Annotated in this window: 383 protein-coding genes, 4 tRNA genes and 2 pseudogenes (2 of these 389 running past the window's edge); 157 read left to right on the top strand and 232 right to left on the bottom strand. The window is 48.9% G+C overall.

Annotation, left to right across the window (positions count from 1 at the left end):
* Nucleotides 1–621, bottom strand: partial view of a signal recognition particle protein gene (ffh, locus tag HGH92_RS14445; protein WP_168871391.1) — the 5' portion only. It extends 705 nt beyond the left edge of the window; the window shows 621 of its 1326 coding nt (coding positions 1–621); its start codon is at nt 619–621; its stop codon lies beyond the left edge, outside the window.
* A 202-nt stretch (nt 622–823) separates the two neighbouring features.
* A complete protein-coding gene (locus tag HGH92_RS14440; RefSeq protein WP_078670220.1) occupies nt 824–1690 on the bottom strand; it encodes an RNA polymerase sigma factor RpoD/SigA in 867 nt (288 codons plus the stop codon).
* A 363-nt stretch (nt 1691–2053) separates the two neighbouring features.
* Here HGH92_RS14440 and HGH92_RS14435 point away from each other — a divergent pair, with 363 nt between their 5' ends.
* Nucleotides 2054–2434, top strand: a complete 381-nt coding sequence (locus HGH92_RS14435) for an START-like domain-containing protein (protein ID WP_168871390.1) — start codon at nt 2054–2056, stop codon at nt 2432–2434.
* Here the strand turns inward: HGH92_RS14435 and HGH92_RS14430 are convergent, their stop codons facing one another.
* The gene (locus tag HGH92_RS14430; protein WP_168871389.1) at nt 2435–3049 is read right to left on the bottom strand and encodes a hypothetical protein; all 615 of its coding nucleotides are present in this window, start codon (nt 3047–3049) and stop codon (nt 2435–2437) included.
* Nucleotides 3050–3204: 155 nt separating this feature from the next.
* On the opposite strand from HGH92_RS14430, the gene HGH92_RS14425 reads away from it, so the two are divergent.
* The 3 genes from HGH92_RS14425 (at nt 3205) to HGH92_RS14415 (ending at nt 7088) form a co-directional block, all read left to right on the top strand.
* Nucleotides 3205–4662, top strand: coding sequence for an LptF/LptG family permease (locus tag HGH92_RS14425; protein ID WP_168871388.1), 1458 nt, complete (start codon nt 3205–3207; stop codon nt 4660–4662).
* A gap of 11 nt (nt 4663–4673) precedes the next feature.
* The gene (locus tag HGH92_RS14420) at nt 4674–5345 is read left to right on the top strand and encodes a phosphatase PAP2 family protein (RefSeq protein ID WP_168871387.1); all 672 of its coding nucleotides are present in this window, start codon (nt 4674–4676) and stop codon (nt 5343–5345) included.
* Between the two features lie 117 nt (nt 5346–5462).
* A complete protein-coding gene (locus tag HGH92_RS14415; protein ID WP_168871386.1) occupies nt 5463–7088 on the top strand; it encodes an ArnT family glycosyltransferase in 1626 nt (541 codons plus the stop codon).
* 74 nt (nt 7089–7162) lie between these two features.
* Here the strand turns inward: HGH92_RS14415 and HGH92_RS14410 are convergent, their stop codons facing one another.
* Entirely contained in the window at nt 7163–7894 is a 732-nt protein-coding gene (locus HGH92_RS14410) for a superoxide dismutase (protein ID WP_168871385.1), read from the bottom strand.
* An 86-nt stretch (nt 7895–7980) separates the two neighbouring features.
* Here HGH92_RS14410 and HGH92_RS14405 point away from each other — a divergent pair, with 86 nt between their 5' ends.
* From HGH92_RS14405 to HGH92_RS14375, 7 genes are all read left to right on the top strand, one after another.
* Nucleotides 7981–8202: a hypothetical protein gene (locus HGH92_RS14405; protein ID WP_168871384.1), complete on the top strand. Its 222-nt coding sequence runs from the start codon at nt 7981–7983 to the stop codon at nt 8200–8202.
* 194 nt (nt 8203–8396) lie between these two features.
* Nucleotides 8397–9119 (top strand): hypothetical protein, encoded by a 723-nt coding sequence (locus tag HGH92_RS14400; protein WP_168871383.1) that lies wholly within the window; start codon nt 8397–8399, stop codon nt 9117–9119.
* Between the two features lie 17 nt (nt 9120–9136).
* A complete protein-coding gene (locus HGH92_RS14395; protein WP_168871382.1) occupies nt 9137–10255 on the top strand; it encodes a ThiF family adenylyltransferase in 1119 nt (372 codons plus the stop codon).
* A 13-nt stretch (nt 10256–10268) separates the two neighbouring features.
* Complete coding sequence (locus HGH92_RS34025; RefSeq protein WP_168871381.1) at nt 10269–12440, top strand: 7TM diverse intracellular signaling domain-containing protein; 2172 nt, start codon at nt 10269–10271, stop codon at nt 12438–12440.
* Nucleotides 12441–12455: 15 nt separating this feature from the next.
* Nucleotides 12456–13553 (top strand): sensor histidine kinase, encoded by a 1098-nt coding sequence (locus HGH92_RS14385; protein ID WP_168871380.1) that lies wholly within the window; start codon nt 12456–12458, stop codon nt 13551–13553.
* On the top strand, nt 13537–13956 hold the full coding sequence (locus HGH92_RS14380) for a two-component system response regulator (RefSeq protein ID WP_078670208.1): 420 nt from the start codon (nt 13537–13539) through the stop codon (nt 13954–13956). Before HGH92_RS14385 ends, HGH92_RS14380 begins: the two co-directional genes overlap by 17 nt.
* Nucleotides 13957–14011: 55 nt before the next feature.
* Nucleotides 14012–14087, top strand: a tRNA-Ala gene (locus HGH92_RS14375).
* A gap of 202 nt (nt 14088–14289) precedes the next feature.
* Here HGH92_RS14375 and HGH92_RS14370 read toward each other — a convergent pair.
* Genes HGH92_RS14370 through HGH92_RS14345 form a run of 6 tightly spaced genes read right to left on the bottom strand, consistent with a single transcriptional unit; the run spans nt 14290 to nt 22947 of the window.
* The gene (locus tag HGH92_RS14370; protein WP_168871379.1) at nt 14290–15447 is read right to left on the bottom strand and encodes a hypothetical protein; all 1158 of its coding nucleotides are present in this window, start codon (nt 15445–15447) and stop codon (nt 14290–14292) included.
* 38 nt (nt 15448–15485) lie between these two features.
* Nucleotides 15486–17072, bottom strand: a complete 1587-nt coding sequence (locus HGH92_RS14365; protein WP_168871378.1) for a response regulator — start codon at nt 17070–17072, stop codon at nt 15486–15488.
* Between the two features lie 43 nt (nt 17073–17115).
* Nucleotides 17116–17697: a chemotaxis protein CheB gene (locus HGH92_RS14360; protein ID WP_168871377.1), complete on the bottom strand. Its 582-nt coding sequence runs from the start codon at nt 17695–17697 to the stop codon at nt 17116–17118.
* Nucleotides 17698–17711: 14 nt separating this feature from the next.
* Nucleotides 17712–18539 carry a protein-glutamate O-methyltransferase CheR gene (locus HGH92_RS14355; protein ID WP_317166404.1) on the bottom strand — a complete coding sequence of 276 codons (828 nt, stop codon included), beginning with the start codon at nt 18537–18539 and terminating at the stop codon, nt 17712–17714.
* 3 nt (nt 18540–18542) lie between these two features.
* Nucleotides 18543–18917: a response regulator gene (locus tag HGH92_RS14350; RefSeq protein WP_168871376.1), complete on the bottom strand. Its 375-nt coding sequence runs from the start codon at nt 18915–18917 to the stop codon at nt 18543–18545.
* Nucleotide 18918: 1 nt separating this feature from the next.
* Nucleotides 18919–22947, bottom strand: a complete 4029-nt coding sequence (locus HGH92_RS14345; RefSeq protein ID WP_168871375.1) for a response regulator — start codon at nt 22945–22947, stop codon at nt 18919–18921.
* Between the two features lie 135 nt (nt 22948–23082).
* Between HGH92_RS14345 and HGH92_RS14340 the strand changes: the two genes are divergently transcribed.
* Nucleotides 23083–23493 (top strand): response regulator, encoded by a 411-nt coding sequence (locus HGH92_RS14340; RefSeq protein ID WP_262888771.1) that lies wholly within the window; start codon nt 23083–23085, stop codon nt 23491–23493.
* Nucleotides 23494–23774: 281 nt separating this feature from the next.
* Entirely contained in the window at nt 23775–26069 is a 2295-nt protein-coding gene (locus tag HGH92_RS14335; protein WP_168871373.1) for a hypothetical protein, read from the top strand.
* 71 nt (nt 26070–26140) lie between these two features.
* Here HGH92_RS14335 and HGH92_RS14330 read toward each other — a convergent pair whose 3' ends face one another.
* Entirely contained in the window at nt 26141–27364 is a 1224-nt protein-coding gene (locus HGH92_RS14330) for an ROK family protein (RefSeq protein WP_168871372.1), read from the bottom strand.
* Nucleotides 27365–27572: 208 nt separating this feature from the next.
* Between HGH92_RS14330 and HGH92_RS14325 the strand changes: the two genes are divergently transcribed.
* From HGH92_RS14325 to HGH92_RS14280, 10 genes are all read left to right on the top strand, one after another.
* Entirely contained in the window at nt 27573–29432 is a 1860-nt protein-coding gene (locus tag HGH92_RS14325) for an FAD-dependent oxidoreductase (protein ID WP_168871371.1), read from the top strand.
* A 12-nt stretch (nt 29433–29444) separates the two neighbouring features.
* A complete protein-coding gene (locus tag HGH92_RS14320; RefSeq protein ID WP_168871370.1) occupies nt 29445–30377 on the top strand; it encodes a DUF4434 domain-containing protein in 933 nt (310 codons plus the stop codon).
* A 3-nt stretch (nt 30378–30380) separates the two neighbouring features.
* Nucleotides 30381–31586 carry an AGE family epimerase/isomerase gene (locus HGH92_RS14315; RefSeq protein ID WP_211092589.1) on the top strand — a complete coding sequence of 402 codons (1206 nt, stop codon included), beginning with the start codon at nt 30381–30383 and terminating at the stop codon, nt 31584–31586.
* Between the two features lie 2 nt (nt 31587–31588).
* Complete coding sequence (locus HGH92_RS14310; protein ID WP_168871369.1) at nt 31589–32836, top strand: sugar MFS transporter; 1248 nt, start codon at nt 31589–31591, stop codon at nt 32834–32836.
* Entirely contained in the window at nt 32833–33729 is an 897-nt protein-coding gene (locus HGH92_RS14305) for a DUF1501 domain-containing protein (RefSeq protein ID WP_168871368.1), read from the top strand. Before HGH92_RS14310 ends, HGH92_RS14305 begins: the two co-directional genes overlap by 4 nt.
* Before the next feature lie 171 nt (nt 33730–33900).
* Nucleotides 33901–33982, top strand: a tRNA-Leu gene (locus HGH92_RS14300).
* A 226-nt stretch (nt 33983–34208) separates the two neighbouring features.
* Complete coding sequence (gene tig / locus HGH92_RS14295; protein WP_168871367.1) at nt 34209–35588, top strand: trigger factor; 1380 nt, start codon at nt 34209–34211, stop codon at nt 35586–35588.
* A complete protein-coding gene (gene clpP / locus HGH92_RS14290) occupies nt 35578–36282 on the top strand; it encodes an ATP-dependent Clp endopeptidase proteolytic subunit ClpP (RefSeq protein WP_168871366.1) in 705 nt (234 codons plus the stop codon). The genes tig and clpP overlap by 11 nt, the downstream gene beginning before the upstream one ends.
* A gap of 256 nt (nt 36283–36538) precedes the next feature.
* Nucleotides 36539–37780: an ATP-dependent Clp protease ATP-binding subunit ClpX gene (gene clpX, locus HGH92_RS14285; RefSeq protein ID WP_211092588.1), complete on the top strand. Its 1242-nt coding sequence runs from the start codon at nt 36539–36541 to the stop codon at nt 37778–37780.
* Nucleotides 37781–37917: 137 nt separating this feature from the next.
* On the top strand, nt 37918–38232 hold the full coding sequence (locus HGH92_RS14280; protein ID WP_168871365.1) for a YtxH domain-containing protein: 315 nt from the start codon (nt 37918–37920) through the stop codon (nt 38230–38232).
* 71 nt (nt 38233–38303) lie between these two features.
* Here the strand turns inward: HGH92_RS14280 and HGH92_RS14275 are convergent, their stop codons facing one another.
* The 6 genes from HGH92_RS14275 to HGH92_RS14250 all read right to left on the bottom strand — a co-directional run bounded on the left by HGH92_RS14275 (nt 38304) and on the right by HGH92_RS14250 (nt 44457).
* Nucleotides 38304–39182 carry a c-type cytochrome gene (locus HGH92_RS14275; RefSeq protein ID WP_168871364.1) on the bottom strand — a complete coding sequence of 293 codons (879 nt, stop codon included), beginning with the start codon at nt 39180–39182 and terminating at the stop codon, nt 38304–38306.
* Nucleotides 39183–39624: 442 nt separating this feature from the next.
* A complete protein-coding gene (locus HGH92_RS14270) occupies nt 39625–40764 on the bottom strand; it encodes an acyl-CoA dehydrogenase (RefSeq protein ID WP_168871363.1) in 1140 nt (379 codons plus the stop codon).
* 11 nt (nt 40765–40775) lie between these two features.
* Nucleotides 40776–41726 (bottom strand): ComEA family DNA-binding protein, encoded by a 951-nt coding sequence (locus HGH92_RS14265; protein WP_168871362.1) that lies wholly within the window; start codon nt 41724–41726, stop codon nt 40776–40778.
* A 70-nt stretch (nt 41727–41796) separates the two neighbouring features.
* Entirely contained in the window at nt 41797–42558 is a 762-nt protein-coding gene (locus tag HGH92_RS14260; protein ID WP_168871361.1) for an MBL fold metallo-hydrolase, read from the bottom strand.
* Between the two features lie 7 nt (nt 42559–42565).
* A complete protein-coding gene (locus HGH92_RS14255; RefSeq protein WP_168871360.1) occupies nt 42566–42886 on the bottom strand; it encodes a hypothetical protein in 321 nt (106 codons plus the stop codon).
* 17 nt (nt 42887–42903) lie between these two features.
* Nucleotides 42904–44457, bottom strand: coding sequence for a response regulator (locus HGH92_RS14250; protein WP_168871359.1), 1554 nt, complete (start codon nt 44455–44457; stop codon nt 42904–42906).
* Nucleotides 44458–44799: 342 nt separating this feature from the next.
* On the opposite strand from HGH92_RS14250, the gene HGH92_RS14245 reads away from it, so the two are divergent.
* The 10 genes from HGH92_RS14245 (at nt 44800) to HGH92_RS14200 (ending at nt 55630) form a co-directional block, all read left to right on the top strand.
* Entirely contained in the window at nt 44800–46026 is a 1227-nt protein-coding gene (locus HGH92_RS14245) for an HD domain-containing protein (RefSeq protein ID WP_168871358.1), read from the top strand.
* Between the two features lie 87 nt (nt 46027–46113).
* Nucleotides 46114–47163: a UDP-3-O-(3-hydroxymyristoyl)glucosamine N-acyltransferase gene (gene lpxD, locus HGH92_RS14240; RefSeq protein WP_168871357.1), complete on the top strand. Its 1050-nt coding sequence runs from the start codon at nt 46114–46116 to the stop codon at nt 47161–47163.
* Nucleotides 47164–47199: 36 nt separating this feature from the next.
* A complete protein-coding gene (locus tag HGH92_RS14235) occupies nt 47200–48618 on the top strand; it encodes a bifunctional UDP-3-O-[3-hydroxymyristoyl] N-acetylglucosamine deacetylase/3-hydroxyacyl-ACP dehydratase (protein ID WP_168871356.1) in 1419 nt (472 codons plus the stop codon).
* Nucleotides 48619–48623: 5 nt separating this feature from the next.
* Nucleotides 48624–49424, top strand: coding sequence for an acyl-ACP--UDP-N-acetylglucosamine O-acyltransferase (gene lpxA / locus HGH92_RS14230; RefSeq protein WP_168871355.1), 801 nt, complete (start codon nt 48624–48626; stop codon nt 49422–49424).
* The gene (locus tag HGH92_RS14225) at nt 49408–50028 is read left to right on the top strand and encodes an ATP-binding cassette domain-containing protein (protein WP_168871354.1); all 621 of its coding nucleotides are present in this window, start codon (nt 49408–49410) and stop codon (nt 50026–50028) included. Before lpxA ends, HGH92_RS14225 begins: the two co-directional genes overlap by 17 nt.
* A gap of 55 nt (nt 50029–50083) precedes the next feature.
* Nucleotides 50084–51391, top strand: a complete 1308-nt coding sequence (locus tag HGH92_RS14220; RefSeq protein ID WP_168871353.1) for an MFS transporter — start codon at nt 50084–50086, stop codon at nt 51389–51391.
* Between the two features lie 28 nt (nt 51392–51419).
* Nucleotides 51420–52259, top strand: a complete 840-nt coding sequence (locus HGH92_RS14215) for an MBL fold metallo-hydrolase (protein ID WP_168871352.1) — start codon at nt 51420–51422, stop codon at nt 52257–52259.
* 55 nt (nt 52260–52314) lie between these two features.
* Entirely contained in the window at nt 52315–52695 is a 381-nt protein-coding gene (locus tag HGH92_RS14210) for a co-chaperone GroES family protein (protein WP_211092587.1), read from the top strand.
* Nucleotides 52696–52914: 219 nt separating this feature from the next.
* Nucleotides 52915–54465 (top strand): helicase HerA-like domain-containing protein, encoded by a 1551-nt coding sequence (locus HGH92_RS14205; RefSeq protein WP_168871351.1) that lies wholly within the window; start codon nt 52915–52917, stop codon nt 54463–54465.
* A 118-nt stretch (nt 54466–54583) separates the two neighbouring features.
* Complete coding sequence (locus HGH92_RS14200) at nt 54584–55630, top strand: Gfo/Idh/MocA family oxidoreductase (protein WP_168871350.1); 1047 nt, start codon at nt 54584–54586, stop codon at nt 55628–55630.
* Nucleotides 55631–55707: 77 nt separating this feature from the next.
* On the opposite strand, the gene HGH92_RS14195 is transcribed toward HGH92_RS14200, so the two are convergent.
* Nucleotides 55708–57609: an ATP-dependent DNA helicase RecQ gene (locus tag HGH92_RS14195; RefSeq protein WP_168871349.1), complete on the bottom strand. Its 1902-nt coding sequence runs from the start codon at nt 57607–57609 to the stop codon at nt 55708–55710.
* Between the two features lie 36 nt (nt 57610–57645).
* Nucleotides 57646–59754 carry a heavy metal translocating P-type ATPase gene (locus HGH92_RS14190; protein ID WP_168871348.1) on the bottom strand — a complete coding sequence of 703 codons (2109 nt, stop codon included), beginning with the start codon at nt 59752–59754 and terminating at the stop codon, nt 57646–57648.
* Nucleotides 59755–59885: 131 nt separating this feature from the next.
* Here HGH92_RS14190 and tsaE point away from each other — a divergent pair, with 131 nt between their 5' ends.
* The gene (gene tsaE, locus HGH92_RS14185; RefSeq protein ID WP_168871347.1) at nt 59886–60323 is read left to right on the top strand and encodes a tRNA (adenosine(37)-N6)-threonylcarbamoyltransferase complex ATPase subunit type 1 TsaE; all 438 of its coding nucleotides are present in this window, start codon (nt 59886–59888) and stop codon (nt 60321–60323) included.
* A gap of 40 nt (nt 60324–60363) precedes the next feature.
* Nucleotides 60364–61581, top strand: coding sequence for an alanine dehydrogenase (locus HGH92_RS14180; RefSeq protein WP_168871346.1), 1218 nt, complete (start codon nt 60364–60366; stop codon nt 61579–61581).
* A 73-nt stretch (nt 61582–61654) separates the two neighbouring features.
* On the opposite strand, the gene HGH92_RS14175 is transcribed toward HGH92_RS14180, so the two are convergent.
* From HGH92_RS14175 to HGH92_RS14165, 3 genes are all read right to left on the bottom strand, one after another.
* A complete protein-coding gene (locus HGH92_RS14175; protein ID WP_168871345.1) occupies nt 61655–62449 on the bottom strand; it encodes an undecaprenyl-diphosphate phosphatase in 795 nt (264 codons plus the stop codon).
* A 79-nt stretch (nt 62450–62528) separates the two neighbouring features.
* Nucleotides 62529–62810 (bottom strand): DUF3098 domain-containing protein, encoded by a 282-nt coding sequence (locus HGH92_RS14170; protein ID WP_168871344.1) that lies wholly within the window; start codon nt 62808–62810, stop codon nt 62529–62531.
* A 31-nt stretch (nt 62811–62841) separates the two neighbouring features.
* The gene (locus tag HGH92_RS14165; protein WP_168871343.1) at nt 62842–63714 is read right to left on the bottom strand and encodes a cell division protein FtsX; all 873 of its coding nucleotides are present in this window, start codon (nt 63712–63714) and stop codon (nt 62842–62844) included.
* 263 nt (nt 63715–63977) lie between these two features.
* Between HGH92_RS14165 and leuS the strand changes: the two genes are divergently transcribed.
* Nucleotides 63978–66743, top strand: a complete 2766-nt coding sequence (gene leuS, locus HGH92_RS14160; protein WP_168871342.1) for a leucine--tRNA ligase — start codon at nt 63978–63980, stop codon at nt 66741–66743.
* A gap of 71 nt (nt 66744–66814) precedes the next feature.
* Here the strand turns inward: leuS and HGH92_RS14155 are convergent, their stop codons facing one another.
* The 4 genes from HGH92_RS14155 to HGH92_RS14140 are packed head-to-tail and all read right to left on the bottom strand — an operon-like array spanning nt 66815 to nt 69551.
* Nucleotides 66815–67072 (bottom strand): hypothetical protein, encoded by a 258-nt coding sequence (locus HGH92_RS14155; RefSeq protein ID WP_168871341.1) that lies wholly within the window; start codon nt 67070–67072, stop codon nt 66815–66817.
* Between the two features lie 21 nt (nt 67073–67093).
* Nucleotides 67094–67360, bottom strand: coding sequence for a hypothetical protein (locus HGH92_RS14150; protein WP_168871340.1), 267 nt, complete (start codon nt 67358–67360; stop codon nt 67094–67096).
* A gap of 9 nt (nt 67361–67369) precedes the next feature.
* Nucleotides 67370–68776, bottom strand: coding sequence for a radical SAM protein (locus HGH92_RS14145; protein WP_168871339.1), 1407 nt, complete (start codon nt 68774–68776; stop codon nt 67370–67372).
* On the bottom strand, nt 68769–69551 hold the full coding sequence (locus tag HGH92_RS14140) for a prolipoprotein diacylglyceryl transferase family protein (RefSeq protein ID WP_168871338.1): 783 nt from the start codon (nt 69549–69551) through the stop codon (nt 68769–68771). Before HGH92_RS14140 ends, HGH92_RS14145 begins: the two co-directional genes overlap by 8 nt.
* A 44-nt stretch (nt 69552–69595) precedes the next feature.
* Between HGH92_RS14140 and HGH92_RS14135 the strand changes: the two genes are divergently transcribed.
* A complete protein-coding gene (locus tag HGH92_RS14135; RefSeq protein WP_168871337.1) occupies nt 69596–70285 on the top strand; it encodes a peptidoglycan DD-metalloendopeptidase family protein in 690 nt (229 codons plus the stop codon).
* 57 nt (nt 70286–70342) lie between these two features.
* On the opposite strand, the gene HGH92_RS14130 is transcribed toward HGH92_RS14135, so the two are convergent.
* The 3 genes from HGH92_RS14130 to HGH92_RS14120 are packed head-to-tail and all read right to left on the bottom strand — an operon-like array spanning nt 70343 to nt 76385.
* Nucleotides 70343–71743 carry a RagB/SusD family nutrient uptake outer membrane protein gene (locus HGH92_RS14130; RefSeq protein ID WP_168871336.1) on the bottom strand — a complete coding sequence of 467 codons (1401 nt, stop codon included), beginning with the start codon at nt 71741–71743 and terminating at the stop codon, nt 70343–70345.
* A gap of 26 nt (nt 71744–71769) precedes the next feature.
* Nucleotides 71770–75339 (bottom strand): SusC/RagA family TonB-linked outer membrane protein, encoded by a 3570-nt coding sequence (locus HGH92_RS14125; protein ID WP_168871335.1) that lies wholly within the window; start codon nt 75337–75339, stop codon nt 71770–71772.
* 26 nt (nt 75340–75365) lie between these two features.
* A complete protein-coding gene (locus tag HGH92_RS14120; protein ID WP_168871334.1) occupies nt 75366–76385 on the bottom strand; it encodes a FecR family protein in 1020 nt (339 codons plus the stop codon).
* Between the two features lie 265 nt (nt 76386–76650).
* Between HGH92_RS14120 and HGH92_RS14115 the strand changes: the two genes are divergently transcribed.
* Nucleotides 76651–77262, top strand: coding sequence for an RNA polymerase sigma factor (locus HGH92_RS14115; protein WP_168871333.1), 612 nt, complete (start codon nt 76651–76653; stop codon nt 77260–77262).
* A gap of 54 nt (nt 77263–77316) precedes the next feature.
* Nucleotides 77317–78168, top strand: coding sequence for an endonuclease/exonuclease/phosphatase family protein (locus HGH92_RS14110; protein ID WP_168871332.1), 852 nt, complete (start codon nt 77317–77319; stop codon nt 78166–78168).
* Between the two features lie 86 nt (nt 78169–78254).
* On the opposite strand, the gene HGH92_RS14105 is transcribed toward HGH92_RS14110, so the two are convergent.
* The 3 genes from HGH92_RS14105 to HGH92_RS14095 all read right to left on the bottom strand — a co-directional run bounded on the left by HGH92_RS14105 (nt 78255) and on the right by HGH92_RS14095 (nt 81544).
* Nucleotides 78255–79010 (bottom strand): hypothetical protein, encoded by a 756-nt coding sequence (locus tag HGH92_RS14105; protein ID WP_168871331.1) that lies wholly within the window; start codon nt 79008–79010, stop codon nt 78255–78257.
* Between the two features lie 211 nt (nt 79011–79221).
* Entirely contained in the window at nt 79222–80526 is a 1305-nt protein-coding gene (locus HGH92_RS14100) for a M28 family peptidase (protein WP_168871330.1), read from the bottom strand.
* Nucleotides 80417–81544 carry a hypothetical protein gene (locus tag HGH92_RS14095; protein ID WP_168871329.1) on the bottom strand — a complete coding sequence of 376 codons (1128 nt, stop codon included), beginning with the start codon at nt 81542–81544 and terminating at the stop codon, nt 80417–80419. The genes HGH92_RS14100 and HGH92_RS14095 overlap by 110 nt, the downstream gene beginning before the upstream one ends.
* Nucleotides 81545–81647: 103 nt before the next feature.
* Here HGH92_RS14095 and ruvB point away from each other — a divergent pair, with 103 nt between their 5' ends.
* On the top strand, nt 81648–82676 hold the full coding sequence (ruvB, locus tag HGH92_RS14090) for a Holliday junction branch migration DNA helicase RuvB (RefSeq protein WP_168871328.1): 1029 nt from the start codon (nt 81648–81650) through the stop codon (nt 82674–82676).
* A gap of 150 nt (nt 82677–82826) precedes the next feature.
* On the opposite strand, the gene HGH92_RS14085 is transcribed toward ruvB, so the two are convergent.
* The 3 genes from HGH92_RS14085 to HGH92_RS14075 form a co-directional block, all read right to left on the bottom strand.
* Entirely contained in the window at nt 82827–83534 is a 708-nt protein-coding gene (locus tag HGH92_RS14085; RefSeq protein ID WP_168871327.1) for a response regulator transcription factor, read from the bottom strand.
* A 122-nt stretch (nt 83535–83656) separates the two neighbouring features.
* Entirely contained in the window at nt 83657–84448 is a 792-nt protein-coding gene (locus HGH92_RS14080; protein ID WP_168871326.1) for a DUF3108 domain-containing protein, read from the bottom strand.
* 9 nt (nt 84449–84457) lie between these two features.
* Entirely contained in the window at nt 84458–85426 is a 969-nt protein-coding gene (locus HGH92_RS14075) for a lysylphosphatidylglycerol synthase domain-containing protein (RefSeq protein ID WP_317166411.1), read from the bottom strand.
* Between the two features lie 52 nt (nt 85427–85478).
* Here HGH92_RS14075 and ruvC point away from each other — a divergent pair, with 52 nt between their 5' ends.
* Nucleotides 85479–86039: a crossover junction endodeoxyribonuclease RuvC gene (gene ruvC / locus HGH92_RS14070; protein ID WP_168871324.1), complete on the top strand. Its 561-nt coding sequence runs from the start codon at nt 85479–85481 to the stop codon at nt 86037–86039.
* Between the two features lie 176 nt (nt 86040–86215).
* On the top strand, nt 86216–86914 hold the full coding sequence (locus HGH92_RS14065) for a response regulator transcription factor (protein WP_078670371.1): 699 nt from the start codon (nt 86216–86218) through the stop codon (nt 86912–86914).
* Nucleotides 86915–86917: 3 nt separating this feature from the next.
* Here HGH92_RS14065 and HGH92_RS14060 read toward each other — a convergent pair whose 3' ends face one another.
* From HGH92_RS14060 to rsmA, 4 genes are all read right to left on the bottom strand, one after another.
* Entirely contained in the window at nt 86918–87307 is a 390-nt protein-coding gene (locus HGH92_RS14060; RefSeq protein ID WP_168871323.1) for an HIT family protein, read from the bottom strand.
* A 172-nt stretch (nt 87308–87479) separates the two neighbouring features.
* Nucleotides 87480–87953 carry a transcription elongation factor GreA gene (gene greA, locus HGH92_RS14055; protein ID WP_168871322.1) on the bottom strand — a complete coding sequence of 158 codons (474 nt, stop codon included), beginning with the start codon at nt 87951–87953 and terminating at the stop codon, nt 87480–87482.
* Between the two features lie 184 nt (nt 87954–88137).
* Complete coding sequence (locus HGH92_RS14050) at nt 88138–89067, bottom strand: NAD(P)-dependent oxidoreductase (RefSeq protein WP_168871321.1); 930 nt, start codon at nt 89065–89067, stop codon at nt 88138–88140.
* The gene (gene rsmA / locus HGH92_RS14045; protein ID WP_247654886.1) at nt 89064–89894 is read right to left on the bottom strand and encodes a 16S rRNA (adenine(1518)-N(6)/adenine(1519)-N(6))-dimethyltransferase RsmA; all 831 of its coding nucleotides are present in this window, start codon (nt 89892–89894) and stop codon (nt 89064–89066) included. Before rsmA ends, HGH92_RS14050 begins: the two co-directional genes overlap by 4 nt.
* On the opposite strand from rsmA, the gene pdxA reads away from it, so the two are divergent.
* Nucleotides 89884–90969 carry a 4-hydroxythreonine-4-phosphate dehydrogenase PdxA gene (gene pdxA / locus HGH92_RS14040; RefSeq protein WP_247654885.1) on the top strand — a complete coding sequence of 362 codons (1086 nt, stop codon included), beginning with the start codon at nt 89884–89886 and terminating at the stop codon, nt 90967–90969. The two genes, rsmA and pdxA, sit on opposite strands and share 11 nt — an antisense overlap.
* Nucleotides 90970–90977: 8 nt before the next feature.
* Here the strand turns inward: pdxA and HGH92_RS14035 are convergent, their stop codons facing one another.
* From HGH92_RS14035 to HGH92_RS13975, 13 genes are all read right to left on the bottom strand, one after another.
* Nucleotides 90978–91277, bottom strand: a complete 300-nt coding sequence (locus tag HGH92_RS14035; RefSeq protein ID WP_168871320.1) for a winged helix-turn-helix domain-containing protein — start codon at nt 91275–91277, stop codon at nt 90978–90980.
* Between the two features lie 117 nt (nt 91278–91394).
* Nucleotides 91395–92042, bottom strand: a complete 648-nt coding sequence (locus tag HGH92_RS14030) for a hypothetical protein (RefSeq protein ID WP_168871319.1) — start codon at nt 92040–92042, stop codon at nt 91395–91397.
* A gap of 11 nt (nt 92043–92053) precedes the next feature.
* Nucleotides 92054–94210 carry a TonB-dependent receptor gene (locus HGH92_RS14025; protein WP_168871318.1) on the bottom strand — a complete coding sequence of 719 codons (2157 nt, stop codon included), beginning with the start codon at nt 94208–94210 and terminating at the stop codon, nt 92054–92056.
* A gap of 205 nt (nt 94211–94415) precedes the next feature.
* Nucleotides 94416–96089 carry a tetratricopeptide repeat protein gene (locus HGH92_RS14020; protein ID WP_168871317.1) on the bottom strand — a complete coding sequence of 558 codons (1674 nt, stop codon included), beginning with the start codon at nt 96087–96089 and terminating at the stop codon, nt 94416–94418.
* Between the two features lie 11 nt (nt 96090–96100).
* Nucleotides 96101–97102, bottom strand: coding sequence for a type IX secretion system membrane protein PorP/SprF (locus HGH92_RS14015; protein ID WP_168871316.1), 1002 nt, complete (start codon nt 97100–97102; stop codon nt 96101–96103).
* Between the two features lie 25 nt (nt 97103–97127).
* Nucleotides 97128–111266, bottom strand: a complete 14139-nt coding sequence (locus HGH92_RS14010; protein ID WP_168871315.1) for a gliding motility-associated C-terminal domain-containing protein — start codon at nt 111264–111266, stop codon at nt 97128–97130.
* A 383-nt stretch (nt 111267–111649) separates the two neighbouring features.
* Nucleotides 111650–113227: a F0F1 ATP synthase subunit alpha gene (gene atpA / locus HGH92_RS14005; RefSeq protein WP_168871314.1), complete on the bottom strand. Its 1578-nt coding sequence runs from the start codon at nt 113225–113227 to the stop codon at nt 111650–111652.
* 82 nt (nt 113228–113309) lie between these two features.
* Nucleotides 113310–113870, bottom strand: a complete 561-nt coding sequence (gene atpH / locus HGH92_RS14000) for an ATP synthase F1 subunit delta (RefSeq protein WP_168871313.1) — start codon at nt 113868–113870, stop codon at nt 113310–113312.
* A 61-nt stretch (nt 113871–113931) separates the two neighbouring features.
* A complete protein-coding gene (atpF, locus tag HGH92_RS13995) occupies nt 113932–114426 on the bottom strand; it encodes a F0F1 ATP synthase subunit B (protein WP_168871312.1) in 495 nt (164 codons plus the stop codon).
* A 153-nt stretch (nt 114427–114579) separates the two neighbouring features.
* Nucleotides 114580–114837 carry an ATP synthase F0 subunit C gene (gene atpE, locus HGH92_RS13990; RefSeq protein WP_078670146.1) on the bottom strand — a complete coding sequence of 86 codons (258 nt, stop codon included), beginning with the start codon at nt 114835–114837 and terminating at the stop codon, nt 114580–114582.
* Nucleotides 114838–114874: 37 nt separating this feature from the next.
* Nucleotides 114875–116050 (bottom strand): F0F1 ATP synthase subunit A, encoded by a 1176-nt coding sequence (gene atpB, locus HGH92_RS13985; RefSeq protein WP_168871311.1) that lies wholly within the window; start codon nt 116048–116050, stop codon nt 114875–114877.
* Nucleotides 116051–116294: 244 nt separating this feature from the next.
* Nucleotides 116295–118055: an ABC transporter ATP-binding protein gene (locus tag HGH92_RS13980; RefSeq protein ID WP_168871310.1), complete on the bottom strand. Its 1761-nt coding sequence runs from the start codon at nt 118053–118055 to the stop codon at nt 116295–116297.
* 126 nt (nt 118056–118181) lie between these two features.
* Nucleotides 118182–120383 (bottom strand): hypothetical protein, encoded by a 2202-nt coding sequence (locus tag HGH92_RS13975; RefSeq protein ID WP_168871309.1) that lies wholly within the window; start codon nt 120381–120383, stop codon nt 118182–118184.
* Nucleotides 120384–120649: 266 nt separating this feature from the next.
* Here HGH92_RS13975 and HGH92_RS13970 point away from each other — a divergent pair, with 266 nt between their 5' ends.
* Nucleotides 120650–121333, top strand: coding sequence for a response regulator transcription factor (locus HGH92_RS13970; protein WP_168807594.1), 684 nt, complete (start codon nt 120650–120652; stop codon nt 121331–121333).
* Nucleotides 121334–121502: 169 nt separating this feature from the next.
* Nucleotides 121503–122561: a sensor histidine kinase gene (locus HGH92_RS13965; RefSeq protein ID WP_168871308.1), complete on the top strand. Its 1059-nt coding sequence runs from the start codon at nt 121503–121505 to the stop codon at nt 122559–122561.
* 6 nt (nt 122562–122567) lie between these two features.
* Here the strand turns inward: HGH92_RS13965 and HGH92_RS13960 are convergent, their stop codons facing one another.
* Nucleotides 122568–123896, bottom strand: coding sequence for a porin (locus HGH92_RS13960; protein WP_247654884.1), 1329 nt, complete (start codon nt 123894–123896; stop codon nt 122568–122570).
* 170 nt (nt 123897–124066) lie between these two features.
* On the opposite strand from HGH92_RS13960, the gene HGH92_RS13955 reads away from it, so the two are divergent.
* On the top strand, nt 124067–124987 hold the full coding sequence (locus tag HGH92_RS13955; RefSeq protein ID WP_168871307.1) for a helix-turn-helix transcriptional regulator: 921 nt from the start codon (nt 124067–124069) through the stop codon (nt 124985–124987).
* Nucleotides 124988–124990: 3 nt separating this feature from the next.
* Here the strand turns inward: HGH92_RS13955 and HGH92_RS13950 are convergent, their stop codons facing one another.
* The 13 genes and pseudogenes from HGH92_RS13950 to HGH92_RS34330 all read right to left on the bottom strand — a co-directional run.
* Nucleotides 124991–126475 carry an MBOAT family O-acyltransferase gene (locus tag HGH92_RS13950; RefSeq protein WP_168871306.1) on the bottom strand — a complete coding sequence of 495 codons (1485 nt, stop codon included), beginning with the start codon at nt 126473–126475 and terminating at the stop codon, nt 124991–124993.
* Nucleotides 126462–127706, bottom strand: a complete 1245-nt coding sequence (locus HGH92_RS13945) for a GDSL-type esterase/lipase family protein (RefSeq protein ID WP_168871305.1) — start codon at nt 127704–127706, stop codon at nt 126462–126464. The genes HGH92_RS13950 and HGH92_RS13945 overlap by 14 nt, the downstream gene beginning before the upstream one ends.
* 7 nt (nt 127707–127713) lie before the next feature.
* Nucleotides 127714–129132, bottom strand: coding sequence for a hypothetical protein (locus HGH92_RS13940; protein WP_168871304.1), 1419 nt, complete (start codon nt 129130–129132; stop codon nt 127714–127716).
* Nucleotides 129133–129154: 22 nt separating this feature from the next.
* Nucleotides 129155–129733 (bottom strand): glucosaminidase domain-containing protein, encoded by a 579-nt coding sequence (locus HGH92_RS13935; protein ID WP_168871303.1) that lies wholly within the window; start codon nt 129731–129733, stop codon nt 129155–129157.
* A 279-nt stretch (nt 129734–130012) separates the two neighbouring features.
* Complete coding sequence (gene aspS, locus HGH92_RS13930; RefSeq protein WP_168871302.1) at nt 130013–131761, bottom strand: aspartate--tRNA ligase; 1749 nt, start codon at nt 131759–131761, stop codon at nt 130013–130015.
* 129 nt (nt 131762–131890) lie between these two features.
* The gene (locus HGH92_RS13925) at nt 131891–132940 is read right to left on the bottom strand and encodes an NAD(P)/FAD-dependent oxidoreductase (protein WP_168871301.1); all 1050 of its coding nucleotides are present in this window, start codon (nt 132938–132940) and stop codon (nt 131891–131893) included.
* A gap of 94 nt (nt 132941–133034) precedes the next feature.
* Complete coding sequence (locus HGH92_RS13920) at nt 133035–139007, bottom strand: alpha-2-macroglobulin family protein (RefSeq protein WP_168871300.1); 5973 nt, start codon at nt 139005–139007, stop codon at nt 133035–133037.
* Nucleotides 139008–139204: 197 nt separating this feature from the next.
* Complete coding sequence (gene sucD, locus HGH92_RS13915; RefSeq protein ID WP_168871299.1) at nt 139205–140092, bottom strand: succinate--CoA ligase subunit alpha; 888 nt, start codon at nt 140090–140092, stop codon at nt 139205–139207.
* Nucleotides 140093–140214: 122 nt separating this feature from the next.
* Nucleotides 140215–141039 (bottom strand): ABC transporter ATP-binding protein, encoded by an 825-nt coding sequence (locus HGH92_RS13910; protein ID WP_168871298.1) that lies wholly within the window; start codon nt 141037–141039, stop codon nt 140215–140217.
* A gap of 2 nt (nt 141040–141041) precedes the next feature.
* A complete protein-coding gene (locus HGH92_RS13905) occupies nt 141042–141785 on the bottom strand; it encodes an MlaE family ABC transporter permease (protein ID WP_168871297.1) in 744 nt (247 codons plus the stop codon).
* 62 nt (nt 141786–141847) lie between these two features.
* Nucleotides 141848–142879 (bottom strand): hypothetical protein, encoded by a 1032-nt coding sequence (locus HGH92_RS13900; protein WP_168871296.1) that lies wholly within the window; start codon nt 142877–142879, stop codon nt 141848–141850.
* Nucleotides 142880–143001: 122 nt separating this feature from the next.
* A pseudogene (locus tag HGH92_RS34335) lies at nt 143002–144024 on the bottom strand (phosphate acyltransferase); the annotation flags it as partial.
* Between the two features lie 75 nt (nt 144025–144099).
* Nucleotides 144100–145326 (bottom strand): annotated as a pseudogene (locus HGH92_RS34330) (malic enzyme-like NAD(P)-binding protein); the annotation flags it as partial.
* A 147-nt stretch (nt 145327–145473) separates the two neighbouring features.
* Here HGH92_RS34330 and HGH92_RS13890 point away from each other — a divergent pair.
* The gene (locus HGH92_RS13890) at nt 145474–145914 is read left to right on the top strand and encodes a DUF4293 domain-containing protein (RefSeq protein WP_168871294.1); all 441 of its coding nucleotides are present in this window, start codon (nt 145474–145476) and stop codon (nt 145912–145914) included.
* Between the two features lie 86 nt (nt 145915–146000).
* Here the strand turns inward: HGH92_RS13890 and uvrA are convergent, their stop codons facing one another.
* Entirely contained in the window at nt 146001–148817 is a 2817-nt protein-coding gene (gene uvrA / locus HGH92_RS13885; protein WP_247654883.1) for an excinuclease ABC subunit UvrA, read from the bottom strand.
* A 315-nt stretch (nt 148818–149132) separates the two neighbouring features.
* On the opposite strand from uvrA, the gene HGH92_RS13880 reads away from it, so the two are divergent.
* A complete protein-coding gene (locus tag HGH92_RS13880; protein ID WP_410493898.1) occupies nt 149133–149714 on the top strand; it encodes an RNA polymerase sigma factor in 582 nt (193 codons plus the stop codon).
* Between the two features lie 75 nt (nt 149715–149789).
* Here the strand turns inward: HGH92_RS13880 and HGH92_RS13875 are convergent, their stop codons facing one another.
* Complete coding sequence (locus tag HGH92_RS13875) at nt 149790–151121, bottom strand: acetyl-CoA C-acyltransferase (protein WP_317166402.1); 1332 nt, start codon at nt 151119–151121, stop codon at nt 149790–149792.
* A gap of 169 nt (nt 151122–151290) precedes the next feature.
* Here HGH92_RS13875 and rlmN point away from each other — a divergent pair, with 169 nt between their 5' ends.
* The 3 genes from rlmN to HGH92_RS13860 are packed head-to-tail and all read left to right on the top strand — an operon-like array spanning nt 151291 to nt 154711.
* A complete protein-coding gene (rlmN, locus tag HGH92_RS13870) occupies nt 151291–152334 on the top strand; it encodes a 23S rRNA (adenine(2503)-C(2))-methyltransferase RlmN (RefSeq protein WP_168871292.1) in 1044 nt (347 codons plus the stop codon).
* Nucleotides 152335–152392: 58 nt separating this feature from the next.
* Nucleotides 152393–153988 carry a pseudouridine synthase gene (locus tag HGH92_RS33795; RefSeq protein ID WP_247654882.1) on the top strand — a complete coding sequence of 532 codons (1596 nt, stop codon included), beginning with the start codon at nt 152393–152395 and terminating at the stop codon, nt 153986–153988.
* Between the two features lie 3 nt (nt 153989–153991).
* Nucleotides 153992–154711 carry an RluA family pseudouridine synthase gene (locus HGH92_RS13860; protein ID WP_168871291.1) on the top strand — a complete coding sequence of 240 codons (720 nt, stop codon included), beginning with the start codon at nt 153992–153994 and terminating at the stop codon, nt 154709–154711.
* A 328-nt stretch (nt 154712–155039) separates the two neighbouring features.
* On the opposite strand, the gene HGH92_RS13855 is transcribed toward HGH92_RS13860, so the two are convergent.
* The gene (locus HGH92_RS13855; protein ID WP_168871290.1) at nt 155040–155675 is read right to left on the bottom strand and encodes a peroxiredoxin; all 636 of its coding nucleotides are present in this window, start codon (nt 155673–155675) and stop codon (nt 155040–155042) included.
* Between the two features lie 462 nt (nt 155676–156137).
* Nucleotides 156138–156740 (bottom strand): hypothetical protein, encoded by a 603-nt coding sequence (locus tag HGH92_RS13850; RefSeq protein WP_168871289.1) that lies wholly within the window; start codon nt 156738–156740, stop codon nt 156138–156140.
* A 142-nt stretch (nt 156741–156882) separates the two neighbouring features.
* Here HGH92_RS13850 and HGH92_RS34175 point away from each other — a divergent pair, with 142 nt between their 5' ends.
* On the top strand, nt 156883–157887 hold the full coding sequence (locus HGH92_RS34175) for a helix-turn-helix transcriptional regulator (protein ID WP_168871288.1): 1005 nt from the start codon (nt 156883–156885) through the stop codon (nt 157885–157887).
* Between the two features lie 44 nt (nt 157888–157931).
* Here HGH92_RS34175 and HGH92_RS13840 read toward each other — a convergent pair whose 3' ends face one another.
* Nucleotides 157932–158669 carry a hypothetical protein gene (locus HGH92_RS13840; protein ID WP_168871287.1) on the bottom strand — a complete coding sequence of 246 codons (738 nt, stop codon included), beginning with the start codon at nt 158667–158669 and terminating at the stop codon, nt 157932–157934.
* 109 nt (nt 158670–158778) lie between these two features.
* On the opposite strand from HGH92_RS13840, the gene ade reads away from it, so the two are divergent.
* Nucleotides 158779–160413 carry an adenine deaminase gene (ade, locus tag HGH92_RS13835; RefSeq protein WP_168871286.1) on the top strand — a complete coding sequence of 545 codons (1635 nt, stop codon included), beginning with the start codon at nt 158779–158781 and terminating at the stop codon, nt 160411–160413.
* 271 nt (nt 160414–160684) lie between these two features.
* On the opposite strand, the gene HGH92_RS13830 is transcribed toward ade, so the two are convergent.
* On the bottom strand, nt 160685–161776 hold the full coding sequence (locus HGH92_RS13830) for an anhydro-N-acetylmuramic acid kinase (protein WP_168871285.1): 1092 nt from the start codon (nt 161774–161776) through the stop codon (nt 160685–160687).
* Between the two features lie 109 nt (nt 161777–161885).
* Between HGH92_RS13830 and HGH92_RS13825 the strand changes: the two genes are divergently transcribed.
* From HGH92_RS13825 to HGH92_RS13805, 5 genes are all read left to right on the top strand, one after another.
* Nucleotides 161886–163799, top strand: a complete 1914-nt coding sequence (locus HGH92_RS13825; protein WP_168871284.1) for a YfbK domain-containing protein — start codon at nt 161886–161888, stop codon at nt 163797–163799.
* Nucleotides 163800–163846: 47 nt separating this feature from the next.
* The gene (gene upp / locus HGH92_RS13820) at nt 163847–164500 is read left to right on the top strand and encodes a uracil phosphoribosyltransferase (protein ID WP_168871283.1); all 654 of its coding nucleotides are present in this window, start codon (nt 163847–163849) and stop codon (nt 164498–164500) included.
* 243 nt (nt 164501–164743) lie between these two features.
* Complete coding sequence (locus tag HGH92_RS13815; RefSeq protein WP_168871282.1) at nt 164744–165760, top strand: PorP/SprF family type IX secretion system membrane protein; 1017 nt, start codon at nt 164744–164746, stop codon at nt 165758–165760.
* A gap of 190 nt (nt 165761–165950) precedes the next feature.
* Complete coding sequence (locus tag HGH92_RS13810) at nt 165951–166718, top strand: EI24 domain-containing protein (protein WP_247654880.1); 768 nt, start codon at nt 165951–165953, stop codon at nt 166716–166718.
* A 2-nt stretch (nt 166719–166720) separates the two neighbouring features.
* Nucleotides 166721–167434 carry an SAM-dependent methyltransferase gene (locus HGH92_RS13805; RefSeq protein ID WP_168871281.1) on the top strand — a complete coding sequence of 238 codons (714 nt, stop codon included), beginning with the start codon at nt 166721–166723 and terminating at the stop codon, nt 167432–167434.
* Nucleotides 167435–167524: 90 nt separating this feature from the next.
* Here the strand turns inward: HGH92_RS13805 and HGH92_RS13800 are convergent, their stop codons facing one another.
* Nucleotides 167525–167914, bottom strand: a complete 390-nt coding sequence (locus tag HGH92_RS13800) for a hypothetical protein (RefSeq protein WP_168871280.1) — start codon at nt 167912–167914, stop codon at nt 167525–167527.
* 25 nt (nt 167915–167939) lie between these two features.
* Nucleotides 167940–169313 (bottom strand): M20/M25/M40 family metallo-hydrolase, encoded by a 1374-nt coding sequence (locus HGH92_RS13795; RefSeq protein ID WP_168871279.1) that lies wholly within the window; start codon nt 169311–169313, stop codon nt 167940–167942.
* Between the two features lie 188 nt (nt 169314–169501).
* On the opposite strand from HGH92_RS13795, the gene bshA reads away from it, so the two are divergent.
* Nucleotides 169502–170641 (top strand): N-acetyl-alpha-D-glucosaminyl L-malate synthase BshA, encoded by a 1140-nt coding sequence (gene bshA, locus HGH92_RS13790; protein WP_168871278.1) that lies wholly within the window; start codon nt 169502–169504, stop codon nt 170639–170641.
* Here the strand turns inward: bshA and HGH92_RS13785 are convergent.
* The 8 genes from HGH92_RS13785 to porU form a co-directional block, all read right to left on the bottom strand.
* The gene (locus HGH92_RS13785; protein ID WP_168871277.1) at nt 170638–172020 is read right to left on the bottom strand and encodes a murein hydrolase activator EnvC family protein; all 1383 of its coding nucleotides are present in this window, start codon (nt 172018–172020) and stop codon (nt 170638–170640) included. The two genes, bshA and HGH92_RS13785, sit on opposite strands and share 4 nt — an antisense overlap.
* Before the next feature lie 125 nt (nt 172021–172145).
* Nucleotides 172146–173597 carry a murein hydrolase activator EnvC family protein gene (locus HGH92_RS13780; protein WP_168871276.1) on the bottom strand — a complete coding sequence of 484 codons (1452 nt, stop codon included), beginning with the start codon at nt 173595–173597 and terminating at the stop codon, nt 172146–172148.
* A 106-nt stretch (nt 173598–173703) separates the two neighbouring features.
* Nucleotides 173704–174534: a DUF4292 domain-containing protein gene (locus HGH92_RS13775; RefSeq protein WP_168871275.1), complete on the bottom strand. Its 831-nt coding sequence runs from the start codon at nt 174532–174534 to the stop codon at nt 173704–173706.
* A 65-nt stretch (nt 174535–174599) separates the two neighbouring features.
* On the bottom strand, nt 174600–176330 hold the full coding sequence (locus HGH92_RS13770) for a tetratricopeptide repeat protein (RefSeq protein WP_168871274.1): 1731 nt from the start codon (nt 176328–176330) through the stop codon (nt 174600–174602).
* Between the two features lie 3 nt (nt 176331–176333).
* Entirely contained in the window at nt 176334–176777 is a 444-nt protein-coding gene (gene dut, locus HGH92_RS13765; RefSeq protein WP_168807657.1) for a dUTP diphosphatase, read from the bottom strand.
* 20 nt (nt 176778–176797) lie between these two features.
* On the bottom strand, nt 176798–177286 hold the full coding sequence (ispF, locus tag HGH92_RS13760) for a 2-C-methyl-D-erythritol 2,4-cyclodiphosphate synthase (protein WP_168871273.1): 489 nt from the start codon (nt 177284–177286) through the stop codon (nt 176798–176800).
* A 132-nt stretch (nt 177287–177418) separates the two neighbouring features.
* Nucleotides 177419–178594, bottom strand: coding sequence for a type IX secretion system outer membrane channel protein PorV (porV, locus tag HGH92_RS13755; protein ID WP_168871272.1), 1176 nt, complete (start codon nt 178592–178594; stop codon nt 177419–177421).
* A gap of 111 nt (nt 178595–178705) precedes the next feature.
* The gene (porU, locus tag HGH92_RS13750; RefSeq protein ID WP_168871271.1) at nt 178706–182104 is read right to left on the bottom strand and encodes a type IX secretion system sortase PorU; all 3399 of its coding nucleotides are present in this window, start codon (nt 182102–182104) and stop codon (nt 178706–178708) included.
* A gap of 226 nt (nt 182105–182330) precedes the next feature.
* Between porU and HGH92_RS13745 the strand changes: the two genes are divergently transcribed.
* On the top strand, nt 182331–183881 hold the full coding sequence (locus HGH92_RS13745; RefSeq protein WP_168871270.1) for an SUMF1/EgtB/PvdO family nonheme iron enzyme: 1551 nt from the start codon (nt 182331–182333) through the stop codon (nt 183879–183881).
* 64 nt (nt 183882–183945) lie between these two features.
* Here the strand turns inward: HGH92_RS13745 and bcp are convergent, their stop codons facing one another.
* Together bcp and HGH92_RS13735 are read right to left on the bottom strand one after the other, a co-directional pair.
* On the bottom strand, nt 183946–184407 hold the full coding sequence (gene bcp / locus HGH92_RS13740) for a thioredoxin-dependent thiol peroxidase (protein ID WP_168871269.1): 462 nt from the start codon (nt 184405–184407) through the stop codon (nt 183946–183948).
* Nucleotides 184408–184432: 25 nt separating this feature from the next.
* Entirely contained in the window at nt 184433–186127 is a 1695-nt protein-coding gene (locus HGH92_RS13735; RefSeq protein ID WP_168871268.1) for a peptidoglycan DD-metalloendopeptidase family protein, read from the bottom strand.
* 84 nt (nt 186128–186211) lie between these two features.
* On the opposite strand from HGH92_RS13735, the gene gldA reads away from it, so the two are divergent.
* From gldA to HGH92_RS13700, 7 genes are all read left to right on the top strand, one after another.
* Nucleotides 186212–187159: a gliding motility-associated ABC transporter ATP-binding subunit GldA gene (gene gldA / locus HGH92_RS13730; RefSeq protein WP_168871267.1), complete on the top strand. Its 948-nt coding sequence runs from the start codon at nt 186212–186214 to the stop codon at nt 187157–187159.
* A gap of 26 nt (nt 187160–187185) precedes the next feature.
* Nucleotides 187186–188475 (top strand): phosphopyruvate hydratase, encoded by a 1290-nt coding sequence (eno, locus tag HGH92_RS13725; protein WP_168871266.1) that lies wholly within the window; start codon nt 187186–187188, stop codon nt 188473–188475.
* A 65-nt stretch (nt 188476–188540) separates the two neighbouring features.
* Entirely contained in the window at nt 188541–188852 is a 312-nt protein-coding gene (locus tag HGH92_RS13720) for an FtsB family cell division protein (RefSeq protein WP_168871265.1), read from the top strand.
* Nucleotides 188853–188961: 109 nt separating this feature from the next.
* Nucleotides 188962–189174: a hypothetical protein gene (locus tag HGH92_RS13715; protein ID WP_168871264.1), complete on the top strand. Its 213-nt coding sequence runs from the start codon at nt 188962–188964 to the stop codon at nt 189172–189174.
* Between the two features lie 90 nt (nt 189175–189264).
* Nucleotides 189265–189912 carry an endonuclease III gene (nth, locus tag HGH92_RS13710; RefSeq protein ID WP_168871263.1) on the top strand — a complete coding sequence of 216 codons (648 nt, stop codon included), beginning with the start codon at nt 189265–189267 and terminating at the stop codon, nt 189910–189912.
* 34 nt (nt 189913–189946) lie between these two features.
* The gene (locus HGH92_RS13705) at nt 189947–190666 is read left to right on the top strand and encodes a YqjF family protein (RefSeq protein WP_168871262.1); all 720 of its coding nucleotides are present in this window, start codon (nt 189947–189949) and stop codon (nt 190664–190666) included.
* 116 nt (nt 190667–190782) lie between these two features.
* Entirely contained in the window at nt 190783–191988 is a 1206-nt protein-coding gene (locus HGH92_RS13700; RefSeq protein ID WP_168871261.1) for a nucleoside permease, read from the top strand.
* 141 nt (nt 191989–192129) lie between these two features.
* Here the strand turns inward: HGH92_RS13700 and HGH92_RS13695 are convergent, their stop codons facing one another.
* Both HGH92_RS13695 and HGH92_RS13690 read right to left on the bottom strand, forming a co-directional pair.
* The gene (locus HGH92_RS13695) at nt 192130–192720 is read right to left on the bottom strand and encodes a DUF6134 family protein (protein WP_168871260.1); all 591 of its coding nucleotides are present in this window, start codon (nt 192718–192720) and stop codon (nt 192130–192132) included.
* 182 nt (nt 192721–192902) lie between these two features.
* Nucleotides 192903–194750, bottom strand: a complete 1848-nt coding sequence (locus tag HGH92_RS13690) for a 2-oxoacid:acceptor oxidoreductase subunit alpha (RefSeq protein ID WP_168871259.1) — start codon at nt 194748–194750, stop codon at nt 192903–192905.
* A 299-nt stretch (nt 194751–195049) separates the two neighbouring features.
* Between HGH92_RS13690 and HGH92_RS13685 the strand changes: the two genes are divergently transcribed.
* The 3 genes from HGH92_RS13685 to HGH92_RS13675 all read left to right on the top strand — a co-directional run bounded on the left by HGH92_RS13685 (nt 195050) and on the right by HGH92_RS13675 (nt 197232).
* Nucleotides 195050–195790 (top strand): Bax inhibitor-1/YccA family protein, encoded by a 741-nt coding sequence (locus tag HGH92_RS13685; RefSeq protein ID WP_211092586.1) that lies wholly within the window; start codon nt 195050–195052, stop codon nt 195788–195790.
* Nucleotides 195791–196019: 229 nt separating this feature from the next.
* A complete protein-coding gene (locus tag HGH92_RS13680; protein ID WP_168871258.1) occupies nt 196020–196337 on the top strand; it encodes a carboxypeptidase-like regulatory domain-containing protein in 318 nt (105 codons plus the stop codon).
* A gap of 145 nt (nt 196338–196482) precedes the next feature.
* Nucleotides 196483–197232, top strand: a complete 750-nt coding sequence (locus tag HGH92_RS13675; RefSeq protein ID WP_168871257.1) for a head GIN domain-containing protein — start codon at nt 196483–196485, stop codon at nt 197230–197232.
* 238 nt (nt 197233–197470) lie between these two features.
* Here the strand turns inward: HGH92_RS13675 and HGH92_RS33785 are convergent, their stop codons facing one another.
* From HGH92_RS33785 to HGH92_RS13640, 6 genes are all read right to left on the bottom strand, one after another.
* Nucleotides 197471–198817 carry a 2'-5' RNA ligase family protein gene (locus HGH92_RS33785; protein WP_247654879.1) on the bottom strand — a complete coding sequence of 449 codons (1347 nt, stop codon included), beginning with the start codon at nt 198815–198817 and terminating at the stop codon, nt 197471–197473.
* A gap of 9 nt (nt 198818–198826) precedes the next feature.
* Complete coding sequence (gene kynU / locus HGH92_RS13660; RefSeq protein ID WP_168871256.1) at nt 198827–200095, bottom strand: kynureninase; 1269 nt, start codon at nt 200093–200095, stop codon at nt 198827–198829.
* Nucleotides 200096–200503: 408 nt separating this feature from the next.
* Complete coding sequence (locus HGH92_RS13655; RefSeq protein ID WP_168871255.1) at nt 200504–204064, bottom strand: efflux RND transporter permease subunit; 3561 nt, start codon at nt 204062–204064, stop codon at nt 200504–200506.
* A gap of 30 nt (nt 204065–204094) precedes the next feature.
* A complete protein-coding gene (locus tag HGH92_RS13650) occupies nt 204095–205204 on the bottom strand; it encodes an efflux RND transporter periplasmic adaptor subunit (protein ID WP_168871254.1) in 1110 nt (369 codons plus the stop codon).
* A 37-nt stretch (nt 205205–205241) separates the two neighbouring features.
* Nucleotides 205242–206603, bottom strand: coding sequence for a TolC family protein (locus HGH92_RS13645; protein ID WP_168871253.1), 1362 nt, complete (start codon nt 206601–206603; stop codon nt 205242–205244).
* A 4-nt stretch (nt 206604–206607) separates the two neighbouring features.
* Nucleotides 206608–207219 (bottom strand): TetR/AcrR family transcriptional regulator, encoded by a 612-nt coding sequence (locus HGH92_RS13640; RefSeq protein WP_168871252.1) that lies wholly within the window; start codon nt 207217–207219, stop codon nt 206608–206610.
* Nucleotides 207220–207447: 228 nt separating this feature from the next.
* Here HGH92_RS13640 and HGH92_RS13635 point away from each other — a divergent pair, with 228 nt between their 5' ends.
* From HGH92_RS13635 to HGH92_RS13590, 10 genes are all read left to right on the top strand, one after another.
* Nucleotides 207448–208056 (top strand): DUF502 domain-containing protein, encoded by a 609-nt coding sequence (locus HGH92_RS13635; RefSeq protein WP_168871251.1) that lies wholly within the window; start codon nt 207448–207450, stop codon nt 208054–208056.
* Nucleotides 208057–208162: 106 nt separating this feature from the next.
* Complete coding sequence (locus HGH92_RS13630) at nt 208163–209149, top strand: zinc dependent phospholipase C family protein (protein WP_168871250.1); 987 nt, start codon at nt 208163–208165, stop codon at nt 209147–209149.
* Between the two features lie 192 nt (nt 209150–209341).
* Nucleotides 209342–210412 carry a 3-phosphoserine/phosphohydroxythreonine transaminase gene (gene serC / locus HGH92_RS13625; RefSeq protein WP_168871249.1) on the top strand — a complete coding sequence of 357 codons (1071 nt, stop codon included), beginning with the start codon at nt 209342–209344 and terminating at the stop codon, nt 210410–210412.
* A gap of 124 nt (nt 210413–210536) precedes the next feature.
* On the top strand, nt 210537–211781 hold the full coding sequence (locus HGH92_RS13620) for a DUF1015 domain-containing protein (RefSeq protein ID WP_168871248.1): 1245 nt from the start codon (nt 210537–210539) through the stop codon (nt 211779–211781).
* 304 nt (nt 211782–212085) lie between these two features.
* Nucleotides 212086–213171 (top strand): tetratricopeptide repeat protein, encoded by a 1086-nt coding sequence (locus HGH92_RS13615; RefSeq protein WP_168871247.1) that lies wholly within the window; start codon nt 212086–212088, stop codon nt 213169–213171.
* A 140-nt stretch (nt 213172–213311) separates the two neighbouring features.
* On the top strand, nt 213312–214967 hold the full coding sequence (gene paaN, locus HGH92_RS13610) for a phenylacetic acid degradation protein PaaN (protein WP_168871246.1): 1656 nt from the start codon (nt 213312–213314) through the stop codon (nt 214965–214967).
* Between the two features lie 65 nt (nt 214968–215032).
* Entirely contained in the window at nt 215033–215695 is a 663-nt protein-coding gene (locus HGH92_RS13605; RefSeq protein WP_168871245.1) for a YceI family protein, read from the top strand.
* 84 nt (nt 215696–215779) lie between these two features.
* Nucleotides 215780–216034: a 2TM domain-containing protein gene (locus HGH92_RS13600; RefSeq protein WP_168871244.1), complete on the top strand. Its 255-nt coding sequence runs from the start codon at nt 215780–215782 to the stop codon at nt 216032–216034.
* 31 nt (nt 216035–216065) lie between these two features.
* Nucleotides 216066–217880, top strand: a complete 1815-nt coding sequence (locus HGH92_RS13595) for an AMP-dependent synthetase/ligase (protein ID WP_168871243.1) — start codon at nt 216066–216068, stop codon at nt 217878–217880.
* Nucleotides 217881–217937: 57 nt separating this feature from the next.
* A tRNA-Arg gene (locus HGH92_RS13590) sits at nt 217938–218009 on the top strand.
* Nucleotides 218010–218132: 123 nt separating this feature from the next.
* Here the strand turns inward: HGH92_RS13590 and HGH92_RS13585 are convergent.
* Together HGH92_RS13585 and HGH92_RS13580 are read right to left on the bottom strand one after the other, a co-directional pair.
* Nucleotides 218133–218330 (bottom strand): hypothetical protein, encoded by a 198-nt coding sequence (locus HGH92_RS13585; RefSeq protein ID WP_168871242.1) that lies wholly within the window; start codon nt 218328–218330, stop codon nt 218133–218135.
* A gap of 114 nt (nt 218331–218444) precedes the next feature.
* Nucleotides 218445–218597 (bottom strand): hypothetical protein, encoded by a 153-nt coding sequence (locus HGH92_RS13580; protein WP_168871241.1) that lies wholly within the window; start codon nt 218595–218597, stop codon nt 218445–218447.
* 280 nt (nt 218598–218877) lie between these two features.
* Between HGH92_RS13580 and HGH92_RS13575 the strand changes: the two genes are divergently transcribed.
* Together HGH92_RS13575 and HGH92_RS13570 are read left to right on the top strand one after the other, a co-directional pair.
* On the top strand, nt 218878–219462 hold the full coding sequence (locus tag HGH92_RS13575; protein WP_168871240.1) for a hypothetical protein: 585 nt from the start codon (nt 218878–218880) through the stop codon (nt 219460–219462).
* A gap of 118 nt (nt 219463–219580) precedes the next feature.
* The gene (locus HGH92_RS13570) at nt 219581–220138 is read left to right on the top strand and encodes a 2'-5' RNA ligase family protein (protein ID WP_168871239.1); all 558 of its coding nucleotides are present in this window, start codon (nt 219581–219583) and stop codon (nt 220136–220138) included.
* Here HGH92_RS13570 and HGH92_RS13565 read toward each other — a convergent pair.
* Together HGH92_RS13565 and HGH92_RS13560 are read right to left on the bottom strand one after the other, a co-directional pair.
* Complete coding sequence (locus tag HGH92_RS13565) at nt 220128–220823, bottom strand: hypothetical protein (protein ID WP_168871238.1); 696 nt, start codon at nt 220821–220823, stop codon at nt 220128–220130. The two genes, HGH92_RS13570 and HGH92_RS13565, sit on opposite strands and share 11 nt — an antisense overlap.
* Before the next feature lie 4 nt (nt 220824–220827).
* Nucleotides 220828–221799, bottom strand: coding sequence for a hypothetical protein (locus HGH92_RS13560; RefSeq protein WP_168871237.1), 972 nt, complete (start codon nt 221797–221799; stop codon nt 220828–220830).
* Nucleotides 221800–221867: 68 nt separating this feature from the next.
* Between HGH92_RS13560 and HGH92_RS13555 the strand changes: the two genes are divergently transcribed.
* The 3 genes from HGH92_RS13555 (at nt 221868) to HGH92_RS13545 (ending at nt 225131) form a co-directional block, all read left to right on the top strand.
* A complete protein-coding gene (locus HGH92_RS13555; RefSeq protein WP_168871236.1) occupies nt 221868–222587 on the top strand; it encodes a hypothetical protein in 720 nt (239 codons plus the stop codon).
* 92 nt (nt 222588–222679) lie between these two features.
* Nucleotides 222680–224275, top strand: coding sequence for a Na+/H+ antiporter (locus HGH92_RS13550; protein WP_168871235.1), 1596 nt, complete (start codon nt 222680–222682; stop codon nt 224273–224275).
* 10 nt (nt 224276–224285) lie between these two features.
* Nucleotides 224286–225131: a hypothetical protein gene (locus HGH92_RS13545; RefSeq protein ID WP_168871234.1), complete on the top strand. Its 846-nt coding sequence runs from the start codon at nt 224286–224288 to the stop codon at nt 225129–225131.
* Here HGH92_RS13545 and HGH92_RS13540 read toward each other — a convergent pair.
* On the bottom strand, nt 225121–225519 hold the full coding sequence (locus tag HGH92_RS13540) for a DoxX family membrane protein (RefSeq protein ID WP_168871233.1): 399 nt from the start codon (nt 225517–225519) through the stop codon (nt 225121–225123). The genes HGH92_RS13545 and HGH92_RS13540 overlap by 11 nt on opposite strands.
* Nucleotides 225520–225602: 83 nt before the next feature.
* On the opposite strand from HGH92_RS13540, the gene HGH92_RS13535 reads away from it, so the two are divergent.
* Nucleotides 225603–226454: an AraC family transcriptional regulator gene (locus tag HGH92_RS13535; RefSeq protein WP_168871232.1), complete on the top strand. Its 852-nt coding sequence runs from the start codon at nt 225603–225605 to the stop codon at nt 226452–226454.
* Between the two features lie 56 nt (nt 226455–226510).
* Here HGH92_RS13535 and HGH92_RS13530 read toward each other — a convergent pair whose 3' ends face one another.
* Nucleotides 226511–226795, bottom strand: a complete 285-nt coding sequence (locus HGH92_RS13530; protein ID WP_168871231.1) for a hypothetical protein — start codon at nt 226793–226795, stop codon at nt 226511–226513.
* Nucleotides 226796–226923: 128 nt separating this feature from the next.
* Here HGH92_RS13530 and HGH92_RS13525 point away from each other — a divergent pair, with 128 nt between their 5' ends.
* The gene (locus HGH92_RS13525) at nt 226924–227511 is read left to right on the top strand and encodes an SMI1/KNR4 family protein (protein ID WP_168871230.1); all 588 of its coding nucleotides are present in this window, start codon (nt 226924–226926) and stop codon (nt 227509–227511) included.
* Here the strand turns inward: HGH92_RS13525 and HGH92_RS13520 are convergent.
* A complete protein-coding gene (locus HGH92_RS13520; protein WP_168871229.1) occupies nt 227499–228497 on the bottom strand; it encodes an AraC family transcriptional regulator in 999 nt (332 codons plus the stop codon). The two genes, HGH92_RS13525 and HGH92_RS13520, sit on opposite strands and share 13 nt — an antisense overlap.
* A 151-nt stretch (nt 228498–228648) precedes the next feature.
* Here HGH92_RS13520 and HGH92_RS13515 point away from each other — a divergent pair, with 151 nt between their 5' ends.
* The gene (locus tag HGH92_RS13515) at nt 228649–229044 is read left to right on the top strand and encodes a nuclear transport factor 2 family protein (RefSeq protein WP_168871228.1); all 396 of its coding nucleotides are present in this window, start codon (nt 228649–228651) and stop codon (nt 229042–229044) included.
* Between the two features lie 109 nt (nt 229045–229153).
* Here the strand turns inward: HGH92_RS13515 and HGH92_RS13510 are convergent, their stop codons facing one another.
* On the bottom strand, nt 229154–229705 hold the full coding sequence (locus tag HGH92_RS13510) for a hypothetical protein (protein ID WP_168871227.1): 552 nt from the start codon (nt 229703–229705) through the stop codon (nt 229154–229156).
* Between the two features lie 266 nt (nt 229706–229971).
* Here HGH92_RS13510 and HGH92_RS13505 point away from each other — a divergent pair, with 266 nt between their 5' ends.
* Nucleotides 229972–230277, top strand: coding sequence for a hypothetical protein (locus tag HGH92_RS13505; protein WP_168871226.1), 306 nt, complete (start codon nt 229972–229974; stop codon nt 230275–230277).
* A 97-nt stretch (nt 230278–230374) separates the two neighbouring features.
* Here HGH92_RS13505 and HGH92_RS13500 read toward each other — a convergent pair whose 3' ends face one another.
* The 8 genes from HGH92_RS13500 to HGH92_RS13465 form a co-directional block, all read right to left on the bottom strand.
* The gene (locus HGH92_RS13500; RefSeq protein WP_168871225.1) at nt 230375–231595 is read right to left on the bottom strand and encodes an ABC transporter permease; all 1221 of its coding nucleotides are present in this window, start codon (nt 231593–231595) and stop codon (nt 230375–230377) included.
* Nucleotides 231596–231604: 9 nt separating this feature from the next.
* Entirely contained in the window at nt 231605–232351 is a 747-nt protein-coding gene (locus HGH92_RS13495) for an ABC transporter ATP-binding protein (protein WP_168871224.1), read from the bottom strand.
* Nucleotides 232348–233580 carry an efflux RND transporter periplasmic adaptor subunit gene (locus HGH92_RS13490; RefSeq protein ID WP_168871223.1) on the bottom strand — a complete coding sequence of 411 codons (1233 nt, stop codon included), beginning with the start codon at nt 233578–233580 and terminating at the stop codon, nt 232348–232350. Before HGH92_RS13490 ends, HGH92_RS13495 begins: the two co-directional genes overlap by 4 nt.
* Nucleotides 233581–233593: 13 nt before the next feature.
* The gene (locus tag HGH92_RS13485) at nt 233594–234871 is read right to left on the bottom strand and encodes a TolC family protein (protein WP_211092585.1); all 1278 of its coding nucleotides are present in this window, start codon (nt 234869–234871) and stop codon (nt 233594–233596) included.
* 213 nt (nt 234872–235084) lie between these two features.
* Nucleotides 235085–235546, bottom strand: a complete 462-nt coding sequence (locus tag HGH92_RS13480; RefSeq protein ID WP_168871222.1) for a DUF983 domain-containing protein — start codon at nt 235544–235546, stop codon at nt 235085–235087.
* Nucleotides 235547–235564: 18 nt separating this feature from the next.
* On the bottom strand, nt 235565–236443 hold the full coding sequence (locus HGH92_RS13475; RefSeq protein ID WP_168871221.1) for a helix-turn-helix transcriptional regulator: 879 nt from the start codon (nt 236441–236443) through the stop codon (nt 235565–235567).
* 345 nt (nt 236444–236788) lie between these two features.
* On the bottom strand, nt 236789–239182 hold the full coding sequence (locus HGH92_RS13470; RefSeq protein WP_168871220.1) for an alpha/beta hydrolase family protein: 2394 nt from the start codon (nt 239180–239182) through the stop codon (nt 236789–236791).
* An 88-nt stretch (nt 239183–239270) separates the two neighbouring features.
* On the bottom strand, nt 239271–239981 hold the full coding sequence (locus HGH92_RS13465; RefSeq protein WP_247654878.1) for a sterol desaturase family protein: 711 nt from the start codon (nt 239979–239981) through the stop codon (nt 239271–239273).
* A gap of 58 nt (nt 239982–240039) precedes the next feature.
* Here HGH92_RS13465 and HGH92_RS13460 point away from each other — a divergent pair, with 58 nt between their 5' ends.
* The 12 genes from HGH92_RS13460 (at nt 240040) to tatA (ending at nt 251136) form a co-directional block, all read left to right on the top strand.
* Nucleotides 240040–240714: a FadR/GntR family transcriptional regulator gene (locus HGH92_RS13460; protein ID WP_168871219.1), complete on the top strand. Its 675-nt coding sequence runs from the start codon at nt 240040–240042 to the stop codon at nt 240712–240714.
* 86 nt (nt 240715–240800) lie between these two features.
* Entirely contained in the window at nt 240801–242027 is a 1227-nt protein-coding gene (locus HGH92_RS13455; RefSeq protein WP_168871218.1) for an MFS transporter, read from the top strand.
* An 86-nt stretch (nt 242028–242113) separates the two neighbouring features.
* The gene (locus HGH92_RS13450) at nt 242114–243010 is read left to right on the top strand and encodes an EamA family transporter (RefSeq protein WP_168871217.1); all 897 of its coding nucleotides are present in this window, start codon (nt 242114–242116) and stop codon (nt 243008–243010) included.
* Nucleotides 243011–243082: 72 nt separating this feature from the next.
* Nucleotides 243083–243733, top strand: a complete 651-nt coding sequence (locus HGH92_RS13445; RefSeq protein WP_168871216.1) for a tetratricopeptide repeat protein — start codon at nt 243083–243085, stop codon at nt 243731–243733.
* A 98-nt stretch (nt 243734–243831) separates the two neighbouring features.
* Entirely contained in the window at nt 243832–245772 is a 1941-nt protein-coding gene (locus HGH92_RS13440; protein WP_168871215.1) for a TonB-dependent receptor, read from the top strand.
* 17 nt (nt 245773–245789) lie between these two features.
* Nucleotides 245790–246386, top strand: coding sequence for a DUF6580 family putative transport protein (locus tag HGH92_RS13435; protein ID WP_168871214.1), 597 nt, complete (start codon nt 245790–245792; stop codon nt 246384–246386).
* A gap of 133 nt (nt 246387–246519) precedes the next feature.
* Entirely contained in the window at nt 246520–247851 is a 1332-nt protein-coding gene (locus HGH92_RS13430; RefSeq protein WP_168871213.1) for a DUF5074 domain-containing protein, read from the top strand.
* A gap of 60 nt (nt 247852–247911) precedes the next feature.
* Entirely contained in the window at nt 247912–248427 is a 516-nt protein-coding gene (locus tag HGH92_RS13425) for a bifunctional adenosylcobinamide kinase/adenosylcobinamide-phosphate guanylyltransferase (RefSeq protein WP_168871212.1), read from the top strand.
* 8 nt (nt 248428–248435) lie between these two features.
* Nucleotides 248436–249479, top strand: a complete 1044-nt coding sequence (gene cobT, locus HGH92_RS13420) for a nicotinate-nucleotide--dimethylbenzimidazole phosphoribosyltransferase (protein ID WP_168871211.1) — start codon at nt 248436–248438, stop codon at nt 249477–249479.
* Complete coding sequence (locus tag HGH92_RS13415) at nt 249476–250255, top strand: adenosylcobinamide-GDP ribazoletransferase (protein WP_168871210.1); 780 nt, start codon at nt 249476–249478, stop codon at nt 250253–250255. Before cobT ends, HGH92_RS13415 begins: the two co-directional genes overlap by 4 nt.
* On the top strand, nt 250237–250794 hold the full coding sequence (gene cobC / locus HGH92_RS13410) for an alpha-ribazole phosphatase (RefSeq protein ID WP_168871209.1): 558 nt from the start codon (nt 250237–250239) through the stop codon (nt 250792–250794). Before HGH92_RS13415 ends, cobC begins: the two co-directional genes overlap by 19 nt.
* A gap of 132 nt (nt 250795–250926) precedes the next feature.
* The gene (tatA, locus tag HGH92_RS13405) at nt 250927–251136 is read left to right on the top strand and encodes a twin-arginine translocase TatA/TatE family subunit (protein ID WP_168871208.1); all 210 of its coding nucleotides are present in this window, start codon (nt 250927–250929) and stop codon (nt 251134–251136) included.
* Between the two features lie 60 nt (nt 251137–251196).
* Here tatA and HGH92_RS13400 read toward each other — a convergent pair whose 3' ends face one another.
* The 4 genes from HGH92_RS13400 to HGH92_RS13385 all read right to left on the bottom strand — a co-directional run bounded on the left by HGH92_RS13400 (nt 251197) and on the right by HGH92_RS13385 (nt 258193).
* The gene (locus HGH92_RS13400) at nt 251197–252498 is read right to left on the bottom strand and encodes a DUF5690 family protein (RefSeq protein WP_168871207.1); all 1302 of its coding nucleotides are present in this window, start codon (nt 252496–252498) and stop codon (nt 251197–251199) included.
* Nucleotides 252499–252662: 164 nt separating this feature from the next.
* Complete coding sequence (locus HGH92_RS13395) at nt 252663–254249, bottom strand: SusD/RagB family nutrient-binding outer membrane lipoprotein (RefSeq protein WP_168871206.1); 1587 nt, start codon at nt 254247–254249, stop codon at nt 252663–252665.
* 20 nt (nt 254250–254269) lie between these two features.
* A complete protein-coding gene (locus HGH92_RS13390; protein WP_168871205.1) occupies nt 254270–257479 on the bottom strand; it encodes a SusC/RagA family TonB-linked outer membrane protein in 3210 nt (1069 codons plus the stop codon).
* A 129-nt stretch (nt 257480–257608) separates the two neighbouring features.
* Nucleotides 257609–258193: a helix-turn-helix domain-containing protein gene (locus tag HGH92_RS13385; protein ID WP_168871204.1), complete on the bottom strand. Its 585-nt coding sequence runs from the start codon at nt 258191–258193 to the stop codon at nt 257609–257611.
* A gap of 64 nt (nt 258194–258257) precedes the next feature.
* Here HGH92_RS13385 and HGH92_RS13380 point away from each other — a divergent pair, with 64 nt between their 5' ends.
* Complete coding sequence (locus HGH92_RS13380; RefSeq protein ID WP_168871203.1) at nt 258258–258824, top strand: MarC family protein; 567 nt, start codon at nt 258258–258260, stop codon at nt 258822–258824.
* A 48-nt stretch (nt 258825–258872) separates the two neighbouring features.
* Nucleotides 258873–258944 (top strand) — tRNA-Arg (locus HGH92_RS13375).
* Between the two features lie 72 nt (nt 258945–259016).
* Here HGH92_RS13375 and HGH92_RS13370 read toward each other — a convergent pair.
* Entirely contained in the window at nt 259017–259667 is a 651-nt protein-coding gene (locus tag HGH92_RS13370; RefSeq protein ID WP_168871202.1) for a hypothetical protein, read from the bottom strand.
* Between the two features lie 834 nt (nt 259668–260501).
* On the opposite strand from HGH92_RS13370, the gene HGH92_RS13365 reads away from it, so the two are divergent.
* The 4 genes from HGH92_RS13365 (at nt 260502) to HGH92_RS13350 (ending at nt 266569) form a co-directional block, all read left to right on the top strand.
* On the top strand, nt 260502–263615 hold the full coding sequence (locus HGH92_RS13365) for a SusC/RagA family TonB-linked outer membrane protein (RefSeq protein ID WP_168871201.1): 3114 nt from the start codon (nt 260502–260504) through the stop codon (nt 263613–263615).
* Between the two features lie 18 nt (nt 263616–263633).
* Nucleotides 263634–265226, top strand: a complete 1593-nt coding sequence (locus tag HGH92_RS13360) for a RagB/SusD family nutrient uptake outer membrane protein (protein WP_168871200.1) — start codon at nt 263634–263636, stop codon at nt 265224–265226.
* 120 nt (nt 265227–265346) lie between these two features.
* Nucleotides 265347–265820 (top strand): hypothetical protein, encoded by a 474-nt coding sequence (locus tag HGH92_RS13355; RefSeq protein ID WP_168871199.1) that lies wholly within the window; start codon nt 265347–265349, stop codon nt 265818–265820.
* A gap of 179 nt (nt 265821–265999) precedes the next feature.
* Nucleotides 266000–266569 carry a hypothetical protein gene (locus tag HGH92_RS13350; protein WP_168871198.1) on the top strand — a complete coding sequence of 190 codons (570 nt, stop codon included), beginning with the start codon at nt 266000–266002 and terminating at the stop codon, nt 266567–266569.
* Between the two features lie 47 nt (nt 266570–266616).
* Here the strand turns inward: HGH92_RS13350 and HGH92_RS13345 are convergent, their stop codons facing one another.
* The 18 genes from HGH92_RS13345 to HGH92_RS13260 all read right to left on the bottom strand — a co-directional run bounded on the left by HGH92_RS13345 (nt 266617) and on the right by HGH92_RS13260 (nt 288804).
* Nucleotides 266617–267300, bottom strand: coding sequence for a carboxypeptidase-like regulatory domain-containing protein (locus tag HGH92_RS13345; protein WP_168871197.1), 684 nt, complete (start codon nt 267298–267300; stop codon nt 266617–266619).
* An 88-nt stretch (nt 267301–267388) separates the two neighbouring features.
* Nucleotides 267389–268384, bottom strand: a complete 996-nt coding sequence (locus tag HGH92_RS13340) for an aldo/keto reductase (protein ID WP_168871196.1) — start codon at nt 268382–268384, stop codon at nt 267389–267391.
* 80 nt (nt 268385–268464) lie between these two features.
* On the bottom strand, nt 268465–270363 hold the full coding sequence (locus tag HGH92_RS13335; RefSeq protein ID WP_168871195.1) for an ABC-F family ATP-binding cassette domain-containing protein: 1899 nt from the start codon (nt 270361–270363) through the stop codon (nt 268465–268467).
* A 250-nt stretch (nt 270364–270613) separates the two neighbouring features.
* The gene (locus HGH92_RS13330) at nt 270614–272203 is read right to left on the bottom strand and encodes a hypothetical protein (RefSeq protein WP_168871194.1); all 1590 of its coding nucleotides are present in this window, start codon (nt 272201–272203) and stop codon (nt 270614–270616) included.
* Between the two features lie 236 nt (nt 272204–272439).
* Entirely contained in the window at nt 272440–273369 is a 930-nt protein-coding gene (locus tag HGH92_RS13325) for a GDP-L-fucose synthase family protein (RefSeq protein ID WP_168871193.1), read from the bottom strand.
* Nucleotides 273370–273371: 2 nt separating this feature from the next.
* Entirely contained in the window at nt 273372–274487 is a 1116-nt protein-coding gene (gmd, locus tag HGH92_RS13320) for a GDP-mannose 4,6-dehydratase (protein ID WP_168871192.1), read from the bottom strand.
* A 5-nt stretch (nt 274488–274492) separates the two neighbouring features.
* The gene (locus tag HGH92_RS13315) at nt 274493–275617 is read right to left on the bottom strand and encodes a glycosyltransferase family 4 protein (RefSeq protein ID WP_262888761.1); all 1125 of its coding nucleotides are present in this window, start codon (nt 275615–275617) and stop codon (nt 274493–274495) included.
* A gap of 19 nt (nt 275618–275636) precedes the next feature.
* Nucleotides 275637–276548: a glycosyltransferase family 2 protein gene (locus HGH92_RS13310; RefSeq protein WP_168871190.1), complete on the bottom strand. Its 912-nt coding sequence runs from the start codon at nt 276546–276548 to the stop codon at nt 275637–275639.
* 8 nt (nt 276549–276556) lie between these two features.
* Nucleotides 276557–277552: an EpsG family protein gene (locus tag HGH92_RS13305; protein WP_168871189.1), complete on the bottom strand. Its 996-nt coding sequence runs from the start codon at nt 277550–277552 to the stop codon at nt 276557–276559.
* A gap of 34 nt (nt 277553–277586) precedes the next feature.
* The gene (locus HGH92_RS13300; RefSeq protein WP_168871188.1) at nt 277587–278690 is read right to left on the bottom strand and encodes a glycosyltransferase; all 1104 of its coding nucleotides are present in this window, start codon (nt 278688–278690) and stop codon (nt 277587–277589) included.
* Nucleotides 278680–279825: a non-hydrolyzing UDP-N-acetylglucosamine 2-epimerase gene (gene wecB, locus HGH92_RS13295; protein WP_168871187.1), complete on the bottom strand. Its 1146-nt coding sequence runs from the start codon at nt 279823–279825 to the stop codon at nt 278680–278682. Before wecB ends, HGH92_RS13300 begins: the two co-directional genes overlap by 11 nt.
* Nucleotides 279826–279856: 31 nt before the next feature.
* Nucleotides 279857–280750, bottom strand: a complete 894-nt coding sequence (locus HGH92_RS13290; protein ID WP_168871186.1) for a glycosyltransferase family 2 protein — start codon at nt 280748–280750, stop codon at nt 279857–279859.
* 26 nt (nt 280751–280776) lie between these two features.
* Complete coding sequence (glf, locus tag HGH92_RS13285) at nt 280777–281886, bottom strand: UDP-galactopyranose mutase (RefSeq protein WP_168871185.1); 1110 nt, start codon at nt 281884–281886, stop codon at nt 280777–280779.
* A gap of 31 nt (nt 281887–281917) precedes the next feature.
* The gene (locus HGH92_RS34325; protein WP_211092637.1) at nt 281918–282316 is read right to left on the bottom strand and encodes an acyltransferase; all 399 of its coding nucleotides are present in this window, start codon (nt 282314–282316) and stop codon (nt 281918–281920) included.
* A 257-nt stretch (nt 282317–282573) separates the two neighbouring features.
* Nucleotides 282574–283602: a hypothetical protein gene (locus tag HGH92_RS13275; RefSeq protein ID WP_168871183.1), complete on the bottom strand. Its 1029-nt coding sequence runs from the start codon at nt 283600–283602 to the stop codon at nt 282574–282576.
* A 60-nt stretch (nt 283603–283662) separates the two neighbouring features.
* Complete coding sequence (locus tag HGH92_RS13270; protein ID WP_168871182.1) at nt 283663–285117, bottom strand: flippase; 1455 nt, start codon at nt 285115–285117, stop codon at nt 283663–283665.
* 76 nt (nt 285118–285193) lie between these two features.
* The gene (locus HGH92_RS13265) at nt 285194–286273 is read right to left on the bottom strand and encodes a lipopolysaccharide biosynthesis protein (protein ID WP_168871181.1); all 1080 of its coding nucleotides are present in this window, start codon (nt 286271–286273) and stop codon (nt 285194–285196) included.
* A 26-nt stretch (nt 286274–286299) separates the two neighbouring features.
* A complete protein-coding gene (locus tag HGH92_RS13260; protein ID WP_168871180.1) occupies nt 286300–288804 on the bottom strand; it encodes an SLBB domain-containing protein in 2505 nt (834 codons plus the stop codon).
* Nucleotides 288805–289351: 547 nt separating this feature from the next.
* Here HGH92_RS13260 and HGH92_RS13255 point away from each other — a divergent pair.
* Both HGH92_RS13255 and HGH92_RS13250 read left to right on the top strand, forming a co-directional pair.
* The gene (locus tag HGH92_RS13255; RefSeq protein WP_168871542.1) at nt 289352–289852 is read left to right on the top strand and encodes an RNA polymerase sigma factor; all 501 of its coding nucleotides are present in this window, start codon (nt 289352–289354) and stop codon (nt 289850–289852) included.
* Between the two features lie 69 nt (nt 289853–289921).
* Nucleotides 289922–291043 (top strand): DUF5009 domain-containing protein, encoded by a 1122-nt coding sequence (locus HGH92_RS13250; RefSeq protein WP_317166401.1) that lies wholly within the window; start codon nt 289922–289924, stop codon nt 291041–291043.
* Here the strand turns inward: HGH92_RS13250 and HGH92_RS13245 are convergent.
* From HGH92_RS13245 to HGH92_RS13190, 12 genes are all read right to left on the bottom strand, one after another.
* Nucleotides 291028–292245: a sterol desaturase family protein gene (locus HGH92_RS13245; protein ID WP_168871179.1), complete on the bottom strand. Its 1218-nt coding sequence runs from the start codon at nt 292243–292245 to the stop codon at nt 291028–291030. The two genes, HGH92_RS13250 and HGH92_RS13245, sit on opposite strands and share 16 nt — an antisense overlap.
* A 230-nt stretch (nt 292246–292475) precedes the next feature.
* Nucleotides 292476–293888, bottom strand: coding sequence for an RtcB family protein (locus HGH92_RS13240; RefSeq protein ID WP_168871178.1), 1413 nt, complete (start codon nt 293886–293888; stop codon nt 292476–292478).
* A 13-nt stretch (nt 293889–293901) separates the two neighbouring features.
* A complete protein-coding gene (locus HGH92_RS13235) occupies nt 293902–294651 on the bottom strand; it encodes a hypothetical protein (protein WP_168871177.1) in 750 nt (249 codons plus the stop codon).
* A gap of 129 nt (nt 294652–294780) precedes the next feature.
* Nucleotides 294781–295845 (bottom strand): AAA family ATPase, encoded by a 1065-nt coding sequence (locus tag HGH92_RS13230; RefSeq protein ID WP_168871176.1) that lies wholly within the window; start codon nt 295843–295845, stop codon nt 294781–294783.
* An 836-nt stretch (nt 295846–296681) separates the two neighbouring features.
* Nucleotides 296682–297248 (bottom strand): DinB family protein, encoded by a 567-nt coding sequence (locus HGH92_RS13225; protein ID WP_168871175.1) that lies wholly within the window; start codon nt 297246–297248, stop codon nt 296682–296684.
* A gap of 562 nt (nt 297249–297810) precedes the next feature.
* Nucleotides 297811–298767 (bottom strand): hypothetical protein, encoded by a 957-nt coding sequence (locus HGH92_RS13220; protein WP_168871174.1) that lies wholly within the window; start codon nt 298765–298767, stop codon nt 297811–297813.
* 54 nt (nt 298768–298821) lie between these two features.
* Entirely contained in the window at nt 298822–299904 is a 1083-nt protein-coding gene (locus HGH92_RS13215; RefSeq protein ID WP_168871173.1) for a PA0069 family radical SAM protein, read from the bottom strand.
* Nucleotides 299905–300025: 121 nt separating this feature from the next.
* Nucleotides 300026–301807, bottom strand: coding sequence for a MutS-related protein (locus HGH92_RS13210; RefSeq protein ID WP_168871172.1), 1782 nt, complete (start codon nt 301805–301807; stop codon nt 300026–300028).
* A gap of 94 nt (nt 301808–301901) precedes the next feature.
* The gene (locus HGH92_RS13205; RefSeq protein WP_168871171.1) at nt 301902–303332 is read right to left on the bottom strand and encodes a glycoside hydrolase family 125 protein; all 1431 of its coding nucleotides are present in this window, start codon (nt 303330–303332) and stop codon (nt 301902–301904) included.
* A 64-nt stretch (nt 303333–303396) separates the two neighbouring features.
* Nucleotides 303397–305826: a bifunctional YncE family protein/alkaline phosphatase family protein gene (locus HGH92_RS13200; RefSeq protein WP_168871170.1), complete on the bottom strand. Its 2430-nt coding sequence runs from the start codon at nt 305824–305826 to the stop codon at nt 303397–303399.
* 279 nt (nt 305827–306105) lie between these two features.
* Nucleotides 306106–309504, bottom strand: a complete 3399-nt coding sequence (locus HGH92_RS13195) for a methylmalonyl-CoA mutase family protein (protein WP_168871169.1) — start codon at nt 309502–309504, stop codon at nt 306106–306108.
* A 678-nt stretch (nt 309505–310182) separates the two neighbouring features.
* Nucleotides 310183–310902 carry an NUDIX hydrolase gene (locus HGH92_RS13190; protein WP_168871168.1) on the bottom strand — a complete coding sequence of 240 codons (720 nt, stop codon included), beginning with the start codon at nt 310900–310902 and terminating at the stop codon, nt 310183–310185.
* A 165-nt stretch (nt 310903–311067) separates the two neighbouring features.
* On the opposite strand from HGH92_RS13190, the gene ligA reads away from it, so the two are divergent.
* Genes ligA through HGH92_RS13175 form a run of 3 tightly spaced genes read left to right on the top strand, consistent with a single transcriptional unit; the run spans nt 311068 to nt 314331 of the window.
* Nucleotides 311068–313173, top strand: a complete 2106-nt coding sequence (ligA, locus tag HGH92_RS13185) for an NAD-dependent DNA ligase LigA (RefSeq protein ID WP_168871167.1) — start codon at nt 311068–311070, stop codon at nt 313171–313173.
* Between the two features lie 4 nt (nt 313174–313177).
* Nucleotides 313178–313618 (top strand): nucleoside deaminase, encoded by a 441-nt coding sequence (locus HGH92_RS13180; protein ID WP_168871166.1) that lies wholly within the window; start codon nt 313178–313180, stop codon nt 313616–313618.
* Between the two features lie 41 nt (nt 313619–313659).
* Complete coding sequence (locus HGH92_RS13175; RefSeq protein ID WP_168871165.1) at nt 313660–314331, top strand: acetyltransferase; 672 nt, start codon at nt 313660–313662, stop codon at nt 314329–314331.
* A gap of 114 nt (nt 314332–314445) precedes the next feature.
* Here the strand turns inward: HGH92_RS13175 and HGH92_RS13170 are convergent, their stop codons facing one another.
* The 3 genes from HGH92_RS13170 to HGH92_RS13160 all read right to left on the bottom strand — a co-directional run bounded on the left by HGH92_RS13170 (nt 314446) and on the right by HGH92_RS13160 (nt 316786).
* Nucleotides 314446–315378 (bottom strand): SPFH domain-containing protein, encoded by a 933-nt coding sequence (locus HGH92_RS13170; RefSeq protein ID WP_168871164.1) that lies wholly within the window; start codon nt 315376–315378, stop codon nt 314446–314448.
* A 195-nt stretch (nt 315379–315573) separates the two neighbouring features.
* Nucleotides 315574–315783: a hypothetical protein gene (locus HGH92_RS13165; protein ID WP_168871163.1), complete on the bottom strand. Its 210-nt coding sequence runs from the start codon at nt 315781–315783 to the stop codon at nt 315574–315576.
* Between the two features lie 298 nt (nt 315784–316081).
* A complete protein-coding gene (locus HGH92_RS13160) occupies nt 316082–316786 on the bottom strand; it encodes a LuxR C-terminal-related transcriptional regulator (RefSeq protein ID WP_168871162.1) in 705 nt (234 codons plus the stop codon).
* 238 nt (nt 316787–317024) lie between these two features.
* Between HGH92_RS13160 and HGH92_RS13155 the strand changes: the two genes are divergently transcribed.
* Nucleotides 317025–317630, top strand: a complete 606-nt coding sequence (locus HGH92_RS13155) for a superoxide dismutase (protein ID WP_168871161.1) — start codon at nt 317025–317027, stop codon at nt 317628–317630.
* 76 nt (nt 317631–317706) lie between these two features.
* On the opposite strand, the gene HGH92_RS13150 is transcribed toward HGH92_RS13155, so the two are convergent.
* The 23 genes from HGH92_RS13150 to HGH92_RS13040 all read right to left on the bottom strand — a co-directional run bounded on the left by HGH92_RS13150 (nt 317707) and on the right by HGH92_RS13040 (nt 339157).
* On the bottom strand, nt 317707–318501 hold the full coding sequence (locus HGH92_RS13150; protein ID WP_168871160.1) for a DUF1080 domain-containing protein: 795 nt from the start codon (nt 318499–318501) through the stop codon (nt 317707–317709).
* Nucleotides 318502–318520: 19 nt separating this feature from the next.
* Nucleotides 318521–319903 carry a Gfo/Idh/MocA family protein gene (locus HGH92_RS13145; RefSeq protein ID WP_168871159.1) on the bottom strand — a complete coding sequence of 461 codons (1383 nt, stop codon included), beginning with the start codon at nt 319901–319903 and terminating at the stop codon, nt 318521–318523.
* Between the two features lie 147 nt (nt 319904–320050).
* A complete protein-coding gene (locus HGH92_RS13140) occupies nt 320051–321727 on the bottom strand; it encodes a S41 family peptidase (protein WP_168871158.1) in 1677 nt (558 codons plus the stop codon).
* A 57-nt stretch (nt 321728–321784) separates the two neighbouring features.
* On the bottom strand, nt 321785–322006 hold the full coding sequence (gene yidD / locus HGH92_RS13135) for a membrane protein insertion efficiency factor YidD (protein ID WP_078669980.1): 222 nt from the start codon (nt 322004–322006) through the stop codon (nt 321785–321787).
* A gap of 91 nt (nt 322007–322097) precedes the next feature.
* The gene (locus HGH92_RS13130) at nt 322098–322484 is read right to left on the bottom strand and encodes a ribonuclease P protein component (RefSeq protein WP_168871540.1); all 387 of its coding nucleotides are present in this window, start codon (nt 322482–322484) and stop codon (nt 322098–322100) included.
* 24 nt (nt 322485–322508) lie between these two features.
* Nucleotides 322509–322664: a 50S ribosomal protein L34 gene (rpmH, locus tag HGH92_RS13125; RefSeq protein ID WP_012788729.1), complete on the bottom strand. Its 156-nt coding sequence runs from the start codon at nt 322662–322664 to the stop codon at nt 322509–322511.
* 187 nt (nt 322665–322851) lie between these two features.
* Nucleotides 322852–323361 (bottom strand): OmpH family outer membrane protein, encoded by a 510-nt coding sequence (locus HGH92_RS13120; RefSeq protein ID WP_168871157.1) that lies wholly within the window; start codon nt 323359–323361, stop codon nt 322852–322854.
* 61 nt (nt 323362–323422) lie between these two features.
* Nucleotides 323423–323938 (bottom strand): OmpH family outer membrane protein, encoded by a 516-nt coding sequence (locus HGH92_RS13115; protein WP_168871156.1) that lies wholly within the window; start codon nt 323936–323938, stop codon nt 323423–323425.
* Between the two features lie 68 nt (nt 323939–324006).
* The gene (locus HGH92_RS13110; RefSeq protein WP_168871155.1) at nt 324007–326763 is read right to left on the bottom strand and encodes an outer membrane protein assembly factor; all 2757 of its coding nucleotides are present in this window, start codon (nt 326761–326763) and stop codon (nt 324007–324009) included.
* Complete coding sequence (locus HGH92_RS13105) at nt 326744–327505, bottom strand: isoprenyl transferase (protein ID WP_168871154.1); 762 nt, start codon at nt 327503–327505, stop codon at nt 326744–326746. Before HGH92_RS13105 ends, HGH92_RS13110 begins: the two co-directional genes overlap by 20 nt.
* 220 nt (nt 327506–327725) lie before the next feature.
* A complete protein-coding gene (locus HGH92_RS13100) occupies nt 327726–328592 on the bottom strand; it encodes a DUF6089 family protein (RefSeq protein WP_168871153.1) in 867 nt (288 codons plus the stop codon).
* 170 nt (nt 328593–328762) lie between these two features.
* On the bottom strand, nt 328763–329653 hold the full coding sequence (locus HGH92_RS13095; RefSeq protein ID WP_168871152.1) for an NAD kinase: 891 nt from the start codon (nt 329651–329653) through the stop codon (nt 328763–328765).
* Between the two features lie 18 nt (nt 329654–329671).
* The gene (locus HGH92_RS13090) at nt 329672–331111 is read right to left on the bottom strand and encodes a POTRA domain-containing protein (RefSeq protein WP_168871151.1); all 1440 of its coding nucleotides are present in this window, start codon (nt 331109–331111) and stop codon (nt 329672–329674) included.
* 118 nt (nt 331112–331229) lie between these two features.
* Nucleotides 331230–331889, bottom strand: coding sequence for a CBS domain-containing protein (locus HGH92_RS13085; RefSeq protein WP_168871150.1), 660 nt, complete (start codon nt 331887–331889; stop codon nt 331230–331232).
* Between the two features lie 115 nt (nt 331890–332004).
* Nucleotides 332005–332781, bottom strand: a complete 777-nt coding sequence (locus tag HGH92_RS13080; protein ID WP_168871149.1) for an alpha/beta fold hydrolase — start codon at nt 332779–332781, stop codon at nt 332005–332007.
* 60 nt (nt 332782–332841) lie between these two features.
* Nucleotides 332842–333384 carry a CvpA family protein gene (locus HGH92_RS13075; RefSeq protein ID WP_168871148.1) on the bottom strand — a complete coding sequence of 181 codons (543 nt, stop codon included), beginning with the start codon at nt 333382–333384 and terminating at the stop codon, nt 332842–332844.
* 74 nt (nt 333385–333458) lie between these two features.
* The gene (locus tag HGH92_RS13070; protein ID WP_168871147.1) at nt 333459–333908 is read right to left on the bottom strand and encodes a GatB/YqeY domain-containing protein; all 450 of its coding nucleotides are present in this window, start codon (nt 333906–333908) and stop codon (nt 333459–333461) included.
* A 32-nt stretch (nt 333909–333940) separates the two neighbouring features.
* The gene (gene gldC, locus HGH92_RS13065; RefSeq protein WP_168871146.1) at nt 333941–334285 is read right to left on the bottom strand and encodes a gliding motility protein GldC; all 345 of its coding nucleotides are present in this window, start codon (nt 334283–334285) and stop codon (nt 333941–333943) included.
* A 55-nt stretch (nt 334286–334340) separates the two neighbouring features.
* The gene (locus HGH92_RS13060) at nt 334341–335453 is read right to left on the bottom strand and encodes a glycosyltransferase (RefSeq protein WP_168871145.1); all 1113 of its coding nucleotides are present in this window, start codon (nt 335451–335453) and stop codon (nt 334341–334343) included.
* A gap of 66 nt (nt 335454–335519) precedes the next feature.
* Nucleotides 335520–335954 carry a hypothetical protein gene (locus HGH92_RS13055; protein ID WP_168871144.1) on the bottom strand — a complete coding sequence of 145 codons (435 nt, stop codon included), beginning with the start codon at nt 335952–335954 and terminating at the stop codon, nt 335520–335522.
* 46 nt (nt 335955–336000) lie between these two features.
* Nucleotides 336001–337122 (bottom strand): ABC transporter permease, encoded by a 1122-nt coding sequence (locus tag HGH92_RS13050; protein WP_168871143.1) that lies wholly within the window; start codon nt 337120–337122, stop codon nt 336001–336003.
* Nucleotides 337123–337213: 91 nt separating this feature from the next.
* Nucleotides 337214–338356, bottom strand: a complete 1143-nt coding sequence (locus HGH92_RS13045; protein ID WP_168871142.1) for a glycosyltransferase — start codon at nt 338354–338356, stop codon at nt 337214–337216.
* A complete protein-coding gene (locus HGH92_RS13040; protein WP_168871141.1) occupies nt 338357–339157 on the bottom strand; it encodes an alpha/beta hydrolase in 801 nt (266 codons plus the stop codon).
* A gap of 296 nt (nt 339158–339453) precedes the next feature.
* On the opposite strand from HGH92_RS13040, the gene HGH92_RS13035 reads away from it, so the two are divergent.
* Together HGH92_RS13035 and HGH92_RS13030 are read left to right on the top strand one after the other, a co-directional pair.
* Complete coding sequence (locus HGH92_RS13035; protein WP_168871140.1) at nt 339454–341247, top strand: acyl-CoA dehydrogenase family protein; 1794 nt, start codon at nt 339454–339456, stop codon at nt 341245–341247.
* A gap of 155 nt (nt 341248–341402) precedes the next feature.
* On the top strand, nt 341403–343145 hold the full coding sequence (locus HGH92_RS13030; protein ID WP_168871139.1) for an N-acetylmuramoyl-L-alanine amidase: 1743 nt from the start codon (nt 341403–341405) through the stop codon (nt 343143–343145).
* A gap of 55 nt (nt 343146–343200) precedes the next feature.
* Here HGH92_RS13030 and HGH92_RS13025 read toward each other — a convergent pair whose 3' ends face one another.
* Nucleotides 343201–345414 carry a transferrin receptor-like dimerization domain-containing protein gene (locus HGH92_RS13025; RefSeq protein WP_168871138.1) on the bottom strand — a complete coding sequence of 738 codons (2214 nt, stop codon included), beginning with the start codon at nt 345412–345414 and terminating at the stop codon, nt 343201–343203.
* A 244-nt stretch (nt 345415–345658) separates the two neighbouring features.
* Here HGH92_RS13025 and HGH92_RS13020 point away from each other — a divergent pair, with 244 nt between their 5' ends.
* The gene (locus HGH92_RS13020; RefSeq protein ID WP_168871137.1) at nt 345659–346003 is read left to right on the top strand and encodes a carboxymuconolactone decarboxylase family protein; all 345 of its coding nucleotides are present in this window, start codon (nt 345659–345661) and stop codon (nt 346001–346003) included.
* Nucleotides 346004–346051: 48 nt separating this feature from the next.
* A complete protein-coding gene (locus tag HGH92_RS13015) occupies nt 346052–347089 on the top strand; it encodes a 2-oxoacid:ferredoxin oxidoreductase subunit beta (protein ID WP_168871136.1) in 1038 nt (345 codons plus the stop codon).
* A gap of 84 nt (nt 347090–347173) precedes the next feature.
* On the opposite strand, the gene HGH92_RS13010 is transcribed toward HGH92_RS13015, so the two are convergent.
* Entirely contained in the window at nt 347174–347812 is a 639-nt protein-coding gene (locus HGH92_RS13010) for a LysE family translocator (protein ID WP_168871135.1), read from the bottom strand.
* Nucleotides 347813–347835: 23 nt separating this feature from the next.
* Nucleotides 347836–349380, bottom strand: coding sequence for a GH3 auxin-responsive promoter family protein (locus HGH92_RS13005; RefSeq protein ID WP_168871134.1), 1545 nt, complete (start codon nt 349378–349380; stop codon nt 347836–347838).
* A 166-nt stretch (nt 349381–349546) separates the two neighbouring features.
* On the opposite strand from HGH92_RS13005, the gene HGH92_RS13000 reads away from it, so the two are divergent.
* Together HGH92_RS13000 and thiL are read left to right on the top strand one after the other, a co-directional pair.
* Nucleotides 349547–350317 carry an inositol monophosphatase family protein gene (locus tag HGH92_RS13000; RefSeq protein ID WP_168871133.1) on the top strand — a complete coding sequence of 257 codons (771 nt, stop codon included), beginning with the start codon at nt 349547–349549 and terminating at the stop codon, nt 350315–350317.
* A 12-nt stretch (nt 350318–350329) separates the two neighbouring features.
* Nucleotides 350330–351361, top strand: coding sequence for a thiamine-phosphate kinase (thiL, locus tag HGH92_RS12995; protein ID WP_168871132.1), 1032 nt, complete (start codon nt 350330–350332; stop codon nt 351359–351361).
* Nucleotides 351362–351468: 107 nt separating this feature from the next.
* Here the strand turns inward: thiL and HGH92_RS12990 are convergent, their stop codons facing one another.
* The 15 genes from HGH92_RS12990 to HGH92_RS12920 form a co-directional block, all read right to left on the bottom strand.
* Entirely contained in the window at nt 351469–353148 is a 1680-nt protein-coding gene (locus tag HGH92_RS12990) for an ArnT family glycosyltransferase (RefSeq protein WP_168871131.1), read from the bottom strand.
* Between the two features lie 41 nt (nt 353149–353189).
* The gene (nagA, locus tag HGH92_RS12985; protein ID WP_168871130.1) at nt 353190–354287 is read right to left on the bottom strand and encodes an N-acetylglucosamine-6-phosphate deacetylase; all 1098 of its coding nucleotides are present in this window, start codon (nt 354285–354287) and stop codon (nt 353190–353192) included.
* 11 nt (nt 354288–354298) lie between these two features.
* The gene (locus tag HGH92_RS12980; protein ID WP_168871129.1) at nt 354299–354688 is read right to left on the bottom strand and encodes a VOC family protein; all 390 of its coding nucleotides are present in this window, start codon (nt 354686–354688) and stop codon (nt 354299–354301) included.
* Between the two features lie 12 nt (nt 354689–354700).
* Nucleotides 354701–355507: an amidohydrolase gene (locus HGH92_RS12975; RefSeq protein ID WP_168871128.1), complete on the bottom strand. Its 807-nt coding sequence runs from the start codon at nt 355505–355507 to the stop codon at nt 354701–354703.
* 65 nt (nt 355508–355572) lie between these two features.
* Complete coding sequence (locus tag HGH92_RS12970; RefSeq protein WP_168871127.1) at nt 355573–356031, bottom strand: regulatory protein RecX; 459 nt, start codon at nt 356029–356031, stop codon at nt 355573–355575.
* A 5-nt stretch (nt 356032–356036) separates the two neighbouring features.
* The gene (locus tag HGH92_RS12965) at nt 356037–358379 is read right to left on the bottom strand and encodes an ATP-dependent helicase (RefSeq protein WP_168871126.1); all 2343 of its coding nucleotides are present in this window, start codon (nt 358377–358379) and stop codon (nt 356037–356039) included.
* A 404-nt stretch (nt 358380–358783) separates the two neighbouring features.
* Nucleotides 358784–359284: an RNA polymerase sigma factor gene (locus HGH92_RS12960; RefSeq protein ID WP_078669945.1), complete on the bottom strand. Its 501-nt coding sequence runs from the start codon at nt 359282–359284 to the stop codon at nt 358784–358786.
* Nucleotides 359285–359577: 293 nt separating this feature from the next.
* Entirely contained in the window at nt 359578–360108 is a 531-nt protein-coding gene (locus HGH92_RS12955) for an HdeD family acid-resistance protein (RefSeq protein ID WP_168871125.1), read from the bottom strand.
* Nucleotides 360109–360919: 811 nt separating this feature from the next.
* The gene (locus tag HGH92_RS12950; RefSeq protein WP_168871124.1) at nt 360920–362407 is read right to left on the bottom strand and encodes a M28 family peptidase; all 1488 of its coding nucleotides are present in this window, start codon (nt 362405–362407) and stop codon (nt 360920–360922) included.
* Nucleotides 362408–362533: 126 nt separating this feature from the next.
* On the bottom strand, nt 362534–362995 hold the full coding sequence (gene rpiB / locus HGH92_RS12945) for a ribose 5-phosphate isomerase B (protein ID WP_168871123.1): 462 nt from the start codon (nt 362993–362995) through the stop codon (nt 362534–362536).
* Between the two features lie 33 nt (nt 362996–363028).
* On the bottom strand, nt 363029–363886 hold the full coding sequence (tatC, locus tag HGH92_RS12940) for a twin-arginine translocase subunit TatC (RefSeq protein ID WP_168871122.1): 858 nt from the start codon (nt 363884–363886) through the stop codon (nt 363029–363031).
* A gap of 581 nt (nt 363887–364467) precedes the next feature.
* Nucleotides 364468–365733, bottom strand: a complete 1266-nt coding sequence (locus HGH92_RS12935; protein WP_168871121.1) for a hemolysin family protein — start codon at nt 365731–365733, stop codon at nt 364468–364470.
* A 42-nt stretch (nt 365734–365775) separates the two neighbouring features.
* Entirely contained in the window at nt 365776–366345 is a 570-nt protein-coding gene (gmk, locus tag HGH92_RS12930; protein ID WP_168871120.1) for a guanylate kinase, read from the bottom strand.
* 109 nt (nt 366346–366454) lie between these two features.
* The gene (gene murA, locus HGH92_RS12925; RefSeq protein WP_168807999.1) at nt 366455–367765 is read right to left on the bottom strand and encodes a UDP-N-acetylglucosamine 1-carboxyvinyltransferase; all 1311 of its coding nucleotides are present in this window, start codon (nt 367763–367765) and stop codon (nt 366455–366457) included.
* Entirely contained in the window at nt 367762–368475 is a 714-nt protein-coding gene (locus HGH92_RS12920) for a DUF4290 domain-containing protein (RefSeq protein WP_168871119.1), read from the bottom strand. The genes murA and HGH92_RS12920 overlap by 4 nt, the downstream gene beginning before the upstream one ends.
* 140 nt (nt 368476–368615) lie before the next feature.
* On the opposite strand from HGH92_RS12920, the gene HGH92_RS12915 reads away from it, so the two are divergent.
* Nucleotides 368616–369368, top strand: coding sequence for an SDR family NAD(P)-dependent oxidoreductase (locus HGH92_RS12915; protein ID WP_168871118.1), 753 nt, complete (start codon nt 368616–368618; stop codon nt 369366–369368).
* Nucleotides 369369–369524: 156 nt separating this feature from the next.
* Nucleotides 369525–370229 (top strand): alpha/beta fold hydrolase, encoded by a 705-nt coding sequence (locus HGH92_RS12910; RefSeq protein ID WP_168871117.1) that lies wholly within the window; start codon nt 369525–369527, stop codon nt 370227–370229.
* A gap of 2 nt (nt 370230–370231) precedes the next feature.
* Here HGH92_RS12910 and HGH92_RS12905 read toward each other — a convergent pair whose 3' ends face one another.
* Both HGH92_RS12905 and HGH92_RS12900 read right to left on the bottom strand, forming a co-directional pair.
* Nucleotides 370232–371161, bottom strand: a complete 930-nt coding sequence (locus HGH92_RS12905) for a tryptophan 2,3-dioxygenase family protein (RefSeq protein WP_168871116.1) — start codon at nt 371159–371161, stop codon at nt 370232–370234.
* Between the two features lie 65 nt (nt 371162–371226).
* Nucleotides 371227–371694: an Lrp/AsnC ligand binding domain-containing protein gene (locus HGH92_RS12900; protein WP_029465139.1), complete on the bottom strand. Its 468-nt coding sequence runs from the start codon at nt 371692–371694 to the stop codon at nt 371227–371229.
* Between the two features lie 477 nt (nt 371695–372171).
* Between HGH92_RS12900 and trmB the strand changes: the two genes are divergently transcribed.
* From trmB to HGH92_RS12855, 9 genes are all read left to right on the top strand, one after another.
* Nucleotides 372172–372879: a tRNA (guanosine(46)-N7)-methyltransferase TrmB gene (gene trmB, locus HGH92_RS12895; protein WP_168871115.1), complete on the top strand. Its 708-nt coding sequence runs from the start codon at nt 372172–372174 to the stop codon at nt 372877–372879.
* On the top strand, nt 372851–373057 hold the full coding sequence (locus tag HGH92_RS34165) for a DUF5522 domain-containing protein (RefSeq protein ID WP_168871114.1): 207 nt from the start codon (nt 372851–372853) through the stop codon (nt 373055–373057). The genes trmB and HGH92_RS34165 overlap by 29 nt, the downstream gene beginning before the upstream one ends.
* Nucleotides 372981–373430: an MGMT family protein gene (locus tag HGH92_RS12885; RefSeq protein WP_168871113.1), complete on the top strand. Its 450-nt coding sequence runs from the start codon at nt 372981–372983 to the stop codon at nt 373428–373430. The genes HGH92_RS34165 and HGH92_RS12885 overlap by 77 nt, the downstream gene beginning before the upstream one ends.
* 35 nt (nt 373431–373465) lie before the next feature.
* Nucleotides 373466–373909: an IPExxxVDY family protein gene (locus HGH92_RS12880; RefSeq protein ID WP_168871112.1), complete on the top strand. Its 444-nt coding sequence runs from the start codon at nt 373466–373468 to the stop codon at nt 373907–373909.
* An 89-nt stretch (nt 373910–373998) separates the two neighbouring features.
* Nucleotides 373999–374229, top strand: a complete 231-nt coding sequence (locus tag HGH92_RS12875; RefSeq protein ID WP_168871111.1) for a 4a-hydroxytetrahydrobiopterin dehydratase — start codon at nt 373999–374001, stop codon at nt 374227–374229.
* Nucleotides 374230–374248: 19 nt separating this feature from the next.
* On the top strand, nt 374249–376330 hold the full coding sequence (locus HGH92_RS12870; protein ID WP_168871110.1) for a histidine kinase: 2082 nt from the start codon (nt 374249–374251) through the stop codon (nt 376328–376330).
* 40 nt (nt 376331–376370) lie between these two features.
* A complete protein-coding gene (locus tag HGH92_RS12865; RefSeq protein ID WP_168871109.1) occupies nt 376371–377120 on the top strand; it encodes a LytR/AlgR family response regulator transcription factor in 750 nt (249 codons plus the stop codon).
* A gap of 298 nt (nt 377121–377418) precedes the next feature.
* On the top strand, nt 377419–378057 hold the full coding sequence (locus tag HGH92_RS12860; protein ID WP_168871108.1) for a TetR/AcrR family transcriptional regulator: 639 nt from the start codon (nt 377419–377421) through the stop codon (nt 378055–378057).
* A gap of 63 nt (nt 378058–378120) precedes the next feature.
* Nucleotides 378121–378735, top strand: a complete 615-nt coding sequence (locus HGH92_RS12855; protein WP_168871107.1) for an outer membrane beta-barrel protein — start codon at nt 378121–378123, stop codon at nt 378733–378735.
* 185 nt (nt 378736–378920) lie between these two features.
* On the opposite strand, the gene rho is transcribed toward HGH92_RS12855, so the two are convergent.
* On the bottom strand, nt 378921–380624 hold the full coding sequence (gene rho / locus HGH92_RS12850; RefSeq protein WP_168871539.1) for a transcription termination factor Rho: 1704 nt from the start codon (nt 380622–380624) through the stop codon (nt 378921–378923).
* Nucleotides 380625–381088: 464 nt separating this feature from the next.
* On the opposite strand from rho, the gene asnS reads away from it, so the two are divergent.
* From asnS to chrA, 4 genes are all read left to right on the top strand, one after another.
* Nucleotides 381089–382528, top strand: a complete 1440-nt coding sequence (gene asnS / locus HGH92_RS12845) for an asparagine--tRNA ligase (protein WP_168871106.1) — start codon at nt 381089–381091, stop codon at nt 382526–382528.
* Between the two features lie 260 nt (nt 382529–382788).
* Nucleotides 382789–383319, top strand: a complete 531-nt coding sequence (locus HGH92_RS12840) for an ExbD/TolR family protein (protein ID WP_168871105.1) — start codon at nt 382789–382791, stop codon at nt 383317–383319.
* 124 nt (nt 383320–383443) lie between these two features.
* Nucleotides 383444–384400 carry an isopenicillin N synthase family dioxygenase gene (locus HGH92_RS12835; protein WP_168871104.1) on the top strand — a complete coding sequence of 319 codons (957 nt, stop codon included), beginning with the start codon at nt 383444–383446 and terminating at the stop codon, nt 384398–384400.
* A gap of 394 nt (nt 384401–384794) precedes the next feature.
* Nucleotides 384795–385955, top strand: a complete 1161-nt coding sequence (gene chrA, locus HGH92_RS12830; protein WP_317166396.1) for a chromate efflux transporter — start codon at nt 384795–384797, stop codon at nt 385953–385955.
* A 1-nt stretch (nt 385956) separates the two neighbouring features.
* Here chrA and HGH92_RS12825 read toward each other — a convergent pair whose 3' ends face one another.
* The 5 genes from HGH92_RS12825 to HGH92_RS12805 form a co-directional block, all read right to left on the bottom strand.
* The gene (locus HGH92_RS12825; RefSeq protein WP_168871102.1) at nt 385957–387288 is read right to left on the bottom strand and encodes a sigma-54-dependent transcriptional regulator; all 1332 of its coding nucleotides are present in this window, start codon (nt 387286–387288) and stop codon (nt 385957–385959) included.
* Nucleotides 387289–387406: 118 nt separating this feature from the next.
* A complete protein-coding gene (locus tag HGH92_RS12820) occupies nt 387407–387922 on the bottom strand; it encodes a DUF4199 domain-containing protein (RefSeq protein WP_410493891.1) in 516 nt (171 codons plus the stop codon).
* Between the two features lie 26 nt (nt 387923–387948).
* On the bottom strand, nt 387949–389817 hold the full coding sequence (gene ligD / locus HGH92_RS12815) for a DNA ligase D (RefSeq protein ID WP_168871100.1): 1869 nt from the start codon (nt 389815–389817) through the stop codon (nt 387949–387951).
* A 53-nt stretch (nt 389818–389870) separates the two neighbouring features.
* Nucleotides 389871–390485, bottom strand: a complete 615-nt coding sequence (locus HGH92_RS12810; RefSeq protein ID WP_168871099.1) for a DNA polymerase ligase N-terminal domain-containing protein — start codon at nt 390483–390485, stop codon at nt 389871–389873.
* Nucleotides 390482–391270 carry a Ku protein gene (locus HGH92_RS12805; RefSeq protein ID WP_168871098.1) on the bottom strand — a complete coding sequence of 263 codons (789 nt, stop codon included), beginning with the start codon at nt 391268–391270 and terminating at the stop codon, nt 390482–390484. Before HGH92_RS12805 ends, HGH92_RS12810 begins: the two co-directional genes overlap by 4 nt.
* A 120-nt stretch (nt 391271–391390) precedes the next feature.
* Between HGH92_RS12805 and HGH92_RS12800 the strand changes: the two genes are divergently transcribed.
* Nucleotides 391391–391738, top strand: a complete 348-nt coding sequence (locus HGH92_RS12800; RefSeq protein WP_168871097.1) for a hypothetical protein — start codon at nt 391391–391393, stop codon at nt 391736–391738.
* On the opposite strand, the gene HGH92_RS12795 is transcribed toward HGH92_RS12800, so the two are convergent.
* The 4 genes from HGH92_RS12795 to HGH92_RS12780 all read right to left on the bottom strand — a co-directional run bounded on the left by HGH92_RS12795 (nt 391727) and on the right by HGH92_RS12780 (nt 394558).
* Entirely contained in the window at nt 391727–392794 is a 1068-nt protein-coding gene (locus HGH92_RS12795) for a DNA topoisomerase IB (RefSeq protein ID WP_168871096.1), read from the bottom strand. The genes HGH92_RS12800 and HGH92_RS12795 overlap by 12 nt on opposite strands.
* On the bottom strand, nt 392787–393653 hold the full coding sequence (locus HGH92_RS12790) for an SDR family oxidoreductase (RefSeq protein WP_168871095.1): 867 nt from the start codon (nt 393651–393653) through the stop codon (nt 392787–392789). The genes HGH92_RS12795 and HGH92_RS12790 overlap by 8 nt, the downstream gene beginning before the upstream one ends.
* Nucleotides 393654–393748: 95 nt before the next feature.
* Entirely contained in the window at nt 393749–394324 is a 576-nt protein-coding gene (locus tag HGH92_RS12785; RefSeq protein ID WP_168871094.1) for a ferritin-like domain-containing protein, read from the bottom strand.
* 30 nt (nt 394325–394354) lie between these two features.
* On the bottom strand, nt 394355–394558 hold the full coding sequence (locus HGH92_RS12780) for a hypothetical protein (protein ID WP_168871093.1): 204 nt from the start codon (nt 394556–394558) through the stop codon (nt 394355–394357).
* A 321-nt stretch (nt 394559–394879) separates the two neighbouring features.
* On the opposite strand from HGH92_RS12780, the gene HGH92_RS12775 reads away from it, so the two are divergent.
* A complete protein-coding gene (locus HGH92_RS12775) occupies nt 394880–396310 on the top strand; it encodes a sensor histidine kinase (protein ID WP_168871092.1) in 1431 nt (476 codons plus the stop codon).
* A gap of 77 nt (nt 396311–396387) precedes the next feature.
* The gene (locus HGH92_RS12770; protein WP_168871091.1) at nt 396388–397827 is read left to right on the top strand and encodes a hybrid sensor histidine kinase/response regulator; all 1440 of its coding nucleotides are present in this window, start codon (nt 396388–396390) and stop codon (nt 397825–397827) included.
* On the opposite strand, the gene HGH92_RS12765 is transcribed toward HGH92_RS12770, so the two are convergent.
* The 4 genes from HGH92_RS12765 to HGH92_RS12750 are packed head-to-tail and all read right to left on the bottom strand — an operon-like array spanning nt 397808 to nt 402531.
* Nucleotides 397808–398332, bottom strand: a complete 525-nt coding sequence (locus HGH92_RS12765; RefSeq protein ID WP_168871090.1) for a low affinity iron permease family protein — start codon at nt 398330–398332, stop codon at nt 397808–397810. The two genes, HGH92_RS12770 and HGH92_RS12765, sit on opposite strands and share 20 nt — an antisense overlap.
* Before the next feature lie 58 nt (nt 398333–398390).
* The gene (locus HGH92_RS12760) at nt 398391–399824 is read right to left on the bottom strand and encodes a sigma-54-dependent transcriptional regulator (protein ID WP_168871089.1); all 1434 of its coding nucleotides are present in this window, start codon (nt 399822–399824) and stop codon (nt 398391–398393) included.
* Between the two features lie 54 nt (nt 399825–399878).
* Nucleotides 399879–400271, bottom strand: a complete 393-nt coding sequence (locus HGH92_RS12755; RefSeq protein ID WP_247654876.1) for a response regulator — start codon at nt 400269–400271, stop codon at nt 399879–399881.
* The gene (locus HGH92_RS12750; protein WP_168871087.1) at nt 400255–402531 is read right to left on the bottom strand and encodes a glycosyltransferase; all 2277 of its coding nucleotides are present in this window, start codon (nt 402529–402531) and stop codon (nt 400255–400257) included. The genes HGH92_RS12755 and HGH92_RS12750 overlap by 17 nt, the downstream gene beginning before the upstream one ends.
* Nucleotides 402532–403102: 571 nt before the next feature.
* Between HGH92_RS12750 and HGH92_RS12745 the strand changes: the two genes are divergently transcribed.
* On the top strand, nt 403103–403381 hold the full coding sequence (locus HGH92_RS12745) for a hypothetical protein (protein ID WP_078669906.1): 279 nt from the start codon (nt 403103–403105) through the stop codon (nt 403379–403381).
* A 14-nt stretch (nt 403382–403395) separates the two neighbouring features.
* Here HGH92_RS12745 and HGH92_RS12740 read toward each other — a convergent pair whose 3' ends face one another.
* The 11 genes from HGH92_RS12740 to HGH92_RS12690 form a co-directional block, all read right to left on the bottom strand.
* The gene (locus HGH92_RS12740; protein WP_317166395.1) at nt 403396–404424 is read right to left on the bottom strand and encodes an NAD(P)H-dependent glycerol-3-phosphate dehydrogenase; all 1029 of its coding nucleotides are present in this window, start codon (nt 404422–404424) and stop codon (nt 403396–403398) included.
* Between the two features lie 150 nt (nt 404425–404574).
* Nucleotides 404575–405933, bottom strand: a complete 1359-nt coding sequence (locus tag HGH92_RS12735; RefSeq protein WP_168871086.1) for an efflux RND transporter periplasmic adaptor subunit — start codon at nt 405931–405933, stop codon at nt 404575–404577.
* A gap of 23 nt (nt 405934–405956) precedes the next feature.
* Nucleotides 405957–407309 (bottom strand): TolC family protein, encoded by a 1353-nt coding sequence (locus tag HGH92_RS12730; protein WP_168871085.1) that lies wholly within the window; start codon nt 407307–407309, stop codon nt 405957–405959.
* Between the two features lie 154 nt (nt 407310–407463).
* Nucleotides 407464–408129, bottom strand: a complete 666-nt coding sequence (locus HGH92_RS12725; RefSeq protein WP_168871084.1) for an ABC transporter ATP-binding protein — start codon at nt 408127–408129, stop codon at nt 407464–407466.
* A 74-nt stretch (nt 408130–408203) separates the two neighbouring features.
* Entirely contained in the window at nt 408204–410612 is a 2409-nt protein-coding gene (locus HGH92_RS12720) for an ABC transporter permease (protein ID WP_168871083.1), read from the bottom strand.
* A gap of 10 nt (nt 410613–410622) precedes the next feature.
* Complete coding sequence (locus HGH92_RS12715) at nt 410623–413013, bottom strand: ABC transporter permease (RefSeq protein ID WP_168871082.1); 2391 nt, start codon at nt 413011–413013, stop codon at nt 410623–410625.
* A 20-nt stretch (nt 413014–413033) separates the two neighbouring features.
* Nucleotides 413034–415439, bottom strand: coding sequence for an ABC transporter permease (locus HGH92_RS12710; protein ID WP_168871081.1), 2406 nt, complete (start codon nt 415437–415439; stop codon nt 413034–413036).
* 98 nt (nt 415440–415537) lie between these two features.
* Entirely contained in the window at nt 415538–417928 is a 2391-nt protein-coding gene (locus tag HGH92_RS12705; RefSeq protein WP_168871080.1) for an ABC transporter permease, read from the bottom strand.
* Between the two features lie 10 nt (nt 417929–417938).
* Nucleotides 417939–420338, bottom strand: coding sequence for an ABC transporter permease (locus tag HGH92_RS12700; protein WP_168871079.1), 2400 nt, complete (start codon nt 420336–420338; stop codon nt 417939–417941).
* Between the two features lie 34 nt (nt 420339–420372).
* Nucleotides 420373–421062 carry an ABC transporter ATP-binding protein gene (locus HGH92_RS12695; protein WP_168808079.1) on the bottom strand — a complete coding sequence of 230 codons (690 nt, stop codon included), beginning with the start codon at nt 421060–421062 and terminating at the stop codon, nt 420373–420375.
* A gap of 63 nt (nt 421063–421125) precedes the next feature.
* The gene (locus HGH92_RS12690; protein ID WP_168871078.1) at nt 421126–422373 is read right to left on the bottom strand and encodes an efflux RND transporter periplasmic adaptor subunit; all 1248 of its coding nucleotides are present in this window, start codon (nt 422371–422373) and stop codon (nt 421126–421128) included.
* Nucleotides 422374–422586: 213 nt separating this feature from the next.
* Between HGH92_RS12690 and HGH92_RS12685 the strand changes: the two genes are divergently transcribed.
* The 5 genes from HGH92_RS12685 to HGH92_RS12665 are packed head-to-tail and all read left to right on the top strand — an operon-like array spanning nt 422587 to nt 428604.
* Entirely contained in the window at nt 422587–423933 is a 1347-nt protein-coding gene (locus HGH92_RS12685; RefSeq protein ID WP_211092583.1) for a sigma-54-dependent transcriptional regulator, read from the top strand.
* 39 nt (nt 423934–423972) lie between these two features.
* Entirely contained in the window at nt 423973–425313 is a 1341-nt protein-coding gene (locus tag HGH92_RS12680; protein ID WP_168871077.1) for a sensor histidine kinase, read from the top strand.
* Between the two features lie 48 nt (nt 425314–425361).
* On the top strand, nt 425362–426024 hold the full coding sequence (locus HGH92_RS12675; RefSeq protein WP_168871076.1) for a lysoplasmalogenase: 663 nt from the start codon (nt 425362–425364) through the stop codon (nt 426022–426024).
* Between the two features lie 47 nt (nt 426025–426071).
* Entirely contained in the window at nt 426072–427670 is a 1599-nt protein-coding gene (gene nadB, locus HGH92_RS12670; RefSeq protein ID WP_168871075.1) for an L-aspartate oxidase, read from the top strand.
* Nucleotides 427671–427728: 58 nt separating this feature from the next.
* Complete coding sequence (locus HGH92_RS12665; protein WP_168871074.1) at nt 427729–428604, top strand: lysophospholipid acyltransferase family protein; 876 nt, start codon at nt 427729–427731, stop codon at nt 428602–428604.
* A 54-nt stretch (nt 428605–428658) separates the two neighbouring features.
* On the opposite strand, the gene HGH92_RS12660 is transcribed toward HGH92_RS12665, so the two are convergent.
* The 6 genes from HGH92_RS12660 to HGH92_RS12635 all read right to left on the bottom strand — a co-directional run bounded on the left by HGH92_RS12660 (nt 428659) and on the right by HGH92_RS12635 (nt 433275).
* Nucleotides 428659–429033, bottom strand: a complete 375-nt coding sequence (locus HGH92_RS12660; RefSeq protein WP_168871073.1) for a LysM peptidoglycan-binding domain-containing protein — start codon at nt 429031–429033, stop codon at nt 428659–428661.
* Nucleotides 429034–429053: 20 nt separating this feature from the next.
* Nucleotides 429054–429539 (bottom strand): BON domain-containing protein, encoded by a 486-nt coding sequence (locus HGH92_RS12655; protein WP_168871072.1) that lies wholly within the window; start codon nt 429537–429539, stop codon nt 429054–429056.
* Nucleotides 429540–429797: 258 nt separating this feature from the next.
* Entirely contained in the window at nt 429798–431201 is a 1404-nt protein-coding gene (locus HGH92_RS12650; protein WP_168871071.1) for an MBL fold metallo-hydrolase, read from the bottom strand.
* Nucleotides 431202–431358: 157 nt separating this feature from the next.
* Nucleotides 431359–431718, bottom strand: a complete 360-nt coding sequence (locus tag HGH92_RS12645) for an ArsR/SmtB family transcription factor (protein ID WP_073084462.1) — start codon at nt 431716–431718, stop codon at nt 431359–431361.
* A gap of 214 nt (nt 431719–431932) precedes the next feature.
* A complete protein-coding gene (tsaB, locus tag HGH92_RS12640) occupies nt 431933–432610 on the bottom strand; it encodes a tRNA (adenosine(37)-N6)-threonylcarbamoyltransferase complex dimerization subunit type 1 TsaB (protein WP_168871070.1) in 678 nt (225 codons plus the stop codon).
* A gap of 2 nt (nt 432611–432612) precedes the next feature.
* Entirely contained in the window at nt 432613–433275 is a 663-nt protein-coding gene (locus HGH92_RS12635) for a 3-hydroxyacyl-CoA dehydrogenase family protein (protein ID WP_168871069.1), read from the bottom strand.
* 111 nt (nt 433276–433386) lie between these two features.
* Here HGH92_RS12635 and HGH92_RS12630 point away from each other — a divergent pair, with 111 nt between their 5' ends.
* Nucleotides 433387–433767, top strand: coding sequence for a RidA family protein (locus HGH92_RS12630; protein ID WP_168871068.1), 381 nt, complete (start codon nt 433387–433389; stop codon nt 433765–433767).
* 66 nt (nt 433768–433833) lie between these two features.
* Here HGH92_RS12630 and HGH92_RS12625 read toward each other — a convergent pair whose 3' ends face one another.
* The 4 genes from HGH92_RS12625 to HGH92_RS12610 form a co-directional block, all read right to left on the bottom strand.
* Entirely contained in the window at nt 433834–435558 is a 1725-nt protein-coding gene (locus tag HGH92_RS12625; RefSeq protein ID WP_168871067.1) for a murein L,D-transpeptidase, read from the bottom strand.
* Nucleotides 435559–435759: 201 nt separating this feature from the next.
* On the bottom strand, nt 435760–437310 hold the full coding sequence (locus HGH92_RS12620; RefSeq protein ID WP_168871066.1) for an Rne/Rng family ribonuclease: 1551 nt from the start codon (nt 437308–437310) through the stop codon (nt 435760–435762).
* A gap of 454 nt (nt 437311–437764) precedes the next feature.
* Nucleotides 437765–438607, bottom strand: a complete 843-nt coding sequence (locus HGH92_RS12615; protein ID WP_168871065.1) for a tetratricopeptide repeat protein — start codon at nt 438605–438607, stop codon at nt 437765–437767.
* A 23-nt stretch (nt 438608–438630) separates the two neighbouring features.
* Nucleotides 438631–438918 carry an HU family DNA-binding protein gene (locus HGH92_RS12610; RefSeq protein WP_073084475.1) on the bottom strand — a complete coding sequence of 96 codons (288 nt, stop codon included), beginning with the start codon at nt 438916–438918 and terminating at the stop codon, nt 438631–438633.
* Nucleotides 438919–439137: 219 nt separating this feature from the next.
* Here HGH92_RS12610 and mutY point away from each other — a divergent pair, with 219 nt between their 5' ends.
* The 6 genes from mutY (at nt 439138) to HGH92_RS12580 (ending at nt 445124) form a co-directional block, all read left to right on the top strand.
* Entirely contained in the window at nt 439138–440211 is a 1074-nt protein-coding gene (gene mutY / locus HGH92_RS12605; RefSeq protein ID WP_168871064.1) for an A/G-specific adenine glycosylase, read from the top strand.
* Nucleotides 440212–440409: 198 nt separating this feature from the next.
* Nucleotides 440410–440871: a single-stranded DNA-binding protein gene (locus tag HGH92_RS12600; protein WP_168871063.1), complete on the top strand. Its 462-nt coding sequence runs from the start codon at nt 440410–440412 to the stop codon at nt 440869–440871.
* A 160-nt stretch (nt 440872–441031) separates the two neighbouring features.
* The gene (gene gldE, locus HGH92_RS12595; protein ID WP_168871536.1) at nt 441032–442351 is read left to right on the top strand and encodes a gliding motility-associated protein GldE; all 1320 of its coding nucleotides are present in this window, start codon (nt 441032–441034) and stop codon (nt 442349–442351) included.
* Nucleotides 442352–442380: 29 nt separating this feature from the next.
* Entirely contained in the window at nt 442381–442983 is a 603-nt protein-coding gene (locus HGH92_RS12590; protein WP_168871062.1) for a hypothetical protein, read from the top strand.
* A 75-nt stretch (nt 442984–443058) separates the two neighbouring features.
* Nucleotides 443059–443625 (top strand): DUF3109 family protein, encoded by a 567-nt coding sequence (locus tag HGH92_RS12585; protein ID WP_168871061.1) that lies wholly within the window; start codon nt 443059–443061, stop codon nt 443623–443625.
* 122 nt (nt 443626–443747) lie between these two features.
* Nucleotides 443748–445124 carry a LutB/LldF family L-lactate oxidation iron-sulfur protein gene (locus HGH92_RS12580; RefSeq protein WP_168871060.1) on the top strand — a complete coding sequence of 459 codons (1377 nt, stop codon included), beginning with the start codon at nt 443748–443750 and terminating at the stop codon, nt 445122–445124.
* A 5-nt stretch (nt 445125–445129) separates the two neighbouring features.
* On the opposite strand, the gene HGH92_RS12575 is transcribed toward HGH92_RS12580, so the two are convergent.
* From HGH92_RS12575 to purH, 3 genes are all read right to left on the bottom strand, one after another.
* Nucleotides 445130–446329 (bottom strand): energy transducer TonB, encoded by a 1200-nt coding sequence (locus tag HGH92_RS12575; RefSeq protein WP_168871059.1) that lies wholly within the window; start codon nt 446327–446329, stop codon nt 445130–445132.
* Nucleotides 446322–446882 (bottom strand): RNA polymerase sigma factor, encoded by a 561-nt coding sequence (locus tag HGH92_RS12570; protein WP_247654875.1) that lies wholly within the window; start codon nt 446880–446882, stop codon nt 446322–446324. The genes HGH92_RS12575 and HGH92_RS12570 overlap by 8 nt, the downstream gene beginning before the upstream one ends.
* A gap of 133 nt (nt 446883–447015) precedes the next feature.
* Nucleotides 447016–448530, bottom strand: a complete 1515-nt coding sequence (gene purH / locus HGH92_RS12565; RefSeq protein WP_168871057.1) for a bifunctional phosphoribosylaminoimidazolecarboxamide formyltransferase/IMP cyclohydrolase — start codon at nt 448528–448530, stop codon at nt 447016–447018.
* A 293-nt stretch (nt 448531–448823) separates the two neighbouring features.
* Between purH and HGH92_RS34020 the strand changes: the two genes are divergently transcribed.
* A complete protein-coding gene (locus tag HGH92_RS34020) occupies nt 448824–448955 on the top strand; it encodes a hypothetical protein (RefSeq protein WP_262888758.1) in 132 nt (43 codons plus the stop codon).
* Between the two features lie 3 nt (nt 448956–448958).
* Here the strand turns inward: HGH92_RS34020 and HGH92_RS12560 are convergent, their stop codons facing one another.
* Together HGH92_RS12560 and carB are read right to left on the bottom strand one after the other, a co-directional pair.
* Entirely contained in the window at nt 448959–451055 is a 2097-nt protein-coding gene (locus tag HGH92_RS12560; RefSeq protein WP_168871056.1) for a ComEC/Rec2 family competence protein, read from the bottom strand.
* 441 nt (nt 451056–451496) lie between these two features.
* Nucleotides 451497–454313 carry a carbamoyl-phosphate synthase large subunit gene (carB, locus tag HGH92_RS12555; RefSeq protein ID WP_168871055.1) on the bottom strand — a complete coding sequence of 939 codons (2817 nt, stop codon included), beginning with the start codon at nt 454311–454313 and terminating at the stop codon, nt 451497–451499.
* 387 nt (nt 454314–454700) lie between these two features.
* Here carB and HGH92_RS12550 point away from each other — a divergent pair, with 387 nt between their 5' ends.
* The 3 genes from HGH92_RS12550 to HGH92_RS12540 are packed head-to-tail and all read left to right on the top strand — an operon-like array spanning nt 454701 to nt 456538.
* Nucleotides 454701–454940, top strand: a complete 240-nt coding sequence (locus HGH92_RS12550) for a hypothetical protein (protein WP_168871054.1) — start codon at nt 454701–454703, stop codon at nt 454938–454940.
* A gap of 50 nt (nt 454941–454990) precedes the next feature.
* The gene (locus HGH92_RS12545) at nt 454991–455917 is read left to right on the top strand and encodes a DUF692 family multinuclear iron-containing protein (protein ID WP_168871053.1); all 927 of its coding nucleotides are present in this window, start codon (nt 454991–454993) and stop codon (nt 455915–455917) included.
* Between the two features lie 6 nt (nt 455918–455923).
* Nucleotides 455924–456538, top strand: a complete 615-nt coding sequence (locus HGH92_RS12540) for a hypothetical protein (RefSeq protein WP_168871052.1) — start codon at nt 455924–455926, stop codon at nt 456536–456538.
* 35 nt (nt 456539–456573) lie between these two features.
* Here the strand turns inward: HGH92_RS12540 and HGH92_RS12535 are convergent, their stop codons facing one another.
* Both HGH92_RS12535 and HGH92_RS12530 read right to left on the bottom strand, forming a co-directional pair.
* A complete protein-coding gene (locus HGH92_RS12535; RefSeq protein ID WP_168871051.1) occupies nt 456574–457728 on the bottom strand; it encodes an MFS transporter in 1155 nt (384 codons plus the stop codon).
* A gap of 35 nt (nt 457729–457763) precedes the next feature.
* Nucleotides 457764–458510, bottom strand: a complete 747-nt coding sequence (locus tag HGH92_RS12530; RefSeq protein WP_168871050.1) for a DeoR/GlpR family DNA-binding transcription regulator — start codon at nt 458508–458510, stop codon at nt 457764–457766.
* Nucleotides 458511–458591: 81 nt separating this feature from the next.
* Here HGH92_RS12530 and HGH92_RS12525 point away from each other — a divergent pair, with 81 nt between their 5' ends.
* Nucleotides 458592–459131, top strand: coding sequence for a 5' nucleotidase, NT5C type (locus tag HGH92_RS12525; protein WP_168871049.1), 540 nt, complete (start codon nt 458592–458594; stop codon nt 459129–459131).
* A gap of 42 nt (nt 459132–459173) precedes the next feature.
* Here the strand turns inward: HGH92_RS12525 and HGH92_RS12520 are convergent, their stop codons facing one another.
* Nucleotides 459174–459785, bottom strand: coding sequence for a helix-turn-helix domain-containing protein (locus HGH92_RS12520; protein WP_168871048.1), 612 nt, complete (start codon nt 459783–459785; stop codon nt 459174–459176).
* A gap of 453 nt (nt 459786–460238) precedes the next feature.
* Between HGH92_RS12520 and HGH92_RS12515 the strand changes: the two genes are divergently transcribed.
* Together HGH92_RS12515 and acs are read left to right on the top strand one after the other, a co-directional pair.
* A complete protein-coding gene (locus HGH92_RS12515; protein ID WP_168871047.1) occupies nt 460239–460511 on the top strand; it encodes a hypothetical protein in 273 nt (90 codons plus the stop codon).
* A 282-nt stretch (nt 460512–460793) separates the two neighbouring features.
* Nucleotides 460794–461373 carry the start of an acetate--CoA ligase gene (gene acs, locus HGH92_RS12510; RefSeq protein WP_168871046.1) on the top strand. 1334 nt of this gene lie beyond the right edge of the window, so only the first 580 of its 1914 coding nucleotides appear in the window; it begins with the start codon at nt 460794–460796; the stop codon falls past the right edge of the window.

The raw sequence follows: 461373 nt of genomic DNA, 5'->3' as shown, positions 1-461373 counted from the left end.
TACGTTGGCCACTTCGGTCATCATCACCTCGTCCACGGCCAAACGGCCAGCGGTATCGATGATGATGATGTTATTGCCATTGGCTTTAGCGTGTTTGACCGCATTTTCGGCGATCTGCACGGCGTTTTTATTTTCGGGCTCGCTATACACTTCCACTCCGATCTGCTCGCCCAGCACTTTCAGCTGGTCGATCGCCGCCGGGCGGTAGATATCTGCTGCTACCAGCAGGGGTTTCTTCGCCTTTTTGGACTTGAGGAAGTTGGCCAGTTTACCGGAGAAGGTGGTTTTGCCCGAACCCTGCAAACCAGCGATAAGTATAACGGAGGGGTTTGTTTTGATATCAATTTCGGATTCGGTGCCACCCATCAGCTCTGCCAGTTCGTCTTTCACGATCTTTACCATGAGCTGTCCGGGAGAGATGGCGGTCAACACCTTTTCTCCCATGGCTTTATCCTTTACTTTATCAGTAAATTCCTTGGCTATTTTGTAGTTCACGTCCGCATCCACCAGTGCGCGGCGGATTTCCTTAATGGTGGTGGCGATATTGATTTCCGAAATACGGCCTTCCCCTTTAAGTTGCTTAAACGCGGAATCTAATCTCTCTGATAATGATTCAAACATTGTTGATATTTTAAACGGACAGCAAAATTATTGTTTTCGGGCGAGAATATGCCAAGAATCTTGGAATTCACCGGAACCGGGGAACGGGCGGGACGGGACGGCCGGGCGGGGAGTAAAAAAATAGCGGAGACAGAGAGCTGTTTTTCAGCTCCTGTCTCCGCCAAAGCGTTTATATCCAACAATTCTGATTCGTATGTAATGTCTATCCCAGGTAGTTCCGGAGCAGTTTGCTTCTGGAAGTGGTCCTGAGTTTGGTAATGGCCTTGTCTTTGATCTGACGGACCCTTTCGCGGGTGAGGCCAAATTTTTCCCCGATATCTTCGAGGGACATCGGATGTTCCACTGCGATGCCGAAATACAGCATGATCACATCTTTCTGGCGATCTGTGAGGGTAGACAGGGACCTTTCGATTTCCCGGCGAAGGGAGTCATGGTGGTCCAGTTCCTCGTCAGCGCTAACGGCGTTTGGATTTTCGAGCACGTCCAGCAGGGAGTTGTCTTCCCCGTCAATGAACGGCGCGTCCATGGACACGTGGCGGGCGGCTACGCCGAGGGTGGCTTCCACTTCATCGGTATTGATTTCGAGGATAGTGGCCAGCTCGTCGGGTGACGGCTCCCTTTCAAATTCCTGTTCCAGCTGGGAATATGCCTTGCTGATCTTATTGCTGAGGCCTACTTTGTTCAGCGGCAGCCTTACGATCCTGGACTGTTCTGCCAGTGCCTGCAGGATGGACTGACGAATCCACCATACGGCGTAGGAAATGAATTTAAAACCGCGCGTTTCATCAAAACGTTGAGCAGCTTTAATTAACCCCAGGTTGCCCTCGTTGATCAGGTCGCTGAGCGACAGACCCTGGTTCTGATACTGTTTGGCAACGGATACCACAAAGCGGAGGTTAGCTTTAGTCAGCTTTTCCAATGCTCTCTGATCGCCCTGCTTGATGCGGATGGCGAGATTTACCTCTTCCTCCGGCGTAATTAAATCCACCTTCCCAATCTCCTGCAAGTACTTCTCCAGGGACTGAGATTCCCTGTTGGTAATGGATTTAGTGATTTTAAGTTGGCGCATTGACATAGAGTCGGAACAGTTACAGGTTAAGAAAAAGTTAAGATTTGATGAATGCCTGACAAAAATAACTTTTTTTAGAAGCCGACCAAAAAAAATCTATCGTTTTTAAATCATTTCCAAATAAAATCGATTGATCTTTAAGAGCTTATTATTTTCCTGCTAACCCGCTCCCCATATAGGGTCGGCTGCAATCGTCCGTCAGCACGCAGTTACAAATAGTGGAATTTTATAATATTTATAAATTCTATAAGATGTTCATACATTCTTCGGATTAATTAAAAAAAAACCGTAAATTATTTTGACAGAATAAAATATTTTCTATAATTGCAACCAGATGATATTGATTTACTAATTATTTGAGAGATGTCTAAGAAAGTGCTTTACGAGTTGGAATTCCCGGTTAGGTGCTCCCCCGGTATCCTATACGAATTCCTGTCAACCCCGGCCGGTTTGCAGGAATGGTTCGCAGACAGGGTAGATTTCCGGGACAATGTTTTTTCCTTTTCCTGGAATGGCAGCGCAGAGGAAGCGGAGATACTGGAGCAGGAAGAAGATGAATTCATTAAATTCCATTGGCTCCACGCCCCCAGGGAAGAATTCTTTGAATTCCGCATACAGATTTCAGAAGTCACCAACATGACCATCCTGGTGGTCAAAGACTTCGCTGAAAAGAGAGAGATTAAAGACCAGAGCCAGCTTTGGGAATCCCAGGTAAAAGATCTGTTCCATAGAATCGGAAACTAATCACGGCCTTTTCACCGTCAATTCATTGAGTAGGGTCGCATAAGCCTCCACTATATCAGTAATTATTTCTCCCCAGCGTTCCAATGCAAACGGTTTCGCCAGTTTAATGAAATTTTTCCGGCCAACCAGCCTTTTCCAGTCTTCTAAACCCATATCACCTATGGACCGGTAATTTCCGTTTTCAAAATCATGCTCCCAGGGATCTTCCGGCAGATACACCTGAAAACCGGCAGCCGCCAGTGGCCCATACGCCGCCAGCAGTGATGCCTCAAACCGCTTTTTGACCGCTCCCGCCAGGTGCAGGGTGCAGCTAAAGTAATGCCCCCACCAGAACATGCTGCGGAAGGCAAATACGTCCGTTTTACCGAAATACCGTGGATAATCCAGGATTACCCAGGGCAGCGATTTGTATTGCTCCCCTTTTGAGATCTTGGGCCCCTGTTGCAACCACTCCGGCTCAAAAGCGAACGCTGACCCCGCATCCCAGGCAGCCAGCGCTTCCTGCAGCTTCCCCATCAACAGCATCACCTTCTCTATGGCCTTGTTTTTCAACTCCATCACCCGGGGTGTAAATACAATAGCCGCCTCTTCTGCGGTGAGATAAAAATTTTCCATATAATTTAACGGTATTTTCAGGGATGCTTTAACACTCCTTTGTGAAATCGTGCTACCTTTACGTTCGCAAAACGCATAGGGTTGGCCGGAACACAAAGATGAGCGTTCCCGGCGAACCTTTTCCCTTTTGCTGGCAAAAAAATCAGGCATTATCAGTGAAGAAACTCGATAAATTAATCATTAGAACATTTCTGGGCCCCTTTGTGGCGACCTTTTTTGTGACGCTTTTTGTACTGGTAATGCAGTTCCTCTGGAAATATGTAGACGACCTGGTAGGAAAAGGACTGGACACGATGGTGATCGTTCAACTGATCGCCTACACCAGCGCCACACTGGTAACCCTCGCCCTGCCCCTGGCCGTACTGCTGTCATCTATCATGACCTTCGGTAACCTGGGAGAAAGCTTTGAGCTGGTAGCCCTGAAATCGGCCGGTATTTCCCTGCTGCGTTTTATCCGCCCCCTCATGGTGGTGTGCAGCATCATCGGCGTCCTGGCTTTCCTGTTTGCCAACTACGTGATCCCCGTGGCCAACCTGCAGGCCAAATCCCTGCTTTACGACATCACCTATTCCAAGCCCGCCTTCAATATCAAGGCAGGCGTATTTTACCGCGACATCCCGGGGTATACCATCAAAGTGGCCCAGAAAGATAAAGACAACCAGACCATCCATCAGGTCATGATCTTTGATCACTCTGCCGGTGGCGGCAGCGGCGACAGGATCATTCTCGCCGAAAAAGGCCAGATGGTGCTTACCGCCAATAAACGTTTCCTGTACTTCATCCTCGAAAACGGCTGGAGATATGAAGAGAAAGGCAATCGCGGCTATTCCGTTCCGGGGGACATGATCCGTTTCAGCTTCAAAAAATACAGCAAGGCGTTTGACCTGAGCTCCTTTGCGTTTAACCGCCTCAATACTGACCTCTTTGCCTCCAACCAGCAGATGCTCAACATCCGGCAGCTGGACTTTGCCATAGACTCCCTGCAGAAATCACAGGTGGTTTTCGCTAAAACCGTCAATGCCTATGTGACAGTGCGTTTTCCTTTCTTCCGCTGGAAAGACTCCGCCTGGGCGGCTACCGCGCCGCCGCTGAAGGTGAAGGACTTTGAGGAAATCATTCCTGAAAAAAGCCGGCACAACGCGTTGGAGAGAGCGGAACAAAGCGTTCGCGAAACTTTAAGCTCCCTGGAGGCGCCGACTAAAGAATATTCTGACAAGCACGGCGTTATATTGATGCATAAAGTGGAATGGCAGCGCAAGTTCACCCTGGCGGCCGCCTGCGTGGTAATGTTCCTGATCGGGGCACCCCTGGGTTCCATTATCCGTAAAGGAGGTCTGGGCACCCCGCTGGTATTTGCCGTGATCTTCTTTGTGATCTTTAATATATTTTTCATGATCGGCGAAAAGATGGCCCGCAGCGGAGTGATGTTCACCTGGTCGGGCATGTGGCTGTCGAACATTGTCCTGTTGCCCATCGCCGGCTTTTTAATTTATAAAGCCATGAACGATTCCAACTTATTCAATAAAGAATTTTATTTTCGCATATATCAAAAAATAAAAAAGTTCTTACAAAAGTTTAAACGTAACAGGTTTAAAACGCAACCTACAATTTAAAACCTACAGAATTGAAAACACTGTTAACACTGTTCAGAAAGAATGCTTATTTTTTTCTGCCCTTCCTACTGTGGCTCATAGTGGGGGGAGTAATGCTGGCAACCTACAGCCAACGTGAGTTATTTCTTGGCATCAACGGAGAGCACTCATCGTTTGGGGATGTGTTAGTTACCGGGATCACTTATCTCGGAGATGGTATTATGTTTGGCATTATCCTGTTGCTGATGCTGCTCATGCAGAAGTTCAGAGTATTTTTCATCGGTCTGGCAGTATTTCTGCTGGCAGCCGTAGTAGTACAGGTGGCTAAACATTATTTTAACGCGCCGAGGCCTATCAGCTATTTTGGTGATGAAGCCGCTTCACTGGTACATACCGTGAAATGGGTGACCGTACACAGCAGCTGCAGTTTCCCTTCAGGGCACTCTGCCGTGGCTTTTGCCATGTTCAGCTTCCTCTCTGTATGGCTGCGCAATAAAAAGCTGGGATTCCTGTTTATTGTATTAGCACTGACGGCAGGTTATTCCCGCATTTATCTGGCACAACACTTTTTTGCGGACGTATATGTAGGCAGTATCGTTGGCACTCTTAGCACCATTATTGTGTGTGGGTTCTTCAGGTTCCAGGACTCCGCCACTTCTCCGGAAGTATGTCCGGAAGCCGTGATGAACGCCAACGCGGCGTAAATCCCTAAGTTTTTCAAAGGAGCAAAGTTCGCAAAGATCAGCACCTTTGCGGACTTTGCTCCTTTTCTTTTTTGCATTTTCAGAGCGCGCCGAAGTGCTCATTTTTTATAAACCGTGATGATGAAATACCTGCTGATTGCACTTGTGGCTGCCCTGCTGTTTATACCTTTTCTGGGGGCTGTACACCTTTTTGACTGGGACGAGATAAACTTTGCCGAAGCAGCCCGGGAAATGATTGTAAGCCATAACTACAGTCAGGTCCAGATCGATTTCCGGCCCTTCTGGGAAAAACCGCCCCTGTTCATCTGGATGCAGGCGGGCAGCATGCTGCTTTTTGGCGTGAATGACTTCGCCGCCCGTCTTCCTAATGCGATCATCGGTATAGCCACCCTGCTGACGCTTTTTGGCGTCGGCAAAAAACTGGCGGATGAGAAAATGGGCATGTGGTGGGCCCTGGTATATGCAGGCTCCTGGCTGCCACACTTTTATTTCAAGTCTGGTATTATTGACCCTACCTTCAACTACTTTATTTTCCTGGCCGTCTATTTTGCGTACCGGATAGCCTACAGTAACCGGTCGTACCGCATGGCCATGCTGAGCGGCTTTTTCCTGGGTCTGGCAGTGCTCACCAAAGGGCCGGTGGCCATCCTCGTGTCCATGCTTACGCTGCTGGTATATTGGCTTTGGAACAAATTCCGCATTGGTATCAAACTGGCGCATCTCGGCCTTATTGCCCTTTTTGCGTCTGTCACTACCCTGTTGTGGTTTGGTTACGAGATCCTCGCCCATGGCTGGTGGTTTGTCAATGAATTTGTGACCTACCAGGTCCGGCTGCTCACCACTGAAGATGCCGGTCATGGCGGCCCGTTTTTCTACCACTGGGTAGTACTCCTGATTGGTTGTTTTCCTGCAAGCATCTTCCTGTTTTCGTATATCCGTGGCAGAAGAAAGACCATCTACCGGCAACCCGCAGCTGCCGAACAGAAGGATTTTACGGTGTGGATGTGGATATTATTCTGGGTGGTGCTGGTCCTGTTTTCCATTGTGAAAACCAAGATCGTGCATTATTCTTCCCTGTGTTATTTCCCGCTGTCCTATCTGGCAGCCTACCAGGTATATAAACTGTCTTCCGGCAAACTGCGCCTGCGTGGCTGGAACATTGCCCTGTTGTGCGTGACCGGAATTTTGCTGGGTATTGCGATTGCCCTGTTGCCGCTGGTAGGCGTGTACAAAGACATGATCATACCCTATATCGGCGATAAGTTTGCCGCGGCCAACCTGCAGGCTGAAGTACCCTGGTCTGTGGCAGAAACCGGCTACGGTATCGCCTATATTATATTGGTGGTCATCAGCGTTGCGTTACTGTTCAAGCGGAAAATCACCAACGGGCTGATATGCCTGTTTGTGAGCACTATGGTGATCATCCCGGTAACGGTACTGCATTTTGTACCGAAGCTGGAACGTTATTCCCAGGGCGCAGCCATCGACTTTTTTATTTCGCTGCAAGGCAGGGACGTGTATGTAAAAGCACTGGGCTATCACAGTTATGCCCAGCACTATTACACACGGGAACAGCCTCATCACAATAAAAACTATCCAGACACCAACTGGCTGCTGAACGGCGCTATCGACAAACCAGCGTATTTTATTTGCCGTATCACTGACAGTGAAGAGTTTATTCACCATCCCAATCTGGAAGTGATTGGGGAGAAGAACGGGTTTGTTTTTATGAAACGTAAATAGTTATACTAAACATAAAAGTAAAAGCGGGAAGGCCTGGCAGGCCTTCCCGCTTTTACTTTTATCGGGAGTTGTGCTCACGCGTTGTTATAACGCTTTTCCACCTCGTCCCAGTTCACTATGTTCCAGAAAGCGTTGATATAATCCGGGCGTTTGTTTTGGTACTTCAGGTAGTAGGCGTGTTCCCATACGTCCAGCGCGAGGATAGGCGTGCCTTTTTCCTTTACGATGTTATGCATGAGCGGGTTGTCCTGATTAGGGGTGTTGATCACCGACAATTTTTTGCCGGGGCCTGCTATCAGCCATGCCCAGCCTGAGCCAAATTGTGTTTTACCGGCATCATTGAATTTCTCCTGGAATTTCTCAAAGGAGCCGAAGTCTTTATTGATGGCAGCTTTCAGTTTCTCGGAGGGAGTTGTTTTTTTAGGAGACAGCAGGGTCCAGAACAGGGAGTGATTGTAATGGCCGCCGCCGTTGTTGCGGACAGCTTTGTCTTTATCAGCTGTGGTTACCTTATGCAATATTTCTTCCAGCGACAGGGTGGCGAAGGGCGTGCCTTTGATGGCGTCGTTAAGATTTTTTACATAGGCGCCATGGTGTTTATCGTGGTGCAGTTCCATCGTCATTTTATCGATGTAGGGTTCCAGGGCGTCATAAGCATAAGGCAGTGGCGGCACTACAAACGGGGCCTTCGGGTCGTCGGAGCTGGTTTTCGCAGAAGTAACGGGCACGGCCAGGCTGCTGAGGGGGCCGCTGAGCGCAGCTACGCCAGCGAGGCTGGTCAGCTTTATGAATTCTCTTTTGTTCATATTAAAAGAATTGAAATTTGTTTATAGAAATAAGAGAGATACAAATCTAACTGTAAAGGGAATTCATCGCAGCAAAATTTACACCAATGCGTACGGCTATTTTCGCCAGTAAAATATTTACAGATACTTATACTGTTGAATACCAGGGTACGACATCTTGTGTGTTTAGTATTTATTCAAAAAACGGGACATTCTTTATGGATTATTCTGGAAATAATACTATTTTACCATTACCTTCATGTGAAGATGTAGAGCTTTTTAATCTTTTTCAACAAATGGAACTATTTATCCCGGGAGATGCTAACTAAAGAGAAAGAGATGCAATCCCCGCTATAAAGGCCAACGATACTATGCTGTATACTCCCGCCATGGTTACAGCCTAGTGGAAAAGCGGTAGCTTTTTTGCTGACGATGCTTATAAATTAAAACTGCGTATATTTTTTTAAAGCCACCCGACCCTGGCTGACTTAAAACTAAAAAAAATTTTAAAGCATTCCCATACATGCTCAAGGTAAGAGTATTCAAGGCAATCGAATATCCCGAAGAATGTTTGCAATATATTGCAGGACATCGGAAGGTGCTGGAAGCCTATGGTGTGACGAAGGTGACCTCCGCAAACGTCGACTGGATGTACGAGCCTTATACCTACATTATTACCGTGAGCAATGACGACTATACTAAAACATATGGTGGCTGCCGGATACAGCTGGCCGGAGGAAGTGTTCCGCTTCCGATTGAGAGCGCCATCAACAATATGGACCCCAGGATATACGACATAGTAAGGGAATTAGCCGCAGGCGGCGGCACCGGTGAATTTTGCGGATTATGGAATTCCCGGGAGGTGGCCGGCTGGGGTATTGGCAGCATTGTCCTCTTCAGGGTGGTAAATGCCGTATTGAACCAGTTGCCTGTCTCCACCTTTTTAGGGTTCTGCGCGCAAACTACCTTCCGCAACAGTATCCGTACCGGGTATCAGATTATGACCAATATCGGTAATCAGGGTACTTTCTATTACCCCAAAGAAGACCTGATCGCTACCGCGCTCATACTGAACGACCCCCTGGAACTGAAGAGCGCCCACCCGGAGGACCGCGAAAGAATGATGAGTTTACGCAACAATCCGGTGCAAACGATTGTAGAAAAAGGGCCTAAGGGAGAGATGCAGGTTGACTATGACCTGAGGATCATGTCGGCGGCAACGAGCGACCTTCCGCTATCCCGGTAGCAATAAATAATTTAACGATGAACAACGTACTAGTAGATGCTATTGCAACGAGCCAACAGAGATCATTAGAAAGGAAAGTAGAGTTTTTCAGGTTAAAGGACCCCGCACAGCTGGACGCCCTTACCCAGTTGCTCGTCCGGCAACCCGGTATCCGTGTCTTCGACGAGATACAGTCGCAGCTGGCAGAGCTTATCCGCCTTCAACATCCAACAGAAAGGTTATCTGACGCCGCCCTTGCCAAAAAGGTGGCCGCCCACCTGGGCAACACGTCCCCAGCCGCGTATGGTGTATGGGTATACTACCCCTGGTCCGGCTATGTGGTGCATATTCTCGACGAAGCTGAATTTATACAGCTGCGCACCAGCCGCAATCAACATAAAATCACAGAAGCAGAGAGAAAAATCCTGCAGACCAAAAAAATTGGCGTTATCGGCCTTTCCGTTGGACAGTCCGTTGCCATGGCACTGGCCATCGAAAGGCTCTGCGGAGAACTTCGTATAGCCGACTTTGACCGGCTGGACCTCAGCAATATGAACCGTATCCGGACAGGCGTTCATAATGTGGGCATCCTGAAAACAGTGTTGGTGGCCCGGGAAATCGCCGAAATTGATCCTTTTTTAACGGTCCATTGTTATGATAATGGTATTTCTGATGAAAACATAGACGCTTTTCTGACCACAGGCGGCCCGCTCGACATACTCGTGGAAGAATGTGACGGCCTGGATATCAAGGTGCTGGCCCGTCAGCGTGCCAGGTCCATGCAGATACCGGTAGTGATGGACACCAGCGACCGGGGCATGGTGGATGTAGAGCGGTTTGATCTCCAGCCTGATTTACCTATATTGCATGGACGGATACCGGAAGACATCACCGCCCCCCAGATACGAAACATGCAGGGACCGGAAAGGATGGAACTGGTAGACCGTATTGTTAATTTCAATGCCATGTCAACCAAAATGCAGGCCTCTCTCGCTGAGATAGGCAAAACGATTACCACCTGGCCGCAGCTGGCTTCGGCCGTAATGCTGGGAGGCGCCGCTATCGCCCATGTGTGCCGGGAAATAGGGCTGAAAAGAGAGGTTGCCTCCGGCCGTTACTATGTAGACCTTGAACAGATTTTTAATCACGATAAATGATCCGAAATAAGCCATGCGACTTCTGATCAGACCGGCATTTTACAAATTCGTATGCCTGTTACTGTTAGTAACGGCCCGCTGGGTGCCTGCCTGGGCAGATACCATCTGCATATCCCACAACTATCCCATCCAACTGGCTGAATACGGCCAGCTGGAATACCTGCTGGACCCGGCCGGCGACCTCACGTTCAAAGACGTGGAACACTCCCCCGCTTTCCAGAAGCTGCCAAAACAGATTCCTAATTTCGGGCTGACCAAGGACGCCATCTGGCTTCGCTTTACCGTCAAAAACAGCACCCAGTTTCCGGAGCTGATGTTCAATATCACCTATCCGATCCTGGACCTGATAGACCTATATTACCCTGGCCCCAACGGCTATGAGGTGATTCCGGGAGGGGAATTACGGCCCTTCAAAAAAAGACCGGTCGTACACCAGAACTTCGTGTATAATGTCAGTATTCCTACCGGCTTGTCCAGCACTTTTTATCTGCGTATACAAAGCCGGGAGGCCATCCTGGTGCCGGTGTACATCGGCACGGCCAGGGAGATATACAGCAAATTGTATAACGACGACCTGCTGCTCTCCATCTATATCGGTATCATCCTCGTTATGATATTCTACAATACCTTCATTTTCTTTTCCGTAAAAGACTGGAGTTATTTTTACTATATCATCTACATCGCCTGTGTGGGATTGGCGCAGATCTGCCTGCATGGTTTCGGGTACCGTTTCTTCTGGCATGAAAACCTGTACGTCACCGAGCAAAGTGTACTGTGGGCCGGCGCTCTGTCGGGCATCTCGGTACTGTTGTTTGTACAGAGCTTCCTCCACGTGCGGGAAAAAGCACCCTGGGCCTACCGGACCATGAACCTGTTTGTGATTGTATATTCGAGCACCATCGTACTGTCGCTGCTAGGGTATTTCTCCGTCGCGTATGCCCTGATAGATTTCCTGGCCATTACCGGCGTCAGCTTCATTTTGCTGTTTGCCATCATGCAGGCCGTGAAACATTCCCGCACTGCTAAAATATTTGTACTGGCGTGGACAGTGTTCATTCTCGCCATTATCTGTTTTGTATTGAAGGATGTGGGCATCATCCCCTATAATATCTTCACCAGCCATATTATCGTAATAGGGTCCGCGATAGAGGTCATACTGCTGTCCTTTGCCCTGGCAGACAAAATCAACACCTTTAAAGCCGAAAAAGAAGCATCACAGGCCATCGCCCTGGAGATATCCAAAGAAAACGAACAACTGGTAAGAGAACAAAATATCATCCTGGAAGCCAAAGTACAGGAACGCACGGAGGAACTGCAAAACAGTAACCACGACCTCAATGTGGCCCTTACCAACCTGAAAGACACCCAGACAAGGCTGGTGGAAAAGGAAAAAATGGCGTCCCTCGGTCAGCTGACCGCCGGTATTGCCCATGAAATCAATAACCCGATCAACTTTGTCACCTCTAATATCAAGCCGCTGAAACTTGATATTGCCGACCTGCAGGAGCTGCTTAACCGCTACGACAGGCTGGCCGACAAAACCGATATCCAAAGTGAGCTGAAGTCCATCGAACAATTCAAGCGGGAAATTGATATTGAATATATCCATGAAGAAATATCTTCCCTGATCAAGGGCATCGAGGATGGCGCCGCCCGTACCGCAGAGATCGTGAAAGGGCTGCGTACTTTCAGCCGTCTGGACGAAAGCGATGTGAAGTCCATCGATATCCATGAGGGCCTGGACTCTACCCTTGTGCTCCTGCGCAATGGCATTCCGCCCAATGTTAACATCATTAAGCACTATGCGGAACTGCCTAAAATTGAATGTTACGCCGGTAAGATCAACCAGGTGTTCATGAATATCTTCTCCAACGCCCTGAATGCGATCAAAAGCAAAAAAGAACAACACAACGAATCCATTACCATTACCACCGGCCAGGAAGACCAGTTTATCGTTATCCGGATCAAAGACACGGGGATTGGCATGTCGGAAGAGGTGCAACAGAAGATATTTGACCCCTTCTTTACCACCAAAGACGTAGGAGAAGGGACCGGCCTGGGGCTTTCTATCGTATTCAGCATCATAGAGAAACATAAGGGTAAAATCATCGTAAATTCCACCCCCGGGGAAGGAGCGGAATTTATTATATATTTACCTCTCAACATCACGATTCATCAATCATAACCATAACACCCTTTAATGAAAGAAAACCGCATTAGAATATTATATATCGATGATGAAATCCATAATCTGAACGCCTTCAAGGCCAGCTTTCGCAGAAGTTACGAGATTTATACCGCAAACTCAGCGCAGGAAGGCAAACAATTACTGAAGGAGATTATGGTCCATATCATCATAGCGGACCAGAAAATGCCTGTATCTACCGGGGTGGAGTTTTTTAATGAAATCAAAGACACCCTTCCCGACCCGATGCGCATTTTGCTGACCGGTTATACCGATGTGGAAGACATCATTGATGCCATCAACAAGGGGCATATCTTTTCCTATATCAAAAAACCCTGGGATGAAAACGAGCTGCATAAAACCATCAACAATGCATATGAGATCTATTCTACCCGCAAACAGCTCAAGGAAAAGATCGCAGAACTGGAAAAAACCAATGATGAGCTGAACCGGTTCATCTACTCCACTTCCCATGACCTTCGTTCCCCGCTGATGTCTGTACTGGGTATTATTAACCTGTCACGGCTCGATAATTCAGTGGTAGACCCCAACGGCTATATGAACATGGTAGAATCCTGTGTACTGAAGCTGGACGGGTTTATCCAGAAAATCATTGAATACTACCGTAATTCCCGGCTGGAAATAGAATATGAGAAAATAGATTTTAATACCCTGTTGAATGACTGTATCACCGCCTTTCAGCCACAGAACACTGCCATCCGGTTTAATACCCAGGTGGACCAGGTAGCCGAGTTCCGGGGAGATACTTTCCGGATCAGCGTTATTTTAAACAATCTTATTTCCAACGCTGTTAAGTACCAAAAACCGGAAGAACCTGAACCAACGGTCAACCTGTCGGTAAAAGCAGAACCGCATAAGGCCACCATCTGCATCCGGGACAACGGTATCGGTATCCTGAGCGAGCATCTGAACAACATCTTTAAAATGTTCTTTCGCTCCAAGAACAACAACAAACCAGGAAGTGGCATAGGCTTATACATCGTAAAGGAAGCCCTCAGCAAAATTGGCGGTACAATTAATGTAGAGTCCAAATACGGCGAAGGCACTCAATTTGAAATTACCATCCCGAACAGAAATGAATTCGATACCTGACCTGCGCGTCATATTGATTGATGACAATGAGATTGATTTATTGCTGCATGAGAAGTTGATAACCTTTCAACAAATCAGCAGAACGGTGATTTCATTCGCCAATGCTAACAAGGCGCTGGAGTTTTTATCGTCCAATATCGCCCTGCCCAAAATACCCCCTACTATCATTCTGCTGGATATCCAGATGCCTGAAATGGATGGCTTTGAATTCCTGCAGGCTTTTGATACCTATCCTCAGAAAATAAAATCGCAGTGCCATATTGTGATGGTATCGTCCTCTCTCGATTATGGCGATATCACCCGTACTAACGCCAATCCACTCGTCATCAAATTACTCCGCAAACCCTTGCTGCTAAAAGAACTGAAGGAAACCGTAGAAGGAATTTTTAAAGATTTTGTGTAAAAAGTTGGCAGATTCGGAAAATTATCTATTTTTGCATTCCCGAAAGGGAAAATATGGGGGATTAGCTCATCTGGTAGAGCGCAAGCATGGCATGTTTGAGGTGAGCGGTTCGAGCCCGCTATCCTCCACCAAAAAATCGTTAAAACCCGCGCCCAGCGCGGGTTTTCTGTTTTTAGTATCGCTGTATTTTTTGTATTCCAAACATCATTACACGCCCTGTTTTCTCCGCCGTTTTTTCATGATGACAACAGACAATGACCATCAAACCGGACAATGTACTTTTGCTATGCCCTGTATAAAAAAAATCCGGTCACTGACCGGATTTCGTAATGTCTATGATTTCTTCATACTGGCTTTGATCGTGTCTACTTCAGCTTTTAGCTCCTTGTTTTCCTTGTCAAGCTGAATAAGGTACAATGTCAGTTCTTCCACTTTTCGGAGGAGTTTGCTGTTCATCTCTTCCAGGTCAATGCCTTTCTCTTTCACCGCTTCCGCAGAGGGCATATCAGGCAAATGCTGATGCTGACTGATATATGCGTCCAGTTCCTGCAACGACGGCAGACTGTAGTCTTTAGCAAATACATAATCCGGCCAGCGTTGCTGGTTCTTTACCACAATCCTTTCCGCTATCATATTACCGGCCACGGCCAACCGGTAACCTTTGGTATCGTGTACGCCTACCCCGACGTTACCTCCGTTGGGGTTCAGGTATATGTTGCCTTGTTCTGCCGTAGGTGAAAAAGCCTGGATAAAACCACTGTTATCCTGACCTATGGAAATCCCCAGCCCGCCCTGGAAATTAGGAGAGACGCAGGTGATATGATGACCGCCGGAAAAGAGGTTCTGCTGGCTGGTAGGAACACGGATGGTCATACCGCCGGTCCTCCCTGTGCTGACAATTAGCGCATCCGATGTTGCCGGATAAATGGCCGGATACAAACTGGCGTCTCCCACCACCATACCGCCGGGCGCTGCTACCGGATCATATTGTTTAAAGGGCTGTACTTCCGTCACCTCTGTCGCTTTCGCCAGCTGTAACACAGGGTTTTGAACGTATCCTGTAAAGGAAAATTCGGTCAGCATAGAGTTATTGTCGATCATGACAGCCAGGTACTTCTGGCCGTTGTAACGGAGTGTCACCAGAGAGGCCAGCTCATTGTAGCTGATAAGGCTTCCCCTGTCTGAATTATAGGCTGACGCGGTATTTACCTCTATGGTCCATTTCCGGTTCCACGACCCCATGTGGCCGCGTATACCGGTGATCTTTCCCATCACAAAACAGCCGTCCATAAGAGCACTGTCATAGGATTTATGTAGCAGGACGTAATTAAACCCCTGGCTGTCATCTGTACTGCCCGGGATCTCCGCATTCATCCAATAAGTCCTGGTGGGGGATGGCTGCCTGTCCTGTGTAATCGTATAGGTTGTTTGTGCATAGGTAGCAACCGAAAAAACTGCCAGTAGCAGTAACGTACATGCAATTCTCTTCATGAAGTATAGGTTTGAAACAAAGAATAAAAATGCGTTTATCAGTTGTTGTTGGGTACTTTTATTTGCTGAACGGGTAACACAATAATAAAGGCGGTCCCTTCTCCTTCCACACTGGTAGCGGTAATAATCCCCTGGTGTTTGTCAATTACCTTCTTGGCAATGGCCAGTCCGATACCGGTGCCTTCGTAATGGTCTGCATTATGCAGGCGTTGAAAGATAGTGAATATTTTGGACAGGTATTTTTCATTAAACCCAATGCCATTATCGCGAATGGTTATACGGCAATAGTCGCCATCGGCCTGTGACAGACCGTCGACCGAACTTCCGGCTATGGTTTCAGCGGAGATATGAATTTCCGGGGCCAGGTCTTTCCGGGAAAATTTAAGAGCGTTACTGATGATGTTCTGGAACACCTGACGGATCTGCCCAGGAACAGCTTCAATATGGGGCAATTTTTCCACACGTACCACAGCTTGTTTCTCTGTAATGGTCAATTCAAGGTCGCTGATAATTTCCTGTACCACCACATTCAGGTCGGTCACTTCGTATATGCTTGCTGCCGACAGGCGGGAATAGTTCAGGAGATCATTGATCAGCCGGGCCATTCTTTCCGACGAGCCTACGATCCTTTCCATATAGGACATGGCGCCGGGATCGGTTTTCAGGAAGCGGTCGCGCACAATGGCGCCAAACAGCTGTATTTTACGCAACGGCTCTTTAAGATCATGAGAGGCCACAGAGGCAAACTGTTGCAGATCATGGTTACTGGCTTCGAGCGATTTGTTGATTTCCACCAGCTCTTCGGTCCTTTCCTTTACTTTCTGCTCTAATATTTCGTTGGTCTGTTTCTGATGGGCAATATCGGTGAAGGTACCGATCCATTTGCTGATACCGGTATTTTCCCTTACCGGGATAACACGCAACAGATGACAGCGGAAACTATTGTCTGCCCTGTCTTTCAGGTAAACTTCCTTTTCCAGCGGCAGGCCGGCATACAGGGTATCATCGAGGCATTGCCGCAGGCTTTTGTCCATTGGCAGGGTTTCCGGCAACTGCTGCAGGCTGTCGGCGTATTTAAACCAGTTGCGGTTAGCATATTCTATCTGTCCATCGGGGGTAACGGTAAAGGCTATCTGAGGCAGCACTTCGAGCATGGTATGCAGCTCGTTCACCTTTTCGCTGAGGGCGGCCTGCGCCAGCTTACGGACTTCCACTTCCTCCTGGAGCGATTGATGTATCTGCTTGAGCTCCTGCGACTGCTGGTAAAGGCGGGAGAACGTTTTTACTTTCATCAACAGGACGTCCGGATCTACCGGCTTGGTGAGATAATCGATACCACCGGAGTCGTAGCCTTTTACGATGAAACGCTTTTCTTTATTGACCGCAGACAGAAATATGATAGGAATATCCTTTGCCTTGCTGTAGCCGGAAATAGCTTCCGCCACCTCAAATCCGTCCATACTGGGCATCTGCACGTCCAGGATGATCAGGGTGTAGCTGTTTTTCAGTATTTTTTTTAACGCCTCTTCACCGGACAACGCCGTATCCACTTCAAACTGGTATAACTCAAGCGTTTTCCGGATGGATAAAATATTCTCAGGCTTATCATCAACAATCAAAATCATACATGAATTATTGGGCTGGAATTTTTTTTTCAATAACCATACCTCAACCGACCATCAGGCCGGCAAAACTATTAATAAAAGACGCCATGTCGGCCGCTGCCAGCACGTAATCCACCGGTACAGCCTGTATGGCATGGCGTGGCATAAAATCCACGATGGCGGTGTCCGGGTCCTGTACGATCGTGATACCGCCGGCTTCATGCACATCTGCCAATCCTTCCACACCGTCGTCATTGGCACCGGACAACAACACAGCCATTGTTTGCGGACCAAATACTTCCACCGCTGAAGTAAACGTAACGTCTATACTGGGACGGCTGAAATTTACTTTCTCGGAATAGTCCAGGCTCAGCGTGTGATCTGTTTCTATCAACAAATGATAGTCACCCGGCGCAATGTAAATCGTGCCGGGCAGGAGCAGCTCTTTCTCTTCCGCCTCGCGGACAGGCAATGAGGTTTTGACGGCCAGTAACTCCGCCAGTACAGAATCTGAACTGCTTTGCCTGTGCAGGACAATGATCACCGCTGCATTCAAACGTGCCGACAGCCCCGGCAACAATGTCAGGATAGCCTGTAAACCACCGGCGGAACCGCCGATCAACACCACGCGGGAAGCTGTGTCCATAGTTATTTTGTTGATTACAGATGATGTTTCCGCCAGATCTTCTCTTTACCGTCCAACTGCCTGAACTGCCCTGACACAGTGGTAAAGTTAAGCGATTCCTTGCTGCCCAGCGCCAGGAAGCCGAGTGGCTCCAGGCTGTCGCAAAACAGCCGCAGCACTTTATCCTGCAGCATTTTATTAAAATAGATCAACACGTTCCGGCAGATGATCAACTGGAATTCATTGAACGAACCATCTGTGACCAGGTTATGGGGAGAAAAAATAATTTTCCCTCCAAGGTCCTGCCTGAACTTAGCATACTCGTAGTTGGCCGTGTAGTACGACGAGAAATCCTGTACCCCGCCGGCTTCCATGTAATTGCGCGAATATTGCTGCATCTGTGAAAGCGGGAAAATACCGGTCCTCCCTTTTTCCAGCACACTGGTATTAATGTCTGTTGCATAAATCACCGATTTGTGCAGCAGGTTAGCCTCTTTCAGCAAAATAGCGAAAGAATACACTTCTTCCCCGGTAGAACAGCCGGCATGCCATATCCGGATAAGCGGATATGTGGCCAGCACCGGCAGTACCTGTTGACGAAGCGCATAATAAAATTGCGGATCACGGAACATCTCCGTTACGTTCACCGTGATCTCCTCCACAAAACGCGACGCATAATCCGCGTCAGTAATAATACGATAGCGGAATTCCGCAAAGCTCGGGAAACGGTCCAGCTGAAAAAGATGATTCACCCGTCTGTTAATGGAGGCATGTGCGTACTCGGTAAAGTCATACCCATAACGCTCCAGCACATCGTTGAGTAACATGCTCACTTCCTGTTCACTAATATGATTCCTGTTCACAGCTTATACAGATAAGTATTGTTGTAGCTGCGAGAGCAACACATCTACATCAACTGGTTTTGAAATATAGTCGTCAGCACCCGCTTCAAGGCATTTCTCCCGGTCACCCACCATGGCTTTGGCTGTTACCGCAATAATGGGCAGATGCTCCTCCCCTTCTTTGGCCCGCAGCGCCGCAATGGTTTCATAGCCGTCCATGTCGGGCATCATAATGTCCATCAGCACCACGCCTACCTCATGCCCGCCGTCCAGCAGCGCCAGCCCTTCTGCGCCGGTAGAAGCAGCAATACAGGGTATCCCACGGGAGCGCAACACTGCCTTTAGCGCAAAAATATTGCGGGCGTCATCATCTATGATCAGTACTTTTTTCTGCTCCATATTATTTCATGCCTTTATCGTATAGCCATACACGTAATAACGAAATCAACTGGTCTACGTCCACGGGTTTGGAGATATAGTCTGACGCGCCGGCTTTCAGGCATTTCTCCCGGTCGCCCATCATGGCTTTGGCGGTGACGGCGATGATCGGCAGATGGGCCATTGACGGCTGCTTGCGGATAGCGGCAATAGCGTCGTAGCCATCCATTTCCGGCATCATCATATCCATCAGCACAATATCCACGGTATGTTCACTGAGCTGCTGCAGCGCCTCTTTTCCGTCTACCGCGGAAAGCACCTTCATCTGGTGCATCTCCAGCGCTTTCGTGAGCGAGAAAATATTGCGTACATCGTCATCGGCCACCAGTACGGTCTTGCCTTTCAGCACTTCGTTGAGCAGCGACATTTTGCTGTTGCCGGTTTGTGCGGCCGCATTGTTTTCCGATACCAGGTGCAGAAACAGTGACACTTCGTCCAGCATGCGTTGATAGGAATGTGCCGTTTTTACAACGATGGAATCGGCGTACTGCCGTATCCGTTGTTCTTCCGCCCGCGAAAGGCTTTTGCCGGTAAATATAATGATGGGCAGGTTTTCCAGCCCTTTGATTTCTTTTACCGTTTCCAGTGTTTCATAGGCCTGCTGGTCAGGAATGCCCATGTCCAGTATCACGCAGTCCACATCTTTCTGCTGCAGTAATTGTACACCGTCGGTAACGGTACTGCTGATTTCTGAATTCACCTGGTAGTTGCCCAGGAAATAGGCCAGCGCTTTGGCGTGTTTGGCATTCTCCTCCAGTATCAGCACCTTTTTGGTGGAACGTTGCAGAACAAATTCCAGCTTCTCAAAGATGTGCTGCATGCTTTCCATGGTGACCGGCTTGCTCACAAAATCCACTGCGCCTTTCATCAGGCTTTCCTTTTTCGCTTCCAGCGAAGAGATGATGTGTACAGGTATCGGGCGGGTGACCGGATCATTTTTCAATTCTTCCATTACCTGCCAGCCGTCTTTCACCGGCAACTGGATATCGAGCAGGATGCCGACAGGCCGGTATTTGCGGGCCAGTTCACCGGCCATGTCGCCTCTGACAGTAACAACGCCTTTATATCCCCGCTGACGGGTAAATTCAAGCAGTGCTTTGGCAAAGTAAGTATCGTCTTCCACAATCAGCACAATGGAGTCCCCTGGTTGAATATGGTCACGGTCATCAGGGATATCACCGGGAATCAGTGGCGCCAGGTAAGACGTGCCTCCTTTGGCAGCCAGTCCTTCGTCCACTACAGTAGGCTCTTTGACGGTTGTTGGCGAAGCTACCGGGGCTGCGGTGGTCTGTTCATATTTTCGTGCTACCGGTACCGTTACTGAGAATTCGCTGCCGTCTTCCCCGTTGCTTTCAAGGGAAATGTGGCCGCCCAGCAGCTTGGCCAGCTCACGGCTGATAGACAGCCCCAGTCCGGTGCCACCGTATTTGCGACGGGTAGAACCGTCAGCCTGCTGGAACGCTTCGAAGATCACCTGTTGTTTTTCCACCGGAATACCGATGCCTGTGTCTTTTACCACAAAGCGGATAGTGCCAGCTATGTCGCCCCGCTGTACTGACAGCGTAACAGAACCTTTGGCGGTAAATTTCAGGGCATTGGAGAGGAAATTTTTGAGTATCTGCTCCAGCCTTACCTGGTCTGTCTCTATTGATGCCGGCGCACCAGGCATGGCAGCCAGTTGCAGCGCCAGTCCTTTGTCCCGTGCAATCGGCTCAAACAGCGCCTGCATATTGGAGAGGATATTTTCAATGTATACCTGGCCATATTCCAGTTCCATCTTACCGGATTCTATCTTGGAGAGGTCCAGTATTTCATCTATCAGCGTCAGCAATCCTTTACCGGAGGAATTGATGACCTGCGCGTATTCCACCTGGTCGGCATTCAGGTTATGGTCATGGTTTTCAGACAATAACCGTGACAGCAGCAGGATGGAATTGAGCGGCGTGCGCAGCTCATGCGACATATTGGCGAGGAACTCTGACTTATACTTGGTGCTGAGTGCCAGTTCTTCAGCTTTTTTGTGGATATCGAGGTTTCGTTCCACGATGATCTGGTTTTTCTCTTCCAGCATGCGGCTTCTCTCTTCCAGTTCAGCATTGGACTGCATCAGTTCTTCCTGTTGCACTTTAAGTTCTTCTTCCGATACCTGCAGTTTCTGGGTTTGTGCTTCCAGTTCCGCATTGAGGCTTTCCAGCTCGCTGTGTTGCACCTGTAGTTCTTCTGCCTGTGACTGTGTTTCCTCCAGCAGTTCCTGCAGACGTATGCGGCTGCGGGTGCTTTGAATGGCCACTGCTATACTGTGGGATGCCTGTGTCATATATTGCACGGCGCTTTCGCTGAAAGGAAACAGCGAACCGATTTCCACCACGCCTTCCGCTATGCCGGCGTGTATCAGTGGCATAATAAACACATGTCCGGGTTGTGCGGAAACGGACCCTCCGGCGATGTGCAGGAAATTATCGGGGGCATCACGGAGGAGTATCGGCTTACGTTGCAGCAATGCCTGCCCCATCAGCGTTTTGCCGGCTGCCACCACAGGGGGCGCCGGGTATTGGTCCGACAGCGCGTGCCCGGCGGAGAAATGCAGGTCGCCGTTCTGGCGGATGTAGAGCACGCCTGTTTGCGCGCCGGTATATTGTACCAGATCAGACAAAGCGTCTTTGGTGAGGGACTGCATGTCCCTTTCAGCCAGCAGCGTTTCACTTATTTTGTTAAGCCCTGTCTGCACCCACATCTCCAGTTCATTTTCCTCGCGGAAGGCTTTCAGATCAGCCGCCATTTGTACTACGGCGTTGCCCAGCGTATCTTCACTGCTGCGGGGCTTCACGGTGATATTAAAATCTCCCTTGCCGATACTGTCCGCTGCCATGGCCAGCTCCTGGCCGGTCAGATCAATGGCGGCGAGTGATTTTGACAGGCTGCCGATAGCATCCCTTGTACGGATATCGGGCGCTTCCCCGCTCATGCCTTTGGCTATTTTATCGGCCGCAGAACGCAGTATGTTCAGGCTTTCGGTAATTGTCTTGGCGGTGTAGGTAACGAATGCTATCACCAGCACTACAATAAGTACGAGGAAGACGAGATAACGTGTTTTGAGGTCATTTTCTTTCTGTGCAATGGTACGGGCCTCTTTGCTGACCTTGTCCACAATACTGCGTTGCAGCTGTTTGAGCTGGTCTACCGCCGCGCTGGAATTGTCCCACCACGAGTCTGCATTGAAAAGGGTATCTATCTTCCGGTTTTTGATAGTGTTGCTGATAAAATCGGAGGTGATCACGTATTCGTTGCTTTTCTCTACTTTCAGCAGGGCGGCGGCATTGGCGGGGGATGATTTATCAAGGAATTCGGCCCGCAGCGAAGCATACATGTCGTTGTTGTTTTCGATGCGGGAGAAGTCGTCCGGCCACACTTCCTTTTTCAGGATGAAGTAGTAGAGGTCCATCCGTATGAGGCCTTGGTAAGCGGCCATCTGCGCCAGCAGGTACTGCGAATTAAGGTCCTGCTGCAGGGGCTTCAGCACACTGATATCCGGTGTACTGGCATGCGCCAGGTTGTTGAGCCGGAAGATCAGATTGGAATAATAATCCAGTACTTCCCGCTGTGGCATGCTCTTATTGTCGATCTCTTTTCTTTTTTTCGGAAGCGTATTGAGCAGCGAATAGGTAAAAAAACGGCTATCGGCCGCCAGCAGCCTTGATTTCACGGCATCGATGGCGAGGTCTGTTTTGGCCCGCTGCATCAGCAGGTCGTTCTGGGAGTAGTTGCCCAGCACGTAATTCACGCTGGAACGGCGTTCCATATGTATTTCATCGGCCACCTTCATCACGGTGGCGGCTGTACTTACGTCCTGTAGCAGGTTTTCGATGCTGCGGATATCCTCACTCTGTTTGTTGAATATCTGGATACCCAGATAAATAAGGCATATCAAGGGAACAATAGCAATCAGGAATAACTTCCTGGGCAGTGGCAGCTGCATAAAAAATTTCTTCATCCGCCTGAGCTCGTTTAATTTTTTTTCAGGAAAATATAAATGTTGGGTAATGGCATCACAAACCGTATACCTAACTAAACCAGTGCTATGAAAATACCAACAAAATCATAAATTTGTCTTTATTCTAAATCTCATATGGTGAGCAGCTGTAAATATTCCTCTGTACTTTTAATTGATGATGACGTGGACGACAGGATGATATTTGGCGACGTATTGAAAGAGTTGGTGCCGGATATTATTTACAACGAAGCTATCAACGGTGAAGATGCCCTTGTGCGGCTGGAAGAAGGTTTAGTACCTGATCTGATCTTCCTGGACCTCAATATGCCGCGGGTAGACGGAAAGCAGTTCCTGGCAGAACTTCGGCAGATTGAACATCTTCGCCACATTCCTGTTATCATCTATACCACATCTTCCCATGAATCGGATAAAAAGGAAACCCGTGCGTTGGGCGCCTCCTATTTTATCACCAAACCGAATAGCCTGCATGAACTGAGTCAGCTGCTGAAGGGTATCCTGGAACAGACGATTCAATATTCCCTGTAGCCGTACCGCATTAAAAAAGGCCTTGCAAGGAATTGCATGGCCGGATATTTATTATTGTTAAGATATTCGATTTTTTGTCGCAGGACAACCTGACAGGACCTTGGAAAGTTCACCCCAAAACACACCCCCATGGCCCATCTCCTGTACAGGCAGTGTTGTATTACAGCATCCTGGTCAATCCAATAAATATATATAAACGATTTTAATATCCAGAAATTATTTATGAAGCTGGACAACCTGCTTCAAACTTAATAAATTGCACGTTCTAATCTAATGGTATTATGAATCTGGAAGAACTGGAAAGGTTATATCAGGAACAGGCATACACGGTAGCGACGATTGAACTGGAAACATATCTGGAAGAGCATCCGGCCGAAGCCGCCGCGTGGTACCTGATGGGCAAGTGCAGGCTGGAAATAGCCAAATCCGCCGAGGACAGGGAGGAAATGACCACTGCATACCAAACCGCATACGAAGCATTCAGCAAAGCATTGGAATATAACCCCCAACATGTCCAGGCAAGGGTCCACCGCGCTTATATGGGCGCCAATGTTATCAACGATAAAGTAGCAGAAACACTGGAAGATTGCCAGTTTATCCTTGATCAGGGTGATGAGGAACTGATCACCAAAGCGCTCCTGTACCGCTTTCAGATATGGGTGCTGCAAAATGAAACAGACAAAGCCCTGGCAGATATGCACCGCAATCTGGAAATCTACCAGTCGCTCTACCACGATGACCTGCCGCAGCTCAATGTGGCGCGGTTCCAGTGCTACACCCGCATAGGCGACGTATATTATCACAACGACAATAAACCTACCGCACTGGATTATTACCGGCAGGCATTCCAATGCACCGTATACAACAACCGCACCCTCTCCACCCTGCATTTCGCCCTCGAAATGGCAGATTACGACTTCGCCGCGGAAATGCTGCACATCGCCAGCACTTCCGGGGAACAGGAAGAGGAAGACATGCTGAAAATACTCCACCAGGTAAAAGCCCTGCTGGACCAGGGTGTACGGCACCCTGCACTGGCCAGGGAATTCTGCTGGGGCACCATCGACTTCTGGCACCAGTTCTACGGTGAAGACGAAGCAGAAGGCACCCTGGAACAGATATCCACCGGCAAACGCTTTATCTCCCTGTACCCGGAGGAGAGTTATTTTTATCACTTCACTGCCACTGCCCTCTTCAATATCGGTAGCTACAGCGAATCACTGCCGTATTATGAAAAGGCGATAGCCATGCGGCCTTACCCGTCCACCATTATCCGGTGGTACTATGCCCATTACAAAACACATGGGGAGTTCCCGGACAACTGGACCGATCTCGATTACCCTATTGCGTACGACTGGTATTCGGCCGGCGTGGTATGTAATGAACTGCTGCAGGAAGAGCAGGCCTCAGGACCCCGTCAGATACTGACACAACTGAAAAAATACCTCTACCAGAAAGCATACGCCCTGTATTATCCTTACTGGTATGAAAATACCGGTTCGTCTTACGCCGGCCATCCGCACCATTTTGCCATGTGCTGCAACAACTACGGCATCACGCTGTTTGAACTGGGCGCATATGAAGAAGCTATTCATATCCACAGCGTAGGGTATAACATGTCCCCCTTCTGGGAGCAGCTGGAATCCCGCGCCGACGCGTTTCATCAGCTGGGGAAATATGCCGAAGCCGTGGCCGACCGGCAGATGATCCTCAACACTTTTATCTCCAGCCTGCCGCTGGTATATTACGTGTCTATCCATGAACGGATCATTGAAGACCTCACCGCACTGGAACGCTATGACGATGCCATGGCCCTCTATAATAAGATCCTGACGGAATATGAAGAGTGGATCACCAACGATATGGACGAACTGGAGGAGGAAGAAAAAGAAATCATCATCTATAACATAGACCGCATCAAAACCGGCCGCGCCTTTATCAAAACAAACAGTCAGGACGACCTGCACGAAAGGATACAGGCCCTCGAAAAACATCTCGAGGAAAAACCCGACGACAGTGACGCCTACTTCAACCTGATGTACCTGTATTATGACAATGCCCAGTACGAACACTGCATCGGCGCTGTCAATAATCGTATATCCATTGGCGGTATAGCCAAACTGCCGCTGGTATCGCAGATGAAGATCTTCTACTTCAGAGGTAAAGCTGCGCTTAAACTGAACAGGTACGAAGCAGCCATCCAGGATATGCTGCAAACCCTGGAAATCATGTCCCATGGTGATGAATCGGACAATTCACCGAACAACCGCTGCGGCGTATATGCTTTCCTCGCAGAAGCGTACCTGGGACTGGAAGACTACGACAACAGCCTGCAATACGCCAATCAATGCGTGCAGACCTATAAAGACATGAACTGGAGCTGGGACGCAGAATCGTCCGCTTTCTATTACACGATGGCATTGGCACAGGAAGGCAAGGGAGACCTAAGCGCCTGCCGCAAAACCATTGACCGTATCCTGGAAAAAGACCCGGGCTTTCAACCGGCAGTTAGTAAAAAGGCCGGATTGAAAAACGGCAGCGGGCTGTTTTCGTTTCTGAGGAAGAAGAAAGACTAATTAATCGTAATAGAAAGAAAAAAGCGCAGAGTTGACCTCCGCGCTTTTTTCTTTCTATCTATCGTGATTTGTTAATTGATCAGAACTTTATTCCGTACCAGCAAACACGCGCCGATGATACCAGACTTTTCACCGAGGCCGGAGATACGCAGCTTCGTATCGTTGTTCACCAGACTGAGGGAGTATTTATTCACCGCGCTTTTAATAGGCAGCCGGATATAATCCTGTGTGGCTGCCAGGCTTCCGCCCAGGATCACCAGTTCAGGGTTGAAGATATTGATCAACAGGGCGATGCCACGGCCGAGGTTTTCTCCTATTTTAGCTATCAGCTCGATTGCGAGCACATCATCATGTATAGCAGCGTCAATAATATCTTCCAGCTGGATATTGTCCGGCGCGCCGGGTTTGCGGCTCAGCATGGAGGAAGAGCCTTCGCGTAATTTGTCCTGGAACATGCGGGTGAGCGCCCATCCGGAGGCTTCTGTTTCCAGACATCCTTTTTTTCCGCAATGGCAGATGATTTCATTATCAAACAGCGGGATATGCCCCACTTCACCGCTATAGCCAGACTTACCATAATACAGCTGGCCGTCTATCAGCACGCCCATGCCAATGCCATAGTCGAGGTTCAGGAAAAGAACATTCCGTTCCCCGTGTACCGCATCGGAGCTGAATTCGCCGTAAGCCATGGCGCGGGAGTCATTTTCCAGGAAAACACGGATACCGATTTTCGACTCGATAATTTTACTCAGCGGCTCTTCATCAAAATAGAAAAAGCTGTAACTATAGCCGGTAGCGTAATTGATACGACCGGAGAGATTGATGCCGATGCCCAGTATTTTTTCCCGCGGCACAGGCAGACCGTCGATGAAGTTGCTGATAAGCGTACAAAGTTCTTCCAGGGAAGCTTTGTTGTTATCCAGTTTATAGGGAATATTCTCTTCCGTACAGACCAGGTTCTTCTGCAGGTCAGACAATCCCAGGTTAAGATGGTGTTGTTTTACATCTACTCCTATAAAAAATGCGGAATCAGGTACCAGGCCGTACAAATTGGGTTTACGGCCGCCGGTAGATTCCACTTTTCCGTAATCTTTTACCAGGCCGTCCTGGATCAGGTCATTGAGCAGGGTGGTTACTTTGGGTGCGCTAAGGTTAAGCTGTTTGCACATATCGGCAATGGTGGCATTGCCGATGTTGGCGAAGTAGGCCAGTGCGGCCTTCTTCAGGTGAATGTTCTTATAGGCTACCCCGGTAAGATTTTCATTGTTCAATTCTTCGAAAAAGGTTTTAGCCATATAGTGTGCTTTACTTGATTGAGGGGCCAAGTTAATAACGTTATTCTTAATAATTATTAAAAGCAGGCGCGATCAAATCGATTATTTACATAAACGGACAATATTTCAAAAATTATTTTATTATTTAACAAGAATAAATAAAATTTATTAATTAGTATTAGCAGTTAGTAATTAAATTTTTTATTTTAGTCGTCTATCCAGCTCTTTTATGATTGATATCAGACGAATTATTATCAGCCAACTTCTTTGTCTTTTCGCCTGGCAGCTCAATGCCCAGTCGCTGCAAACCGACCTGCTCATTATCGGTGGCGGGGCCAGCGGCACCACAGCCGGCATACAGGCTGCCCGTATGGGCGCCCACGTAACGATTTTGGAAGAAACCACCTGGCTGGGAGGCATGCTCACCTCCGCCGGCGTTTCGGCCATAGACGGCAACAACGCCCTGCCATCAGGCCTCTGGGGCGAATTCCGTGAACAGCTGCACCAACATTACGGCGGCCCCCAGGCCGTAGCCACCGGCTGGGTCAGCAACACCCTCTTTGAACCATCGGTAGGCAATAGTATCCTGCAACAGCTGGCTGCCAAAGAAAAACAGCTGCAAATATTTTTTAACACCAGCTGGACAGGCGTCAAAAAAATCAACGGCCGCTGGCAGGTCAGCTTCGTCCGCAACAACCGGCCAGGCACTATAGAAGCGCCACTGATCATAGATGCCACCGAACTGGGCGATATCATGGCCGCCACCCACACCGCCTACCGCACCGGTATGGACAGCCGCCTGGAAACCGGTGAAGCCGTGGCGCCGCTCAAAGCCAACAACTACATCCAGGTACTTACCTATGTGGCCACGCTCAAAGATTATGGCGCCGGCGCCGACAAAACCATTCCCCGCCCGGCAGGGTATAATCCCGATATCTTCCGCTGCTGCTGCGCCAATGATGATCCGTATAGCGGCAACGGCGGTAAAATGAACTGCGACCATATGATGCAGTACGGCAAACTGCCCAATCACAAATACATGATCAACTGGCCTGGCTGCGGCAACGACTACCCGCTCAACGTCATCGAAATGACCCGCGAAGCCCGCACCAAAGCCCTGCAACAAGCCAAACTACATACGCTCCGTTATGTCTACTACCTGCAAACAGAACTGGGCTACAAACATCTCGGCATCGCTGATGATGAATACCCTACGGCCGACAAACTGCCCATGATCCCCTACTACCGGGAGGCCCGCCGCCTCAAAGGCGTCGCTACGCTTGGTTTTAACCATGTGGCCAATCCTTTCGGGCAACCGGAAGCCTATTATCGTACAGGCATTGCCGTAGGAGACTACCCGATCGATCACCATCAGGAAAAAGATCCGGCAGTACCGAAAATAGATTTCTCCAAAGCCAAAGTGCCCTCCTATAATATTCCGCTCGGCTCCCTGATACCCGCTACCACAGACGGACTGATCGTGGCTGAAAAAAGCATCAGCGTCACCAATATTGTTAACGGCGCCACCCGCCTGCAACCGGTCGTACTACAGCTGGGCCAGGCCGCCGGCGCGCTGGCGGCCATCTCCCTGCAACAAAAAATACAACCACGGCAGGTAGCCGTCAGGCAGGTGCAGCAGGCCCTGCTGAAAGCAGGCGTATATCTCATGCCTTACATCGATGTGCCGAAAGAACATCCGCACTTCGCCGCCATACAGCGTATAGGCGCTACCGGTATACTTCGCGGCACCGGCATACCGCATACCTGGGCCAATCAAACCTGGTTCTATCCACAGCGGCCCATCAGTGAATATGAATTTACACAGGGACTGCTCACCTACTACCCGGATGCGCGGAAGCTGACGCCCACCGGGCAGGACCTCACCCCTGCCTTTCTGATAAAAGCCTGGCAGACTGCCGGCATTACCGTCACCTACGACCAAATAGCGGCTGCATGGCATGAGCTGCAGCTCAGCACTGCCCTGCACGAAAGTCTGCCGCTTAACCGCGAAATGGCAGCCGTACTGACCGACCATTTCCTTCACCCTTTTGATATTCCTGTGTCCTTTACCGGCGCTGTTCAACCATAAAACCACCACATCATGAAAATAACAGGCACTTTCCTCGACGAGATCAGTCACGATATCCCGCACCAGAACTGGGGCCGGGCAGAATGGGACGCCGATTTCTCCCATATGAAAGCCGTTGGCATAGACACGGTATTCCTTATCCGCAGCGGGTTTCAACGCTGGCTCACCTATCCTTCCAAAGTTGTGATGCAGGAAGAAGGCGGCTATGAACCTCCGGTAGACCTGGTAAAAATGTTCCTCGAACTGGCCGACAAACACCATATGAAATTTTACTTCGGCCTGTACGACTCCGGTAAATACTGGTGGAAAGGCGATTTCCAGAAAGAGGTCGACATCAACCTGAAAGTCATTGATGAAGTATGGAAAAATTACGGTCACTATAAATCCTTCCAGGGCTGGTACCTCACACAGGAAGTAAGCCGCCGCACCGGTAAGGTAATTGACCTCTATGCCAAACTGGGCAAGCATTGCAAGGATATCTCCAATAATCTGCCCACCCTCATATCTCCCTGGATAGATGGTAAAAAAGCGGTGATGGCCGCATCTTCCACCATCACCAGAGAAGAGGCGGTGTCACTAAAACAACATGAAAGCGAGTGGAGCGAAATATTCGATGGCATCAAGGGCGTAGTGGACGCTGTCGCCTTCCAGGATGGCCATATCGAATTCCATGAGCTGCCCGATTTCTTTGCCGTTAACAAAAGGATGGCCGACCGCTACGGCATACAATGCTGGACCAACGCCGAATCCTTCGACCGCGACATGCCCATCAAATTTATGCCCATCAAGTTTGAAAAACTGCGCATGAAGCTGGAAGCCGCGCGTAAAGCGGGCTACGACAAAGCTATTACCTTCGAGTTCTCGCATTTTATGAGCCCGCAGTCGGCTTACCTGCAGGCCGGGCACCTCTATAACCGCTATAAAGAATACCTCAAAACCCTCTGATCAATGAACAGAACAATGGAATTTCACGATTATGCCACGTTGTACCGCAACAACCTGTTGAACGATGTCATCCCCTTCTGGATGCAGCACTCACCAGATACACAATATGGCGGCTATTTTACCTGCCTCGACCGCGACGGTAAAGTGTTCGATACGGACAAGTTCATCTGGCTGCAATGCCGGGAAGTATGGTGTTTCGCGATGCTGTACAATAAAGTGGAACAAAAACAGGAGTGGCTGGACATGGCCGTCCAGGGTGCGGAATTTCTCCGGAAACACGGGCGCGACAAAGACGGGAACTGGTATTTCTCCCTTACCCGTACCGGCGAACCGCTGATAGCCCCTTATAATATTTTCTCTGACTGTTTTGCCGCCATGGCTTTCGGGCAGCTGTACCAGGCCACCGGCAATGCAGACTACAGCGATATTGCCATCAGCACTTTTCACAATATCCTTCGCCGCCAGGACAATCCGAAAGGGCATTATTCCAAAGCTGTCCCTGGTACCCGGCCGTTGCAGAACTTCGCGCTACCCATGATACTCTGCAACCTGGTGCTGGAAATGGAGTCACTGCTTGATAAACAGCTGGTGGAAGATACCATCCGGCAGGGCGTCCATACCGTGATGGATATTTTTTATCAGCCCGATGAAGGCCTCATCATGGAAAACATTACACCGGAAGGCCAGCTCTCCGATTCCTTCGAAGGCCGCCTGATCAACCCCGGCCATGGGCTGGAGGCCATGTGGTTTGTGATGGACCTCGCCACCCGCAACAACGATACCGCGCTGATCACCAAAGCCAAAGACATTGCGCTCTCACTGCTGGAATATGGATGGGACCAGGAATACGGTGGCATCTTCTATTTCCTGGATGTAAAGGGATACCCGCCCCAACAACTGGAATGGGACCAGAAACTGTGGTGGGTGCACATAGAAACCATCATCAGCCTGTTGAAAGGTTACCTGCATACCGGCGATGAAAAATGCTGGCAATGGTTTAAAAAAGTACACGATTATACCTGGAAACATTTCCCGGACCCTGAAAATGGTGAATGGTTTGGTTATCTTAACAGGCAGGGACAGCCGCTGCTTCCGCTCAAAGGCGGTAAATGGAAGGGCTGTTTCCACGTGCCAAGAGGACTTTACCAGAGTTGGAACACGCTGCAGCAACTGGCAGCCAAACAAGCATTATCTACTCAACCTAAATAGCTATGGCGGTAATATCCACAACCAACCAGCCACAGGTCACGGTCTCCGGCAGCCGGCAATCTTATATGCCGGCCCTCGTTTCGCTGGCCGTACTGTATTTCATGATGGGTTTCATCACCTGTCTGAATGATACGCTGGTACCCTTTTTCAAGAAAGGGTTCACACTCACTTATTCCCAGTCGTCGCTGGTGCAGTTTTATTTTTTCCTCACCTACGGCATCATGTCGGTGCCTGCCGGCAGGATCGTAAGCCGTACCGGCTACAAGAAGGGAATGGTGCTGGGTTTTGCCATTGCGGCCATAGGCGGACTACTGTTTTATCCGGCATCCGTGTATCATCAGTATGTGCTGTTTCTGGCGGCGTTGTTTGTCATCGCCATCGGCATTGTACTGTTGCAGGTGGCCGCCAATCCCTACATTACAGCACTGGGGCCGGCCCATACCGCTTCTGCGCGGTTAACGCTGATACAGGGCGTAGGCTCTGCAGGCACCACTGTGGCGCCGTTGTTCGGCGCCCACTTCATCCTGGCCAGACTGGCAGAATCGCACGCCTCCAGCGAGGCCGTAAGATATCCGTACCTCGGCATAGCAGCGTTGTTGCTGCTGATCGCTTTTGTTGTTTCGCGTTTATCCCTTCCCGTTATCAGTACTACCGGAAGTGCCGGTAAAGCCGGTCATGATGACGGCCAGGGTATTTTCTCCTACAGGAACCTGCGTTTCGGCATTATAGGCATTTTCGTGTATGTAGGGGCGGAGGTGGCTATCGGTACTTTCCTGACCAACTATATCACCGACCTGCTGGGTGTTCCGGAGAATGTGGCCAACAATTACGTGGCCTTTTACTGGGGAGGCATGCTGGTGGGCCGTTTGCTGGGCGCCGGCCTGTTGCGCGTGCTGCCGCCGGCCAGGGTGCTGGCCGTATGTGCCCTGGGAGCGATAGCGCTGATACTGTTGTCTGTCAGCACCTCCGGGCTGCTGGCCGTGTGGAGCATGATCGCAGTGGGGCTATGCAATGCGATTATGTTTGCCACTATTTTTTCTTTGTCGGTAGAAGGGGTGGGCCGTCATACTACTTCCGCGTCGGGACTGTTGTCTACCGCCATCTGCGGCGGTGCGGTCATCTCCTACGCCCAGGGGCTGCTGAAGGACCACGCTACCTGGCAGATCGCTTTTCTGATACCGGTCATCTGTTATCTCTATATCCTGTTTTATGGCCTCAACGGACATAAAGCATCAAAACAGCCTGTATGAAACGGAGAGATTTTTTAAAACGGTCGGGCATGGCTTCGGGTGCGCTGTTACTGCCCTCTTTTGTGCAGGCAGCCGTGCGGGGCACGCAGCCGCCTGCGGGCCGCCGGGTGGTGTTTATCCGGCTGCAGGGCGGCAATGACGGGCTGAATACCATTATTCCGTATAGTCAGGAATGTTATTATCAACAGCGGCCGCAGCTGGCTATTCCGGCAGCGGAAGTGCTGCCGGCTTCCGGCGGCTGGGGCTTCCATCCGGCCCTGGAGGAGCTGATGCCTGTTTATGAGCGGCGACAGCTGTTGGTGCTGCAGCAGGTAGGTTACCCTGGTACCGATCAGTCGCACTATCATTCCGGCCAAATATGGCGTACCGGCTGCTGCCAGGGGCTGGAGGCCAATCATTGGTTGCCCGCGTCCGTGCCTGTAGCGGATTATGGGGAACAGGATTTTAACCTGTCGTTAGAAGATATCGCCCGCAGGATTATTCAGGGAGATGTGACCGCTGTTTATCATGTGTCCCTGGATGGCTTTGACACGCATCAGTTTCAGCGGGTGCAGCATGATCCGTTGCTGGCCGACTATGCTCGTGGCGTGCGACGGCTGTTGCAACAGCTGGAGGAGAACGGCCAGCTGGACAATACCCTGGTGGTCACCTGGTCGGAATTTGGCCGTAGCCTGAAAGAGAATGTGCGCCGGGGAACTGATCATGGCGAGGCGAACCAGGTCCATATTTTCGGCAGCCGGCTGAAACAGTGGGGCATAGAAGCCTGTACGCTGGGCGATGGCCACCTGCCGGTGCGGACAGACTTCCGCAGCCTATATGCTACCATTGCCGGCCGCTGGCTGGGAACAGACAGCAGGCTTAATGGCCGCTTTCCGGCCATGGCCTGGCTCTAGCGGCTATTTCCGGGGCCTTTTCGCGGGATTCTGTTCACAAATTTTTTTAATTCATAGAAAATAATACCTTTGCAGTCCTTTTTGAGTAAAAAAGGACTGCTTTTTTTACTTATTTTCGCGCGGCCCTCCGGGGCTGGCGGCTGAAAGCAAAAGTTCTTATTTTTATCAGTTCCGGGTGTGGTGAAATTGGTAGACATGCCAGACTTAGGATCTGGTGCCGCAAGGCATGGGGGTTCGAGTCCCTCCACCCGGACATATACTATTAAGTGGCAATGTGTCAATATGGCAACGTGATAATGCTATGCTTTCCTTCACTTTCATTGTCACTGCGCTCCTATCTGACGCGCTCTCACCTAATCATTTGTCTTTTATTATTTTTTAATTTCCTGCCATTCCTGCTTGCCGTTGTGACTTCATGGCAGAAAATCAAACAAGGAATCATTATTGCTTCTTAAAGAACATTTTTATACAATTCAATTATGGCAACCGTTACCAGAGAAAACATTGGTTTATTGAACGATAAGATCACTGTGAAAGTGAGCCAGGAAGATTACCTTCCTAATTTTGACAAAGCAGTAAAACAATTCAGCAAAAATGCAAATATCCCCGGCTTCCGTAAAGGAATGGTACCTGCCGGTATGGTTAAGAAGATGCACGGTCCTGCCATTTTCGGCGACGAAGTGCTGAAAACCGTGGAAAAGGAGCTGATGGGTTATGTACAGGCAGAGAAACTGGATATCTTCGGTCAGCCGCTCTCTCTGGAAAAAACTGCTAAAAACCTCGATTTCGCTAATCCGGAAGAATATGCTTTCGAGTTTGAAGTAGGCCTGAAACCAACTTTTGAAGTTACTCCGCTCGAAAACGACAAAACTACCCTCACCCGTTACAAAGTGATCGTAACTGATGAAATGGTAAACGACGAATTACAGCGTTTACAGCTGAAAGGTGGCAAACCTTCCGAGGTGGAAGCCGTTTCTGTTGAAGATGACATCATCAATGTCACTTTCGAAGAAGCTGACGCTAAAGGCAACGTGGTAGAAGGTGGTATCACCAAAGAAAACAGCCTGCTGGTGAAATACTTCACTGACGCTGTTCAGGCTGAGCTGAAAGGCAAAAAAATCAACGACAGCATCGTGATTGAACTGGGCAAATCATTTGATGAGCAACGTTTGGGCTGGGTCCTGAAAGACCTGGGCTTCGAAGCCGGCGATAAAGAAGCCGCTAAAAAGCACTTCAAACTGACGATCACCAAAATCACCCTGATCGAAAAAAGAGAATTGAACGAAGAATTTTTCAAAGAAGTTTATCCTGCTGACAGCATCACCACTGAAGAAGCTTTCCGCGCTAAACTGAAAGAAGAAATCGCGAAATACTGGGATTCAGAAAGCCGTAACCACATGCACAACGACCTGTTTGAAGTGCTGGTTCATGAAACGCCGATCGAATTACCAAAGGATTTCCTGAAACGCTGGCTGCAGGTAGGTGGTGAAAAACCTAAAACCGCAGAAGAAGCTGAAAAAGAATTCCCGGGTTTCGACCATCAACTGCGCTGGACACTGATCAGCGATAAACTGGTTCGTGAGAATAAACTGGAAGTTTCTTTCGAAGATCTGAGAGAAAACGCCAAACAAAAAGTACTGGGCTACTATGGTGGCGCCGCTGCTGACGGAGCTGAATGGCTCGACAGCTACCTGGACCGCCTGCTGCAGGACGAAAAATTTGTTGACCAGACTTACCGCGAAATGATCACTGCCAAGTTGTTTGACTGGGCTGAGACCAAGGTGAAAGTGAAAGAAGAGGAAATCAAAGCAGAAGAATTTGTTAATTTACCTCATAAACATCACCATCATGAACATTAATAACGACGAATTCAGAAGATATGCCATTAAACACCGCGGAATCAGCAGCCTGGTTGTAGACAGCTACGCAAAAAGCCACTCTATTAACAGCCTGACTCCCTACATCCTGGAAGAACGCCAGATGAATATGACGCAGATGGACGTATTCTCCAGGCTGATGGCTGATCGTATCATTTTCCTCGGCGACCCGGTAAATGACTATGTGGCGAACGTAATCACCGCACAGTTACTGTTCCTGGAGTCTTCCGACCGCAACCGTGATATTCAGATGTACATCAATAGCCCCGGAGGCAGCGTTTACGCAGGTCTGGGCATCTATGATACCATGCAGATCGTTTCTCCTGATATCGCTACTATCTGTACCGGTATGGCCGCCTCTTTCGGCGCTGTACTGCTGGTAGCCGGCTCCAAAGGCAAACGTACCGCCCTGAAACACGCCCGCGTAATGATCCACCAGCCTCACGGCGGTGCTGAAGGCCAGACTTCTGATATCGAAATCACTGCGCGTGAGTTCATTAAGCTGAAAAAAGAGCTCAATGAAATCATTGCCAGCCACTGCGGTCAACCCGTGAAAAAAGTGGAAAAAGACTCTGACCGTGACTACTGGATGACTGCTGATGAAGCCAAAGAATACGGCATCATTGACGATGTTCTCCAGAAAAATCCGAAAAAACAGCTGGATACTCCGCAGTAATTCGGTAGCAGGGAATCAAGACACAACAGATATAGCATAATTCTTAATTGTTAAATCCTGAGAACACTTGATTTATCCCGTAAACATCACAACATCCGGACTGATCAGGAACATCCTGGCCGGTTAAGATAACTTTAACAGTCCCGCCTGAGGCGGGGCTGTTTTATTTTCCGCCCCACCCGGATTTTTAGTGTAAATTTGTACCCCTGTAACGAGATTGCAGGCATTGAGATTCGTCGAAAAATAATTTATTCAAATGAAAGAATCGAAAATTCGTTGTTCTTTCTGCAGCCGCTCCAAAGATGATGTGCAGATATTGATTGCGGGTGCTGAAGGACATATCTGTGAAAACTGTGTGGCCAACGCACAGGAGATCATTGACGCGGAGCTTTTCACTCCCGGCAAAAAGTCTGCTGCCCCCGCCACCAGCGCTATGCCCAAAGTAGCCAAGCCCATGGACATGAAAAAGTTCCTGGACGAATACGTGATCGGGCAGGACGATGCTAAAAAAATACTGGCTGTAGCTGTTTACAACCACTACAAAAGGCTGAACCAGCAAATAGGAGACGATGAAGTGGAAATTGAAAAATCCAATATCATCATGGTCGGTGAAACCGGTACCGGTAAAACATTACTGGCCAAATCCATCGCCAAACAGCTCAACGTGCCCTTTACCATCGTAGACGCTACCGTATTTACAGAAGCCGGCTATGTAGGCGAAGACGTGGAGAGTATCCTCAGCCGCCTGCTGCAGGTTTGTAACTACGACGTGGAAGCTGCTGAACGCGGCATCGTATACATCGATGAAATCGACAAAATAGCCCGTAAAAACGATAACCCTTCCATCACCCGCGATGTAAGCGGCGAAGGCGTTCAACAGGGCCTGCTCAAACTGCTGGAAGGCGCCGAAGTACTGGTACCTCCGCAGGGCGGCCGTAAACACCCTGAACAGAAACTGATCAAGCTGAACACCAGCAACATCCTGTTCATCTGCGGCGGCGCTTTCGACGGTATTGACCGCATCATCAGCAGAAGAGTTCAGACACATTCCATCGGCTTCACTGTCAACAAAGACAAGGAAGAAGAGAACAGAAAACAGATCCTCCGGTATGTAAATTCCCAGGACCTGAAATCTTTCGGCCTGATCCCCGAATTACTGGGACGCCTGCCGGTAGTGACCTATCTCAACTCCCTGGACCGCGACACACTGAAAGCGATCCTCACAGAGCCGAAAAATGCACTGATCAAACAATACAAGAAACTGTTCGCCATCGAAAATATTGCCCTCCAGGTAGAAGACGAAGCGATCGAATATATCGTGGACAAAGCCATGGAATACAAACTGGGCGCCCGCGGCCTCCGGTCTATCTGCGAAGTGGTACTGAGCGATGCCATGTATGAACTGCCATCTGCCAGCGAAACCACTTTTGCGCTGACAAAAGAATATGCCCAGGCTAAACTGGAACAGTCTACCTTATCAAAGCTTAAAGTAGCGTAAAGCAATTACGAATTACAAATTACGAATGAAGGGCTTTTCTATAACAAGGTTACTAAAGTAATTGCCCAATGGAAGTTCTCAATTCGTAATTTGTAATTCGTAATTGTCTTTGTAATTAACCTTTAAAACCCACTATTATGCAGGAACTTATTCAGCAATTACAGGCCAAAGCAGGCCTCACTCCTGAACAGGCCGTCCAGTCAATTGAAGTGATCAAGGAATACGTGAAAGGCAAACTTCCTCCCTTTATTGCGGGTACTGTAGATACCTGGTTTGCCAATATGTCCGACAAACCCGGCGAAAAGAAAGAAGGCCTGATGGACAAAGCCAACGACTTTCTCGATGATGTAAAAGACAAAGCGGAAGACTGGAAAGATAAAGCTGAAGATTGGGCCGAAGACGCCAAAGACAAAATCTCTGACTTCTTCAACAAAGACAAAAAACAGGCATAACCAGCCATCCCAAAGATATCCTGCAAAGCCCCATTGACCGCGCGTCAATGGGGCTTTGCATTTGCTGGGCACTATAAACCCTTCAGGTACAAAAACAACGCCTGTAACTCCTCATCCGAATATTCGGCCGTCATGCTCCACGGCATGTCTTCATTCTTAAGCTTTCGCCCTTCGGGGGTATTGCCGGTACGTAACGCCGTTATAAACTCCTGTGCGGTCCATTTGCCCACATTCCCTTTGGAGGTGATATCGGCCACCTTTTTACCACCGGGAATAGGACTGTCACCACCGGTAAATCGGGGATTATGGCACCCTGTACAGGACACTGACAGGTATTCCCCGTACTCCCTGGTCACCGTCACAGGCATGGTTTCAGGCTGCCGATAGGAATGATCTATCTTCTCTGCCGGAAATAGCGGCAGCTTTCCCAATACCGCCAGTACCTTACCTACCGGGCCTGTCTTCATGGGAGGCAGTGTCCTGTTGACCGCCGGCTGCGCTTTACAAAAAGCGACAATGGCCGCCATGTCTTTGTCAGACAACTTCGCGTATTCATAGGAAGGCATCAGCTTCAGGGTCTTGTTATCGGCGCCCAGGCCATGCCGCATGGCTTTGAGCCAGTCCCGGTCACTATATCCTGCCGGACGGCCTCCTTTTCCGCTGGTGAGGTTGGCCCCCGCCAAAACACCTACCGCCGGATCATTGAGAAAGATTTTGCCGCCCAGGTCGGCGCCATGACAGTCGCCACAGCCTTTGATCGCATACAGGTGCGCACCGGCGGCTATCGACGCGGAATCGTGTGGGATCGCTATAGGCCGCACTTCTACGGCATATTGTTTATTCACATGCGTGCCATACACATAAAAGAAAATACCGAAAACAATCAGTAACAGGACCGCAAGGCTCAGCAAAACAATGCCGGTCCATTTCAGGATTTTGGGGAACATCATATAACTATTGTTGGTTTAGGAATCAGCCGGTAAAATTAAAGCGGGGAATTGGGCCGGATATCAGTAGTAATACTCATTTTTGACGTGGAAGAGGGCTGCTTTTAACGTATGAAAGCATAACGTGGATTACAGGTCGTAATACTATTCAATAAGATGCATACAGGCTTTTCCGGTATAAGAAAGCACCCGTGTTAAAGGGTGCTTTCCAGTGCGTAAAAGTGTTTCAAATCTTTCTTTGATTTTTTGTTAAGGTTGATAAACGGTAAAGAGTGATGAATTAACCCAAATTTAACGTTCCTTTTGCAATATTAAATAACACTAAAGGGGTAATATTTCATTTTTTTGTCAAAAAAGATAAATGGTTTGCCGCTTATCTTTTTTTAAATTAAAAAAAATTCGCCTATCTCCTGCCTGTCAAAATCAATATTAAAAGACGCTGTAGTTATCTTAATGCCTCTCTGGCGATTACAATTTTCTGAATTTCAGATGTTCCTTCCCCGATGGTGCATAATTTTGCATCACGATAATATTTTTCTACAGGAAAGTCTTTTGTATAGCCATAACCGCCGAAAATCTGCACGGCATCGTTAGCCACTCTCACTGCCACTTCGGAAGCGTAGTATTTCGCCATGGCTGCTTCCTTTGTCATTTTCACGCCGCGGTTTTTCATGTCCGCCGCCTGCAAAGTGAGCAGCGTAGCGGCTTCTATCTCGGTGGCCATATCCGCCAGCTTAAAAGACACACCCTGGAACGAAGCGATGGGCTGATCGAACTGGTGTCTTTCCTTAGCATATTTCACGGCGGCGTCACGAGCGCCCATGGCGATGCCCAGCGACAGTGCCGCAATAGAGATACGCCCTCCGTCGAGCACCTTCATGGACTGTATAAAGCCGTCTCCTTCCGCTCCCAGCATATTGGCAGCGGGAATGCGGCAGTTATCAAAAATCATTTCGGCTGTTTCTGAAGCACGCATGCCCAGTTTATTTTCCTTCTTGCCGCCGCTGAAGCCCGGTGTGCCTTTCTCTACCACGAAGGCGGTCATGCCATGGCTGTCACGCACATCGCCGGTACGGGCTATCACTACGGCCACATCACAGCTCTTACCATGGGTAATCCAGCATTTGGTGCCGTTCAATACCCAGTGGTCGCCGTCTTTTTTGGCCACGCATTTCATGTTCATGGCGTCGGAACCTGTGTTGGGCTCCGTGAGGCCCCATGCTCCTATCCATTCGGCAGTGGCGAGTTTGGGCAGGTATTTTTTCTTCTGTTCTTCATTGCCAAACTGGAGAATGTGCCCGGTGCACAAGGAGTTGTGTGCAGCCACGCTCAGGCCGATGGCGCCGCAGAAGCGGGCGATCTCACTGACAACGGTCACATATTCCAGATATCCCATGCCGCTGCCGCCATATTCCTGTGGCACCAGCACTCCCATTAATCCCAACTCCCCCAGTTGTTTGAATAACGTTACAGGAAATTCCTGTGTTTCGTCCCATTCCAACACGTGTGGTACTATATGTGTTTTTCCGAAATCCCGGATCATTTGCGCGATCTGTTGCTGCATATCCGTAGGCTCAAAATTCATAACGTGCGGGTTTAAAAAGTGATTACAATGTAATGTTCAATTTTACGATAAATAACGTCATCCACCAACGGTAGCTGCCGAAGCTCCTCCACATGCCTGAAACCCCCATGGGCACTGCGATACTGTATGATAAGACGGGCCAGTTTATAACGTATATATGGATGTGCCGCCAAAGATTTTTCATCTGTGAGGTTGAGGTCTATTTTTTTTAGAGATCCGTTACCTATCTGCAAAAAAGGTTGAATTTTTTTAAAGGTGCTGTCTGGCAGGCCGTAACATTCGCTTACCTGGCTGATGTCGTAGAAGCCTCCCAGCTTCTCCCGGAATGCCACGATACGCCTGGCAAAACCGGGGCCTATGCCCGGCAGCAGCTGCCATTCGGCCGTGTCGGCGGCATTTACGTCTATTGTCCGTGGCGGTGGTTTCCGATGATATGTACTGTAATGATAGGCCGTATCTCTGCGTTCCGCATGCATGATGCTGTCCGGCCTGCTATTGGCAACGGTACGCGTTATCCGCACATAGGGCTGCAGCTGTCGGCATAACGACGGAGATAGTCCATATATACGTTCCAGGTCGGCGGCGGAGCGGAACCGTCCGCCTTTCTGCCGGTAGCGGTCGATGGTGGCGGCTGTCCGCGCGCTTACGCCCAGCCGTTGCCAGCCTTCGGCAGGCAGCGTATTGGGATCGAAGCAGAACAATGTGGCGGGTACAACGGCAGCGCCTACACGATCAGCCGGCACATCAGGTGGCAGCGGTTGATTGGCGGCAGCTGCCGTGGCAGCTTCCAGCGCCTGCAGGGCGGCGGCACAACCAACGGTGTCCGGCGGGGCAGCCCCGTGTAAATACACCCACAGGTCAGGCACCCGGCTGGTGAGCCATACCAGTAGCAGCAGCAGGACAACACCCGCCTGCTCTTTCCGGGAAAAGCGGAATAATTCTTTCAGGGGAGTTTTATGCATATGGGGTTAATCGCTTGTCCCCAAGTTAATGCACAGCAGTCAGGAAAGTGTTAACGGGAAGTAAACGCGGCTATATTTCCAGCGTAAGGCCGTCATAGGCCAGTGCCATGCCATCGGGCAGCTCTTTCATCACGTCATCATGCAGGCCCATCTGGTGACTGATATGCGTGAAATACACCTGTGGCACGTCCAGCTCACGGCCCAGCGCGATGGCTTCGTCCAGCGTAAAGTGAGAGATATGTGTTTCTTTTCGCAGCGCGTTCAGCACCAGTACTTTTGACCCGCGGATCTTCTCCTTTTCTTCCGGCGCAATAAAATTAGCGTCGGTGATGTAGGTGAAATCATGGACCCGGAAGCCCATGACGGGCATTTTATAGTGCATTACCTGTATAGGCGTGATCGTGAGGCCATTGATCTCAAAGGGCGTGTCATCGATGGTTTTCAGGTTAATTTCCGGAATACCGGGATACTTGAAATCCGCGAAGGCATAGGCGAATTCCCGCATGATAACGTTCTGCGAGAAATCCGTCGCATAAATATCGATGGCGCCCTGCTGGAAATAGTTGAATGCCCGGATGTCGTCCATCCCGGCTATGTGGTCTTTATGTGAGTGCGTGATCAGGACCGCTTCCAGGTGTTTTACCCGTGCCCGCAACATCTGGTAGCGGAAATCGGGGGTTGTGTCCACCACGATATTGCCTGCCGGCGAGGAAATAAAAATACTGCTTCTCAGGCGGTTGTCTTTGGGATTGGAAGATGTGCATACCTCACAACCGCAAGCGATGACCGGTACTCCCTGCGATGTGCCTGTTCCAAGAAATGTAACTTTCATCCTAGCATTAGTTTTCTGGTGCCTCTTCCCCGAGGGCCGCTGCATCGTCTGCATCCGGTACGGGCTTACTGTTCAGGATCTGCTTGTAGAGCTTGTGCGACTCTGCGGTGAGCAAATCCTCATCCAGCGGCAGCGTGGATAAAATATCCAGCAGCGTGTTAATACGTCCTTCCAGGTTCAGGAACTTATTGATCACCACAACCTTCCTGTCTTCAAGGATACAATAACCGGAAGTAAAAGAACCTTTTTCAAAACGCAGTATGTACTTGGCATCTTCAAAAATCTTCTCCAGCTTAGTCAGGTTATTGGGCGTGATCTTAATATTCATACCACAAATTTAAACAATTACTTGGATACCATTCTCACCACGGGCACGATCATCTCTTCCAGAGAGATGCCGCCATGCTGGAAGGTATTGCGGTAATAGTTCACAAAATAATTGTAGTTGTTGGGATAACACAGGTAACCATCGCCCCGGGCGAAAATATAGGACGAGTTGACATTGGGCTTGGGCAGACCGGCATCTCTGGGATCGCGGAAAGCCAGTACTTCCTTCGGATCATAGTTGAGGTTACGGCCATGCTTATATCGCAGGTTGGTGGTCGTTTGTTTGTCGCCGATCACTTTTACCGGTGTTTTTACCCGCACGCTGCCGTGGTCGGTAGCGATGATCAGGTTGATTTTTTTATCACCGATACGTTTGAGCGCCTGGTGCAGCGGGCTGTGCTCAAACCAGCTGGCGGTGAGGGAACGGTAAGACGTTTCATCGCTGGCCAGTTCTTTCAGCACTTCCATTTCCGTGCGGGCGTGGCTGAGCATGTCCACAAAGTTGTATACAATGATGCTCAGCGGATAGTCCAGCAGGTTGTGGATGTTACTGAGCATATGCTGTGCATCGGTATGGTTAGTCACCTTGGTGTAGGAAAAGCGGGCGTCCATTTTCATGCGTTGCAGCTGCGATGCGAAGAATTTCTCTTCATACAGGTTTTTGCCGCCTTCTTCGTCGTCATTCTTCCATTCTTCCGGGAATTTATGTTCGATATCTACCGGCAGCAGGCCCGCGAAAATGGCGTTGCGGCTGTATTGCGTGCTGGTAGGCAGGATACTGTAAAAAGTGTCTTCCTCCACCATCCGGAACGATTCCTGGAAAATGGGCAGGATGGCCTTGAACTGGTCCAGCCGCAGGTTATCTATCAGCAGGAACACATTAGGCACATCAGGGTCCATAAAAGGAACGATCTTTTTGGCGAAAAGCGTATGAGACATCACCGGGGCATCTGTCGATTTGGGATGCAGCCAGTTGGAGTAGTTACGGCTGATGAATTTGGCGAATTCCGTATTGGCCTCCGCTTTCTGCGCGTTAAAGACTTCCAGCATTTCCGGGCTGTTGGCTTTGGTCATCTCCATTTCCCAGTAGACAAGTTTTTTGTAGATGTCCATCCATTCGTTGTGGTCCGGGTTGGAATTGAGCGCCATAAACAGGGAGCGGAACTCCTGCTGGTAGGCTGTAGTGGTTTTTTCGGCCACCAGCCTTTTGTTGTCTATGATTTTTTTGAGCGATAACAATACCTGGTTGGGATTGACCGGTTTGATGAGATAATCGGTGATCTGTGAACCGATAGCGTCGTCCATTACGTTTTCAGCTTCATTTTTGGTGATCATGACCACCGGTATCTGCTGGTCTATCTCTTTGATTTTGCCCAGTGTCTCCAGGCCGGTGAGGCCGGGCATGGACTCATCGAGCAATACTACGTCCACCACCTGTTCTTTGAGAAATTCCAGCGCATCGTAGCCGTTGGTGAGCGCCGATACGTTATAACCTTTGCTTTCGAGGAAAATAATCTGTGATTTGAGGGATTCTATCTCATCATCTACCCATAGTATGTTGATCTGGCTCATAGTTCGTTTTATGGTTGCGGAAAACAGGAAATTACCGCTAATTTTTGGCAAAAATCATTCCCCTGATCATCCATTCCGGTAATTATATGTTAAAAATGGGCTATGCGGACAAAATCCGGGATGGAAAAAGGTGTGCCGCTTCTTAAAGTTAATTACCTTCGCAAATAACATTTTTCTACCTGTAACCTACCAATTGTTTTTTACTGTAATAGGGGTTTTCTCTATTAAAAGCGTCATTATAAGTAAAAAAAATACATATAATTAATTCATAGTGTAGTTTTGCATAATGGCACTATGAATTTCAGGTGCGCTTAGGCATTTGAAATTGAACAATCTGATGCAATGACCGAACGCAAGCGAAAAATTGTTAATGATCCGGTGTATGGCTTTATTACCATAGATCACCCGTTGATTTTTAACCTCCTTTCCCACCCCTGTTACCAGCGTTTACGCCGGATACACCAGATGGCACTTGCGCACCTGGTTTACCCGGGGGCCATGCATACACGTTTTCATCACAGTCTCGGCGCTTATCACCTGATGACCATAGCCCTTCAGGAGCTGAAGAGCAAAGGCGTGGATATCACGCCCGAAGAAGAAGTGGCCGCCAAAATGGCTATTCTGCTGCATGATATCGGCCATGGGCCTTATTCCCATGCACTGGAAAACGGCATTATAGAAGGCGTGTCCCATGAAGCCATTTCGCAGTGGCTGATGGAAGACCTTAACCGCCAGATGGACGGCGCACTGTCACTTACCCTCGATATTTTTAACGGCCGTTATCATAAACACTTCCTGCATCAGCTGGTTTCCAGCCAGTTAGACGTAGACAGGATGGACTATCTCAACCGCGACAGCTTTTTCACCGGTGTGGCGGAAGGCACTATCGGGTACGATCGTATTATCAAGATGCTGACCGTACATAACGGAGAGCTGATGGTAGAGGAGAAAGGGATTTATTCCATCGAAAAATTCATCGTGGCCCGCCGGCTGATGTATTGGCAGGTATACCTGCATAAAACAGTGCTGAGCGCTGAAAATATGCTGGTAAAAATCCTGCAGCGGGCAAAAGTGCTGGCACAGGACGGTCAACAGCTGTTTTGTTCACCGGCATTGTCCTATTTCCTGTACAATACTGTCAGCAAAGACAATTTTGAGCAGGAACCGGACTGTTTACGGCTGTTTTGCATGTTGGACGATTATGATATCATGGGCGCAATAAAAGTCTGGTCAGAGCACCCGGACAAAGTACTGTCACTTTTATGTAAATGGCTTATTAACAGGGAGTTATTCAAAGTGGTATTAACCAATGAACCGTTTGACAACAGTGTTGTGGTCCAGCTTCGCCAACAGGTGGCACAAAAATGGCAGATCTCTGACAGCGACCTGGATTATTTCGTTTTCACAGATGTGGCCTCGCTGAGGGCTTATAATGTGAACGATGAAAAGATCAACATCCTGTTTAAAGACGGAACTGTAAAAGACATTTCCTCGATAGACAACGCATTGATTAGTCACACACTGGCTATACCGGTAAAAAAATTCTACATTTGTCATCCAAAAATCTAGGCTAACAAGGTTTTACAAGCTTTAAAACATTAAAGAATAAATTCATGCATTCCGGAGTAGGCCTGGAAAACATTACAAATATTAATTATGCAGTTTAGCGCATTACAGTTAGCGACCATGTTAGATGGTACGCTGGAGGGAAATCCGGACGTGAAGGTGAGCAACATCGCCAAAATCGAAGAGGCAGGCGAAGGCATGCTCAGTTTTATTGCCAATCCTAAGTATGAAGAGTTCATATATACGACGAAAGCATCCATTCTGATCGTGAATGAAAGCCTGGTGATAGAACGTCCTATCCATTCCACCCTGATCCGGGTAAAAGATGCTTACAGCAGCTTTGCCCTGTTGTTGGAAAAATACCGTTATCTGACCGGCAACAAGTCGGGCATCCAGCAGCCTTCCCACATTCCCCAGTCTGTAAAGATGGGGCAAAACGTATTTGTGGGCGCATTTGCCTACCTGGGCGAAAACGTAGTGCTGGGCAATAACGTAAAGATATATCCTGGAGTGTACCTGGGCGAGAACGTGGTAGTGAATGACGACGCGGTATTGTACCCGGGCGTAAAAGTATATGACAACTGCATCGTAGGCAGCCGTGCCATTCTCCATGCCGGTTGCGTGATCGGCGGCGATGGTTTCGGTTTTGCGCCGCAACCGGACGGCTCCTATAAAAAGGTGCCCCAGATCGGCAACGTGGTGATTTATGACGACGTGGAAATCGGCGCCAATACGACTATCGACAGGGCTACTATGGGCTCTACGATCATCCGCCAGGGCGTGAAGCTGGACAACCTGATCCAGGTAGCGCACAACGTGGACATTGGCATCAACACAGTGATTGCCGCGCAGACCGGCGTTTCCGGCAGCACCAAAATCGGGCAGAACTGCGTCATCGGTGGCCAGGTAGGCATGGTAGGTCATATCCACATCGCTGATGGCACCAAGATCAACGCCCAGAGCGGACTTTCCAAGTCCATTACCGTTCCCAACAGCTCTCTCACCGGTTCCCCGGCCTATGATTATAAAAGTTCGCTGAAAAGTCAGGCAATTTTTAGAAATTTGCCGGATCTTGAAAAACGCGTGAAAGAATTAGAGGAGATGGTAAAACAACTGTTACAGGAAAGAGCAGGAGTTTAATTAAACTGAAGATCAAATAGTTATACATTAGTTAATATGATTGAAAATCAACAGTTGCAGAACCAGCATACCCTGAAAGGTGATATCAGCATTTCGGGCGTAGGTTTGCATACAGGAGCCAGTGTAAACATGACGCTGAAGCCCGCATCCCCGGGTTCCGGCATCAAATTCCAACGGGTAGACCTGCCTAACCAGCCCGTAGTAAAAGCGGACGTGGACTACGTAGTGGATACTGCCCGCGGCACCACGCTGGAACATAACGGCGCCCGTGTAAGCACGGTGGAGCACCTGCTGGCAGCGTTGGTAGGTACCGGTGTTGACAACGTTCTGATTGAGCTGGACGGCCCTGAAATTCCAATCATGGACGGCAGTTCCCTCCCTTTCATCGAAGCAATCGAAAAAACCGGGATACAGGACCAGGACGCCAAAAAGATCTATTATACTATAGACACCAATATCACCTATTACGACGAGCAGAAAAAAGTAGAGATGGTAGCCTTACCGGCACTGGACTACAGCATCACCTGCCTGATCGACTTCAATTCTCCCGTACTGGGCACCCAGCACGCGAAAATGAAGAGCATTGAGCACTTCAGGAACGAGATTGCCTCTTCCCGCACCTTCTGCTTCCTGCACGAACTGGAATACCTGCTGAGCAATAATCTTATCAAAGGCGGCGATATCAACAACGCTATCGTGGTGGTAGACCGCGCCGTGAACGAAGAAGACATGGCGCGCCTCGCCAAGGCCTTTAACCGCGATACTATGTCAGTACAGCGTGAAGGTATCCTCAATAACATTGAGCTGCGCTTCACCAACGAACCGGCACGCCACAAACTGCTGGACGTAGTAGGCGACCTGGCGCTGATAGGTTATCCGATCAAGGCACATATCATTGCCAACCGTCCCGGCCACGCTTCCAACGTGGAGTTTGCCCGTAAGATCAAGGCATATATCAAAAAGAACAAACACAATAAAGACGTTCCGGTATACGATCCCAACCAGCCACCGATCTTCGATACGCCCCGTATTGAAAGAACGCTGCCGCACCGTTTTCCGATGCTGCTGGTAGACAAGATCATCGAACTGGGTGAAGAAAGAGTAGTGGGCGTTAAGAACGTGACTTTCAACGAGCACTTCTTCCAGGGCCACTTCCCCGGCAACCCGGTGATGCCGGGCGTTTTACAGCTCGAAGCACTGGCGCAGGTAGGCGGTATCCTTGCACTGAACCGCGTATCTGATCCTGAAAACTATGATACCTACTTCCTGAAAATCGACAACTGTAAATTCAAACAGAAAGTCGTACCAGGAGACACCATGATCCTGAAAATGGAACTGCTGAGCCCCATCAGAAGAGGGCTCGTGGAAATGCGGGGAACGGTCTTCATTGGCAATAAAGTAGCTACCGAAGCCGACATGATAGCACAAATTGTAAAAACCAGAGAAGGCAAATAAAAGCAATGATCCACCCGCTTACATACATACATCCGGACGCCAAGGTGGCGCCTAATGTTAAAATTGATCCGTTTACCGTCATCCACAAAAACGTAGAAATCGGCGACGGCACCTGGATTGGCTCCAACGTAACCATTATGGAAGGAGCCCGCATCGGTAAAAACTGCCGCATCTTCCCGGGCGCTGTTATTTCTGCTATCCCTCAGGACCTAAAATATGCGGGTGAAGAAACCACTGTGGAAATAGGAAACAACACTACTATCCGTGAATTCGTGACCATCAACCGCGGTACGCGCGACAAGTGGAAGACCAAGATCGGCGATAACTGCCTGATCATGGCCTATGGCCACATTGCGCACGACTGCGAAGTAGGCAATCACTGCATCTTCTCCAATAACACTACCCTGGCCGGGCATATCACCGTGGGCGACCACGTGGTGCTGGCCGGTATGGTGGCCATCCAGCAGTTCTGTAAAGTAGGCGACCACGCCTTCGTTACCGGTGGCTCCCTCGTGCGGAAAGATGTACCTCCTTATGTAAAAGCCGCCCGTGAGCCCCTCTCCTATGTGGGCATCAACTCGGTAGGACTGAAAAGAAGAGGATTCTCCCTGGAAAAAATCAATCAGATCCTGGATATTTACCGTGTGATTTTTGTGAAAGGCTATAAATTATCCAAGGCCATCAGCATCATCGAAGCTGAGTTTCCGGCCACCGATGAAAGAGACGAAATTCTGTCCTTCATCCGTGAGTCCGGCCGTGGTATTATGAGAGGTTACACTTCCCATTCCAATGATGATATCTCTTGACCAGACAGGTAAACGTTTCAACTACGACTGGATATTTCGTGGTGTGAGCCTTACCTTCCGGGAAGGAGAACGCTACGCGATTCTGGGGCCTAACGGTTCAGGAAAATCCACTTTACTACAGGTTATCAGCGGCGCCATTCAACACAATGAAGGCACTGTACAATACAGCACACCGGAAAAACCCATCGCCCCCGATGCGTTTTTCCGGTACTGTGCTATTGCAGCTCCCTATCTGGAGCTGATAGAAGAATTCACCCTCACAGAGATCATCACCTTCCATACCCAATTCAAATCCCTGCTGCCCGGCATTACACCTGCCATGGCCATGGAAATGGCAGGACTGGAAAAAGCAGCCCACAAACAACTCCGTAATTTCTCCTCCGGGATGAAACAGCGTATCAAACTGGCGCTCGCCATTCTCAGCGATGTACCCGTATTATTGCTGGACGAACCCTGCACCAATCTCGATGCTGCCGGTGTAGCGCTCTACCAGGGAATGATCAACCAATACGGAGGCAACCGCCTCATCATCGTCAGCTCCAACGACGAGCAGGAGTATTTCATGTGTAAACACCACATTCGTATCACCGACTACAAACAATAGTGCTGTCATATCGCGATTTTGTTATCTTCGTTGCCAACTAACCGCTTCGCGCTATATGATTACTGCCGGCAAAAAAGTACTCAACGGCTGGGCCATGTATGACTGGGCCAACTCCGTATACAATCTCGTTATCACTACCACCTTCTTCCCCATTTATTTCCTCGCCGTCACCGACGAACACGTCTCCTTTATGGGCATGCGTTTCGTCAACTCTGCCCTGTATAACTACACTATGGCAGCGGCTTTTCTACTGGTAGCGATCGCGTCTCCGATCCTGTCGTCTATTTCCGACACCCGTGGCAACAAAAAGAACTTCCTGAAATTTTTCACCATCCTGGGCTCCGTGTCATGCGCAGCGCTTTTCTTTTTCACCAAAAGCACGCTATGGCTGGGCGTATTGGCCTTTATGCTGGCCACTATGGGCTACTGCGGCGGACTGGTGTTCTATAACTCCTATCTGCCTGAAATAGCCGCTCCGGAGGACCGTGACCGTATCAGCGCCCGCGGCTACAGCATGGGCTACATCGGCAGCGTATTGCTGCAACTGGTAGGCTTCGCGCTGGTCATGACCCTGCCTTTCGGCCTGGATGAAGGCACAGCAGTAAGAGGCACCTTCCTGCTGGTAGGCGTATGGTGGCTGGGTTTTGCCCAGATCACTTTTGCCACCCTGCCCGCTACCAAAGCCACTGTCAGCAAACACAGCAGCGGTGCGCTCACCGAAGGGTTCGGCGAGCTGCGTAAAGTATATGCCCAGGTAAAAACAATGCCGGTGCTGAAACGTTTCCTGCGCGGCTTCTTTTTTTACAGCATGGGCGTACAGACGGTGATGATGGCCGCTACTATTTTCGGCAGCAAAGTGCTGAACCTGCCGTCCGATAAACTGATCGGCACGGTGGTGATCATCCAGGTGGTGGCTATTGCCGGCGCCTGGGGCATGGCCCGCCTTTCCGGCATCTTCGGCAATCTTCGTGTATTGATTGGCGTTGTCATCGTATGGATCGGTATCTGTATAGCCGGTTACAAAATGCAAACCGCTACCGACTTCTATCTGCTGGCCACGGCGGTAGGCCTGGTGATGGGCGGCATACAGTCGCTCAGCCGTTCCACCTACGCCAAGTTAATGCCTGAAACACAGGACACGGCCAGCTTCTTCAGCTATTACGATGTTACCGAAAAGCTCTCGATTGTGATCGGTATGTTTTCTTTTGCTTATATTGATGATTATACAGAAAACATGCGCAACTCCGTCCTCGCCCTGGTCGTGTTTTTTGTGATCGGCCTGGCATGGATCATTTCGGCCCTGCGGAAACAAAGGCAGCTGGCCGGGATGGAGACAGAAAAAGAAAAGCATTTAGTCATGTAGTTGCCCTGGCAACCCAATACACGAGCATATGAAATTATACACCATCGACACAGGTTTCTTCAAACTGGATGGCGGCGCCATGTTTGGCGTAGTGCCCAAAACACTGTGGAACAAAACGAACCCTGCTGATGAAAACAACCTGTGTACCTGGGCCATGCGCTGCCTGCTCATCGAAGACGGCAACCGCCTGATACTGATCGATAACGGTATCGGCGATAAACAGGACGCTAAATTCTTCAGCCACTATTACCTGCACGGCGATGCCACCCTCGATAAATCCCTTGCGGCACACGGCTTTCATCGTAATGACATCACAGACGTGTTTTTAACGCACCTCCATTTTGATCATTGCGGCGGCAGCATTGTACGGGAAGGCGATAAGCTGGTGCCTGCCTTTAAAAACGCCACCTACTGGAGCAATGAAGACCACTGGAAATGGGCTACTGTGCCCAACGACAGGGAAAAAGCATCTTTCCTGAAAGAAAACATCCTGCCCATCCAGGAAAGCGGCCAGCTGAAATTCATCGCTCATCAGGAGGGCGTTGCTTTTACCGATCATATGAGTATCCGCTTCGCCAATGGCCATACCGACGCCATGATGCTGCCGCAGATCCGGTATAAAGACAAAACCATCGTATATATGGCCGATCTGCTCCCGTCTATCGGGCATCTGCCGCTCCCTTATGTGATGGCGTACGATATGTTCCCACTGACCACCCTTACGGAAAAGAAAAAGTTCCTGCAGGAAGCGGTAGACAACCAGTACGTATTGTTCTTTGAGCATGATCCTGTCAATGAATGCTGTGTACTGCAAACCACCGAAAAAGGTATCCGGGCAGGGGAAACATTTGCCCTCAGCGCCCTGTAGCACTGTCACTATGTCATTGCCCACAGGCCTGCATCATTTTTGATCAGCGTACATCATGGCTATACATATTACACCGGACAATAAACTAAAAAAACTGATCGTTGTTGGCGATCGTGTACTGATTAAGCCAACAACACCGCACGACCGTACCAAAAGCGGATTATACCTGCCTCCCGGTGTGCAGTCCAAAGAAAAGGTACAGAGAGGATATGTGATCAAAACCGGTCCCGGTTACGCTATTCCTGTTCCCGTGGAAGACGAGGATTCCTGGAAGCCGGAAGAGGATAAAGTGAAATATATCCCCTTACAGGCCAAAGAAGGCGACCTTGCTATCTTTCTGCTCAGTGGTTCCACAGAGATCGTATATGAAGACGAAACATACTTCATTGTGCCACAGGGAGCCATCCTGATGCTGGAAAGAGAAGAAGACCTGTGATCATTTACAGATTTTGATATGTTGATATTTGGATCCCGCCCCCTGGGCGGGATTTTTTATGGGGATTAATTTAAATATAGGGAGATGAATTCCGCCTTACAGGCGGAATTTTTGTTTATATTATCGGAAGATTATATTTCGGTCCGGGTATGCAAACTGCCATCCAACGGCAGCGATTGCAGCCTGTTTTTGTTATCTTCATAAAAAACAATTTACACCATGGCCAATCAAGAAGCATTTCTGGAGTCCATTAAGAACGGCTATACATTTAAAGGCGAGCATTTCAAGTTAGGATGTGCTATGCTGGATGGTGAAGTGATCAGTGGAGCAGATGTATTCCTCCCTCTGAAAACCATGAACAGGCATGGTTTGATCGCCGGCGCCACCGGTACCGGTAAAACCAAGACCCTGCAGGTGATCGCCGAAGGCCTCAGCGATGCCAGCGTTCCCGTATTATTGATGGACATCAAGGGCGACCTTAGCGGTATCGCTGCTGCCGGCACTGACAATCCCAAGATCCAGGAACGGTACCAGAAAATCGGTGGCTCCTGGTCACCCGCCGCATACCCTTCTGAACTGCTGTCCCTCAGCAACGAAAAAGGTGTCCGCCTGCGCGCCACCACCAGCGAATTTGGCCCCATACTGCTTTCCAAAATACTGGAACTGAATGATACACAGGCAGGCCTCGTAGCCATGCTGTTTAAATATTGCGACGATAACAAGCTCCCGCTGCTGGACCTGAAAGACTTCAAAAAAGTGCTGCAATTCGCTTCTGATGAGGGCAAGGCAGAACTGGAAAAAGACTATGGTAAAATATCCACCACTTCCACCGGCACTATCCTGCGCAAAGTGATAGAGCTGGAACAACAGGGCGCCGATCTCTTCTTCGGGGAAAAATCCTTTGAAGTGGATGACCTCATGCGCATCAGCGACGATGGCCGCGGCGTAGTCTCTATCCTGCGGGTGGCCGATATCCAGGACCGCCCCAAACTCTTCTCCACCTTCATGCTCAGCCTGCTGGCAGAACTATATGCCACGCTGCCTGAAGAGGGAGACCTCGATAAACCCAAACTGGTGATGTTCATCGACGAAGCGCACCTGATCTTTAATGAAGCCAGCGACGCGCTGTTGAAACAGATCGACACCATCATCAAACTGATACGCTCCAAAGGCGTAGGCATTTTCTTCTGTACCCAAAACCCTATGGACATCCCTGCTTCCGTGCTCGGACAACTGGGCCTTAAAGTACAGCACGCCCTGCGCGCCTTCACCGCCAACGACCGTAAAACCATCAAACAGACAGCCGAAAACTATCCGTTGTCTGACTTCTATAAAACGGATGAACTGCTGACGCAGATTGGCATTGGCGAGGCGCTGATCACCTGTCTCAACGAAAAAGGCGTGCCTACGCCGCTGGCCGCCACTATGCTGGTATCGCCGCGCTCCCGTATGGACGTGCTCACCGACGCGGAGATAGATGCCCTCGTCAATAATTCCAAAATGGTGAAGAAATATGCCGAGACCATCGACAACGAAAGCGCCTACGAAATACTGACTGCCAAACTGCAGGAGGCAGCAGAAAAAACAGCTGCAGCCGCCAGTTCCGGCTCATCAGGCACCGGCAAACAAAAAGAAGAAAAAAGCCTGCTCGAACAGGTAATGGGCAGCTCTGCCATGCGGCAGGCAGGTCGTACAGCCGCCAGCGTTATCACCCGCAGCCTGCTGGGGGCGCTGGGCCTCGGCGGCAGAAGCAAGAAGTCAATTTTTTAGTAGTTGTGCCAACCGGTTACGATTGACAAACAAGGATTTGTACAGAAAAACTGATCGTTTTTTTATACTTTAATCCGGAATAATACTAACCGGCCGTACGCCGATTTAAACGATAATTATGAGTAAAGTGATCAAAACGGGCATCTGCTCCTTCGGCATGTCCGGACAAATTTTCCATGCGCCATTTATATACGTGAACCCGGGCTTTGAATTCACCGCCGTGGTGGAACGTAGCAAGGACCTGGCCAGACAAAGATATCCTAACGTAAAAGTATATACGTCCGTCGCCGATCTGCTGGCAGATAAAGAGCTGGAACTGATTGTTGTAAACACGCCCAACTACACCCACTTCGAATATGTGAAAGCCGCGCTGGAAGCAGGCAAGAACGTGATCGTAGAAAAACCTTTCACTGTTACGGCCGCCGAAGCGGAAGCCCTCATCGCGCTGGCGAAAGAGAAAAAACTGCTGCTCAGCGTATACCACAACCGCCGCTATGACAGCGATTTCAAAATCGTTCGTAAAGTACTTAACGAAGGCCTTCTCGGCGATGTCCTCGAAGCAGAAATCCACTACGACCGCTTCAAGGAAGAACTGAGCTATAAAAAACACAAGGAAGTGGCCAACCCCGGTACCGGTAGCCTTTACGATCTCGGTTCACACCTGATAGACCAGGCGCTGCAACTGTTCGGGTTTCCCCAATCCGTTTGGGCAGATATACGGATCATCCGGAAAGATTCCGTTGTAGACGACTACTTTGAACTGGTACTTTTCTACGACACCCTGCGTGTACGCCTGAAATGCAGCTATCTCATCAGAGAAGCGCTGCCTTCCTATCAGATCCACGGGCGCATCGGCTCTTTCATCAAAACAAAATCCGATATACAGGAAGCACAACTGCAAAGAGGCCTGTTGCCTAACAGCCCGGACTGGGGCGCCGAAGCGCCGCATGAATGGGGATTGCTGCATACTACCATCGACGGAAAAACCGTGAAACAATACCTCCCCGGCACCAGCGGCAACTACATGGACTACTATCAGGGCATCTATGAAGCCATCGCCAACAATGCGCCCAACCCGGTAGACCCGAAAGATGCGAAAAATGTGATCAGAATTATTGAAGCAGCCTTCCAGAGCAGTAAAGAAGGCCGTGTAATTTCATTATAATATTGGGCCATTTGGTTATTTGATTGTTGAAGGATGATAGGTATCCTTCAACAATCAAATAACCAAATGCTTAATGACTAAATGCAGAGTTTCCCCTCCTCATCGCGGCGCAACAGCCCTTCTTCATTCATGAACTGTAACACGGCCATCAGATCGCTTCTGCGGATATCAGGCAATTGCTGATGCAATTCCGCAAACAGTAGTGGTTTATCTTTCAGTATCCCTGTAACGTTGTCTGCTATACGTTTAAACGATGCAGCATCCGGCGGGGATGATTTTTTCTTCAGGCATACATCACAGATGCCACAAGGCGCTGCGTCCTTCTCGCCAAAATAAGCCACCAGCTGCTGCGTACGGCAGGTATCACTGTTACGGGCATACGCAAACATAGCCGCCAGCCGGTCGGCATATACCTTTTTACGTACTTCCACCCGCGCCATATTGATACGCAGATTGGATGCCGACACCCTTTCCTGCAGAAAGCAGAGCTGTGGCTCGTCACGCCGGGCGTGATAATGGATAATGCCGTATTGATGCAACTGTTGCAATAACGCAGCAATATCATCATCCTCCATATACATGATCCTTCCTATCTGCCTTTCGTATATCGGCACCGCGTGATCAAAAATACCTTCATAGGTACGCAGCAACACCTTGATGATCTCTTCCAGCGCGGGATACGCGTTTTCAAAAGCGTACAGCGATTCTTTATTGGTCACGAATTCCACCCGGGAAGGCAGGAACACGCTTTCACTCAATTGCAGCACCTCTTCCTGTTCCAGCAATTTGATAGCGCTGTACACCATCGTCAGGTTGAGCTGGAAAGTGCGGGCAAAATCATTGATATCAAAATCAAAATAAACGCCTTCCGCGCTGCCTACCGGCACCTGGAGATAGTTCACCACACATTGGTACACTTCCCGCACCTGTTCCAGCGTTGGGAACTGCAATGCGATGCGCTCCTGCATTTCGGCCAGTTCCTCTTCGTTGTACAATAATACGGCATAGGCTTTTTGTTCATCCCTGCCTGCGCGGCCAGCTTCCTGGTAATAAGCTTCCAGGCCATCGGGCATATCGTAGTGTACCACGATGCGCACGTCCGGTTTGTCGATGCCCATCCCGAAAGCGTTGGTACAGACCATTACCCGGTTTTCATTATTGATCCAGGCTTCCTGCCTGGCGGCCCTTTCGGCCTGCGGCAGGCCGGCGTGGTAGTAACTGGCAGATATGCCCTGCAATTGCAGGAGGTCTGCTATTTCCCTGGTACGCTTGCGGTTGCGGCAATACACGATGCCACAGCCGGGCACGCGGTCCAGTATATGTTTTACTTTATCGATTTTAGTGGCTTCTTCCAGCACACTGTAGGAGAGATTGGCACGGGTGAAACTTTTGGTAAACACTTTAGCCTCCTTCATCAGGAGCTTATCGCAGATGTCTGTCTGTACTTTGGGTGTGGCAGACGCGGTAAGTGCCAGCACCGGCGCCTCGGGGAAATAACTCCTTATATCTGCTATTTTCAGATAGGCAGGACGGAAATCGTACCCCCACTGAGAAATACAGTGCGCTTCGTCCACCGCGATCAGGTTCACCGGCAGGCCATCGCAATAGGTTTGAAACAGTTTGCTTTGCAGCCGTTCAGGAGATACGTACAGGAATTTACATCCTCCTCTGCGGGCCGCTTCCAGCACACGTTCCACGTCTTTGTACAACATCCCGGAATAGATCGAATACGCCGTGATGCCTTTCTTTTTGAGGTTGGCCACCTGGTCTTTCATCAGGGCTATCAGCGGTGTGACCACGAGGCACAGCCCCGGTTTCATCATAGCCGGCACCTGGAAACAGATGGACTTGCCGCCGCCGGTAGGCAACAGCGCCAGTGTGTCCTGGCCTGCCAGGATATTGCTGATAATATCTTCCTGTAATGTGCGGAACTGGTTATAACCCCAGTATTGCTGCAATATGGCTACGGGTGTGCTCAAATTTTTTCGCTGAATAGTGCGTTCGCAATTTACTATTTACGACGCATTTACCACCCGTTTATACCGCAACCGGACAGAATTGACGGCCAGCACCACATCGGAGAGGCCCATCACACCGGCGCCCACAATAGGATTGAGCAATCCGAGCGCAGCTACCGGAATAGCCACCACATTGTAAACAAAGGCCCAGAAAAGGTTTTGTTTAATGGTAAGGTACGTGTGTTTTCCCAGTCCCAGCGCCAGCGGCAATGAGCCCAGGTGATTATTGAGCAGCACCACATTAGCGCTTTGCATGGCCACCTGTGTGGCGTCGCTGAGAGAGATGCCGATAGTGGCTTTGGAAAGTGCCGGTGCATCGTTGATCCCGTCGCCTACCATGGCCGTAGGAGATTGTTGCACGAAGCGGTCTATCTGCTCCAGCTTTTGTTGTGGCGACTGTTCCGCATATACCTCCGTGATGCCCAGCGCTGTGGCCAGTTCCCGGCATTTGCGGGCAGTATCGCCACTGAGCAGCACCGGCTGGATACCGGAGGTTTTCAGTTGCTGAATCACCGTCGCGGCTTCGGGACGGATTTCATCGGCAAAATCAAGCCATCCCATAAGGATGCCGTTGCATACCAGATAGAGGTTATGGCTGTCATCATCTGTAAGTCCGGCTGCCATGCGGAAAGAGCCCAGCTCCCATTCGTTACCTTCCTTGTCTTTGGCCCGCATGCCCAGTCCCTTATGTTCGCGCACCTGCTGTAACGGCACTTCTCCTGCGGATTTCCACATAGCGGCCACGGAACGGGCAATCGGATGGGAAGAATATTTTTCCAGGCTGTAAACGATTTTACGGAAAGTCAGGTCTTCCATCGTGGTATGATAGTGACGAAGGGTCAGTTTACCGGTAGTAAGTGTTCCTGTTTTATCGAATACAACGCGTTTAATGTCTTTGAAAAGCTCCAGAGTATGGCCTCCTTTGATCAGGATGCCATTGCGGGCGGCACGTCCCAGGCCTACCATCACTGCTGCCGGTGTGGCCAGCCCCATCGCGCAGGGACAGGCTATCACCAGAACGGCTATACTGCGCATCATGGCAGTGCCGAAGGTAGTGTGACCGATAAAATACCATCCCAGGAAGGTAACGACAGCGATGCTCAGCACCAGCGGCACAAAGATGGCGCTGATACGGTCAGCCAGCCGCTGCATGGGCGGTTTATCGCTCTGGGCCTGTTTGACCAGCTCTATGATATAAGACAGCACAGTGTCTTTGCCTGTCGCGGTGATGTATACTTTGATACTCCCGTCTTCCAGGATAGTGCCGCCAATGACTTTATCTTTTTCTTTTTTGCTGACAGGGTCGCTTTCGCCGGTGATCATAGACTCGTTGATATGACCGCTTCCCCAGTAGATGGTGCCGTCCATCGGTATTTTGTCGCCGGTATTGACCAGCACACAATCTCCCGGGCGGAGTGTCCGGTTGTCTATTTCGTGGATATGTTCATGGCCATGGTCGGTATTGATAAGGCGGGCCATGGTGACCTGCATGCGGGCCAGTTCCGTGATGGCAGTAGTGGTTTGTCGGACTGATTTTTCTTCGAGCAGGTTGCCCAGGAAGACGAGGGTAATAATGGCGGCCGTGGTTTCGAAGAACAGGTAATCGGGGTTGCCGTTTACCAGGGCGCCGATGACGCTGTAAATGAAGGCGGCTGAAGCGCCGAGGGTTACCAGCACGTCCATATTGGCCATGCGGTTCATCAGGGAGCGGACAGCGCTTTTACCAAAATGCCACAGCCCGGTGATAAATACCGGCAGCGTAAGCCAGAACTGTGTCCATGGGTTATGCAGCCAGTGCCAGTCCACCCACATATGCAGCAACAGTGGCAGTGTAAATATTAAGCAAAAGAAAAATTTAAAGGTCAGGGTTTGGTATACCGGTATCCTGGCCGGTGCCTGGTCGGGCAATACCACACGGAAACCGAGGTCGTTGATACCATTCAGCACTTCCGCCGAGTCAGCGCCGGCCGGGGCGATGAAGCTCACCTCTTCCGTAGCGAAGCTGACATTGATATTTTCCATGCCTTTTTTCTCGAGGTATCGGGACACACTGAGCGCACAATTGGTGCAGTGCATGCCTTCCACCTTGCAACTTACTGATGTCATGGTGTTTCCTTTTTTCCGGTTACAAAATTACCCTATGACGCGCTACGTCCGTCAAATATTAATGCAACAGCGTATAGATTTAACATATCCCTGCGGCGGCGAAAAACAGCCATAAATCGCTACATTTGCCTATGCAATGGACATTTACGCTGGAACAGCTGCCGGACGTAGCCGGTGCTTTCTGGAATTATTTTGGCGATAAGCAGGTATTTACGCTCAATGGCCCCATGGGTGCCGGTAAAACCACGATGATCAAAGCTTTGTGTGCGGCCAAAGGCGTAGCTGACGCCACCGCCAGCCCTACTTTTTCCATTATCAACGAATATGGTTACCAGGACCCGCAGGGAAAAGCCCGCCGTATTTATCATTTAGACCTCTACCGTTTGAAAGATGAAAACGACGCGATCAGCGCCGGTGTGGAAGACACGCTCTACCAGGACGCCATCAGCTTTGTGGAATGGCCTGACGTCATAGCTCCCCTCCTGCCACCGGACACCATCCACCTTCAGCTGGAGGTGCTGCCTGACCAAAAAAGGGTGCTGCGCGAAATTTCCGCATCTGACAAATAGTGTATCTTTACAAATACAGAAAAACAATATTGACCGTTTTATGGAGCAAAGGCAAAAACCTGTAGTGAGTGCTGGCTTTACTTATTCACCACTGGAAGAAACGCTGGATATCCCACAAAAAAATTCCCGTTTATTCATCGGTATACCCAAAGAAAACTCCTTCCAGGAAAACCGTATTGCCCTGACGCCCGACGCGGTAAGCATCCTGGCTGCACACGGACATCATATCGTGGTGGAACATAAAGCCGGCGACGGTTCCCACTATTACGACACCGACTACTCAGAGGCCGGCGCTGAAATCGTTTATGATAAAAGGGAAGTCTTTAAGGCAGAAATCATCGTTAAATCAGCCCCGCTGAACGATGAGGAAATAGAGCTGTTACATCCCCACCAGATTGTTATCTCCCCCATCCATCTGGCTGCGCTGAAAGCGTTGCAGGTGCAGAAGATGATGGACAAACGTATCACCCTGTTGTCTTTCGAAAACCTGAAAGACGATGCCGGCACCTATCCCATTGTAAGGGCGATGAGTGAAATTGCCGGCGGCGCCGTGATGCTTATTGCCGGCCAATATCTGAGCAATGGCAACAAAGGCAAGGGCATCCTGCTGGGCGGCATTACCGGTATCCCACCTACCAAAGTGGTGATCATCGGCGCCGGCATCGTTGGCGAATTCGCTGCCCGTACCGCCATGGCACTGGGCGCATCCGTGAAAGTCTTCGACAATAACATCTACAAGCTGAAAAGGCTGCAAAACAATATAGGCGTACGGGTATTTACCTCCGTTATACAGCCTAAAGTGCTGGCCGAACAACTACGCAATGCCGACGTGGCCGTAGGCGCCCTCTCCTCGCAGAGCGGCCGTACGCCCATCGTGGTGACAGAAGCCATGGTCAGCAATATGAAGGCCGGCTCTGTGATTGTAGATGTGAGCATAGACCGCGGCGGTTGTTTCGAAACCTCTGAAATCACCAGCCACGAAAACCCTGTCTTCAAGAAATACGACGTGGTACACTATTGTGTTCCCAATATCCCCTCCGGCTTTGCCCGCACCGCCTCCGAAGCCATCAGCAACGTGCTGATGCCCCTGCTGGTGGAAGCTGCCGATGACGGCGGCTTTGAGAACCTGGTGTGGATCAAGCGCGGCGTAAGAAACGGGATCTACCTGTATAAAGGCGCGCTGACCAACTACCACCTCAGCGAAAAATTCAAGTTGAAATATACTGACCTGGAACTGTTACTGGCAGTCAAAGGGTAACAGGTCTGAAAGATAAAAGCGAAGCGCCGGTGATATGATATCACCGGCGCTTCGCTATATAATGAATAATAAATTATAATTTTTTGCCCATCAGGATGGCGGCAATGATGATGACCCCCACGATGATACGATAGTAGCCCCACATCTTAAAACCGTATTTTTTGAGGGTGCCGATGAAGAATTTGATCGCCAGCATGGCCACCACAAAAGCTACGATATTGCCTACCAGCAGCAGCTTCAGGTTTTCCGGATGCGCCATCAGCAGCTCTCTGCCTTTGAGCAGCTTATACCCTGTGGCGGCAGCCATGGTAGGCACGGCCAGGAAGAAAGAGAATTCGGCCGCTTCGCTGCGGGTAAGCTTTTGCTGCATACCACCGATGATGGAGGCCGCACTGCGGCTTACGCCCGGTATCAGTGCCAGGCATTGGAAAAACCCGATGCGCAGGGCGGAGAATATGCTGATTTTCTCATCGGAATCAATTACCGGGTTACGGAACCAGTTGTCCACAAACAGCAGCACAATACCTCCCAGGAACAGGGTAATGCCTACAGTCAGCGGACTTTCCAGGAGTTCATCAATTTTATCGCTGAAGAGATACCCGGCAATAAGGGCAGGCACTACGGCCACGGCCAGCTTCAGGTAAAACTGAAACCTGTTTTTGTCGAAAACAAGGAATTTCCGCCAGTACAATACCACCACGGCCAGAATGGCGCCCAGCTGTATCACTACTTCAAACAGTTTGGTAAATTCATCTTTGTTGATACCCAACAGGGAGCTTACAATAATCATATGCCCTGTGGAGGAAATAGGCAGAAACTCAGTCAGCCCTTCCACAATGGCGATAATGATGGCATGGAAGAAGTTCATTAAAAACAAGTATGGTTAAAATGTGATAAAAAAAGCGATGAGGGCATCATCGCTGTTATAATATGATTGTTGGCTCAAATTATTCTTTTGTTTTGGGGCGTGCCATGATGGCGTATACCTCTATCAGCAGGCCCAGTACAATCACAATGGGCGCCAGGGTGATACGACGGAAGCTGTACACCTCATTCACATCGAATGTATTGGGATCGTTGCTGTTTCCACCCATCATCAGGAGGAATCCGATCACAACTACTATAATCCCCGCTAACATGTACTTGTAGTTTTCTTTAGGAAAGATAGGCCGGCTGTCGGTCACCTGGGTATCTTTTGTCACAGTTGATCTGAGCGTTTCTTTAGCCATAGTGTTTATTTGTTAAGATGATGATATTGCATTAATAAAGGTCGTCCAGTTTCAGCCGCAGGTATTTCATTACAGAGCGGTGGGTACTGAACAGGGAGATCGCGATGCCCACTACGATCATGCCCAGGAAAAGCAGGGCGATCATCATGTTGTCACGTAATCCGTTCAGCTCCGGCAGCGCTTTGTCAGCAAAGGACAGGATGCCCACGAGGCCGGCGATGGCTATCAGCGCGCTGATAGCGCCGTTGGCGATACTACGGAGATCGAACGGCTTGGCGATGAACCAGCGGGTAGCACCCACCATCTGCATGGTCTTGATCAGGAAACGGTTGCTGAACATGGCCAGACGGATGGTATTATCGATCAGGAAGATGACCACCAGCGCCAGCAGGCAGCTGATAATCAGGATCACCATCCCTATTTTATTGACGTTTTCATTTAGTTTCTGCACCAGGCTGCGCTGATAGGATATCTCCCGGACAATGTTCTGCTGGGTGAGATTGTTTTCGATGACCTTCAGGCTGTCTGTGTTCACATAGTTGGCGTTGGCCTTGATATTGATGCTGGCGTACAGCGGATTGTACTGCAACAGCTGGATGAAATCTTCGCCAAAATCCTTTTTAAAGCGGTCTGCCGCCACATCCTTCGATACGTATTCAATGGATTTGATATACGGTTTATGAGCAATGGAATCACGGAGGGCCAGTGCCTGGTTCTCTTTCACATTATCTCTCAGAATCACCTGAATTTCAATGTTTTCCTTGAAATACTTGCTGAGTTTGCTGGCATGGATGACCACCAGGCCCAGTGTACCCAACGAAAACAATACCAGCGCTACCCCGATAATGGAGTAGATATAGGACGGTTTAGACTTCTTTGCTGATGATTTCCCGGATTGCGCCATTAATCTTGCAGTTTATCGGCGAAAATAATAAAAATTAGTAGTTATGTGTTTAATTTTGCCAGTCCAACCTGTCACCGGCAGCAATATATGTTAAGAAAACGGCAATATATAAAGATGTTGGGGGATGTCATTGCTGTATTAATATTTTTAACATTATTTTGCCGAAACGGCATCAACCGGTTTTAAATTTATAACTGATAACGCGCAAAACCCCGGATGTATTGTTTTACATCCTGATGGTTATCGCTCATCTACATTGAGATATGGAATACAATTTCAGGGCAATCGAAAAGAAATGGCAACAGCAATGGAAGGAGTCCCACGCTTATAAGGTAAGCAATGACAGCCCCAAGCCCAAATGTTATGTGCTGGACATGTTCCCCTACCCCTCCGGGGCGGGCCTGCATGTGGGCCACCCGCTGGGTTATATTGCAACGGACATCTATTCACGCTATAAAAGGCTAAAAGGCTTCAACGTACTGCATCCTATGGGATACGACGCCTTCGGCCTGCCAGCGGAACAATATGCCTTGGAAACCGGTCAGCACCCTGCAGTGACCACCGCCCAGAATATCAAAGCGTTCCGCGAACAGCTGGACAATATCGGTTTTTGTTATGACTGGGACCGTGAAGTAAATACCAGCGACCCGTCTTACTATAAATGGACACAATGGATTTTCCTGCAACTGTTTGAGAGCTGGTACAACCGCCTCAACGCCAAAGCAGAGCCTATCAGCACCCTGACCGCCATCTTCGAACAGGAAGGCAACAGCCGTCATGCCTGTCCGGGCGACCGCCAGCGGACCTTTACCGCTGCCGAATGGAAAAGCTACACCGAAAAGGAACAACGGGAAGTGCTGATGCAGTACCGCCTCGCTTTCCTCGACTATGCCGAAGTGAACTGGTGCGCTGCCCTGGGCACCGTACTGGCCAACGATGAAGTGATCAACGGTGTGAGTGAACGCGGCGGCTTCCCTGTCGTGAAAAAGAAAATGCGCCAGTGGTTCCTGCGTATCACCGAATACGCCGATCGCCTGCTCACGGGCCTCGAAACCGTTAACTTCAGCGATGCCATGAAGGAAATGCAACGCAACTGGATCGGTAAGAGCCAGGGCGCCGAAGTGACCTTCTCCCTGAAAGGCTCCAGCCACACCATCGAAGTATATACCACCCGCCCGGACACCATCTTCGGCGTGGACTTCGTGGTAATTGCGCCGGAACATGAACTGATACAACAGATCACTTCCGCAGAACAAAAAGCCGACATCGACAAATACCTCGAATACGTACAAAGCCGCTCCGAAAGGGAACGTATGGCAGACGTGAAACAAATCACCGGCTGCTTTACCGGCGCCTACGCCATCAACCCGCTCAACGGCCGCGAAATACCGGTATGGACCGCAGAATACGTGCTGGCAGGCTACGGCACCGGCGCCGTAATGGCCGTGCCCTGCGGCGACCAGCGCGACTTCAGCTTCGCCCGCCACTTCAACATCCCCATCACCAACATCATCGGGGACGCGTTCAACGGCGAAGAAGCCAATCCCACCAAGGACGCCAAACTGCAAAACAGCGGCTTCCTCGATGGCATGGACATGAAACCAGCCATGGAAGCGGTGATCAACAAACTGGAAGAAATGAAGATCGGCAAACGCCAGATCAACTTTAAAATGCGCGACGCCGGCTTCAGCCGCCAACGTTACTGGGGCGAACCATTCCCCATCGTATTCAAAGACGGCGTGGCCTACCCGCTGGATGAAAAAGACCTCCCGCTGGAACTGCCGCATGTAGACCAATATAAACCAGGCGAAGAAGGAGAAGGCCCGCTGGCCAACATCACCGACTGGGTAAACGTAGCGCCCAATGTAAAACGCGAAACCAATACCATGCCCGGCTACGCCGGCAGCAGCTGGTACTTCCTGCGTTATATGGACCCGCATAACAGCACCACTTTCGCCGACCGTAAAGCCACCGATTACTGGAACCAGGTAGATGTGTACGTTGGCGGTACTGAACATGCCGTAGGGCACCTGCTCTATTCCCGTATGTGGACCAAAGCCCTCTACGACCTGGGCCACATCGGTTTCGATGAGCCTTTCAAATCACTGATCAACCAGGGAATGATTGGCGGCAGCTCCAGACTGGTATACCGCATCCGCGGCACTCAGCAGTTTGTTTCCCATGGCCTGAAAGACCAGTATGAAACAGATCCGCTGCACGTAGACGTGAATATCGTAGACGGCCTGGAACTGGACCTGGAAGCCTTCAAAAAATGGAAAGCTGATTACGCTGATGCTACCTTCATCCTGGAAGATGGGAAATATATATGCGGCGTGTTGTTGGAAAAAATGAGCAAACGCCTGTTCAATACTGTCAACCCGAATGATCTGGTGAACAAATTCGGCGCAGATACCTTCCGCATGTACGAAATGTTCCTCGGACCGGTAGAACAGTCCAAACCATGGGACACCAAAGGCATTGAAGGGGTACACCGTTTCCTCAAAAAGCTGTGGCGCCTGTTTGCAGACGAAAACAAAGGGCTCATTGTCACCAACGACGCTCCTACGCCGGAAGAGCTGAAAATACTGCACAAAACCATCAACAAAATTGATGGTGATACCAGCAGCTTCTCTTATAATACAGCTGTCAGCCAGTTTATGATTTGTGTAAACGAACTGGCCACCCTGAAATGCAGCAAACGCGCCATCCTGGAACCAGTGTTGATATTGCTGACTCCTTATGCGCCGCACTTCGCTGAAGAACTGTGGCAACTGTTAGGCAATACCACCAGCATCCTCGACGCCGCCTATCCGGTGTACGATGAAAGCTATACCAAAGAAAGCACCTTTAACTACCCCATCGCGGTAAACGGTAAAACCCGTACTGAAATGGGCCTCCCGCTGGATGCAGACAACAGTACGCTCGAAAAAGAAGTGCTGGCCAGCGAAGTAGTGCAGAAATGGCTTGATGGCAAACAACCGAAAAAAGTAATCATCGTAAAAGGCAGAATGATCAACGTGGTAATATAATCACATAATCATCTCCCGACAAAAAAAGCGCGCAAAGCCATGGCCTTGCGCGCTTTTTCTTTATAATACACTTAGATGCCCAATATAAACCATCCGGTGATAAAAGCCACCAGCATAATGATAAACCCAGACAACAGCAATGCCAGCCCCTCCTCCTTGTCTTCCGATATCAGCAACATCACGCCTACAATGCCATAAGCCAATACCAGCAATCCTAATAGGATCCCTGCTGCCTCCAGGTTATCACCTCTGCCGATACCCAACGCTATGAAAAAAATCAGCAATGGTATAGCAGCAAGGTAACCGGTCTTCCACCAGAAGTTGCGCATAAGCATCTTTTTTAAACATGGCTAGTGAACTCCGGCCAAGATAAGTCCACAGGTAGACAACCCTACCAACATAATAATACCCGCTGCCAGCACCAATGCCTTGCCGGCTTCCGCATTTGGCCGGGAAAATACAGCCAGCAATACACCCACCACGAAATAAGCAGCCACCACAAACATCAGCAGCAAACCGGCACCCAGGATTCCTTCATCGCCGGAGAGCGCCATCACCAAAGCAATTGACAGTGGTACTCCCAACATCCACAACAGCTTTTGAACAAAAGGTTTCATATATAACGTTTATGACTGAACGGATTCTCTTTCCTCCTGTAATGTTTTCAGATAGGCTTCTTTATCATCCCGGTAAAACAGGTTCATCGTTTCAAACGGAATAATCCGGCCGTCTTTATGTACAATATGCACACAGGACTTTTTAATGGCACGCACGTCAAAGTCATATGCATCAATAAACCGCATGATCACGATCCGGAACAGATTGTTGTAATCCAGTCCGGGCGCCTGTATCTGTGGCAGGCAGCACAACAGTGACTGCATATCACAAACTGCCGCGTCCGTGGAGATACCGGTGCTGAAAATTTTCAGCACATGCTGGTGCAGCTTCTCATCCTGTTCATATACAATGGTGTTTTTACTATTGTTCAGCAATACGGCCGGGTCCACAAAACGGGTGAGCGGGAATGTCTTTCCGTCTATTTTCAGCGCGTAGGCCATGGCCAGTGCATCCGGGTTACAGGGAACCGGGATGATATCATGCTCGTTAAAAACGGGCGACTGCTCCAGTATTCGCTGACGTACTTCCGTCAACGTTATACGGTCGGTAGCCGGGTCAAAATCATCTGTGCGGCCCGCCACCTGTACCGGCTGAAAAGTAACGCCCCTTACGCACCGCTGTTGCAGGGCATAGTCAATGATGCTTCCCATCTCGTCTTCATTGACGCCACGTTGCAGCGTCACCACCAGCGTGGTGCTGAGATTGACTTCATTCAGGTTTTCAATCGCCTGTTTACGGGTTTCGGTCAGATCTTTTCCCCGCATGCGTTCCAGCGCTTCCGGCCGGAAGGAGTCGAACTGAAGGTACACCTCAAAGTCAGGCATGTACGTTGCAAGCCGGGCGGTAAATTCCTTGTCCTTCGCAATACGTATCCCGTTGGTATTGATCATCAGGTGGCGGATAGGTTTCCGCTTCGCGATGTCCAGTATTTCAAAAAACTGTGGATGAATAGTCGGTTCGCCGCCGCTGAGTTGCACTACGTCGGGCTGGCCTTCATTATCCACGATGATGTCCAGCATCCGCTCTATCTCCTCCAGCGTACGGTGCCGCCCATAGTGAGGTGAAGACATGGCATAACAGGTAGGACAGGTAAGATTGCAGCGGTCCGTCACTTCAATCACCGAAAGGCAGGAATGCTGCTCATGGTCCTGACAAAGCCCGCAATCATATGGACAACCATAATGCGTGCGGGTGTTGGTTTTCAGCGGTGCTTCCGAAGGTTTGTTATAGTTCCGGGTATTTTTATAGTAGTCGATGTCTGTAGCGATCAGTACTTTTTCCCTTCCATGCGTGGGACAGTTCTTCACCATAAATACCTTGTTGTCTTCAAATATAACTTTCGCGTCTACACGTCGCAGGCAAGTGCTACAGATGCTTACCGTAAAGTCGTAATACGTGTAATTTTTCTCAGGCATATTGTTTCTCAATTAATCGTGATGGGAAAATAATAACGGGGGTGTAATAAATCAGTCCGGCCAGACATGCCAGTTGTATAGCACCAAGGCCAAAAGGAAACCGGTAGCCGGGCTTGATAAAATCGAGCAGGAAACGGAATAATAAATATCCGATCATGAATAGTTGAAAGCGGGCGCCGCTCACCAGCCGGTAACGCCGGCTCACCATACGTAGCAACTGCCACAGCGTCAACAGGAAAACAATTTCATATAATGCCACCGGGTGCCGCATCAGGCCATCTCCCAGGTCCATCCCCCATGGCAAAGCGGTGGGCACTCCGTAAGTCTCTTCATAGATGCCCATGCTGAAACAACCTATACGGCCAATGATCATGGCCAGTATCAGCGGATAAGTAAACAGGTCGCCGGTTGATTGACGCTCTCCTACCAGCTTTTTGATAGTTTCCACCCCTATCAATCCTCCCAGCAGTCCACCTACAATGGTTTTATTCTGGTAGATATATAACAGTGGATTCGCAGCATGTAACAGCCCGGGAGGGTTCTCCAGTGCGCCCAGCAGACGGCTGCCCAACAAAGCGCCAAAGGTAGCGCCAATAACAGACCAGATGCGGTTATTACTGTCTACCTGGTCGCCCTGGCGCCGCCGCAGGAACAGGAAATACCGGAAACCGATGAACATGCCCAGCGTCTCCGTTATCACATGCAACGGAAGATGAAGAGAAGCAACAGACACATAGACAGGATACACCACGGGGCAACTGATTATTTTATACACAAATTAATATTTATATTTAGATGTACAGTTTAAGCTGACAAAATATGTTACAGGAGGTATTAAAACAACACCAATCCGCCTTCCATCCGGTGATTACCCTGCTCCAGCCCAACGAACAACTGCTGGTCATGGACTTTACTGCCAATAATACGACCCTCACCAAACCTGTGCTGAACAATATAGACCGGTTCTGCCGTTACATTACCCGTACCCTCGCCTCCGGCGGCTGCCGGCTGGGCATCGGCGGTTATAATGAGCACCGCACCATCTATGCCGTAAGCCCGCATTTTGATGCCGGAGAAGAGCCGCGCAGGCTTCATCTGGGCATCGATGTATGGGGCCCTTCCGGCACGCCTGTGTCTGCACCGCTGAAAGGGCATGTGCACAGCTTCCGTTTCAATGACCACTTCGGGGACTATGGCGCCACCATTATCCTGCAACATCAACTGGACGGCTATACGTTCCATACGTTGTACGGCCACCTGAGCATTTCCAATCTGCAGGGCCTGTACGAAAAGATGCCCATAGCGGCCGGACAGCAGTTCGCCTGGTTTGGCACCCCTGCCGAAAATGGCGGATGGCCTCCACATCTGCATTTCCAGATTGTAACGGACATGATGCATTACCGCGGCGATTATCCCGGTGTATGCCGCTACAGTGAGCGTGACAAATACCTGCAAAACTGCCCCGACCCCGATCTTATCCTGCAACTGAACCGTAACACCCACGGATAAAAAAAGGCCGCCGGTAAATACCGGCGACCTGCTTTCGATGGTTGGTTTTAGTTTTTCCTATTTCGAGTTTTGCTGTAAAGACTTATTGTAAGCCAGTGCTTTCACAGAAAAAGGCATGATCCACATGAGTGATTCCGGCTTGATGGAATAGGTATTGGTCCCTTCCATTTTGGTGATGGTAGCCTTATACTGCGGGTCATTATTGAAGCGGCGATAAGTAAGGTATGGCAAACCGGTGCCACGGTATTCGCATAACAGGTCGCGGCGTATCAGGCGGATGGCTTCTTCCGCGGTACCAGCCGTTACATCGGTATACACAGCCGGCAATATGCGCTTACGGCGAACGGTATTCAGCGCCGCCATAGCTTCGGCAAGTTTACCATTGCGCGCCAGGCATTCCGCTTTCACATAATACATTTCCGGCGTACGGATACCGCCTACGTTCACGTTGTCTGTTCTTCTGTACGCCCAGATCGTTTCTCCGTTGGCGCCCAGGCTCCTCGGAGCGAGGTTCACTATGCGGCGCACATCGCCATTGTCGAATTGTGCAGAATCCGCATAACGCACGGAAGAAGCATAAAAGCCCTGGTTCTGTACAATGCTTCCGCCGTAATGGAAAATGTAATTCTCCGGACTGGTGAATTCAAACTTCGGTACAGTAACGGAAGTCACAGGTTTATCAAATATTGTTTTGTTGTCATTATAGTACCCGATGTAGTCAAACAGCGCGCTGTTTTCGGCGAGTGCCAGGTCAGCAAAAGAGGCAGCCTCGCTGTAGTTTTTCATGAACAGGTGTACACGGGACAGAAAAGCATAGCCTGCGCCTTTGCTGGCATAGTAGCCGTTCTCCGCTACTTTGGGCAGGTCCGGCAAGGCAGCATTCACATCTTTCAAAATAAAATCATAAATCTGCTGCACAGACAACTGTTTCGGCTGGTCTTCCGTATCTCCGCTGATATTAAAAGGCACACCCGGATCAGTGCCTGCGGTAGCCGCATCATACATTTTAGCATAGGACGTGATCAGGTAGAAATACAACATGCTACGGCCGATACGCGCCTGTGCCACCAGCTGCGCCTTTTCCGCGGCGCTGCCGGTAGTAGCATCGGGCACCTTGTTCACCAAAGTATTATAGATAAAAATACCGGCGTAGGCACCGTTATAAGCAGCGTCGTCAACGATCAGCTCTGCCCGGCTTTTGTCTTCCTGCCAGTTAAAATTGATGTTAGTGAGATTAATGGACACCTGTTGCTGCAACGGTGTATAAAACTCGTTAGCCACCAGGATTTGATTGGTATAATCAAATGTGTGGACAGCTTTGCTTTCCATTAATGGTTTATAGTCGGCGAGCGTTTGCGGGACCTTCTCTCCCTTCGGCACGATCTCGAGGTATTTTTTACAGCCGGCAGCCCCTATCATCAGGCTTCCTCCCAAAACAAACGGCAAGATCTTTTTCATATACATATCTTTTGTGCTGATGATAATTAAAGTGTGATGTTAAACCCTGCGTTATAAGCAGGCATAACGGGCAGGTAACGGCCTCCTGAACGCAGGCCCCAGGCTTCGGGATCTATACCCTGGCCATTAAAGCCGATGTAGAAAAGGTTATCTGCCTGAAAACGTACACGGGCATCGGCCACCTTTATCTTTTTAATCCACTGCTTCGGCAACGTATAGGTTAATGCCAGGTTACGTGCTTTGATGTACGAAGCACTCACTACGTTCTGGTCACCATAACGGTAATAAGCGCTGCGGAAGCTGGCTTTCCGCGGATCATATTCCCACGAAATACGTGGTACATTGGTGTACAATTCGTCCCCTGGCTGTTTCCATACCTTGTCAGCCACACCACTGATAACATCAGCATTGTTAGGCAAATTTCCAATAACCGTAGCATCGCCGCGCATCATATTGCCCAGGTGGTAAACGAACATAAAGGAGAACTGGAAGTTGCGCCAGCTGATATTATTAATCAAAGCACCGCTGAAAACCGGTACCAGCGAACCACTGTACCGCGCGATGTCAGGATTGGTCACAGCTGCGTTAACAGCAACCCCATCAAGGCCGTAAATCATCGGCTCCCCATAATTATTTAGGCCTGCATAAGGGTAGCTGTACAGGCTTTTATAAGGTTTGCCCTGCAGGAAATTGGTGCCTGCATCGCCGTCGGAGATGAGCGCAGAAGCAGTGCCCGGTTTGAGGTCTACCCGGGTGACTTTGTTTTTGTTGAAAGCGCCGTTGATGGTCACATCCCAGCCAAACTTACGCTGACGAATGATCTGTCCTTTCAGCATCAGTTCCACACCGTTGTTCTGCATAGCGCCATTGTTGAGTATGGCCGAAGCAAAGCCCAGCGCAGGATCGATCGTTACAGTAGTCAGCAGGTCGTCGCTTTTCTTTTGATATACATCGATAGCTCCGCTCAGACGGTCCTTCAGGATCGCAAAGTCAACGCCGAAGTTGGTGGTGGTAGTCCGCTCCCAGCGCAGATTAGGATTCGGCGGGGATTTAATGGAACCTGTCTGGTTGTTGGTCAGCGTATTAAGTCCGTAAGTCACGGTCATAAAAGGACCGGATTCCTTGGACACGTTACCATTGATACCATAGGACGCACGCAGTTTCAGGAGATTGATCCAGGAGATATGCTCCATGAATTTTTCTTTGCTCATGATCCAGCTGCCGCCGGCAGACCACAACGGGCGGTACTGATAAGCCGGATTGGTGCCAAAGAGATTGGAGAGATCATACCGGATACTGCCGCTCACCATATATTTATCATCGTAGGTATAGCTGGCATTTCCATAAAAAGAAAAATAACGGTTGATCACCTCTCCTTTTGTCAACAGGTCTTTATAACTGTACAATCGTCCCTGGTGCCTGTTCAGGCCTGTCATGCCGGTCATCAGCTCGGTGACATTATTGATTGGCACATACTGTAATGTCAGCGGGTCATAGCCCCACATGGCCATGAAATCGCGGTTGTTTTTCACTTCCCGGGTTTCAGAACCGGCGATGGCCACAATTTCATGTTTATCGAATGACTTGTTAAGGTTGACCTGGTTACGCAACGTATAGGCGCGCAGGTAGTTATTGAAAGTACGGAAACCGTTACCCTGCGGGAATTTATTAGCCACATTACCTTTTGTATCGAGGTAGGTGAAGCTGTTCATTTTATCCCGCATATAGTAAGATTCGGCGTTCAGCAACTGTTCGGATTTGCCGTTGTTTTTTTCGTACTGGAACATGCCCTCATAGGTCAGCCAGGGACGTATGCGGGCGTTCAGCTTACCGTAAGCGCGTGTTTTGATATCGAGCTGGCGAACCTGGTTATAATTTTGTTCGTCCTGTAATATTCTATCGGGAGAATAGAGATTGTATTTTTTATAATCGGCTGCTTCGTCCGGCAGCAGGCTGTTACGCAGGGGCAATGGGTTACCGTTTGCGTCAAAGATGGGTTCAAACGGCAGCTGCCCGTTGATCATGCTGGTGAGGGATATCGCATCCGACCCAGGACCTTTGGAATCGCCATAGTTGAGGAATACGCCAGCTTCGGCAGTCAGCCATTTGTTGACCGACAGCACATTACGGAAATTCAGGCCGAGTGATTTATTGTTGTCACTCCGTTGATAGCCCTGGTCATTCCGGAAGGTGGCGGAAAAGTTAAAAGCATTACCGGCAGTGGCTTTGGAAAGAGACAGGTTATATTGCTGATTGGCAGCAGGGCGTAATAACTTCAACAGTTGATTGTTATAAAGGTCCATACCGCGCAATTTGTCCATGCCGGCATCCGCCTGATCACGGGTAATTTTTCCTTCGGCCAGTTGCAGCATGATATCTACTGCCGGGGTGATGGCGCCGGCATAGTTGCGCAGGCGGTTGGCTTCCTGCAGGGGATTTGCCTTATAGGCGGGGTCATTATCGAAGTAATTGTAGGTAAGGTCTATCAGCTCGCTGGCACTGGCTCTGCGCAAATAGGAAAGATCGTATTTAGGCTTTACTGCAAAATCACCGGAGAAGTGAAGGCGGGTAGTACCTGCTTTGGCTTTTTTAGTAGTCACCACGATAACACCATTGGCAGCACGGGCGCCATAGATAGAGGCTGCCGCCGCGTCTTTCAGCACTGTGATGTTTTCAATATCTTCCGGGTTGATGTTAGGAACAGATTCACGCAGCGCCCCGGTACTGATATCATAGTAGGTGTTTTCCACCGGGAACCCATCGATCACATACAGCGGTGCGCTGTTGGCCATAAAGGTACTGGTACCGCGGACGCTGATGCTGCCGTTATAGCTTACCAGGCCGGGCAGGTTACCTTCCAGCACCTGCGACAGGCTGGAGATACGGCGTTTTTCGAGATCGGCAGCCTTCACTGTGGAAAATGCGCCGGTAGCCCTTTCTTTGGAAAGTGTCTGGTAGCCGGTCACCACTACTTCGTCCAGTGTTTTGCTCTCGAGATAGATGTTCATCGAGGCCGCCGGGCCCAGGGGCACCCGCTTGCGTTCCATGCCTGCGTAAGTAAAGATCAGGGCCTGGGCGTTCATAGGTACTGCGATGATGTAGTAGCCGCTATTGTCCGTTACCGCCCACTTTCTGCCGCCTTCCAGCTGAATTGTTACGCCTGGAAGGGGTGTTTCGGATTTATCTTTGACCAGACCGCTGATGGTTCGCAGATCTTCATCGGCAGCAATCGCTCCGGGGGCAAGGGTTTCCACCTTTTTCCCTTTTTGCTGCCGGGCCACGATGGTGTAATGGTTTTTATCTACATACAAAAACAACAACTCTGCCGGGTACAGAATTCGCTTCAATACTTCTTCCACCGGGCGGTCTTTCAGTGCTTCCACCACCACATTGGTAGTTCTGTTTTTCAGCAGGTCGCCTTCATACATGAAGGTGGTGCCGTAAATGGCTGTTACCCTGTCCAACGCATATTTTACCGGTATTGCCGCCGCCGTGCGGACAACCCTTCCTTCCTGTGCAAACGCACAGACGCTGGTGAGTAACAGTACGCATAGGTACAGGGAGCCCCGAAGGCTTTGTCTGGTACAAATCCTCATTGATCTTGGTTTTTTTTAATGTCTGTTTAATAGCCGCGCTGCCCGCTATCTTTCAGGTACAGCGTATCATTGTTCTTTTCAATTTTTACATTCAGTATTGCAGACAATTCAAACAATACATTATTTACATTATCCAGGGATAATGTTCCCTCCAGGGTGCGGTTGGCAATGGATGTATCCTGCAGTATGATGGTAAAGCCATAGGTATCCTGCAGCGTATGAATGATATCCCTGACAGATGTCTGTTTCAGTAACATTTTGTGTTCACGCCATGCCAGTGCGGTTTTGGCGTCGGTGATATTTTTTGCCAGTTGTTGTTTCTGAGGCTGGTAAGTGGCCTTTTCATCCGGCCTTAATAACAATACCTGTCCGTTTTCCGGGGACGATACTTTTACTTTCCCTTGCCGGAGATATACTTCCGTGACCTCCCTTCGTTGTTTTACGTTGAAGACAGTACCCAGCACTTCCACGTTCACTTTGCCGGCATGTACCGTGAAATGCTGTGCCGCGGGCACTTCCGTATGTTTCACCTCAAAGAGCGCTTCTCCTTCCAGCCACACTTCCCGCTTTCCATCTTTCCAGTGATGATAGGTGAGCACGGAATGTGAGTTGAGGATCACCACGGAAGCATCCGGTAATTTAACGCGGACCTGTTGCCCATAGCCGCTTTCCACCCTATGCATACCGGAAGGCCGCATAAAGTACCAGGCGGCGAAAATCATCAGCGGCAGCAGTGCAGCTGCCACCATCCGGCGTTTCCAGCGGGGTTTTGCAATGGGCACCACTGGTGTTTCCCTCGTCAGATGCATTTGTATCTGCGACCATACCTGTGCTTTATCTGCGGCTGCAGGCCTTATCCGTTCCAGGCTCAGGATAGCGGTCAGAGTTTTCCGGGCGTCTTCCATTGCTGCCAGGTTAGCAGGCGCGCTATCCCGGTAGGCCGTCCAGAAAGCGGTTGCTTCCGGCGTGCCATGCTTCACCCATTCCAGGAAGAAGGCATCTTCCAGAAAGTCCGCTTTGGTAAATAAATGGTAGTTCTGCTCCAATATCAATTCTTCGTTAGCACCACAGTAATCATCACAGGAGAGTAAGTAACAACTAGCCCCGTGCATCTACAGAACACAAGGACGGCGCAAAACACCCCACTTTTTTTCAATTTTTTTATAATTTTTTAATTAAAACTTATAGAAGTACTGATTTCATTGATATTATATCGATATATAATTTTCATATTTTTTTATGATTATATGAATAGGAAGCAACCGGGTTCGGCTATACATTTTTTTGTACTTTTAGCCGATCAACCAGGAGATGGACCTTTTAACAGTATCTGACACTACACTCTGGACAGCCATACAACAAGGCGACGAACAGGCATTTGCACATTTGTATGACCGTTATTTTGAGCGGTTATATGAATATGGGATGCGCCTGCATCCTAATGATGATGTAGTGAAGGATGTGATACAGGAGCTGTTCATCAAACTATGGACGAACAAAGATAATCTCAGCACTTCCGTAGATGCCCGCCCCTACCTGCTTGTAGCGTTGCGCGGCACATTATACAACCGGCTGCGTCCTCGCCGGAACGCAGTAGTGGTAGCCTTCAATCAGCAGGAGCACGACTTCCTGGCACACTTCTCTACCGAACATGCCTATATCAAAAAAGAACAGTTACAGGCACAACAACAGCAATTGTTACAAGCCCTTAACCAGCTCAATGCACGCCAGAAAGAGATATTGTATCTCCGCTACTTCGAGGAACTGGATTATGAACAGATTGCCGTGATCATGGGCATCTCTGTAAAAGGCGCGTACAAGCTGGTGGCCCGCGCACTTAAAAACATGCGTGAGCTGCTGGGCCTATCCACCGCCATCCTGCTGGCGCAGCTCGCAGCCCTGAAAACTGCCATCCATCCTTAGCGGCTTGACATAAAGCCGCACGATTGATATTTTTACCGGCTAAACAGATATAGTATGAGAAACATATGGCTGACAGGCTTGTTATGCCTGCTCATGGGCGCAGCGATGGCACAGGCACCGCTGCAGGTAATGACCTTCAACATCAGGCTGAACACCAACAGCGACAGCCTCAATGCGTGGCCTTACCGGAAAGAAAAAGTAGCATCGGAAGTATTATTTCATCAGGCCAATACGCTGGGCGTACAGGAAGCGCTGTTTGACCAGATGGAAGACCTGCGCCGGCTGCTGCCCGGCTACAAATCCATTGGCGGCGGCCGTGAGGATGGAAAAAACAAAGGTGAATTCTCCGCCATTTTTTACGATACCAGCCGGTTGCAGCTACTGAAAACCGCCACGTTCTGGCTATCAGAAACGCCGGAAGTCCCTGGCAGCAAAGGGTGGGACGCTGCCATTACCCGTATTGTAACATGGGGCCTGTTCAGGGACAAACAAACAAAAAAAGTATTCTATCATTTTAATACCCACTTTGACCACATGGGCAAAACAGCCCGCCGGGAAAGCGCACGTTTCCTGTTACAGCAGGTACATACAATCGCCGGTACTACACCAGCCATTATTACCGGTGACTTCAACGCCACGCCCGATGACGAGCCGATACAGGTAGTCATGGACACCAGCAACCCGCTGCATTTCACTGACAGCAAAAGCATCAGCGCCACGCCCCATTACGGCCCTACCGGCACATTCAACGGATGGCATGCTGCTGAAGTGGACGACCAGCCTATTGATTATATTTTCCTGAAAGGGAAATTCAAGGTGCTGCAACACGCGTCCATATCCCAGACATGGGGCGGCCGCTTTGCTTCCGACCATTTTGCCGTACTGTCACGTTTAATCCTGCAATAAATAGCAAACAAAGAAGGCAGGGAGGCCGCAAGCATTCACCTCCCTGCTTCTTTGCAAGTTTTTTACCGCATCAGTTACATTGACAATCAATCGTGGGTATGATCAACGCTCATGCTGTTTTCCAGCGCGTCCACCACTTTGTTGTGCAGATTACCATTGACGTCTACACTGATTTTAAGTTTTCCGTTGGTAAAAGAGCCAGTGAAGTCACCCACCTGCAGCTTGGTCAGGATCAGGTCCATAGAGATTTTGAGAGAGCCTTTCCAGTCGATGTTTTTGTCTGTTACCACCACATCTTTTCCGTGGGCCTGTAATTCAATCACGCCGGACAACAGGATTTCCATCGGGATTTTCTTTCCGTCCCAGGTGAGGAATCCTATTAATCTGACAGCAGGGTTGTTTTTGTCTCCTTCCACTCTGGCGTATACTTTCACCTGTTGGTAAGTGCCCAGCGGAATTTTGATGGCGCCCAGCTGAGCAGGGATCTGTTTGAGATCAATCTGACGGTCTGTCTTTAATCTGAATTCCAGTTCATCTTTACCGCGTTTGGCATCGAAGCGGATTTCCCGCAGGCGGGCAGTGGCGGTGTCCCACGTAATATCAAATCCACCGGAGCTCTTGGCCATAGAAGCGTCGCCGGTAATGGCAGACAAACGGCCCGCAGCATCGGGTGTTAAGGTGTACGTTGGGTTAACCGCAGCGATTTCGTAGTTGATAGATGTAGAGTCCTTCACATCAGGCGTTGGCTGCTGATCTGGCCCCGACATGTCTTTTGAACATGATGCGAGCATCATGGTTGCAATGCCAAGCGCACCGCAGAATTGTAGGATTCCGGTTTTCATATTGATATGGTTTTAAATGACTACTTGGGGAAATATTGGCCATAAAAATAAACAAGAAATTCGAAAAAAAAACTGATTAAGTATTAATTAAACATAAAAAATCCGGTTGAGCTCACTCAACCGGATAAATATATGATGGCCGTCCCTATTGGAAAGCAGGCATTATGCGTGTATGCGTTAACGTTCTACCGGCATATGCAAGAGACCGCCTCTATCGTTCAACAGGCACTATACGTGTAGGCGTTGACGTACCATTCACAATAGTCCCTGAACTAACAGCGATGGCTTTAATAATGTCTGTAATATTTTTAATATCAAGGGTTGATACTTCATCTTTCACAGTATGATAGAACTGGTCTTTATCAATCTGCGTGGTAGAGATCGTATGTGCAGGCACTCCTACCTTGGCCAGGTTGGCGTTGTCTGAACGATAGAACAGGTTCTGCTCCGGATAAGGATCGGGATAAAAACGGAATTCAGATCCTGCCAGGTTCTTTTGCAGAATAGTACCAAAATCTGATTTTTCAAATCCGGTAATAAACGCGCTGTTCTTACCAAATTTGGACTCCTTACCGATCATTTCAATATTAAACATCGCCACCACTTTGGCAGGGTCCATATGCCCGGAGAAATAAGAAGAACCGTAACCTCCCATCTCCTCTGCGGTGAAAGCCACAAAAATCAGGGAACGCGCCGGATGTTTCTTCTTAAAGTAATTGGCGAGCATGATCACCGCGGTAGTACCGGACGCATCATCATCCGCTCCGTTGGCGATGCTGTCGCCTGCTTCAGCAGGCAGTATCCCCAGGTGGTCATAGTGACCGGAATAGATCACATATTCATCCGGTTTGCTTTCGCCTTTGATCATACCGGCCACATTGGTGAACTCCTGCGCCCTTACGCTGCGGGTTTGTTCCACGGACCAGTTGTCCTGCGCTGTCAACGGTTCTTTCTCCAGCACCAGCACCATCTGCCATTTAGCGGTATCTGCAGGCACTGCCTGTTCACTGGCGTACATCCTGCTGGAGATACTGCCCTCCAGATTGGCGATATAACCGCTCAGCGAAGGGGCCAGCCATACGATCATATTCTTTTGCAGCGACTTGCGTTTGCCCAGTGCGGCGCGCAATTCATCAGGGTTACCGGCACGCATCTCCGTGCAGGTAGCTGTGTCCCGCCGCAGCTGTATATGCCGTGAAGGCCCTACTGCCACTACAGGCCAGTCTTTGGCCGTACCGTTGACGGTCATCGCAGTGCTTGTGGTGTGAAGTCCGTAATAGCTAAAGCGTTGCAGATAAGATTGCTCACCGGGCAACGGCAGCAGGCCAGCTTTTTTAAATTCATCGCTGATAAATGCAGCGGCCTTGTCAGACCCGGGTGTTCCGGACTGGCGGCCCTGCATATCGTCAGCAGCCAGCGTGTTGATAATACGGGCAACTTCTTTTTGCGGTATCTGTTGACTGTAGCCGGTGGTGAGCATACACCCCGCAGCCAATGATAAGATCAGTTTTTTCATGAGCGGTTTTGTCTGTTGTATTTCGTTCTGGTTGTTGTTTGGACAGTTGGATAGCTGTTGCCTTACAAACCTGTAAGATAACATCATCTCGTTTAATTGCCTGCAATGCTACCATTTTTCCGGCGGGATGCATTAACACCTTTGTAGGATAGTGATATAATAAAGCATGATGATGCCAGGGACTTTTCAGGATACACTGCCGCAGCAACGCCGTATCTGCTGGCAGCAGGGTTGTGTCTATAGGCAATAAATGAGCGTTGACGATATGTGTACTGTACGTGGCCGTCTTCCGGTGCTGGTCCACTACTACAATTGTATCCCGCAGCCAGTCCGTCATATTGCTTTCCCGCAGCATGGCGTATTCCTCCCATATATCAATATTCAGGGAATCACCTGTAACATGGGCTACAGACGACATATCCACCGTTGCCGGTGTTACAGCCTTTACACGAAATGACGCACCGCGAGCTTTCCATTGGTGGCCCGGCTTTAATTTATGAGGCTGGCGCTTAAACAGCAGGTTGAGGTCATCATATACATGTACGTATATCATACTGCGTAAGTAGTCCAATAACCTGGGAGGCAGCTGCCAATGCTGTTGGGCATTATCCACCACAGCAGCTATGCCATCGATTTTACCTAGCCATTCATGATCCGTCACGTTCAGTACTACCGGCTGATTCAGCAAAGCCATCGTCACCATGACATCTGAGTCCCATGCCGTCCAGGTAGCAGGATCGGAACTTACAAAATGGTACCTGCCCCGGAGGTTTTCTGTACTGTCATCGGCATACAACAGCGTACAGGAAAGCAATGCATGGTGTTTATCAGCCGCTAGTACGGTAATATCATAGATCCTGTCAGTGTAACTATAGGCAGGCGGGTGAAAACTGGTTGCGACGCGGTAGCGCCAGTGGTCATATTTATGAAAAGTATTTTGTCCATGCAGAGGCAGGTAACAAAAAAACAACAGGCCTATACAGGCCACCAGAATGGTAAGAGGGGATTGCTGGCGCATAGTATAAACGGGATTGGTTGAAAATGAGGGTAGCACAATGGGGCTCACCATCTTCAATATACAGTAATCGGGTTAATATAATTTGGTATTTTTGATGAGTATTATGTCCAATCCGAACTTAAGACCAGAAGAAAATAAGCTCAGTGCCGCTGAGAAAGAGTTTGAGAACAGTATCAGACCCCGGGAAATCGTTGATTTTTCGGGACAGGACCAGATCATCGAAAACCTGAAGATATTCATCAAAGCTGCCAAAATGCGCGGGGAAGCGCTGGACCATGTGCTGTTCCACGGTCCTCCGGGCCTGGGTAAGACCACGCTGTCACGCATTGTGGCCAATGAGCTGGGGGTTAATATCCGGGAAACTTCCGGGCCGGTAATCGAAAAGCCCGGCGACCTGGCCGGTTTGTTGACCAATCTGGAGGACAAAGACGTGCTGTTCATCGATGAGATACACCGGCTAAGCACCGTGGTGGAAGAATACCTGTATTCCGCCATGGAAGATTATCGTATAGACATTATGATTGATACCGGGCCTAATGCCCGCTCCATACAGCTCAACCTGCACCCTTTCACACTGATTGGCGCCACTACCCGCTCGGGGCTGCTCACCGCTCCCCTGTTGTCCCGTTTTGGCATCAAGTCGAGGATGGAATACTACAATGCTGCCACGCTACAGAAAATCATCTGGCGGGCGGCAGGGTTACTGGGCTCTAAAATCACATCTGACGCTGCCGGGGAGATTGCCCGCCGGTCCCGTGGCACGCCCCGTATCGCCAACGGGCTACTGCGCCGGGTACGTGACTTTGCCATGGTGATTGGCAACGGCGTCATCGACCTTGAAATTGCGCAGCTCAGCCTCAAAGCCCTCAATGTAGATGAATATGGTCTTGATGAAATGGACAACCGCATTTTGCAGGTCATCATCGAAAACTTTAAAGGCGGTCCGGTAGGCATCACTACCATTGCCACCGCAGTGGGCGAAGAAGCCGGTACGTTGGAAGAGGTATACGAACCGTTCCTGATCCAGGAAGGGTTTATCAAACGTACGCCCCGGGGCCGTGAGGTAACGGAAAAGGCATATGTGCACCTGGGGAAAACGCCGTTCCGGGGAGGCAGCAACCTGCTTTTCTGATCCCTGATTGCCTGAATAGTGGCCGACGTCCATGGTTATATAAGATCATAGCGGGCTACGTCATTATATTTAAAAGAAATGCCCCCATTGCATGTCAATGGGGGCATTCCTTTATCATTAATTAAATTGTTATCGGTCAAATCATGGCCATCACGGGTTCTCTTTCACTACCAGTCTGAATCCGTTCCCGTGAATGTTCACGATTTCGATGTTCGGGTCGTCTTTCAGGTATTTGCGGAGTTTGGCGATATATACGTCCATACTGCGGCCGTTGAAGTAGGTGTCGCTGCCCCATATCTTTTTCAGCGCCAGTTCCCTGGGCAGCAGGTCGTTTTTATGTTCACAGAGCATGTGCAGCAGCTCGTTCTCTTTAGGGGAGAGCGTGTGGCTGTCGCCGTTATGCGCGAGGGTACGTAAACGGGAGTTGAAGGCGTAGGAGCCTACCTGGAATTCGTGCTGCTCTTCTTCTTTGCTGTTCAGTTCCTGGTTGCGTTTCAGGATAGCTTTGATTTTGAGCAGCAGCAGTTCGCTATCGAAAGGTTTGGAGATATAATCATCGGCTCCCAGCTTATAGCCCTGGATGATGTCTTCCTTCATGGTTTTGGCGGAGAGGAAAAACAGGGGGATATCAGGGTCTACGTCCCGGATTTCTTCCGCCAGTTTAAAGCCGTCCATATTGGGCATCATAATGTCCAGCAGGCAGATGTCGAATTTTTCGCGACGGAAGGCAGCCAGTGCCAGGATACCGTCGCGGCATAATTCCACATCATAGTCATTCAGTTCGAGGTAGTTTTTAAGTACCATGCCCAGGTTGGTGTCATCTTCCGCCAGTAATATTTTCGGTTTACGTTCTTCCATAATCATAAAGGGTTGATTATAACAAATATAAAGTTTTTCTACGGCACGAAAGGTCGTTAAAATTTGGACGGTGGCGCCCCAAAGAATTGTTAAATCTATTCATTTTCAGGGCGGTAAATATTTTATCGTTGTTTTATCAACGAGGTGAAGGGGTGCCGGAGGTTGCTGTAGTTGACCATGTCCACGATAATATTCCCTACGGAGATGGGGCTTTCCACCCGCAGTGGCACCTTATTGGCGTCGTCGCTTACCCATACGGTCATTTTCTCTCCACCTTCAAAGATGGTGCCTTTGATCAGCAGCGGTTTGAATTTGATAGCCCTGAATTTGCCGAAGCGGGTATTGATTTCTTCCTTTCCGAGGTATCGGATATAGATATTATACACCTGGTCATCGAGGAACATGGCGAAGGGGATTTTATCTCCCTCCTGGTACCTGGAGAAATCGATATTACGGGCGTAGTAGATGGAGCTGATCACGTCCTGTACACAGGGAGGCACGGTAAAGGTGCCGTTGGTGCTGACAGCCTGGTGAGCGGCCTGATTAAACACCACGTTATTATAGATTTTGTACCCGCCTTCGTTCACATTGCGGAGAAACTTCAGTGGCTGCATGGTAGCGGTATCCAGCCAGGTTTCGTATTTATCGCGTACTTTGAATATCCAGTCATAGGCACGGAAGGTGCGGCCATCGCCGGTAATGTGGTATACGTCGCGGTTGGCAAAACGTTCCAGGGCTACGGTAAAGACGGCCTCGCCGGCACCTACGTACATTTTACCGAGGTTATACATCACTTTGAGGGTGATACTTTCGCCAACATTGAAACTGGAATTACGGATAGAACAGAAGTCATTTTGCGCGTGAGCGGGGGTTACACAGGCGAAGCATAAGAGAATTAGCAGAAGGTACCTCATTGCGGGAAGCTATTTGTCCTTAAATATTTTTACACCGAGGAGCAGCACACTTCCAATCACTGCCGGCAGACAAAGGTTGATTAACCAGATACCTCCCGTGGCTGCTATAATAACGGCTGTATTGGTACTGAGCAGTCCGAGGAAGTAAATGCTGACTTTCCCACGGATTCCAAGTTCTGCGATAGCGATGGTAGGCACCATGGCCATTACAAGGTAGATGACGCTATTCAACAGGAAAGCCTGCCACCACAAAAACTCCAGTCCCAGCGCGTCCAACAAAATCAAATACTGTGCCGAGAAGACCACGTAGCGGGCGGCTGAAAGCAGCAACAGGTAACGTAAATCCCCTGCAGAATAACGCACAATAATTTGTACAAAGACCTTTGCTTTTCGCAGGAACCTGACTTTTTCGAATACAGCCAGAATAATCTGTAGCCGAAAATATAACAATATCGTCAGCACACAAATTACTACCAGTATACCAAACACAATTTTCTCCCAGAAGTTCGGGGGGAAATAGCTGTTTTCCTTTACCAGCGTAAAGTTATTGAGATAATAGAGCATGCCTATTAACCCAAAAATAACAGTCACAATGAGCTGGCTAAAGCTTCCTACAATAGTGGCGGCAATGGCTTTGAGCTTATTGTGGTTCTTCAGGTACAGGATGCGCCCACCGTATTCGCCTATACGATTAGGGGTGTTGATCGAGAACGATACCCCCGAAAGGATGGCGCTGAAAGCCCTCATAAAAGAGATAGGTTCCAGGGGGCGGACCAGCTTCTGCCACTTTTTGGCTTCCAGTCCCCAGTTGAAAAACATCAGCACCAGCACCAACAGTAATCCTATCCAGCCCTTCTCCTGCAGCGTTCTGCTCATATGCGCCAGCGACTGTTCCAGGTTCTCGCGATGGGCCAACTGATGATAGATAGAGTAACCCAGCCAGCCAAAAAGCACTGCTCCTAATAAGTAATTGAGAATTATTTTGGTACTTTTGTTCAGATATCAAGATTTTTGCAAAAATATACTGTGGTTGGCAAACAAGGCAAAAATAATTCTAGGCATTGACCCCGGCACCCTGGTTATGGGGTATGGACTGATCCACGTGGAAGGCAAAAAAGCCAGTCTGATAGAAATGGATGTCCTGAAATTATCCCGGATGAAGGACCATTACGAACGCTTACAACTGATTCACGCCCGCGTAAATGAATTGATCCGGCAGTTCCAACCAACCAGCTTCGCCATTGAAGCGCCTTTCTTTGGGAAGAACGTACAAAGTATGCTAAAGCTTGGGAGAGCGCAGGGCGTGGCCATTGCCACTGCTATGCATGCCGGTTTGCCGGTAACAGAGTACTCCCCAAAAAAAGTGAAACAGTCGGTCACCGGCAATGGCAACGCTGACAAGGAACAGGTGTGGCTGATGCTGCAACGCATTCTCAGTATCGGTGAACGGCCTGATTACTTCGATGCAACTGATGCCCTGGCCGTGGCAGTCTGCCACTTCTACCAGGAAAGCAGCCCGCTCGCCGCTGTAAGCAAGGCTAAAGGATGGGAACAGTTTTTGCAAAAACACCCTGAAAGGATTTCGAAATAGCCAAAAAGGTTATTTCATAAATTCGTAAAATGTAGTTACTTTGTTTGAAATTGTTCATCCTGAATAAACGGCTAACCCGGCAAAGGCCGGAAAATTAGCATCACTATGAAAAATGACCATCATTTGTTAAGCATGAATTGCGCAACAAGCTTTTTATTAATCAGCATCAGGCAAATATGAAAGCAAGAATCCTATTGGTGGAAGATGATGAATATATTGGTGCAGTTACAAAGAAGCGGTTGGAAGAAGCGGGCTACGATGTTGTGCACAGTATAGACGGCCAGGCCGCGTGGGAGCAGTTCCAGTTACGCACTTTCGATATTTGTTTGCTCGACGTGGTAATGCCTAAAAAAGACGGCCTCACGCTGGCGCAACAGATCCGCACAGTCAATGACCACATTCCTATTCTCTTCCTGACTTCCAAAAACGAAAAAGAAGACCGTATCGCCGGCCTCCGGACCGGGGCTGATGACTATATCAGCAAACCTTTCAGCATGCAGGAACTGATCCTGCGCATAGAAGTGTTCCTGAAAAGGACCAGAAGCCAGATAGCCAAAAGAAGCACCACGTTCGCTATCGGCAAACTGATGTTTGACTATGAAGACCTCCGCCTCTACAACGAAACCGGAGAAATCTCCATTTCCCTTACCCAGAAAGAAGCCGAATTGCTCAGATACCTGTGCGAAAACCCCAATAAAACACTGAAAAGGGAAGATATACTATCCCATGTGTGGGGTAAAGACGACTACTTCCTGGGCCGGAGCATGGATGTTTTTGTGACCAAACTAAGAAAACACTTCAAGTCTGATCCACATGTAAAACTGGAAACACTGCACGGTGTCGGATTCCGGTTCAATATCCCTGTGAAGTCATAATTACTACAGCTGCGCTACTATCTGTTCCTGGATTGCTTTAAACTCCTCCTCTGACAGTTTCAGCTTGCCGCGCGAAAAATTCATGTCTTGTACAGAATTAATCGGAATCAGATGCATGTGCGCATGAGGCACTTCCAGCCCCACCACACTCACACCTACCCGGTTACAAGGCACCACCCGCTCAATCGCCTGCGCAATAGGCTTGGCAAATACCAGCCACTCCCTCAACAAATCATCCGATACGTCGAAAAACTTGTCCGTTTCTACTTTGGGAATCACCAGCGTATGCCCCTTCATCAACGGAAAAATGTCCAGAAATGCATAAAAATGCTCATTCTCCGCAATTTTATAACTGGGTATCTCGCCTTTAATAATCTTAGTGAAGATTGTCATATTGTGTTATTTTATTATTTATTTATTTGGTTATTTAATGAGCGGTTTTATTACATCCTTAAAATAAGGAAATCTTACATCCCCCAAATATCAAAATAATAAAATAACAAAATGAAAAAGGGGCTGCATCACTGCAACCCCTTCCATATGGTGATTCAGCAGGACCCGGGGATCATACTGAAATACTGTCAATCTTGAATTTAATAACACCATTAGGCGCCTGCACCTCTGCAATGTCACCTACATGCTTGCCCAGCAGCCCCTTGCCAATCGGTGAGGTAACAGAAATCTTGCCCGCCTTCAAATCAGCCTCTGTCTCAGAAACGAGTTGATAGGTAACCGTCTTCTTGTTGGCTGTATTGGTAATGGTAACCTTACATAAAATAGATACTTTGGATGTATCGATAGCATCTGCACTTACAATGCGGGAAGTGGCGATGGCCGATTCCAGCGTTGCAATTTTAGCCTCGTGTATACCCTGCGCTTCTTTGGCGGCATCATATTCGGCATTTTCCTTCAAGTCCCCCTTTTCCCGTGCCTCAGAAATAGCACGGGCAATCTCTGCACGGCCCTTCGTTTTAAGAAGTGTGAGCTCGTTCATCATTTGGTCCAGGGTCTCTTTCGTAACGTAGTTTATGCCAGACATAACCTGCTTGTTTTTTATGGTTATAAGAAAAAAAAATCAACGCCTCCATTTGCACAGAAGCGTTGTTTACGGGTGTTATTGCAAATATAATAAATTCCGGATAAAGAAAAAAAAGCACCCTACCGAATCAAATTGATTGAAAATCAACAATTTAATTCAGGACTCAGGAACTCCGGACGAGCTCCTACAGGATATTTAGCTTCTCCAGCACGATACGCGCCATTTTAATGCTCGCTTCGTGGGAATAACCGGCTATATGTGGCGTCACCACTACATTCCGGGCCTTCAGCAACCAATTCAGCTGCTCTTTTTCGTCCGGTGTATAGGTGCTCAGTTTTTCATTTTCCAATACGTCAAGACAGGCACCGCCAATAATGCCCTGCTCCAGGGCGGCAATCAGATCGGTGTTGTTCACCAGCTTGCCCCTGGCAGTGTTCATAAACCAAACAGGCTTGTTGAACGACTGAAAAAAGGCCATATTGGCGATATGCAGCGTTTCCTCCGTCAGCGGCAAATGCAGGCTCACCACATCGGCTTTGGTAAAGATATCGGTCAGGCTGGCTTCTTTCACATCGGCCGTACCAAAACCTTTTTTGTATTTATCATATGCCAGGATGTTCACATCAAAACCTTTGAGCTTGCGTGCGAAGCTGCTGCCGGTATGGCCGTAACCGATAATGCCCACGGTCCTGCCGTTCAGCTCATACCCACGGTTACCGTCACGCTCCCAGATACCTTCGCGCAACTCTATATTACTACGCAGGATATTATTGATCAGGCAAAGCAACATCCCCACAGCCTGTTCGCCCACAGCGTCCATATTGCCTTCCGGGCTGCTCACGCAGTGAATGCCTTTGCTTTCTGCATAAGGCACGTCTATCAGCTCCATACCGGAGCCCAGCCGGCCTATCCACTGCAGCTGCCGGCCATGGTCAATTATTTGCTTATCTACCCGTATCCGGGTGGTCACAATCAAACCCACACAATCCTGGATGGCACTGTACACGCCATCGTAAGAGATAGAAGGCTCATAAACAACTTCAAAGCCCTTGTTTTGCAACTGGTCCGTTAAATATGGATGTACTTTAGCGGTAATTAATACTTTTCTGCTCATATCATCTTATGGGATAATGCTGCAAATTCAGCAACAGTCAATTCTTCAGCCCTCTTGGTAAAAATCGGGTCCTGCAAAGTTTCCTTGTCAAACAGGGGTTTCAACGGATTACGGAGCTGCTTCCGGCGCTGATTGAAGGCTGTTTTCACCAGCACGGTGAATTTCCGCTCAGAGGCAATATCTGCCGGCTGCTCCAGCCGCGTAAGCCGGATAACGGCCGATTTCACTTTCGGCGGCGGATTAAAACAGTTCTCATGCACTTCAAAGAGGTACTCCACTTTATAAAAAGCCTGCAACAGCACGCTCAGAATGCCATATTCCTTGCTCTTATGCGCTGAAGCAATACGAACAGCCACTTCCTTCTGGAACATCCCCACGGCCACGTCCACATGCTCCCGCCATTCCAGCAAACGGAACATGATCTGTGTGGATATATTGTACGGGAAATTACCGATGATGCGGAACTGGCCTTCAAAAGGCAAGGCTGTCTCAAGAATACTCTCGTTGATCAGCTTGCCCTGAATGGCAGGATAGGTCTTCTCCAGGTATTGTACTTTCTCTGTGTCCAGCTCCACGGCCTTAAAATGAATGCCTGGCAGCTGCAACAGGTACTTGGTGATGGCCCCGCCACCAGGCCCCACTTCCAGCACTTGCTGGCCTTCAATTACAGGTAGGGACTCCACAATCTTCCTGCACATGTTCTCATCTGTGAGGAAATGCTGTCCCAGCGATTTTTTTAATGTATACATGCGTGGCTGCAAAGATAAGCCTGTTTCTGCCAAAGGCGTAATATTTTCTCCCGCAAACTGGCTATATTTGCCTCTCATTGGAGGCAATATCAGTATGAGTACACAGACCAACAAACCGGTTATCGGCATCACCATCGGTGATATCAACAGCATTGGCGCAGAAATCATCATCAAAACCTTTCTCGACGCAAGGATGATGGAGTTCTGCACGCCGGTGATCTTCGCATCTAATAAAACCATCAACTTCTACCGGAAGCTGATGAACGAAAATAATTTCAACTACCAGTCTATAAAGGATTTCACCCGTTTGAACCACAAGCAGGTAAACGTCTATAACTGTTGGGAAGAAGAGGTGCAGATCACACCGGGCGTACTCAACGAAGCCGGCGGCAAATACGCTGCCCGTGCACTGGAAGTGGCCATCCAATGCCTGAAAGACGGCCATGTGCAGGGTCTGGTAACAGCCCCCATCCATAAAAACAATATACAAAGCCAGCAATTCAACTATACCGGTCATACGCCTTACCTGAAAGCAGCCTTCAATGCCAAAGACGTACTGATGTTCATGACCGCCGATAATATGCGCGTAGGCCTCCTCACCGAGCATGTGCCCATTGCGGAAGTCTCCAGATATGTCACTAAAGAAAATATCCTGGCCAAGCTGCAACTGATGAAGGAAAGCCTGATAAAAGACTTTGGTATAGACAAACCACGTATTGCAGTGCTGGGGCTCAATCCCCACGCAGGAGACGAAGGCCTGATCGGCAAGGAAGAAATTGATCAGATCATCCCGGCTATCCGTCACGCAAAAGGCAATGGCCTCCTTTGTTTTGGCCCCTACAGCGCAGACGCGTTCTTCGCCCGGGAAATGTTCCAGCAGTTTGACGGCGTACTGGCCATGTACCACGATCAGGGCCTGATACCCTTTAAGTCCCTCGCCAGCGGCGAAGGCATCAACTATACGGCAGGCCTCAATATTGTCCGTACTTCACCGGACCACGGCACCGCCTTCGATATCGCCGGTAAAAACCTGGCCGATCCCAACTCTTTCAGACAAGCCATCTTCACTTGCCTTGATATCATCGAACAACGGGAACGTTACGCGGAAAATACCCGCAACCCGCTGAAGAAAACAGAACTGGCTTCTGAATAAAATACCAGCTACTTCGATTTGCCCACTTTCAGGTAAGCCTGAATGGCATGCACATAATTCTCAAATGCTTTCCTGCCCGCAGGCGTAATCTTACATAACGTCTGCGGATAGTTGTCCCTGAACTGCTTGATCACCTCTATATAAGAAGCATCCCGCAATTTATTGATCTGTACACTCAGATTACCGGCAGTTGCATTCGTCTTCTCCTTCAATAGCGTAAACTCCGCTTCTTTTTCACTCAACAAAACATTCATGATCGCCAACCGCAATTGTGAATGAAGTACCGGGTCCAGATCTTTAAAATCCATAGCATTTACACATTTAGATATCTTATTATTTTTTATTTGATTTACTGATCTTAAAATAAAACCATCTCAAAATCAGTAAATCAAATAACGAAATCTCAAAATAACCCAATAACCAGACTACTGGGCTTTGGAGAGCAGCTCTTTCGCGTAAGGTTCGCCCCAGTGTGGCGCAATAGCGCTTTCCGGCTTAAAGGCCGCATACTTCTGCAGCGCTGTTTCCAGCATTACCTTAGCTTTTGATTTGCTGCCGCCAAACTGTTCCGGAGTGAACAGCAGCGACTGGCCCAACAACAGGTACACACGCGGGTTTTCGGCATTGTATGTTTTAGCCAGCTCGATCTGCTGACCGGCTTCCATACCGTATTTCATGCCTCTGCTGGCCGGGTCTACCATCAGCCGGGCTGAAGCCACCAGTGAACGGATACAGGCCACTTCAGAGCTCTTCGGGTTTAATGTTTCGGCTTTGTCCAGGTTGGCGGCAGCTTTGTCCGCCACTTCATCAATCTTGCCTTTGTCCTGTCCCACAAAGCAGGACATCACCTGGCAGTAGGCGGCATAATAATACGGCAGCCACTGCGTTTTTTCTGCTTCCGCGATGCGTTCAAAAGTGTTGATTTTGGCTACGAGCGCATCAGGAGCAAAGCTGCTGCTGCTGTCCAGATCAGCCACTTGTTTGGACATAGCGTCCTGATATTGCGCGGATTGCGCTACGGCGACTGTTGCCAGCCCGCCAATCATAAAAAGGGAAAGGAGTAAACGTTTCATATGTGTGTGAATTATAAGTTATTGATAACGTCTTGTCTTCTGTCTATACCGAAGTTCATAAACATCCCCAGGAAAATAAACCGTGGTACGTTGGGAGTAATTTCTCCCCGGCGCAGCCCATCACTGGAATAACGGTAACCGAATACCTGTTTATTGCCCGGCGCATTGCTCACGCTCAGCACAAAGATGGTAAACGCCTTGCGGATAGTGGTCAGATAACTGGCACTGACGCCCAGCGCGTGGTAATCGATGGTTTTATCTGACATAAACTTATCAGCCGGCAGGTTTGGGTTGTAGTAAGGCCTGCCGGTGGCGAAGGTATAGGTAAGTCCGAGGTTAGTGCTCAGTTTTGGAAAAAAATGTTTGTATACCAGACTGGCCGTGTGCGTAGCGGCAAAGTCAGGCTGCACTTCTTTCGGATAATTCAGATAGTCACGTTTGGTATCGAGGTAGGAATACGAAATCCAGTAGTCCACGTTTTTGATGCTTTTCCGGTCCCGCCAGAACACCTCAATGCCTTTCGCATATCCCTTCCCGTTATTGCTGTAGTAGGGCACTGTCTTCACCAGGTCAGCATATTGCTTATAGAAGAGCTCTGTCCGGAAAGTGTAGTCAGACGCCACGCGCTGATAGCTGACGATGTAATGGGTGGCTTTCATATAGCCGAGACCGTGGTCAAAGCGGATATACTGTGGTTCGGGCTTCTGGTAATAATCGCCGTATGCCACAGAGAACTGGCTGTAGTTGTCCATTTTATACGCCAGTGACACCCGCGGGGCGATGTTCATCTTCGCCAGCACGGAGGTATATTCTGCCCTGCCGCCTACCCGGCCGACAAAGCTGGGCGTGAAATAGATGTCACCTTCCGCAAAGGCGGCCGTATAGTTGTCAGCGTAGTTGAAAGGCCGCTGGTTAAAGGAAAATTGTTCCGTGGCATATTGGTATTCTCCGCCAAAACGCACCGCGGAAAACTGGCCGATGTTGCGGGTCAGCATCACGCGTGACTGGCTAAGTGATGACCGTACCCGGATATCGGCAGGCGTCTGGTTTTTACCGAGCGTGTCTGTGGCGATATTGTCGCGGTTATTACTAAAAGAAGCCCCAACGTATATCCGCCAGTCTTTTCCCAGGTTTTCGCGGTACGTCATGTTCGTATAGATGTTACCGTTACGGACCTGATAGGATTCCATATCTCCCGGATATTCAATACTGGGAGAGCTAAAGCCCATTCTGCTCCAGTTGCCGTATCCATAGAACTTTAGCAGCCCCGTGGAAGATGTTTTCCTGCGAAAATTCAGGGAAGTGCCGATAATTTCCGGACCGAGGTTGGGTGTCTGTTTGGGCTTCATCACCTGAAAGTAAGGAGCCAGGTTGGTATAATCGCCTTCCACGCCCCAGGAAGATTTTTTATCGCGGGAAAGGTTCTCCACGCCTGCACTGGCACCAATCACCGAAAGGCCCACGCTGGAAGAAGAGCGCTGGGGCAGGTCAGTGGATTCCAGCACTAAGGCAGAAGAAAGCGCCTGGCCATATTGCGCGGAATAGCCGCCGCTGCTGAAAGTAGTGCCTTTAAAAAGAAAGGGGGAAAAACGGCCCCGTCCCGGTACGTCTGGCAGACTGGAAGAAAATGGGTTCCGTACCAGCATGCCGTCAATTAATGTCTGTGTTTCATAGCCGGTGCCACCGCGCACAAACAGGCCTTCACGATCGTTGGTCTGCTGCGCTCCCGGCAGTGTTTTGATAGCGTTGACGATATCTGCGCCGGCACCCGCCGTGGTCACGATGTCCAGCGGTTTCAGCACGGTGCCTTTTTTATCGTCGCTGGCTTCAAAGCTGCCGGCAGAAATAGTAACGACGCGCAGCGCATTGGCCGCATTTTTCAGAATAATGGACAGCTGTTCTCCGCTCTCTGTATTGATTTTTATTTCCAGAGGCTGATAGCCGCTTAAGGTAGCAGCCAAGATACGTTCTCCCGCTTCTGTAGTGGTAAATGTAAAGCTGCCGTCAGCTTTGCTGGTGGCGCCATCGTAAGATCCTTTAATGTACACGTTCACGCCTGGCAACGGATGTTTTTTGTTGTCCGTTACTTTCCCGCTGATTTTATGCTGTGCCAGCAATACCGCAGGTAAAAAAAGTAAAACAGATAGGTAGAGGTTGATCCTGAACATATTTTTGGAGTTAGGAGACCCGAAGGTAAACTAGTTTATATCTTAAACAAAATAATCTTAAAATAATTTTATAATATACTGATTATCAAAATAAAAAAACCTGCATAATCCCTCCTAAGAGGTACTTATGCAGGTAAATGTGGACAATATATTGGGGTCATATGACATACACGTCACAGGAAAGTATGCAGTGGTCTGCCATTGCTTACTTTTTTCTTTTCTTTTTAGGTGGATGACCATGTCCTTTTTTGTGCTTAACAGGACGGTATTGTGGTGTCTCTTTCACGGCAGGCGTGGGACAAATGGACTTGTTGACCGGTGTTGTTTCATTCATGTTTTTGGTGTCAAACTCCACGCTTTCCACATGATCAGGGTAATGCACACGGATAACGTATTCTGCGTCCGGCTCCAGTTTCGCTTCTATTTTGCCAGACGGAGGCATGATCATATAACACCATCCCATATCCCTCGTTTTGTTGTACAGGTAAACGCAGGTGGCGGTGCCGGCGCAGATGTCAACGGTGAAGGGTATACGCAACAGCGGTACTGGCAGCGGTTTCAGTTCCGGCAGCGCCGGCGGCGCATTAAAGCTGTAAATATCATCACCTCCTTTACCACCGGTCCTGTTGGACGAGATAAAGCCGTCACGGTCTGTTTGCGGAACATAGTAAAAATCATCTGCACTGGAATTGAAAGGCGGTAGCAGGTTGACCGGCGTTGTCCATGTTGCCTTGCTGCCACTGGCCGCAAATACGTCATAGCCGCCTAAACCGGCTTTGCCTTTACTGGCGTAGTATAACATATTTTCAGCGCCGGTTACCGGGAACGCGTCGTCATCAGCGGTATTAAGCTGTGGTCCGCAGTTCTGTGGTTTTCCCCAGGTGTTGTCGCCTTGCTTTTCGCAGTACCAGATATCGGTTCCGCCGCTGCCACCGGGCATATCGGAGGCAATGTACAGAACATTGCCGGCTTCATTGAGGGCGGCATGTCCTATCGAGTAGTCGTTGCTGTTATAGGGAAAGGCTACAGGCGGCTGCCATTTGTGCTGTTGCCGTACAAACATCAGCAGCCGCAGCTGCCGGGTGCCATACACTGGTCTTTCCTTTTTGTCGTAGGGCACGCGGCGCGCCGGATCGGTCACGGTAACATAAGCCGTATCCCCACCGGGCGTGAAGCACACCGGGCCTACGTGATAAGGATAGTTGTTGATAAAGGAAGAGAAATCTTTTACATAGCCGATACCAGATTGCCCGTTTTCCGCTTCATACAGCTTGCCATACCCTGCATTGTTGCGTCCATAGCGACGACGCGTGCCTTTGATATACCATACGTCCTTACGCACGCTGTCTGATACAAACACTACATGATTACCATGCCAGGTAGTGCCCCAGTCATTTTTCCCGGTGTTGACGCCCGTTTCATTTTTCAGGTGTACGCCTCCCGGCAAGTTCATCCACTTAACGGCGGAATCACAGCCGGCAATGCGGGTGGCCACCCTTTGCTGGTCAGGGTACTGGCTGTATTGTTGCCTGGCTTCATCGTAACGGCCGAGGCTTTTCAGCATATCGCCATAATGCAGGTGGTCTTCCGGAGTGGCGGTATTATCCTGCAACACCTGGGCGTACCAGTAAGCGGCTTTATCATATTGATTATACAACCGGTAGGAAGTGGCCAGTCTTTCTTTTATCTCTGCCGCATGTTTGCGTCCTTCGCGGGTACGTAGCAGCCGCTCATACAGTCCTGCCGCCTGCGCATATTCCTCCCGGCGGAAACGGATATCTGCGGTCTTGCTGATAGATGGCTGCTCCTGCGCTACGGCCTGCAGGGTGATGTAAAACAGTACGCCTGTGGCAAAATAATTGATCAGTGTTTTTCTCATGCCTGCTATATTTAAAAGTACCTCGGGCTACGGGTACGGGATTCGTATTTTTTACTGTTGAACAGGAAGCCTACGGAGATTTCATGTGATCCCTGCTGATAACTGGCCATTTTACTCACAGTAATATCGTAGGCATAACCAATGCGCAATTGCGGCGTCGCATAAAATTCCACCAGTACGCTGGCGGCATCCAGTTGTTCGAGGTCTTTGGACAGCGCCGGTTTGCTCCACAGTTTCACACCGGTACGATAGGAACCTCCCACCCACAGGCGGTCTGCTATCAACAAAAAAGCATTGAGGTCCACATTGGTAGGCCCTTTAAAATCTTCCTTCACCATCAGCGATGGTTTTAATTTCAGGCTTTCCGAGAGGTTGAGCAGATAACCGGCAGTGAGGTACAGGTGTTGTGTTTTCTTCAACGTATTGTAATTGTATCCTCCCCAGTAATAGTTGATATTCGCGGAATAGAGGGAGAACAGGTCCATCACTGAAGCGCCGATATAAAACTTCGGCGTGTAATAATACACGCCAAAACGTGCATCGGGCACTATCTTGGAGGTTTTGCCCAGCGGGATGGCCTGGTCCAGATCGTCCACATATTTTAACGCGGTACCATCTACGCTGTATTGGGTAATGCCACCACCAATGCCGATACACAGGCGCCGGGTATCTTCCTCGTCCAGCGGAATACGATAGGAATAGAACCCGTAGGCTGACAGGTTTTCCTGTGGCCCCAGTTTATCCAGCATCACCTGTGCGCCCACGCCCACCCTTTCATCTTTGGCGTTGGTAAGGCCATCAATGGAGATGCCTGCCGTGGTGGGCGCCCCGGGAAAGTCCACCCACTGATGGCGGTAAATCGCATTCAGATACCAATCCTGCTTGTATCCTGCATAGGCAGGGTTTACACTCAGGCCATTGAACACATACTGGCTGAACTGCACGTTTTGCTGTGCAGTGGCTGTCATTAGCCCGATGCAGCCGCATACAAGTAATAATAATCTCTTTGTCATATGTGTGGACCGGTTTTTAACATGATTACCTCATCAATTCTATCCATCCTTTGTAAGACCTTTCGCTTCCGTCTGCCGCTCTGAGCTTCAGTACGTAGTAATAAGTGCCTTCGCTCAATCCATGGCCATCCCATTCATTCTGATAGTTTTTGGATTGATATACCTGATTACCCCAACGGTTATAAATAAAGAGCGATGAATTAGGATAACGGGAGATACCGATGATAATAAAGCGATCGTTTTTGCCGTCACCGTTAGGCGTGATCACATTGGGGATGAAGATATCATCACCTGATACCGTCACTGGCTGTGTAACAGCCGTGTTGTTAGACAAGTCCGGATCTTTTACTACACTGGTGACGGTAGCTGCATTCACAACGGTGCCCTTGTTGTTGATCCGTGCGGTCAGCTGCATCGTGGCAGTTTGCCCGGATGCCATTACCGGCACTTCCCACACTACGATCCTTGACACCGCATCATAATGGGTGACACCCGCACTTACATCAATTCCACCAATAAGATCAAGGTTACCGGTAAGCGTATCCCTCACCACGATAGTCTGTGCTGAATCCGGGCCGGCGTTGGTCAGTGTTATCCGGAATACGGCCTTACCACCTGTTTGCAACGGCTCATTGTTCAGCAGCACTTTTTTCAACTGGAGGTCAGCCAGTTTCAGGAGCAGCCGTTGTTCCACTTTTGTAACAATTGTCCCGCTTGTATTGTTGGCCGGATTGGTATCAATAGCACCATTCGGGGCAATAATTGTAGCGGTATTGCTCAGCGTGGCCGGCTGCGGCACTGTTCCCCTGACGCCCAGCCTTACCTCTCCACCGGCAGGGAATGTGCCAATGGTGGCCGTTATGGTACCGTTGCTGACATCCACCTTCACATTGGCGGCGCCGCCATTTACGGTAAGTACTGCCCCGCTGATATTATCAATGCCTACGGGCAATATGTCGGTGACAACTGCGCCGTCGCCTGCGGCCAAACCATTATTCCTGGCAGTGAGGATGTAGTTGATGGTATCGCCGGTGCTGGCGGTTGGCGGGCCGGATTTATCGATGGCCAGGTCAAGGTTTCGTTGCACCGTAGTGGTGGCAGATGCATTAAAGGTATTGCCTTCAGCGGTGGCGGTGGCGTTGTTGGTAAGCACACCGGCAAAGACCGGACTTATCTGTCCTTTTACGAGGATATGGAGCATATTGTCTCCGCCGGCAGGTACCATGGCGGTGACATTGATCGTATTACCGCTGCCGTTGCCACCGCTGATCACCCGGGCGGTACCGGTCACTGTGGTGGTCCAGCGTATGCCTGTAACAGTGGCAGGCACTATGTCCTGTACTGTTACCAGGCTAAGGTCACTGATACCCGGATCAGAAACAATGATGTCATATTGAATGCTGTCGCCCGCGGCGGCTGTCGCCGGAGCTACTTTCACCAGTCCAACGGTAGTAGTCTTGATGATGTTGGTTGTTACCGTATCACTGGGTACCTGACGGCCATCGGCGGTAGTCAGTAATGCACTGTTGGCAATGCCGCCGGCGGCGGCACTAGCAGCCACCTTTCCATTGATGATCACCCGGATGCTGTTACCTGCTCCCGCATCGATGTTGCCGGCTACGTTTACATTATTGCCACTTCCACTGGTATTGGCGGTCACGGTAGCGTGCCCCTCAGCCGCTGCCTGCCAGGTGACATTTGTTACGCCGGCAGGGACAATGTCGGTAATACGGATGCCTTGCGCATTGGATGGCCCCAGGTTGGTGGCAGTAAGTACATAGGTAATCGTACCGCCGGCGCTCACTAGCTGCGGACCTGTTTTGGTAATCGCCAGCATTGCCTGGTTGGTGACAACTGTTGTCACCGACGACGGATATACCTGACCGTTATCATCGGTAGTCAGGGCGGTATTGCTGATGGTACCGGTGAAATCCGGAGCAATCACACCATGGATGATCACCTGTATATTGTTGCCTGCTCCCGCCGGCACATTGCCTTTAAAGGAGAGCTGCTGTGAGGTGCCGGATACCGGCGTGCCGGCAGCCAGCGAGGCAGCGCCCTGTGTAACAATATTCCAGGACACCTGTCCTATTTGCGGTGGAATAACGTCTGCAATGGTGGCGTTCAACAAGTCGGACGGACCGGTATTGCTGAGGTTTAGCGTGTATACGATCGCGCTGCCGGCGGCGGCTTTCGCCGGGCCTGACTTCGCAAATACCACCCCGGGATGCTGTACGAGCTGTGTTTGCACACTATCCTGCGCTACCACGCCGGTATTATTGGATACGGTGGCTGTATTCTTTACGATACCAGTCGCATTGGAAGCAATAGTGCCGGTAATGGTGACAAGCACGCTATGACCTGCGCCAGCCGGTATATCAGCTTTCACACTCACATTGTTGCCTGTGCCGGCGCTACTGCCGTATATCACCGCGTTATTGCCGGTGGCCGTCCACGTTACATTACCTACTGCCGCCGGCACCACATCAGCGATGGTAATGCCTGTTGCATTGGAAGGCCCGTTATTGGTGACTTGCAAAGTATAAGTAATACTGCTGCCGGCGGCCAGTGTATCCGGACCGGACTTACTGAGCTGCAGCGCTGTCTGCGAGGTGACGGTGGTAACCACCGGTGGCGTATTAACAGTATTACCGCCGTATGTATAGCTGGCGGTATTGGTAATAGTACCTGCCAGTGCCGGGTCAGTATCCCCTTCTACAGTGATGACAACGCGGTTGGCAGCACCTGCCGGCACTCCGGCTGTCAGCGTCACATTGCCTGCGTGATTAGAGATATTACCACCCTGTATCACTGCATTGCCAAATGCTGTAGCAGACCACACAGGGTTCAACAGCTGTGCCGGCAGCAGGTCGCTCACCTGGACATTGGTGGCATCACTCGGACCGCCATTGCTAAGCACCAGGCTATAACTGATATGTCCGCCGGCAGCCACGGTAGCCGGGCCGGATTTCGTAAGCTGCACTGCGGCCTTGTTGTATACAATCGTCATCACGCGGTTAGATGGCGTGATGGCGTTGTTCAGTGTAGCCGTGGCCGTATTACCAATGGTGTCTGTATTGACGAAGGAAGCCTGCAATACCCCGCTAATGGTGATATGTACACTGTTACCGCTGCCCTGCGGAATATTGGCTGTCAGCGTTACATTACCGGTCTGGTTCTGCAGATTGCCTCCGTTGATGGTCGCTCCGCCATTGCTGTTGGCAGACCAGCTTACCTGTTGCAACTGAACCGGCAGCAGGTCAGCGATCTGGATATTGGCAGCATCGGACGGGCCGTCATTATACACATCAATGGTGTATGTCATCATACTACCGGCGGCGGCAGAATCGGGACCGGCCTTCACCACCCGCAGTTTGCTCAGCTGTGTTAATATTGTTTGTGCCGTATCGGTTACCGGTACGCCATTGGCCGGCGTGATGGCCGCAACGTTGGTAATGACGCCGGCCGGGGCGGCAGCATCTGTTTGTGCATTGATCGTCACCATAACAGTACCGCCGGCAGGGATATCTGCTTTGAAGTTCACGTTGCTGCTGCCGTTGGTGATGTTACCTCCCGTAATGGCAGCACCGTTGGCGGCTGTCGCTGTCCAGGTGGCATGCTGCACCTGTTGCGGCAACACATCAGTGACAGTGGCGCCTACAGCGGTAGACGGACCATTATTGGTCACCGCGATACTATAGGAAATGTTGCTGCCGGCAGCTAATGTAGCCGGACCGGATTTGGTGATCACCAGTCCCGGCGTATTGGTAATACGGGTATCCACCGTATTGCTCAGCGTTGTTCCGGCAACAGCCCTATTACTGATGGTGCCGTCAAATGAAGGATTTGTTGTTCCGTTGATAGTCACCGTAACAGCGCCGCCCGCCGGGATATCGGCTGTCAGGTCTACATTACCGGTGCCGGTGCCAGGATTGGTAATAGTAGCATTGCTGGCGGTACCGCTCCAGCTGACGTTGGTCACCGCCGCAGGCACTGTATCCCGGATAATAACACCGGTAGCATTGGATGGCCCGTTATTACGGATGAGTAACGTATAGGCGATACTGTTACCTGCCACGGTGTTGGCCGGGCCTGATTTTACAATAGTGATGCCGGTAGAAGCTGTCACCACAGTGTTAACAGTGGCGATAGCCGGCAACGGATCGATTACCCCGGCCGGCGGCATGGCAGTGGCAGTGTTCACCAGCGGTCCGGTGAAAGCCGGGTCTACAACGCCTTTCACCTGTATGGTAACCTCCCCGCTGTAAGCAGGGATATCTGCATTTAAGGAGATATTGTTACCTATGCCGCTGCTGCTGCCCACCACAGCGCCATTTGTAGCAGTAGCAGTCCAGGTCACGTTTCTTACAGCGGCAGGCACCATATCCTGTATGGAAGCGCCCATGGCATCAGCCGGACCATTATTCGTTACTGTGAGCACATAATCAATTGTTTCGCCGGCGAACATGGCTGTTGGCCCAGACTTGCTGATACGCAGGTCTACTGACCGGTTCACAGAAGTCACTACGGAACTGGTTTTGGTGCCTCCTGCTTCCACGACCACGGTATTGGTGATGGTCGCCGCTGCGGTGGTTTTCACGGTACCATTCACGGTGATGGTGATCATACCGGAGCTGCTGCCGCCTATTGCACCGGTCAGGTTGATGTTATTACCCGTGCCGCTGGCCTGTGATACGCTGGCATTACCGCTAACAGTGGCGGTCCAGCTGCTGACAGTAATATCAGCGGGCACCGCATCAGCAATGGTGATGCCTGTTGCATCGGAAAGCCCGGTATTCGTCAACACAATGGTGTAGGTGATCGGATCATTTACATTCACCGATGCGGGGCCGGATTTAGACAGCAATACACCGATATCGGTCGTGATGACGGTAGACACGCTGCTGCTGTTATTGGCCGGAATAGTTTCCGTCACATCGGCCGGAGGCGTTACGGTAGCGGTATTGCTGATGGTGCCGGTAGCAGAAGGATCTACGGTGCCATTGATGGTCACAGTAATGGCGTTGCCGTTGCCTGCAGCAATGTCACCGGTGAGGGTGACGGTGTTGCCGGTAATCACTGGCGCCACAGCAGCTGCATTGCCCGTGGTGACCGCTGTAGCATTGTTGATGATAATGCTGGACGGTATTGCATCAACAATCACCGCATGGTCTACGTCAGAAACGCCGCGGTTAGTGATTTGCAGCTGATAGGTAATATCCTGGCCGGCATTGATGTTGGCCGGGCCGGATTTCACCATTACAAGATCGGCCTGACGGCTGACCGCTGTAATGGCGGTAGCATTTACCGGCTGAGGATTGTCCACATCTGCCGGAGGCGTTACCGTTACAGTATTACTGATATTGGTACCGTTAACGGTAGATGGATCTATTTTTCCTTTCACCGTGATAGTAATGCTGCTGGTATCAGCGGCCATATCTGCTGTGAAGTCTACATTGCCGGTACCGCTGCCGGTAGACACAATGGTGTTCGGGCCTGAGGACACTGCTGTCCATACCGGTTGGAGAATACCAGGCGGGATAGCGTCGTGGATAGTGACACCCTTCAGGTTGGAAGGACCAGCATTCCTCACGGTAACGATATAAGTAATGTTGGAACCGGCTACAGCACTGCCCGGGGCACTCTTCACCACACGCAGGCTGCCACTGCGGCCCACGCTGGTATTAACAGTAGAAGATACCGGCGGCTGACCGCTGATAACTGCGGTAGCCGTATTGGAAAGCGTAGTGCCGGTAAAGTCAGGATTCAGTGTGCCCGTTACCGTTATATCGATACCATTGCCGGCGCCGACCGGAATATTGCCTGTCAGTGCAACGTTACCGGAACCACTGGCAGCACTGACTGTAGCCGCACCGGTGGCGGCAGCCGTCCATGCCGGCTGCTGAATAGCGGGATCTATCACATCATTGATGGATATATTCACCGCATCGGAAGGGCCGTTATTGGCCAGATGAACAGTGTATTTTATCTGGTCGCCGGCAAACGCTTTGCCGGGCCCGTTCTTCACGATATCCAGATTAGATTCGCTATAGATAGTGGTCACCGCTGTATCACGGGCCGGTACCGGTTGGTCCGGAGAAGACACATTCGCTATGTTAACCAGCGCCGGTCCGGTATAGTTGGCATCTACAATGCCCTGTACCACCACCAACGCGCTGCTCACCGGCGCGCCGGAAGGCATATCAGCGGTAATGGCAATCTGGTTGCCCGTACCGGTTTGGCCGGCAGTAATCACTGTATTGCCCAATCCGATCACAGCCCAGCTTACGCTATGAATGGCAGCAGGCACCGTATCCCGGAACTGTACACCTATGGCGTTGGATGGCCCATAGTTTCTGAAGCCCATCAGATACGTGATATATGCCCCTGCAGCAATCCTGTCAGGACCGGCTTTCACCACGGCCAACGACACTTGTTTCACCACATGTGTAGTAGTTGTATTGGACATTACAGGCGGTTGTCCTGCGGCAGCGGCCTGTGCTACATTGGAAATATCACCTGTAAACGCCGGGTCTACTGTACCATGAATAGTGATAATGATCATATTACCAGCGCCTGCCGGCAGTGTACCGGTAACGGGTATATTATTGCTGCCTGCACCATTGGCGGTTTGCAGGGTGGCGGTGCCCCTTGCCTGGGCCGACCAGCTGATGTTCTGTACAAATGCCGGCACAGCATCGGTGACGGTTACACTGGCGGCATCTGATGGCCCCGGGTTGGTAACCGTCAGTGTAAAGGTGATATCACCACCTGCTGCCACAGTATCCGGCGCTGCCTTCACAATTTGCAGCGACGGTTTGTTCTGCACATTTGTGACCACGGTATCGCTCCACACGGTATCCTTCGCCTGCATGGCCACATAGCCGTTGTTACGCAGTATACCTGTATATCCCGGTGCTACGGTGCCGGTAACGTCAACGAATATATGATTCCCCGTCCCGGCAGGCAGATTACCGGTCACCAGAATATTATTGCCACTACCGCTATTGCCGGTCAGTACCACGCCGTTTGCAGCCACAGATGTACTCCAGGCAACATTGCTGATCTCCGGGGGCACTACGTCCTGAATCTTCAGGTTACGGGCGTCAGACAGGCCATAGTTGGTAGCAACCAGGCGGTAGGTGATCTGTTCACCGGCATTGATCTGAGCCGGACCTGTTTTAATAAGGGATATCTGGGGATTATTGAGTACCATGGTAGATACTTCACTCTCCACAGATGGCTGACCCGTTACTCCTGCTGTGGCCACATTGCTCAATGTACCGGCAGCAGCAGGATTCACGGTACCCTGTATGGTCACTGCCACTTTACCGGTACCAGCCGGAATATTGGCTGTGACCTGCAATTGGTTGCCGCTACCGGTAGCACCGTTACTGATGGTAGCACCGCCAGATATTACAGACTGCCACTGTACGTGTTGTACGGTGGTGTCAATCATGTCTGTAATGCTCACGTTCTGTGCGTCGGAAGGACCGGCATTGGTAACTGTGACCACATAGGTGATCTGGCCTCCGGCCGATATGCTGGCCGGACCGGCCTTGCTAATCTGCAATTGTGGTTTATTGATCACCACTGTGTTAACGGTATCAGACATTACCGGCGGTTGTCCGCCAGCTGTTCCGCTGGCAAAGTTTGTCAGCACACCGCTAAAGGACGGCGAAACTGTACCTGTGACAGTGATCAAAATCGTATGATCGTTACCGGTAGGAATATTACCGGTCACCTGAATATTGTTGCCTGTACCGGTGGCGCCGGCGGTAACGGCGGCACTTCCAGCAGCTGTGGCCGTCCAGCTCACATTGGTAAGGTCTGCGGGTACTGCGTCTGTAATAACCGCTCCCTGAGCATCAGACAATCCATGATTGCCGACAGTCACGGTATAGGTTACCTGCTGCCCTGCGGCCACCGTATCCGGAGCGCTCTTGCTCAGGCTTAGTGCCGGTACATTGCGTACAGTTGTCACCACCACTTCTGAAACAGCGGTATGTCCGCCACCGGCATCTACGGTGGCCCGGTTCGTGAATTGACCGCTAAATGCAGGATCTATCTTACCTGCTATCAGCATCAACACATAGTTACTGTCTCCCGCAGGGACATCAGCCACCACATGGGCAATATGGTTGGTCACGTCTTTGGAATCCACCCTGGCATTACCGAAGCTGGTAGTGGTAACGGAAGGGTTCTGCACCGCTGCTGCGATGGTATCCGCAAAAGCCACGTTGGAGGCATCAGAAGGACCGGTATTGGTCAGCTTCAGCACATACAACAGGGTTCCGCCGGCTGTAGCGGTGGCTGGCCCTTGTTTCGTGATGACCAGCCCTGGCTGTTGTCCGATGGTAGTCACTACCTCATTGGAGTTCACCGGCTGTTTACCAGGCACTGTTACAGTGGCGGTGTTCACGATATTACCGGTAGCGCTGCTCATCACAGTACCGGTGATAGTGATGGTTATTCCATTGTTGCCGCCGGCAGGAATATTCGCATTCACGCTTACATTATTACCCGTACCGGTAGCGCCACTGTTGACAACAGCCGAACCGGAAGCGGCGGCAGTCCAGCTGACATTACGAATAGAGTTAGGCCCAACGAGGTCGGTAATAGTAGCGTTCACGGCATCAGAAGGACCAGTATTGCCTACCGTCACCGTATACACGATGGCGGTACCTGCATTAACGGTAGCAGGCCCGGATTTCTGTACCTGTAACCCTGGTTGTACCAGCACAACTGTTTTATTGGTGGCAGTAGCGGAATCAACTCCTGTCAACGTTGCTGTGGCCGTATTTACCAGCGTATCGGTAGCGGCGGCATTCACAACGCCGTTTACCTGCACCTGTACGATGTTGGCCGCACCGGCAGGGACGTTTACCGTGGTCCGTACCGTATTACCACTGCCGGACACTGGTGCGCCGGACGCCACAGAAGCCACACCCAGCGCAGTTACGTTCCACGTAACGTTCTGAATATTGACAGGGACCAAATCCTGTAGTATAATACCATTAGCGTCAGACGGACCGGCATTGGTCAGCCTGATCAGATAACTGATGCTATTTCCGGCTATTACGGTACCGGATGCCGGTCCTGCCTTGGAAAGGGTAAGGCCGGTCTTCTTGTTGAGAACAGTATTAACAGTATTGGAGGATACCGGTGTTTTGCCGGACGGTGTAACGGTGGCGGTATTGGTAAAGCTGCCGGTAGCGGCAGGGTTGATCAGTCCTTTGATAGTCACCAGGACACTGTTGTTATTACCTGCCGGAATACTGGCAGTGAAATTCACATTACCGGTACCGGCAGTCTGGCTGACAGTGGCGCTGCCTTGTACGGCAACTGTCCAGGAAGCGTTCTGTATGGCAGCTGGTAATACGTCTGCCACGGCGGCATTACGCAGGTCTGAAGGACCGGCGTTGGTAAGTTGCAGCTGATAGGTAATACTATCACCGGCTACCGCTTGCGCAGGGCCGGATTTGGATACGGTAATGTTGTACTGCGGATCAGGATCATCTGTGTCGGTAGAGGTATTACGCGCAGGGTTAATGTTTGTGTAACCGGCCGGAATAGCGGCTGTGGCCGTATTCACCAATGAGCCGGTAAAATTAGCCGGGATGTTTAACGTCAACGTATATACGATAGTTGAACCTGCCGGGAGATTTAACGGCTGGTCAATAGCCCCGTTACCGGAAATCGCAGGCTGTGCTCCGTCAGGAGAAACGGCTGTCCATGAGGCAACGGTAATGCCTGTGGGAAGCGGGTCCCGGAAGGTAGCGCCCATCAGATCGGAAGGTCCTTTGTTCACCACCGTGATCTTATACTGCGTTGTTGTGCCCGGGACATATAACGGCGTATTATCTGTTTTATCTACAGTCACCTCCACACTCCTGCCCACAGGCGTTACAACAGATGCGCTGTCAACGCCGGGGTCCACATCTCCGGCGGGCGGCGTGAGGTACACGACATTACGCAGGCTGCTGCCACTGAATTGTGATGCTACCTTTCCGGTAACAGTCAGGACAACAGACTTTCCGGGAGGCATGGTCAGTCCTGACCACTGCTGACTAACAGGATCATATGTTCCTTCAGCAGCGGAAAAAACTGCGCCCAGGAAACCTGCCGGCAGCGAATCCGTCACTATAATAATTTCATTAGGCTGAATAGTGGACGGCCCATTATTGGTAATGGTAATGGTATAGGTCAACGGTTGCCCGGCCACCACCGTGGACGGCGTAGCCGTTTTAGCCACTACCAGGTCTGTCACGGCTGCTGTTACCTGTATGGTCACCGTAGCGGTAGCGCAGGCGCCCTGGTTGTCACATACCTGGTACACATAGGAATCTGTACCGGTAAATCCGGGAGCAGGCGTATAGGTAAACGTACCGTCGACACGTTGTACGACCTGACCGTGCGCCGGTGGCGTAACCGGTGTAGCCGTTACCGTTAGCGGCTGGTTTTCCGGGTCACTGTCGTTTGTCAGTACGTTACCGCTTACCGCCACATCGCGTGGCGTAGTGTATTGATCATTCACTGCCACCGGCGGATTGTTGGGCACGGTGCCCGTCACGGTAGAAGTATTGTTGCTCTGGTCAGGGTCCGGCATGTCTGCCGGAGAGGCCACCACGCCGGTATTAGCCATCACGTCTCCACCTTTGGCGGTTGACGCTACCGTGCCTCTGACAGTAATCACTACTTTGTTGCCTGTGGCAAAAGGTATGTTAGCCGTGGTGTTAATGGTAGGCCCATTGCCTGAGGTATTACTTAAAGAAACGCCTGCACCGGTGGTAACAGCCGTCCATGACGGGTTACTCATCAATGCTGGCAGCACGTCCTGTATAGAGGCGCCGGTAACGTCAGAGGGACCGAGGTTTTCTGCCGTTAACGTATATACGAGCGAACTGCCGGTCTTATAGGTATTGCCCGCATCAGATTTGGTGATTTTCAGATCGGCCTGGCGCCGGTAGGTGAGCACCACCGTATCCACGGAAGCGGGACAGTTGCCGTTGGTGATCGTCCAGGTGAGCGTGGCGCTGGTATTGGGTTGCAGCGTGACGTTGGTATTTGGGTTGCTGTTGCTTGTGACGGTAGCGGTACCACTGATCACGGCCCAACTGCCCGTACCATTTACAGGTGTATTGGCGCTCATGGTAAAGAGGCCGTTGTTGTATTTGGTTTGGTCCGGACCGGCATTGGCAACAGTCGGTGCTGCGTTTACTGTGATTTGTACCGTATCGGCCGTAGTAGCGCAGGCACCGCTGCGGATGGTCCACACCAGCTGGTAAATGCCTGGCACCATGTTCTGCAATGCCGTATTATTCTGGTTAGGGCTGACAACGGTCACCGTATTAGGCCCCGCGATCTGTGTCCAGGTGCCCGTTCCCGGTGCAGCCGTATTACCTGCCAGCGTAGTACCGGTAACGTTACACAGCTGCTGGTCGGGGCCTGCATTAGCTGCCGGTCCCGGCGCACTGATATTCACGATCACTGTATCGGCCAGCGCCGGACAGGAACCGTTGCGGGTAGTCCATGCGAAAGCATAACTACCGGTTACCAGGCCGCTGACACCCGTATTATTTTTGGTAGTATCGGCAAAGATGGCGGTATTGGGGCCGCTGAGCTGGCGCCAGCCGCCGGTGCCTACCACCGGCGCAGTAGCCGCCATGGTAGTGGCAGTGACGCTGCAAAGGTTTTGGTCCGGCCCTGCCAACGGAAGACTGGCCGATGCGTCTATCCTGAGTTGCATAGTGTCCGCAGAAGCCGCGCAACTACCATTATTTATCGCCCATTCAAAAGTGTAGGTGCCTGTCACCAGGTTGTTCACGCCGGTAGTGGCCAGGTTGGGATTGACGATGGTAGCTGTATTTGGACCGGTCAACTGTCGCCAGGTACCGGTACCGGTAACCGGGTTATTACCGCTTAGCGTGGCAGACGTTACACTACACAATGCCTGATCAGTACCGGCATTGGAAGTCGTAGGTTTATTACGGACAAAAGTGGTGTCCCGCAGAATATTATTACACCCGCCCCCTGATGGCGCAGCATCGCACTCATGGTTAGGGTTGGTAGGCACCGCCACCGCAGGATCAGAAGCATCCACGTCAAGGTCAGTAGCTGAGCGCAGCAGGCTGGCTTCGAAGATGGCCAGGTCCGCAGGCGCCTGTGTGGTAACAACAACGGAAAAAACATACGTAGCCGCGGCGCCGCTGCTGAGGGTAACAGAATCGGTATATCCGATATTGGGAATGGAGCTGCCAATGCCGAAAGAACCGCCACCTGCGGTGATCGTGCGGCTTACCAGGGAAATATTGTTGATGGCGGTGGGTACGCTGAAACTGAATTTGCCATTCACCGCAGAGTCAGGCCCGTTGTTGCGAATGTTGATCTGGATATTGTACGGCGTATTCAGACATCCCTGTTTGTTGGGCGGAGATACGGACGACACTACCTGCAGGTCCATATTACGCCGGGTATCCACTATATCGGTAGCAATATTATTGGCGGTATTAGCTTCAAATGCATTTGCCACCGTGGCTGTATTGGTAATGCTGTCAGGCGCGCCTACAGACACTTTCACAGGAATGGTAATAGGCGGATAGGAAGCGCCGGCCGCCAGTACGTCCTGACGTGTAGCCGTCATCGTAGCTCCTGCCATGTTAATGCTCCAGCCGGTGCCTGTGGGCGTTCCGGTAACAGTAAGCCCTGTGGGAATAACATCTGTCACTGTCACTTGGCTGACGTCCGGCTTGGCATCGGCGCCGTTATTGGAAATGGTCAGTACATAATTACCGTTTAGCCCTTTACGTAAGTTGCCGTTATGTGTTTTGGTAATAGCCAGGTCGGGCGCTATGATATTGGTGGAAACGCTGGAGGTATCGTTCGACGCGTCGGGGTCTGTGATGCCTGTAGCAGACGGGGTCACCCATACCTTATTGGTCAGTACTTTTCCCGGTGGCATGGAAGCCACGGTACCCGTGACCGTAAAAGTGCTGGTGCTGCTGGCCTGCATGTTCAGCGTGGCATTGGAGAAACTGGTGTTCGTATAGCCGGTGGCGGTATTACCTGCAAAGCCGTCATTGGAAAAAGCAACGTTGGAAATATTGAATCCGTTGGCCGGAGAAAACACGTCCTGTAACGGCAGTCCGCTGAGCGCAGAAGTTGTTTCGTTGTAAACAGTGACCTTATAGGTGAGTGCGTCCCCTACTTTGGCAATGGGTTTATCTACCAGTTTCTGTATACGGATATTACCGGGCGTGGTGATGATCAGGTTTCTCACTTCGTGGCGGTTATAGGCGCCGCCGGTAGAAGCGGCGAAGCCCAGTTTCATACGGGCCGGTGGAGGGGAAGTGAGGGTGATGGGGCCAAACAGTGTTTGCAGCGTGCCTCCCTGTACGTTAGTGGATTTTACGGTGAGGGTATATTGTCCGGTACCGGTAGGCAGTATAGTCACTTGCACGCGGCGGTAAAACTGTGTGGGCGTAGGACGTGTGCTGGTGACCACATCATAGTCCAGGGAGGTGCCCACTGAACTGCTGCCAAGGTAGGAGTAATTGGGCGCTGGTCCACGGGCCGAGATATAATCACGGTAAAGTGTGCCGCAGTTGGTGGATACGCCGCCTGATTTTCCTTCGCTGCAGTTAGCGAAATTACCATATTCATCGATGCCTACGCCTACGTAACCACCTGCCAGGCCGGTATTGCCGGTGGAGGTGGACTGTGCATACCCCAGGCTTCCACCCCTGGAGCCGAGGCTGAACGTGGAAGCAGTAATGTTGTCGTTGAACAGAAATACAGAAAAGCCGTCGCCGCCACCCAGACTGGGGTTACTACGTCTCCAGGCCACGTATTCAAAGTCCATCAGTACGCCCAGTGTAGATGGGAACCCGGCATTGACGAAGGCATAACCTACCTGGTTGCCCACGTCTTCTGTGAGCCGCAGCCATCCCTGCCCTACGGGGTCGTCTACGCCGGAAGTCAGTTTGGCGGCGCCACCGAGGGTAACGTTGCCGGTAGAACTACTTTTAAAATTTTCGGTGATGGTAAATTGCGCGCGGGCCGTCAGGGATAATAACAGGCAGGCACATACGAAGTGCCAGGCATCCGGGCGGATACGGACCATTCTTTTTACCACGCACAGGAACAAACGTAGACATACATCCATAGACAATACATTTAGACGGAGTATCTCTGGCCGGGACGGGACACAAACAGTCATGACTTCTCACATGCAACCAGTAACACTTGCAGAAATAGAAAATCGGAAATGATAAATCGTCTAAAGGGTGGTAAAGGTTATGAACGGGGTAAAAACATCAATTCGATCTTGGTCAGTTTAATTGCGATTGTGACCAAATATAAAAAGGCCGGTTCAATTAATAAAAAAAATCTACGTTAAAAAAATCCGTAACAGACTGAAAATAAATAATATGTAAATAATATTTATATCATATTTTTTAAATAATCGTATTGGATAACGTATAAAACAAGAAGCCTCTGCCGTATAACAGGCAGAGGCTTCTTTATAAAAAAGGATTAAGTGCTTGATTAGATGAACCGTGGTTTCAGTTCATTAGCCAGGGTGATCATTTTTTTGATACCATCTTCAGGCAGGTTACCTTTTTTGAACTCATTCAGTACGTCAGCAAGACGGACCTGCATTTCGTTCAGGAAGGCTTCTTCAAACGCACGTACCTGTTTAACAGGAACATCGCGCAGCAGGCCGTTGGTACCCAGGTAGATCATCGCTACTTGTTTTTCAACTGGCAGTGGGCTGAACTGAGCTTGTTTCAGGATTTCCACGTTACGGGCACCTTTGTCGATAACTGCTTTGGTAGCAGCGTCCAGGTCACCGCCGAATTTGGAGAAAGCCTCCATTTCGCGGTATTGTGCCTGGTCGAGTTTCAGGGTACCGGATACTTTTTTCATGGATTTGATCTGTGCGTTACCACCCACACGGCTTACAGAGATACCTACGTTGATCGCAGGACGTACACCGGCGTTGAACAGGTTACCTTCCAGGAAGATCTGACCATCGGTGATGGAGATTACGTTGGTAGGGATATACGCAGATACGTCAGATGCCTGTGTTTCGATGATCGGCAATGCAGTGAGGGAACCACCACCTTTTACCAGGTGTTTGATAGACTCAGGCAGGTCGTTCATGTTTTTAGCGATCTCATCGTTGTTGATGATTTTCGCTGCACGTTCCAGCAGACGGCTGTGCAGGTAGAATACGTCACCAGGATAAGCCTCACGGCCGGGAGGACGTTTCAGCAGCAGGGACACCTCACGGTAAGCAACGGCCTGTTTGGACAGGTCATCGTACACGATCAGGGCAGGACGGCCGCTGTCACGGAAGAACTCACCGATAGCAGCACCGGCGAACGGAGCGTAGAACTGCAGCGGAGCAGGCTCAGATGCAGAAGCAGCAACGATCACAGTGTAAGCCATGGCACCGGCTTCCTGTAAGGTTTTCATTACACCCGCAACGGTAGATGCTTTCTGACCTACGGCTACGTATATACAGAACACAGGTTTACCTGCGTCATAGAATTCTTTCTGGTTGATGATGGTGTCGATACAGATAGCTGTTTTACCAGTCTGACGGTCACCGATCACCAGCTCACGCTGGCCACGGCCGATAGGAATCATCGCGTCGATCGCTTTGATACCAGTCTGCAGCGGTTCTTTTACCGGCTCACGGAACAATACGCCAGGAGCTTTACGTTCCAGTGGCATTTCGTACAGCTGACCGGAGATAGGGCCTTTACCATCGATAGGTTCGCCCAGTGTATTTACCACACGGCCTACCAGACCTTCGCCCACGTTGATGGAAGCGATTTTGCCGGTACGACGTACTTTATCACCTTCTTTGATATCCTGAGACTCACCCATCAATACCACACCTACGTTATCTTCTTCCAGGTTCAATGCAATCGCTTTTACGCCATTGCCAAATTCAACCAGTTCACCATAACGCACATTTCCCAAACCGTAAATGCGGGCGATACCGTCACCCACCGACAATACTGTACCTACCTCTTCGAGATCGGCAGAAGCATTGAAGTTGCTTAACTGCTGGCGTAATATCGCCGAAATTTCATCAGGTTTAATATCAACCATAATTATGCTTTTAAAAAAAGTCGTTAAAAAAGTTAGTATAACGACAACAGCTTTGCGTGTACGCAGCGGCTGCTGTTTTCATTTAGCGTATCGCGGATACGTAAATATTCTGACTGAATTGTTTTTTAATATCATGCAGGTCGCGTGCTACGGAAGCATCGAACAGCTTGTCGTTGCCTTCGAGCACAAAACCACCGATCAGGTCTGCGTCCACGGCAGTTTCCAGCTGTACCTGCTGCGGTATCTCGCTGGCCACTTTCTGACGGATCGTGTCCAGGGTAGCGCTGTCCAGCTCTACCGCTGTAGTGATCTTCACTACACTGATATTTTTAATGATGTTGTACTGGCGGGTGTATTCCACTGCAATTTCAGGCAGGAAAGATTCACGCGCCTTGGTGATCAGCAGGTTGACAAAAGCCAGCGTGGTAGCGCTTACACGGCCATCCAGGATGGCGGCCATGATTTTTTGTTTTTTATCGGCCTTGATGATCGGGCTTCTCAGCAAATTCACCACATCGCGGTTAGACTTCACCAGTTGCTGCAGGAACAGCATGTCGTTCTGCACCGCTTCCAGCTGGCCCTTTTCCTGAACCAGGTCAATCAATGATTTCGCATACCTTGATGCTAAACGGGGATTCTGCATATATGCTTATAACTTTAAGCCGTCAGCCTCCGGCAATCACCGGAGGCCAACAGTTAATATCTTAATTCAGTTTAATTTCTCCGGCCAGTTGTTTCACATAAGATTCCTGTGCTGATTTATCAGACAGTTCTCTTCTCAGCACTTTCTCAGCCACTTCAACCACGAGGCTGCCCACCTGGTTTTTCACATCCGTTAACGCAGCCATTTTCTGGTTTTCGATAGCGGTGTAAGCTTCAGAGATGATTTTTTTAGCTTCCGCCTGTGCCTGCGCTTTCGCTTCACTGATGATCGCGTCTTTCGCCTCTTTTGCTTCTTTCAGAATTTTGCTTCTTTCAGCTTTAGCTTCAGCCAGTACATGCTCATGCTCAGCTTTCATCTGCGCCATTTCTTCTTTTACTCTTTCAGCAGAAGCAATGGAGTCTGCGATAGAGCCTTCCCTTTCTTTCAAAGTAGCGAGGATCGGAGTCCAGGCAAATTTTTTCAGGATCAGGAATACGATGATGAAAATGACGAATGAAATTGCAAACAAACCTAACGCAGGGAGCAACAGATCCATGTTATTTGAATTTTATTATTTTGATATTTAGATATTTAGACATTTACTGATTTCAGCAATCGAGAGATCAATAAATCTCCAAATAATAAAATGCCGAAATGAAAGATTACTGCATCCATTGCCCTGTGCGCCGGATGCAGTAAAAAGTTTGGCTTACAGAACTACCGCCAGCAGACCAGCGATTACACCGAAGAGGGCAACACCCTCAACCAGCGCAGCAGCCAGGATCATGTTCGCACGGATGTCGTTAGCAGCTTCTGGTTGACGAGCGATAGACTCCAGAGCGCTTTTACCAATGTTGCCCACACCGATACCAGCAGCGATAGCAGCGATACCAGCACCAACAGCACCACCAGCTTTAGCTAAACCAGATGCAGCAGCAGCCTGCAATAAAACAGTCAAAAGTGCCATAATGAATATGTATTTGTATTTAAGAAATTACTATTGATTAGTGGTGGTCATCATGTCCACCTTCCATGGCCTGGCCAATAAATACAGCTGTCAGGTTGGCAAAAATGAACGCCTGAATAAATGCTACCAGCAGCTCCAGCATCATCATTACAATGTTGAAGACAATGGTCAGCGGCAGGAAGCCGTAACCGGCTGCTTTATTCAGAGAACCAAATATGAACACCAGGGAAATAATACTCAGGATGATAATGTGACCTGCCAGAATGTTGGCGAACAACCTGATCATCAGGGAAACAGGCTTGGTAAACACACCGATCAGCTCTACCGGAGCCAGGATAACCTTTACGCCAAAAGGCACCGGAGGGTTAAAGATGTGACCCCAGAAATGTTTGTTGGTGGCCAGCATAGTGGCTATAAAGCTGATGATGGCCAGTGCGGCAGTCACCGCAATATTACCGGTCACGTTGGCAGAACCAGGCAACAGGCCCAACAGGTTGTTGATCAGGATAAAGAAGAATATGGTCAGTATGAACGGTACATACTTTTCACCTTTTTTACCAGGGATGTTTGGTTTCACCACCTCGTCACGCATGAAGATGATCACCGGCTCTACCAGGCTCTGGAAACCTTTAGGCGCTTTTTTGGAACCACGTACACGGTAAGCCTTAGCTACGTTCAGCATCAATACGATCAGCAGAATGGCTGCAATCAGCATGGAAGTAACGTTCTTCGTCATGGAGAAATCATAGATCGTTTCACCGGTAGGCATATCGTTCGCATCCACTGCGATAACCCTGCCTTCTATGAATTTCGCCGGGTCCAGGCCTTTCTCGTGCAGATAGTGCGCATTTACAATACGGTAACCTTCGTAAGCCTCATGACCATGGTGGAAATGAGAAGCGGAAAATACAGAAAGACCACGCGCAGGGTTATAAATGATAACCGGCAGCGGCACACTGTAATGTGACTCGCCAATGCTGAAAAAATGCCAGTCATAGGCATCCTTAACGTGACCGAGAATTACTTCCTTAGCATCAAATTTTTTGGGTTCTGCCGCTTCTTCACCATGAGCAGGCTGTTCTGTTGCATGCCCCTCTGTTGCATGTTCAGAACCTTCTGCAGGCGCTGCATAGGAAAAATTACCAAAACCGTGAAGGCCTAAAACCATCACAAGTGCTACCACTCTGTGTTTGAACTTATTGAAAGAAATCACCGTTTTCTGAAATTTTGCGCAAAGATAAACGTTTTTATGTCAAAAATTCAGCGACTATGGAAAAAATGATGTGGATAATGTAAATATATTGATACCCAATGCTTTAAATCGCTCCTGAAACATGCCTGCTTTCAAGAAAAGAACATAAAAAATGGCAGATCTTTTAACGATCTGCCATATATATTTTTTCATCATTTATGCAATGTGTTTGCAACTGCGTCAGGGCCGCAGCCGGATGGTATCCCTACACCTTATTTGCGTTAAACTGCATACTGTGCAGCTTGTAATAAAAGCCCTCCAGTTTCAGCAACTCCTCATGGGTGCCCATCTCCTTAATTTCCCCCTTGTCCAACACGATAATTTTATCAGCCTTGCTGATGGTAGACAACCGGTGCGCAATGATCACCGCGGTACGGTCTGCTATCAGCTTGTCAATAGCCTGCTGGATCATCATCTCGGATTCAGTATCTACGGAAGAGGTGGCTTCATCCAGGATCAGAATAGCCGGGTTGTACAACAGCGCCCGCACAAAGGAGATCAGCTGACGCTGCCCTAAGGACAAGGTACTGCCACGCTCCATCACCTGGTAGTCATACCCGCCGGGCAACTGCATAATGAAGTCATGTATCCCGATCAGCCGGGATGCTTCCTCCACCTGCTCCCGGGTAATGGCCTTGTTATGCAGGGTAATGTTATCGTAAATAGAGCCGGAAAAGAGGAACACGTCCTGCAACACCACCCCTATCCTGCTGCGCAGCGCCTCCAGCGAATAAGCCGGCAGCTCAATATCGTCGATCTTAATGCTGCCTTTCTGGATTTCGTACAACCGGTTCAGGATGCTGATAATGGTGGTCTTGCCGGAACCGGTATGCCCCACGATCGCCACCGTATCGCCCGGATTAGCATGAAAGGTAACATCCTTCAACACATAACGGTCATCTACATAAGCAAAAGACACATGGTCAAACGTGATAGCGCCTTTCATCTGCTCTCCCTTCTCATGCCCCCTGTCCGGAATGTAATCCTGGTTGTCCAGGATCTTGAACACCCGCTCACTGGCCACCATACCCATTTGAAGGGTATTGAACTTATCCGCCAGCATACGCAGCGGACGGAACAGCATGTTGAGGTACATGATAAAAGCGATCATCACGCCCTGGGTCACTTCATAGTTCAACACCTTGTTGGACCCCCACCATACCATCAGTCCCAGCGAGATGGCCAGGATGATTTCCACCACCGGGAAAAACACGGAATATGCAAAAATGGCGTCTATATTCGCCTTGCGGTGCTCCTTGTTGATCTGTTTGAACCGGGCCTGCTCCCGCTTTTCCGAAGTAAAGGCCTGTACTACCACCATACCAGTCAGATGCTCCTGCACAAAGGCGTTGAGCGCCGATACGGCGTTGCGCACCCGGTAGAATGATTTATTCACGCTTTCCTTAAAAACATAGGTGGCAAAAATCAATATCGGGAAGGGCGACAGGCTGACCAGCGTCAATCGCCAGTCTTCGATGAACATCACCACCAGTATCGCCAGGATGGTCAGCAGATCAGAGACGATGGAAATAATCCCTTCTGAAAACACATCATTGATCGCTTCAATGTCATTTACGGTACGGGTGGTCAGCGTTCCAATCGGCGTTTTATCGAAAAACGCCAGGTTCAGGTGGACGATCTTCTTGTATACCGCCACCCGCAGGTCTTTTACCACAGACTGTCCCAGCCAGTTGGTCAGATAGGAAAAGTAAAACCGTACCACCGTTTCTACCGCCAGCAAAGCGATTTGAACAATAGTGACGGTCACCAGCATCTGCAGTAACTGGTTAGCGATATATTTATCAACGGTAACCTGGATCAGATAGGGCCTTAACGGGGAAATCACGGCGAAGATCACCGTCATCACCATAGACAGGTACAATGCCCGTTTGTAAGGCGCCGCAAATGTGAAGATGCGTCGTAGTAAACTGAAATCAAATACTTTCTTTACGGCCAGATTTTCCAATGGAATTACGTTTAAGCTAAACTATATAACAAACCTAGCACAATATCGTAAAAGCGCAAACTGCATAAAAAAACAGGGAGCGCAAAAAATGCTGCGCTCCCTGTTTATATTACGTTCTTCAGGTTTTTATTTCTTCTCGTCTTTCATGATCTGGCGGTAGGCCTTGATGAAGATGGCGCCCAGGTTTTTGTGTGGTGGCACATAATCACTGAACAGTTCGCGGTTGCGGGCGTCCGGTGCAAATTTTTTGGCCAGCTGCGCCCACATCACTACCCAGTCCACATTTTTACCGGCACGTACCACATCTTCCAGGCTGTGGATGATAGGTTCGTTCACAAAACGGGTACCTACCTGTTTGGAAGAAATGATATGCGCTTCAGGAGATTTCTCCAGTACGGTGGCCAGGTTGTGATATCCGCCGCAGGAGCCCAGCACCACGATCTTGGCGGAGCTCTGCAGGTTGTCCAGCGTGGTGTTGATATGGTAACTGTGACCACGGTGGATAAACACTGTCGGATGGATATCGTTCTCATCAAGGTATTCAGACAGCCGCTGTATGGCTTCCTTATCCCCCGGTTCATCTATCGGCAGATTGGCGTAGATGGTGGTAGGCTTGCCTTTCAGCGAAGTAATGGTTACCCAGTATTTGTTTTTCACCGCTCTCCATTCGGAAGACGGGAAGTTGGTCATAAAGCTGGCGTAAGATTCCTGTCCGTCTTTGTCGCCATAGAAAAACACCTGTTGGTACACACGGCCGCTATCATTCTGAAGGGTATTGAAACCTACATAGTTGATCGGTGGCAATGACAGTTCAGCCGCGATGTCTGTGGCTTTGGAAGAATCGTTTTCTCCTTTGGCGGACTCTGTTTCAAACAGGCTGGTGAGCAGCTGGTAGATAACAGTGCCTCTTCTGTCGTTATGTTTCTTTACATAAGCCAGGTTCTTTTTCACTTCAGCGCGGAGGAAATTGAGCAGTTTCTCATCACGGATGCTGCCAAAGGAGTTGGCCACGTCCACGGCATCTTCCAGGTCTTCGGTTTTCTCCAGGTTCTGCACATATTTCTGCATCAGGTAGTTGGAATTTTCCGGCGCCATGGATTTCAGGAAGTTGTCCAGGGTATTGAAGCCCGCAGCCATCGCGATAAATTTCTTGAAGCGGTCAAAGTTGACCATCATCAGTAAACTATCGCCGCGTGGCGGTTTCATACGTACCATCATCTGGTCGTACAAACCGGCGTTGTTATGATTGGTATAGCTGGAAGTGTACAGTTCTTCCTGGCCGTTGATGATCAGGTAATACAGTTCTTCCGGCGTAAAGTCTTTTACGATGCGGAAGCGTACGTTGGCCGGCTCTTCGTGCAGATCGTTTACTTCGCGGATATACAGCAGTGATTTGGCCTGCATGTTTTCCATCATGGCTTTCATACCAAAAGGATTGCGGCCTTCGGCTTTCATTTTCTGCAGCGCGACCATCGATTTCACCATCTGTTTGTAGTACTGGTAGTCGTTGTCAACGATCTTCTCCAGTTTTTCCACGGAGATGGAACCGTCCATCAGCTGATCAATGAAAGGCAGGATTTTGGTGCTCTGGGGAGATTGACCGATGCGGACAATCAACTGCACCACGGGGTCCTGGTTTCTTTTGATCACATTGGCCATGGGCGTATAGGAAGTAGCGTAGGTAAGCACCTGGTTGGGGTATTTACGGGCTACTGCCGCAATGATGGAGTCTGTTCCCGGGAAATCCAGATAGGCCTGTAATTTGGGCATGACGGTTTCCAGGTTATTGAACGCGTATTTGGAGAAGACTTCTCCTCTTGCGTCCTTATACCCCTGGTTATCGTGGAAGATTTCGATAATACGTTCGGAACCGCCGAAAGAAAGGTTTTTGACATAAGGTGAAATGCTCTTCCCTTTAATGTCCGCCCGCATCATATCGCGGTAAGCGGTGATCATTGCCGGCGCTTCTTCCGGTTCAATGAGGCCGCGGGCCCTTTTCTGGTTGTAGTCTTTCAGCACGGTATACAAACCGGTGAGGTATTTTACCTTGAGACGATGGTCCAGCGAGGAATCCCGTTCTATCTCCATCTGCATGTCGTCCACCTGTTTCATGATGGCGTTGGTGACCTGGAGATTGATGGTCTGGTCTTCAGACACTTTCACGAAATCGTCTGCCTTGCCGTCAAACTTGGAGGCTGCAGCCTGTTCTTTGTCAATATTGTCATGGAGCCCCTGCCTGTTAATCGGTATCTGTATGTGACCGTTTTGCGCATGCACCCAACTGCTTTGAGAAGCAACGAGCATTAACAGAAGTAGAATTTTTCTCATTGTAGATGTACTTTTCACTTCGACCAGATAGCAAATTTACAACCAAATTATGAGAGCATCACGCTTTTCGTCTCTAATAAATAAGAATCAAAACGATACGGATATCAAAATAGCAGCATATCATACCAGAACAAATTTCTGTGTAACTTGCTGTTTGTCAATGTGAATAAGAGTGGTATTGAATTAACAATTTCATAATGTTAATTTTCCATTAATCACGGTCCCGGCTTTATAATTTTGTGCCGTCTTTTAAAAAGCAAATTTTTATGGTAGACCAAGCGGTTGCAGGAAAAATACTGGTTGTAGACGATGAGTTGGACATACTGGAGATTATCAGCTACAATCTCAAGACGGCGGGTTACGAAACCGTAACAGCCAAAGACGGCAGCGAGGCTATTCAGAAAGCGAAAATATTCCGGCCGGACCTCATTATGCTGGACATCATGATGCCCAACAAAAACGGCATCGACACCTGTCGGGAACTCAGAAAAATCCCTGACTTCAAGGACACCATGGTGCTGTTCCTCACAGCCCTGAACGATGAAAAATCTGAAATTGACGGTTTAAATATGGGCGCCGATGATTATATCGCCAAGCCTATCAAACCTAAATTACTGGTAAGCCGTATCAATGCACTGTTCCGCCGCCTGCACAAAGCAGAAGAAACAACCGTGCAACTGGGCGACCTCATTATAGACCGGGAGAAATTCACTGTTACGTATAAAGGCCAGGAGATCATTCTCGCTAAAAAGGAATTTGAACTGTTGCAACTGCTCGCCTCCAAACCAGGCCGTGTATTCCTTCGCAACGAAATCCTGAACCAGGTATGGGGCACGGAAGTAATCGTAGGTGACCGCACCATCGATGTACATATCCGTAAAATCCGGCAGAAAATAGGCATCGACCTGATCACCACTGTGAAAGGAGTAGGCTATAAATTTGAAATGTAAACAAAGGAAAACCTCATTCCCCCCTGTTATCACTGACGGAAACCACATTTTCTGCACCAGAACTATTGTTACCTGTTGATGCCTTCCATTGACGGCGAATGGCTTTTTTATGGCGAGAAAGAAATTTAAAGTAATTTCCCATTATTATACTAATTACTCACTTTGGAGTATGTTTAAAGCTAAAAACCTGTCCCCGCAGAAACTGGCGGGATTTACCGCCCTTATCCTGTCAGCCATCATAGCGCTCGGCAGCCTGCTGGTGGATGGTAACTGGCAAGTAATGCTGGGAGCCTTTGTCCTCACCTTCCTGGTGTCTTACTATCTCTATCTGTATACCCTGCAGAATTTCATCTACCGGAAAATCAAACTGATTTATAAGTTTATCTATCAGACAAAAGCTTCTAAAAGAGAAGAATTCTTTCAGAAAAATATCCTTCCCCTGAAAACCATCGAGGAAGTAAGTGAAGACGTGGAAAAATGGGCCAGCCAGAAAAAAGAAGAACTGGACAACCTGCGCCGCAACGAGGCATTCCGCAAAGAGTTCCTGCTCAATCTCTCCCATGAACTGAAAACACCCATCTTCGCAGTACAAGGTTACATCCACACCCTGCTGGACGGCGCACTGGAAGATCCCACGGTGAATAAAATGTTCCTGAAAAACGCCACAAAAAATATTGACCGGCTATGCCGCCTCATCGATGACCTCGATGAAATCTCCAAGCTGGAAAGCGGCGAAATGACCATCAACGCCGAGACATTTGTGATCCAGGACCTGGTAAAGGACGTATTCGACACGCTCTCCCTGAAAGCCAACACCAAAGGCATCAAATTCAATATCAAAAAAGGTTGTGAAGCGCCCATCCCGGTAGTGGCCGACAAAGAGAAGATCCGCCAGGTGCTGATCAACCTGGTCGACAACTCCATCAAATACGGCAAGCCCGATGGCCATACGGTGGCCAGCATCTACAATATGGACGGCAAACGTGTGCTGGTGGAAATCTCAGACGATGGTATCGGCATGGCGGAAGAACATCTGCCACGCGTGTTTGAACGTTTCTACCGTACTGACCGCGCCCGCAGCCGCGATATCGGTGGCACCGGTCTGGGCCTCGCTATCGTGAAGCACATCGTGGAAGCGCACGACCAGTCCATCACCGTACGCAGCAAACCGGAAATCGGCAGCACTTTCGGCTTCACCATGGAAGCCGGCAAAGAATCTATGTTGTAAAAATTGCTAAAACCGGTACTGCATCCGGCAGGTAAGCACATTGTCTTTAATGTCTGTAGTGTAACCAGACAGGCTGGTACTTTCATTCTCCACCCAGTCATAATACACCATGAACTTCAGGTGTTCGTTGGCATAATACAGGTATCCGAGTCCCCAGGTATTATAACGGATATCCGCTGCCGTGAGGTTGGAGCCAGGCGCGCCAATCTCTTTCCCGCTCACTTCCCTGTTAGGGTCGTACCAATCGTATTTTACAACCGCCTGGTGTTTTTCACTGCCCAGGTTCTGGATAAAATACAGGTAGGCGCCGTCGAAATTCCGGATGTACAATGGCAGTTTACGTCCCTGCGCATCCACCGGGATAACGCCCGGAGTCTCGGTAGTGGCGGCCGTAGCCGTCTGAGAGCCGCGAATATATTCCGCCCGGAATTGGGTATATCCTCTCTTAGGCCCGTTAGGAATTTTGAGTTGCACGTCCGCACCGTAATAGTGACGGGGCGCAATCCGGCCTACATTCAACACATTGGAGTCCAGCACAAATGTCTTTTGTCCGTTTACAGTGCCCATCCGGTAAATGGAAGGGGTGAACTGCTGCATGCCGCCATACAAAACAGACACGCCGCCTGACAGTATCCAATTGTTGCCTTTGAAGCGGTAAGGCTTCCAGGCAATACGGGCGATAAGGTCTTTATGACTGTCGAAGTCTGAAGTGGCGGTAAGTCCCTGCCCGTTGAACAGGCCAACGTCCACTTTCAGGTACCGCAGGGGATGATCTTTACGACGGGGCTCAAAGGAGACCATCGCGCCAAGGTCACGCTCTGTTTTCATCAGTATCTGCGACATCCGTCCACGCTCCGGCGTTTCACGGTCGGCCGATGACAGGTTCACCTCATATCCGAAAGGCCGCGCAAACATACCGCCCACCAATGAAAAGAGGTTGAACTTCGTGTCAAATACTCTTCCGTAGAAATCGCGGATAAATACGCCACGTTCGCTCCCGTCAAACTGGAATGCGAACTGCACCACCGGCATATCTTCATGGTTGTAACGCTCATAGTCCACCCGGATACGGCCACGGCGCAGTGAAAACCGGTTGTTGACAGCATCGGGGAAATCGCCTCCGGCGTAACTGCTGATACCTTTGGACTGTGCCAGCTGGAACTGAGGCTGGATATATCCGCTAAAGCGCAGTGCATCGTACTTATGGTACATGGAGATCATACCTTTTCCCAGTTCTGTGGTGGTATCAATCATATCCATGAGAAACTGTGCCTTTACGGACGTAAAGGACGTCAACAGTACTGCCATCAGCAGCAAGGATCTGAACAGTCGCATCTGCGCAAAAAATTTGCGCAAAAGTAGGATTTTCAGGGAGATATTTACTGCGAAGCTATCCGAGGGGCCCTGCCGCATCGCTCCTGCCCGGTTAATCCCTCGTTAATCCGCCCTGATTCCGTTCGAAAACCGGGGCCAAAATCCTAAATTGATGAAGGATTATGTTTCTTATGAAAACGACTACCCGGGAACACTGGGAATGGAAAGTTCAACTAGCCATCGCCTACGCCCACAACAATTCCCTCATAGACATCAGTTTAAAAGCGGTAGCAGACATGCTGTCCGTATCCAAAGACATTTTTTCGCATAAATTCTCGTCGGTCAAGGGCGAGCCATATGGCAGATATGTGAAACGCACCCGTCTGGAGGCCGGTGTAGGGTATCTTCGCCATAGCAACTTTTCCATCTCCGATATCAGCGAATTGTGCCGGTACACCGGCGAATCGTTTGCGAAAGCTATCCGGGGCTGGTTTAACACCAGCCCGTCAGAGCTGCGCAACCAGGATTTTATGCCGGCGGAACGGCATACCCTGGAACAGACCAGGATCGCAACTGCCTCCCGGCAAGACTATCCGGAATATTTCAATATGGATAACACGGTCGACTGCAAGTTGCCCGGTTGTACCCTTTACTACAATATCCTGCCCAGTGGCAATGACCCTGTAAAAGGCATGGTGGCCTCCATGGCCCGCTATTCCCGGCAGCTCCGCGACCTGACCACCGAACTGGCCATGGAAGACGCCCGCATCATCACCGGTACGCTGGACGTGGTGCCCGTTACCACCTACGACCGTATGATGATGTACGTAGGTCTCCTGTTGCCCAATACGCCTGCCAACATGATGGCCCACTACCAGCTGGTTACCCGGTACCAGGAGGCTTACCGCCTGGCAAGCAGGCAGATTGATGAAGGACATTATAAAAAACTGAAAGTCCCGCTCAGTTTTGCTGATGCAGGACTTCCCATGTATAAATTCATTAACACCAATTGCCGGCTGGGGCATTTTTACATGCGGACCAACCACTTCTTTATTTCACTGCCGGAACCGGCTGTATCGGAGATTTACATCCCCTGGCAAAAGAGCATTTAGTCATTAAAACTGGAAATAGATCGGAATCATTGGCTGTGTGCTTTTTACCTGCACCAGCAGCCAGATGAAGATAACCATCACGGCTACACTAGCTACCAGCGGCATACGGCCCAGCACGCCGGCCATCCTCATTTCCGCCTTCGCAGGCATAAAGTGCAGTACAAAACCCAGCAGCATTACCCAGAATACGGCGGTATAACCCGTGTACAGCTCCATCAGGATACCCGGCTGGAAGTCATACGCGATCTGATGTATGAGCGACCAGGCATCATGAAACGTGGCGGCCTTAAAGAATATCCAGCAGAAACATACGAAGTGGAAGGTCAGCAGGATACCGCCTACTTTCAGCAGGCTCGCCTTCAGGCCGGTTATTTCGGTTTTTCGCTTTTTCTGGCTGTCAATACGCACTTTGTCTATGGCCAGCGCCGCGCCATGCATGCCTCCCCAGAAAATGAAGTTCCAGCTGGCGCCATGCCAGAAACCACCGATCAGCATGGTCAATGCCAGGTTGATATACTGACGCACCTTGCCTTTGCGGTTACCGCCCAATGGAATATACAGGTAGTCGCGCAGCCAGCTGGACAGGGAAATATGCCAACGGCGCCAGAATTCTGTGATGGAAGCGCTCTGGTAAGGAGAATCGAAGTTAGGCGGGATCTTGAAGCCGGTCCACCGTGCAATACCAATCGCCATATCCGAATATCCCGAGAAATCGCAGTAGATCACTAACGCGTACCCATATACGCCCAGGAGACATTCCAGCCCGGTGTGTTTGCTGGGATCGTCAAAAATATACTGAACAAAGTTCTGATAGATAAAGTCGGAGATCACAATCTTCTTAAACAAACCACCCACGATGAGGGCCATGCCCTTACCGATGTCTTCTCCGTTCAGCCGGTATGGCTGATGGATTTGCGGGATAAAATCAGCTGCGCGCACGATAGGGCCCATCATCAATTTAGGGAAGAAGGACAGGAAGAACAGGTAATCCATGAAACGGTTTACTGGCTTGATTTCTCCCCGGTACACATCAATCGTATAGCTGAGGTTCTCAAAGGTATAAAACGAAATACCGATCGGCAGCAGCAGGTGCAACGGCGTGATATGCCCGTTGGTAACGTCATTGATGATGCCGATAAAGAAGTCGGTGTATTTGAAATAGAACAGCAGTCCGATGTTCAGGATGATACTAAATATCAACAGCGACTTTTTGACCTGTTGACTGGTAGTATGATAAATCCATCGCGACAGGTTAAAGTCCACGATGGCAGATAGTACCACCAGGCCTACATAAAAACCGCAGGCTTTGTAGAAGAAATAAAGGGAGAAGATAGTGTATACCCATACCCTGCCTTGCTGACTGCGGCTTACAGCGAGGTAGCACAACAGGAAGACAGCAAAAAAATAGAAGAAAAAGGCACTGTTAAACAGCACCGGGTCTGATGGGTTGTACAGCAGCTGCGCAAGCAGCTTATTAACGTCGATCATCCGAGTTGACTGGGTTTTTCTTTTTTACCTGTAAATATTGATTGTAGGACTGTTGCAGCGCTTCATACAGCAATTGTCCCTGTAACTGGTATCCTTTTGTACTGAAGTGAATGTGGTCCGGTGCCCATCCGCCTGCGAAGCGGCCGGCTTCCGCCTTGTTGACCGCGTTGAAATTCCAGCAGGCGATACCGTGCTGCCTGGCATATCCCGTAATCTGTTGCGTTGCCATGGCAATGTAAGGATTGGGATAATACGAGGTGGTATAGTAGGTACGGTATTTTTTCTTGCTGATTTTTTTCCGGACCGCTTTTTTCACTGCCCTCATACAGTCGGGCGGGGTGGTCAGCAGGATGCTGGCAGCGGGGGCCTGTTCACGTATCAGTTGTACTGTTTTGTCTATTTCTTCGCGGAAGGCCAGCGGGTCAAAGCGGCCGTAGGCTTCGTTGGTTCCCAGGGAGATGATGACCAGCCGGGGGTGGAATACCGCCATTTGCGCCAGCAGTACGCTGTTAAGGTCATTATACTGCTGATACATAGCGCCATTGATGCCTACACTATGATACAGCACGCCATTACGGCCATTTTGCAACACGGCTCCATAGAAACGGAAAGGCAGGTTGCCCGGATTATCCCAGCGCACCTGGAAGGTCTGGGAAGTCTGGAGAAAGTCGAGGGTAGCCATTTTGATGGTCGGCGTACCTGGAAACGGTGTGCCCGTTACCGTTATCTGTGCCGCATCGGGGCTGGAAATGGTATTGTTGTCAGTAGCAGCGTCATAGAACAGGGTTACTTTCCGGAAGTTGTTGTCCATCATGCCGTCCTGTTTACCGGCAAACGAAAGTGCCGGGGCCTGTACCAGCGTTTGCATGGCGATAGCACCGGGGCCTAGCACTGGCGGCTTGTAGCGGTCTATCACCCTTTCCATGGTCCAGCGGACGGTGCTGTTCCAGCGGTAATCTTCCGGGCCGTTGGTGCCTGCTACGTTGTAGGGGAAAACATATCCTCTGCCGGCGTAGCCAAACTGCTGTTGCAATAAAGAGGCGATGGCAAGCGGGAAATAGCCGGCCTGCACGTGGGAGTCTCCGAGATGAAGTATGGACACCACATTACTGTCTGCATGATACAGCGATTCAAACGCGCGGTACAGGGCGGTGTCCTGCTGGATCACGTTAACCTGTGGTTGCGCATAGGTGGCAAATGTGGTGAGCAGCAGTACCAGTACTGCTGCCATACTTTTTCTATGGTTGTTCTCCCTGCCTGTAATCATTCATAATAGCTTTATACAGCAGCGCCCCCACTTTGGCCGCTCCCTGTCGGTTAAGGTGTGTATAATCTTTATTGGCCAGTACGGTATCTCCTTCCACCCATTTCACCATGGAACCGGAGCCGCCCATGTTAGCGTAGAGGTTCCAGTACGCAGTACCGTAGGTGGTAGCCAGATCGTGCTGTACTTTCAGTAAGGCTTCCACGCCTGGCGCGGTGATGTAACGGTCTCCTTTTCTATAGGATTTATCTGCTGTGCCTACAATCAGGAAGGATGTCCCCGGCAGGTCTCTGCGGAGGGAGTCCACCACTTTTTTCATCGGCCTTTCGTACCAGCTGTAGTCTGTCAGTTCGGGGCGAAACAGTACGTTGGCGCCATAATGGAGTACTACGAGATCGTAGGGGCGTTCCTGTTGCATGCGCCGCACCATATCTGCAGACAGGTGGCCCAGTTCCACGCCGCTGATACCGCGGAAGGAGAAGTTGTCCACGTAGATGCCGTTGTCTGTTTCAAAACAAACGCCGTAGAAAGGAGCAGCACCGCCGCCGCCATATTTGATGGTGATGCCACCGGCGCCGGTGTCCTGGCGGAAATCGAGCTTGTTCACCTGTGCGTTGCCGGACAGGGAGTAAGGCTTGTCATTGATGTTTACGGTTGTTGTTTCGGCCGGGCCATACAGCAGGGACACCTCGTCAAATTTGTCGAGGCGCGGCTTTTTGACCGGTGTATATTTTATCCAGCTGTCGCCTCCCGGGAAGAAGGTGTGGCCGGACAGGCCGAGCACCACATTGGACGGTGGTGAATTTTTGTAATGATAGTCTTTCCAGTCACGCGAGAAGGTATGCGTGATGGTAGTGCGGTAGCTGGCCACCACGGAGGTGATGGGCACAAACCCTACGCCGGCGCCGCCGAAGAAGGTTTGCAGGCTGTCGCGCAGATCGGAGGTGATGAGATCGCCTTCGATCATGGAATCGCCAAAATAGGCGATACGTACTTTTTTGCGCTTGCCGGATTTCAGTTCCCTGAGTGCTGTCATAAAGCGGTCCAGCCCGGCATTACTGTCGCCTGTTTCTGTGGCGGCGTAATTCAGGATGCCTTTATATGACATAAAATCATAGACCGCGTCCGGGTTAACAACGGCGCCTGTGGGTGTTTTCCCGGCGGCGGCTGCCGTAGAGTCGGCATGAGAACGCTTACTGCCGTCTTTCACAGCAGTAAGCGTTCCTTTATCTTTGTCCGTTCCGGTTGTCCGCAGTTCAGACAACATGTCCAGGCGACGGAATTGAAAATCTCTAAATGAAAAACTAAAGTTGAGCTGGGAGAGTATCACCAGGCACACCAATGATCCTACGATAATAATAAACGGGTAGGCAGACTTGTTTTCGCCAGACATATTTTCGAGTCAATTAGCACACTCACTGGTCGTCGGTTGCTGGCGGCATGCCTACGGTTAACCAGGAAGAGCTCCGTGCCACGCTATCCATTCCTTCGTCCAGTTTATATAGTTTGTAACGGTTAATAATGGCAGTTACTCTTTTGATCCATTCATGGCCAGCAGAGGAATAGCCGCTGTGATTCATATGTTTGAGCCACACTGCGAATTCGGGGTTACCTTTCAGTTGGCTGAACCATTTTTTTCTGGCAAGCACTTCCACGAAATGTTCGTAGGAGGCTACGGCAGAAGCATATTGCTTATACCGGGATTTTGTGCCGGGGGCAGTTTTTGACAGATTGTTTTTTCCGACAATGCCAAAGTGGTTGTTGAGCAATTTGGCGTTTCTGCTGGTACCTGTGCCGGATTCCAGCATGGCTACCCCAAGGATGACACTGGCTGGAACACCGGTTTCCTGCATGAGTTCTACAGATACCGGTTTGAATTTCTTCAGATAATTACTCGTGGACTGTTGAGCATACCCAACATTGCTGAGCATCAGCAATAAAAGCACCGCACATACCCATACTGACCGTTTGATGTAGGTTGTTACCTTTCTCATAGGAGTATTCTTTGTAACAGGTGAAAGATTGTTGTTTGTTTTCAGCATCATTACTTACCTCACATATCTACGATGATCACAATCACACCGCAATATTACTTTAAAAAATTAAATAATACGTTCTTTCTTCTACTAACCTTATCTTCGTCGTTAATTTCTTGTTAAAAAAAATGTTACTCTATATTAGCATCAATCCCCTTTGATGCGGCAAAAGCGCCATATCAAAGGGGATTTTTTCGCTTGAAAGCTCCCTATTGTGCAAAGATTGTGCCGGCAATCCTATTTTACCAGGCTGATCTTTAATTCATCAAGCTGGGCTTGACTTATCTCGGCCGGAGCGTCCATCATGACATCACGTCCGTGATTGTTTTTCGGGAAGGCGATGAAGTCACGGATGCTTTCACTGCCGCCCAAAAGCGAGCACAAGCGATCAAATCCGAAAGCGATACCACCATGGGGCGGCGCGCCATATTCAAAAGCTCCCAGCAGGAAGCCAAATTTGCGTTCTGCTTCTTCAGGTGACATTCCCAGCGCAGCGAACATCTTCTGTTGCAGATCGCGCTGGAAAATACGGATAGAGCCTCCTCCTACTTCAGTGCCATTCAATACAATGTCATATGCGTTTGCCTTGATGTTAGCATATTGTGACACATCGTCCATCAGGGCAATCTGTTCCGGTTTCGGAGCGGTGAACGGATGGTGACGGGCCACCCAGCGATTTTCTTCTTCTGCGTATTCAAACAGCGGGAAGTCTATCACCCACAACGGTTTATAAACGTTTTTATTGCGGAAGCCCAGGCGCTCGCCCATTTCCAGGCGCAGCTCGCTCATAGCCTTACGGGTACGCTCTTCCCTGCCGGCCAGCACCAGGATAAGGTCTCCGGGTTTTGCCTGACATTTTTGCGCCCACAGTTGCAGTTGCTGTTCATCGAAAAACTTATCAACCGAGCTCTTCAGGGTACCATCTATATTGTATTTAACATAGATGAGGCCGCTCATGCCGATCTGAGGTCTTTTCACCCATTCTGTCAGTTCATCGAGCTGTTTACGGGTATATTCGGAGCAACCAGGCGCTGCAATAGCGACCACCAGTTCTGCTTCATCGAATACTTTAAAGCCTTTCTGTTTTACGGTATCATTGAGGTTAGCCAGCTTCATCTCGAAGCGGATATCTGGTTTATCATTGCCATAATATTCCATGGCATCGTCCCATGTCATACGGGGAAAATCACCTTCCAGTTCAATGCCTTTCACTTCTTTGAAGATATATTTGGTCATACCTTCAAAAATGTTCAGCACATCTTCCTGTTCTACAAAGCTCATTTCACAGTCGATCTGGGTAAATTCCGGCTGGCGGTCTGCCCGGAGGTCTTCATCGCGGAAACATTTTACGATCTGGTAGTACCGATCATAACCACTCACCATCAACAATTGTTTAAAAGTCTGCGGTGATTGAGGCAAACCGTAGAACTGGTTAGGGTTCATACGGCTGGGCACCACGAAGTCGCGGGCGCCTTCCGGTGTGGAATTAATCAGAAAAGGCGTTTCGATATCGATGAAGTTCCTGGTATGCAGATAGTTGCGCGCAGCACGGCCTACTGCATAACGCAGTTCGAGATTTTGTTTTACCGCATTACGGCGGAGATCGAGATAGCGGAATTTCATACGCAGCTCATCTCCCCCGTCAGTATCGTCAGTAATCGTGAAAGGCGGTGTTTTGGCCGCATTCAGGATTTTATATTCGCTCACCGTGATTTCGATATCGCCGGTGGGGATATTTTTATTTTTGCTGGTACGCTCTGTCACTGTACCAGTGATCTGTACAACGAACTCACGGCCCAATGGCTGTGCATCCAGTTTATCATTCAGGCTTTCGTTGAATAACAGCTGAGTGATACCATAACGGTCCCGCAGATCAAAAAAGTTGATGCTGCCAAATTTTCTGACTGTTTGTATCCATCCGGCCAGCGTCACCTCCTGGCCTACCTGCTCCATTCTTAACTCCCCGCAAGTGTGCGTCCTGTACATGCGTAAAAAATTGATTTTAAATGTTTTATGGTTGAACCTCCGGATGTGCTGCCAGCTGTTCCGAGACCACTGTCCAGTTGCTCAGCCATCCCTGTAAGGGGGGCAAAGATACGGCATGATACGGGCATTTCACCCCCTGCCGGTGTTAAAATATCTGTTTATATCTACTTCCGGCATCAGCAGGGCATTTCCAGCCAATACTTCCGCGAAATGCGCCGCCATAAAGGGCGCCAGCGAACACCCCTTGGTACCCAGGCCGTTAAAGACGCCCACAGCGGGCATCTCCGGATGCAGCCCTATCATAGGCCGGCGGTCATTGCCGGAAGGGCGTACCGCCGCCTGTTGATACGCTATGCTATAAGGCACTTTCAGCAGTTGCTGCAGGCTTTTTTCCAACACCTCGCGCTGTTTGCCGGTAGGCAGATCATCCACATAATCCCACACAAAGGAAGACCCCGCCCAGAACAATTCCGGCCCGTATGGGACCAATGTGATGCTTTTTTTGATGATATCTTCTGTATGCAGACCGGGAATCCGCACCCATAGCACTTCTCCCTTGTTAGGCAGAAATGTCAGCCTGTCAAACCACGGATTCCGGGCCGTTGCCACGCCATCACAGAAAATGATTTTCTGCGCGGCGATATCTCCGTAACGCACGCCCGTTGGCGTTACCTCCAGCTCAGACAGGTCCAGGTGCGCTTCCTGCAAAGCGCCCATATTGTTCAGAAACTGCCGCCAGGCAGGCAGCAACACCCGCAGGTTCACGGTCGCCCCTTTCACAATGGCCGCTCCGTAAGGCTGGTCCAGTATATCTTCATACTCCGGCTTACCAGGCAACGCTGTATAGGGGCCGCCGGCAGCCTTCTTCATAAAGGCATCATATAACTGCTGCGATGGAAACACATTCCAGAGACGGCGCTCTGTCAGCACCTGTATCTGCAACAGTTCCGACATCTTATGGTAACTGTCGCGGGCAAACGGATAAATGGCGTCATACATCCATGCCGGCTCAAACCTCCGTCCTGACACCGGGTTAATAATACCCGCCGCCACCCGTGACGCGCTGTTGGATTTTGCATCATCGACCACCAGCACCTTTTTGCCGGCCTGCCATAAAGACCAGCTCAACATGGTACCGGCAATCCCCTGTCCTACTATAATATAATCTACGCTTGTCATACTGTTCCTCTAAACGCCTAAAAGTAACGATAAAAGCGAAAAGCCCGTCCGGTATGATACCAGACGGGCTTTTCAACCATATGTCCCTTTATGGCTATTCGGTGACTTTTACATTGATGCCTTCGCTGTGAGCGCTGAACTCCGGCGCATACATGCACTGTGCCGTGCTGATGCCATTGGAGAACTTACCCTGGTGCGTTACAAACAATGCATACTCAAACACGTAAGTACCTTTTGGCAGATAACTGAAGAAGAAATCCGTAGAAGCGTCTTTGGTGCTTTCGTAGTAACTGAGGCCACCCTGCCATTTGGCGCCGCTTAACACGTTCTGTGGCTCAAAGCAGGCTGCACGCATGTCTTTCAGGTGAATGTATTGCATAGACCTGTCAGCACGCAGCACAATCCGCACTTTTACCTTGTCACCCACTTTCAATTCATTGCCATCGGTAATTTTAGTCAGCACGGGGCCTTTATCGGAATTCACTTCTTTATACAGTTCCTTTTCCAGTACCAGCGGTGTTTTAGCGGCGGTAATTTTATCCAGCTCTTCAAAATACTGCCAGTAGATGGCTCCCCAGGTAGGTTGGCCCTTGCTGTCTTTCACCGTTATCTTGATATTGCCCATATCTGCTTTTACATCTTTCGCCTCAATCTTCTGTTTGAAGTAACCGGTACCTGCTTCAGCAGCCTGTTGTTTGCTGCTGATGGTTTCCTGGCCCAGCTGTATATCCACCTCAGGGCTGGCAGTAAGCCAGTTGCTGCCTTGCAGCAGCATAGCGTAACAGGCGTCAGCGGTGGCTTTGGTAGTGCTCCAGTTGTTGGTCTGTTTGTTTTTCAGCAGCCATGTTTTCATATCTGCCACGGCAGCGGCATCTTTACCGGCCACCTGGAATGTTTCTATCAACAGCGCCTGCGTTTCTATCGGCGCCTGATGCCAGCCATAACCGGCCACTACATCTTTCCAGTACATGCCCATCTCCTGGTTGTTGACAGCATTTTCCTTCAGTGATTTCAGGATGGCAGCAGGAGTGGCTTTGTCACCTTTTTTGAACTGGCTCAGCGCAATCATGCCTTGTGCATAGCGGCCCATTTTAGTCCAGTATTGCTGCTGTTGGGCAGCGTAAAAATCGAAGGCCGGCTCCATGCCTTTAGGTACCGCACGTTTAAAGAAGCTGCGGGCATACAGGTATTGCACCTGTATTTCATCAATCTGCTGTTTTTTCAGATCAGCCTTGTTTTTGATCAGCGCATTGTAATCCTTGTCCAGCTGCCTGTCCAGGTACGTCATAGCTTTATCGGCGATGCTGGCGGCTACCGGGTCATCAGCACCGGTCAGCTGTTGCAGGTGACCGATACCAGCCAGTATGTACTGGGTGATGTAACGATCGGCCCACATACCGTTGAACCAGGCGAAGGAGCCGTCAGGCTGCTGCCTGGCAGCCAGTTGGTTCAATGCTGTTTTTCTTTCTTTCTGCATGCGTTGCAGGTCAAACAGCAACGCGATATTTTTCTTCTGCTGCGCTTCGTTCTTCGCATCCAGCACCCATGGCGTTTGTTGCAACAGAACGGATTTCAGTTCTTCATTTTTTTGCAGGTTGCTCAGCAGCGCTGCCGTGTCAGTGGTTTTCCATCTGTCAAAAACCTGCTGAATACCGGGAACCGTTTTGGTAATATGCGTAGCCAGTGCATTGGCGTAGTAGCGGTTAAACACCTGTTCGGAGCAATCGTACGGGTACTCCATCAGGTACGGTAACGCCTGTACGGCATACCACGCCGGATTGCTGGTATATTCCACGGTAATGCCCTGCTGGCGCAATGTGGAAGAAGCGCCTGATTGCAGCAGTTTGTCAAACTTAAAGGTATGATTACCGTCACCACGTACCGGCAGCGGCATTGTTTCGGTCACCAGCATAGAGTTGGTCAGCACCGGCAGTGCACTTTCTTCGCCATCGCTGAAGTTGTTTGCTTTGGCTGTCACGCGGTACAGCAGCGCGCTGGTAAAGTTATGCGGCACCTGCAACTGGAAGGTCACTACTGTGCTTTGACCGGCTTTAGCGGTAAAGTGTTGTACCGGGAAAACATTCTGGAACCAGCCGTCTACGGGCTGCATAGTAGCAGCGTCCAGCAGTTCCAGCTGTGCCTGCCCGATCAACTGTGCGTCGGTCAGGTTGCTTACTTTGGCAGTGAAGTCAATTTTATCACCGGCCCTTACAAAGCGCGGCGCGTTAGGCATCACCATCAGTTGTTTCTGGGTAACGATGCTGGCGCTGATGCTGCCCAGCGCAGCTTCTTTTGTATGGGCCAGGCCCTGGAAATTCCATTTGGTGAGGGCTTCCGGTATGGTGAATTCAAAAGAGAGTTTACCGTCTTTGTCTGTACGCAGTTCCGGCAGGAAGAAAGCTGTTTCCTGGAAGTTTTTGCGGACAGGTACATTGCCGGTATTTTCCGGAGCTTCGGGAGCTTGCTCCTCAGCTTTGTTCTTTGCTTCGTTAGCAGTATCGTAAGCCTGCTCCTTCATAACCGCTCTCTCGCGGGAAGCCGGAGCTGGCGCGGCCATTGCCATTACAGCGCCTGCGGCACCTGGTACACTGCGTTTGTACATTACCCTGTTCTCATACCCTCCCATTGCCCAGGAGAAGAAGTTGAGCACATCATAACTTTTGTCTTTGGCAACAGCTCCCTGTTTATCTGTTTCAAAATAGTACTGGGAATTCACCATGCCGAAGTTGTCGTGCGCGGAATATACCGGAAGGCCGTTGGACATGATATCAGGATAGATGTCCGGTTTAGTCCAGTGGTGCGGAACAAATGCATCGAGCGAAGCATCGTACATAGAGGCCAGCATTTCCGCAGCTGCTTTATCACCTTTGTAGCCGGTTATTTCCACGCTCCATTTTTCCTTTTCTCCCGGCTGCAGCTTATCACGGTGGGTACCGATTTTGATGCTCAGGTCTTTATTGTCCCATGGCACCTGGATAGTATGCTGCGTGGCGAATACACGGTTGTCTTTCACGAAGACGTAGTACAGTGACATACCGCCTCTTTCTTCTTCGGTGATGTTATAATCGAGTTGCTTTACTCCCTCGAGTGTGATGTTTGACAGTTGCTGCGACTGGCCCACCCGTCCGAGTGTTTGTAATATGTTCAGGTCTTTGGCGGAAGTGCCCAGCACAACAGCACCTTTTTTACCGGGTTCGGTACGTTCTTCCGGCTGATAGCTCCACAGATAAGCCGGAACTGCCAGTGTTTTGGCGTTTACGTCCACCAGTTCAAAAACTGATTTTTGCACTACCGGCTGACCATTTTTATCGTTGGCGCTTACTACCAGTTCATAGTAGCCAGGGGTCAGCTTTTTGCCGTCTATCGCAATGTCGCCGGCAGCGGTGCTGGTGAATTGCTGTTCCCATATGGCGGATTTACGGGGCCATTTGGCCTTTTCATCTTCATCATGATAGATGTCCAGGGGGAAGTCTTTAATGTATGCGGCTTCGGTCATCACAAACTGGTCCGCCTGTTCCCAGTAACGGGGACGTAAAAGGCGTTTGGTCGGCTCCAGCGGCTGTACTGCTACTTTAACGGAAGCCTGTTCAAAAGCACCGTTCAGGTTGCGGGTGAAGACGTGTACGTTTTTCAGGGCAGAAGCCTCTAAGCGTTCCGGAACCTGTATATTGATTTCCAGCGCCTGATAGCCCGCATTGACAGATTGCATGGCACTGCGTGTTTCTCCGTTCAGGTCGGTCACATCAGCAGACACCACATACGTGAAGATGGGTTTCTGATCAGCAGACACGGTCTTGTCCGGCAATGCATGGAAGCTCACCTTAAAGTGGCCGTTTTCATCGGTGGTCGTTGTGCCATGGGCTATTTCGCGGGACGCGCCCATTGGCATATAGCCACGGAAGAGCCATGGATAAGGAAAGCGGGTCCTTCTTTCCACGCGGTATTTTACCGTGGCGCCGTTGATGTTATTACCGGCATATGCCAGCGCTTTGCCTTCCGTGGTAACGGTTTCGCCTAAACGATAACTGGATTTAATGGTATCAAATTCCACATAGAATTTAGGACGTTTATATTCCTCTACGCGGAAAGATTGTCCGCCATAGTTCTTGTTGTCACGCATGGAGTAGACGCCATTCAGGCGTCCTTCCGGCAGCACAAACTTACCGGAGAAAGAGCCAAACTCATTGGTGGTCACCACAATTGAATCTACTTTCTCGTTATTGGCATCATATAAAGTAAAGGTGCTTTTCAGGCCTTTCACCACATTGCTGGTGTTTTTACCGGCTTCCTGTTCCAAAGCGATCCCTTTAAAATAAAGCGTTTGCCCCGGGCGGTAGATGCTTCTGTCGGTAAACAGGAAGATCCGCGGTTTGGTGGCGGTATTCTTTTCCTGTCCGTAGTTGTACAGGTATTTGTAGTCGTCCAGGAACAGGACATCGCCCTGCCGCTCCCATTTAAGCCGTACAGAGCTGTTATTGGTGCTTTTCAGGTTCAGTTCAGCAGAACCATTGTTACCGGTAACGGTGGACGCCAGCTGCACCCACTTCGCTTTTCCTTCATTGTATTGTTCACCGAAGGCGGTCAGTTTGGTTCCCGGCAGCGGTTTACCGGTGGCGCGGTCCAGGGCTATAAACTGTGTGTTTTTCTCCAGGTAGCTGATATTGGACACCCAGGTAAATTGCAGTGCCATTGGGTTTTCCTTCAGATCGAAACCGGGTTTGATGCTGGCGAGGATGATGTAGTGTCCCAGCGGCAGTGCATCGATTTTTATTTCCGCAGCGTGACGGTTGTAGTCTTTCGGATCTGGCAGTGATTGCTCCCAGGCTTTTACCGGTTTTCTGTCGAGCAACAGTTTCCAGTATCTGTTCTGTCGGTCACGATAGTCATTCTGCGCCAACTGGAGGGAAGCGGTAAAAGCTTCATCCACAGCCAGTACGCGCAGGTATATCTTATCTGCGTTTTTATACTTCACCAGGGTACGGAAAGGCAGGGACGGGATATTTACCTTCTCTGTAACCAGGTCGAGGGCCTGTGCTTTGATTTCAGTGAGCAGGTTAGAGCAGTCGGCCGCACCGCGGGTGCCGGGGCCTTTTTCTATGGCCTGTTCACATATTTCTTTGGCTTTTTTCAGGTTGGCGGTGCTGTCGGCTTTGCCATACAGGGCATTACCGATATAGGTATTGGCCAGGAGGGCCAGTACGCCGGTCACTTCCTTTTCGCTGCTGTAAGCCGATGTCATTTGTTCCAGCGCTTTGCGGTATTGCTGTGCCTTGTCTTCCGTCACGGCGATCTGCTGCATGTACTGAATCCTTTCGAGGTCTACATCGAGCAGGGCGGCCTTTTCATTTTCGTGCAGGCGTACCAGTTGTTGCAACAGCAGGATGGCCTGGTATTGCAGGGAGGCTTTGTCTGTCGTTACAAAATCATGCCGGGCGAAGGTGGCGGCAGGTGCAAAGGCAGCCGGATCATCCAGTTCGAACTGGTCTACTGGTTTGGTGAGGGTGTTTTCGCCTGATTTGAAGTAATCCAGGGCGCGGTGTGCCAGCAGGTCGAATAATACCGGACGGAGCTGGCGGGTGTCGGTGCCTTTGACCAGGATGGGATCGAAGTCTCCGACAGGTGTTTTTTGCAGGATGGCTTTGTCGGCCACGGAGGCCAGGTAGGCCGCTGTAATCTGGCTGTGGAGGTAGTCCTGGCTCCAGGTGGTAATGTCCTTGCCGCCAGTCTCTTCTGCAATGGCGGTGCGGTTATAGAGCCGGTACCGGTTATTGCGGAGATAGTTCAGCAATACTTCGCCTTTGATACTTTGCAGGATGGCCTGCTGGGCGCCTTTGGCAGCAGCAATTTTCTGGTTGAGTTTTTCCAGGTTTTGCTGGATACTGCTGTCGCTCAGCTGGTCCGTGTATTTCATCTGATAGATGAGGGCTTTGATCTGCTGGGCGGGCAGGTTGTCTTTCACAGCCCGGGCATAGATCTGGTCTACTTCTCCCAGTGCGGATTTAGGCAGGTTCTTCTCGTCGAGGGCAGTCACTTTCTTCCAGGAATTGTCATAATAGGTCTGAGCCATCACGCAGTTGGTTAAAAATAAAACAATGAATAATGAGAGGCATAAACGCATATATATCGCTATTTACGGTAAGTTATACTTTTTGTACAGGATGCAGGTATTGTATGGGTTTCCATAAGGGGGTCAAAAAAAAGGTGAAAAGTGATTGGGAGACCCGCTTCACTTTTCACCTTTTCAAATATATCAGGGTAAACTGATTAGGCCAGTGCTGGTTTTTTGCTCAGTACTTCAGCCATCGTTTTACCGATGTTAGCAGGGCTTTCCACTACGGTAACACCGCATTCAGCCATGATTTTCATTTTAGCGGCAGCAGTATCTTCCGCACCACCGATGATAGCACCGGCGTGGCCCATACGGCGGCCCGGAGGCGCTGTCTGGCCGGCGATGAAGCCTACAACAGGTTTAGTGCCGTATTCTTTGATCCAGCGGGCTGCTTCTGCTTCCATGCTACCACCGATTTCACCGATCATGATGATACCGTCAGTTTCAGGGTCGTTCATCAGCAGTTCCACTGCGTCTTTGGTGGGGGTGCCGATGATCGGGTCGCCACCGATGCCGATAGCGGTAGAAACGCCCAGACCGGCTTTAACTACCTGGTCAGCAGCTTCGTAAGTCAGGGTACCGGATTTGGATACGATACCGATTCTGCCTTTTTTGAAGATAAAGCCCGGCATGATACCGACTTTAGCTTCTTCCGCGGTGATTACACCCGGGCAGTTAGGCCCGATGAGGCGGGTATTGGAACCTTGCAGGAAGTTTTTGGCCTTGATCATGTCCTGAACAGGGATACCTTCCGTGATACATACTACCAGGGCAATACCAGCTTCGGTAGCTTCCATGATTGCGTCTGCAGCAAATGCCGGAGGTACAAAAATGATAGATACATTGGCACCGGTAGCTTTTACCGCGTCGGCCACGGTGTTGAACACCGGGCGCTCCAGGTGGGTTGTACCGCCTTTACCGGGCGTAACGCCGCCTACAACCTGGGTACCGTACTCGATCATCTGTGTAGCATGGAAAGTACCTTCTGTACCGGTAAATCCCTGCACAATCACTTTGCTATCCTTATTAACTAAAACACTCATCGCGCTTGTTTTATTGGTTTATTATGTTATATGTTTCTTCTATCGGTGCGGCAAAAATAAGCCGATTTCCATAATTCTGCAATTTAGTGCCTTTAAGATAAAGCTACCAATTAGCAGGGAAATTACTTTTTGCTGTCGCGTTTCAGCTGTTCAGCCAGCTGATCTTTCCACTTATTGTCCTTGAACATGTCCAGCTGGCGCATTTCTTTGGCTTCCCGGAGGAATTCGGAGGCAAAAATGAAGTCATTGAGCTTCTGGTCCTTACTGAACACGATCTCCTTATTGCTGCCTTCCCACTGCTTCTGCCCCTGGTACATATATACAATATGGTCACCGCTTTCCATTACGGTGTTCATATCGTGGGTGTTGATAACGGTGGTGATATTATATTCCTGGGTCAGTTCCTTGATCAGCTGGTCTATCAGCAGGGAGGTCTGTGGATCAAGGCCGGAGTTAGGCTCGTCGCAGAACAGGTATTTGGGATTTAATACGATGGCACGGGCAATTCCCACCCTCTTTTTCATACCACCGCTGATTTCGGCGGGGAATTTTTTGGCGGCGTCTTTCAGCTGCACTCTCTCCAGACACTCTTCCACCCGCTTTTTCCGCTCTTTTAAGGAGTCTTTGCTGAACATTTCCAGCGGGAACATCACATTTTGTTCCACCGTCATACTGTCAAACAGCGCCGAGCCCTGGAACAGCATCCCGATCTGCTGGCGGACTTCCTTCTTGGCGTGGTGGTCCATGGCGGTGAAGTCCTGGTTATCATACAGGATAGTACCGGTATCGACGGTCATCAGGCCCACGATACATTTCATCATGACGGTTTTACCGCTACCGCTGGCGCCAATAATCAGGTTTACCTTACCAGACTCCATAACGGCCGAAACGCCTTTCAGTATCTCCTTATCTCCAAAGCCCTTGGTTATATCTTTCAGTTCAATCATGATTACAGTAATATAGCCGTTAACGCGTAGTCCATAAATAATATCAGTACGCAGCTCACCACCACCGCAGTGGTGCTGGCCTTACCGATCTCCAGGGCGCCGCCCTGCACGTTGTAGCCATAGTAGGCCGACACGCTGGCGATAATAAACCCGAACGTGTAGGATTTGGCCATGGCGAAAAATACGTTATAAGCCTTAAACTCCTGCCGCAGCCCCATCATGAACTGTTCCCCGGAGAGCGCACCGGACAGCACGCCCGCCTCTTTACCGCCCCAGATACCCAGGAAGCCGGCAATGGCCACCAGGACCGGGATCATCAGCGTAGCGGCCAGGATTTTAGGCAGGATCAGGTAACCTTTGGTATTGATGCCCATGATCTCCAATGCGTCTATCTGTTCAGAAATACGCATATTGCCCAGCTCAGAGGCTATTTTAGAGCCAATCACCCCGGCCAGTACAATACTGGTAAGGGTAGGCGCAAATTCAAGGATGATGGTGTCGCGCACGACCTGTGCGATCGTGCTTTTGGGAATAATAGGGCTTACCAGCTGGTAAGCAGTTTGCAGGGTGGTAACCCCTCCCATGAAAAGGGAGATAATAAATACTATCCCGAACGACCCTACGCCAATATCTACGCACTGCTGCATGAACTGTTTCCAGTATAACTTCATGTTTTCCGGACGGGAAAACATGCCTTTCAGCATCAGCAGAAAATTTCCAAAATGATAAAAGAATCTGAATTCCATAGCTGGTCAAAGATATGAAGGATTTTGCCAATCCGACCCGAATTTAAGATTTTATGGTGTGGCTAACGTAAACTGCTTACCAGTAAGCGTTTCAAACTACGCTCGATAATTTCGCCCATCGTCTTGCAACGCGAAAAAACAGCATCGTGATAATACTCTGCCAGCTCATCTCCCAGCTGCTGCACCTTCTCCGGGAAAGACACTTTATCGGTCATGATCACGTCCCGCAGGTCTTTGATCCGGTGACGCTGCACCTTGAGACGGCGTGCGATCAATGCCCGCTCTTCCTGCTGGTACTGCTTTACCACTTCAGCATTGAGATGCTTCATCGCCAGCTCCACAAACACACGGTTCTCCTTAAAAAACTGCGGCATATACAGGGTGCGGCGACCTTCGTAAAACTGCTGGTCAAAATCAATGGCGCGGATACGGAACTGCACATCATCAAAATCAGGAGTGATATCAATGATAAAATTATAAGAGCGCATATCCCCCAGCAACCGCACAAAACAACGCTCATTGAATTTCACAAACTCCTTGGCGATACGTTTGGGATTAAAATCCATCCTGTCGAGATAATGCAGAATAAACTGATCCCCGGGCACACCGGCAATATGTTCCTCCACCAAAGTATTACCATCAATCAGAAAGTTCATCCAGTAGGGTGACAGGATATGTTCCAGCTCCAGCCCATAGATACGGGAAGCATCGGCCACCTTGATATAGAAGTAGTCATATACTTCGTTGTAGTTATTGACGATCTTGATGCGGAAGGGATGGGAATTGCCAAAGGTGCAGTAATCAATGCGTTCTATATGCAGATGCTCTTCCGCGGTCTGGTCACCCCCGGCCTTGAGGATGGAATAAATCCGTTTCAGGCCGGCATGAATGGAATCCATCGTGCTTTGCGGATAAAATACTGTTTCCCAGAGGGTATCCTTGCCTTCCTTGTCATATACGGAAATGGAATGCTCATAATAGCGCAGTTCCTGATATGTCAGTGGCAGCTTCACCTCCCGCTCGTACAGTTTAAGGTAGTTACGGAAAGCCTCATTGATCGGAAAGAATATCTTCTTTTTGGAGATTGTCTGCATAAGACAAATTTAATCAAATCCGGACAAGCGAAGGCGCAGCAGGGCATAATAAACGCAGAGAGCGAAGGCCGCCAGACGGGTGATGTCTGATAGCCTTCGCTCTCTGTATAAATTGAAGTTCCTTATTTTTTCTTCTTCTTGTCCGCTTTCGCTTTCTCCTCTTTACATTCAGCTTTGCGGCACTTTTCCTGCGCGTCTACCACAGCGATGTTCACCATGTTAACGATCTGCCTTACCGTGCTGCCCAATTGAAGGATATGCACCGGTTTTTTCATGCCCAGCAGTACCGGACCGATGGCATCGAAGCCGGCTACTTCCTGCAGCAGGTTGTATGCTACGTTACCAGCGGTGAGGTTCGGGAAAATGAGGGTGTTCACTTCCTCGTTCATCAATTCGGTAAACGGATAGTTGTCTTTCAGAATTTCCTTGTTGAAAGCCATCGCAGCCTGGATTTCGCCGTCCACTACCAGCTGAGGGTCACGTTGTTTCACGATTTCACGGGCTTTAGCCACCAGCTGGGCTTCCGGCGTTTGGCTGGAGCCGAAGTTGGAGTAAGACAGCATCGCGATACGTGGCGTGATGTTGAAGTGTTTCACCTCTTTGGCCACCATCAGGGTGATGTCTGCCAGTTCTTCCGCAGTGGGATTGAAGTTCACCGTGGTATCCGCCAGGAACAGCGGACCGCGTTTGGTATTGATGATATACATACCGGCTACGCGTTTCACGCCTTCTTCCATGCCAATTACCTGCAGTGCCGGACGGATGGTGTCAGGATATTTACGGGTAAGGCCTGAAATCAGGGCATCTGCTTCTCCTGTTTCCACCATCATGCAGCCGAAATAGTTACGTTCGCGCATGATTTTGCGGGCTTCGTAATGGTTAAAGCCTTTACGCTTGCGTTTTTCGAAGAACAGGTCTCCAAAGGCGTGACGTTTTTCCTGCATCTCATCGCTTTTCGGGTCGATGATCACCACATCATCTATCTCGATGGAGTTCTCGTGCATCAATTGACGGATACGGGCTTCATTGCCCAGCAGGATCGGGAAGGCGATACCTTCGTCGTTTACTACCTGGGCGGCCTTCAGGATTTTTACGTTGTCGGCCTCCGCGAATACCACCTTGCGCGGGTCGCGGCGGGCTTTGGTGCCAATCACCCTGAACAGCTGGTTGTCCAGTCCCAGACGGTTGTTAAGCTCTTGTTTGTAAGCTTCCCAATCGGTAATAGGGCTGTGTGCCACACCGCTTTCCATAGCTGCTTTTGCAACAGCGGGCGCCACGGTGCTTAACAGGCGTGGGTCCAGGGGTTTGGGAATGATATATTTAGGTCCGAAAACGATGTTTCTTTCGTTGTAAGCCAGGTTCACGATATCCGGCACAGGGGATTTGGCCAGTTCGGCGAGTGCCCGTACAGCAGCCAGTTTCATGGCCTCATTGATCTGGGTGGCCCTTACGTCCAGTGCGCCACGGAAAATGTAAGGGAATCCGAGTACGTTGTTAACCTGGTTGGGATAGTCAGAGCGACCGGTAGCCATAATCACGTCCGGTCTGGAAGCGATGGCAGTATCATAGGCAATTTCCGGATCAGGATTGGCCATAGCGAACACGATCGGATTTTTAGCCATGCTTTTTACCATTTCCGGTGTCACCACATTACCGACAGACAAACCGAGGAAAACGTCGGCGCCTTTCATGGCTTCTGTCAGCGTGGTTATTTTGGAAGTGGTGGCAAACTGCATATGCCTTTCAGTAAGGTCTGTACGGGATTTATTCAATACCCCGTCCTTATCGAACATGATGAAGTTTTCCGGTTTGGCGCCCAGTGCCACGTACAGCTTCACGCAAGCCATGGCAGCGGCTCCTGCGCCATTCACCACTATTTTTACTTTGTCGACTTTTTTCTTTACCAGGTCCAGCGCGTTGAGCAGCGCAGCAGCGGAGATGATGGCAGTACCGTGCTGGTCATCGTGCATTACCGGTATTTTCAGCTCTTTACGCAACCTGTCTTCGATTTCAAAGCACTCAGGGCTTTTAATGTCTTCCAGGTTGATGCCGCCGAAAGTAGGCTCGAGGGCTTTCACTGCGGCCACGAAACTATCGGGGTCTTTGGTATTCAACTCAATATCAAATACATCGATATCGGCAAATATCTTGAACAGTACAGCCTTTCCTTCCATCACCGGTTTACCGGCTTCCGGGCCGATATCTCCCAGGCCCAGTACGGCGGTACCATTGCTGATAACCCCTACCAGGTTGCCTTTGGCAGTATATTTATAAACATTTTCTACGTCTTTGTGAATCTCCTTGCAAGGTTCAGCAACGCCCGGAGAATAGGCCAGGGAGAGGTCCCATTGTGTTTTAGTATCTTTCGTAGGTATTACTTCGATCTTGCCCGGCCTTCCCTTTGCATGATAGTCCAACGCATCCTGCTTATTCAGTTTTCTTGCCATATAAGTATAAAAAGATTGTTATTGGGCGTGCAATATACGAAGTATTACACTATACGGACTATCAAAATCCGCAGTCCGCTATCAGATATTGCGCTTTTCAACCACTAAATTTGCTTACTTTTACGCCGTTAAACATTCACAAATATCATGATACAACGCATTCAGAGTCTTTATCTGCTGTTGGCTGCCGGAGCCGGAGCCGCTACCCTGTCTTTTGATCTGTGGAAAGCCAAGCTGAGCAATGGAACAGCCATCGCTGTCAATGCCTCCAGCAACTACCTGTTATTCGTGCTGTATGTGATCATCATCCTGTTAGCACTTTTTTGCATTTTCCTGTTTAAAAAGAGAAAACTGCAGTTCCGCCTTACCATCTTCAATATTCTCTTTGCCATTGCCGCATTGGGTTACACCTATTACACCGTAAAGGAAACCGGCAATAAATTTGCTGCCAGCGGAACACCAGTGGCATCAGGCTCTTTCCAGTTTCCGGCATTTCTTCCGGTACTGGTGATCATACTGCTTTTCATGGCTGCCAGAGGCATCTATAAAGATGAGAAGCTGATCAAATCACTGGACAGGCTTCGATAAGCACCAATCATTATACACCTTGCCCAACAAAAAGAGGACTGATCATCACTGACCAGCCCTCTTTTTATTGGGTATTTTTTTTCTTTTTAGAGAAATTTCCCGGTATAACTTTCTTTCACTTTCTTCAACCCTTCCGGTACGCCTGTATATAACAGGTTTCCGCCACCGGCACCACCTTCAGGCCCCAGGTCAATTGCCCAGTCGGCACTGCGGATCACGTCCAGGTTGTGCTCAATTACCAGTACGGTATGTCCCTGATCGATGAGCGCATTGAAAGAGTTCAGCAACTTCTTTATATCATGGAAGTGAAGACCCGTAGTGGGTTCGTCGAAGATAAACAGGATTTTTCCCTGTGCTTTTCCCTTTCCGAGGAAAGACGCCAGCTTCACACGTTGCGCCTCGCCACCACTGAGGGTATCACTGCTTTGGCCCAGTTTAACGTAACCTAAGCCCACATCACTCAGTGGCCGGATTTTATTACATACGTCCTTTTCATCTTTAAAGAATTCCAACGCCTCATCTACGCCCAGCTCCAGCACTTCATAAATATTCTTGCCCTTATAGGTCACTTCCAGTACTTCGTCTTTAAACCTTTTACCGCCGCAGCTTTCGCAAGTCAGGTGTACATCCGCGAGGAACTGCATTTCCACGATCACTTCCCCTTCTCCCTTGCAGGCGTCGCAACGGCCGCCATCCACGTTGAAAGAGAAATGTTTGGGCTGGAAACCACGCATTTTGCTGAGTGGTTGTTTTGCATAGAGGTCACGAATTTCGTCGTATGCTTTGATATAGGTGACCGGGTTTGAACGGGAAGATTTGCCGATCGGGTTCTGGTCTACCATTTCAATCTGGGTGATCTCATCCACGGCGCCTTTAAGGGCTTTGTGATAGCCTACCCTTTCCGCAAATTCACCTTTCAGCTTCATCAGCGCGGGATAGAGGATTTGCTTTACCAGCGTGGTTTTACCGGAACCGCTCACGCCTGTCACCACGGTAAAGACTTCCAGTGGAAAATCTACTGTAATATCTTTCAGATTATGCTGACGGCAGCCTTCGAGCGTAATGGCTTTTTTCCATTTACGCAGTTTGGCCGGAGGATCTATACGATAGTTACCGCTCAGGTATTTGCCGGTCAGGCTTTTGCCATCCTCCAGAATTTCCGGGTAGGTGCCTGCGAAGATCACCTCACCTCCGAGATGACTTGCCAACGGTCCCATATCGATGATGTAATCGGCCTCTTCCATCATTTGCTCATCGTGTTCTACGATCACCACGGTATTGCCGAGGTCGCGCAGTTCTTTCAGCACATTGATAAGACGGTGGGTATCACGGGCATGCAGACCGATACTCGGTTCATCGAGGATGTACATGGAGTTGGTAAGGTTACTGCCCAGTGTACGGGTAAGCTGTATACGCTGACTTTCGCCACCACTGAGGGTATTAGCCACCCTGTTGAGCGTCAGGTATCCTAACCCTACGTCCAGCAAGGTTTTCAGCCGGTGATTAATTTCAAACAGGATACGTTTGGCCACCTGTTGATCATATTCGTTCAGTTGCAATTGATCGAACCAGTTTTTCAGGTCTGATACCGGCATATCTACCAGGCGGGCGATGTTACTGTCGGCCACGCGGATGTAGAGCGCTTCCTTGCGCAAACGGCCGCCGCCACATTCGGGGCATATGGTACGTCCGCGGTAGCGTGCCTGCAACACACGGTATTGTACTTTGTAGAGGTTCTGCTCTACCATTTTGAAAAATTCGTTCAGGCCGTAGAAGTGTTCGTTGCCGGTCCACAGCAATTGTACCTGTTCATCTGTCAGGTCTGCTATGGGCTTATGTACCGGGAATCCGAATTTACGGGCCACTTTGATCAGCGCTTCCTTGTATTCGCCCATTTTCTCTCCTCTCCAGGGAGCGATGGCGCCTTCAAAAACACTCAGGCGTTTGTCGGGGATCACGAGGTCCGCATCAATACCGAGCACCTGTCCGAAGCCTTCACACGTGGGGCAGGCGCCGTAAGGGTTGTTGAACGAGAAGAGGTTGGGCACCGGTTCTTCAAACTGGATCCCGTCCAGTTCAAAGCGGTTGGCAAAGTGGGTGATGCTTTTACCGTCCACTTCCACGTGGCAGTCGCCTTCGCTTTCATAGAAAGCTGTCTGCACGCTGTCGGCTATACGGTGTTTATCATCTTCCTCAAAATCTTTGACGACCAGCCTGTCTATCAGCACCCAGGCATCTGCGGGCACAGCCGGTTTCTTTTGTTCCATCAGTTCTTCGATGCGCAACAAGCCGTTGCCACCGGCGGAGGGAGCATATAAACGGGAGAAGCCTTTCTGCAGCAGGATGTTCAGTTCTTCTTTAGCGTCTCTTTTGGCGTGCCTGCGGAAAGGCACCAGTAGTAAGACTTTGCTGCCGTGTTCGAGATGGGAGATATAGTCCACCACATCACTCACCTCGTGTTTTTTCACGAGCTGGCCCGACACGGGGGAATATGTTTTACCGATGCGGCCAAAGAGCAGGCGGAGATAATCATAGATCTCCGTCATCGAGCCAACGGTTGAACGGGGCGTACGGGTGATCACTTTTTGCTCGATCGCGATTGCTGGGCAGATTCCTTTGATGTAGTCCACGTCCGGTTTGTTCATTCTCATCAGGAACTGGCGGGCGTAAGAGCTAAGGCTTTCCGCGTAGCGGCGTTGTCCTTCAGCGTACAGGGTGTCCATTGTCAGGGAGGATTTTCCCGAACCGGAAACGCCGGTCACCACCACCATCTTGTTACGGGGAATGGAGACGCTCACATTCTTCAGATTGTGGACCCTGGCGCCTTTTATGAAGATATTGTCCTGCGGGTTAACCGGCTGAGGATCAATGACGGTTTCTTTTTTCTTTGTTTTCATTGCCATGACAGAACAAATTTACGGGAAAAGATGTTAGTTGAATAGTAATTGATCCGGCAATCCGTTTACAGAAAATTAACCAGAACGAAGTACCCCAAAATGGCTAAAAGCTAATCTCCAAGGGCAGGAAAGCTATTTTTATTATTTGTTTTATTGAAGTATTCTTTTATATTTGCATAGAACCTTTTCTATACCTTGGAATAGTAACAAAATCTTTAACGCTTAAAACTGCTCATTATCGCCTAAACTCTACTCAATTAAACAACCAACAGGCTGTAAAATCCGTATTTATTTACTAACCCGTTCTAGTTGTAGAAGTTTATGCAAATAATGTACAAATTGTGCGACGAGCAGTTGATTACCCTTTTTAAGAAAGGCCATACTTCAGCATTGGAGGAATTGGTTCACCGTCATAAAGACAAGGTGTTCACTTCCATATTGTTGCTTGTTAAGGATTCCTTTCTGGCGGAAGATATTTTCCAGGATACATTCATCAAAATCATCGACACGATCAGGGCTGAACGTTATACAGAGAAAGGGAAGTTTTTACCCTGGGCTATGCGTATTGCACACAATCTGTGTGTGGACCACTTTAGAAAGATCAAGCGCACCCCGATGATAAAAACCGGCGATGACAAAGACATCTTCGATGTACTGGGCTTCAGCGACAGCTGCGTGGAAGACAAGATCATCACCCGCCAAAGCCACGACCGCGTCCGGATCATGCTGGACATGCTCCCTGAAGAGCAGCGGGAAGTAATTATCCTACGACATTATGCAGAACTGAGTTTCAAAGAAATTGCAGACCTCACGCAAGTGAGTATCAATACCGCCTTGGGTCGTATGAGATATGGCCTGATCAATCTCCGGAAGATGATGACGGAGAAGCAAATTTGTCTATGAACGACCCTTTTTTTGCTTGCCAGCAGCGGGCGGCCGGATGTAATGTCCGACCGCTCGTTATTTTTAGGCAAGTCCTCAACACTTTTCAAAGATCATCGCAGCACCCTGACCTACGCCCACACACATGGTAGCGAGGCCGTAGCGTGCTTCCGGCCGCCGTTTCATTTCATGTAACAGTGTAGTGGTAATGCGGGCGCCGCTGCATCCCAGCGGGTGGCCTATCGCGATGGCGCCTCCATTCACATTCACCATATCGGGGTTGATCCCCAGGTCGCGCATACAGGCCAGCGCCTGTACCGCAAAGGCTTCATTAAATTCGGCCAGCTGCAGCTGGTCTATGGTAAGGCCGGCACGCTGCAAAGCCTTTTGGGTAGCCGGCACCGGCCCGATGCCCATAATGGCAGGGTCTACGCCCGCCACGGCCATGGCGCGTACCATCGCCAGCGGCTTCAGGTTAAAACGCTGCAGGGCATTCTCCGAGACGATCATCACTGCGGCGGCGCCATCATTGATGCCGGAAGAATTACCGGCTGTCACCGAACCGTCTTTCGCAAATGCCGGACGCAGGCTGGCCAGTTTCTCCAGCGTTGTTTCCCGGGGATGTTCGTCCCGTGAAACCAGCACCTGCTCCTTGCCGGACGCAGCGGTAATTGGTATCAGTTCATCCTTCCAGCGGCCGGCTTTCTCCGCTTCAGCGTACAGCTGCTGGCTGCGCAGGGCAAAACGGTCCTGCTCTTCCCGTCCTATCTGCCACTGGCGCGCCACATTTTCGGCGGTCTCTCCCATGGAATAGGGATGATGCATGGCCGCCAGCTGCGGATTGGTAAAACGCCATCCAATGGTCGTATCAAAGATTTCTGCTTTGCGGCTGAAGGGGCCGTCGGCCTTGCTCATGACAAAAGGCGCGCGGGTCATGCTTTCCACGCCGCCTGCCAGGTATATCTCACCGTCGCCGCACATGATGGCGCGGGAAGCGTCCATAATGGCCTGCAGGCCGGAAGAACAGAGGCGGTTCACCGTATTGCCGCCCACCGTTACCGGTAAACCGGCCAGCAGTGCGGCCATCCTGGCCACGTCGCGGTTGTCTTCACCAGCCTGGTTGGCAGCGCCGGCAATTACATCTTCAATGGCTGCCGGGTCTATGGAAGGGTTCCTGTCTATCAGGGCTTTCAGTACATGGGCCAGCATATCGTCCGGGCGGACGGTACTCAGCAGGCCACCATAGCGGCCTATGGGCGTACGTACTGCGTCTACAATGTAAGCGACTTGCATGTTGATTTTGTTGATTTTGTTGTTATCTGCAATATAAAACTCTTTTTTCCCGCTGCCACTTTTTCCCCGGCTCCGTTGCCGGCGACCGGCTTTTTCCTGTTTTCTGGTAGTCCGGTGCCCCTCCCATAAATCCATTTACATATTTAAAATAATGATTATCAAAATATTGTAAGACAATTAATTTCTTTTGAATTGATTATCAAGCTAAAAGATGATAACTGCGGGGCCAACTGCTATTTTACCTATCTTTGCAGATGCTTTCCGACTGCCGTAAGGCAGCCATTTGCTCATATAACGGTCAATAATGAAGTCTGACAAGAAAAATATCCGGCACTTAAGTCTGCCAGCATTACAAGAATATTTTGGGTCTATTGATGAAAAGGCCTTCCGTGCGAAACAGGTGTATGAATGGCTCTGGTTGCGCCATGCTACCAGCTTTGAAGCGATGACAAACCTGTCTAAAGACCTCCGTCACAAACTGGAGGAAAATTTTGTGCTGCCTGCCGTAAAGGTGGACGCCACACAGCACAGCAACGACGGCACTATCAAAAGCCGTTTCCGTTTACACGACAATCACCTGGTGGAAGGGGTGCTTATTCCCACTGATACCCGTCAAACTGCCTGTGTATCTTCACAGGTAGGCTGCAGTCTCAGCTGTAAGTTCTGTGCTACCGGTTACATGGACCGCAAGCGTAACCTGGATTTTGACGAAATATACGATGAAGTGGCGCTGATCAATCAGCAAGCCCTGGAGCACAACGGAAAGAAACTGACCAACATCGTATTCATGGGCATGGGAGAACCTTTGCTCAACTACAAAAATGTGTTGCAGTCCATCGAGCGGATCACTGCTCCTGACGGCCTGGGCATGTCCCCTAAACGGGTCACCGTATCTACTGCCGGCGTTGCTAAAATGATCCGCCAGCTGGGAGATGACCAGGTGCGCTTTAACCTCGCCCTGTCTTTACACGCCGCCAACGACAAAAAACGCAGCGAAATCATGCCTATCAACGATTCCAACAACCTGAAGGAATTGATCGCGGCATTGAATCACTTCTATAAGGCCACCGGCAACGAGATCTCATTTGAATATATCCTCTTCCGGGATTTCAATGACTCCAAACAGGACGCCGACGAACTGATAAAAATCTATCGTCAGGTACCTGCCGACCTGGTGAACATTATCGAATACAACCCGATTGACAACGCCCGCTTCCAGAAGCCTGATGCTGAAACCGCTGAGGACTTCATGGACTATCTCGCTAAAAACCGTGTGAATGCAAGGTTGCGCCGGAGCCGTGGTAAAGACATCGATGCCGCCTGCGGACAGCTGGCCAATAAAGGTTAATCAGCACAATAAAAACACTATGGGTCATGTACGCATGACCATCAATTAATAATAATTTATGAAGAAGAAACAACCTGCTAAGAAGGGCCCGGCTCCTTTTAAAGGAAGAAAAACGGACAACACAGACAAACCGGCAGCAGGCAACCGCAACCGCTCCTCCTTTGATGGTGAAAGGCCTGGAAGAGCATCTGCAAAAGACAACGCAGGAGAAGCACCTGTTCAACGTAAACGTACCTACAGCAATGACGGCACCGCCGGCTTCCGCAAACGCACGTCCGATAACAGCGAACAGCCTTTCCGCAAGCGCAGCTTTGGTGATAAGGATTTCTCCAAAGAAGATAAAACTCCCCGCAAACGCAGCTTTGGCGATAAAGATTTTTCCAAAGAAGATAAACCTGCTTTCCGTAAGCGCAGCTTTGGTGACAACGATTTCTCCAAAGAAGATAAACCCGCTTTCCGTAAACGCAGCTTTGGTGATAAAGATTCCTCCAAAGAAGATAAACCCGCTTTCCGTAAGCGCAGCTTTGGTGATAAAGATTCCTCCAGGGAAGAAAATACTCCCCGCAAGCGCGCCTTCGGTGATGGCAAACAACCCGTACGCAAAGGATTTGCCAGCGACGACCGTAACAACGACGAAAAACCGGCCTCCCGTAAACGCACTTACGGCGACAAAAAACCTTTCGGCAAAAAAACCGACAACTACGCCCGCAAAGATGAAAGCTCCTTCCACGGAGATTTCAATGATTCAAAAGGTGGTCCCAAAAAGGAAACACCCAGCGGCTTTAACCGCAAAAAATTCTTTGACCGCACCAACGACCGGTTTACCGAAAAACAGGAAAGACGCATGGCTTCCAGGGCCTCCGGCACTGGTAACCAGAGCGCTTCCGGCCATAAAAAAGAAGCCAGGGAAAGCAAGGAAAGCGCTTTCGCTCCGGGCGAAATGCCGCTGAACAAATACATTGCTCACTGTGGACTGTGCTCCCGCCGCAAGGCAGTCGACTTTATCAAAGAAGGTAAAGTGACCGTCAACGGTACGGTAGTGACAGAACCTGCTACTAAAGTCACTGGTGCAGACACCGTTACACTGGCCGATAAAAAAATCAACCTGACTAAAAACCTGCTGTATATCCTGCTCAACAAGCCCAAGGGTTTTATCACCACCACTGATGACCCCGAAGGCCGCAAAACCGTGATGGACCTGATCAAAGACGCAACCGGTGAAGAAAGGGTATATCCTGTAGGCCGTCTTGACCGCAACACCTCCGGATTGCTGTTGCTCACCAACGATGGTGAACTGGCGCAGACATTGGCACATCCTAAACACAACATCAAAAAAATATACCAGGTAGAGCTCGACAAACCGCTTACCAAAAATGATTTTGAACAGATCATTGCCGGTCTTACCCTGGAAGATGGCGTAGCCTTCGTAGATGCGTTAGGTTATGTAGATCCCAAGGACAAAAAGCAGATTGGTATTGAGATCCATAGCGGCAAAAACCGTATCGTGCGCCGTATTTTTGAGCACCTTTCCTACAATGTGGAAAAGCTGGACCGCGTGATGTATGCCGGCCTCACCAAGAAGACGCTCAACCGTGGCCAATGGCGTTATCTCAATGAAAAAGAAGTGATCCTGCTGAAACATTTTAAAAAATAACTGGTGCGATTAGAAGAGCATATTTTACTGGAGACTCCTGATTTTGTTGTTGTTAATAAGCCTTCCGGCATGCTTACGCTGCCGGACCGGCACGATAACGAACTGACGTCCCTGATAGCCGTCATGAAGAAGGCTTATGGGGAAATATTTACCGTTCACCGCCTGGACCGCGACACCAGTGGCATCATTTTGTTTGCCCGCAATGAAGCGGCCCATAAGTATTTCTCCCAGCTGTTTGAAAGCCGTGATGTGGAGAAATATTACCTCGGCCTGGTACATGGCGTGCCCATGCCGGAAAAAGGTTCTATCAACGAAGGCATTATGGAGCATCCGGTGCAGAAAGGCAAGATGGTGACCAACCGTAAGGGCAAAGCTTCCCTCACTGACTATGAAGTGTTGGAATCCTTTGGCCTCTACAGTCTGGTAAGATGGCGGATACATACCGGTCGTACTCACCAGATCAGGGTGCATATGAAACATCTCGGTCACCCGATTGCGGTAGATGAATTGTATGGCAGTCCCCAGCCGGTGTTATTGTCTTCTATTAAGAAAAAATTCAAACTGGGCAAACATACCGAAGAAGAAAGACCGCTGCTGTCCAGACTGGCGCTGCATGCAGCCATGCTGGTTTTCAAGGACCCTTCCGGTAAAACGTATACCATAGAGGCGCCGTTGCCCAAAGATATCCATGCTGTGGTGAACCAACTCAGGAAACACCGATAACATTTTAGTATTTAGATATGGAAGGGAACAGCTGAGGATGTTGTTACAGAAGAAGATATAAATAGTTTTGGTTTAATACTGGCCCGTTGGCATATGCCGGCGGGCTTTTTTATTTTGTGCAGGTGTCATGAGATGTCTATTTCCCTTGTCAACCTTTACCATGTAAGCACCCAAACAAATAACAAAATTTTTAAATGCGAAAATATGAAAATAAAAAAACGGGGAAAAATCCCCGCTTCGTAAAAATCAAAAACCAACCATTAAAAACTCTTATAGTGAAAAGCCGGTACCTGGTTGTGTGATAGTTCGGCTTCCTTGTGTTCGTTTTTTATTTGTTAGGCTGTGGTGTTGTTCTCAGATAAGGCTTGATGATTTTATGGCCTTTCGGGAAACGTTCCGGAATTTCTGCGGTGGGCACTGCCGCCGTAACAATAACATCTTCTCCATCTTTCCAGTCGGCTGGTGTAGCTACGCTGTATTTAGCGGTCAGCTGCAGGGAGTCGATTACGCGTAAAACTTCGTTGAAGTTCCTGCCGGTAGAGGCCGGGTAGGTGATCGTCAGTTTTACTTTTTTATCGGGACCAATGATAAACAGAGATCTTACGGTAAATGTTTCTGAAGCGTTCGGGTGGATCATGCCGTAAAGGTTGGCCACTGTTTTATCTTCATCTGCAATAATAGGAAAAGTTACGTCACAATGTTGCGTTTCGTTAATATCTCCTATCCAGCTCAGGTGTTTATCAAGCGGATCTACACTGAGTGCCAGCACTTTAACGTTCCTTTTGGCGAATTCGCCATTCAGGAGCGCGGTTTTACCGAGCTCAGTTGTACAAACGGGGGTAAAATCAGCAGGATGAGAGAACAGAACGCCCCAGCTGTCGCCGAGATATTCGTAGAAATCTATTTCTCCTATTGTGGTCTTAGCTTTGAAATTGGGAGCAGTATCGCCCAGTCTTAAACTCATAGTTTCACAATTTACTTGACCAAAAATAGCATTTTCCTACAAAAATTATAGACTTTAAAGGAACTTTTTCTCTTTTTATCTGCTTTTTTTTGAGAACCGGATAAAGCCGGCCCGATTACAGGGAATTTTTAATACGATTCTAATACAGATACCACCGACCGGGCACCCTCCTGGCGTGAAAACCAGGAAGGCAGCTAATAGGGAACCGGCAGGGTAGTTTTTGTGGCAGGCTGCGCTGGCAGCCTGCCTCTTCAGGGTCACAACAGATGAACCAGGGGTTAAGCTCAACAATGATGGCTAGGTCATAAATAGGGTTTTGAGGCTAACAAACAGGGGCAAACAAACTGGATTCAATCAACGGGATTTGTAAAAAAATGGAACTAACAAACAAGGATACTTCACGGGTTAAGGGACAATGGACGACGGGGTTACAAACATCCGGACGAAAAACAGGGTTTTCAATCAAGATGGATTTGAAAGATGTAGCTGCCAGGCATAATAGGCGGTACTGAAACTGAGATCATCGGTCAGGCCGGCTTTTACGCGGGCAGCTTCATCTTCCAGGTCTATTTCAATAAATCCAAGGTACAGGTCATACTTGTTGCGCAGTGTCTGCAGGCATTCCTCCATTTTTTCCGTCAACGCAGCCCGCGCTGGCGGTATGGGAGGCGTTACCGGCATTGCCACCACTTTCTGAATAAAATAACAGGCATCGTCCGCACAGATCTCCCATTCATGGTGTTCCGGCCTGCTCAGGAAAAAAACCATGTTATCAAAAACCACTGCGCCACCCATTTCTTCTTCCAGATCAATCAGTTCAGGCACATGGTGCATCGCTTCCAACTTTCTTACAATGGTCATTTGTACCGCATCATTTTTTTCGTGGCTGTACCTTAACATTGTATTCATTACTTCATAAGTAGTTACAAGATCACAAGGATACCACACGCCATCCTGCTGCACATGGCCCCATAATGTCAGATAGTTGGAATCGTCCATAATGATCTGGCCAACTGAAATGGCCTGCATTTGCATAGTTGCTGTCGTTGTATGTGCTTTACTCATAACTATCAGCTTTTGATAACAATACAAAGCTACCTCCTCCGCACGCAAGGGATTTGCGTAGTGACAACAACGTGTGAAATTTTTTTTGTCATTTTCCCCTAAAGCCCGGAAATGCTTATTTTTAAGCCTAAATTTTACGCTTGTGCCAAAAAACAAGGACGCAGTTTCGCGCTATCGCTGGATAGACGAGCGTTTGCGCAATAAAAGGCTGCCAAAACCTACCCTGGAAAACCTGATTGAATATGTATCGGAAAAAATGGACGCGGCCATCTCTACCCGCACCATTCAGAAAGATATTCAGGACATGCGCCAGGACCCGGAGCTCAATTACATGGCGCCTATCGTGTATGACCGCAGCAGCCGTACCTACCGCTATGCGGACGATTCCTTCTCCATCAGCAATATTCCCATTGAGGAAGCTGACTTACAGGGACTGGAAATTGCTATCGGCATACTCGAACAATTCCGCAGCCTGCCGGTTGTGCAGCAGTTTGAAGACGCTATCCTCAAAATAGCCGCGAGCCTCAAAATGAACCGGGAAGCCCTGCAACATAAAGGGCTGATCAAATTCACCCGCACTACGCAATACAAGGGCGCCCAGTTTATCCCTGATATCGTGGACGCCATCAAAAACCTGGAAGTGGTCCGCATCGCCTACCAGAGCTTTGACCGCAACGAACCCAAGGAACACTGGGTGGAACCATACCATTTGCGGGAATACCAGCACCGCTTTTACCTGATCGGCAAAAGCCAGCAAACCAGAGGCGGCGCAGTCATCACCTTTGCCCTCGACAGGGTGGTGAACCTATGGCCTACCATGAAACATTTTGATGAAAAGAATTTTGATGATGCCAGTTACTTCCAGCATGCTATCGGAATCACCGTACATGAAGGCGAACCGGAGAAAGTAGTGTTGTCCTTCTCCCCAAGACAGGGAAACTATATCAAATCGCAGCCGATCCATTCCTCCCAGCAGGTGCTGGCAGACAACAGCAAGGAATGCCGTATAGCCCTGCAGGTAGTCATCAACCCTGAACTCACCATGTTGCTGCTGAGTTATGGCGCACAGGTGAAGGTACTGGAACCACAGCACCTGGCAGATAAACTGGCCACTGAAGCCAAAGAAATGATCAAACTGTATAAATAGCGCAGCGCCGGGGCACAACACCCCGGCGTTTTGCGCACCTTCATTTATTTAGCCACCGGTTTTTCAAACAGGGAATCCGCCATCGGCTGGTTCACTTCCACTTTATTCACACGGATCCTGACATTCGTATCCCCGGTAGTTTGTTCCACCTGGGCGGGATAAGCATATCCGTCCACTGTCTTCCGGTAATCAGACAAGCGCGTTACCAGTTCTGTTTTGTACCCCTTGATTTCCACCTCATTGGTGGCCTTCACCAGATAAAAGGTATTTGCATCGAGATACGCAAAACCATTGACTCCTTCGGCCGTGGTCACTTTCAGTTTATATACTTTTTCACCGTTCAGCGTGTCCTGGCCCGCCAGCTCCACTTTCTTGCCTTTGCCGGCCAAATCAAACAATTCGCCGGTAACATCCAGCTGTGGCTGCATGAGCTTCCTGACCAAAGGGTCTATCTCCTCCACGTTCATATTGGTGGTAACCGGCATGTATTGCCAGGCTGCATCTTTACGTACCACCTGTATGTTTTTCATGTTCTGAACGTCAAATTCCATCCGCATCGCTTCGTTCTGCTTCACCCATTTCTTTATGGGCACTTTCATTCCCTGTTGCGCATCAAATGTCATTTCTCCTTCCGTATACTGGGTCTTGATCGCCTTCAGTTTGTCGGCGCCGCCCAGCGCAGCGGTGTACTTCTCTAATATTTCAGGCAGCGTCTGGGCCTGCAGGCTGATGCCGCCCATTACCAATCCTGCTGCCAGTGAAAAAGCTCTTGCATATCTCATAAACTCCCGTTGATTTTTTTGAATGGACAAAGGTACCAAAAAACGTACCCTCCTTTAGCATTCGCAGATGTGATCATTGAAAATGCCGGCTATTGCTTAGCTTTACGGCATGAATAGCTATCAGATCTCAGGCAATCTTGTAGACATCCTGCAACAGGAAATTTACCCGGCCACCCTGCACATCGGGGACGGCCACATCCGGCAGATCGTTCGTAACAGCAACGACTATCCGCATTTTATCCTGCCGGGGTTTACAGATGCCCACGTCCATATAGAAAGCTCCATGCTGGTGCCTTCTGAATTCGCCCGCCTGGCTGTCGTACACGGCACCGTATCTACCGTTAGCGATCCTCACGAAATAGCCAACGTCATGGGCGTTGAAGGTGTTCAATTTATGCTGGACAACGGTAAAACAGTCCCTTTTAAATTCAACTTCGGCGCACCATCCTGTGTGCCCGCCACCGTTTTCGAAACAGCCGGCGCCACAGTTACAGTGGCCGACATCGAACAACTGCTGCAACGCGACGATATCAAATACCTCACGGAAATGATGAACTTCCCCGGCGTATTGCATCAGGACCCGGACGTCATGGCCAAAATAGCCGCCGCCCAAAAACATAACAAGCCGGTCGACGGCCACGCACCGGGACTTCGCGGCGAAGCAGCCCGGGCATATATTGCAGCCGGCATCAGCACCGACCATGAGTGTTTTACGCTGGAAGAAGCACAGGAAAAACTGGATTACGGCATGCACATCCTCATCCGCGAAGGCAGCGCCGCCAAAAACTTTGAAGCCCTGATACCCCTGCTGCACCATCACCCGGAGAAAATCATGTTCTGCAGTGACGACAAACATCCGGACAACCTCGTGGAAGGACATATCAATCAACTGGTGAAACGTGCGCTGGGCCATGGCATCGACCTCTTCAAAGTGCTACGTGCGGCCTGCGTAAACCCGGTACTGCACTATGGCCTGAACACCGGGCTGCTACGGGAAAATGATCCCGCCGATTTTATCATCACCAATGATCTCAAAGATTTTAATATCCTCGCCACCTATATCGATGGTATCAAAGTGGCAGAAAACGGCAAAACACTCATCCAACCGGTAACTACGCCGGCAGTGAACAATTTCGTGTGCCAGCCCTCTTCCCCGGTGGATTTCAGCGTACCTGCCAGCGGCAACACCATCACGGTCAAAGTAATGGAAGCCATGGACGGACAGCTGATCACCAACGCCCTACAGGCCACCCTGCCCGTACAGGACGGCCACATCGCCTGCGATACACAACAGGATGTAATTAAACTGGTAGTCGTAAACCGTTACCGCCAGGCGCCCCCCGCTATCGCCTTTATCCGAGGCTTTGGCCTGCAACGTGGCGCCATCGCCTCTTCTGTAGCGCACGACAGCCACAATATCATAGCCGCCGGCATCGATGATGCCAGCATTTGCACCGCTATCAACGGTATCATCGCGCACCGTGGCGGTATCAGCGTAGCAGAAAATGAAGCTGTGCAAGTACTGCCCCTGCCCGTGGCCGGACTGATGAGCAACCTTGACGGCTATACGGTGGCACAGCAATACAGCCATTTCGACCAGGCAGCCAAGCAACTGGGGTCTACGCTTGCTTCTCCGTATATGACATTGTCTTTCATGGCACTGCTGGTGATCCCTCACCTAAAACTCAGCGACCTGGGTTTGTTTGACGGGGACAAATTTGCATTCACTGCTATAGAGGCATAAAATCGACAAATTCCCAGGGCTGAAGCCCCGGGCTATGATTTGTTCAGGTTCTTGCGGATACATGGCTTTCTGATTAAAAGCGTAACCCCGCAACAAATCAGGTGTGTTAATATAAATATTCGCGGGCTACAAGGTAAAACACCATCTATGGAACCACGATTGCCTTGGATTTAAAGCACATTGTAGCCCAGGGCTTCAGCCCTGGGACCATTAATAAAAAAGCAACGGCTGCCCCCAATGAGCAGCCGTTGCTTTTTTATATTAAGATTCATTAGTGGCTGATCCAGAGCGCACCATTGATAGAATCATGTTCCGCACCTGTTACAGAAGAAAGTACGTTCACTTCCTGTCTCCATCTCAAAGCACCTATCAGGGCCATTATCAGCGCTTCTTTAAAGCTTACGGTGAGCGCGTCGGGCACTTCCACTTCGATGTTCAGCGGTGCCAGCTGCTGCCGGAGGGTGTCTATGAGGAAAGTATTGAAGGCGCCGCCACCTGTTACCAGTAATTTAGCGGGACCTTCCGGCATGGCTGTTTTCAGCTGACCGGCAGCCTGCGCGATCTGCGCGGCAATGTGTTCGGTGTATGTGCGCAGTTTACCCTGTACGGATATACGCAACGCATTGACCATAGGCAGTACGGTATCTGTGCCAAAATCATTGGCCAGTGATTTGGGCCATGGCTGCTGGTAGTAAGGCAGCGCATTCAGTTGCGCCAGCAGTCCGGCATCGGCAACACCGCCGGCAGCCAGCTTGCCGCCATCATCATAGGGCTTGTTGAGTTGCAGGGCCAGCTCATTGAGCACCCGGTTGGCCGGGCAGATATCGAATGCCACAAAGCCTTGCGGCAGTTCGGCAGAGATATTGGCGATGCCGCCCAGATTGAGCCAGAACTGGTAACCTCCCAGCAAATATTTCTCTCCTATAGGAACAATGGGAGCGCCTTGTCCGCCCAGCGCTACGTCTACCGAGCGCAGGTCGGTGATCACCGGCAGTTTGGTCACTGCCGCCATGGCCGCGCCATCGCCCAGCTGGGCCGTCATTTTCTGGCCGGGCAGGTGAAAGGTGGTATGACCGTGGGAAGCGATGAAATGTACTTTATGGTCCAGTTCATTTTTTTCGATGAAAGACAGGATACGCTGTCCGGTGTAATGACCGTATGCTGTATGCAGCAGTAGGTATTCCTTTGCAGGCAGCGTAGTGGCGGCGGCCAGCTTCTCTACCCACTCCGGTTCATAAGGCAGGCTTTCGGAAGCCTTGATGACATAAGTCCATTGTCCCCTGATTTCCGTCAGCTCAGCAAAAACGATATCCAGTCCGTCCAACGAGCTGCCGGACATGGTACCTATTACGTTGTATACCATTCAACTAAAATTTTGGCAAAGGTAGGATTTCCCTTCGGGTAATTTTTTTTAACCCGTTTATGGAATCTCTTAGCGTCCCTGCATCATGCCTGCAGAAAACACCCATATTATGCAGAAATACTTCTCCCTACTATTGCTGAGCTGCCTGATAGTTATCCAGGCAACTGCGCAATTACGCGTTATTACAGGGCGTGTGCAGGAAAAAGGCTCTCATGACGCCATCCGCCATGCGGTGGTCCGTGTAAAAGGCACCGACTATATGGCCGCCAGTGACAAAAACGGCCGGTTCACCCTGAAAGCCCCATCCGGCGCACTAACCCTTGAAGCCATTGCCACCGGTTACCACAACGTGGAAATGCAGATTACCGCCGGCCGATCATCCGTTGTTTTTAACATGAGCCCCCTCCCCGTACCCCTGGCGATCATCGAAGACCAGGCACTTCAGGAAGTTGTCGTCAGTGCTTATATGCCGTCTCCGGTATCAACACCGCCGGTAACACAGATGCTAACCGGCAAAGCCGCCGGAGTGGTGGCCAACGGCAGTGTTAAACGCCGCAGCCATATCATCTCCTCTCCCGCGCCTGCGGGCCGTTTTGACACAGAAGACTACAGCCCTGTCAATGAAAACATTTTCCATGCTGCTACCGAGCAACCGCTCAGCACCTTCAGCATAGATGTGGACCGGGCCTCCTACAGCAACGTGCGCCGGTACCTGAACCAGGGCGTGCTGCCGCCACAGGACGCAGTACGCGTGGAGGAGATGATCAATTATTTTGATTACAACTATAAAGCACCTGCCGGTAAAGACCCGGTATCTATTTATACTGACATGGCGGTTTGTCCCTGGAATACCCGCCACCAGCTGGTACGCATTGCCCTTAAAGGCAAGGAGGTGGATACCCGTGACCTGCCGCCTTCCAACCTGGTGTTTTTGGTAGATGTTTCCGGTTCCATGGAAGCAGAAAACAAACTGCCACTGGTGAAACGCGCCTTCGCGGCACTGGTGCAGCAATTGCGCCCACAGGACCGCGTAGCCGTGGTGGTGTATGCCGGTGCTGCCGGTGTGGTATTACCATCTACCAGCGGTAGTGAGAAAAAGAAGATACTGGAGACCATGGAATCTTTGCAGGCAGGCGGTTCCACCGCGGGTGGCGAAGGCATTAAGCTGGCTTATAAGATCGCTACGGAAAACCGTAGCGCAAAAAGCAACAACCGCGTTATCCTGGCCACAGACGGTGACTTCAACGTAGGCGCTTCCAGCGACGGCGAGCTGCAGCGGATCATCGAAAAAGAAAGGCAGCAGGGCGTCTTTCTCTCTGTACTGGGCTTTGGCATGGGCAATTATAAAGACAACAAGCTGGAACTGCTGGCCGATAAAGGAAATGGCAACTATGCGTACATCGATAATTTTGAAGAGGCCCGCCGCACCTTTGTGACCGAATTTGGCGGCACGTTGTTCACCATTGCGAAAGATGTGAAACTCCAGGTGGAATTTAATCCCGCCTTCGTGCGGTCGTACCGGTTAGTAGGCTATGAAAACCGGATGCTGGAGAATGAAGATTTCAATAACGATAAAAAAGATGCCGGGGACATGGGCGTAGGTCATACCGTGACTGCCCTGTATGAGATTATTTCAGCCACAGACAAGGCGGGCAAAGATGTTAGCTGGGTAGACCCGCTGAAGTACCAGCAAACCACCGTGGTGGGCCATCTGCCGGAAGTGCTGACCGTTAAGCTGCGGTACAAACTGCCGGATGAAGACAAAAGCCGGCTGATGCAACAGGTATTGCCGTATAACAGGCAGCAGATCACAGAGGCGTCGGAAGACTTCCGCATGGCCACGGCAGCTGCGGCTTTCGGGCAACTGTTGCGTAATTCCGCTTTTAAAGGCGATATCACCTATAAGGATGTGCTGCAGCTGGCGTCTTCCGCCAAAGGCGAAGACAAGGAAGGATACCGGGCAGAATTCATCCAACTGGTGAAAAAGGCCCGGCTGGTCAATAAGGACACCGATCAGGAATAGGTTACATATATTTTCGGTAATTTGCCGCTTCAAAGCGAAGCAGATATATGATAATCAATTTAAGTGAAACAAATTCGCTGGTAGGTGAATGGCTGAGCGAGATCCGGAATGTGGATATACAGCAGGACCGTATGCGTTTCCGGCGTAATATGGAAAGGCTGGGCGAAGTGGCCGCCTATGAGATCAGCAAAACGCTGGAGTATGTAGAGAAAGAGGTGACTACCCCCATGGGCATCGCCAATTGCCGGGTGCTGAAAGCACAGCCGGTACTGGCCACTATCCTGCGGGCGGGACTGGCACTCCATCAGGGTTTGCTGCATTATTTTGATAAGGCGGACCATGCGTTCATCTCCGCTTACCGCAAGCATAATCACGACGGTTCTTTCGATATCAGCCTGGAATATGTGAGCAGTCCTTCCATTGAAGGACAGGTATTGATCCTCTCAGATCCCATGCTGGCCACCGGGTCTTCACTGGTGAAAACCATCGAGCACCTGGAAGAAATCGGAAAGCCCAGTCATATTCATCTGGTGGTGGCCATCGCCTGCACCGTGGGAATTGAATATGTGCTGCGTAATACCAAAGCCAATATTACCATCTGGGCAGGAGATATTGATGATGAACTGACTGCCAAAGGTTATATTGTACCGGGCCTCGGCGACGCCGGAGACCTGGCTTTCGGAAATAAACTACAACAATAATCCGGGTCCGGCGTTTAATACAAGGAATTTTCGGAATACAGCTTACGGGTTTAGCGATTTATATTATGCGGGTATATCACACGATTTTACACCATAATTTAAATTGTTAAATCCGTAAATTTATTATGGCGATAGTCACTTCGTTCCGTATTAATCTTTTTACACATGGATTTAATTTGAAATATAACATATTTGGTGTACCTTCACCCTTACTGCATAAACCCTATGCTTTAAGCTTATCTTATGAAAAGAGCTTTACTATTCTTGACCATATTCTTGTGTTTTAATTCATTGCGGGCGCAGGACCCGCACTTTTCGCAGTTTTTCGCCTCGCCGCTCACGCTTAACCCGGCCTTTACTGGTTTATTTTCAGGCGATTACCGTATATCAGGCAACTACCGTTCCCAATGGCGCAGCATCTCTACGCCTTTCGTGACGGGCACGGCAGCTATTGATTTCGGGATACTGAAAAATGTCATCTCCTATACCGACATCTGGGGAGTTGGTCTGATGGCCATGTACGACAGAAGCGGAGGCGGAGCGCTCACCGCTACCTATCTTTCCGCCAGTACTGCCTATCATAAAGGCCTAGACCCGGAAGGCAACCATACCATCGCCATCGGCCTGCAGGGCACACTGGTGCAGAAGCGTATAGATAATACCAAGCTGCAGTTTGAAAACCAGATGGACAACAACGGCTACAACCCGCTGATACCCAGCAACGAAACGCTGGTCAATCCGAAAATTTCCTACTTCGATCCCAACATCGGTGTCTTGTATAATGGCCTGATCGGCGAATCGTCGAACATCTATCTGGGCGCCTCCTATTATCATATTACCCAACCCATAGAATCCTTTATGGACCAGACCCAGAACCGCCTCAGCTACCGCTGGACCATACATGGCGGCGGCTCTGTGCCGGTAAACGGGAAGGACCGTTTTCATACCAGCATCCTGTATATGAAACAGAGCACCGCTTCAGAATTCACGTTTGGCGGCGCTTATGGCTTCACGCTCAGCGAAGTGGAAGAAAACAATCCCACCGTTCTTTTCCTGGGCAGCTGGTACCGTCTGAAAGATGCGGTCATTCCCTACGTAGGTATGCAGTTCAAAGGTTTCCAGGTAGGTATGACTTACGACACCAACGTATCCAGCCTGCGCCCTGCATCCAACGCCCGTGGCGGCCTGGAGATATCATTGATTTACATCCACACCCGGAACGAGAACAACAAATACAAGACTTTGTGTCCCCGTTTCTAACAACAGCGTCTGTCACCCTGATTATATATCGAACCGTGTAGCTGAGGCTTCACGGTTTTTTTTTATCATGACCCACACAAAATCAGTCATTTCAGCAAATACGGGCCGGATTTGAAATATTTTTGCCTTAGTTTCGTTCATCATCAAATTATTCAGATAAAATTTTCTGTCACCAAAAAAATCTCAGGCGTTGTTGTTTTCATTCAGAGAGGTACTGTCGGCCATTCAATCATATGGAAAAGCCCATCAGTTCATTATGCAACATAAGTTGTGGAAGTGGATACTGATACCCGGCATCATTTATTGTCTACTCTTTTTTACCGGGTTTTATTTTGTCTGGGGCTATTCAGGAGATTTTGTGGAGTACCTTACCCGCCTGCTGCATATTACAGAATGGGTACAGGACCTGGAGAGCAGCTGGGTGAGCTTTCTGTTTATCCTGGTGGCTTTTTCCGTCAGGATTGTTTTTGTGTTCTGGTATTTTTCCTATTTCAAATATTTGTTCCTTATTGTTGCCTCTCCTGTTTTCTCCTACCTCTCGGAGAAAACCGAAGCCATTCTGGAATACCGTGAGTTCCCCTTCAGCTGGGCGCAACTGGGTCAGGACATCTGGCGCGGCATCCGGATGTCTTTCCGTAACATCGTTTATCAGACCGGCGCCATCCTCATATTACTGGTGGTTTCCTTTATTCCTGTTGTGGGATGGATCACCCCGATGATCGGCTTTTTTATTGAGTCCTATTTCTATGGTTTCTCCATGATGGACTACAGCTGCGAACGGCACCGCCTTACCATGGCACAGAGCATACAGTTTATCCGCCAGCACCGGGGCATGGCTCTGGGCAATGGCATGGTATTCTATGTGTTTATGCTGGTACCGGTAGCCGGCTGGATGCTGGCGCCCTCCTATGCCGTGATTGCTGCCACCATCGATTTACAACATAAAAAACTGATATAAACATGAGTGCAACAGGCAAAGTGTACCTGATCCCTACTGTGTTGAGCGCTGACGCCCTGTTCAGCATTCCCGCCTACATTACGACGATTGCACAACAGTTGCGCGTATTTTATGTAGAAAATGAGCGGACCGCCCGCCGTTACCTGAAAGCATTGGACAGAAACATCAACATCGATGAACTGCAACTGCTGCCCATGCATGAAAACCAGCCACCCGACACTGCTTTAGCCAAAAAGCTGTTACAGGCCGGTACCGACATCGGTGTGCTCAGCGAAGCAGGATGCCCTGCCATTGCGGACCCTGGCCACCTGGTGGTACAGGCCGCACACAGCATCGATGCGCGCGTGATACCCATGATAGGCCCCAACTCCATGCTGCTGGCTCTGATGGCCTCCGGCATGAACGGCCAGAACTTTCAGTTTACCGGCTATCTCCCGATCAAAGCACCGGAAAGAGGCAAAGCATTACGCCAGCTTGAAGAAGAATCTGAACGGAAAAAACAGACGCAGTTGTTCATAGAAACACCTTACCGCAACAATCAACTGCTGAAGGACATACTGGACCACTGTAAAGACCATACCCGGCTGTGCATAGCCGCTGATATCACCGGCCCGGAAGAATATATCAAAACAAAAACCATCAGGGAATGGCGGAAAGCCTTACCAGATCTGCATAAGCGGCCGGCAATATTTCTGCTTTATGCCGCACCGCAATAAAAATTACGAATTACATAGTACGAATTGAGGGCTATCACGCAGGATAAAAATCCTTACATGATAGCCCTCAATACGTCATGTCGTCACCATTTAAGGAAGGTCCCTGCCGGCGGCGTCTCTGACGCTGATCACACTGTCCACAATAAACGGACTGTAACCACGCCAAGGTAATGCGCCGAGGTATTCCCTGTAGTGCAGTTCCACGGTTTTACCGCTGGCAGTCATCAGCTGTTGCGCGATGCGCTCGTCGGCCACGGAGAACTGGAATTCGTTGGACTGAATGGTACCGGCCGTACGGCCTTTATAGCCGGACTGGATTAATTTTCCTTCATAGGTTTTGAAGACATAGCCTTTTTCCACGAAGTAGTTGAGCTCCCCTGCCTTTACCCCTCTGCCGAAGACAAAGTAAAACTTGTACAGGAAGAAGCCGCCCAATACCAGGACAATGATAGTAACAACAATAAAAATAAACCGGCCCATGTGAATAGTTTAGTAAACGTTATGATCAAAAGTAAAGGTCCACCAGATAGATAAAACCGGCCATGGAAAAAGCGCCCAGCTCCAGTTCGCGCTTATTCACCGCTTCAAAGACATCGTTGACCGCGTGATGAATATCAAAATAACGCTGACTGTCCGGAGAAAGTTCAGCCATAGGCGTACCCAGTGCCTGATGCAGTGGCCCGATGTCGGTACCGCCACCTTCTTCGTTAAAGTCATACAAGCCATAGGGTTCCAACAGCGGTCTCCAGCTCTTTATGAGAGCTTTCTTCTCAGGGTCCACAGTAGAAGTGAAGCCTCTTGGGGTAAAGCCACCAGCGTCACTTTCCAATGCGAGGATATGTTTTTCATTGCGTTGTTTTGCCAGTTCCGCATATTTTTTACCGCCGCGTGTACCATTTTCTTCGTTGGCAAACAGTACCACCCGCAGGGTACGGGCGGGCTTAACGCCTGCCGCTTTGAAAGCGCGCAGCACTTCAATGGACTGTACACAGCCTGCGCCGTCATCATGAGCGCCTTCTGCTACGTCCCATGAATCGAGATGGCCGCCAACCGTAATGAACTGATCAGGGTATTTACTGCCGCGTATTTCGCCTACCACGTTGTGCCCAATAGTGTCTGGCAACATCTCGCAGTTGGTGCGGAGGAATATTTTCGCGGAATTGTCTTTTTTCAGACGGGCGCTCAGGCGGTCAGCATCCTGCAAACCGATAGCCACTGCGGGAATTTTCGGGTAAGCAGGGTCGTAAGCCATCGCACCGGTATGCGGGAAGTTAAAGGCCCCGTGGGACATGGAACGCACGATTACCGCTACAGCGCCATATCTGGCAGCCTTGCTGGCGCCCTGGCCCCTGTATTTCACCGCATCTCCGTAAGAATAAAAGGTCTTGACGAATTCCGGTTTAAAATGATAATTATAAAAGACGATCTTACCTTTTACCTGGTCTTTTTTCGCTTCCAGGTCTTCAAAAGAGGCTACTTCCAGTACCGGGGCGGTGATGCCGGAATTACCGGTGCCCACAGAGTTACCAAGGGCCAGTACATTCAGCGGCGGTACAAAATCCCGCAGTTTTGAAACGATGCGGGCTTCTTCCTTTGCGCCCCGCACCCAATGCGGCACCATACATTCCTGGAGGTACACGGTGTCTGCGCCGGCAGCTTTCAGCGCATTTACGCCCCACTGCTCAGCCTTGGGCATCTGAGGAGAGCCTGCCAGCCTTCCGCCGATGGTTTTGGTCAGTACACGGAGGTTTTCATAAGCGGTGCTGTTTCTCAGCACTTCATCGGCCAACTGTCTTAAAACGAGGGAATCTGACTGCTGCGCCCTGGTTACTGCCGGTAAAAGGCAGGTCAGCAGCATTGGCAAAAGGCGTTTTCTCATATAAGCGGCTAAATTTTGCAATAAAACTAATTAATTGGCAGGGTTCTTACAAATAACAAATAAATGGTTTTAGAGTTTCCACTAATTGAAATTTCAGCGTTACCTTCGTTTCACGAAGTAATCTTGTCGCTGGCACTCATTTACAGGGCTTTATTACTTGTCGCTTTCCGTTCGTTAAATTAAAGATCATGCGCATAGGAATAGTATGTTATCCGACATACGGGGGTAGTGGCGTATTGGCCACAGAGCTGGGCAAAGCTCTGGCAGACAAAGGCCATATGGTGCATTTCATTACCTACCAACAACCAGTGAGGCTCAATGCTTTTCACGCAAATATATATTACCACGAGGTACAGGTACCGACCTACCCTCTTTTCGATTTTCCACCTTATGAGTCTGCCCTCAGCAGCACCATGGTAGATGTGATCCTTAACCAGAAACTGGACCTGCTCCACGTACACTATGCCATTCCGCACGCTTCTACAGCGTACCTGGCCAAACAGATCGTGAGCAAGCAGGGCCGGGTGGTGCCTTTCATCACTACCCTCCATGGTACCGACATCACCCTCGTGGGCAAAGACAAGACCTACGCACCGGTGGTGACCTTCTCCATCAACGAATCAGATGCCATTACAGCGGTATCGGAGAACCTGCGTGATGAGACCTACAAGTATTTCCAGATAGAAAAAGATATCTCGGTGATCTACAATTTTGTGGACACACAACGGTTCAGTCGCCGCGAGATGCCACACTTCCGCAATGCTATTGCACCTAACGGCGAGAAGATATTGCTGCATGTGTCCAACTTCCGTAAGGTAAAGAGGGTGCCTGATGTTGTCAATGTATTTGCGAAAGTAAGGCAGGAGGTGCCATCCAAGCTGTTGCTGGTGGGTGACGGCCCTGACAGGCCTACCATCGAGTGCCTGTGCCGTGAATTGGGCATCTGCGAAGATGTACGGTTTGTGGGTAAACAGGAACAACTGGAAGACGTGATGTCTATCAGCGATCTTTTCCTGCTGCCTTCCGATTATGAAAGCTTTGGTCTGGCCGCGCTGGAAGCCATGGCCGCACAGGTCCCGGTAATTTCCTCCAATGCAGGTGGTTTACCGGAAATCAATATTCCTGGTCAAACCGGCTATATGAGCGATGTAGGAGATGTGGACGGTATGGCTGCCCATGCTATTAAATTACTGCAGGACGACGCGTTGCTGGCCAAACTGCGCAAAGGAGCGCTGGCGCAGGCGCAGCGTTTCCATATCGACAATATCATTCCGAAATACGAAGCGTTGTACGAGCAGGTGTTGCAACAGCAGGCGCAGTTACTCTAACGCCCGCGTATCCACCTTTCGGGGTTCTGTTGTACCATGTTGCGGTAGATCTGTAATTCTATTTCTCCATTGCTGGCCACCGCGCTGGCGGCAGCAGCGCCCAGTACATGGCCGCGTTTTACGGACATGCCTTTTTTGACGCGTATATCCACCAGTCTTACATAGTTGGTAAAATATCTTCCATGGCGCAGGGTAACCATATATCCTGCGCCTGGAACGCTGAATACCATTATCACTTCTCCATCAAAGATCGCTTTTACCGCGGCGCCTCTGGGTGTAGCGATTACGATACCATTGTGTTCCACTTCCACTTTTCCGACTTTGCCGGTACCAAAGCGGCCGGTGATCCTTCCTGCGTCAACGGGCCATGGGAGCCTGCCCCGGTTGGCTTCAAAATCGCGGGACAGTGATAAGGCTTCCGGTGTTGCCGCCAGCACGTCTTCTTTGGATGCCGGAGCAGGGCTGTCATCCTCTTCATCATCAGCTACCTGTTTCGGTGGCGGCGGTGGTTTTTTACCGGCTTTTTTAGCCGCGGCGATGGCACGTTTGCGTGCCGCCTCCTGTTCTGCTTTCCGTTTTGCCGCTTTGGCCGCAGCAGCACGTTTACGGGCCGCAGCAGCAGCCAGTTCTCTTTTTCGGGCGGCTTCTATTTCACGGCGGATCGCATCCTGGATGGCGCGGTCTACCTGTCTGGCTTCTGCCCTGCTTTTTTCAATATTTTGCTGAAGTTGTTTTTCCTGTTCCTGTAACTGTACGATCGTATTGTCTGTCTCCTTTTTGTCCGCGATCAGTACGCCTCTTTGTTTCTGTTCCGTGTACAGGGCGCCTGCTTTTTGTGCGCGTTCCTGCTCGAGGTTTTCCAGTTTCTGGGCCAGCAGCACTTTGGTAGACAGCAGGCTTTCTGCCTGCCGGCGCCTGTTTTCCCGGTATTGCCGCAGGTATTGGTACCGGCGCAGGGCATCGTTGAAGCTGGTGGCGGAAAACAGGAAGTTGAGCACATCATAGTCTGTTTTTGTCTTGTAGGCATACACCACCAGCTGCGCGTAACGGGCGCGCAGGGAGTCTACTTCTTTCTCCAGCGTTTGTACGTTATCGTTAGTGCTGCTGATAGCGCCGTCTATCTGGCTGATCTCTATATTGATGCTTCTGATCTGGGCGTTGCGGCTGTCAATTTTCTGTTGCAGTTCCCGTTGCAGTCCGAGGTTTTGTTTGGTGGACTTACGGGTATTTTGCAGGGAGCGGGTAGCCTCCTGTATTTCCTTCAATAGTTCCTGTTTACGGCTTTCCAGCGCCGCGCGCGATGTTTTGTTACCACGCTGTGCATACAGCATTCCCGGTAACAGCCAGCAAGCTATCAAAAATGGGATCAGCTTTTTCAAAAAGGAACGGTTTTAGCAATTTGGGTATCTGTTCATCTGATCATGAAGTCATTTAGTTATTTGCTTATTGATGGATGCCCGGGCCGCCTGCAATAAGCCAATAACTAAATGATCAAATAATCAAATTATCTGCGTCTTATCCACTGTTCGGGATTTTGTTTGGTAACACCCTTCCAGATCTGCAGTTCCACCTCACCGGTATTTTCGAGGTCATTAACACTGGCAGTACCGATCACCTGACCGGTTTTCACCATATCTCCTTTCTTCACGCGGGTAGTCTGCAAACGAACATAGGTAGTAAAGTATTGTCCGTGGCGGATAATAATCACATAGCCGGAGCCGGGCATCACCACTACGGATTTCACTTCTCCTTCGAAGATGGATTTCACGGCGCCGCCTTTGGTGGTAGCGATCACGATACCATCAGAAGGTACGGTGATATGTTCCATTACGGCGTGTTGGTGTATCCCGAAATGTTCAATGATATTGCCTGCATCCACTGGCCATGGCAGTTTACCGCGGTTGGCTTCGAAGCTTTCAGACAGTGCCAGTGCTTCCGGCGTGGCTTCCAGTACGTTTTCGCTACGTACAGGCGCTGGTTTCGGCGGTTCTGGCGCAGGCTTCGCGGGTTCCGGGGCCGGTGTTGGCTTCGCTGGTGGCGGGTTATTGGCGGCAGCGTTGTTATTGGCGTTATTGGCAGCAGCGGCGGCGGCATCAGCTTTGGCTTTCTCTGCAGCGGCCAGTGCGGCTTTGCGGGCCTCTTCCTCTCTTCTGCGTTTTTCTTCTGCGGCCTTACGGCGGGCAGCTTCTTCCTCCATGGCTTTGCGGCGCGCTTCTTCTATCTCCCGGCGGATTACCGCACGGATAGCAGCCTGCACTTTCTGGGCGTCTTTGTTGCGCTGATTGATATCGGCTACGAGTTCTTTCTCACGGCCTTTCAGCTTGGTGAGCACTTCGTCTTTCTCTTTCTTGTCCTGTTCCAGGGTTGACCGCTGTTCCTGTTCCGTTTTCAATGCATCGGCGCGTTTTACGCGCTGGCTTTCGAGGCTCTGGATTTTCCGGTTCAGCTGGTCCTGTGTACTTACGATGTTATCTGCCTGCCGGCGGCGGTATTCGCGGTATTGTTTGAGATACTGGAAACGTTTTACGGCATCATTAAAACTCTGGGCGGAGAACACAAAGTTCAGCATGTCATAGGAAGAACGGTTCTTGTAAGCATATACGATCAGCTGAGCATACTGTGCTTTCAGGGTGTCCAGATCTTTTTGCAGGGTTTTTACATCACGATAGGCGGTATTGATATCACCGTTGATGAAATTGATTTCTTCATTGATATTATTGATCAGCCGGGTACGGAGGGTGATTTTGTCCCGTAGTGCGCGCAACTGGCCCAGGCTCTCCCTGGTAGACCGTTTGGTATCTTTCAGCTGAGCGTTGGCTTCCTCGATTTCTTTTTGCAGCTCTTTTTTCCTGCGCTCCAGTTCCTCCCGCGTCGGTTGTTGCTGGCCGGTGTTCTGGGCCACCAGCATAGCCGGTAATAACCATATGATCAATACTAACGGGATAATCTTCTTCAAATACAACATGACTATTTTAAGTAACTGCAATTAAGTACCAGGTATATAAACGATAAATATACAACGTTTATTAGTTTAATGAAGATGACATTTACCAGGAATTTTATTACATGCGCTTATAGCTCGCCGGCGTACTGAACGGGAACGTCAGCGGTACGTCAAAATCATAGCGGGTAAAGTCCAGCGCAACTTTGGTCACGCTTTTTTCTTCCACGAAAATGCGGCGCACGGTAGGAAATTTCCGGTTGGCCACATTGGCATAGTCGCCATAGGTCAGTTCACAGGAACGTTTGACAGCGCTGGTACTATCGGCGTCCATCACTTTGCTCTGCTGGAGGCTGTAATCATCTGAGAATACGTTGAACAGGCTCACGAACTTAGCATTTTGACAGCTGAAAGAGATCACAGACGGTGTTTTCACCAGGCCAAAGACAGAATCCGTGAGGTATACAGGATTGCCGATCAGCAGGTCCTGTAAGGTTTTGAAGTCAAACGGCACACCCAGCAGCTCTTCCGCGTCGGCCATCCGTTTGAGATAGAGCTGTTTCTCTATTCTGTTGTATAATTTGAGGCTGTCGGGGGTGATCACGGCACGCATCACCTCATCGATAATAGGCGCGCTGACAGATATCCAGATGATACTGTCTTTCTTCATGCGGATAGTTGCCGTGAGGTTATTGTGGCTTTTGTTTTCTGTTTCAATAGCCAGTTTCATCCTGCCGGAGAATGTATTAAAATCGATGTTGTTCTTATGAATGCCTTTCAGCATATTGCTGACAAAGGCGTTCCGCTCTTCTGCGGAAGTGGTGTCCCGGTGGGCAGCCACCCTGCTGGTGTCTGTGGCCGGGAACGTATTGCGTGACAGTTTTTTCGGGTGACGGCAGGCGGTAAAGGCCAGGCCGGCTATTCCTATTAATAACAGTAGTGTTTTTTTCATGCAGCTATTAGCTTTTAGCGGTATCAGCGCTACCAACGGTGTGAACAGGCATTCCCGGCTGAACGCTATTGAATATATTTTTTCTCGGCGATCTTACGGACAAGGCCGACGGAGTTAGCTCCTTTGTCTTTGGCCTTCTGCCAGTATTCCACCGCTTTTGTGACATCTTTCAGGTTAAACAGTATGTCCCCGTAATGCTCGAGCACATTTGGATTCTGCTGTGCTTCGGGAAATTGCAGGGCTTTTTCGATCCAGTGCCTGGCATCCTCAAACTTGTCCTGCCGGAACAGTATCCAGGCGTAAGTGTCCATGTAGGTAGGACTCTCCGGTTCCAGGTCCAGTGACCGTTTAGACATTTCTGCGGCATGGGCCAGGTTTTCACCGCGCAGTGACAGGTAATAACTGTAGTTGTTGAGTACGAGCGCATCATCGGGCCGCAGCAGGAGAGCTTTTTCATAACTGCTGTCAGACTGCTGGTGCTGTCCTGTAGCGTGATAGGCGTCTCCGAGCAGCGACTGTACGTCGGCCATAAATTTCTTTTCCCCGTTGCCTATTTCCAGGGCCTTGTTCAGGGCGCCGATGGCCGCGGGGTATTGCTGTAACAGGAAACTGGCCACTCCTTTAAAGTAGTAGCCCATAAATTCTTTCGGGAACTTGTCTGTTACAGTATTACTGAGTGCCAGCAATGCATTCGGATCTTCCTTACGGGAGTAGATCCACATCAGCTGATACCATACCGAAAAGCGGCTGGAGTCGAGGCTTAGCGCCTTCGTATAATTTTGCTGGGCGCTGTCCAGCATATCCGCCTGTGAGAACATGTCCCCTCTCAGGGCATATGCTTTGGCTTCTTTCGGATGAGCGTTTACAATCAGGGAAGTAAGCTGCAGGCCTTCTTCCACTTTGGTAGAATCCAGCTGCATCATCTGCAGGTAAGGATATACGTAAGCTACTTTTTCATCGATACTGTAGGTCGGGTTGGCGAAGGCGCGGGTCAGGTAAGCCCAGTAGCCGGCCTTGTCATTGCTTTTCTTCGCATAGGTAGCGAGGCCCAGCAATGCCCTCGCATTGTCCGGGTCTTTACGCAACACGTCGTTGTAGATGGCGGTTGCTTCCGCAGTACGATCGTTGGCGTCATACACTTCCGCCAACAGGAAATAGTAGCGCAGTTCCTGTGGATTGTTGTCAATGAGCTTGCGGATTTCGGCAGCTGCCGCGTCCACCTGGCTCATTTTAAGCAGTAGTCGTTGTTTTTGGTAGATGACTTCCTCCACCACTCCTATTTTTGCCTCCAGCTGGGTGAACACTGCCAGTGCGGACGCAGGTCTGTTGGCTTTGGCGAGGAACATGGCCTTGTTGTAAAGGTAGTCTTCGCTTTCAGGGTAACGGGTGGTCAGTTTATCAAAAACAGCGGCGGCGCTGTCAAATTGTTCATTGACAGCAAAAGCGTCAGCCAGTGTTATCTGGAACCAGTGGTTGTCGGGGTCCATGGCGGCGGCACGACGGGCAAAGCCCAGCGCGTAACCGGGGTTCTGGACCTCCATGAACAGGCGGGCCAGTTCATAATAGGCGGTGGGGTTATTCTTGTTTAACCGCAGGTAGTCGGAGTATTGGGTGATGGCCGTGCGGAAATCGCCCAGCATTTTAGAGCGCTGGGCCGCAAAGAAAAGGCTGTCTGCCCGCTGCTCCAGCACAGCAGGGTCTTTGATCACGGTATGGCGCAGCGTTTTTTTAGGCCCGCTGCACGCGCCTGTAATCAATATACCAGCAACACCTATAACGGTTAAGAATACACGCATCTATCAGGATTTACCGGTATGACCGAAGCCACCTTCACCGCGAACGGTTTCGTTCAGCACTTCCACAGGTTGCATAACGGCTTGCACATAGGGAGCGATGATCATTTGGGCTATACGGTCTCCGGGTTGTATCGTTTGTGGTTCGTTGGACAGGTTGATCATAATTACTTTGATCTCTCCTCTGTAATCCGCGTCAATAGTACCAGGCGAATTGGGAATGCTCAGACCCTGTTTAAAAGCCAGGCCGCTGCGTGGGCGGATCTGCGCCTCGTAGCCTACCGGCAGTTCCATAAAAAGGCCCGTTGGCACCAATACCCTCTCCAATGGCTGGAGCGTCAGCGCTGTTTCCAGGTGTGCACGCAGGTCCATCCCTGCCGCTTGGTCTGTTGCATAAGACGGCAATTCGTTGTCCGACTTATTAATGATTTTCACAATTATATCAGCCATTGAGCAAAGATAATTTATTATTATTTAGCGATTTTCTCCAATAACACAACAGCATGGGCAGTAACGCCTTCCTCACGTCCCACAAAACCCAGTTTTTCCGTTGTGGTGGCTTTTACAGATACATCTTCCAGCCCTATACGCAGTATTTCCGCAATAACTGCCTGCATTTCTGGCACATAAGGCTTGATTTTAGGGGCCTGCAGGCACAGGGTGCTGTCTACGTTCACTACTCCATAACCTTTTTCTCCGATCAACTGAGCGCAGCGGGCCAGCAGTATTTTACTGTCAATATTTTTGTAGGTATTGTCTGTATCCGGGAAATGCACACCGATATCACCCAGTGACAGCGCCCCCAGCATGGCATCACAGATGGCATGCAACAGCACGTCGGCGTCGCTATGCCCCAATGCGCCCTTGTGGTGCGGCACTTTCACACCGCCCAGCCAGAAATCGCGGCCTTCCACCAGCTGATGAAAATCTACTCCCAGACCAATACGTATACTACTCATAGCTTATATTTTAAAACATTTATGCCAATCCGCAAGGTAAGGCTTTAAATATAAAAATCCCCCCGTTAAAAAACGGAGGGACAGAATATATTTTAGAAATTTTTTATTTAGAAATTTTTCTGATTTATAACCTTACCAGCCAGTCCTGCTTTCCTCATTGCGGGCGCCCAGATCGAACGTCAGCGTGAAGCGCAGAGTGTTGGACAGCGGGTTACGCTGGATACCGGAACCGGAAGGCACGAGGTAAGAAAAATTCAGACCGAAAATATCATACTTGATACCGACCCCGGCAGTAACATATTTACGGTTGCCTTTTAACTTGTTTTCGTTGAAATACCCGGCCCTTACGGCAAACATATTATTGTACCAGTATTCTGCTCCAACTGAATACATCAGTTCCTGTAACTCTTCCTTAAAACCGCCGGGCGCATCACCGAAGGAACTGAACATCCCCTGCAATACACCTTTCTCTTTATAGGCCCCGGTAGAATCAGGAGTAGGCACCAGGAGCTTGTTGACGTCCAGCGCGAAAGTCAGCTGATTGGTCTCATCAAGGGCAAACGTATAGGCGGCACCGATACCCAGGTTGGTAGGCAGAAAGTCCTTGTTCTGCGCTGAACTGGTATAGGAAATTTTAGTACCGATATTGGAAATAGACGCACCGAGGCTTAAACGGTTGGTAAGCCCGTCGTCCTTTTCATATTCTTTGGTGTAGTAGGCAGAAAGGTCCGCTGCAAAAGCTTTCGCGGCGCGGATGGTGGCGCTGCCGTTGGATTGTCCGCCGGCCAGGTTGGAATAGATATACCGTCCGGTTAACCCCATGGAGAAATTATCGGACAGTTTGCGGGCGTAACCGGCGTCCAGTGCGAATTCACGCGGACGGAAATCGCCCAGGTCCTGGTTAGTGACATCCCGGAAGTTGATAGATCCCAATGAAAAATAACGAAGCGAAGCAGAAATAGCCTGATACTCGTCCAGCTTCGTATAGCCGCTGACGGTCGCCAGGAACACGTCGTTCACCAGTTCTTTCAGCCACGGCGTATAAGTCACCGCCACGCCTGACTTGGACTCTGCAAACGGCAGTTTTGATAAGTTCCAGTAAATGGAAGATGCATCAGGTGAAATGGCTAAACCTACGTCGCCCATAGCGCCGCTTCTGGCGTCGGGGGTTATGCGGAGAAAAGGCACCGCAGTATTAATCGTATTGGTACGGCCATCAATCTGACCTGAATTAATCTGGGCTGAGGTTTCAAAACTGCTGAAAGTACCGTATATGAACACAAGGCTCAAAGCTACCTTTCGGATCATGCAACGTTCGTATTTTGATAGGGTGTAAAAATAAGCTTAATTATTAATATTAAAATGAAACGGAGGGGGTTGATAAAGGGATCATGTCAAATCTGCTCTCCCATGCATAGGTCAAAATAATACCATTTTTCCACCCAATGCCCTGGTTTGACCATTACTGCCTATAATCAGCCGGTAGAAATAAATTCCGGCGGGTAACCTTGCTCCTGAATCACCTCTACCGTCCCAGGGGATTCCATCAAAACGGCTTGTACCGGAAAATATTGTGCTGCGCATTTTCTTTACCAATTTTCCATCCGTGGCAAATACCTGTAAATCCACCTGCAATTGTTGTCCCTGCTGGTTATGCAAAAAAGAAAACCTCGTTACATCGTGAAAAGGATTTGGGTAGTTGACAACTTCGTCTACCGCCAGTGTCCCCGGCGCCGCAACTTTAAAGGCAATCGTTTTTACAGTGCTGTTGTTATAGGTGTCCCAAGCTTTAATGGTAATACGATGTGCTCCTGCTGGCAATCCGCTCAACTGAAAACGCACCTGTCCCTCCCGGTAACTGTCCAAAGATGCGTCAAAATAATCATTTAAAATCAAATATTCTGAACTATCCAATATTGCCACCAGGCTATGTGCCGGATTACTACCTGATACATTAATGCCACTGCTGTCTGCCAGATCTATCATCAACAACGGCGATGGACCGGTCATATCTCCATTGACAAACGCCTTGCTGTCGAGCCATACTTTTACATCAGGGCCGGTAATATCTGCCGGTGCTCCGGGCAACAAGCCTCCTGTAAAAAATCCATCAAAGTAACCACCACCGTCTGCAGTGGTATTGCTGGTGTAATAACTGATCTTACTTTTTCCTTTTCCCGGCAACAGGTCCGCAGGCACTGTGAAGGCTACGGTAAACTCGCCCCTGCTCACGGTCTGTGTGCCTTTAAACAAAATATTTTCCTGTACCTGAAAATCTGCCGGCTGGCTACGGGGATCATTGCCACGGGTGCGGTGTGTGGCCGGCTGATCATATATCACCGTGTTCAGCGTACCGCTATAATCACGCAGCACATTACCCTGCGCATCGGCGATATGCCCCTTGATAATACAATGTTGCAACCCTTTCAGGGTATCCGTTTCCGTTGTTACCTTCCTACCATTGATGCTGTCCGTTATCACCTGCCACTGTGGGAAAGCCAGTGTCAGCGAAGGATCTCCCAGCAGCTGGAACTTGCGGTTGTTGATCACATCACCGGAAGTAGCATAGGTCTTGTTCTTGCCATCCCGTATGGCTGCGCCCAAACTACGCATGGAACCATCGGCCTGCGGTGTGAAAGCAGCTTCGAGATAATTACCGTTCATAATACGATTGGAATTGGCAAAAACAGCCCTCGTAGTGGTCATCAGCGCAATAGCGCCACTTTGTTGTTGTAACAACAATTGCGCTCCCAGTGAATTAATGCCAGGATCATCAAATGGCGCAAAGTCACAGGTGGCGGTGATCAGCAACGGCAGCTGCTGCTCATTTTTCCAGTCCTGCACACTATTTACGTCCATCACCGTTTCCTCTGCAAGACGGTTACTACTGCCATGACCACTATAGTTCAATACAAGCGCACCGGCGTTGACACTATTGTTGACGGCTTTGGTCACCTCCGGTGAACGGGCCCCGGCACTGGTATTTTCCTGCGGATACGCATCCACATATATTTTTCTGATATTAGGGAGATGATTGTTTTTTGCGATGGTGTTGCCCATGATTTCAGCATCCTGCAGATGCAGGTTGTCGTCTTCATCATCAGCCACCAATGTTATCCGGTTGCGCCACGGCCCGAAGGAACGCGGCTGCTGGTAACGGATAATTTTGTCTACCGCTGTTCTGGCCTCGGAAACATTACGCACAGGCAACCGCCCGATACCAACATCCAGCAGATTCGGGATATCCGTTCTCGTGATATCTTCCGCGTCGTCCAGCAATCCGAAGAAATCATCTGACACATGGGAATGAATGGCATCGAGTGAAGCATCACTTTGCCAGGAAGGCACCAGGTTGGTGTTATTTTTTACCCGCTGGCGATAATCATAGGAGGCCGCTCCGAACAGCAGAAGGTATTTCGGATGTGCTCCCCGGTCATAGTGCATCTTCACATAATCGCGGATGGCTGTAGGATCGGGTGTCCCTGATGCAAACTCATTGAATACCTGGATAGTTGTTACCACGGCCACCCGCAGTCCGTCGCGGGAGCGGCGCCATGCTGCCAGCCGTTCTGCCTCGGCCAGGAAGGTTTCATGGGTCACGATCAGCAGATCTGCTCCGGGTTGACCGTGCAGGTCCTGGTTGATCACCGGTCCGCCAGGCAGCGGCCGCATGACTGCCGCCGTATTAAAAGCAATATATTCCCGCAAAGGTCCGGCATCTCCCGTAAAAACCAGGGTGTCAGCCTGCAGCGCCGTGGGCATGGCCAGCGGTTTAAGCGGGTCTGTCACCTGCCACACCTGCGTTTGTGCAGTAGCGTTAGCAAGGAGGTATTGCGTACGACCGGTACCGGCAGTGCTGCGGAAATCAAGTACGCCGCCGGCTGGTATCCGCAACGGACAGGGGGCTGTCAGCTCCAGGTAGTCAAGCCATCCCCGGGCGTTCAGATCGCCCGGCTGGAAGTCCACGCCTGCTGTGAGCACGTCCCCGCCAACGGTGGCGGTACCGGAGGCGTATGCCGCGGTGGCATAAGATTCAAAGACACTGCTGCCTACGGGCAACAAATACGCGCTGGCGGCGGCGGCCTGGTTCAGGCTTACCTTAAAATTGCTGCCGGTGGCGCCGCGTGCGGCGGCCCGGAAAGCGACGGTCACCAGGCCCACTGGCGGCCCTGGCAGTGAAAAGCTATAGGAACGGCTGTTCCCGATCACTTTACCAAATTCCTGCCCCCACCATTGTTTACCACTGCTGAGGAAGTTAAGGCTGTCCCTTTCATAAAAGGTGTGGAAGTCAAAGGCATAAGTTTTATTACCGGCCGGTTGAGTATTGCTGTCCTGCGTTATACGGGCACCGTTGTCCCCGATGGTCAGGAAATAGGTGGCCACGTCGCTGTAAAGGTTGTATTGATGTACAAACCCTGGCTTCAGCGGGTCCCATTGCCAGCGGTGGGGGCCGGGCGTATAAAAAAGGAGGTAGTCGTTACCGTCCAGCTGTCCGTCGCCCCCGTCCTGTACCTGAAGCGCTACCTCCGGCAGGTCGTCATAGCGGAGCTGGTTGTTGGGCTCCGGCAGCATACCGCCGCCGGTACCAAAGAGCCGCACACTGCCCGATGGCAGTTGCCGGGTATCTACCCCGAGTTGCTGTAGCAGCGGGAGGTCTATTTTATAAATGCCGGGAGCAGCCACTGACAGTTTATACCAGTGGCCTGATGCCAGTACGCTATGATCTTTATAGGTACGGGGCACGGTCTGTCCGGTAGCGCTGCCGCAGTGATATAGAAAAAATAACAGGAGCGCCGGAAAAATATTCGAAGGTTTCATTATCTTGATAGCCCTTTTCCATCCTTCCTGAAAGGCCGGTGTAATGTAGAGAAAATATAAGATAAAAAATTGAAATATATCTCTTAATTTTCGCTGCTGTCGTGTTCTTGGTTGTTACCGGGGGCGGATCTGGCAAGGGCAAATTACAAATTAATTTTTTTCGCCATAAAATAAAAAAGATTACATTTGCGTTTACTGTAAATATAATCGACTAAAGCTGTATCGCATGCGTAGATTAACCTCTTTATCATTGCTCGTTGGTACCGGCGTAATGCTATCCATGACTGCCTGTCACAAGGACGGTGGAGGACTTTTCGGCAAAAAGAAAGAAGTTTCCTCTGCTACCGGCTGGAACTATAACGACCAGAAAATGGGTGGTTTCAGCGTAGCCAAGAATAAAAACCAGCAAACCGGACCGGGTCTGGTGTTTGTACAGGGCGGTACTTTCGCCATGGGTGCCACAGAGCAGGATGTAATGGGCGACTGGAACAACATTCCACGTCGTATTACAGTTTCCTCTTTCTACATCGATGAATCCGAAGTAGCGAACGTACACTATCGCGAATACCTGTTCTGGCTCGCCCGTGTTTATGGGGAGTCTTTCCCGGACGTATACCGCAACGCATTGCCGGACACCCTGGTATGGCGTAGTGAACTGGCTTATAACGAGCCCCTGGTGGAATACTATTTCCGTCACCCGGCCTATAACGACTATCCGGTGGTAGGTGTGACCTGGAAACAGGCTACTGACTACTGTAAATGGCGTTCCAACCGTGTAAACGAAAAATTGCTGATGGACAAGGGCCTGCTTTCCAAAGCAGATATCACCAACCAGTCAGACGACAATACATTTGATACCAAAGCCTACAGCGCCGGCCTGTATGAAGGTACCCCCGGCAAAATGTCCAAGTCTACCAAAGACCAGTTCAAAAATCCGGACGGCACTCCGCGTACCGCCCAGTTTGAAGATGGTATTATGCTGCCAGCCTACCGCCTGCCTACAGAAGCAGAATGGGAATACGCTGCACTGGGTTATATCGGCCAAAACCCCGGCCCTTCCAAAAAAGAAGGCAAACACGGGGAAGAGCTGATCATGAACAAACAGGTGTACTCCTGGGGCACTAACACCAGCGGCCTGCGTGATATCCGCCGTGGCACCATGCAGGGTCAGTTCCTGGCCAACTTCAAGCGTGGTTCCGGTGATAACATGGGTGTGGCCGGTGGTCTGAACGACCGTGCTTCCATCCCGGGCCCTACCCGCTCCTTCTACCCCAACACTTTTGGCATCTACAATATGTCCGGCAACGTGTCTGAATGGGTACTGGACGTGTACAGACCACTCAACCCGATTGATGGTGAAGACTTCAACTACTTCCGTGGTAACAAATTTCAGACTGTTTATCAGAACGAAAACAAAGAGTTTGAAAAAGACAGTCTGGGCCACCTGAAAATGCGTGACGTAACGGACGAAGAAAGTGCCAACCGTCTTAACTACCAGAAAGGTGACGTTATCAACTACCTCGATGGTGACTCGCTCTCCCAGGTGGAATACGGTTATGGTGTAACCACCCTGATCAACGACAAATCTCACGTAGTAAAAGGTGGTAGCTGGAACGACCGTGCTTACTGGCTCTCTCCGGGTACCCGTCGTTACATGCAGGAAAACATGGCTACCAATACAGTAGGCTTCCGTTGCGCGATGGACCGCGTGGGCAGCCCTGAGGGTAACAAATTCAAAACAGGTAACCTGTTCAAAAAACAAAGACAGAAGAGATAATCATCTTCATAAAAGACAAAAAGCCGCAAATTACTTTGCGGCTTTTTTTATGCGTTGTACGCAACTACTTCCAGCGTTCCAGAATTTCTTCCGTATGGTTTTTGGTGTCCGGCTTTTTGATAATATGGTCGATCACACCCTTTTCGTTGATCAGGAAAGTGGTCCTGTGAATACCGTCGTATGTCCGGCCCATCATCTGCTTCTCGCCCCAAACACCATACTGGTTCACGATCTTGTGATCATCATCTGCCAGCAGGGTAAAAGGCAGTTCATATTTTTCGATGAATTTCAGATGGCTTTGTTCACTGTCAGTGCTGACGCCAATTACTTCATATCCTTTTTTAGTCAGTGTGCTGTAGTTGTCACGCAGGTTGCAGGCCTGTGCCGTGCAGCCGGGCGTCATATCCTTCGGATAAAAGTAAAGCACTACGCGCTTGCCTTTAAGGTCCGTCAGTGACACGGTTTTTCCGTGCTGATCTTTGCCTTTGAATACCGGCGCTTTATCGCCTTCCTTTAAGTTTGCCATATCGCGTTTTTTTAAATTAAATCATTTAGCGTTTGAAAGACAGGTGATAGCTGCCTTCGTTACCGGCAACGTCCGTCACCTTCATGACCAGGGTATGGTTGCCTGGCTGGCAATGTTCATCAAACGTATAGGTGAGCACATTGCCCTTGCGGGAAAACAGCAACCATTTACCATCCAGTTCTCCGCGGAAGTCTTTGATGCCGCTGGCATCGCTCATCACGAAAGAGAGCCTGGCGGCCTTTGAGAGGTTGGCCCCGGGCTTCACGCCTACCGGTGTTACTTTCGGCGCTTCAGTATCTATCTCCAGATGGAAATTGCCGAAGTCGCGGAAGCTGCCTTTATACCAGCCGTCTTCTTTGGTAGTAGCGGAAGTACTGTTGCTGCCCATACCTTCCCGCACCATCACCACTTTGGGTTGCAGATATTCCGGCACTGCTTTCGTGGGCTTCAGCCGCACATCGAAGAAATCGTGTACCGGCACCACCGGCGTATGCAGCCGGTAGATATTGGAATAATATTTAGCTGAAGTAGCAGGAACCTCCTGGTAATTAAAGCAGATCTGGTCATACAGTGCCCGTTCATCGAGGTAGAATTCCACCTGGTTGTTTTCAAAGATATTGCGGGAATCCGGGTACATGGGGTTGGCGCAGGTTTTCTCCGGTGTTTCCTCACCGCTCTGTTGCAGATTCAGTTTCACGGTGGAAGTATTGCCATAGGCGTCTTTTACCAGCAGCTTTACTTCGTGTACCTGTCCGTCTGACAGGTTGATGGTACCATCGCCTTTGAGGTCGTGGTAGATATCCAGTTCATTGCCCGGTACAGAGAACAACAGTTGCAGGTAAGGCCCGTTGTTCTTCTTCACTTTATAGTCGATGTGCGCGTTCAGGTAGCGGGTTTCATCATATCCGATGTTGTCCAGCTGGAAGTCGATGTCCGGCACATCATTATTGTACATGAACACTTCATAGATGCCGTAGGTATTGGGCGCTGTGTTCATACGGTCAATAGCGTTGATGCCCAGTCCGGCTTTATGGGCCCGTACCTTCACTACCGGTTGAGCGGTCGTGTAGTGATCTCCCACTTTTTTCACCGGCAGTATCATCGGTTGTTGTTCGTAGACACTGCGGTCCCTATCGTAGATGGCTATACGATAAACGTCCGGTGGGCGGGTATCGGCGATATTAAACCCGAACAGCAGCGGATTGAGTGGTTTTTCCGTTTGTGTGTTCCTGATTTCGAAGTGCAGGTGCGGGCCGGCAGATCCGCCGGTATTGCCGCTCCAGGCAACGAAGTCGCCTTTCTTCACAGGGAACATATTTGCCGGGATAGACAGGTCGCTGGCCCAGCTTTCATTGGAGTATTGTTGTTTTTTCACATAGGCCTGTAAAGCCGGGAAAAAGGCGTTCAGGTGGGCATATACGGTCGTATATCCATTGGGGTGGGTAATGTACAGCACATTGCCAAAGCCGGTATGTGATACGCCGATACGGCTTACATAACCATCTGCCGCCGCGTGCACCGCCATGTTCTCCCGCTGTTGTGTTTTGATGTCCATGCCGGAGTGGAAGTGATTGGGGCGCAATTCACCGAAGTTACCAGCCAGTTCTATGGGGATTTCCAGGGGATTCCTGAAATAGCCTTTTGGGTAATTCTTTTCGGGAACGGATTGTGCCTGTAATAAATGCGGTAGTAAGCAAAATAAGCCAATGACTCTCTTCATAATATGCAATGGTAGAAAAAAAATAGGAATTGACAGACGTAATTTCTTCCGTACATTAGATGCCGCAAAACAAGTATATCCTACATGTCTATCCTGGTATCACAACTGAGTAAGGTCTATGGCGAACAACGGGCAGTGGACGCTATTTCCTTTGAACTGAAGAAAGGGGAAATAACCGGCTTCCTGGGCCCTAACGGGGCGGGCAAGTCCACCACCATGAAAATGATCACCGGTTTTCTGCCTCCTACCAGCGGCACTGCCAGCGTGTGTGGATATGACATCGTGGGCCAGTCGCTTGAAGTACGCAAACGAGTAGGATACCTTCCGGAATCCAACCCGTTGTATTACGACATGTACGTGAAGGAATTCCTGGAATTCATTGCCGGCGTGCATCAGCTGGGCACGGCAGGTGCCGCGCGCATCCGCCGGGTAATTGATATGACAGGCCTGTTGCCGGAGAGCCGTAAAAAAATCGGGGCGCTGTCCAACGGCTACAAACAGCGTGTAGGGCTGGCCCAGGCGCTGTTGCATGATCCCGAAGTGCTGGTCCTGGATGAGCCTACCACCGGGCTGGACCCTAACCAGCTGGCCGATATCCGGCAGCTGATCAGGGATTTGGGGGCCGACAAGACGGTGATCCTGTCCACGCACATTATGCAGGAAGTGGAAGCGCTCTGCGGGCGGGTGATCATCATCAACAAAGGAAAGATAGTGGCAGATGACCAGCTGGTCAATCTTCAGCAGCAGAACGCCACTGGTGGCTATATTCAGGTGACCTTCGGGGAACCGGCCAGTACCGGCGAGCTTTTGCAGATACCCGGTGTTTCCCGTGCGGCAGCCCAGGATGGCAATACATGGCAATTGTATACCAACGAAGTAGATACCGTGCGAAAAAACCTGTTACAATTTGCTTTGATTAATAACCGGAACATCCTTTCTTTGCAGAGCAATTCACAAAGCCTGGAATCTATTTTCCGGGAGATAACAAAGCGCGTAGAGCCAACAGGTGAAACGCCCGCTGCTAACCGCTAATAGCTAACAATTATAACTTTTGAATTATGAGTACCATTTCAGCAATCCATGCCAGGCAGATCCTCGATAGCCGCGGTAATCCCACAATTGAGGTAGACGTAACCACCGAAGACGGTCACTTTGGCCGCGCTGCCGTGCCTTCCGGCGCTTCTACCGGTAAGCATGAAGCCGTAGAACTGCGTGACAACGATAAAAGCGTTTATGGCGGAAAAGGCGTACTGCAAGCTATTAAGAACGTAAATGAGATCATCGCAGAAGAACTGGTTGGCTGGGAAGTAACAGACCAGGCAGGTATTGACAAATTGCTGATTTCCCTGGACGGAACCCCTAATAAAGCCAAACTGGGCGCTAACGCCACCCTGGCTGTGAGCATGGCCGTAGCCAAAGCAGCAGCAGAAGAATGCAACCAGCCCCTGTACCGCTACCTGGGCGGCGTAAACGCTTTCACCCTGCCAATTCCCCTGATGAACATCATCAACGGTGGCGCACACGCTGACAATAAAATTGATTTCCAGGAGTTTATGATCGTTCCGATCGGCGCTTCCACTTTCTCTGAAGGTCTCCGCTGGGGCGTGGAAGTATTCCACAAACTGAAATCTGTACTGAAAGGCAAAGGCTACAGCACCAACGTAGGTGACGAAGGCGGTTTCGCTCCTGAAATCCAGAGCAACGAAGAAGCAATCGAAACTGTACTGGAAGCTATCAAAGCAGCAGGTTACACTCCGGGCGAACAAATCGCTATCGCCCTGGATGCCGCCAGCAGCGAGATGTACAACGAAGAAACCAAAAAATACAAGTTCTATAAGAGCTCCCAGAAAGAAATCACCAGCGATGAAATGGTGGCTTACTGGACTGAATGGTGCAGCAAATACCCCATCGTTTCTATCGAAGACGGTATGGCAGAAGACGACTGGGACGGCTGGAAAAAACTGACCGAGTCTGTAGGCAGCCGCGTACAGCTGGTAGGTGACGACCTGTTCGTGACCAACGTAAAACGCCTGAAAGAAGGTATCGACAAAAACATCGGCAACAGCATCCTGATCAAAGTAAACCAGATCGGTACTGTTACAGAAACCATCGATGCAGTGAACATGGCCCACAAAGCCGGTTATACTTCCATCATGAGCCACCGTTCCGGCGAAACTGAAGATACAACCATCGCTGACCTCGCAGTAGCACTGAACTGCGGCCAGATCAAAACCGGTTCTGCTTCCCGCACCGACCGTATGGCCAAATACAACCAGCTGCTCCGTATCGAGGAAGAACTGGGCGAAGTAGCGATCTATCCTACCAACGCTATCAGCGTGAAAAAATAATAAACCATTTTATTTAGGGATTTTTTGCATCACCTCCGTGATGCAAAAAATCCCTAAATTGCATTATGTCTTTTCTTAAATCCATAAAACTGCCGCGCTATATAAAGAACAAATTCTTTATTACAGGCATTGCTTTCGTTATATGGATCGCCTTTCTGGACAAGACCAACCTGATGTACCAGTACCAGTTCCAGTCTGAAGTCAACAAGCTGGAAAACCAGAAAGAGTTTTTTATCAAAGAGATCAAACAAACCAAAGAAGAACAGCAGGAGCTGCTGTCCAGCCCTGAGAAACTGGAGAAATTCGCCCGTGAGAAATACTTTATGAAGAAAGACAATGAAGACCTGTTCATTATCAGCCCCGCCCCCCAGCAGTAATTGTTTCTGATCTCCCCGTAATCATAAAATTTTATCTTAAATTAACAATACATTGCACCTTTCTGTCGTTATAAAGTAGGATACGATTCTCTTAACAAATCTATATTGCATGAGTAATTTTACACTATCTCCCCTCTCCACCTTGTGTCTTGTTACTGCTAGCGATCTCAAACGTTCACAACAGGAAGTATCATTGACCCGGGAAGAGCAGGCTTGCTTCGAGGACACCAAAGCCGTCCTCGACACTGTCCGTTTTTCTCCCAGGGCCGCCACGCTCCGGTTGATCTTTGACTACGCTGCCAGTAAACCGGAGAAACCATAACCCGGTACACACCCTGAGACCTTACATACCTGTCGATTGTGCTGCAACTTCCACGTGCGGTTATCGACCCATTTTTCCTATTTTTACGGCATGACCAAAAAAGAGCGTTTTGCATTCGTTATCAGCTATTTCGAGCAACATGCACCTCATGCCGAAACAGAACTGATTTATGACAATCCTTACCAGCTGCTGGTAGCCGTAATCCTCTCCGCCCAATGCACCGACAAACGGGTGAATATGACCACTCCTGCCATATTTGACCGCTACCCGGACCTGGAAGCGCTGAGTAAAGCCACTTTCGACGACCTGTTCCCGCTCATCCGCAGTATCAGTTATCCTAACAATAAAACCAAACACCTGATCGGGATGGCACAGATGGTCATGGACGACTTCAACGGAGAAATACCCAGCACGGTGCCAGAGCTGATAAAACTGCCCGGCGTGGGGCGCAAAACGGCCAATGTGATCACCTCGGTGGTGCATCAGCAACCCAATATGGCGGTAGACACGCATGTATTCAGGGTATCAGCCCGCATAGGCCTTACCACCAATGCCAAAACACCACTGCAAACCGAACTGCAGCTGCTAAAATATATCCCGAAGGAAAAAGTATATATTGCCCATCACTGGCTGATATTGCATGGCCGTTATATTTGTGTGGCCCGTAATCCCAAATGCGGGGAATGCGGCCTGCGCCCGGCCTGTAAGTATTACCAGCAAATCATCAAGGCACAATAAACAGCTGCCGTATATTCAGTCCTAAATCGTTTGTATGCGCCCATTCCTTACTGCCAGCTGGCGTAACCTGCTCATGCTCAATTTCGCCGCGGATGCCAACACGCTCCGGCCCTATCTCCCGGCCCATACCGAGCCGGACACCTGGAACAATATTCACTATGTAAGTCTCGTCGGCTTCCTGTTCCAGGACACGAAAGTCAAAGGCATCGGTTTCCCCGGCCATCGCACATTTGAAGAGGTAAACCTTCGCTTTTACGTGCGTTATAAAGACCAGGGCCAGTGGAAACGCGGCGTGGTATTTATCCGTGAACTGGTGCCCAAGCCGCTGATCACACTGGTAGCCAATACCCTCTATAAAGAAAACTACGCCACCCACCGGATGAGCCACCACTGGGAGCAACCAGACACTGATACCCTCCGTGTCCGGTACGAATGGGAAGTAGCCGGTCAGACCAACTTCCTGAAGGCCACCGCGTCTGCCACGCCACAGCCACTGGTGGAAGGCAGTGAGGCCGCCTTTATCACGGAACACTACTGGGGCTATACCCGCCTGGACCATCAGACTACCGGTGAGTATGAAGTGGCGCACCCCAAATGGGACCTTCACCCTGTGATTGATTACGACTACCGCTGCCACGCTTCCCGGCTGTACGGCCCGGCCTTCGCCCCTGTACTAGAACAGGCGCCGGTATCCGCTCTGCTGGCCAATGGTTCGCCGATCGCCGTCATGCATGGCCGGAAACTGCGGTCCTGAATTGCCGGAAACCCCGTTCGTTTTTTTCTTCCATCATAAATTTTGAAGCGATTTATAATAATTTGCTATCTTAAGCAGTTCATTCAGATGCAATTAAATAAAGCTAAAAAAACGTTATGAAATCAGCCGTAAGAGTACAATTGTCCTTCATGATGTTCCTCGAATTCTTTATCTGGGGAGCATGGTTTGTGACATTAGGTACGTTCGTGTTAAAAAATCTGCAGGACACCAATGCCAACCAGGTGAGCGTTGCGTTCCTCACCCAATCTATCGGGGCGGTCATTGCGCCTTTTATCGTGGGGATTATTGCGGACCGTTTTATTTCCGCCCAGGTGATCCTGGGTGCCATTCACCTGATCGGTGCAGCGCTGTTATGGACCTGCTCCGGCATGACCAGCTTTGACAGCTTCTATCCTGTGTTGTTGGTGTACATGATTCTGTACATGCCTACGCTGGCACTGGTAAACTCCATCTCCTTCCGGCAGATGAGCGATCCCAGCAAAGACTTTTCCACGATCCGTGTGTTCGGCACTATTGGCTGGATCATAGCCGGCCTGCTGATCGGCTGGCTCAACTGGGAGAAGAACAACACGCTGGGCCTCACTTTCAAGATGGCCGCCGGCGCCTCCCTGCTGCTGGGCCTTTTCAGCTTTACACTGCCTAAAACACCTCCGTTAAAAAAAGGCACACAGATTTCCGTGAAAGAAATCCTCGGACTGGATGCTATCCGGATGCTGAAAAACCGCTCTTACCTGCTGTTTTTCATCGCTTCCATTGCTATCTGTATTCCGCTGGCGTTTTACTACAACTTCACCAATCCGTTCCTGAACGAGATTGGTATGACAGCTGCTGCCGGCAAGCAGTCCCTTGGCCAGATGTCTGAATTTTTCTTCATGCTGGTGATGCCGCTTTTCTTCTCCCGCCTGGGTGTTAAAAAGATGCTCGCACTGGGTATGCTGGCATGGGTACTGCGTTACGTGCTGTTCGCCTACGGTAATGTGGACTCCAACTACTGGATGCTGATTGTGGGTATTGTGCTGCATGGTATCTGTTACGACTTCTTCTTCGTTACCGGTCAGATCTACACCGATAAACTGGCAGGGGAAGAATTCAAGAGCTCCGCACAGGGCTTCGTTACGCTGGCCACCTATGGTGTGGGCATGCTGATCGGTTTCCTGATCTCCGGTCCTATCGTAGAGTCTTATAAAACTGCCGGCGGTCACAACTGGCAGGGTGTCTGGCTGATTCCTGCCGGTATCGCTGCTGCCGTTCTGGTACTGTTCATGCTGCTTTTCCAGGACAAAACGGAAAAAACCGCCTGATTCTCAGATATTATCATCGGAACTAAAAAAAATGCAGCGAGGCAAGGCTTCGCTGCATTTTTTTTCCATAGTCGTTGAACTGGAAATATGGCGGGGTAAAGAGGGTGCTGGATTTCGTTGAATGATAAAATACCTCAATAATCAAATGGTCTTAATGAACAGCGCTCTGCCAAAAGTATGGTTCACTTCCACTTCCGTCAATACTCCATTGGAATACTTATAGATATTCTTTTTTCCTTCCGGCAGCACCAGCTCATACTGCCCGCTTCCCAGGGGATGCAGCGGCAGGAATTTCCCCAGTGCTTCAGAGAAAATGCGGGACACCTGTTTCGGTTCTGAGAAATAAAGATCGGCCACACAATGGGCTATTTCCGTATTATCTATCACCGAACGGGCGCCATTGAGCATCACCGTATAGTCGTTTCCGTTACGACGCGTGGTCGTTTCCTTGTCCTCCCCTTTTTTACCCGCCACGCGGGTGGATTTGGCGAGGGTGAGCACGTTATTATCGTACTCATTGAGGATGTCGCTGTTGATCTTCGCCAATAGCGTCTGGATACGGGTTTTAATTGTGATACTCTTGGCAGATCCACTTACTTTACGTTGTGCTTCGATAGTACCCACCGCATGATTGGCGATCCGGACTTCAAAAGTGGTCGTCTGGGCATGTACCGGGAGGTAGAATACAGCTACCGCTACAACGCATAACAATACACGAAAAAGGCATTTCATAAATAGAGACTTAAACCAAAAAATTAACATCAGAGGGGAGGTAGCTGTAATAGTCCCCTTATTGAAAATACAAAAAATCCCTGAAGTTTGACGCCTGCCCTGTCCTGTTCATACAGCAGGGGCGCAGTGGAGATATTTTCCGCTGCGCCCCTGGCCTATATAACGTATTAATGTATGTTTTCTTATAACATTTCCTTAATGCGGGTAATCAGTTCCCCTTTGGTGATGGGCACGCCCATGATTTTATGGTATCCCTGTGCATCAATCAGGTATTGGTCACGGATGATTTTGATCAGCTGACCGTTGTTGATTTCCGGTATTAGTACTTTATCGTAGCTGTGGAGGATTTCACCCAGATTTTTAGGGAACGGGCGCATATGGCGGATGTGGGCATGGGCCACCTGATGGCCTTCAGCCAGCAGGTCCAGCACAGCGCTTTTAATGGCGCCGAAGGTGGAGCCCCAGCCGAGCACCAGTACTTTTCCTTTTTCGGGGCCGACTTCAATTTTCTGTGGCGGAATATGGTCTGCGATCTTATCTACCTTTTCCTGGCGGATTTTCACCATGAGCTGGTGGTTTTCAGGATCGTAGCTAACGTTACCGGTGATATTCTGTTTTTCAAGGCCGCCGATGCGGTGTTCCAGGCCAGGGGTGCCGGGCACGGCCCAGGGGCGTACCAGGTTCTCATCGCGGTGGTAGGGCAGGAAATTTTCCTCTCCTTCTTCCAGCTGTTTTTTGAATTTCACTTCGATGGCCGGAAGGTCAGCGCTTTTCGGGAAACGCCATGGCTCTGCACCGTTGGCGATGTAGCCGTCGCTGAGGAAGATCACAGGCGTCATGTGCTGTACCGAGATTTTGAAGGCTTCAAAAATGGCATCGAAGCAGTCCGCCGGTGTGGAAGCAGAGATGATCGGCATCGGACATTCACCGTTACGGCCATAATAAGCCTGCAAGAGGTCTGATTGTTCCGTTTTGGTAGGCAGGCCGGTAGAAGGTCCTCCACGCTGGATATCAATGATCAGCAGCGGAATTTCGAGCATTACCGCCAGGCCCATGGCTTCGCCTTTCAGGGCCATACCGGGACCGGAAGTGGTGGTTACGCCCATGTGGCCACCGTAGGAGGCGCCAATGGCAGATGTGATGCCCGCTATCTCGTCTTCCGCCTGGAAGGTGCGGATACCGAAATTCTTGAAGCGGCTCAGTTCATGCAGGATATCAGAAGCCGGCGTGATGGGATAGGTGCCCAGGAACATCGGCAGATTGGCTTTTTGGGAGGCAGCTACCAGGCCGTAGGCCAGCGCGGTGTTACCGGTAATGCTGCGGTAAGTGCCTGGCTCCATGCGGGCTTTCTCCACGCGATAGCGGGTGGTGAAGGCTTCCACAGTATCAGCGAAGTTATAACCGGCATGCAGCACTTTCAGGTTACTGTCCAGGATTTCCGGTTTTTTGCCGAATTTCTCTTTGAGGAAAGCCTCTGTATTGTCCATGTTACGGTCGTAGAGCCAGTAAAGGAAGCCCAGCACAAACATGTTTTTGGCGCGGTCTTTCTCTTTCATGCCCAGCGTGGAGTCTTTCAGGGCCTCGCGGGTCATCTTGGTGACGTCCATGGTATGAAGCTGGTAGTTGGCCAGAGAGCCGTCTTCCAGCGGATTGATGCCTTCGGGGTAATTGGCCAGCCGGAGGTTTTTAGCATCGAAGCCGTCAGTGTTGGCGATGATGATGCCTCCTTTTTTGAGGCCTTTCAGGTTGGCTTTGAGCGCGGCGGCGTTCATGGCCACCAGCACGTCGCAGGCGTCGCCCGGGGTAAATATCCTGTTCGAAGAAAAATGAAGCTGGAAACCGCTCACACCTGGCAGGGTGCCCTGTGGGGCCCGTATTTCGGCCGGAAAGTCCGGGAACGTGCTCAGGTCATTGCCGATCAACGCGGTGTTATTGGAAAACTGGCTACCTGTCAACTGCATCCCGTCTCCACTGTCGCCTGCAAATTTTATCACTACATCATCCAGTTGTTGAATCGAAGTATTAGACATCTATTATTCTTTTAAGGTATCTTAGTATAAGGTATTCTGTATAAAGGTGTAAATTTAGGCAATCGGCGGATGTTATTGGCCAAACCTGCGCAAAATCATGTTTATCTCCCTACAAAAGTACACAAATCCAGTAGACTATTGCCGCCGGAAACGGCCATTCACATCACTTCTTGTTATGGGTGATAACTATAGGTTATTGGCCAATAAATGCTAATTTTAATACAAATTCAGCGGTAACGGGCGCTGGATGTCAAATCAAATCGTATTTTTATTCCGTTAATAATTTTAAACTGTATTTTATGGCATTGTTTCAATCGAACAACCCTGTACTCAAAGAAAGTATTTTCAACAAGGCTGCCCATGCTGATGGTTCTACCATGACCATCCGTGGCACTATTAACAAGATGGCTTTTCTGCTGGTCATGCTGATGGCGGCGGCAGTTTTTTCTTACGGTCAATTTTTAAAAGGCAGTTCCAACGTGCTTCCGTTAGTATTCGGCGGCGCCATTGGAGGTTTCATACTGGCACTGGTTATTATCTTCAAGAAAGAGTGGTCCGGTTACCTGGCCCCGGCCTATGCGCTGGCGGAAGGTCTTTTCCTGGGCGGTATCTCCGCGATGTTTAACGCGCAGTGGCAAGGCATCGTGTTGCAGGCTGTAGGCCTCACTTTCGGTACCTTCATCGCTATGCTGGTATTGTACCGTACCGGTGTGATCCGCGCTACGGAGCGTTTCAAATCCATCATCATCACCGCTACCCTTGGCATCGGTATCTTTTACCTGATCGCGATGGTATTGCGTTTATTCCATATCGATATGCCCCTGATCCACAGCAGCGGTACCTTCGGCATTGTGTTCTCCCTGATCGTGGTAGCTATTGCGGCGCTGAACCTGATCCTGGACTTCGATATGATCGAGCAGGGCGCAGCTATGGGCGCGCCTAAATATTTCGAGTGGTATGGTTCTTTCGGCCTGCTGGTGACCCTGGTGTGGCTGTACCTCGAAATCCTGCGCCTGCTGAGCAAATTAAACAGGAGATAAACGATCGTTTTTCATCTTATAACAAAAGTCTTCCGGTATACCGGAAGACTTTTTTGTTTTGTTAATGTCTTCCAAAAGATTTGTTAAAGCGATTTGGCCCGCGGTTTTATGGCACCGTGTTTGCAAAACTACCATCAAGTTCTTTACATCAAAAAAAGCGATAGCAAATATGCTGACACCTTTACTTTAACCATAGAATCTTTATTGTCTAACTGTTAAATCGTGTGCTATGAAAAAATTGAAAGTAACTATGTTGGCATTGGCTGCAGTAGCGTTTGGAAGCTTTGCTTTCAAAGGAATTGATGGTGGTACCATCGCGGGTAAAGTAACACCTGCGGACGGCGCTACTGAAGCACTGGCTATCACTGGAACAGATACGTTAAAATCACCCATTAATGATGGTGCCTTTAACTTTCAAAATGCCAAATCAGGGACCTATACGGTAATTGTGGGCGCGAAAGCACCTTTTAAACCAGCCACCATTACTGAGGTAAAAGTAGAAGATGGAAAGTCTACTGATTTAGGCGAAATAAAATTGACAAATTAATCAAGAGCAATAGTTGGTTTTCATAGGGGTTAATCAAAAGCCGGTTCCGTACGTCTGTACGGCCGGCTTATTTTTTTTGGGTACTCCGTAGGGGTAATTGTTTCTTCAGCCGTCATTTTTGCATAGCCCCCTAAAAATGACTTTTATGAAGAAACAGGCAATCATCACCTACACCAGTCTCAGTGTGAGCTGGTTATTACTGATGCTGGCGATTTTTACCCTTATCCTGAGCAGTTGTGCCAGGGACCAGATAGCCGGATCAGGCAATATCGTTGCGGAAACCCGCAACACCTCTCCTTTTTCAGAGGTGGAGATATCCGGTCCGTTTGAAGTGCATCTTATCCAGGACAGTACGGCCGCTGTTGAGATCAAGGCAGAAGACAATGTCATCGCCGCTGTTGAGACCAATACCAGCAACAATACGCTTTTCATCCGGTTGCGGAACCGTGTCAAACTGTGGCGTCATATGCCTATCCAGGTATATGTACACAGCCGTAGTTACCAGCGCATCAACTTTGCGGGTTCAGGCTACCTTGATAATAAGGACACCTTACGGAGTTCTAATTTCTCTTATCAGATCGATGGCAGCGGCAATGCGGCATTGGCGCTTGCCGTGCAGGAGCTGCATACACGCATTAATGGCTCAGGCAGCCTCGATATCAAAGGAACGGCTATTTCCCTCAGTAGTGACATTAACGGCAGCGGCAGGGTCAGGGCGCTGGACCTGGACACGCAGCGGGCCGATATTACTATCAGGGCTTCGGGCGATCATTCTATCAGTGTCCGGGATGCTTTGACGGTAGGCATTTACGGTAGCGGTGATGTAGTTTACGCCGGTAATCCACAGAAAGTACAAACCGATATTAAAGGATCAGGTAAGGTAAAAAAGATCTGATTCGTATAACCTGCACTGTTATACTGTTGTAAATGCACGGTATATACAAACAGAAGGGTCTCTGCAGCTGTAGCGGAGGCCCTTTTTCATTTACTCATTTTGATATTCTGTTATTTACATATTGGGGGTTCAGGGCAGCGGGTATTGCATTATTGAACAAGCTGAATTCCGGGCAAAAAATTAGCCATTTGGGAATCCCCAAATGGCTAAATATCTAGTTAACCAGATTTCTAAAAGATTATGCGCCGCCCAGTTTGCATTTCTGCAGCACTTCCCAGGATTTGCCGTTATGACGCAGGAAGTAGAGGTTGTTTACTTTGAAAGTAGCCTCATATTCCTTGTTTTCATATTCAGGCCATGCCTTGTTGAACTGATCATCGTCCAGGTCTTTGAAGGCCACGGTCACGTGAGGTGTGAAGCCGGTGCGTGCCAGCATGGTGCTGAAGCCAAATTCCTTACGCAGGAAGTTGATCAGCTGCCGATGCATGGTAGCCATGGTTTCGCTTTTTTCCACGTTGATGAACAGGACGCGGTTTTGTTTGTTCGGGAAGGTACCGAAACCTTTCAGGGACACTTCAAAAGGAGCCTGTGTTTTTGCGAATTCCGTCAGTTCATCGCAGAAGGCTTTTTCCAGTGCCGGATCGGCTGTAAAAGGTACCTGCAGGGTAATATGCGGCAATACTTTCAATGCGTACATTGGTCCGTATTGTTCAGCAAATTCCTGTTTTATTTTGATGATTTCCTTACCTACTTCTGCAGTTGGCAGCAGTGCGATAAAGTATATCTTATTATCAGGTTTGGGTTCGAAGCGTCTGTTCTGGCCTCCGGGACGTGGTCTTCCACCACCGCCGCGGTTAAAGCCGCCACCACCGCCACCGCGGTTGTAGCCACCACCACCACCGCCACGGTTGTAGCCTCCACCGCCGCCGCCACGGTCGTATCCACCGCCGCCGCCACCGCGATTGTAGCCGCCGCCACCGCCGCCACGGTCGTAACCACCACCGCCACCGCGGTTGTAGCCTCCACCGCCGCCGCCACGGTCGTAACCGCCGCCGCCACCGCGATCGTAGCCGCCGCCACCGCCGCGATCGTAGCCACCACCGCCACCGCGGTTATAGCCACCACCGCCGCCGCCGCGGTCGTAACCACCGCCACCGCCACGGTCATATCCACCGCCGCCGCCGCGATCGTAACCACCACCGCCGCCACGGTCATATCCACCGCCGCCGCGATCGTAACCACCACCACCGCCGCCACGGTCGTAACCGCCGCCGCCACGATTGTAGCCGCCACCTTCACCGCCGCGGTCATATCCACCGCCACGGTCGTAGCCGCCGCCACCTTCACGATTGTAACCACCGCCATCGCGGTTGTAATCTGTACGGGGGCGATACCCACCCTCGCGATTGTAGTCAGTGCGTGGACGACGTTCTGTGTTGTCGCCACCATTGTAGTCGGGTTTTCCACCCTCCCGCTCATTGTTTAAGTTGGGTCTGTAGTCACCTCTCTCCTTGTTGGGATCATTCTCTTTGTTGGTATCAGAAGAGTAGGGCCTGCGGGGGCGTTCGTTTCTCTCAAAATTCATCTTACTTAATTAAGCGTTTGAAGCAATATTAGCTATGATTTCATAAAAATGAAACACATCCTGATAAGAGTTATACATCGGCGCCGGTGAAACCCTGATGACTCCGGGTTCTCTCCAGTCAACGATTATACCGGCATCCGTCATTTGCTGATGTATCTCTTTTCCTTTTTCCAGGAACAGCAAAGATAGTTGTGCGCCACGTTCATTACAATTTTTAGGTGTAATAATTTCAAAATTAATGCCTTTCAACTGCTGCAGCAAAAACGCCAGGTAATTGGTCAGTCCCTGGCTTTTTTCTCTCAAAGCGCCGATACCGGCCGCTTCAAATAGTTCGAGGGATGCTTTCAGGCTTACCATATTGAAAACCTGTGCGGTACTTTGTTGCCATCCTTCGGCTTCTTTCTTAGGCACAAACCCTTTTTCCATTTTAAAACGTGCACTCTCTTCGTTGCCCCACCAGCCACCCAGGCGGAGAAATCCGCGGTCGCTGGCATATTTTTCATGCACAAAGGCGCCTCCTACCGCGCCGGGACCACCATTCAGGTACTTGTATGAACACCAAACGGCAAAATCTACGTCCCAATTGTGCAAAGACACCGGAATATTTCCTGCTACGTGTGCCAGATCGAAACCGGCGTAAGCTCCTGCCTGATGGGCAGCGGCTGTAATAGCGGGTATATCAAAATATTGTCCGGTGTAATAATTAATCCCTCCGAATAAAACTAATGCTAAGCTATCACTTTCCTTGTTAATAATATCTAAAATATCTTCTAATCTTATCAAATGTTCTCCGGCCCTGGGAGAAACCTCAACAATGGCCGTTTCCGGGTCAAAACCATGAAACCTGACCTGTGTCTCCACTGCATATTGGTCGCTTGGAAAGGCCCCTGCCTCCATTAACACTTTAAACCGCTGTTTGGTTGGCCGGTAAAAACTCAACATCATCAGATGAAGGTTCACAGTGAGTGTATTCATCACCGTTAGTTCCTGCTGGCTCGCCCCCATTATGGCTGTGAGTGGCTTACTGCAATACTGCTGATAATAAAGCCAGGGATTCTTGGCCGCCCAATATCCTTCAACCGCACACTGCTGCCAATCTGCCAATTCCTGTTCTATCGCTGATTTTACATTTTTAGGCTGTAATCCGAGTGAATTGCCACATAAATAAATTGCGTCCTTTCCTTTTCGTTGGGGAAAATAAAACTGCTCCCTGAATTTATTTAATGGATCCTGCCGGTCCTGCTCTTTAGCAAATGCTAAGGTTGCTACGTACTCCATGGTCTTCCAATCTTTTGCCAGTCTTCCTAGTTTTAATGGCTGAGGGTATCCCGTGTTGATACCAGTGTCTTTCCTTCGCTAAAATCTATAATTCTAATCTAGATAAAACAGGCAATCCTGTATAACTGTTTAAAACAGACTGTTTTCTGTCAAAAATTTAACGTCCGATAATCATATGGCATATAAGACTAAGGCTGTATATAGCTAGTAACGTGAACGCTCTTAGGGTCAAATGTAACAATAGCTATCGAATTGCCCACCATCCCGATTGTTAAAATTTGTTAACAACAATAAAAATATGGTTTCGTCCACAATATACAAAAAAAAATCCGTCCTGAAGAATCAGGACGGAGACTGTTAACCTACAACTGTTACACTGTATTACTAAAAGATGTAATTATCAAGTACTTAATTCACGGAAACACCGCCCACTTTGGCATTTTTCCGCAAAATCTCCTCCTGCTGCTCCTTTTCAGGCGCCGGGAAGAAATTATAAGGTTTGGCCGACATATACTTCGGATCATGCAGCTTCTTCACCTCTTCCTTCTTCATAAATAACTTTAATATCAGCACCAGGAAAGGCACATATTTCAGCCCCCTGGACATTTTATAGCGGTCCAGCACATCAATGGAACGCTTGTTCATGGCGTACATCACCGGCACCAGGATGAGGGTCAGGAAAGTCGCAAAAATCAACCCGAACACCATGGTCCAGGCCAGCGGCCCCCAGAACGCCACGTTATCCCCGCCGAAGAAAATATGCGGTTTAAATTCACTGAACAGGGTGGCAAAGTCAATATTAAACCCTACTGCCAGCGGAATCAGCCCCAGAATAGCGGCAATCGCAGTCAGCAATACCGGCGTCATACGGGTTTTGCCCGCTTCCACCACGGCATCATATACCGGCATGTTCTGCATCACCAGCAGGTCGGTAAATTCCACCAACACAATCCCGTTACGCACCACGATACCCGCCAGGGCCATAATACCTACCCCGGTCATCACAATGGAGATGTCCATTTTGAAGATGGAGAAGCCCAGGAACACCCCGATAATACTGAACAGGATCTCCATAAAGATCACCAACGGACGGCCAATGGAGTTGAACTGCGTTACCATGATCATCAGAATCAAGCCAAATGCGCCCAGCATCGCCATCAGGAGGAAGTCCATGGTCTCCTTCTGATCTTCCTGCTCACCGGTCATCTTAATGGTCACAGAGTTAGGGTGACTGAAATCATGCAGCGCCGTCTCAATATGCTGTACCACCTCATTGGCATTGAAGCCGGTCAACACGTTGGAATACAAGGTGATCACACGTTTCTGGTCAATACGCTTGATACCGGCGTACGTATTGGAATAATGAATGTCCGCTACCGCTGACAACGGCACCTGGCGTACAGCCCCTCCCATGTTCATATCCCGGTAAACCAGGTTGAGGTTCATCAGGTTATTGATATTGTTACGCTGATTTTCCTGCAGCCGCACCATGATCTTGTATTCGTCTTTGGCATCCCTGATCTTGGACGCTTCAAATCCAAACAACGCGGTACGCAGGGCGCCACCGATCTGGCGGGTGGAAATACCTTCGTTATTGGCCCTTTCGCGGTCGATATTCACCACGATCTCCGGCTTGTTCGCTTCAAAGTCGCTTTTCAGTTCTTCCACGCCGTCAATGTGCAGGGAGTCCAAATAACGTTTAAGCCTAAACGAAGAGTTGGTCAGTTCATCAAAATTATCACCGGTAATTTCGATATTGATCGGTTTACCGGTAGGAGGACCGCCCTGTTCCTGTTCTACCGTGATATTAGTGCCCGGGATGCCTTTTACGGCGTTACGGATTTTATCGAGATATTGTACGGTAGACTGCCCGTTACGTGCGCCGAATTCCACGAAAGCCACGGTCACCTTGCCTTTCTGCGGCTGGGTGCTCATGTCCATCTGCGACGGGTCACCGGCGCCTTTGGCCACATTGGAAATGATGGACTCCACAATGGGATTGTTGGCACCCACTACTTTCGCAATGCGGTCTTCCACAATATGTGTAATGGAATCTGTATATTTTTGATCGGTGCCGTTAGGCAACTCGATGTAGGTGTAGATAAAGTTAGGATCGGCCTGCGGGAAGAACACCACTTTCGGATTACGGATACCCGTCAGGATAATACTGAAGATCAGCAGGGCGAAAGTAGCCACCAGGATCCACACCGGACGCCAGCCAACGAGGCACCATTTCAGGATATGCTTGTAACGCTCCTGTACCTTAGGCCAGAACTTGTGCTGGAAGTGACGCGCCACGCCGCCCAGCCAGAAACGCTCCAGGGCGATCATCAGGTAGGCGAAGATCACAAAGTTGCCCACGCCCACGCTGCCATTGGCATAGCCGATGAGGGCTATCACCGCAAACACGGCGGTCAGTATCTGGAACTTACGGTCAAACTTAGGTTTGGGATGGTCTTCTCCTTCATGCCTGTCCATGAAATCGACCGCAAACACCGGGTTAATGATGTATGCCACCACCAGCGATGCACCCAACGTAGTGATCAGCGTCACCGGCAGGTAGAACATGAACTTACCGATAACGCCTGGCCAGAATAACAGCGGTACGAATGGCGCCAATACCGTCAGGGTTCCTGACAACACCGGCAAAAACACCTCTCCCGCCGCTATCTTGGCGGCTCTTACTATACCCAGGTCTTTTCTTTCATTAAAAATACGGTGTACGTTTTCAATCACCACAATGGCATCGTCTACCACAATACCCAATGCCAGCAGGAAGGAGAACAACACCATCATATTGAGGGTAAACCCATACATGGGCATCAGCAGGAAGGCGATGAACATGGAGATGGGCACCGACAACGCCACGAAAATAGCGTTTACCGCTCCCATGAAAAACATAAGGATAACGGTTACCAGAATGAAGCCGATAATAATAGTATTGATCAGGTCATGCAGGGTTACGCGGGTGGATTTGGACTGGTCAGCCGTGATGGTCACGTGCAGGCCTTTCGGGAAGTAGTTGGCTTCCATGTCTGCCTTGATGGCCTGTATTTTGTCTGATGCATCGATCAGGTTTTTACCGCTTTGTTTGATCACGTTGAGCGTGATCACGTTTTTACCGGCGAGGCGGGCATAACTTTCCTGTTCGAGGAAACCGTCCACTACGTTGGCGATATCTTTCAGGTAAACGACAGCGCCGGACTGTCCGCGCACGATGATATTACCGATCTTAGCCGGGTCTTTGTACTCTCCTTTTACGCTGAGGGTACGTTTCTGGCCGTCCATAGAGACGAGGCCGCCGGAGATGGTGATATTCTCGCCCTGGATGGCGCCAATGATATCATCAAAACCGATCCTGGCGGCATCCATTTTATATTTATCGACATTGATCTGTATCTCCCTTTCCAGTTCACCTACCAGGTCCACACGGGTGATTTCATTGAGTGCCTCGATCCGGTCTTTCATATCGTCTGCATAACGTTTGAGTGTTTGCAGGTCGAAGTCGCCGGAGAGGTTCACGTTCATGATAGGAATCTGGGACACGTCAATTTTCACGATCTGTGGTTCCTGTGTGAGGTCTTTCGGCAGGTCTTTTTTGGCGTCGTCCACTTTTTCCCTTACCTGTTGGCGGGCCGCTTCGATATCTTCATTAGCGTTGAACTCGATGGTGATAGCGGAGAAGTCCTGCATGGAAGTGCTTTTGATCTTCTTTACGCCGGATATGCCGTTGAGCTGTTTCTCGATGGGCTTTGTCACCAGTGTTTCCATATCTTCCGGGGAAGTGCCGGCATAGATGGTATTGATATAGAACTGCGGGAACACCACTTCGGGAAACTGTTCCTTTGGCAGGTTGATATAAGAAAGAATACCCGCCAGCGCGATAATAATGGTGGCCACGTAAATGCTCACCTTATTATCAATGGACCAGCTGGTGGGTTTAAATTCTTTATGGAGATTGTCTTGCATAAACTTGTTTTTGGCTGTTAGTGGTCAGCATTACAGTTTGATCAGGTCATTATCATTGAGGCCCTGGTAGCCGGTGGTGATGATTTTATCACCGGTTTTCAGGCCATCTTTGATTTCAGCCTTATCGTTATAGGTGCGTCCCACTTCGATGGTCCTGCGCAGGGAGGCCAGCTGGCCATTTTTGGATTCTGCCACCATGACGAATGGTTTACCGGAAGAGTACTGGATCAGGTTTACCGGTATTACCACAGCGTTGCTGGCAGTATAGTCCACGATTTTGATATGGGCGATCATATTAGGGCGCAGGGCGTTATCGGGTTTCAGCGGCACTTCTATTTTGATGGTACGGCTGAGCGGGTCGATAGTCCTGGAAGCAAAGGCGATAGTGGTTTTTATTTCGCGGTTGATGTCCGGGAAAGCGATGATAACGCGGTCGCCTGTTTTGAGAAGACCGGCATATGCTTCCGCCACGTTGGCCGTCACTTTCAGATTGTTGGCGTTTACCACGCGGAAGGTGGGATTGCCGGGAGCAGCATTATCGCCCACTTTGGCGATCACGGCATCTACTGTGCCGCTGATGGGCGCAATGATGCGGGTTTGGGCCAGCTGGTCCTGCAGGGTGGCCATTTTCCTGTCCAGTGCTTCTTTCTGGTTTTTAGCGTTGAGGTATTGTACTTCAGAACCTATTTTCTGTGACCAGAGATTCTTTTGTTTTTCATAGAGCGTATTGGCGAGGTCCATCTGGGTACGCAGTTCAGCCATGTTTGCTTTCAGCACCTGATCATCCACCTGGGCCAGTGTCTGGCCTTTGCTGACCTGCTGGCCTTCCCGTACGTATATTGCCGTGATTACGCCCATGGCGCGGGCGGACACGTTCACGTTTTCCCGTGCGTCCACGCTGCCCTGTACATCGATATAGTGTTCAAATACGGTGTCTTTCACTTCAGACACTGTCACATCTTTTTTTCTGGCTACGCTATCTTTTTTACCAACTTCTTTCTCGAGGGCAGCGATTTTAGAATCGATGGCAGCTCTCTCCTGTTTCAGTTTTTCCAGTTGTTGTGTTTTGTTGCCACCGCCGCCACAGGCAGCTATTAAAACGGCGAGCACCGGGACCGTGAAAAGATATCTTTTATTCATATAGCTAGTAGTGATAGGTGATTGAAAAGGTTTTGCACTATAGTTTACCATAAGCTTTGAGCAGGTCTATCCTGGCTACGATAGCGTTGTACAGTGCGGTGAAATAATTGTTCTGGGCGGTAAGCAGGTCATTTTCCGCTGTCGACATTTCCAGGCTGGAGCCCACGCCTTCGCGGTATTTGATCTGGGTGGTGTTATGCACGTCTTCCGCGAGCTGCATATTTTTTTCCTGTGCCTGCAGGCTCAGCACGTTGTTGCGGAAAGTGGAAGCCGATTGTTCTCTTTCGAGATCTATGCCCAGTTTGGCGTTTTCGATGGCTACTTCACTTTTCTTCACGTTCAGCAGGGCCTGGTCCACCTGTCTTCTTCGCTGCATGCCGCTGAAAATGGGCACTGAGAGGTTAAGGCCGGTGTTGAGGTAACCATACCACATCTGTGTTTTAAAGTAGTCGAACCTGTCGCTGCCGCGCAGGGCGCCGGTAGCGGCGAAGAGCTGCAATGAAGGCAGGCCTTTCATGCGGTATCTTTTCAGGTCGTATTCGTTGGCTTTCTTTTGTGTTTCGAGCAACTGGTATTCGATACGCTGGGAGTAATCGAATTTGTCCATGTCAGGAATGTTTTCAGCGATCCTTTCAGTAGACAGGGTATCGGTGAGCACTACCTCCTGTTTCAGCGGCATGCCCATCTGGTATTTGAGCGCGGCCACTCCCAGTTCCACGAGGTTACGGAGTTTGGTCTGTTCAGTCTGAAGGTTGGTGTATTGCACCACGAGGCGGTCTACGTCCAGTTTTTCCACCAGTCCGTTTTTATTGATTTCCCTGGTATCGCTGAGAAGTTTTTCCAGGGTGGTAATATTGTTTGTCAGGATAGACAATGCTTTCCTGGCAGACAGTACATTATAATAGGCTTTATATACGTTGGCTTTCACATCGATTTGTGATTTGGCCACATTTTTTGACACCAGGTCTTCCAGTGTTTTACGGGCTTGCAGGGCCACGAGTACGCTGGGGTCGAAGAGGGTTTGGGTGAGCCTCACTTCGCCCATAAGGTTTTGCGGCAACTGGAAGGTGATGACAGCGAAGGAGTCTTTGGGGGCTCCCGGCATGAAGTTGCTCACGCCAAACATTTGTTTCTGGAGGATCGGGTTGTACTGATACTGGCCGGTACCGGTGATAGTGGGCAGGGCCAATCCGCTAACCTCTTTGTTTTTGGCCAGCTGGATCAGTTCATCCAGTTTGGCCGTTTTTACGGCTGACTGGTTAGCCAAGGCATAGTCCACTGCTTCCCGGGCCGACAGGCGGACAGGCTCCTGGGAGATGGTCTGGGCGCCGGCGCTGATGGCCGCTGCGAGCAGTCCCACCATGGAAGCCATGCCGGTGAGCCTTCTGATACGTTGCATAGTATTATATGTTTTGCGATAGTTGTTTGTACTTTTCGATGAGCTTATATCCTTTAGCAGAGGCTACTCCGTACAGAAAATTTTCCAGCAGTACTTTTTGTACCCTGGTCATGTCGGAGTTGCCTGGAAATGCTTCGGGCTGAAAGCTGAGCATACATCCGTAAACGCGGTATTGAGTCAGTGTTCTGATGTCGAGGTCCGGCCGGTAGAGTCCTTCATTGATGCCACGTTCCATGTTTTCGCGGATAGTGTTTGTCAATGAGTTGTTCTGATAGTTCAAAAACACCTGATAGGCTTTAGCATGGAACTTTTGCAGGTCGAGCAGGACGACCGGGTTCATATTGCGCAGGCGGCGGTCCAGCATGTCCATTACGAGGAACAGTTCTTCTATGGCGTCAGCTGATTTTTCGCGGTCTGTCAGGCATTCCTTTTCCACGATGCCGATAAAACGGGTAATCGCCTGTGTTACCAGGTCGTCTTTATCCATGAAGTGGGCATAGAGGGTCTTTTTGGAGATGCCCATTTTCTCAGCGATGTCATCCATGGTAATAGACCTGGTGCCATATTGTCGAAACAGGCCGAAAGCCGTGTCCATGATACGTTCCTGCGGTTCCATAAGAGTGCTTTAACAGGCTTTGTGATGCGAAGACAAAACTATGGAAACTTTTTAAACTTTCAAAGTTTCCAGTAATTATTTTTTACATGTGGCAACATCTTTTCATGGAGACAGGCAGTGGGGCGGCGGGTGCCGGGGAGATATGGAAAAACCTTTACAGACAGGCAATGTTGCGGACAGGTAATCTTCCGCTTATTTGTCTAATTTTGTGCCTTCATTCCTTTTGCCATGTCGCCAAAACTCAGATTAAAAGTGTTTGCGTCCCGTTTATTGCGGTATTTCTTCCAGGGCCTGTTGATACTGGCCCCTATCGGGATCACTGCACTGACCTTATATTGGGCGTTTGTTACTATTGACAATCTTATTCCGAAGGAGATCATTCCTGAGGACACCTCATTCAACTTTCTAAAATACAAGGGCGTAGGTTTCGCGTTGGTATTGATACTGGTGGTAGTGGTAGGGTACCTGAGCTCTTCCTTTATTATCGGGCGGATTTTTGATTTGTTTGACCACCTGCTGGAGCGTACGCCTTTCATCAAATACATCTATACTTCCATTAAGGACGTATTTGACGCATTTGTCGGAGAGAAGAAAAAATTCGATCATCCGGTGCTGGTGCAGATTTACGGCCTGGACGTTTGGGAGATGGGATTTATCACCCAGACGGACGTGAGCAGTCTTGGTATGGAAGGTTATATGGCCGTATATGTGCCGCATGCCTATGCCATTACCGGGAAAGTGTTTATTGTACCGAAAGAGCGGGTAAAACCGCTGGAGAATATTTCAGCCGGCGAGGCTATGAAATTTGCCGTGAGTGGCGGCGTTACGAACATTTAGTCATCGGGGTATTTTGAAATTTAGTTATTTAATTCCTGTGGAAGCCTTGGCTGGCATGAATTAAATAACTAAATTTCAAAATAACCGAATTTCTAAATTGTTTGTTATGTTGACCCATATCCTGAAACAGCGTCCTGCTGTGAGTTTCACTATTGTATTATTGTTTTGCGTTCAATCTGCCGGAGGCTGGGGATTCTTTGCCCATGAGCGGATCAACCGGCTGGCGGTGTTCTGCCTGCCTCCTGAGATGCTGGTATTGTACAAGCCTCACCTGGAGTATCTGCGTGTGCATGCCACCGATCCGGACAAGCGCCGGTATGTAGTGGCTGCCGAGGCGCCGCGGCATTACCTGGACATTGACGTGCTGGACCAGCCGCCTTACCGGGAGATACCACGCAGCTGGCAGGAAGCGGTGGCGCGGTATGGCGCTGACTCGTTGCAGCGCAACGGCATATTGCCGTGGCACCTTGAAAAGATGATGCTGATGCTGACAAAGGCTTTCCGGGAGCGGGACCAGCAGCGGATACTGCAGCTGTCGGCCGAAGCGGGGCATTACGTAGCGGATGCGCATGTGCCGTTGCATGCCTGCTCCAACCATAACGGGCAGTTCACCGGCCAGACGGGCATCCATGGGTTATGGGAATCGCGCATTCCCGAGCTGCTGGCAGATACGGAATTTGATTACTGGGCCGGTAAAGCGCACTATATCACCGACTGGCGGGCGTTCGTCTGGCAGATTGTTACCAGTAGCGGCCTGGCGGCAGACACGGTATTAAAAAAAGAAAAATGGTTATGTGAACACACGCCACCGGCGCAGCGTTATGCATATGAGATCAGGAACGGTGTGTTAACGAGGACTTACGCTGAAGGTTATACGAAAGCATATCATCAGCTGCTGAATGGTATGACAGAGCGGCGAATGAAACAAGCCATTGCAGCGGTGGCTGCCTGCTGGTATACCGCCTGGGTAAATGCAGGGCAGCCCTCTTTGCAGGAGCTTCATCACACAAACCTTACGGAGAGCGAGTTACAGGAGTTTGAACAGCTGCAACAACGATGGACAGAGGGACGCATGCTGGGCAGAACAGAATAAACGGGCAAAATATTTAGGCTAATACAGAATAATTGGAAAAGAAATTTTATCTTTGTTCCTACCGTCTTTTAACCTATCCTACACCACGCGCCTTACAGGTTTTAAAACACCCGTGCCGTTTTTTTTCCGTTTCCTTAGAAAAACCAAAACAAAGTGGAAAGATCAAAAAATGAATTTAATCTAGATCGTAACATGAAGGTGCATAATTTTAACGCAGGTCCTTCTGTATTGCCCAACGAGGTATTATACAAAGCCAGTAAAGCCCTGATAGACTTTGAGGGATCAGGGATGTCCATACTGGAGATTGGCCACAGAACGGAGCCGTTTATAGCGGTGATGGAAGAGGCGCGTAACCTGGTTAGGGAACTGATGCAGCTTGATGACGACTTCGAGGTGCTGTATTTACACGGCGGTGCCACCACGCAGTTTATGCAGGTGCCCATGAACCTGCTGGAAAGCAGTGAGACAGCCGCTTATGTAGACACCGGCGTTTGGTCCAACAAGGCCATCAAAGAAGCGAAATTGTTTGGCTTCGTAGATGTAGTAGCCAGCTCCAAAGACAGTAACTACAACCACATCCCCAAGCAGTTCAACATTCCCCCACAGGCGAGCTACCTGCACATTACCACTAACAATACCATCTATGGTACACAGTGGCATATGACCCCGGTAACAGACGTACCCCTGATCGCGGATATGAGCAGCGACATTATGAGCCGCTCCATGGATTTCAACAAGTACTCGCTGATTTATGCCGGTGTTCAGAAGAACATGGGCGCAGCCGGTGCCACCATGGTAGCCATCCGTAAAAGCATGCTTGGTAAAGTAACGCGTAAAATCCCTGCTATACTGGATTATAAAAACCATATAGACAATGGGTCCATGCTGAATACCCCTCCCGTATTTGCGGTATATATCTCCATGCTCACCCTTCGCTGGTTAAAAGAGCAGGGCGGTATACCTGCCATCGAAAAAATCAACCAGAAAAAGGCAGCCCTGCTGTACGATGAAATTGACCATAACCCGCTGTTCCGCGGTACGGTGGCCAAAGAAGACCGCAGCCTGATGAACGCCTGCTTCATTATGGACAAGCCTGAAATGGAAGATGAATTCCTGAAATTCTGTAAGAAAGAAGATATCGTTGGTATTAAGGGCCACCGCCTCTCCGGTGGTTTCCGGGTATCCATGTACAATGCGTTGCCCTACGAAAGTGTAGAAGTAATGGTAGAAGCCATGAAGTACTTCTCCCTGAAAAAAGCTTAAGTCACCACGGCTATTACGAAACAGGAATAACGATGATTTAACTGAACCATCATTTCAGTTTGATCATCGTTATTCGCATTTCGTAATTTTTATTATTACTTTTACCCTCATCTACATTTTTATCATGGCTATTATCAGACCTTTCAAAGGATTAAGGCCCAAAGAAGAACTGGCGGCGCAAGTAGCTGCAAGGCCTTATGACGTACTCAGTTCGGACGAAGCTAAAGCTGCCGCTGCCGGTAATCCGTATTCGTATTATCATGTTTCAAAATCTGAAATAGATCTGCCGGAAGGGATAGACACCCACAGCCAGCAGGTATACGATAAAGCAGCTGAAAACCTGCAACACCTGGTTAAAGAAGGTGTACTGTTCCAGGAAGCACAACCTGCTTACTACATCTATAAACTGGTGATGAACGGCCGTGCCCAGACAGGCCTGGTATGCGTCTCTTCCGTAGACGATTACAATAAAGGCATTATCAAAAAACATGAGTTTACGCGCCCGGACAAAGAACTGGACCGTATCAACCATATTAAAACCACGCTGGCCCAGACAGGCAACGTTTTCCTGGCATACAATGACGTGCCGGAAGTAAACGCCCTGGTAGACCACTGGCAAAACAACAACAAACCGGTATACGACTTCACGGCCGACGACGGCATCCAGCACACTATCTGGGTGATCAATACCCCGGCTGCCGTACAGGAAATCACTACCCTGTTTGCCGAAAAAGTGCCCTGCACCTATATCGCCGACGGGCACCACCGTGCTGCTTCCGCCAGCCTGGTGCAGAAAGAATTCCAGGAAAAAGGCACCATCACCTCCGTGGAAAATCCAGTGAACTATTTCCTGACCACCATCTTCCCCGCCAGCCAGCTCGCCATCCTGGACTATAACCGCCTGGTAAAAGACCTCAATGGCTTAAGCAAAGCTGAACTGCTGTCGCGCCTCGACTACGACTTTACCGTGGAAGAAATCGGCCACCAGCCACAACAGCCGTCCATGCTGCATGAATTCAGCATGTACCTCGAAGGGGCCTGGTACCGCCTGGTAGCCAAAGAAGGCACCTACACCACCGATCCGATCGGTATCCTGGATGTGACCATCCTGTCTAACAATATCCTGGACAAACACCTCGGCATCAAAGACCAACGCACCGATAAACGCATCGACTTCGTTGGCGGCATCCGCGGCCTACAGGAACTGGTAAAACGCGTAGACAGCGGTGAAATGAAAGTAGCTTTCGCCCTCTACCCGGTTACCATTCAGCAGTTGTTTGATATCGCCGACAGCGGCAATGTAATGCCTCCAAAAAGCACCTGGTTTGAACCGAAGCTGCGCGACGGTTTGATCACGCATGTGATTTAATCAACATATTCTCAATATCCGCTCCCCCGGCGACAGGCCGGGGGAGTTTGTTTTCACCCCGGTACCTATGTCTGCTTAGTCCTCCTCCCCTTCCACTATTTTTAATGGTCAGCCCCTCGCATACACCTATAGCAGACGGGAACATTCAGCTTACTGCTGCTGTGCTGCTCATAAAAATGTCAAACCAAAAGAATAAATAAAATATTTAATATAAACTTTCCTGTCCCTATTTATTTTTGCCCGGAGATTGATCAGCGGCACATTACCCCATTTTCCTTACTTTTACAACAAACGACAGACAGGAATGCATATGAGGTCTTCTTTATTGAAAGCAGTATTTGTTGCGGGGGTATTATTTTCACAAGTGGCGGTAGCACAGGACGCGAATGAATTATACAAGACCGCTACCAACTTCATGCGTAACGGGGATTACTCCAATGCTGTGCTGGTATTAAACCAGGCGTTACAGTTGGACCCGGACAATTTCGAATACAGGAAACAGCTGGGTTTCACCTTTTACCTGAAAGGAGACCTTATCAAAGCCAAAAGTGTGATTGAGCCGCTGCTCAGCAGAAAAGAAGCGGACGTGCAGGTATTTCAGATTGCCGGTAACATCTACCAGGGACGGGACGAGTCGAAAACAGCACAACGGATGTACGAAAAAGCCATCCGTAAATTCCCCAACAGCGGTGAACTGTATAACGACAACGGCACCCTGCTGATGAACTTCAAGATGTATGACGGCGCACTGCGTTCCTGGTTAAAAGGCATTGAACAGGACCCCACTTTTCCCGGCAACTATTACAATGCCACCAAGACCTACTACTACAGCAACAACCCATTGTGGTGTGTATTATACGGAGAGACCTTCATGAACATGGAGAGTTTCACCACCCGGACCGCTGAAATCAGGAACATTGTACTGGAATCGTACAAAAAACTGTTCAACGATCCGAGCCTGTTTGACAGCATGGTCCCCGAAGAAGAAGGTAAAAAGAGTAAGAAAAGCAGAGGGGACAATGGCTTTTCACAGGCCTTCAAACAGTGCATGGGCAAACAGCTGAGCGTGATAACCGGCGGTGTGGACCCCGACGCGCTGATCATGGCCCGCACACGTTTCCTGCTGGACTGGTTCAATTCCTATAGCGGCAACTACCCTTATGCACTTTTCGACTTCCAGCAAAAGATGCTGCAGCAGGGCATGTTTGAATCCTATAATCAATGGCTGTTTGGCCCTGCCGCTAATCAGGCTGGTTACAAAGCATGGGTAACACTGCATAAACAGGAGTACGACGACTTCCTGAAATATCAGCGTAACCATCCGCTGAAGCCAAGACCGGATGAATATTACAATGATGGAAGATTCACGCTGATCAACGCGGGATATTAATATTTGATTCCGAGGGCTGAAGCCCCGGGCCACATGCCATAGCAGAAGCTGTAGAATTGAGCAAGAGAGGCGTTTTTTCAAGCTTTTTCCAGCCGGGATGATAACCACCCCGGCTGTCTGAATAATCTCAAAATCTGAATATGCTCGCTACGAAACACCAAAACACGATTGATGCCGCTGTTAAAGCGAACCACGAAAGAACCTTCTATTCGCACTATCCGGAGCACCCCAAAGCATACGGGGAAGAAGCCCATGCAAAAGGCGTACAGAGCTATCAGCAGTTGCTGAACAAGCCCTTTAAACAACTGATGCAAACCGGTGAAACCGGCTGGACAGGAGAAGAAGTGTCACCCTATACACAGGAGGTGCTGGGCGTTACCTATCCGACTTTTGCCGTAGGCGACCTGGTAAAACAGGCAACTGAAGCTTCCCATGCATGGGGTCGTACGTCCGTCGCCGAAAGAGCCGGCGTACTAACGGAAACGCTTGAACGAATCAAGGACTACTTTTTCGATATTGCCAATGCTACCATGCATACCACAGGCCAGAGCTTTATGATGAGCTTCCAGGCTTCAGGGCCGCACGCCAACGACCGTGCCCTCGAAGCCATCGCCACCGGTTATCATGAGTTGCAACGCTATCCACCTGAACTGGAATGGGAAAAGCCCATGGGCAAGTTCAGCATCCGGCTGAAGAAAACTTTCCGCGCCATCCCGAAAGGTGTTGGCGTTGTGATCGGTTGCTCCACCTTCCCGGTATGGAACACGCTGCCGGGGATGTACGCCAATCTGATCACCGGCAACCCGGTGATCGTAAAACCGCATCCACGGGCGATTCTGCCTATCGCCATTGCAGTAAGCGCCATACAACAGGTGTTACAGGAAAACGGGCACGACCCGCTGCTGTGTCAGCTGGCACCCGACAGCACCGAGCATCTTATCGCCAAAAAACTGGCAGAGCATCCGGACGTAAAACTGATAGACTATACCGGCAGCAGCGCTTTTGGCAATTATGTGGAATCCCTTCCGGGGAAGACCGTTTTTACGGAGAAAGCGGGCGTCAACTCCGTATTGCTTGACAGCGTAAAGGACCTGGACCCGGTGATACAGAACCTCGCATTTTCCGTGAGCCTGTATTCCGGTCAGATGTGTACCGCTCCACAGAACTTCTTTATTCCTGAAGCCGGTATTGCCACCGCAGCAGGACAGGTGAGTTTCAATGAGGTGGTGCAACGGTTCAGGGATGCTATCGTGGCGCTGGCCAATAATCCGAAAATGGGCGCCGGCACACTGGGTGCCCTTCAGAATGAAAACACCCTGCTGCGCGCGCAGGAAGCACAGCAGCTGGGTGGTAAGGTAGTATTGGCAGGTACGGCTGTCAACAACGAAGAGTTCAGCAAAGCGAGGGTGTTTGCCCCAACCATCATTGAAGTGAGCAGTGCTGATACCAATATTTACGAGAAGGAGCTGTTTGGGCCTGTCGTGCTGATCGTAAAAACAAAAGATACCGCACATACCATCCAGCTGGCCAAACAAATGGCGCAGAAACACGGCGCTATCACCTGTGCGGCTTATACCACCGATGCTGCCACCAAAGAAAAGATTGCCGATGAAATGAACAGCGTATTCACACCTGTTTCTTTCAACCTGACCGGTTTTATCTGGGTAAACCAACATGCCGCCTTTTCCGACTTCCACGTAAGTGGAGGCAATCCGGCCGGCAATGCCAGCTTCACCAACCAGGAATTTATCATCAAACGATTTGTATGGGTGGGCAACCGTGAACTGATAGAATAGATGAATCATACCGGCGTTCCTGGTCACCCCGGAACGCCGGGCATTATAAATGCAGGGAGATATTTATGAAAAGTATTGTATTGTTTCTTTTACTGTCCGGTATACTGGTGGCCTGTGAGCAGGCTCCCAAAGCCGACAAGGCTGCCGCCAGCAATCCACAGGCCGTGAAAGTAGGCACTGGTAACGCTTACCTGGCGGACACCGCGACCTCTCTGATAGAATGGATAGGTACCAAACCTACCGGCAAACACCACGGCACCCTCCGGCTTGCCGGCGGGGCCGTCTATGTAAAAGATACCCTCATCACCGGCGCCCAGTTGGTGATCAATATGCACACCCTGCAGAATATAGACCTCGCCGGTGACAGCGCCATGAAAAACAAACTGGAAAGGGAACTGAAAGGCAGTTCTTTTTTCGATGTTGACAAATTTCCCACCGCCACTTTTGAAATGACCGGTATCAATTCCTACTACCCGGCAGTAGGTGAAGAAGTGGAGCTAAAAGACGCCACCCACGTTATTTCCGGCAACCTGACGCTTAAAGGCGTCGTAAAAAACATCTCCTTTCCTGCGCGTGTTACTATAGACAGTCATCATCTTACCGCTGTCGCCAATTTTAATATCGATCGTACCCTATGGGGAATTAACTACCGTGCAGACAAATCTTTACAGGACAAACTGATCAATTCACAGGTGAACATCGGGTTTCATATCAGCGCATCGAGATAGACCATATTTTTCGTTTTTTCCACCAGGAAGCCGATAAAATATTTTAAATTGAGTAAAGCCGCCTCACATATAAAACCACTTCAAATGGAAACTACCCAGCAAAGAGATGAACGTCTCTGGCGCATTGCAAAAGCCAGGGCTGGCTTCAAATGTCACCTTATCATTTATCTGGTGATTAATATGGGACTGTGGGCTGTGTGGTTACTTTCCGACCGGGACATGCCCGGAAGCGCACCCTGGCCACTGGGACCTGCGCTGGGATGGGGCGTCGCACTTACCCTTCAATACTTCAATACTTATCATAAAGGCTCTTTCGACGATACGCTGAAAAGAATATAAGCACGCATAGCACACTCAAAAAAACAGCATAATGGACCGACCGCAGCGACTATTTGACGTCATCCGGTATCAGCTGGACAACTATCCCAAAGAGGATATGCTTGCCGGCAAGGAAAACGGACAATGGAGAAAATACAGCACACAGGAAGTAGCTGCCATCACCCGCAAATTCAGCTCAGGCTTACTCAGGCTGGGTATCCGGGTAGGCATCAAAACAAATGAAGAGAAAGACAAAATAGCGATCATCTCACCCAACCGGCCAGAGTGGCTATTGACAGACCTCTCCTGTCAACAGATTGGTGCCGTCCTCACTCCTATTTACCCGACGATCAGTCAACATGAGCTGGAATATGTGCTCAACGACGCAGCAGCCCGTATCCTGTTTGTCAGTGATGAGGACCTGTTACAAAAAGTACTGGCCGCCCGGGATAAATTTCCCACCATCCGTGAGATCTTTACCTTCAACCAGGTGCCCGGCGCCCGCCACTGGACAGAAGTGCTGTCCCTCGCTGATGAAAACGACTACCCGCTGATCGATGAAGTGCAGCAAAACATATCCCCGGAGGAACTGGTCACCATCATCTATACCTCCGGTACCACCGGCACCCCTAAAGGCGTTATGCTCTCTCATCACAACGTGATGAGCAACGTGCTGGCCTGCCAGCCTTACCTGCCGGTCAGCAAAAACGCGCGTGCCCTCAGTTTCCTGCCGCTCAATCATATTTTTGAGCGGATGGTCACCTACCTCTACCTGACCGCCGGTGTGCCGGTGTATTACGCTGAAAGCACCGACAAAATCGCTGATAACCTGAAAGAGGTAAAGCCTACCATTTTTACCACTGTGCCACGGCTGCTGGAAAAGGTATATGAGAAAATCATGGCCACCGGGCTGGAGCTCAAAGGCATCAAACGGGCGCTCTTCTTCTGGGCCGTGGACCTGGGCAAACGTTATGAGATCAATCATCAGCAGGGCTTTTGGTACGACCTTCAGCTGAAACTGGCCAACAAACTTATCTTCAGCAAATGGCGCGCTGCCCTCGGTGGTAATATCCAATGTATCGTTAACGGTGCCGCCGCCTGCCAGGTCAGACTGCTGAAAATATTCACTTCTGCCGGTATCCCCATCCTGGAAGGTTATGGTCTTACCGAAACCTCCCCGGTGATCAGCGTTAACCGCTTCAATGTGGAAGACCGTATGTTCGGCACCGTAGGGCCGGTCATCAGTAATGTGGAAGTAAAGATCGCAGAAGATGGGGAAATACTCTGTAAAGGTCCCAGTGTTACCATTGGCTACTATAAGCATCCGGAGCTTACCGCCGACGCCATCACCGATGGCTGGTTCCATACCGGCGATATCGGCGTGCTGATAGACAATAAGTTCCTGAAAATCACCGACCGCAAAAAGGAACTGTTTAAAACTTCCGGTGGTAAGTTCGTCGCGCCCCAGCCGATAGAAAACAAATTCAAGGAATCACCCTATATAGAACAGATCATGGTGGTAGGCGAAGACCGCAAATTTACCGCAGCACTGATTGTGCCCGCCTTCGACAATCTCCGCAGCTGGGCCCAGAAAAGAGGCATTTCCGCCGGCAGCAACGAAGAACTGCTGCAGCGCAAGGAAGTGCTGGACCTCTATAAACAGGCCGTGGATAAGTACAATCAGTTCTTTAACCACATCGAACAGGTGAAAAAGTTCCAGCTGCTGCCACGCGAATGGACAGTTGACGCCGGTGAGCTGACACCCACCCTGAAGGCCAAAAGGAAGGTGATCCTTGAAAAGTACAAAAAGGAAATAGACAGTATTTATGCCCCTTCAAATGGGAAAGTTGATATAGAAAGTCTTTAAATATTAATTTAAAACCCTTACTTTTGCAACCCGATACCCCCAAAAGGGCATCAGGATGGTCCCGTAGTTCAATGGATAGAATAGAAGTTTCCTAAACTTTAGATACAGGTTCGATCCCTGTCGGGACTACAAAAAGGCTTATTCGCCCAATTTCAGTAAGGCTGGAATTGGGCGTTTTTCATTTTTTTCAGCCTTGCCTTATTACCAGGTAAAGGAGCCACCCTAAGGTGGCTGTAAGCTGTATCTACTACATTAGCAAGCAGTCAGTGGCAGCGTATTAGTAGGGCATTTAAAATCTTTTGTTCTCGGCGGGCAGATCTGACAGGTTTCGGTGATAGTTGCCCCGCCTTTGATAACTTCAGCGTTAATAGTGCTATCCTTCCCAAGAAGCAGCGCAATGTTTGTCTTTTTTAAGGCTAGTTTTGCCCGCAATTTGTTTTGCTTTTTCATACAGTACATTTTATGGTGAACCATAAAGCTCGCTTTATTTGCTGCGAGTCCTTTTCAGTACTGGCAAGGATTCTACCGATAAAGACCTATTCAGGAAAACGTTAACCAGGCATGTTATCTGACAACAACATTTCTGTCTCCCTTCGCCAGATTAGACGATGCAATCAATCCTGCACTGGCTATAATAGCTCCGCCCACAAACGGGAAGCCGGCACCTACCAGGTCTTCCATGGAAGAAGAGAATAAAAACGGAAGACAATAGATCATTCCAAAGACCCCCAATGTAATAGCAGCATATGCACCGGCTTTGGCAATTCCGGTGGTAGTAATGCGCTGACGTATTGCTGGAGCATAGTGAAAGACAGCCTCCTCGCGATTAGCCGAAAAACATTCATAGCTCGGGAACTTTTAATGACCAGATACAGAATAACAAACAATATAAATATAATATTTCCACAAAGTATTCAAAAAAACAACCCAGCTGAACAAATCCTGTATTAAACTGTATCTATAGGTATAGTTCATTGACCCCAAATACCCATTCGTTATGAACAGGCCCGAAATACCTTTATACCAAACCAACCCGGAACTATTTAAAACCTATCTGTTGGACCACCATTCCTCCGACGAGATTGTAGTAGTCAAAGGCGTCACGATGGATGACCATCTTCTTAAATCCGAACTACACATCAAAGTGCTTGTCGGGTTTCAGATAGAAGCCTGTATTAAGTTTAAACAGACCACTGCCGTACAGGTGCTGACCCGTTTGAGAAGACGTATCCGGCGTTTTATGCATTCCTCGCGCATGGCTGCGGCCATCCAGAAGATAGAACGCAGTTTCTCCAGGGCGGTCCCGGCATTGTACGAGCAGGACCCGGCCCTTTTTGAGTGTTTCGTCCTGGAAGATTTCCTCTCCCGTTCCACGATGGGCGACAATATTCCAGGCATTACCCAAAGGGACAGAATGCTACGGATCGAAATAATTTTGTTTATTCTGGATGATGAAATTATCCGGCTTAGCGCCTTTGTGAAGCAACGGAGCGTACGGGCGGTACGGGCAGAGCACCGGCAGAAAGTAAACCTTGTATTGGCAGCCTACAGCAGGTTGTTGCCGGCAGCACAAGGCAACTAAACACAGCCCATTCTCCAAAAACAAACTTTGTTAGTTATCCGTACTTTTAGTAATTTTAAGTACTACCTGCTACCCCATTATTTCACCACATTTATTGTCATGTTAAATGTTCTTCGATATGCCGAGGGTGAACTATGCACAGCTGTCATTATTTAGTTTTTATGAGTACTTTCTGCTCCTTTCTCCCGGACCGGGCATTGTACGCAAAGTAGCTGCTATGAAAAGCAGGCTGGCTACTATGATCAAAATACCTTCCTACAATCTAAGGTCGATTGCCCATATTTCTTTGATGAAATTTTCGCGTACGGAAGATGACCAGACGATTATACGGCAGGTGGCTCATGCAGTAACAGGCTTTAAGGACTTCAGGGTACAGTTTGATGGCGCCGGTATTTTCCATCATGGCCGTACGGCCACCTTAATGTTGCAACCGGTCAACAGCGATGCTATCAGCAGCCTGCATGGCAGGATAAGCAGTACTTTCAGCTACCGTCGCGGCAACCTCACACCACATATTACCATTGCGCGGAATGTAGCCCGTGACGAACTGCTGAAGGTCAATCTGCATGATTTTGATTGTCATGACAGCTTCTGCTGCGATAAAGTGACCATACTGAAAAAAGCTGTGGATGCGCCTCATTACGAAATCCTGCAGGAAGTACCGTTTATTCCCTGAAAAACTTGTCGATGCTGCCATCCTGATGAAAACTGATGGCATACCTTTCCCGGCTGCCACTGATGGAGGTAGGGTACCAGGCAAGGCCTTTTCCGCGGACGATACCGTAAATATGTGTGGGCGGCTTCGCCCCTTCAATGGTTGCTGATTTCTCCACAATATTTTTATATATCCTTGCTATGCTGGTGAAGTCAATCTCATCCAGCGGAAGCAGCTTTTCTTCTACTTTATTACGGACAGACAGCTGTACAGGTTCCGGCCCTTTCCATTGCCCATCGGCAAAGTGCCATGCATCCACATAGTCGGGGTTCTCCGGATGGCGAAGCTGCAGGTTGATTCTGCCATCATCATATGTATGGATATCATCGTAGAGGTACATCTTTTTCCCCGCGTAGGCAGGCAGGGCCAACAGGCTTTTTTCCGCCTCTCTTAGTCCCGCTTCATCAGACAGAAAATTTAGCTTACGGGTGGTATTACGGGAAGAATAAGTGGTGCGCACGGTGTCTCTGGAAACGTGGGACTCAATAGTAACAGATGATGTTACCGGGCTGCTATGGCCGGTGTTAGCCGGACCATCTTCTTTTTTTTCCCTGAACGTGTCGTTGAAAGTATCCATCAGCTGGTTGCAGGAAAAGCATCCCAGTATCAATAGTATTCCTAAAACCTTGTGTCTGTTCGTTAACATAAAATTAATTTAGACCAGCCAGATCATCTGCAAACGCCACTTCTGACGGTTTATCCTTCAGGTAAAATATGGAAACAGTTTCCTGGCGGACCATTCCCAAATCAATAAGTGATACTATCTTTTTCAGGGTAGCCGTATACGTTTTACCATAGGTGTCCTGGTAACGCAGTTCAAACTTCACCTGTGGCTGTTCATTGATGTAAGTGCCTGTCTGTGTGGCAGATACCACCTCCGCCATCGTCTGAACACCATAGTATTTGATATGCAGTAATGTATCAGGATCTCCGCCGGAGAACAGCTTCAACAACATCCCCAGGCCCCAGCGGCTCACGAAAAGGATCAGCGGACACAATACCAACGGATGGTACACCTTCATGAAACGCCAGCCATAACCATTGCTTTCCATGTTGTAGGAAAAATAGTAGTACCACACAATAGCTCCCACAAGCCCCAGCCAGAGCAGCACCAGTAGCGCCATCCGGCCAGCCTTCACGCCAGCCTGGGTGGTATCCACAATCAGGTAAGGCCGCAATTTCAGGCTTTTATCAATCATCAGGTGGATAATCCGGCCTTTTTCATAGCGCATTTCTCCGGGCCTCGAATCAGCCAGTTCCAGATTTTCTGTGATTTCTGTTCCCACAAAATTACGCAGACTGAGCGTCATCTTCTTCATTATCATATCACCGTTCAAGTGTTTACCGTCCTTACTATCCACAATACGCGCTTCACGTTTTTCACCTTCGCGCAACAGATAGCCGATATTCCGTTTCATTTTAAACGGCAACAGTATCCAGTTACGGAACCACCGCAGTACCAGTATTCCCCAGAGTATCAATGATAGCAGCAGCCAGGTAATGGCCAGCCAGGGGTTGGTATCTGTGAGGCCTTCCCGTGTGTTATAATAAATCAGCATGGGAAACGGGATAGCAAAAAAGAGCATGTATACTACCCAGAAATATGACCAGAATCCTTTCATGATACGAATTTAAACTAAAACCGTCAATATTAACTTTTCCTTTACGAAAGCGTTTATATCTTTCCGTTATGCGGACACTGAGGCATATCGTTTTGTTGGCGCTGCTGCTGTTGGCATTGTCGCACGTGCATGCCCAGAGCCCTGTGCAGGGAACGATCTTCCGGGAAGACAGCATACCCGCAGCGGGTATAACGGTACTGAATAAACGTACACAGTCCGCCGTCATCAGCGATGAACAGGGACGCTATCAACTGAACGCACGAAAAGGTGACACCTTGCTATTGAAAGCACTGGGTTTTGTGCCACTGCTTTACATCGTCAGCAAAGACAGAACAAGCGTTACCCATCAGCTGCAATCCCAGCCACTGGAGTTGAAAGCCATCAACATTATACATTACAATTACCTGCGCGATTCGCTGCGTCTGCGGCAGGAGTTCAGGAGAGAATTCGACTTCCGCCGTCCGCGATGGAATGAAGTGATTGTCTCTGCCGGGCCATTGATCGCTGTTAATATCAATCAGCTATACAAAGCGGTATCTTTCAACAAGAATAAAAAGAAGGAAAAATTCAGAAAAATACTGCTGGACAAAGAAAAAGAAAACCTGGTGGAACAAAAGTTTAACCCTTCGCTGGTACAACGCCTCACCGGAATGGACGGCGACAGCCTTTCGCAGTTTATGTTGCGATATCAGCCATCGTATGAATTCGTAAAAGACATCAGTGATTATGATTTGTACGTCTATATCAGGCAGCAGTATAATGAATTCAGACAACCAGCCACAAAATAACCAGCCCTCTCTGACAAACCGAAAAATCCATATAGTTCACCAGGAAATTTATAACACAATTTCTTAATTTACCGACAAATAGCTGTCCTGGTATGCACCATTCATTGCTCCTTGTCCTTACTTTGTTGTTTGTAGTATTTATGCTGGTGATGCTGGGCCAGCGGTTAAAGATCTCTTATCCTATTTTCCTGGTGCTGGCGGGACTTGGAATTGGTTTTATTCCTGGTTTGCCGAAGATAGAAATAGACCCCGACCTTGTTTTTACGATTTTCCTGCCACCTTTGCTATATGAAGCCGCCTGGTATACTTCCTGGAATGACTTCTGGAAATGGAAGCGGCCTATTATGATGCTGGCTTTTGGCGCTGTTATTTTCACGTCCTGTATTGTCGCGTATGTTTCCCATTCGATGATACCCGGGTTTACGCTGGCGCTGGGCTTTCTGCTGGGCGGCATTATCTCTCCGCCGGATGCAGTAGCAGCGACCAGCGTATTGAAGCACCTGAAAGTCCCTAAGCGGGCCATGACCGTCCTCGAAGGCGAAAGCCTGATCAACGACGCGTCCAGCCTGATTATTTTCCGGTTTGCCGCCTTGGCGGTAGTCTCCGGGCAATTTGTGATACATCAGGCTATCGGTGATTTCTTTTTATCCGCCGGCATGGGCATCCTGATCGGACTTGCAGTGGCAAATATCATGTATGCTATTCACCGATGGCTGCCTACTACGCCCAGTATAGACTCTGCACTTACGCTGATGACGCCGTACTTTATATACCTGGCGGCGGAGCAGTTTCATTTTTCCGGTGTACTGGCTGTTGTTAGCGGAGGGCTGTTCCTCTCCTACCGCTCACATGCCATCTTCCCGGACGGCGCTACCCGTATGCAGATGCTGGGTGTATGGAGCACGCTGATCTTTGTGCTTAATGGCATCATTTTCATGCTGATAGGGCTGGAACTGCCCACTATCGTGCATGCGCTGGGCAATTACTCCATCGGCGATGCTATCCGGTATGGACTGGTGATTGCTTTCCTTACTATACTGGTGCGGTTGTTCTGGGTATATCCGGGCGCTTTCATTCCGCGGATGCTGAGCAAAAAAATCCGGACACAGGAAGCCAGTCCGGGCTGGAAAGGGCCGCTGGTAGTAGGATGGGCAGGCATGCGCGGCGTGGTCTCACTGGCGTCCGCTTTATCTGTGCCGTTACTGTTCCCGCACCGTAACCTGATTGTGTTTATCACCTTTATCGTGATTCTGGTGACGTTGGTATTTCAGGGACTCACGCTTCCCTGGCTTATAAAACTCATTAAAGTGGGTGAGATAGATGATATTACACCATTGGCGGAACAGGAAGCAGGCATGCGCCTCGCGATGATGAAAGTGGCCCTTCAGCGGCTGGAAGAGAAATATTCCTTTGAAGCAAACGACAATGAACTGGTCGGTTTTCTCAAAAAAGACCTGGAACATAATATCAGCAGTACTTCCGCGCGACTGGAATCACTGGAATGTGACGATACCGAAAAAACAGAAGTGGAACTGTATCATGCCGTGCTAATGGATATTTACGCACAACAACGGCAGGAACTGTTCAGGTTACGGCAGCACAACACCTTTAGCGATGAGGTTATCCGCAGCCAGGAGATGCAGCTGGACCTTGATGAAATGAAAATCCGACACCCCGGTCACGAATAAACGTTGCCTCATGAAACTAACGCTCACCCGTACACGGTTATTAACGTTCCTCTTCATGATAGCGGTAGTGCTTAAAATAATGTCACTACTGGTATCAGGCCATGGACATCCTCTCACCGATAAAATTTTATCGGGGCTTACGCTCGATCTGTTGTTATTACGTTTGATCATACTGGTACACGGCACCTACGGCCGTTATCAGCAACTCAGGCAACAATATCCGTTACAGGATTTCCCGGAATTACTATCCGCAGCACTGCGGCCTCTGATCAGAAATGATAAAGTATGCCGTGTGTTGGTAACAGAAACTACGCTGGCGTACTACGCCATATTCAGATGGAAAAAGCAGGCATCGATGCCTGCTTTTTCCTGGTACAGCCGGCAGGGAGCCGCCGCCGTATATGGCATTTTTATTTTTCTGTTATTACTGGAGATGACCGGCATGGGATTGTTATTATCCCGGCTGAATTATCCCGTATTACACCGGGTAATGCTGGCCGCAGGTGCCTATTCCGTTGTATTTCTGCTGGCGCACCTGAAGGCAATTTGTTATCGGCCTGTACAACTGGATGATAACGGCATCCTGCTTCGTTATGGCATCATCACATCATTACATATCCCGTTTGATCAGGTGAGGACTGTCAGGGATTTGCGAAGATTGCCTCCGGCCGACAATACTGTCCTGCAGCTTTCCCTGCTGAAAGCTTTTGAGCCGGGGAATGTGGCACTAGAGTTAAAACAACCCATTTCGTTGTACTTGCTCTACAAACAAAAGAAAGCAGTAAAACAATTTATCTTCCGGCTGGACGACCCCGCCTCATTCAGGAAAACACTGGAGTCACGGATTACTTGCTGATAACCTTGTCCAGCGCGAAACCGTTGTATTTGATAAATACCAGCAGCACCGCAAAGAAAGCTGCGTGTATCATCTGCGAGGGCAGATTACCCCAGTCTTCTATCAGGGTAGAGCCCATGATGAGCATGATCATCACCACCGCACCGGCAATGAGTGACAGACGGGTAAACAGCCCAAGTATCAATAGTAGCCCTATCACAAACTCAGCAATAGGAAGGATATAACTGAAAGGCACTACCAGGGCGCCGGGCAACATGGATTTTTCAAAAGAAGCCGTCATCCAGTGGCTGAACCCGTTCAGCTTGGGAAGCCTTACCAGGCCGTGGCCAAACATGCTGGCTGCTACCGCCAGCCTTAACAGTACAAAGGCAATTGTGTTGTTTTCCATTACAGTAATTTTATATATCAAAGATCAGCATCTCCCTGTAAAATTCTTTGTACAAATTCTGGATCATTCAGTAATTTTATAAGATGATACAGGAGAATTTATACCAGCCTTTTGAGATCGAATACCGCGAATGCACCGAGTGCCCTATAGATGCACACAAACACAATTTTTTCGAACTGGTGTACATCGTGGAAGGCAGTGGAGTACAGTGTGTTAACAAGAACCAGCTGCCCTACAGCGCCGATAAACTGTTTCTGGTGATGCCGCAGGACTGCCATTCCTTTGAAGTAAAGGACAGTACTAAATTTTTCTTTATCCGCTTTAATGACGTCTACCTGAAAAACCAGCCCAAAGAATGGATACAGCAGCTGGAATTTATTTTCCAGAACAACAACCACCTGCCGGGCTGCATCCTCAAAAACAAAACCGACAAACCGCTGGTAAAATCACTGATAGAAGCACTTATCCGGGAACAGGTAAATCAACAGCCTTATCATAAAGCCTTATCACAGCAGATGGTCAACACTATTCTGCTAGTGGTGGCACGCAATATCTCCAGCCAGTTGCCCGAACCCTCACGGCAGCCGGGCAAAAGCGACGCATCGCTAAATATACTGCACTATATCCACGAAAATATCTATTCCCCTGAAAAATTAAGGGCCGAACAGATCGCCACCCATTTTAATATATCACCTACCTACCTGAGCGAGTACTTCAAACGTAACAACGGCGACAGCCTGCAACAATATATCATGCAGTACAAACTAAAGCTGGTGGAAACGAGGCTGCAATACAGCAGCTTGCGGGTAGGGGAAATAGCGTATGAACTGGGCTTTACCGATGAAAGTCACCTGAACAGAATGTTCAAAAAATACAAAGGGGTCAATCCATCCGCATTCAGAAAGGAATTGCAGTTACAATTGCAACCTGGCTGATCATGCAACAAAAAAAGCGCCCGCAATAGCGGACGCTTTTTAATTTCTTACAGTTACTATTCTTCGTCTTCTTCATCTTCGCTGCCGTCGTCTTCCAGCCATTCCATGTAAGAGTAGTACCAGTCTTCCAGTTGTTCAAGCAATTCCTGTTTCTTTTCCGGAGAATCTTTGTAGAACGCTTCCACGTCATCAATTTCTTCAACGATGTCGATGTAAGCAGTTTCTTCGTCTTCTTCTACACGTTTGGCAAAGAAGCGGGGTTTCTCGGTATGAAAAATATATTCATTTTCCGGATCTGTAACAGGATCGTCTGCGATCAGAAATTTAGGTAACTGTGCCATAGTGGTATGTTTTCGTTTAAATGATGCTGATTACAAAAGTAGGTATTTCTTTCACGCGTCCGTAACATCTACCGCTTTTATTTATGGCGGAATTTTTACATCTTTATAGTCGGTTAAACCCATACCATATGCAAGAATACTGGACAAGATGGGAAAATTGGATAAGACAGCAGGCCCCCAGGCTGCTCCATGTACTAAACCCCGGGGCACCCTACGGTGCGATGGAATCGCTTGAAAAACTCACAGAATCGGCTATCCCGGCTGATTTCAAGGATTTCTACGCCATCCATGACGGTCAACATAAAGCCAGGCCCGGCCTGATAGATGGCGACCAGCTATTACCAGTGGAAGAGATTACCAACAAATGGCACTATTGGCATGACCTGGTCGCTTCCGGCACCTACACGTATAACGATGAGCCTATTGCGTCCGAGCCCGACACCGGCATCCGGGCCGATTGGTGGAATCCCCACTGGATACCCTTTACAGCCGATGGCTTCGGCAACTTTCTCTGCATAGACCTTGACCCTGCCCCCGAAGGCAACTATGGTCAGATCATCACCCTCTGGCATGATGACGGGCACCGTGAAATCGTAGCTCGTTCCTTCCGGGAATGGATCAACAACTACCTTGACGCCCTCGAAAGAGGGGATTATATTTTTGTTAAGAAGTGGGGCATCGTACATAAAAACACCACTTTCAACTACAACGACTGATATTGTAGCGGACTGCTGCCTGTCCACCGCCGGAAAGCACGGGTAAAGGCGCTCATTTCATTATACCCCAGCATATACGAAATATCTTTCAGCGGATAACTACCCGCAGAGATATAATACAACGCCAGTGATTTCCTCACCGCATCGGCGATCTCCTGATATTTCACCCCTTCTTCTTTCAGCTTACGTTGCAGGCTCCGTGGACTCAGGTTAAAATTAGCCGCCATCTCTTCCAGCGATATAATGCCCAGATAAGAGTTGGCCAGCAGATAATTATACACCCTCGTCTGCAGGTTATTCACCGTTTTTGATGGCTGCTGCGCCATGGACGCCACTTTCTTCAACAACATATTTTGCAGTTCATAGTTGGCCGATAGGATCGGCTCTTCCCAATAACGGGCGTCAAATACTAAAGCATATTCCCCGGCGCGCTTTACCGGCCGGCACCGGAATATCTGTTCATATGCTGTTATGTCCGGTACATTATAAGGCAGTCTCACTGCCAGCGGCGCAATTTTCTCCAGCATCAGGCCCGTCACTTCATGAATGGTAATGACCATCAGCAGCTCCATGAGATTCCTGAAGGCCATCGTAGGCTCGTTAATATTACCCGCAGCCGGGATAAACCGCACGGTGAAGTTTTTACTGTTCCTCGCGATCTCCAGCCGGCACTGGTCTGTCAGGTGGCCCGCCAGCGCCGCCGCATGTGTCAGCGCCTCTCCCACGGTGGCGCTGGTCTGAACGATCTGGCCTACTATGCCTAACGCTGCCGGCTGTACGGAAGCAGCAAAATGCAACGCAAACAGCGGGTCCCCCGACAGTTGCGCCCCATGCAGCCACAGTGCGTCCAGCTGCTGCTGCGCGACCGGCGGCGCATCAGTTTTCTTTAATGTTTTTAGGTTGATGCCTGCCAGCTGACAGAGCTTTGCTGCATCTATATCGCGCTGCACGGCATAAGCGATGACGGCTAATACTATTTGTTTCATAGGTTAAAGTTATTTATCCCTCACCGGATAAAAAACAGATTGTCGTGAAATGACAAGCGTTTGTCGTGAAATGATAAACATACAGGATGACAGCGGTAGTAGCTTTGTATCATCAAACAAACAATAAACCATCACACAAAAAACGATAATCATGGAAAATCAGACTTTATCCGTAGTAAAAGCATTCGTAGCAGCAGTACAGCAGGTAGATCTTGAGAAACTGGGCGCATTGCTCCACCCTGAGATTAAATGGCAGCAACCGGGCACTAACCGTTTTTCCGGTACTAAAAGCTCTGCCGGCGAAGTGTTCCAGATGGTGGGCGGCATGTTCGAAGTTTCTGCCAATACCATGACACTGGCGGAGGTGAAATCCATCACTGTTAATGGTGACCAGGCAGCGGTGTTATTAACCTGGAAAGCAACCAGGCCAGGCGCCACGCTGGACACTGATAACGTAGACGTATATACGGTGAAAGACGGCCAGATCGTAGCGGCTAAAATATTCGCGGCAGATCCGGCGCACGAAGATCAGTTCTGGGGAAACTAAGGGCCATCCCCCGGAATAGCACAACCCTTCAGGAAACGGGCTTCCTGAAGGGTTGTGCGTTATTAAAATGGAATACAGGAATAATTAAGACAAGTGCAATAACCAATTGTTAGAACCAACGTTTCTTCTTCATCTGATGTCGTTCCCGGTCAGCGACATTAATAGGTTCGATCATCGTCGGAGGCTGTATAGGAACCACGCCAGCTTTGCCATTAAGACAACCCGGATTTTTCCCTGTAATACTTGCCGGTGTTACCAGTACATGTCCGGTTACCGGTCCCTTATAGGCTACCACTATGATTTCCGGCAAATCATGCATTTTTGCAGGCTTCGCTGCGGTATCTTCCGGCGCCAACTGAGCCGGTGACGACGGTAACGATATTGCTAATTCCACCTGTTCCAACCCGCGTGCTTCCGCATAACTATGGTTGGCAATCCCGGTGATAAGACCGGCTGTCAACACCAAGGCTGGTAAAAAATTTTTGCGGGGAGAAGCCGGTGGGTTGATAAGTCTGTTCAGCTGGTTATCCTGAAAACGGCCACAAACCTTTCCCCTGCTGTTATTGATAACAGCAAAAATTTCAGCATCCGTCATGAAGGAGAAGTCTATTACGGTTTTAGCACAACTATCGCAGTGTTTACCCGCAGCAGTATTGGTCATTTTATCCCAATTCTCCCCGCAAGGTGTAGGAACAGACAGGTACAGACCATTCGAATATCTCATAGACACAGGTTATCGTTAATCAATATACGAAAAAGTCCTGATACCGCCACGGGGAAAATCCCCGACATTATCTTCCAACATAAAAAAGAAATATTTGTAATCAACTATCTTTCAAACGGCAGACTTTCATCAACAGGAATGGCATCAAAATTGAATTTACAAGCACTACAATCATGTTTTTAAACTATAAAAAGACAATAATCATGAGAGCTCCAAAAACAATTTCCGCCGCGCTGTTCGCCCTCGCTTTTGGCGCAGTGGCTACCTTGCCTGCACAGGCTGTATTTGCACAAAACAAACTCGACAGCACCGCTAAAAAAGTAGGCAATAAAACAGCATCCATCGCCGTAAAAGGCGCCTCCGCCGTTACAGATAAAATTTATAAGGGCAAAGAAGGCCCTCACGGAGAAACGGTATACATCAACAGAAAAGACCAGAAATACATTGTGGACGAAAAAGGCAAGAAAGTATACCTGAAATCTTCACAGATCCATAATAAGAAAGAGTAGTTTGTAAGTTAAAATTGTGTTCCAAAACCGTCGGGATAGTTTTCCCGGCGGTTTTTTATTTTTCCGGCAGAAAAAGAATCATGAAATTATCAAGCCATTATTCATAGCGCAAAGCCTCTATCGGGTCCAGGCGGGAGGCTGCCTGCGCGGGATAATAACCGAAGAAAACACCGGTAAGCGCACACACCATAAAAGACAGGATGATAGACGATTCCGACACAATAGTAGGCCAGCCCAGTGTCAAAGTAATCACTTTGGCGGTGGTGAGCCCCAGGATAACCCCGATAATACCACCGGTAACACTGATGATAATAGCCTCCACCAGGAACTGCAACAGGATATCGATCCCTCTCGCGCCAATGGACATACGTAGTCCTATCTCCCGCGTACGTTCCGTTACCGACACATACATGATGTTCATAATCCCGATACCGCCAATGACCAGCGAAATACCAGCTATGGCTGTCAGCAGTATAGTCAGCAGACTGCTGGTGGAGCTCAGTGTTTTGATCAGTTCCTCCATGGTACGTACCTGGAAGTTATTTTCATCGGCCGGGCGGAGCCGGTGTGTTTCCCGCAGTATATCCGTAATCTCGTCGGTAGCCTGCGCAGAAGTGCCTTCGCTCACAGCGGAGGCATAGATGCTCTGAAAATAGATGGTGGCCAGAATTCGCTTCTGTACAGTGGTATAGGGCGTAAGAATAATATCGTCCTGGTCCTGTCCGAAAGAGCTCTGCCCTTTAGGCACTAATGTGCCGATCACCTGCAGCGGAATGGAATTGAGCCGGATTACTTTTCCCACCGGGCTTTCACCGCTGGGAAACAGGTTGTTGATCACCGTTTGTCCGAGCACACATACTTTTGCGGCTGTGGCCACGTCGGCATCTGTGAAACTAACGCCATCGGCTATCTCCAGTTTCCGGATATCGAAATAGGATGGCGCCACGCCCTGTAAGCTGGTAGGCCAGTTCAGCGCTCCGTAGATAGCCTGCCCTTTGGTGGCGGAAACAGGCGACACCGCGCTTACATGCTCAGCGTTTTTCTGTATGGCTTTCACGTCCACAATAGTGAGCGACTGAAAACTGGCCCCTTCGATGCGCACACCACCGGACACGTTACTGGACGGCAGTATCGTGATCATGTTAGACCCCATGGCGCTCAGCTGTGACTGGATACTTTCCTTGGAGCCTTCCCCGATGGCCACCATGGCAATCACCGCCGCCACGCCGATAATAATACCGAGCATGGTAAGGAAGGCCCGCAGCTTATTACGTTGCAAAGCCCTTAAAGCGATCCGTATGAGGTTGATGGCACTCATGCTGTCATATTAATAATCATCCGCCGGCGGCAGCGCCTCCAGCGCTTCTTTTGCCGAACGCACATTTTCATTAACGGTATCTTTCACCACCTTGCCGTCGCGCAGCATGACCGTACGGCTGCTGAAAGCGGCGATGTCCGGCTCATGGGTGACAAACACGATGGTTTTACCTTCTTTGTTAAGCTCCTGCATCAGTAACATGATTTCGTAGGATGTGCGCGTATCCAGGTTGCCTGTCGCTTCGTCCGCCAGTATCATCACCGGCTGGTTCACCAACGCACGGGCAATGGCCACCCGTTGCTGTTGCCCGCCGGAAAGCTGGCTGGGCGTATGGTCCAGCCGGTCGGCCAGCTTCACGGCTTCGAGGGCCTTAACAGCCTTATCTTTTCTCTCCGAAGCCGACAGGGAAGGATTGTAGAACAAAGGCAGCTCTACATTCTCCAGCGCGGAAGTACGGGGCAGCAGGTTATAAGCCTGAAATACAAATCCGATCTTGCGGTTGCGCAGCCGTGCCAGCTCGTTACGGGAAAGATTACCCACGTCCACGCCGTCCAGCAGGTAGTTACCGGCCGTAGGCTTATCAAGGCAGCCGAGCAGGTTGAGCAGCGTGGTCTTACCTGAACCACTGCTTCCCATAATGGTCACAAACTCACCGGCATGGACATCGAAGGAGACCCCTTTCAGCGCCCGGACCGTTTCTGTGCCCATTACAAATTCACGTTTTATCTGCTGAAGCTCGAGAATTTTGTTGTTCATCGCCTGCGCCCTCCTCCCATCCTGGGCAAGAACGGGCTTTTGTTGCCGGCTGCGGCCGCAGGGCCGGTGCTGCCGTTGACGGCCGTCACCACTATGTCCTGCGGCGTCAGTCCGTGTATGACTTCAATCTGCGTATTATCATTCAAACCGGTACGGATATGTTTCTGCAACAGGGTATCTCCACGCAGCACCCATACATAATTGGACGATCCTACCCTTTGCACGCTTTTGAACTTACCGGTAGTATCGGCAGGTGTGGCACGCCGTTGCTGCCTGCCTACAGCGTTGACGATCACATAGTCTTTCAACAGCGCTGAGTCCGGGCGGAATTTGAGGGCTTTCACCGGCAACAGCAATACACTGTCCTTTTCTGCGGTGTAGATAGTCACGTTGGCCGTCATGCCCGGTTTCAGCTTCATGGATTCATTGGAGGCGTTGATGATGGTGTTATACGTGACCACGTTTGACGATACGGAAGGTTGCAGCCGTATTTCCTGTACTTTACCGGCAAACACATCTTCCAGATACGCATCAACGGTGAAGGTTACACGCTGCGAGTCTTTCACGTTACCGATGTCGGCCTCGTCCACACTGGCCTCTACCTGCATTTTCGTAATATCCTTGGCGATCACAAACAAGGTGGGCGTATTGAAACTGGCCGCCACCGTTTGACCTACGCTCACGCTCCGGTTAAGCACAACACCGTTGATCGGGGAGATAATATCTGTAAACGAGAGGTTTTTCAGGGCCGATGCCAGCTGTGCATTCACACTGGCCACCTGTGCTTTTGCCTGTCCAAGCTGATTGTAAGCCACGTCATAGTCCGCTTTGGCAATAGCGCCTGTTTTATACAGCAGTTCCTGCCGGTGGAAATTGTTGTTCTGATAATCCAGGTTCGACTGGGATACCTGCAGATTGGCCCGGTACTGGTCTACCTGTGCCTGAAACAATACTTTGTCCAGTTCACCCAGCTTCTCTCCTTTTTTTACCTGGGAGTTAAAGTCCACATACAGGTACTTCAGCGTACCGGACACCTGGGCGCCCACCGCAACAGTGTCTACCGGTTGTATGGTACCGGTGGCAGTAACGGTGGTGGCTATATGACCATAGGCGGGTTGGACGGTATCAAATGCTATCGGCTGACGCTTCTTCCTGATAAAAACAAACCAGATGACCAGCGCCACCAGCAGGATAACCGCCACGATGATAACCTTTTTATATTTTCTCATACGTCAATTGCATTTATAGTTTTACAGGTACGCCCCTGTAAAAATCATATATCCTGATTGTCAATGCCGCATTGTATTTAGCCTGTATATAAGCCTGAAAAGCCTGTATGTACAGGTTTTTCTGTTGCAGAAAATCCACCATATTGGCCACGCCTACTTTCAGCTGTTCGGTAGCAATACGATAACTTTCCGTCGCATAACGCAGTTGCTCCACAGACGCATCATACTGGCCCTGTGCATTCTGCACATTGATATAGGCCTGTTCCACCGTCTGCGACAGGTTAGTGCGTGTATCCTTCAGCGTTAGCTTCGACTGGTCTACCTCCAGTTTGGATTTCTCCACATTGGTTTTGTTGAGCCTGCGGGTGAATATGGGAACCGACAGGGTAAGCCCTATTTGTTGATAGAAGTTATTGTCCAGTTGTTTGAAAAAGTTGTTTGCGGGATCTCTGAGATAAGAGCTGCCCAGTGCGCCGCCGGCGCTGAGCGTAGGCAGGAACCCCGCCCTGGCTTTGGCCAGGTCCAGCGATGATACATCGACGCCCAGTTCTGCGCTTTTCACTTCCGGCCTGTTGGCCAGCGCGGTGTCTTGCGCTGCCTGTAGCGGCACTACCAGATGGCTGGACACCAGTGTGTCCGGCGAAAAGATATCAAAATCGTAGGGGCTGGGCAGTTGTAATAATTGTTTGAGCGTCAGTTTATTGAGCCGGTGTTGATTTTCAGCGGTAACGAGATTGTAACGGTCTGCGGCGAGTTGCGATTGCAGCGACGCCAGGTCTTTCAGGGCGATGCTTCCCACATCATAGCGTTGTTGTGCCTGTTGCACCTGCGCTTCCGAGGTGGTAACGAGATCTTTCACATAAACGATATTCTCCCGGGCCAGCAGGATATTGAGGTAAGCCTGTGTAATCTGGATGGTCATGTTATTGACCTGTTGCGCGATGTTGAGGTCCGCCACCTGTGTCAGCAGTCCTTTTTGTTTGATGTCGTAGTTGAGGTATCCGCCCTGATAGAGGGTGACATTGGAATTGACGGAGTAGTTGCCGGAGAATGCTCCTTCATAAGGCATATTACCACTGGCCGTGAGGGTCTTACGGCCTGTCAGCGTTTGGGATGCCGAACCGGTAAGATTGGGCAACCTGGACGCTTTTGACAGCAGGAGGTCCTGTTCGCTGCTCATCCGGCTCAGCCGAAGACTGTTGAGCTGGATGTTGTTTTGCATGGCGTAGTTCAGACAATCCTGTAAGCTCCAGATAGCCGGCAGCGACGTTTGTGCGCTATCCTGGGCCATCAGCGGATTGTTGTAATACGTCCATAAGGACAGACATAACAAAATAACAAACCGCCGGGGAAACATCATCGTGTAATCATTGCTGTTAGTAAAAAGCTAATGACAGATACGGAGTTAAATAGTTATCCTAATATAACAAAAAACGAAGACCCGGGCAAAAAATACCCGGGCCATCGTTTTTTCATTCGTTATACTTAATCCTACTATCCTTTGTTAAATGGCATTTTTGAAAGTGGCGTTCACCCTGCCGGTACCTTCAGGAGGCCCCTGTTGCCAGTCTTCGTCATATCTCACGAAAAAAGCCATCCAGATGGTCCTGGACCAGCGCATCAGCACCGGCTGAAGGCATAGCAGCAGTATGCCGTTAAAGCCCAGCCACCAGTAGATACTGTTGTCATAGATAGAAAAGCCGACAAACAGCCACCAGGCAATCAGACTGGCCACACAGACAGCGATTGACAGCGCATAGCTCACATAGCCGGTACCGTAGTAAAACCCTACCTCCACTTCTACCTGCTGACCGCATTCCGGACATTTTTCCGGCATCTTCATACAGTTCTTGAGGTCATAGGGGTTTTTGCTGAGGAAAATAGAACCTCTTCTGCAGCGTGCGCATTTGTTGGTGAATACGCTTTTGAAAATGTTCGGTTTCTCATGTTTTTTATCTGCACACATATATTGAAGCTTTTATTGTCAGGAAATATTCTTCCGGAATTCTTCAGGTGTCACGCCTTCATATTTCTTGAAGAACTTCGTGAAGTAGGAATTATCGCCAAAGCTCAGCTGGTAAGCAATTGTAGAGATACTGATATCTACATTGATCAACAATCTTTTCGCTTCCAGCAATACCCGGTCGCGGATAATTTCCCCGGCCGATTTGCCCAGCATATGCCGGCAGAAAGCGTTGAGATAATTGGGTGTTACATACAGCAGCGCAGCATAGTCTTTCGGCAATCTCAGCTGCATATAGTGCTGCTCCACCAGTTTGCGGAAATTGCGCAGCAACACGTAGTTGTGCGGCGGCTCCTGCGGGGAACCACTGTTGCGTGTCACCCGGCTGACTTTCACAAACATCTCCAGCATGAGAAGCCGTAACATATCATGACTGTAGGCTTGGGTACCGTCCATTTCCAGCAGCATTTTTTCAAACAATGCCACTACACGGGCCCTGGCTTCCTCCGGCAGCGTCACCACACCCTCAGCACTTACACCGCTGAAAAACGGGAACCGCTCCACATAGCCGGCATCCTGCAAAAAAGCATTAAAAAAACCAGCCGCCACATTCACCACATATCCTTCAATCTGTCCTTCAAAAAACCAGCTGTGCACCTGTCCCGGCACCATAAAATACAATTGACCGGGTTCTACCGGAAAACGCTCAAAATCGATCGTATGGGAACCTCTTCCACCGGTAAAAAATGCCAGGTGGTAAAAAGAATGCCGGTGCGGGAATTTGATGTCCGGATGTGCAGCCAGGTAGTCAGTAAATCTTGCCACCAGAATCTCTTCTGAAGCGGGTTTACCCATTCCCAGCGAGCAGATGTCATATGTATGGATATGTGCCTTTGACATGATATCACAAAGGTACAGGGCGGGCGGGGAAATTGATTGTGTTATATGGGGCTTCAATGGTACTTTTTACCTATTACACATATTTTGCGGATTTTTTATTATATTAAAAAACCCAGGGCTGAAGCCCTGGGCTACGTTCTGTTTTAGATTTGTTTTAAGGTGGCGTTTAATACTGAATCCGTAAAACCATTAGCGAAAAACGGCTCTGATGCCTTAGGCCATCAGAGTTTTGACTAAGATGTTAAACGGCAGTTTATAGTTGAAACACTAACCCATTAATAAGAAATATCACTAATAAACACGCCTGAAACAGAACGTAGCCCAGGGCTTCAGCCCTGGGACAGATTATTTCACGTATTTCATCAGCCAGTTGTCCATTTCCCACAGCATGTGCAGGATGCTTTCCTTAGCGGCATAGCCATGGCTTTCCTGTGGCAGGAACACCAGGCGGGCGGTGCCTCCGTTGCCTTTCAGGGCGTTATACAGCCTTTCGCTCTGGATAGGGAAGGTACCGGAGTTATTGTCTGCTTCGCCATGGATCATGAGCAGTGGCGTTTTCAGTTTGTCAGCGTAGGAAAACGGCGACATTTTATAGTATACGTCAGGCGCCTGCCAGTAGGTGCGTTGCTCGTTCTGGAAGCCAAAAGGCGTCAGGGTACGGTTGTAAGCGCCGCTACGGGCGATACCGGCCTTGAACAGGTTCGTATGTGCGAGCAGGTTAGCTGTCATAAATGCGCCATAGGAATGGCCGCCAACAGCGATACGGTCTTTGTCGCCAACACCCATGCCGGTGATTTTATCCACTGCTGCTTCGGCGTTCATGACCAGCTGCTCCACGAAGTTGTCATTCGGTTCTTTATCGCCTTCCCCTACGATCGGCATTTCGGTGGCGTCCATCACGGCGAAGCCGCGGGTTACCCAGAAAATAGGAGAACCGTAGGTCACCCGGGTGAACCTGTAGGCAGAACCTCTTACCTGTGCCGCATCGGAAGCGGATTTGTACTCACGCGGATATGCCCACATTAATACCGGTAACCGGCCGTCTTTTGCGGCATCGTATCCTTTGGGCAGGTACAACATGGCAGTGAGGTCTACGCCGTCTTTACGTTTGTATTTCAGCAGTTGCTTCTGTACTCCTTCCAGTAAAGGCTGCGGGTGCGGGAAATTGGTCAGCGCTATGGCAGCAGATTTCTTTTTCAGGTTCTGCAGGTAATAATTCACCGGTGTTGACGCTGATTCGCGGGCCACCACGATCACTTGTTTGGCCGGGTCTATCACTTCCGCCACCTGTTCGTAGTAAGGGGCCTGAGAACGCCACAGGATGTTCTGTTTTCCGTTTTTCAGGCTGAAGCTGGAGAGGAACGGACGGTCACCTTCCGGTGAAGCGCCTGGCGCGATCATCAGCAGTTCGCTGGCCGGAGACACGTACAGTACGGATCTGTTGTATTCGTTTTTCACCATAACCGGTTCACCGGGATCGTTGTAGCGGTCATTCACAGAGCGGTCAATGATGGCCACCGGGTCTTGTCCGGGATGGGACGGGGCGATGCGGCTGATTTTAACGGTCTGTTTGGTGCTGTTGCCTTCTGTCACGAGGGCCAGCTGGCTGTTGCCCCAGATAAGGCCATCGAAGCGGTCTTTCGTTTTCACCAGTTCTGCCGGTGCAGCAGTGAACGGAGCATCGAGGGTGTTTACCACATCGCGGAAAGGCACTTCTTTTTTAGGATCACCGCCATCGAGGGCCTGTATCCAGTAGATAGTGGCCGGCGCATCGTTGCGCCACTGATGGCCACGGGGATAGTTACTGGTAGCATCGAAGCCTTTGGGCCGTACTTCATCCAGCGGATTTTTGGCGAGTTGTTTTACCAGAGCGCCCTGAAGGTCCCAGATGCTGATCTCTGAAGGGAAACGGCCTGCCCCCACGAGGTAAGAGTAAGGGCGGCTCAACTGGCGCACCAGCAAATATTGTTTATCAGGAGATGGTGTGATATCAGTATATACAGCTGGTTTACCGATGACTTTTTCCCCGGCGGTGCTGATGATGACAGGTTCTGACTGGAAATAGTAGTCGAACAGCTGTTCGTCGTAAGGATTTTTCAGCATGTCCTGGTAGGTGGCCGCCGGAGCGGCTTTACCGGAAGTTTGCTGCACGGTAGGGCCTTCCGGCGCCAGCGGTTTTTCCGGTGCGGCGCCGATGCCGGCAGGTACAGACAGCACCAGTATGCGGTCTTCATCCATCCAGCGGAAAGCACCGCCAAAGGTATCGTTCAGGCGGCGGGTGCTGATTTGTTTTGCTTCACCGGTGGCCACATCCGCCTTCCACAGCGTGATACTGTTGTTGGTGGTGACGGTGAAAGCGAAGCTCTTTTTCAGCGGAGACCAGGTAACGTTGCCGATGCGGGCGCCCGCAGGCACGCCTGTCACGGCATATTCCCGTTTACCGGTGATTTCTTTGATGCGGATACCCGTTACATAGCTGGCGCGGCTCGGGCCAAAATTAGCAGGATTGATGCGGTAGCCGGCCAACCGGTATTCCGGCTGTGACAGTTCTTCGATGGTAGGGAATCCGGTGCGGTCCATGATGAGCATCAGGTCTCCCCTGCTGAAGTTGACGGCGGGGGAAGGAGCGGCCATGGCCAGTTCTACAATGCTTTGTGCAGGTGTCTGGTATTTCAGCGCATCCTGTGCATAGGCACGGAAGGTGATGAACACAGACAGTGTCAGTACTAATTTTCTCATACAGCAGTTTGATTCTGAAAAAATGAATCCGGCCAAAATAGTACATTATTCCGTTTATCTGAAGGGTGTTATTTAAACGGTAAGGCGCCTACCGCTTCAGCGTGCCGAATAGACGGTCCCACAGGCTGGTATAGAACCCGTAGTTGTAATGTTCCTGCCGGTGATGATCATGGTGAAAAGTGGAGGTGCCAAGGTATTTTAATACCGGCCATTGCCGCATCTTTTCAGGCAGGGGTTCTATGCCCAGATGGCCGGTCATACCGAAGATCACGTTGATGGCGAGATAGATGACAATACCGTACAGGTTCATGTTGAATGGCAGCAGCACCAGCAGCCAGAGCGTGCCAAAGCTGAGAGTTTCCAGCGGATGCAGCACAAACAGGTCAATAGGTACAGGATCTGTTGCCTCATGGTGCAGACGGTGCAGCAGGCGGTATAAAAATGTCTGGTGGATGAGGTAATGGAAAACATACATGAGCAGGTCCATCAAGAGAAACAGCGCCAGGGCGTCTGTGATCACGCGCCATGACAACGTTTCATGAACACGGACATATCCGTGTTTCCACAGCCAGTACCCTGCAAAGGTGACGAGGGTATTGAGCAGGGTGGTGACGATACAGATACGCCACTGGTGGCTGGTGTAATCAAACATCTGCCGGATAGGCCGGCGCAACAGGCGGTTGCCCCAGGCCAGTACGCCGAGAACGATCAGGGCATTTTCTGTCAAAAAGAAAAACCACAGTTGCCAGTCAGGTATATGAAGCAGTTGTTCAATCATTTTTAATTCGGTGCCATTCATCGGCAGTAAAATTACCAAATACCAAAATCTTTCATTACCTTTGCAAACATCTGATGATATGATGAATACAGGACCAGCACCACTAAAGCGTCAAAACCTTGCGGAAGAAGTGGCCGACAGGCTGCAGGAATTGATATTTTCCGGCAAGTACACCACCGGGCAGCGGCTGCCGACGGAACCGGAACTCATGCAACAATTTGGCGTGGGCCGCTCGAGTATACGCGAGGCGGTGAAGATATTGGCCAACAAAGGGCTGGTAAAGGTACAACAAGGGCTTGGCACTTTTGTCATATCACAGATCGGCAGCGGAGAGCCGCTGGGCCAGCGGCTGCAACGGGCTGACTTTGAGGAGCTGAACGAAGTAAGATTGCTGCTGGAAGTAAAAATTGCTGAGAGGGCTGCTATTCACCGTAATAACAAGGACATAGAAAAGATGAAAGGTTTCCTGAAGAAACGTTTCACCACAGCCACTGCCAACGAGCTGGAACCTTGTATCCAGGCGGATATCAACTTCCATACGGCGATTGCGGAAGCATCCAAAAATGAGATCATGCTGGACCTTTACCGGACGGTGGCCACCCACCTGAAAGCATCATTTGTAGCGCGCTACAGCAATACCGACTCGTTTGTGGAATCACAATCGTTGCACGACGCACTGCTGCAAAGCATCGTCGACAAAGACGCTAAAAAAGCACTGCTCTGGGCCACTAAAATCAGTACCCAAAGCAAGTAGCCGTCAGGCTGCGTTGTTTCAATACCCGCAGCCATAATTTTTTTTAACCTTAAACATCAGATGATCTGACCTTCAAACAAGAAACCATGACCACTATTACACAGGAATCCGCTACATCGGCTTCCAAACAAGTAGCACAGCAGACGGTTTTTCCCATACTGATTGCGCTCAGCTTCACGCATCTGCTGAATGACACCTTACAGTCGCTTATACCGGCCATTTATCCCCTGGTCCGGAATACCATGAAGCTGAATTTTACACAGATAGGCCTGATCACGCTGACCTTCCAGCTGTCAGCCTCTATCCTGCAACCGCTGGTAGGCCTGTTCACCGATAAAAGGCCACAGCCGTTTTCCCTGGCGGTAGGCATGGCCTTCAGCCTGATAGGGCTGGTGAGCCTGTCCATGGCCAATTCCCTCCCGCTGTTGCTGGTGTCTGTAGCCCTGGTAGGCATCGGTTCTTCCGTATTCCATCCGGAAGCGTCCCGCCTGGCGCATATGGCCTCCGGTGGCAAGCACGGTATGGCACAGTCATTATTTCAGGTAGGCGGCAACGCCGGCAGTTCATTGGGCCCCTTGCTGGCGGCCATGATCATCGTGCCGTTCGGGCAGTTTCACCTGATCTGGTTTTCCGCACTGGCCCTGCTGGCCATCTTTGTAATGATTTACATCGGTAACTGGTACAAAAGCAATACCCACCGGATTAAACCGAAGAAAGCGGTGCAACAGCTGAAGCAGCAAAATCTGCCTCCTGCAAGGGTGGTTATTTCGCTGGGTATCCTGCTGATGCTGATATTCTCCAAGTATTTCTACATGGCCAGCATGACCAACTACTATACCTTTTACCTGATAGACCGTTTCGGCGTATCTATTCAGAGCTCACAGGTATACCTGTTCATCTTCCTGTTTTCCGTGGCTGCCGGCACTTTCTTCGGAGGACCGGTGGGCGACCGTATCGGGCGGAAATACGTTATCTGGATATCTATTCTGGGCGCTGCGCCATTTGCGCTGCTGTTGCCATATGCCAATCTTTTCTGGACCGCCGTATTGAGTGTATTCATTGGCGTTATCCTCTCCTCCGCCTTTTCTGCCATCCTGGTATATGCGCAGGAACTGGTGCCCGGTAAAGTGGGCATGATTGCCGGCCTCTTTTTCGGCCTGGCGTTTGGCATGGCCGGCGTGGCTTCAGCCCTGCTGGGCAAGCTGGCCGATGCCACCAGTATCGGGTATGTATACCAGGTATGTTCCTATCTTCCTTTGATAGGGCTCCTGACAGGCTTCCTCCCTAATCTGGAGAAGAAAGAAAAACAATAACTTTGATTTTCGGTTTTTTGATTTTTTGATTTTCGGTTTTGAGAATTATTAAATCTCAAAACCGAAAATCAAAAAAACTATTCAGTATGTGGAAAGGTATTCTGCTGGTGCTGTTGGGCGCCTGCAGCTTTGGAATTTTATCGACGATCGTCAAACTGGGCTACCAGGAAGGTTTTACCCTGGGCGAGCTATGCAGCGTACAGGCCGGCTTTGGCATGCTGGCGCTATGGGCGCTTCACCTTATATCAGGCCGCGCCACCTATGGACTGAAGAACAGGGAAGCACGTACCTGTTTTATACTGGGCAGCTCTACCGGCCTTGTCAGCATTACCTATTATCAAAGTGTGCAATATATCCCGGCCAGTATCGCTATTATCCTGTTGATGCAGTTCACCTGGATGAGCATGCTGGCAGAATGGCTTATCTATAAAAAGCGGCCCACCGCTATTCAATGGGTGGCAGTGGCCTTTATCCTGGGAGGCACCCTGCTGGCCGGCGGCCTGTTTAACAGCAACGGCCTTCACCTCGACTGGCGGGGCATCGGATTTGGCATGCTGGCAGCGCTCTTCTATACCACGTTCATCGTGGTCAGCGGCCGTGTGGGACAGTCCCTTGCGCCGGTACTGAAGAGCGCCTGGATCGTTACCGGCGCTTTCCTGATCATCACGGTGCTGTTCCCGCCAGTTTACCTGTGGAACGGCCGGATCACCGGTACTCCCCTCTGGATGTGGGGTATGCCGCTGGCGCTTTTCGGGACGGTATTGCCGCCATTTCTGTTTTCCAAGGGTATGCCACAAACGGGCGTATCACTGGGCGCCATTCTCAGTGCCGCAGAGCTGCCGGTAGCCACCATTGCGGCCACTCTGTTCCTGCACGAGCGGGTCACCCCGGTGCAGATAGCCGGTGTTTTCATCATCCTGGCGGCCATTGTGGCGGCCAATCTGAAAAAACCCAAAGTGGCCGGTCTAAAAGCGAACTATTAAACCCATGAGGTGTTTTTTTTATTTATCTTTGCCCCCGCTATTAGAAACAAGTGACTTACGAACAGTTTTTTCATGAAAGCATTTAACTTTTTTATTCTATATCGTTTCCCGATCGGGATCGTGTTATTGGTAGCCGGTATCGCCCTTGGGTTATCGGTAGGATGGTGGGAAGCGACCGTTGTGCTGCTGATCGCCGTTATCTGTATTGTAACGCACCTCCTGTTTGGCCCTATGCGGATGGTACAGGAAGCGGTGGAAGCCGGTGACATTGAGCGTGCCACTGCGCTCATGAACAAAGTGAAATTCCCTAAACTGCTGTATAAACCGATCCGTTCTGTATACTACTTCATGCAAAGCAACATGGCCATGTACAGCAACGACCTGGACAAAGCCGAAGCGACCATCCGCCAGAGCATCCAGTCAGGCAGCCCGATGAAGGAATATGAGGGCATGCAATACTTCCAGCTGGGCACCATCGCCTATCAGAAGAACGACCTGAAAACTGCTGACCAGAACCTGAAGAAAGCCGTGCGCATGGGTTTACCTGACAAAGAAAACACCGCTGCCGCCCTGCTGACACTGGCCTCCATTGCGATGAGCCGCCGTGACTTCAAATCTGCTAAAGAATACTTCCGCAGGGCCAAGGCGCAAAAGCCTACCACTGCGCAGATCGTAAGCCAGATCAAGGAAATGGACAAGTACATCTCCAGAATGCCTGGATGATCAGACAAACATATTTAGAAAGTAAGGCTGGATGACGTATCATCCGGCCTTCTTTTTTTTATCTTGTGCATAGTGCCGAATTCGTAATTTCGCCCCCTATGAACTTAAAAATTTACACGCTTCCCCTCCTCTTCTCTTTACCCTTTTCCGCTACAGCGCAGGATTCTGTGCCCCGGATCAGCCAGTTGAACGAGGTTTCTGTCACAGCCACCAAAGGGCCGCAAAAGGCCAGTGAAACCGGTAAGGTAGTTACCATCCTTACCCATGAGTACCTGGAGAAAAACAGCGGCAAAACCATTGCCGCCATTCTTAGTCAGCAAGCCGGTATTACCATCAACGGCGCACAGAACAACCGGGGCACTGTGCCGGAAATATACATGCGCGGCGCTTCCAACGGCAATGCCCTGGTACTGGTAGACGGCCTCCCGGTGAGCGATGCTTCCCAGATAGCCAATTCCTTTGATCTCAATTTTATTTCACCCGAGATGGTAGAGCGGATTGAAATCCTCCGTGGCAGCCAGTCCACGCTCTATGGCTCCAATGCCGTGGCTGGTGTGATCAATATCATCACCCGGAAAAAGAGCGATAAAAAATTCGGTGTAACCGCCAATACCAGCTATGGCAGCTACAACAGCTTCCTGGGCAACGTCAGCGCCTATGGCAATGCCGGCAAGTTCTCCTACCTGCTGGGCTACAAATACGAAACTTCAGACGGACTTTCCGATGCTTACGATTCCACCGGTAAAGCAGGCTTTGATAAAGACGGCTTCCGGCAGCATAGTGTATTCGCCAAACTGGGCCTGCAAGCCACTTCCCGCTGGCGGCTCCAGTACCTGTTCAACTACAGCGACTACCACCATGATCTCGACGAAGGCGCTTTTATTGATGACCGCGATTATACCGGCCAATCCAACAACCTGCTCAACGGTTTCAGCAGCGAGTACCAGTTCAAAAACGGCAGCTGGCATGTGCTGTACAGCTATCAGCGTACCAAACGCCATATCCTGAATGACTCCGGCTATGTTGCTCCCAGCGGCTACAGTAAATATGACCTGTCAGACTTTACCTCCAACATACACCAGGTAGAAAGCTATGTGAACTGGAATGCTTCACATATCGTGCGGCTGGTGGCTGGTGGCGCCTTCTCCGCTGCCAACATGGACCAGTTCAATCAGCGTTTGGGCCAGCCCGCTCCGTGGGACCCCAATCCGCAGATGGAAGTCACCCGCCTGTCCTACGACAGCGCCCATGCCCGTCAGACCAGCGTGTATGCCTCCCTGTTACTACATAACCTGGGCGGATTTAACCTGGAGGCAGGTGGCCGGTACAATTACCATAACATCTATGGTAACAACCAAACCTTCACCTTCAATCCCTCCTATCTCATCCGTCAAAATCATAAAGTATTTATTAATATCTCTTCCGGTTATAAAATTCCCTCCCTGTACCAGCTGTATACTTCGATATATGGCAATAAGGACCTGAAGCCGGAATCCACGGTGAGCTACGAAGCAGGTTACCAGGCTACTGTTGCCAACCAGGCGCTGGATTTCCGGGTGACCGGTTTTGCCCGCCGCACCAAAGACCTGATCCTTTTTACCACCAACTATGTGAATGCCGACAAACAGTGGGCTTATGGCGCAGAGCTGGAAGCAGACTGGCACATTACCCGTCAACTGGACCTGAATGTCAATTACGGTTATACCGATGGCCGTTTACATACCAGCCAGAACGGAAAAGATACCTCCTGGTATAATCTTTACAGGATTCCCAAACACGCAGTGAATGCCACTTTAGGCTACCAGATCACACCTGCCTTCTATACCAGCGCCTCTTTCCGCTATACCGGTGAGCGCTACCAGGGCACGAAGCCGATGGGAGATTATTACACCCTGGACCTCTATGGTGAGTATAAATTTGGTAACTTGCTTAAAATTTACGCCGGGTTTCGAAATATTACCGATTATCAGTATTTTGATATCCTTGGTTATAATTCCCGCCGGTTTAACTGTAACGCCGGTGTTGTGTTGAATTTGTAAACATTAAAACCAACATAATGTCTTTAAAAAATCTTAATCCCCGGTTTGGTATACTGCTGCTGTTTATGCTGGTAGCAGGTATTATACGAGTAGTGTTGGGAGCTGATCAGTCTACTCTCCAACCGATCGCCATGTTTACGCCTGTAGGCGCTATGGCGCTGTTTGGCGGAGCTGCCTTTTCCGAAAGATGGAAATCCTTTGCTTTTCCGCTGTTGACTTTATTTCTCAGTGATGTTATCCTGATGCAGGTATTTCACCGGGAGTATGCGCAGGGCCTGTTGTACAAAGGCTGGGCGGCCAACTATATCAGCTTTGTGTTTATCGTGCTGATTGGCCAGCTGGTGATCCGTAAGATGAGCGCAGGCCGTATTGCTGTTGCCTCTGTAGCAGCTGCGCTGACCCATTTCCTGGTTTCCAACTTCGGCGTATGGATCAGCGGTTCCACTAACATTACCACTGGTTTGCCATTTACCAGAGACATGGCAGGCCTGACTGAATGCTATATCCTGGCTATTCCTTTCATGAAGTATTTCCTGATAGGCACCCTGGTATACAGCGCCATCTTCTTCGGCGGCTATGCCATCGTAGCACGTAAGCTGCGTCTGGCCCACTAAAATATTTCCTCACTTTAGTTTAGAGATTTAATTATTGTTACAGAGCACCGGTTGTTTTTATACAGATAAAAATAACCTGCTCTGTAGCAGTAGCTAAATCTCTAAATATTTAGACCCAACAAACAACCGTACCATGCGTAGATTTACATGCCATCTGCAACAGCTCTTTCTCCTGGCAGCAGCTGCATTGCTGACTTTTTCCGCCTGTCAGAAAGATAATGTGGCAGAAGTGGTCATTCCTGTTATCAGCAACCCCGGACTTAAAGATGGTAAAGACACCATTGCCGTTGGTGATACCCGTGTATTACGCCCTCAACTCACCAATGCCAAAGAACCTACCTTCCTCTGGCTGGTAAACGGAGTTGTCGCAGGCACTGATTCCACCTATACCTTTAAGCCCACCGCTTCCGGCAATTATACGATCTCTTTTAAGGTAAGTGCGGGCAACAGTCTCAACTCCTATTTTTACCAGATCAGGGTAATTGACAAGTATGACAATGGTTTCTTCATTGTGAATGAAGGCTGGTTTGGGCATTCAAACGGGGATGTGAATTTCTACCGCTATGGAGAAGACACCCTTTACCAGAACGTCTACTCCCGGGAAAATCCTGGTAAAACACTGGGCACTACTGCCGAATACGGCGTTATTTTCAACAACCGGATTTACCTGGTGTCCAAAGATGCGCCGATGGTAGCCGCCGATGCTCATTCCATGAAAGAGCTGGGCCGCACTGCGCAGCCACCGGCCACCGCCAACGCGTTTTGTCCTGTAAACAACAGTACCGGCCTGCTTTCCACCACCGACGGCGTGTACCCGGTAGATCTCGGCTCGCTTGCCATAGGCGCTAAAATTGCCGGTATCACCGGCCAGGTGGGCGGTATGCTGAAAGCCGGCAATTATGTTTTTGTGATGTCTGAGTCAGCCGGTATCGTAGTCCTCAATGCCAGTGATTTCAGCATTGCGGCCACACTGGTAAAGGCAGACATCGGCCTGGCAGCCACTCCTGACGGCACTGTATGGGCAGGCCAGGGCCAGAACCTGTATGCCATCAACTCCACTACGCTGGCGGTCAATACCATCGCGCTGCCCTTCCCGGTTTATGGCGCATGGGGCGCATGGAACGGGACAATGATCACTGCCTCCACCATCGAAAATGCGGTCTTCATTGCCAAAACCAATGACTGGGGCATCAATGGTAAAGAAATCTATAAATACCAGCCTGGTAATGCAGCCTCCCTGCAGACGCCTTTCGTTACTCTGCCGGCCGACAGAGAACTGTATGGCGCAGGGTTCCGGTACAACCCGGGTAACAACACCCTGGTGGCTACCGGTGTAGAACCCGGCTATGGCACTCATTTTGAAAAGAATACGCTCTTTATCTATAACGCCACTTCCGGCGCTGTGGTGAAAAGTATTCCATATACCGGCTATTTCTTCCCGGCTATTCCCGTATTCAATAACTAATTAAACAGCGCGCGCTGTACATGACGCATCCCGTCATGTACAGCGCGTTTTCTTTTTATCATGATCACACTCGTTACAGGTGGCGCCCGTTCCGGTAAAAGCCGGTATGCACAAGAACAGGCGCTGGCTTCCGGCCAGCCGCCGGTATATGTGGCCACCGCCAAAATATGGGACGAGGATTTTGCGGCCCGTATCCGGCAGCACCAGTCAGAGCGCGGCCCTTCCTGGACCAACTATGAAGAAGAGCTGTATGTAAGCCGGCTGCCGCTGGCAGGACGGACAGTAGTGATAGACTGCGTAACGTTGTGGCTCACTAATTTTTTTACGCTCCACGATTATGACATTGACAAAGCACTGGCATCGCTACAGGCGGAGATCGACGCGCTGCGGGAGCTGCCAGGGCATTTCCTCATTGTAACCAATGAACTGGGAATGGGCCTGCACGCCGAAACAGCCGTCGGCCGCAAGTTCACAGACCTTCAGGGCTGGGCCAACCAATATATTGCACGTATAGCCGATACCGTCATACTAATGGTTTCCGGTATTCCGGTTGTAATAAAGAAAAGAGACCTATAAAACATAACATGATGCAGATTGTCGTCTCCCCTTTGTCCGAAGCGCTGAAAGCCGCCTTACAGGACAAGATCGATCAGAAAACAAAACCGCCCGGTTCCCTGGGCAGGCTGGAACAGCTGGCATTACAGGCCGGATTGATCCAAAACAGCCTTACTCCCGAATTACGCAATCCCCACCTTATTGTTTTTGCCGGCGACCATGGCATTGCCGCCGAAGGGCTGGTCAATCCCTTTCCGCAGGCTGTTACCGCGCAGATGGTATATAATTTCCTGCAGGGCGGCGCGGCCATTAATGTATTCTGCCGGCAGCACCGGTTGCAGCTGACGGTAGTCGATGCCGGCGTTAATCACGAGTTCCCGGCCCATCCGTTGCTGCATGACCGTAAGATAGCCTGCGGCACACAGAACTACCTGCATGGCCCCGCCATGTCTCCGGACCAGTGCCGGCTGGCCATGGCCGCCGGCGCCGAAGAAGTGAAGCTGGCCCACGCGACGGGCTGCAACATCATCGGGTTTGGCGAAATGGGTATTGGCAACACCTCGTCGGCAGCGTTGCTCATGAGCCACTTTACCGGTATGTCCATTGCCGATTGTGTAGGCACCGGTACCGGCAGCAATGCCCAGCAGCTGGCGCAGAAGAAATCCATCCTGCAACAGGTGCTGGCCCACCATCTCAAACCACCCACCCCCGAGCTGGCACTGGCGACTTATGGCGGTTTTGAAATTGCCATGATCACCGGCGCCATCCTACAGGCCGCGGCCCTGAAAATGATGGTGGTGATTGACGGATTTATTGTTTCGTCCGCGCTGCTGGCCGCCGTAGCCATGCAACCTGCCGTAAAGGATTATTGTGTGTTCGCACATTGCTCAGAAGAAAAAGGCCACAGGGCCATGTTACAGTCTCTCGGCGTAAAACCATTGCTGGAGCTGGACATGCGCCTCGGTGAAGGTACCGGCGCCGCCATGGCTATTCCTGTCATCCAAAGCGCTGTGCTGTTTCTGCAGGAAATGGCGAGCTTCAACAGCGCCCAGGTTTCAAACCGTACGATATGAAGAAACAGTGGCAGCTCCTGCTAACCGCCATCATGTTTTACACACGTATACCCGTTACCGTTAGCGCGCCCTATAGTCCTGAAATGCTTAATAAAGCTACCCGTTATCTGCCCCTGATAGGCTGGATCACCGGCAGCTTCATGCTGGCCGTGTTATATGCTTTCGGCGATATCGCTCCCCGGCTGGTGGCGGTACTGCTGTCAATCATTATCAGCATCTGGGTGACCGGCGCTTTTCATGAAGATGGTTTTGCCGATATGTGTGATGGCTTCGGCGGCGGTTGGACCAAAGAAAAGATACTGGAAATCATGAAAGACAGCCGCATCGGCACTTATGGCATGCTGGGGCTGTTACTGCTGATGACGCTGAAATATATCTGCCTGGTGCCGCTTACGCTCAACAAGGTGATGCTGGCCGTGATCATAGCGCAGCCGTTGAGCCGCTTTGTGGCCGTTAGTATTATCTACACCCATCAGTATGTCAGGGAAAATGAAGACAGTAAAGCCAAGCCCGTATCCAAAGGCATTCAGCTGCCTGACCTGGCACTGGCGGGCGCTTTCGGGCTGCTTCCCCTGCTGGCGGTAATTGCCTTTACCGGCAACTATGCCCTGCTGCTGATACTGCCATCACTGTTTCTGGTACGCTGGTACATGGCCCGTCTCATGAGCAAATGGATTGGTGGTTATACCGGCGATTGCCTTGGGGCCGTACAGCAGGTTTCTGAAACAGTCATATATTTGTGTTTTTGCATTCTCGCATGGAAATATACCTCATAAGACATACTACGCCGGCTATCGAAAGCGGCATCTGTTACGGTTTTTCAGATATTGACGTAGCTGACACTTTTGAAACGGAAGCCGCCGCAGTAAAGGCGAAACTGCCGGAAGGCGATTTCGACGTATATAGCAGCCCGTTACTACGTTGTCATAAACTGGCCACCACGCTGTTTGGCGACAAGGTAATTACCGATGAACGGCTGAAGGAAATGAACTTCGGCGCATGGGAAATGCTGGCCTGGGAAGCCATTGGCAAGGAAGAGCTGCAAACCTGGGCCGATGATTTTGTGCAGGCGAAAGTGCCGCAGGGCGAAAGTTATGAAGAGCTCTATCTCCGGACCATGGCTGTCGTAGAAGAAATCATCGAAAAAGGCAATAATGCGGTGCTGGTCACACATGGCGGCGTCATCCGCTCCATTCTTGCCCACGCCACTAATACGCCACTTGTGGATTCCTTTGATCTGAAGGTCCAATATGGCCGGATTTCACAACTACAAGTGGAGAACGGAGATATAAAAGTTATTTTTTATAATTCGTAATTTATTGTGTTTATGAGAATTAGATTAAAATTCTCAAATATCTGGGCAAAAGTCGAAAAAACTCTGATTTCGTGCTAACTTTATGTCTGGAATCGCCGTATATTAAAAGCACACAATAAAAAACAGTTTATAATGGCAACATCACTTTTGAATATCCCGTTTTTGTTTCTGCAGGAAATCGGTATCAAAGAATTACTGCTGATCGCACTGGTAGTTCTCCTCTTGTTTGGCGGTAAAAAGATACCTGAGTTAATGCGTGGTTTGGGTAGTGGCATACGCGAGTTCAAAGATGCCAAAGATGAACCTGCAAAAAAAGACTCTAAAGAAGCGCCTAAGGCATAAATACCTGCATAAGAAAGCTATTAAAAAAGCGAAACTGAAATTTCAGTTTCGCTTTTTTTATTAGTTCACCATTCCTAGCTTGAGGCTGTCACCGTTATACTTTTTTTTGAAATACCAGGAAGATACCACCATCATTACAATTCCTGTGACACAGACTCCTACTACAGCGTCGCCAAAAAACTGGCTCCATGACAGGGGCAGATGACTGGCGTTCTTGAACAGCATCACCCCTACGCTGCCCAGGTATCCGAAGGAATCAGCCACATACATGATAAAGCCCACATTGCTGGCGTATTTAAATACCGCTATCAGTCGTTCGAAGAATATACAGTTGAAGGGAATATATCCCATATACAATCCCAGTCCTGTCAGTGTCATCCACCACACCGGGTCCAGGCGATGCTGCCGGAATGCCAGTGTGCTGACGAGCGCTATCAGGAACCCGGAAATCACGATCACATGATTCAGCATAAATGCCTGATAGTTGTTCTTCACAAATACCAGCATTCCCATGATGGCAATAATAGCCACAGACACGGGTATTTCGGTACGGGTAAAGATACCGGTATCTGCTCCATAGCCGAGGTCTTTCCAGATGTCAGCAGCGAAGTTGTCACGCATGTCACGCAGCACGGTCAGCAATACATAACTGCCGATCAGCAACACCAGGCCAGGCAGGAACGTTTGCAAAAAACGCCTGCGCTCCTGTTTGTTCATAGGCACTCTTTTCGTACGCATTTGCACATCTTCCGCGCCCGGCGGCGGTATCTGCTCCAGCAGCAGGATGAAAATGAAAATAGGTACCAGAAACAACAGGCCCGTTACAAAAGGCATCCAGGATTCAGAAACATGCCAGGATATGATGGTCATCTTACCGGCAGATTTTACAAACCCGGAAGAAAAAATAAAACTGATGGATAATACAGCACCCATAAACTCTGTGCTCCGCCTGCCTTCCAGGTAGCTGAACACCAGTCCCCAGATCATGCCCAGCGGAAAACCGTTAATAAAGAGAAAGGCTATATTAAACGGCGCCGGCACTAGGGCAAAGCCCAGCAATGCCGCCCATGAAATCAGGATCAGCATCATAATATACTGCGCCCTGTTGCTGCCCTTCATTTCCGCAATAAAACGGATGCCGTAGAACTTGCTACAGGCATACCCGATCGTCTGACTGATCACCAGCCAGATCTTATAGTCCACTCCCCAAAAAGAAAGTCCTTCAAATATGCCTGCCGTAAATGGTTTCCTGAAAGCGTACATGCAGGAATAGGTCCCAAAGGCCACCAATGCGGCGTACAAAGACAAAACAACATTCGGCGCCCGCTCCAGCCGCTTCTGTATCCAGGGAATAGTCAGCATTTTCCATTCAATATTTGGGTCAAAGGTGCCTATCCAATGTAAACTAATTGTTAAGCAATACTGAACTAATTGTTAAGTATTACTAAATAACGGTATAGTCAGACGGCCATAAAAAAGGCCCGGACAGCGATCTGTCCGGGCCATCAGGCTTTATGTTGTTTTTGTTATTGTATGAGCCACATAGCAGCATTAATATCATCGGTGGTGCCGCCGAACTGGCTCTTCAGCGAAGCGGTCCAGTTAACGGTATTGGCAGACCGCTCTGTGTCCGGATATTTGAAACGCTTGGGGAGCACGCCACTGTTGCCCGTGCCTGCGCCCGTCAGGAAGGTAGGCACTCCTGTGCGGCGCCAGTTGAAATACGCCTCCCAGCCGGAGTTTTCAAAGAACGCGAGGTATTTCTGCGTCAGGATCTGTGTCAGGCCCTGGGCGTTGTTGCCCTGGTACTTAACGGTCGCCTGTTGATAATAACCGTTCTCAAAATCGAAAGGCACGTCATAACGGGTACCCTTATACGTTTTGTTGACAGTGCCGGCCACTTCTGTAGGAATACCATAAAAGCCCAGAGATGCTTTGATGCCTTTTTTGTACCAGGCTTCCGCGTCCCCCGTGATCCATCCACGGTTGATAGCCTCCGCCATGTTAAAGCACAGTTCCGGGAAACCGATGATCACACCAGGTTCGGCGGCATAGCTGCTATAGTAACGGCTTCTGCTGCGCAGGGAATAAACGGCCGTATCCACGTTAGACATCTTAGAAGACATATCTTCCTGGCTCTCACCGGAAGAAGCGCCCACATAGGCCGTAATATCAGAAGGCAGCTTATGCAGCTCATTGATCTGTTTGGTGGCCGGCTCGGCGGTCACGTAAGCCCTCGGATCATTAAGCCCCACCAGCGTATTAAGGTAAGTAGCCGACATATTGTACCGGGTAGCGTCAAAGCCGAGGTTATCCGGGTTGGACGGGTACTTGTTGATGTTATTGTAGATGAACTGCATGTTGTGGTCCATCGATTCCATCAGCGGGTATTTAGCAGGATTACCAACGATATTTTTAAATTGTTGCGCCACATTGATATCAGCATCACCGGATTTTTTGCTCAGTGCGATTAACACGCGTAAACGGAACGTGTTTACCGCGCGCTGCCATTTGGTGAGATCGTTGCCATAATAAAAATCACCTTTCAGCACCTGTCCTTCTGCGGTATTGGACTTATCGGGATTGGCTATCTGTGCGGCCAGCTGGGTATTGGCATCTTCCAGCCATTGCAGTATCTGTACAAATACAGCTTTCTGCGCGTCGTAAGTTGGGGTGATGTTGTCTTTGCCCAACAGCGCTGATTTCATTGGCACATCTCCTACGAGGCTGGACAGCCGGTAGTAGAAAAAGGCACGGGCAAATTTGCCCAAAGCAGTATATGGATTTACATCCTTTCCTCCCAGCCGGACAGCTTCTGTTTCCATCTGCTGTATGTTGGTCAGAGAGAAATAGCTGGAAAAATCAGCCCCGTTCCAGTCGTAGCGCTGATCGCCATAGTAGTTATAGTTACAACAGTCAAACTGGTTCCAGCGCATCACCGCGCTCCATGGCTTGTCTGCGTTCATATCTCCCAAAATGCCTCCCAGTACCAGGCTGGGCGGAACTTTGGCGGGTTTATTAGTATTGATGGAATAATCTTCAAACTTTTTATTGCAACTGCTGAAGGCCATACCAGCCAACGCAGCAAAGGCAACTATTTTCAGTGATTTCATACAATTCATGTTTAAGCGGATCAGAAAGTGAGATTAACGTTAAAACCAAACCGGCGCGTGGTAGGCGTTTGCAGTGTGGAAGAGCCCTGATCGGCACCAGGGTACTGGTCCAGGTCCACATCTTTGTTTTTGGCAAAATAGAGCAGGTTTCTTCCTACAAAAGAGACGTTGGCGGAGCGGATAAATGTGCCTCTCAGCAGGCTCTCCGGCAGTGTGTAGCCTAAAGTTACTTCGCGCAGTTTGGCGAAAGTTTTACTGATCAGGTTAGCTTCATTGGTTTTGTAATACACGCTGATATAATCCTGCAGGAAGGTTTTGGTGGTGTTAGGCGCAAACTGCAGTTTGTCTGCGTTGGTGACATTCCCGTTGTTATCATATTGAATGGGCACATTGTTGGTGATCACCACACCTTCTCCCTGCCATGATTTCACGCCTTTATAGTCCTGGTAGCGGGCATCTCCCATAGCGCCTTCCGTAGTAAGGATGTTGCGGCCGCCACGGAAAGTCTGCTGCTGGATATAGTCTATCATCTGCCCGCCTACGCGGCCATCGAACTGGAAGCTGAGGTTAAACCCTTTATAGCTGAAGCTGTTGTTTATGCCCCAGGCCCAGTCTGCGCTGGCATTACCGAGGTATTGTTGTGTCGGGTTTACGATAGGACGGCCGTCAGGGCCGTTAATGATCTGACCATCGGGTGTTCTTACGAACTTGGTACCGAAGAATTTATCAACACGGTCACCCACACCGATGTACGCGTTGAGCTTATTATAATCACCGTAGATGCTTACGTATTTTTCCTGGAAGGTAGACCAGTTGGCGGTTACTGTCCAGGTAAGGCCACGCGGATTTTTAACGGGTGTGGCATTTACAGACACTTCATAACCGGTTTTACGGGTGTTTACGCCGTTCACCAGGTAAGCGGAGTCGCCGGTGCTGGGCGCCAGCAGCAGTGTATAGATGCGTGGCCCGTTGAGGTTGGTAAAGTAGGTAGCGTCCACGCCTATACGATTTTTCAGGAACCGTACGTCCATCCCCACTTCTGTTACTTTACTGGTAAAGGGTTGCAGGTTGGGGTTGGCGATCACGCGGGCATAATAGGCAGCGGCCTGGTTACCATATACCGGGGACACGCTGTATACCGGCATGTTATAACGGGGACCATCATACGAAGACTGGTATTCTGTACCATATCCCAACGGGTAGTTGGCTTCCGGCGTAGCACCGATAGTGGGTACGGTGAAGCCGCCTTTTACGTTGGCATAGGAGCCACGGAATTTCAGGAAGGAGATGACTTCCGGCAGGTGCACATAATCAGATACCACGGTACTGAGTGAAACAGACGGGTAGGAATAGGTATTATGTGTTACCGGCAGGTTGGAAGCCTTGTCCAGCCTGTCGGTCAGGGACAGCGTGGCGTATTTGCCCAGATCGATGTCCACATAACCGTAAGCGCTGAGCACCAGCATAGGTGCGCTGTAACTGGTAGCATACAATGGATCGCGGGAGTTTCCGAAGCCATACCATCCCGGAGCGTTCAGGTAGTTGGTGGAAACGAAGCTGGAATTATATTTATACGAACGGGCATTACCGCCAACAGAAGCTCTCACACCAATTTTGTGGGGGAACACGTTGGCATAGGACAGCATAACGTCGGTATTGTTTTCGTAGAGGGAGCGTTTGTCTTCGCGGTAGTCGCCTTTTCCTTCTTCGCGGCCGTAGGGGTGCGCGGAGAACGGCATTTTCTCTGTGCGGATAAGGTCGTAGCTGGTCACCTGTGTGCGGGCCATCAGCTCCAGTTTGTCGGACAGTTTGTACGTCAGTTTAGCATAGCCGTTGAGGTCTGTTTTGTGGTGGCCGCGTAACCATTCGTACGCCATGAACCAGGGGTTATGGTAACGCTGGTATTCAGCATAGATGGACTGGATGCCTTCTTTTCCGGGCTGCCAGTAGTTGCGCATGTCGTCCATGCTCCAGTCGGCGCCGGCCCAGATAACGGTATTATAGATAAGGCTGTTGGGGCCGTAGGTCACGTCCGGGAAGTTATCGCTGGACTGGCGGTTGTAATTCAGATACCCGTCCAGGCGCAGTTTGGGCGAGAAGCTGTATCCTGCGGAGATATTAAAATTAACGATATCGAGCGCCGTGTTAGGCACAATACCCTTCTGGTAGGAATTGGACAGGGAAAAGCGCAGATCGGCTTTATCCGTATGAGCGGACACCGCGAGGTTGTTGGTGCTCAGCATACCTGTGCGAAGGAAACGTTGCAGGTTGTTTTTACCGCGGGCGATCCACGGAGTGCCGGTACGTTTGCCGGTTGCCGGATCGATAGGGCTGTCATACTGCGGGATGAGCTGGCCTTCAAATTTAGGTCCCCATACGTCATAGTCCGCATCGTTCACACCGGCGCCTTTACCGTCCACGAAGGCGTATTTACCGTGGTCACCGGGGCCATAGAGGTCCTGCACTTTCGGAATAGCGTTGAAGCCTTTTTCAAACATAGTGCTGGAGTTGAACTCGATGGAGTAACCTCTTTTATCTTTGGAGCCTTTTTTAGTGGTGATCATGATAGCGCCGTTGAGGCCGCGGGAGCCGTAAAGCGCAGAGGCGCTGGCGCCTTTCAGGACAGTATAGCTTTCGATATCGTCCGGTGAGATATTCCAGGTATCGGAGTTGATGGGCACCCCGTCCACCACGTAAAGGTTGATGTTGTTACCGCGGAGCTGTACCATGGGAGCGGCCAGCAGTTCAGCGGACGCACCTACCGTAAGGCCGGCCACTTTACCTACCAGGCCGTTGATGGGGTTCGGTTCACGGGCTTTTACAAGGTCGGCGCCCTTTACTTCCTGTACGGCGTAGCCTACCCTTTTTACTTCTTTACGTATACCCAGTGCTGTTACCACTACTTCGTCGAGCGCTTTTTTATCCTGTTGGAGGAGCACTGATATGAAGTTGTGATTATTGACCGGATATTTTCCTGTCAGGAAGCCGATAGAGCTTACTTCGAGGATATCAGTACCATTGGCGGAGATGTTGAAGTTACCATTGGCATCGGTAACAGCGCCTCTATGGGCGCCGGCCACCTTTACAGTAGCGCCTATTACCGGCTGGTTGTCGCCGGCGGAAAGGACTTTTCCCGTGATGGCTTGTTGAGCTGTTGCTGCCGTTACGTTCAGCAAAAGCAGGAGCAGGGCACATAGCTGCGTAAGTGCCTGTCGTAGGTTTGATTGCATGGCAATTTAGATTAAGGGGGGTAATGTTTATTACCATGCAAAGGTTAAGTTCGAATATGATGGGAATGTTAAGTTATACTAAATTTAACGTTAAGTATTTGTATATAATACGTCAAAAAAGTTTACTATCTATTTTTCGTTTTCGAGGAAGAAATAGACAACAAGGATTTGTGCGGTGTCTTCGCCGATATTGGCGGGTTTATGTCCCAGGCGGCCGTCGAAGAAGAGGGAGTCGCCTTCTTCGAGGATATATTTCTCGCTATCGATCAGGTATTCCACTTTGCCTTTGATGATATATTTATATTCATAGGCATCGGTTTTAACGATCTGGGAGCGGCGGGCGCCTTTTTTCAGTTCCAGCATTACGATGTCTACCGGGAAATGTTTGACATTTTTGGTGAGTATTCTTTTGTACTGAAATCCTTTGGCTGGTTCTTTTTCGAATTCCTGGTAGGAGGATTTTTGTTTGATGATGACCCTGGATTGTTGTGACTGCTGGTCTATTTCATTGAAGAATTCGTTCAGGTCGAGGTTCAGTGCGCGGATGATATTGATCAGCACCAGCAGGGAGGGCACGGTACGGTTGTTCTCAATCTGAGAGATAAGGCCTTTGCTGACTTCTGCCTTGTCGGCCAGTTCCTGTATGGTGATGCCTTTGGCTTTCCGCTTTTCCTTGATCCTGTTACTGATCTGAATGATAATGTCCTCGGTCATATAGGTCGGTCTTGGGACAAATATAGGGAGAGAAAGCTAATGCATTACGTTATATATTTGTCGCATGTTCAGTATCGACCAAATTCTAGCCATTGCGTTCACGTTATTTGCCGTAATAGACATCGTTGGCTCTATCCCTGTGCTGGTGTCCCTGAAGGAGAAACTGGGGCATATAGACGCCGGCAAAGCGACCCTGGCATCCGGTTTCCTGATGGTATTATTTCTGCTGGTGGGCGAACAGTTTCTCCGCCTGTTCAGCGTAGACGTGCATTCCTTTGCGGTAGCCGGCTCCATCGTTATCTTTGTCATAGGCCTGGAGATGATCCTGGGGCTTGAACTTTTCAAGAGCGGCCAGGATGTTAAGTCCGGCAGTATTGTGCCCATCGCCTTCCCTATGATCGCGGGTTCCGGAACGCTGACCACTATTATGTCGCTCAAAGCCAACTTCGGGGAGTACAATATCCTGGCCGGTATTGTGCTGAACCTGTTGATAGTTTTTCTGGTCCTGAAAAGCCTTAATTACATAGAACGCTTGCTGGGAAAGGCCGGACTGATGGTGTTGCGTAAGTTTTTCGGGGTTATCCTGCTGGCTATAGCAGTAAAAATTTTTAAAAGTAATATCAATCTTTAACGTAATTTGGGATTATTCCGGAGAAAATGTACCTTCGCGTTCCCTTTTGGCCTCGTAGTACAATGGATAGTATAAGAGTTTCCGAAGCTCCAGATTCAAGTTCGATTCTTGACGAGGCTACTAAAAGATTAATTCGCCCAAACTTAGCTTTACTAGGTTTGGGCGTTTTTCATTTATGGACGTGGGTATTCATCATTTCCGATACAACCTCCCCAGATCAAACCCCATTTCCTTCGCCAGTTCATAGTAGCTTTTGTCAGGATCGATTTTCAGGTCGTGATAAATTTGTTGCCGTACCAGGGGATGGTAGTGTAAATCCAGATCTGTCAGGCTTTCGGGATAATACTCCCCCTCAATTAAGTCTTCCCTTCCCTGCAGCCAGAGCGCCGCATCCAAAATAACCACCGGGAACTCTGCGCCTGGCAGTATACCAGGATGTGCAACCGGGTCTTTTATACTGGTTTTAAAATACAACTCTCCTCTCATCAGCCTCACTTCATTGTAAGCATTTCCCACTACCTCGGGAAATTCAACTTTAGTGAAATCTACCGCCTTATATCCGGCTTTCCCCCATTGGAGTTTATTGGCTTTTACATCTATCCGGAAAACAAACACTCTCGGGATCAGTATTTCCCGTTTATCAGGGACCTCCGGGCGGGTATATATCCCTCTATATATTTCCACAAGCTGACAACCAGTATAACATGTAAAATAACTTTCGCTGTTGCCGACAGGTTTCTCTACCTGCAGGTCCACATCAAATAAAATCCTGCCGAAAATAAACAGGGACTGACTTTCCAGCTTCCAGTAAAAAATATCTCCTGTCCCGATTTTTTTTGCCATTTGAATTGAACATTTTAGATTAACAAATAGACACGAAAGAAATTGCCCGCTCAGAAAACTGAACGGGCGATTTTGCTTTTGGGGCAACGTTACTAACAGTTGGATGATCTTGTGCTTCGGTATTCATGAAGCCTTCGATCAGGTATCTTTCTGGGGTAGCTTTCAATGGATGTATCCGCAGGTCCTCTCCGGCTGATGATGTAAAAGTACAGCGCCGGCTACGATTAAACGTTCCCGTATTAACATCTGCCACAGGTGCTTCAATATTTGCCGTTATCCCTCCAATTTTCGCAGCACATTCATCTGCGGCTGATGTACATCTTCCGTAAACTTTTCTATAACACCAATGTGTTATGCTGAATAGCAGGGTTTTAGCTATATTTGGGATCATGCGACTAGATAACCAAAATCTGATTTAATCCTTATTGCCCAATAACATTTGCTGAATTGTTTGGAACCAAGTCCATTTCATTATTGGCGAAATAATCATAAAGTCTAAAAAAATTGTGCTGTTGCACCCTCGACGGGAATAGAGAAACTTTTTCAACCTAAAAAATCTAAACAACCTATGATCAAAGCGTTATTAAAAGCATCGTAGAAACACTTGTTTTTCGTTTTTTAAAAGACATACTGTCTAAGATTTATACTGTCATTTCGGGCTATGCCAGGCCTGCGTTATTTTTTTTGCCATTTGCAAACGTACTCGTGAGTAACCCACAGTAATCAAGGGGGAATTTGCCTTTATTCTTTACTGAACTCGGAGCCATGTCCTGTAGATGGTAGGGGAATTCCTGTCTTTAAATGTTATCTCAGAAAATCAAATCTAAATTGCTCATGAAAAATTTGCTACTCTTATGGCTGTTCGTGGCCAGCAGTATTGTGCATAGTTATGCCCAGACACGGACGATCACCGGCAAAGTCTCAGATGGAAAAGACGGAACGCCAATACCAGGTGTGACCGTTAGTATCAGCGGCTCTAGAACAGGTACCATGACTGGTCCCGACGGAGGTTATAAGATCGCGGTAGGAGACAATGCCTCTCTCGTTTTCTCCTATGTAGGTTATCTCAGCCAAACAGTATCCACCAGTGGTAAAAGCCGCGTAGATGTGGCAATGCATGTAGACACCAAAGGATTACAGGAAATAGTTGTAACCGGTGTGGGCGCAGCCACCGACAGAAGAAAAGTTGCTATCTCGGTCGAATCTCTGTCAGGAAAAGACCTGCCCAAAGTACCAGCAGCTTCTATTGACCAGGCGCTGGTAGGTAAAATAGCCGGCGCTCAGATATCGTCTGTTTCCGGTCAACCAGGGCAACAGGCACAAATCATCCTGCGCGGTATCAACTCACTTGGTGGAACACAACCGATGATTCTCCTCGATGGTGTGCAAGTTAATGCCGGCAGCAGTGAAAACGGCTCTTCCGGCAACCTCTCTTCCAGGCTCGCGGACCTTGACCTGTCCAATATTGAAAGAGTGGAAGTGGTACAGGGTGCGGCTGCCGCTACTATCTATGGTGCGCAAGGTGCTAACGGCGTTATCCAGCTATTCTCCAAAAAAGGTTCCCGTACAGGTAAAATAAATGTCAACTTCAGCTCCAGGGCCAGCTTCGACGATGTGCTGAAAGGCAACTTCAAATATCTTAACAAACACTATTATCCCACCGATGCAGAAGGTTACATCATCGATCCTTCCGGGAAGCGCATCAAGCCGGACGCCAGGGGCATCTGGACACAACCAAACCGTGATATCACTCCTAACACTGTAACAGATAAAAGCTTTAAGGAACCTACCTATGACCACGTTGACCAGTTGTTTAGAAACAGTGCTCCTACCTATAACAACTCCATCAACATTTCAGGCGGCCGGGAAGGATATGATTTTGCACTCAACCTGTCTAATCTCAAACAGCAGAGTATTATTAACGGAGATTACAGCAGGACAAACCTGTCACTGAACGTAGGCGCAGACATCCTGAAGAACCTCAAGCTCAGGTCCACCACACAGCTCATTACTTCCAAAAACACTACCGGCGCCATCACAGGTCAAAATAACATCTTCAGTGGCCTCGGTACTGCTATGGCCTCCTATCCATATGAGGACCTGCTGTTCAAAGACTCCATCGGCAATTATCCTTTCAATACCAGCCTGACAGACAACTCCGTATATCCTTACTACTCTTTCCAAAACAGAACATACGAAGCTAAAACAAGCCGTATAGTACAGGGCATTAACCTTAACTATCAACCTATCAAATATTTGGAAATAGACTATAAATACGGTATTGACTATTATCGCTACGACTTCTCCGACTTTATTCATAATCAGGAAAAAACACTGACTCCGGGCAAAGGAATCGATCCATTTACCGGAAAACTCCGTTATGACAGAGATAATGAAACCACGCAGAACTCGCTGTTGACATTGTTTGTAAAAACAGACTTTGAACGCGACTTTAACATGAAAGTGCCCATCACTACTACCACTCAATTCGCATATGACTGGCGTAAACGTGTATATGGCAACGTGATCATGGAAGGCGTTGGCTTCGCTCCCTTCCCTCCTTTTACGATGGCGAACGCCGCTTCCAAAAGCAATGATGAAACCCGCGAAGAATTCGTTACCTATGGCTATCTGGTCAACCAGCGCGTTGATTATGGCAACCTGTTTGGTATCTCCGGTGGTGTGAGGGTAGACTATTCATCTGCCTTCGGCCGTGGTACCAAACCATTTACTTTTGGTCGTGGTGACGCCTATTTCAGACTGGGCGAATTATTAAAAGTGCCCAGCATTTATGAACTGAAGATCAGAGGCGCTTACGGCGCCGCCGGTATACAACCAGGTGTTTATGACCGCCAGATCACCCTCGAAAAAGGTGCTATCGGCAATTCAAACTACCTTATCCTCAAAGGCACTTTGAACAACCCCGACCTCACCGTGGAAACATCCAAGGAAACAGAGGTGGGCATCGACTTTGGTCTTGAGTTAAGCAAAGGCAGATGGTTCAGGAAAATCTTCATCAATCCCACTTACTGGACCAGAAAATCCAGTAATGTTATCCGTGCTATCGACCTGTCTCCTTCCACCGGAGCAAGCGGCATCCTGACCAATGCGCTGGGTCTTAAATCCGATGGCTTCCAGTTCTCCTTCGATCTGGATGTATTGGAAAGCAAAAAAATGTACTGGAATTTCGGCGTAAAATTCGGCAAACAACGGTCCATTGTTGATTACATCTCCAATCACAAACCTATTACCATTGGCGGTTCCGGCGAAGGTCAATTCGTGTTGAAAGAAGGCGAAAGCATTGGTGCTTTCTTTGGCGTTACTCCGCTCACCAGCCTGGATGAACTACCTGCCACTGCTGTAAAAGGCAACTATGAAGTAGGTCCTAACGGATACGTGGTAAACAAAACTACCAAATCCGTTATGTTCGGTACAGAGAACAAAAAAATCGGCGATCCCACTCCGAAATTCAACATGAGCTTCAACAATACCCTTACCTTCAATGGCCAGCTTACACTGTCATTCCAGCTGGATTGGGTATATGGCGGCCAGGTTTATAACCAGACACGCCAATGGCTATACGCTGACAAAATCAGCAGTGACCTGGAAAAACCAGTTACTATCAACGGTCAGACAGGTGCATTCGTAGCGTACTACAACAGTCTCTACAATACCAATACCACTAACTCTGTATTCGTGGAAGATGGTTCCTTCCTGAGACTGCGCGACCTGACCCTGACCTACAGGCTGGATAAATACCTGACCAATAAATTCATCAACAACGCACAAATCAGCCTTACAGGAAGAAACCTGTTTACCATCAGCAGCTATTCAGGATTGGACCCTGAAGCCAGTGCACGTGTGAACAATCCGATAAGAAGAGGTATCGATGTATATTCCTTCCCTAACTTCAGGTCTATACAGATTGGCGTAACGTTCGGTTTCTAAAAACAAAAAATCACGATCATGAAGAAAATATTCCTTACAATATTATCAGCATCCCTTCTTTTTAGTTGCAGCAAGAGCAGCCTGGACCTGTTGAACCCGAATGAACCAACACCGGCGGTATTGAAAACAGAAGAAGGGCTCATCAGAGGCACCCTTGGCATCTACAATAAATTCGGCCTTGAATTCTGGTGGATAGCCCTGGCCAATCATGATGTCATGGGAGACAGCTATACCATCAGTGCCGGTAACTTTTCATGGAGATGGGTGAACCAGGTCTCCAAAATCACCTTGTCGAACGGCACGGTGCTCACCCCGCCCCAGGGAGGTTCGCAAGGTACGGAGCTCAAAAACCGTAATGACCGCTCCTTCGGCAATGACAATGCATTCTACAACGAATGGGCAGCTCTTTATTTTGTAAATAACCAGGCGAACCTGATCCTTGACATCACGTCAAAAGACGACCTGTCAATGACAGGCGGCGCTGACGAAGTTGCCACCAAAAAAGCCCTTATCCGTGCCTTTGCTTACTGGTGGAAGGGATTTGCCTACTCCCGCATCGGCTCCATCTATATCGCCGGCGTGCAGGCCGATAAGTTTGTGGACGGCACCCTGATGAACAGTGAGTTCGTTACACATGATGCTATCGTAAAATTAGGCAACGACAACTTCGACGCCTGCGTTGCGGAGCTGAACAAAGTAAAAAGCATCAGTGCCTATAATGCGCTGTTCCCACGTCTCATTCCGGACTTTACCGCTACCGGTAAAGGCGGCGTAATAAGCCCCGACGCATGGAAACGGCATATTGCCACCTACAAAGCCAGAAACCTGCTGGTGAACAAAAAAGTGGCGCAAATGACCAATGCGGACTGGACCAACGTGCTGACACTGGCCACTGCCGGTTTATCCAAAGACGATAAGATCTTCACTATGCGCAGCGCAGATGTGAATGACCTGGTTTCCATCACCGCCTGGTCCCCTTATCGCTTACAGATTGGCTGGGCCAATGTCAGCGAACGTCTTGTTCAGGACTTTAAAGCTGGAGACAAGCGTTATGAACGTAATATAGACGGTCCTTACGCACCATACGGTAACGAAAGAAACAGGGGTGCTCAATATGCCACCAGATGGTACCTCTATGAAATTTCTGATGGAGGAGACTGGGCTTCTACTACCACCGGTCTCGCAGAATTGCCTGTTGCCTGCTCTTATGAAGAAAATGAGCTGATGATCGCTGAAGCCAACATCCGCCTCGGTAACATTGAAGAAGGACTGAAACACATTGACAACGTTCGCGACTATCAGAAATCAGAACTGCCACATGTAGCCGGCACTGGTCTTACCCAGGCAGATGCACTGGAAGAATTACGCAGCGAAAGAAGAATTGGCCTCTTCCTCAAAAATGTGGCGTTCTATGATGCCAGAAGGTGGGGCGTTACCGCACCTGCTACACAAGGTGGTGGCCGCCAGCATGCATGGGTGATAAAATCAGACAATAAACTCGATAACGATGCCACTATCGAATATAACTACCTCGATTACTGGGACGTACCACAGAACGAACTGGACTTCAATACCCCCAGTGGCACTTCTGCACCGGTAAAATCCAACTAATCCTCTTTTCTCTTTTAATACAAACGGGGACGGCGTATAGCCGTTCCCGTTTTTCATTCTCGGGATAGCGGTGATAATTGCTAGCTTTGTAGCCATTTATATCTTAATTCAACTTATGTCATGAAAAAATCGTTATCCCTTTTCCTGTTCATTTTTTTCTTATCCCCTATTGCCTATGCCCAGCTTCAAACCGTTACCGATAGCGGCAATACTACTAACAACGCCCTTTTCATTAATGGGTCCGGCAAATACAATATTGGCAACTATACAGGCCTGATGCTCCATTTTTATAATGGAGGCGGTTATATAGATGTCTTGAACCCCAGCACCAGCACCTTTCAGCCGTTGTTTCTGAGAGGGTCCGCCATTTATACCAACAGCAGATTTCTTATCAATAATGCTTCAGATGACGGCACTACCGCCTTACAGGTAAATGGTAATACAATTGCCGACAGATTCCGGAACAACACTTCTTCCTTCAGGAAAGATAATTCCCGCAATTCTTTCAACAACTTTGTCGCCCAGGGCGCTGAAATGTCTATGGCTGGATCGCGGCCGACTTTGGGAATAACGATAATACCGGCAACCGGGTAGTTATCGGCAATGCGCTTAATGGGAAAGCCATCATAGGCGCGCACGACAGTTCGCTGGACAATTGGGCCAACCTCATACTTCAACCGGAACGGCTATATGGCAACCTGGGCATCGGCACAGTTGAACCTTCAGAAAAACTGACCGTTTCCGGCAATACCGCCTCTGACCGTTTCAGGAATATGGAAGCAAGCTGGTCAGGCAACTCCCGGAATTCATTTACCAATCTGGTTGCGCAGGAAACCAGCAGCATCTCACCAGGATGGATCGCAGCAGATTTCGGCAACAACAAAGACGCCGGCAACCGTGTGGTGATTGGCACCGCAGCCAATGGCAGCGCTATTATCGGCGGGCACAATCATAATCTCACACAATGGCAGGACCTTGTGCTGCAACCAGTAAAAGACGAGGGCAACGTTGGCATCGGAACTACTACGCCACAGTCCAAACTGGCCGTGGCCGGAACTATTACCGCTCAAAGGGTAAAAGTAACCGCTACGGGATGGCCGGATTATGTATTCCATACCAATTATCAGTTGCCAACATTACAGGAAATAAAACAATACGTCAATACGCATAAACACCTGCCCGATATCCCGGCAGCGGCCGAAGTAGAGAAAAACGGACAAGACCTGGGAGAGATGAATAAACTGCTGCTTCAGAAAGTGGAAGAACTCACCCTTTATATTATTCAGCAACAGGAGCAGATTGCCGCTATGAACGAACGGCTGAAGAAAATCGAAAAGAATTAGTTGATAAAAGTCCGGCACATCTGATGCCGGACTTTTTCTATGAATGACTAACGATGCCATAACCTTTGCCATCCGTGTTTGAGACGTTGCCACGGAGTAGCTTTCACTACACGCACACCACCGGCTACTACTACATCACCTAACAACCGGGTCTCGTCAGGTTTTAATACCACATCCACGATCGGTTGTGCTGTTACAGGCACCTCCAACCGCTCATATCCTATATAAGAAAAGACCAGCACTACCTGTTGCGACGGAACCACCGTTAATTGATAATGGCCATTTGCGTCTGTTAACACACCCCTATTCGTTCCTTTGATGCTTACTGTTACCGCCGGCACGATACTTCCATTTATATCTGTTACTTTTCCAGTAAGGATACGGGACGTGGTAGTGTCCCTACTTACGTATTGTGGTCTGTTATCTGTTGCTGATGCAACAGCCGGTATGCCGGCTGCCAGCATTACCCCCAGCACAGCTGCTGGTAATAACGATACCGCCTGCTGCTCCGGCAGGACCAGCCTGTCCAGCTGTGATTTCTTAAAACGGCCACAATGCTTTTTGGAAGTATCAGACAACAGCGCCAGGATCTCGCTGTCAGAGAGATCGGAGAAATCGATGACCGACTTTTGGCAGTTGCCGCAGAAACGGCCATGGGCTTCAGCAGTCATGTCTTCCCAGGGTTGCCGGCACGGCTGCGGTATAGAAACAGTAAGGGGGACTTTTCGCATAACTTAACAATATACTTTAAGTTACGCCTTTTGACTGAAAACGTACGACCGGCACCGTGGTAACGGCACCGGCCATATGATTTAGCCACTATTTCTCCAACACCAGCTTATCCAGTTCTGCAGAAATAAAACTGATTTCCTCCGGCGAGAGGTGAATATTGGCAGCTTTAGCGTTTTGTACTGCCTGTTCAGCGTTGCGTGCGCCTACCAGGGCAATGGTGATACCCGGTTGTTCGATCGTCCAGCGAATGACCAGCTGTGAAAGCGTCGCATTTTTTGCTAACGCCAACGGATATATTTTTTCCAGGAAGGCATTGGTCCTTTTCAGGTTTTCATCCCGGTAGAAATAGATGCCGGCACGGTGATCACCGGGGGCAAACTGGTGACCGGGTTTCATTTTACCGGTCAGCAAACCACGCTCCAGCGGACTGTAAGCCAGGATGGACAGGTTGTTTTGAATGCAATAAGGCACATCTGTTTTTTCGATGCCGCGTTTCACCATGCTGTACGGCACCTGGTCGGATACCAGCGGCACATACTTACTGGCTTCTTCCAATTGTTCTGCGTTGTAATTACATACTCCGGCATAACGCACCTTGCCCTGTTTAATAAGTTCCGCCACGGTTTCCATCGATTCGCCGATGGGCGTAGTGGAGTCCGGCCAATGGATCTGGTACAGGTCAATATAATCGGTGCCGAGACGGCGCAGTGTATCTTCACATTCTTTGATAATGCTGGCCTTACCGGCGTATTTGTAAATGTCGATATCCCTGCCCTGGTTGTCCTGGCTCTTAAAAGCAAAATCTCCCCGGGCAAGGTCCCAGCGCATCCCAAACTTGGTCAGGATCTGTACCTTGTCACGTGGAAGGCCTTTGATCGCTTCGCCTACAATTTCTTCGCTGGTGCCCTGTCCGTATATCGGAGCGGTATCGATGGCTGTAACGCCTTCATCGTAGGAGGCCCTGATGGCCTTTACAGCGTCTTTACGCTCGGTTCCGCCCCACATCCAGCCACCGGCAGCCCAGGCGCCGAAAGTAACCACAGAAGCTTTTAAATCAGAATTTCCTAATTGCCTGTATTCCATAATAGCGTGCTTTGTTTTTGGTCAAAAATAAAAGAGTCCGGAGACATATTCCCCGGACTCCCCGATATATAACTCTTATTTTATCCATTCAGTTCACTGAGTTCCAGCCACCGCATACCCTTTTCATCCAGCAGTTGTATCACCTCTCCTATCCGGTGCGTGAGCGGCTCCATTTCCTCATAAGGCAGTGTACCGCTGGCCAGTTTGGCTTCAATTGCCTTTTTCTCTTCCTCCAGGGATTCCATCTCTTTTTCCAGGTTTTCAAACTCCCTTTTTTCCTTGAAGCTCATTTTGCGGGGGCCTTCAGTTGGTGTGGCGGCGGGCGCCTGAATGGCCTCTGCTTTGGCCTCCTTCTTCTCATCTGTCTTCCGCTTGTCTTCTTCCTTTTGCCATTCCCTGTATTGGGTATAGTTGCCGGGGTAGTCCCTTACCACGCCGTCGCCTTCAAATACAAAGAGGTGTTCCACCAGCTTGTCCATGAAGTAACGATCGTGGCTGACGATGATCACGCAGCCCTGGTAGTCCAGCAGGAAATTTTCCAGGATGCTGAGCGTAGGCAGGTCCAGGTCATTGGTAGGCTCATCAAGCACCAGGAAGTTGGGATTGCGGAAAAGGATAGACAGCAGGTGCAGTCTTCTTTTCTCTCCCCCGCTGAGTTTGGAGATATAGGTGTATTGTTTTTCCGCCGGGAACAGGAAGAGTTCCAGGAACTGTGCGGCGCTTACCTTGGTACCATCGGCCAGGGGGAAGTTTTCAGCGATGTTTTTTACGAACTCGATCACCCGCATATCTTCTTTCACCACCAGTCCGGTCTGGGAATAGTTGCCAAATACAATAGTCTCCCCTACGTTGATTTTACCAGAATCCGGCTGTTCGGTGCCCAGCAGCATGTTCAGGAAAGTGGATTTCCCCACGCCGTTTTTACCGACCACGCCTATACGGTCTCCTTTTTTGAAGGTATAGTCAAACCCTTTAAGGATCGTCAGCTCACCATATGCCTTATAGACTTTTTTAAGCTCAAGGATTTTGCCGCCGAGGCGGGTCATTTTCACATTCAGCTCCAGCTGCTGGTCTGAAATTCTGGTAGAGGCTTTTTCTTTTACATCATAAAAAGCATCCTGGCGGGCCTTGGATTTGGTGGTGCGGGCTTTAGGCTGCTTACGCATCCATTCCAGTTCTTTACGGTAGGTATTGCGGGCCTTTTCCACACTGGAACGGTCCATTTCCTCCCGTGCAGCTTTACGTTCGAGGTAATTTTCATAATCCCCCTTGTATATAAAGAGCTGTTCCTGGTCCAGTTCCATGATCTCGTTGCAGACGCTGTCGAGGAAGTATCGGTCGTGCGTTACCAGGAGGAGGGTTACCCGTTCCTGGTCGAGGTAGTTTTCCAGCCATTCGATCATGCCTACGTCGAGATGGTTAGTGGGCTCGTCCATGATCAGCAGCACGTGTTTGTGTTCGAAGCCGATGTCTATCAGCACTTTAGCGAGTGCAACACGTTTTTGCTGGCCACCGGAGAGAGAGCCTACCGGCTGATCGAGGTGGTGTATATTGAGTTTTCCGAGGATCTGTTTTACTTTGGCGTCGAAGTGCCAGGCGTTCAGCTCGTCCATGCGGGCGAAAGCGGCGGTGAGTTTTTCCACGTCCGGCTCGTGGCCTTCTTCGGTCAGGAGTTCATATTCCTTGATAGCGTTGAGGGTGGGATTGTCATGATTGAAGATGTTTTCGATCACGGATTTGGCGGGGTCGAAGTCGGACTGCTGTTCCAGCATTACAACGGTCACATCCTTATGTATCCATACTTTTCCTTCATCGGGGGCTTCTTTGCCCAGGATAATCTTTAGCAGGGTGGATTTACCTGTTCCATTAAGCGCCACCAGCGCTATTTTATCGCCTTCTTCGATATGAAAAGAGATATTCCGGAATAATGGCTTAACGCCGTATGATTTAGTGAGCCCTTCTACTGTAACGTAATGCATAACTGCGAAGTTATACATATTCAGGAAAACTCCCCCAAATCCGGAATTATGTATTTGATATTATGATTTTTTTCGTATATTCAGTATAGGAATGGATAGCCGGACGGATAATCCTACACCTGATGATAACGATTTTTGTTGTTCGTTTTATTTCGGCCTTTGTCCATTATCCTTGCCCCTCTTTTGCGTAAAATAAAAAGCCCTTGCGCGTGAAGCGGAAGGGCTTGCGTGTTTTTAGCACTTACTTATCTTAAAAATCGTAATAGAACTGCCTGAAGGAGCTACGGAGACCAAAATTGAATATCAGGTCCGTTTTGGAGCCGGTGATGTCATTTTTGAGCCTGCGGGCGGCCAGGGAAGCCTCCACCCGTAAGTTATACTTGGGGTTCAGGATGTAGGCAACAGTACCTTGTGCGTAAAGCAGATTGGTTTTAATGCCTTGTCCTATCCAGTTGCCGTATTCATTAGGGTGAGTGGTATATGGTTTGGAGATGTCGTGGCCGAAGTTAGTTTGAGCATCCGGATCATCCCCGTATTTGGCATACATGAGCTCTCCGCGGCCATACCAACGTTTATAACGGTAGGTAGCAATACCCAGCACCTCCTGGAAATTGGCGCCTAACGGGTGCGCCAGTGACTGGTTGTAATGTTCATAGTTGATCAGGGTACTCTTGTAGCTGTAGGTGTAAGGCCTTACAGCGTTGTATTCCCCCTGCAGGTCGAGATTCTTCACCTTAAACAGGTCGAATGAGCGGAAGCCCAGCTGCCAGCTTTGTTTGTTGGCCCACCAGCCTTTTCCTCCAAATACTTCTTTCAGTTTGAATTCGTCCAATACCAGTTGGCCATAGACAGTGGTTTTGGGGAGAAGTTTGTACTTAAAATTAGCACCTACCAAAGCGTTATCAGAGGAGCCTTCAGAAAATTCGGCAGATCGGAGGAAAATGATCGGGTTCATATAACTCCAATCGAAGCCGCGTTTACGGCCGGAAGAATCCGCGTCTGGCCAGATCACGGCGTCAAAGAGGCCGATGGTCAAGCGTTTGTTGACGTTCCAGTCAAGGAAATGGAAAACACCCCATTTTTTATAGTAGCCAAGGTCGTTATAGGCGGCCGCAAAGTCTTTGCTGTGCTTATCCATAAACTGGGCCCACATAGCAGTATATTGTACGCTGCCCAGGTTGCCTGTCAACCGGAGATAGGGATAGCTAAATTGAATATCAGACAGTATCAGGGAGCGATAACCATCTCCGATGAAATTTTGTCCATAACCCGCGGTCACATTGAGGTATTTATTGGGCGTATAAGACAACAGGGCATTGGCATAATTGTAGTCAAAAGCTTTGCCTCCGCTGAAGTCCTTAACCCCTCCCTGGCCTGGCACAATACCATTTTTCCAGATGTATTGGTCCAGATAATAGGGAAATTTTCCCTGGTTCTCATAAAAGGAAGATTCAAAATAAAACTTGGTTCCGATGTTGGCCTGAACGATTGCTCCGCGGGTATTCAGCCAGTTAGTCCTGCCGCCTTCACGGCTTTTACCGATCTGAAAGTCCGGTAAGAAGTCGATAAAAACATTATAATCTTTATTTCTGAACTCCAGCAAATGTTCTTGAAACAGTTTACGGTAAAGGAGGCTGCGTTTTACAGTATCCTGTTGCGTATACATAGCACTGGTGTCCACGTGCAGGATAGGCTTAAAGGCTGTGTGGTGGTTGCTGGAGTCAAGGTACAATTCCCGTATATTCATATGGTTATACGGAAGAATAACCGGTAATTTTTCCTGTGCACTAGCTGCACGGGCCAGCAATAGAATTGCCGTTACCCAAACGAGATGCTTCATTAATTTGTGTTTGGTTCTAAAATTTATTAATACACGGAATCAGGCTCCGCAAACATCTTCACGATGACCTGGCAATGCATAATGGCAGGTTTCATTAAAATGTAAAGATAGTATTTTCAATAAATTGTGGCGACAGCGGTGGGATGAATATTGAAGCTTATACTCCTGTCTTTAACAACAAGGTTATACAAGTGCAGTACAAATTACTTGTATCAGAAAGAATAAACAAAATTATTTTACGCGAACAGATGTTTCACTTCTTCATACACGTTCCGGATACCATCTTCCAGTTTGATGGAAGCTTGCCAACCATAGCTATGCAGTTTGCCTACATCCATTAATTTACGGGGAGTTCCATCAGGCTTGGTACTGTCAAATACCAGTTTTCCTTCGTATCCTACGATTTGGCGGATTAGATAGGCGAGGTCGTTAATACTTATATCTTCACCAACACCTATATTGACCAGCCCCTTCTCGTTATAATGCTGCATCAGAAAGAAACAAGCATCTGCCATATCGTCTGCATGGAGAAATTCACGTTTAGGCGTACCAGTTCCCCACAAAACAACCTCAGGCCTTCCGTTTACCTTTGCCTCATGCATTTTTCGCAGCATAGCGGGCAACACATGCGAATTGTTGAGATCATAGTTATCGTTAGGCCCATATAAATTAGTAGGCATTACAGAGACAAAATTACATCCATACTGGGCTCTGTAGGCGTCACACATTTCAATACCAGCTATCTTGGCGATCGCATATGGTTCATTGGTGGGTTCCAATGGTCCGGTAAGCAAATATTCTTCCTTTAATGGCTGCGGTGCCATTTTGGGATAAATGCAGGAAGATCCCAGGAACATTAGTTTTTTGACCTGGTGCAAATAAGCATGATGAATAACATTATTCTGGATCATTAGGTTTTCATAAATAAACTGGCCTCGATAAGTATTATTAGCCACGATACCACCTACTTTTGCTGCTGCGAGGAATACATAATCTGGCCGTTCCTGCTCAAAGAAAGCTGCCACAGCAGCCTGATTACGCAGATCCAGGTCAGACGAGGAACGAGTAACAATGTTATTAAACCCATCTCGTGTCAGTCGTCTGACTATTGCAGAACCAACCATCCCACGATGACCGGCAATATATATCTTGGCTTCAGAATTCATTTTTATTCGAATTGGTTCAATACTTTATACCCTGCATCTTTCAGCAACTTTTCCCTTTTGAACAACTCTACATCAGCGGCCACCATTTCTTTTACCAAAACGGGCAAATCATACTTGGGAGTCCATCCCAATTTAGTTTTAGCTTTTGCAGGGTCTCCAATCAACAACTCGACCTCAGTTGGTCGGAAATACCGTGGGTCTACGGCTACAATCTCCTGCCCTGGCTTTAGCGGGCAATTTATATCGCCACTACGCTTCACATAACCCTTTTCGTCTACCCCCTTACCGCGGAATTCGATCTCTACCCCCACTTCAGCGAAGGCCATACGAATAAAGTCTCTGACGGTAGTGGTGATACCGGTAGCGATCACAAAATCCTCCGGCTTTTCCTGCTGCAGGATTAGCCACATAGCTTCCACGTAGTCTTTGGCATGCCCCCAATCTCGCTTTGCATCGAGATTTCCCATGTACAACTTATCCTGCATCCCCAGAAACATCTTTGCTACACCTCTTGTAATCTTACGCGTAACAAACGTTTCACCACGCAACGGGCTCTCATGATTAAACAATATGCCGTTACATGCGAACATATTATAAGCCTCCCGATAATTAACGGTAATCCAATATGCATACATTTTAGCGACAGCATAAGGGGAACGCGGGTAAAAAGGCGTTTTTTCCGATTGAGGTACCTCTTGTACTAAACCATATAATTCCGATGTAGAAGCCTGATAAATACGCGTATGTTGCGTTAAGCCCAAAAGACGCACAGCTTCGAGAATACGAAGTGTTCCAACTCCATCTGCATCAGCCGTATATTCCGGCGCCTCAAAACTGACCTGAACATGGCTCATCGCCCCCAGGTTGTATATCTCATGAGGTCTCACCTCCTGGATAATCCGTATCAGGTTTGTACTGTCTGTGAGATCCCCATAATGTAATCGAAAACGTACATTCCTATCATGAGGATCCTGATACAGATGGTCAATTCTATCGGTATTAAACAATGAGCTACGACGTTTGACGCCATGCACTTCATATCCTTTCGTTAAAAGCAAGTCCGCAAGGTAAGCACCATCTTGTCCGGTTATGCCTGTTATAAGAGCTATTTTAGACATAATAACTAGCTTAAATGGGTATTTATCTTATTCAAATATATTTCAAAGATTTTTTGTTCATCAAATTCTGAAAGAACTTTTAATCGCCCTGCATTTCCCATTTTCTTTCGATCACTCGGAGACATCTCTATCATTTTCCTCATTTTATCCGCCAAATCTGTTGTGTTGTTCATTTCACACAAATATCCGGTAATATTATCATCGACAACGTCTTTACAGCCCACATTGTTGGTCGTAATAATTGGTAGCGCCATACTGGCGGCTTCCAGCAAAGCCCTTGGTATCCCTTCCCTGTAATAGGAAGGTAACACCAGACAATCTGCTTGTTGCAAGACAGGTACAACGTTCTCCGTTTCACCAAGAAACTTCGCAATACCCTCTGCTTCCCACTCACTGATCTGCTGTCTCGATATTGCTCCGGGATTCTTAACATCTACGAATCCTAAAAGTACACTTTCAAATTGAAACCCCTCCTGCTTTAATATTCTTGTAGCGTCTACGAAATAACCGACCCCTTTTTCGTAGATCATTCTTCCCGTCAAAAGAAAACGAAAGGACAGCGGTTTCTTTTTTTCGGCAACAACAGGAGAAAAGAAAGCTGTGTCAACTCCCTCTCCCGGTAGTACAAATGCCTTGTTTTCAGTAATAATACCATTATCCACAAAGCTACGCATATCCTCCCTGTTGAGGAACCACACTTCGGCCGCTCTCCGAAGGCTTCTTTTGTATAACCATTTTGCGATGCCGGAGGCCAGGTTCTTATTGCTGAAAACATATCCCAGACCAGTTGTTACCGCAATATTCGGAATCTTTAACTGCGATGCTGCCATTGTTCCATAAATATTAGGCTTTATCGTATAATGAAATATCAGGTCCGGTTGAACCTTTTTATAGATAGCAATAAGCTCCTGATACAACTGATATTCATGCAATGGATTTTTTCCCTTAGCACGCAAATGACTTATGGGATAGTATTCAATGTTCAGACCTTTAAACTTTTCACTATATGCATCAACCGGAGCAGCTACAACAATCTCAAAATTCTTTTCACGGAGATAAGACATTAATGTCCTTCTGAAATTATACATACTCCAGGCTGAATTACCTACAAAAAGTATCCTCCTACTCATAGTGTTCATGATTGTCAATTCAAGAATATTTGTGAGGAAATCTTCCCTTCACCCCTTTCACTCCATCAAGAATCCCCCTGATCGAATATTTAAAGTATTCCCCTTTGTCCTTGGACAAGAGCACAAATATTACCAATCTTAATGTATTAAAAACAGACTCTCTCAATTTATACCCAAACGGAATATATGATTTTTTAATCATATATATACTATTCCGTGACAAATAATAGCGTCTGAGCGGGCTGTGTACTGAAATGCTTCTCCCCATTACCACTTTTCTCTCATCACCGATAGAATGTTTCATCCTTGCAGAAGGAGTCGCAATAAGCTTATACCCTTTGAAGGCCGCCCTGAAAGACCATTCAACATCAATATAGTCAATGAAAAGGTCCTCATCCATAAAACCGACTTTATCAAACATTTCGATCCTTATCAGGCATCCGGATGAGATAAGAAAGGAGGCCTCTACTACTACATCTTTAGGGTCGATCCGATCTATAAAAGGGCCTCTGAATTTAGTAATAGGATACACCTCCCCTGTTTTCTCACTATAGTATACAGGTCCGACGGCAGCAACACGAACGCCTTTCAACAGCAAATCTTTTTCTGTTTGAACAAGATTGGCTATACAATCATGGTCGGGAATAGAATCCTGATCAAGGATAAGTACATGGGAAGCCCCGACGGAGATGGACTTCCGGGCGCCGGCATTATGTGCAAACCCCAGCCCCATATTCTGTTCATTGAGGATGAATATTGTAGAGGGATAAATCTCCAATATGCATCCTTTTACTTCCGTTATGTTTATAGATGCATTGTCCACAATTACAATCCCGCTGACCTGGTTACTCAATGAGTTAATCATTTTTTTCAGCAAGTCCACATTGGGATTATAGGTTACGACAACTGCAAATACACTTACGTTACTCATACTATAATTTAAAAAGAGAATAAAGGGTTCACAAAAACAAATGCGATGAATTTGTGTAATACAATCACCAACAGCAGAAACAGAGACCCGTAGTCAAATATCGTTTTGAACCGTCTGTTCATTGTTATAATCAGACAAGATACTTCTGTTAACTCTAATATACGTATGGCATAAACGGGAATTGAACTCATCATCAATGAAAATATCAATCCGACATAAAGAAACATGATCATTGCCACGTTTTCTCCCGGTTCCCGCTTAATAAATATAATGTGATAGATAAAATAGACCAATGGAAACAATACCGATAAACTTCTTATTCCAAACTCAACTTCGGCCGCATTCTCTTTATACTCCTGGGCCAAAGGATTGAGCGTCTCTATAACAGACAATCCCAGTCTTGACATAAGACCAATTCCCGTAATTATTCCTATTAAGAGATACAGATACCCTCGTTTCACCAGTAAATACGCAAAAAATGATATACCGAAAACGATGGAAGAATAATGGAAGCTGAAGGCCAGAAAAAAACAGAAATATGCCGTCCAGTGTTTCCCATTCACAAATTTGTAAAAGGCAAAATAACCAAGGCCGATGGCAATAGCCGCTCTTAACTGGTTTAATTCAAATACAAATAAAAAAGAAGCAAGGTAAAAGAGGAAAAAAATAAACGCCTTCAAAAAACGCCGGCTGGCAAAATGATAAAATACCACGCTTTTAATATATAGCGAACCCCAAACCACCAGTAACCAAAAACTAGCTGTTTTATAAGGCACTATTAAGGCACCTAATTTGGCCAATAGCTTAAATCCAAATTCAAACCGGTCTCCTTCGCCTAAAGAAGCATTGCCACTGGAAACAGCATAATAAAAATCATCATAGTTAAGAAAGTCTCTGCCAAATGGGACCAGATAACTAATTAATACAGCCAGAAACAGGGACACAAACAGAAAGAAAATATAACTGGCTAATTCTTTCCATCTGATAACCTGCACTTTTGCCATAAAATTGATATCTGAAATTTGTTTTGACATTAATCTAGTGTAAAAACTTTCCGCTTTTTATGCCCCCTTCAATTAAAGCCTTCATATTGAACTTTTCAATCATTGAGGCCATTCCGACAGCGACATTAATATTGGTTTGATTTTTTTGAGGATGAAGCATTTTTTTGTCCAATGTATCTACATCAAGAAAGGCACAACCCAGCATTTTATAATCTCCAATATTCGGACTCTTGACAATTGGTGTTAGTCCAAATTGCAAATATTCCAACATTTTGGTTGGATTGGCAACCTGATTTACAACTATATCATCTCTGAGAATATACCCGTAATGCGCGAGTGAATAATACGCCCCCAGCATTTTCGGCTCAACTGAGGTGACATGCACCAAGCTTTCATCAATACTAAATTCCCGCAGCATTTGCCGAAACTGTAGTGTTTGCCCACTAAGAATGATTACCCGAATGCCTGGCTGAATGATTTTTTTTATAGACTTCAGCATCAGGGCAATATTCTGCCATTTTTGCGTATTACCACTATATAGTAAGACGATGTCTGTTTCAGCTAATTGCAATTGTTCCCTCACGGAGTTTACAATCCGGGCTACTGGCTGTTCCAGCAGCTTACTGGTAAAAAGTACGTGGTATTGCACAGCGCTTGTCGGATATTTCTGTTTAAAGTGGTTTCTCATGGCCTCTGAAACACAAATACAATGTGCAGCCCGCCGAAACACGGAATATTCGATCCAACCAAGATATCTGGCCCATACGCCTCTCCCATATAACGCCATTTCTTCTGGTACTGCTCCGTGGGCATCTAATATCAGATTACAGCCACGAGGTAGAAACAAACGGAAATACGGTATATGTTTAAACAAATGGATGGAATGGGCATATATTACATTAGCCTTTAAAAGAAACCGGAAGATGATAAAAAACGGGAACAGGGGATTTACCAGAATCTCTTTCACTTTATCATTAATCCGCCGGGTCTTAAATATTGGATGTCGCAACGACAAATCGACATAAATACGATTATATTCACCCAACAATGAATCCACCGCATGAATCCGTTGAACCATGCCGTCTTTAAGCGTTTCAGAAGTCGGGTATCTCCCTAAAACATAAATATCAACTGACATGATCAGCAACTAATTTATCCATGCTTAAAAATTCAACAATCCTGTCGGCAGCCCGGCCGTCTCCATAAGGATTATGAGCAGAGCTCATTCTGTTATAAACGTCCGCATTGTCCAGCAACAAATTCACCTCTTTGACAATTTTTTCATAATTTGTTCCTACCAATACAATGGTCCCGGCTTCGACGGCCTCTGGCCTTTCTGTCGTATCACGCATCACCAATACTGGTTTTCCCAGGCTGGGAGCTTCTTCCTGTACTCCGCCACTATCCGTTAATATAAGATAACATCTTTTCATCAGCCAAACAAAAGCAGGATAAGACAAAGGAGATATCAAATGTACATTTTTCAAACCTTCCAGATACTCGTAGACAGGTTTCTGCACGTTGGGATTCAGATGTACCGGATAAATAATTTGTACATCATCCCTTCCAGCCAGTTCTTTCAATGCCTTACAAATGTTCACAAATCCGTCTCCAAAATTTTCACGTCTGTGACCAGTTACCAATATGACTTTTTTATCCTTTCTAAGTATTTTATCGACAAGTTCGATCTCTTCATCGTTGTAGGTATCCAGCCGTTTCTCTGCCAAAGCCAAGGCATCTATCACTGTATTGCCGGTTATAATAATCTGGTCATCCGAAACAGCTTCTCTTAAAAGATTGGCCTGCGATATCGCAGTAGGTGTAAAATGAATATCAGCAATCCGCCCTGTGAGCTGCCGGTTAATTTCTTCAGGAAATGGGGAATATTTATCGTAAGTGCGCAGCCCCGCCTCAACATGTCCTACCTTAATCTGAGCGTAATATCCGGCAAGCGCTGCCATAGAGGATGTTGTAGTATCCCCATGGACCAGCAGGTAATCTGGTTTAAATTCGTATAGGACAGACTTAATACTTTTCAGGATATTGATAGAAACATCAAAAAGATCTTGTCCCGGTTGCATGATAGCCAGATCATAATCAGGCTGTATATCGAAGAAAGAAAGTACCTGGTCTAACATATGTCTATGCTGGGCAGTAACACATACCTTCGTAATGAAATTGTTGGAAGACTCCATCAACTTCTTTATAACCGGCACCATTTTAATAGCTTCCGGCCGAGTTCCAAACACTACCAATACCTTTTTCTTTTGCATAAATATTTTTTGATACTGAATAAAAGAGCACTTATGCTTTAATAATAATTCCTATTTTTTTAAACAAGCCTCCTCTTTCTTTCCCGATCAAGCTATATACTAATAAATGAAGTACATATATCAGCTTGGCCATCCAAAATGTCACCAGCCCCCCTGTCTTCCTGAAATACAACATTTGACTGCTTGTAAACAGGCGGTATCTCCTATAGTTAAATTCTCCCCGGTTAGCATGAGAAGCTCCCTCAAGATGAACAACCCGGACCTGAGGAATAAGTACTGACTTATATCCCAGTTTTCCAATCCGAAAAGAAAGTTCTGTTTCCTCAAAATATAGAAAAAAATCTTCATCGAAACCTCCGGTCTCCTCCATTACTTTTCTTCGAACAAACATATCAGCACCTGATATATAATCCACAGCCCTAATCGCCGATTCCGTGTTAATAACGCCGATGGACAACTTCGATCTGTAATAGTTACTATATAGCTTATGCAGCCCGATTGATGAAATGGCTTCCAATAGTGACGGGAAATTACCATAGGAAGCCATCTTTTGATTATCCCCCGAAATCAACTCTCCGCCACAAACAGCTACATCAGCATTTGATGGCTGGTCCATAAACTGAACAAAAGACAATATGGAATTATCAATCAGATACGCATCCGAGTTTAGCAGAAATACATACCTTGCCCTAGACATCCGGACGGCCTGGTTATTAGCTCTTCCAAACCCTACATTTTCTGAGTTTACAATTAATTTAATGTCCGGAAATCGCTCCCTGACAGCCTCGACTGTACCATCTGAGGACGCATTGTCTACAACAATAACCTCATAAGAGACTCCGCTGGTAAATTTTTTTACGGAATCAATACTATCGAGCGTTAAATCCCTGGTATTATAGCTTACAATTATTACTGAAACGTCCATCTGTTTTAGTTAACTCTCAATAGTTGCTATAGATCAAATGTGCGAGACACCTCTTTTAAGCAGGACCCAATAACCTGATGCATGTCATAATATCTATATTCAGCTAACCTGCCACCAAAGATTACTTGATGACACTCCTCCGCAAGCTGTTTGTACTGACCGAATATTTTAGTGTTTTTTTCATCATTAATAGGATAATATGGCTCGTCCGACTGCCCCTTCCATTCCTTAGGGAATTCTCTCGTTATTACCGTATGTTTTTGGGTACCAAATTCAAAATGCTTGTGTTCAATAATCCTCGTATACGGAACTTCACGCTCTGTATAATTTACCACCGCATTACCCTGAAAATTTGCTATTTCCAATCTCTCATGTTCAAACCGTAATGACCGGTATTCCAGAAAACCAAAACGATAATCAAAGAACTCATCTATCTTTCCTGTAAAAACAAGTTTATCAGCCAGCGAATCGAAGTACGCTTTATCCTCGAAATAGTCGCAACCAAGCTTTACCTCTATCCCCTCCAGCAGCCCGTCAATTAGCTTATTGTATCCACCAACAGGAATGCCCTGATACTTGTCGTTAAAGTAATTATTATCATAGGTAAACCTTACCGGAAGCCTCTTAATAATAAACGCCGGAAGTTCAGTTGCTTTTCTTCCCCACTGCTTCTCCGTATATCCCTTAATGAGACGTTCATATATATCAGTACCCACCAGAGATAACGCCTGTTCTTCCAAATTGGCCGGTGCTTTAATATTCAGGCTGCTCACCTGTTCCTGAATAATATGTTGCGCCTCAGCTGGCGTTTTTACTTTCCACAACTGGTAAAAGGTATTCATGTTAAATGGCAGATTATAGAGATCCCCTTTATACACAGCTACTGGTGAGTTCGTATATCTGTTAAATTCAACAAATGAATTCACATAATTCCATATGGCGCTGTCATTAGTATGAAAAATATGCGCTCCATACTTATGTACATTAATTCCGTCAACATTCTCACAATAAACATTGCCCCCTTTGTGAGCCCGCTTATCAATCACCAAACATTTCTTTCCCCTTTTTTTCGCTTCATGCGCAAACACTGCCCCATATAGCCCAGAGCCAACAATCAGAAAATCATATTGTTTCATTATCACTTAACAATTTACTTTTGTTCTTTTATTAGAGAATGCTTTTGATAACTTTTGCAGGGTTGCCACCAACAACAGCATAAGCAGGAACATCTCTCGTAACCACAGCATTTGCGCCAATGATTGCTCCCTTTCCGATGGTCACGCCCGGCATTACCACCACACCTTCTCCAATCCATACATTGTCATGAATAATAACCGGCCCTTTAGAATACAAATTTCTATCGCTTGGAGAAATATCTTTTTCTAGTGCATCAATCTTCCCATGAAAATGATCCGTGATAAAGACTCTACTGGCTACTAAAACATTGTTTCCAATTATGACCTGGTTAATGCAGGCAATGTGGCAAAAATCATTCAATGTTACATTGTCGCCTATGCTGATCTCAGGAGTAAAAGAATCGTTTTTAAAATAGCCAACCGCTTCCATCCGCAGATGTCCATTTGAAAAAAAATTATTCCCTATTGACACAAATTCTCCCCCCCAGATATGGGCAGGATAACAGAAAAAGGGGTACCCTTGAATATGTTTAAATCTGCCGCAAAGCCTTGCACTATATAGAAGATTGCGTAAATATTTTATATACGTTGATATCCTTTGAAAAATCGGCAAAGAGAAAATCGATAAAACAGAATATAATATTTTCTTCCGCATAACTTATGATTAAAACAGATATCTGTAGTTACTCAGGATCTGGTAACAATAAATATTTGCTTGACCTGGTGAACAAAATCAGCCTGCTCTCTCAAAATTCTCTCTTTGTAGAATGCAAAATCCTTAATGCATTCCTCATAATTTTCTAATACTTCATTTAATACCGCTACTATACTGGCCATGCCGGACGCTTCGCTCAGTTTATATTTGTTATAAATACTCACATCCTCAAAATAACCAGCAGACCCCCTCCTATTTGTTATAATGCAACAATCATTCAACGCCGCTTCTCGGGGAATTCTATCCTTACCGGGATGATACCCAAAATCAATGTAAATCTTAGCTGTCTGGAATTCCCGAATTAGCTGCTGCCTGGACATATTTTGGAGGGGCACCCATTTTATGTGTGGAGCTGCCGCCATAATCTTCCTGGTAAATTCAAATCCTTTTTTCGGATTATAAAGAATCTTGTTTTCACGGCCTATCACTTCTTTCCTTGACGAAAAACTGGTGTTTATATAATCCGTCAGCGGAAGGACCTCTCTAAACCCCTTGCTATAAAGAAAATGTTGTGCATACTCTGACTGGTAACAGCTAACCGCATCTAGATTTGTTAAAGCCTTCAAAGAGATATAGTCCTTGAATAGAGCAAATTTCAACAGCCTTTTTCCCAAAACTTTACATCCCTGCTTAAAGTCCCATCCGAAATAGTCAAAGGCACTCAGATAGTCACGGGAACAAATAAAAAAGTTATCAACGCTTAACCACCATAGTAATAACTGACAAGGTCCCACTTCTTTAATCCGGTCAAAAATAGCTTCATATAACACAATCACGTTTTCAGAAGCCTGCACAATACGTGTAGCCACCCTTAAGTTATATGCTTTATAATCAGCAGGCACTTCAACCTCAGCAGAGGGGCGATCAAAATAATAGATATATGCTTCTATATTATTCACATTCAACTCATGTACCAATTGATGCAATAACTCCGCTCCTCCTGTAACCACCCCTGCCGGGCAATAGACAAATATTTTACTATTTTGGGTAATCTTTATCATCTTACTGTTATTAATCAGAAGTGGCCATTTGACTACTGCAGGCCGCTCATATGTTTTATACTATTTTTTCAGGGTTTTAAGCCTGCTCATCAATACTGTTTTTCCTTCCAGCAACAATGGATTGCGAAATATCCATAACTGTGAAGCAAAATAGGCCAACCCACAACAAATAATCGTCGCCACCAATTTAATTGCAAAATTCATTTGTATAAATGAAAACAAGAACATAATCGGGTAAAATGGAAGGCAGCAAATAATGGCAACAACTACTACTTTATAACTAAATCTGAACCTGACATATTTGAAGGCAAAATAACCTGAGACGAATGTTACCACCAATTCTGTGAGCACGTTAGTAACTGCCGCCCCAATATAGCCTAAAAAAGGAATGAGGAAGAAGTTAAGCCCAATACTTAAAAACATCCCGATACTCACTGTTTTAAGCAAAACCTTTTCCTTTCCAATCGGAATCAGCACCTGCATCCCAAAAATATTACTGAGGCCTATCAGAAACATTAAAAAAGAAGTTATTTTCAAAACGATCACAGACTCCTGAAACGCATTCCCGGCAAACAACAAAACTATGTCAGAAGAAAACAACAAAAGCCCGACGCCAACAGGAATACTTAGCAGAATAACATATCGGTATGAATTTGTCAGCAGAGCCCTCGCTTCTTCCATTCTTTTTTCAGAAAATGCAGCCGCTAACCGGGGCAACATCACCATCGAAAAAGCCGAGAGTAATGCCAATAAAACGCGATTCAACTTCAACGGTGTGGTATAAAATCCAACCTCTTCCGTATTTCTAAGAAACCCTAATAAGATACTATCTAATAAGACATAAACACTGATGGCAACATTTGACGAGAATATATACACCAAAGGGCCGAGATGGCGTTTTATATTCAAATTTTTAAATGATAATGTTATTTCCCGGCGAAGAAAATAAATATTGACTAGGCTGTTACAAATGATCGACAGCAATGTAATTCCATAATACAAGGCCGTATCAGTTGGCTTACGGACCCATAAGAACAATAGAACAATAGAGAGTATCCGGATAAGAAAAGCCCGTACCGCAATAAGTGAAAATTTTTCCATTCCCTGAAAAAACCACTCACTTGGAAAAACACTAACAAACAGTATGACAGAACCTATCCAAAAAAGCCCTCTGTTATGATAAAGCTTCGGGATAAATGAAAAGAGCAGGACATAAATCAGGCATAAGATTATAGTCAATGAAAGATGCAGAAAAAATAACTCAGAAAAAACCTTTGAGAGGTTTTCTTTGCTATTTTTCACTTTAGCAATTTCCCTAATCCCATATAAAGGAATTCCTAATGCAGCAAAGAGAATAAGATACTGAGTAATACTATCGACAAAGTTGACCGCCCCTAGCCCTTCCGGGCCCAATATTCTGGTAACATAGGGAAAAGTAATCAGTGGAAACAAAACCTGACTAACCGAAAGAAGTGTATTATAAAAAACATTTTTGTGAATTTTTATGCCTCCCATTTTACTATTTTCTCTCTGACTCGATAATATATTTTCATATTTTGTGCGTTCATTAATATACCCCTCCTGAGAGTGATCAACTACCTTTCAAAGCAGACTGAATAACCCGTCGAATAATAATATATGAAACTGTGATAAACCCAAATAATATTGCACCAATAACAAAGCACTTGATTCTTCCCGGACGGCTTTTTGCCAGCGGTAAAATAGGTGAGTCCACAATCTGTATAATCGGAGTTTCCTGAGACATAGCCATACGGCTCATTTCAAGATTTTTGACGATCTCTCCATACATCGTTTGTAAAACAAGTTTATCCCTTGTCAGTAGCTCAGTATTAACTGTTGCTAAACGTCGGGCAGGATTAAGATTCAGGTCCTGCGAAACTGCAGCAGAGTATGTCTTTTTGTTTAATAACGCCTCAAGAGAGTCTGCCTTAGCCTGCAACTTGTCAACATTGGCCTTCGTTCGTTTGGTTTTTGTTTGCACATAAAAATCAATAGCCTCAGCAACAAGTTTTTCTGTAAAAGCTTTACTGAAATTTTCGTTTGTACTGGCACAGGTAACATGAATAAACCCGAGCTTTTTATCAGGCTTTGCAACAGCCAGATTGCCTTTCTTTATGTTCTGGCCTATCTCAAATATTATACTGTCCTGAAGTCTTGAGAACCTGCTTCTCACCTCACCACTTGGAAAGCTGATTTGAGACAACCCCGGTTTATCTTTCCATGTCTCTCGCAGATTATTTATATCAATGTATAAATCCGCGAGGGTTTTCCTTTCCTTACCTACATCTATTGACGACAGCAAAGCCTTTTCGATTATATATCTTGATCGTAAGAATTCCAGGATATTCTCTCCGGAAAAAACGCCGCTTCCGCCACCACTGGATAAGTCAATTCCAAACTGACTTGCAAGGCCGGCATAGGCACCTAGTGGATTAGATTTTCCATCCTCCATAACGAAGGTGAGCTCGGCCACATACAATGCCTTTTTCCAATATGCGTAAGTAATTCCTATTGCCCCACCAACCAAGGAAATCAGCACTATAATTACCAGCTTGCTAACCAGGTAACGCCACCACTCCACTAATTTTAGAATAAACTCCTTAACAGACAACTCATCTGATGGACGATCTTGAGCTCTATTTGTTTCCATATCCATTTTTCTAAGACTACTAAGTACTACTTAATTGTATTAAGGATAGTCACAATTACCAATGCCACAGATGCCAATCCACTGGCAATGGCTACACCTTCTTGACCATTCAGACCTTTTCTTTCTTTCCTGGTAGGTATATAAATTTCAGCTCCTGGCTTCACCTTTGGATATGAATTAAAGAAAAACACTTTTTTAGTGTTCTTCACTTCTCCATTAGCATATACTATGTAAGCCCTCCGCTTCATGGCCTGTGCAGTGAAACCTCCTGCACCATGGATATAATCCTTAAACTTATATCCACCATCAAACCGCACCTTCTTCGGGAAATAAACTTCTCCAAACAACTGCACTGTCTGTAGTTTCTTGGGCACTCTGATCACATCCCCTTCTTCCAGCAACAAATCATATTTAGATCCGGGATGTTTCATGATATGGTCCAGATTAATACCCAGCAATTGCTCCTTGCGGTCTACAGCGGCCTGCACGCGTGCAATGTCGGTACTGTCCTGCAGCTTATTATAGAATACCTGCAGCTTGTTGGCCAGCAGTGAACTATCGCTTTCATTGATAAACGTCTTACGCATCATTACCGCGCCTTCCGGGTATGCTTCCGGACGGAGGCCACCCGTTCTTTTTATCAAATCCGAAATACGCTCCGAACGGTTGTTGATCGTATAATCACCAGGATACACCACCTCTCCGCTGATCATCACATTAGCCTGTGACGCATACGCCGGCGACTTGCGAACCACCACTTCATCAAAAGGTTGTAATACAAAAGCCTTCGCTTCCGGATTGTTACTGAGGTCAGCATTGATATTGAACCGTTCTACAATCGCTTTGGTGCTGTCTTTCGGATCATACATTCCACCACGTTTCCTGCGGGAGATTTCCACTTCCTGCAGGGAAGCTGCGTCAGTAAGCCCGCCTGCTATCAGGATAAGGTCTTCCAGCCGCATGCTGTCGGCATAGTTAAAATAGCCCGGTTTATTCACCTCTCCGTCAATTCTCACTTCATATTCTTCACGAAGATCAAATTTGGAATAGATCATCACACTGTCTTCTTTCTGTAACCGCATGGCTGACTTACCTGACAGCGCATCCTGTACATTGAAGTTAATAAAGGAGGGTGTATAGTCCGATTGTAAACGACGGATCAGCCCTCTTGACAGAGCAGCATTTTCTTTCACGCCATCGGCCCGTTTAATCAGGTCGCTGATGGTCATATTATCTTCCAGCGCATAGTTGCCAGGATGAAAAACGGCGCCGGTAATGGTCACCCGGTTGCTGAACCGGTTCAAAATAGAATCAATAAAAAACTGGTCCCCGGATTTTAATTTAAACGAAGCTATTTCACTGGCCGGAACATTCACCACTTCCCGCTCTTTATTGTTTACGCGGTAAGCCCGGATAACATCGCGGAAAGACCTGTCCGTATAGCCGCCGGCGTAATCAAGGATCTGCTGAAGCGTTTCATTGTCCTTCGCTTCAAAGATGGCCTGCCGCTTCACTTCCCCAATCAGTTCCACCCGTGTCTTATAGGGGTTTACCTTCACAATGTCCTGGTCCTGCAACACAATGTTATTGCTGAGGTCGCCCCGGGCAAGGAAATCGTACAAGTCAAAAGTAGCTGCGGTTGAGCCATTACGGATCACCTGTATATTGCGGAATGACCCATTTTCCGTAGGGCCACCTGAAACATACAACGCGTTTGCCACAGTGGCCAGTGAAGGGATCGTGTAGGAACCAGGGTTCACTACCTCTCCAATCAACAATACCCGGATACTACGGATATTACCCAACGAAATCTGAACGGAAGTGTTGCCAGACTTTATACCACTGTAAATGGTCGCTAATTGCTTGGTAATCCTGTTTTTAGCTTCCTCCATGGTTAATCCGTTCACATACACCGGCCCCAGGTTGGGGATACGGATATAGCCGTCAGGCGTTACTTTCAGACGATGCTGTACCTCGGAATATCCATATACATCTATGAGAATTTCATCATTGGCAGCCAGACGATAATTGGGCGGCGTTGGCATTTTGAGGTTGGGTTCAAACGTCAGGTTCTTATTGTTAAAAAGCTCCGATCCGAAAATCTTCTTACGACGCTTTTCCCTTTCCCGCTCTTCCCGGGTTTGTGGCTTTTCTTTGCTCCCAGTCGTGGTGTCTTCGGTCATATCATCATCGACCTTGCGGCTACCTTCCTCATCCTCCTTGTCCTTTTTGTTTTTCTCCTTGTTCTTCTGGTTCTGGTCCAGCTCTTTGTCCAGGCCCATCTGCTGGATACGGCTTTTCAGCTTGCTCACCTCAATATCAGGAATACCCTTCTGTTGTGCATAGGTGTCAATATCTGAAAAAGACATATTATTCTTTTTCATCTCAGCCACCAGCTGACGCACCTGATCGTCGCTCAGATTGTCAACCTTCATCTGCCGGATTTGTTCTTTGGATAATGCTGGATTCTGCGCGGTCACACAATAGCCAATAAACAGGAAAAGCTGTAGCAGCAATAATTTTCTGAACATGTATTAATAGGATAAAAACTTCTCGAATACCTTTCTGGAAAACACTTGTAAGGTGCCATACCCCTGAGGGGGTAGCCAAACAAGCTGCAAATCTATTAAAAATAACATATAAATGTGACAGGAATCGGTTTAGCTAACCGTTTTGTTTTGAAATCGTTAGATAATTTCCGATAAGCGTTGGAACATATACCCGCTTCCTCCGGCAAGGTTAACAAAAATAAAAGTACTTCGGTAAGTTTCCTATTAACTTTAAGTATATTATAATATAAAAAAATTATTAATCCATCACCCTCAATATAACTGAAACATTTTCAATCCATTTTTCCCTTTTTCTCGTTAATACTATCAGAGAGTCATGCTGATCAGACCTGTTGTTATTTTCTGACCACCCAGAATCAATTTTTAAGGCACCGGACCACTCAAAAAACCATATAGCAACCAATAACATATCCTTAAACCATTGTAAACCAGTTTTTTATTAAATATTCTGTGAAAGCTTGACGCTGTGCGGTTCCGTTCATTCAGTTAAGCCAAAACCTGAAACATGATGTCATCTGTTGAATTTAACACCTTGCTTGTCGGAAACGCTGATTTCCTGAAACCCTTTGCGTTTACCCTTACCAAAGATGCTGAACAGGCTAAAGACCTATACCAGGAAACCCTGTTCCGGGCCCTCTCCAACCAGGAAAAATACCTGGAAGGCACTAACATCCGCGCCTGGCTGTTTACCATTATGCGTAACATCTTTATCAACCACTACCGGAAAAAAGCCAAAAACCGGATGATAGCCGAACCCAGTGTCAGCGATTTTTTCCTCAATTACCAGCAAAGCCCCACCAGCAACAAAGCAGACACTAACCTCCGGATGAAAGACATACACGTCGCGGTCTATCACCTCCCACAAATCTTTAAACAACCGTTCCTCCTGTATTACGAAGGATACAAATACTTTGAAATAGCAGATATCCTCCAGGAACCGCTCGGGACCATCAAAAGCCGGATCCACTTCGCCCGTAAAATACTCAAGACCCAGGTGCTGCGGCACTAACTTACCAGTTGCGTTCCTTCACTATAATAGTTATCTTGGCGAATTACCAAACAACCAAATAATCCTATAGTGACTGCATCGCAACGTTTCTTATCACTGGACGTCTTCCGCGGACTGACGGTAGCCGCCATGATCCTCGTCAACAATCCCGGTAGCTGGGAGTATGTGTACGCGCCACTGGAACATGCCAAATGGCACGGCTGTACGCCCACCGACCTGGTATTTCCCTTTTTCCTCTTCGCCGTAGGCAACGCGATGAGCTTTGCCATGAAAAAATACGCCGAAGCCGGCAACGCGGCGGTTATCCGGAAAATACTCACCCGCACCCTGCTGATATTCGGTATCGGCCTGCTGCTCAACTGGTTCCCTTTCGTGAAATGGGCCGATGGCCAGCTGGTCATGAAACCCCTCAGCAGCCTGCGCATCCTGGGCGTATTCCCCCGTATCGCGCTCTGCTACGGCGCTGCAGCTTTCATTGTCCACTACCTGAAAGACAAAGGCGCCTTCGTGGCAGCCTGCGTTATCCTGCTCGCCTACTGGTTCGTCCTGATAGCTTTCGGCACCGGCGACCCGTATAGCCTCGAAGGTTATGCCGGCCTGCCGCTCGACAAGTTGATCCTCGGAGAAAATCATATGTACAAAGGAGAAGGAGTACCCTTCGACCCGGAAGGCATTCTCAGCACTTTTCCCGCTATCTGCAATGTTATCTTCGGATACCTGGCCGGTAAATTCATCCAGGAAAAAGGTAAAACCTATGAAATGCTCGCCCGCCTGATGATCATGGGATGTATCCTCATCTTCGCCGCACTCTGCTGGGACATGGTATTTCCTATCAACAAAAAAATATGGACCAGCTCCTATGTGCTCTACACAGTAGGCATCGCACTGCTGCTGCTCTCCATCCTCATGTATATCGTAGAGTTCCGCGGGCTCACCAGGTGGACGACCTTTTTCACTGTATTCGGTAAAAACCCGCTCTTTATCTACGTGCTGTCCGGCGTAGTGGTAAAGTTATACCTGCTGATACGCCCTGTGCCCGGCCAGAATATGTATTCCTGGCTGTACCAGAACGTCTTTCAGCCCATCGGCGGCAATATGGTAGGCTCCTTCCTGTTTGCCCTCTTCCATGTATGCGCGTTCGCCGCCATAGGCTACTGGATGGACAAAAAGAAAATCTACGTACGGGTATAACCGTATACCAGCCGGTAATACCGCTCTTTCAGCCGCGACTGGAAATAAAGCGCCGTTGTTAATACCAGCGCCGCCAGTGTAAGCAGGGAAGGATGCGGCCAGTAATAGTACAAGGCAAAACACAAAACGCTGTAACGGGCATACTCCAGGTAAAACACCCAGCGTTTCTGCTCCAGGATGGCGCCACAGTTCATCAGCGTAAGCAGGATCAACAGTGAAACACATACCTGTACAAATACCGGCACATAGTGCTCCAGCAATAAAAAAACAAACAATAATGTGAGTGTGGCAGCCATCTGCCACACCACATAATTATTTAGTTTAGGCGTTTCCGTTATAGTGCGGTCCCTTACCAGGAACGTTTCTTCCAATACCTCCCGCGCCGCAGGATCTACATAATCAGGCTTTCCAAAAACCACCCGCAGCTTGCTCCGCCATCCGTTCGTTCTCCTGACGGAATACCACATCTCCAGTATAAAATGAAAATGCTGCCATAGAAAACTGTTGCTCTCGAGCGGTTTGGTAAGACCATATACGGGCTCTTCTTCCTCTTTCTGAAAAGTACCAAACAGCTTGTCCCAGATAATGAATACATCGCCGTAGTTTTTATCCAGGTACTTCGGGTTGCTGGCATGATGCACCCGGTGATGTGACGGCGTCACCAGAATGTACTCCAGGATGCCCAACTTCCCGATGGTACGGGTATGAATGAAAAAAGGATACAACCCGTGCACCAGCAACATACTGGTGATCATCGCCGGCGGAAATCCGATAACCGGCAATACCGCCCAGAACCCCGTACGGATAAACGCCTGGAAAACGGTGATACGGGCAGATACCGTATAGTTGAACTCCTCACTCTGATGATGCACCACATGCGCGCACCAGAACAAAGTCACCTCATGTGCCAACCGGTGATACCAATACCAGATAAAATCAGTACAAACCAGCAACGCCACCCATAGTAGCACGCCGGGTTTGATATCAAACAAGGCGTAGTGCCGGTGCAGGTACTCATATAGAAAATAAAAAATCCCTACCGTGAAGGTATCGAGCAATCGCTCAGCAATGCCTACACTGATGTTGGCCACGGAATCCTTGAACTTAAAATAACGCTTCCCTTTTTTGTGTGCCACCAGATACTCCAAACCCATGAATGTCAGAAAAAAAGGAACCGCCAATGCCAGAAAATTCAAATGCACTTTGATAAAAATTTTAACTGCTAAAAATGAAAACACAGGTATCCCCGCATGGTGCCAGCCCATGTGCAGGGGTTTTGTAAATCTTGTTATTGGTGGTAACTGGTAACAATATTAGAAAATATATTTCTAATATCCTACTAAATTTGTAGACTATAAAAAACAAAGGGCGGAAAACAGCTGACAGCCGTCTCCCGCCTTTGCGACATTGCATATATCTATTTAGTCATCAACTAGTCTTCCGCTGGTCCGCCATCGGCCATCCGCACCATTTTAGGCTGGAACTGACCTACAACCTCCACCAGATCGGCCTGCGCGGCCATCACGGTATGGATGTCCTTATAAGCCCCTGGCGCCTCGTCCAGTCCACCCCCGATCAGGGTTACGCCATTATCCTGTAGCATTTTCCTCATTTCCTCGTTGGTAATGGAAGCGATGGCTTTTGTACGCGACATCTGCCGTCCGGCGCCGTGCGACGCGGAATGCAGGCTGGTAGTTTCACCTTTTCCCCGTACAATAAAGCCGGGCGCGGTCATAGAGCCGGGAATAATACCCAGCACGCCTTTCCCTGCGGGAGTAGCGCCTTTACGATGTACAATCAGCTCTTTGCCATGATGCATTTCCTTCCAGGCGAAGTTATGATGGTTCTCCACCCGCGCCAGCATAGTGGCGCCCATCTCAGCGATCAGCCGTTTATGGATCAGGTGGTGACATGCAGAAGCGTAATCACCGGCCAGGTTCATCGCCAGCCAGTACTCCTGCCCTGCTTCTGTGTTCAGGTCCAGCCACGCCAGGTGCTGTGCGTCTTTTGGCAACACACAAAGCTCTTTGGCCAGCCGGGTATAATGTCCGGCTACCTGTGCACCCAGGCCACGCGACCCGGAATGCGACAACACGGCCACATAATCACCTGGGGCCAGGCCCCATTCGTTGCCGGCATCGGTGATGGTCACCACGCCCCATTCCACAAAGTGGTTGCCGGAACCGGAAGTTCCCAGTTGACCGGCGGCTTTGGCCTGCAGGCTACGCAGTATCTGAATTTCCCTGAACTCGTTTCTTTCCAGTACGGCATCGTCGTCATTCCTTTTCCACTCGGCGCCGGCGCCGAATTTGGTTTTGTTCTTCAGGGCCTTTTCATATTCACCGGCTTTGGTGGTCAGGCTATCTACCGGCAGGTCCAGTATGCTCAGACACATACGGCATCCGATATCCACGCCAACGCCGTAAGGTATCACGGCGTTCTCTGTGGCTAATACACCACCTATCGGCAAACCATAACCCTGATGAGCATCCGGCATCAGTGCGCCGGCAACGGCAACGGGCAAACGCACAGCATTGTTCAGCTGACGGACCGCGCCTTCTTCAATAGCGTCGCTACCAAAAATGGCGTAATCTACCGCCTGCTCGCGCAATGGTATGATTTCAGGACGCTCCTCCGGTATCAGCGCGGTAGCTACCTCCGCCCATACCGCATCTTCGGTATAAGCGGCCGGATCAGCCAGCACCTTGGCCAGGACGGTTTCTATTTCTTCTGCTGTAGCCGTTGCGTAATGTTGGGCAATAACGTCAATGGCTGTACTAATTACAGGGCCCTGTGGGTAACCTAAGGCGCGTAATTGTTTCCCGGTCATTTTCAATTCAGACATAATGGGGGTTTATTCAATCAATGATATCGTAATATTCCTCCTGCATTATCTGCAGCAGGTTTTTATTTTTATACGGGTCTTTGTTTTTCCCGGCAGGGTTCCAGCGCTTCCAGCTATTGTGCCTGCTTTGTGTCAGCCAGTGCATGCGAGGCTCTAGCCGACGGCTGGTAATATAGTTGTTCAGTTCCTGTATCTGCGATTCCAGCACGGGATCAACTATACGCTGATGGGTTAATATATGAGGCCGTACACGCAATACGAAACGCCAGGGCTCTTTAAACACCATAACAGGCACTTCTTTGTTACCATACCTCGGCATTTCCATCCGTTCCTCAAAAAGGGCGGCTTCCTCGTGTGTAAACCGGAGTTTTTGAAACTCCGACAGGGAAAGGGTACGCAGAAACTGTCCTTTGTCTACCCATACCTTTTTACCACGCACCCGCTTCTTCTTTTTAAAATCCTTGCGATGAAAATATTCCTTTGTGTTGATTTTAAGAAGAATATTCTCAAAAAATGATGCCTGTTTTCCACGGGCCACATCATCTCTCAATACAAAGAAACGCACATACCCTTTCTGTACAGGCGGTTTCAATGGCACATAAAGCGGTTCACGGGTTCTCCGCCAAAGCTCCCGCTGGTATTTATCCAGCCTCAGCAGCTCTTTATCTCTTGCTGTAATTACTGCACGGCGTTTTTGTCTCGCTGTTTTAAGCCGTGCAGACGCGATATAATATTGTAATTCGTCTGAAAATAACTTGTCCATAACACATGGTCTGGTGAGTTTTTAATCTCGTTCACCGATCGGTGGAAACGATGTACCATCGGGTTGTATACAGACAAGTAATTCTTTTTCATGACTAATAATATTTTTAATGAGATGATGAATGTTTGTTTATACTGTTTCTTCCAGCAGCGTTCTCCTGAAACCGATCACATTTTTCGGGCTTTCAAAAGAAGGCTCGTGCTGGTTGGCTATTTCTGCGATACTCATGGATTTGTTGATCACGGTATCATAGCCTAAATGTTTGGACAGCTTTTGTGCTTTCGCCGCGGAGAGCTTCTTAAACTCATACTTGGCGATCAGCCTGCCTTTGCGCAACAGCGCGCTGTCAATGGCAGACAGGTCACTGTTGAAGGAGCACACCAGCTGTATGTTCAGGCAATCCGCCAATAGTCCGTCTGACAAATTAAGCAGGTTAGACACAGAGGAATTGCCGCTGAACTTCCTGTCCATGATCACGTTTTCGGCGTCTTCAATAATCACTACGCAATTAGGATTGTCAATCAGCAGTTCCATGAACTCCGGGTTCATGATATTGTGCGCCAGGTCGGGCGATACGAACAGGATACGTTTTTTGATTTTGCCGATGAGATAACGCAGATACGTGGTCTTACCGGTTCCGGGGATGCCATGCAACAGTACAATGCCTTTATCTTTGTCTTTGCGCAGGCGCTGTTGTATCACCTTGTCCACTTCGCGGAAATCATCTTCATAAAACAGTCCGATGTCCAGCTTGGTGCGTTTGATCTCCATGCTCTTCAGTTCCAGTCCCTTCCGGCCGCTGACGATGAGATTGATTTCATGTGGTTCACGGCGCTGCTTTTCTTTATAGCGTGTAACCGTCTCCGTTATCTTTTCCACAAACGCGGTGTCTTTACCATCGTGCAATATCTCCACCCAGGAATGCCAGAAGGCCACTACACTGTTGTTATTGAGCACCAATACAGTTTGTGCGTGTTTGTATTTTTTCTTTTTCGTATCATAATCGGTATAGCGGTAGGTATGCAGTATCATGCCTTCAAATGCTTTCACAAATGCAGCTTCTGCTTTTTCTCCGTCTATGTCGTAGATGTTATTGATATTGGGTATACTGTTAAAATGAACGGTATACACTCCTTTGGGCGCAAAATATTCTCCATCGGTTATATCTATCTGGTTATTGACCATCGCTTTCATTTACTGTTGCACTTTTAAAATTAGTCTTCCCTGATAGTGATTTACCGGAGCCCTGTGGGCTCCAGGCAAATCATGCTTATCATTTCCGGTACATATAGGTACCTCTTTTGGGGGGGAAGTTACAAGTTATCCTCTTGATAACCTGAAGATGGGGGTTAATTCAAACAGAGACGAAAAAAAATATCTTTAAAGGAGATTAGTCAGCGGAGCAGGATTACTCCGCTACCTGTTTATAAAATGTACCTCCTCAAATAATCTTTTTACGGTGAACACAAAAAAACCCGGTCTGTTTTACACGGACCGGGCTACTAACGTCAACGTATATACTACGTTAAGGCATGCCGGGTCCGATTAGCGTCAATGCGATTGATGCTATCTTCAAATCCCTTACTGCGGCGCATTTCAGCGTTCAGTAGCCGATTTTTTATGGTGTTCCGTGGTGATATCATTATCTAAATCAACATAAAAAAAGCCCGGACCAATTGATCCGGGCTTCTGTTATATGATACAAATATATTTGTACTACCTGTAACTATGAAACGCCCGGAACCCGCCCCCATCTTGCGTGCCGCAAGGGATTGCTGATTCCATATTTAAATTAAAGCGTACCATTTTTTACAAGTGTTTACCTATTATCAATTTTTAACGATGCAAAGATAATGTGATAAATAGTGATAATGCAAATTTTTAACAGACTTTTTTCAAAAATTTTTTCTATGTAGATAAAAATAGTGTCGGATCCTGACTGCATAAAAAAACCGGAAGTGCGCATACTTCCGGTTGCTGTAATCGAATAAGGATAACAAAAACAGATGTTGTCGGTCGACCAAAAAAAATCAGATCAGAACGGCGCTTTCTTCATATTCCTTTTCCAGTCTTTTCATCTGGCGGATATGGCGTTCTATATGTTTAGTCAGGAAATAGATGTACTGATAGATATCGAGCTTGCCCAGATGGTTAACGGACATGTTGGTGAATACCAACACGCCTTCCCCGTTTTTAAGCAAAGAAAGATTGTACATGCATTGTGCATACTGTTGTTTCAGCAGCACTTTTACTTCCTGCATATCTTTAAGGCCTGTAGGCTCCATGTGTTCGGGTCTTACCCATCCGAAAGACTTGCTGCTGATCACGTCGATCTGGCTGAATTTCTCCTGGTAATCTGCCGGCAGCACAACGGTATGGCCGTTTCTTTTACGGTCAAGCGCCCTGCGGGTACTTTTGTTGATGATCAGTAACAGGAAGTAATTAGTGAGGGTAATATGTTCCAGCACTTCCCGTATGCTCCATTGATCGCGGTCCGGTTTGAAATCCAGCAATGCTGGTTCTTTGTCAAACCAATTGTCCAATTCTCTGAAATTGGTGAGTAAAGCCTCTCTTACAACTTGAATAACGTTCCTCATATACTAACGTTTTTGGGGTTATGCACTGTACCTGTCTATACGAAATCAAATGGGCTTAGCACATAACATTCATAAAAAAATTGTTTGCCATTTCTGTGCCGGATTTCCCGTGAAATAAAAAACCCGGCCGTATTTACGGACCGGGCAATCATGTAATGGGTTACGTTACATTACTGCATACCATGTCCGTATGGCTTTTTTAAGGCAAAGCCATTCCCTTTACACCAGATGGTGTATTGAATATTTTGACCAGTTATCGTCTGAAGTTCTTTCACTGTCGTCATTTCAGTACTGCTTCAAAAGCAAAAGGTCCCGCCTCTTTGAGTGCGGGACCTTTGTTTATATCGTTTGATAACTATCGTTAACAATCGGTGCAACGTGCCCGCAATCCGTCGTAGACCTGCTTTTGCTTGCAGGCCATCGCAATAATCTTATATGTTGACAGAAGTTGCACTAAGAAATTTGTTGTTTGCTACAAAGGTAGATTTTATTTTTTTTATTACACAATAATATAGCCTACTTTTTTTATAGAGTTAACAATTAGTTTATATTCCCGGGCCGCTCATTTTTTCATTTGCTGCATCTGTTGCAGGATCTGCCGGTTTTGCTGCTGTAATTTTTCAATTTCCTCCTGCTGACGGATCAGATGCAAAGTCAGTTCCTCGACCTTTTTCAATAGCCGGGCGTTCATATCCCCCAGGTCCAGCCCCGCACTGTCCACCTCTTTGGCGGATGGCATTTCCGGCAGGTGCTTGTGCTGCTGTATAAAGGCAGCAGTGCTTTTCAGCGACGGGAGCAGATAGTCTTTCTCAAATACATAATCCGGCCAGGCGCCTTTGGCCTTTACCTTGACACGTTCAGCGATCATAGACCCGGCAACAGCCAATTGGTAACCGGCGGTTTGATGGGTGCCGATGCCGACGGTGTTATCAAGTGCAGATATAAACAGGGCAGGATTGGCGGCATAATTTAAAGCAGCATAATTGTCTGCCCCCGGAGCACCCTGAAAGTATAACCCGTGACCAAACCGGTCTACATTGGCGCCCATTCTAATCCCATAAGATTGGTTAATGCTGGTATGGTTCACGAATTCGAGCGCATATGCCCCGTTGTTGCCATCCTTTCCAATGTTAAACTGCTCGAAGTTATAGACACCCGGAAAGCTGATCAGTCCACCGCGTTGCAACACCACTTTGGACCATGGTGTAGCGGGATCATTATTGGTTTTGCGGAAATACAGGTCCTGATCATAGAAACTACCTGCAAACTGCATGGCGAAATTATTTGCCGCATTGGCATGCCGTACATCCAGCAAATGCCACCAACTGGTGGCTCCCGAAGGATAGTTAACCGGTGCATTGGTCTGGAAAAAACCGGAAAGGGCGCCGGCATCTCCCCGCAACCCGGCATCATTTCTGTATTCAGTACGGGAATTCCAATCTCCCCAGACAACATTTGTCTGCGCTACAGCAGCCACAGAACTGCCCGCCAACAGGGCTAACAAGCATAATTTCTTCATAGATAAAGGGTTTTATAAACGGGTAAAACAATTTCACCCAAGATACTCAATCCCTTAAAATAAACTCAACTGACTGGTGGGCCTCCGGAAAGACTCCGTATTAAACTCAAACCGCTCCTGGTTTAACCCGTTCTTTTTTACGTGTAGCCGGAACTGTTGGCGTATCAAATCAGCGATATTCCCTTCCCCGCGCATCCGGCGGCCAAACTCACTATCGTTCACATTGCCGCCATGCATGCTCTCTATCTGGTGCCATACTTTATCTGCACGGTCAGGGAAGTTTTTATAAAGCCAGTCATTAAAGATGATCTTCACCGCATCATTCAACCGCACTACGGTATAACCGGCATATTTGGCGCCATTGGCAGCAGCCATCTCCAGCAGCCGGGGTATCTCATGGTCATTCAGCCCGGGAATCATAGGTGCGGTCATAACACCAACAGGCACACCGACTTCACTCAGCTCCTTCACAATTTTGAACCGCTGTGCCGCAGTAGTGGTACGGGGCTCCATCTTCTGCCGCAGCTCCTCCTGTAAGGTGGTAATAGACACATACACACATACCAGTTTCTCCTGTGCCAGCTGCTGCAGCAGGTACCGGTCTCTCAGTACCAGCGAATTTTTAGTGATGATGCCCACCGGTTGTTTATATTCCAGCGCTACCTCCAGCAACTGCCGCGTAAGCCACATCTTACGCTCCACCGGCTGGTAACAGTCCGTATTCCCCGAAAGAGAGATAGGCTTGGGCACCCAGTTTTTGTTGTCCAGGAACTTGCGCAGCAGCTCCGGCGCATTATGTTTGACAATAATCTTCCGCTCAAAATCCAGTCCGGCGCTCAGCCCCCAGAACTGATGGGCATTACGGGCATAACAATAAATACAGCCATGCTCACAGCCCTGATAAGGGTTCATGGAATACCACATCCCTACGTCCGGACTATCCACCTTGTTGACCAGCGTCTTGGCATGCTCCTCAAATACCTGGGTAGGTACATCTGCCTGCCACCACTCGTCAATCCCCTCCACATGCTCCTGTACATATTCTCCCTTCAGGTATTTGTTCCACGGATTTAACTGCGCACCACGTCCTTTGTAATAAGGGGTTTCAGATCCCCCTTCCTGGAATGGCAATGTCATACACTAAATATTTTAGTAAAAATACTAAATATTTTGTCATTTCTTTATTTAGGTATTTTATTATTTGATCAAGCCAGGGCTTACTAAAGGCTCCGATCAAAATAATCAAATAACAAAATATCTAAATAATCTCCATCTGTTTCATCAGGAAAGTGGCGTTTTTATTACGCGCAATGCCAGGCCGGATACGGTAATCGAAGAAAAGGTGATCGTCCTGGATAGTACTTTCAAAGCAATAGTTCCGGATCTTATTGGGATAATTATCTTCCAGATGCCCCAGCTCGAGGTCATGGGTAGCAATCATGCCCAGACAGTTATAGGAAAGAAAATGTTCTATCAGGCTGCGGGAACCGGACAACTTATCTTCTGAATTGGTGCCCTTCAGGATTTCATCGAGAAGGATAAACACCCGCTCCCCTGTTTTCAGCTGGACAATAATATGCTGCAACCGTAACAGCTCCGCCTGGAAATAGGAGGTGTGGCTGGCGATGGAATCTTTAATACGCATGGAAGTCATGATACGCATAGGGGTAAATACCAGCCTGTCTGCACATACCGGCGCACCGCACATGGCCAGCAGCAGATTGGCCCCCACACTGCGCAGGAAAGTGCTTTTGCCCGACATGTTGGAACCGGTAATGATCAGGAAACTGGCATCCCGGCCAATATGGCCGTCGTTTTTTACAGACTCGGTTTCCGGAATCAACGGGTGTCCTAAACCCACTGCTTCCAGCAGCATTGGCTCGGCCTGCGGCTGTGGATAGGCATACGCAGGATGGTTAAAAGCAAAAGTGGCCAGGCTGTTCCATACCTCCAGCTGTGCGATCACGCCGAACCACTTGTCTACGGCCGTTTTATACTGTTCCTTCCAGCGCTCCAACCGCAGGATGCAATGCAGATCATAGAGAAACAGCGAATTGAGGGCAATACCCACCAAGAGGTTCAGACGCTGGTCAAAGGCAGAACTGATGCGGGACAACTGATGCAGCGCCACATCGGCCTCCCGGGCCGTCTCCTGTTGCTGCCGCAGCAGCACTGACTGCTCAAAGGAACCTTTGCGTATCAACCCCAGTAACAGTGCAAACTTCTCCAGGATACGCTCTTTCTGGGAAATCAACTTGTACTGCTCCAGCAGCTTCGGCTGAATGCTGAGCAATACCAGCCAGTTGACCATAATCATACCAATGAAAAGATAATAGTGCCCCAGGTAGGAACCTGTTGCCACTGCCGCGACAGTCAGCAGCGGGAACAGCCACCGCGCTATCCCCATAAATTTGTTGTGAATGAACGAGAATGGCATATCAAGCCATAATGCCAGCTCACGGCGGTCGCTCGCCTCTTCTTTGGCCAGCATGGCATTGGCGGTAAGATGCTGACGGAAATCTATTTCCGGCGCCAGTACTTTCAGGGCCTCCTGTGTTTCCAGGATCTGTGCTATGTTCAGCATAGGCGCGCCCAGTGAAGCAGCCAGTTGCTGCTTACCAGACAAAGTCCCTGTACGGTTGATCGCCTGAAATATCGACGCCTGGCCAAATACGTCCAGGTCCCCGGAATAGTCATGCTGATCATTGATAAACTCATGACCGTCCTCAAAAGAGGATGTCCAGGTAGTGGCCTGCTGAAGCTCTTTCTGGTTCAGGTCCAGCAGCGTTTTTAACAGCGCCAGCTGCTGCAGCGACTGGTTATGCCGTTTAAGGAAAAAGCCGAAAGCCACCACACCCACGGCTGCCGCCAGCAACCACACGACTTCCCTCCCCTGGCGGAAATACAGCACCACCCCTGCAACGATCAGCAGGAAACTCAGTAACCGGGACCAGGACAACAGCGATGTCCGCCGCTTCTCCTTATCAATAGCCTGCTGAAATTCGTTGATCCGTTGCTGGTATAGATGAGGGTGTTCCATTACACACATTTTTAAAAGTGAAATGCAGCTGAAGACAACCGTCTCCGCTGCATTCCAAATATCAACATAAAAAAATAATAAAATAAAAAAATGATCAGGCGTACTGTCTTTTCAGCAGGTCCGGATACTCCTGGCTCACCTTCAGGATAAGTTCACCAAACAGGGTACAGGCCCAGGCAAACCACTTACGGGTAAATTTCGTAGGGTCGTCCTTGTGATAAGACTCATGTATGAAACCGGTGTTACCGTCGGTATTGCGCAGTGTTTTGATACACTCGGCAATTTCCTCCTTGCTCTGGCTGGTCAGAGCTCTCATGATGATACTCATAGGCCAGATATAGTTTTCGCCGGTGTGCGGACTACCTACGCCATCACCATATTTGCCCTTATAGAACCACGGATGGAAACCGCTCCATACAAAATGGCGGGAAGCCTGGTACAGCGGATCATCGGCAGTGGTATAACCGAGGTATGGTATAGACAACAGGCTGGGAACGTTGGTATCGTCAATGAATAAACGATTACCGAAGCCGTCTACCTCAAATCCGTACATATTGCCCAGTTTCGGATGCTCTACGATCGCATAGGCTTTGATGGCGCGGTCCACTTCATCGGCCAGGTCAGCGCACTCTTTTGCGAAAGCAGCGTCTTTATAGATCTCCGTACTGATTTCCGACAGCTGCCGCAGGGATACCACCGCAAACATGTTGGACGGGATCAGGAAAGGGAATACGGTAGCATCGTCCGAAGGACGGAAAATAGAAACAATCAGGCCTACCGGCAACATCGGCGAACCGTAACCGGAATTGGGAACGGTGTCCGACTGCCAGGCAGTCACACGCTGAAACTTATAAGGCCCTTTACCTTCCTTACGCTGCTGCTCCTTGAAGGTTTTCACGATCAGCTGCGCAGACTGCTTGTATCTGGCATCAAACACACTGGTATCACCACCATGCTTCCAGTAGTGGTAAGCCAGCCGCACCGGGTAACAGAGCGAATCGATCTCCCATTTGCGTTCATGCAGTTCCGGCTTCATGTCTGTCAGGTCTTTTTCCCATTCGCTGCCGGTAGGACCGTCATTGAAAGCGTTGGCGTACGGGTCTATCAGGATACATTTTGCCTGACGGTTAATGACACCAGCCACCATCTGCTCCAGCTTCTTGTCTTCCTTAATGAGCGGAATATAAGGCCATACCTGTGCGGAAGAGTCGCGCAGCCACATGGCGTTGATATCACCGGTGATCACGAACGTATCGGGGCGGCCTTCCAGCGTTTTGAAATTAACAGTCGTATCAAGGGTATTTGGGAAACAGTTCTCAAACATCCAGGCCAGTTTGTTGTCGGCTATCTGTTTTTTAACGTTGATGATTGTTTTTTCCACCGCGTCGCTGGTGAACTTACGTTTCGCCAGTGGCGGACGTTGGGACGAATAACCATCCCAGCCCAAAACGGTTTTGGGCATTCCCAGTCCAACAGCACCTGCCAGCAGCGCGCTGTTCCTGATAAAATCTCTCCTTGCTACCATACTGTTTATTACGTTTAAGTAGGGCTAAAATAGAAAAGTTTCCCGGATTTGCTTAAACGATTTATCAATCGTCATCATCTTCCTTTTCCTGCAGCTTCACAAAGGCGCTCCGACGGGGGGCCGGCATCACCGCATTCTCGCCACGGACGGCCTTCCACACCACTTCGTTCAGTTCCAGGTCAGGCACCCTGTCTTCATGCGCCAGGTCAAAAGCTGCGGAGCGGCGGGCGCTCTCGTTCCAGGCGGTATTCCGTTCACGGATGTCCACATTGGCTTCCAGTGCCACATAAGGCGTCAGGTCAGGTGTAGCAGTAAACAGTTCCCACATGGGCGTAGCGGCGGCGTCATACTGGCTCATCGGCGGCAGGCCGAGAATCAGCTCCATGGTACGCAGCATGCCGGAAGTAGAATACATATTATGGTTCACCGTATTCCGTTTTACATAGGGACTGATAACATACGCGGTGGAACGGTGCGCATCGATATGGTCAGGACCATTCTGGGCGTCGTCTTCCAGGATAAAAATGGCGCTCTCTTTCCAGATACGGCTATGGGAAATATATTCGATCAGCTTGCCAACCGCCAGATCGTTGTCTGCCACGGAAGCATAGGGAGAATAAGCGCCTTTACGCATACCGCTGGTATGGTCGTTGCCCAGGCGGACAGTATTAAAGCGAGGCACCGCATCGGCAGCAAGCAAAGAATCAAAATCATGCTGCCAGATCTGTTGACGGTCCACGTCCAGGATGCTCAGGTCAAACGATGGATAATCCCTGCAATAGTGGCCATCCAGCGTTTTCAGGGTAGCGGAGCCTTTACCCGCAAATTCCCCGTAGCTGCGGAAGCTCACGCCCGCACGGGCACAGTAATCCCAAATGAACCCTTTTTTCGGATAGGCTATTTTACGGCTGCCTTCATAATCATACGTGCCGCCTCTGCCACCATAACTGGTGGGCCAAGTCTTTTCCGTATAGTCGGTAGCGTAAGCAGCGGTGCTCCAGTTGTGGCCATCGGCGCTTACTTCTGCATCCACATAAAAATTGTCCAGCAGCACATAGTCCTTTACCAGCTTATGCTGATTGGGCGTGATACGCTCGGGGAAAATGCAAAGGCTGCTGTCACCATTCCCACCTTTGATATCGCCCAGCACCTGGTCGTAGGTACGGTTTTCCTTGATGACATAAAACACGTATTTGATCGGAGACGTTTGTCCGGCTTCCTGTGGAATGGGGTTCCCTTTTTCACCGGGAGCATGCAGCTCTTTGTTTTTCGTATAGGGAGTGTTGTCATACACCAGCTTCGACCACTGGCCCAGCACTTTCTCTTCCGGTTCGCGGAAAATAGACAGCGTGCCTTTGAACAGGCCTGCGATATATTGTACCGGCCGGTCTTTGCGGGTATTGGCCTGGTGCGATCCGCTGGCATCCTTGCGGCTGATAGGATTAGGGCCCTCCGGGTTGGCCATGGAAGTGAAACCTTTACCGTTTGCCACCAGTACCTTCTTGCCGGTAACACGCACACAGGTGGGATACCAGCCTACAGGGATAAACCCTTCCGCATGGCTTTTGCCCGGTGTGGCCACATCAAATACCGCCAGGCAGTTATTGTCTGCGTTGGCGATGTACAGGGTTTTATTGTCTTCAGACAGCGCCAACCCATTGGTAGTAGAACCTGCCGGCGCATCGGGATACAGCGCGGCGTGCAGGCTCTCGATCACCTTACCATCTGCAGTGGTAACAACAGATACCGAGTTATCATTGGCATTGGCCACATACAGGTATTTACCGTTCTTCGATAAAATAATTTCATTAGGATGACTACCTGTTTTAATCTCGTTTACTATTTTATCGGACGCAACATCATACACTGCGATAGCATCGCCTCCCCACAGCGAGATATACAACGTTTTATTGTCTTTAGACAACAGGCAGGTAAAAGCCTCTGCTGACAATGGAATGCGCTTAATCACTTTTTTCGTTGCAAGGTCCAGCAGGTAAAGACTGTTGTCCTCTTTGGTCACTACGTATAACCTGTTACGTGAGTTATCCATTGCCATGCCGGTAGGACAGATTTTCTCCTTGGGCCAGGACAGGCCAAGGCGGATGCTGTCGGTAGCGACCAGCTTGTTCTCCCGCAGCTGGTATTCCCTGATCACGTTATCATTGGCGCCGGAAGCGTAAAGCGTTTTCTCATCCCTGCTGAAGGCCAGCCCATACCATGATTTGGGGATGACCACCTCGTCCAGCAGTGTTTCCTGCCGGGCGTCTATCAGTTGCAAGGTGTGTTTGCTCTGGCCATTGTTGTTTACGGCGAGGTATTTTCCGGAAGCGGAGAGCACCATATTCAGGGGCAGGTCTCCCAGTGGCAGGGAGTGTCCTACCGGCGTCAGGGACCATCCGTTTGGCAATAGTACCCGTTTGGCCACGGTGTCAGGCGTTTGTGCTGTGGCCTGTAATGAGGCCAGTAACAGCACACTGAAAAGCATCTTTTTCATATGCATGTCGATAATCGCAGATAATAAATCAATAAGACTGATAAAAATAGAACAGGCGTCCAGAGCGACACAATAGCCACACGATTGATAATACTAATATAACATTTCCCGGGGCTAAAGCCCAGGGCAGATATATTGTTCCCGACCCGTAAAATGAAAGTTTTTTAGCGCCGGGGGATTGTCCTTAACACGTCCCAAAAACAATGGGCCGGCCCAAAAGGCCAGCCCATATAATAAATCAATGATTATCTTCTTTTTATCTCATCATGTCCATCGCAGTTACATGTTGCGGCGGTACTGCCCCCCTACTTCATACAGCGCATGGGTAATTTGTCCGAGGGAACAGTGTTTTACTGTTTCCATCAGTTCCGCAAAGAGGTTTCCGTTATTGATGGCCACCTGCTGCAGCTGTTTGAGCGCAGCGGCGTTTTTATGTTGGTGGCGGTGCTGGAAGGCTTCCAGCGTTTTAATCTGGAAATCTTTTTCCTCTGTGGTGGAGCGGATCACCTCTGCCGGAATAATGGTAGGGGAACCGTTTTTATTCAGGAACGTATTTACGCCTACGATAGGATATTCACCGGTATGTTTCAGTGATTCATAGTAGAGGCTTTCTTCCTGGATTTTATTACGCTGGTACATCCTTTCCATTGCGCCGAGAACGCCCCCGCGTTCGGTGATGCGTTCAAATTCCGCCAGCACGGCCTCTTCCACAAGGTCGGTCAGTTCTTCGATAAAGAAAGAGCCCTGTACCGGGTTTTCGTTTTTAGCAGTGCCCAGTTCGCGGTTGATGATCAGCTGGATGGCCATGGCCCTTCTCACGCTTTCTTCCGTAGGCGTGGTGATAGCTTCGTCATAGGCGTTGGTATGGAGGGAGTTGCAGTTATCGTATATGGCGTACAGTGCCTGCAGCGTGGTGCGGATATCGTTGAAGTCGATCTCCTGTGCGTGGAGGCTTCTGCCGGAAGTCTGAATATGGTATTTCAGCTTCTGGGAACGATCGTTGCCCTTGTATTTGTATTTGATGGCTTTAGCCCAGATACGGCGCGCCACGCGGCCTATGACGGCATATTCAGGGTCCATGCCGTTGCTGAAAAAGAACGACAGGTTAGGCGCAAAATCGTCGATATGCATGCCGCGGCTCAGGTAGTATTCCACATAGGTAAAACCGTTGGCCAGCGTGAAGGCCAGCTGCGTGATCGGATTAGCGCCGGCTTCAGCGATGTGATACCCTGAAATGCTGACAGAGTAGAAGTTGCGGACTTTCTGTGTGATAAAATATTCCTGTACGTCGCCCATGAGTTTGAGGGCAAACTCGGTGGAGAAGATACAGGTGTTTTGGGCCTGGTCTTCTTTCAGGATATCTGCCTGTACGGTACCACGGACAGTGCTGAGGGCATGTGCCCGGATTTTCTGATATACCTCGGCCGGCAGCACCTCTTCGCCGGAGATGCCGAGCAGAGACAGGCCCAGACCGTCGTTTCCGGCAGGCAGGTCGCCGTTATAATGCGGCAGCGGATGGTCTTTGAATTTCTCCCGGATAGTGGCCTGTACCTGTTCGGTCAGTCCATTTTCCCGGATATATTTTTCACACTGCTGATCGATGGCAGCATTCATGAAGAAGGCCAGCAGGATGGGCGCCGGACCATTGATGGTCATAGACACCGATGTTTTCGGATCGCAGAGATCGAAGCCACTGTACAGCTTTTTAGCATCATCTACTGTAGCGATGCTTACGCCGGAGTTTCCGATTTTTCCGTAGATGTCCGGACGCACGGCAGGGTCCTCCCCATAGAGCGTTACGCTGTCGAATGCGGTGGACAGGCGTTTGGCCGGCTGATCGAGTGATACATAGTGGAAGCGTTTGTTTGTCCTTTCCGGACCGCCTTCACCAGCAAACATACGGGTAGGGTCTTCGCCTTCGCGTTTGAGCGGGAATACGCCGGCAGCATACGGGAATTCTCCCGGCAGGTTTTCAGTGAGCTGCCAACGCAGGATATCTCCCCAGTCGTTGTACTTAGGCAGACTTACCTTCGGAATGCGGCTATGGCTGAGGCTTTCGGTGAACAGTGGTAGTTTGATCACCTTGTCCCTTACCTGGAATTCGTAGTTGTCTGCCGCATATTTTTTCAGCAGCGCCGGCCATTCGTCCACCAGTTTTTTGCATTCCGGATGGAGCGCTTCGGACAGCTTCGTCTGGATATCGGCCAGCAACGGGGCTTTGGCAGCATCGATGGCGATTACGCCGGCAATCTGGTAGAGCTGTGTGGCGATTTTACATTGTTCATCCACCCATTTGCTGTAGTCGGCGATAGCTTCGCCGATTTCCGCCAGGTAACGTACCCTGGCAGGCGGAATGATCTGTGATTTGGTAGTGGTGGATTTCAGGCTTTCATGCGCCATCGGGCCGAAGGGGGCGCCGGTTTTCTCCACTACCTTTTCCATCACCCTTTCAAAAAGCAGGTTAATGCCTGCATCGTTGAACTGGGAGGCGATAGAGCCTACCACCGGCAGCTCTTCATCTTTGGCCGTCCACAGGGTGTGGTTGCGTTTATATTGTTTGCGCACATCGTGCAGGGCATCGAGGGCGCCAGCTTTGTCGAACTTGTTGATGGCGATCACATCTGCATAATCCAGCATGTTGATTTTTTCCAGCTGTGAAGCCGCACCATATTCCGGTGTCATCACATAGAGGGACACGTCGCAGTAGTCGGTGATAGCAGTATCGCTTTGACCGATACCGGATGTTTCGAGGATGATAAAATCGAAGCCTGCCAGTTTGCAGATATCGATGGCTTCCTGGATATGTTCGCTGATGGCTTTGTCGCTCTCGCGGGTGGCGAGGGAACGCATATAGGCCCGCGGGTGGTGGATGGCGTTCATCCTGATACGGTCGCCCAACAGGGCGCCGCCGGTCTTTTTCTTGGATGGGTCTACCGAGATAACGGCCACCGTCTTATCTGAAAAATGGGTCAGGTAGCGGCGTACCAGTTCGTCTGTCACGCTGCTTTTACCCGCACCACCGGTGCCGGTGATGCCCAGTACCGGAGAGGTTTTGTCTGCCGGCGTGCTGGTGATATGTGTCCCTTCTTCGGCATCTACGGTCACGGCTCTCCGGGCTTTGGCGCCGCTCAGCAGTGCCACCGGCATGTCGTTTTCCGCAAGGCTGATAGCGCGGGCAATGATTTTCGGGTTTTTACTTTTTTTCAGCTGGGGGATGTCTTCCACGTTGCCGCCGCTGGTCAGTGGGGTAACAGCAATATCGCATTGGCTGATGAGATCTTCAATCATGCCTTCGAGGCCCATCTGGCGGCCATCATCAGGGGAATACAGGCGGGCTATGCCATAGGCGTGCAGTTCCTCTATTTCAGCAGGCAGGATGGTGCCGCCACCGCCACCGAAGATTTTAATGTGTCCGCAGCCTTTCTCCTGCAGCAGGTCATACATGTATTTAAAAAATTCCACGTGCCCACCCTGGTAGGAGGTTACGGCTATTCCCTGTGCGTCTTCCTGTACCGCACAGTCTACTATTTCCGCAGCGGAGCGGTTATGTCCCAGATGGATCACTTCGGCGCCCTTGGCCTGCATGATACGCCGCATGATGTTGATAGCGGCGTCATGCCCGTCGAACAGTGCTGCTGCGGTTACAATGCGGACCTTATGTTGTGGTGTATATGACATATGAGATTCTTTTTCACACAAAGGAGCTGTCCTTTGCCGGATTACCAATCTTTGCGAGCTATGCAAGTTACGGAAAAACTGCCTGAAATACAGGAGTAACAGGGGTTTAGAAGAGATCAAACGGAAAAAGATTCCTGTTGCAAATTATTTAAGCATATCCGGAATGGGTTAGTTTTTCCCTAAAACAACTTTCCCCTGTACAAACCACTGTACAAGGGAAAGCGTAGAAAATAAGACACTTACAAAAGTGCTCAGCGGCCTTCTTGTTTCATAACGTGGAACTATAAAATCAAACTATTGATAAAATACTTTATTGATTTCTTTCTGGCATACTTGATAAATGGAAAATATCTAACTCCGACTTAATGGCAAAAACGTACAAATACGATTTAAATTCTGGTTTTCATCCCACCCTTATTTTCAAGGTGTGTATATTTTACACAATCTTACTTAAATTTTTGTTAAAAACAAACTTTTTTTCTCTTTTTATGGAGAAATAAGTTCAAACCTCCGCGCCACGGGGCATAACGCGCTTAATCCTTCATGGCAAAGGATTTCATCGACATATATATTAACAGGAATCTGGGTGGATATCCACCGGAGGGCTAAAAAAATATCATGTCAAAATAATGACCGGTATCATGTGTTCACTGACTGTCTGCTGGCTACACCGGGAGCTCAAAAACCAATACCCAGGTAGCGTTTTTTACGCTGGTCATATTTATCAAAGTTGAACTTGTATAGTTTGGCAGGACGGTGCGGCACATCCTCTTCTTCCTCATTGAGGTCCATCAGCAGGTCCATAGACAGGAACTTCTTCCGGAAATTACGACGGTCCAGCTCTACGTCCAGGATAGCTTCATAGAGGTTCTGCAGCTCACGCAGCGAGAACTTTTTGGGCAGCAGGTTAAAACCGACAGGCTGCACCATCACCTGCTGTTTCAGGCGCTCATGGCACGTGTCCAGTATCTGCTTATGGTCAAACGCCATGTTTTGCAGGTCTTTTACCGAATGCCAGTGCAGGTCGTTATTATGTTTTTTCAATTCCACATGTTCGATGTTCACCAGCGAATAATACGCTACTGTGATTACGCGGCCTGCAGGGTGACGATTGATCGCGCCAAATGTCTGCACCTGCTCCATATACAAATCATCCAGCCCCGTACGTGCTTTCAGTACCCGGTAGGCAGCTTCGTCCAGCTCTTCGTCCGGCCGCACCACATCTCCCAGCAATGACCATTTCCCTTTATATTCCTTCAGGTCAGACTCTATCAGCAGCACTTTCAGCTCATTTCCGTTAAACCCGAAAATGACACAATCTACCGATATGGCAACCTTGAAATAACTCTTAATCTCAACAAGGTGAGTATTGATGTTTTTGGTGTACATAGACATCATAAAAATGCGTGGAATTACTGTTATCGTCTTAAACCTTGTGATAAGGCAATCATAATTCAAATGAAAGAAAAAAACGGGACATTAAAAGCAAAAAGACCGAATTTTTTGCTTTGTTTTAGCGAAGCGGAAAGATAAGTTTATTTTTACAGCTCAGTATCAAGCATTATGTACACAAAGGAAATAGAAATAACCCTGGCACAGCTGGCCAAAGACCTGCTGAAGCACCAACAGCAACAAACATTGCTCCATTCCATTGACGAAACCCTGGAGGCATTACGCCGGGTCATTACCTACAATGACTGGCGTTATTATGTACAGAGTGATCCCATACTCAGCGACTATGAGTACGACCAGCTCTTTGCCTGGCTGAAAAAACTGGAAACAGCACATCCTGATCTGATCAGTCCCGACTCTCCCACCCAGCGTGTGGCCAAAGGCCTTACCAAAGAATTTGTGACCGTACAGCACCTCGTGCCCATGCTTAGCCTGGAGAACTCCTACAATGCGGACGACCTCATTGACTGGGACCGCAAAGCCAGGGAGGCCGCAGGATTACAGGAAATAGAATACTGTATAGAACCTAAGTTCGACGGTGCCAGCATCTCCCTTATTTACGAGAACGACCGGCTGTCCAGAGGCGCCACCCGCGGTGATGGCATCGCCGGTGAAGACATTACCACCAACATCCGCCAGATCCGCTCTATCCCGCTGTCCGCCAGCTTTTCCAAATATGGTATCCATCAGATAGAAATACGCGGGGAAGTGCTGATCAATAAAAACACCTTCAAAGCGTTCAACGATAAACGTATCGCTGAAAACCTGCCCCCGCTGGCCAATCCACGCAACGCCGCCTCGGGCTCACTGCGCATGGTAGACCCTAACGAAGTGGCCAAACGTGGCCTGGAAGCGTTTCTCTATCACATGAGCTATCATACCATGGAAACAGGTCAACAGGAACCGGATGCCATCAAAACACATAGCGGTACCCTGGACCTCCTGTCCACTCTCGGTTTCCGCAGCCCTGCCAAAGAGAAAAAAGTAGTGAAAGGCGTTCAGGCTGTCATCGATTACTGTCTTCAGTTTGAAGCAGAACGCGACAACCTGCCCTACGAAATCGACGGTATGGTGATCAAGGTAAATGACTATGCCCTGCAGGACAAACTGGGAATGACCACCCACCACCCCCGCTGGGCCATCGCCTATAAATTCAAAGCCCGTCAGGCTACCAGCCGCCTCCGCGCAGTGGAATTCCAGGTGGGCCGTACCGGCTCCATCACACCGGTGGCCAAGATAGACCCTGTTCATATCGGCGGTGTCACGGTGTCTTCCATCTCTCTTTTTAATGAAGACGTTATCCGGGAGAAAGACCTGAAACTGGGCGATATGGTGCTGGTAGAAAGAGCCGGCGACGTAATCCCCTATATCGTTAAGTCTGTGGCCGACCTCCGTACCGGAGAAGAAAAGGATATCGTGTTCCCCACGCAATGCCCCGTTTGTAACGATCAACTCGTAAAACCGGAAGGGGAAAGCGTTTTGCGCTGCACTAATATCAACTGTGAAGCACAGGTAGTGGAACGGATGATCCACTTCGTGAGCAAAGATGCCATGGACATCAAAAGTTTCGGGGAAAGCAACGTCCGTAAGTTCTATGCCCAGGGCCTCATGAAAGATATTCCCGGCATCTATGAACTGGACTTCGAAAAGATTGGCGCCATGGAAGGCTTTGGCAAAAAATCGCTCAGCAACCTGCAAACAGCGATCGAACAATCCAAGTCGCAGCCTCTGCACCGCCTCATTTTCGGCCTCGGTATCCGCTACGTGGGCGAAACAACCGCCAAAACACTGGCCAACGCTGTCACCAACATCATGGACCTGCGCCACTGGACAGAAGAACAAATCCTGGCGCTGGAAGATATCGGCCCTAAAGTTGCGGGCTCCATCCGCGCGTTCTTCACCAATGATGACAACATTCATATGCTGGAGAAACTGGCATCGCTGGGCATCAACATGACCAATACCAAGAGTGAACGCCATACCGGCGGTAATCTCGCTGATCAAACCTTCCTCTTCACCGGTACGCTGCATAAGCTGAAACGCAGCGAGGCAGAAGAAATGGTAGAACAACAGGGCGGCAAAATCATGAGCGGCGTCAGCAGTAAGCTCAACTACCTGGTGGTAGGCGACGACGCCGGCAGCAAACTGGAGAAAGCAAAGAAAATCAACACCATCAGGATTATCACGGAAGATGAGTTCCTCGAGATGATTAAATAGGATTATGATTGACGATACTTACTATATGAAGCAGGCGCTGAAAGAAGCGCACAAGGCTTTTGAAGACGGAGAAGTGCCCATCGGCGCCGTAGTGGTGCTCAATAACCAGGTGATTGGCCGCGGGCATAACCAGGTAGAGCGGTTAAATGACTGTACCGCTCATGCGGAAATGATCGCACTGACCGCCGCCTTTAACACGCTGGGCAGCAAGTACCTGATGGAAGCCACGCTCTATGTCACCGTAGAGCCGTGCCTGATGTGTGCCGGCGCCCTGTACTGGAGCAAGATAGGCCGCATCGTTTATGCAGCCGCGGACGACAAAAACAGCTACCGGCGCGCCACCGGCGAACGGTCGCCCTTCCATCCCAAAACAAAACTGGAAGCAGGCCCCTGCAAAGAAGAAAGCCTGCAACTGATGAAAACCTTTTTTGAACAAAAACGCTAACCATATTTCTGAACCAAACGTTTATTGAGAGACCGGAATTTATGCAAAGAAAAAACATCGTTGTCATCGGCTCATCCGGCCATGGCAGGGTCGTAGCAGATATCCTTTCATTGATGCCCGGTTACCGGGTAACAGGGTTTATTGATGCCTTCAGGGAAAAAGGGACCGTATGCTTTGGTGACCTCACCGTTTTGGGAGGGGAACAAGACCTGCCCGAACTGATGGCCGCACATCAGATAACAGGCGGCATTGTCGGCATCGGGGACAACTGGGTGCGCAGCCAGGTGGTGGCCAAAATACAGGCCATCATGCCTTCTTTCGAATTCATCAATGCCATTCATCCTTCCGCTGTAATATCCAATACAGCCAACATCGGCCATGGTAATATAATTGCCGCCAATGCTGTGATCAATACCAACACCGTTATCGGTAATCATTGTATTGTCAACACCGCTGCCTCCATAGACCACGATAGCCATATGGACAATTATGCCAGCGTAGCCCCACGGGTAGTGACCGGCGGCAATGTGACCATCGGCGCGTATACAGCTGTCAGCATTGGCGCGGTGGTAAAACATGGTATCAGCATTGGTGAACAGAGCATCGTTGGCGCCGGCGCCGTAGTGCTCAAACCGGTACCGCCTTTCAGTATCTGGTATGGAGTGCCTGCCCGTAACATGGGAGAACGCAAGGCGGGAGACAAATATCTCTGATTCAATTACAAATTACGAATTACGAATTACGAATTGAGGGCTGTTTATTGGAAAAGTTACTAGTAACCTACGCCAATAGACAGCCCTCAATTCGTAATTCGTAATTCGTAATTATTATTTCTGGTTCTGGTTCTGCATCAGTTTATTCATCGCCATCATCTGTTTCATGGTTTGGTCCATGCCTTCAGACGAACCATCGAGGAAGATTACGTTGCCTTTGGAATTTTCCGCAAAGTTTTTGATGGCTTCTGTCCACATAGAGAAGAGGATCACAGAGGTATCGAGGTTGGCCTGCTGCATCTCTTTGGCAGCGGTAGTCATACCTTTGGCCACTTCCTCCCGGAACAGCGCCACGCCCATACCGCGCAGCTGTGCGGCCTGACGTTCTGCTTCCGCGGCAATTTTGATAGCGTTACCATCTGCCTCGGCAGCTTTGGTTTTAGTGATCAACAGTGCCTGGCCTTCGTTTTCGGCGGCAGCTTTCAGGTTGTTGGACGCCACCACCTGTGCCATGGACTTCATGATCACTTCATCAAATGTAATATCGTTCATCTGGAGGTCCAGCAGGTGGAAGCCCCATTCCTCCAAGGTTTTGTCTATCTGTTCCTTTACGTGTTCTGTAATGTCTTTACGCAGGCCCAGTACTTCCGCCTGCCTTTTGGTAGCCACAAATCCACGGATAGAGCCTTCGATGGTGCGTACCAGCGCCTGCATGAAGCTTCTCTCGTCCATGAATTTAAAGGCTACGTTTTTCAGGGTTTCTTCTTCCTGGTTCCAAACGGAATACAACAGCATCGCTTTAAAATAAACGTTGGCCTGGTCTATCGTGATGGCCTGAAACTCCAGTTCCACTGATCTGTTCTGGATGGAAATTTTCTTAAAAACTTTTTCAATCAGGGGGATTTTCCAGTTCAGGCCAGGGAACAAAATCCGGTTATACTTACCGAAAATGGTGGTGATAGCCACATTGCCCTGCTGTACGGTCACAAAAGAAGATAAGATTACTATCAGTGCCAGAAATCCCAGGATCATCAGAAATACATTCATAATGCGTGTTTTTGGTTAGGGTAGGGTTTGATGGCCTAAATATAATCAATTAAAACACAATGTTCGGGAAGGGCAAGGGAATACCGGCAAGCTGAAAGCAGGTTAAATTTTGAGGGTGTTTGTTTGAAGACAAACAATGGATGAAAAACTGAGCTTAAAAAGACAATGAATGAAAATTATAAAAAGCTGCGTTAATCAGATCCGTTGTTTTCTTCTGAAGTATATGAACACATCATCCAGTTCAATTTGTTTCAGCTGGTAGGCCAGCCGTGTCCTCAGATCTTCCGTCTCGTCCTTGATCTTTCTGTACTGGTCCTTCAGATTTTCATAACGCTCCACGATCTCTTCTGCGGTGGCAGTTTGGTCCAGTTGTAAGATATAAAATGCTCTTTCCTCGGTTATCATAGTGATAGGGGGTATTTCAGCCAATAATCATGTCCGGATGTTTAAAAAACATACTTCTTTTTGATTCACTAAATTAGTGGAGATACAAAAGCAAGCAAATACCCAAGCTTGGGTATTTTTATGAAAATTTAGCAAAGTTTAGCAATAAAAAATTTGCACTTTTTGCACCGATAATGGTTGACAATCAATAATATACAATTTAATAATATATTTTTCATCCTTAATGGTAAATGCTGAGGGCCATGAAAAATCAATGCTAAAACAGAAAAAACTGATATTATTTTAACATCTGAGAATATTATTGAAAACCTATCTTCCGGGCAATGGCCACCAGTTCTGTGGTATTACGCACCTTCAGTTTCAGGCGGATATTTTTGCGATGGGTCTCTACGGTATAGCGGCTTAAATTCAGAGAGTTGGCGATCTCTTTGTTATTAAGGCCCTGCACGGCCAGTCCCAGCACGTCTTTTTCGCGCGGGGTGAGCTTGTTCAGCAGGTTTTCATTCTGCCGGCGCAGTATCTCATTGAGCGCCACTGTCAGTTGGGCATTGGTATCAATGGCATTGGTAAGGTCCAGGAAAGCGCAGATGATTTCTTTCACCTTCCCGTGGTTGTCCCACGTAAAAGGCACTTCCATCCCGAGAAGCCAGCGGTAGTCGGTGTCCCCCTTCTTACGGATACGGGCCACGCCGCCGAAATGGCTTTTGTTGTCAATAAATGACTGCTGAGCTACGCTCGCCATCTTAAAGTCGTCCGGATGCATGATATGCCGGAAAAAATCCATCCCCAAACCGGTCATCTCCGGAGGAGTATAGCCAAATGCTGCTGCCAGGTAATGGTTGCACCACGTAATGGTTTTGTTATTGTTATCATAACAATAAAGCATGGCAGGGACACTGTTTACAATGTTCTCCAACCATTGATGACGATCTTTTAGCTGCTCATTTTCCTTTTGCAAGGCGGTGAGGGAAAGGTTTTGCCCTAAGTCCGAGCCTGTATGCATACTATACGTTTTAAACAAACAATAGGTAAACAACTGTCAGGCACATACGAAAAAACATGTCTGATGTTACGTCCTGTTAAACCGAGTCTATGTAAATATAAAATAATTTTCCATATGACACAGCATCAGACAGGGCCTAATTTAGTAATTGAAAATTGAAATTGATTTTTAACGGATTGGCAGTAAATTTGGCGACTATCTGTAAATAATATTTTCAAACCCAATAAAAACAAGAGTTATGGCATTTACACTCCCGAGCTTACCCTACGCTACCGACGCGTTAGAGCCGCATATTGATAAATTGACGATGGAAATTCACCACGGTAAGCACCATCAGGCATATGTTGACAATCTGAACAAAGCGATTGCCGGCACTGAGAATGAGAACAAATCCCTGGAAGAACTGGTGGCAAATGCTGGGAAAATCAGCCCTGCTGTAAGAAACAACGGCGGTGGCCACTGGAACCACAGCTTTTTCTGGACCAGCCTCGCTCCTAATGCAGGTGGCCAGCCTACTGGTAAACTGGCTGAAGCCATCAACAGCACTTTCGGCTCTTTTGATGCCTTCAAGGAGAAGTTCAACACCGCCGGCGCTACCCGCTTCGGTTCCGGCTGGGCATGGCTGCTGGTGAAAGACGGTAAACTGGAAGTTTCTTCCACACCTAACCAGGACAACCCGCTGATGGACGTTGCTGAAGTTAAAGGCATTCCTATCCTGGGTGTTGACGTATGGGAACACGCTTACTACCTGAAATATCAAAACCGCCGTCCGGAATACCTGAATGCTTTCTGGAACGTGGTTGACTGGAACGCTATCAACAAAAGATACGAAGCTGCTATCTAATAAACGTTTTAGCGCTATAAACAACAAACCCCGCCATCATGTGGCGGGGTTTGTTGTTTATAGCAGGTACAACCTGTTACAGTTCTTTGATTTTAATGTTCTTGAACCAGATCTCGCTGCCATGGTCCTGTAACGCAATGTGGCCTTTTTTGGACATTCCGTAGCCCTTGGCATCTTTCCATTTGCCTTCTGCTTTGTGTTTCTTCCACTCGTCTGTCCAGAGGTCATATTCAGCTGTTTTCTGACCATTCAGCCAGTGTTCCACATGTCCTTTGTTCACGATGATTTTAGTGGTATTCCATTGTCCGATAGGATTGGAAGCAGCCACCAACGGAGGGTTCATGGCATAGTTGGCGCCGGTTTTCTGCCAGTCTTCCAGCTTCTCCGGGAAGTTGTTATCATCAATGATCTGATACTCCGGACCGCTCAGGTAAGGCGCATCAAACTCTTCTGTCACCATGTACAGGATACCGCTGTTGCCTTTAGGCGCCAGCTTCCAGTCGGCTGTCAGTTCAAAGTTTTCGTATTCTTTATTGGTGATCAGGTCGCCACGTTTATCACTTTTATCGGTGGTGCTGCCCAGGCAGTGCAACACGCCGTTTTCCACTATCCATGGTTCTGTGGGTTTGTTTTTGAAACCACGCCAGCCATCTTTGCTGGTGCCATTGAACAACAGTTGCCAGCCGGCAGCCTTGTCAGCATCGCTGAGAGCAGTAATGGCGGTAGTGTCCACCGCTGTTGAAGAGGGAGCGGCAGTTATCACCGAGTCCTTTACGACTGTTGAATCTTTTGCTTCTTTGGTAGCGCCGCCGCCGCATGACATCACAGTCACGGCCATTACGGACAGGGCAGGTACTAAAAACTTCTTCATATGGTTCACTTTTTATGGATTATACAACTTTCAGGTTCTGTGGGTCCCACTGAATGATCTTATTGTTGAAATAACTTTCGTTACACAGTAACGCCGGAGCGGCCGCACGGAAACCGAACAACGGATCTTCCGCTACTTTACCGCCGGTGCGCATGGCATTGAACAGATTGTAGAAGTGATCAAAATGCGCGCCTTTATAGCCTTTGTCCGCCTCATATACCATTTTATCGGGAGGCAACATCTCCGCACGGTGATAGGTATACGATTTGGCCGCATCAGCAGCAGCGTTGGCAGCGGCCAGCGGATCATTCTCGTCTACAGCTATCCTGTTGCGGTACAACGTTACACGGTCCCACTCTACTGTCATGGAGCCTTCGCTGCCTACCATGCGCAGGTAGTTGGTACCGCCGGTACCGTCTACGAAGTTAACGCGGAGTGACAGGTTAAACGCAGGGTGGACCGCTGTTTCAGGATAATCGAACATGCCAAGCATGATATCCGGTACTTCACGGCCGTCTTTCCAGTAACGCAGGCCACCGGTAGCCATTACTTTATTGGGCCCGATGGAGCCGGTCACCAGGTGAAGGCTGGAGAACAGGTGTACGAACAGGTCGCCGGAAACGCCGGTACCATAGTCTTTATAATTACGCCAGCGGAAGAAACGCAGCGGGTCAAAAGCGCGCTTAGGGGCGTTTTTGAGGTAAGCGTCCCAGTCAACTGTTTTAGTGGAAGCATCAGCCGGAATAGGATACTGCCAAGCACCCGTGGGTGACATACGTGCCCAGAAGCCTTCGGCGTAGTTCAGCTTGCCGATAGCGCCGTCTTTCAACAGCTGCCGGGCTTTTTCGTTGCCCAGTGAGCTCATGCCCTGGCTGCCTACCTGGTACACTACCTTGCCGTTTCTTTTCTGTGCCTCTACTACGGCAGGTCCTTCACTGACGTCGTGTACCATCGGCTTTTCACAATAAACGGATTTGCCTTTGTTCATGGCTGCCACGGAAATGTCCTTATGCCAGAAGTCCGGCACTGCAATGATGACCGCGTCTATATCTTTACGGTCAAGGATTTCATTGTAGTTACGGGTCGTGAAAATATCATTGCCCCATTTCTTTTTGGCATCCGCCAGACGGCCGTCATACAGGTCACAGGCTGCCACCAGTTTCACACCGGGTACGGTGATAGCGGTGTTGGCATCTGCTGTGCCCATGCCGCCGGCGCCAATCAATGCCACCTGGATCTGGTCATTGGCACTGTACTTTTCGTTTAGTCGTGAGAGTGATTCAACGTTCCGTTTTCTGTCAGCTGCTGTAATGATGTTAGGCAATAAAGAAGCCCCCACCACACCTTTGGCAAATTTGCTGATAAAATGCCGGCGTGAGCTTTCGTTGGAATTTACTGGCATGTATATCTTTTTACTTTAATGGAAGAAATTGATGAATGCGTTTGTTAAAATATAAACAATAAATGGGAAATCATAATTTTAAACATACGAAAGCCTGCTCCGGACAAGGGAAGCAGGCTTTACGGTAATATTTTTATGCAGGCGGATTTACTTGCGGCTGGTGCTGAGTGCCTGTTTATATGCGGCAGGGTCGCGCAGCAGCGCTGCCGCAGTAGTTACCTCACGGTCCCATGCCAGCGACTTGGCAATGCGGCCATGCTGTGAATAATAACGATTGGTGATTTCTTCTTCCAGCAGGCGTTTGATCTCAGTTTTATTTTTCAGGAGGTCTTGTTTCTTATCATGTTTCATCTTCTGCTCCAGCTGCTCCAGCTCTTTAGCCACCGCATCGTAGTACTTTTCACGCTTTGCGGTGTTCTTGAAATTCTCCAAAGCATCTTCACTGCGGGTTTTATAGCTGTAGTCCTTGTTGTCCAGGTAACGCTCGAAATCAGCGAACTCCTCGTCGGTAAGTGCGAAATCAGCTGCAGGCGCTATTTTGGGATGACTGTAATAGTAGTTGGTAGCATAGTCGAAGATGAACTGTTTGCGCAGCAGGGTGGCAGACACCTGGCTGATATAGGTGGGAGACACCAGGCTGTCCGGTTCAATACCGCCGCCGTCTTTTACCGTACGGCCGTTGGCGGTATGAAATGTTTTCTTCAGGGAATCGGGCACATAGTCCACGCTGCCATCGTCATTGCGGTGGGAATAGTCGATAGCCTGTATACAGCGGCCGCTGGGCGTATAGTATTTGGCGGTAGTGACTTTCAGTTTGGTGTTATAAGGCAGCTGGCGGGTAGTTTGCACTAGGCCCTTGCCGTAGGAGCGCTGCCCTATCACCAGGCCCCTGTCGAGGTCCTGAACGGCCCCTGCCACGATTTCTGCGGCGGAAGCGGAAGAGTGGTTGGTCAGCACAGCCAACGGAATATGTGTGTCCAGTGGTGTTTCAGATGTTTCGTAGTTGCGGTCCCAGTTTTTTACCTTGCCTTTGGTACTTACTATCAGTTTGCTTTTGTCCACAAAAATATTGGATACTACCACCGCTTCATCGAGCAGGCCGCCGGGGTTGCCGCGCAGGTCGAGTATCACGCCTTTCAGCCCTGGGTTGGCCTGTTTCAGTTGTTGGAAAGCGCTGCGTACCATGGCGCCGCTGTTTTCGGTGAACTGGGTCATCCGGATATAGGCGATGTCTTTACCTACCAGGCCGGAGTAGCTGACAGGTTTTACATTGATTTCCTCGCGTATGATTTTTTTGGGTGATTCCTTCCCTGATACCGGGTTCCTGAACAGGATATCGAGAGAGGTGCCGGGAGCGCCTTTCAGCATTTTGCTGATATCATCCTGCGGCGTGTCTTTCACTGATTTACCGTCCATGGTGACGATGATGTCGCCGGGCTTTACGCCGGCCTTGTCCATCGGGCTGCCTTCATACACATCGGTGATGGTGGTCCACTCCCCGTTTTTATTGATGGAAGCGCCTACCCCGCCGTATTTACCGGTGGCCATGAACTTCAGGTCGTCCAGGTTCTCTTCGGTCACGAAATCGGTGAACGGGTCTGTTTCCTCAAGGATGGCTTCAATACCGCGGTGCATTACTTTTTCCGGGGGCAGGTCGTCTACGTAGTAGGTGTTCAGCTCCCGGTAGAAAGCAGCGAAGATGTCCAGGTTTTTGGCGATCTGGAAGTAGCGGTCGCTTTCGTTATAGGCGAAGAGGCCGCCGGCGGTGACCAGCAGCAGCAGGGCCGCCAGTAATTTTTTCCTTTTATTCAAAAATGCACGCATGCAAAGAGGGTATAAGATGAATGATGATGATCGTTGGCGGGTGGATACGGAACAGTGTCAGGGAACCGGATCATAACCGTGCCCTCCCCAGGGATGGCACGACAAAATACGTTTTATCGTGAGATAGCCACCTTTAAAAACGCCGTATTTCCGGAACGCTTCCAGTCCATATTGGGAGCAGGTGGGCGTATAGCGGCATTTGGCGCCCAGCAGCGGAGAAATTAGCCACTGATATACTTTGATCAGGAAAATAAACGGGTAACTTAACCAGCGCTTCATAGTAGCATCGCTTTTAGGCCAATAACCGGCAGGGGCGTCGGCTTTTAGTAAAACAACTTCCCAGCATTCCCTAAAAGCTAACAGCAACAGGCTAATAGCTATTCTTCAATTTCTCTAAAATTACCGAAATTTTGTGGTGCAGGGTAGAAAAATCCGCGATTTTTTTGTCGGTATAGACGAGGAAAACGGCGAGTTGACGGGATTCAGTGCGCAGGTGATCATATAATCCCTGCTTTTGGAGGCGCCAGGCTTCACGGGCGAGGCGTTTAATACGGTTACGGTCCACCGCATGGGGAAAACGCCGGGAGGAGGCGCTAAAGCCCACCTGCACCGGATATTTATTTACCGGCAGCTCCTTGACGGGCAGGTAAATGATACGGAACGGGAAAACAGAAAACGCTTTTCCTTCACGAAAAAGCGTTTCAATAAGTTTTCTGCTCTTTAACCTCTCCTCTTTTGTAAAAGAATAAGTTTTTATGGCAAATAGTATTTAGCTACTGGATTATTTCAGCTTACGCTCGTCAGAAACAGTCAGCTTCTTACGACCTTTTGCTCTACGGGAAGCCAGTACCTTACGGCCGTTGGCAGTTTCCATTCTCTTTCTGAAGCCGTGAACGCTCTTTCTGCGTCTGTTATGCGGTTGAAAAGTACGTTTCATTTCTTTTTTATGTTTTTACCTGTACTATACTAAAAGATTCCCCTTTCGGAGACACTATTTTTAAAACGGAAGGCAAAGGTAGCAGAAATAATTCAAAAAGTAAAATAAATCCCAAAATACCTGTCTCCTGAATAAAAAATGGAATACAGCATCAGCCGTATTCCATCTCTTATATTAATAACGTTAATTATTTGATACCGAGTTTGGTTTTTACTGCAGGCAGCAGGTCGTCAGCAGAAGGAGACACCAGCAGCAGACCAGCAGAGCTGTCGATTACATAACCGTAACCTTTTTCTTTGGCAACATCTTCGATCGCTTTGCGGGCTTTATCGTAGATAGGTTTCAGCAGCTCCTGTTGTTTCTGCTGTACTTGCTGTTCAGCTCTTTCACGGTAGTCCTGGATACGTTTCTGAGCGTCCTGGATTTCACGGCCTTTGATTTCTTTCATATTTTCAGTCATGCTGGCCGCTTTGTCGTCGAATTCTTTTACTTTTTTAGTGTACTCGTCCACCATTGTTTTGCCCTCAGCTTCCAGGCTTTGTGCATAAGTCTGGAGATCAGTCTCTGCTTTTTTGGCTTCCGGCATGCTACCTACGAGCGCTTGCGCATTGATATGTGCTACTTTGGACTGGGCCATTGCATTCACGCTGAACAAACCGGTAACTGCTACGAAAGCAATAATTACGAACTTCTTCATGATGTTGTCTGTGTTTAAAAAAATTTTAATACTTATTAGTTAAAAAATAGGTACAAGATAATTATTTCTTTACGCCCAGCGATTTCAGTATTTCCTCGCTTTTATCCAGTTTAGGATCTGAGAAAATCACGGTAGTGCCGCCTGCCTTGTCCAGCACAAAGTCATACATTCTGCTGGCAGAAAGCTTCTGAACAGCATTGTAAATCTTGTCCTGGATCGGTTTTACCAGCTCTTCCCGCTTTTTAAACAGGTCCCCTTCATATCCGAAACGTTTCTTCTGCAGGTCCTTGGCTTCCTTCTCCTTTGCCACAATCTCGTCTTCCCGCTTGCGTTTCAGCTCTTCTGTGAGCATTACCTGCTCCGCCTGGTAAGACTTGTACATTTTATCCACTTCCTGGAACTTGACATCAATTTCTTTCTGCCATTGTTCCGCCACTGCATCCAGCTTTTTCTGGGAGTCCTTGTATTCAGGAATGCTCTCCAGGATATATTTGGTATCTATCACACAATAGCGCTGTGCACTCGCTGCACCTGCCATGGCCAGTACTAAGGCCGCTGTAATAAATATTTTCTTCATGCTACTATAGATTTTTGGCTTCCGGGGAAAACCGGTTAATCTTTGCAATATATAAATTTATTTCACAATTATTCTGGTTCAAAGCCGAGCATGAAGGTAAACTTGGCTGCATCCTTCAGGCCACCGCCGGGCTGGATACGGTCAAATCCTATACCATAATCAAATCCAAGCAGACCAAACATCGGCAGATAAAAGCGCATACCTATACCAGCAGAGCGACGCAGCCTGAAAGGATTGTAATCCTGCATGTCGCGGTAACCGTTGGCCGCCTCTACGAAAGCCAGGCCAAAAATAGTGGAACTGGGGTTCAGGCTGAACGGATAACGAAGCTCCATCACATATTTGTTGAACACAGTAAACCCGCGGTAATCTGCCGGCTGGCCGGATTCAGGGTTCAGGCTCGGATCGGAGGTATAATACACCGGATAACCCCTCTGGGAGATGATATCACGGTCATAGATCGCAAAGTTGCTCAAACCATCGCCACCCAGCTCAAAGCGACCGAACGGAGACAGTGTTGTGCGGTTATTGTACCGGGAGATATAACCGAATTTGGCAGCCACCTTCAATACGAAAGTTTTGTTGTCGCTACCCATCGGACGGCTCAACGGCACATACCATTCTGCATTGAAGCGGTATTTCTGGTACTCGATAAAATTAAACTGCTTGGAGATAGGATCTTTCGTATAGTCCTTGCCCGGGTCGAACACGGAGTACGGAGGCGTATACTGGGCAGACAGCATGAAGTTGGAACCACTGCGCGGGAAAATCTGCTGGTCAACAGAAGAACGCGCCAGGGTGAACTTCAGGTTAAGGTTATTGGAAGTACCGTTGTCAAAACCCGGGATACCAAAGTAGTTATAGTTCTTCAGCTTGTACTGTTGATAGTTGACAGAATAAATCAGCGTGAAGAAGTCATCCGGCCATTTCAGCTGCTTACCGAGTGATACGGAAGCACCCAGCACTTTAAAGTGACCATCAGTGGTAGTGCTGTTCTGGTTATAAATGTTCGCGTAGTAGTTGCTGTAGGCGTAAGGGTTCTGATAGCTGCTGTAGAAGCTAACGGAGAACTGGTTACGTTTTTTACCGCCCAGCCAGGGCTCTGTGAAGGAGAAGTTGTAAGAGCGGTATGCTTTACCGTTGGAAGACACGCGGACAGAGAGTTTCTGGCCATCGCCGCTTGGCAGCGGGTCCCATGTTTCTTTACGGAAGATGTTACGCAGCGAGAAGTTGTTGAACGTTACGCCCAGGGTACCGGTCAGACCGATATAACCACCCCAGCCGGCAGACAGTTCCAGCTGGTCATTGGCTTTCTCTTCCACGGTATAATCGATGTCCACTGTACCGTCGGCCACGTTAGGCACCGGGTTCATACCGATCTTTTCCGGGTTGAAGAAGCCAAGGTTGGCAATCTCACGGTTGGAACGGATCAGGTCAGCGCGGCTGAATTTTTCACCGGGGATGGTGCGCAACTCTCGGCGGATAACGTGTTCATTGGTTTTTTCGTTACCGGCAATACGTACTTCCTTGATGGTGGCCTGCGGACCTTCACGCAAACGGATCTCATAATCGATGGTATCGCCACGGATGCCGATTTCCACCGGATCGATCTGGAAGAAGAGATAACCATAGTCCATGTAGTAACCGGTGATATCGCCGCCTTCCTGGGACATTTGTTTACCCAGTCTTTTTTCCAGCAGCTCGAGGTTGTACACATCTCCTTTTTTTATGCCGAGGATACGGGTCAGTACGGAGTCGCTGTAACGGGTATTGCCTTTCCAGGTAATATCGCCGAAATAGTATTTTTTACCTTCGGAAACAGCCAGGTCGATATTCAGGTTGCTGGCGCTGGACTTATAGGTGGTGTCCTTGAGAATGAGCGCGTCCCTGTAACCTTTGGAGTTATAGTAGCTTACTACTTTGCCTTTATCTTCGAGGTACTTGGATTCGTTGAATTTGGCAGAGCTGAAGAGTTTAAAGCGGAAGTAAGGGTCCAGCTTGTCCAGTGCGCGGGTCGGCTGCAGGAAACCATAGGTTTTCCAGAAGTCGTCCGGCTGGGCCAGAGAATCCACATACACCTGTTTGGTATCAGGGTACAGAGTGAAACGGGTGCGTTCTTTGGTGCCCTTCATTCTCTTTTTCAGCTTGGAATCGGGGATATTGTAGTTGCCAACGAAGTTAATGTTGTCGATACGTACCTTGTTGCCTTTATTCACGTAGAAAACGAGGCCCATGGAGTTTACCTGGCCGCTGTCCTTTCTTTCTTCTGTTCTTACGGTAGCGTTGCCGAAACCTTTGTCGGCATAAAATTTATGGACCACGCCGATCACGTTCTGTTTCAGGGCGGGAGTTACCACAGTGCCTTTGCGAAGGCCTGCTTTGGTGGCGATATCGTCAGCTTCTGTTTTTTTGATGCCTTTGAACTGAAAGCTGTTCATACGGGGCATTTCCGTCAGGCCGATTTCCAGCCAGATTTTACCATCTTCGATTTTGGTAACGTAGATGGTGACATCAGCGAAGAGGCGCTGGGACCAGAGGCTTTGGATAGCTTTGGTAAACTGGTCTCCCCCGGGGTATACCACCTTATCGCCTACACTGAGGCCGGAGAGTGACAGCAGTAATGCTTTATCCAGGTATTGGGTACCGGCAACGGTGATATCTGCAATTTCGTACTGTTGCGGATTAGCCATGCTCGGGGAAATTGCCGGCGGATTAGCGGGTGGCTGTACAGGGGGTACGGTATCTTTCTGTTGAGCGGATACACGTATGCCTGCACTGCAACATAATGCTATAGCCAGAAGGCCCTTAGGAAATAATTTCTTCATTCTGCTGAATTTGTTCGCTTGTTTTGCCAAAGCGCCGTTCTCTGGTTTGATAATTTAAGATGGCTTGGTAAAGATGTTCATTGCGGAAGTCCGGCCAACGGGTTTCTGTAAAGTACAGTTCCGCGTAAGCCAGTTGATATAGCAGGAAATTGCTGATCCGGCATTCTCCACTGGTACGGATCATTAATTCCGGGTCGGGCAATCCTGCAGTACAGAGATATTTTTCCCATACATCCGGCGTTACGGAAGCCGGGTCGAGGGTTCCTTTCTTCACATCCAGAGCGATTTTCTGGGCAGCATTCACGATTTCCCAACGGGCACTGTAGCTGAGGGCCATGATAAGATTAAGGCCGGTATTGTGGCTCGTAAGGGCAATAGCCTCTTCCATTTCCTGTTGGGCCTGGGGGGGCAGCATGCTCATGTCTCCGATGACATTCAGTCTGATATTATTTTTGGATAAAGTCCCTACCTCCTTCCGGATGGTATTTACGAGCAATTCCATAATACCGTTCACCTCGTAAACGGGGCGGTCCCAGTTTTCAGTAGAGAAAGCATACAGGGTCAGGTAGCCTATTCCAAGTTCTGCACAGGTTTCTACGATATTGCGCACACTTTCCACGCCTTCGTGATGCCCATACAGCCTGTCTTGTCCACGCTCCTTAGCCCAACGGCCATTACCGTCCATGATGATGGCAATGTGACGGGGTAACCGTTGTAAGTCTAATTTATCCTTCAAGCTCATTTTGTGTCAGGCGTATTATATCAGTTTATACAGATTTACTAAAAGTGTGCAAAGATACAAAAATAGAGCAATGACTTTTTTAGCAAAGCTTGCCCCCCTGTTTTAACGTAGTTTTAACAGCGAATTCAATACCAGCGGGGATTTTAGGGAATTTCGGCGGTAGAACCGGGCTATCTGGAGGCAAGAAACGCCGGCCCGTAGAAAGTATTTTAACGGTAAATTAAAATTTACAGTTGTAGGAGGTGAACAGGATGCTGATGGTAAGCTCTATGGTCACAAACTGGTCTTTGTCGCGGCTGTTGCCCCGCTGACGGCCGGTAACCCCAATAGGCTCACCGGTCACGTACGACCGGTCCTGCAGCCGGTAGGCCACACTGGGCTGCCCGTTAGACAATGCCGGAAATGCCCCCGGCCCTGCATAAGTGGTGCTTACGTCATCCAGATAGTCTGTCTGCGTAAAACGGTACAATGCTTCCAGGCCCACATTCACTTTTTTTGAAATATTATACTTGAAGCCTCCACCGATCAGGAAGGCGTAAGAGACAAGGCTGTAAGGCTTACGGTCGGGATAAAGGGCCGTCCCCTGCCCTTCCGTACGCATGGGCTGCAGATAGTATTTAACCCCGTCCATATAGGCGTAAGGGTTAAAATGGAAAATACTGGCGCCGCCGGACAAATACGGGGAAAACCGATGGTCCAGCGACCCCGGCTCAAACTTGAAAAAATTAAAGTCGCCCTGCAGGGCCAGCTCAACTACATTGGTATTAAAACTGAGGTTCCTGCGACGCTCAAATTCGTTTTTATTATATGCGTCTGAATAACCCAGTTGTAAAAACCGGGCATGGGCACGCACGCCTACATATTCGTTCAGGTATTTGCGGTAGTAAACACCTACCGCCGGCTTGATAGTATTCAAAGCCCCCCTGGTATTCAAATCCCCGAAATATTGCGCCCCCCCGATCGATATTCCCAACTCCCCGACATATTCCAGTTCATTTTGTGCTTTCGCTTCATTGGCCAACAGACAAATGATCGCCAACAGGAACGACAGCACGAAGTTTTTAGGATATAAAAAAGGTTTCAGCATAAATCAGTTCTACTTAAACGCAATAATGCCGGATTTATTTAATGTGTGACCGATGATTTATGCTAACAGCTTGCTTCTCAAATCACTTCACAGGCACAATTGAATTTACAGTCAACAGGCAATATATTTGTAAATGTAGGAATATATTTAACAAATATTATATCCGGCACTCATATTTTGATACGGTTCCGGGCATCGATGCCCCAAAGCAGTTTATTGCGGAGGGTATGGAGGAAATTACTTTCATCGAGCCGTAACAGGCTGATTTTGAACCGCTCTTTTTTAATGGCCAGCTGCACGGAACTGTCAATGGTTTCCATACGGCTGTCGAGCGTACACAGGAACTGGTCGCTCCGGCCTTCCACCTCAAAAGAAATAACGCTTTCATTAGGAACAATAATAGGGCGCACATTGAGGTTATGCGGCGCCACCGGCGTGATCACAAAATTGCCGGCATCCGGAAACACGATCGGACCACCGCAACTCAGGGAATAACCGGTAGACCCGGTGGGTGTGGACACGATCAGTCCATCTGCCCAATAGGTGTTCAGGAACTCTCCGTTCAGGTACGTGTGGATCTTCACCATCGCGGAAGTGTCCTTCTTATGGATGGTAAATTCATTTAATGCATACGGAATTTCGCCAAACAGCGGCACATTGGCGTCCAGGTGGATCAGCGACCGCTGGTCTACCATGTACGTACGGTCCAGCAGCGCCTGTACCAGTGCATGAATCTCGTCTTTACCAATGCTGGCCAAAAAGCCCAGCCGTCCGAAGTTGATCCCGATTACCGGGATATTGGTGTCACGCACATAACACACAGTGTCCAGCAGGGTACCGTCGCCGCCAAGGCTCATCAAAAAGTCTATTTTTCCCGGCAGGTCTTCTGCACAGGAAAACAGGGCTGGTTCCTTCTCAAAAGGAATATACTGTACCAGGATGCGGTAAAACGGTTCGTAAAAAGTAGCGGTGATCTCCGCGCGCTGTAATTCATCCAGCAACAACCGGATGTTGGCTATATCTTCTGAAATAAATCCCCTGCTATAAAGAGCAACCTGCATAATGAACACTTTTTTTGACTACATATCTACACTGGTGTGTAAAAATAGTCCTTTTTGCCCTAACTGGTTAACGCTGTACTCTATACGCAGACAGGTGTCATAGAAAGAAACAATATCGAGGCCTATGCCACCGGTATACAGAAAGCGGTTGTTGAGAAAACCGTTGCCCGGGAACTTGGTATAGGCATAACCCGCGTCACCAAAGGTTTTCGCCAGGATACGCACCGGCACGGTATTGAATTTTTTAGGCACAATGGGCAGCTTGATTTTGAAAGACACCAGTTCCTGCCGCAGCGTGGATTTCAGTATGGCAAAACTGGTACCGTCCACCACGTAGTACTCGAGCCCCCGAAGGTAATCATCCCCATATCCCAGTGCCTGCCGGTTAATATAAGGCTGGTCGTCTGAAAGCTTCACCTGTCCGCGCATTCCCAGCGATAGAAAGGTTTTGCGGTGCACCTGCCAGTATTTGGTGAAATTGAGCCGGAAGCGGACATCGTCTATATCGCTGAGTGGCCCGATTCCCCTTTTGCCGGCTTCTCCCAGGATGCTGATACCTTTAAGGGGATATATCCAGCTGTCCGCCTTTATGTAGGTAAAGCGATAGGTCAGATCGATAAAACGCACGCTGGTGCGACCTTTTCCAAGATAATCCGGACTGAGAATAGCTACCGAATCGGCCACCTTTTCGTAGTTGTAATTAAGAAATACCTGATGCCGTGCGTTAATGGCCTTGCGGTAACTGTAGCGCAGCCCGATCACATATGCCTGCCGCAGGTATTCATCGTCTTTTTTAAAGAACTGCTGTTTATCATTAATAGTGGCATTGTTCACCTCACGGTTACGACTATATGAAAACAGAATTCCCAGTCCGTGACGGAAACCTTTGTCAATATACGGCAGGTTATAGGCGAGTGATATTTTTTGGGTATAGCCGAACTGGAGCGTCGCGTCGAGGCCATCGTTACGGCCGGTCAGGTTTTCCTGCATGCCTTTCACGCCCAGGTTGAGGCGGTTGAACTTATGTCCTTTTTCCACCCACCACTGGTTGAAGTTACGGTCTGCCAGTTTGAAGATGGGGAATGCGAACGTGTACCACCGCTCCCATACTTCAAATACGAGATCTGCACTATGGCTCTCCCAGTTTTTGACGTTGGCAGTGACATTGAGGAAAAGGGAAGTATTGAGTAACTGTTTGCGGCGTTCTTCCAGCGTTTCAGCCAGATCTTTCAGGTAGATGGTATCTCCCGGCACAGTACTGATTTCCCTGAGTATGATGGAGGTACGGGTTTTCTTGTTACCGATAATAACGATGTTTCGGACAACCAGGTAGCCGGAATCCTGCACCAGTGCTGTAGCACCTTCTCCCTCCCCTCTTAGCCGGCCTTCGGCCGTGCCGGATAATCCGATGCCGAGCAGGCATATGATTCCCAGCAAGTAATAACAGCATCTCAGCATTGTAGGCGTCTCTGATTTAGAAAATTCTAAAGTTATTTTAAATGTGTGTCCTTATCATGGAAGATAACGAACCCCTTTAAAATAATCAACAAATAACCGGAAAATTAATGTGACGGCCTTACATACTGATATAATTCATCAGCAGGTCGTAATTCTTTTTGAGCAGGTCTTCTTCCTGTTCTTCAGAAAAGATGTATTTGATGGTGTAGTTAAACCGTTCATAGGTGGCCACGAGGGAGTGCAGCTCCTGACGGTTGGTTTTCAGCAGTACTTCCAGTTTACCGGACGGATCGGTCAACGTGTTCACGCTGAGCAGCGTTACATCATTGGATTCAGCGATACGGGCGATTTCACTGAGGCTATAGTCCCTGGGGTCCATTTCCAGGGCCAGGATGCCACCGGCCTCCTTGACACCGTTATACTGTGCCAGGGCTGCCAACAGGTTATCTTTGGTGATGATGCCCAGGTAGTCGTTTTCTTTCGTAACGACGGGCAGTGCGGACAATTTGAATTCGTAAAATAACTTCAGCGCCTCAAAGAGATGGGCGCCTTCCTGGATGGCAGGGCGGTTGGCGCCGTTATATTGTATGGATTCCAGTTTTATTTCCTGCTCCTCCAGGTCCATGATCTGATCTTCCTCTACCAGCGACATGTACTTATTTTCCACTACCATTGGCAATTGCGTAAGATGATATTCATTCATCAGGCGCAATGCCTTGGCACCTGCATCCGAAGGTTGCAGAATTGGCACGGTGGATATGAGTTCTCTGGCGGTCATTTTCGTGTATTCTTACACAATAATAACAAGAATCTTCCAACAGAAAAAGAAATTACGCGTACAGGCTGTCAGCCGCACCTGCAGAGGGCGGTGTATAGGCTTTCACGGCTTAATTTTAAGCGTTTGGCTGTGTTTTCAGTCTTTCCAGGAAAGCGTGCAGAATCTTGTTAAATTCATCAGGGACTTCCATCATGGGCGCATGGCCGCATTTATCGATAAATTCCAGTTCAGAATTAGGTATAAGCTTTTGGAACTCTTCACCTACCATAGGAGGTGTAACGGTATCATTGCGGCCCCAGATCAACAGTGTAGGTTGTTTAATATCCTTCAGTTCATCGCCCAGGTTGTGTCGGATAGCAGACTTCGCGAGCGTAATGATTTTGATTACTTTCAGGCGGTTGTTCACAATTTCAAACATCTCATCTACCAGTTCCTTGGTAGCTATCTTGGGATCATAGAAAGTAAGCTCCGCTTTTTTACGGATGTATTCATAGTCCCCTCTTTTAGGGTAAGTTTCGCCCATTCCGTTTTCAAACAGGCCGGAGCTACCGGTGAGTATCAGCGACTTAACTGGCGCTTCCGGGTGTTTCAGCAGGTATACCAGCGCCACATGGCCACCGAGGGAGTTGCCCAGCAGGTGTATGTTCTGATAGCCTCTGGTCTCAATAAACTTATGCACAAACTTCGCCAGCCCGCCAACAGACGTTTCCAGGATGTTTAAATCATATAAGGGCAACATGGGTATCACGACCTTGTTATATTGCCGGAAATACTCGATCATGTGCGAGAAATTGCTCAAAGCACCAAAAAGTCCATGCAATAATACCAGTGGTTCTCCTTCTCCTTCTTCTATATAGTTAAACTTACCCTGTGTTTTGATTTCGTAATCCATTGCCAAATCTTGAAAGTCAATTTTACGCTAAAATAATTCTTTTTATTAATCTAAATATTGTCAGGCCGGTTGTAACTGCCGGGCAGCCTTATCAAAGAAAGCCTGCAACTGGGAGAAAATGTCTTTAAAAACAGGTATCCAGTCGCCCATGTGGTCCAATACCCACGGGCCAATAGGTTCGATATAAGGATATATTACTGATTGGAGCTTGGTTTCCGGGCTCAACAGATAAATCTGGTTGGCCATCCACAGTACCACACTGTAAATAATCGTAAATATCAGGGCATACAACAAGATACCGCCCAGCCGGTTCAGCCATCCCATCATGACCATCTCCACCAGCTTCTGCAGGGCTCCGGCGCCCAACCGTACCAATAATACCACTCCCACAAAAAGACAAACGAAACAAAGTACAGGGACCCACCGGGAATGAACATCCCACCGTTGCTGGACTTGCAGGGCCGTTACCGCGGAAAGTTTGAGGGCTACCGCCATTCCCAGCGTTACGGCGATCAGCGAAAATACCGCCACTATCAATCCCCGGGTATATCCCTTGTAAAGGGCAAATACCATGATAATGGCAAAAACGATATCAATCGACAAACTAATACATTTGATTATTTTAATATTGGTTTATTTAACCACTTTGAAAATGATTAAATAAATCAATATTAAAATTATTTAAGGAGTTCTTTCACCATAGCGGAAATGGCCTTGCCATCAGCTTTACCGGCCAGTTGTTTGGTGGCCGCGCCCATCACCTTGCCCATATCGGCAGGGGAAGAGGCGCCTACAGACGCAATAATGTCTGCCAGGGCAACTCTTAATTCGTCTTCGGTCATTTGTTTGGGCAGGAAACGCTCAATTACTTCCAGTTCCTCTTCTTCCTTCTTTGCCAGGTCCTCACGGTTCTGCTGACGGAAAATCTCGAGAGAATCTTTCCGTTGTTTGGCCAGTTTCTGCAGCAATTTGCTCTCATCAGCTTCTGTCAGCTCACCTGTGCTGCCTTCTGCCGTCTTGGCCAGCAGGATGGCCGCCTTGATAGCACGCAGCGCACGCAGGTCTGCTTCTTTTTTGCCCAGCATCGCCGTTTTGATCTCGGCATTGATGTTTGTTTCTAAAGACATATGTGGTTACGTTTAATGGATAATCTGATAGATTATTTGGTTTCTGCCTGTTGTTTCTCCTGGAATTTTTTGAAGAAGTCCCTTGCGAAGGTTTTAAACTCCTCACCCTGGTCACGGTAATTGGTGGCGCGAACATAGGTATCGGCCATGGTCATCATCGTCTGAAAGAAGAAATCAGCCATCTCGTCCACCATCATGTCTTTTGTCCACAGGTCGATCCGCAGGGCGGCTTTTTCTGCCGGGTCCCAGAAAGACACCATCATGGCCTTCGCCTTCATCATACGGTCTTCCTTATTATCGGTAGCGCTCCACTCAATCGTTTCCGGCACTTTATTTTCGTCCAGACCCACCTGGATCTGTATGTTTTTCTTACTCATGTTTTTTTATTAAAGCGCAAAAATAACTAATCATCAGGGATTTTGACATCCGGCTTTATTTTAACAGGTTGGCCAGTGCCGCCCCGGCAGCCTCCCAACTGTTGCCCGGCCTCACCGGTGGCTCCATGGCCAGTAACCGGTTACGCAGTTGTTCATCTTTGTACAACAGGCTCATTTTCTCGGCCAGATCTTCTACACTGGCAGGATCTGTATACAATACCGTATCTCCGCCAGCTTCACGGGCAGCCATGCTTTCCATGGCAATTCCCGGCACGTTACATTGGCGGGCCATATACAAAGGCAAAGGCAAACCATCGAAGCGGGTAGGATATATCAAGGCATAAGCCCCTCCCATGGCCGATGCCAGTTCTTCCATCGTCATATTCTCCTTCCATACCACATCATGACGGAACTTAAAGCTCTCCAGGGCCTTGACGATTTCCGCTCCCGCCGTGGCCAGGTTACCGGCCAGCACCAGTTTCAGGTTGGTACGCTGCCGTTTTTTCAAAGCCGAGAAAGCTTTAAATACCGGCATGATGTTGTTGCGCGGATGAATACTGCCTGTCACCAGGAAATACTCCACGCCACCGGACCATGTTTTTTTAGCCGCCTCGCGGTCGTCCCACTCCAGGGGCCGGAAAAGGCTGCTGACAGCCGGCGCCAGCGCTACCACCTTATTGGCGGCCCCCGGCGCATAACGCAGCAGCTCCTCTTTGGCAGTAGCCGACAGCACAGCGATCCGCGTCGCCCGGTCGAGGTAACGGGTAATATATTTCTTCAGTGATTCCTGCTCCCGCAAGGATTGCAGGCCTGCATCCTTCAGAAACGACAGGTCCCTCAACAGTATGAGCGCCGGCACCTTGCTGCGTAAAGGCAGCGTGCCGTCCAACCCGATATACCATTGGGCGCCAACTGCTTTCATGGCACGGGGCAACTGCCACTCGCGCCACCAGTAGCGGTGCCATCGCTTACCACCTTTCAACGGCAGTACCACCGGGGTAACATTCGCCGGAAAAGTCAGGTGAGCGGGTATCTCCCCATCGAAATAAAAGGTAAAGCGGTGCTCCGGCTGTTGCCGGCAGAGTGCGAATATGATTTCAGTTGCCACCTGTCCGGTATCAGCGGGCAGGTCCCTCCTCAGGCAGGCGGCATTAACAGCAATTTGCATAGTCGTTTCACTTGATGTGACAGCCTGCAAACCTACATTATTTTGCCTTGCCGCAAGACGGATAATTTATGAGCCGGATTTGTTGGTAATGAGGAACTCCAGGGGAGTGGCTATATTAGCCGTATTCCCCAATGATGACAGGGACACGGTTACCTTGTACGTTTTTACCTCTTTCAGATGCTTCAGGGTAACATTGATCGTATTTCCGGTAGCATTGGGCACATCGTCCTGGGCCAGCGGGATGCCTCCGGGGTCTGTTACCACATTGAGCACTATTTTCACGCCTTTGTCCGGCACCCTGGAAGTAACTTTCACCTGGAACGTGAAAGTGCTGTCCATAGCCACATTGGCCTTACCAGCCACCACGCCGGCCAGCTCCACTTTAAGGGCTTCCTCCTGTGTAACAGGTGCAGGGTCCTCATTCTTCTTGTTCTTTTTGCAGGCTGCCAGTGCTATCAAAGCACCTGTGAGTAGTATGGTTAAATAGTTTCTAAGTGACATGCAACAGGGTATATAGGACTAAAATTATATTTTTTTCATATGTAAATCAAATTTTACTTCTTACATCCAGCGCATCCCGCAGGCCGTTGCCCAACAGGTTGAAAGCCAACACCAACAACATGATAGCAACACCAGGGGCCAGCGCCAGCAAGGGGTTATGGGTGATAATGAAATTGTAGTTTTCCTTGATCATCAGTCCCCAGGAGGGCTGCGGCGGTTGTACGCCCACCCCGAGAAAACTCAGGCCCGCTTCCACCACAATGGCGGTAGCGAAATTTCCTGCCGCGACCACCATCACTGGTCCGAGGATATTGGGCAGGATATGCCGGACAATAATACGGCTATGTCCGTATCCCAACGCCCTGGCTGCCTCTACAAATTCCAGTTCCCGCAGCGCCAGTATCTGTCCACGGATAATACGGGCCACGCCCACCCACAAGGTGAGCCCCACCGCAATAAACACCTGCCAGAAACCTTTACCCATGGCGAGCGTCAGGGCAAACACCAACAACAGCGACGGCATAGACCAGACCACATTGACCAGCCACATCACCATATCATCGGTCGTACCTTTGAAATACCCGGCAATAGCTCCCATAAACACGCCGATGGTCAGGGAAATGATCACGGCGACACAGCCCACTCCAAGGCTGACACGGGTGCCTACCAGCAGGCGGCTCAGGATATCACGGCCAAATTTATCAGTGCCCAGCCAGTAGGTGACCGGGAAAATCCTTTCCCTGGTAATCTTCTGTTGCAGCTCCGGCAAAGGGATATCTCCTGCCTGCCGGCTACCGTACCATATTTCACGGAGGTCGTATTTTTCTTCACGCGAAAGGCTTTCATCCACATAACGCTGCACGATCAGCGTGCTGTCCCTAAACTGCCAGGAATGTACCGGCGTCCAGGTAACGTCAGACTCCTGCCCGTACAACAGCTTCCCCAAAAAAGACATCCGGGCCACTGGCTGCGCTTTTTTAACGGCTAGCATATGCACCCGGAAACCAGGATGCTGCCCTCCTACTTCCAGCACCATCCTGTTGGCGTCAGGCGTATTATCCGGCGCTATCAGGTAAGCCAGCAGGCTGGCCAACACGGCCAGCGCAATCACTGTCAGACCAGCCAGCGCACCTTTGTTTTTTTTAAGCCTCTTCCAGGCAGACCGCATACAATTTTTTTATTTGTTTATTTATTCATTCTCATATTGGCTAAGGCAGCAACTCCCCAATAAAAAACAATAAAATGAATAAATGAAGAAATCAAGTCACCTTCCGGCCTTTCCACTGATAACTGCCAAACTTGCCCAACCAGCCGGCGAGAACAATATAAGGAATATGAAATATTTGCCCCGGTATAAACCATACCAGTAAAGCTGTCTTGTGGAAAAATCCTGCTACCGGCACCAGGAAATACAGCTCAACGGTCACCTTAAATAACATCAGGATCAGGAAGGCAGGCCACCAATGCGGTATAAACAATGCAATGGCCCCCATGGCCAGCAAGGCCACATTGAAAAAATATACCAGCAGGAGCATCCACGTAAGGCGACGGTCCTCATACTTATCAGCCTTGGAAGACCAGCGGATACGCTGGTTCATAAACCCGCGCAGGGTCTCTACCGGTAACGTACGTACGATCACGTCGTCATTTTTCAGGTACATCACGCCATCAGGGAAAGCATTATAGATTTTGTACATCAACAACATGTCATCGCCGGAGGCGATATTATCAATCCCCGCAAAACCACCCACTGAATGGAAAACGCTCTTCTCGTAAGCCAGATTGGCGCCATTGCACATGGTACCCGACTTCAGCCGGGCCACTGCTCCTGTAATACCCTGCATCGTCATAAAATCGAGCGATTGCAGTTTCATGAAGAAATTACGTTCCCTGAAGAAACTCACCGGTGCCGCAATAAACTTCGGCCGATGGGTTTCATAGAACCGGACAATGGTTTCTATCCACTTAGGCCCCATAACACAATCCGCGTCGGTAGTCACGATGAGGTCACCCTTGGCCCTTTCAATAGCCATAGAAATGGCCTTCTTCTTATAGGCGTTCAGGCGTTCGTTTTTGGTGAGCATGTCTTCCATCTTCAGCAGACGGACATTGGTGGCCGGAAAACGGGTAACAATGCCCGCTGTATCATCTGTGGAAAAATCATCTACAACGATCACTTCCAACAGGTCAACGGGATATGTTTGCTGTTGCAGCGCCTTTAACAGCACCGGCAGGTTTTCTTCCTCGTCCCGTGCCGGAATAATAACCGTTACAGTTGTAGTTCCTTTTATGGGCTGCGCCGGCACAAATTCCGGCAGCTTCCTCCAGCCGCGGCTATACCATAACATTAACAATCCATATCCAAGTGCCAGTAAGGCTGCAACGATCAAGAAAAAATACATTCAGGTCAGGTTTGTTTTAATAACGGAGGCCAGCTCCTTTGAAATCAGCTGGTGCCCTTTGTCCAGGACCAGCATTTTGCAGGGAAATGAACCATCCATAAACCGGGTGCCCAGAACAGGCGGTATTACCCGGTCATATTTTCCAAATATCAGGAGCGTAAAAATGTGATGGTCCCCCAATAGTTGTCTGCACTTTTTTTTATCCGGCATCATCCGGCGCATCAGTGTCCAGATATTGTACACCTGCTCTCTTTTGACTTGTTGGTTCATCCGGTGTAACGCGAACTTATACACGCTCTGGTTCAGCAGCCCCAATTTACGCCATAGTTCCAGCAGGGTAAAGAACAGCCGGGGATTATCAGTATTATATTTAAAAATACGGTTCCCTATGCTGGTCTGTGTTACAAACATATGCCAGGGGTTGTTCCGGAGGCCGTCTGCCGCCAGCATTACCAGGTTATCAATGCGGTCAGCCATGATTTCCACCAGGCAAAGCGCCAGCCGCCCTCCCATGCTGTAGCCCAGCAGTGAAAAGTGCTCCTTTTCATGTTCCCGCAATACCATCTCCACTACTGCCTTCAGATCTGACTTTTCAAAGGGGCGGTCTTCCTCCCAGCTGGTGTCCCCATGCAGTGGCATATCCAGCGCCACGATGGTAAACCGGTCGCCCAGACCTTCCGCCAGTGGTGCAAAGTGGGCGGCACTTTCACCGAACCCGTGCAGGCAGATCAGCAACTGCGGACCAGTCCCGCTACTGATTCCATGGAACCGGCTTTTAGCATATGGCAGATAAAAATCCATAAGGGGGAACAATGATAGGGAAAAAACCGTAGCCATTTAGATATTTAGATATTTTTTCATTTTTCTATTTGACGGCAGCCAGGTTCCATGAAATGAGAAAATGAAAAAATAAGTACCTGATTAAATAGGCAACTGTTTCGGTTTTGTTAAAAATTTTCCCCGGGAACGGTTGTCCGGCGGGCAAATGGCCGGCCCACCGGCGCCGGGAAGCAGTGAATAAATCAGGGTGGCGGCCGGCATGGTTATATTTCAGGTTAATTCGGTAAATTACGGAAGTACCAAAAAAATCAGAAAACATGGACGCAACAGTTGACAATAAGCAAGCGCTGAAAGGCGCAGAGTTCCTGATCAGGGAAAGTGTACCGGAGGATGTGTTTACCCCCGAAGATTTTTCGGAAGAGCAGCTGATGATTAAAGACATGGCCGATCAGTTCATCAGCAAGGAAATAACGCCGATCGTTGACCGGATTGATAAGCTGGAGGAAGGTTTGATGCCTTCCCTGCTGGAGAAAGCAGGTGAGCAGGGCCTGCTGGGTGCATCCTTCCCCGAGGAATACGGCGGGCTGGGAAAAGATTTTGTAACAGCCACCATCATCAATGAAGGGCTGGGCGCCGGTCACTCGTTTTCTGTAGCTATGGCCGCCCATACCGGCATTGGCTCACTTCCTATCCTGTATTTTGGTACAGAAGAGCAGAAACAAAAATATATTCCCAAACTGGCCACCGGTGAAATGAAAGGCGCTTATGCCCTCACCGAGCCTGATTCCGGTTCCGATGCCCTCGGCGCCAGAACTACCGCCAAACTCACCGAAGACGGCAAACACTATGTGCTCAATGGCCAGAAGAGCTGGATCACCAACTCCGGCTTTGCGGACGTATTTACCGTATTTGCCAAAATTGACGGTGATAAATTCACCGCCTTTATTGTGGAAAAAGGTACGCCCGGCTTCACATTGGGAGCGGAAGAACATAAAATGGGCATCAAAGGGTCTTCCACCCGCCAGATCTATTTCCAGGATGCTAAAATACCCGTGGAAAACGTGTTGGGCGTGATCGGTAAAGGACACCTGATCGCCTTCAACATCCTCAATATCGGCAGGCTGAAACTCTGTGCCGCAGCCCTGGGCGCCGCCAAAAAGTGTATCACCACTACGGTCCAGTATGCCAATACCCGTCACCAGTTCAAACAACCGATCGCCAATTTCGGCGCCATCAAACATAAACTGGCCGAAATGGCCATCCGTACCTGGACAGCTGAATCAGCCCTCTTCCGTACCGCACAGCTGATCGATGAGAAAGAAAAAGAACTGCTCACTTCCGGCAAACCATTCAATGAAGCCCTGCTGGGCGCCGCAGAAGAATACGCCGTGGAATGCGCTATCCTGAAAGTAAACGGCTCCGAAGTACTGGACTATGTGGTGGATGAAGGCGTTCAGATACACGGAGGCAACGGCTTCAGTGATGAGTACATCATCTCCAAAGCTTACCGCGACTCCCGTATCAACCGTATCTTCGAAGGCACCAACGAAATCAACCGCCTGCTGACACTGGACATGACACTGAAACGTGCCATGAAAGGAAAGCTGGACCTCATGAACCCTGCCATGAACGTCATGAAGGAACTGATGAGCATCCCCGACTTCGGCAGCGATGATGAAAGTGCTTTCAGCAAGGAAAGAAAACTCCTCGCCAATTTCAAGAAAGCTATCCTTATGACCGCCGGTGCCGCCGCCCAAAAACTCATGATGAAGCTGGAAACCGAACAGGAAGTACTGATGAACATCGCTGACATGGCCATCGAAACCTTTGTGGCGGAAAGCGCCCTGCTGCGCCTGATGAAACTGGTGCAACATAAAGGCGAAGCTGCCGCTGCACTGCAGACAGACATCGTTCGTACCTACCTCTACGATGCAGCAGACCGTATCAACAAATCCGGCAAAGACGCCATCAACGCTTTCGCCGAAGGCGACGAACAGCGCATGATGCTGTTGGGCCTCAAACGCTTCACCAAAGCAGAACCTTTTAATGCAAAAGAAGCCCGCAGAAAAATAGCGGACCAGCTCATTGCAGAAAATAAATACATCTTTTAGTATTTAGGGATTTTTTGATTTTCGGATTTTTTGATTTCAGGGATTTTAATCCGCCTTACAGCTCCCCGAAATCAAAAATCCGAAAATCCCTAAATGATTAGATATCAATTGCTTTCTCCTATTTCCCTCTTATCTTTACATGATTACGCAGGGATATGAAGCACGTATCGAGATTAATACTCCAGACATTAATAGCCATTGTAGTTCCCCTGTGGGCCAGCAGCCAGGCGTTTATCCGGCTGAGCCAACCTTCCCGGGAACAAACCAATGTAAGCACCGCCCGGCAATTCATCGCCGGCAGGACCTGCACAGGTTGCAAGGTCACCATCAACAATGAAAAGGTATACGTGTACAGCACCGGCACCTTTGCAGTAAAAAAAGAACTTACAGAAGGCAGCAATACTTTCACCATCGTTGCAGAAGACGATAACGGTAAAACCTACACGAAAAACATCACCTGGTATTATGCACCGGTCCCACCGCCCCGTGTGACCAGCACCTTCCGCATCGACTTTATGGAGATATCCCCCAAAGGCAACCTGGAAATGTCTGTAGGTGATACCCTGCATATAAAAATGAAAGGCTATCCCGGGGCCAGGGCCACCTGGTTCAACAATGTGCCGTTGCGGGAACTGCCCGCCTCCCAAACCGGCGGCGTTGCTGGTTATTACACCGGCATGTACGTGCTCCAGCCTTCCGACTCACTGCTGAACGGGAAAATACAGGTCCGCCTGCATAACGGCAGCGAAACCGCCATCCTGAACAGCACCTACCGCTACAGTATGATGCCGCACGGCATCCCGCTGATGGGACGCACCATCGATAACATGACCTATCTTACTTCCGTTGCGGAAGGCGACCGCCTCGGGCCGGACAAAATTGGTTACCTCGATAAAGATGTGCTGCTGCATGTCATCGGCCGGCAAGGCGATTACTTCAAAGTGCGCCTGTCGTCCAACAGGACCGCCTTTATCCCCGAAGCGCTGGTGGATACCGAAATACCGCAGGAGTCCCCTGCCGTGAGCATTGTATCGGACGCTAAAGTGTGGGGCGACGACAAAGCGGATTACGTATCAGTGGAACTGTCGGATAAATTGCCCTACACCTCCACACAGACGGTATCTCCCGGCAAAATCATTGTGGATATACATGGCGCCTATGCGGAACAGGGCATCAGCTCTGTTCTTCAGGGAACACGGGAAATTAACGGCGTACAGTGGCAACAGCCGGCACATGACGTGTTCCGCATGGCCATCTCCCTGAAACATGCGCCATGGGGTTATCAGATTTATTATGAAGGCAACCGTATAACGGTGAAGGTTAAACGTGTTCCGGAAAACCTTTCCCTGCGCGGCCTCGTCATTGGTGTAGACGCAGGGCATGGCGGCAGTAATATGGGTTCCGTAGGCCTTACCGGTGTTTATGAAAAAACACTGACCCTCAATCTGGCACTGCAACTGAAGACCGCACTGGAAAGAGAAGGCGCCAGTGTGATCATGACCCGCACTACCGAGAAGTTCGTTGCCAATGAAGACCGCCTCTCCCTCTTCCGTCGCGCCAATCCGGACCTGCTGTTGAGCATACACCTCAACTCTTCCGGTAACCCGGTGGATGTTTCGGGTACCGCCACTTACTATAAACATCCTTTCTGCGAACCGCTGAATGCAGCTATTCACCGGCGACTGCTGGAAACAGGCCTGAACGATTTCAAAAACAACGGCGACTTCAATTTTATCCTGAACAACCCGACCGAATTCCCGGACGCGCTCATAGAAACACTGTTTATCAGTAACCCCGGCGATGAGGAAGAGATACTAAACCCTCAGTTCCAGCAGGAACTGATCAATAAAATTATCCTGGGATTAAAAGATTATCTGAAAATGGCAGAAGGCAGGTAACTGCTCAATATATTCAAACACAAAGGGCTGATCAACCGATCAGCCCTTTGTTATTTTAATTATTGCTTAATGCCTGAAGATATTTGGCCAGCCTGTTGATAGCCGCCGCAGCAGCATCTATCTGCTCACCGGCTTCTTTCCAGCGGCGTTGTTCGAGCGCTTCCCTTACGCCGGGAATGGTTTTCACGCCATAACCGGTATAGAACCCGGGGGCATAGAGCGTGTGTTTGTACCAGGGGCGGGAAGGCAGCCCTTTATCACTGAGCAACTGTTGTTCTGCCTGATAAAGTTGTTTGTTGAGCTGTGGCCTGCCTGTGGCCAGTTTACCGGAAAAGCCCTGAGTCACGGTGTCCAGCGCCGCGAGCGCATTTTGCAGCGGGCTAAAGTCGATGTAAGGCACAGCAGCCCTGGGAGCGGGTGGCGACAGGTGTTTGGCCGTATCTGTTGCCAGCTGGTATTTATTTTCCCGTATCAGCTGGTTTTCCACAGCGGTCGTCTCACGCAGGTCGGATGCCAGCTCGGTGAGCTCACTCACGTACCCGTTCACTGTTTCATACAGTTTGCGGAAATCAAATGGCAGTGTAACTGCATTGGCTATACGTAAAGCGGTATGTCCGGCAGTCTGTGACAGTGCCACGCCGTAGCTGAAAGTAGGGTCTTTGAACCGTACATAGTTATCATAGGAGTCGTAGATGGAGTGGTATTCACCGCCTGCGTCTTCTCCGCCGAAGCCGAGGTCCAGCGAAGGCACACCCAGGTGTTGCAGGAAAGAAGAGTAGTCAGAACCAGAGCCCATGGCGCTGATGGCAATTCCCTGGCGGGACAGCTTTTCCTTCTTTTGTTTGACGGTAGCGGCCCTAAGCACGTCGGCAGCCTGACGGCGGGCGAGTATGCTGACTTTCGTCTGCGGGTCGATGATATCACGACCTACCTGGTTGATCAGCGTCTCCAGCGCATGAGAACCGCTGGCATTGAGGAACCCGCGGCCGTTGTTGTCGGAGTTGATATATACCACGGCTTTCTCCTGCAGTTCAGCTGCATGGTCCTCCACCCATTCAGTGGAACCGATGAGCCCTGGCTCTTCTCCGTCCCAGGCGCAGTACACCAGGGTGCGGCGGGGTTTGAAGCCTTCCTTGCTGAGTTCACCGATGGCTTTGGCTTCTTCCAGCAATGCCGCCAGACCGCTGACAGGGTCTGCTGCGCCGTTAACCCAGGCATCGTGGTGGTTACCGCGTACTACCCACTGGTCCGGCTCTTCAGCGCCTTTCAATTTAGCGATCACGTTATGACAGGGGCGTATTTGCCAGTCGAATGCCAGTTTAAGATGTACTTTGGTTTTTCCTGGTCCTATGTGATAGGTGAAAGGCAGCGCGCCGCGCCATGCATCCGGCGCCACGGGGCCGTCCAGCGCTTTGAGCAAAGGGGCTGCGTCGTGGTAACTGATAGGCAGTACCGGTATCTTCAGCAGATTGGGCGCCTGCAGGCGGTCCAGCCTTTTAGCATTGGCAGTAGAGCCTACATTGGGCGTGAGCGGGTCTCCGGGATAGATCACCATGTCCATGATAGAGCCGCGTTGTACGCCGTATTCATTTTTGAAGGCGCCCTGTGGATAAACATCGCCGGCAAAGTAGCCGTCATCTTTAGGATCGGAATAGATAATACAGCCAATGGCGCCGTGTTCCTGTGCCACCTTGGGTTTGGTGCCACGCCAGGAGCGGCCGTATTTGGCGATAACGATCTTACCACGCACATCAACCCCGGCGCGTTCCAGGTATTCATAATCTTCCGGGAGGCCGTAGTTCACAAAAACCAGCGGGGCTGTTACGTCCCCGTCAGCACTCCAGCAGTTATAAGTCGGCAGCTGGCCTTCCTGGCCGGAGGTGCCGTCTTCTTTGAGGGCAGGTTCCTTTAAAACGGCTTTATAGGTGGTAGGACCGGTCATTTCCAGCAGGCGCTCTTTGGGAGTAGGGAATAGTACCTGGTAGGTAACGATTTCCGCCTCCCAGCCGTAGCTTTTAAAACGTTGCAGGATATCGTCTGCCACGGCTTTTCCCCTTGCAGAGCCAATATGATGTGGCTGGGCAGAAAGGGACTTGATGGCTTCCCCAATATGGCTGCTGCTGAGATGCTGGTCAAAACGGGCTTCCAGCTGTTGCTGGCGGGCTGCCTCGCTGTCGGTATAACCCAGCATTTTTTTGTCCTGCGCTACCAGGGTGCTGCCGGTGCATATGGAGATGGCCAGCAGGCGATAAAAAAGCGTTTTTTTCATAATCGGAGGTTCAGATCTGTTGGTTGACGAAAAGAAAGTTGGTATATCAGACAATATACAAATAGTCCACCATATCGATGGACCTTTTTGACGAAGAAATTATCAACATAACTTTTTGTTATTGTCCATAATCATAGGTTATAGGGCAAACAGTCCACTTAATCAGTAGATTAATCTATATTTGTGAACACTTTCATAGCTTTATCCTGTGAAACCATCCGTTAAACTTTTATAAAGAGGATATATGTCAAATACGATTCAGGAGTTCAACGACTACCGCAGTAAGATGAACGAAGTGATTCTGGGAAAGCAGAACAAAGTGATTAACAGGCTGTTCAACCTCGATACCAACACCTATGCCGAAGGTGCGCTGAGCACGAAGACGAAGGAAATGCTGGGACTGGTAGCCTCTATGGTGCTTCGTTGTGACGACTGCATCAAATACCATCTGGGCAAATGCCATGAACAGGGCATCAGTACCGAAGAGATGTATGAGATCTTTGCGGTAGCCAACATCGTGGGCGGAACCATTGTTATTCCGCATACCCGCCGGGCAGCTGAATATTGGGAAGAGCTGAATAATCAGTAACTTTACAGGATACATATAGACATACTCATATATACTTAACTCATACAAATGTCAACAGCAACTATAGCTCCGCAGGCCTTAACAGCCAAAGATTTTGCAACGGACCAGGAAGTGCGCTGGTGCCCTGGCTGCGGCGACTACTCTATACTTAAACAGGTACAAACCATTATGCCTTCGCTGGGCATTCCCCGCGAAAATATTGTGATCGTTTCAGGTATCGGCTGTTCTTCGCGCTTTCCATACTACATGAACACTTACGGCATGCACTCGATCCACGGGCGTGCTACGGCCATCGCTTCCGGCCTCAAGGCTACCCGCCCTGAGCTGAGCGTATGGATCGTTACCGGCGACGGCGACGGCCTGTCTATCGGTGGTAACCACACTATCCACCTGCTGCGCCGCAACTTCGATGTGAACGTGATGCTGTTCAACAACCAGATTTATGGCCTCACCAAAGGACAATACTCTCCTACTTCCGAAGAGAACAAAGTGACCAAGTCCACTCCTTTCGGCAGTATCGACCATCCGTTCAACCCGCTGGCACTGGCACTGGGCGCTGACGCCACCTTCATTGCCCGCAGTATGGACCGTGACCCGAAACACCTGCAGGAACTGCTGAAACGCAGCCACGCCCACAAAGGCGCTTCCTTCCTGGAAATATACCAGAACTGCAACATCTTCAATGATGGCGCATTTGAGATATTCACCGAAAAATCCAGCAAAGCAGAAGAAACCCTGTTCGTAGAACAAGGACAACCGCTGATCTTCGGCGCCCAGAAAAATAAAGGCATCCGCCTCGATGGCCTCAAACCTGTTGTAGTGGAACTGGGCAGCGAATACAGCGCCGCCGACCTCTGGATACACGACGAAAGCGACTTTTATAAAGCACAGCTGCTGACACGCCTGTTCGACGACCCGCGTATCGAAGGACATATGCCACGGCCTTTTGGCGTGTTCTATCAGACACAACGTCCAACTTACGAAGCAGTAATGGCCGCTCAACTCGAAGACGCCCTCTCCAGAAAAGGAGCCGGCGATCTGGATAAGTTACTGGCCGGAAATGAAACATGGACAATTACAGCGTAAGCTCATACAGCTAAATAAGAAGCAGGAAGCCCGTTGATGTACTATCAACGGGCTTCCTGCTTCTTATATAATCTCGTTTATAATCTAGTGGCCTAATGTTCCCAGCTCAAACATCACCTTATACAATAACACCACTCCAAAGATGATCATGCTCACACCGGCTATACGGTTCAGCCATTCCACATTGGTGAGTGTGAGTTTATGGCGGATTTTGTCGGAGATGAACACTTTGAGGATATCCGCGGAGAGCACGAGCGACAGGCATACGCCATACATCACGAACCGGTGGCCAACAGACGTGGCGGCATTGGCCACACATACGCCCAGCCAGAAAATGATTACACCGGGATTAAGGGTGTTCATCAGAAAGCCGGCCAACCATATCTTCAGATAGTCGTGTGTACGGAACATCTCCGGCTTTTCATCACCGGTACTGATCCTTACCTTTTTGAAGAAAAGGCCGTAAAGGCCCATGCCAATCAGCAGAAAACCGCCTACTACGCCAATAGAACGTTTGTATTCTTCCAGTCCGTTGATAAAGGAGGTTGCCAGGTTTCCGGTCACCACAAAGAAAATATCACTCATAGACACGCCCAGCGCAAAGCTGATACCTGCCTTGAAACCATTATTGATACTGTACTTGATGATGGCGAATATTACAGGCCCCACCGATAACGACAGAAATAATCCCAGTCCTAATCCAGCTACAATTGATGTTATCATGCGTATATATTCGGGGTCACGGGTTATGCCTGATGCTTCACTGTTTTACCGGCCAGGAATTTCTCCCAGTCTTTCAGTTTTTCTCCTTTCATTACCCGTGGGAATTTATTCATCGCGCCTTCTTTGCCTTTGCAACGCAGGTAATCGATAAATACTTCGTTAGGCAGTACTTCCACAAACACCTCTTTCAGCGCAGAAGTTCTTTCCACGGCATAGTCGTCGTTCACTTCAGCCAGGGTCTGATCGATGATTTCCCGGATTTTAGCCACATCGGCCACCGGTTGGTCTGTACCAATATACCAGCGGTGCGCGAACAGGTTTTCGTAAGGGAAACCAGCCACGGTAAACTCACGGATGGTAATGCCCATCTTTTTCTGTACCGTGTCGATAGCCTTGTTCATATTGTCAACGCTCATATGCTCACCGGCAAGGCTGAGGAACTGTTTCGTACGGCCCACGATCACGATTTCATGCTCCTTCACGGAAGTGAATTTCACCACGTCACCAATCAGGTAACGCCAGGCTCCTGCGCAGGTAGACAACATCACCGCATACTCCACATCTTCCACCACCTCGTTGATCATGTAAGATTTGGGATTAGGCTTTACTTCCCCGTCTGCGTCGAAGTTTTCCTCATTGAAAGGAATGAATTCGTAGAAGATACCGGCGTTCAGCACCAGTTTGATGCCTCTTACGTTTGGACGTGCCTGGAAACCGAAAGAGCCTTCAGAGGCCATGTAAGTCTCTATGAAGTTGATCGGCTTGCCCAGCAGTTTCTGGAAACTATCCCGGTAAGGTTCAAAAGACACCCCGCCATGGATATAGATAGCCAGGTTAGGCCATATCTCGTGAATATTTTTTACGCCATGGTATTTGATGATCTCTTCAAACACGATCTGTACCCAGGCCGGCACACCACAAACGGTGCCTACGTCCCAGGTTGGCGCCTTACGCACGATCAGTTTGATACGCTGTTCCCAGTTGGGCTTACGTGAAATGCTGCCCCCCGGCTTATAAAAACGGCGGAACCACTTCGGGATATTCTTGGCCTGGATGCCACTCATATCTCCTTCGTAATAGTCGCCCTTTTCAAACAGGGAGGTAGTACCTCCCAACATCAGGATACCTTTTGTAAAAGACTTTGGCGGAATGTTGAAGTTGACCATGGAGTACAACTGCTTCACTCCTACCTTCTTCACCGTCTTCAACATGGCTTTGGTAACAGGAATATGCTTGCTGGCAGACTCGGACGTACCGGAGCTCAGCGCAAAATACTTGATCTTCTCGGGCCAGCTTACGTTAGCTTCCCCTTCCAGGCAGCGGTACCACCACTCTTTGTGCATCTTACTGTAGTTATGCACAGGTATTTTCTCCCGGTACTGACCGATAAAATTCGGACTGTCCAAAATGTCCTGGAAATCGTAGTGCCGGCCAAACTCAGTATCCTTGGCCTTCTCCAACAGACGGTGCAGCACCTGCAGCTGGTATTGGCGAGGTGTACCTAACTTAAACGTGAACTTCTTCCTGATACGTAGTGACCTGGAAATCAGATTACCTATGATGGCCATTAACTTTCCCTCTCTTTAAATGAACTGCAAAAATAAGTTGAATAATGAATATAAACGCGAATAACCAGTTATAGGTTGCAAGTTAACGAATAACACATGTATTTTTTAATAATAACGCCGTAAAATTGGCAACCGGCAATTGATAATTCGTTTTTACCTTTGCGGCATGCTAAAATCTACTTTACTCAAAGCTACAGAAGCCGGCGGAAAAATACTCCAACAATATTTTAACGGGGCATTTGAAGTGAGCAGCAAAAGCACAGTCAACGACCTCGTAACAGAGGCGGATAAAAAATCTGAAGCGGTAATTATCGAGGTAATACGCCAGACTTACCCTGACCACTTCATTCTCAGCGAGGAAGTGGGCGCCATCCAAACAGATTCTGCTTTTAAGTGGATTATTGACCCGATAGACGGCACGGTCAATTTTGCCAATGGCATTCCCATCTGCTGCGTCTCCATAGGCGTGGAAAAAGAAGGGGAAATGGTGCTGGGAGCGGTATACAATCCTTTTATGAACGAGCTGTTCATCGCTGAAAAAGGCAAGGGCGCCACCCTGAACGATAACCCCATCCATGTGTCTGCCAAAGCAAACGTAGCCACCTCCTGCCTGGTGACCGGATTTCCCTACAAATGGGAAGAAAGTGACAATAACCCTTTACAGGTGCTCACCAGCGTAATTAAGCAGGGTATTCCCGTGCGCCGCCTGGGCTCCGCGGCCATAGACCTCTGCTGGGTGGCCTGCGGCCGGTTCGATGGCTTCTGGGAACATCATCTCCAGGCCTGGGACAGCGCTGCCGGCTACCTCATGGTAGAAGAAGCAGGCGGCAAAGTGACCCACTTCTCCGGTGACAAATATTCTCCCTATCAAAAAGATATACTGGCCACCAACGGCCATATCCATAGTGAATTGCAGCACCTCATTAACGGTAAATAAGTATTGGAAAACATGGAAGAAAGAACAGAAATAAAAGATCTGGGTGAATTTGGCCTTATCGACTATCTCACCAGGAACATAGAAATACAAAATGCCAGCACCGTACTCGGTGTAGGCGACGATGCCGCCGTCATCGACCATTTCGGCAAACAAACCGTTATCAGCACGGACATGCTGGTAGAAGGCATCCACTTCGACCTGATGTATACGCCCCTGAAACACCTCGGCTATAAATCAGTAGTGGTCAACCTCTCCGATATCTATGCCATGAACGCCACTCCCACTCAGATCACCATGAGCGTGGCCTTCTCCAACAAAGTATCACTGGAAGCCCTGAACGAATTTTATGAAGGCGTATATGCCGCCTGCGAAAAATACGGCGTAGACCTCATCGGCGGCGATACCAGCAACTCCCAGAAAGGATTTATCATCAGTGTGACTGCCATCGGCGAAGTTACCCCCGATCAGTTCGTGAAAAGGTCTACTGCTCAGAAGGGCGACCTGCTCTGCGTTACAGGCGATCTGGGCGCTGCCTACCTTGGCCTTACCCTGCTGGAAAGAGAAAAGAAAATTTTCCTGGAAAACCCGGACGTTAAACCCGATCTGGAAGACCAGACCTATATCATCGGCCGGCAACTGAAGCCGGAAGCCCGCAAAGACATCATCGAATTCCTGCACGAGCAGGAAATTGTGCCCACTTCCATGATGGACGTGAGCGATGGCCTCAGCTCAGAAATACTCCACATCGCCAAACAAAGCAACCTCGGCGTAGTAGTGTATGAAGACAAAATCCCCATTGCACAGGAAAGCAAGGAAATGGCCCTGAAATTCAGCCTGGACCCCACCGCCTGCGCACTCAGCGGCGGAGAAGATTACGAGCTGCTCTTCACCATGAAACAGCAGGATTATGATAAAATCGTTCTCAATGAACAAATCAGCGTGATCGGCTATATGGCGGACATCGCCGAAGGCGCTCATATCCACACCAAAGGCGGCAACAAGTTCAAGCTGGTGGCACAAGGCTGGAATGCCTTCCAGCAATAGCATTTAAGGATTTTTTGATTTTACAGAATGATAAAAGAAGAAGACCGAAGCGAATAATTTGAATCGCTTCGGTCTTCTTCTTTTATCGGAAAATCAAAATCCCTAAATTATTTTACGACTGTCACCTTAATCCCCTGACTATTATGGGTAGGCGGCAAATCCCCTGCAAACACACAGAACTTCAGCAGGTATTCACCTGGTTTGTCCGGCATCGTTACCGGCATGGTCACCACCCGGCGCAGCATAGCACGTTCGAGCGTCAGGTCCGATTTTACCACCGGTAAATATTCATCCTTTTGGGAGAAGCCATAACCCAGCATGGGCGGGTTATCGCGGTTTATCGGAAGCGGCATTTTGTACCCGTTGTTCGGCTGCAACAGCACATTTACCTGCTCACGCGGACGGGCCTTGATACGCTGTAGCCCCGCCTTCATCTGCACCAGTGAATAAGAATAGTAAGCCGGCTGTATATTGATGTCCCACGTTCCGCGGATGGTTTTGATACTGTCCGTTACGGGCATATCAATACCCGGTTCAAATACGACCATGGCCGGTTTGCCCCACAGCTGCGTTTCCGTGTCCCAGAAATTATACTGGCTGCGCCGGGAATAGCGACTGTTAAGGCTATACGATAAGTTGCCTGTATAGAACATATACTTGGAAGGCAGCTGATAGCTGTTCACGAACACCACCGGACGGCCTTCCGCACGGGCGGCCAGCGCTGATGTCCATTCTTTGTTGTGATGTATCTCCGGCCTTACTTCCACACCGGGCATAAAATCCCAGACCATGTATATCCGCGTTACCAATACCAGTAACAGCGAAACAGGCAGCGTATATAACAATGGCTTGCGGGACCAGCCTTTGCGAATGATCGCCTGATGGGCCAGGATCACCACCGGTGTAAACACCATCACCGTCCAGTTGGCCTCTACTCTTCCCTTGAAGGTGCTGATAGCGAAAAACACCAATACCCCGATCAGGCTGAATTTCAGCGCACGCTCAAAGGTGTTCTGAATAGGGCAACGGAAAGCGTAGTACAACAATAACCAGCCAAGCAGCGGCCCAAACAACAGCAGCTGCCCGACCAGGTAATCAAGCGTGTACGTGATATCATAAGACGAGGCGTTGCGTTCTACCAGGTGGTACTGAAGAGAAGGGAAACCATGTGTGTACTGCCAGTAAATATGCGGGAAAAAGAGAATGGTCGTGATGATACAGGCAGCCCAGAACTTGCCCACCCGCAACAGGTTCATGTTGGACAATACGGTAAAGAACACCAACAATATGCCATGGTACTTGCTGTAAAACATCAATGCCATGGCAACGCCCAGCAACAGTGTGTTACGCCAGTTCTGGCTGGCCAGAAAATAACGGTAGGCCCAGAAATACACTGCCGCAAAAAATATCAGCGGTAGGTCCGGCACGGCCAGCATGCCGCCTATCTGCATAGCGCCCATGGCGCCCATGATCAGGTAAAACAGGATATTGTCTTTAGAAGCAATCAGCCGGGAGGTGATCCACAAAGTGGCGGTATTGATCAGCACAATAAACAGCCGGACGCCCAGTTCATTATGAAAAATGCCGTAGCCCATTTTTATGAGGAGGGCTATCATCGGCGGATGATCAAAATATCCCCAGTCCATGTGACGGGAATACACCCAATAATAGGCTTCATCATCCCACAGATCAGAAAAACAGGCTTGTAAGAGGCCCAGGACCAACCAGGTCAACAGGAACAGGTTCTTGTACTGGCGTCTCGTAAAAAAACGGATTATGGCATCCATGCGCTAATGAAATGGTGATTTATCCTGCGAAGATAGTAGTATTAACAGTAAACTGTCATATCCCAGTGGTCCCGCAGCACGATAAAGGCCGCCTCATAGCCTGTTTCGATGCGCCCTAACCGGTTGTGGAGGCGTAAAGCCCGCGCCGGGTAAAGGGATGCCATCTGAAGGGCGGTATGCAACGGTATGCCGGCCTTCTCCACACAATTGTGTACCGCCTGCAGCATGGTCAGCCGGGAACCGGCCAGTACGCCTGCTGCATTTACATAGCGGTCTTTCTGTTGTATATAGATATAGTCCCCTTCATGGTTTTCTGCTGCTGCATCAGAGATCAGAAAAAGGCGGCCGTCCATGATCTTGTGGCTGATGCTGACCGTGGCGAAATCCACGTGGACACCGTCTGCCACAATACTGGCGAATATTTTAGGTTGGTTGTACACCGTTCCCACCAACCCGGGAGCGCGGCTTTCCAGCGGTGACATGGCATTGAACAGGTGCGTTACATGATGAATCCCGTTTTCGAAAGCGGCTATTGCCTCTGCATAGGTAGCATTGCTGTGACCCGCAAAAATAGTGATGCCTGCATCCTGTAATTCCTTTACCAGTGCGGGATCGCAGCATTCCGGCGCGAGGGTGATCATCTTCACCACGTCTTTGCCGTGATGTAGTATCCAGTTTACATCTTCGCGGGTAAGCGGATGGATGTACTTTTCAAGATGCGCTCCCTTTTTTACCGGATTGATAAAAGGACCTTCCAGATGCAACCCCAGCACACCTTTCCCGCCTTCCTGCCAGTAGTCCCTGACAGCCTGTATGGCCAGCAACACTTTCTCCGGCGCTATGGTGGCCAGCGTAGGCATAATATGGGCGGCGCCGCCGGCCTTACTGGCTTCGTAGGTGGCCCGAAGGCTTTCTACAGACGGGTCCAGGAAGAATATGCTGCCATTGCCGCCGTACACCTGTAAATCCACGAAAGCCGGCGCCATGAAGCCTCCTTCCAGGTCTATCACATCAGGATGGCCTTTGTATTCGGAAGCCGGTACGATGCCTGTAATCACATGACCGTCCGTCACCACCGCGTGGTCACTGAGAATCCGGTCGCCGGTGAATATCAGGGCGTTTGTATAAATAGCGGGCATGGCGAAGTGTATTAGGGTTGCTCGTACAACTCTAAAGGTAGGCCATCAGGGTCAGTAAAAAAAGTGAAACGCTTACCGGTGTAAGGGTCTGTGCGAATGGGTTCGGTGGTTACGCCTTTCTGTTGCAGTTGCTGTACCGCAGCAGCGATATCGTTCACCGCAAAGGCAAGGTGCCGGAGGCCACAGGCTTCGGGCCGACTGGGGCGCGGAGGCGGACCGGGGAAAGAAAAAAGCTCTATCACATACTGGTCGCCCAGCGCCAGGTCCAGCTTCCAGGAGTCCCGCTCTTCGCGGTATACCTCCCGGATGACCTGCAAGCCCAGCACATCGGTATAAAAGGCTTTGCTACGATGGTAATCAGCACAAATAACAGCGATGTGGTGTACGGCCTGCAGGAGCATCTATGATAAAGGTTAAACGAGTTCGTTACTGAGAATAGTGAAGTTGTCGGCATCTTTCAGGAAAGGAATGTTTTTCCTGACTTCTTCCAGCCTGTCACGTTGAAGGGTATACGTAAAAATATCCTCGTCGTGTGATTTGCGGTAGATAACTTCTCCCATAGGATCTATCAGGCTGGTTTCGCCGCTGTGGTAGATTTTATTGCCGTCATCGCCGACCCTGTTAACGCCGATAGCGTAACACTGGTTTTCGATGGCGCGGGCCTGCAGCAGTGTGGTCCATGCAGTGCTGCGGCGTTCCGGCCAGTTGGCCACATATACCAGCACATCATAGGCGGGGGTGCCGTCTTCCTGGATGGTATTGCGGGCCCATACCGGGAAACGCATATCATAACAGATATTCAGATTGATTTTCCAGCCTTTCACCTGGGCAATCAGCCGTTTGTTGCCCGGCTGGTAATGCTCATGTTCGCCGGCATAACCAAACAGGTGGCGCTTATCGTAGGTGCCATAGGTGCCGTTGGGCAGCATCCAGATGAGGCGGTTTACATAATGACCATTTTCTTCGATGATCAGGCTGCCGGTGAGGATGATATTTTTTTCCGCAGCCTTTTTCTTCATCCACTGCACAGCGCTTCCGTCCATGGTTTCCGCCAGTTTCTCCGGCTGCATGCTGAAGCCGGTGCTGAACATTTCGGGTAAAAATACCACTTCTGTCCGCTCACCAATGCTGTCGATTTTTTCATCGAACATCTGCAGGTTTGCCGCAATATCCTCCCAGTAAAGCCGGGATTGTATCAGTGTAACTTTTAAATCTGCCATTATCGGGTATTATAGCTACAAATGTACTGCCTGAGGCATTAGAAACTTTTCAAATTATGCTGATTTCAGGCATCATTATTTGCAATTTCTTCAAGCACATCGTTAATCAGGGAGCTTTCAAATCCGCGCTGCAAAAGGTGTTGCGTGGTTTTGTACCGCCGTTTGAGCGCAGTTTCACGGTCTAGTGACTGCCATTTCCTGTCAGCCAGCTTCAACAATACAGCGTAGTAGTCGTCTTCGTCAATCTCTGCCAGCCCTTTGCGGATGCAGTAGTCAGACACTTGTTTCTGTTTCAGTTCCGCCTTTATTTTATTGCGGCCCCATTGTTTTATCCTGAATTTGCCGCCGGCAAAAGCTTTGGCATATCTTTCCTCATTCAGGAAATTGTCTGCTATCAGTTCCGCAATGGCTTCTTCCACTGCATCGCCCCGTAGTCCCAGCTCCAGGCATTTATATTTCACTTCCTGATGGCACCGCTCCTGATAGGCACAGTAGCGGCGCAGCATCTCCAGTTCTTTTTCCATGCAGGTTATCTTACGATCCTCAGCTTGGCGTAGTTAAGCATAATTTTCTTTTCGCCGCCGCCTTTAGGGAAAACCACTGTCGCGATCCTGTTGTTGGGAGCGCCTTCCATGCCCATGATGGTACCGAAGCCAAATTTCTGGTGCTCCACCTGCATACCTGGTTCCATGCCTGCCGGATCATCCGGGGCGAAGCCTGGTGTAGGCACATGGGTGGTGGCGGGAGAAGTTGGCCGTGGTGCCGGTTTGGGAGAAGACGGCTGGGAGGCTGGTTGTCCGGGCGTCTTTTTCTGCATCCGGTCAAACATATTGCCCATATTGCTGCCACCGCCCCATCCGGCGGTGTTGCCGCCGCCAAAAGCGTTGCGGACACTTCCGCCGCCGGCATAACTGCGGTCAATGAATTTCTCCGGCATCTCTTCCAGGAAGCGGCTGGGCTCATTCTGTACCAGGTTACCGAAGCGGTAGCGGCTGTTGGCGTGTGTAAGCCACAGCCTTGCTTTAGCGCGGGTAATGGCCACATAGAACAAACGCCTTTCCTCTTCCAGCTCTTCCCGGGTATTGATAGACATCCCGCTGGGGAACAGGGTTTCTTCGAGGCCCACTGTAAATACCACGGGGAACTCCAGCCCTTTGGCCGCGTGGATGGTCATCAGCTTCACCACATTGCTGTCTTCGTCGTTGCCCTGGTCTGCATCTGTAAGCAGTGTGATCTGCTGCAGATAGGAGCCCATGCTTTTGTCCAGCAGCTCGCCTTCTTCATCGGGCGTTTCGGTGAACTCCTTGATGGAGTTCAACAATTCCTGCACGTTTTCATAGCGGGCGAGGCCTTCAGTGGTTTTATCGTTGAACAGTTCTTTTACGATATTGGTGGATTTGCCCACTACTACCGCTACATCGTAAGCGTTGTGCGTGGTCAGCAGTGCCTGGAAACTTTTAATCATCACTACAAAGGCTTCGATGGCCTCAAGGGTGCCGCCTTTGAAACCGAACTCCCGGGCCCTTTCCAGCACTTCCCACATGGTGATGTTGTGTTCGTTGGCGAGCACAATGGTTTTTTCCAGGGTGGTTTTACCGATGCCACGTACCGGGTAGTTGATGATTCTTTTCAGCGCTTCTTCGTCACGGGTGTTCATGGTTACACGGAGGTAGGCCACAAAGTCCTTGATTTCCTTACGCTGGTAGAACGAAAGGCCGCCGAAGATGCGGTAGGGAATGGCTTTCCGCCGCAGGCTTTCCTCGAAGGAACGGCTCTGGGCGTTGGTACGGTAAAGGATAACGAAATCACGGTTTTCGTAGTGGTTGCGCAGTTTTTGTTCCGCGATGGTGTCCGCTACGAATTTCCCCTCTTCATTATCGGTCATGGTGCGTACCAGTTTGATGGTATCACCTTCCGTATTGTCGGTCCACAGGTTTTTTTCGATCTGTCCCTTGTTATGGGCAATCACTTCATTGGCCACGCTCAGGATAGATTTGGTGCTGCGGTAGTTTTGTTCCAGTTTCACCACCTTCACGTCGTCGTAGTCTTTTTCAAACTGGAGGATGTTCTGGATGGTGGCGCCGCGGAAGGAGTAGATACTTTGGGCATCATCACCTACCACGCATATATTTTCGTTGACAGCGCCCAGCAGTTTGATGATCTCGTACTGAGCAGGGTTGGTATCCTGGTACTCATCGATCATGATATATTTAAACTTATGCTGGTATTTGTGCAGTACTTCGGGAAAGCTTTTGAGCAGCACGTACATTTTAAAGAGGAGATCATCGAAGTCCATCGCGCCGTTTTTAAAGCAGCGTTTGGCGTACATATCGTAGATCTTGCCGATCAGAGGCCTGTTGGCCCGCATGTCTTCCTGTTGCACGAGATGGTCGAGCTGATATTCTTCCGGTCCCATGAGGCTGTTTTTGGCAGCGGAGATCCGGTTGTATACGAAGTTGGGTTTATAGTGCTTATCGTCGAGGTTAAGCTCGTTCACGATGGTTTTCACCACGCTTTTGGCGTCATCTGCATCGTAGATGGTAAAATCGTTGGGATAGCCCAGCCGGTGTGCTTCTGCACGGAGAAGGCGGGCAAATACGGAGTGGAAGGTACCGATATAGAGGTTGCGGGCTTCGCTGCCTCCCAGGATTTTTTCCACACGTTCCTTCATTTCACGTGCCGCTTTGTTGGTAAAAGTCAGCGACAGAATATTAAACGCGTCGACCCCGTTCCGCATCAGGTGTGCAATACGCGTGGTCAGTACTTTTGTTTTTCCCGAACCGGCGCCTGCAACGATCATCAGGGGGCCATTGATATGTGTTACTGCTTCCCGCTGTTTTTCGTTAAGCTCGTCTAAATAATTTGCCTTCATCACGACTTTTTTGAGACTTTTTTGAGGGTGTAAAAGTACGAAATGAAACTGTGATTCTTCTGATTTTGAAGAGGCAGTTGGGCATGCGTCTAACTTTTGCCGGCGGGATATGGCCAGCAGGCTGAAAGGGACGGTTATGGGATATTTTTTAAAATGATGAAAACGGATAGGAAAGTATGTTCACTTTCGGGGCTGCGGCCAGAACCGAAGCCCGCAAACTCAGCACAACAGATACTGGCCATCTGAGCTGCAGTGGGGTTACTGCAACGCGGGTTACTGGTGTATCATAACACATCTCAGCCCATTCCTGGGTATTCATAGAACAGCGGCTTCCGGTATTTTGTCCTGTTTGCCGGGCCTCCGGTTTTCAAAAGCCTCACAACTGGTAAATATTCCTGATCGTATTAGTGCCTGGTAATCCTGGTTTTCAACATTTTCCGCGCAAAATGGATACGGCTTTTCACAGTACCCAGCGGTTCATTGAGGATGGCCGCGATTTCATAATATTTATATCCTTCGAAATAAAGCAAAAAAGGCTGTTTAAAGATAACCGGCAGATTGTAAACGGCCATCTGTACATCTTTCACCCGCAGGTCTGATTCGGCAAAATTGCCGATGGCGGAAGGCTGGTGGCTCAACAGGTAATCGCCGACAGCATTGTCCAGCAATTTATACTGACGATTGCCTCTCCGGTAGTTATTGATAAAAATATTCCGCATGATGGTATACAACCATGCCCGGATATTGGTGCCGGCGAGATATTTATCACGATTGGACAAAGCTCTGAACAAGGTTTCCTGATAGAGGTCCTTTGCGGATTCAGAGTCTTTGGTTAGCGTAACTGCATACGGCCGCAGGAAATCAGCATTTCCCAGTAACAAGTTGTTGAATTCGGTGGATGACATAACGGTTAACTTTAAGTTTTCAAAATAGGCTACAGCATGCTAACCCTTTTGAGGGTCAGGGAGTAAGCGTGCGAAAGTGGGGCAGCAATGGTAGCCACCGGTACTCCGGACCAGTGTACTGCCGGCACCTGCCGGCGTCGGCTCCGCGGCGGTATCAACACCAACGGACAGACGCAGCAACAGGCGCCTCTAACCAGGTGTCCTGATCATCATCGTATAAGCGTTTTAGTTAGAAAATAAGCTTGCATATGGGGATAATTTAGTTGAACAACAACAGGGTCTTCCGTTTCTTATTATTTTTTCCGTAACCGGAACGATAACGATATCAACATGACTCCCGATATCACTGCATAAAAGCCAAACAACCATGTCAGCGTAATAGCAGCCGTTTCGGGGTTAGACAACAGCAGAATGCCGAACAGTATAGACAGCAGTCCGCCCGCGATATACCAACCTTCACCGGTTATTAAAACTCTTAGCCTGATCGCAATAATGATTTCAAAAATACCGGCCAGCATCGCCCAAAATCCTACCAGAAAAATCAAAGCTGCCCCAGTCGCAAAAGGATTGTATAATGTAAGGATGCCTAATATAATACCCATTAAACCGGACAACAGAAACATCCCCCAGTTTTCAGCAGTCCTGCGGGCAGCGATAGCGCCTACAACCGCAAAAACGCCGGCGATAAAAAGGTAAGCCCCTAAAAAGACAATCAAAGTGGTGAAGGTAGCCCCCGGCCATACAATAGCCAGCAATCCCAGCACCAGCGCAAATATTCCCCTCAGCAAAAAAATCCACCAATAGGCGCTATAAAAATTACGCATGCGTCCTCGTTTTATAATTTCACAATCAGCCTCCGGCTAAATGAATAGGGTACAAATCGCGTATAAACAACCAGGTATATTTTGAGTTTTCACGGATAAATTATAAAACGATAATAACCTCCCTATGGAATTCCATGACAACAGCTGCGCGGGACTAATGCATACATCCTGCGGGCGTAACAGGTCATCAAAAGAAAGGTGGCAGGTGCTTTCATGATGGTAAATTTATATGGTTATCAAATAGCGGGGTCTAAGTTACCGGTTCAATAAACGATAAGTTTATACACCGCCCTGATACTATAAATACCGACTTCGAACAACAACAGGTTTGTAGAAAATGTTTTAAAGGGTTTTTCCTGACTCTCGAAAAAAATCGTCCATTCACACTCAAATGACACTAATTACATGCAATCACAAATTCACATAAAATATATGATATATATATCTATTATTTTAAGCTAGGACTCTATACACAATTTATAAAATTTTGTTAAAGAAAACAAAAAAAACTGAACTGTGATGGTCATGACTCCTGCTGATGCCCTTATTCACGGAGACCACAGCGGAAACTAAAGCCGGAACGAGATAGACAGGAACACTACCAATGCTGATAATACCGGACATAAGGCAATGGACAGATAAAATGACCACCCTGGTAATCATTAAGCCTGTTATATGACAATACCTCATCTCAGAGGTTTAAAGGCATTGTTTTTTCTCTATAAAAAAAGTCTTCATTGATGACCTTCAGGCCATCAATGAAGACTCGTAAACAGGGAGTGATATTATTCGCCGCAGGTAATCGCGGCCATTACAGTTTTGTATCCGTCATCGCAATCTGCCAGGCGGTATAAAAAACCAGCTGCGCTCTCCTGGCCAATAAATCGTAATTGATTTTTTCCACCGTGTCTGTAGGCTGGTGATAATCGGCATGTGTGCCATTGAAATAGAAAATCACCGGAACACCATGACGGGCGAAGTTATAGTGGTCGGAACGATAGTAGAACTGATGCGGGTCATTAGGATCATTAAACTTGTAATCCAGTTTAAAACGGGTGAAAGTATTATTCACCTGCTCACTCAGCGGGCGCAACGCACTGCTGATTTTATCATCTCCGATGATGTAGATGTAATTGGTATCCTGCTCATGCTCCGGATCAATACGCCCGATCATATCAATGTTCAGGTCCACAACGGTTTTGGCCAGCGGATATATCGGATTTGACGTATAATAGTCAGATCCCAGCAGTCCTTTTTCTTCGCCGGAAACAGTCATAAACACGATGCTTCTGCGGGGCCGGCGGCCTTCACGGGCAGCCTTTCCGAAGGCTTTTGCCATTTCTATCACGGCCGTGGTCCCTGAGCCATCATCATCTGCGCCATAATTGATTTTGCCGTTTACGATACCCAGATGATCATAATGCGCGGTAATAAATACCAGCTCATCTTTTTTGTCTGTTCCTTCAAGATACCCCAGCACATTGGACGGCCGGAGGGTAAGATCTTTTTTCTCAAAACGGACCTGCAGCGCTTGTGGCGCCGCAACAGGCAGCAACCCTCTCTCGGCCTGCACACTGTCGCGTCCCATAATGGCGCCCGCCATTACCGGCGTGATATAATAAATGCCCGGTCTGCTGCTGGTATCGCGTTTTTTGTAGATGTCTGTTTTGCGGAGATATTCCTGGTCCAGCAACCGGAACCGATTAGCACTTCTGCTAATTACCAACAAGGCAGTGGCACCACGAAAGGCCGCTACAGCTGCCTTTTCCGAGGGATTGGCTTTTTCACGCGGCATACCGGCAGGCACACCTTCCCGCACCATTACAATTTTACCTTTCACATCCAGTCCTTTGTAGTCGTTGCGTTCGGGAGTAACGATGCCGTAACCGGCAAATACCACTCCGGCATCCAGAGTGGCGTTCGGTGTTTCCTGCACATTGGCGTAGAAGTCAGTGCCGAAATGGAAAGTACGGTCTCCTGCAGTAATAATGCCCGTTTCCAGGCTATCGCGATACAGCGGATAATGCTGCTCCCATTGCCCGTTGGCACCGGGTTGCAGCCCTGCTGCCCTGAACTGTGACAGGATGTAGGCAGCAGCTCGCTCCTGCCCGCGCGTACCGGTTTCCCTTCCTTCCATCTCTTCTCCGGCAATAACGGCCAGTTGCGCTTTCGTTGATGCCGGCGTAATAGTGGCGCCATACCGCAGGGCGGTGGCTTTTTCAAAGACTAACGGGGATTTCCCTTGTGCGAATACAGTGGACAGTGAAAAGATACATACTGCCGTAGCTAACAATCTCATGAACTGTTTTTTGGTGAAGCCGGGTACCGGCCTATAAAAAAAGAGCCGGATTTTCATCCGGCTCTTTAAGTTACAAATATTATGAAAAGGTATTGGCCATCCTTAGTGGGGAATGGTCAAAAACCATTACAGACAAGCCATTTTGCTGACACGGTTCTGGTGACGGCCGCCTTCAAACGGCGTATCGATAAATACGTCCACCATCTGGTTGGCCACGGCTACGTCCACAAAACGGGCAGGAATGCACAATACGTTTGCATTGTTATGGGAGCGCGCCAGCCTGGACAGCTCTTCGCCCCAGCAGATAGCGGCGCGGATGCCCTGGTGCTTATTGGCCGTGATGGCCACTCCGTTGGCACTGCCGCAGATCAGGATACCAAACGCTGCCAGTCCTCTTTCAACGGCTGTAGATACCGGGTGGGCGTAGTCAGGATAATCCACCGAATCTTTGGTATGTGTGCCAAAATCTTTTACTGTCAGGCCTTTTGCTTCCAGATAGGAGATCACTTCTTCTTTGTATTCAAATCCGGCGTGGTCTGATCCGATGGCTACAGGCAAAGTAGTGTCAAAGGTAGTATGTTGTTGCATAGCGTTACTGTTTACGGTTAATAGTATCCACTGTTAAGACCATTCCTGCACTTCCTGTTTCCGCTCTACTGCTTCTCTGTCACGGAGCGCTTTTTTGGATATAAAGATACTGATTTCGTAAAGACAGTATAACGGCGTGAACACAATAAGCTGGTCTATCAGGTCGGGCGGAGTAATGATAGCCGCCAGGATGAGAATAACCACGATGGCGTGCCTCCTGTAGGCTTTCAGGAAGTCTGGTGTCAGAATGCCCAGTTTGGTCAGGAAAAACACCAATATCGGCAATTCAAACAGTATGCCCATGCCCAGTACGATCTGTGTCATCAGATCGAAATAGTCATCAATGAAGAACTGGTTGACCGCCTTTTCTGTGACCGTGTAAGATGCCAGGAAGTTGATGGTAAAAGGCGCCATCAGGAAATAGGCGAAACAGATACCGAGGAAAAACTGGAAAGACACCCAGAAAATAGCGCCCCTGGCGCCTTTCAGCTCTTTCTCCTTCAGCGCGGGTTTTACAAAGCGCCAGAACTCCCAGAAAATATAAGGGAAGGCACATATAAAACCGATCATAAAAGCCAGTTTGAACTGGAGCATGATCTGGCCTACCATCTTGTAGTTCAGGAACTGTACTTTCACCGGTGTAATACAGAGTTTATCACCCATACCCACCAGATGGCCCAGTTTACATAAAGCAATGTAGGAAGGGAAGTTAGCATTGGTAGGACCAAATATCACATTGTCCAGGATCTCCTGGGTATAAACAAACCCAAATATACTGAACGCCACTAGTGCCAATGCAGATCTTACGAGGTGCCAGCGGAGATCTTCCAGGTGATCAAAAAAAGACATCTCTGCCTTGTCCTCATTATTGGAAAAAAGTTTCTTTAACATGATACGATCGATCGAAGTTGAATATTTCTTCTACAGGAGCACAAATATAGCGGATGAAGACTAGAATTTACAGCACAGGCTTGAATAAAGTATGCGGTTTTAATAGTCTTTTAAGAAGAAGGAGAAGTACAACGATGTGATGTTGTGGAAGATAGCGGGCTTTGAGTAGGTACAAAAAAAAGAGCCAGCCCGAGAAGAATCAAGAGCCGGCCTTTCATCCATTGTTTGTTAACCCCAAAAAAGTTGAATTCGAGAATGTCTTTTGCTTCCAGTTCAGCTACTTACCTAATTGATGGCAAGCGTTCAGAATAAGTAAGAATCACTGGTCGCTTTTATTTTGTAATACAAAAATAACAAGAATTATTTTATTATCAATGTTGGAACACTTTTTTTACAACCTTTTAACAAAAATCAAATCATTGTGTTACATCATCTACAGCAAATGTATACAATCCGTGTTAAATTCCTACTACTTTTTTTAAAAACGTTTTAGCAAAATTGTTATTATACCGTTAATACAGACATTATAAAAAATTTTATATCATATAAACATCGTATAACACCTGCTGAAAAACGGCTTTTTATCCCAGTATTTTCATCTTCACCATTTCAATCCGTGTATCCGTAACGTTCAGTATATCAAACTCATAGTCTCCGATAATGATACGTTCTTTGATCTTCGGGATGGTTTCATGATGATTGATGATGTAACCGGACAATGTTTCACTTTCATCTTCCGGAAAATCGAGACTATATTTTTCATTTAAGTAATCTAGCTCCAATCTGCCTGAAAAAATATACTCTTTCTCGGCGATCTGTTTTTCCACGAACTCTTCTTCATCGTGTTCATCTTTTATTTCCCCGAAAATTTCTTCGAGTACATCTTCGATGGTGACGATACCGGCGGTGCCGCCAAACTCATCCACCACCCATGCTATGCTCTTGCGTTCCTTATTGAACTTGCTCAGCAGGTCGATGGCGCTCATAGTCTCTGGTACGGCCAATATAGGATGAATGATGCTTTCAATGTTCTGTGGATTTTTGAACATATCCAGCTGATGAATATATCCGAGAATATTATCGATGGTAGTATCATAGATAATGATCTTGGACAGTTTTGTTTCCATGAATTTTTTCCGGGCGTCGATGATCGGGCTTTTGATATCGAGCGCTTCGATTTCTTTACGCGGGATCAGGCAGCCACGGATTTTTACATGTGCCAGTGAAAGTGCGTTTTCAAACAGTTCAGTGTTCAGCTCCTGGTTTTCTCCCACGTGTTGTTGCGACTGCCGGATGAAGTGCTCTACATCCACACGGGTAAAGGATTCCCGCGTTTCAAGGATACGTACGTTGAAAAGATATTTCAACATCCATTCAGAGATAGACACCAGCAGATTGCCGATAATATACAGTGGCTTGGCCACGATGGAAATAGGCAATGCAAAAAAGCTCAGCAGCGCTTCAGGGCGTGAGCGGAAAATAGCCCGCGGAACAAAAAAACCAAGAAACAACATGGCCAGTGATGCCAGTAATATTTCCAGGAAAATTACCAGCGGCATGGGCACGTTGTCCGGCGTAGCGTTGCTTGCCTGCCATACAGGCTGGAAGAAACCCGCCAGCAGGATGCTGTAGATCACCACGGTGATAGTAAGCCCTACAAGGCTGGTAGCCAGAAAACGGCTGGGGTGCTCGGTAAAACCGGCCAGTATTTTGCCGGTAGCTCTCCCCTGCTTTCTTTTGAGCTCAATGCTGAGTTTATTCACATTGGCAAAGGCAGCTTCGATGCCCGCAAAGAAGCCTGCCAGCAGTAAGAGAGAAACTAGAATTATAATTGTGTATCCGTCCATCCTAACAAAAATAATGAATTAGGTACACCAACGATCACCCTGCTATTTTATATTTAAAAATTCCTGTACCAGGTTTTTTACTTCTTCGTATGCGCGTTCTAGTTCATCGTTGACAACAATCTTATCAAACTCATGAGCGAACGACAGTTCATACTGCGCTTTGGCCAGCCGCTCGTCGATAGATGCCTGTGTTTCCGTGCCTCTGTCGCTGAGACGTTCCCGCAGCGCGTCGATGGATGGCGGTTGAATAAAGATCGTCAGGGCTTTATCGTGGTAGTGTTCTTTAATAGAGAGTGCGCCTTTTACGTCGATGTCAACCATCGGTATCCGGTCGTTGGTCCAGATGCGTTCCAGTTCGCTTTTCAGGGTGCCGTAGTATTTGCCGGCATACACCATTTCATACTCTGCGAAAGCATTTTCATCTATTTTGGTGTGGAACTCTTCGGTGGTCATGAAATAATAGTCCCTTCCGTTCACTTCGCCGGCGCGGGCCGTGCGGGTGGCGGCAGATATAGAAAAGGCCAGTACAGGCATGCTGGCCAGCAGTTTCTTTACGATGGTGGTTTTACCCGCTCCGGAGGGGGCGGTGATAATGATGATCTTTTTTTCCATTATGCTAATAAAAAATCGAAAGGTGGCGGTGTCATTCAAATGCAAAACCCAAAATCCGGCAAAAGGTTGTCCGGAATTTGGGTTTTGAGGTAATATTAACCGTTTGTTTTTATACGCGCTTGATATCGGCTCCCAGGTTTCTCAACCGTTCGTCGATGTACTGGTAACCACGGTCTATCTGGTCGATGTTCTGGATGGTGCTCTTTCCTTCTGCGCTGAGGGCAGCGATCAGGAGCGACACGCCGGCACGGATGTCCGGGGAAGACATGGTGATGCCACGCAGCGGGTGCTGGCGGCCCAGGCCTATTACCACGGCACGGTGCGGATCGCACAGTACGATCTGTGCGCCCATGTCAATGAGCTTGTCTACGAAGAACAGGCGGCTCTCGAACATTTTCTGGTGGATCATCACGCTGCCTTTGGCTTGTGTGGCCACTACCAGCACGATGCTGAGCAGGTCGGGCGTAAAGCCGGGCCATGGATGGTCTGCTATGGTAAGGATAGAGCCGTCCAGGAACGTCTGTATTTCATACGTTTCCTGGGAAGGAATATAAATGTCGTTGCCTTTGATTTCCAGTTGAATGCCCAGGGAGCGGAATTTCTCGGGGATGATGCCCAGGCTTTCCACACCGGCATTTTTGATGGTCAGTTCACTCTGCGTCATGGCAGCGAGACCGATGAACGACCCTATTTCGATCATGTCCGGCAGCATGGTATGCTGACAGCCGCCGAGGCTGGTCACCCCTTCGATGGTCAGCAGGTTGGAACCTACGCCGCTGATGCGGGCGCCCATACTGTTAAGCATTTTGCAAAGCTGCTGCAGATAAGGTTCGCAGGCAGCATTGTAGATGGTGGTGGTGCCCTGTGCCAGTACAGCAGCCATTACGATGTTGGCGGTACCGGTCACGCTGGGCTCGTCCAGCAGCATATAAGTGCCTTTCAGGCCACCGGGGGCTTCCAGGCGGAAATAATTATCGTCAGATTCGTAGTTAAAACGTGCGCCCAGTTTCTCAAACCCGATGATGTGCGTGTCCAGGCGGCGGCGGCCAATTTTATCGCCTCCCGGCTTCGGGATCAGCGCTTTGCCAAACCTTGCCAGCAGCGGACCGGCAATCATCACGGAACCACGCAGCCTGCCGGATTTCTTTTTGAAATCGGCGCCCTGCAGATAGGCCAGGTCGATATCATCTGCCTGAAACTCACATTTGTCGCGGCTGATACGGTTTACTTTTACACCGGCATCACCGAGCAGCTCTATCAGCAAATTGACATCTACTATATCGGGAATGTTGTGAATGGTGACTTTCTCTGAAGTCAGCATCACGGCACTGATGATCTGTAAAGCCTCGTTTTTGGCACCCTGCGGTATAATTTCACCTTTGAGACGGTTGCCTCCTCTTACTTCAAAAGCACTGCTCACTTGTTCCTGTTTTTGTTGTATTTGTTATTGTGCTTGTTATTATTTTTTCCTCCGCCGTTGTTGCTTTTGAACTGTTTGTTCTGCTGGAAGTTTTTACGTTTGTTGGAACGGAAATGATCTCCACCGCTGCCGGTATTGCCACCCAGGTTGAAGCTGGGCGTCTGGGCAGATGATGTGGAGGCGCTGCTGCCGCCGGTCTGGAACTCCAGCTCACCATTGGTGATAGCTGCCAGTTCCGCCTTGATAGCGTCATCGTGCACACTTTCTTTATGCCAGTTGGAATAGGCAAGTTTCATATAGTTGCCGATGCACTGGGTAAAACCTTCTTTTTTCTCGGTATTATCTTCATGCAGGGCTTTGTCGATCACCATCTCCAGGTTCTTACCGAAGTGACGGTTGCGCGGGTATTTTTTGGGATAAGGCAAACGGTCCGGTTTTGCCCGCAAAGCTTCCTGTGTAGGCACCGGATAAGGTGATTCCACTTTCAGGGTGAAGCCGGATATATTGAATATGTGGTCCCATAGTTTGTGCCTGAAATCTTCCACATTCCTCAGATGCGGATTCAGCGTACCCATTAATTCTATCACCGCCATCGCATTGCGCTGGCGCTCCTCGTCATCCTCTATGGTCCCCAGGAATTCCACCATTTTCTGGATATTCCGGCCATATTCCTTCATTATCAGGTAATTACGCGTGGTATTATATTCCATTATATGTATTTAAAAGTATTATTGATGTAGGAACATCTTAAAGTGAAGATAGTAAAGTGACAACATCCTTGCAAAAATAACAAAAAAATACGAGGAACATTTAACACGGCAGCATTGTTAAGAGAGCTAAAACGACAGTTATGGAACTTCTGAAAGACAAGGTGGCATTGGTAACAGGTGGTGGCTCAGGTATTGGCCGCAGCGTAGCTGAGCTATATGCCCGCCACGGCGCCAGTGTGATAGTCAGCGATATTGATGAACGGGGCGGACAAGCCGTGGTGGAAGAAATAACGCGTGCCGGTGGCAAAGCGTTTTTCGTAAAGGCCGACGTGAGCAAAGCGGCAGACAATGAGCAGCTGGTGGCTGCCACCATCAAAGAGTACGGCAAACTGGACATCGCCTGCAACAATGCCGGCATCGGCGGTGAATCCGCCCCCACCGGGAACTACAAGCTCACGGAATGGGAGAAAGTGATCGGTATTAACCTCAACGGTGTGTTTTATGGTATGCGGTACCAGTTGCCCGTCATGGAAAAAGCAGGTAGCGGCGTCATCGTGAACATGGCCTCTATCCTGGGCACCGCAGGTTTCGCAGGCTCCTGCGCCTACGTTGCTGCCAAACATGCGGTAGTAGGCCTCACCAAGACCGCAGCGCTTGAATACTCTGCCAAAGGCATTCGTGTCAATGCCGTAGGCCCCGGATTTATTGAAACACCTTTATTAACCAAACATCTGAGCCAGCAGGCGATGCAGGCATTGGTAGGTTTGCACCCCATAGGCCGGTTAGGCAAGCCGGAGGAAGTGGCGGAACTCGTATTATGGCTAAGCGCTCCCCTCTCTTCCTTCGTAACCGGTGGTTATTACCCGGTAGACGGGGCATACCTGGCTCAGTGATTTAGAAATGCTGGAATTTGGATATTTAGTTATTTGACCGGTATTTGTTTTAGGTGTTTTGTTGTAAAGCGTTTGTTTTTAAAGAGATTTTCCTTTAAATAGCAATCTGTTAATGACAAGACCTCCGGATAAATAACTAAATATCAAAATTTCAAAATGTACAAGTCCCCTCTTCTGCTACTGCACGGCGCCCTCGGCGCTGCCACACAGTTCAAAACGCTGGCAGAGCAACTGGAACCCTACTACGATGTCCATACCATCAATTTCAGCGGCCACGGCCCGGTGCCTTTTTCAGCCAACGGCTTTAATATACAGGTGTTCGCCGCTGAGGTGCTGGAATACCTCGATCAGCACCAGCTCGACTTTGTACACATCTTTGGATACAGCATGGGAGGCTATGTGGCCATGTACCTGGCCCGGCATTATCCGGAAAAAATAGGCAGGGTGATAACGCTGGCCACCAAATACAACTGGAACGAAGCCACCGCCGGTAAAGAGGTCAAACAATTAAACCCGGCGCTGATAGCCGAAAAAGTACCCGGTTTTGCCAAACTGCTGGAGGAAAGACATACCCCCAACGACTGGAAAGAGGTGGTGACACGGACGGCACAGCTGATTGAAGACCTGGGCCACCAGTCATTACTGAAGGCACAGGACTATGCACAGGTGGCATCTCCCTGTATGCTGATGATGGGAGACCGGGACAACATGGTATCTTTCACGGAAACGATAGAGGTATACCGGTCCTTGCCGGAAGCGCAGATGACTATTTTACCTGACACGGCACATCCGCTGGAAAAGGCAGATGTACCGTTGCTGGCATATTATATCAAAAGATTCACTACACAGAAAATAGGCTGAGGCTATTCACCCATCGCCAGTTTGCCCCAGTTATTCAGTTCATCTTCGGTCCACAGTTCCGGGAAAAATATAATGCGTTTGTTTTTCGGAGGCAGGAACTGTTGCCAGTTGGTCCCTCCCGTAGCAGCAATATCTTCCGGTTTTTTATGCAGGTACCTGACAGCTGATTTATAATGCATCAGGGGCCACCTCACATTGATGTTCAGGTCATACTCCTTCAACAGGGGAACAACGATAGCCTTATCGGCCTCCGGCAGTTGCTGATAGGCAGCCTGGATATTGGATTGCTCATACCGCGTAGCCAGTTGCAGGAAGGGGCCCATATATTTTTTCTCAAACTGCTGCAGGGTCAGGGTTTTCTTGCCGGTGGCCAGTTCGGTGGCGCCGCTTCTCCAGTAAATGCTGTCCAGTATCGTTTTCAGGTCCGCCTTTTCCACGGCCGGGCGCTGGGGTTCGTATACCAGGTTAGACAGCCGGGTGGAACATATCTCGATCATCCTGAACTGTCCGCTCTGGAAGCCACTGGCCGGTAATAGTGCCATCCTGAACTGCAGGAACTGGTCCTTGTCCATCCCGTCAACCATGATCTCAAAAGAGTTGATCAGGTTGCGGAAATAGTTATTGATCCGTTTTAACTGTGTGGTAAACACAGTCGCGGTCCGCTCCGGCGCAAAGCTGATCTGTTCGATCGCCTGTAGCGTCAGTTTAAAGTACAATTCCGTTATCTGGTGATAAATGATGAAGATGTTTTCATCCGGAATCGGCGTGCGCGGATGTTGCAGATTCAGCAACACATCCAGTTGGATATAATCCCAGTATGTCAGATAGTCCGCATATAGCAGCCCGTCGAGATAGGAAGACAGGTTCTGCCCCATGGCGGCATATTTTTCCTCCAGCCGTTTTATTTTATCGGCAATTTCTGTTGTAACCATTGGCGGAAATTAATCATTCCGGATGAAAAAGCAACTGCGGCTATTCCCGGTCCGGCCTGCCTTAATTATTCCACCACGTTGATAGTGCGGTAAAAACTTTCTTCGAGAGAGATGAGGGTTTCGGTTCTTTCGATTCCTTTTATTTTCTGTAATTCATCGTGGAGGATACGGCGTAACTGGGTAATATCTTTACAGATGATTTCAGCGAACATGCTATAGCTACCGGTGGTATAGTTGAGGCGCACCATTTCCGGGATTTTACGCAATTCTTTGGCTACAGTATCGTACATAGAGCTTTTTTCCAGGTAAATACCGATAAAAGCAATTACATCATAGCCGATCATTTTCAAATCTACATGTAATTTAGTACCTTTAACTATACCCAGTTCTTGCAATTTCTTCATTCTCACATGAATAGTGCCGCCGGAAACGAACAGTTTCTTCCCCAGATCGGCGTAGGAGATCTCAGCATTGTTCATCATTTCGCTGATAATCTGCAAATCGAGTTTGTCAATATTCAAATTGTGGCTCATTTTTACAATTTGTTTTTGAATGTTTTAAAGTTATATGCAAATATTTAAAAAATATCGAAAATTCAAAAATTTTTCTTAAAAAATTTGCAAAGAATCGCCCGCGTCTTTAGATTTGCATTATAATCATTACGAAATAAGCCACCGGAAAGAACGTGACAGTAATGATAATAAAAATTGTGGGATGATGAAACTGGCAGACATGCCCCCTTGTCTCGGGGGTGGGGAGCTCGGGATAAACGTAGCATAAATGGGTTGACCACTAATCTTAATTGTGCTATGGCTAACTGCCCCGTGGAGGTTCGACTCCTCCTCCTACAGCCAAATTGGTTTAAAGAGCTCGTGAGCCTATGGCCCATGGGCTTTTTTCATTTTAATATTTGACTATTTTGAAATTTGTTTATTAGGAGGTTCTTCTGAACCTAATAGCTAAATAACCAAATGGCTAAATAAAAAAATAACGTGGTATTTTTGCGCCCAATGGGACAGAAAAAACTACAACGCTTTGCTGAAATTGAGACCTTCCCCAACGTATTGATATACCCGGAAGGCATGCAGGGAAAATGGAACGAATACTTTAAAAACAACCATCCGGTCACTCTGGAACTGGCCTGTGGCAAAGGGGACTATACCCTTGGAATGGGCCGCTTGTTTAAAGACCAGAACTTTATCGGGGTAGACCTGAAAGGCAACCGCATCTGGAGAGGCGCTAAAACCGCCCTTGATGAGTCACTCAATAATGTGGCATTCCTTCGTACACAGATCGAGAAACTGGACAATTACTTTGCGCCCGGAGAGATCAGGGACATCTGGATCACCTTCCCCGATCCTTTTCTCCGTAAATCCAAATCCAAAAAAAGGCTGACCCATCCACGGTTCCTGCAGTTGTACCAGCCGCTGCTGGCAACAGGTGCTACCATCAACCTGAAAACAGACTCACCGGAATTATATGCCTTCACGCAGGAAGTGATCGCCGCTGCCGGCCTCACCCTCATTGAAGACATCCCGGACGTGTACGCCCTGCCGGAAGTACCAGCTCTGCTGAAAATACAGACCTACTACGAAGGTATGCACCTGGCAGACGGCCGCACTATCCGCTACCTGAAATTCCGGCTGCCAGACACACCGCTGAACTGGCGCACCATAAAACTGCCTTCCGATGAAGCAACCGTTGGTGGAGAAGATTGATTTTTATTATAACGCGGAGGGTTATATGGTATTTACCGAAAAATATCACCTGGACCGGGGCTACTGCTGTGGCAACGGCTGTAAACATTGTCCATTTTCATATGAAAAAGTACCCGAACCCAAAAAGTCCATCCTCCTCGAAAAACGCCGTAACGAAGGAAAAGACGGACAGTCCTAAGCCCGTCTCTTTCTTCGATGTCGTGTATAAAATAGCCCGCAAAATACCGAAGGGCCGTGTAACCACCTACGGCGCCATCGCCGAAGCAGCCGATATCAAACTCACGCCCCGCATGGTGGGCTGGGCCATGAACGGCGCCGGCAACGCCAAACCGGCCGTGCCCGCCCATCGGGTGGTGAACCGTAACGGCGAACTCAGCGGCCGCCAATTCTTTGCCACCCCTACCCTCATGCAGGAACTGCTGGAACAGGAAGGCGTCACCATCAAAAATGATAAGGTCAGCGACTTTAAAACAGTATTCTGGGACCCGGGCAAAACCAAAGCTGCCACCGCTGGCAAAGCCGTCAAACAAGCTGTCAAAAAGAAAGCCTGAGCACTAATTCCCCGGAATCACCTTATTTTTATATTATGTCGATACTTAAATTAAAACTGGACCAGGAACAGTTGGTAGAGGATTTCTTTGAAAACACCCACCTGATCGGTATCGCCTCTACCGCCCGTGACTACCAGCTCTGCTGGCAGATCAACCGGCAACTGCATACCAATTTCCGGGTCAACAATCTGCTGGAGATCACCCTTTCCAAGAAAAACAGGTCGTTCCATTTTACGGTGATGGAGTTCCATGAGGCGACCAACTCCGTGTCCCACTATTTTTATAACAACCATTGCCAGGCTGAGTTCCTGCTCCCTGAGCTCAAACACATTCACTTCCTCTGGATGATCAAAGGCGACTATTACCAGGCTGATGATATTAAAAAATTATTGGAACAATTACGCCTTGTTCCCCTTGTACAATTAGTATCTTTACTGGATACAAGGGAGATCAAAAATAAAATGAACCTCATTTTCTAAGACAGGAAGACGACCAACAGCTGTTACATACTATATTTTGACCAGTAACCTAGTGAATTGCCGCATTTTCACCTTTAAACACTTGCTGTATGTGGGAAGAAAAAGACAATCAACTGCACCGGGCTTTTACCTTTAAAGATTTCCGGGAGGCATTCGGGTTTATGGCCAGAGTGGCGCTGGTCGCAGAAAAAATGGACCACCATCCCTACTGGACCAATGTCTATAACAAAGTGGACATCTACCTCAGTACACACGACGCAGGCAATGTGGTAACTGACAAAGACCGCGCGCTGGCAAAAGCTATCGATCAATTATTATAATTAAATCCATACACCATTTGTGAAGCGCATTATCATCTTAATGCTGTTGTTGTACTGTTACACCACAGGCGCCCTTGCCCTGGACCCCACCCCGGACACCCTGACAGTAAAAGACGGTTTTGCTGCCTCGGCCCTGGACCTGCGCCCCTACATAAACAGCCTCTCCGATCCGGAGGGCCATCTGACCATTCAGCAGGTGGTACACCTGCCTTTTACTGCCGCCCCGCAACTTTTTCACAACTACAAAAAAAATAACGGCCAGGTTAACAACTCCTGGTTCCGGCTACAGGTAAAAAACGAAGGCACCGACACCCTCTCCGCTATTCTTTTTGCCGGCTGGCACGATTTCATGGACTGGTACGAAAAATCGCCCGGCGATACGGCCGCCCTGTTGATGCAGACAGGCCTCATGTATGACAAAGGCGGCGTGGAAAGGTGGGACCACTATGGCTTCAGCGTTAATGTGCCCCCGCATCAGGCCCGCACTTTCTACCTGCATATCATTAACAAGTCGTACAATGAGAACCCGCTCATGCCCACGCTCTTCAGCGAACAGGCCTTTGCCCGGTTCCATAACCGGGAACAGGACAGCTATCGCAAAGAAGCCGTGATCATACAGGTGGTGCTGGGCATGCTCCTCGTTTTCTTCAGTATTTCCATCATCAACTATATCCAGCTGCCCGACCGGTCGTATATCTACTTCGCCATTTATATCCTTGGGCTGATCCTGTTTTTCGCGCTGCGGCTGGAAAGCAAGCCCTATCAGCTTTCTTTCTTCCACCGCTGGCCTATGCTGAAATACTACTGGGACATACCGGGGCTGCTGTTCTGTTTTTATCTTATGTACCTCATGTTCGGTAATACCTTCCTCAACCTGAAAGAGCGGTATCCCTTCATGGAACAGGTTTTCACCTGGGTAGCCACCGTCGTGGGCGGACTGATCATCGTCTGTATTTATTGTATCCTGATGGAGCAGTACCATCTTCCGGTGATCATTTACAGCTATGTGTATTTCTGCACGCTGCTGCCGTTGCTGGTGGTATTTATAGCGTTGGCACGGCGTTCCCGTCATCACCCGTTGCTGCGGTTTTTCCTGTATGGGTCCGTATGCCTGTACCTGGCCTGCCTCGGCTCCTTCCTTATGCATATCAGGCCCCTTGGGCTGTTGAGCGCATTGGGCGAGCTGGCCGCACCAACCATGCTGTTCATCGGCGGCGTGTTGCTGCAGGCCATGTTCTTCCTGGCCGGCCTCAGTTACCGCAACAAGCTGGTACACCTGGAAAGGACCCGTACCCAGGAGCTGCTGATCAAACAACTCAATAAAAACAAGGAGTTGCAACGCAAGCTCAATGAGCAGCTCGAAGAACTGGTGAAAGAACAGACCACAGAAATATTGCGTAAGAAACATGAGCTGGAAGAGCAGCGAAAAATTCAGCTGGAGACAGAGTATGATAAAAAACTGACAGAGATAGAACTCAAAGCCATCAGAGCGCAGATCAATCCCCACTTTATCTTCAATTGCCTCAATTCCATCCAGTTGTTTGTAATGCAGCGCGACTATGAATACGCCCAGAAATATCTGTCAGACTTTTCCTATCTGATCCGGAAAACGCTGGACTTTTCGCGGCGCAACTTCATCTCCCTGGCAGATGAGATCACCTATCTCAATACTTACCTCGGTCTGGAAAAGATGCGGTTTGAGAACAGGATGGAGTACGAAATTGTAGTAGATCCGGAGATCACCACGGCTGAACTGGAGATCCCCGCCATGCTGCTGCAGCCTTATGTGGAAAACGCCGTGAAACACGGCATGACCAATCCGCAGCAGCCCATTGGCCAGCTATCGATCCGGTTTACGCAGGTGGCCGCGGACATGCTGGAATGTGTTATAGCCGACAATGGTATTGGCATTGCGCGTTCCCGCTCCCTGCGCACACTGCCCAAACACCACCAGTCGTCCGGCATGGAGATCAGCCAGAACAGGGCGGAGCTGCTGAATAAAATGTACAATACGGAAATTCATATCGAGATCATAGACTTATCAGCACGGGATGAAGCAGATAGCGGCACGGTAGTGAAGATCCTGATACCTCAACTATAATAATATATACATAAACGTTAGTTAGCAACATACTACTGTCATGATAAAAGCGGTGATCATTGATGATGAGCGAAACAGCCGGGACATTATAGCCCTGATGCTGGAGAAATATTGCCCCGAGGTAACGGTAGCCGCCACGGCTTCCGATTGTGCGGAAGGCATTGTACGGATCAGGGAGCATCAGCCGGAATTGGTGTTCCTGGACCTTGAAATGCCTGATGGCACCGGCTTTGACGTGCTGCTGGGCACAAGGGAAGACGTTCCTTTTGAAGCGGTATTTGTGACCGCATTTGAAAAGAAGTTCCTGCATGTGATCCGTTGCGCTGAAGTAGAGTTGATCCTCAAACCGATTGACAAAGAAAGCCTGTTGCAGGCAGTATCGCTGGTACGGGAGCGGATTGCCGGCAATAGCAGCAAGCAGCGTTACCAGGTGCTGCTGGAGAATTTCCATAACCTGCAGCATGCCTCCTGGAAGCTGCTGGTACAGGATACTAACGGGGACACCCAAACGATATTTCTTCCTTCCGTGGAATGCCTGGAATCGCGGCAGGACAATTGCCTGTTCCGGATGGATTCCGGGGCGGAAATTGAGGCGGAGCGGCCTTTCCGGTATTATGCCGATCTCTTTTCCTCGCTACAGTTTTACCAGGTAAACAATATGCAGATGGTGCAGCTGTCCAATATCAGCCAGATAGACGCCAACCATGGCCGGGTGATGCTCAAGAGCGGTATGGTGGTGGAGATCACAGAACGCCGCAGGAAGGACCTGCTGTTGCGCTTGCAGCGGTAGCGCAGCTTAGCGGGGAAAAGTATATATGTAAACGTTGATCTGGCAGGCATTTGCAACCTGTATATTTCGCAATTTCAATTTTTTGTTGACCCTCCTTCAATTTCTTTCAAATAAATCACTTCTTTTTTAACGGGCAGAACAATCTGCGCCCTGTTTTTTTTCTTTTCGATGTATTTGCGCGGAGGATACGTAACAATTATTTAACAAAAAAATTTGGTGGAATAGGTTTTGGTCGTACTTTTGACTCGTCAAACAAAATAGTCAGACAGTCAGACTACGAAAATTGACGAAACTATCTATGGCAGAATTAGACCAGAAGCGAACACTTATTCTTGAGGCCGCTTTAAAGCGGTTCAAAAGGTTCGGACTGTCTAAAACCACCATGGAAGAGATCGCCAGGGATCTGGACATCTCAAAAGGGTCTTTGTATTATTATTTTTCAGATAAGGAATCCATTTACGTAGCGGTTGTGGAGCGCATGATAGCAGATTGTTTTCTCGACATGTCTGATTTTGTGGACACAGCTACCTCTACCGATGCGATTATTAACCGGTATCTGGAATTGAAGGAAACCATGTTGAAAGAGTATCATTTTCTGTTTGGGATCAACCAATGGATAAAAGATATGCCATCTACGCTGATGCGGCAAACAATCGAGTTGCTGCAGACGGTGGAAATTTCCTTCCTTTCCGCCACTATCAAAAAAGGGATTTGCCTGGGTGAACTGAATGAAGACACTGATGCTGATGCAACAGCGCAGTTGTTGATCAACGTATTATTCGGACTATGGGTAATATGGTGTAAATGGCAGGTAACAGGCTTTAACCCGCTGGACCGTGAGGCGCTACATTGTTTCATGGAAAGAGAGAAAAAGGTATTGGACATTTTTTTTAATGGATTAAGATATAGACCTGCAATCAACCAAGACAGGCTTTAATGTATGTAGAAGAATCAAAGACAAGAGAGAACAGTTTTAATGTATATTTAAATTTTACGAAAGATGAAAAAGTTGATTGTAATGGCCGCAGTAGTACTGTTCGGCACACAAGTAGCTAAGGCACAGTTATCAAAAGGCGATGTTATCCTGGGTGGCAATGTTAATGTAAAAACCACTTCTGCGAAAGTAAAAGACACAGACAACAAAACCACCAATACTTCTTTTGGTGTTAGCCCTAAAGTAGGTTACGCGCTGAATTCTAACTGGGTAATTGGTGTTTTCGCTGAAACTCAGTTTGGCAACAAAAAAGTTGCTACTGCAACCGGTGATGTAAAAACCAAAACCCTGGATATCACTCCTGGTATCTTCGTTCGCAACTACCACATGATTGGCCAGAGCAAATTTGCATTCTTTGCTGAAGCAAATGCTGGTTACGGTTTTGGTAACACTAAAGTAGACGGCAACAAAACTGAAAGCTACACTGGCTTCAACGTAAACGTACTGCCTGGTATCACTTACTTCGTGACTAAACACTTCATGATTGAAGGTGCTTTCGGTGGCCTGGGTTACACTTATGCTCAGCACAAAGCTGAAGGATCCGGTGTTAAAACCAACGTTAGCGACTTCGACTTCAACTTCACTAAACAGTTGAACCTGGGTGTTAACTTCATTTTCTAGTCTGTATTGATTGATGTTTTACATAAGAAAGTCAAAAGGTTAGATAGATTGGATAATCCCGCTGCAGTATTACTGTAGCGGGATTCTTGTTTTAGGTGGTTTTTATTTTGCCTGATACATATTGACACAAAAAAGCCCCGCCATACCGGCGGGGCTTTTCGCATTTGTATAAGTTGGACTCCTGATTATCCGTTCATGGAGATCAGGAATTCTTCGTTGTTTTTAGTACCACGCATATGCTGCAGCATGAAGTGCATGGATTCGTCTGTATTCATATCTGCCAGGTGATTGCGCAGGATGTGGATACGTTTGAGCGCATCTTTGTCCAGCAGCAGATCGTCGCGGCGGGTAGAAGACGCAGACACGTCGATAGCCGGGAAGATACGTTTGTTCGCCAGTTTGCGGTCGAGCGCCAGTTCCATGTTACCGGTACCTTTAAACTCTTCGAAGATCACCTCGTCCATCTTGGAACCTGTATCAATCAGGGCAGTGGCCAGGATGGTGAGGGAACCGCCGTGTTCTATTTTACGGGCGGCGCCGAAGAATTGTTTAGGTTTCTGCATGGCGTTGGCTTCCACACCACCGCTCAGCACCTTGCCGGAGGCAGGGGCAACGGTATTGTGGGCTCTTGCCAGACGGGTAATGGAGTCGAGCAGGATCACTACGTCGTGGCCGCATTCTACCAGTCGTTTTGCTTTCTGCAAAGCGATAGCAGACACTTTCACGTGTTTTTCAGCTGGTTCATCGAAGGTAGACGCAATTACTTCTGCTTTTACACTGCGTTCCATATCGGTCACCTCTTCCGGACGTTCATCGATCAGCACCACCATCAGATAAATTTCGGGGTGGTTGGTAGCGATAGCGTTGGCCACTTCTTTCAGCAGCATGGTTTTACCCACCTTCGGTTGCGCCACGATCAGGCCGCGCTGTCCTTTACCGATAGGGGTAAACATATCCATGATACGGGTGGAGTAGTTATTGGAAGTAGTGGTCAGTCTCAGTTTTTCGAACGGAAACAGCGGTGTCAGATAGTCGAAAGGCACGCGGTCACGTACTTCTTCCGGTGACTTGCCGTTGATCGTTTCTACTTTCAGCAGTGCAAAATATTTCTCTCCTTCTTTCGGCGGACGAACGGAACCGTTCACGGTGTCGCCGGTTTTCAGGCCAAACAGTTTGATCTGGGAAGGAGATACATAAATATCATCGGGAGAGCTCAGGTAGTTATAATCAGAGGAGCGCAGGAAACCGTAGCCGTCGGGCATCATTTCCAGCACGCCTTCGCTGAGGATCACGCCGTCGAACTCTATATTGAAAGCAACGTCTTTCTTTGGATAGCGCTGTTTTTGCGCAGCAGGAACAACCGGGTCAAGACCTTCCGGCATCACAAAATCATCGTCCTCTTCTTCTTCCTCTTCCAATGCCGGTACAGGCGCGGTTTCCTCTTCTTCTGCTTCATCTTCCGTGAAAGCAGGAATGATGATATCGTCATCATCATCAAAAGTGAGAGAAGGAATGCTGTCCAGGTCTATATCGAAATCCTTTATTTTAGATTTAGCCGCCGGAGCCGGTGCTGGTTCTGCTTCTACTTCTTTGCTTTTGCTTCCGGAAACTTTTTTGGTAGATTTTTTTGCGGCTGGTTTTTCTTCCGCGGAGGAGGGTTCTTCAGTCTCGTGATGCGCTTCTTCTTTCTTTACAGGTTTGCGTTTGCGTGCTTTTTTCTCTTCTCCGTTGGACTGGTTATCTTCTGAGGCCATCACCGCTTGTTTGTCCAGAATTTTGTAGATCAGGTCCTGTTTGTTCAGTTTTTTTGCGTTGGGAACATCAAGCTTCTCTGCAATGTCAAGCAGCTCAGGAACGAGCATGTCGTTCAATTGTAAGATGTCGTACATCATCTGTGTTGTCAAATTTTAGAAGTGTTGTGAGGCGGGTACCACTGCATACCAACATACACCAATTACAAATAATTGTTTTGTGTCAAGAAATTTAATTGATTATTAAATTTGATAGGGAATGATTGAGTTTAGGAACTGCCGATGAAGATGTGATTTGAACTTAATCAGGCAGATTATACCGCAAGATTAAAACAAGTTTTATTATTATCCAAAAAAAATTTCAGCCCAAATGCCCCGCAGTCACCGCTGTGACGCTATTCCGGCCTCCTGCCCCGCCCTATAAATGCCGAAGGGCGCGGCCCTTAAAACCGGCCCCGGACATATATCCTTTTTTGTATTATATCCATTTTTAACATTTCTTTTGCATCCCGGCAGGAGTAATTATCTTGTAGGGACCGGCATAAGACTATATGGACTATTGCCGGGAAAACTTATTTTTGCACTCCAAAATTTAATTTTTTATGAGCCAAAGACTGAAAGTCAAACAAATCTTGTCCGACGACAAGTCGCATTACGAAGCAACAGTAAAAGGTTGGGTACGGTCTTTCCGTAACAATCAGTTTATAGCTTTAAACGACGGCTCTACCAATAATAATTTACAGATCGTTATCGACGCTGAAAATACCGATGCAGCGCTGCTGAAAAGGATCACCACCGGTGCGGCCATCAGCGCCACCGGCCAGATCATTCCTTCCATGGGGAAAGGCCAGCGCGTGGAACTGAAAGCGGCAACACTCGAAATACTGGGCGACTGCGATCCGGAAAAATTCCCGCTGCAGCTGAAAAACAAGCCCAGCCTGGAATACCTGCGTGAAATCGCGCACCTGCGTTTCCGCACCAACACCTTCGGCGCTATTTTCAGAATCCGTCACTCACTGGCATTTGCAGTACACAAGTTCTTCAACGAACAGGGTTTTGTATACCTGCATACGCCCATCGTCACTGCGTCTGACGCAGAAGGCGCCGGCGAAATGTTCCGGGTGACCACCCTCGACATGCAGAACCCGCCGCGTACCGAAGCCGGCGATATCGATTATAAAGAGGACTTCTTCGGCAGGTCTACTAACCTTACCGTGTCCGGCCAGCTGGAAGGGGAACTGGGAGCCATGGCACTGGGCGAGATCTACACCTTCGGCCCTACGTTCCGCGCAGAAAACTCCAACACGGCCCGCCACCTCGCTGAGTTCTGGATGATAGAACCAGAAATGGCTTTCTATGCCCTGGAAGATAACATGGACCTCGCTGAAGCATTCATCAAATCACTTATCAGCTACGTCCTGGAGCACAACCGTGAAGACCTCGACTTCCTCGCCAACCGCCTGGCAGAAGAGGAAAAACAAAAGCCGCAACAGGAACGCAGCGAAATGGGGCTGATCGAAAAACTGGAATTTGTGCTGCACAACGAATTCGTTCGCATCACCTATACCGAAGCGATCAGCATCCTGAAAGACAGCAAACCCAATAAGAACAAGAAGTTCCAGTACCTCATCGAAGGATGGGGCGCCGATCTTCAGAGCGAGCATGAACGCTACCTGGTAGAAAAACATTTCAAAAAACCGGTGATCCTGACGGACTACCCGAAAGAAATCAAGTCTTTCTACATGAAGCTCAACGACGATAACAAAACCGTTCGCGCCATGGACATCCTGTTCCCCGGCATCGGTGAAATCGTAGGTGGTTCCCAACGGGAAGAGGACTACGAAAAACTGGTGCAGCGCATGCAGGAAATGCACGTGCCGGTAGAAGAGCTGTCCTGGTACCTCGACACACGCCGCTTTGGTACTGCACCGCACTCCGGTTTCGGCCTCGGCTTCGAGCGCATGATGCTGTTCGTTACCGGTATGACCAACATCAGAGACGTAATACCGTTCCCAAGAACACCGAAAAATGCCGAATTCTAACTGTGATGCACATGATCATCACTAGTCCGCCTGATTGTTTGACACGGCTGTGATTTGATTGTAATTACTTTTATATACCTTCGGGCATTCTCTTTTTAGATATTTAAAACCCGTACAGGCCTGGCTTGTACGGGTTTTTCCTTTTAATGCCTACCCGATTTTTCCTGCGAAACAACTGCCGTGTATGGAAAATTAATGCTGCTGCATCTTTTATGCAGAAAGCGCTTTCAACCAATTTCGTACATCCCAAACCGTTACTTATGGCTGAAATGAACAACGACGCGCCCAGGGGCCGTCACGACAATAAAAATGCCCGCTGCAGTAAAAAATCAACCCGCGTGGATATGACGCCCATGGTGGACCTTGGCTTCCTGCTGATCACTTTTTTTATGCTGACCACCACGCTGGCGCAACCTAAAACCATGCAACTGCTCATGCCCCGCAGCGATGGCGATTCCATGTCACTGCCCGCACAAAAAGCATTGACGGTTATCCTGGGGCCGCAGGGCCGCGTTGCCTGGTATGAAGGCATCGGTGATGATATCACCGCACCGCCGCAGGTCAACTACACCAGCTTCGCCAATCATAATGGTATCCGTGATGTGATTATCCGGAAGAAAGAAGCCGTGTACCAGCACACGCAAAAGAATGACCTGATGGTATTGATCAAAGCCGTTAAACAGGCCCGTTACGAGAATGTGGTAGATATCATGGATGAAATGCTGATCAACCAGGTGGACCGTTACGCCATCGTAGATATCAGTGAGCGGGAAGAAGGTTACTTTAAATAATTACGATTTACGAATGACGAATTTAGTCAGGTAGAATACATTAAAGAAAACCTCAATTCGTAATTCGTAATCTGTAATTCGTGATTGGATTCCGTACCTTTACCGCTCCAAAACAATATACGATATGGCAATAACCCATTCCATCCCCTCTGTAGATCTGGCGGACTTTACCTCTGGTGATGCCAGCCGGAAAGCAGCCTTTGTGCAGCAACTGGGAAAAGCTTATGAAGAAGTTGGTTTTGTGGCAGTAAAGAATCATGGCATTCCTGATGAGCTGATCGCGGACCTCTACAAATATGTTCAACAGTTCTTCCAGCTGCCCTTTGACACGAAGCATAATTATGAAATCCCTGAACTGGCGGGCCAGCGCGGTTACACTTCCTTCGGTAAAGAACATGCCAAAGGATATGAAGCCCCTGACCTGAAAGAGTTCTTCCAGTTTGGACAAACCGTAGAGGACAACGATCCCATTGGAGCAGAATACCCGCCGAATGTGCAGGTAGACGAAGTACCGGCATTTACGCCCACCTTCTTTAAAGCATACCGCGGCTTTGAAACCTCCGGTAAATACCTGTTGCAGGCTATCGCCCTGTTCCTCGGACTGGACGAGCATTATTTTGACGACAAAATCCACAATGGCAATTCTATCCTGAGGGCCATTCACTACCCTCCTATCAAAGAGGAGCCTAAATCCGCCATCAGGGCAGAGCAACACGAAGACATCAACCTGATCACCCTGCTGGTAGGCGCGTCTGCCGACGGGTTACAGATCCTCGATAAACAAAACAACTGGGTACCGGTAACGTCCCTCCCGGAACAGATTGTGGTGAACGTAGGCGATATGCTGCAGCGTCTTACCAATAACCGGTTAAAATCCACTACCCACCGTGTGGTAAATCCTCCCCGCGAAATGTGGCACACCTCCCGCTACTCCATTCCCTTCTTCCTGCATCCTAAGTCCGCCATGAGACTGGATTGCCTGAAAAGCTGCGTTACCGCAGAGAATCCGCTGGCATATGAACCCATTTCCGCGGGTGAATATCTGGACGAAAGGCTGCGCGAAATCGGACTGAAAAAATAAACCTGTTATAAGATTTAAAGTCCCGGCAGGACTACCTACCGGGACTTTCCGTTTATCCTGCGCAAGGGCAAGCCTGGTTATTTCTGGCTTTTCAGCATGGTTATTTTTTATGCAAGGTTTTTCTGATATGGTCACTTTTTTGGTCCGGGCACTGTTTCATGCCGGTGGGTTATAAGCTTCACAGTACAAACTAGTTACAACGGATAAAAGGCCATATTCGATTACAACAGCCACCCTTATTACAAGTATTGTGCCCTTATTATATTACAGATTAGTATTATTAGCAACACTGTTGTATTTTGTCGGATTATTTTTACTAACTTATTGAATCCTTCGAGCGGAATTCACTTTATCAATAACTGTGTTTCTACGTCATATACCTTTTTTAAAAGCGGTGCTATTACATAGCATAACTGCCTACGGTGGCCCGCAGGGGCACCTGGCAATGATGATGAAAACATTCGTATACCAGCGAAAAGACGTTACCGAGCAGGAACTGATGGAATATAACGCCTTCTGCCAGCTCCTCCCGGGCGCATCCTCCTCTCAAACACTTACCCTTATTGGTTATAAACGTGGCGGTGTAATGCTCGCCATTGTGACCCTGCTGATCTGGATCACTCCTGCCTGTCTGCTGATGGGATCGCTTAGCTTTCTGCTGCAGTATTTCGACAAGCGGGCGCTACAGACTGACATCTTTAAGTACGTACAGCCGATGGCGGTAGGCTTCCTGGCTTTTGGAAGCATCAAAGCCTATCGTATCAGTATCAACAACCTGGCGACCTTCGTAATCATGATGGTGTCCATGTTTGCAGCCTTTTACCTGAAATCGCCGTGGACTTTCCCGGCATTGATCATATTGGGGGGCATCGTTTCCAACTTCAGTAACAAACGTATCCCGGACATCCCGGACAAACCCAAAAAAATACAATGGGGAAACATCTGGCTGTTTGTGCTCATCTTTGTGCTGGCCGGTTTTCTGTCTGAATATGCCCGTTCCCATGAATGGATCACCCGCCGTCCTTTCAACCTTTTTGAGAACTTCTACCGTTTCGGCAGCCTGGTCTTTGGCGGTGGCGATATCCTTATCGCCATGATGCTGGAACAGTACGTGACCCGCACCAAGTCCAACTACATGACTGCGGAAGAGCTGCTGACAGGCGCCGGTATTATGCGCGCCCTTCCGGGGCCGACTTTTTCCATCTCCGCGTATGTAGGCGGCATGGCAATGCGCAACCTGGGCATGGGCTACCAGTTCCTCGGCTGTATCCTCGCCCCTATCGCGATCTTTCTGCCAAGCCTGTTACTGGTGCTCTTCTTTTTCCCCATCTGGCATAACCTGAAAAAATATGTGGTCATCTACCGGGCACTGGAAGGGATAAACGCTGTGGTGGTAGGTATTATGTGGGCGGCCACCCTCATCCTGTTTTTCGCTATTCCGATCAACTGGTACAACCTGCTGATCATGTTCTCCACACTGGCATTGCTGCTATTCACCAGACTGCCATCTCCATTTATCGTAATTGCCTGCCTGTTAATGGGCTGGCTGCTATAACTCAGATATTATATTCCCTGATTTTATTGTACAAGGTGGTGAGGCCGATATCCAGCAGCTCCGCCGCCCTGGTTTTATTGCCTTTTACATGGGCCAGCACCCGGATGATATGGCTTCGTTCCATATCCGCCAGCCGCAGGGAAGAAGAGGTGCTGTCCACTCCCTGTTGAAAATCGAAGGGCAGTGACGGCACATCCAGTATATCCGTGTCCGTGAGGATGGCTGCCCGCTCTATCACATTGCGCAGCTCCCTGATATTCCCTTTCCAGCTATGCTGCTGCAATGCCTGCAGGAAAGCCGGGCTCATACCGGTCAGGCGTTTGTTCAGCTTGGGCGAAAACTGTTGTATAAACCAGGTCGCCAGTAACGGGATATCTTTTTTCCGTTCGTTGAGTGAAGGCAAAGCGATCTGAAATACGGAGAGGCGGTAAAACAGGTCTTCACGGAAGTTGCCGGCGGCTATTTCCTGTTCCAGGTGGCGGTTGGTAGCGGCAATTACCCGTACATCGGTTTTGACCGGTTTGGCTTCCCCGACTTTATAGAACTCCTGCGCTTCCAGTACCCGCAGCAGTTTGGCTTGTAATTCCACCGGCATTTCTCCCATTTCATCCAGGAAAATGGTACCGCCGCGGGCTTCTTCAAAAAAGCCTTTTTTATCCTTTACCGCTCCGGTAAAGGCGCCGGCCACATGTCCAAACAGCTCGCTTTCCAGGATGTCTTTACCGATAGCGCTGCAGTTGACCGCCACAAATGGCTGCTGGCGCCTGTTACTGCCCTCATGGATAGCGTGGGCAAACACCTCTTTGCCGGAGCCGGTTTCACCCAGCAACAGCACGGTCATGTCCGTAGGCGCCACTTTCCGGGCCAGCTCTTTGGCGACATTGATTTCAGGGGAATTACCCAGGATGTTGTCAAAATTATATTTACCGGCTATTTTCTTTTCAAGGTCGCGGATGCGGAACTGTAACCGGGCTTTGTCCATTGCCTTGCTGACCAGCGGCAGGATACGGTTGTTATCGTCACCTTTGGTGATATAATCAAACGCGCCGTTTTTAATGGCTTGTACCCCGTCGGCGATGTTGCCGTAAGCCGTGAGCACAATAGTTTCCACCTGCGGAAAACGGCCGCGGATCGTTTGTACCAGCTCTACGCCGTTGCCGTCAGGCAGCTTCACGTCAGATAATACCACGCTGATCTCCTCTTTTTCCAGGATTTTCATGGCAGAACGGATATTCCCTGCTTCATGCAGGGTATATCCTTCCAGTGCCAACAGCCGGCTCAGGAGCTTCCTCAGCTGGTCTTCATCGTCGATAATAAGTATATGGCCCTTCAAGGTATTTTATTATTTAGTCATTTTGTTTTTTAGATATTTATCCAGGGATAAACACAACAAAGTAACTAAATAACCCAATATCCTTCATCAATATCCCGATAACCCCATAGCCAAATGACTATATGTTTTCTGCCGACCGGCTGCGGGAGGTTTTCTGATTGGCTTTAAATACAAGGGCTGCCAGCACTGCGGCCAATGCGCCCATGGCTAAATTGGCAAACAGGATATTTCCAAGGAACATGATCCAGAACTTCTGCTGCTCTGTGTCCTGGTTGCTGATAACGGTTGTTCCGCCACCTTCTCCCTGCTGGACCATATAGTGCCCTTCTCCGTTGATCACCAGAAAATGAAATACCAATGAAAATACCGCCACCAGGAAAGTTGCCAGCAGTGTAGTACGAAAGCCCATGGCAAAAGACGACTTCATCGAGGTCACATTATGGTGCTTGTTGTTGTAATGCACGATCGACAACATGACCCCCAGGAAAAAGACCAGGCTCGTGCAAAAGCCTGTCCATAAAGCACCGTACTGATTGGTTACATAAAAGATAACTGTCAGTGCCATACAAATAACAGCGATAATGATTCCGTAAACAGGGGATAGCTTCACAGGAACTTGCGATGACTGTTGCATAGCATAGCTTTTTAAACGTACAAAAATCAAGTATCGGCGGACTGTTCCACGTCGCGTATGAACTTCCGCAGATCATTTTTTGTACTTTGAATATCGTGCCAGATATCGCCAATTTCGTTTATCCGTTCCAGTGAGTTAAATATATCAAAATCACTGATCTTCAGTTTCTCATTCACTTCTTTCCATTGCAGCGGCATCGACACGGTGGCGCCGGGTTTGGGTCTCACAGAATAAGGCGACGCTACCGTCTGTCCCCGGCTGTTTTGCAGGAAATCAAGATATACCTTTTTATTGCGGGCGGATTTGGCCCGTGTAACACTGGTGCTCTTCGGCAACTGTTTGTTTACCTGACGGGCAATATATTCCGCAAATAAACGCCCGGTATCATAACTGTGTTTTCCTCCGGTGGGAATATAAATATGCAGCCCGGTAGAGCCGGAAGTTTTACAGAAGGTGGTTATCTTATAAGGGTCTAGGAAAGCCTTGATATGCAGGGCGGCTTCCACCACGTATTTAAAATCGATGTTCTCCGGATCGAGGTCCATCACCACGTAATCAGGGTTGTCCAGCTTACTGGTACGGGACAGCCACGGATTGATCTCGATACATCCCAGGTTGACCATATAGGCCAGCGTAGCTTCGTTGTTGCATAACAGGTAGTCTACGTCTTTTCCTGTAGAAGCAGCGTGCAGCGCAATGCTTTTAATCCATGCCGGCGTCTGTTCAAGGTCCAGGTCTTTCTGATAAAACGAGGGTTTGTCAATCCCGTTCGGGAACCGGTGTAACGACATGGGCCTGTCTTTCAGGTGTGGCAGTATGTACTGCGCCACAGACAGGTAATAGTCCACCAGCTGGCCTTTGTTGATTTTCTCTTTGGGCCAGTATATTTTCTGTTGATTGGTCAGGTTTACCTTTTTGCCGTTGAGCGTGATAACGCGGTCTTTTTCCCCGGCAGCGGGAGCGGTAGCAGTAGCCATAGTCTGAACTGTTTTAGGTGTTTCCGGATGTACATCTGCAGGCGGTTTATCTTCCCTCAGTCCCAGGAATATCGGCATACGGAGGATACCATCGCCGGTCCATTCCGAAAATTTCACCTGGCACACCAGTTTAGGTTTCACCCAGGTGACGGGCATGTCTGTTTTTATCCTGCGGCCAAAAGGCGACGCCTGTTGCACCAATGGCTGCAGCTTTTTATATAACATATCCAGCGAAGCCTCATTAAGGCCGCCGCCGCAGTTGCCGATATATTTCAGCTGTTTATCATCATACAAGCCGAGTACCAGCGCGCCCAGTTTCTTACGGCTGCCCCTGGGCGCCGTAAATCCGCAGATGATGGCTTCCTGTTCGTTCGTGACTTTTATCTTCAGCCAGGAGGCAGAACGGCGGCCTTCTTCATACGTACTGTCTGTTTTTTTGGCGATTATCCCTTCCCACTGTTGGTGCCGGGCTTTCTCAAAAAACGTTTTGCCTTTTTTAAGCACATGGCCGGAATACTGCACCCGCTTGTCATTCAGCTGTGCTACAATATCCTTCAGCAGACTTTTGCGTTCCAGCAGCGTCAGTTGCTGCAGCTCCACACCGTTGAGATGCAGCAGGTCAAACGCCATGTACACGAGGTTGCCTTTACCGGTAGTTTTGTAATTCTGTAAAGACTGAAAATGAGAATTCTTTTTACTGTCGAGGACGATAATTTCTCCGTCCAGCACCACATTGTGCGCAATATTCTCTACGGCCGCCACTACAGCGGGATAGTCCTTTCCGAAGTCTTTTTCATTACGGGAATAGAGTTGCACTTTGTGTTGCTGTACCGCAGCGATAGCGCGGTATCCGTCCCATTTGGTTTCAAACAGCCAGTCGGCATCATCGAAAGGAGCGTCTACCAATGTGGCCAGCATAGGCTTATAGATCTTTTTGATGGGTTCTTTCTTACGGGAGGGGGCCGATTGCTTTACCGGCTCCGCTGCGGCTGCGGGGACGGGGCTTTTTTTTTACGGGCAGATGCTTTTTCACGCAGGCCTTGTGCTTTCACACGTTCCGGCGTATAGTCTTCACTGTCATACTTTTCCTTCACATATTTATCCCGGTGTTTGATCAGCAGCCAGGCGTTATCGTCAGATGCCTTCATCTTCACCAGGGCGAATTCCCCTTTCAGCTTTTTGCCTTTCAGCACTACTTTCAGGTCACCGGCTGCTATTTCTTTCAGGGCTTCTTTATCGAAGTTTTTACCATCATTGCGCAGCAGTTCAAATGTGCCTTTGTCCCAGATATATACCGTACCGGCGCCGTAATTTCCTTTAGGGATAGTACCTTCAAAATCCTTATAGTCGTACGGGTGGTCTTCTACCTGCATGGCCAGGCGTTTATCGGCGGGGTCCAGCGAGGGCCCTTTGGGCACTGCCCAGCTTTTCAGCACCCCATCCACTTCGAGGCGGAAATCGTAGTGCAGCCGGGTGGCATGGTGCCGCTGTACCACAAAGATATGTTGCCCTTTCTCCGGCTTACCGGCCGTAGGCTCTGTGGTTTCATCGAAGTTCCGTTTCTTTTTATATTTGGCAAGACTCATGAGGCGCGTTTTTTAGAAGTCGTCGGTTTGCTGCCCAGACTGGCTTTCAGCTGGTCAAACAGGTCATCGCTTTTCGTATGTACTATCTTCATTTTTTTCACCACCGGTTTTTTACCACTGGCTTTAGCCTTGATGATCTTCATCAGCTCGGACTTGTATTCATCTTTATATTGACTGATATCAAATTCGGCGGAGTACTGTTTAATCAGTTCCATGGCCATGTCCAGTTCCCTTTTCGCTATTTTGACATTGTCAGGGAGACTGAGATCTTCAGTGGAGCGTATCTCTTCTTCATAGCGTAGCTGTTGCAGCATGAGGTAGTTTTCCCTGGGCCTGATGACCGACAGATGTTCCTGTGTGCGCAGCACAAAACGGCTGAGGCCTGCTTTACCTGTTTTCTGTAAGGCTTCCAGCAGCAGTTCATACGCTTTTTCACCTCCTTTGGCCGGTTCTAAAAAGTAGGGATTTTCGAAATAGATATCATCTATAGAAACCTCATCCACAAATGATTCTATCTCGATGATCTTACTTTTTTTAGGGCTGGCGGCTTCAAAATCTTCATCTTCCAGTATCACATATTCGTCATTGTATAGATATCCTTTCACAATCTGTTCCCAGGGCACCTCTTTCCCGGTATTTTCGTTCACTCTTTTAAACCGGATGTGGGCCAATCCGTGGCTGTCCAGCATATCGAGGTCCAGCCTGCTGTCCTGTGTGGCGCTGTATAATTTGACGGGTATGTTCACCAACCCGAAGCCTATTGATCCTGACCAAATTGCTCGCATGGTGTGAAGTTTTTGGTTATACGTTCATGTTAACACAAATAGTACCAGTGTACGCTATAATGGTTAAACAGCGCGGCATAACTTTTGGTTTTTCCATTGGTAACCAAAAACCCTTATTTTATGGAAAAGCCTGGAGAAATGACAACACTGACACGCGTTTTAGAGCGGTTACATGAAAAAGGATATGACCATGAGCTGAAGATGAGTGACCACGGCAGAATGCAGTCGCCGGACGCCAAGAAAATTTATAATCCGGAAGATCTCACTATCATTAAAACCTATCGTTTTGAAGGGGAATCGGACCCGTCAGATTCTTCCATACTTTATGTGATGGAAGACGCTGAGGGCAATAAAGGGTATGTACTGGACGCTTACGGTGCTTATTCTTCACACGATGAGCCCTGGTTCGATGAGTTTATCAAAAAAATCAAAGTGGAAGACAGAGAAGAGCAGTTGTTATTTGGCTAACTGCTTCAGATAATGCAGCAAAATTTTTTCATCAGCATGCAACCCGTCAGCATTGGCGGGTTGTTTGCGTTGAAGGCGGATTTTCTTCAGCCAGGGTTCCAGGGAGCCGTTTTCATAATCTTCCAGGAGCCGGGGGTGGACATAATATTTTTTGCAAACGGCGCGGGTATTCCCCAGTTTGGCGGCCACACTGTCGATAATCCCCACCACATTGCGTTTACAGGCCGCGGCTGAAGTAAAGTCCTCCAATCCGGCGAGGAGGTTCAGCGCATGTACCGTACCGGCCCAGGTGCGGAAGTCTTTACAGGTAAACTCTTCACCGGTACACTGTTTCAGGTAATCATTGATCTCTCCGGAATCCAGCGCATGTGTTTCCCCGTTTTCATCATAATACTGAAAAAGTTCCTGTCCGGGGATGTCACGGACTTTTTTGAGCAGGCGTGTTAAGGCGGCATGGCGCAGTTGTATTTTATGCATGATGCCTTTTTTGCCGCTGAACTGAAAAAAGGCAGCAGTACCGTTGATTTTAACATGTTTGTTCCGCAAGGTGGTAAGTCCGTATGAGCCATACAGTTTTTCGTAGGCGTTGTTACCCACCCTGATGAGTGTTTCCTCCATTACCGCCAGAGCAATAGCAATCACCTTTTCCTTGTTTAGCTGGTTGCGGTGGAGGTCATGTTTTATCTGTTCCCTGATAGCAGGCAGCAGTTCACCGAAATAACGCAGCCGGTCGTATTTCGTTTCATTGCGTACCTGCGACCACGTTGCATGGTAGCGGTATTGTTTCCGTCCTTTCACGTCCACGCCGGTGGCCTGCAGGTGGCCGTTGGGCCATTTGGAGATCCAGACTTCTTCCCAGGCTGGCGGCAGTACCAGTTTACGGATACGTTCCAATATGGTTTCGTCGGTGATGAGGGCGCCCTGTTCATCTCTATATAAGAAACCGCCCTCCCGCGTGCGTTCGCGGGAGTAGCCAGGGGCACCGGCTTTGACATAGCGTAGTTTGACGGCTTTCGCCACCGCCTCCGGGTCTGTTATGATCGCAAGGTTATCCATTGACAATTTCTCCTCCGTTAGGATGCAGGATTTGACCGGTGATATAAGAAGATTCGTCACAGGCGAGGAATACATAGCAGGATGCCACTTCCACCGGCTGGCCGGCCCTTTTCAGGGGCACGTCTGATCCGAATTTGGACACTTCTTCCGGTTTGAAGGTGGCCGGTATCAGGGGCGTCCAGATGGGGCCGGGGGCTACACCGTTGACCCGGATGCCTTTTTCCGTCAGGGAAGCTGACAATGAGCGGACGAAAGAGACGATAGCGCCTTTGGTAGCGCTGTAGTCTATCAGGTGGCTGCTGCCGCGGTAGGCAGTGACCGAAGTGGTACAGATGATACAGCTGCCTTTTTTCAGGTATGGCAATGCCGCTCTGGTGAGGTAAAAATGCGGATAGATATTCGTCTCGAAGGTTTTATGCAGTTGCTCCGCCGAGATGTCTTCCAACCCTTTTTGCGGGTATTGGACCGCGGCGTTATTTACCACAATATCCAGTGTTTTAAACTGTTTGATCACCTTTTTGACGATATCCACGCAATGTTTTTCCTGTCGGATATCCCCTGCTATCGTCAGGCACCGGCGGCCATAACTTTCCACTTCGTTAGCGGTGATGGCAGCATCTTCCTGCTCATCATAAAAGGCGATGGCCACATCAGCACCTTCGCGGGCAAAGGCAACAGCCACGGCCCTGCCGATGCCGCTGTCTCCACCGGTGACCACTGCTACTTTGCCTTGCAGACGGCCTTCAGGCGCCTGTTTTTTGTCAAATACTGGCTTGGGTTCCATTTCTGCTTCAAGGCCCGGTTGGCGTGGTTGTTTCTGTGCGGGCCGTACGGCTTTCTTCGGATGAGACTTTTGCATGGTATCTCAGTTGATGAAAAAAGGCCCCTGCATACCGGCAGGGACCCTTGCAGTTTGTTTCTATTCAAGAATTACAATCTTTTACACAAGCGTGGTTACTCGGCAGCTGCTTCTTCATTAACGGTAGATTCAGCTATCTCTGTGAGCAGGCTGTCGGCGTGTTTTTCCTCTTCAAGTGTTTGTTCCAGCAGATCTGCAGCATCGCTGTGTCCCATAACATTGGCCAGGGTGCGAAGACTGCCGTAAGCTGATATTTCGTAGTGTTCTACTTTCTGGGCAGCGATAATGATGCACGCATCGCGTACCATGGAATCTTCCTCGGTATCTTCCACTCCCTGCTGTGCTTCTGCAATAAGCCCTTCCATCGCCTCACATTTCTTGCCTGTGGCTTTTTTTCCCATCATTTCAAAAATCTCCTCCAACCGGCTGACATGGGTTTTGGTTTCTTCCAGGTGATCACCGATAGCGGTTTTAAGTTCTTCGGAGGTAGCTGATTTCTGCATTTTAGGCAGTGCTTTTACCAGTGCTTTCTCTGCCCAGTAGATATCTTTCAGTTCTTCCATGAACAGTTCATGGAATTTGGAATTACTCATTTGCTCCGCTGAATTGGATTTGCGGGCGGGTTTTCTGTTAGTGGAAGCTGTTTTTGCTGTTGTTTTGGACGTAGGCATAAAACGTAAATTTAGTTGCGTGAGGAAATGTTACTTATCTGGTTTTTGTCTCTGAAATGCTTGTTCAGCCTTTGGGTCTGCCGGTTGACGGGGGACTTCCCTTTCGGGCAGTTCTTCCGGAATAGGCTCAGGCTTGTCTGGAGGTGGCTGCACAGGTGTCGGAGCTTCCCTTCCCGGTTGTTCTTTATCCGGCTTAGGTTCTTCGTCTGGCTGCTTTTGTCTTTCCGGGTTCATAGCTTACAGTTTTATGGGTTAAATAACTATTTAAAAAAAATCAAAGTTCATTCCAAGGGCACAATATCCATCGCCCACCCATCGCAGCACGGGCCGCAAACATTGTGCAGCAAAGGGTTTCATTCGTTAACAATAAACGCCAACGGCGCCAGCCGCACGCTGTATTTTGGATTCCCCATCAGCCGTAGAAATAAGTAGCACACTGTGGAAATAGTTGCGCAGCGAGGGTTCCCAAAAAAATACACCGCCCGGTCATCTGTTTTTAATACATAAAATAGTATCTTGAATTGCTTACACAGTAACCACTATTGAAGAGACCAAATGCATTTTCCAGTATATAAAAAAATACGCATCGGATTTTTCATTGCCTTTACGGTTATTATCGCTGCATCCATCTTTTCCTACCTGGTAGCCAAAAACCTGCTGGACAACGCAGGGAGGCTGAATCACGCCATCGAGGTGTCTAAACGGCTGGAAGTCATCACCCGTCAGTTAAAGGAAGCAGAGGCTGCCATCAGGGGCTATAATCTCACGAAAGACAGTTCTTTCCTGGACCCCAGCATGGAAGAAAGAAGCAAACGCATAGAAAGGGAATACCTGCTGTTACGTAAAATCACCGCTGAAAGCCCCCGGCAACAGAAACACCTGGATACCCTGCGGCAGCTGCTGACCATCAAATACCAGCAGCTGATGACCGGCAGCCAGACGGTGACCGTAGCCCGGCAGGAAAGTTCCGTCAAAGAAGGAGAAAAAGCCGCTGACCGGCTGGACCGCAAAGTGCAGGACATGATCCGCATTGAGGAAAACCAGGTACACGAAAAATCCAAGCTGTTTCATTTCTTCTCCGTACTGTGGGTGCCCGTGATCTTTATCTCTTCTATTGTGGCCATCCTGATAGGCATTTATTCCTATGTGACGCTTACCCGTGAATTCAGGCTACAGCTGCATATTGAGAGCAAAATGAAGTCCTATCAGCGCGATCTTCAGCAAAATATCTCCCTGCTCAATAAAACCAACCAGGAGCTGGAACAGTTTGCTTACGTTGCTTCTCACGACCTTCAGGAGCCGCTGCGGAAGATATCCACCTTCAGTGACCGGTTGCAGATGAAATACAAAGACCAGCTGCCCCCCGACGCCACCCAGCTGATAGACCGTATGGTATCGGCCGTGTCCCGCATGCGGGTGCTGATCAACGATCTCCTGGTATTTTCCCGGGCAGGGCGTATTACGCCCGAAAGCATTACCCTCGTGGACATGAACGTGCTGCTGCAGGAAGTGCTTACCGACCTTGAAGTAACCCTCGAAGAAAAAAATGTGACCGTCACCTATGACAAACTGCCGGAAATAGAAGGCAGCGATACGTCTTTTCACCAGTTGTTTCAGAACATCCTGGCCAACGCCATCAAGTTCGCCAGCCCAGACAGGCCGCTGGTGATCAGTATACGGCAGCAGGTGCTGACCGGCAAAGAGCTGGGCTTCGTGAAAGAAAACCGGTGGGACACGCTTTTCTGCCGTATCAGTATCACAGACAATGGTATCGGCTTTGACCCCGCCTTCGCCGAACGTATCTTCCTTATCTTCCAGCGCCTGCACGGCATCAGTGAATACACCGGCACCGGCATCGGTCTGGCTATCTGTAAAAAAATTGTTGACAGTCACAACGGTTTCATCTTTGCCGAAGGCGAGCCCGGCCAGGGCGCCACTTTTATCGTTGTCTTACCCATTCTACAGGGCAATAAAAACGAAGGATAATACGATAAATAAAAAGATTAGCACTTTTCTTGCGGGTCAAAGTTCAGATAGCTTTTGCCACACTTTAACTTATCCAGATGAGCGAACGCCCGATACAAATACTCATGATTGATGACGATGAAGATGATTTTTTCCTGGTAACGGAACTATTGCGCGATATTTCCCCTGGTCAATATGTGTTGGAATGGGCCCCCACCTATCAGAAAGGCATTGAAGCCATTGAAAGGAAAACCCATGACATATTCCTGGTGGACTACCGGCTGGGACCGCACACCGGCCTGGATATTCTCCACCATTTTCAGGAAATGCAATATAGCATGCCTGTCATTATGCTTACCGGTAAAGGCGACTATGCCATCGACCAGGAAGCCATGAAAGCCGGCGCCTACGACTACCTGGTAAAAGGTGAAATCACCGCCGACCTGCTGGAACGCTCTATCCGCTATGCGCTCGACGAATATAAACACCTCCGCACCATCGAAGAAAGCGAGAAAAAATATTTCGGCATCTTTGAAAAAGCCCATGACCTGATTATCCTGGCCGATTGTGATAAAAACATCATCGACGCCAATCCGGCCGCACTGCGGAGATTACAGTACCAGAAAGAAGAAATACTGAAACTGCACCTCCGTGATCTCTTTACCATACCAGAGCAAAGCGAACAATTCCTCAGCAACATCTGTAACGATGGCGTTGCCGGCACACAGGAATACGAATTCAAAACACACGACGGTAAAAAACTATTTGTGCTCATCAATGCCGTCATGCTGGACGAGGCAGAACAAATCTTCCTGTGCGTGATACAGGACATCACAGAGAAAAAAAGAGAAGAACAGGAAAAACAACATCAGGAAAAATTCGTGATCACAGGACGTATCGCCCGGGTGATTGCCCATGAAGTAAGAAACCCGCTCACCAATATATTGCTGGCCGTAAGCCAGTTTAAAGAAGAAGATGATGTAGCTGCCAACGAAGAATCTGACCTGTACACCGATATCATTGAACGCAACTGCACCCGCATTAATCAGCTGATCACGGAACTGCTGGACAGCACGCGTATGATAGAACTGCACACCGCAGAACATGGCATCAATGAACTGATTGAAAATGCGCTGAAGCTATCACAGGACCGTATGCAGCTGCATGAAATACGGCTCAGTAAACAACTGGTTACCCCTGATATCAAAGTGAACGTTGACGACGAAAAAGTGGTGATCGCCTTTCTGAACATTATCATCAATGCCATCGAGGCCATGGCGCCAGGCAAAGGCATGCTCACAGTTGCTACCCGGCGTAGCCAGGACAAGGCACAGGTACAGATTTCCGATAACGGCATCGGCATCCCGGAAGACAAGCTGTCACGCCTGTTTGACCCGTTCTATACCAACAAAGCCAAGGGAACAGGGCTGGGGCTTACCAGCACACAAAATATCCTGCTTAATCACAAAGGGACCATCCATGTAGACAGTGAACAGGGCAAAGGAACGACTTTTACTATCACCTTGCCAGCGGTTTAGTTTCTCCGGACCCGCCGCCTTCGGGGTATTTCTTACGTCTGCGCAGTTGCTCTTCGTGCTTACTGAGCGCACCGTCAATCGCTTCTTCCACGGAGTGCGATTCATTCATTTTGATTCTTTTTTTGGTTTCTTCCGCCATTACATGGTAGTATTTGTGAAGGACGTCCAGTTCTTCTTCAGAAAGGTTTTCCACGTCAATAAGGCGGTTACTGGCCAGTTGGTGCGCAGCAATCAGTTCATTCAGCTTCAGCTGGATGGATTTGGAGTCTTTGTTTTGCGATTTCTGAATGATAAACACCATCAGGAAAGTAATGATGGTAGTACCTGTATTGATCACTAACTGCCAGGTATCAGAATAGTGGAACACGGGGCCGGTCACACCCCAGATGATAATAACAGCCAATGCGAGGAAGAAGGCCCAGGCGCTGCCGGTTGCAGCAATAACTTTGGCGGCCATGGTTTCAAAAAATCGGGTGCCAGACTGGTTTTCGGATAGTGGTTTCATAGCTGCCTCATTTGTTATAATGAGATGCAGGCAAAAAGTCTGCCTGCATCTCATTTATCTAGTAGTTGATATTCAACAAGCGTAATTTATTGTACAGCGTTTTACGGTCGATGTTTAGCAGCTGTGCTGCTTTGGTTTTATTATATTTTACTTCTTTGAGTACGTTGATGATCTTATTGTATTCTGCCTGGAGCGCCACTGTTTTGAGGTCGTTGTCATTAGCCATGATAGCCAGTTCCCCGCTTACCGGCAGTTCATCCTGCGGTTGGGCAAATGATTCTTTCATTTCCAGCGGCAGGGCCGACATGGTGATTTCCTGCATTTCCGGCGTCAGCAGGCAGGCGCGGCGAATGATATTTTTCAGTTCGCGGATATTGCCTGGCCAGTTGTACTCATGGAAACACTTCCACACTTCCGGAGATATTTTACCACAGGACTTCTCCAGTTCTCTTTCCACCTGTTCCACGAAGGCTGCCACAAACAGCGGCAGGTCTTCCCGGCGTTCACGCAGCGGCGGGATGTAGATGGTAAATTCATTGAACCGGTGGAAGAGGTCTTCCCGGAATTTTCCGCGTTGTACGGACTCCGACAATTTTTCGTTGGAAGCCACAATGATGCGGACGTCTACCGGTATTTCCTTTAGGCTGCCCACGCGGCGGATCACTTTTTCCTGTAATACGCGGAGCATGGCCACCTGGATATCATAAGACAGATTGGAAATTTCATCGAGGAAAAGCGTGCCTCCCTGTGCCTGTTCAAAGGCGCCGATTTTAGTGCCAATAGCGCCGGTAAAAGCGCCTTTTTCGTGCCCGAACAGCTCACTGGCGGCCAGTTCCTTGGAGAGACTGCCACAGTCCAGTGCCACAAACGGTTGCGAAGAACGTTTACTGTGATGGTGTATCAGGTGGGCCACCGATTCCTTACCGGTACCGGTTTCTCCGAAGATGATCACACTATAGTCGGTAGGCGCCACCAGTTTTATCTGGCGGATCAATTCACGGGCGCCTTCACTTTCGCCATAAACGTATTTATCGTTTTTCTCGTTCTGGTTACGGGACAGGAGCGTTTCGCGGGCTTCAGGCGCACTGCCGGCATCTACCGGCTGCACCGCCATGCGTTCCTGTTCGGACTCCTTATGTGCAAAAGCTTTATGCACCAGGTTTAGTATTTCATCGGGATACAGCGGCTTGGACAAATAATCATACGCGCCATTTTTCACCATTTCCACAGCCACACGCACATCGGTATAGCCGGTGATGATAATGACGATCGTCTGCGGATTGATTTGATGGATGTCCTGCAGCAACTGTGCGCCATCTGTATCTTTCAGCCTGTAATCGCACAATACGAGATCAAATGTTTTCTCTTTCATCATTTTGAGCGCAGCAGCGCCCGTCATGGTGGTGTCTACATTGAACCCATGTTTGCTCAGAAATTTACTGAGGAGCGTACAGATATTGATTTCGTCATCTATAATCAGAATATTTTTCATACTTCTCTAATATGTGGTATTTGTCAACAGCTTACTAAAATTACTAAATAAATCTCAGCTGATAGCCGGCCTGATGTTACCTATTAGCTCATCAACATGTTTTACACTGAAGGGTTTGGCAAGGAAAAAGGTAGCTCCTGCGCTCAGCGCCCTTTGTTTCTCCATACCGTTGTCATATGCACTAATGGTGATAACCGGTAAAGTTGGACATTCTTTTCTAATCTCCGGCAGCGCGTCAAGTCCTGACCCGTCCGGCAGGTGGATATCCAGAAACAGCAGGTCCGGCTGCTGGCTACGCAGGTGTGATAGTCCTTCATTTAGTGCATGGACGTATTGAACCTGATAGCCATGCCTGACGAGGGTCAACTGCAGCAATCGACAAATGTCCGGTTCGTCGTCGATAATCAGGATATTAGGTCCGTTTTTTATTTCATCCGTTGAATCCAATCCGGACCGGTTCACGGGTCTCTTTTTTGGTTGTAACATATTTGTGTTTGTTCCATTGCTCCATCAAAAGACGGGCTATCAGATAGCACACAGTCGACTCAGCGCCCTGGTTTTGATTTACATTGTTACGTTCCAGGCCATCATAGCATCCGTAAGTAAGGGGATTATATACCAACTGTTTCAGATGATTATTCCCCAGGTACCAACTAAACGCGACGCGCATCTTTTCGAAGTACAAATGGTTTTTAGTATTGTTATAAAAGGTGTCCAAAGCCAACATGGTATACGCCACTTCGATGGATTGCTCACCACCGGCTTCACTGGCAGGAGGCGTGTTTTTATGGTACCATGTTTTATTGCTGATGACTTTCATATAGCTATCAGTAAAGGTTTTGCTGCAAAGGAATGCCAGGCTTTCTTCCGCTGTTTTGCGATAGGCCGGGTTCCCTGTTACCTGGAAGGCCATCATCATCGCTTCCGGGATGACGGCATTGCCATAGGTAAGGCTGGATTCAAACCATTTCCAGTTATCATCTGCCTCTGCTATATATTGCTCCTGCAATCTGGAGGCCAGTTTATTCAGCAGTTCTGTCGCCTGGTCGGTTTTCCGGTATTGCAGCGAATAAAACAGTCCTTTCATGGCAAACGCCATGGCCCTCGGGGAAGAGAGGCTGTCAATCCAGCGCAGGCAGGGCCTGAAAAGGGACAACAGTTCCTGTGTCATGTCAAAAGACAGCACCTGGTGGCAGGACAGGGCATATCCCAGCGCCCATACCGTACGACCGTTGGCATCTTCAAGGTTTACTTCATCGTTCTGGCTGGTGAAATTGCCGTCTTTATCCACATAGTTCAGGAACCTGCCGGATGGTTTACGGCAACTCGCTATAAAACGGATATATTTTCGGATCAGGGAATCCGCGAAACTACTGGGTTTGATCGTAGTGATGTACATGCAGAGCGCGATGAGCGCCCGGGCATTGTCATCGAGGGTATATCCGTGGGCCGGGTCCGGCACATCATGACGGGCAAATTGCAGCATGCCCAGTTCATCCGTCAGACGGTCGATATGGTCCAGATAAGGGGCCGGCAGATTGGGCATGGTCACCTTGTTATCATCCAGCACTTCACTGAACATGGCCATATGGGCAATGGCCACGTTGTCCCAGATGGAACTGCGTGTTTTTTCAATAGCATTGCGGCTCATGCGCTGGCGCAGCTCCGGATTGCCCAGCAGGTTCATGGCGGCAGCCGCCAGCTGGTCTGCATCGTTAAAATCAATCAGGCAGCCGCAACTTTCGTCCAGCATCTCTCTGGCCTGTACAAAGGCGGTGGAAATAACCGCGCAACCTGCGCTCATAGCGTAGACAAAGGTGCCGCTGACAGCCTGATGGGGGTCTTTGGAGGTAAAAAGGTAAATATCTGTCAGTGATAAATAATCCAGTAAAGTATCCAGTGAGAGATAGGTATTAACAAACCGCACATTGTTTTCCAGCTGATATTCCTTCACCATGTCTTCCAGTTGTTGGCGGTAGCGCTCTCCCTCACGTGCGATGATTACCGGATGGGTTTTACCTAAAATAAGATAGATGGCATCGGGATAGGTTTTGACGATCTCCTTCATGGCCCTGATACCCGTTTCCAGCCCTTTATTTTCGCTTAACAGGCCAAAGGTGCTGAGTACCAGTTTGCCTTCCAGGTCATACTGTTTTTTAAGGGCATTCACATCGTCGATGATGTGTGCATGAGTACCGTGCGGAATATGAACGATCTTATCTGCCGGCAACTGGTAAACGTCGCGGAGCAGGTTTACCGAGGAGCGGGTCATGGCCGTTACCTTAGTCGCCAGGGCGCCTATAAGGCTTACCACCTTCAGGCATTTCTGGTCCGGGAAAGGCAATACGGTATGAAAACGGACGATAAAAGGCTTGTCCAGTAAGGATAACATGGCCAGCAGATTATGTCCGTATTCTCCGCCATAGAGGCCAAACTCATGCTCAAAGCAGAGCAGGTCTATTTTAGGATTATCATTGACTTGCTGCGCGAAGGCGATGCAGCTGTCAATATTGAAAGGATTTACGGTATAAGTGACCGGTGGCTGTTTGTCTGTCCACGGCTTCCCCGACTCTTCCAATGCACAGATTTCGATATTCAGTTTTCCTGCGAAACTCTTGTCCAGCGCGTTGATCAGATCTTGCGCAAATGTAGCGATGCCGCACTCACGGGGCGGAAAAGATGATACAAAAAGCAAGTTTTTAGTCATTGGTCAAAATTTTAAGGCTTTCATTCACTGTGGACCGCTCTGCGTCCGGGATGTAGCTTTTCAAATATCAATCCAATGCCTGCCTGTTGCTTTTTAGCGAATTCATCAAACTAAAACTGTGGAAAATATTCCCCATATGTTTATCACGGTTTTCACGGTGTGGACACGTTTTTTTAGTGTAAATCGTACACGTTTAGATTTGATTAACACTTCGTATACTTATTTTTGATTATAATTGTAAACCAATTGTTATTAGCAAAGGGATATTGACCAATGGCGGGCATTGTTATAACAATTGCTTAAAACAGTAACTATGGCTGTAAATAAAGATGAATTGAGAGAAAAACACGAAGGAAAAACACGAGCTAAGTATCAATCAAAAAACAATTAAAAAAACAAAAAATGTATACAATTTTGTTAATTGTCCAAACTTGCTTATTTTTAAATTCGTAACCATATCAGACCAAATTAACCAGAGATTAACACACTCCTATCGACACGTTTTAACAAGTATCGGCGATTTAAACAGGATCAAAATCTATCTATTCATTATAAAAACCTTACCGCGCTTATGCGACATATTGCATGTACCCTCAACGTGGATGGAGTCCCCACTAAAATCAACATCCGGAAAGTAGCCAAAGAAAGAAGATTCCTGGCAATTGTAGATCAGACAGTAACAGAATACATCATTTCTGACGAGACAAACGAAGTGGAATATTATGAAGGACCGAAATTAGACGACTATCTCTTTGAGAAAATAGCTGCTCTTATCAAACAGTATTTTCCCAAAGTAAAAGCCATTGTTAAAGTAGGGGAAGATAATTATGAGGACTATGACGACTACTAGTCGTCAGTCCTTTATCAGATAAACCCTTTTTCAAGAGAGAGGAAGGCTTCAGACGGATGCACCTGCTGCCATAATATCGCATATACGGCCTGCGCCACAGGCATTACCGCCCCTATCTGTTTGTTCATCTCATACATGCATTTGCTGGCGTAGTAACCTTCTGCGATCATATTCAGCTCCAATTGGGCCGCCTTTACGGAATACCCTTTCCCAATCATGTTACCAAAGGTCCGGTTCCTGCTGTGCAGGGAATAACAGGTCACCAGCAGATCGCCCAGGTAGGCGCTGGCGCTGTAATTATGGACCATCGGCTCACTGCCCCGCTGCTCTGCCTTCTGCGCCTCGTACTGCTCCAGAAAAGCCTGCATCTCCCGGAAACAGTTGGTGATATATACACTCAGAAAATTATCACCATATTCCAGTCCATGCGCAATCCCAGCTCCCAGTGCATAGATGTTTTTCATCACCGCCGCCAGCTGCACGCCAATCATATCTGTATTAACGATCGTCTGCAAATAACTTCCGGTAAATTTATCTGCTATTGCCTGTGCCGCTTCCTGATGAACACCGGAAAAAGTAAGATAGGAGAGCTTTTCATTGGCCACCTCCTCCGCATGACATGGGCCGGTGATGGTAAAATAATGCGCCGGCGGAAGCTGGAAGCGCTCTTCCAGGTATTCATTGATCAACTGGTTGTTGCCAGGCACCAATCCTTTAATGGCCGAAATCACTTTTTTACCCTCCAGCGCTGATGATGGCAACTGGTCCAGCACATCTGTCAGGAAAGCAGAAGGGACCGCCAGCACAATCTCATCACACGCCGCCACAACGGCATTGACATCACTGCTGAGCGACAACAGGCTGGTATCAAAGTATACAGAAGTCAGGTAATGTTTGTTATGATGACGCTGTTGCATATGCCGGATCGTCTCTTCATTACGGATCCACCAGTGGATATGCTGTCCATTATCTGTCAGTATTTTTGCCAATGCAGTAGCCCAACTGCCACTGCCGATTATACCAATGCGATTCTCCTTGCTCACAATGCTAATTTTACGCAAGATAGGAAATCCGGCACGCAAAGAGGCAAAGCAGACCTATTTAGTAACAACGCAGAGAGGGCGAAGACCTGCTGTGGTCCTCGCCCTCTCTGCGTTCTTGGTATCTGAAAAAGGTTTAGCGCCTTTGTGCGATTATTTATTCTGTCCTTCGAAAAGCTTGTCTTTAGCCACCACCTTCACTTTTTTACCGTTGTTGAGGGTACGGGAAACTGCGCTGTAAGGGGCGCTGATCACCTGGTCTCCTTCCTGTAAGCCTGCCAGTACCTGGATATAGGAATCGTCCTGTACACCGGTTTTTACGGGGACCATTTTCACGGAGTTGTCTTTCTGCAATACAAACACCACTTCATTCATTTCCGCCTTGCTTTTGGCGTCGTCTTTTTTCTTATCTCCGCTGTTGCTCTTGGTGGAATCCGCATCGCGGGTAGTAACGGCATTGATGGGTATTGCCAGTACGTTATTTTCGTGACGGGTCTGTATATCCACGCTGGCGCTCATGCCGGGGCGGAAAGGAAATGCTTTGTGACGGGCGTTGGTCAGCAGATCTGCATAGGATTCCGGCAGAATGCGGATATGCACAATATAGCTGGTCACCTGTTCTGCGGAAGACGCTGTGGTAGCGGTAGCAGTGGCGGCGCCTTTGCTGGAGCTGGCGATTTGTGTCACCACCCCTTTGAAACGGCGGCCATTGTAGGCATCAACCTCAATGAGGGCGGTATCTCCGTATTTCACTTTGGGGATATCATTTTCTCCAACGTCCACCTGTACTTCCATACGGCTCAGGTCCGCGATGCGCAGCATTTCTGTACCGGTCATCTGGGCGGTACCTACCACGCGTTCGCCTTTCTTTACATTGAGCAGGGAAACGATACCGTTCATGGGAGCGGTAATAGTGGTACGGCCAAGGTTTTTATTGGCTTCTTTCAGGTTGGCCTGTGCGCTTTGCACGCCAAATTTGCTGCTGTTGATTTGTTGAGCCGCCGCGTTATAGTCGGCCTGGGAAGCGAGGTAAGTTGCTTCGCTGGTTTCAAATTCAGAGCGGGAAATTACCTTCTGGGAAAGCAGTTCTTTGTTACGAAGATAAGCGGCCTTGTTCTGGTCCAGGCGGGCTTTGTAGGAATTGAGCGCAGCAGCGGTGTTGGCCAGCTGTGCCTGTGACTGGCTTACAGAAGCCATGGCTTTGTCCACCATGGAGCCATAAATATCTCCGTAAATACGGGCCAGTACCTGGCCTTTGGTCACAGTGTCTCCTTCGAGCACCGTCAGCTCAGTAATCTCACCGGATACGTCGGAGCTTACTTTTACTTCAATTTCGGGATAAATTTTTCCGCTGGCAGTCACTACCTCGATGATATTCTTTTTTTCCGCCTTGTCTGCGGCCACGTTCAACAGTTCTTCCTTACCAATAACACCCGAAGCCTTTAAAACAATGAGCAAAATAACAAGTAAACCTAAGCCCGTGAGCCAAAAAAGGGTCTTTTTCTTCTTCATAAAGCAGTTTATTACCTGGCGTCCTACAGGGATATTCTCTGGTCCCGGTAAAATTCCAGCAATTTCATTTTGAAAATATAGTCGTACTGTGCCGAGACTTTATCAATCTGGGCTTTGAACAATCTGGTTTGCGTTGTGATATAATCAATGGTGTTCATTAATCCGATGTTGAACCGTTTGGTGGCAAAGTCGTACGCTTTCTGGGCTGCCATTACCCCGGTGGTGGAAGCGTTGTATTTCTGCAGGGCGGCCACTGCATTGGCATGGGCAGTATAGATGTCCTGCCGCAGTTTCTGATTGTCCAGGTCGCGGGTCAGCTCCATGTTGTACACATTGACCTTGGCTTTGGAAACAGCGGTCCGTTGCTGGTAACCGTTAAAGAGCGGAATCCTCAGGCTCAGCCCTATATTTTTACCAAAGGTGTTGTCCAGCTGTTTATTGAAAGGTATCAGTTTTCCGTCTATTCCGTAGAAGTTATTGGCATAGCTGGTGGAAAGCCCCCCTACCAGGGACAAGGCGGGGAATAACTGTCCGACTGCGGAACGGTAAGATCTGTAGGCCCCTTTGATCCTGAGCTCATCGGACTTCACCAGCGGATAGGATGTCAACGCCGCGCTATACACCATTTCCGGGGCCATTTCAGCCAGCGGGGTGATAGGCAGGGATGATATGTTCTCCGGGATTTCCGGTACGAAAGGTATCTCAAAACTCAGGTTCAGATAGGCCTTCATTTGCAGGATAGCCAGAATTACATCGTTCTGGGCGGTCACCAGGTTGGTGCTGTCCTGCGCCAGTTGCGCCTCCAGGTCGGCCTGGTTGCTTTCCGGAACAGAACCGGCAATCACCAGCTTTTTGGTATTGTTGAGGTTAGACAGTGTCTGGTTTACCTGTACTTCATTCACCTTTACCTGTTCGTTTTTCAGCAGGATCTGCAGAAAAGCAGTGGCAACGTTAAAAGCGAGATCATTACGGGCTTTTTGCAGCAGGAAACCATTGGATGCCACATCATACCTGTTGGCGGCAATCAGGTTTTGTTTAGAGAACCAGTTGAACAGATCGCCGCTCATATTGAGCTGGCCACTGGCATTAAAAATAGACTGGTTAATATAAGCGTTGTCCTGAATGCTCGCGATACGACCATCGGAATACCCTGCGTTAACATTGCCGTTAAAGTTGGGGATCATACTGAGACGGCTTTGCTGCAGGGTAAGTTCTGCCAGCCGTTTTTGCACCTCCTGTTGTTTTACAGTGATGCTGTTTTCCATAGCATAATCCACACAACGTTTCAAACTCCACGTATCCTGCGCCACAGCCGGGGTTATGTTAGCAAAGAAGCAGAAGAGCAGGAAAAAACCTGCGATTTGGGATATTCTCATAACATGCCAAAAATATAATAAATGTAAGGATAGTTTTCCTCGCTTCTTGATAGAAGGCAAAATTTTGTTAGGTATGGTGTCATACCTTACGCCATGCGTATACAACATAGTCTTTTTTTTGGAGATTAATACTGATTAAGAACACCATCTGTGATTATCCCTGTATATGTCCGTCCCGGATCTGAATGATCCGGTTTCCATAGGTTGCATTCAGGTCAGAGTGGGTTACCTGTATGATGGTTATTTTATCCTGTTCATTGAGTTGTTTAAAGAGTTCCATGATAACTTTAGCCTGATCGGAATGGAGGTTACCGGTAGGCTCATCTGCCAGTATCACCCGGGGCTCGGCCACAATAGCACGAGCTATTCCCACCAGTTGTTGCTGCCCGCCGGAAAGCTGATTAGGGAAAAGGTCTTTCTTGGCAACCATATTAAAACGGTCCAGCACGTCGGCCACTTTACTTTTCCTTTCGGAGCTGGAGAGGCTTTTATATAACAGCGGGGTCTCAATGTTTTCATAAACAGTCAGCTCATCGATCAGATGGTACGCCTGAAACACAAACCCGATGGCACCGCGGTGTAACTGCGTCCGCTTTTTTTCGTTCATTTTATCCACCCGTTCTCCCTGAAAGAGGTATTGTCCGGCAGAAGGTTCTTCCAGCAGCCCCAGAATATGCAGCAGTGTTGACTTACCGGATCCGGAAGGTCCCATAATGGACACAAATTCACCCTCTTCAATAGTCAGGTCTATATCTTTCAGGATCTCGTTTTTACCAAATCCTACCGGGTAATGCTTGGATATTTTCTGCAGTTGTATCATGATAGTTTTTTTGAATTTTGGACTTGCTTACAATTTTCCGGTAAAGCAATATAAGTTCATTTCACCGGATCTTTTTATTCAGTTTTTAAAGTGTTGACCGGGTTACTGAGGGCTGCCCGCACTGTCTTCAGGCTCATCGCAGTCAAAGCCATGATGGCCATGATCACCCCTCCTGCGGCAAACACCCACCAGGAAAGACCTGTGCGGTAGGCGAAAGTCTGCAACCACCGGTCCACGGCCCACCAGGACACGGGTATTGCCAATAAAAACGCTACCAGTACCGGCTTCATAAAATCAGTGGTCAACATGCCGACCACCTGCCAGACCGTAGCTCCCAGCACTTTACGGATACCTATTTCTTTTGTACGCTGGTCTGTCATGAAAATAACCAGCCCCAATAATCCGACAATACTGATGAAAATAGCCAGGCCGGCACACCAGTTCAGCAGATTGCCCATCTGTTGTTCTTTCCGGTACAGGTTTTCCACGGTTTTATCCAGGAATTCATAACTGAATTCCTCCCTCGGGTATATTTCTTTCCATACTTTTTCCATGCCGGCGAAGGCATTTTTCCAAACCACCCCGCCTTCCCCTGCATTACGCAACCGCACATGCAGGGTCCGGTGGTTTCTCAATGCATCGCTGCCGATAGCCACTGCAGGGATCTCGCGGCGCATACTGCCCACGTTAAAGTTGCCCACCACTCCTACTACCGGATGTCCTTCTACCAGCTGACCGATGGCATCCTGCGGGCGTTTAAACCCGAAAGCCCTGACAGCGGTTTCATTCAGCAGCCATTCCCGTACTGAGTCGGAGGTAACAATGTTCCGGCCGGCCAGCAACCGAAGGTTGTATACCGGCAAATAAGCACTGTCGCCATAACGCACGTCCACCACCTTTTCTATTTCCTGCCGGCCATTATTGTATTTCATGGAGATAGTCATCCAGCCGCTCATTACAGGTGTTCGTCCTGAAAGGCTCACCCTGTCCACTTCAGGCAGGGTGGCAATCCTGCTCTCCAGCAGCCTGCGCCTGGACGGGTCAGGATCGAGCCGCGGCGTGGTAATGGTAAGGATGGCGTCTTTCCGGAATCCCAGATCTTTATTTAAGGAAAAGTGAATTTGTTTACTGACCACCAACGTGGCGATAACAAAAAACTGCGCTATGGTAAACTGTACGGCGGTCAGCGTCTGGCGCACCCATACCTTCCCGCCCTTATGGCCTGTATTGGACTTTAACACGGCCACTGGCTGAAACCGCGCCAGCACATAAGCCGGATAAATACCGGCTGCCAGCGCCACCACTACCGCCAGCGTAAACAGGAACATCAACACCGGCGCAGTGTATAGTTGCGCTACAGGCAGGTCTTCCGGCAGAAAGGCATGAAAGCTGATGATCAGCAACGGCGCCATTAATAAGGAAAGCATCGCCGCCAACAACGTCAGGACCATCGTTTCCCCAAGGAACTGCCTGATCAGCTGCCGGGTAGTCCCCCCGATTGCTTTACGGATACCGGTTTCTTTTGCCCTGCGGGATGCCTGCGCCGTGGTCAGGTTCACAAAGTTGATGACCGCCAGTCCCAATAAAGCCACGGCCACCCAGGTCAGTATATTCAGCTGCTTCCTGTCCGCAGTACGGCGATAAGCCTGAAAGTCCGTGTTAAAATGCAGATCACTCAGTGGCTGCAGTGACAAAACCATTTTAGAATCCTTTGTGTTGTGTGGCTCGACATAGCTTTTCAATACGGCTGCCGCGTCCTCCGGCCTGGCGAAAGGCCTGAGCTTCACCAGCAGCTGTGTGGAAGAACTGGTGCTCGACCAGTCCTGGTCAAGATAAATCTGTTTAAAGCTACTGTTACTCTCCAGGGTAGACATCGAGATCATCTCCCCAAACCAGAAGTCGGTGGTGTGGGACAGGTCTTTCACAACACCGGTTACAGTAACCCTGATACTATCATCGTAAAGCACCTGTTTTCCCAATACCTGGTCCACCGGCAGACCGGGAAAATACAACCGGGCACGTTCCTTTGTAAGTACTACGGAAAGCGGCTGAGATAACGCCGTGGCGGCATTTCCGCCCAACCACTCATACCCCAGCAAATCCATATAGTTCCTGTCAGCGAAAATGACATCTTCCTTATTGGGAAAGTCCTTTCCATCAACCGTAATACGATCAGTCGTATTGTTAATAAAAAAATGAACGGCCTTTTCTATCTGCGGTATGTTCGTTTCTGCCACAGCTATAACGGGAACGGTTACACCGCTGTTTTTTACGCTGTCGCCGGAGAAGCTGATCGTGGAAACGATCCTGTAAACATCGTTTCCACGGGGTACGGCCTTATTAAAACCCGACTCATAAAACACTACCAGGTATACCACCAGTGCCGCGCTGATACCGGTCACCAGTCCCAGGATGTTCAGCAGGGAGAAGACTTTATTGCGCCATATATTTCTGATTGCTACAAGCAAATAGTTTCTAAACATAATTATCTTTTTATTCCGATCTGAGACTCTTCACCGGGTTCATAGTCGCCGTTTTCACGGACTGCAGGCTGACCGTCAGCAGGGCTACTAAAATAACCAGTGCGCCTGCCATCAGGAAAAGCCAGATGCTCAGCGAAGCATGGTAGGCAAAAGCATTCAGCCAGTTATGACCAACAAACCAGGCTACTGGTATGGCTATCACCAGCGCCATCAGCACCAGTTTGATAAAATCTTTTGATAACATGGCCACCACACTGGTCACCGAAGCGCCCAGCACTTTGCGGATGCCAATCTCCCGTGTCCGTTGTTGCGTAGTGAGTGTCGCCAACCCCAGTAAACCCAGGCAGGACACCACCATTACCAATGTGGCAAAAGTGCCCAGTACAGCGCCTACCCGATATTCCGACTGGTACATCCGGTTAAAATCATCGTCCAGGAAATGATAATCAAACGGCACTGCGGGCAGTTTTTCTTTCCAGAGCGCCGCTATCGCAGCAATCACCTGCCGGTTGTCACTTCCGCCTGTTTTAACGTATATCTCATGGAACCAGTCATACTCCGGGAATATGACAACAGGTTCTATCTTGCTTTTCATGGTAGCAAAGTGAAAATCCCTGATAACCCCCTTTACCGTTCCCACACGACCATTGAGCGTTATTCGCTTGCCTACCGCCACTTCCGGCGCCCATCCCAGTTTTTTGACCGCTGTTTCATTCAGGAAGAAGTGATAGGCCCTTTCTTCTGATTTTTCTTTCAGGATATCCGCTATATCAGCATGGGTAAGGTCTTCTCCCGCCAACAGGGCGATTCCCATGGTTTTCAGAAAATCTCTTTCAATCGGCAAAGCATTGATGTTCAATTCATAATTCGGCTGTCTGCCTTCGATATTGTTAATGCTGTAGCCCCCCTGAATAAACACAGGTGATTCTGCAGCGGCCGTTACATTTGTGACACCGGAGAGTTGCAACAGCTGCCCTTTAAGAGACGCCAGTTGCTGCGCATCCCCTTTAAACCCGCTCAGCACCAGCACTTCGGAGCGGTCGAGCCCCAGCTTTTTATGCTGGATATATTGCATTTGACGCTGTACAATGAGGGTACATATGATAAAGAAAACAGAAGCAGCAAACTGGAACACCACCAGCGACTGACGGATACCACGTCCTTTGGGAGTGGCCGCCTGCGAGCCTTTCAGCACCTGTACAGGCCTGAAACCGGAAAGGAATAAAGCCGGATAAATACCTGTCACAAATGAAACCAGCACAAATACGCCGATGAGTACAAAATAAATCCGGTAACCACCGGCGCCGCCCATCTGCAGCTGCGTATCCGCCAGCTGATTAAAAGCCGGCAGCAGCAGCTTCGCCAGCAGCAGCCCCACGCCCATCGCGATACCGGTGAGCAGTGCAGACTCCATCATAAACTGCCAGAAGAGCTGTCCCCGATGCGCCCCCAAGGCCTTGCGTACGCCCACTTCCCGGCTTCTCTCGGTAGACCGCGCAGTGGCCAGGTTCATGAAGTTGACGCAGGCGATGATCAGCAACATGCCTCCTATTAGCGCGAATATATAATTGTAGCGTATGTCCCCTCTTTCTTCCATATCTGCCGCCACTGAATACAGATGGATATCTGAAACACGCTCCGGCACGAAATTCAGGACCGCTCCGCCACTACGCTCCTCATCACTGAGTTGTTGTTTGCCGATAGCCGTAAGGCTGGCCTGCAGCGTACTCAATTGGGCCGGGTTTTGTACCTGCACATAGGTGTAGTAGTTGGCTGATCCCCAGTATTCGCGCAATTGCAGCGTACTGTAGCTGGCCACAAAATCAAACTTAAGATGTGTATTGGACGGAGCATCGACAGCCACACCGGTCACCTGAAAAGGACGGTCGCCATTGATCATCAGGGTTTTCCCTACCGGATCGGTATCGCCGAAATATTTTTTCGCCATGGAAGCAGAAATGACCACCATGTTAGGCCCGTTGAGCACCGTTGCGGCATTACCTGTTTTCAGCGGAAAGGAGAACAGCTGAAAAAATGGTGCATCTGCGTAGATGAAGCGGTTTTCGTTTGCGCTTTTGTCTGCATACCGGATACTCACATTCCGGTGATACACGCGCACCACCTTCTGAACTTCCGGCAGACCTTTGATGGTGGTTGCCAGGATATTCGGCGTCACGGCTGTTTGCACCAGTTTCTCCCCTTTTACGCCGTAATCCAGCCGGATACGGTATATCTCCGATACGTTTTTGTACCACCTGTCGTAAGTCCATTCGTTTTCAAGGTACAGGGACAACAATACAAAACAAGCGATGGCGGTAGCCAGCCCGAAAACGTTGATACCTGCGTATAACTTACGTTTCAGGAGATTTTTGACCGCTATTCTAAAATAGTTTTTCCACATCAGTTATTTGTTTATAATCGCTAATCAACTTTCAAACTGGCTGCCGGGTTAGCCAATGCAGCCCGTATGGTTTGCAGTCCGGTAGTAGCCAGGGCGACCACCACCGCCAGCAGGCAAACGCCTGCAAACATCCACCACCGGATTTCCACATGGAAAGCAAATCCATTCAGCCATCGCTGCATGAGGTACCACGACAGCGGCGTGGCCACCAGTACCGCTATCAGCACCAGTTTCAGGAAATCTCCCGACAGCAGCACCACAATACTGCCCACAGAAGCGCCCAGTACCTTGCGAATGCCTATTTCCCTGCGCCGTTGTGCCACTACCATTACGGCAATAGCAAAAAGCCCCATGCAGGAGATGGAAATGGCGAGTATGGCGCCACTCATAAATATCCTGGAGAAACGGCCCTCCTCGCGGTACAGCCGGTCAACATTCTCATCGAGAAAACTGGGTGTGTTCTTTGCCAACGGGTTAACTTCCTTCCAGATAGCACTGATATGCGCCATCGCTGCGGCCGGATGGTCAGTATTCACCCTCACGAACAAATAATTCATCCGGGACTGCGCATCCATTGTCAACATCAGCGGTTCTATTTTTTTGTGCAGGGACTCAAAATGATAATCCTTCATCACACCGATGACGTGATAAACCGGACCACCGGTATTAATCGTTGCGCCCAGCGGGTCCTTTTCGTTCAGCTGTTTGGCCAGTTGTTCATTGATCACCACCCCGGAGGAATCTGTCCCATACTGGCGGGAAAAGTCCCTGCCAGCCACCATCTTCAGCCCCAGCGTTTTCACATAATCATAGTCTACCACCATGCACTGCGTGCTGATATGGCCTCCTTTGTGGTCAAAGCCACGTGTCCAGTTACCGGAAGATCCGTCCATTCCGATGCCCAGGTTCAGTATACTGCCGGAAACGCTTACTACCGAAGGCTCCGTGGCCAGCCGGTTACCGAAAGCGGTGCGGGACTGCAACGGGGCATTATCTGCCGGGATACTGATGACCTGCGTGGTATTGTAACCTAACGGTGTGGCATGTATGAAATTAATCTGCTGCCAGATAATGGCCGTACAGCTGATTAATACCGCCGCTACCATGAACTGGAAAACTATCAGGCCGTTACGCACGCCACTGCTGCGGTTTAGGTTCAGTTTACCTTTCAGCACCTGTATAATATTGACCCTGGCTATTTTCCAGGCAGGGTAACCACCCGCCAGCAGTGTTACAAGGAAGAATCCCAGCGCCGTACCCAGTACTATCCAGCCGTTGCGGAAAAGCTGAAAACTCAGCTGATGCCGGAAGGTGGCATTGTAATAAGGCAGGAGCAGCACAGCCAGTAACAGGCTCACTATCAGAGATACCAAACAAAGCAGAAAAGCCTCACTCCAAAATTGCAGCATCAGCTGCCTGTCCATAGCGCCCAGTGCCTTTCGCAGCCCGATCTCACTGCCACGGGTAAACGATCTGGCGATGGACAGGTTAATAAAATTCACACAGGCAATGCCTATGATCAGGCAGGCCAGCATCAGCATCATCCATGGATAAAAAGGACGCAACCCGCTGCCAAATGAGCTATAGGGGGAAAGGTGTATATCTTTCAGCGCAATGGTATTTATACGCAACAACTCTCCGTCTTTATCGGGTACGCCGTCCATGCTTTTCAGGCTGTTGATAAGGTCCGCCAAATACTTATGTGTAATAGGGACCAGGCTTTTGCCAAAGGCCGCCGCACTGACAGCAGGCGCTACTTCTACCATTAACGGATAACTGGAAACATTCCAGTTGTCCCGGATATTGCTGTAATCTTCTACATTCTCAAAGCGGACCAGTGCTTCAAAGGTGATGCTGGAGTTGTCGGGTATATTGTCCGTCACTGCGGAAACAACGAAGGGTTTCCAACGATCGCCGATTTTGACTTCCAGCGCTTTTCCTACGGGGTTCTCTTCATTGAACAGCGCTTTCGCCGAGTTTTGTGTCAGCACCAGCTGATCGAGGTTTCCCAGGGCTGTTTGTTTGTTGCCCTGCTGTAGGGGAAAAGAAAACATCTCCAGAAAAGGGGCATCTACCATTTCCACGTCCAGGTAAATATTTTTGTCCTTATACCGCACAGGCATGTCCCCACCACCGATGCGGGAAACGTGCTTTACCCCCGGCACTTCCTTTTGCAATACGCCGGCCATCGGTTCTGAGAAGCTCTTGTTGACCCGTATACCTTTACCGGTATTGTCCTGCCGGTACAGCTGGTACACATGGTCCTTATTTTCCTGGAAATTGTCATAGGACCATTCATGGTAAGCAGTAAGGGATAGCAGCAGTGCCGCGCAGATGGCGATACTCATGCCAGCCATATTGACCGTAGCAAATACCTTCTGTTTCCATAAGTTTCTCCACGCAATCTTAAGGTAGCTTGTAAACATGGGACATCATCTGTTTTAAAAAATTATAAAATAAAACAGGGCGCGTAGAAACACACTCTGATTTGCTGTTCACTTGTTATTCTCTTTATATAATAATTTTAGTCATTCCTTAATACATCCACCGGGTTAGACGACGCTGCGCGCCATGTCTGGGAGATGATCGCCAGCAGCGCTATGCACAACAATACGGCAAAACTTCCTGCCAGTGTAAAGAACCCGATACTAACGCGGTTGGCAAATATGCGCAGGAACAGCTGACTGCCCAGATATCCCAGCGGTAAAGCGATCAGGCCTGCCAGTAAAATCAACCGGAGATAATTGCGGGACAGCAACAGCACCAGTCCGGACACTCCGGCCCCCATCACCTTGCGTACGCCAATCTCCCGGCGACGGGTAAACGTAGTATAAGACACCACGCCCAGCAGCCCCAGCGCAGCAATAACTGTAATCATCAATACCAGTATTGCCACTGCGGACACAGGTTCTTTTCCGCTCGTTTTCTCATGCAGCAAATCACTCATCCACTCAGCCGAAAACGTCTCTCCCGGGTGCATTTCCAGCCAGGCCGTTTTAATTCCGGCCATCAGTGTTTCCTTATCTTTCGTATTTACCAGTATCTGCAGTTGTTTGAACTCGCCTGGCACAAACCTTATCGCCATTGGAAATATGGGTGCCTCTATAGGTTGATAATTAAAATCTTTTATTACACCGATGATGCTGACCATCGAGGAGTCAGAGAGCCATATCGTCTTGCCAATGGCGTCTGACGGTGATTTGAGGTTCAGGGACTTTACCATTTGTTCATTGACAATAATGTATTGCTCATGCTCCCTTGACATGGTGGCCGGAAAGTTAGATCCTGCCAGCAGCTTCAGCTGCATAATTTTCAGGAAGTCGGCATCGCCCGCATAGTAGCCAATTTGCATACGGTTGCCATTCGTTTCTGTCTTCACCTGCAAAAAACCACTATGACGCGGAACGCCCAGCACGCCGGAACTGGCAGTGATCGCCTCTACGCCTTTCACCTGCATCATACGGTCTTTCATCAGTTGGAAATCAGCATCTGCCAGGGGAACATCCAAAATATTATCCCTGGAGAATCCCATGTTAAAATCCTCTTTATAGGCAAACTGCCGGTATACGGTCACAAAAAAGATAATAGCCGTAAGCGATAACGTGAACTGTATCACGATAAGCGTCTTGCGCAAGCCCAGCCCGCCGAATAATTTGATGTCCACCATATTGCGCAGTACTTTGGCCGGCTGAAAGGAAGACAGGGCCCAGGCCGGGATAATACCCGCCAGGATACCCGTCAGCAGGCTGAAGACCAGGAACCATCCAAACAGCGCAAAGTCAACCGGTTCGCCGGAAAGGAAACCGATACCGACAGACGTGTAGTTTTCTGCGAGTATCAGCAGCAGTACCGCCAGTACCAGCGAGAGCATGCACATCACAACAGATTCGGTAATAAACTGCATAAACACCTGCCAGCGTAATGCCCCGTTTACCTTGCGAACACCCACTTCCCGTGCCCGTTGCAGGGAACGTACTATAGAAAGGTTGGTATAGTTAAAACAGGCGCATATCAACAGTCCCAGGGCAACGGCTATTTCCGCCAGCACCTTGCCCCATGGCGGAGCACTGCCAATGTCGTTGTATAATTCATGTGAAGGCGAAATGCTGCCAAGAGACTGCTGTTCCAGCCTGATACTGCCAATGCCTTTGGCCGCGGGCTGGTAAAACCGTTGGGATATAAATGTCAAAGCCGTAGCCAATGAAGATGTGCTGACATCGGGTTTGAGCTTCACATAAGTATACCCGTCCTGCACCTGGTTCCAGTCCGTCAGCCGGCCGGGCAATATGCCCTGCTGTTCCAGCGCCGGCACAGATGACAACGAAGCATAGGCGTCATAATCGATATGGCTCAGACCCGGAGAAGGCGCCATAATACCGGTAACAATATAATCCCCCAGCCGCTCAAAATGTACCACCTTGCCCATGGCAGGCGTGTTTCCGAATATCCTGCCGGCCGTTGCTTCACTCAATACAATGCTGTTGGGCGCAGATAAAGCCGTAGCCGGATCTCCGCTCTTCAGCCTGAAACCGAACACATGAAAAAAAGAGGGCTCTGTGAAAGTGCCCTGTACCGGCAATTTCTTTTTCCCCTCCAGCACTGTGCCGGATAATACACTATACAAACGCACTACTTCTTCCGCTATAGCATAGTCCTGCCGCAATACCGTTGCCAGGGGCAACGGTGAACTGGCCATGTGATAATGTTTCCCTTCCTGCGTGGTGGCCTGGGAAGTAATACGCCAGGTGCGGGAAGCAGCAGGATGGAACTTATCGTAGCTGAAATTCTTTTTGGTGGACTTCAACACCATCAAACATACCGTCATGCTTAATGCAAGACCGGCAATATTGATAAAGGCAAACAACCTTTGCCGGCGCAGGTTCCTGAATGCTATTTGTATATAACGGAGAAACATATACGTTAAATTATTCAGTCCTCAATGATTTTACCGGATTCATGAGCGCAGCCTTTACAAACTGAATACTCACGGTAAACAGGGCGATCAGGATAACAATAAGAGCGGTAAGGGCAAACATCCACCAGTACAGGTGTATCCTGAAAGCAAAATGATGCAGCCATTGCTCCATACAGAACCAGGCTACCGGCACGCCAATAACAATACCCGCCAGCACCTGTTTCAGGAAATCCCGCGATAGCAGCGCAGAGACATGTACCACCGAAGCCCCCAGTACTTTACGGATGCCAATTTCTTTGGTGCGCTGCCGGGCTATCAGCATAGACAATCCCAGCAAACCGATACAGGCAATAAACACGGCCAGGCTGGCGAAAATGCCGAAAATCTGTCCCATGGCCCGCTCACTGGTGTATTGCGACTGCAGGTCCTGTTGTACAAAAGAATAGTTGAGAGGGTTATCAGGGACCAGCTTATTCCATACCTTCTCAATACTTGCCAGCTGGGCAAGATGGTTCCCCCGCGCAAGCCTGACAGTCAGCACCTGTGCATCCTGCGGCCTTACCTGGTATATCACGGGCTCAATCTGGTAATGAAGGGAACGGAAGTTAAAATCTTCTGTGACGCCGATGATCCTTCCTTGTTTAACCAAATGGCCCGGCCGCCACTCAATACGTTTGCCGATAGGATCTGTTAACCCCAGTCTCCTGACAGCGGCCCGGTTGACAATAAAAGCGTCAGTAGAATCTGTGGCCATCGCAGGATCAAAGTCCCTGCCGGCGATCAGCCTGATGCCGGTGGTCTTCAGCAGGTCATGATCTCCATTGATTACATTGGCTACAAAAGCTTCTTTGTCTGAGCCGCCCGCCATGCCTATAGGACAGTCCATCGAGATACCTGTGCCCACCAGGAAGTTGCTCAGTGATGCCTGCTGCACACCGGGCAACTCCTTCAATGCCGCTTTCAGCAGTTGTGCCCTGGACACCGTATCAAGACCATCAACGTATATATTGACCAGGTGTTCTTTATCAAAACCAAGATTTTTTTGTTGCCAGAAACGTAGCTGTGTATACACTACGGTGGTGGCAATGATCAATATAACAGCTATCGCAAATTGTGATACTACGAGCGCCCGGCGGACGAACGACCTGGTGGCCGCCGCCATAAACCGCCCCTTTAATACCCTGACGGGCATCAATCCCGACAGGTATAAGGCAGGATAACTGCCTGCCAGCAGGCCTACTATAGCTGCCAGCCCCAGCAACCCACCGTAAATAAAACTGTCTGTGGAAGTAAATAACCGCAGGGATTTTCCGGTAATACCGTTGAATAACGGCAGGAAAATCAATACCAGTATCAACGCTGCTACAAGCGACAAAAAGCTGATCAGGACTGACTCTGCCAAAAACTGGAACGCCAGGTGTTGCCTTTCTGCTCCCAGCACTTTGCGCAATCCCACTTCCTTTGCCCTTTCATGGCCCCGCGCGGTAGTCAGGTTCATGAAATTGATACAGGCTATTAATACAATAAATACAGCGATAGCGACGTAAAGACGGATTGCCATCATATTGTCGGTTCCCCCCTTGTCACCTTCCGGACGTAAATGAACGTGCTGTAGAGGCTGCAGCTCCAGGGAAAAATGAACGTCGTACTTTTCGATAATATGGCCGATGTGTAGTTTAACAAAGTCTTTCAGCAACGGCTCCATTTTTTTAGGGTCGGTGCCGTCGGCCAGTTGCACATAGGTTACGTTACTACTGAACATGAACCATAGCTTTTCCCACGTTTCATGCCGGCTCATAAGGGTGGAAAAAGACTGAATGATATCCATCCGGAGATCTGTATTGGCCGGCATATCCTGTGCTACGCCGGTAACAGTACAGGTATAGTTATTGTCTACTTTAAGCGTTTTACCGATAGGCGATTGCTGACCAAAATATCTTTTGGCAGCACTGGCGGTAAGCACTACCGTATAGGGGTCTTTCAGCGCGGTGGCAGGATCACCCTCCAGCAGCGGAAAATCAAACATCTGAAAAAAAGAGGCATCGGCATAACCGGAATGTTCTTCCAGTATCTTCTTGTCTCCCTGGGTAAACAACGTAGTGTTGGAAGTGAATATCCTGACCGCATCCCTGATGCCGCTGATCTCCTTTTTAAGCGCCGGACCAACTGGAAACTGGATTGACGCCCCGTAGTCCATGGTGCCATTGGCTGTATTAGTTTCTATCTTGGTAAGGCGGTAAATGTTATCTGCTTTGTGATGGAACCGGTCAAAGCTCAGCTCGTCCCGTACATACAGCACGATGATGATACAACAGGCCATTCCCACTGCCAACCCACAAATGTTGATGGCAGTGAGAAATTTATGCCGTTGTAAATGACGAATGGCGATCTTGAAATAGTTCCGGAACATAATGCGGTAATTTTAGAATGGCGGAAGAAAAAAATCACACGTGAAACTGTTCCTTTATATTCTCAGTCACTACCCGTCCGTCAAATAAATTGATGATACGGTGCGCGAACCCGGCATCGTAAGGTGAGTGAGTCACCATGATCAGCGTAGTACCGGCATTATTGAGTTCCTGCAACAGCTTCATCACTTCTTCGCCGTTGGAGGAATCGAGGTTACCGGTGGGCTCATCCGCGAGGATCAGATTGGGTTTGGCCACTACGGCGCGGGCGATGGCCACGCGCTGTTGCTGGCCACCGGACAGCTGTTGCGGGAAGTGGTTACGGCGATGCATAATATTCATCCGCTCCAGCACCTCTTCTACTTTCTGTTTTCTTTCTGCCGGCGCCACTTTGAGGTATAGCAATGGCAACTCTACATTTTCATAAACCGTCAGTTCATCAATCAGGTTGAAGCTTTGGAACACGAATCCTATAGAGCCTTTGCGCAGCTGTGCACGTTGGCGTTCGCTCATTCTCGCCACTTCTTTTCCCCAGAAATGATACTCACCGTCACTGGGATTGTCCAGTAACCCAAGTATGTTCAACAAGGTTGATTTACCACAACCAGACGGCCCCATGATGGCCACAAACTCTCCGTCCTGCACTTCCATGTTGATCCCATTGAGTGCGGTTGTTTCCACTTCTTCTGTTGTGAACAGCTTTTGTAAGTTAACGGTACGTATCATATCGTTTGATTGTCTTTAATGAATGATGGTTTTTACATTAGTTTATATAAAAATGGATGATCGCTAGAAAGCCAGTACGTCTTTGTTACCAAAGTTCTCGTAGGAAGAGGTGATCACCTGGTCACCCGGCTGCAGCCCTTCCAGTACTTCAAAATACAAAGGATTTTTTCTTCCAAGGGAGATATTACGCTTAACCGCCTTTTTCCCGCTGCGGTCCACTACATATACCCAGTTGCCGCCGGTATCGGAAAAGAATCCGCCAAGGGGCAATAACAGCGCTTCCTGTGATTTGCCCAGTACCAGCCGGATGGGGGTGGACTGACCACGGCGGATGCCTTCAGGTGTTTGTTTTTCAAAATTCATATCTGCCTGAAAACGACCGCTTTTAACTTCGGGATATACTTTCGTCACCACCATGTCGTATGATTTGCCGTCAAACTCAAAGGTGGCTTTTAACCCTGCGAATACCTGTGATACGTAGTGTTCGTCAATATCTGCGCGCAACTTAAAACCGTTCAGATCGTCAATCTGGCCGATATTCTGGCCGGCGGTAATGCTGGAGCCAACCTCCACATCAATGGAAGATAACTGGCCAGACACCGGGGCCCGTACGATCAGGCTGTTGAGGTTTTGTTTCATCAGCTCCAGGTTACGCTGTGTGCGGGACAATGTTCCTTCCAGTTGTGAAATCTGCTGCCTGGCGTTATCACGCTGATAGGCCTGAGATTGCAACTGGATCTCACGCTGGCGCTTAAGACCTTCCAGCTCTATCTTGTTTTTGTTGAATTCCTGGCGGGCAACGATCTTTTCGTCTACCAGCTGCTTATTGCGGTCATAAAGGTCCTGCGCGGCATCGATCTTGGCATCAATGTCCGAAATGGTCTGCTGCATCACGAAATCCTGCTGACGGATATTCAGACGGGTATTCTGCAATTCGTTCCGTAAACGGTAGATCTCTGTTTCATGGTTCACAAATTCCATCATCATATGTTGGTTGTCCAGCTTCAGGATGGAATCCCCTTCTTTTACCATGCTGCCGCCTTCCAGGTACTTACGGCTTACATAACCGCCCTCGATGGCGTCAAGACGGATGGTTTTCAAAGGCATCACCACAGCGGTAACAGCGATATATACATCGAAAGTCCCTTTCTTGACAGCGGAGATGGTGATTTTGTCCTTCTCCACGTTCAGCGTGGCCCGGTGGTCCGCAAAGATCAGTGTGTATATTAACAACAGCGCTACCAGACCGCCTCCGCTGATCATCAGGATGCGTTTTTTATTCCAGAACTTCTTTTCTATTTTTCTGTCCATGTTAATTACCAAAAAGTTTGTGCCCATGGAATTCCAATCCATATGCCAAAGGACAAAACGCCCTACCAACAAGCATCATAGCGGATAACCGTACTTAAAAAATGTCCTGTGGCGGACAACCGGTGTTCATAAACGGACACTTTTCGGAAAGCGGGAAATAAAGCGCTTTTGTAAAAAATCTTTCTGTAATATTGTTGCATTCACCTTTTACCCATGACCACCATGCAACCCGGAAAAATTCTGATCGTTGACGACGATGTTGATGTATTGCGCGCAGCCCGTCTGCTGCTGAAACGGCACTTTGAACAGGTGGATTTTGAAAAAAATCCGCAAAAGATACCTTATCTGGTCACCAACTTCGACTACGATGTTATCCTGCTGGATATGAACTTCACCCGTGACCTGAGCAGCGGCAAGGAAGGGTTTGAATGGCTGGACCGTATCCTCGATATCAAGCCGGATACTGCAGTAGTACTGTTTACCGCCTACGGCGATGTGGAAATGGCAGTAAGGGCCATTAAATCCGGTGCAGTGGACTTTGTGCTCAAACCATGGGAAAATGAAAAACTACTGGCCACCATACAATCAGCCTATAACAAACGCGCGGCCAAGCTGGACAAGCCGCCGGTAGTACATAATACCGGCAACCTGATAGTTGGCAACAGCCCCGCTATGCAGGCCGTGTTTGACACCGTTTCACGGGTGGCCGCCACCGATGCCAATGTGCTCATTCTCGGTGAAAACGGCACCGGCAAAGACATGCTGGCCAGGCATATCCACCAGCAGTCACACCGCAGCAGCAAACCGATCGTCAGCGTCGACCTCGGCGCTATCAGCGAAACACTCTTCGAAAGCGAACTTTTCGGACATGTGAAAGGCGCCTTCACCGACGCCCGCGAAGACAGGGCCGGCCGCTTCGAAGAAGCCTCCGGCGGCACTATCTTCCTCGATGAAATCGGCAATATATCCATCCCCTTTCAGGCCAAACTACTGACCGTACTGCAAAACAGATCAGTGACAAAAGTAGGGTCCAATAAGAGTATACCCATCGACGTTAGACTGATCTGCGCCACCAATCGCAATATCCAGCAACAGGCCGCCCAGCACCTCTTCCGCCAGGACCTGCTGTACCGCATCAATACCATCGAAATACACCTGCCTCCCCTGCGCGAACGCCAGGAAGATATCGTGCCGCTGGCAGAACATTTCCTGCAACTGTACCGCGAAAGGTACAAGCGCCAGGTCAACAGCCTGCATGAATCACTCATTCAGCAACTGGAAAAATATGAATGGCCCGGTAATATCCGCGAATTGCAACACGCCATAGAAAGAGCCGTTATCCTCTCACAGGGCAAAACACTACAGGCCAAAGACGTATTCGTGAAAAACAACAACACCCAGGACCCGCAGATGGACACCGGCTACAACCTGGAAGAAATGGAACGCACCATCATCACCCAGGCCATGAAGAAGTGCAACGGAAATATCACCGAAGCCGCTAAAGAACTGGGCCTCAGCAGGGCGGCGCTTTACAGAAGGCTTGAGAAATACAATATTTAGCTCCCGTTTGCCGGGCCCGCCCCGGCAAACTACTCTACCATGAACCGTTTCAGCGTCAATATCATCCTTCGCATACTGCTGCTCACCATCTCACTGGCCGCTGCGGTATGGCTGTATATGCGCGGCATGACACCGCTGGCAGTCCTTACCATCCCTTTGATACTGCTGCAGATTTACGGCATCTACTATTACCTCAACAGGATCAATCGAAAACTCACCCTGTTCCTTGAGTCTATCCGGTATGAAGATTTCTCTATCCGCTTCAGCGCTGATAACCAACTCGGTAAAAGCTTCCGGATGCTCAATCATCAGTTCAACGAAGTACTGGAAGCCTTCCGCCAGACCCGCGCTGAAAAAGAAGCCAATCTCAAATACATCGATACCATTATCCAGCATATCAGTATCGGCGTGTTTTCTTTTGATGCCGAAGGACGGATAGAACTGATCAACCCAGCAGCCTTCCGCCTGCTGGGCATCTATCGACTGCGCAATATTTCGGAACTGAAACCGGTACATCCCGGTCTCGCTGAACTGTTGACAGAGCTGTCTTCCGGTAACAAAATCCTGTACGCCACCCGCCAGGAACAACAACTGTCCATCCAGGCCGCTACCGTGCGCTTACAGGGACGTCTCATCAAACTGATATCTATTCAGAACATCCACTCGGAACTACAGAAAAAAGAGCTGGAAGCCTGGCAGAACCTGACCAAAATACTGCGACATGAGATCATGAACTCCGTCACTCCCATTGTGTCGCTCATTGGCACGATGAAAGAAATCGTGGATCTCGATATTGCTCCTACCGCCGGTAACGGAGAAGGTATTGATGACCTCCGGGAGGCCCTGCTGACAGTGGAAAGCCGCAGTAAAGGCATCATGAACTTTGTAAATGCCTACCGCGACTACACCACCCTTCCGCAGCCACAATTCACGCAGGTCAACATCAAATCGCTCGTATCTACCGTGAGCAGCCTTTTCCAGGCCGACATGAAACAGGCCGACATTCATTTTCAACTCGAAGTAGACGCGGAAAACGTGGAGATACATGCCGATATATCCCAGTTGCAGATGGTATTGATCAACCTGGTAAAAAATGCTATGGACGCTCTGGAACAGACAGACAATGCCAGTATCCACATGAAAGTGTACCTCAACAACGTACAACAGGTATGCATTGAAATCACCGACAACGGCCCCGGTATTGACACCGAAGCGATGAACAAAATTTTTATTCCTTTCTTCACAACCAAAAAAACCGGTTCAGGCATCGGCCTCAGTTTGTCTCAACAGATCATTCAAATGCATGGCGGCCAGTTGAAGGTGTTAAGTCCCGGAAATAACGGAAACGGGTCTACGTTTCTTATTCTGCTGAATACCTGATGTTTGTGCAAAAAGTTTGTTATCTTGTAATAACAACCTGCACAACTCATGAACAAATCCGGATGGTTAGCACTGTATTTCCTGACTTTGTTTGCCGATCTCGTATTGATCAGCCTGAACATGGACAGTCTTCGGTTTGCTACCAAACCCCTGCTGGTTCCCTTGTTGGCCGTTTACTTTTTGACAGCCGGTGAAGCTATGCCGGCCAAACAAAAGGCCTGGATGTATGGCGCCATGCTGTCGTGCTTACTGGGAGATGTACTGCTGATGTTTGACCACCTGTTCTTGTCCGGACTTGGCTGTTTCCTTGTCGGCCATATTTTTTACATCATTTTTTTCCTGACGATCCGATATTCCAACCCACCCGTACCCTTTTGCAAATATCACTGGGTATTTCTGAATGCCGCGGCAGTCATCGGTTATATCCTTTTCCTCATCCCCTACCTCGGTAATATGCTCATCCCGGTGATCATTTATTCACTGGTAATCTCCATCATGCTGCAAAGCGTGATACATGCCTTCCATTTCCGCTATCAGCGGATGGCCTGGTATTGTCTAGCTGGCGCAGTGCTGTTTGTTCTGTCTGATTCGCTCATTGCCCTGAACCGGTTTTACCATCCCCTGCCGGCAGGCGGACAACTGGTCATGCTTACCTATGGACTGGCGCAGGCCGGACTGGTTTATGGCGCCGTACAGTATTACCGCCGCTGACAAAAATCACCGGTATTGGTAACAAAAAAGCGGTAATTTCGTAGCCTATGCAGCAAACAGATTTTCTTGTCATCGGTTCCGGGATTGCAGGTTTGACCTATGCACTCAAAGTATCTCAGCAATGCCCTGATAAAACGATTACCATTATCACAAAAAGCCGTGAAGATGAGACCAACACCAAGTATGCACAGGGCGGCGTGGCGGTGGTCAATGATTTGGAAAACGACAGCTTTGAAAAACATATAGAAGATACCCTGATCGCAGGTGACGGGCTTTGCAACGAACGTACCGTGGAAATCGTTGTCACGGAAGGCCCGGAAAGAGTGAATGAAATCATTGAATGGGGCGCTAACTTCGACAAAAACCCTGATGGTGATTTTTCTCTTGGCCGTGAAGGCGGGCACTCCGTTTTCAGGGTGATCCATCATAAAGATATTACCGGTAAAGAGATTGAACGCGCATTGCTGGAAGCTATTCACCGCCGTCCCAATATTAAGCTGGTCACCCATTGCTTTGTGGTAGACCTGATCACCCAGCACCACCTGGGCTATCTGGTCACCAAATCCACGCCGGATATCGAGTGTTATGGGGTCTATGTACTCAACCTCAACAATAAAAAAATAGAAACCATACTGGCAAAAGTTACCCTGCTGGCCACCGGTGGCAACGGGCAGGTGTACCGTAGTACCACCAACCCTACCATCGCTACAGGCGACGGCGTGGCCATGGTGTACCGCGCCAAAGGCCGTATCGAGAACATGGAATTTATCCAGTTCCACCCTACGGCTTTTTATCAGCCGGGTGTCAACCCTTCTTTCCTGATCACGGAAGCTGTACGGGGTGATGGTGGTATTCTCCGTAATATCCACGGTGAAGATTTCATGCACAAGTACGATTCCCGCCTGTCACTGGCGCCTCGTGATATCGTGGCCCGCGCCATCGACAGTGAAATGAAGATCACCGGTACCGAGCATGTGTATCTCGACTGCCGGCATATGGACATCGAAAAGTTCATTCATCATTTTCCCAATATTTACGAGACCTGCAAAGCTGCCGGCATCGACGTACAAAAACAGATGATTCCGGTAGAACCTGCGGCACACTACAGCTGCGGCGGTATCAAAACCAACGAGTGGGGCCAGACCTCCATCCGGAACCTGTATGCCTGTGGCGAATGCGCCAGCACCGGCCTGCATGGCGCCAACCGCCTCGCCTCCAACTCCCTGCTGGAAGCCATGGTGTTCGCCCATCGCTGCTTCATGGACGCTACCAGCAAAATAGATACCCTGGAATACCGGGACAATGTGCCGGACTGGGACGCACGCGGTACTACTGCCCCCCGGGAAATGATCCTTATTACCCAAAGTCTCAAAGAGCTGAAACAGATCATGAGCGACTATGTGGGCATTGTACGTACCAATGAACGTTTGGCCCGCGCCCTGCGCCGCCTGGATATGCTGCATGAAGAAACGGAGGCCCTCTACGAGAAAACGGAAGTGTCGCCTCAATTGTGCGAACTGCGTAACCTGATCACGGCCGCATACCTGATCGTAAAAGGTGCGTCCTTCCGCAAAGAAAGCAGAGGCCTGCATTACAATACAGACTATCCATACAAATGTGAACTGGTACAAAATATTGTCTTGTAAGCCAACCCACTGGTTTTCATTACCTTTGCGGGGTATTCAAGTTTAGATAGAGAGGAATATGTACTATTTGCTTCTTGTATTTTGTTACGGTATTTCCTTCTTGCCATTCCCGGTACTCTACTTCATCAGTGATATACTGTATACACTGGTGTATCATGTATTTGGCTACCGGAAGCAAGTAGTGCTGGCCAATATGAAACAGGCGTTTCCCGACAAGTCGCCGGAAGAAATCAAACTGCTGGCTAAAAAATACTACCGCAACCTTACCGATATGATGGTGGAAACCATCAAACTGCTCACCATGAGCAAAGCACAGCTGCAAAAGCGCTTCGTATGCGATCTGACGGTACTGCATGAACTGTATGCCAAAGGAAAAAGCTGTCAGCTGCACCTGGGGCATAATTTCAACTGGGAATGGGCCAACCTCTTCTGTATGCAGGGCGTATCCTTCCCCTTTCTGGTGGTATATATGCCGCTCAGCAGCAAACCGGCCGACCGCATGTTCCGCCATTTCCGGGAGAAATTCGGGTCCATCCTTATCCCCGCCAATGATATGGCCAACAGCATGAAGCCATGGCTTGACAAACAGTATCTGATTGCACTGGTGGCTGATCAGAACCCCGGTAATCCGAAGAGCTGCCTCTGGTATCCGTTCCTCAACAAGATGACGCCTTTCTACAAAGGCCCTGAAATGGCAGCCCGTAGAAACGATATCCCCGTGGTGTTTGTGGATATCCGCAAAACCAAACGTGGTTATTATCACGCTACCCTGAAGCTGATGTTTGAAGAGCCGCAAAAGGAACCCGTTGGGAAAATCACCGAAACCTTCGTGCGGTTCCTGGAGAATAATATTCATGAACAACCCGAAGTATGGGTATGGAGCCACAGAAGATGGAAACATCAATACCCTGGCACCATTGAAACGAACGTATAAACGAAAAGGCCTGAGCAGTAGCTCAGGCCTTTTCGTTTATACGTTTACCCGTTATCATCCGGGTATTTTCAGTTTCTGTCCGGGGAAGATCAGGTTGGGGTCTTTGATCTGATCTTTGTTTGCTTCGAAGATGTCTTTCCAGGAAACGCCGGGATAGTTCTTCGCAATTTTACTCAGACTGTCGCCGGATTTTACTTCATAGACCTGTTCACCACCGCCACCATCGGCAACAGCGATATTCATTACTACGTCAGCAGAACGCATTTCGGGGTCCAGCTTTTCGTAGGTGCTCCACAGTTGGTCTTTCACCGCTGCAGTGGCCTCTCCGTCGATGTACAGCACATTGTCCTGTTCCCTTACCTGTAAATTGGTAACGCCGGCGCTGTTGGCCTGGCTGATCAGTTCCTGGTATTTATCCTGTAAGCTCATGACAGTAATTTTTTAAAGGGTTATTTCAATTTAAGATTGTTGTTGACTTTCTTAGGCTTTGATTCCTGGGCTGTCTGAATGATTTTACGCAGATCGCTTTTTTTAGCTTCACCAGTCAGGGTTACTTCACCATTGGCCACGGTAACGGTTACTGTAGAAAATCCGCCTGCGGCATAAGCAGAATCAAGGGTTTTCTTCAGCACATCGTCGGGGTTAATGGTAACCGGAGCCGGGGCTGGTTCCGGCGCTTTCACCGTGATATTGTTAGTAACGGATTTTACACCGGAAACACCTTTTAAGGCTTCTTCCGCTGCTGCTTTGGCGGCATCGTCTGTTACTTCGCCGTTCAGCGTTACCACACCGCCTTTCACTTCAGCAGTGATACCGGGAATAGTGCTCAGTTTTTCATTAACGGCCTGCTGGATCTTGCTGTCCGAAGGCTTACAGGCGAAGAAGAAGACGCCCATCACCATCAAAAGGGCGAGTGCTAAGGATTTTCTATTCATGGTTAGAAAGTTTTAGTCCCAGAAGATAACAAATAACGTGCTAATAGAAAATTTTTTCTCGTTTAACTTATTGTTAACCAATCGGAAATTGATACAACTATAATGACTGTGTGAAAGAAAGCCCCTGTGAATAAAGGATTTGGGAGAAATATGGCTGCAGTGGTATATATTATTTTATTTATCTATACAAAAACAGGCAGGCCGCAAAGGAATCCCTTGCGGCCTGTTGATATTTGATATACTGTAATGGGAAAATGCTTAGTTGAGCACATTTTTTTCCTGTACTACCTCCAGTCCTTTTTCATCTTTCATTTTGGCGAAACCACCATCTACATTACGCAGGTTGTGGATACCTTCTCTCTTCAGGATAGAGCAGGCAATAATGCTGCGGTAACCGCCCTGGCAGTGAACATACAGGTTCTGATGTTCTTCCAGGCCGGCGAGGTTGGCAGGGTCCATCATATCACCGAGCGGCAGGCTGAGGGCATCTTTAATATGTCCGTTGGCGTATTCAACCGGTTTGCGCACGTCCACGATCACGAGATTTTCATCATGCGGAACGTCCATCGCCAGTTCATCTGCTTCTACGGTGATGATCATGTCTCTTTCTTCACCGGCTGCTTCCCATGCAGGGAAACCACCTTCGAGGTAACCGTTCACGTTTTCGAAACCTACACGCGCCATTCTTACCACTGTTTCTTCCTCTTTACCAGGTGTGGTGACCAGGATAATTTCCTGATCAAAAGGCAACAGGCTGCCGGCCCATTCTGCGAAACGGCCTTCCAGGCCAATGCTGATGGATTCAGGCACAAAACCGTCGCCGAATTCAGCAGCCGGACGGGTATCGAGGATCAGGGCACCCGCCTTGCTCTTTTCTTTGAATGCAGCCACAGAAAGCGGTTGCAGCGCTTTAGCCATCACAGCCTGCAGGGCATCGTAACCTTCCTTATTGATTTTTGCGTTGATCGGGAAATAAGATGGAGGTGTAGCTAGACCACTTGTCACTTCCTGGATGAACTGGGCCTTGTCAGTCGCCAGCAGTGCATAGTTAGTGCTTTTCTCTTCTCCGATGGTACTGTAGGTGTTCGGACCGAGGTTTTTACCACAGGCTGATCCGGGGCCATGCGCCGGATATACGATCACGTTATCGGGCAGCGTCTTGATCCTGCTGTTCAGTGATTCAAACAGATAGCCTGCCAGCTCTTCCTTGGTAAGGTTGCCGCTGAACAGGTCAGGGCGGCCTACATCGCCCACAAACAGGGTATCACCGGTGAAAACGGCATGCGGCGCTTTACTAGCGTCCAACAGCAGGTAACAGGTCGATTCCAGTGTATGGCCAGGCGTATGCAACACTTTAATGGTCACATCACCAATGGCAAATTCTTCGTTATCTTTTGCCACGTACGCATCGAAGCCGGTTTCAGCATCCGGGCCAAACACGATCTGTGCGCCGGTGGCTTTGGCCAGTTCCAGATGGCCCGACACGAAGTCAGCGTGGAAGTGTGTTTCAAAAATGTACTTGATGGCAGCATTACGCTCTCTGGCAAGGTCCAGGTATACATCGATATCCCTCAGCGGATCTATCACCACGGCCACTCCCCCTGATTCAATGAAGTATGCCGCTTCTGACAGGCAATTGGTGTATAATTGTTTTACGTACATGGATTGGCTTTTTGAATTGTTGGTTTTTGTAATCCTACAAATTTACAAATAAATCACCCCCCGCACGTATGGATAAAATCTATACTAAAATAAAAAAGTAGCCTCGCGGCTACTTTTTCAATAATTCAATTCCGTATTTAAAAATGGCTAATATGCATTAACCAACCAGTTCTTCCACAAATTTTGCCACCTCAGCAATACGCTGCTTGTTGATGGTGTAGTGGATGAACTTACCATCTCTTTCTGTAATTACAATACCAGCCCGTCTTAATATGGCCAGATGCTGCGATGCTACCGATTGTTCCAAACGCAATTTTACATATATCTCTGTCACAGTCATTTTCTTATGGTCCTCCAACAGCTTAATCATCTGCTGGCGCAACTTATGGTTGATAGCACGCAAAACCATAGCGGCCTTTTTAACGGCAATGTAATCCAATTTGATCTGGTCTTTTTCATTGTTACCTCTAGAAATAATAAGAGTATTAGAAGAGGTAGTTAATAATGTTTTTTCCATCGCATAATAGTTTTTAAAAAATGATGAAATGAAAGGGATCAACGGACAGTAATCGCAAAACAGTTAGACAACAAATGCGGTTATCGATTTATACAAAAATATAATATCTGTCACAATAAAAAAAATTTCTATACCTTATTTTATCATATATAACCCGGCGATATGTGCAAATTAGATGTAATTTGACAATTCCGTGACAAATAATACGAACGTGTTAGGGTTTTTGGGGGAAATAAAAGCCTTTCAGATAAAAAGGACTGAAATAAGCGAGGTCAGCAAAGGATTTTTGAAGGAATAATTTTTCTGCCAGTGGCGCCATATGCGCAGCACTCATTTCATGGGGAACAAAAACGGCATTATCGATGGAAGGCTGCATGGCGGCCCATTTGGCACTGCCATTGCCGAAAAAATATATCTTTTGCTGCGACAGCCAGGCATCCATTGAGCCCGGCTCCAGTATCAGCGCCTGTGGCTCCAGCACCGGCTGCAGCGAGGCATCATAAATAGCAGTGAACACTTCCTGCCGGCGCGCGTCCAGCATAGGGCAATACCAGGCGTTATCATCCTGCACGGCATCTTTGGCGCCCTGCGCCATCATCTGCAACGTGGGAACAGCCAGCAACGGCTTATTCCAGGCATAACACAGACCTTTGGCGGTAGCCACGCCTACACGTAAACCCGTATAAGATCCCGGCCCCGCGCTCACCGCCACCGCATCCAGCTCTGCAGCGGTAACGCCCTGCTCACGCAATACCTGCTGCACATACAACACCATCGCAGCGGCATGGTCCTGCTGCTGCTCGTTAACAAGCGTCTGTAATGCTTTACCATCGCGTGCCAGGCTCACCGAACCGGTGGTAGTGGCTGTATCTATGCTCAGTATTAATGCCATTGTTATATCGCCTCGTATTCTGTTTGTAATAATGCAGCTACCTCGTAACGGTCATCACCGGTAGCATCGTGTACTGCTTTCAGTACTTCATACACATGTTTCACGCCTATACGCTCACACCACTCAAAAGGCCCCAACGGATAATTGGTGCCCAGCTTCATGGAGGTATCAATATCCGCGCGGGAAGCAGTGCCTTCCTGGGCTGTCAGGTACGCTTCATTAATGATCATGCATACTACCCTTGGCGTCACCATCCCCGTAGCATCCGCCACCAGCGTGTATTCCCAATGGAGCTGGTACATGATGTCTGCCAGCACCTCCTGCTGTCCGTCGTCCATCAGCGTCACTTCCAGCAACGGCAGACTGATAAATCCCGGCAGGAAATTACATCCCATAATATTGAAACCCTGCTCAAACGCATAATCGTTCATCACCTGGGACAAGGATGTTTTCACAATCCCCGCAAGCACCGGCACCCCCGGATTACGCGCGTATACCGCTGCATGGTCCGGCCGGTCATCGAAAATAAGATCTATCACCAGGTCAAACGCTTTCACAGACAATACTTCTTCCAGACTGGTTCTCCATTGCACCTGATGCCGGGAAAGATCTCTCTGCTGTAATTCATCATACCGCTGCGCATCTGCTATTACGAGGATATTCATGCGTTAAATTTCGGCAAACCTAAGAAAAAAATCCCTTTATCTTCCTGTTAAACCCACCTCCTGCCGGGCAATAGCCGATGCCGGCACCACTTATTTATTTATTTTCGTTATATGGAAAAGCAAATCATCAATACCAATCAGGCGCCCGCTCCTATCGGGCCATACAACCAGGCTGTAAAAGCTGGTAATATTCTCTATGTGTCCGGTCAGATTCCTCTTGACCCCGCCACCGGCGAGCTGGTAAAATCAGGCATCACCGATGAAGCCCACATGGCCATGAAAAATCTGCAGGCAGTACTGAAAGAAGCCGGTCTGACTTTCGACGCCGTGGTGAAAACCACCATCTTCCTGACAGACATGAACGATTTCCCTAAAGTAAATGAAGTGTACGGCAGCTACTTCACCGGCAACTATCCTGCCCGCGAAACCGTACAGGTGGCCGGTTTGCCCAAGGGAGTGAATGTGGAAATATCCGTGATAGCACATAGCTAAACCTGTGACGCTCTAAAGAGAGATCACAAAAAAAAGACATGCCCGCGGACATGTCTTTTTTTTACGCTAGTATTTTTCCTGGCTGCCGGATGAATCAACTTTCTCCGGTTTGGGGGTGCTGTTGCCGAACAAGGTAGCGGCCAGTCTTGTGTCGTGACCATACACATCGTCGCGGAAGTTCAGTTTTCCTTTGCTGTCCACGAAGGCGGTGAAGTAAACGATAAACACCGGTACCTTGTCTTTCACGGTGACAAACCTTTCTTTATTGGCATTCAGCGCATCATCGATCTTCTTCTCGGTCCAGCTGGAATCTTTGCGGAGCAGCCATTCCGCCAGATGTTTCGGCTCGGCTATACGAATACAGCCATGGCTGAAGGAACGTTTATTCTCCCCGAAAAGATAGCGTGCAGGCGTATCATGCAGGTAGATGTTATACTCGTTGGGGAACAGGAATTTCACCTTGCCCAGTGAGTTCCTGCCACCAGGCCGTTGCCGCACGATATAGGGGAAATTGCCACCGGAATATTTGCTGAAATTGATGGACCCGGACGGTATCACTTTGCCGCTTGCCCCTACGATCTCCATGTTCTGACGGGCCAGATAGCCGCTGCCGCTGCGTTTAAGGCCCGGCAACACCTCTTTGGCCAGAATGCCCGGAGGCACGTTCCAGTAAGGGCTGAACACCACATAACGCAGGTCTTTGGAGAACACCACCGTATTGGCTCCCGGTTTGCCAACAACCACATTGCAGCTCCAGTCCAGTTTCCCTTTATCATACACATACATGGTAAAGGCCGGGATATTCACCAGGATATAGTCTGTGGTAGGTTCCAGCGGTACCCAGCGGGAACGTTCCATGTTCACCAGTATCTGACGGATACGTTGTTGCAATGGCACATTCAGGGCGTCTACCGTGGTTTGTTTGATGATGCCGTCCACTTTCTGGCCCATGCGTGCCTGATAGGAACGCACCGCGCTGTCCAGTTCCGGTGTAAAGCGGCTGCTGCTGTCATTAACGGCCAGGTCGCCCAGTGCCGTCAGCCTGTTTTTTACGGCAACGATCACCCGGGAAGAATCTCCTTTTTTGAACGTCGCTTTCTGGGCGATATGAACGGAGTCCCATTTCGTAGAGGCTTCCAGGTTAGCCAGCTTTTTCAGCTCGTTGCGCAACAGTTTGTATTGGCGGTTCACCGGTTCGTCTTCTTCAAAAGCATTGGATTTCTTGCGGACCACGGAGTCCAGCAGGCTTTCCATATCTATTTTTTTCCGGGGGATGAACCATTCGAGGTCTTTGGCCGAATCAGCGGTGAGGCCGCCCCATACTTTATTGCCGTAGGCAAAGAACTGGGCGGTCAGCAGTACTTCCAGCTGTGGCCGGGCCGTGTCAGCGATGCGCAGTCCGGCGTCGCTTTGCAGCAGGCTATCGGTCAGCTGTTGCAACTGCGGATTGATCAGGCTGCTGTCTTTAATACCATAGGAGGCATCATTTTTCATCATGTTGATGAAGTTGGCCGCCTGCTCTGTCAACGAGTCTTTGTTGATCCAGGCATAATGGTACCCCCGCTTCTGATAGAAATTGCGGATGTATTCATCATACTGGTCAAAGTTGGTGTTCCCTGCCAGGAATTTATTGAGCAGGTTACTGTCCAGCGTCTCTTCAATATACGCCTCTTTTGTATAATGTGTAGTGTCTCTGATTTTCAACCTCTTGCGGAAGCCACCGTTTTGTTGGCAGGCAACGAGGATGATCAGGGCCAATAAAGAGAGGGTCGTGTAAAAACGTACGGTCATAAGAGTAATGGATGTGATTAAGAAACAAGAACAAACATGACAACAAACAGTATGGGATTAGCTACTGCTTTATCGCATAAATGTATGAAATATATACAGTTTGAAGGAGGATTTGGGATTTAACAAATGAAAATAAAAATTTGAAAATTTGGATATTGAAAGTTGTTTCAGGTCTCCAAATTTTCAAATCTTCAAATAGTTTTATAGTTTGATTTCTTCGTCATTAGCGTCGAAGAAACGGTATTCAGTGAGGTGGTAGTTGGTGTCTGCTTTGAGTTTGATCCACTTTTTGTATTGGAAATACCATCTCCATTGTTTGGAGGTAAGGAAGCCCTTTGTCAGGTAAGCGTACAGGATCGGGTGTACGCGGATGGTCAGTCCTTTGTGTTGGTGGTTCAGGAGGTATTGCAGGTTTTTCTCGATATCTTCCAGTATCAGCATAGAAGCGCCGATTTTGCCTGTACCGCGGCAGGTGGGGCAATCTTCGGCCACCGAAATGGTGATTTCCGGTTTTACGCGCTGGCGGGTGATTTGCATCAGCCCGAATTTGGAGATAGGCAGAATGGTATGTTTGGCCCTGTCCTGCGCCATGAATTTCTCCATGGCTTCGAAAACGGTCTTTTTGTTTTCCGGCAGTTTCATATCGATAAAGTCGATGATGATAATACCGCCAAGGTCGCGCAGCCGGAGCTGACGGGCAATTTCTGCAGCAGCTTCCAGGTTGGACGCGAGGGCGTTTTGTTCCTGGTTGTTGCTCGAGCTTTTATAGCCGCTGTTAACGTCTATTACATGCAGGGCTTCCGTTGCTTCAATGATGAGGTACACGCCGCTGTCGAGGTTGACGGTTTTCCCGAAGGAAGCCTTTACCTGGCGGGTGATACCAAAGTTGTCGAAGATGGGTGAGCCGTTATTGTAGTAGTTAACGATGTCCTGCTTTTCCGGAGCGATCTTCTGGATATACGTTTTGGTATCTGTATAGATATTTTTATCGTTGATCACGATCCGGTTGAAGCTCTCGTTGAGCAGGTCACGAAGGATACTGGTGGTTTTGGTTTGCTCGCTCAGAATTTTCTGGGGAGCCTGGGCACCGTTCAGGTTGGACTGGATATTTTTCCAGGTTTGAACGAGCGTGGTCAGATCTTCGTGCAGTTCAGCTGTCTTCTTTCCTTCCGCAGCGGTCCGTACAATCACGCCGAAATTAGGCGGTTTGATGGCTTCCACGATTTTCTGCAATCTTTTTCTTTCTTCGGAAGAATGGATTTTTTTAGAAACCGCTACAATATCGTTAAAGGGAGTTAACACGATGAATCTTCCGGGAAGAGAAATTTCGCAGCTCAGGCGGGGGCCTTTGGAAGAAATGGGTTCTTTCAGGATCTGTACGAGGATGTTGGGTTTACCGCCGAGTACGTCAGTGATTTTTCCTGTTTTAACTATTTCCGGTTCATTTTTAAACTTAGTGAAATCAAATCCTTCAGGTGTTTTATCGCTGATGGCAGTTGCAGTAAATTTAAGAATGGAACGGATATAGGGGCTGAGATCCGTATAATGTAAAAAGGCATCCTTCTCGAAGCCTACGTCCACAAATGCAGCATTCAAGCCGGGTATCAGCTTTTTCACTTTGCCCAGGTATAAATCGCCTACTGCAAAGTTAGGGTTGCCGCTTTCGTGATGCAGTTCCACTAACTTTTTATCTTCCAGTAACGCAATTTCCACACCTGTGGGAGCCGCATTTATAATAAGTTCCTTGTTCAAGCGTCCAAAATTTTAACCTTTAAAACTTCACCTTTTATGCTATGCACACAGCTATGTAAGAACAGCTTACTGCATACCAAACAATAGCTCACTATAAAGTTAGCATATTCTTCACCGATGTGATGATGGATTGCTTAAGGGTTCAGCGATCACTGCAGGCAACGTCCGGGGATCTGGTTGCGGGATCTATGGAAACAACCTGCATGACTCAGGCAATTTAAGATTAAATGCCAGAATCATGCAGGGTATATGAAAATTTTTTATCCGACCACCGCGCCGGGAAATACCTGGTTAGTATAAATGGCGGGAAACTGGAGTAATTATTTCTTCTTACTTTTATGCCGGTTCTTTCTCAGTCTTTTTTTACGCTTGTGAGTGGCAATTTTATGTCTTTTTCTTTTCTTACCGCAAGGCATACGCTTATACGTTTTTAAATGATGGAAAAAATAAAATATTATTGAATGCTCTTAATATAGCTGTCTACTTCTTTTTTCAACTCCGGATCGGTCATGGCCTGTTTGCTTTTTTCAAACAACTCAATCGCTTTCTGTTTGTTGCCTTTGCTTCTGTAGGATTCTGCCAGCACAAACAGTACTTTGGCATTGTCCGGGTGTTTCTGCATCACGCCTTCGAGTCTTTCGATAGCTTTATCATACTGGCCTGATGTAATGGCCAGGTTCGCTAAAGTAACCTGTGCGTCGATATTATCAGGATTTTTGGCTACGACTTCCTTCAATTTGGCAACTCCCTTCATCGGTTCGCCGGTGTTCATATACACCATGGCCTGTGATATCTTCAGGGTGTCGTTGGCCGGGTTCAGCTGAATCGCCTGTTCAAACAGTGCGCTAGCCTGGTCGGCTTCCCATTTTGCAATTCGTGGATCCTGAGCATGTTGCAGGTGAGCCAGAAACAAATTGGCTGCAAAGGTGAGGCTTTTTTCGGAATTTTCCAACTTAGCGGCTTCGCCAAGATAATGAGCCGCCACAGGAAGCTGGTTGAGGCTGTCCCAGGTATTATACAACTGTTTGTACGCAGCTATTTGCTGGGCTTTCACGTCCCCGCGTACAACGTTGGTCTCAATCGTGTTGATTAATAATAATTTTTCAGCAGGAATCTTCCCTTTCGCCGTTTCCAGTAGTTCGGAAAAGGCAATAGGCTCTACACCCTGACCGCCCTGCATAGGAGCGGCAGTTGACATAGCTTGCTTATCTGACCGGGGTACAGTACGGCCAAAAGCATATAAAACCACCAATAGTGCTACAGCTGCACCAACCAGGAGAACTTGTGACTTTCGCATCGCCTAAAGATTAGGCTGCAAAACTAAGAACTTTTAAGCTTCTTTACCTCAGCAACAAATTCTTTAGATGGCTTGAACGCCGGAATAAAATGCTCCGGAATCTCCACCGCTACGTTCTTCTTGATGTTGCGGCCAATCTTGGCGGCCCTTTTCTTTGTGATAAAACTGCCAAACCCACGGATGTAGATGTGTTCACCGTTGGCAAGAGCTTCTTTCACCTCTTTAAACATAGCCTCCAGTGTGACTAAAACATCTACTTTGGGGATGCCGGTTTTTTCAGCAATGTTGTTTATTAAATCAGCTTTTCTCATATGAAAGCGAGAGGATTACTTTACTCTCAAAGTTAATTTAAAAATTTTAATTGCTGAATTTTAAGCAAATAAATTTTATCATTTTTTCTTATACCTGTATTGATGATAATTTACATTTATTTGCAGGCCCGGAAACGGTATCTGGTGTACCTCCATAGGGTTTTAGGACAGCTTTTACCATATCAATTTACTAAATAATTTTATTAAAATAATATATAAATGGCCGATTCCCGACTTTTTTTTACAGAAAAATTATTGGAGTGGAACCAGCTCAGCAACACCCGTACCATGCCCTGGAAGGGTGAAAAAGACCCCTACCGGATATGGCTGTCCGAAATTATCCTCCAGCAAACCCGCGTGGAACAAGGATTACCCTACTACCAGAAATTTATTGAGCACTATCCCACCGCCACCAAACTGGCCCAGGCCCCGGAAGAAGAAGTATTCCGCCTCTGGCAAGGCCTCGGGTACTACGCCCGCTGCAAAAACATGCTGGCGGCCGCCCGGGAAATTGCCACTACCTATAAAGGCAAATTTCCCGGTACCTACGACCAGATCAAGGCCCTGAAAGGAATAGGCGCCTACACAGCCGCCGCTGTCGCCTCCTTCGGCTTCCATCTCCCCTATGCAGTGCTGGACGGCAACGTATACCGCGTCCTCTCCCGCTACTTTGCCATCGACACGCCGATAGACAGCACCGCCGGTAAAAAACAGTTCGGCGACCTGGCGCAGGAACTCCTGCCCGCTGACCAACCAGCCGCTTATAATCAAAGCATTATGGACTTCGGCGCAGTGGTCTGCAAACCGCAACAACCCAATTGCAAAGAATGTCCGCTCAACCGGAAATGCCTGGCCCGCCAGCAGCAACTGGTAGACGTTCTCCCGGTAAAATCCAAAAAACTCCAGATCAAAAAACGTTATTTCAACCACTTCCTCGTGGAATTCAACGATAAAATCTATATCCGGAAAAGGACCGAAAAAGATATCTGGCAAAACCTGCACGAATTTATCCTGATCGAAACGCCGGAGGCGGCAGAGCTCGACGAACTCCGGAAAAATGACACCTTCCGGCAGCTTTTCGGTAAAACACCTTTTACAGTCATTAATGTCTCCGCCCCGCAAAAACAGCAACTTACCCATCAAACCATCCACAGCCGCTTCTTTACCCTCGAAATAAAGCAGGCGCTGCCACCCGGCGACTACCAGCTCGTTTCCCGCAAAACACTTGATAAATACGCATTTCCAAAAACCATCACCGCCTTTTTGCAAAGTAAAAAGCTGCAATTGTTCTAACATGAAACATATATTAAAAAATTAAAATTCATTATTTGGTTAGATTACAGGAAGTTATAATACATGCGGCCATTCATGCTTAACACGCTGCCAGCAAGAAATTTTTCACCGTCGATTGGAAAAAAATATTAACTTTAAGAAGGTTGTTTATTTATAAAAGAAGAACCTTTTAACAATAGACTAAAAAAACCTACAACTATGAGAGGTGTTAATAAAGTAATTCTGATAGGCAATTTAGGCAGAGACCCGGACGTGCAGTTTCTCGAAGGTAACATCGCAGTAGCGAAGTTTTCCCTGGCTACCACCGAAACCTTTAAAGACAGGGCGGGAAAACTTATTTCTCAAACAGAATGGCATACAGTAGTGCTTTGGCGCGGACTGGCAGAGCTGGCCCAGAAGTACCTTCACAAAGGCAGCCTGGTCTATATTGAAGGACGCCTGCGCACCCGCAGCTGGGAAGACAAGGAAGGCAACAAAAAATTCGCAACTGAAGTTGTAGGAGACAACCTGGTTATGCTGGACAAACGCATGGACCTCAACAGCTCAGACCACCCCATACCTCACCACAGCAGTTCAGGATCTTCAAGCGGAGACAATTTCGCAAACAATATGGAAATTCCCCCTTCGCTGAACGAGCCCGCAGACGATCTGCCTTTTTAGTCATCTGATAAAATATTAAGTTTCCGAAAGTACGTAATCCCATATAGGGACATTACTTATATTTGCGTGCAAGGAAATGTAGTTGTGTGAATTACCTTTCCTGTTTTTTTGATTGATTACATCAAAGCTAAATATCTTGGAGATCCTCTCGGCAAGCAACATGTCCTGTTTGTTACAAGTAAATACACCTATCGCAACGCCAAACATGGTGGTATTCCTACTTGTTATTTTTGTAATACTGCTGCTTACCTTTATCGTTTCCGGTGCAGAAGTAGCGTTCTTTTCCCTGAACTACAAGGACCTGAACGTGCTCAAAACAAGACAGAACACCTCCGGCAAACTGATTACCAAACTGCTGGAAAAACCAAAATCACTCCTGGCATCCCTTCAGATTGCCGGCATCATCCTCATGATCGCCTTTATCATGATCACCAATTACCTGGTGACACAAATGGAAGACCTGCAAACCCTGCCGGTAGTGTCCTTTGTGGTGAGGATTTCAATGATCTGCCTCATTCTCCTGTTTTTCGGACAGATACTCCCCCGCGTATGGGCAGCCCAGAACAATATCCGCTTCGCTACCTACTTCGCGTGGTTCGTCAGCCTCATTCATGCCACCCTGGAACCTGTCAGCGACTTTTTCGTTGGCATCAGCGGCAGCATTGAAGCCCGCCTGTTTCACCGCGGCGCCGGCCCCGTCAATTACCACGAAATTGATGAAGCCATTGAAATGAGTGTGGACCCCACCGCATCCCAGGAAGAGAAAAATATCCTCAAAGGCATTCTCAAATTCGGCAATATCACCGTTAAACAGATCATGCGCGGCCGCCTCGATGTAAACGGGATTGAATATGACAGCACCTTTGAAGAAGTGATCAAATACGTGGCAGACCTGCATTACTCCCGCCTCCCGGTATACAAGGGCAACCTCGACAGCATCGTGGGCGTCATCCATACCAAAGACCTGCTCCCCCACCTCGATAAAGGGAATAAATTCGACTGGCACGAAGTAATGCGCCAGCCTTTTTTTGTACACGGCCACAAACTGATCGAAGACCTCCTCTCTGAGTTCCAGAGCAGACGCATGCACTTTGCGGTAGTGGTAGACGAATTCGGTGGCACCTCCGGTATCGTTACCCTCGAAGACATCATGGAAGAAGTGATCGGCGATATCAAAGATGAATTTGATGAGGAAGAATTCAACTACAGCAAACTGGACAACTTCACCTACGTTTTTGAAGGCAAAACCATGCTGAACGACGTTTGCCGTATCATGAACATCCCGCCGGAAACCTTCGAATCAGTAAAAGGCGAAAGCGACTCCCTCGGAGGCCTCATCCTCGAACTGGCAGGAAAATTTCCGGAGGAAAACAGCGTTATCAATTACAACAACTACGATTTCACTGTACTGGAAGTCACTAAAATGCGCATCCAGAAAGTACAGGTCACCATACGGCCGGACGCCGCCGAAGAAGCGTAATCCAGCCCTGTTAAACGATTTCAGAAAAAATGCCATACTTCAAAGGAAAGGGCGCCGCCCTCCTGTCCCTGCTGATCACTATCCTGGCCGTTGCATGCAACACACCGCCCACGCCAAAGCCCAGGGGCTTCTTCCTGATGAAATTCCCGGAAAAAAAATACCGGACCTTCGATGTGCCTGGCTACCCGTATACCTTTGAATATCCGGTATACGCCAACGTGGTAAAAGATACCTCCTTCTTTGGGGAAAAGCCTGAAAATCCTTACTGGATCAATATCGATTTCCCCACTCTGAACGGTAAAATATATCTCAGCTATAAAATCATCGGCAAAGGCAACAGCTTCCAGCAATTGGTGGACGATGCCTATAAAATGACCTACAAACACACCTACAAGGCGGAATACATTGACGAAAACAAAATCCATACGCCCAACCATGTTGCCGGCACCTTCTATGAAGTAGGCGGCAACGCAGCCTCTGCCAAACAGTTCTTTGCCACCGACTCCGTACAACACTTCCTGCGGGGCGCTCTCTACTTCTATGCCCCTCCTCAGGCCGACTCCCTGGCGCCTGTGAACGCATTCCTGGAAAAAGATATGTGGCACCTGGTGGAAACCCTCCGCTGGAGATAAGCCGGCAATCACGTAACTTTGTGGTCTTTAAATGCTTGTTCGTCCCCCACAGGACAAACAAAAGACCATAACCCGATGATTATCATTGACGATAAATACATTAGTGACGAAGTAGTTGAAGAGCAGTTCGTATGCAATCTGTCAGCCTGTAAAGGCGCCTGCTGTGTAGCGGGCGACTGCGGCGCTCCCCTTGACAAAGACGAAACTAAAACCCTGAAGAAAATCTACCCGAAGATCAAATCCTACCTGCGGCAGGAAGGTATCGACGAAATTGAACGTACCGGTACCAACACCACCGATAAGGAATATGGATATGTGACGCCTATCGTGAACAAAGGCATCTGCGCCTATGCCTCCATCGATGAACATGGCATCGTAGGCTGCGGCATCGAAAAAGCATACAACGACGGCGTAGTGGATTTCAAAAAGCCCATCTCCTGCCACCTCTATCCCATCCGGATAAAAAAATATGAGTCGTTTGAAGCGGTTAATTATGACCGCTGGGACATCTGCAAACCTGCTTGTAAAAACGGCCGGTCCCTGAAAGTTCCGGTATACCGATTCCTGAAGGATGCTATTATCAGAAAATACGGCACGGAATTTTATGAAGTGCTGGATAAAATCGCCACCAAGAAATACTAAATCACCCGTTGATTTGGATTGTTGAGATTTTGTTATTTAATGATTCAGAAGGAGTTATTTGAGCAGCGGCTATCACGCAATGCTTAAATACGCTATATTTATCAAGGAATTATCGTTTGCTTATGCATCAAACAGCCTCCACTTTCCTCGAAGCAAGTGAAAAAAAAGCATTAGATCTCGGTCACCGCCAGACGATCAACTTCAACATAGGAAAATATAATGCCGCTGTAAAAGTCGGTAAACAGCAGTTTGCAGACCTGCCGGTAGCGCGTGAAAGGGCCAAGAACATCAAGTGGAGAGCTATAGAGCATCTGGACAACCATCTCGAAGAATTTGAGATGAACTTCACCAAACGTGGCGGCAAAGTTATCTGGGCCGAAACAGCCGAACAGGTACAACAGGAAATCCTCGCCATCTGCCAGGCCAAACAATGCAAAAGCATTGTCAAAAGCAAATCCATGGCCACAGAGGAAGTTCACCTGAACGACTTTCTCGCGCAACATAATATTGAATGCGTGGAAACCGACCTGGGAGAATATATCCAGCAGCTGGACGGCGAACCGCCTTATCATATTGTAACACCGGCCATGCATAAAAGCAAGGAAGATGTGGCCCGTCTCTTTGCGGAAAAACTGGGCACGCCGCCGGACCTCACTCCTGAGCAACTGACACTTGTTGCCCGCGAAAAACTCAGACAAAAATACCTGGAAGCGGAAATAGGCATTACCGGTGCCAACTTCATCCTCGCTGATACCGGCTCTGTGGCCGTTACGGAAAATGAAGGCAATGCCCGCCTGAGCACCGCCTTCCCCAAAACACATATTGTACTGGTAGGCATCGAGAAAGTACTGCCTTCTGTGGCAGACCTGGCGCTGTTCTGGCCACTGCTGGCCACCTATGGCACCGGCCAGAAAGTAACGGCATATAACAGCATCTTCAGCGGCCCGCGCCAGGAAGGTGAAACAGACGGCCCTGAAGAAATGTACGTTATCCTGATGGACAACGGCCGTACCAATATCCTTCAGGACACCGCCGCCCGTGAAAGCCTTTACTGTATCCGTTGCGGCTCCTGCCTCAACGCCTGCCCCGTTTATAAAAACATCGGCGGCCATAGCTACGCCACCACCTACAGCGGTCCAATCGGCTCTGTTATCACCCCCCATCTCAAAGGGATGGACAACTATATGCACCTCAGTTTTGCATCTTCCCTTTGCGGTAATTGTACTGAAGTATGCCCTGTCCGTATCAATCTGCATGAACTGTTGCTTCACAACCGCCAGAAGGCAGTGGAGGAAAACCATACTTCAGGCGGAGAAAAGTTTGCCTGGTTTGTATGGAAACAGGGATGCAACAGCCGTAAAATGATGAATATGGCCAGTGGTAAAATGAAAAATTTCTTCTTCCGTAAATTCTTCGCAAAAAGCTGGGGAGAAAACCGTGAGTTGCCGGTGTTTGCTGCCAAATCCTTTAACCAGCAATGGAAAGAAAGGAAAGGCTGATATAATTATTGGCCTGTTTTTTCTTTAAATATCACATCCAATGTTACGTTGGCAGGCTTTCCGTCTGCTGCAGGCTTCCATAAGGGCCCTTCTTTCACCACCCTGATCGCTTCCGCTTCACAGGCTGCGTTCACATGCACGCTCCGCACTACTTTAATGTCCTGCAATGTACTGTCCGGCATAACGGTAAACGATATACGTACTACGCCATTAAACCCGCCGGGATTAGCGGTATGTTCGGCAAGGTATTGCTGAAAGGCTGTTCTGCCGTTAACCGGCGATGGCAGCGTATCTCCCGGCACAATCGCCGCTTTCCTTTTTCTGAGGCCGGCATTGGACGTGACCACACCGGCAGCCCTGCCTTGCAAAATGCCGGCTACCTCATAGCCGTCTGCATTAGGATGAATGGAATCATTCTGTCCGGAGACGCCTGCCTTTTTGTTTTGGGCAGCGAAGCCAGTTACTTTCACGTCTTTCAGGTCGGCACTTTTTTCCTTGTCATAAGCCATAGCAGAGGAGTCCGGATGTGCGATAACTATCTCGCTCAATTGTTTGTCCGTTACAGGGGAAGCGGCAACAGCGGACGGTGGTGGCACCGGCGCAGAGAACGTGGCCGGTGGCGGCACCTGTTTTAAAGCTCTGCGTTCCAAAGGTCTTTCCGCCAGTCTTTCATCAGCCGCACTGATATCAGCAGCAGGTTCTTCGGCTTTTGCCAGCGCCGGCGCACTTTGTCTTGCAACAGGTGCAGGTTGCTGATCGCTGTTACTATTGGTATCAGCCGGTTTCACCATGGCTATTTCAGGCGTGGCCCGAGCAGCTGTATCCGGTACGGCCACATCGCGCCTGGTATCCACCTGTGCGATAGGTGTTGTTGTGCTGCGCTGCTGCTCGCGGAACAGGTACCAGCCGCCGGTAAAGAGCAGAAGCAAAATAGCTGCCGCCGCTGCTAAACGGGGGTAAAACGGGCGCACTACAGCTTTAGGAGGAGCCACCCTCTCTGTCAGCCGCGCCATCAGGTCTTCCTGCTGGGCCTGCTGATCAGGGGCATGCAACGCATAACCTTCCAGCGCATCCGCCAGGAACGGGTCATCCAGCGCCTGGCGTTCCAGGTCGTGCATGGCCTTATCATCCAGCTCTCCGGCCAGGTACTGGCGGATAAGCTCGGCGCTTACGGCAGGTTTGTTATGTGCGTGCTTATCAGGCATGTTGTTGTTGCTCCATACAAATTTTAAGATTCCGCTTTCCGTTCTGGATATAGCTTTTCACCTTATTCATCTCATACCCGGTGAGCGCAGCTACCTCCCGGTAGCTTTTTTCCTCCAGGTAAAACAGGTTGACGCTGCGTTTTTGCTCTTCTGGCAAGGTCTCCAGGCATTTTTCCATGGACTGGAGATTGTCTTCCAGCGTGACTTCGTGGTCATGATGCGCCAATTCTCCGTTTTCCATAAGGGGGGAATCATCTTCGATGGTTACCTGCAGCGATTCCTTGTTTTTCATGGACCGGAGCTTCATCAGGCAGTGGTTCCTCGACAAAACATGCAGCCAGCTTTTAAAGTTCTGTACTTCATGCCGCTTCAGCTTGTCGATCAGTTCCTCGAAGATCTGCATAACGGCGTCCTTACTGCCTTCTTCATCAAAATATTGCAGGCATACACCATATACCAGGTTCATATAACGCTGGTAGAGGGCAGCCAGCAGCTCCAGATTGCCGGAAGTCTGGTACTCCCGGACAAGGTCCGCATCTGCTGTATCCTGCATGATATTTTGCTTGATAAAGGCCATGAATAACAATACTAGCTATTTTCAGGCAATGGCGCCAATTTTTCTTAAAAAAAAGCGGAGGTCATTTCTGGAAATGATCTCCGCTTTTATCTTTTGTATGTAAACGGGATTAGTGGCGGAAATGACGCATACCGGTCATTACCATGGCCATACCGTGTTGTTTGCAGAATTCTACAGAATCGTTGTCGCGAACGGAACCACCGGGCTGGATAACAGCTTCAATTCCCTGTTCATGTGCAATGCGTACGCAATCATCGAATGGGAAGAAGGCGTCGGAAGCCATCACAGCACCTTTCAGTCCGAAGCTGAACTGGCCGGCTTTTTCAATAGCATGACGCAGCGCATCGATACGGGAAGTCTGGCCACAGCCTTTACCAATCAGTTGTTTGTCTTTCACCAGCGCGATAGCGTTGGACTTCAGGTGCTTGCACACGATATTGGCAAACTCCAGATCGGCTCTTTGTGCAGCGGTAGCTGCCTGGGCGCCTACATCATTCCACTCTTTATAGTTCCCGTTGTCACTGTCCTGCAGCAGTACGCCGTTCAGTACGTTTTTGAACATGTACTTGCTTTTCACCGGCTGTTTTTGTTCCAGCAGGATACGGTTTTTCTTGGCCTGCAATACTGTGAGGGCCTCTGCATCAAAACCGGGAGCGATCAGGATTTCAAAGAAGATTTCGTTGATGGCTTCCGCTGTGGTTTTGTCAATGGGCTGGTTACATACCAGTACGCCCCCAAAAGCACTTTCCTTATCACCAGCCAATGCTGCGTCCCAGGCTTCTTTCAGGGTAGGACGGGAAGCGATGCCACATACGTTGGTATGTTTGATAACGGCAAAGGTGGTTTCAGTAAACTCCTGGATCAGCTGGCAGGCCGCATCTACGTCTACCAGGTTGTTGAAGGAAAGCTCCTTGCCATGCAGTTTGTTGAAAATATCGTTCAGGTTACCGTAGAAAATACCACGCTGATGCGGGTTTTCACCATAACGGTTCACCTGGCCCTGCGGAACGGACACCTGGAAGTAATCACCGGGTTCGTTGTTCAGGAAATATTGGGAGATGGCCACGTCATAGTGGGCACATACTTCAAATGCCTTAGCAGCAAAGTTTCTGCGGTCCTGCAGGGAAGTGGCGCCGTTGTTTTCTGTCAGCACTTTTTCCAGGTCGGCGTACTGATCTTTGGAAGCCACAATCACCACATCTTTGAAGTTCTTACCGGCAGCACGGATCAGCGATACGCCGCCGATGTCGATCTTTTCGATGATGGCCTGTTCTTCAGTCGTGTTTTTCACAGTTTCTTCAAACGGGTACAGATCAACGATCACCAGGTCAATTTCCGGGATCTCGTATTGTTTCAGCTGTTCCAGGTCCTGGGGATTTTCGCGGCGGGCCAGGATACCACCAAATACTTTAGGATGCAGTGTTTTCACACGACCGCCCAGGATAGACGGATAAGCAGTCAGATCTTCTACTGCCACACATTTTACACCTTGTTCCTCAATGAATTTTTGGGTACCACCAGTAGAATAGATGGTCACACCTTGTTCACCTAATTTTTTAACAATGTTCTCCAGGTTATCTTTATAGAAAACGGAGATCAACGCTGATTTAATTTGCTTTTGCATGAAGGAAACATTAGAAATTTTAATAACATAGGCCCCTGGTCCGGAACCGAAAAGCTGCGCAAAGTTAACACGTAAGGATCACTTTTCCACTTCCGGTTAATGGGGAATAACGGGGAAAGGCCCTGAATCCGGCATTAGCCAACCAAAAAAAATTAATTTCCCATCTAAATTATTTAACCAACTTTAAAAAATCACCTGCGAAATGTCTGTCCCTCCTATGTTTTTACAGGGAGAAATCCGAAGCGTTTATCCGCACCCATCAGCATCTTTCGGAAATTCCTTCCGCCACTGAAGTGGCCGCCGATGGTATTGACCTGGGAGAAATGAACCGGCAGTTACTGAAGAAGCTGGAAGAAATGACGCTTCACATGATCGGGATGAAAAAACAGATCAAAGCACTGGAAGCCCGTTTGCCCCAACAATAATTATCAGAAAGGCATGATGAATGCTCCTTCTTCCGGGATATTGTAAAACGGTATCCCGGAAGAAGTGCAGGCTTCAGCCCAGCGTCGGATACGAAAGGGCGGGCAGGCGCCGCCGAAAATAACAGTGTCGGCGCTGTACCATGCCAGTACCCGGTCCATCTTCATATTGAGATTCCCGTTCAGCAACAGATAGTTTACCCGCAACCGTTGTACAGGTACCAATGTTGGCAATATGCTGTCCAGCACCACCAGTTGTTTCCGGCCCACGCAGAGATAGCGGCCACGCTGTTCTAAGTCTGCCACCATTCCCGGTTGTACGTCCATGGCAGCCCGGGCAGCCTGTAATTGTTTTGCTGCCGGCATTTTCCAGATGCTGTCATGCCCCATGAACTGCACTTTTCCCTGACTGATGCAGTCTATTGCCGTATAGCCGGGAACGTTATAGATGATGAGCTGCCTCCGCTGCCGGCTGATGATATGCCGGACAGCCTGGTCCCCCATCATTATCCAGCAGGCAGACAATGCCAGCCAAAAGCCACGACGGTGGCGGCCCGACAGCCATACTGCCATCCCTGTGATCAGCAGATAACAACAGCCTGTTTGCAACAGGCTCCATTGCAGGCCCTCTACCAGGGCAAAAGGTAGTTGTCCCAACCATGCCACAACCATATTCATCGTGTATATCAACCAGCGCAGGGCCATTCCCACCCATCCGGCCAAAGAATCAAAAGGAGCCAGGAACAACAGCAGTATTTCCCCGTATATCACGACGGTAGACAGCGGTACCGCTATCAGATTGGCCGGCAGGAAATAAACCGGGAACTGGTGAAAATAGTAGACCGATACCGGCAATGTTAGTATCTGTGCAGCAAGCGAAAGCGCCGTCAGCTGCCAGACGGGCTTGGCCCACCACGATTGCAACCGCCATAGTTTGTATATCGCGTCATAAAACAACAGGATACTAAGCACCGCCAGATAGGACAGCTGGAAACCAGCATCCATGACCAGCCACGGATGATAACACAGCAGCACAAATGCCGAGGCGGCCAGCATGTTGTAAGTGCTGGCTTTCCTGCCGAGCAACAGGTTACCGGCCGTAATACCGGAGAACATCACCGCTGCCCGGAGCACGGAGGCAGAGGCGCCTGTCAACAGGGCAAAACCCCATAAAACAGTTAACAATAGCAGCGCCCGTATGATGTTCGCCGCCCTGTGGGACGGGAGCCAGCGCAGCAGCCATAGCAGGGAGGCATACAGCAAAGCCAGATGCATCCCGGAGATCGCAATAATATGCACAATGCCGGTATTGCTATAGGCATTTACCACCTCCGGGTCCAGGTCCTGCCGGTAGCCTATCAGCAAGGCTTCCGCCATACCTGCTTCAGCACCTTTCCCGATGCGGTTTTTCAGTTGCTCCAGGCAAAAATCCCTCGCCTGTAGCAGGCAGGCGGTGAGGTCTCGCGGCTGCGGACGGGGCAACTGCCGGTAGTCGCGCTCTTTCAGGAACACCTGATGGTACAGTTGCTGCGCAGCACAATACTGCCGGTAATCGAATGCGCCGGGATTGCCGCTGTTTGTGATTTTAACCGGCCTTTTTGACAACAATACCACTGAACCATACATCAATCCCGCTGACAGGCTATCCTTGCTGAAATAGGCCAATAAACGTCCTCCGGACGTCCTCCAGCGGCCCTGAGCATATACAGCAGTTACTGTCAGCAGCGTTTTCCGGGAACGGGGTTTTTCCTGTAAAGGTTCTTCTACCTTTGCCAACCAGTACTGCGCACTGTCAGGCCATGCGGAAACGTCCCTGTCCGTCTGCCCGATACCGGCAGAAACCAGCAACATCGCCCCGCTGCCATATAGCAGTATAAAAACAGGAATACCACTCGCCCACGAGTAATGATAACGGTATGCAACCGGTAGCAAACGTATGAACAACAAAGCTGCAAATGCAGCCAGGATAAGGATATACAGCGACAATGCCGGGAGGGGCGCATTATACTGTATGCTGATGCCGGCCATAAAAGGGACCGTCAATCGCAGAAAGGGCGCACGTTTCCAACATGCGGCGACAAACATGGATGATTCAAATTGCATAAAAAAGGGGTCAACTTTAACGTCTTTAAATGTAAGAATTAAACCGTCTTAAAAACGCAAAAACAGCACATGCGAAAAAGATATGATAACTAGGTAATTTTTGGTTCAGGACATGTTAACGGAATTAACGAATTATTTTTTAATAATATTTATAATATTGAATATTAATATATTAAATATAACTACTTTGCAAATCTGTTATTGATTAGTTAACATCTTCTTTAAATATAATATTATTTGTAAAATGCATTACCGGTCACGCTATTTGTGTCGTATCAAGATTCAATAGTCGTGTCTTTAATGGTTATTTTGAGGGAAAAGAAGGAGCCTGATCTTTATCAGGCTCTGTTTTTTTTATCACTGTCACATATTAAAACATAAAAAGAAAAAGCCCGTCAGCATTATACTGACGGGCTTTTTCTTTTTATGTTGCCACCTGTTTTATTTAGACAGGTACATGCTCTTCTCTTTATACAACTGACGGAAGTAAGGGTCCCTCAGGTCTTTGATAAAGCGGATAGCTTCACCAGTGGACTTCATTTCAGGGCCTAACTCTTTGTTTACGCCCGGGAATTTATTGAAGGAGAACACTGGTTCTTTGATGGCAAAGCCAGTCAGTTTCTTTTCAATTTTGAAGTCTTTCAGTTTCTTATCCCCGATCATCACTTTGGTAGCGATGTTCAGGTAAGGCACCTGGTAGGCTTTGGCGATGAACGGTGTAGTACGGGAAGCACGTGGGTTGGCTTCAATTACATATACCTGTCCGCCTTTAATCGCAAACTGGATGTTGATCAAACCACGGATATTCAGTGCGCGGGCAATCTTCTCTGCGTAGTACTCCATGGTAGTCACTTCAATCGGTGTGAGGTTGAAGGCTGGCAGCAGCGCATGGCTGTCACCACTGTGGATGCCGGCAGGCTCAATATGTTCCATCACGCCCATTACGTGGAAGTCTGTACCGTCGAAGATACCGTCAATTTCAGCCTCCTGGCAACGGTCCAGGAAGTGGTCGATCAGGATCTTGTTGCCCGGCAGGTGACGCAGCAGGCTTAATACTGATTGTTCCAGTTCTTCTTCGTTGATCACGATACGCATACGCTGGCCGCCCAATACGTAGGACGGACGCACCAGTACCGGATAACCTACTTCTTTCGCTACTTCGATAGCGTCGTCAGTATTATAGGCAGTACCATATTTCGGATAAGGAATACCCAGGTCTTTCAGCATGTCGGAGAAACGGCCACGGTCTTCTGCGATATCCATGTTATCGAAGGAAGTACCAATGATCTTAACCCCTTTTTCTTCCAGGCGTTTCGCCAGTTTCAGCGCTGTCTGGCCACCCAGCTGAACGATCACCCCTTCAGGTTTTTCCAGCTCGATGATTTCCCACAGGTGCTCCCAGAATACCGGCTCGAAGTACAGTTTGTCTGCCATGTCGAAGTCGGTAGATACAGTTTCAGGGTTACAGTTTACCATGATTGCTTCATAGCCGCAATCCTGGATGGCCTGCAGACCATGGGTACAGCAGTAGTCGAACTCAATACCCTGGCCAATCCTGTTCGGACCGGAACCCAGTACGATGATTTTTTTGCGGTCGGTTACCTTGCTTTCGTTCTCTGTATCAAAAGTTGAATAGAAGTACGGTGTTTTCGCTTCAAACTCAGCACTGCAGGTATCTACCATTTTATAGGTACGTACAATGTTGTTCGCTTTTCTCTTTTCGTATACTTCGTGTTCTTCACAGTTGCCGAAGATCACCGCCAGCTGGGCATCTGAGAAGCCCATTTTTTTGGCGTCTCTCAGCATATCAGCTGGAACGCTTTCCAGGTCATGTTCTCCGAGTTGTTTTTCCAGATTCACGATATCCTGTATCTGGTGCAGGAACCAGCGGTCAATGTAAGTCTGCTGGTGAATATGTTTTACAGAAGCGCCGGCCATCAGGGCATCTTTAATACGGAAGATGCGGTCCCAGGTTGGACGTTTCAGTTTTTCGATGAGTTGTTCAGACTTCATCAGCGACTTGCCGTAGTAGCCGAGGCCGAGCGCATCGTTCTCGAGGCTCTGGCAGGCTTTCTGCAGGGCTTCAGGGAAAGTGCGGCCGATAGCCATTACTTCACCTACTGATTTCATCTGCAGGCCCAGTGTGTCGTCTGCGCCTTTGAATTTGTCGAAGTTCCAGCGTGGCATTTTTACGATCACGTAGTCCAGCGCCGGCTCAAAGAAAGCGGAAGTGGTTTTGGTGATCTGGTTTTCCAGCTCGTCGAGGGTATAACCGATAGCCAGTTTGGCAGCGATTTTCGCGATAGGATAACCGGTTGCTTTGGATGCCAGTGCGGAAGAGCGGCTTACGCGCGGGTTGATCTCAATTGCGATCAGTTCTTCTGTTTCAGGATTGAGGGAGAACTGTACGTTACAACCACCGGCGAAATTGCCCAGGTCGCGCATCATCAGCATGGCTTTGTTACGCATGTCCTGGAAAGCGGTATCGCTCAGGGTCATGGCTGGGGCCACTGTAATGGAGTCTCCTGTATGGATACCCATCGGGTCCAGGTTTTCCACGGTACAGATGATAACGACGTTGTCATTTTTATCACGCAGCAGTTCCAGTTCGTATTCCTTCCAGCCCAATACTGCTTTCTCTACCAGCACTTCGTGGATGGGAGAAGCCTTCAGGCCACGGTCCAGCGCTTCGTCCAGCTCGTCTTTGCTGTGTACAAAACCGCCACCGGTACCACCAAGGGTAAAAGAAGGACGGATCACCAGCGGGAAACCGATTTCCTGTGCAAACTCCTTACCTTCCAGGAAAGAGTTAGCTGTTTTCGCAGGCGCTACAGGGATACCGATCTGGATCATCCACTGGCGGAACTGTTCACGGTCTTCCGCTTTGTCGATCGCTTTAATGTCTACCCCGATCAGGCGAACATTATACTTTTCCCAAACTCCCAGCTCATCTACCTCTTTACAAAGGTTCAGTGCTGTTTGACCACCCATGGTAGGTAATACGGCATCAATCTGGTTTTCTTCCAGAATCTGCTCAATGCTTTCCACAGTTAATGGGAGCAAATAAACCTTATCGGCCATCATAGGGTCCGTCATGATGGTAGCCGGGTTGGAATTAATCAAAATCACTTTAATTCCTTCTTCCCGCAACGAACGTGCTGCCTGGGAACCAGAATAGTCAAATTCGCAAGCCTGACCAATAATAATGGGACCAGATCCGATAATGAGGACAGATTTGATAGATGAGTCTTTTGGCATTTTTGTAATCTATTGAAAATGAAAAACCACATTGATTTTAATGCCGTACGAGGGACCAAAAAAATCGTGCAAAGTTACGTCATTTGAAATTTAATAATGGAATAAAATTTCATTTTTTAGGAAAGAATTTTCCGGAGCAGATGATAGAATGCTTTTTTCACATACAATATTTGTTTTATAAAACGCCACGGCAGAGGCGGATTCCAGGAGAAATACGGCCTGTATTTTTCCGTACAATTACGTTGTGCTATCATAGTAGAATATCCTACCTTTAGGTCCTGTTAGTACATCAACCCCAAATGACCGGCAATCGATCGAGCAGCTTTTTTTTCATTAGTATATCTGTCATTTCATATCTATCATTTATCACCCCAAAAACCACATGTCATGCGTACAGCAGAAGTTCACTATGGAACTGATGGCCAGGTAAACCTTACCGTGCCCAAAGGCACCAAGATGGCCGATATCGCCAAACTACAGGAAATGGTGATTTCAAAAATTAACCCCCGTGGCTGTCAGGCTTGCCTGTCAGGTGTTCACTTCAACATCCGGGAAGAACTGGAACATGTTATGAAAGTAGACCTCGACAAAATGGCGACCATCAAAGGAACCGCCGTTGGCCACTAACGTATCACCGCCCCGCTCTCCGGAGCGGGGCCTTTTAAAACACCGCTCCCATGTACCCCTTCACACTTACCGGCCACACCAGCCGGTTATACGAAAAAACCATCCCCAGGCTGGGCGTAGGTTTGTTGTATAATCCTTCCCTGGAGCTATACCTCGACAGCCAGCCTTCCTGCTGCGACTATGTGGAAATCATCCCTGACATGTTCTGGTCAGACCTCGGCAACGGCCACCCTCACCGCTTTGAAGAAATAGACAGCTGGATGGCCGTACTCCAAAAACTAGCTGACAGTTATCCGCTCACCGCCCACAATATCTCCTATTCACTGGGCAGCGCCGGCGTCTTCGATATGGCCTACCTGCGCAAAATGGAAGAATGGCACCAGCGCTACTCCTTTGTGTGGCACAGCGACCATCTCTCTTTCGTGAAAGTACACGATGAAAACGGGCAGGAACACAATGCCGGCATGGCCGTACCCGTGCCATACGACTACGAAGTGCTGGATATGATCGATGGCCGTATCAACGCCATCAGCCGCAGCATCAGAGCCCCTTTCCTGGTAGAGAACAACGTCTGCTTCATTGACCTCCCCGATCAGGAACTTTCCGAAACAGCTTTCCTCAACGAATTATCGAAAGACACCTCCTGCGGATTGTTGCTCGATATCCATAACGTATATACGAACGCCGTAAACCACGGCTTTGATGCCCGTAGCTTCATCACCGGACTGGACCTCGACAAAGTGGTGGAAATCCATATCGCCGGCGGCAATGAAATGGCGGGCATGTACACCGACTCCCACGCAGGGCCCTGCCCCGAAGCGGTGTGGGAACTGCTCGAGTATACGTTACCGTTAGTACCCAATCTTTGCGGCATCACCTTTGAATTTCATGAATCCTATTTTCACCTGCTACAGTTCGAGGGCGTTACACGCGAATTAAACAGGGCAAAAGCAGTGTGGAATCAATATCATATATAAACGATCATGTCACTCCTCTCCTTTCAGCGGGCACTGGCCGCACTGATCGCATCCCCGGAATTATGCGTGGAGGCCAGGCAGCAACCGGATAAAGTATTCTCCCCTTATGATCTCACCGATCGCGAAAGAAAGCGGTTAGAGACCGTCGTGTTCCAGCGTGGCATGTCAGTGAATTGCACACTGTACCGCGTTAACCGTATCACGCCTATCTATACGCTGCTGCCTTATACCTGCCTGTTACTGGGCGACAGGCTGATGCCGCTGGCCACGGCTTTCTGGGAGGCATGCCGGCAATCTGATCTCCAGTTCAAACGGGAGATTGAGCTCTTTACAGACTACCTGGAAAAACAAATAAACGATGGCCACCTGCAGTTATTATACCTGCCGGAAATACTGCGGATGGAGACCGCTATCATTGCCTTGAAATTTCTACCGAAGCAACAGGACGCCGCTTCACAAGTGAGATATATTCCTTTTGACCATGAACCAGGCCCGCTGCTGGAAGCCTTGTCAGCACTTCGATTACCCGAAAAAACGCCGGCCGCCGGCGACTGGCTGCTGATCATCGATTACAGCGGTGAAGAAATGACTTTCAGCACCGCCACACTACATTCGGTGTAGCCCGGAATCAGGGTACGTCCCAGGCTACACGCTATTTATACTTTGATACGGGTGGACATAACGGCGATAGTGGCGCCCATCACGGCAATCAGCGAGAAGGATACCGCCAGGCTGGTGGCCTGCGCCACAAAACCAATCAGCGGCGGACCAAACAGGAAGCCAAGGTAACCAATCGTGGAAACCGCTGCCAGCGCCATCCCGGGCGACAATACTTTTGACTTGCCGGCGGCACTGTATACCAGCGGTACGACCGCTGAAACACCTGCGCCCACCAGCATGAAGCCCAGCATGGCACTTACCAGGTAAGGAAAAACCACTGCTATCAGCAACCCGGCGGCAGTAAGCGCTCCGCTGATGATCAGCACTTTTCGTGTACCCAACCGCGTTATCACCCAGTCAGCCACAAAACGGCCCGACGCCATCGTGCCCATAAAGGCCGCATAACCAGCGCCCCCCAGCCCTTCCTCAACTTTCACAACCCGGCGGAAATACACACCGCTCCAGTCAAACATAGTCCCCTCGCATATCATGGAACACATGGCAATAATGCCCAGTGTCAACAGGAAAAGATCTGGCTTGACAAACAGTGGCTGATTGGCCTGTACGTTGGTGTCCTGTTGCACAATATGCCGCATGGTCAGCAACACCAGTGTCCATGAAATACCGGTGATCAGCAGAAAATGATATACCGGCGGAACGTGCAGTCCGCTCATAGTGGCGCCAATAGCCGCACCGGTAAAACCGGCCACGCTCCATAGCCCGTGAAAGGAAGCCATAATAGAACGGCCATACATCGCTTCCACTGCCACTGCCTGCGTGTTGACCGCAATGTTGGCCAGGTTGCCGCAGAAACCGAAAAACACGAGAAAGGAGATCAGTTCCCAGGGAGCCGTCGCCAGTCCCAGTACCGGTAAAATAGCAGCATAGGCCACCGCAGCGATCAGCAGCACCTGTTTGCTGCCGAAGCGCGAAACCAGGATACCTGCCACCGGCAGTGAAATCAGCGATCCGACAGGCAATGCCAGCAAAACGCTGCCCAGCCCTGCATCATTTAGACGCATGGACTGCTGTATGTCCGGGATACGTGATGCCCAACTGGCAAAACACAAACCGGTCAGAAAAAACAATGCGCTTACCGCAATGCGGGCGCCTCTCTTATGTATCACCGGTACTGACAAATTCTGTAACATCGTTGTGTAATTCAGAGTGTGGTTTCCGTTTAACGTTATATCACCTGGATGCCCAGGTCCTGATAAGGTTTAAATAAAGGCAATTCGGGCTTGTCGGTCACGATCACGTCAATGCCGGTGATCTCACAGACCTTGAACGGTTCCGCCGTATCCATTTTATCGCTGGTGGCCAACGCCACAATTTTGTTGGCCGCTTCCACCATTACACTTTTCACATCTGCTTCCTCAAGGTCCAGGCCAGTTACGCCAGCTTCCGGGTGCAGGCTGCAGATACCCACAAAAGCCAGGTCTGCCCGTATCTTCTGTAAAGTGCGGATGGTGTCCATGCCCGTGGCGGTCTGTGAGTTTTTACCGATGCGGCCGCCGGTAAATATCACTTCGATGGTGGGGTGCTCTATTAAATGGGTAACGATGGGAACACTGTTAGTAATGATGGTCAGCCGCAAATTGGGGGGTAATATTTTCACTAACGCCAGTGTGGAAGTACCTCCGTCCATCAGTACCGTTTGCCCGTCATGCAGCAATCTCAGGGCTTTAACGGCCATATGTTGTTTATCGGCCGCATGCCGCTCGATCCTCTCTTTGAAGGAATAGGGATTGGGGGAGTGCGGGATAGCGCCACCTCTCACCTTGATCAACTGTCCGCTTTGTGCCAGCGATTCCAGGTCACGTCTTACCGTATCTTCTGATACCTGCAGGTCAGAACTCAGTTCTGTCTGCAATACCTTCTGGTCCGTCTGCAGCTTCTTTAATATATAATCAAGTCTTTCCTCTTTCAGCATGCTTGCTATTTTATGCAATATTATGAAACATTTTGCAATATTCTGCTAGAATTTGCATATATTTGCAATAAATCGCAAAATATGGCAAGAATAGCAATAGACATGGACAATGTAATGGCGGACATCTACAGCCATTATTTATCATATTATGAAGCGGCGAACGGAATTAAGCTGGACCCGCAGTCGTTACACGGCATACCGGAAGGCGAAATACTGCCCGATGGCAGCGTACGGAAGTTTTTACTTACGCCGGGATTTTTCCGGACCGCGCCGGTGATGCCGGGCAGCCAGGAGGTGATCAAGGCCCTGATGGAGAAGTACGAGGTATTTATTGTGTCAGCGGCGATGGAGTTTCCACAGTCGCTCAGGGAAAAGCTGGAATGGCTGCATGAACATTTTCCATTCATCAGTTGGCACAATATTGTGCTCTGCGGTTCCAAAACCATTGTCAATGCCGATATCATGATTGATGATTACGACAAGAATCTGCGTCATTTTAAAGGAAGACAGTTGTTGTTTACAGCTCCGCACAATGTTCATCTGACAGATTACGAGCGCGTACACAACTGGGAAGAAGTAGCAGCAGCTTTGGAAGTAGAGGTACCGGCTGCCCGGGTATAACCACAATGGGGGATAACAATACCGGCTGGTTACAGAAGATCATCACCCCTTCTTCGTTTTCCCTTTACGAAGGGTGGCCAGCTCCTTCTTCATTTTGAGCACATCATCTTTCAGGGCAGTGTAGTTCTTCAGCAGCTGGGTATGCTCTTCCAGGATTTTATAATATTTCTCCCGCAGCATCATCATTTCTTCGCTGTCTGTTTGCCTTGTCTCCTGCGTTGTGCCGGGATTCAGAAAGGCTTCCGTTGTGATGTCCAGTCCACGGGCCACACGGTCCAGTTCATCCGGAGAAAATGTTTCTTTCTCGAAGACGTTGTACATGGTCCGCCGGCTCATGTTCAGGCGTTCCGCAAGTTTGCTTTTGTTAAGTCCTTTCTCCGCAATCAGGTGCTGGAGGCGGTTGCCATGATGTATGCTTTTCCCGTTGGCCAGTTGCATAGTGCCGTTCCACCGGATAAATTCATCAGGCGTGATGCCGATAATGTCGCAAAACCGTTCCAGGTTGACCCGCTTCATATCACTGTTCCGCAGGTGGTAATGGGCTATTTGGTTGGTGAAGCCGGCCATTTTTGCAAAATCGATGATTTTGATTTTTTTCTGCTTCAGTATCTGCTTTAATCGCTGGCCCATATGTATCAAACTCGACTGCATCATTTATCCTTTTTTATAAATAATGGTATAATATAACAATTAATCTTTCATTTCGTAAATAAAATTATCAAATCGAGTTAAAAAATAATAAAATGATCACAGGAAGTGGCATAATGATCAGAAAGGCTAACTTTTATGCATATACGTAGGCAAAAAAAATTATTTTTCGATCATTTTGATCGAAATCATGATAAAATGATAGGAAAAGATGAAGAACAAATGATCGATTATCAGGATGATAATTATCCGTTGAAATTGATCGGAAATTTGTCCACAGGACACCCCAAAATCAATACCACAAAGGATTGCCGGTGAATCATAACAACAAATAGTGTATTTTTATGCTGATAAATTTCACAGTTATAACTGTATTTGCTGATAGCTACAATTAATCTCATTTTGCGACCGGCAGTACAGCATAATTGGTGTCACTGTTCATCATAAAAGTCTGTTGCTATGAGTAAGGAAACACCCAACCTTTTATTTTCCATTCATGAAAAGTTTTCGGGCATGGCTGCCCTCTTCCGGGAAAGAGTATGTCAGGATTGTAACTGGAGCACGCCTACCTTTTACCGGAAAATGCGCGCCAAAGAAGGACGCGGCCCGGCCGACAAAACCAAACAAAGCTCTTTTCTGAGCAGCGCGGAGAAAAAACGCATCGTGGAAATCATGGACGAAGTGTACAACACTTTCTGGAAGTCTGCGATCAAGTTCCGCAATCCGAGATAACCAGGTCCTTGCAGCCCCATTGGCCCGTCCGGCAAATAACCTACCAACCTTCCTTCTTTTTTTCAACACCTTTAGTGGCACACAATTACCTGTCCGCAACCGGCAGCAGCTATTGCTTTGCCCTAAAGGTGCTTGATCATGGCCTGTCTTCCGGACCGTTTTGAAAAATAATCTGGTTTTAACATGTTTTTTTAGATTTTTTCTAGCATACCGTCGGGTTTTTCTTAAATTTAAAGCCCGTTAGGAAAAAGTTGTACTTAACCAATAAACAATCATGGTGCTATGTCGTACCCATACCAGATCAAGACTTTAGAAGATTATCAACAGGCTTATCAGCAGAGCGTTATGGACCCCGAAGGCTTTTGGGCCAACGTAGCAGACCACTTCATGTGGCGTCGTAAGTGGGACAAGGTATTGGACTGGAATTTTAAGGACCCCGAAATCAAATGGTTCTCCGGTGCTAAAATGAATATCACCGAAAACTGTCTGGACCGCCACCTTGCCACCCTCGGCAATTCCCCGGCCATCATCTGGGAACCGAATGACCCCGAAGAACGCCATCGCATCATCACCTACCGTGACTTATACAACAAAGTATGCCAGTTCGCCAACGTCCTGAAAAACAACGGCGTTAAAAAAGGCGACCGCGTATGTATTTATATGGGCATGATCCCGGAACTGGCGATCGCGGTATTGGCCTGCGCCCGCATTGGCGCCATCCATTCCGTCGTGTTTGGCGGTTTCAGCGCCCAGTCCATCGCCGACAGAATCCAGGATGCAGAAGCCAGCCTCGTTATCACCTGCGACGGCGCTTACCGCGGCAACAAGGACATTCCCCTGAAATCCGTGATCGATGACGCCC

The sequence above is a fragment of the Chitinophaga varians genome, assembly GCF_012641275.1.
Classification (GTDB): domain Bacteria; phylum Bacteroidota; class Bacteroidia; order Chitinophagales; family Chitinophagaceae; genus Chitinophaga; species Chitinophaga varians_A.
This window is presented reverse-complemented; position numbering and strand designations above follow the sequence as displayed.

What these genes read in the sequence shown, in the direction of transcription:
- HGH92_RS12675 (WP_168871076.1), top strand. Translation starts at nt 425,362, where the DNA reads ATGAACAAATCCGGATGGTTAGCACTGTATTTCCTGACTTTGTTTGCC.
- HGH92_RS12780 (WP_168871093.1), bottom strand. Translation starts at nt 394,558, where the DNA reads ATGAACCCGGAAAGACAAAAGCAGCCAGACGAAGAACCTAAGCCGGAT.
- HGH92_RS13380 (WP_168871203.1), top strand. Translation starts at nt 258,258, where the DNA reads ATGTTCAGTATCGACCAAATTCTAGCCATTGCGTTCACGTTATTTGCC.
- HGH92_RS12795 (WP_168871096.1), bottom strand. Translation starts at nt 392,794, where the DNA reads ATGGATAACCTTGCGATCATAACAGACCCGGAGGCGGTGGCGAAAGCC.
- HGH92_RS13100 (WP_168871153.1), bottom strand. Translation starts at nt 328,592, where the DNA reads ATGCTGAAACCTTTTTTATATCCTAAAAACTTCGTGCTGTCGTTCCTG.
- HGH92_RS13080 (WP_168871149.1), bottom strand. Translation starts at nt 332,781, where the DNA reads ATGGATTACGAAATCAAAACACAGGGTAAGTTTAACTATATAGAAGAA.
- HGH92_RS12865 (WP_168871109.1), top strand. Translation starts at nt 376,371, where the DNA reads ATGATAAAAGCGGTGATCATTGATGATGAGCGAAACAGCCGGGACATT.
- HGH92_RS12975 (WP_168871128.1), bottom strand. Translation starts at nt 355,507, where the DNA reads ATGGCAGATTTAAAAGTTACACTGATACAATCCCGGCTTTACTGGGAG.
- HGH92_RS14405 (WP_168871384.1), top strand. Translation starts at nt 7,981, where the DNA reads ATGCGTACGGCTATTTTCGCCAGTAAAATATTTACAGATACTTATACT.
- HGH92_RS13720 (WP_168871265.1), top strand. Translation starts at nt 188,541, where the DNA reads ATGTCTTTTCTTAAATCCATAAAACTGCCGCGCTATATAAAGAACAAA.
- HGH92_RS33785 (WP_247654879.1), bottom strand. Translation starts at nt 198,817, where the DNA reads ATGAATTTTGAGAGAAACGAACGCCCCCGCAGGCCCTACTCTTCTGAT.
- HGH92_RS12610 (WP_073084475.1), bottom strand. Translation starts at nt 438,918, where the DNA reads ATGAGAAAAGCTGATTTAATAAACAACATTGCTGAAAAAACCGGCATC.
- HGH92_RS13095 (WP_168871152.1), bottom strand. Translation starts at nt 329,653, where the DNA reads ATGCAGGTTGCTCTTTATAGCAGGGGATTTATTTCAGAAGATATAGCC.
- HGH92_RS13020 (WP_168871137.1), top strand. Translation starts at nt 345,659, where the DNA reads ATGTCAAATACGATTCAGGAGTTCAACGACTACCGCAGTAAGATGAAC.
- HGH92_RS13770 (WP_168871274.1), bottom strand. Translation starts at nt 176,330, where the DNA reads ATGCGTGTATTCTTAACCGTTATAGGTGTTGCTGGTATATTGATTACA.
- HGH92_RS13890 (WP_168871294.1), top strand. Translation starts at nt 145,474, where the DNA reads ATGATACAACGCATTCAGAGTCTTTATCTGCTGTTGGCTGCCGGAGCC.
- HGH92_RS13960 (WP_247654884.1), bottom strand. Translation starts at nt 123,896, where the DNA reads ATGCGACTGTTCAGATCCTTGCTGCTGATGGCAGTACTGTTGACGTCC.
- HGH92_RS13535 (WP_168871232.1), top strand. Translation starts at nt 225,603, where the DNA reads ATGATACAGGAGAATTTATACCAGCCTTTTGAGATCGAATACCGCGAA.
- HGH92_RS12660 (WP_168871073.1), bottom strand. Translation starts at nt 429,033, where the DNA reads ATGAGCTTACAGGATAAATACCAGGAACTGATCAGCCAGGCCAACAGC.
- HGH92_RS13060 (WP_168871145.1), bottom strand. Translation starts at nt 335,453, where the DNA reads ATGCAAATTGCTGTTAATGCCGCCTGCCTGAGGAGGGACCTGCCCGCT.
- HGH92_RS12690 (WP_168871078.1), bottom strand. Translation starts at nt 422,373, where the DNA reads ATGGACAGAAAAATAGAAAAGAAGTTCTGGAATAAAAAACGCATCCTG.
- HGH92_RS12970 (WP_168871127.1), bottom strand. Translation starts at nt 356,031, where the DNA reads ATGGAAAAAGAACTGGAGATGCTGCGCCGCTACTGTGCCTATCAGGAG.
- HGH92_RS14035 (WP_168871320.1), bottom strand. Translation starts at nt 91,277, where the DNA reads ATGGATTTTAAAGATCTGGACCCGGTACTTCATTCACAATTGCGGTTG.
- eno (WP_168871266.1), top strand. Translation starts at nt 187,186, where the DNA reads ATGAGTACCATTTCAGCAATCCATGCCAGGCAGATCCTCGATAGCCGC.
- HGH92_RS12905 (WP_168871116.1), bottom strand. Translation starts at nt 371,161, where the DNA reads ATGGTTACAACAGAAATTGCCGATAAAATAAAACGGCTGGAGGAAAAA.
- HGH92_RS14060 (WP_168871323.1), bottom strand. Translation starts at nt 87,307, where the DNA reads ATGACAATCTTCACTAAGATTATTAAAGGCGAGATACCCAGTTATAAA.
- HGH92_RS14115 (WP_168871333.1), top strand. Translation starts at nt 76,651, where the DNA reads ATGGACCTTTTAACAGTATCTGACACTACACTCTGGACAGCCATACAA.
- HGH92_RS12650 (WP_168871071.1), bottom strand. Translation starts at nt 431,201, where the DNA reads ATGTACGTAAAACAATTATACACCAATTGCCTGTCAGAAGCGGCATAC.
- HGH92_RS13485 (WP_211092585.1), bottom strand. Translation starts at nt 234,871, where the DNA reads ATGGCCCAGGATAGCGCACAAACGTCGCTGCCGGCTATCTGGAGCTTA.
- HGH92_RS14050 (WP_168871321.1), bottom strand. Translation starts at nt 89,067, where the DNA reads ATGAGCAGAAAAGTATTAATTACCGCTAAAGTACATCCATATTTAACG.
- thiL (WP_168871132.1), top strand. Translation starts at nt 350,330, where the DNA reads ATGGAAGAAAGAACAGAAATAAAAGATCTGGGTGAATTTGGCCTTATC.
- rpmH (WP_012788729.1), bottom strand. Translation starts at nt 322,664, where the DNA reads ATGAAACGTACTTTTCAACCGCATAACAGACGCAGAAAGAGCGTTCAC.
- HGH92_RS13465 (WP_247654878.1), bottom strand. Translation starts at nt 239,981, where the DNA reads ATGAATGGCACCGAATTAAAAATGATTGAACAACTGCTTCATATACCT.
- HGH92_RS14235 (WP_168871356.1), top strand. Translation starts at nt 47,200, where the DNA reads ATGATTGAAAATCAACAGTTGCAGAACCAGCATACCCTGAAAGGTGAT.
- HGH92_RS13470 (WP_168871220.1), bottom strand. Translation starts at nt 239,182, where the DNA reads ATGAGAAAATTAGTACTGACACTGTCTGTGTTCATCACCTTCCGTGCC.
- HGH92_RS14015 (WP_168871316.1), bottom strand. Translation starts at nt 97,102, where the DNA reads ATGACAAAGAGATTATTATTACTTGTATGCGGCTGCATCGGGCTAATG.
- HGH92_RS13090 (WP_168871151.1), bottom strand. Translation starts at nt 331,111, where the DNA reads ATGCTGAGATGCTGTTATTACTTGCTGGGAATCATATGCCTGCTCGGC.
- HGH92_RS13825 (WP_168871284.1), top strand. Translation starts at nt 161,886, where the DNA reads ATGCAGAAATACTTCTCCCTACTATTGCTGAGCTGCCTGATAGTTATC.
- HGH92_RS13605 (WP_168871245.1), top strand. Translation starts at nt 215,033, where the DNA reads ATGAAAAGTATTGTATTGTTTCTTTTACTGTCCGGTATACTGGTGGCC.
- HGH92_RS14275 (WP_168871364.1), bottom strand. Translation starts at nt 39,182, where the DNA reads ATGATGTTCCCCAAAATCCTGAAATGGACCGGCATTGTTTTGCTGAGC.
- HGH92_RS14020 (WP_168871317.1), bottom strand. Translation starts at nt 96,089, where the DNA reads ATGAGAAAAACACTGATCAATTATTTTGCCACAGGCGTACTGTTTTAC.
- HGH92_RS13680 (WP_168871258.1), top strand. Translation starts at nt 196,020, where the DNA reads ATGAAAAAATTGAAAGTAACTATGTTGGCATTGGCTGCAGTAGCGTTT.
- HGH92_RS13215 (WP_168871173.1), bottom strand. Translation starts at nt 299,904, where the DNA reads ATGACATTGCCATTCCAGGAAGGGGGATCTGAAACCCCTTATTACAAA.
- HGH92_RS12965 (WP_168871126.1), bottom strand. Translation starts at nt 358,379, where the DNA reads ATGAAGGCAAATTATTTAGACGAGCTTAACGAAAAACAGCGGGAAGCA.
- rsmA (WP_247654886.1), bottom strand. Translation starts at nt 89,894, where the DNA reads ATGAGAGGCAAATATAGCCAGTTTGCGGGAGAAAATATTACGCCTTTG.
- paaN (WP_168871246.1), top strand. Translation starts at nt 213,312, where the DNA reads ATGCTCGCTACGAAACACCAAAACACGATTGATGCCGCTGTTAAAGCG.
- HGH92_RS13025 (WP_168871138.1), bottom strand. Translation starts at nt 345,414, where the DNA reads ATGAAAAAAACGCTTTTTTATCGCCTGCTGGCCATCTCCATATGCACC.
- HGH92_RS13975 (WP_168871309.1), bottom strand. Translation starts at nt 120,383, where the DNA reads ATGAGAAAAATTCTACTTCTGTTAATGCTCGTTGCTTCTCAAAGCAGT.
- HGH92_RS13040 (WP_168871141.1), bottom strand. Translation starts at nt 339,157, where the DNA reads ATGGATTTTTATCTGCCATATGCTAAAAGCCGGTTCCATGGAATCAGT.
- tatA (WP_168871208.1), top strand. Translation starts at nt 250,927, where the DNA reads ATGGCAACATCACTTTTGAATATCCCGTTTTTGTTTCTGCAGGAAATC.
- HGH92_RS14065 (WP_078670371.1), top strand. Translation starts at nt 86,216, where the DNA reads ATGAAAGCAAGAATCCTATTGGTGGAAGATGATGAATATATTGGTGCA.
- HGH92_RS13505 (WP_168871226.1), top strand. Translation starts at nt 229,972, where the DNA reads ATGAGAGCTCCAAAAACAATTTCCGCCGCGCTGTTCGCCCTCGCTTTT.
- HGH92_RS14360 (WP_168871377.1), bottom strand. Translation starts at nt 17,697, where the DNA reads ATGGACACAGCTTCCCGCGTGGTGTTGATCGGCGGTTCCGCCGGTGGT.
- HGH92_RS12625 (WP_168871067.1), bottom strand. Translation starts at nt 435,558, where the DNA reads ATGACCGTACGTTTTTACACGACCCTCTCTTTATTGGCCCTGATCATC.
- cobC (WP_168871209.1), top strand. Translation starts at nt 250,237, where the DNA reads ATGGAAATATACCTCATAAGACATACTACGCCGGCTATCGAAAGCGGC.
- HGH92_RS14310 (WP_168871369.1), top strand. Translation starts at nt 31,589, where the DNA reads ATGGCGGTAATATCCACAACCAACCAGCCACAGGTCACGGTCTCCGGC.
- HGH92_RS13545 (WP_168871234.1), top strand. Translation starts at nt 224,286, where the DNA reads ATGAAACTAACGCTCACCCGTACACGGTTATTAACGTTCCTCTTCATG.
- HGH92_RS14125 (WP_168871335.1), bottom strand. Translation starts at nt 75,339, where the DNA reads ATGAGGATTTGTACCAGACAAAGCCTTCGGGGCTCCCTGTACCTATGC.
- HGH92_RS13430 (WP_168871213.1), top strand. Translation starts at nt 246,520, where the DNA reads ATGCGTAGATTTACATGCCATCTGCAACAGCTCTTTCTCCTGGCAGCA.
- HGH92_RS13200 (WP_168871170.1), bottom strand. Translation starts at nt 305,826, where the DNA reads ATGAAAAAGATGCTTTTCAGTGTGCTGTTACTGGCCTCATTACAGGCC.
- atpF (WP_168871312.1), bottom strand. Translation starts at nt 114,426, where the DNA reads ATGGATCTGTTGCTCCCTGCGTTAGGTTTGTTTGCAATTTCATTCGTC.
- HGH92_RS13490 (WP_168871223.1), bottom strand. Translation starts at nt 233,580, where the DNA reads ATGAGAAAATATAAAAAGGTTATCATCGTGGCGGTTATCCTGCTGGTG.
- HGH92_RS12885 (WP_168871113.1), top strand. Translation starts at nt 372,981, where the DNA reads ATGAAAAAGTACCCGAACCCAAAAAGTCCATCCTCCTCGAAAAACGCC.
- lpxA (WP_168871355.1), top strand. Translation starts at nt 48,624, where the DNA reads ATGATCCACCCGCTTACATACATACATCCGGACGCCAAGGTGGCGCCT.
- kynU (WP_168871256.1), bottom strand. Translation starts at nt 200,095, where the DNA reads ATGGAGTACGTAGCAACCTTAGCATTTGCTAAAGAGCAGGACCGGCAG.
- HGH92_RS13650 (WP_168871254.1), bottom strand. Translation starts at nt 205,204, where the DNA reads ATGAATAAAAGATATCTTTTCACGGTCCCGGTGCTCGCCGTTTTAATA.
- ligD (WP_168871100.1), bottom strand. Translation starts at nt 389,817, where the DNA reads ATGCTGGCCACATTGGTAGACGCTCCTTTCGATGATGCCGACTGGCTG.
- HGH92_RS12535 (WP_168871051.1), bottom strand. Translation starts at nt 457,728, where the DNA reads ATGTTACAGAATTTGTCAGTACCGGTGATACATAAGAGAGGCGCCCGC.
- HGH92_RS13880 (WP_410493898.1), top strand. Translation starts at nt 149,133, where the DNA reads ATGCAAATAATGTACAAATTGTGCGACGAGCAGTTGATTACCCTTTTT.
- HGH92_RS13370 (WP_168871202.1), bottom strand. Translation starts at nt 259,667, where the DNA reads ATGGCAAAAAAAATCGGGACAGGAGATATTTTTTACTGGAAGCTGGAA.
- HGH92_RS13220 (WP_168871174.1), bottom strand. Translation starts at nt 298,767, where the DNA reads ATGAAGAAATTATGCTTGTTAGCCCTGTTGGCGGGCAGTTCTGTGGCT.
- HGH92_RS13310 (WP_168871190.1), bottom strand. Translation starts at nt 276,548, where the DNA reads ATGAGTAACGTAAGTGTATTTGCAGTTGTCGTAACCTATAATCCCAAT.
- HGH92_RS12785 (WP_168871094.1), bottom strand. Translation starts at nt 394,324, where the DNA reads ATGCCTACGTCCAAAACAACAGCAAAAACAGCTTCCACTAACAGAAAA.
- HGH92_RS12705 (WP_168871080.1), bottom strand. Translation starts at nt 417,928, where the DNA reads ATGTTTCTCCGTTATATACAAATAGCATTCAGGAACCTGCGCCGGCAA.
- HGH92_RS13540 (WP_168871233.1), bottom strand. Translation starts at nt 225,519, where the DNA reads ATGGAAAACAACACAATTGCCTTTGTACTGTTAAGGCTGGCGGTAGCA.
- HGH92_RS14350 (WP_168871376.1), bottom strand. Translation starts at nt 18,917, where the DNA reads ATGGAGCAGAAAAAAGTACTGATCATAGATGATGACGCCCGCAATATT.
- HGH92_RS13050 (WP_168871143.1), bottom strand. Translation starts at nt 337,122, where the DNA reads ATGCGGTCTGCCTGGAAGAGGCTTAAAAAAAACAAAGGTGCGCTGGCT.
- HGH92_RS13190 (WP_168871168.1), bottom strand. Translation starts at nt 310,902, where the DNA reads ATGATGTCTATGTACACCAAAAACATCAATACTCACCTTGTTGAGATT.
- trmB (WP_168871115.1), top strand. Translation starts at nt 372,172, where the DNA reads ATGGGACAGAAAAAACTACAACGCTTTGCTGAAATTGAGACCTTCCCC.
- HGH92_RS14395 (WP_168871382.1), top strand. Translation starts at nt 9,137, where the DNA reads ATGAACAACGTACTAGTAGATGCTATTGCAACGAGCCAACAGAGATCA.
- HGH92_RS12920 (WP_168871119.1), bottom strand. Translation starts at nt 368,475, where the DNA reads ATGGAATATAATACCACGCGTAATTACCTGATAATGAAGGAATATGGC.
- HGH92_RS14220 (WP_168871353.1), top strand. Translation starts at nt 50,084, where the DNA reads ATGATTACTGCCGGCAAAAAAGTACTCAACGGCTGGGCCATGTATGAC.
- HGH92_RS13645 (WP_168871253.1), bottom strand. Translation starts at nt 206,603, where the DNA reads ATGCAACGTATCAGAAGGCTCACCGGCATGGCTTCCATGGTGGGACTG.
- HGH92_RS12550 (WP_168871054.1), top strand. Translation starts at nt 454,701, where the DNA reads ATGCGTACAGCAGAAGTTCACTATGGAACTGATGGCCAGGTAAACCTT.
- dut (WP_168807657.1), bottom strand. Translation starts at nt 176,777, where the DNA reads ATGGCTGATATAATTGTGAAAATCATTAATAAGTCGGACAACGAATTG.
- HGH92_RS14370 (WP_168871379.1), bottom strand. Translation starts at nt 15,447, where the DNA reads ATGAAGAGAATTGCATGTACGTTACTGCTACTGGCAGTTTTTTCGGTT.
- HGH92_RS12805 (WP_168871098.1), bottom strand. Translation starts at nt 391,270, where the DNA reads ATGCGAGCAATTTGGTCAGGATCAATAGGCTTCGGGTTGGTGAACATA.
- HGH92_RS13620 (WP_168871248.1), top strand. Translation starts at nt 210,537, where the DNA reads ATGGCTATTATCAGACCTTTCAAAGGATTAAGGCCCAAAGAAGAACTG.
- HGH92_RS13640 (WP_168871252.1), bottom strand. Translation starts at nt 207,219, where the DNA reads ATGGAACCGCAGGAACGTATCATGGACACGGCTTTCGGCCTGTTTCGA.
- HGH92_RS14225 (WP_168871354.1), top strand. Translation starts at nt 49,408, where the DNA reads ATGATGATATCTCTTGACCAGACAGGTAAACGTTTCAACTACGACTGG.
- atpE (WP_078670146.1), bottom strand. Translation starts at nt 114,837, where the DNA reads ATGGCACTTTTGACTGTTTTATTGCAGGCTGCTGCTGCATCTGGTTTA.
- HGH92_RS13415 (WP_168871210.1), top strand. Translation starts at nt 249,476, where the DNA reads ATGAAGAAACAGTGGCAGCTCCTGCTAACCGCCATCATGTTTTACACA.
- HGH92_RS13805 (WP_168871281.1), top strand. Translation starts at nt 166,721, where the DNA reads ATGAGTGCAACAGGCAAAGTGTACCTGATCCCTACTGTGTTGAGCGCT.
- HGH92_RS13235 (WP_168871177.1), bottom strand. Translation starts at nt 294,651, where the DNA reads ATGGACAAGTTATTTTCAGACGAATTACAATATTATATCGCGTCTGCA.
- ispF (WP_168871273.1), bottom strand. Translation starts at nt 177,286, where the DNA reads ATGAGTAGTATACGTATTGGTCTGGGAGTAGATTTTCATCAGCTGGTG.
- purH (WP_168871057.1), bottom strand. Translation starts at nt 448,530, where the DNA reads ATGCAAAAGCAAATTAAATCAGCGTTGATCTCCGTTTTCTATAAAGAT.
- HGH92_RS13160 (WP_168871162.1), bottom strand. Translation starts at nt 316,786, where the DNA reads ATGCATACAGGCTCGGACTTAGGGCAAAACCTTTCCCTCACCGCCTTG.
- HGH92_RS13290 (WP_168871186.1), bottom strand. Translation starts at nt 280,750, where the DNA reads ATGGACGTTTCAGTAATAATTGTAAGCTATAATACCAGGGATTTAACG.
- HGH92_RS13085 (WP_168871150.1), bottom strand. Translation starts at nt 331,889, where the DNA reads ATGACCGCCAGAGAACTCATATCCACCGTGCCAATTCTGCAACCTTCG.
- HGH92_RS14325 (WP_168871371.1), top strand. Translation starts at nt 27,573, where the DNA reads ATGATTGATATCAGACGAATTATTATCAGCCAACTTCTTTGTCTTTTC.
- HGH92_RS13500 (WP_168871225.1), bottom strand. Translation starts at nt 231,595, where the DNA reads ATGAGTGCCATCAACCTCATACGGATCGCTTTAAGGGCTTTGCAACGT.
- HGH92_RS14435 (WP_168871390.1), top strand. Translation starts at nt 2,054, where the DNA reads ATGTCTAAGAAAGTGCTTTACGAGTTGGAATTCCCGGTTAGGTGCTCC.
- HGH92_RS12530 (WP_168871050.1), bottom strand. Translation starts at nt 458,510, where the DNA reads ATGCTGAAAGAGGAAAGACTTGATTATATATTAAAGAAGCTGCAGACG.
- HGH92_RS13565 (WP_168871238.1), bottom strand. Translation starts at nt 220,823, where the DNA reads ATGTTAACGAACAGACACAAGGTTTTAGGAATACTATTGATACTGGGA.
- HGH92_RS12600 (WP_168871063.1), top strand. Translation starts at nt 440,410, where the DNA reads ATGAGAGGTGTTAATAAAGTAATTCTGATAGGCAATTTAGGCAGAGAC.
- HGH92_RS12560 (WP_168871056.1), bottom strand. Translation starts at nt 451,055, where the DNA reads ATGCAATTTGAATCATCCATGTTTGTCGCCGCATGTTGGAAACGTGCG.
- HGH92_RS13330 (WP_168871194.1), bottom strand. Translation starts at nt 272,203, where the DNA reads ATGAAGCATCTCGTTTGGGTAACGGCAATTCTATTGCTGGCCCGTGCA.
- HGH92_RS13875 (WP_317166402.1), bottom strand. Translation starts at nt 151,121, where the DNA reads ATGGATTTATGGGAGGGGCACCGGACTACCAGAAAACAGGAAAAAGCC.
- ade (WP_168871286.1), top strand. Translation starts at nt 158,779, where the DNA reads ATGAATAGCTATCAGATCTCAGGCAATCTTGTAGACATCCTGCAACAG.
- HGH92_RS13940 (WP_168871304.1), bottom strand. Translation starts at nt 129,132, where the DNA reads ATGTCTGGCGAAAACAAGTCTGCCTACCCGTTTATTATTATCGTAGGA.
- nth (WP_168871263.1), top strand. Translation starts at nt 189,265, where the DNA reads ATGACCAAAAAAGAGCGTTTTGCATTCGTTATCAGCTATTTCGAGCAA.
- HGH92_RS13635 (WP_168871251.1), top strand. Translation starts at nt 207,448, where the DNA reads ATGTCGCCAAAACTCAGATTAAAAGTGTTTGCGTCCCGTTTATTGCGG.
- rho (WP_168871539.1), bottom strand. Translation starts at nt 380,624, where the DNA reads ATGTACGACATCTTACAATTGAACGACATGCTCGTTCCTGAGCTGCTT.
- HGH92_RS13015 (WP_168871136.1), top strand. Translation starts at nt 346,052, where the DNA reads ATGTCAACAGCAACTATAGCTCCGCAGGCCTTAACAGCCAAAGATTTT.
- HGH92_RS14430 (WP_168871389.1), bottom strand. Translation starts at nt 3,049, where the DNA reads ATGGAAAATTTTTATCTCACCGCAGAAGAGGCGGCTATTGTATTTACA.
- HGH92_RS14270 (WP_168871363.1), bottom strand. Translation starts at nt 40,764, where the DNA reads ATGAATTTTGAGCCTACGGATATGCAGCAACAGATCGCGCAAATGATC.
- HGH92_RS13910 (WP_168871298.1), bottom strand. Translation starts at nt 141,039, where the DNA reads ATGATTGAACTGAAAGATATAACCAAGGGCTTTGGAGATAAGGAGATA.
- HGH92_RS14085 (WP_168871327.1), bottom strand. Translation starts at nt 83,534, where the DNA reads ATGGAAGAACGTAAACCGAAAATATTACTGGCGGAAGATGACACCAAC.
- HGH92_RS13705 (WP_168871262.1), top strand. Translation starts at nt 189,947, where the DNA reads ATGCGCCCATTCCTTACTGCCAGCTGGCGTAACCTGCTCATGCTCAAT.
- HGH92_RS14030 (WP_168871319.1), bottom strand. Translation starts at nt 92,042, where the DNA reads ATGAAACGTTTACTCCTTTCCCTTTTTATGATTGGCGGGCTGGCAACA.
- HGH92_RS13210 (WP_168871172.1), bottom strand. Translation starts at nt 301,807, where the DNA reads ATGGAACACCCTCATCTATACCAGCAACGGATCAACGAATTTCAGCAG.
- HGH92_RS13030 (WP_168871139.1), top strand. Translation starts at nt 341,403, where the DNA reads ATGAAGCACGTATCGAGATTAATACTCCAGACATTAATAGCCATTGTA.
- HGH92_RS12960 (WP_078669945.1), bottom strand. Translation starts at nt 359,284, where the DNA reads ATGTCATCCACCGAATTCAACAACTTGTTACTGGGAAATGCTGATTTC.
- HGH92_RS13335 (WP_168871195.1), bottom strand. Translation starts at nt 270,363, where the DNA reads ATGCATTACGTTACAGTAGAAGGGCTCACTAAATCATACGGCGTTAAG.
- HGH92_RS13900 (WP_168871296.1), bottom strand. Translation starts at nt 142,879, where the DNA reads ATGCAGACAATCTCCAAAAAGAAGATATTCTTTCCGATCAATGAGGCT.
- HGH92_RS12545 (WP_168871053.1), top strand. Translation starts at nt 454,991, where the DNA reads ATGTACCCCTTCACACTTACCGGCCACACCAGCCGGTTATACGAAAAA.
- carB (WP_168871055.1), bottom strand. Translation starts at nt 454,313, where the DNA reads ATGCCAAAAGACTCATCTATCAAATCTGTCCTCATTATCGGATCTGGT.
- HGH92_RS12820 (WP_410493891.1), bottom strand. Translation starts at nt 387,922, where the DNA reads ATGCAACAGTCATCGCAAGTTCCTGTGAAGCTATCCCCTGTTTACGGA.
- HGH92_RS14385 (WP_168871380.1), top strand. Translation starts at nt 12,456, where the DNA reads ATGAAAGAAAACCGCATTAGAATATTATATATCGATGATGAAATCCAT.
- HGH92_RS14200 (WP_168871350.1), top strand. Translation starts at nt 54,584, where the DNA reads ATGAGTAAAGTGATCAAAACGGGCATCTGCTCCTTCGGCATGTCCGGA.
- HGH92_RS13965 (WP_168871308.1), top strand. Translation starts at nt 121,503, where the DNA reads ATGTTTAAAGCTAAAAACCTGTCCCCGCAGAAACTGGCGGGATTTACC.
- HGH92_RS13970 (WP_168807594.1), top strand. Translation starts at nt 120,650, where the DNA reads ATGGTAGACCAAGCGGTTGCAGGAAAAATACTGGTTGTAGACGATGAG.
- HGH92_RS13945 (WP_168871305.1), bottom strand. Translation starts at nt 127,706, where the DNA reads ATGGCAGCAGTACTGGTACTGCTGCTCACCACATTTGCCACCTATGCG.
- gldE (WP_168871536.1), top strand. Translation starts at nt 441,032, where the DNA reads ATGTCCTGTTTGTTACAAGTAAATACACCTATCGCAACGCCAAACATG.
- HGH92_RS13455 (WP_168871218.1), top strand. Translation starts at nt 240,801, where the DNA reads ATGACCACTATTACACAGGAATCCGCTACATCGGCTTCCAAACAAGTA.
- HGH92_RS13390 (WP_168871205.1), bottom strand. Translation starts at nt 257,479, where the DNA reads ATGCAATCAAACCTACGACAGGCACTTACGCAGCTATGTGCCCTGCTC.
- HGH92_RS13950 (WP_168871306.1), bottom strand. Translation starts at nt 126,475, where the DNA reads ATGATCGACGTTAATAAGCTGCTTGCGCAGCTGCTGTACAACCCATCA.
- HGH92_RS13350 (WP_168871198.1), top strand. Translation starts at nt 266,000, where the DNA reads ATGGAAGCAAGCTGGTCAGGCAACTCCCGGAATTCATTTACCAATCTG.
- HGH92_RS13920 (WP_168871300.1), bottom strand. Translation starts at nt 139,007, where the DNA reads ATGGCTCAGACCTATTATGACAATTCCTGGAAGAAAGTGACTGCCCTC.
- HGH92_RS13150 (WP_168871160.1), bottom strand. Translation starts at nt 318,501, where the DNA reads ATGAAGAAGTTTTTAGTACCTGCCCTGTCCGTAATGGCCGTGACTGTG.
- HGH92_RS13530 (WP_168871231.1), bottom strand. Translation starts at nt 226,795, where the DNA reads ATGGCACAGTTACCTAAATTTCTGATCGCAGACGATCCTGTTACAGAT.
- HGH92_RS12860 (WP_168871108.1), top strand. Translation starts at nt 377,419, where the DNA reads ATGGCAGAATTAGACCAGAAGCGAACACTTATTCTTGAGGCCGCTTTA.
- HGH92_RS12700 (WP_168871079.1), bottom strand. Translation starts at nt 420,338, where the DNA reads ATGTTCCGGAACTATTTCAAGATCGCCATTCGTCATTTACAACGGCAT.
- clpP (WP_168871366.1), top strand. Translation starts at nt 35,578, where the DNA reads ATGAACATTAATAACGACGAATTCAGAAGATATGCCATTAAACACCGC.
- tatC (WP_168871122.1), bottom strand. Translation starts at nt 363,886, where the DNA reads ATGTTAAAGAAACTTTTTTCCAATAATGAGGACAAGGCAGAGATGTCT.
- HGH92_RS13550 (WP_168871235.1), top strand. Translation starts at nt 222,680, where the DNA reads ATGCACCATTCATTGCTCCTTGTCCTTACTTTGTTGTTTGTAGTATTT.
- HGH92_RS12750 (WP_168871087.1), bottom strand. Translation starts at nt 402,531, where the DNA reads ATGACTAAAAACTTGCTTTTTGTATCATCTTTTCCGCCCCGTGAGTGC.
- HGH92_RS13515 (WP_168871228.1), top strand. Translation starts at nt 228,649, where the DNA reads ATGGAAAATCAGACTTTATCCGTAGTAAAAGCATTCGTAGCAGCAGTA.
- tsaE (WP_168871347.1), top strand. Translation starts at nt 59,886, where the DNA reads ATGCAATGGACATTTACGCTGGAACAGCTGCCGGACGTAGCCGGTGCT.
- HGH92_RS13110 (WP_168871155.1), bottom strand. Translation starts at nt 326,763, where the DNA reads ATGAAGAAATTATTTCCTAAGGGCCTTCTGGCTATAGCATTATGTTGC.
- HGH92_RS12515 (WP_168871047.1), top strand. Translation starts at nt 460,239, where the DNA reads ATGAGTAAGGAAACACCCAACCTTTTATTTTCCATTCATGAAAAGTTT.
- HGH92_RS13700 (WP_168871261.1), top strand. Translation starts at nt 190,783, where the DNA reads ATGAAATCAGCCGTAAGAGTACAATTGTCCTTCATGATGTTCCTCGAA.
- HGH92_RS13105 (WP_168871154.1), bottom strand. Translation starts at nt 327,505, where the DNA reads ATGAGCTTGAAGGATAAATTAGACTTACAACGGTTACCCCGTCACATT.
- HGH92_RS14305 (WP_168871368.1), top strand. Translation starts at nt 32,833, where the DNA reads ATGAAACGGAGAGATTTTTTAAAACGGTCGGGCATGGCTTCGGGTGCG.
- HGH92_RS13070 (WP_168871147.1), bottom strand. Translation starts at nt 333,908, where the DNA reads ATGTCTTTAGAAACAAACATCAATGCCGAGATCAAAACGGCGATGCTG.
- HGH92_RS12810 (WP_168871099.1), bottom strand. Translation starts at nt 390,485, where the DNA reads ATGAGTCTTGCCAAATATAAAAAGAAACGGAACTTCGATGAAACCACA.
- HGH92_RS13745 (WP_168871270.1), top strand. Translation starts at nt 182,331, where the DNA reads ATGCGTAGATTAACCTCTTTATCATTGCTCGTTGGTACCGGCGTAATG.
- HGH92_RS13145 (WP_168871159.1), bottom strand. Translation starts at nt 319,903, where the DNA reads ATGCCAGTAAATTCCAACGAAAGCTCACGCCGGCATTTTATCAGCAAA.
- HGH92_RS12695 (WP_168808079.1), bottom strand. Translation starts at nt 421,062, where the DNA reads ATGATACGTACCGTTAACTTACAAAAGCTGTTCACAACAGAAGAAGTG.
- HGH92_RS12765 (WP_168871090.1), bottom strand. Translation starts at nt 398,332, where the DNA reads ATGAAACCACTATCCGAAAACCAGTCTGGCACCCGATTTTTTGAAACC.
- HGH92_RS14190 (WP_168871348.1), bottom strand. Translation starts at nt 59,754, where the DNA reads ATGACATCAGTAAGTTGCAAGGTGGAAGGCATGCACTGCACCAATTGT.
- HGH92_RS13905 (WP_168871297.1), bottom strand. Translation starts at nt 141,785, where the DNA reads ATGGAATTCAGATTCTTTTATCATTTTGGAAATTTTCTGCTGATGCTG.
- clpX (WP_211092588.1), top strand. Translation starts at nt 36,539, where the DNA reads ATGAAAGAATCGAAAATTCGTTGTTCTTTCTGCAGCCGCTCCAAAGAT.
- HGH92_RS13355 (WP_168871199.1), top strand. Translation starts at nt 265,347, where the DNA reads ATGAAAAAATCGTTATCCCTTTTCCTGTTCATTTTTTTCTTATCCCCT.
- HGH92_RS13840 (WP_168871287.1), bottom strand. Translation starts at nt 158,669, where the DNA reads ATGAGATATGCAAGAGCTTTTTCACTGGCAGCAGGATTGGTAATGGGC.
- HGH92_RS13555 (WP_168871236.1), top strand. Translation starts at nt 221,868, where the DNA reads ATGCGGACACTGAGGCATATCGTTTTGTTGGCGCTGCTGCTGTTGGCA.
- HGH92_RS13175 (WP_168871165.1), top strand. Translation starts at nt 313,660, where the DNA reads ATGCAAAGAAAAAACATCGTTGTCATCGGCTCATCCGGCCATGGCAGG.
- HGH92_RS12950 (WP_168871124.1), bottom strand. Translation starts at nt 362,407, where the DNA reads ATGAGATTGTTAGCTACGGCAGTATGTATCTTTTCACTGTCCACTGTA.
- HGH92_RS13425 (WP_168871212.1), top strand. Translation starts at nt 247,912, where the DNA reads ATGATCACACTCGTTACAGGTGGCGCCCGTTCCGGTAAAAGCCGGTAT.
- glf (WP_168871185.1), bottom strand. Translation starts at nt 281,886, where the DNA reads ATGAAACAATATGATTTTCTGATTGTTGGCTCTGGGCTATATGGGGCA.
- HGH92_RS14255 (WP_168871360.1), bottom strand. Translation starts at nt 42,886, where the DNA reads ATGAATATTAAGATCACGCCCAATAACCTGACTAAGCTGGAGAAGATT.
- HGH92_RS14100 (WP_168871330.1), bottom strand. Translation starts at nt 80,526, where the DNA reads ATGAAAAAACTGATCTTATCATTGGCTGCGGGGTGTATGCTCACCACC.
- HGH92_RS13275 (WP_168871183.1), bottom strand. Translation starts at nt 283,602, where the DNA reads ATGATAAAGATTACCCAAAATAGTAAAATATTTGTCTATTGCCCGGCA.
- HGH92_RS13365 (WP_168871201.1), top strand. Translation starts at nt 260,502, where the DNA reads ATGAAAAATTTGCTACTCTTATGGCTGTTCGTGGCCAGCAGTATTGTG.
- HGH92_RS13560 (WP_168871237.1), bottom strand. Translation starts at nt 221,799, where the DNA reads ATGAAAGGATTCTGGTCATATTTCTGGGTAGTATACATGCTCTTTTTT.
- HGH92_RS13340 (WP_168871196.1), bottom strand. Translation starts at nt 268,384, where the DNA reads ATGGAATACAGGCAATTAGGAAATTCTGATTTAAAAGCTTCTGTGGTT.
- HGH92_RS13440 (WP_168871215.1), top strand. Translation starts at nt 243,832, where the DNA reads ATGAACTTAAAAATTTACACGCTTCCCCTCCTCTTCTCTTTACCCTTT.
- HGH92_RS13715 (WP_168871264.1), top strand. Translation starts at nt 188,962, where the DNA reads ATGAGTAATTTTACACTATCTCCCCTCTCCACCTTGTGTCTTGTTACT.
- greA (WP_168871322.1), bottom strand. Translation starts at nt 87,953, where the DNA reads ATGTCTGGCATAAACTACGTTACGAAAGAGACCCTGGACCAAATGATG.
- HGH92_RS13385 (WP_168871204.1), bottom strand. Translation starts at nt 258,193, where the DNA reads ATGACCGAGGACATTATCATTCAGATCAGTAACAGGATCAAGGAAAAG.
- HGH92_RS12575 (WP_168871059.1), bottom strand. Translation starts at nt 446,329, where the DNA reads ATGCCTGATAAGCACGCACATAACAAACCTGCCGTAAGCGCCGAGCTT.
- sucD (WP_168871299.1), bottom strand. Translation starts at nt 140,092, where the DNA reads ATGAGTGTTTTAGTTAATAAGGATAGCAAAGTGATTGTGCAGGGATTT.
- mutY (WP_168871064.1), top strand. Translation starts at nt 439,138, where the DNA reads ATGGCCGATTCCCGACTTTTTTTTACAGAAAAATTATTGGAGTGGAAC.
- HGH92_RS14415 (WP_168871386.1), top strand. Translation starts at nt 5,463, where the DNA reads ATGATGAAATACCTGCTGATTGCACTTGTGGCTGCCCTGCTGTTTATA.
- HGH92_RS14340 (WP_262888771.1), top strand. Translation starts at nt 23,083, where the DNA reads ATGGTGAGCAGCTGTAAATATTCCTCTGTACTTTTAATTGATGATGAC.
- HGH92_RS13255 (WP_168871542.1), top strand. Translation starts at nt 289,352, where the DNA reads ATGTCATCTGTTGAATTTAACACCTTGCTTGTCGGAAACGCTGATTTC.
- HGH92_RS13580 (WP_168871241.1), bottom strand. Translation starts at nt 218,597, where the DNA reads ATGATCTATTGTCTTCCGTTTTTATTCTCTTCTTCCATGGAAGACCTG.
- HGH92_RS33795 (WP_247654882.1), top strand. Translation starts at nt 152,393, where the DNA reads ATGAAGAAGAAACAACCTGCTAAGAAGGGCCCGGCTCCTTTTAAAGGA.
- HGH92_RS14250 (WP_168871359.1), bottom strand. Translation starts at nt 44,457, where the DNA reads ATGAGCCAGATCAACATACTATGGGTAGATGATGAGATAGAATCCCTC.
- HGH92_RS12715 (WP_168871082.1), bottom strand. Translation starts at nt 413,013, where the DNA reads ATGTGGAAAAACTATTTTAGAATAGCGGTCAAAAATCTCCTGAAACGT.
- HGH92_RS14245 (WP_168871358.1), top strand. Translation starts at nt 44,800, where the DNA reads ATGACCGAACGCAAGCGAAAAATTGTTAATGATCCGGTGTATGGCTTT.
- aspS (WP_168871302.1), bottom strand. Translation starts at nt 131,761, where the DNA reads ATGTACAGGACGCACACTTGCGGGGAGTTAAGAATGGAGCAGGTAGGC.
- HGH92_RS13300 (WP_168871188.1), bottom strand. Translation starts at nt 278,690, where the DNA reads ATGTCAGTTGATATTTATGTTTTAGGGAGATACCCGACTTCTGAAACG.
- asnS (WP_168871106.1), top strand. Translation starts at nt 381,089, where the DNA reads ATGAGCCAAAGACTGAAAGTCAAACAAATCTTGTCCGACGACAAGTCG.
- HGH92_RS14400 (WP_168871383.1), top strand. Translation starts at nt 8,397, where the DNA reads ATGCTCAAGGTAAGAGTATTCAAGGCAATCGAATATCCCGAAGAATGT.
- HGH92_RS13735 (WP_168871268.1), bottom strand. Translation starts at nt 186,127, where the DNA reads ATGAAGAGAGTCATTGGCTTATTTTGCTTACTACCGCATTTATTACAG.
- atpA (WP_168871314.1), bottom strand. Translation starts at nt 113,227, where the DNA reads ATGGTTGATATTAAACCTGATGAAATTTCGGCGATATTACGCCAGCAG.
- HGH92_RS14080 (WP_168871326.1), bottom strand. Translation starts at nt 84,448, where the DNA reads ATGAGGTACCTTCTGCTAATTCTCTTATGCTTCGCCTGTGTAACCCCC.
- HGH92_RS14110 (WP_168871332.1), top strand. Translation starts at nt 77,317, where the DNA reads ATGAGAAACATATGGCTGACAGGCTTGTTATGCCTGCTCATGGGCGCA.
- HGH92_RS12775 (WP_168871092.1), top strand. Translation starts at nt 394,880, where the DNA reads ATGCATTTTCCAGTATATAAAAAAATACGCATCGGATTTTTCATTGCC.
- HGH92_RS14165 (WP_168871343.1), bottom strand. Translation starts at nt 63,714, where the DNA reads ATGGCGCAATCCGGGAAATCATCAGCAAAGAAGTCTAAACCGTCCTAT.
- HGH92_RS13475 (WP_168871221.1), bottom strand. Translation starts at nt 236,443, where the DNA reads ATGTCAAAGGCACATATCCATACATATGACATCTGCTCGCTGGGAATG.
- HGH92_RS13115 (WP_168871156.1), bottom strand. Translation starts at nt 323,938, where the DNA reads ATGAAGAAAATATTTATTACAGCGGCCTTAGTACTGGCCATGGCAGGT.
- HGH92_RS14150 (WP_168871340.1), bottom strand. Translation starts at nt 67,360, where the DNA reads ATGAAACCTTTTGTTCAAAAGCTGTTGTGGATGTTGGGAGTACCACTG.
- HGH92_RS13165 (WP_168871163.1), bottom strand. Translation starts at nt 315,783, where the DNA reads ATGATAACCGAGGAAAGAGCATTTTATATCTTACAACTGGACCAAACT.
- HGH92_RS13180 (WP_168871166.1), top strand. Translation starts at nt 313,178, where the DNA reads ATGATTGACGATACTTACTATATGAAGCAGGCGCTGAAAGAAGCGCAC.
- rpiB (WP_168871123.1), bottom strand. Translation starts at nt 362,995, where the DNA reads ATGCAACAACATACTACCTTTGACACTACTTTGCCTGTAGCCATCGGA.
- HGH92_RS13325 (WP_168871193.1), bottom strand. Translation starts at nt 273,369, where the DNA reads ATGAATTCTGAAGCCAAGATATATATTGCCGGTCATCGTGGGATGGTT.
- HGH92_RS13260 (WP_168871180.1), bottom strand. Translation starts at nt 288,804, where the DNA reads ATGTTCAGAAAATTATTGCTGCTACAGCTTTTCCTGTTTATTGGCTAT.
- HGH92_RS12630 (WP_168871068.1), top strand. Translation starts at nt 433,387, where the DNA reads ATGGAAAAGCAAATCATCAATACCAATCAGGCGCCCGCTCCTATCGGG.
- HGH92_RS12910 (WP_168871117.1), top strand. Translation starts at nt 369,525, where the DNA reads ATGTACAAGTCCCCTCTTCTGCTACTGCACGGCGCCCTCGGCGCTGCC.
- HGH92_RS12745 (WP_078669906.1), top strand. Translation starts at nt 403,103, where the DNA reads ATGCGACATATTGCATGTACCCTCAACGTGGATGGAGTCCCCACTAAA.
- HGH92_RS13850 (WP_168871289.1), bottom strand. Translation starts at nt 156,740, where the DNA reads ATGAGTAAAGCACATACAACGACAGCAACTATGCAAATGCAGGCCATT.
- HGH92_RS14335 (WP_168871373.1), top strand. Translation starts at nt 23,775, where the DNA reads ATGAATCTGGAAGAACTGGAAAGGTTATATCAGGAACAGGCATACACG.
- lpxD (WP_168871357.1), top strand. Translation starts at nt 46,114, where the DNA reads ATGCAGTTTAGCGCATTACAGTTAGCGACCATGTTAGATGGTACGCTG.
- HGH92_RS12655 (WP_168871072.1), bottom strand. Translation starts at nt 429,539, where the DNA reads ATGAATAGAAAATCCTTAGCACTCGCCCTTTTGATGGTGATGGGCGTC.
- HGH92_RS14265 (WP_168871362.1), bottom strand. Translation starts at nt 41,726, where the DNA reads ATGCATAAAACTCCCCTGAAAGAATTATTCCGCTTTTCCCGGAAAGAG.
- HGH92_RS12680 (WP_168871077.1), top strand. Translation starts at nt 423,973, where the DNA reads ATGAACCGTTTCAGCGTCAATATCATCCTTCGCATACTGCTGCTCACC.
- gldA (WP_168871267.1), top strand. Translation starts at nt 186,212, where the DNA reads ATGTCTATCCTGGTATCACAACTGAGTAAGGTCTATGGCGAACAACGG.
- HGH92_RS12585 (WP_168871061.1), top strand. Translation starts at nt 443,059, where the DNA reads ATGATTATCATTGACGATAAATACATTAGTGACGAAGTAGTTGAAGAG.
- atpH (WP_168871313.1), bottom strand. Translation starts at nt 113,870, where the DNA reads ATGCAGAATCCCCGTTTAGCATCAAGGTATGCGAAATCATTGATTGAC.
- HGH92_RS12955 (WP_168871125.1), bottom strand. Translation starts at nt 360,108, where the DNA reads ATGCGTAATTTTTATAGCGCCTATTGGTGGATTTTTTTGCTGAGGGGA.
- HGH92_RS13345 (WP_168871197.1), bottom strand. Translation starts at nt 267,300, where the DNA reads ATGCGAAAAGTCCCCCTTACTGTTTCTATACCGCAGCCGTGCCGGCAA.
- HGH92_RS13435 (WP_168871214.1), top strand. Translation starts at nt 245,790, where the DNA reads ATGTCTTTAAAAAATCTTAATCCCCGGTTTGGTATACTGCTGCTGTTT.
- HGH92_RS12935 (WP_168871121.1), bottom strand. Translation starts at nt 365,733, where the DNA reads ATGGACGGATACACAATTATAATTCTAGTTTCTCTCTTACTGCTGGCA.
- uvrA (WP_247654883.1), bottom strand. Translation starts at nt 148,817, where the DNA reads ATGGCAATGAAAACAAAGAAAAAAGAAACCGTCATTGATCCTCAGCCG.
- HGH92_RS13615 (WP_168871247.1), top strand. Translation starts at nt 212,086, where the DNA reads ATGCATATGAGGTCTTCTTTATTGAAAGCAGTATTTGTTGCGGGGGTA.
- HGH92_RS14260 (WP_168871361.1), bottom strand. Translation starts at nt 42,558, where the DNA reads ATGAAAGTTACATTTCTTGGAACAGGCACATCGCAGGGAGTACCGGTC.
- HGH92_RS12840 (WP_168871105.1), top strand. Translation starts at nt 382,789, where the DNA reads ATGGCTGAAATGAACAACGACGCGCCCAGGGGCCGTCACGACAATAAA.
- HGH92_RS14155 (WP_168871341.1), bottom strand. Translation starts at nt 67,072, where the DNA reads ATGCGCAACTTCTGGTGGAAGACCGGTTACCTTGCTGCTATACCATTG.
- HGH92_RS14135 (WP_168871337.1), top strand. Translation starts at nt 69,596, where the DNA reads ATGTTACAGGAGGTATTAAAACAACACCAATCCGCCTTCCATCCGGTG.
- HGH92_RS13520 (WP_168871229.1), bottom strand. Translation starts at nt 228,497, where the DNA reads ATGAAACAAATAGTATTAGCCGTCATCGCTTATGCCGTGCAGCGCGAT.
- HGH92_RS13400 (WP_168871207.1), bottom strand. Translation starts at nt 252,498, where the DNA reads ATGCTGACTATTCCCTGGATACAGAAGCGGCTGGAGCGGGCGCCGAAT.
- HGH92_RS34165 (WP_168871114.1), top strand. Translation starts at nt 372,851, where the DNA reads ATGAAGCAACCGTTGGTGGAGAAGATTGATTTTTATTATAACGCGGAG.
- HGH92_RS13775 (WP_168871275.1), bottom strand. Translation starts at nt 174,534, where the DNA reads ATGAAAAAAACACTACTGTTATTAATAGGAATAGCCGGCCTGGCCTTT.
- HGH92_RS13155 (WP_168871161.1), top strand. Translation starts at nt 317,025, where the DNA reads ATGGCATTTACACTCCCGAGCTTACCCTACGCTACCGACGCGTTAGAG.
- HGH92_RS13585 (WP_168871242.1), bottom strand. Translation starts at nt 218,330, where the DNA reads ATGAAAAAGCAAAACAAATTGCGGGCAAAACTAGCCTTAAAAAAGACA.
- HGH92_RS14130 (WP_168871336.1), bottom strand. Translation starts at nt 71,743, where the DNA reads ATGAAAAAGATCTTGCCGTTTGTTTTGGGAGGAAGCCTGATGATAGGG.
- HGH92_RS13925 (WP_168871301.1), bottom strand. Translation starts at nt 132,940, where the DNA reads ATGACAAGCGTAGATTATATTATAGTAGGACAGGGGATTGCCGGTACC.
- yidD (WP_078669980.1), bottom strand. Translation starts at nt 322,006, where the DNA reads ATGAAGCGCTGGTTAAGTTACCCGTTTATTTTCCTGATCAAAGTATAT.
- HGH92_RS12580 (WP_168871060.1), top strand. Translation starts at nt 443,748, where the DNA reads ATGCATCAAACAGCCTCCACTTTCCTCGAAGCAAGTGAAAAAAAAGCA.
- gmk (WP_168871120.1), bottom strand. Translation starts at nt 366,345, where the DNA reads ATGGAAAAAAAGATCATCATTATCACCGCCCCCTCCGGAGCGGGTAAA.
- HGH92_RS14180 (WP_168871346.1), top strand. Translation starts at nt 60,364, where the DNA reads ATGGAGCAAAGGCAAAAACCTGTAGTGAGTGCTGGCTTTACTTATTCA.
- HGH92_RS12735 (WP_168871086.1), bottom strand. Translation starts at nt 405,933, where the DNA reads ATGAAGAAGAAAAAGACCCTTTTTTGGCTCACGGGCTTAGGTTTACTT.
- HGH92_RS12665 (WP_168871074.1), top strand. Translation starts at nt 427,729, where the DNA reads ATGTACTATTTGCTTCTTGTATTTTGTTACGGTATTTCCTTCTTGCCA.
- HGH92_RS12875 (WP_168871111.1), top strand. Translation starts at nt 373,999, where the DNA reads ATGTGGGAAGAAAAAGACAATCAACTGCACCGGGCTTTTACCTTTAAA.
- HGH92_RS14170 (WP_168871344.1), bottom strand. Translation starts at nt 62,810, where the DNA reads ATGGCTAAAGAAACGCTCAGATCAACTGTGACAAAAGATACCCAGGTG.
- HGH92_RS13005 (WP_168871134.1), bottom strand. Translation starts at nt 349,380, where the DNA reads ATGGCCATCATAGGTAATCTGATTTCCAGGTCACTACGTATCAGGAAG.
- HGH92_RS14145 (WP_168871339.1), bottom strand. Translation starts at nt 68,776, where the DNA reads ATGCCTGAGAAAAATTACACGTATTACGACTTTACGGTAAGCATCTGT.
- HGH92_RS12710 (WP_168871081.1), bottom strand. Translation starts at nt 415,439, where the DNA reads ATGTTTACAAGCTACCTTAAGATTGCGTGGAGAAACTTATGGAAACAG.
- HGH92_RS13655 (WP_168871255.1), bottom strand. Translation starts at nt 204,064, where the DNA reads ATGCAAGACAATCTCCATAAAGAATTTAAACCCACCAGCTGGTCCATT.
- HGH92_RS13800 (WP_168871280.1), bottom strand. Translation starts at nt 167,914, where the DNA reads ATGGGCCGGTTTATTTTTATTGTTGTTACTATCATTGTCCTGGTATTG.
- HGH92_RS14410 (WP_168871385.1), bottom strand. Translation starts at nt 7,894, where the DNA reads ATGAACAAAAGAGAATTCATAAAGCTGACCAGCCTCGCTGGCGTAGCT.
- nagA (WP_168871130.1), bottom strand. Translation starts at nt 354,287, where the DNA reads ATGCCCGCTATTTATACAAACGCCCTGATATTCACCGGCGACCGGATT.
- wecB (WP_168871187.1), bottom strand. Translation starts at nt 279,825, where the DNA reads ATGCAAAAGAAAAAGGTATTGGTAGTGTTTGGAACTCGGCCGGAAGCT.
- HGH92_RS14330 (WP_168871372.1), bottom strand. Translation starts at nt 27,364, where the DNA reads ATGGCTAAAACCTTTTTCGAAGAATTGAACAATGAAAATCTTACCGGG.
- HGH92_RS13225 (WP_168871175.1), bottom strand. Translation starts at nt 297,248, where the DNA reads ATGAGGAACGTTATTCAAGTTGTAAGAGAGGCTTTACTCACCAATTTC.
- HGH92_RS14320 (WP_168871370.1), top strand. Translation starts at nt 29,445, where the DNA reads ATGAAAATAACAGGCACTTTCCTCGACGAGATCAGTCACGATATCCCG.
- HGH92_RS13460 (WP_168871219.1), top strand. Translation starts at nt 240,040, where the DNA reads ATGATGAATACAGGACCAGCACCACTAAAGCGTCAAAACCTTGCGGAA.
- HGH92_RS13935 (WP_168871303.1), bottom strand. Translation starts at nt 129,733, where the DNA reads ATGAGAAAGGTAACAACCTACATCAAACGGTCAGTATGGGTATGTGCG.
- HGH92_RS13830 (WP_168871285.1), bottom strand. Translation starts at nt 161,776, where the DNA reads ATGGTATACAACGTAATAGGTACCATGTCCGGCAGCTCGTTGGACGGA.
- HGH92_RS12570 (WP_247654875.1), bottom strand. Translation starts at nt 446,882, where the DNA reads ATGCAGGATACAGCAGATGCGGACCTTGTCCGGGAGTACCAGACTTCC.
- HGH92_RS13055 (WP_168871144.1), bottom strand. Translation starts at nt 335,954, where the DNA reads ATGTCACTTAGAAACTATTTAACCATACTACTCACAGGTGCTTTGATA.
- HGH92_RS14365 (WP_168871378.1), bottom strand. Translation starts at nt 17,072, where the DNA reads ATGATTTTGATTGTTGATGATAAGCCTGAGAATATTTTATCCATCCGG.
- HGH92_RS13480 (WP_168871222.1), bottom strand. Translation starts at nt 235,546, where the DNA reads ATGTGTGCAGATAAAAAACATGAGAAACCGAACATTTTCAAAAGCGTA.
- HGH92_RS13595 (WP_168871243.1), top strand. Translation starts at nt 216,066, where the DNA reads ATGGACCGACCGCAGCGACTATTTGACGTCATCCGGTATCAGCTGGAC.
- HGH92_RS13140 (WP_168871158.1), bottom strand. Translation starts at nt 321,727, where the DNA reads ATGCGTGCATTTTTGAATAAAAGGAAAAAATTACTGGCGGCCCTGCTG.
- HGH92_RS13265 (WP_168871181.1), bottom strand. Translation starts at nt 286,273, where the DNA reads ATGGAAACAAATAGAGCTCAAGATCGTCCATCAGATGAGTTGTCTGTT.
- HGH92_RS13240 (WP_168871178.1), bottom strand. Translation starts at nt 293,888, where the DNA reads ATGTCTGAATTGAAAATGACCGGGAAACAATTACGCGCCTTAGGTTAC.
- HGH92_RS13510 (WP_168871227.1), bottom strand. Translation starts at nt 229,705, where the DNA reads ATGACCAATACTGCTGCGGGTAAACACTGCGATAGTTGTGCTAAAACC.
- HGH92_RS13170 (WP_168871164.1), bottom strand. Translation starts at nt 315,378, where the DNA reads ATGAATGTATTTCTGATGATCCTGGGATTTCTGGCACTGATAGTAATC.
- HGH92_RS12790 (WP_168871095.1), bottom strand. Translation starts at nt 393,653, where the DNA reads ATGCAAAAGTCTCATCCGAAGAAAGCCGTACGGCCCGCACAGAAACAA.
- HGH92_RS12900 (WP_029465139.1), bottom strand. Translation starts at nt 371,694, where the DNA reads ATGAGCCACAATTTGAATATTGACAAACTCGATTTGCAGATTATCAGC.
- HGH92_RS13955 (WP_168871307.1), top strand. Translation starts at nt 124,067, where the DNA reads ATGAAAACGACTACCCGGGAACACTGGGAATGGAAAGTTCAACTAGCC.
- HGH92_RS12520 (WP_168871048.1), bottom strand. Translation starts at nt 459,785, where the DNA reads ATGATGCAGTCGAGTTTGATACATATGGGCCAGCGATTAAAGCAGATA.
- HGH92_RS13675 (WP_168871257.1), top strand. Translation starts at nt 196,483, where the DNA reads ATGAAGAAACAGGCAATCATCACCTACACCAGTCTCAGTGTGAGCTGG.
- HGH92_RS13525 (WP_168871230.1), top strand. Translation starts at nt 226,924, where the DNA reads ATGCAAGAATACTGGACAAGATGGGAAAATTGGATAAGACAGCAGGCC.
- HGH92_RS14210 (WP_211092587.1), top strand. Translation starts at nt 52,315, where the DNA reads ATGGCTATACATATTACACCGGACAATAAACTAAAAAAACTGATCGTT.
- HGH92_RS14175 (WP_168871345.1), bottom strand. Translation starts at nt 62,449, where the DNA reads ATGAACTTCTTCCATGCCATCATTATCGCCATTGTGGAAGGGCTGACT.
- HGH92_RS13855 (WP_168871290.1), bottom strand. Translation starts at nt 155,675, where the DNA reads ATGAGTTTAAGACTGGGCGATACTGCTCCCAATTTCAAAGCTAAGACC.
- HGH92_RS12835 (WP_168871104.1), top strand. Translation starts at nt 383,444, where the DNA reads ATGGCAATAACCCATTCCATCCCCTCTGTAGATCTGGCGGACTTTACC.
- leuS (WP_168871342.1), top strand. Translation starts at nt 63,978, where the DNA reads ATGGAATACAATTTCAGGGCAATCGAAAAGAAATGGCAACAGCAATGG.
- HGH92_RS13120 (WP_168871157.1), bottom strand. Translation starts at nt 323,361, where the DNA reads ATGAAGAAGTTCGTAATTATTGCTTTCGTAGCAGTTACCGGTTTGTTC.
- HGH92_RS13815 (WP_168871282.1), top strand. Translation starts at nt 164,744, where the DNA reads ATGAAAAGAGCTTTACTATTCTTGACCATATTCTTGTGTTTTAATTCA.
- HGH92_RS13630 (WP_168871250.1), top strand. Translation starts at nt 208,163, where the DNA reads ATGTTGACCCATATCCTGAAACAGCGTCCTGCTGTGAGTTTCACTATT.
- HGH92_RS12880 (WP_168871112.1), top strand. Translation starts at nt 373,466, where the DNA reads ATGTCGATACTTAAATTAAAACTGGACCAGGAACAGTTGGTAGAGGAT.
- porV (WP_168871272.1), bottom strand. Translation starts at nt 178,594, where the DNA reads ATGATCCGAAAGGTAGCTTTGAGCCTTGTGTTCATATACGGTACTTTC.
- HGH92_RS14095 (WP_168871329.1), bottom strand. Translation starts at nt 81,544, where the DNA reads ATGCGCCAGCAATCCCCTCTTACCATTCTGGTGGCCTGTATAGGCCTG.
- HGH92_RS12615 (WP_168871065.1), bottom strand. Translation starts at nt 438,607, where the DNA reads ATGCGAAAGTCACAAGTTCTCCTGGTTGGTGCAGCTGTAGCACTATTG.
- HGH92_RS14025 (WP_168871318.1), bottom strand. Translation starts at nt 94,210, where the DNA reads ATGTTCAGGATCAACCTCTACCTATCTGTTTTACTTTTTTTACCTGCG.
- HGH92_RS34025 (WP_168871381.1), top strand. Translation starts at nt 10,269, where the DNA reads ATGCGACTTCTGATCAGACCGGCATTTTACAAATTCGTATGCCTGTTA.
- HGH92_RS14105 (WP_168871331.1), bottom strand. Translation starts at nt 79,010, where the DNA reads ATGAAAACCGGAATCCTACAATTCTGCGGTGCGCTTGGCATTGCAACC.
- upp (WP_168871283.1), top strand. Translation starts at nt 163,847, where the DNA reads ATGATAATCAATTTAAGTGAAACAAATTCGCTGGTAGGTGAATGGCTG.
- bcp (WP_168871269.1), bottom strand. Translation starts at nt 184,407, where the DNA reads ATGGCAAACTTAAAGGAAGGCGATAAAGCGCCGGTATTCAAAGGCAAA.
- HGH92_RS13230 (WP_168871176.1), bottom strand. Translation starts at nt 295,845, where the DNA reads ATGAAAGCGATGGTCAATAACCAGATAGATATAACCGATGGAGAATAT.
- cobT (WP_168871211.1), top strand. Translation starts at nt 248,436, where the DNA reads ATGATGCAGATTGTCGTCTCCCCTTTGTCCGAAGCGCTGAAAGCCGCC.
- HGH92_RS14440 (WP_078670220.1), bottom strand. Translation starts at nt 1,690, where the DNA reads ATGCGCCAACTTAAAATCACTAAATCCATTACCAACAGGGAATCTCAG.
- HGH92_RS12800 (WP_168871097.1), top strand. Translation starts at nt 391,391, where the DNA reads ATGGAAAAGCCTGGAGAAATGACAACACTGACACGCGTTTTAGAGCGG.
- HGH92_RS12990 (WP_168871131.1), bottom strand. Translation starts at nt 353,148, where the DNA reads ATGGATGCCATAATCCGTTTTTTTACGAGACGCCAGTACAAGAACCTG.
- HGH92_RS12685 (WP_211092583.1), top strand. Translation starts at nt 422,587, where the DNA reads ATGACCACCATGCAACCCGGAAAAATTCTGATCGTTGACGACGATGTT.
- HGH92_RS13450 (WP_168871217.1), top strand. Translation starts at nt 242,114, where the DNA reads ATGTGGAAAGGTATTCTGCTGGTGCTGTTGGGCGCCTGCAGCTTTGGA.
- HGH92_RS13690 (WP_168871259.1), bottom strand. Translation starts at nt 194,750, where the DNA reads ATGTCTAATACTTCGATTCAACAACTGGATGATGTAGTGATAAAATTT.
- HGH92_RS13035 (WP_168871140.1), top strand. Translation starts at nt 339,454, where the DNA reads ATGGACGCAACAGTTGACAATAAGCAAGCGCTGAAAGGCGCAGAGTTC.
- HGH92_RS12855 (WP_168871107.1), top strand. Translation starts at nt 378,121, where the DNA reads ATGAAAAAGTTGATTGTAATGGCCGCAGTAGTACTGTTCGGCACACAA.
- HGH92_RS13360 (WP_168871200.1), top strand. Translation starts at nt 263,634, where the DNA reads ATGAAGAAAATATTCCTTACAATATTATCAGCATCCCTTCTTTTTAGT.
- HGH92_RS12635 (WP_168871069.1), bottom strand. Translation starts at nt 433,275, where the DNA reads ATGAATATCCTCGTAATAGCAGATGCGCAGCGGTATGATGAATTACAG.
- HGH92_RS14345 (WP_168871375.1), bottom strand. Translation starts at nt 22,947, where the DNA reads ATGAAGAAATTTTTTATGCAGCTGCCACTGCCCAGGAAGTTATTCCTG.
- HGH92_RS13000 (WP_168871133.1), top strand. Translation starts at nt 349,547, where the DNA reads ATGCTAAAATCTACTTTACTCAAAGCTACAGAAGCCGGCGGAAAAATA.
- ligA (WP_168871167.1), top strand. Translation starts at nt 311,068, where the DNA reads ATGTACACAAAGGAAATAGAAATAACCCTGGCACAGCTGGCCAAAGAC.
- HGH92_RS12720 (WP_168871083.1), bottom strand. Translation starts at nt 410,612, where the DNA reads ATGTTTAGAAACTATTTGCTTGTAGCAATCAGAAATATATGGCGCAAT.
- HGH92_RS13570 (WP_168871239.1), top strand. Translation starts at nt 219,581, where the DNA reads ATGCCGAGGGTGAACTATGCACAGCTGTCATTATTTAGTTTTTATGAG.
- HGH92_RS12915 (WP_168871118.1), top strand. Translation starts at nt 368,616, where the DNA reads ATGGAACTTCTGAAAGACAAGGTGGCATTGGTAACAGGTGGTGGCTCA.
- porU (WP_168871271.1), bottom strand. Translation starts at nt 182,104, where the DNA reads ATGAAACCTTCGAATATTTTTCCGGCGCTCCTGTTATTTTTTCTATAT.
- HGH92_RS14280 (WP_168871365.1), top strand. Translation starts at nt 37,918, where the DNA reads ATGCAGGAACTTATTCAGCAATTACAGGCCAAAGCAGGCCTCACTCCT.
- HGH92_RS13795 (WP_168871279.1), bottom strand. Translation starts at nt 169,313, where the DNA reads ATGAGAAAACGCCTTTTGCCAATGCTGCTGACCTGCCTTTTACCGGCA.
- HGH92_RS34325 (WP_211092637.1), bottom strand. Translation starts at nt 282,316, where the DNA reads ATGGAAGCGGTTGGCTATTTTAAAAACGATTCTTTTACTCCTGAGATC.
- bshA (WP_168871278.1), top strand. Translation starts at nt 169,502, where the DNA reads ATGCGCATAGGAATAGTATGTTATCCGACATACGGGGGTAGTGGCGTA.
- gmd (WP_168871192.1), bottom strand. Translation starts at nt 274,487, where the DNA reads ATGTCTAAAATAGCTCTTATAACAGGCATAACCGGACAAGATGGTGCT.
- HGH92_RS12525 (WP_168871049.1), top strand. Translation starts at nt 458,592, where the DNA reads ATGGCAAGAATAGCAATAGACATGGACAATGTAATGGCGGACATCTAC.
- HGH92_RS12590 (WP_168871062.1), top strand. Translation starts at nt 442,381, where the DNA reads ATGCCATACTTCAAAGGAAAGGGCGCCGCCCTCCTGTCCCTGCTGATC.
- tsaB (WP_168871070.1), bottom strand. Translation starts at nt 432,610, where the DNA reads ATGGCATTAATACTGAGCATAGATACAGCCACTACCACCGGTTCGGTG.
- HGH92_RS13270 (WP_168871182.1), bottom strand. Translation starts at nt 285,117, where the DNA reads ATGGGAGGCATAAAAATTCACAAAAATGTTTTTTATAATACACTTCTT.
- HGH92_RS12980 (WP_168871129.1), bottom strand. Translation starts at nt 354,688, where the DNA reads ATGCTCCTGCAGGCCGTACACCACATCGCTGTTATTTGTGCTGATTAC.
- HGH92_RS14010 (WP_168871315.1), bottom strand. Translation starts at nt 111,266, where the DNA reads ATGGATGTATGTCTACGTTTGTTCCTGTGCGTGGTAAAAAGAATGGTC.
- HGH92_RS13445 (WP_168871216.1), top strand. Translation starts at nt 243,083, where the DNA reads ATGAAAGCATTTAACTTTTTTATTCTATATCGTTTCCCGATCGGGATC.
- HGH92_RS14315 (WP_211092589.1), top strand. Translation starts at nt 30,381, where the DNA reads ATGAACAGAACAATGGAATTTCACGATTATGCCACGTTGTACCGCAAC.
- gldC (WP_168871146.1), bottom strand. Translation starts at nt 334,285, where the DNA reads ATGAGTAAGAAAAACATACAGATCCAGGTGGGTCTGGACGAAAATAAA.
- HGH92_RS14215 (WP_168871352.1), top strand. Translation starts at nt 51,420, where the DNA reads ATGAAATTATACACCATCGACACAGGTTTCTTCAAACTGGATGGCGGC.
- HGH92_RS12645 (WP_073084462.1), bottom strand. Translation starts at nt 431,718, where the DNA reads ATGGAAAAAACATTATTAACTACCTCTTCTAATACTCTTATTATTTCT.
- tig (WP_168871367.1), top strand. Translation starts at nt 34,209, where the DNA reads ATGGCAACCGTTACCAGAGAAAACATTGGTTTATTGAACGATAAGATC.
- serC (WP_168871249.1), top strand. Translation starts at nt 209,342, where the DNA reads ATGAAGGTGCATAATTTTAACGCAGGTCCTTCTGTATTGCCCAACGAG.
- HGH92_RS13205 (WP_168871171.1), bottom strand. Translation starts at nt 303,332, where the DNA reads ATGGTAGCAAGGAGAGATTTTATCAGGAACAGCGCGCTGCTGGCAGGT.
- HGH92_RS13195 (WP_168871169.1), bottom strand. Translation starts at nt 309,504, where the DNA reads ATGTCATATACACCACAACATAAGGTCCGCATTGTAACCGCAGCAGCA.
- HGH92_RS13315 (WP_262888761.1), bottom strand. Translation starts at nt 275,617, where the DNA reads ATGAGTAGGAGGATACTTTTTGTAGGTAATTCAGCCTGGAGTATGTAT.
- HGH92_RS13695 (WP_168871260.1), bottom strand. Translation starts at nt 192,720, where the DNA reads ATGAAATGCCTTTTTCGTGTATTGTTATGCGTTGTAGCGGTAGCTGTA.
- HGH92_RS12540 (WP_168871052.1), top strand. Translation starts at nt 455,924, where the DNA reads ATGTCACTCCTCTCCTTTCAGCGGGCACTGGCCGCACTGATCGCATCC.
- HGH92_RS13495 (WP_168871224.1), bottom strand. Translation starts at nt 232,351, where the DNA reads ATGAACAACAAAATTCTCGAGCTTCAGCAGATAAAACGTGAATTTGTA.
- HGH92_RS13575 (WP_168871240.1), top strand. Translation starts at nt 218,878, where the DNA reads ATGAACAGGCCCGAAATACCTTTATACCAAACCAACCCGGAACTATTT.
- HGH92_RS13045 (WP_168871142.1), bottom strand. Translation starts at nt 338,356, where the DNA reads ATGTATTTTTTCTTGATCGTTGCAGCCTTACTGGCACTTGGATATGGA.
- HGH92_RS12760 (WP_168871089.1), bottom strand. Translation starts at nt 399,824, where the DNA reads ATGAAAAATATTCTGATTATAGATGACGAAATCAATATCTGTACGCTC.
- HGH92_RS12770 (WP_168871091.1), top strand. Translation starts at nt 396,388, where the DNA reads ATGAGCGAACGCCCGATACAAATACTCATGATTGATGACGATGAAGAT.
- HGH92_RS13395 (WP_168871206.1), bottom strand. Translation starts at nt 254,249, where the DNA reads ATGAAATCACTGAAAATAGTTGCCTTTGCTGCGTTGGCTGGTATGGCC.
- rlmN (WP_168871292.1), top strand. Translation starts at nt 151,291, where the DNA reads ATGAAGTCTGACAAGAAAAATATCCGGCACTTAAGTCTGCCAGCATTA.
- HGH92_RS12725 (WP_168871084.1), bottom strand. Translation starts at nt 408,129, where the DNA reads ATGATACAACTGCAGAAAATATCCAAGCATTACCCGGTAGGATTTGGT.
- HGH92_RS13305 (WP_168871189.1), bottom strand. Translation starts at nt 277,552, where the DNA reads ATGGCAAAAGTGCAGGTTATCAGATGGAAAGAATTAGCCAGTTATATT.
- HGH92_RS13685 (WP_211092586.1), top strand. Translation starts at nt 195,050, where the DNA reads ATGGCATTGTTTCAATCGAACAACCCTGTACTCAAAGAAAGTATTTTC.
- HGH92_RS14205 (WP_168871351.1), top strand. Translation starts at nt 52,915, where the DNA reads ATGGCCAATCAAGAAGCATTTCTGGAGTCCATTAAGAACGGCTATACA.
- HGH92_RS13010 (WP_168871135.1), bottom strand. Translation starts at nt 347,812, where the DNA reads ATGATAACATCAATTGTAGCTGGATTAGGACTGGGATTATTTCTGTCG.
- HGH92_RS12730 (WP_168871085.1), bottom strand. Translation starts at nt 407,309, where the DNA reads ATGAGAATATCCCAAATCGCAGGTTTTTTCCTGCTCTTCTGCTTCTTT.
- HGH92_RS14380 (WP_078670208.1), top strand. Translation starts at nt 13,537, where the DNA reads ATGAATTCGATACCTGACCTGCGCGTCATATTGATTGATGACAATGAG.
- HGH92_RS13600 (WP_168871244.1), top strand. Translation starts at nt 215,780, where the DNA reads ATGGAAACTACCCAGCAAAGAGATGAACGTCTCTGGCGCATTGCAAAA.
- ruvB (WP_168871328.1), top strand. Translation starts at nt 81,648, where the DNA reads ATGTCCAATCCGAACTTAAGACCAGAAGAAAATAAGCTCAGTGCCGCT.
- nadB (WP_168871075.1), top strand. Translation starts at nt 426,072, where the DNA reads ATGCAGCAAACAGATTTTCTTGTCATCGGTTCCGGGATTGCAGGTTTG.